This is a genomic window from Loktanella gaetbuli (assembly GCF_020531945.1).
Classification (GTDB): Bacteria; Pseudomonadota; Alphaproteobacteria; order Rhodobacterales; family Rhodobacteraceae; genus Loktanella; species Loktanella gaetbuli.
In genome coordinates, this window is record NZ_JAJATZ010000002.1 from 171,313 (window position 1) to 583,073 (window position 411,761).

At 61.8% G+C, this 411,761-nt stretch carries 414 protein-coding genes, 6 tRNA genes, 3 pseudogenes and 1 riboswitch (1 of these 424 running past the window's edge); of the genes and pseudogenes, 230 read left to right on the top strand and 193 right to left on the bottom strand.

Annotation, left to right across the window (positions count from 1 at the left end; all coding sequences use genetic code 11):
• Together LGQ03_RS04385 and LGQ03_RS16760 are read left to right on the top strand one after the other, a co-directional pair.
• Positions 1-326, top strand: partial view of an acyl-CoA synthetase gene (locus LGQ03_RS04385; protein ID WP_226747408.1) — the 3' end only. 1,366 nt of this gene lie to the left of the window's left edge; 326 of the gene's 1,692 nt are visible here — the last part of the coding sequence; its start codon lies off the left edge, out of view; its stop codon occupies positions 324-326.
• A 67-nt stretch (positions 327-393) separates the two neighbouring features.
• On the top strand, positions 394-612 hold the full coding sequence (locus LGQ03_RS16760) for a selenium-binding protein SBP56-related protein (protein ID WP_404807447.1): 219 nt from the start codon (positions 394-396) through the stop codon (positions 610-612).
• A gap of 644 nt (positions 613-1,256) precedes the next feature.
• On the opposite strand, the gene LGQ03_RS04395 is transcribed toward LGQ03_RS16760, so the two are convergent.
• A tRNA-Ser gene (locus LGQ03_RS04395) sits at positions 1,257-1,346 on the bottom strand.
• Positions 1,347-1,569: 223 nt separating this feature from the next.
• On the opposite strand from LGQ03_RS04395, the gene LGQ03_RS04400 reads away from it, so the two are divergent.
• From LGQ03_RS04400 to LGQ03_RS04430, 7 genes are all read left to right on the top strand, one after another.
• Positions 1,570-2,403 carry an SPOR domain-containing protein gene (locus tag LGQ03_RS04400; protein ID WP_226747409.1) on the top strand — a complete coding sequence of 278 codons (834 nt, stop codon included), beginning with the start codon at positions 1,570-1,572 and terminating at the stop codon, positions 2,401-2,403.
• Between the two features lie 18 nt (positions 2,404-2,421).
• Positions 2,422-3,621, top strand: coding sequence for a D-alanyl-D-alanine carboxypeptidase family protein (locus LGQ03_RS04405; protein WP_226747410.1), 1,200 nt, complete (start codon positions 2,422-2,424; stop codon positions 3,619-3,621).
• Positions 3,618-4,241, top strand: coding sequence for a dTMP kinase (gene tmk, locus LGQ03_RS04410; RefSeq protein WP_226747411.1), 624 nt, complete (start codon positions 3,618-3,620; stop codon positions 4,239-4,241). The genes LGQ03_RS04405 and tmk overlap by 4 nt, the downstream gene beginning before the upstream one ends.
• Positions 4,238-5,359: a DNA polymerase III subunit delta' gene (locus tag LGQ03_RS04415; RefSeq protein WP_226747412.1), complete on the top strand. Its 1,122-nt coding sequence runs from the start codon at positions 4,238-4,240 to the stop codon at positions 5,357-5,359. The genes tmk and LGQ03_RS04415 overlap by 4 nt, the downstream gene beginning before the upstream one ends.
• A gap of 12 nt (positions 5,360-5,371) precedes the next feature.
• Positions 5,372-6,151, top strand: a complete 780-nt coding sequence (locus LGQ03_RS04420; RefSeq protein ID WP_226747413.1) for a TatD family hydrolase — start codon at positions 5,372-5,374, stop codon at positions 6,149-6,151.
• Positions 6,148-6,939: an MBL fold metallo-hydrolase gene (locus LGQ03_RS04425; protein ID WP_226747414.1), complete on the top strand. Its 792-nt coding sequence runs from the start codon at positions 6,148-6,150 to the stop codon at positions 6,937-6,939. Before LGQ03_RS04420 ends, LGQ03_RS04425 begins: the two co-directional genes overlap by 4 nt.
• 66 nt (positions 6,940-7,005) lie before the next feature.
• Positions 7,006-7,935, top strand: coding sequence for an AEC family transporter (locus LGQ03_RS04430; RefSeq protein WP_090160131.1), 930 nt, complete (start codon positions 7,006-7,008; stop codon positions 7,933-7,935).
• 71 nt (positions 7,936-8,006) lie between these two features.
• Here the strand turns inward: LGQ03_RS04430 and LGQ03_RS04435 are convergent, their stop codons facing one another.
• From LGQ03_RS04435 to LGQ03_RS04465, 7 genes are all read right to left on the bottom strand, one after another.
• Positions 8,007-9,233: an ABC transporter permease gene (locus tag LGQ03_RS04435; protein ID WP_218144660.1), complete on the bottom strand. Its 1,227-nt coding sequence runs from the start codon at positions 9,231-9,233 to the stop codon at positions 8,007-8,009.
• A gap of 2 nt (positions 9,234-9,235) precedes the next feature.
• On the bottom strand, positions 9,236-10,927 hold the full coding sequence (locus LGQ03_RS04440; protein ID WP_226747415.1) for an ABC transporter permease: 1,692 nt from the start codon (positions 10,925-10,927) through the stop codon (positions 9,236-9,238).
• 2 nt (positions 10,928-10,929) lie between these two features.
• On the bottom strand, positions 10,930-11,217 hold the full coding sequence (locus LGQ03_RS04445) for a DUF1330 domain-containing protein (RefSeq protein WP_090160133.1): 288 nt from the start codon (positions 11,215-11,217) through the stop codon (positions 10,930-10,932).
• A 102-nt stretch (positions 11,218-11,319) separates the two neighbouring features.
• Positions 11,320-12,435 (bottom strand): extracellular solute-binding protein, encoded by a 1,116-nt coding sequence (locus LGQ03_RS04450; protein ID WP_226747416.1) that lies wholly within the window; start codon positions 12,433-12,435, stop codon positions 11,320-11,322.
• 74 nt (positions 12,436-12,509) lie between these two features.
• Positions 12,510-13,610 (bottom strand): ABC transporter ATP-binding protein, encoded by a 1,101-nt coding sequence (locus tag LGQ03_RS04455; protein WP_404807553.1) that lies wholly within the window; start codon positions 13,608-13,610, stop codon positions 12,510-12,512.
• Positions 13,611-13,805: 195 nt separating this feature from the next.
• A tRNA-Leu gene (locus LGQ03_RS04460) sits at positions 13,806-13,892 on the bottom strand.
• 56 nt (positions 13,893-13,948) lie between these two features.
• Positions 13,949-14,446 (bottom strand): DUF2306 domain-containing protein, encoded by a 498-nt coding sequence (locus tag LGQ03_RS04465; protein WP_226747418.1) that lies wholly within the window; start codon positions 14,444-14,446, stop codon positions 13,949-13,951.
• 96 nt (positions 14,447-14,542) lie between these two features.
• On the opposite strand from LGQ03_RS04465, the gene LGQ03_RS16705 reads away from it, so the two are divergent.
• Both LGQ03_RS16705 and lipB read left to right on the top strand, forming a co-directional pair.
• Positions 14,543-15,316, top strand: a complete 774-nt coding sequence (locus LGQ03_RS16705; RefSeq protein ID WP_226747419.1) for a LytTR family DNA-binding domain-containing protein — start codon at positions 14,543-14,545, stop codon at positions 15,314-15,316.
• On the top strand, positions 15,317-16,012 hold the full coding sequence (lipB, locus tag LGQ03_RS04475) for a lipoyl(octanoyl) transferase LipB (RefSeq protein ID WP_226747420.1): 696 nt from the start codon (positions 15,317-15,319) through the stop codon (positions 16,010-16,012).
• A gap of 31 nt (positions 16,013-16,043) precedes the next feature.
• On the opposite strand, the gene LGQ03_RS04480 is transcribed toward lipB, so the two are convergent.
• The gene (locus LGQ03_RS04480; protein WP_056034000.1) at positions 16,044-16,352 is read right to left on the bottom strand and encodes a P-II family nitrogen regulator; all 309 of its coding nucleotides are present in this window, start codon (positions 16,350-16,352) and stop codon (positions 16,044-16,046) included.
• 1 nt (position 16,353) lies between these two features.
• The gene (locus LGQ03_RS04485) at positions 16,354-17,331 is read right to left on the bottom strand and encodes a sodium-dependent bicarbonate transport family permease (RefSeq protein ID WP_226747421.1); all 978 of its coding nucleotides are present in this window, start codon (positions 17,329-17,331) and stop codon (positions 16,354-16,356) included.
• 230 nt (positions 17,332-17,561) lie between these two features.
• Here LGQ03_RS04485 and ctaD point away from each other — a divergent pair, with 230 nt between their 5' ends.
• Positions 17,562-19,235, top strand: a complete 1,674-nt coding sequence (ctaD, locus tag LGQ03_RS04490) for a cytochrome c oxidase subunit I (RefSeq protein WP_226747422.1) — start codon at positions 17,562-17,564, stop codon at positions 19,233-19,235.
• 111 nt (positions 19,236-19,346) lie between these two features.
• On the opposite strand, the pseudogene LGQ03_RS04495 reads toward ctaD, so the two are convergent.
• Positions 19,347-19,745, bottom strand: a pseudogene (locus LGQ03_RS04495) (N-acetyltransferase family protein); the annotation flags it as partial.
• Between the two features lie 27 nt (positions 19,746-19,772).
• On the opposite strand from LGQ03_RS04495, the gene LGQ03_RS04500 reads away from it, so the two are divergent.
• Positions 19,773-20,261: a DUF2244 domain-containing protein gene (locus tag LGQ03_RS04500; protein WP_226747423.1), complete on the top strand. Its 489-nt coding sequence runs from the start codon at positions 19,773-19,775 to the stop codon at positions 20,259-20,261.
• A 74-nt stretch (positions 20,262-20,335) separates the two neighbouring features.
• On the opposite strand, the gene LGQ03_RS04505 is transcribed toward LGQ03_RS04500, so the two are convergent.
• The gene (locus LGQ03_RS04505; RefSeq protein ID WP_090160141.1) at positions 20,336-20,800 is read right to left on the bottom strand and encodes a GatB/YqeY domain-containing protein; all 465 of its coding nucleotides are present in this window, start codon (positions 20,798-20,800) and stop codon (positions 20,336-20,338) included.
• Positions 20,801-20,947: 147 nt separating this feature from the next.
• Here LGQ03_RS04505 and carA point away from each other — a divergent pair, with 147 nt between their 5' ends.
• Together carA and LGQ03_RS04515 are read left to right on the top strand one after the other, a co-directional pair.
• On the top strand, positions 20,948-22,102 hold the full coding sequence (carA, locus tag LGQ03_RS04510; protein WP_090160142.1) for a glutamine-hydrolyzing carbamoyl-phosphate synthase small subunit: 1,155 nt from the start codon (positions 20,948-20,950) through the stop codon (positions 22,100-22,102).
• Positions 22,103-22,162: 60 nt separating this feature from the next.
• Positions 22,163-24,058: a glycosyltransferase family 2 protein gene (locus tag LGQ03_RS04515; RefSeq protein ID WP_226747424.1), complete on the top strand. Its 1,896-nt coding sequence runs from the start codon at positions 22,163-22,165 to the stop codon at positions 24,056-24,058.
• On the opposite strand, the gene LGQ03_RS04520 is transcribed toward LGQ03_RS04515, so the two are convergent.
• Positions 24,012-24,665 carry a GntR family transcriptional regulator gene (locus tag LGQ03_RS04520; RefSeq protein ID WP_090160143.1) on the bottom strand — a complete coding sequence of 218 codons (654 nt, stop codon included), beginning with the start codon at positions 24,663-24,665 and terminating at the stop codon, positions 24,012-24,014. The genes LGQ03_RS04515 and LGQ03_RS04520 overlap by 47 nt on opposite strands.
• Positions 24,666-24,777: 112 nt before the next feature.
• On the opposite strand from LGQ03_RS04520, the gene LGQ03_RS04525 reads away from it, so the two are divergent.
• Positions 24,778-25,971: a UbiH/UbiF family hydroxylase gene (locus tag LGQ03_RS04525; protein WP_226747425.1), complete on the top strand. Its 1,194-nt coding sequence runs from the start codon at positions 24,778-24,780 to the stop codon at positions 25,969-25,971.
• On the opposite strand, the gene LGQ03_RS04530 is transcribed toward LGQ03_RS04525, so the two are convergent.
• Genes LGQ03_RS04530 through LGQ03_RS04540 form a run of 3 tightly spaced genes read right to left on the bottom strand, consistent with a single transcriptional unit; the run spans position 25,968 to position 28,058 of the window.
• A complete protein-coding gene (locus tag LGQ03_RS04530; protein ID WP_226747426.1) occupies positions 25,968-27,104 on the bottom strand; it encodes an aminotransferase class V-fold PLP-dependent enzyme in 1,137 nt (378 codons plus the stop codon). The two genes, LGQ03_RS04525 and LGQ03_RS04530, sit on opposite strands and share 4 nt — an antisense overlap.
• A gap of 49 nt (positions 27,105-27,153) precedes the next feature.
• On the bottom strand, positions 27,154-27,606 hold the full coding sequence (locus tag LGQ03_RS04535) for an Lrp/AsnC family transcriptional regulator (protein ID WP_226747427.1): 453 nt from the start codon (positions 27,604-27,606) through the stop codon (positions 27,154-27,156).
• A complete protein-coding gene (locus tag LGQ03_RS04540; protein WP_226747428.1) occupies positions 27,603-28,058 on the bottom strand; it encodes an Lrp/AsnC family transcriptional regulator in 456 nt (151 codons plus the stop codon). Before LGQ03_RS04540 ends, LGQ03_RS04535 begins: the two co-directional genes overlap by 4 nt.
• A 132-nt stretch (positions 28,059-28,190) precedes the next feature.
• Here LGQ03_RS04540 and ilvC point away from each other — a divergent pair, with 132 nt between their 5' ends.
• Positions 28,191-29,213, top strand: coding sequence for a ketol-acid reductoisomerase (ilvC, locus tag LGQ03_RS04545; protein ID WP_090160146.1), 1,023 nt, complete (start codon positions 28,191-28,193; stop codon positions 29,211-29,213).
• A 111-nt stretch (positions 29,214-29,324) separates the two neighbouring features.
• Here the strand turns inward: ilvC and LGQ03_RS04550 are convergent, their stop codons facing one another.
• Positions 29,325-29,519, bottom strand: a complete 195-nt coding sequence (locus LGQ03_RS04550; protein ID WP_226747429.1) for a hypothetical protein — start codon at positions 29,517-29,519, stop codon at positions 29,325-29,327.
• Between the two features lie 48 nt (positions 29,520-29,567).
• On the opposite strand from LGQ03_RS04550, the gene LGQ03_RS04555 reads away from it, so the two are divergent.
• Positions 29,568-30,497 carry a DMT family transporter gene (locus LGQ03_RS04555; protein ID WP_226747430.1) on the top strand — a complete coding sequence of 310 codons (930 nt, stop codon included), beginning with the start codon at positions 29,568-29,570 and terminating at the stop codon, positions 30,495-30,497.
• On the opposite strand, the gene glmM is transcribed toward LGQ03_RS04555, so the two are convergent.
• The 8 genes from glmM to LGQ03_RS04595 form a co-directional block, all read right to left on the bottom strand.
• Entirely contained in the window at positions 30,494-31,840 is a 1,347-nt protein-coding gene (gene glmM / locus LGQ03_RS04560; protein WP_226747431.1) for a phosphoglucosamine mutase, read from the bottom strand. The two genes, LGQ03_RS04555 and glmM, sit on opposite strands and share 4 nt — an antisense overlap.
• Complete coding sequence (gene folP, locus LGQ03_RS04565; protein ID WP_226747432.1) at positions 31,830-32,837, bottom strand: dihydropteroate synthase; 1,008 nt, start codon at positions 32,835-32,837, stop codon at positions 31,830-31,832. The genes glmM and folP overlap by 11 nt, the downstream gene beginning before the upstream one ends.
• Positions 32,834-33,736: a dihydroneopterin aldolase gene (locus tag LGQ03_RS04570; protein WP_226747433.1), complete on the bottom strand. Its 903-nt coding sequence runs from the start codon at positions 33,734-33,736 to the stop codon at positions 32,834-32,836. The genes folP and LGQ03_RS04570 overlap by 4 nt, the downstream gene beginning before the upstream one ends.
• Positions 33,737-33,800: 64 nt before the next feature.
• Entirely contained in the window at positions 33,801-34,472 is a 672-nt protein-coding gene (locus LGQ03_RS04575; RefSeq protein ID WP_226747434.1) for a cell wall hydrolase, read from the bottom strand.
• A 148-nt stretch (positions 34,473-34,620) separates the two neighbouring features.
• The gene (locus LGQ03_RS04580) at positions 34,621-37,191 is read right to left on the bottom strand and encodes a putative PEP-binding protein (RefSeq protein WP_404807455.1); all 2,571 of its coding nucleotides are present in this window, start codon (positions 37,189-37,191) and stop codon (positions 34,621-34,623) included.
• Positions 37,192-37,279: 88 nt separating this feature from the next.
• The gene (gene glyS, locus LGQ03_RS04585; RefSeq protein ID WP_226747435.1) at positions 37,280-39,328 is read right to left on the bottom strand and encodes a glycine--tRNA ligase subunit beta; all 2,049 of its coding nucleotides are present in this window, start codon (positions 39,326-39,328) and stop codon (positions 37,280-37,282) included.
• A complete protein-coding gene (locus tag LGQ03_RS04590; RefSeq protein ID WP_226747436.1) occupies positions 39,328-39,828 on the bottom strand; it encodes a DUF6446 family protein in 501 nt (166 codons plus the stop codon). Before LGQ03_RS04590 ends, glyS begins: the two co-directional genes overlap by 1 nt.
• Positions 39,829-39,851: 23 nt before the next feature.
• Complete coding sequence (locus tag LGQ03_RS04595; RefSeq protein WP_226747437.1) at positions 39,852-40,772, bottom strand: glycine--tRNA ligase subunit alpha; 921 nt, start codon at positions 40,770-40,772, stop codon at positions 39,852-39,854.
• A 211-nt stretch (positions 40,773-40,983) separates the two neighbouring features.
• Between LGQ03_RS04595 and LGQ03_RS04600 the strand changes: the two genes are divergently transcribed.
• Positions 40,984-42,687, top strand: coding sequence for a trypsin-like peptidase domain-containing protein (locus LGQ03_RS04600; protein WP_226747438.1), 1,704 nt, complete (start codon positions 40,984-40,986; stop codon positions 42,685-42,687).
• On the opposite strand, the gene LGQ03_RS04605 is transcribed toward LGQ03_RS04600, so the two are convergent.
• Positions 42,688-44,136 carry a TrkH family potassium uptake protein gene (locus tag LGQ03_RS04605; protein WP_226747439.1) on the bottom strand — a complete coding sequence of 483 codons (1,449 nt, stop codon included), beginning with the start codon at positions 44,134-44,136 and terminating at the stop codon, positions 42,688-42,690. It abuts the gene before it with no gap.
• Positions 44,137-44,430: 294 nt separating this feature from the next.
• On the opposite strand from LGQ03_RS04605, the gene LGQ03_RS04610 reads away from it, so the two are divergent.
• Positions 44,431-45,573, top strand: coding sequence for a DUF4240 domain-containing protein (locus LGQ03_RS04610; RefSeq protein ID WP_226747440.1), 1,143 nt, complete (start codon positions 44,431-44,433; stop codon positions 45,571-45,573).
• Between the two features lie 384 nt (positions 45,574-45,957).
• Here the strand turns inward: LGQ03_RS04610 and folE2 are convergent, their stop codons facing one another.
• Both folE2 and metZ read right to left on the bottom strand, forming a co-directional pair.
• Complete coding sequence (gene folE2, locus LGQ03_RS04615) at positions 45,958-47,082, bottom strand: GTP cyclohydrolase FolE2 (protein ID WP_404807458.1); 1,125 nt, start codon at positions 47,080-47,082, stop codon at positions 45,958-45,960.
• 54 nt (positions 47,083-47,136) lie between these two features.
• Positions 47,137-48,318 carry an O-succinylhomoserine sulfhydrylase gene (gene metZ / locus LGQ03_RS04620; RefSeq protein ID WP_226747442.1) on the bottom strand — a complete coding sequence of 394 codons (1,182 nt, stop codon included), beginning with the start codon at positions 48,316-48,318 and terminating at the stop codon, positions 47,137-47,139.
• 45 nt (positions 48,319-48,363) lie between these two features.
• A riboswitch (SAM riboswitch) is annotated at positions 48,364-48,441 on the bottom strand.
• A gap of 111 nt (positions 48,442-48,552) precedes the next feature.
• On the opposite strand from metZ, the gene LGQ03_RS04625 reads away from it, so the two are divergent.
• Together LGQ03_RS04625 and LGQ03_RS04630 are read left to right on the top strand one after the other, a co-directional pair.
• Entirely contained in the window at positions 48,553-49,203 is a 651-nt protein-coding gene (locus LGQ03_RS04625) for a glutathione S-transferase N-terminal domain-containing protein (RefSeq protein ID WP_226747443.1), read from the top strand.
• 54 nt (positions 49,204-49,257) lie between these two features.
• Entirely contained in the window at positions 49,258-49,587 is a 330-nt protein-coding gene (locus tag LGQ03_RS04630; RefSeq protein ID WP_090160159.1) for a PilZ domain-containing protein, read from the top strand.
• Here LGQ03_RS04630 and LGQ03_RS04635 read toward each other — a convergent pair.
• Both LGQ03_RS04635 and ftsY read right to left on the bottom strand, forming a co-directional pair.
• Complete coding sequence (locus LGQ03_RS04635) at positions 49,584-50,204, bottom strand: inner membrane-spanning protein YciB (protein WP_090160457.1); 621 nt, start codon at positions 50,202-50,204, stop codon at positions 49,584-49,586. The two genes, LGQ03_RS04630 and LGQ03_RS04635, sit on opposite strands and share 4 nt — an antisense overlap.
• A gap of 25 nt (positions 50,205-50,229) precedes the next feature.
• Positions 50,230-51,327, bottom strand: coding sequence for a signal recognition particle-docking protein FtsY (gene ftsY, locus LGQ03_RS04640; protein ID WP_226747444.1), 1,098 nt, complete (start codon positions 51,325-51,327; stop codon positions 50,230-50,232).
• Between the two features lie 102 nt (positions 51,328-51,429).
• On the opposite strand from ftsY, the gene LGQ03_RS04645 reads away from it, so the two are divergent.
• On the top strand, positions 51,430-52,311 hold the full coding sequence (locus LGQ03_RS04645; protein ID WP_226747445.1) for a lytic transglycosylase domain-containing protein: 882 nt from the start codon (positions 51,430-51,432) through the stop codon (positions 52,309-52,311).
• On the opposite strand, the gene LGQ03_RS04650 is transcribed toward LGQ03_RS04645, so the two are convergent.
• Positions 52,308-53,993, bottom strand: a complete 1,686-nt coding sequence (locus tag LGQ03_RS04650; RefSeq protein ID WP_226747446.1) for an NAD(P)H-dependent oxidoreductase subunit E — start codon at positions 53,991-53,993, stop codon at positions 52,308-52,310. The genes LGQ03_RS04645 and LGQ03_RS04650 overlap by 4 nt on opposite strands.
• 58 nt (positions 53,994-54,051) lie before the next feature.
• Here LGQ03_RS04650 and LGQ03_RS04655 point away from each other — a divergent pair, with 58 nt between their 5' ends.
• Entirely contained in the window at positions 54,052-55,188 is a 1,137-nt protein-coding gene (locus tag LGQ03_RS04655) for an alkane 1-monooxygenase (RefSeq protein WP_319004450.1), read from the top strand.
• Positions 55,185-55,565: a hypothetical protein gene (locus tag LGQ03_RS04660; RefSeq protein WP_226747447.1), complete on the top strand. Its 381-nt coding sequence runs from the start codon at positions 55,185-55,187 to the stop codon at positions 55,563-55,565. Before LGQ03_RS04655 ends, LGQ03_RS04660 begins: the two co-directional genes overlap by 4 nt.
• On the opposite strand, the gene xseA is transcribed toward LGQ03_RS04660, so the two are convergent.
• The gene (gene xseA, locus LGQ03_RS04665; RefSeq protein ID WP_226747448.1) at positions 55,562-56,986 is read right to left on the bottom strand and encodes an exodeoxyribonuclease VII large subunit; all 1,425 of its coding nucleotides are present in this window, start codon (positions 56,984-56,986) and stop codon (positions 55,562-55,564) included. The genes LGQ03_RS04660 and xseA overlap by 4 nt on opposite strands.
• Before the next feature lie 71 nt (positions 56,987-57,057).
• Between xseA and purD the strand changes: the two genes are divergently transcribed.
• Positions 57,058-58,320: a phosphoribosylamine--glycine ligase gene (gene purD / locus LGQ03_RS04670; protein ID WP_226747449.1), complete on the top strand. Its 1,263-nt coding sequence runs from the start codon at positions 57,058-57,060 to the stop codon at positions 58,318-58,320.
• A gap of 211 nt (positions 58,321-58,531) precedes the next feature.
• Here the strand turns inward: purD and LGQ03_RS04675 are convergent, their stop codons facing one another.
• From LGQ03_RS04675 to LGQ03_RS04695, 5 genes are all read right to left on the bottom strand, one after another.
• Complete coding sequence (locus LGQ03_RS04675) at positions 58,532-59,038, bottom strand: CarD family transcriptional regulator (protein ID WP_056034090.1); 507 nt, start codon at positions 59,036-59,038, stop codon at positions 58,532-58,534.
• Positions 59,039-59,227: 189 nt separating this feature from the next.
• The gene (fdxA, locus tag LGQ03_RS04680) at positions 59,228-59,563 is read right to left on the bottom strand and encodes a ferredoxin FdxA (RefSeq protein WP_056034093.1); all 336 of its coding nucleotides are present in this window, start codon (positions 59,561-59,563) and stop codon (positions 59,228-59,230) included.
• Positions 59,564-59,613: 50 nt separating this feature from the next.
• Positions 59,614-59,988 (bottom strand): RNA-binding S4 domain-containing protein, encoded by a 375-nt coding sequence (locus LGQ03_RS04685; protein WP_226747450.1) that lies wholly within the window; start codon positions 59,986-59,988, stop codon positions 59,614-59,616.
• A complete protein-coding gene (locus tag LGQ03_RS04690; RefSeq protein WP_226747451.1) occupies positions 59,985-62,756 on the bottom strand; it encodes a helicase-related protein in 2,772 nt (923 codons plus the stop codon). Before LGQ03_RS04690 ends, LGQ03_RS04685 begins: the two co-directional genes overlap by 4 nt.
• Before the next feature lie 24 nt (positions 62,757-62,780).
• Positions 62,781-63,329, bottom strand: a complete 549-nt coding sequence (locus LGQ03_RS04695) for a tetratricopeptide repeat protein (protein WP_226747452.1) — start codon at positions 63,327-63,329, stop codon at positions 62,781-62,783.
• Positions 63,330-63,405: 76 nt separating this feature from the next.
• Here LGQ03_RS04695 and LGQ03_RS04700 point away from each other — a divergent pair, with 76 nt between their 5' ends.
• The 7 genes from LGQ03_RS04700 (at position 63,406) to LGQ03_RS04730 (ending at position 70,845) form a co-directional block, all read left to right on the top strand.
• Entirely contained in the window at positions 63,406-63,702 is a 297-nt protein-coding gene (locus LGQ03_RS04700; RefSeq protein ID WP_056034103.1) for an SCP2 sterol-binding domain-containing protein, read from the top strand.
• A 4-nt stretch (positions 63,703-63,706) separates the two neighbouring features.
• Positions 63,707-64,642, top strand: a complete 936-nt coding sequence (locus LGQ03_RS04705; protein WP_226747453.1) for an alpha/beta fold hydrolase — start codon at positions 63,707-63,709, stop codon at positions 64,640-64,642.
• 153 nt (positions 64,643-64,795) lie between these two features.
• The gene (locus tag LGQ03_RS04710) at positions 64,796-65,818 is read left to right on the top strand and encodes a ligase-associated DNA damage response exonuclease (protein WP_226747454.1); all 1,023 of its coding nucleotides are present in this window, start codon (positions 64,796-64,798) and stop codon (positions 65,816-65,818) included.
• Positions 65,815-67,404: an ATP-dependent DNA ligase gene (locus LGQ03_RS04715; RefSeq protein WP_226747455.1), complete on the top strand. Its 1,590-nt coding sequence runs from the start codon at positions 65,815-65,817 to the stop codon at positions 67,402-67,404. Before LGQ03_RS04710 ends, LGQ03_RS04715 begins: the two co-directional genes overlap by 4 nt.
• Before the next feature lie 3 nt (positions 67,405-67,407).
• Positions 67,408-68,487: an endonuclease/exonuclease/phosphatase family protein gene (locus LGQ03_RS04720; RefSeq protein ID WP_226747456.1), complete on the top strand. Its 1,080-nt coding sequence runs from the start codon at positions 67,408-67,410 to the stop codon at positions 68,485-68,487.
• A 67-nt stretch (positions 68,488-68,554) separates the two neighbouring features.
• Positions 68,555-70,375: a M3 family oligoendopeptidase gene (locus LGQ03_RS04725; protein ID WP_226747457.1), complete on the top strand. Its 1,821-nt coding sequence runs from the start codon at positions 68,555-68,557 to the stop codon at positions 70,373-70,375.
• Positions 70,372-70,845, top strand: a complete 474-nt coding sequence (locus LGQ03_RS04730) for a GNAT family N-acetyltransferase (protein ID WP_226747458.1) — start codon at positions 70,372-70,374, stop codon at positions 70,843-70,845. Before LGQ03_RS04725 ends, LGQ03_RS04730 begins: the two co-directional genes overlap by 4 nt.
• Here LGQ03_RS04730 and LGQ03_RS04735 read toward each other — a convergent pair.
• From LGQ03_RS04735 to LGQ03_RS04765, 7 genes are all read right to left on the bottom strand, one after another.
• Positions 70,842-71,525 (bottom strand): NAD(P)-dependent oxidoreductase, encoded by a 684-nt coding sequence (locus LGQ03_RS04735; protein ID WP_090160174.1) that lies wholly within the window; start codon positions 71,523-71,525, stop codon positions 70,842-70,844. The two genes, LGQ03_RS04730 and LGQ03_RS04735, sit on opposite strands and share 4 nt — an antisense overlap.
• Positions 71,526-71,569: 44 nt before the next feature.
• Positions 71,570-72,535, bottom strand: coding sequence for a Gfo/Idh/MocA family protein (locus tag LGQ03_RS04740; protein ID WP_226747459.1), 966 nt, complete (start codon positions 72,533-72,535; stop codon positions 71,570-71,572).
• 86 nt (positions 72,536-72,621) lie between these two features.
• The gene (gene rpoH / locus LGQ03_RS04745; protein ID WP_056034130.1) at positions 72,622-73,518 is read right to left on the bottom strand and encodes an RNA polymerase sigma factor RpoH; all 897 of its coding nucleotides are present in this window, start codon (positions 73,516-73,518) and stop codon (positions 72,622-72,624) included.
• A gap of 144 nt (positions 73,519-73,662) precedes the next feature.
• Positions 73,663-74,694, bottom strand: coding sequence for an RluA family pseudouridine synthase (locus tag LGQ03_RS04750; protein ID WP_226747460.1), 1,032 nt, complete (start codon positions 74,692-74,694; stop codon positions 73,663-73,665).
• A 45-nt stretch (positions 74,695-74,739) separates the two neighbouring features.
• Positions 74,740-75,765, bottom strand: a complete 1,026-nt coding sequence (locus tag LGQ03_RS04755; protein ID WP_226747461.1) for an ABC transporter substrate-binding protein — start codon at positions 75,763-75,765, stop codon at positions 74,740-74,742.
• Positions 75,735-77,096 (bottom strand): sensor histidine kinase, encoded by a 1,362-nt coding sequence (locus tag LGQ03_RS04760; RefSeq protein WP_226747462.1) that lies wholly within the window; start codon positions 77,094-77,096, stop codon positions 75,735-75,737. The genes LGQ03_RS04755 and LGQ03_RS04760 overlap by 31 nt, the downstream gene beginning before the upstream one ends.
• Positions 77,093-77,758 carry a response regulator transcription factor gene (locus LGQ03_RS04765; protein WP_090160179.1) on the bottom strand — a complete coding sequence of 222 codons (666 nt, stop codon included), beginning with the start codon at positions 77,756-77,758 and terminating at the stop codon, positions 77,093-77,095. Before LGQ03_RS04765 ends, LGQ03_RS04760 begins: the two co-directional genes overlap by 4 nt.
• A gap of 122 nt (positions 77,759-77,880) precedes the next feature.
• Between LGQ03_RS04765 and LGQ03_RS04770 the strand changes: the two genes are divergently transcribed.
• The 5 genes from LGQ03_RS04770 to LGQ03_RS04790 are packed head-to-tail and all read left to right on the top strand — an operon-like array spanning position 77,881 to position 82,422.
• Positions 77,881-78,846 (top strand): Bug family tripartite tricarboxylate transporter substrate binding protein, encoded by a 966-nt coding sequence (locus LGQ03_RS04770; protein ID WP_226747463.1) that lies wholly within the window; start codon positions 77,881-77,883, stop codon positions 78,844-78,846.
• 1 nt (position 78,847) lies between these two features.
• Positions 78,848-79,291 carry a tripartite tricarboxylate transporter TctB family protein gene (locus LGQ03_RS04775; RefSeq protein ID WP_226747464.1) on the top strand — a complete coding sequence of 148 codons (444 nt, stop codon included), beginning with the start codon at positions 78,848-78,850 and terminating at the stop codon, positions 79,289-79,291.
• The gene (locus LGQ03_RS04780) at positions 79,291-80,802 is read left to right on the top strand and encodes a tripartite tricarboxylate transporter permease (RefSeq protein ID WP_226747465.1); all 1,512 of its coding nucleotides are present in this window, start codon (positions 79,291-79,293) and stop codon (positions 80,800-80,802) included. The genes LGQ03_RS04775 and LGQ03_RS04780 overlap by 1 nt, the downstream gene beginning before the upstream one ends.
• The gene (locus LGQ03_RS04785; RefSeq protein ID WP_226747466.1) at positions 80,795-82,126 is read left to right on the top strand and encodes an acyclic terpene utilization AtuA family protein; all 1,332 of its coding nucleotides are present in this window, start codon (positions 80,795-80,797) and stop codon (positions 82,124-82,126) included. Before LGQ03_RS04780 ends, LGQ03_RS04785 begins: the two co-directional genes overlap by 8 nt.
• Positions 82,123-82,422: a DUF4387 family protein gene (locus tag LGQ03_RS04790; protein WP_090160184.1), complete on the top strand. Its 300-nt coding sequence runs from the start codon at positions 82,123-82,125 to the stop codon at positions 82,420-82,422. Before LGQ03_RS04785 ends, LGQ03_RS04790 begins: the two co-directional genes overlap by 4 nt.
• Before the next feature lie 10 nt (positions 82,423-82,432).
• On the opposite strand, the gene LGQ03_RS04795 is transcribed toward LGQ03_RS04790, so the two are convergent.
• Positions 82,433-82,509: transfer RNA gene (locus tag LGQ03_RS04795), tRNA-His, on the bottom strand.
• Between the two features lie 83 nt (positions 82,510-82,592).
• Here LGQ03_RS04795 and LGQ03_RS04800 point away from each other — a divergent pair.
• On the top strand, positions 82,593-82,784 hold the full coding sequence (locus tag LGQ03_RS04800) for a DUF6324 family protein (protein ID WP_056034162.1): 192 nt from the start codon (positions 82,593-82,595) through the stop codon (positions 82,782-82,784).
• A gap of 126 nt (positions 82,785-82,910) precedes the next feature.
• Here LGQ03_RS04800 and LGQ03_RS04805 read toward each other — a convergent pair whose 3' ends face one another.
• From LGQ03_RS04805 to LGQ03_RS04825, 5 genes are all read right to left on the bottom strand, one after another.
• Positions 82,911-83,387: an MmcB family DNA repair protein gene (locus LGQ03_RS04805; RefSeq protein ID WP_226747467.1), complete on the bottom strand. Its 477-nt coding sequence runs from the start codon at positions 83,385-83,387 to the stop codon at positions 82,911-82,913.
• Positions 83,388-83,815: 428 nt separating this feature from the next.
• The gene (nusB, locus tag LGQ03_RS04810) at positions 83,816-84,283 is read right to left on the bottom strand and encodes a transcription antitermination factor NusB (RefSeq protein WP_226747468.1); all 468 of its coding nucleotides are present in this window, start codon (positions 84,281-84,283) and stop codon (positions 83,816-83,818) included.
• A complete protein-coding gene (locus LGQ03_RS04815; RefSeq protein ID WP_090160187.1) occupies positions 84,280-84,807 on the bottom strand; it encodes a 6,7-dimethyl-8-ribityllumazine synthase in 528 nt (175 codons plus the stop codon). Before LGQ03_RS04815 ends, nusB begins: the two co-directional genes overlap by 4 nt.
• Positions 84,807-85,937 (bottom strand): 3,4-dihydroxy-2-butanone-4-phosphate synthase, encoded by a 1,131-nt coding sequence (ribB, locus tag LGQ03_RS04820; protein ID WP_090160188.1) that lies wholly within the window; start codon positions 85,935-85,937, stop codon positions 84,807-84,809. Before ribB ends, LGQ03_RS04815 begins: the two co-directional genes overlap by 1 nt.
• Positions 85,938-86,009: 72 nt before the next feature.
• Entirely contained in the window at positions 86,010-86,615 is a 606-nt protein-coding gene (locus tag LGQ03_RS04825) for a riboflavin synthase (protein ID WP_226747469.1), read from the bottom strand.
• A gap of 149 nt (positions 86,616-86,764) precedes the next feature.
• Here LGQ03_RS04825 and LGQ03_RS04830 point away from each other — a divergent pair, with 149 nt between their 5' ends.
• The 3 genes from LGQ03_RS04830 (at position 86,765) to LGQ03_RS04840 (ending at position 91,433) form a co-directional block, all read left to right on the top strand.
• The gene (locus LGQ03_RS04830; RefSeq protein ID WP_226747470.1) at positions 86,765-88,051 is read left to right on the top strand and encodes a capsule biosynthesis protein; all 1,287 of its coding nucleotides are present in this window, start codon (positions 86,765-86,767) and stop codon (positions 88,049-88,051) included.
• 289 nt (positions 88,052-88,340) lie between these two features.
• Complete coding sequence (locus LGQ03_RS04835) at positions 88,341-89,426, top strand: polysaccharide biosynthesis/export family protein (protein WP_177172729.1); 1,086 nt, start codon at positions 88,341-88,343, stop codon at positions 89,424-89,426.
• Positions 89,427-89,429: 3 nt separating this feature from the next.
• On the top strand, positions 89,430-91,433 hold the full coding sequence (locus LGQ03_RS04840; protein WP_226747471.1) for a capsular polysaccharide biosynthesis protein: 2,004 nt from the start codon (positions 89,430-89,432) through the stop codon (positions 91,431-91,433).
• A 79-nt stretch (positions 91,434-91,512) separates the two neighbouring features.
• Here LGQ03_RS04840 and LGQ03_RS04845 read toward each other — a convergent pair whose 3' ends face one another.
• The gene (locus tag LGQ03_RS04845) at positions 91,513-92,502 is read right to left on the bottom strand and encodes a response regulator (protein ID WP_226747472.1); all 990 of its coding nucleotides are present in this window, start codon (positions 92,500-92,502) and stop codon (positions 91,513-91,515) included.
• Positions 92,503-92,754: 252 nt separating this feature from the next.
• On the opposite strand from LGQ03_RS04845, the gene LGQ03_RS04850 reads away from it, so the two are divergent.
• The 6 genes from LGQ03_RS04850 (at position 92,755) to LGQ03_RS04875 (ending at position 100,533) form a co-directional block, all read left to right on the top strand.
• Positions 92,755-93,096 (top strand): hypothetical protein, encoded by a 342-nt coding sequence (locus tag LGQ03_RS04850; protein WP_226747473.1) that lies wholly within the window; start codon positions 92,755-92,757, stop codon positions 93,094-93,096.
• 286 nt (positions 93,097-93,382) lie between these two features.
• A complete protein-coding gene (locus LGQ03_RS04855) occupies positions 93,383-94,543 on the top strand; it encodes an ImmA/IrrE family metallo-endopeptidase (protein ID WP_226747474.1) in 1,161 nt (386 codons plus the stop codon).
• Positions 94,543-95,019 (top strand): DUF4411 family protein, encoded by a 477-nt coding sequence (locus LGQ03_RS04860; RefSeq protein WP_226747475.1) that lies wholly within the window; start codon positions 94,543-94,545, stop codon positions 95,017-95,019. Before LGQ03_RS04855 ends, LGQ03_RS04860 begins: the two co-directional genes overlap by 1 nt.
• Positions 95,020-95,735: 716 nt before the next feature.
• Positions 95,736-97,541: a site-specific DNA-methyltransferase gene (locus LGQ03_RS04865; RefSeq protein WP_226747476.1), complete on the top strand. Its 1,806-nt coding sequence runs from the start codon at positions 95,736-95,738 to the stop codon at positions 97,539-97,541.
• On the top strand, positions 97,538-100,075 hold the full coding sequence (locus tag LGQ03_RS04870; protein WP_226747477.1) for a DEAD/DEAH box helicase: 2,538 nt from the start codon (positions 97,538-97,540) through the stop codon (positions 100,073-100,075). The genes LGQ03_RS04865 and LGQ03_RS04870 overlap by 4 nt, the downstream gene beginning before the upstream one ends.
• Positions 100,076-100,119: 44 nt before the next feature.
• Positions 100,120-100,533, top strand: a complete 414-nt coding sequence (locus tag LGQ03_RS04875) for a hypothetical protein (protein WP_226747478.1) — start codon at positions 100,120-100,122, stop codon at positions 100,531-100,533.
• Here the strand turns inward: LGQ03_RS04875 and LGQ03_RS04880 are convergent, their stop codons facing one another.
• A complete protein-coding gene (locus tag LGQ03_RS04880; protein WP_226747479.1) occupies positions 100,534-101,022 on the bottom strand; it encodes a S24 family peptidase in 489 nt (162 codons plus the stop codon).
• A 285-nt stretch (positions 101,023-101,307) separates the two neighbouring features.
• Between LGQ03_RS04880 and LGQ03_RS04885 the strand changes: the two genes are divergently transcribed.
• From LGQ03_RS04885 to queF, 54 genes are all read left to right on the top strand, one after another.
• On the top strand, positions 101,308-101,550 hold the full coding sequence (locus tag LGQ03_RS04885; RefSeq protein ID WP_226747480.1) for a hypothetical protein: 243 nt from the start codon (positions 101,308-101,310) through the stop codon (positions 101,548-101,550).
• Positions 101,547-101,777 carry a hypothetical protein gene (locus LGQ03_RS04890; RefSeq protein WP_226747481.1) on the top strand — a complete coding sequence of 77 codons (231 nt, stop codon included), beginning with the start codon at positions 101,547-101,549 and terminating at the stop codon, positions 101,775-101,777. The genes LGQ03_RS04885 and LGQ03_RS04890 overlap by 4 nt, the downstream gene beginning before the upstream one ends.
• An 87-nt stretch (positions 101,778-101,864) precedes the next feature.
• Positions 101,865-102,713 (top strand): ParB/RepB/Spo0J family partition protein, encoded by an 849-nt coding sequence (locus LGQ03_RS04895; protein ID WP_226747482.1) that lies wholly within the window; start codon positions 101,865-101,867, stop codon positions 102,711-102,713.
• Positions 102,710-104,848, top strand: a complete 2,139-nt coding sequence (locus LGQ03_RS04900; RefSeq protein WP_226747483.1) for a transposase domain-containing protein — start codon at positions 102,710-102,712, stop codon at positions 104,846-104,848. Before LGQ03_RS04895 ends, LGQ03_RS04900 begins: the two co-directional genes overlap by 4 nt.
• A gap of 57 nt (positions 104,849-104,905) precedes the next feature.
• Entirely contained in the window at positions 104,906-105,661 is a 756-nt protein-coding gene (locus LGQ03_RS04905; RefSeq protein ID WP_226747484.1) for an AAA family ATPase, read from the top strand.
• A complete protein-coding gene (locus LGQ03_RS04910) occupies positions 105,661-106,224 on the top strand; it encodes a hypothetical protein (protein WP_226747485.1) in 564 nt (187 codons plus the stop codon). The genes LGQ03_RS04905 and LGQ03_RS04910 overlap by 1 nt, the downstream gene beginning before the upstream one ends.
• A complete protein-coding gene (locus tag LGQ03_RS04915) occupies positions 106,221-106,592 on the top strand; it encodes a hypothetical protein (RefSeq protein WP_226747486.1) in 372 nt (123 codons plus the stop codon). Before LGQ03_RS04910 ends, LGQ03_RS04915 begins: the two co-directional genes overlap by 4 nt.
• Positions 106,589-106,927, top strand: coding sequence for a hypothetical protein (locus tag LGQ03_RS04920; protein ID WP_226747487.1), 339 nt, complete (start codon positions 106,589-106,591; stop codon positions 106,925-106,927). Before LGQ03_RS04915 ends, LGQ03_RS04920 begins: the two co-directional genes overlap by 4 nt.
• Positions 106,928-107,063: 136 nt before the next feature.
• Positions 107,064-107,708, top strand: a complete 645-nt coding sequence (locus tag LGQ03_RS04925) for a DUF3164 family protein (RefSeq protein WP_226747488.1) — start codon at positions 107,064-107,066, stop codon at positions 107,706-107,708.
• Between the two features lie 3 nt (positions 107,709-107,711).
• A complete protein-coding gene (locus tag LGQ03_RS04930) occupies positions 107,712-108,146 on the top strand; it encodes a phage protein GemA/Gp16 family protein (RefSeq protein WP_226747489.1) in 435 nt (144 codons plus the stop codon).
• On the top strand, positions 108,143-108,526 hold the full coding sequence (locus LGQ03_RS04935; protein WP_226747490.1) for a hypothetical protein: 384 nt from the start codon (positions 108,143-108,145) through the stop codon (positions 108,524-108,526). Before LGQ03_RS04930 ends, LGQ03_RS04935 begins: the two co-directional genes overlap by 4 nt.
• 102 nt (positions 108,527-108,628) lie before the next feature.
• Entirely contained in the window at positions 108,629-109,087 is a 459-nt protein-coding gene (locus tag LGQ03_RS04940; RefSeq protein WP_226747491.1) for a hypothetical protein, read from the top strand.
• Positions 109,088-109,277: 190 nt separating this feature from the next.
• Complete coding sequence (locus tag LGQ03_RS04945) at positions 109,278-110,141, top strand: N-acetylmuramoyl-L-alanine amidase (RefSeq protein WP_226747492.1); 864 nt, start codon at positions 109,278-109,280, stop codon at positions 110,139-110,141.
• 13 nt (positions 110,142-110,154) lie between these two features.
• Positions 110,155-110,376, top strand: a complete 222-nt coding sequence (locus tag LGQ03_RS04950) for a hypothetical protein (RefSeq protein ID WP_226747493.1) — start codon at positions 110,155-110,157, stop codon at positions 110,374-110,376.
• A gap of 4 nt (positions 110,377-110,380) precedes the next feature.
• On the top strand, positions 110,381-110,782 hold the full coding sequence (locus LGQ03_RS04955; RefSeq protein WP_226747494.1) for a hypothetical protein: 402 nt from the start codon (positions 110,381-110,383) through the stop codon (positions 110,780-110,782).
• Positions 110,782-111,165 (top strand): hypothetical protein, encoded by a 384-nt coding sequence (locus LGQ03_RS04960; protein WP_226747495.1) that lies wholly within the window; start codon positions 110,782-110,784, stop codon positions 111,163-111,165. The genes LGQ03_RS04955 and LGQ03_RS04960 overlap by 1 nt, the downstream gene beginning before the upstream one ends.
• Before the next feature lie 2 nt (positions 111,166-111,167).
• Positions 111,168-111,476, top strand: a complete 309-nt coding sequence (locus LGQ03_RS04965) for a VpaChn25_0724 family phage protein (RefSeq protein WP_226747496.1) — start codon at positions 111,168-111,170, stop codon at positions 111,474-111,476.
• A gap of 34 nt (positions 111,477-111,510) precedes the next feature.
• Positions 111,511-111,804: a VpaChn25_0724 family phage protein gene (locus tag LGQ03_RS04970; RefSeq protein WP_226747497.1), complete on the top strand. Its 294-nt coding sequence runs from the start codon at positions 111,511-111,513 to the stop codon at positions 111,802-111,804.
• 1 nt (position 111,805) lies between these two features.
• Positions 111,806-112,387, top strand: coding sequence for a phage protein Gp27 family protein (locus LGQ03_RS04975; RefSeq protein WP_226747498.1), 582 nt, complete (start codon positions 111,806-111,808; stop codon positions 112,385-112,387).
• Entirely contained in the window at positions 112,384-113,949 is a 1,566-nt protein-coding gene (locus LGQ03_RS04980) for a hypothetical protein (protein ID WP_226747499.1), read from the top strand. The genes LGQ03_RS04975 and LGQ03_RS04980 overlap by 4 nt, the downstream gene beginning before the upstream one ends.
• On the top strand, positions 113,946-115,484 hold the full coding sequence (locus tag LGQ03_RS04985) for a DUF935 domain-containing protein (protein WP_226747500.1): 1,539 nt from the start codon (positions 113,946-113,948) through the stop codon (positions 115,482-115,484). Before LGQ03_RS04980 ends, LGQ03_RS04985 begins: the two co-directional genes overlap by 4 nt.
• The gene (locus LGQ03_RS04990; protein ID WP_226747501.1) at positions 115,477-116,679 is read left to right on the top strand and encodes a phage head morphogenesis protein; all 1,203 of its coding nucleotides are present in this window, start codon (positions 115,477-115,479) and stop codon (positions 116,677-116,679) included. Before LGQ03_RS04985 ends, LGQ03_RS04990 begins: the two co-directional genes overlap by 8 nt.
• Positions 116,680-117,013: 334 nt before the next feature.
• The gene (locus LGQ03_RS04995) at positions 117,014-117,979 is read left to right on the top strand and encodes a phage protease (RefSeq protein WP_226747502.1); all 966 of its coding nucleotides are present in this window, start codon (positions 117,014-117,016) and stop codon (positions 117,977-117,979) included.
• 3 nt (positions 117,980-117,982) lie between these two features.
• Positions 117,983-118,897, top strand: coding sequence for a Mu-like prophage major head subunit gpT family protein (locus tag LGQ03_RS05000; protein ID WP_226747503.1), 915 nt, complete (start codon positions 117,983-117,985; stop codon positions 118,895-118,897).
• Between the two features lie 12 nt (positions 118,898-118,909).
• Positions 118,910-119,311 (top strand): hypothetical protein, encoded by a 402-nt coding sequence (locus tag LGQ03_RS05005; RefSeq protein WP_226747504.1) that lies wholly within the window; start codon positions 118,910-118,912, stop codon positions 119,309-119,311.
• A 173-nt stretch (positions 119,312-119,484) separates the two neighbouring features.
• Positions 119,485-119,940: a gp436 family protein gene (locus tag LGQ03_RS05010; protein WP_226747505.1), complete on the top strand. Its 456-nt coding sequence runs from the start codon at positions 119,485-119,487 to the stop codon at positions 119,938-119,940.
• Positions 119,940-120,392 (top strand): phage virion morphogenesis protein, encoded by a 453-nt coding sequence (locus LGQ03_RS05015; protein ID WP_226747506.1) that lies wholly within the window; start codon positions 119,940-119,942, stop codon positions 120,390-120,392. Before LGQ03_RS05010 ends, LGQ03_RS05015 begins: the two co-directional genes overlap by 1 nt.
• The gene (locus LGQ03_RS05020) at positions 120,389-120,934 is read left to right on the top strand and encodes a hypothetical protein (protein WP_226747507.1); all 546 of its coding nucleotides are present in this window, start codon (positions 120,389-120,391) and stop codon (positions 120,932-120,934) included. The genes LGQ03_RS05015 and LGQ03_RS05020 overlap by 4 nt, the downstream gene beginning before the upstream one ends.
• Positions 120,931-121,362, top strand: coding sequence for a phage baseplate assembly protein V (locus LGQ03_RS05025; RefSeq protein WP_226747508.1), 432 nt, complete (start codon positions 120,931-120,933; stop codon positions 121,360-121,362). The genes LGQ03_RS05020 and LGQ03_RS05025 overlap by 4 nt, the downstream gene beginning before the upstream one ends.
• Positions 121,362-121,544, top strand: coding sequence for a hypothetical protein (locus LGQ03_RS05030; protein WP_226747509.1), 183 nt, complete (start codon positions 121,362-121,364; stop codon positions 121,542-121,544). Before LGQ03_RS05025 ends, LGQ03_RS05030 begins: the two co-directional genes overlap by 1 nt.
• A complete protein-coding gene (locus LGQ03_RS05035; RefSeq protein WP_226747510.1) occupies positions 121,541-121,879 on the top strand; it encodes a GPW/gp25 family protein in 339 nt (112 codons plus the stop codon). Before LGQ03_RS05030 ends, LGQ03_RS05035 begins: the two co-directional genes overlap by 4 nt.
• Complete coding sequence (locus LGQ03_RS05040) at positions 121,876-122,778, top strand: baseplate assembly protein (protein WP_226747511.1); 903 nt, start codon at positions 121,876-121,878, stop codon at positions 122,776-122,778. Before LGQ03_RS05035 ends, LGQ03_RS05040 begins: the two co-directional genes overlap by 4 nt.
• A complete protein-coding gene (locus LGQ03_RS05045) occupies positions 122,771-123,406 on the top strand; it encodes a phage tail protein I (RefSeq protein ID WP_226747512.1) in 636 nt (211 codons plus the stop codon). The genes LGQ03_RS05040 and LGQ03_RS05045 overlap by 8 nt, the downstream gene beginning before the upstream one ends.
• 9 nt (positions 123,407-123,415) lie before the next feature.
• A complete protein-coding gene (locus LGQ03_RS05050; RefSeq protein WP_226747513.1) occupies positions 123,416-124,357 on the top strand; it encodes a tail fiber protein in 942 nt (313 codons plus the stop codon).
• Positions 124,358-124,368: 11 nt separating this feature from the next.
• Positions 124,369-125,196, top strand: coding sequence for a hypothetical protein (locus LGQ03_RS05055; RefSeq protein ID WP_226747514.1), 828 nt, complete (start codon positions 124,369-124,371; stop codon positions 125,194-125,196).
• An 11-nt stretch (positions 125,197-125,207) separates the two neighbouring features.
• Positions 125,208-125,690, top strand: a complete 483-nt coding sequence (locus LGQ03_RS05060) for a hypothetical protein (RefSeq protein WP_226747515.1) — start codon at positions 125,208-125,210, stop codon at positions 125,688-125,690.
• Positions 125,687-126,040, top strand: a complete 354-nt coding sequence (locus LGQ03_RS05065; RefSeq protein ID WP_226747516.1) for a DUF1353 domain-containing protein — start codon at positions 125,687-125,689, stop codon at positions 126,038-126,040. Before LGQ03_RS05060 ends, LGQ03_RS05065 begins: the two co-directional genes overlap by 4 nt.
• A 33-nt stretch (positions 126,041-126,073) precedes the next feature.
• Positions 126,074-127,258 (top strand): phage tail sheath subtilisin-like domain-containing protein, encoded by a 1,185-nt coding sequence (locus LGQ03_RS05070; protein WP_226747517.1) that lies wholly within the window; start codon positions 126,074-126,076, stop codon positions 127,256-127,258.
• Between the two features lie 12 nt (positions 127,259-127,270).
• Complete coding sequence (locus LGQ03_RS05075) at positions 127,271-127,768, top strand: phage major tail tube protein (protein ID WP_226747518.1); 498 nt, start codon at positions 127,271-127,273, stop codon at positions 127,766-127,768.
• A gap of 14 nt (positions 127,769-127,782) precedes the next feature.
• Positions 127,783-128,070 carry a phage tail assembly protein gene (locus LGQ03_RS05080; RefSeq protein WP_226747519.1) on the top strand — a complete coding sequence of 96 codons (288 nt, stop codon included), beginning with the start codon at positions 127,783-127,785 and terminating at the stop codon, positions 128,068-128,070.
• Between the two features lie 26 nt (positions 128,071-128,096).
• On the top strand, positions 128,097-128,225 hold the full coding sequence (locus tag LGQ03_RS05085; RefSeq protein ID WP_226747520.1) for a GpE family phage tail protein: 129 nt from the start codon (positions 128,097-128,099) through the stop codon (positions 128,223-128,225).
• Entirely contained in the window at positions 128,218-130,506 is a 2,289-nt protein-coding gene (locus tag LGQ03_RS05090; RefSeq protein ID WP_226747521.1) for a phage tail tape measure protein, read from the top strand. The genes LGQ03_RS05085 and LGQ03_RS05090 overlap by 8 nt, the downstream gene beginning before the upstream one ends.
• Positions 130,499-130,897: a phage tail protein gene (locus LGQ03_RS05095; protein ID WP_226747522.1), complete on the top strand. Its 399-nt coding sequence runs from the start codon at positions 130,499-130,501 to the stop codon at positions 130,895-130,897. The genes LGQ03_RS05090 and LGQ03_RS05095 overlap by 8 nt, the downstream gene beginning before the upstream one ends.
• Complete coding sequence (locus tag LGQ03_RS05100) at positions 130,894-131,103, top strand: tail protein X (RefSeq protein ID WP_226747523.1); 210 nt, start codon at positions 130,894-130,896, stop codon at positions 131,101-131,103. The genes LGQ03_RS05095 and LGQ03_RS05100 overlap by 4 nt, the downstream gene beginning before the upstream one ends.
• Positions 131,100-132,083 carry a contractile injection system protein, VgrG/Pvc8 family gene (locus tag LGQ03_RS05105; protein ID WP_226747524.1) on the top strand — a complete coding sequence of 328 codons (984 nt, stop codon included), beginning with the start codon at positions 131,100-131,102 and terminating at the stop codon, positions 132,081-132,083. The genes LGQ03_RS05100 and LGQ03_RS05105 overlap by 4 nt, the downstream gene beginning before the upstream one ends.
• 154 nt (positions 132,084-132,237) lie before the next feature.
• Positions 132,238-132,444, top strand: coding sequence for a zinc finger domain-containing protein (locus tag LGQ03_RS16765; RefSeq protein WP_226747525.1), 207 nt, complete (start codon positions 132,238-132,240; stop codon positions 132,442-132,444).
• Positions 132,398-133,309 (top strand): DNA cytosine methyltransferase, encoded by a 912-nt coding sequence (locus tag LGQ03_RS05115; RefSeq protein WP_226747526.1) that lies wholly within the window; start codon positions 132,398-132,400, stop codon positions 133,307-133,309. Before LGQ03_RS16765 ends, LGQ03_RS05115 begins: the two co-directional genes overlap by 47 nt.
• 342 nt (positions 133,310-133,651) lie before the next feature.
• On the top strand, positions 133,652-135,016 hold the full coding sequence (locus tag LGQ03_RS05120) for a hypothetical protein (protein ID WP_226747527.1): 1,365 nt from the start codon (positions 133,652-133,654) through the stop codon (positions 135,014-135,016).
• Positions 135,017-135,542: 526 nt separating this feature from the next.
• Positions 135,543-136,010, top strand: coding sequence for a transcriptional regulator NrdR (gene nrdR / locus LGQ03_RS05125; RefSeq protein WP_056035826.1), 468 nt, complete (start codon positions 135,543-135,545; stop codon positions 136,008-136,010).
• Complete coding sequence (gene ribD / locus LGQ03_RS05130) at positions 136,007-137,107, top strand: bifunctional diaminohydroxyphosphoribosylaminopyrimidine deaminase/5-amino-6-(5-phosphoribosylamino)uracil reductase RibD (RefSeq protein ID WP_226747528.1); 1,101 nt, start codon at positions 136,007-136,009, stop codon at positions 137,105-137,107. Before nrdR ends, ribD begins: the two co-directional genes overlap by 4 nt.
• Before the next feature lie 132 nt (positions 137,108-137,239).
• Positions 137,240-137,941 (top strand): 7-cyano-7-deazaguanine synthase QueC, encoded by a 702-nt coding sequence (gene queC, locus LGQ03_RS05135; protein WP_226747529.1) that lies wholly within the window; start codon positions 137,240-137,242, stop codon positions 137,939-137,941.
• The gene (gene queD / locus LGQ03_RS05140) at positions 137,941-138,294 is read left to right on the top strand and encodes a 6-carboxytetrahydropterin synthase QueD (protein WP_226747530.1); all 354 of its coding nucleotides are present in this window, start codon (positions 137,941-137,943) and stop codon (positions 138,292-138,294) included. The genes queC and queD overlap by 1 nt, the downstream gene beginning before the upstream one ends.
• Positions 138,291-139,001: a 7-carboxy-7-deazaguanine synthase QueE gene (queE, locus tag LGQ03_RS05145; RefSeq protein ID WP_226747531.1), complete on the top strand. Its 711-nt coding sequence runs from the start codon at positions 138,291-138,293 to the stop codon at positions 138,999-139,001. Before queD ends, queE begins: the two co-directional genes overlap by 4 nt.
• Positions 139,002-139,020: 19 nt before the next feature.
• Complete coding sequence (gene queF / locus LGQ03_RS05150) at positions 139,021-139,482, top strand: preQ(1) synthase (protein WP_226747532.1); 462 nt, start codon at positions 139,021-139,023, stop codon at positions 139,480-139,482.
• Between the two features lie 16 nt (positions 139,483-139,498).
• Here the strand turns inward: queF and LGQ03_RS05155 are convergent, their stop codons facing one another.
• The 3 genes from LGQ03_RS05155 to LGQ03_RS05165 all read right to left on the bottom strand — a co-directional run bounded on the left by LGQ03_RS05155 (position 139,499) and on the right by LGQ03_RS05165 (position 142,365).
• Positions 139,499-140,908, bottom strand: a complete 1,410-nt coding sequence (locus tag LGQ03_RS05155) for a sensor histidine kinase (RefSeq protein ID WP_226747533.1) — start codon at positions 140,906-140,908, stop codon at positions 139,499-139,501.
• Between the two features lie 165 nt (positions 140,909-141,073).
• Positions 141,074-141,715, bottom strand: a complete 642-nt coding sequence (locus LGQ03_RS05160) for an N-acyl amino acid synthase FeeM domain-containing protein (RefSeq protein WP_226747534.1) — start codon at positions 141,713-141,715, stop codon at positions 141,074-141,076.
• A 68-nt stretch (positions 141,716-141,783) separates the two neighbouring features.
• The gene (locus LGQ03_RS05165) at positions 141,784-142,365 is read right to left on the bottom strand and encodes a class I SAM-dependent methyltransferase (protein ID WP_319004453.1); all 582 of its coding nucleotides are present in this window, start codon (positions 142,363-142,365) and stop codon (positions 141,784-141,786) included.
• Positions 142,366-143,021: 656 nt separating this feature from the next.
• Between LGQ03_RS05165 and LGQ03_RS05170 the strand changes: the two genes are divergently transcribed.
• Complete coding sequence (locus tag LGQ03_RS05170) at positions 143,022-143,219, top strand: hypothetical protein (protein ID WP_226747536.1); 198 nt, start codon at positions 143,022-143,024, stop codon at positions 143,217-143,219.
• An 8-nt stretch (positions 143,220-143,227) separates the two neighbouring features.
• Here LGQ03_RS05170 and LGQ03_RS05175 read toward each other — a convergent pair whose 3' ends face one another.
• Positions 143,228-143,701 (bottom strand): hypothetical protein, encoded by a 474-nt coding sequence (locus LGQ03_RS05175; protein ID WP_226747537.1) that lies wholly within the window; start codon positions 143,699-143,701, stop codon positions 143,228-143,230.
• Positions 143,698-144,012 (bottom strand): DUF2218 domain-containing protein, encoded by a 315-nt coding sequence (locus LGQ03_RS05180; RefSeq protein ID WP_226747538.1) that lies wholly within the window; start codon positions 144,010-144,012, stop codon positions 143,698-143,700. Before LGQ03_RS05180 ends, LGQ03_RS05175 begins: the two co-directional genes overlap by 4 nt.
• An 88-nt stretch (positions 144,013-144,100) precedes the next feature.
• On the opposite strand from LGQ03_RS05180, the gene LGQ03_RS05185 reads away from it, so the two are divergent.
• From LGQ03_RS05185 to LGQ03_RS05200, 4 genes are read left to right on the top strand one after another with little or no spacing between them, the layout of a single operon-like run.
• Positions 144,101-145,003 carry a siderophore ABC transporter substrate-binding protein gene (locus tag LGQ03_RS05185; protein WP_226747539.1) on the top strand — a complete coding sequence of 301 codons (903 nt, stop codon included), beginning with the start codon at positions 144,101-144,103 and terminating at the stop codon, positions 145,001-145,003.
• A gap of 1 nt (position 145,004) precedes the next feature.
• Complete coding sequence (locus tag LGQ03_RS05190) at positions 145,005-145,952, top strand: ABC transporter permease (protein WP_226747540.1); 948 nt, start codon at positions 145,005-145,007, stop codon at positions 145,950-145,952.
• Complete coding sequence (locus tag LGQ03_RS05195) at positions 145,945-146,889, top strand: iron chelate uptake ABC transporter family permease subunit (protein ID WP_226747541.1); 945 nt, start codon at positions 145,945-145,947, stop codon at positions 146,887-146,889. The genes LGQ03_RS05190 and LGQ03_RS05195 overlap by 8 nt, the downstream gene beginning before the upstream one ends.
• Positions 146,886-147,647 (top strand): ATP-binding cassette domain-containing protein, encoded by a 762-nt coding sequence (locus LGQ03_RS05200; protein WP_226747542.1) that lies wholly within the window; start codon positions 146,886-146,888, stop codon positions 147,645-147,647. Before LGQ03_RS05195 ends, LGQ03_RS05200 begins: the two co-directional genes overlap by 4 nt.
• A 16-nt stretch (positions 147,648-147,663) precedes the next feature.
• Here the strand turns inward: LGQ03_RS05200 and LGQ03_RS05205 are convergent.
• Positions 147,664-148,080: pseudogene (locus LGQ03_RS05205) on the bottom strand (secondary thiamine-phosphate synthase enzyme YjbQ).
• 59 nt (positions 148,081-148,139) lie between these two features.
• On the opposite strand from LGQ03_RS05205, the gene LGQ03_RS05210 reads away from it, so the two are divergent.
• Positions 148,140-148,814, top strand: coding sequence for an SDR family oxidoreductase (locus LGQ03_RS05210; protein ID WP_226747543.1), 675 nt, complete (start codon positions 148,140-148,142; stop codon positions 148,812-148,814).
• A 44-nt stretch (positions 148,815-148,858) separates the two neighbouring features.
• Here the strand turns inward: LGQ03_RS05210 and LGQ03_RS05215 are convergent, their stop codons facing one another.
• Complete coding sequence (locus tag LGQ03_RS05215) at positions 148,859-149,257, bottom strand: winged helix-turn-helix transcriptional regulator (protein ID WP_319004454.1); 399 nt, start codon at positions 149,255-149,257, stop codon at positions 148,859-148,861.
• 109 nt (positions 149,258-149,366) lie between these two features.
• On the opposite strand from LGQ03_RS05215, the gene LGQ03_RS05220 reads away from it, so the two are divergent.
• Positions 149,367-150,230 (top strand): SDR family oxidoreductase, encoded by an 864-nt coding sequence (locus LGQ03_RS05220; RefSeq protein ID WP_226747544.1) that lies wholly within the window; start codon positions 149,367-149,369, stop codon positions 150,228-150,230.
• Between the two features lie 53 nt (positions 150,231-150,283).
• On the opposite strand, the gene LGQ03_RS05225 is transcribed toward LGQ03_RS05220, so the two are convergent.
• The 6 genes from LGQ03_RS05225 to LGQ03_RS05250 form a co-directional block, all read right to left on the bottom strand.
• Positions 150,284-150,571, bottom strand: a complete 288-nt coding sequence (locus LGQ03_RS05225; protein WP_226747545.1) for an HlyU family transcriptional regulator — start codon at positions 150,569-150,571, stop codon at positions 150,284-150,286.
• A 2-nt stretch (positions 150,572-150,573) separates the two neighbouring features.
• Complete coding sequence (gene rpoD / locus LGQ03_RS05230) at positions 150,574-152,550, bottom strand: RNA polymerase sigma factor RpoD (protein ID WP_226747546.1); 1,977 nt, start codon at positions 152,548-152,550, stop codon at positions 150,574-150,576.
• Positions 152,551-152,717: 167 nt separating this feature from the next.
• Positions 152,718-154,682, bottom strand: coding sequence for a DNA primase (gene dnaG / locus LGQ03_RS05235; RefSeq protein WP_226747547.1), 1,965 nt, complete (start codon positions 154,680-154,682; stop codon positions 152,718-152,720).
• A gap of 136 nt (positions 154,683-154,818) precedes the next feature.
• Entirely contained in the window at positions 154,819-156,129 is a 1,311-nt protein-coding gene (locus LGQ03_RS05240) for an MATE family efflux transporter (protein ID WP_226747548.1), read from the bottom strand.
• Positions 156,122-156,610, bottom strand: coding sequence for a PaaI family thioesterase (locus tag LGQ03_RS05245; protein WP_090160268.1), 489 nt, complete (start codon positions 156,608-156,610; stop codon positions 156,122-156,124). Before LGQ03_RS05245 ends, LGQ03_RS05240 begins: the two co-directional genes overlap by 8 nt.
• A complete protein-coding gene (locus tag LGQ03_RS05250; RefSeq protein ID WP_226747549.1) occupies positions 156,607-157,074 on the bottom strand; it encodes a PaaI family thioesterase in 468 nt (155 codons plus the stop codon). The genes LGQ03_RS05245 and LGQ03_RS05250 overlap by 4 nt, the downstream gene beginning before the upstream one ends.
• A 97-nt stretch (positions 157,075-157,171) precedes the next feature.
• On the opposite strand from LGQ03_RS05250, the gene LGQ03_RS05255 reads away from it, so the two are divergent.
• The 9 genes from LGQ03_RS05255 to LGQ03_RS05295 all read left to right on the top strand — a co-directional run bounded on the left by LGQ03_RS05255 (position 157,172) and on the right by LGQ03_RS05295 (position 166,143).
• On the top strand, positions 157,172-158,314 hold the full coding sequence (locus LGQ03_RS05255; RefSeq protein ID WP_226747550.1) for a putative manganese transporter: 1,143 nt from the start codon (positions 157,172-157,174) through the stop codon (positions 158,312-158,314).
• A 53-nt stretch (positions 158,315-158,367) separates the two neighbouring features.
• A complete protein-coding gene (locus LGQ03_RS05260; RefSeq protein WP_090160271.1) occupies positions 158,368-158,736 on the top strand; it encodes a MerR family transcriptional regulator in 369 nt (122 codons plus the stop codon).
• A 128-nt stretch (positions 158,737-158,864) separates the two neighbouring features.
• On the top strand, positions 158,865-159,266 hold the full coding sequence (locus LGQ03_RS05265; protein WP_090160272.1) for a MerR family transcriptional regulator: 402 nt from the start codon (positions 158,865-158,867) through the stop codon (positions 159,264-159,266).
• 31 nt (positions 159,267-159,297) lie between these two features.
• Entirely contained in the window at positions 159,298-161,073 is a 1,776-nt protein-coding gene (locus LGQ03_RS05270; RefSeq protein ID WP_226747551.1) for an acyl-CoA dehydrogenase C-terminal domain-containing protein, read from the top strand.
• Between the two features lie 55 nt (positions 161,074-161,128).
• Positions 161,129-161,341 (top strand): hypothetical protein, encoded by a 213-nt coding sequence (locus LGQ03_RS05275; RefSeq protein WP_090160274.1) that lies wholly within the window; start codon positions 161,129-161,131, stop codon positions 161,339-161,341.
• A gap of 257 nt (positions 161,342-161,598) precedes the next feature.
• Positions 161,599-162,231: a glutathione S-transferase family protein gene (locus LGQ03_RS05280; RefSeq protein WP_226747552.1), complete on the top strand. Its 633-nt coding sequence runs from the start codon at positions 161,599-161,601 to the stop codon at positions 162,229-162,231.
• 11 nt (positions 162,232-162,242) lie between these two features.
• Positions 162,243-163,454 (top strand): acetyl-CoA C-acetyltransferase, encoded by a 1,212-nt coding sequence (locus LGQ03_RS05285; RefSeq protein WP_226747553.1) that lies wholly within the window; start codon positions 162,243-162,245, stop codon positions 163,452-163,454.
• An 18-nt stretch (positions 163,455-163,472) separates the two neighbouring features.
• Positions 163,473-163,907, top strand: coding sequence for a hypothetical protein (locus tag LGQ03_RS05290; RefSeq protein WP_226747554.1), 435 nt, complete (start codon positions 163,473-163,475; stop codon positions 163,905-163,907).
• A 37-nt stretch (positions 163,908-163,944) separates the two neighbouring features.
• Entirely contained in the window at positions 163,945-166,143 is a 2,199-nt protein-coding gene (locus tag LGQ03_RS05295) for a 3-hydroxyacyl-CoA dehydrogenase NAD-binding domain-containing protein (protein WP_226747555.1), read from the top strand.
• A 109-nt stretch (positions 166,144-166,252) separates the two neighbouring features.
• On the opposite strand, the gene LGQ03_RS05300 is transcribed toward LGQ03_RS05295, so the two are convergent.
• Positions 166,253-166,891: a Hint domain-containing protein gene (locus LGQ03_RS05300; RefSeq protein WP_226747556.1), complete on the bottom strand. Its 639-nt coding sequence runs from the start codon at positions 166,889-166,891 to the stop codon at positions 166,253-166,255.
• 181 nt (positions 166,892-167,072) lie between these two features.
• Positions 167,073-167,693, bottom strand: a complete 621-nt coding sequence (locus tag LGQ03_RS05305) for a sulfotransferase family protein (RefSeq protein WP_404807494.1) — start codon at positions 167,691-167,693, stop codon at positions 167,073-167,075.
• A 135-nt stretch (positions 167,694-167,828) separates the two neighbouring features.
• On the opposite strand from LGQ03_RS05305, the gene LGQ03_RS05310 reads away from it, so the two are divergent.
• Both LGQ03_RS05310 and LGQ03_RS05315 read left to right on the top strand, forming a co-directional pair.
• Complete coding sequence (locus LGQ03_RS05310; protein WP_226747558.1) at positions 167,829-169,454, top strand: AMP-binding protein; 1,626 nt, start codon at positions 167,829-167,831, stop codon at positions 169,452-169,454.
• A gap of 27 nt (positions 169,455-169,481) precedes the next feature.
• A complete protein-coding gene (locus LGQ03_RS05315; protein ID WP_226747559.1) occupies positions 169,482-170,495 on the top strand; it encodes a hypothetical protein in 1,014 nt (337 codons plus the stop codon).
• 6 nt (positions 170,496-170,501) lie between these two features.
• Here the strand turns inward: LGQ03_RS05315 and LGQ03_RS05320 are convergent, their stop codons facing one another.
• The 6 genes from LGQ03_RS05320 to LGQ03_RS05345 form a co-directional block, all read right to left on the bottom strand.
• Positions 170,502-171,839 (bottom strand): SPOR domain-containing protein, encoded by a 1,338-nt coding sequence (locus tag LGQ03_RS05320; protein ID WP_226747746.1) that lies wholly within the window; start codon positions 171,837-171,839, stop codon positions 170,502-170,504.
• A 96-nt stretch (positions 171,840-171,935) separates the two neighbouring features.
• Entirely contained in the window at positions 171,936-172,589 is a 654-nt protein-coding gene (gene upp, locus LGQ03_RS05325; protein WP_090160284.1) for a uracil phosphoribosyltransferase, read from the bottom strand.
• Positions 172,586-173,575 (bottom strand): adenosine deaminase, encoded by a 990-nt coding sequence (locus LGQ03_RS05330; RefSeq protein ID WP_226747560.1) that lies wholly within the window; start codon positions 173,573-173,575, stop codon positions 172,586-172,588. The genes upp and LGQ03_RS05330 overlap by 4 nt, the downstream gene beginning before the upstream one ends.
• Positions 173,572-174,768 (bottom strand): phosphopentomutase, encoded by a 1,197-nt coding sequence (locus tag LGQ03_RS05335; protein ID WP_226747561.1) that lies wholly within the window; start codon positions 174,766-174,768, stop codon positions 173,572-173,574. The genes LGQ03_RS05330 and LGQ03_RS05335 overlap by 4 nt, the downstream gene beginning before the upstream one ends.
• Entirely contained in the window at positions 174,765-176,066 is a 1,302-nt protein-coding gene (locus tag LGQ03_RS05340) for a thymidine phosphorylase (protein WP_226747562.1), read from the bottom strand. The genes LGQ03_RS05335 and LGQ03_RS05340 overlap by 4 nt, the downstream gene beginning before the upstream one ends.
• A 3-nt stretch (positions 176,067-176,069) precedes the next feature.
• Positions 176,070-176,474, bottom strand: coding sequence for a cytidine deaminase (locus tag LGQ03_RS05345; RefSeq protein ID WP_056035957.1), 405 nt, complete (start codon positions 176,472-176,474; stop codon positions 176,070-176,072).
• Between the two features lie 121 nt (positions 176,475-176,595).
• Here LGQ03_RS05345 and LGQ03_RS05350 point away from each other — a divergent pair, with 121 nt between their 5' ends.
• A complete protein-coding gene (locus LGQ03_RS05350; protein ID WP_226747563.1) occupies positions 176,596-176,802 on the top strand; it encodes a DUF3072 domain-containing protein in 207 nt (68 codons plus the stop codon).
• 12 nt (positions 176,803-176,814) lie between these two features.
• Positions 176,815-176,994: a hypothetical protein gene (locus LGQ03_RS05355; protein ID WP_226747564.1), complete on the top strand. Its 180-nt coding sequence runs from the start codon at positions 176,815-176,817 to the stop codon at positions 176,992-176,994.
• Between the two features lie 3 nt (positions 176,995-176,997).
• On the opposite strand, the gene LGQ03_RS05360 is transcribed toward LGQ03_RS05355, so the two are convergent.
• Complete coding sequence (locus tag LGQ03_RS05360) at positions 176,998-178,080, bottom strand: cupin domain-containing protein (protein WP_226747565.1); 1,083 nt, start codon at positions 178,078-178,080, stop codon at positions 176,998-177,000.
• Between the two features lie 155 nt (positions 178,081-178,235).
• Between LGQ03_RS05360 and LGQ03_RS05365 the strand changes: the two genes are divergently transcribed.
• From LGQ03_RS05365 to LGQ03_RS05375, 3 genes are all read left to right on the top strand, one after another.
• The gene (locus LGQ03_RS05365) at positions 178,236-180,515 is read left to right on the top strand and encodes an NADP-dependent malic enzyme (RefSeq protein WP_226747566.1); all 2,280 of its coding nucleotides are present in this window, start codon (positions 178,236-178,238) and stop codon (positions 180,513-180,515) included.
• 169 nt (positions 180,516-180,684) lie between these two features.
• A complete protein-coding gene (locus LGQ03_RS05370; RefSeq protein WP_226747567.1) occupies positions 180,685-182,574 on the top strand; it encodes a propionyl-CoA synthetase in 1,890 nt (629 codons plus the stop codon).
• A 115-nt stretch (positions 182,575-182,689) separates the two neighbouring features.
• Positions 182,690-183,160: a CIA30 family protein gene (locus tag LGQ03_RS05375; RefSeq protein ID WP_226747568.1), complete on the top strand. Its 471-nt coding sequence runs from the start codon at positions 182,690-182,692 to the stop codon at positions 183,158-183,160.
• On the opposite strand, the gene LGQ03_RS05380 is transcribed toward LGQ03_RS05375, so the two are convergent.
• On the bottom strand, positions 183,157-183,921 hold the full coding sequence (locus LGQ03_RS05380) for an NAD kinase (protein ID WP_226747569.1): 765 nt from the start codon (positions 183,919-183,921) through the stop codon (positions 183,157-183,159). The genes LGQ03_RS05375 and LGQ03_RS05380 overlap by 4 nt on opposite strands.
• A gap of 154 nt (positions 183,922-184,075) precedes the next feature.
• On the opposite strand from LGQ03_RS05380, the gene glyA reads away from it, so the two are divergent.
• Positions 184,076-185,371: a serine hydroxymethyltransferase gene (gene glyA, locus LGQ03_RS05385; protein WP_226747570.1), complete on the top strand. Its 1,296-nt coding sequence runs from the start codon at positions 184,076-184,078 to the stop codon at positions 185,369-185,371.
• A 141-nt stretch (positions 185,372-185,512) separates the two neighbouring features.
• The gene (locus LGQ03_RS05390; RefSeq protein WP_226747571.1) at positions 185,513-186,169 is read left to right on the top strand and encodes a DsbA family oxidoreductase; all 657 of its coding nucleotides are present in this window, start codon (positions 185,513-185,515) and stop codon (positions 186,167-186,169) included.
• Here the strand turns inward: LGQ03_RS05390 and LGQ03_RS05395 are convergent.
• The gene (locus LGQ03_RS05395) at positions 186,166-186,540 is read right to left on the bottom strand and encodes a hypothetical protein (protein ID WP_226747572.1); all 375 of its coding nucleotides are present in this window, start codon (positions 186,538-186,540) and stop codon (positions 186,166-186,168) included. The two genes, LGQ03_RS05390 and LGQ03_RS05395, sit on opposite strands and share 4 nt — an antisense overlap.
• A gap of 79 nt (positions 186,541-186,619) precedes the next feature.
• On the opposite strand from LGQ03_RS05395, the gene LGQ03_RS05400 reads away from it, so the two are divergent.
• The 5 genes from LGQ03_RS05400 (at position 186,620) to mprF (ending at position 191,027) form a co-directional block, all read left to right on the top strand.
• Complete coding sequence (locus LGQ03_RS05400) at positions 186,620-187,372, top strand: alpha/beta fold hydrolase (protein WP_226747573.1); 753 nt, start codon at positions 186,620-186,622, stop codon at positions 187,370-187,372.
• On the top strand, positions 187,369-187,740 hold the full coding sequence (gene rbsD, locus LGQ03_RS05405) for a D-ribose pyranase (RefSeq protein WP_090160300.1): 372 nt from the start codon (positions 187,369-187,371) through the stop codon (positions 187,738-187,740). The genes LGQ03_RS05400 and rbsD overlap by 4 nt, the downstream gene beginning before the upstream one ends.
• Before the next feature lie 72 nt (positions 187,741-187,812).
• The gene (locus LGQ03_RS05410) at positions 187,813-187,959 is read left to right on the top strand and encodes an entericidin EcnAB (RefSeq protein WP_143056827.1); all 147 of its coding nucleotides are present in this window, start codon (positions 187,813-187,815) and stop codon (positions 187,957-187,959) included.
• A gap of 48 nt (positions 187,960-188,007) precedes the next feature.
• On the top strand, positions 188,008-188,361 hold the full coding sequence (locus LGQ03_RS05415) for a hypothetical protein (RefSeq protein WP_226747574.1): 354 nt from the start codon (positions 188,008-188,010) through the stop codon (positions 188,359-188,361).
• Positions 188,362-188,438: 77 nt separating this feature from the next.
• On the top strand, positions 188,439-191,027 hold the full coding sequence (gene mprF / locus LGQ03_RS05420; RefSeq protein WP_226747575.1) for a bifunctional lysylphosphatidylglycerol flippase/synthetase MprF: 2,589 nt from the start codon (positions 188,439-188,441) through the stop codon (positions 191,025-191,027).
• Between the two features lie 55 nt (positions 191,028-191,082).
• Here the strand turns inward: mprF and LGQ03_RS05425 are convergent, their stop codons facing one another.
• The 3 genes from LGQ03_RS05425 to lepA all read right to left on the bottom strand — a co-directional run bounded on the left by LGQ03_RS05425 (position 191,083) and on the right by lepA (position 195,004).
• Positions 191,083-191,943 carry an NAD(P)-dependent oxidoreductase gene (locus LGQ03_RS05425; protein WP_226747576.1) on the bottom strand — a complete coding sequence of 287 codons (861 nt, stop codon included), beginning with the start codon at positions 191,941-191,943 and terminating at the stop codon, positions 191,083-191,085.
• A gap of 94 nt (positions 191,944-192,037) precedes the next feature.
• A complete protein-coding gene (locus tag LGQ03_RS05430; RefSeq protein ID WP_226747577.1) occupies positions 192,038-193,066 on the bottom strand; it encodes a S1 family peptidase in 1,029 nt (342 codons plus the stop codon).
• 138 nt (positions 193,067-193,204) lie between these two features.
• Positions 193,205-195,004, bottom strand: coding sequence for a translation elongation factor 4 (lepA, locus tag LGQ03_RS05435; RefSeq protein ID WP_226747578.1), 1,800 nt, complete (start codon positions 195,002-195,004; stop codon positions 193,205-193,207).
• Positions 195,005-195,172: 168 nt separating this feature from the next.
• Here lepA and LGQ03_RS05440 point away from each other — a divergent pair, with 168 nt between their 5' ends.
• The 7 genes from LGQ03_RS05440 to LGQ03_RS05470 all read left to right on the top strand — a co-directional run bounded on the left by LGQ03_RS05440 (position 195,173) and on the right by LGQ03_RS05470 (position 201,261).
• Positions 195,173-195,439, top strand: coding sequence for a cupin domain-containing protein (locus tag LGQ03_RS05440; protein ID WP_226747579.1), 267 nt, complete (start codon positions 195,173-195,175; stop codon positions 195,437-195,439).
• 150 nt (positions 195,440-195,589) lie between these two features.
• A complete protein-coding gene (locus LGQ03_RS05445) occupies positions 195,590-195,892 on the top strand; it encodes an arginine transporter (protein WP_090160307.1) in 303 nt (100 codons plus the stop codon).
• Positions 195,893-195,991: 99 nt separating this feature from the next.
• On the top strand, positions 195,992-196,972 hold the full coding sequence (gene meaB, locus LGQ03_RS05450; protein WP_226747580.1) for a methylmalonyl Co-A mutase-associated GTPase MeaB: 981 nt from the start codon (positions 195,992-195,994) through the stop codon (positions 196,970-196,972).
• Complete coding sequence (locus LGQ03_RS05455; RefSeq protein WP_226747581.1) at positions 196,969-197,763, top strand: alpha/beta hydrolase; 795 nt, start codon at positions 196,969-196,971, stop codon at positions 197,761-197,763. The genes meaB and LGQ03_RS05455 overlap by 4 nt, the downstream gene beginning before the upstream one ends.
• Positions 197,764-197,924: 161 nt before the next feature.
• Positions 197,925-198,206, top strand: coding sequence for a 50S ribosomal protein L28 (gene rpmB, locus LGQ03_RS05460; protein ID WP_083484380.1), 282 nt, complete (start codon positions 197,925-197,927; stop codon positions 198,204-198,206).
• A gap of 122 nt (positions 198,207-198,328) precedes the next feature.
• Entirely contained in the window at positions 198,329-200,749 is a 2,421-nt protein-coding gene (hrpB, locus tag LGQ03_RS05465) for an ATP-dependent helicase HrpB (RefSeq protein ID WP_226747582.1), read from the top strand.
• A gap of 68 nt (positions 200,750-200,817) precedes the next feature.
• Positions 200,818-201,261 carry an NUDIX hydrolase gene (locus tag LGQ03_RS05470; RefSeq protein ID WP_090160471.1) on the top strand — a complete coding sequence of 148 codons (444 nt, stop codon included), beginning with the start codon at positions 200,818-200,820 and terminating at the stop codon, positions 201,259-201,261.
• 4 nt (positions 201,262-201,265) lie between these two features.
• Here the strand turns inward: LGQ03_RS05470 and argF are convergent, their stop codons facing one another.
• The 3 genes from argF to LGQ03_RS05485 all read right to left on the bottom strand — a co-directional run bounded on the left by argF (position 201,266) and on the right by LGQ03_RS05485 (position 204,419).
• Complete coding sequence (gene argF / locus LGQ03_RS05475) at positions 201,266-202,171, bottom strand: ornithine carbamoyltransferase (RefSeq protein WP_226747583.1); 906 nt, start codon at positions 202,169-202,171, stop codon at positions 201,266-201,268.
• A gap of 61 nt (positions 202,172-202,232) precedes the next feature.
• Positions 202,233-203,417, bottom strand: coding sequence for an aspartate aminotransferase family protein (locus tag LGQ03_RS05480; RefSeq protein WP_226747584.1), 1,185 nt, complete (start codon positions 203,415-203,417; stop codon positions 202,233-202,235).
• Positions 203,418-203,606: 189 nt separating this feature from the next.
• Positions 203,607-204,419, bottom strand: coding sequence for an ABC transporter permease (locus tag LGQ03_RS05485; RefSeq protein WP_226747585.1), 813 nt, complete (start codon positions 204,417-204,419; stop codon positions 203,607-203,609).
• A gap of 182 nt (positions 204,420-204,601) precedes the next feature.
• On the opposite strand from LGQ03_RS05485, the gene LGQ03_RS05490 reads away from it, so the two are divergent.
• Both LGQ03_RS05490 and LGQ03_RS05495 read left to right on the top strand, forming a co-directional pair.
• The gene (locus LGQ03_RS05490) at positions 204,602-205,216 is read left to right on the top strand and encodes a GcrA family cell cycle regulator (RefSeq protein ID WP_226747586.1); all 615 of its coding nucleotides are present in this window, start codon (positions 204,602-204,604) and stop codon (positions 205,214-205,216) included.
• Positions 205,217-205,372: 156 nt separating this feature from the next.
• A complete protein-coding gene (locus LGQ03_RS05495; RefSeq protein ID WP_090160314.1) occupies positions 205,373-206,149 on the top strand; it encodes an SDR family NAD(P)-dependent oxidoreductase in 777 nt (258 codons plus the stop codon).
• On the opposite strand, the gene LGQ03_RS05500 is transcribed toward LGQ03_RS05495, so the two are convergent.
• Positions 206,146-207,237 carry an endonuclease/exonuclease/phosphatase family protein gene (locus LGQ03_RS05500; protein ID WP_226747587.1) on the bottom strand — a complete coding sequence of 364 codons (1,092 nt, stop codon included), beginning with the start codon at positions 207,235-207,237 and terminating at the stop codon, positions 206,146-206,148. The two genes, LGQ03_RS05495 and LGQ03_RS05500, sit on opposite strands and share 4 nt — an antisense overlap.
• A gap of 133 nt (positions 207,238-207,370) precedes the next feature.
• Between LGQ03_RS05500 and rimO the strand changes: the two genes are divergently transcribed.
• Together rimO and LGQ03_RS05510 are read left to right on the top strand one after the other, a co-directional pair.
• The gene (gene rimO, locus LGQ03_RS05505; protein ID WP_226747588.1) at positions 207,371-208,759 is read left to right on the top strand and encodes a 30S ribosomal protein S12 methylthiotransferase RimO; all 1,389 of its coding nucleotides are present in this window, start codon (positions 207,371-207,373) and stop codon (positions 208,757-208,759) included.
• Complete coding sequence (locus LGQ03_RS05510) at positions 208,756-209,445, top strand: DUF5677 domain-containing protein (RefSeq protein ID WP_226747589.1); 690 nt, start codon at positions 208,756-208,758, stop codon at positions 209,443-209,445. The genes rimO and LGQ03_RS05510 overlap by 4 nt, the downstream gene beginning before the upstream one ends.
• A 94-nt stretch (positions 209,446-209,539) precedes the next feature.
• Here the strand turns inward: LGQ03_RS05510 and LGQ03_RS05515 are convergent, their stop codons facing one another.
• Positions 209,540-209,896, bottom strand: a complete 357-nt coding sequence (locus LGQ03_RS05515; protein WP_226747590.1) for a YigZ family protein — start codon at positions 209,894-209,896, stop codon at positions 209,540-209,542.
• A gap of 107 nt (positions 209,897-210,003) precedes the next feature.
• On the opposite strand from LGQ03_RS05515, the gene trhA reads away from it, so the two are divergent.
• Positions 210,004-210,651 (top strand): PAQR family membrane homeostasis protein TrhA, encoded by a 648-nt coding sequence (trhA, locus tag LGQ03_RS05520; RefSeq protein WP_226747591.1) that lies wholly within the window; start codon positions 210,004-210,006, stop codon positions 210,649-210,651.
• Here trhA and LGQ03_RS05525 read toward each other — a convergent pair.
• Positions 210,648-211,391 (bottom strand): M48 family metallopeptidase, encoded by a 744-nt coding sequence (locus tag LGQ03_RS05525; RefSeq protein ID WP_319004457.1) that lies wholly within the window; start codon positions 211,389-211,391, stop codon positions 210,648-210,650. The genes trhA and LGQ03_RS05525 overlap by 4 nt on opposite strands.
• Positions 211,392-211,523: 132 nt before the next feature.
• On the opposite strand from LGQ03_RS05525, the gene LGQ03_RS05530 reads away from it, so the two are divergent.
• The 3 genes from LGQ03_RS05530 (at position 211,524) to LGQ03_RS05540 (ending at position 213,172) form a co-directional block, all read left to right on the top strand.
• On the top strand, positions 211,524-211,769 hold the full coding sequence (locus tag LGQ03_RS05530) for a hypothetical protein (protein ID WP_056036034.1): 246 nt from the start codon (positions 211,524-211,526) through the stop codon (positions 211,767-211,769).
• Positions 211,770-211,883: 114 nt separating this feature from the next.
• Positions 211,884-212,462 carry a nitroreductase family protein gene (locus LGQ03_RS05535; protein ID WP_226747592.1) on the top strand — a complete coding sequence of 193 codons (579 nt, stop codon included), beginning with the start codon at positions 211,884-211,886 and terminating at the stop codon, positions 212,460-212,462.
• Complete coding sequence (locus LGQ03_RS05540) at positions 212,459-213,172, top strand: EI24 domain-containing protein (protein ID WP_226747593.1); 714 nt, start codon at positions 212,459-212,461, stop codon at positions 213,170-213,172. The genes LGQ03_RS05535 and LGQ03_RS05540 overlap by 4 nt, the downstream gene beginning before the upstream one ends.
• Here LGQ03_RS05540 and LGQ03_RS05545 read toward each other — a convergent pair.
• Positions 213,135-213,422: a DUF1467 family protein gene (locus LGQ03_RS05545; protein ID WP_090160321.1), complete on the bottom strand. Its 288-nt coding sequence runs from the start codon at positions 213,420-213,422 to the stop codon at positions 213,135-213,137. The two genes, LGQ03_RS05540 and LGQ03_RS05545, sit on opposite strands and share 38 nt — an antisense overlap.
• A 3-nt stretch (positions 213,423-213,425) precedes the next feature.
• On the bottom strand, positions 213,426-213,830 hold the full coding sequence (gene mce / locus LGQ03_RS05550) for a methylmalonyl-CoA epimerase (protein ID WP_226747594.1): 405 nt from the start codon (positions 213,828-213,830) through the stop codon (positions 213,426-213,428).
• 147 nt (positions 213,831-213,977) lie between these two features.
• Here mce and LGQ03_RS05555 point away from each other — a divergent pair, with 147 nt between their 5' ends.
• A complete protein-coding gene (locus tag LGQ03_RS05555) occupies positions 213,978-214,694 on the top strand; it encodes a response regulator (RefSeq protein ID WP_226747595.1) in 717 nt (238 codons plus the stop codon).
• On the opposite strand, the gene LGQ03_RS05560 is transcribed toward LGQ03_RS05555, so the two are convergent.
• Genes LGQ03_RS05560 through LGQ03_RS05570 form a run of 3 tightly spaced genes read right to left on the bottom strand, consistent with a single transcriptional unit; the run spans position 214,691 to position 218,011 of the window.
• Positions 214,691-215,446 carry a GNAT family N-acetyltransferase gene (locus LGQ03_RS05560; protein ID WP_226747596.1) on the bottom strand — a complete coding sequence of 252 codons (756 nt, stop codon included), beginning with the start codon at positions 215,444-215,446 and terminating at the stop codon, positions 214,691-214,693. The genes LGQ03_RS05555 and LGQ03_RS05560 overlap by 4 nt on opposite strands.
• Positions 215,424-216,626, bottom strand: coding sequence for a DUF1501 domain-containing protein (locus LGQ03_RS05565; protein ID WP_226747597.1), 1,203 nt, complete (start codon positions 216,624-216,626; stop codon positions 215,424-215,426). Before LGQ03_RS05565 ends, LGQ03_RS05560 begins: the two co-directional genes overlap by 23 nt.
• Before the next feature lie 2 nt (positions 216,627-216,628).
• The gene (locus LGQ03_RS05570) at positions 216,629-218,011 is read right to left on the bottom strand and encodes a DUF1800 domain-containing protein (protein ID WP_226747598.1); all 1,383 of its coding nucleotides are present in this window, start codon (positions 218,009-218,011) and stop codon (positions 216,629-216,631) included.
• A 198-nt stretch (positions 218,012-218,209) separates the two neighbouring features.
• Between LGQ03_RS05570 and LGQ03_RS05575 the strand changes: the two genes are divergently transcribed.
• Complete coding sequence (locus tag LGQ03_RS05575) at positions 218,210-218,812, top strand: L,D-transpeptidase (RefSeq protein ID WP_404807503.1); 603 nt, start codon at positions 218,210-218,212, stop codon at positions 218,810-218,812.
• Positions 218,813-218,881: 69 nt separating this feature from the next.
• Here the strand turns inward: LGQ03_RS05575 and aspS are convergent, their stop codons facing one another.
• Complete coding sequence (aspS, locus tag LGQ03_RS05580; RefSeq protein ID WP_226747599.1) at positions 218,882-220,660, bottom strand: aspartate--tRNA ligase; 1,779 nt, start codon at positions 220,658-220,660, stop codon at positions 218,882-218,884.
• Positions 220,661-220,869: 209 nt separating this feature from the next.
• Between aspS and carB the strand changes: the two genes are divergently transcribed.
• A complete protein-coding gene (carB, locus tag LGQ03_RS05585; protein ID WP_226747600.1) occupies positions 220,870-224,202 on the top strand; it encodes a carbamoyl-phosphate synthase large subunit in 3,333 nt (1,110 codons plus the stop codon).
• A gap of 65 nt (positions 224,203-224,267) precedes the next feature.
• A complete protein-coding gene (locus LGQ03_RS05590) occupies positions 224,268-224,540 on the top strand; it encodes a hypothetical protein (protein WP_226747601.1) in 273 nt (90 codons plus the stop codon).
• A 2-nt stretch (positions 224,541-224,542) separates the two neighbouring features.
• Here the strand turns inward: LGQ03_RS05590 and LGQ03_RS05595 are convergent, their stop codons facing one another.
• Complete coding sequence (locus LGQ03_RS05595) at positions 224,543-225,139, bottom strand: DUF805 domain-containing protein (RefSeq protein WP_226747602.1); 597 nt, start codon at positions 225,137-225,139, stop codon at positions 224,543-224,545.
• Positions 225,140-225,261: 122 nt separating this feature from the next.
• Between LGQ03_RS05595 and LGQ03_RS05600 the strand changes: the two genes are divergently transcribed.
• Entirely contained in the window at positions 225,262-226,380 is a 1,119-nt protein-coding gene (locus tag LGQ03_RS05600; RefSeq protein WP_226747603.1) for a beta-ketoacyl-ACP synthase III, read from the top strand.
• Here LGQ03_RS05600 and LGQ03_RS05605 read toward each other — a convergent pair.
• Positions 226,377-227,210 carry an aldo/keto reductase gene (locus tag LGQ03_RS05605; RefSeq protein ID WP_226747604.1) on the bottom strand — a complete coding sequence of 278 codons (834 nt, stop codon included), beginning with the start codon at positions 227,208-227,210 and terminating at the stop codon, positions 226,377-226,379. The two genes, LGQ03_RS05600 and LGQ03_RS05605, sit on opposite strands and share 4 nt — an antisense overlap.
• A gap of 131 nt (positions 227,211-227,341) precedes the next feature.
• On the opposite strand from LGQ03_RS05605, the gene LGQ03_RS05610 reads away from it, so the two are divergent.
• Both LGQ03_RS05610 and LGQ03_RS05615 read left to right on the top strand, forming a co-directional pair.
• Positions 227,342-227,941, top strand: coding sequence for a thymidine kinase (locus LGQ03_RS05610; RefSeq protein WP_090160333.1), 600 nt, complete (start codon positions 227,342-227,344; stop codon positions 227,939-227,941).
• Between the two features lie 34 nt (positions 227,942-227,975).
• Positions 227,976-228,464, top strand: coding sequence for a cytochrome b (locus LGQ03_RS05615; protein ID WP_226747605.1), 489 nt, complete (start codon positions 227,976-227,978; stop codon positions 228,462-228,464).
• Here the strand turns inward: LGQ03_RS05615 and LGQ03_RS05620 are convergent.
• From LGQ03_RS05620 to LGQ03_RS05635, 4 genes are all read right to left on the bottom strand, one after another.
• Positions 228,461-229,405 carry a 2-hydroxyacid dehydrogenase gene (locus LGQ03_RS05620; RefSeq protein ID WP_226747606.1) on the bottom strand — a complete coding sequence of 315 codons (945 nt, stop codon included), beginning with the start codon at positions 229,403-229,405 and terminating at the stop codon, positions 228,461-228,463. The two genes, LGQ03_RS05615 and LGQ03_RS05620, sit on opposite strands and share 4 nt — an antisense overlap.
• Positions 229,402-229,743 (bottom strand): tRNA-binding protein, encoded by a 342-nt coding sequence (locus LGQ03_RS05625; RefSeq protein WP_090160337.1) that lies wholly within the window; start codon positions 229,741-229,743, stop codon positions 229,402-229,404. Before LGQ03_RS05625 ends, LGQ03_RS05620 begins: the two co-directional genes overlap by 4 nt.
• A complete protein-coding gene (proC, locus tag LGQ03_RS05630) occupies positions 229,736-230,551 on the bottom strand; it encodes a pyrroline-5-carboxylate reductase (RefSeq protein WP_090160481.1) in 816 nt (271 codons plus the stop codon). Before proC ends, LGQ03_RS05625 begins: the two co-directional genes overlap by 8 nt.
• An 80-nt stretch (positions 230,552-230,631) precedes the next feature.
• Positions 230,632-231,135 carry a type III secretion system chaperone family protein gene (locus LGQ03_RS05635; RefSeq protein WP_090160339.1) on the bottom strand — a complete coding sequence of 168 codons (504 nt, stop codon included), beginning with the start codon at positions 231,133-231,135 and terminating at the stop codon, positions 230,632-230,634.
• Between the two features lie 290 nt (positions 231,136-231,425).
• Between LGQ03_RS05635 and LGQ03_RS05640 the strand changes: the two genes are divergently transcribed.
• Positions 231,426-232,457, top strand: coding sequence for a M42 family metallopeptidase (locus LGQ03_RS05640; protein WP_226747607.1), 1,032 nt, complete (start codon positions 231,426-231,428; stop codon positions 232,455-232,457).
• Between the two features lie 88 nt (positions 232,458-232,545).
• Here LGQ03_RS05640 and LGQ03_RS05645 read toward each other — a convergent pair whose 3' ends face one another.
• From LGQ03_RS05645 to LGQ03_RS05655, 3 genes are all read right to left on the bottom strand, one after another.
• Entirely contained in the window at positions 232,546-233,115 is a 570-nt protein-coding gene (locus LGQ03_RS05645) for a fasciclin domain-containing protein (protein ID WP_226747608.1), read from the bottom strand.
• Positions 233,116-233,258: 143 nt separating this feature from the next.
• Positions 233,259-233,957, bottom strand: a complete 699-nt coding sequence (locus LGQ03_RS05650) for an HAD family hydrolase (RefSeq protein WP_226747609.1) — start codon at positions 233,955-233,957, stop codon at positions 233,259-233,261.
• Complete coding sequence (locus LGQ03_RS05655; RefSeq protein ID WP_090160347.1) at positions 233,957-234,235, bottom strand: DUF3572 domain-containing protein; 279 nt, start codon at positions 234,233-234,235, stop codon at positions 233,957-233,959. Before LGQ03_RS05655 ends, LGQ03_RS05650 begins: the two co-directional genes overlap by 1 nt.
• Before the next feature lie 93 nt (positions 234,236-234,328).
• Here LGQ03_RS05655 and LGQ03_RS05660 point away from each other — a divergent pair, with 93 nt between their 5' ends.
• The 3 genes from LGQ03_RS05660 (at position 234,329) to LGQ03_RS05670 (ending at position 236,907) form a co-directional block, all read left to right on the top strand.
• Positions 234,329-235,717 (top strand): diguanylate cyclase, encoded by a 1,389-nt coding sequence (locus LGQ03_RS05660; RefSeq protein WP_226747610.1) that lies wholly within the window; start codon positions 234,329-234,331, stop codon positions 235,715-235,717.
• 109 nt (positions 235,718-235,826) lie between these two features.
• Complete coding sequence (locus tag LGQ03_RS05665; RefSeq protein WP_226747611.1) at positions 235,827-236,222, top strand: DUF983 domain-containing protein; 396 nt, start codon at positions 235,827-235,829, stop codon at positions 236,220-236,222.
• Entirely contained in the window at positions 236,206-236,907 is a 702-nt protein-coding gene (locus LGQ03_RS05670) for an NUDIX domain-containing protein (RefSeq protein ID WP_226747612.1), read from the top strand. Before LGQ03_RS05665 ends, LGQ03_RS05670 begins: the two co-directional genes overlap by 17 nt.
• Here the strand turns inward: LGQ03_RS05670 and LGQ03_RS05675 are convergent.
• The 3 genes from LGQ03_RS05675 to LGQ03_RS05685 are packed head-to-tail and all read right to left on the bottom strand — an operon-like array spanning position 236,889 to position 238,569.
• Entirely contained in the window at positions 236,889-237,230 is a 342-nt protein-coding gene (locus LGQ03_RS05675; RefSeq protein ID WP_226747613.1) for an arsenate reductase family protein, read from the bottom strand. The two genes, LGQ03_RS05670 and LGQ03_RS05675, sit on opposite strands and share 19 nt — an antisense overlap.
• Before the next feature lie 38 nt (positions 237,231-237,268).
• Positions 237,269-237,751 carry a dihydrofolate reductase gene (locus LGQ03_RS05680; protein WP_226747614.1) on the bottom strand — a complete coding sequence of 161 codons (483 nt, stop codon included), beginning with the start codon at positions 237,749-237,751 and terminating at the stop codon, positions 237,269-237,271.
• Positions 237,751-238,569, bottom strand: coding sequence for a thymidylate synthase (locus LGQ03_RS05685; protein WP_226747615.1), 819 nt, complete (start codon positions 238,567-238,569; stop codon positions 237,751-237,753). The genes LGQ03_RS05680 and LGQ03_RS05685 overlap by 1 nt, the downstream gene beginning before the upstream one ends.
• Positions 238,570-238,751: 182 nt before the next feature.
• Here LGQ03_RS05685 and LGQ03_RS05690 point away from each other — a divergent pair, with 182 nt between their 5' ends.
• The 4 genes from LGQ03_RS05690 to LGQ03_RS05705 all read left to right on the top strand — a co-directional run bounded on the left by LGQ03_RS05690 (position 238,752) and on the right by LGQ03_RS05705 (position 242,383).
• Entirely contained in the window at positions 238,752-239,765 is a 1,014-nt protein-coding gene (locus LGQ03_RS05690) for a hypothetical protein (RefSeq protein WP_226747616.1), read from the top strand.
• Entirely contained in the window at positions 239,762-241,186 is a 1,425-nt protein-coding gene (locus tag LGQ03_RS05695) for a hypothetical protein (protein ID WP_226747617.1), read from the top strand. The genes LGQ03_RS05690 and LGQ03_RS05695 overlap by 4 nt, the downstream gene beginning before the upstream one ends.
• Before the next feature lie 64 nt (positions 241,187-241,250).
• On the top strand, positions 241,251-241,679 hold the full coding sequence (locus tag LGQ03_RS05700; protein WP_056036122.1) for a VOC family protein: 429 nt from the start codon (positions 241,251-241,253) through the stop codon (positions 241,677-241,679).
• Positions 241,679-242,383 carry a DUF1194 domain-containing protein gene (locus LGQ03_RS05705; protein ID WP_226747618.1) on the top strand — a complete coding sequence of 235 codons (705 nt, stop codon included), beginning with the start codon at positions 241,679-241,681 and terminating at the stop codon, positions 242,381-242,383. Before LGQ03_RS05700 ends, LGQ03_RS05705 begins: the two co-directional genes overlap by 1 nt.
• Before the next feature lie 31 nt (positions 242,384-242,414).
• Here the strand turns inward: LGQ03_RS05705 and acs are convergent, their stop codons facing one another.
• Positions 242,415-244,370 carry an acetate--CoA ligase gene (acs, locus tag LGQ03_RS05710; protein WP_226747619.1) on the bottom strand — a complete coding sequence of 652 codons (1,956 nt, stop codon included), beginning with the start codon at positions 244,368-244,370 and terminating at the stop codon, positions 242,415-242,417.
• A gap of 189 nt (positions 244,371-244,559) precedes the next feature.
• On the opposite strand from acs, the gene LGQ03_RS05715 reads away from it, so the two are divergent.
• Together LGQ03_RS05715 and LGQ03_RS05720 are read left to right on the top strand one after the other, a co-directional pair.
• A complete protein-coding gene (locus LGQ03_RS05715; RefSeq protein ID WP_226747749.1) occupies positions 244,560-245,051 on the top strand; it encodes a YdcF family protein in 492 nt (163 codons plus the stop codon).
• A 58-nt stretch (positions 245,052-245,109) separates the two neighbouring features.
• Positions 245,110-245,778: a hypothetical protein gene (locus LGQ03_RS05720; RefSeq protein WP_226747620.1), complete on the top strand. Its 669-nt coding sequence runs from the start codon at positions 245,110-245,112 to the stop codon at positions 245,776-245,778.
• A 2-nt stretch (positions 245,779-245,780) separates the two neighbouring features.
• Here the strand turns inward: LGQ03_RS05720 and LGQ03_RS05725 are convergent, their stop codons facing one another.
• From LGQ03_RS05725 to LGQ03_RS05735, 3 genes are all read right to left on the bottom strand, one after another.
• Positions 245,781-248,069: a glycoside hydrolase family 55 protein gene (locus LGQ03_RS05725; RefSeq protein WP_226747621.1), complete on the bottom strand. Its 2,289-nt coding sequence runs from the start codon at positions 248,067-248,069 to the stop codon at positions 245,781-245,783.
• Positions 248,070-248,172: 103 nt separating this feature from the next.
• Positions 248,173-248,607, bottom strand: a complete 435-nt coding sequence (locus tag LGQ03_RS05730; RefSeq protein ID WP_090160373.1) for a DUF4864 domain-containing protein — start codon at positions 248,605-248,607, stop codon at positions 248,173-248,175.
• 63 nt (positions 248,608-248,670) lie between these two features.
• Complete coding sequence (locus tag LGQ03_RS05735; protein WP_226747622.1) at positions 248,671-250,251, bottom strand: lysine--tRNA ligase; 1,581 nt, start codon at positions 250,249-250,251, stop codon at positions 248,671-248,673.
• A 111-nt stretch (positions 250,252-250,362) separates the two neighbouring features.
• Here LGQ03_RS05735 and LGQ03_RS05740 point away from each other — a divergent pair, with 111 nt between their 5' ends.
• Positions 250,363-250,779, top strand: coding sequence for a tellurite resistance TerB family protein (locus tag LGQ03_RS05740; RefSeq protein WP_056036141.1), 417 nt, complete (start codon positions 250,363-250,365; stop codon positions 250,777-250,779).
• Positions 250,780-250,829: 50 nt separating this feature from the next.
• Here LGQ03_RS05740 and LGQ03_RS05745 read toward each other — a convergent pair whose 3' ends face one another.
• The 3 genes from LGQ03_RS05745 to LGQ03_RS05755 all read right to left on the bottom strand — a co-directional run bounded on the left by LGQ03_RS05745 (position 250,830) and on the right by LGQ03_RS05755 (position 253,386).
• Positions 250,830-251,081: a hypothetical protein gene (locus LGQ03_RS05745; protein ID WP_090160379.1), complete on the bottom strand. Its 252-nt coding sequence runs from the start codon at positions 251,079-251,081 to the stop codon at positions 250,830-250,832.
• A 130-nt stretch (positions 251,082-251,211) separates the two neighbouring features.
• A complete protein-coding gene (gene dacB / locus LGQ03_RS05750) occupies positions 251,212-252,735 on the bottom strand; it encodes a D-alanyl-D-alanine carboxypeptidase/D-alanyl-D-alanine endopeptidase (protein ID WP_226747623.1) in 1,524 nt (507 codons plus the stop codon).
• 9 nt (positions 252,736-252,744) lie between these two features.
• A complete protein-coding gene (locus tag LGQ03_RS05755) occupies positions 252,745-253,386 on the bottom strand; it encodes a nicotinate-nucleotide adenylyltransferase (protein ID WP_226747624.1) in 642 nt (213 codons plus the stop codon).
• A gap of 141 nt (positions 253,387-253,527) precedes the next feature.
• On the opposite strand from LGQ03_RS05755, the gene ettA reads away from it, so the two are divergent.
• From ettA to LGQ03_RS05770, 3 genes are all read left to right on the top strand, one after another.
• Positions 253,528-255,183: an energy-dependent translational throttle protein EttA gene (gene ettA, locus LGQ03_RS05760; RefSeq protein WP_090160384.1), complete on the top strand. Its 1,656-nt coding sequence runs from the start codon at positions 253,528-253,530 to the stop codon at positions 255,181-255,183.
• 364 nt (positions 255,184-255,547) lie between these two features.
• Entirely contained in the window at positions 255,548-255,754 is a 207-nt protein-coding gene (locus tag LGQ03_RS05765) for a cold-shock protein (RefSeq protein ID WP_056036158.1), read from the top strand.
• Positions 255,755-255,966: 212 nt separating this feature from the next.
• Positions 255,967-256,176, top strand: a complete 210-nt coding sequence (locus tag LGQ03_RS05770; protein WP_056036161.1) for a cold-shock protein — start codon at positions 255,967-255,969, stop codon at positions 256,174-256,176.
• Positions 256,177-256,202: 26 nt separating this feature from the next.
• Here the strand turns inward: LGQ03_RS05770 and LGQ03_RS05775 are convergent, their stop codons facing one another.
• Positions 256,203-256,808 carry an arylesterase gene (locus LGQ03_RS05775; RefSeq protein ID WP_226747625.1) on the bottom strand — a complete coding sequence of 202 codons (606 nt, stop codon included), beginning with the start codon at positions 256,806-256,808 and terminating at the stop codon, positions 256,203-256,205.
• Positions 256,809-256,878: 70 nt separating this feature from the next.
• Between LGQ03_RS05775 and LGQ03_RS05780 the strand changes: the two genes are divergently transcribed.
• Positions 256,879-257,550 (top strand): ABC transporter ATP-binding protein, encoded by a 672-nt coding sequence (locus LGQ03_RS05780; protein WP_226747626.1) that lies wholly within the window; start codon positions 256,879-256,881, stop codon positions 257,548-257,550.
• Positions 257,547-260,063 carry an ABC transporter permease gene (locus tag LGQ03_RS05785; protein WP_226747627.1) on the top strand — a complete coding sequence of 839 codons (2,517 nt, stop codon included), beginning with the start codon at positions 257,547-257,549 and terminating at the stop codon, positions 260,061-260,063. The genes LGQ03_RS05780 and LGQ03_RS05785 overlap by 4 nt, the downstream gene beginning before the upstream one ends.
• A gap of 56 nt (positions 260,064-260,119) precedes the next feature.
• Here LGQ03_RS05785 and gltX read toward each other — a convergent pair whose 3' ends face one another.
• The 3 genes from gltX to LGQ03_RS05800 form a co-directional block, all read right to left on the bottom strand.
• The gene (gltX, locus tag LGQ03_RS05790; RefSeq protein ID WP_226747628.1) at positions 260,120-261,445 is read right to left on the bottom strand and encodes a glutamate--tRNA ligase; all 1,326 of its coding nucleotides are present in this window, start codon (positions 261,443-261,445) and stop codon (positions 260,120-260,122) included.
• A gap of 32 nt (positions 261,446-261,477) precedes the next feature.
• The gene (locus tag LGQ03_RS05795) at positions 261,478-262,926 is read right to left on the bottom strand and encodes a DHA2 family efflux MFS transporter permease subunit (protein ID WP_226747629.1); all 1,449 of its coding nucleotides are present in this window, start codon (positions 262,924-262,926) and stop codon (positions 261,478-261,480) included.
• 155 nt (positions 262,927-263,081) lie between these two features.
• On the bottom strand, positions 263,082-264,740 hold the full coding sequence (locus LGQ03_RS05800; RefSeq protein WP_226747630.1) for an NAD+ synthase: 1,659 nt from the start codon (positions 264,738-264,740) through the stop codon (positions 263,082-263,084).
• A 131-nt stretch (positions 264,741-264,871) separates the two neighbouring features.
• On the opposite strand from LGQ03_RS05800, the gene LGQ03_RS05805 reads away from it, so the two are divergent.
• The 3 genes from LGQ03_RS05805 (at position 264,872) to LGQ03_RS05815 (ending at position 267,901) form a co-directional block, all read left to right on the top strand.
• Positions 264,872-266,323, top strand: a complete 1,452-nt coding sequence (locus tag LGQ03_RS05805; RefSeq protein WP_226747631.1) for an MORN repeat-containing protein — start codon at positions 264,872-264,874, stop codon at positions 266,321-266,323.
• Between the two features lie 9 nt (positions 266,324-266,332).
• Positions 266,333-266,842, top strand: a complete 510-nt coding sequence (locus LGQ03_RS05810; protein ID WP_226747632.1) for a GNAT family N-acetyltransferase — start codon at positions 266,333-266,335, stop codon at positions 266,840-266,842.
• 66 nt (positions 266,843-266,908) lie between these two features.
• Positions 266,909-267,901, top strand: coding sequence for an LLM class flavin-dependent oxidoreductase (locus tag LGQ03_RS05815; protein ID WP_226747633.1), 993 nt, complete (start codon positions 266,909-266,911; stop codon positions 267,899-267,901).
• On the opposite strand, the gene LGQ03_RS05820 is transcribed toward LGQ03_RS05815, so the two are convergent.
• The 7 genes from LGQ03_RS05820 to LGQ03_RS05850 all read right to left on the bottom strand — a co-directional run bounded on the left by LGQ03_RS05820 (position 267,898) and on the right by LGQ03_RS05850 (position 276,264).
• Complete coding sequence (locus tag LGQ03_RS05820; RefSeq protein ID WP_226747634.1) at positions 267,898-268,830, bottom strand: 2-hydroxyacid dehydrogenase; 933 nt, start codon at positions 268,828-268,830, stop codon at positions 267,898-267,900. The genes LGQ03_RS05815 and LGQ03_RS05820 overlap by 4 nt on opposite strands.
• A complete protein-coding gene (gene rodA / locus LGQ03_RS05825) occupies positions 268,827-269,966 on the bottom strand; it encodes a rod shape-determining protein RodA (RefSeq protein ID WP_226747635.1) in 1,140 nt (379 codons plus the stop codon). Before rodA ends, LGQ03_RS05820 begins: the two co-directional genes overlap by 4 nt.
• Positions 269,963-271,903, bottom strand: a complete 1,941-nt coding sequence (gene mrdA / locus LGQ03_RS05830; protein WP_226747636.1) for a penicillin-binding protein 2 — start codon at positions 271,901-271,903, stop codon at positions 269,963-269,965. The genes rodA and mrdA overlap by 4 nt, the downstream gene beginning before the upstream one ends.
• On the bottom strand, positions 271,900-272,439 hold the full coding sequence (locus tag LGQ03_RS05835; RefSeq protein WP_090160404.1) for a rod shape-determining protein MreD: 540 nt from the start codon (positions 272,437-272,439) through the stop codon (positions 271,900-271,902). The genes mrdA and LGQ03_RS05835 overlap by 4 nt, the downstream gene beginning before the upstream one ends.
• On the bottom strand, positions 272,432-273,340 hold the full coding sequence (gene mreC, locus LGQ03_RS05840; RefSeq protein ID WP_090160405.1) for a rod shape-determining protein MreC: 909 nt from the start codon (positions 273,338-273,340) through the stop codon (positions 272,432-272,434). The genes LGQ03_RS05835 and mreC overlap by 8 nt, the downstream gene beginning before the upstream one ends.
• A gap of 22 nt (positions 273,341-273,362) precedes the next feature.
• Positions 273,363-274,400 carry a rod shape-determining protein gene (locus LGQ03_RS05845; protein WP_056036315.1) on the bottom strand — a complete coding sequence of 346 codons (1,038 nt, stop codon included), beginning with the start codon at positions 274,398-274,400 and terminating at the stop codon, positions 273,363-273,365.
• Between the two features lie 304 nt (positions 274,401-274,704).
• The gene (locus LGQ03_RS05850; RefSeq protein WP_090160406.1) at positions 274,705-276,264 is read right to left on the bottom strand and encodes a 2-isopropylmalate synthase; all 1,560 of its coding nucleotides are present in this window, start codon (positions 276,262-276,264) and stop codon (positions 274,705-274,707) included.
• Positions 276,265-276,564: 300 nt separating this feature from the next.
• On the opposite strand from LGQ03_RS05850, the gene LGQ03_RS05855 reads away from it, so the two are divergent.
• The 3 genes from LGQ03_RS05855 to LGQ03_RS05865 are packed head-to-tail and all read left to right on the top strand — an operon-like array spanning position 276,565 to position 279,411.
• The gene (locus LGQ03_RS05855; protein ID WP_226747637.1) at positions 276,565-277,251 is read left to right on the top strand and encodes an SDR family oxidoreductase; all 687 of its coding nucleotides are present in this window, start codon (positions 276,565-276,567) and stop codon (positions 277,249-277,251) included.
• A complete protein-coding gene (locus tag LGQ03_RS05860; RefSeq protein WP_226747638.1) occupies positions 277,241-277,897 on the top strand; it encodes an SDR family NAD(P)-dependent oxidoreductase in 657 nt (218 codons plus the stop codon). Before LGQ03_RS05855 ends, LGQ03_RS05860 begins: the two co-directional genes overlap by 11 nt.
• Positions 277,891-279,411: a cryptochrome/photolyase family protein gene (locus LGQ03_RS05865; RefSeq protein ID WP_226747639.1), complete on the top strand. Its 1,521-nt coding sequence runs from the start codon at positions 277,891-277,893 to the stop codon at positions 279,409-279,411. Before LGQ03_RS05860 ends, LGQ03_RS05865 begins: the two co-directional genes overlap by 7 nt.
• Here LGQ03_RS05865 and LGQ03_RS05870 read toward each other — a convergent pair.
• Positions 279,408-280,196: an SseB family protein gene (locus LGQ03_RS05870; protein WP_226747640.1), complete on the bottom strand. Its 789-nt coding sequence runs from the start codon at positions 280,194-280,196 to the stop codon at positions 279,408-279,410. The two genes, LGQ03_RS05865 and LGQ03_RS05870, sit on opposite strands and share 4 nt — an antisense overlap.
• The gene (locus tag LGQ03_RS05875) at positions 280,193-280,774 is read right to left on the bottom strand and encodes a uracil-DNA glycosylase family protein (protein WP_090160412.1); all 582 of its coding nucleotides are present in this window, start codon (positions 280,772-280,774) and stop codon (positions 280,193-280,195) included. Before LGQ03_RS05875 ends, LGQ03_RS05870 begins: the two co-directional genes overlap by 4 nt.
• A gap of 193 nt (positions 280,775-280,967) precedes the next feature.
• Here LGQ03_RS05875 and LGQ03_RS05880 point away from each other — a divergent pair, with 193 nt between their 5' ends.
• From LGQ03_RS05880 to LGQ03_RS05905, 6 genes are all read left to right on the top strand, one after another.
• On the top strand, positions 280,968-281,627 hold the full coding sequence (locus LGQ03_RS05880) for an ABC transporter ATP-binding protein (RefSeq protein WP_056036223.1): 660 nt from the start codon (positions 280,968-280,970) through the stop codon (positions 281,625-281,627).
• Positions 281,605-283,266: a capsule biosynthesis protein gene (locus LGQ03_RS05885; protein ID WP_226747641.1), complete on the top strand. Its 1,662-nt coding sequence runs from the start codon at positions 281,605-281,607 to the stop codon at positions 283,264-283,266. Before LGQ03_RS05880 ends, LGQ03_RS05885 begins: the two co-directional genes overlap by 23 nt.
• Positions 283,266-284,099: a 3-deoxy-8-phosphooctulonate synthase gene (gene kdsA / locus LGQ03_RS05890; RefSeq protein WP_226747642.1), complete on the top strand. Its 834-nt coding sequence runs from the start codon at positions 283,266-283,268 to the stop codon at positions 284,097-284,099. The genes LGQ03_RS05885 and kdsA overlap by 1 nt, the downstream gene beginning before the upstream one ends.
• 54 nt (positions 284,100-284,153) lie before the next feature.
• Entirely contained in the window at positions 284,154-285,440 is a 1,287-nt protein-coding gene (locus LGQ03_RS05895; RefSeq protein ID WP_226747643.1) for a mechanosensitive ion channel family protein, read from the top strand.
• A 62-nt stretch (positions 285,441-285,502) separates the two neighbouring features.
• Positions 285,503-285,577, top strand: a tRNA-Gln gene (locus tag LGQ03_RS05900).
• Between the two features lie 167 nt (positions 285,578-285,744).
• Positions 285,745-287,811: a site-specific integrase gene (locus tag LGQ03_RS05905; protein ID WP_226747644.1), complete on the top strand. Its 2,067-nt coding sequence runs from the start codon at positions 285,745-285,747 to the stop codon at positions 287,809-287,811.
• Positions 287,812-288,027: 216 nt separating this feature from the next.
• Here LGQ03_RS05905 and LGQ03_RS05910 read toward each other — a convergent pair whose 3' ends face one another.
• On the bottom strand, positions 288,028-290,244 hold the full coding sequence (locus LGQ03_RS05910; protein WP_226747645.1) for a hypothetical protein: 2,217 nt from the start codon (positions 290,242-290,244) through the stop codon (positions 288,028-288,030).
• Between the two features lie 544 nt (positions 290,245-290,788).
• Here LGQ03_RS05910 and LGQ03_RS05915 point away from each other — a divergent pair.
• From LGQ03_RS05915 to hsdR, 11 genes are all read left to right on the top strand, one after another.
• Positions 290,789-291,298 carry a hypothetical protein gene (locus LGQ03_RS05915; RefSeq protein WP_226747646.1) on the top strand — a complete coding sequence of 170 codons (510 nt, stop codon included), beginning with the start codon at positions 290,789-290,791 and terminating at the stop codon, positions 291,296-291,298.
• Between the two features lie 129 nt (positions 291,299-291,427).
• Complete coding sequence (locus LGQ03_RS05920; protein WP_226747647.1) at positions 291,428-292,768, top strand: DUF6035 family protein; 1,341 nt, start codon at positions 291,428-291,430, stop codon at positions 292,766-292,768.
• A gap of 108 nt (positions 292,769-292,876) precedes the next feature.
• Positions 292,877-295,243: an AAA family ATPase gene (locus LGQ03_RS05925; RefSeq protein WP_226747648.1), complete on the top strand. Its 2,367-nt coding sequence runs from the start codon at positions 292,877-292,879 to the stop codon at positions 295,241-295,243.
• 587 nt (positions 295,244-295,830) lie between these two features.
• Entirely contained in the window at positions 295,831-296,205 is a 375-nt protein-coding gene (locus LGQ03_RS05930; protein ID WP_226747649.1) for a hypothetical protein, read from the top strand.
• Positions 296,206-297,048: 843 nt separating this feature from the next.
• The gene (locus LGQ03_RS05935; RefSeq protein ID WP_226747650.1) at positions 297,049-297,372 is read left to right on the top strand and encodes a hypothetical protein; all 324 of its coding nucleotides are present in this window, start codon (positions 297,049-297,051) and stop codon (positions 297,370-297,372) included.
• Between the two features lie 289 nt (positions 297,373-297,661).
• On the top strand, positions 297,662-299,110 hold the full coding sequence (locus LGQ03_RS05940) for a class I SAM-dependent DNA methyltransferase (protein ID WP_226747651.1): 1,449 nt from the start codon (positions 297,662-297,664) through the stop codon (positions 299,108-299,110).
• Between the two features lie 5 nt (positions 299,111-299,115).
• Positions 299,116-300,258, top strand: coding sequence for a restriction endonuclease subunit S (locus LGQ03_RS16710; protein WP_226747652.1), 1,143 nt, complete (start codon positions 299,116-299,118; stop codon positions 300,256-300,258).
• Positions 300,255-300,503 carry a hypothetical protein gene (locus tag LGQ03_RS05950; RefSeq protein ID WP_226747653.1) on the top strand — a complete coding sequence of 83 codons (249 nt, stop codon included), beginning with the start codon at positions 300,255-300,257 and terminating at the stop codon, positions 300,501-300,503. Before LGQ03_RS16710 ends, LGQ03_RS05950 begins: the two co-directional genes overlap by 4 nt.
• Positions 300,500-301,324 carry a CBS domain-containing protein gene (locus LGQ03_RS05955; RefSeq protein ID WP_226747654.1) on the top strand — a complete coding sequence of 275 codons (825 nt, stop codon included), beginning with the start codon at positions 300,500-300,502 and terminating at the stop codon, positions 301,322-301,324. Before LGQ03_RS05950 ends, LGQ03_RS05955 begins: the two co-directional genes overlap by 4 nt.
• A gap of 75 nt (positions 301,325-301,399) precedes the next feature.
• Entirely contained in the window at positions 301,400-301,684 is a 285-nt protein-coding gene (locus tag LGQ03_RS05960) for a hypothetical protein (RefSeq protein ID WP_226747655.1), read from the top strand.
• Positions 301,685-301,687: 3 nt separating this feature from the next.
• Positions 301,688-303,994 carry an EcoAI/FtnUII family type I restriction enzme subunit R gene (hsdR, locus tag LGQ03_RS05965; RefSeq protein ID WP_226747656.1) on the top strand — a complete coding sequence of 769 codons (2,307 nt, stop codon included), beginning with the start codon at positions 301,688-301,690 and terminating at the stop codon, positions 303,992-303,994.
• Positions 303,995-304,793: 799 nt separating this feature from the next.
• Here the strand turns inward: hsdR and LGQ03_RS05970 are convergent.
• From LGQ03_RS05970 to LGQ03_RS06020, 11 genes are all read right to left on the bottom strand, one after another.
• On the bottom strand, positions 304,794-305,828 hold the full coding sequence (locus LGQ03_RS05970; protein WP_226747657.1) for a ketopantoate reductase family protein: 1,035 nt from the start codon (positions 305,826-305,828) through the stop codon (positions 304,794-304,796).
• A complete protein-coding gene (locus LGQ03_RS05975; protein WP_226747658.1) occupies positions 305,825-306,685 on the bottom strand; it encodes a dioxygenase family protein in 861 nt (286 codons plus the stop codon). Before LGQ03_RS05975 ends, LGQ03_RS05970 begins: the two co-directional genes overlap by 4 nt.
• Positions 306,686-306,702: 17 nt before the next feature.
• Positions 306,703-307,764, bottom strand: coding sequence for a maleylacetate reductase (locus LGQ03_RS05980; protein ID WP_226747659.1), 1,062 nt, complete (start codon positions 307,762-307,764; stop codon positions 306,703-306,705).
• On the bottom strand, positions 307,761-310,286 hold the full coding sequence (locus LGQ03_RS05985) for an ATP-binding cassette domain-containing protein (protein WP_226747660.1): 2,526 nt from the start codon (positions 310,284-310,286) through the stop codon (positions 307,761-307,763). Before LGQ03_RS05985 ends, LGQ03_RS05980 begins: the two co-directional genes overlap by 4 nt.
• A gap of 68 nt (positions 310,287-310,354) precedes the next feature.
• Positions 310,355-311,410: a substrate-binding domain-containing protein gene (locus LGQ03_RS05990; RefSeq protein ID WP_226747661.1), complete on the bottom strand. Its 1,056-nt coding sequence runs from the start codon at positions 311,408-311,410 to the stop codon at positions 310,355-310,357.
• Positions 311,403-312,422 (bottom strand): ABC transporter permease, encoded by a 1,020-nt coding sequence (locus tag LGQ03_RS05995; protein WP_226747662.1) that lies wholly within the window; start codon positions 312,420-312,422, stop codon positions 311,403-311,405. Before LGQ03_RS05995 ends, LGQ03_RS05990 begins: the two co-directional genes overlap by 8 nt.
• Positions 312,423-312,447: 25 nt before the next feature.
• Complete coding sequence (locus LGQ03_RS06000; protein ID WP_226747663.1) at positions 312,448-313,428, bottom strand: zinc-dependent alcohol dehydrogenase; 981 nt, start codon at positions 313,426-313,428, stop codon at positions 312,448-312,450.
• Between the two features lie 24 nt (positions 313,429-313,452).
• Positions 313,453-314,460: a Gfo/Idh/MocA family protein gene (locus tag LGQ03_RS06005; RefSeq protein ID WP_226747664.1), complete on the bottom strand. Its 1,008-nt coding sequence runs from the start codon at positions 314,458-314,460 to the stop codon at positions 313,453-313,455.
• Complete coding sequence (locus LGQ03_RS06010; protein WP_226747665.1) at positions 314,460-314,744, bottom strand: YciI family protein; 285 nt, start codon at positions 314,742-314,744, stop codon at positions 314,460-314,462. The genes LGQ03_RS06005 and LGQ03_RS06010 overlap by 1 nt, the downstream gene beginning before the upstream one ends.
• Before the next feature lie 12 nt (positions 314,745-314,756).
• Positions 314,757-315,824, bottom strand: coding sequence for an SDR family oxidoreductase (locus tag LGQ03_RS06015; protein ID WP_226747666.1), 1,068 nt, complete (start codon positions 315,822-315,824; stop codon positions 314,757-314,759).
• Between the two features lie 30 nt (positions 315,825-315,854).
• Positions 315,855-316,922 carry a 2,3-butanediol dehydrogenase gene (locus LGQ03_RS06020; RefSeq protein WP_226747667.1) on the bottom strand — a complete coding sequence of 356 codons (1,068 nt, stop codon included), beginning with the start codon at positions 316,920-316,922 and terminating at the stop codon, positions 315,855-315,857.
• 184 nt (positions 316,923-317,106) lie between these two features.
• Here LGQ03_RS06020 and LGQ03_RS06025 point away from each other — a divergent pair, with 184 nt between their 5' ends.
• Together LGQ03_RS06025 and LGQ03_RS06030 are read left to right on the top strand one after the other, a co-directional pair.
• Entirely contained in the window at positions 317,107-318,027 is a 921-nt protein-coding gene (locus LGQ03_RS06025) for an NAD(P)-dependent oxidoreductase (protein ID WP_226747668.1), read from the top strand.
• 9 nt (positions 318,028-318,036) lie between these two features.
• A complete protein-coding gene (locus LGQ03_RS06030; protein ID WP_226747669.1) occupies positions 318,037-319,761 on the top strand; it encodes an ABC transporter substrate-binding protein in 1,725 nt (574 codons plus the stop codon).
• Positions 319,762-320,371: 610 nt separating this feature from the next.
• Here LGQ03_RS06030 and LGQ03_RS06035 read toward each other — a convergent pair.
• From LGQ03_RS06035 to LGQ03_RS06055, 5 genes are all read right to left on the bottom strand, one after another.
• Positions 320,372-322,606: a TRAP transporter permease gene (locus tag LGQ03_RS06035; RefSeq protein ID WP_226747670.1), complete on the bottom strand. Its 2,235-nt coding sequence runs from the start codon at positions 322,604-322,606 to the stop codon at positions 320,372-320,374.
• A gap of 117 nt (positions 322,607-322,723) precedes the next feature.
• The gene (locus tag LGQ03_RS06040; protein WP_090160919.1) at positions 322,724-323,710 is read right to left on the bottom strand and encodes a TAXI family TRAP transporter solute-binding subunit; all 987 of its coding nucleotides are present in this window, start codon (positions 323,708-323,710) and stop codon (positions 322,724-322,726) included.
• A 225-nt stretch (positions 323,711-323,935) separates the two neighbouring features.
• Positions 323,936-325,270 carry a sigma-54-dependent transcriptional regulator gene (locus tag LGQ03_RS06045; RefSeq protein ID WP_226747671.1) on the bottom strand — a complete coding sequence of 445 codons (1,335 nt, stop codon included), beginning with the start codon at positions 325,268-325,270 and terminating at the stop codon, positions 323,936-323,938.
• The gene (locus LGQ03_RS06050; protein ID WP_226747672.1) at positions 325,267-327,045 is read right to left on the bottom strand and encodes a sensor histidine kinase; all 1,779 of its coding nucleotides are present in this window, start codon (positions 327,043-327,045) and stop codon (positions 325,267-325,269) included. The genes LGQ03_RS06045 and LGQ03_RS06050 overlap by 4 nt, the downstream gene beginning before the upstream one ends.
• Before the next feature lie 134 nt (positions 327,046-327,179).
• Positions 327,180-328,772: a DEAD/DEAH box helicase gene (locus tag LGQ03_RS06055; RefSeq protein ID WP_226747673.1), complete on the bottom strand. Its 1,593-nt coding sequence runs from the start codon at positions 328,770-328,772 to the stop codon at positions 327,180-327,182.
• A 243-nt stretch (positions 328,773-329,015) separates the two neighbouring features.
• Here LGQ03_RS06055 and LGQ03_RS06060 point away from each other — a divergent pair, with 243 nt between their 5' ends.
• Both LGQ03_RS06060 and LGQ03_RS06065 read left to right on the top strand, forming a co-directional pair.
• A complete protein-coding gene (locus LGQ03_RS06060; protein WP_226747674.1) occupies positions 329,016-330,446 on the top strand; it encodes a sensor histidine kinase in 1,431 nt (476 codons plus the stop codon).
• Positions 330,447-330,456: 10 nt separating this feature from the next.
• Positions 330,457-330,837: a response regulator gene (locus LGQ03_RS06065; protein ID WP_226747675.1), complete on the top strand. Its 381-nt coding sequence runs from the start codon at positions 330,457-330,459 to the stop codon at positions 330,835-330,837.
• A gap of 331 nt (positions 330,838-331,168) precedes the next feature.
• Here the strand turns inward: LGQ03_RS06065 and LGQ03_RS06070 are convergent, their stop codons facing one another.
• Genes LGQ03_RS06070 through LGQ03_RS06100 form a run of 7 tightly spaced genes read right to left on the bottom strand, consistent with a single transcriptional unit; the run spans position 331,169 to position 339,058 of the window.
• Complete coding sequence (locus tag LGQ03_RS06070) at positions 331,169-332,950, bottom strand: ABC transporter ATP-binding protein (RefSeq protein ID WP_226747676.1); 1,782 nt, start codon at positions 332,948-332,950, stop codon at positions 331,169-331,171.
• Positions 332,947-333,906, bottom strand: a complete 960-nt coding sequence (locus tag LGQ03_RS06075; protein ID WP_226747677.1) for an acetamidase/formamidase family protein — start codon at positions 333,904-333,906, stop codon at positions 332,947-332,949. The genes LGQ03_RS06070 and LGQ03_RS06075 overlap by 4 nt, the downstream gene beginning before the upstream one ends.
• A gap of 4 nt (positions 333,907-333,910) precedes the next feature.
• Positions 333,911-335,530, bottom strand: a complete 1,620-nt coding sequence (locus tag LGQ03_RS06080; RefSeq protein WP_226747678.1) for an ABC transporter substrate-binding protein — start codon at positions 335,528-335,530, stop codon at positions 333,911-333,913.
• Between the two features lie 37 nt (positions 335,531-335,567).
• A complete protein-coding gene (locus LGQ03_RS06085; RefSeq protein ID WP_226747679.1) occupies positions 335,568-336,488 on the bottom strand; it encodes an ABC transporter permease in 921 nt (306 codons plus the stop codon).
• Positions 336,488-337,369, bottom strand: a complete 882-nt coding sequence (locus LGQ03_RS06090) for an ABC transporter permease (protein ID WP_319004459.1) — start codon at positions 337,367-337,369, stop codon at positions 336,488-336,490. The genes LGQ03_RS06085 and LGQ03_RS06090 overlap by 1 nt, the downstream gene beginning before the upstream one ends.
• The gene (locus LGQ03_RS06095; protein ID WP_090160896.1) at positions 337,362-337,961 is read right to left on the bottom strand and encodes an ANTAR domain-containing response regulator; all 600 of its coding nucleotides are present in this window, start codon (positions 337,959-337,961) and stop codon (positions 337,362-337,364) included. Before LGQ03_RS06095 ends, LGQ03_RS06090 begins: the two co-directional genes overlap by 8 nt.
• Positions 337,958-339,058 carry a transporter substrate-binding protein gene (locus tag LGQ03_RS06100; protein ID WP_226747680.1) on the bottom strand — a complete coding sequence of 367 codons (1,101 nt, stop codon included), beginning with the start codon at positions 339,056-339,058 and terminating at the stop codon, positions 337,958-337,960. The genes LGQ03_RS06095 and LGQ03_RS06100 overlap by 4 nt, the downstream gene beginning before the upstream one ends.
• A gap of 283 nt (positions 339,059-339,341) precedes the next feature.
• Between LGQ03_RS06100 and LGQ03_RS06105 the strand changes: the two genes are divergently transcribed.
• Positions 339,342-339,545, top strand: coding sequence for a hypothetical protein (locus tag LGQ03_RS06105; protein ID WP_226747681.1), 204 nt, complete (start codon positions 339,342-339,344; stop codon positions 339,543-339,545).
• 255 nt (positions 339,546-339,800) lie between these two features.
• Here the strand turns inward: LGQ03_RS06105 and LGQ03_RS06110 are convergent, their stop codons facing one another.
• The 5 genes from LGQ03_RS06110 to LGQ03_RS06130 all read right to left on the bottom strand — a co-directional run bounded on the left by LGQ03_RS06110 (position 339,801) and on the right by LGQ03_RS06130 (position 344,553).
• Positions 339,801-341,990 (bottom strand): xanthine dehydrogenase family protein molybdopterin-binding subunit, encoded by a 2,190-nt coding sequence (locus LGQ03_RS06110; protein WP_226747682.1) that lies wholly within the window; start codon positions 341,988-341,990, stop codon positions 339,801-339,803.
• Positions 341,987-342,973: an FAD binding domain-containing protein gene (locus tag LGQ03_RS06115; protein ID WP_226747683.1), complete on the bottom strand. Its 987-nt coding sequence runs from the start codon at positions 342,971-342,973 to the stop codon at positions 341,987-341,989. The genes LGQ03_RS06110 and LGQ03_RS06115 overlap by 4 nt, the downstream gene beginning before the upstream one ends.
• A complete protein-coding gene (locus tag LGQ03_RS06120; RefSeq protein WP_226747684.1) occupies positions 342,970-343,476 on the bottom strand; it encodes a 2Fe-2S iron-sulfur cluster-binding protein in 507 nt (168 codons plus the stop codon). Before LGQ03_RS06120 ends, LGQ03_RS06115 begins: the two co-directional genes overlap by 4 nt.
• A 517-nt stretch (positions 343,477-343,993) precedes the next feature.
• A tRNA-Ser gene (locus LGQ03_RS06125) sits at positions 343,994-344,083 on the bottom strand.
• 89 nt (positions 344,084-344,172) lie between these two features.
• A complete protein-coding gene (locus LGQ03_RS06130; RefSeq protein WP_090160886.1) occupies positions 344,173-344,553 on the bottom strand; it encodes a hypothetical protein in 381 nt (126 codons plus the stop codon).
• Between the two features lie 207 nt (positions 344,554-344,760).
• On the opposite strand from LGQ03_RS06130, the gene LGQ03_RS06135 reads away from it, so the two are divergent.
• The 7 genes from LGQ03_RS06135 to LGQ03_RS06165 are packed head-to-tail and all read left to right on the top strand — an operon-like array spanning position 344,761 to position 351,427.
• Entirely contained in the window at positions 344,761-346,506 is a 1,746-nt protein-coding gene (locus LGQ03_RS06135; RefSeq protein ID WP_226747685.1) for a type I secretion system permease/ATPase, read from the top strand.
• Entirely contained in the window at positions 346,503-347,804 is a 1,302-nt protein-coding gene (locus tag LGQ03_RS06140) for an HlyD family type I secretion periplasmic adaptor subunit (RefSeq protein ID WP_226747686.1), read from the top strand. Before LGQ03_RS06135 ends, LGQ03_RS06140 begins: the two co-directional genes overlap by 4 nt.
• A 58-nt stretch (positions 347,805-347,862) precedes the next feature.
• The gene (locus LGQ03_RS06145) at positions 347,863-348,324 is read left to right on the top strand and encodes a RidA family protein (RefSeq protein WP_226747687.1); all 462 of its coding nucleotides are present in this window, start codon (positions 347,863-347,865) and stop codon (positions 348,322-348,324) included.
• Entirely contained in the window at positions 348,324-349,073 is a 750-nt protein-coding gene (locus tag LGQ03_RS06150) for a glycerophosphodiester phosphodiesterase family protein (RefSeq protein WP_226747688.1), read from the top strand. The genes LGQ03_RS06145 and LGQ03_RS06150 overlap by 1 nt, the downstream gene beginning before the upstream one ends.
• A 31-nt stretch (positions 349,074-349,104) precedes the next feature.
• Positions 349,105-350,283 carry a GNAT family N-acetyltransferase gene (locus LGQ03_RS06155; protein WP_226747689.1) on the top strand — a complete coding sequence of 393 codons (1,179 nt, stop codon included), beginning with the start codon at positions 349,105-349,107 and terminating at the stop codon, positions 350,281-350,283.
• On the top strand, positions 350,280-350,582 hold the full coding sequence (locus LGQ03_RS06160; RefSeq protein ID WP_226747690.1) for a 4a-hydroxytetrahydrobiopterin dehydratase: 303 nt from the start codon (positions 350,280-350,282) through the stop codon (positions 350,580-350,582). Before LGQ03_RS06155 ends, LGQ03_RS06160 begins: the two co-directional genes overlap by 4 nt.
• Positions 350,579-351,427, top strand: coding sequence for a mechanosensitive ion channel family protein (locus LGQ03_RS06165; protein ID WP_226747691.1), 849 nt, complete (start codon positions 350,579-350,581; stop codon positions 351,425-351,427). Before LGQ03_RS06160 ends, LGQ03_RS06165 begins: the two co-directional genes overlap by 4 nt.
• 44 nt (positions 351,428-351,471) lie before the next feature.
• Here LGQ03_RS06165 and LGQ03_RS06170 read toward each other — a convergent pair whose 3' ends face one another.
• Positions 351,472-351,963 carry a peroxiredoxin gene (locus tag LGQ03_RS06170; protein WP_090160870.1) on the bottom strand — a complete coding sequence of 164 codons (492 nt, stop codon included), beginning with the start codon at positions 351,961-351,963 and terminating at the stop codon, positions 351,472-351,474.
• A gap of 74 nt (positions 351,964-352,037) precedes the next feature.
• On the opposite strand from LGQ03_RS06170, the gene LGQ03_RS06175 reads away from it, so the two are divergent.
• The 3 genes from LGQ03_RS06175 to LGQ03_RS06185 are packed head-to-tail and all read left to right on the top strand — an operon-like array spanning position 352,038 to position 354,441.
• The gene (locus LGQ03_RS06175; protein ID WP_226747692.1) at positions 352,038-353,246 is read left to right on the top strand and encodes an NAD(P)/FAD-dependent oxidoreductase; all 1,209 of its coding nucleotides are present in this window, start codon (positions 352,038-352,040) and stop codon (positions 353,244-353,246) included.
• Positions 353,243-353,800, top strand: coding sequence for a 16S rRNA (guanine(966)-N(2))-methyltransferase RsmD (rsmD, locus tag LGQ03_RS06180; protein WP_226747693.1), 558 nt, complete (start codon positions 353,243-353,245; stop codon positions 353,798-353,800). The genes LGQ03_RS06175 and rsmD overlap by 4 nt, the downstream gene beginning before the upstream one ends.
• On the top strand, positions 353,797-354,441 hold the full coding sequence (locus tag LGQ03_RS06185; protein WP_226747694.1) for an HAD family hydrolase: 645 nt from the start codon (positions 353,797-353,799) through the stop codon (positions 354,439-354,441). The genes rsmD and LGQ03_RS06185 overlap by 4 nt, the downstream gene beginning before the upstream one ends.
• Before the next feature lie 48 nt (positions 354,442-354,489).
• On the opposite strand, the gene LGQ03_RS06190 is transcribed toward LGQ03_RS06185, so the two are convergent.
• From LGQ03_RS06190 to sfsA, 4 genes are all read right to left on the bottom strand, one after another.
• Positions 354,490-355,515 (bottom strand): TRAP transporter substrate-binding protein, encoded by a 1,026-nt coding sequence (locus tag LGQ03_RS06190; protein WP_226747695.1) that lies wholly within the window; start codon positions 355,513-355,515, stop codon positions 354,490-354,492.
• Positions 355,516-355,612: 97 nt separating this feature from the next.
• On the bottom strand, positions 355,613-356,770 hold the full coding sequence (locus LGQ03_RS06195) for an MFS transporter (RefSeq protein WP_056036517.1): 1,158 nt from the start codon (positions 356,768-356,770) through the stop codon (positions 355,613-355,615).
• Positions 356,767-357,579: a type I methionyl aminopeptidase gene (map, locus tag LGQ03_RS06200; RefSeq protein WP_371260151.1), complete on the bottom strand. Its 813-nt coding sequence runs from the start codon at positions 357,577-357,579 to the stop codon at positions 356,767-356,769. The genes LGQ03_RS06195 and map overlap by 4 nt, the downstream gene beginning before the upstream one ends.
• Before the next feature lie 40 nt (positions 357,580-357,619).
• Positions 357,620-358,333: a DNA/RNA nuclease SfsA gene (sfsA, locus tag LGQ03_RS06205; RefSeq protein WP_226747696.1), complete on the bottom strand. Its 714-nt coding sequence runs from the start codon at positions 358,331-358,333 to the stop codon at positions 357,620-357,622.
• A 35-nt stretch (positions 358,334-358,368) separates the two neighbouring features.
• Here sfsA and LGQ03_RS06210 point away from each other — a divergent pair, with 35 nt between their 5' ends.
• Genes LGQ03_RS06210 through LGQ03_RS06225 form a run of 4 tightly spaced genes read left to right on the top strand, consistent with a single transcriptional unit; the run spans position 358,369 to position 361,278 of the window.
• Entirely contained in the window at positions 358,369-359,091 is a 723-nt protein-coding gene (locus LGQ03_RS06210) for a competence/damage-inducible protein A (protein WP_226747697.1), read from the top strand.
• A gap of 14 nt (positions 359,092-359,105) precedes the next feature.
• Positions 359,106-359,807 carry a GNAT family N-acetyltransferase gene (locus LGQ03_RS06215; RefSeq protein ID WP_226747698.1) on the top strand — a complete coding sequence of 234 codons (702 nt, stop codon included), beginning with the start codon at positions 359,106-359,108 and terminating at the stop codon, positions 359,805-359,807.
• Positions 359,804-360,370: a peroxidase-related enzyme gene (locus tag LGQ03_RS06220; protein WP_226747699.1), complete on the top strand. Its 567-nt coding sequence runs from the start codon at positions 359,804-359,806 to the stop codon at positions 360,368-360,370. The genes LGQ03_RS06215 and LGQ03_RS06220 overlap by 4 nt, the downstream gene beginning before the upstream one ends.
• On the top strand, positions 360,367-361,278 hold the full coding sequence (locus LGQ03_RS06225; RefSeq protein ID WP_226747700.1) for an OmpA family protein: 912 nt from the start codon (positions 360,367-360,369) through the stop codon (positions 361,276-361,278). The genes LGQ03_RS06220 and LGQ03_RS06225 overlap by 4 nt, the downstream gene beginning before the upstream one ends.
• Here the strand turns inward: LGQ03_RS06225 and LGQ03_RS06230 are convergent, their stop codons facing one another.
• From LGQ03_RS06230 to ilvD, 7 genes are all read right to left on the bottom strand, one after another.
• Positions 361,279-362,184 carry a LysR family transcriptional regulator gene (locus tag LGQ03_RS06230; protein WP_056036501.1) on the bottom strand — a complete coding sequence of 302 codons (906 nt, stop codon included), beginning with the start codon at positions 362,182-362,184 and terminating at the stop codon, positions 361,279-361,281. It lies immediately after the preceding gene.
• Between the two features lie 89 nt (positions 362,185-362,273).
• The gene (locus tag LGQ03_RS06235; protein ID WP_226747701.1) at positions 362,274-362,951 is read right to left on the bottom strand and encodes an SGNH/GDSL hydrolase family protein; all 678 of its coding nucleotides are present in this window, start codon (positions 362,949-362,951) and stop codon (positions 362,274-362,276) included.
• Positions 362,951-364,975 (bottom strand): NADPH-dependent 2,4-dienoyl-CoA reductase, encoded by a 2,025-nt coding sequence (locus tag LGQ03_RS06240; RefSeq protein WP_226747702.1) that lies wholly within the window; start codon positions 364,973-364,975, stop codon positions 362,951-362,953. The genes LGQ03_RS06235 and LGQ03_RS06240 overlap by 1 nt, the downstream gene beginning before the upstream one ends.
• Before the next feature lie 74 nt (positions 364,976-365,049).
• On the bottom strand, positions 365,050-365,427 hold the full coding sequence (locus LGQ03_RS06245) for a hypothetical protein (RefSeq protein ID WP_090160839.1): 378 nt from the start codon (positions 365,425-365,427) through the stop codon (positions 365,050-365,052).
• A 12-nt stretch (positions 365,428-365,439) separates the two neighbouring features.
• On the bottom strand, positions 365,440-366,210 hold the full coding sequence (locus LGQ03_RS06250) for a DUF6478 family protein (protein WP_090160837.1): 771 nt from the start codon (positions 366,208-366,210) through the stop codon (positions 365,440-365,442).
• A gap of 94 nt (positions 366,211-366,304) precedes the next feature.
• Complete coding sequence (locus LGQ03_RS06255; protein WP_226747703.1) at positions 366,305-366,922, bottom strand: dihydroxy-acid dehydratase; 618 nt, start codon at positions 366,920-366,922, stop codon at positions 366,305-366,307.
• 4 nt (positions 366,923-366,926) lie between these two features.
• Positions 366,927-368,690, bottom strand: coding sequence for a dihydroxy-acid dehydratase (gene ilvD / locus LGQ03_RS06260; RefSeq protein WP_226747704.1), 1,764 nt, complete (start codon positions 368,688-368,690; stop codon positions 366,927-366,929).
• A 103-nt stretch (positions 368,691-368,793) separates the two neighbouring features.
• Here ilvD and LGQ03_RS06265 point away from each other — a divergent pair, with 103 nt between their 5' ends.
• From LGQ03_RS06265 to LGQ03_RS06280, 4 genes are read left to right on the top strand one after another with little or no spacing between them, the layout of a single operon-like run.
• A complete protein-coding gene (locus tag LGQ03_RS06265) occupies positions 368,794-369,693 on the top strand; it encodes a CPBP family intramembrane glutamic endopeptidase (RefSeq protein ID WP_226747705.1) in 900 nt (299 codons plus the stop codon).
• 57 nt (positions 369,694-369,750) lie between these two features.
• Positions 369,751-370,704, top strand: coding sequence for an acetyl-CoA carboxylase, carboxyltransferase subunit beta (accD, locus tag LGQ03_RS06270; protein WP_226747706.1), 954 nt, complete (start codon positions 369,751-369,753; stop codon positions 370,702-370,704).
• 57 nt (positions 370,705-370,761) lie between these two features.
• Complete coding sequence (locus LGQ03_RS06275; protein ID WP_226747707.1) at positions 370,762-372,027, top strand: bifunctional folylpolyglutamate synthase/dihydrofolate synthase; 1,266 nt, start codon at positions 370,762-370,764, stop codon at positions 372,025-372,027.
• Positions 372,014-372,541, top strand: a complete 528-nt coding sequence (locus tag LGQ03_RS06280) for a hypothetical protein (protein ID WP_226747708.1) — start codon at positions 372,014-372,016, stop codon at positions 372,539-372,541. Before LGQ03_RS06275 ends, LGQ03_RS06280 begins: the two co-directional genes overlap by 14 nt.
• Before the next feature lie 120 nt (positions 372,542-372,661).
• Here LGQ03_RS06280 and zapE read toward each other — a convergent pair whose 3' ends face one another.
• Positions 372,662-373,726: a cell division protein ZapE gene (gene zapE, locus LGQ03_RS06285; RefSeq protein WP_226747709.1), complete on the bottom strand. Its 1,065-nt coding sequence runs from the start codon at positions 373,724-373,726 to the stop codon at positions 372,662-372,664.
• A gap of 129 nt (positions 373,727-373,855) precedes the next feature.
• Between zapE and LGQ03_RS06290 the strand changes: the two genes are divergently transcribed.
• Entirely contained in the window at positions 373,856-374,983 is a 1,128-nt protein-coding gene (locus LGQ03_RS06290) for a GGDEF domain-containing protein (RefSeq protein WP_226747710.1), read from the top strand.
• Here the strand turns inward: LGQ03_RS06290 and LGQ03_RS06295 are convergent.
• The 8 genes from LGQ03_RS06295 to greA are packed head-to-tail and all read right to left on the bottom strand — an operon-like array spanning position 374,920 to position 381,082.
• Complete coding sequence (locus tag LGQ03_RS06295) at positions 374,920-375,876, bottom strand: alpha/beta fold hydrolase (RefSeq protein ID WP_226747711.1); 957 nt, start codon at positions 375,874-375,876, stop codon at positions 374,920-374,922. The genes LGQ03_RS06290 and LGQ03_RS06295 overlap by 64 nt on opposite strands.
• Positions 375,873-376,775, bottom strand: coding sequence for an ornithine cyclodeaminase family protein (locus LGQ03_RS06300; protein WP_226747712.1), 903 nt, complete (start codon positions 376,773-376,775; stop codon positions 375,873-375,875). The genes LGQ03_RS06295 and LGQ03_RS06300 overlap by 4 nt, the downstream gene beginning before the upstream one ends.
• Positions 376,772-377,392, bottom strand: coding sequence for an HAD family hydrolase (locus LGQ03_RS06305; protein WP_226747713.1), 621 nt, complete (start codon positions 377,390-377,392; stop codon positions 376,772-376,774). The genes LGQ03_RS06300 and LGQ03_RS06305 overlap by 4 nt, the downstream gene beginning before the upstream one ends.
• Positions 377,393-377,404: 12 nt before the next feature.
• The gene (locus tag LGQ03_RS06310; protein ID WP_056036470.1) at positions 377,405-377,854 is read right to left on the bottom strand and encodes a YaiI/YqxD family protein; all 450 of its coding nucleotides are present in this window, start codon (positions 377,852-377,854) and stop codon (positions 377,405-377,407) included.
• Positions 377,851-378,678: an S-formylglutathione hydrolase gene (gene fghA / locus LGQ03_RS06315; protein WP_226747714.1), complete on the bottom strand. Its 828-nt coding sequence runs from the start codon at positions 378,676-378,678 to the stop codon at positions 377,851-377,853. The genes LGQ03_RS06310 and fghA overlap by 4 nt, the downstream gene beginning before the upstream one ends.
• 48 nt (positions 378,679-378,726) lie before the next feature.
• On the bottom strand, positions 378,727-379,650 hold the full coding sequence (locus LGQ03_RS06320) for an AEC family transporter (RefSeq protein ID WP_090160811.1): 924 nt from the start codon (positions 379,648-379,650) through the stop codon (positions 378,727-378,729).
• A complete protein-coding gene (locus LGQ03_RS06325; RefSeq protein ID WP_226747715.1) occupies positions 379,650-380,603 on the bottom strand; it encodes a hypothetical protein in 954 nt (317 codons plus the stop codon). Before LGQ03_RS06325 ends, LGQ03_RS06320 begins: the two co-directional genes overlap by 1 nt.
• Before the next feature lie 8 nt (positions 380,604-380,611).
• Entirely contained in the window at positions 380,612-381,082 is a 471-nt protein-coding gene (gene greA, locus LGQ03_RS06330; RefSeq protein ID WP_056036460.1) for a transcription elongation factor GreA, read from the bottom strand.
• A gap of 188 nt (positions 381,083-381,270) precedes the next feature.
• Between greA and LGQ03_RS06335 the strand changes: the two genes are divergently transcribed.
• The 3 genes from LGQ03_RS06335 (at position 381,271) to LGQ03_RS06345 (ending at position 385,596) form a co-directional block, all read left to right on the top strand.
• The gene (locus LGQ03_RS06335; RefSeq protein ID WP_226747716.1) at positions 381,271-382,917 is read left to right on the top strand and encodes an electron transfer flavoprotein-ubiquinone oxidoreductase; all 1,647 of its coding nucleotides are present in this window, start codon (positions 381,271-381,273) and stop codon (positions 382,915-382,917) included.
• Between the two features lie 109 nt (positions 382,918-383,026).
• Entirely contained in the window at positions 383,027-384,721 is a 1,695-nt protein-coding gene (locus LGQ03_RS06340; protein ID WP_226747717.1) for a tetratricopeptide repeat protein, read from the top strand.
• A complete protein-coding gene (locus tag LGQ03_RS06345; protein WP_226747718.1) occupies positions 384,718-385,596 on the top strand; it encodes a 4-(cytidine 5'-diphospho)-2-C-methyl-D-erythritol kinase in 879 nt (292 codons plus the stop codon). The genes LGQ03_RS06340 and LGQ03_RS06345 overlap by 4 nt, the downstream gene beginning before the upstream one ends.
• Here the strand turns inward: LGQ03_RS06345 and LGQ03_RS06350 are convergent.
• Positions 385,572-386,570 carry a polyprenyl synthetase family protein gene (locus tag LGQ03_RS06350; protein ID WP_090160802.1) on the bottom strand — a complete coding sequence of 333 codons (999 nt, stop codon included), beginning with the start codon at positions 386,568-386,570 and terminating at the stop codon, positions 385,572-385,574. The two genes, LGQ03_RS06345 and LGQ03_RS06350, sit on opposite strands and share 25 nt — an antisense overlap.
• Positions 386,571-386,618: 48 nt before the next feature.
• Between LGQ03_RS06350 and LGQ03_RS06355 the strand changes: the two genes are divergently transcribed.
• From LGQ03_RS06355 to LGQ03_RS06365, 3 genes are all read left to right on the top strand, one after another.
• Positions 386,619-386,834, top strand: coding sequence for a putative signal transducing protein (locus LGQ03_RS06355; protein ID WP_090160800.1), 216 nt, complete (start codon positions 386,619-386,621; stop codon positions 386,832-386,834).
• Complete coding sequence (locus tag LGQ03_RS06360) at positions 386,831-387,595, top strand: tRNA1(Val) (adenine(37)-N6)-methyltransferase (RefSeq protein ID WP_226747719.1); 765 nt, start codon at positions 386,831-386,833, stop codon at positions 387,593-387,595. Before LGQ03_RS06355 ends, LGQ03_RS06360 begins: the two co-directional genes overlap by 4 nt.
• Positions 387,596-387,714: 119 nt before the next feature.
• Entirely contained in the window at positions 387,715-387,879 is a 165-nt protein-coding gene (locus LGQ03_RS06365) for a YdcH family protein (RefSeq protein WP_083484400.1), read from the top strand.
• Here the strand turns inward: LGQ03_RS06365 and yddG are convergent.
• The 4 genes from yddG to LGQ03_RS06385 form a co-directional block, all read right to left on the bottom strand.
• Entirely contained in the window at positions 387,876-388,739 is an 864-nt protein-coding gene (gene yddG, locus LGQ03_RS06370) for an aromatic amino acid exporter YddG (protein ID WP_226747720.1), read from the bottom strand. The genes LGQ03_RS06365 and yddG overlap by 4 nt on opposite strands.
• A gap of 72 nt (positions 388,740-388,811) precedes the next feature.
• Complete coding sequence (gene phbB, locus LGQ03_RS06375) at positions 388,812-389,534, bottom strand: acetoacetyl-CoA reductase (RefSeq protein WP_226747721.1); 723 nt, start codon at positions 389,532-389,534, stop codon at positions 388,812-388,814.
• A 185-nt stretch (positions 389,535-389,719) separates the two neighbouring features.
• Entirely contained in the window at positions 389,720-390,895 is a 1,176-nt protein-coding gene (locus LGQ03_RS06380) for an acetyl-CoA C-acetyltransferase (RefSeq protein ID WP_226747722.1), read from the bottom strand.
• 96 nt (positions 390,896-390,991) lie between these two features.
• Entirely contained in the window at positions 390,992-391,825 is an 834-nt protein-coding gene (locus LGQ03_RS06385) for an EAL domain-containing protein (RefSeq protein WP_226747723.1), read from the bottom strand.
• A 51-nt stretch (positions 391,826-391,876) separates the two neighbouring features.
• On the opposite strand from LGQ03_RS06385, the gene LGQ03_RS06390 reads away from it, so the two are divergent.
• On the top strand, positions 391,877-392,446 hold the full coding sequence (locus LGQ03_RS06390) for a DNA-3-methyladenine glycosylase I (RefSeq protein ID WP_226747724.1): 570 nt from the start codon (positions 391,877-391,879) through the stop codon (positions 392,444-392,446).
• On the opposite strand, the gene LGQ03_RS06395 is transcribed toward LGQ03_RS06390, so the two are convergent.
• From LGQ03_RS06395 to LGQ03_RS06440, 10 genes are all read right to left on the bottom strand, one after another.
• Entirely contained in the window at positions 392,433-392,873 is a 441-nt protein-coding gene (locus LGQ03_RS06395) for a molybdenum cofactor biosynthesis protein MoaE (RefSeq protein ID WP_226747725.1), read from the bottom strand. The two genes, LGQ03_RS06390 and LGQ03_RS06395, sit on opposite strands and share 14 nt — an antisense overlap.
• Positions 392,873-393,118, bottom strand: coding sequence for a molybdopterin converting factor subunit 1 (gene moaD, locus LGQ03_RS06400; protein ID WP_226747726.1), 246 nt, complete (start codon positions 393,116-393,118; stop codon positions 392,873-392,875). The genes LGQ03_RS06395 and moaD overlap by 1 nt, the downstream gene beginning before the upstream one ends.
• Before the next feature lies 1 nt (position 393,119).
• A complete protein-coding gene (pgsA, locus tag LGQ03_RS06405; RefSeq protein WP_226747727.1) occupies positions 393,120-393,782 on the bottom strand; it encodes a CDP-diacylglycerol--glycerol-3-phosphate 3-phosphatidyltransferase in 663 nt (220 codons plus the stop codon).
• Positions 393,783-393,893: 111 nt separating this feature from the next.
• Positions 393,894-395,765, bottom strand: coding sequence for an excinuclease ABC subunit UvrC (uvrC, locus tag LGQ03_RS06410; RefSeq protein WP_226747728.1), 1,872 nt, complete (start codon positions 395,763-395,765; stop codon positions 393,894-393,896).
• Positions 395,766-396,060: 295 nt separating this feature from the next.
• The gene (locus tag LGQ03_RS06415; RefSeq protein ID WP_226747729.1) at positions 396,061-396,840 is read right to left on the bottom strand and encodes an SDR family oxidoreductase; all 780 of its coding nucleotides are present in this window, start codon (positions 396,838-396,840) and stop codon (positions 396,061-396,063) included.
• Entirely contained in the window at positions 396,837-397,793 is a 957-nt protein-coding gene (locus LGQ03_RS06420; RefSeq protein WP_226747751.1) for a calcium/sodium antiporter, read from the bottom strand. Before LGQ03_RS06420 ends, LGQ03_RS06415 begins: the two co-directional genes overlap by 4 nt.
• Complete coding sequence (locus LGQ03_RS06425) at positions 397,790-397,957, bottom strand: hypothetical protein (protein WP_056036429.1); 168 nt, start codon at positions 397,955-397,957, stop codon at positions 397,790-397,792. The genes LGQ03_RS06420 and LGQ03_RS06425 overlap by 4 nt, the downstream gene beginning before the upstream one ends.
• A complete protein-coding gene (locus LGQ03_RS06430; protein WP_226747730.1) occupies positions 397,958-398,752 on the bottom strand; it encodes a S49 family peptidase in 795 nt (264 codons plus the stop codon).
• A 38-nt stretch (positions 398,753-398,790) separates the two neighbouring features.
• A complete protein-coding gene (locus LGQ03_RS06435) occupies positions 398,791-399,552 on the bottom strand; it encodes an ABC transporter permease (RefSeq protein WP_226747731.1) in 762 nt (253 codons plus the stop codon).
• Positions 399,549-400,478 carry an ABC transporter ATP-binding protein gene (locus LGQ03_RS06440; protein WP_090160770.1) on the bottom strand — a complete coding sequence of 310 codons (930 nt, stop codon included), beginning with the start codon at positions 400,476-400,478 and terminating at the stop codon, positions 399,549-399,551. The genes LGQ03_RS06435 and LGQ03_RS06440 overlap by 4 nt, the downstream gene beginning before the upstream one ends.
• 159 nt (positions 400,479-400,637) lie before the next feature.
• Here LGQ03_RS06440 and LGQ03_RS06445 point away from each other — a divergent pair, with 159 nt between their 5' ends.
• Positions 400,638-401,177 carry a CBS domain-containing protein gene (locus tag LGQ03_RS06445; protein ID WP_226747732.1) on the top strand — a complete coding sequence of 180 codons (540 nt, stop codon included), beginning with the start codon at positions 400,638-400,640 and terminating at the stop codon, positions 401,175-401,177.
• 58 nt (positions 401,178-401,235) lie between these two features.
• On the opposite strand, the gene LGQ03_RS06450 is transcribed toward LGQ03_RS06445, so the two are convergent.
• The 3 genes from LGQ03_RS06450 to LGQ03_RS06460 form a co-directional block, all read right to left on the bottom strand.
• Entirely contained in the window at positions 401,236-403,881 is a 2,646-nt protein-coding gene (locus tag LGQ03_RS06450) for a TRAP transporter large permease (RefSeq protein WP_226747733.1), read from the bottom strand.
• A gap of 21 nt (positions 403,882-403,902) precedes the next feature.
• A complete protein-coding gene (locus LGQ03_RS06455; protein WP_226747734.1) occupies positions 403,903-404,865 on the bottom strand; it encodes a TRAP transporter small permease subunit in 963 nt (320 codons plus the stop codon).
• Positions 404,866-404,973: 108 nt separating this feature from the next.
• A complete protein-coding gene (locus LGQ03_RS06460; RefSeq protein ID WP_056036409.1) occupies positions 404,974-406,056 on the bottom strand; it encodes a TRAP transporter substrate-binding protein in 1,083 nt (360 codons plus the stop codon).
• Between the two features lie 203 nt (positions 406,057-406,259).
• Here LGQ03_RS06460 and LGQ03_RS06465 point away from each other — a divergent pair.
• Positions 406,260-406,334 (top strand) — tRNA-Asn (locus tag LGQ03_RS06465).
• A 111-nt stretch (positions 406,335-406,445) separates the two neighbouring features.
• On the opposite strand, the pseudogene LGQ03_RS06470 reads toward LGQ03_RS06465, so the two are convergent.
• A pseudogene (locus tag LGQ03_RS06470) lies at positions 406,446-406,668 on the bottom strand (transposase); the annotation flags it as partial.
• Positions 406,669-406,697: 29 nt separating this feature from the next.
• On the opposite strand from LGQ03_RS06470, the gene LGQ03_RS16770 reads away from it, so the two are divergent.
• Positions 406,698-407,069 (top strand): HNH endonuclease, encoded by a 372-nt coding sequence (locus LGQ03_RS16770; RefSeq protein WP_090160761.1) that lies wholly within the window; start codon positions 406,698-406,700, stop codon positions 407,067-407,069.
• Positions 407,070-407,336: 267 nt separating this feature from the next.
• Here LGQ03_RS16770 and LGQ03_RS06480 read toward each other — a convergent pair whose 3' ends face one another.
• Positions 407,337-408,098: a class I SAM-dependent methyltransferase gene (locus LGQ03_RS06480; protein ID WP_226747735.1), complete on the bottom strand. Its 762-nt coding sequence runs from the start codon at positions 408,096-408,098 to the stop codon at positions 407,337-407,339.
• Positions 408,099-408,221: 123 nt separating this feature from the next.
• Between LGQ03_RS06480 and LGQ03_RS06485 the strand changes: the two genes are divergently transcribed.
• From LGQ03_RS06485 to LGQ03_RS06495, 3 genes are read left to right on the top strand one after another with little or no spacing between them, the layout of a single operon-like run.
• Positions 408,222-409,352, top strand: coding sequence for an ABC transporter substrate-binding protein (locus LGQ03_RS06485; RefSeq protein WP_090160757.1), 1,131 nt, complete (start codon positions 408,222-408,224; stop codon positions 409,350-409,352).
• A 46-nt stretch (positions 409,353-409,398) separates the two neighbouring features.
• Complete coding sequence (locus LGQ03_RS06490; protein ID WP_090160754.1) at positions 409,399-410,460, top strand: FecCD family ABC transporter permease; 1,062 nt, start codon at positions 409,399-409,401, stop codon at positions 410,458-410,460.
• Positions 410,454-411,218, top strand: a complete 765-nt coding sequence (locus tag LGQ03_RS06495) for an ABC transporter ATP-binding protein (RefSeq protein ID WP_226747736.1) — start codon at positions 410,454-410,456, stop codon at positions 411,216-411,218. Before LGQ03_RS06490 ends, LGQ03_RS06495 begins: the two co-directional genes overlap by 7 nt.
• Positions 411,219-411,761: the final 543 nt, after the last annotated feature.

The following is a 411,761-nucleotide window of genomic DNA, read 5'->3' on the forward strand; positions in this document are numbered from 1 at the left end:
AGGTCGAGGAGGTGTTGTATCGTCACCCCGACGTGGCCGTCGTGGCCGTCGTGGCCATGCCGCACGACCGCTGGGGCGAAACGCCCTGCGCCTTCGTCGAACTGTCAGCGGGTGCTAACGTGGACCCGGACCAGCTTCGGGATTGGTGCCGCAGCAATCTGGCGGGATACAAGGTGCCGGGACGGATCGTCTTCATGCCGATCCCGCGCACCACGACGGGAAAGATCCAGAAATTCGTGCTGCGCGAACAGGCGCGTGCGCTGGCGGCAGAGGTCGCGTCGGCACCATCCGGACCGACAAACAAGAACAGGCATCCTGCACTTTAAATCCGTGATAGGATCGGACCGAGGAGACCGAGAAAGGCCATAGACGTTTTCAAGGGAGAAAGGACCAATGGACCTGAGACCGGACCCAACGTTTCACGCGCCCCCGAAACTCGCAATGGACGCCCCGCCAGAAACGCTGGCTTTCACACTGATGCTCTGCCCGGACGGGTCGCAACCCGGCGGGCTGGGAGTCGTCGACGTGGACCCCACGTCCGACACCTACGGTCAGATCGTCCATCAGGTGATCACGCGCAACACCGGCGACGAGTTTCACCATTTCGGCTGAAATGCCAGTTCCTCGTCCCTGTCGCCGCTGTCTGCCTACGCCTTTCTGGAACGCCGCTACCTGATCATTCCCAGCATCCGTTCGTCGCGCATCGACATCATCGACGTGAAGAACCCGCTGAAGGCGAAAATCCACTAGATCATCAAGCCCGAGGAGGTCTTTTCCAAGACCCGCTACACGCCCCACACGATCCACTGCGGACCCGAGGGCATCTATGTCTCGACCCTTGGCGGCGGCCCCGCAGTCAGAAAAGCGTAACCTTATCGCGGGGCCAGATCGCGCGCCGCCCGAAACCGGGCCTCCGCATCCCCGTCACGCCCCGCAAGCCGCGCTTCCCATCCATCAAGGTATCCCGCACAAACGCGTTCTACCTTCGACAGCGCGATTACGCGAGAATCTGTTTTCAAGCTGTGCCAGATAACAGGCCGCGGCTCCACATCAGCAAACCGCGCTGGCACGCGTCGCTTCGGGTAAACCGTCCTGCCGCGTGGGGTAAGGTTGTCTGAGATCGCACACCTCCAAAACCCTCGGGGATGTGGTGCGAAATGGGCAGCAAATCAAGATGACCATCCCGACACGTCCCAATTCAAACGCCTTAATCAATTGAAACGAATGGGCAACTGACTTGTTGAGCGGAACTCGTCTGGCGGAGGCTCAGGGATTCGAACCCTGGGAGGACTTTCACCCTCGTCGGTTTTCAAGACCGGTGCATTCGACCACTCTGCCAAGCCTCCGCGCAGGCACCTCATAATCCGGCCAAGACGTCAGGACAAGCCACTTCACACTCTGGGGAATTCCGCCGAGACCGCACCTGCTTTGGCTTTCTTTCACGGCGCAGTGACGCTAGACTCCGCTCAGGATTTCGGGGGGTTGCTTCGGTCACGCCCCATACAATGACGCATCAGCGCAAGTGCCGTGCAAAACGGCCACGGTGCGACCTGCAAGAGAGGGCGAGCAATGGCATTTGAATTCCGGCGTGTTTCCAGACCTGCAATCTGGCTGGCGATGACAGTCAGTGCGGTCGCACTGGCGGCATGCGAAAACCTGCCCAGTTTCGGTGCCGCGGCCGATGACGAGGCTGCCGCGCCCATCGTGACGCCGGCGGACGCCGCCAATGCCCGCGACATCGAAGCGCCCGAGGTCTTCAACCTGACCGAGGCCGGATTGTGGGACGGACGGCCTTCGCTGGGTGGCGTCTGGGTCGCGCATCCCTCCGTGACCGACCCCGAACGCGTGATCATCCGCAACACGTCCAACGGGCGTTTCGTGATCGGTGCCCTGTTCCGGCGTGAACGTGAAAATCCCGGGCCAGCGCTTCAGGTGTCGTCAGATGCGGCCGAAGAGCTGGGCATGCTGGCTGGCAGCCCCGCGCAGTTGAACGTCGTCGCGCTGCGCCGCGAAGAGGCACCTGCACCCACCGAAACCGCGATCACCGATTTTGACGCGCCAGAGGTGATCGCCGCCGAACCACTGGATGACGCCCCCGTCGCGGTCGCAGCGGCGACACCGGACGCCGTGGCCCCTGCCCCTGTGGCACAACCTGCCGCGACCTCTACGCTGGACAAACCGTTCATCCAGATCGGCATTTTCAGCATCGAGGAAAACGCCAACAATACCGCGACCGCACTGCGCGGCGACGGGCTTTCGGCAAACGTCATCGCACAAGAAAGCCAGACCAAGACGTTCTACCGTGTCACCGTCGGGCCCGCGCCCACGGCCGCCGACCGCAGCGCCGTTCTGGACAAGGTCAAGGCGCTGGGTTTCAACGATGCCTATGCCGTGACGAACTGATACCAAGAGGATTTCACCATGACTCAAGCCCTGCGTATCGCAGCCCTCGCACTCTCACTGCTGGGCAGCACTGCCATGGCACAGCAGTTCGAGACAAGCGCGGGTTCGGGGTTTGTGATGGACATGACCACCGGCACCGTGCTGCTTGAAAAAAATGCGGATGCGCCGCTGCCACCAGCGTCTATGTCGAAACTGATGACGATCTACATGGCATTCGAGGCCGTGGCGGACGGTCGGTTGCGCATAGACGAAGAACTGCCCGTGTCCGCCCATGCGGCCAGCTACGGCGGATCGTCGATGTTCCTCGATACGACGGATCGCGTCACCGTCGAGGATCTGTTGCGCGGCGTGATCGTCCTGTCCGGCAACGACGCAAGCACCGTGCTGGCCGAGGCACTGTCGCCCGATGGAACCGAAGCCGGATTTGCCCGGATGATGACGGCGCGCGCGCGCGAAATGGGCATGAACAATTCGACCTTTGCCAATTCCAGTGGCTGGCCCGATCCCAGTCACCGCATGTCGATGCGCGATCTGGGGATTCTGGCAGAGCGTCTGATTGTCGATTTCCCGACGTTCTATCCGATCTTTGCCGAACAGGAATTTCTGTTCGACGGGCGCGTGCCATCCAACAGCCGCAATCGCAATCCGATCCTGGGACTGGGGATTGGTGCCGATGGTCTGAAAACCGGTCACACATCCGAGGCCGGCTATGGTCTGGTGGGGTCCGCCAAACAGGATGGGCGGCGGATCATCTTTGTGCTGTCCGGCATGGACACCCCACAGGAACGCGCCGAGGAATCCGAGAAAATTGTGAACTGGGCCTTTCGCCAATTCGCGCAACGCGAGGTCGCGGCCTCTGGCGTGCGGATCGCGACAGCCGATGTCTGGATGGGCGAAACGCAGCAGATCGGCCTGACCGTTGCCGAAGATCTGCAGATGCTGGTTCCGACGACCAATGGCGACACGCTGAACGCCAGCGTTTCATTCAGCGGCCCCGTGCAGGCACCGATCACCGCCGGACAGACGCTGGGCGAGCTGGTCATCGAATTTGACGGCCTGCCCGACCGCCGCGTCCCACTGGTCGCCGATGCCGATGTGGCGCGTGGCGGTTTCATGCCACGGATGCGCACCGCCGCGCAGGTGCTACTGGGCAAGGTCACATCCCGCACCGCCGATCCCGCAGCCGCAGCACCCGCCGACGCCGAAGAGGCGGCATGACCTCAGTCGACCCGCACTCCGGTCGGTTCATCACCTTCGAAGGTATCGACGGGTCCGGCAAGTCGACCCAGGCCAGGCGTCTTGCAGACGATCTGCGGGCGCGTGGTCAACAGGTGGTGCTGACCCGCGAACCGGGCGGCAGCGCAGGTGCAGAGGAAATCCGCACCCTCGTACTGACAGGCGACCCGGGCAGATGGTCTGCCATGACGGAACTGCTGCTGTTCAACGCCGCCCGCCGGGATCACCTCGAAAAGACGATTCAACCGGCACTGGCCGCAGGACATACCGTGATCTGCGACCGTTTCGCCGACAGCACGCGCGCCTATCAGGGGGCCACGCGCGGTGACCTGCGCGGCACGGTCGACCAGTTGCACGCGCTGATGATCGGGCTGGAACCCGATTTGACATTCATCATCGACATGGACCCTGCCACGGCACTTGCCCGTGGTCTGGCCCGCGTGGGTGCGGAACAGCGGTTCGAGGATATGGGCCTGCCGTTGCAGCAAAAGGTGCGGTCGGTCTTTTGCGATCTGGCACGCGATCATCCTGAACGCTGCGTCTTGATCGACGGCGACCGTGACCCCGACAGTGTGGCTGCCGATATCGCATCGCGCCTATGACCGATCTGCCCGAACCAGATCGCATCGCAGGCGCGCCCCATCCGCGTGACACGCCCGTCCTGTTCGGTCAGGACGCGGCGATCGCTGATTTTCTGGATGCCTACAACACGGGACGCCTGCATTCCGGCTGGCTGATCACGGGCCCGCGGGGCGTGGGCAAGGCGACGCTGGCGTGGAAAATCGCGACCTTTCTGCTGGCCCAGCCCGCCAGCCCGGACGCAGGTCTGTTCGGTGATCCGCCGCCCGTCACCTCGCTTGCGATCGCGCCGGACCACCCCGATGCGCGGCTGATCGCAGCCGGCGCGCATCCACGCCTCTTTGTCGTGCGCCGTCCCGTCGACGACAAGACAGGCACCCTCAAGGCCGATATCACCGTCGATACCATCCGCGGCATGAAAGGTTTCTTTCAGATGTCATCCGCCGATGGCGGCCGCCGGGTCGTGATCGTGGATGCCGCCGACGAGATGAACCGCGCCGCCGCCAATGCCATCCTCAAGGAACTGGAAGAGCCGCCTGCCCGCACGACACTGCTTCTCATTGCGCATCAGCCGTCGCGTCTGCTGCCCACGATCCGGTCACGCTGCCGGGTGCTGCGCTGCGCACCGCTTGGGGCGGATGACCTTGCCGCTGTCTTGGACCAGGCCGGATTGTCGGCCGATCAATCCCAGGCCTTGCAGGCGCTCTCTGGCGGGTCCGCCGGCGACGCGGTCCGCCTGCTGACCCAGGACGGACTGGCACTTTACGCGCAACTGGTTCAGCTGCTGGATGGCCTGCCCCAGATCGACCGCACCGCAGCGCTGAAACTGGCCGAAAGCTGCGCAGGCAAGCAGAATGCCAACCGCTTTGCCCTGATGCTTGACCTATTCGACCTGCTGCTGTCACGCGCCGCCCATGCGGGTATCGCCGGCGAGCCGCGCACCCAAGGAGCCCCCGGCGAGGCCCGCCTGCTGACACGGATCAGCCCGCACGACCGCGCGGCCCGCGCCTGGGCGGATCTGACGCAGACCGCAGGCGCGCGCGCGCGCCACGGACGGGCGGTGAACCTTGACCCTGCCGCGCTGGTGCTGGATATGATCTTCAGCATAGAGCGTGTGGCACAGACCGACGCCAGCCCCTAAAAGGCCCCCATCATGTCCCACCTCGTCGACAGTCACTGCCATCTGGATTTTCCCGAGTTCGACGACAGCCGCGCGGATGTGATCCAGCGCGCCGTGGACGCAGGTGTCACGCGCATGGTCACCATCTGCACGAAACTGGCAAATGCGCCCCGTGTCGCCGCAATTGCCGACGCCCACGCCCCCGTCTATTGGGCCGCCGGCACCCACCCGATGAGCGTGGCGGACCAACCCATGGCAACGGTCGACGATCTCGTGGCGCTCGCCCGGCATCCCAAATTCGTCGGCATCGGTGAAACGGGTCTGGATTATCACTACACCGCCGACAGCAAATTCGTGCAGCAACAATCCCTGCGTCTGCATATCGAGGCCGCACGCCAGACCCGGCTACCGCTGATCATCCACGCCCGCGACGCCGACGACGACATGGCGCGCATCCTGACCGAAGAACACGCCGCAGGTGCATTTACCTGCGTCATGCACTGCTTTTCATCCTCGCGCGCGCTGGCCGAGGCGGCGCTGGCCCTCGATTTCTATCTGTCGATGTCCGGTATTGCAGCCTTTCCCAAATCCCGCGACCTGCGCGCCATCTTTGCCGATGCGCCACTGGACCGGATCCTGGTGGAAACAGACAGCCCCTACCTCGCCCCGCCGCCACACCGCGGCAAGACGAACGAGCCGGCCTATACCGCACATACAGCACGCGTCGGGTCCGAGGTGTTCGGCCTCACACCTGCGGAATTCGCAACCCGGACAACCGCCAACTTCGACCGCCTGTTCTGGAAGGCCGCATGACCCTGCGTTTCACCATTCTGGGCTGCGGATCATCCGGTGGCGTGCCACGCCTGGGCGGCATCTGGGGCGACTGCGATCCGACCAATCCCAGGAACCGTCGCAGGCGCTGTTCGCTGCTGGTGCAGCGCGACGGGCCGGACGGCACCACCAGCGTGCTGATCGACACCACACCCGACATGCGCGAACAACTGCTGGATGCCGGTATCGGCCAGCTGGACGGTGTGGTCTACACCCATCCCCATGCGGATCATGTGCATGGTATCGACGATCTGCGCATGATCGTGTTCAACACCCGCAAACGCCTGGATGTCTGGGCCGATGGTCCCACGGCACAAGCGCTGACCGAACGCTTTGGCTATGCCTTCGAGACACCACCGGGATCGAGCTATCCACCGATTCTGGATCTGCGCCATATCCGTGGCGATGTGCATGTGAGTGGCGCAGGCGGCAAGATCATCCTGACACCCTTCACGGTGGAACACGGCAATATTCCCGCCCTGGGATTCCGGATCGCCGATGTTGCATACCTGCCGGATGTATCCGGCATACCCGAGGCGGTCTGGCCGACCCTCGACGGGTTGCACACCTGGATCGTGGATGCCTTGCGCCGCACCCCGCATCCCAGTCACAGCCATCTCGCGCGGACATGCGAATGGATTGCGCGGGCAAAACCGCAGCAGGCGATCCTCACCAACATGCATGTGGACCTTGATTACGCCACCTTGCAGGACGAACTGCCCGACCACATCATCCCGGCCCACGACGGGCTGCGTATCGTCCGACCCTAGCATCATCTTGCCGCAAATACTCGCCCGCCGCAGGCGTCCGCCATTCGAACCAGAGGGGCCTCACCCATGACAGCGCTGATCGAGGTCATCCTCCCCGTCTTTCTGGTCATCGGTTTCGGCTATGTCGCGGTCTGGCGCGGCCTGTTCAGCGATGCAGGCGTGGACGGGCTGATGCGCTTCACCCAGACCTTTGCCCTGCCCTGCCTGTTGTTCAAGGCAATGTCCGACCTGGACCTGAGCCAGAATTTCAGCCTGGCATTGCTGGGCAGCTTCTACACCGGCGCATTGGCCTGTTTCATCTGCGGCACGCTCGGTGGCCGCTACCTGTTCAAACGCGACTGGGAGGACGCGATTGCCATCGGATTTTGCGCACTGTTCTCCAACACATTGCTGCTGGGCATTCCCATCACCGAACGCGCCTACGGCACCGATGCACTGGCGGGAAATTTCGCGATCATCGCGATGCACGCGCCCTTTGGCTATTTCCTCGGGATTACGGCCATGGAAATCGTGCGCAACCAGGGCGGGGCGCGCAGACAGCTCCCCTGGAAGGTGCTGAACGCCATGTTCCACAACAGCCTGATCATCGGGATCGTTCTGGGCCTAACCGTGAACCTGTCGGGAATGGCCCTGCCGGTCACTGTCGCGGATGCCATCGACCTGATGGTCCGTGCGGCTCTGCCGGCGGCGTTGTTCGGTCTGGGGGGGGTGCTGTACCGCTACCGCCCTGAAGGTGACATGCGCACGATCCTGTTCGTTTGCGCAATCAGCCTTGGTCTGCATCCCCTGATCGTCTGGACGATGGGGCGCGCGACAGGACTCGATATCGCCGATTTCAGGTCCGCGATCCTGACCGCCGCCATGGCCCCGGGGGTGAACGCTTATGTCTTTGCAAATATGTATGGCCGGGCCCGCCGGGTTGCCGCATCCTCCGTGCTGATCGCGACGGGCGGCAGCGTCCTGACGATCTGGGGCTGGCTCTACATTCTGCCCTGATCCCGATTTTTCGCGAAAAATCGGCCCCCCGCCAGCAACGGGAGGCCGTATTTTCGCGAAAATACGGGGGATCAACCCGGCGACATGCCCCGCAGGCGTTCCGACCGGCGCCGCAACAATTCCACCACCGTCAGCAGGCAGATTGACACGCAGACCAGCACCGTGGCCACCGCGAGGATCGTCGGTGAAATCTGCTCGCGCAGGCCGGTGAACATCTGCCACGGCAGCGTCTTTTGCGCGGCGGCGCCCACAAACAGTACGACGACCACCTCGTCGAACGACGTGATAAAGGCGAACAGTCCGCCTGAGATCACGCCGGGCAGAATCAGCGGCATCTGGATCTTGAAGAACGTCTTGGCAGGTCCCGCACCCATGTTTGCCGCGGCCCGTGTCAGCGATTGGTCAAAACCGACCAGGGTGGCCGTCACCGTGATGATGACGAAGGGAATGCCCAATGCGGCATGGGCCAATACCACCTTGATATAGCCGGTCAGATCCTTGGACAGGCCCAGGTATTCCTCCATCCACAGGCCCATCTGGCTGTAGAAAAAGAACATACCCGTGGCCGAGATGATCAACGGCACGATCATCGGCGAAATCAGGATCGCCATGATCGCGCGCCGGGCGGGCACATGCGATTGCGACAAACCGATCGCTGCCAGCGTGCCCAGCGTCACCGAAATGATGGTCGCCAGCGGCGCGATGATCAGCGAATTCTTCAACGGCTGAAGCCATGCATCATTGGTGAAAAAGTCGCGGTAATGGCGCAGGCTGTAGGCCTCGGGATCCAGCGCCAGCATGCCCGGTGTGAAGGTAAAGAAGTTTTCGGCGTTGAACGACAACGGGATCACCGTGACGATCGGTGCGATCAGGAAAAAGAAGATGGCACCGCAGATGAACTTGAACGCATTGTGCCACAGCGTCTGGCCAGAGGTTGCGTAAACCGGCACGCCACGGCGGTAGTTGCCCTTGGTCAGCCAATAGACCGCCCAGCCCAGCAGCGCGCCCAGGATCACGCCGCCGATGAAACCGGCCAGACCACCCGCCAACAGCCCCAGCACACCGCAGATCCCCGTGGCCGTCCAGCGGCCTGAACGCTGCGGCAGATAGCGCGGCAGCACAAAGGCCAGCACAGCCGCCACGATTATCCCGACCAGCGTGCCGGCAGCAGGTCCCAGACCTGCCGCCTGCCCACCGATGAAACCCAGGATCGCGCCAAAGGCCAGCAGTAGCGGCAAGGCAAATGTCATGAAGGGGCGCAGTGGTTTGCCTGCGGTCGGATTGAATGCAGCAGCCATGATCAGCCCCCCAGTTTCACGTTGTCGATGCCCACGATCCGATCATAGGCCCAGTACAGCGCCAGAACGATCACCAGCAAGATGGCCCCCAGCGCCGCCGCCAGACCCCAGTTCAATGAGCTGGAGATGTGATAGGCGATCCGGTTCGAGATAAAGACACCCTTGGTCCCGCCCACGATTTCAGGCGTGATGTAGTAACCGATGGCCAGGATGAACACGAGGATCGACCCCGCGCCGATGCCGGGCACGCTTTGCGGGAAATAGACGCGCCAGAACGCGGTCCAGTTCGTCGCACCCAGCGATTTGGCGGCGCGGGTATAGCTGACTGGGATGGTTTTCATCACCGAATACAGCGGCAGGATCATGAACGGCAGCAGGATGTGCGTCATCGCGATGATCGTGCCCGTCGCATTGTTGATCAGGGCAAGCCGGTTGTCATCGGCGACGATACCGATCCAGACGAATAGGTCGTTGATGACACCCTCGCGTTGCAACATGACCTTCCATGCGGATGTGCGCACCAGCAGCGACGTCCAGAACGGCAGCAAGACAAGGATCATCAGCAGGTTTGCCTGCCGTGCGGGCAGGTTCGCCATGAGCCATGCGACAGGATAGCCCAGCATGATGCAGGCCAGCGTGATTGCCGTCGACATGATCATCGTGCGGATGAACAGCGTGATATAGATCTGCTGGTTTTCCGGGCGCCAAGCGACGCCGTCGGGTGTCTGTTGCAGGTCCACGGCGTTCAGGAAATACCCGGCCGTATAGGGTGCGGAATAGCCCTGGATGATGCGCCAGACCTCGCGGTCGGCCCAGTCTTCGTCGATCTCGACGAACTGCGCGCGCAGATCCTCGGTGTCAAATGTGGCAACAGCGGCCTGTGCCTGGTTCAGCAGTGCGGCCTGCGGAAAATCCGCAGGGATCACGGCACCCGCGGACAGTTCCTCGTAAAGTGCGAGGTAAACCGCGTTCCAGGGTTCTTCTTCTACCGGATTGTCGTCATCCTCGACCTGAACGACGCGGGCAAAGTCTGCGTACATGCGGGCGGTTTCGGGCAGGACATCGTCCACGCCGGGCGCCAATCGGAATCTCGGGCGCGGCCCCTCGCCATCATAGGCGGCGTTCTCCGTCAGCCAGCGTTCACCGGCAAAGATGTCGATGAATGTTGCAGGGTCTTCCCATGCGGGATCCAGCGCCACGAACTGATCGGTGTAGACCTCGCCGAAATCGTCAACGCCACGGCCGGATTTGCGAAACAGGGACGACACGCCCGACAGTTCATAGTTCAGACGCGATCCCAGCCGGGTGTGGTTCTTTTCCTCGACCGCGACCATCAGGTCCTTGGTCAGCGCGGAAAACACTGGCGCACCCGGAACATCGGTCACATCGGCATCCCAATCGGCCAGTTCTACGACCGTGCGCGGCAGTGTTTCACCGACGATCTGGTTTTCGACCGACCGGAACAACATTTCGCCGATCGGGTAAATGAATGTGACGAGGATAAAGAACAGCAGCGGCGCGATCAGCAGCAGCGCCCGCATCTTTTGCTTGCGCAGGGCGCGGTTCAGCGATGATTTCAGCGAAGTGCCGTCAGCGGCCAGAACCGGTCCGGTTTCATCGGATTGCCCGACCTTCAGCCCGGTATCAGGGGTTACGCCTGTCAGATTGTCAGGGCCTGTTGTGGCGTTGCTCATGTTCAGGTGCCTTCCACCAGGATGATCGTGCTCTCGGCGCAGCGGCGCCGGATGTCTGCGACTTCTTGGTAATCGGGGTCATTGTAGGCGGCCTTGGCGGCCTCATAGCTGTCGAATTCGATGACGACATGCCGTCCCATATCTACACCCTCGGGCGTTTCGGACTGGCCGCCGCGCACGATGAACCGCGCGCCATGCGCTTGCAGGATCGGCGTGTCGCGCTGGACATATTCAGGGTAGCCTTCGGGGTCCGTCACCTTGATATGACCGATGATGTAACCTTTGGGCATGTCTGTCTTCCTCGCAGATTTGGGGATGTGGCGGCCCGACACATGCGGGCCGCCACGGATCATATGACGCCCCGGACCGGGTCCGGGGCGCGCCTTGATGATTTACTGGGCCAGCCAGGCCTGGAATTTCGCATCCAGATCGTCGCGGTAGTCAGACCAGAATGCGTACTGCGTGACGAACACGTTGGTCGCGTTGGCCGGATCGGTCGGCATGTGCTCTGCCATGGGAATACCCAGCTCTGCGTGGTCACCGACCAGGGGTGCAGAGGAGGCACGTGCGGGGCCGTAGCTGATGTAGGCAGCCTGATCGGCCAGACGCTGCGTGTCGGTCGCGAAACGGACAAAGTCCATGACGCGTGCCAGACGCTCATCGGACAGACCATCGGGGATCACCCAGCCGTCATAGTCCAGCATCTGCGCATCCCACAGCATGCCGATCGGTTGATCCTGCTCTGCGATGGCGCTGAACAGACGACCGTTGTAGGTCGAACCCATGACGACTTCGCCATCGGCCAGCAGCTGCGGCGTATCGGCACCGGCGGTCCACCACACGACATTTTCCTTGATGGTGTCCAGCTTGGCGAATGCCTGCGCCTGACCTTCATCGGTGGCCAGAACGTCATAGATGTCGTCCTTGGCGACGCCGTCACACAGCAGCGCCCATTCCATGTTCGCCAGCGGGCGACGGTTCAGCGAACGCATGCCGGGATAGGTTTCCAGGTCAAAGATCGCGCAGATGTCGCTGGGCGGCGTGTCACCGACCATGTCCGTGCGGTAGCCGACCGTGGTCGAGAACACGATCTGCGGGATAAAGCAGTCGGACACGAGGCTGTCACCGAAATCGTCCTCGGCGCTGGTTCCGTCGTCACCTTCGGCCAGTACTTCTTCGACGTCGATCTCGAGCACGAGACCCTCGTCGCACAGACGGATGCCGTCAGCGGCTTCCACGTCGACCAGGTCCCAGGTAACGTTACCGGCTTCGTTCATGGCGCGAAGTTTTGCGACCGCCTCGGCCGAGGATTCGTCCCAGACGACGGTCACATCGGGGTTCGCCGCGATGTAGGGTTCGACGTAGGCCTTCAGCTGGCTGTTCTGATAGGCACCACCCCAGGACACGATTGTCATATCGTTTGCCATTTCGGCGTGACCGGCGGCAAAGGCCGTCGAGCCAGCCAGCACAAGTGCGGTGGTCGCGCCAAGTTTTGTCTTCAAAGTCATAATCAACTCCCGTTATGTTACCCGGTCATTATTCATGGATGCACCCGCCGGGACCGGCCGCATCCTGTTCGATATCAGGCGTCCAGCGCGCGGCAGTCGCGCGGCAGCCAGCCGATATTGATGGTCGTCCCCGGCGTCAGTTTGGTCTGATCGGGGGAATTGCGTGTCTTGATGACGAAATTGTCGGTGCCAGCGACGCGCAGGCGGGTGCGGAAAATATCGCCCATGTAGACGAATTCCAGAACCTCGGCCTTGAGCGTATGCGCATTCGGTCCCAGCTTGGCGGTGTCCACCTCGACACGTTCGGGGCGGATCGAAACCTTGGTTCGTTCGCCGACCTGATTGACGTTCACCGGCACCGCGTCGATGACCTCTCCGCTGTCCAGTTTCACCACACAGGTATCGCCCTTGATTTCGGACACAACACCTTCGAGCGTGTTGTTTTCGCCAATAAACTGCGCGACGAAACTGTTCTGCGGTTCCTCGTACAACTGGTCTGGCGGGGCCAATTGCTGGATGCGACCGTTTTCGAAAACAGCGACACGGTCGGACATGGTCAGCGCCTCGGTCTGATCGTGCGTGACGTAAACCACCGTGATCCCCAACTCGTGGGCCAGGTTCGTGATTTCGAATTGCAGCGTCTCGCGCAACTGCTTGTCCAGCGCGCCCAGCGGTTCATCCATCAGCACCAGTTCGGGTTCGAACACCAGCGCGCGGGCCAGCGCGATCCGCTGTTGCTGGCCGCCCGACAGTTGCGACGGGCGGCGCCCAGCAAAGTCCTGCATCTGCACCATGCCCAGCGCGCGCATGACTTTTTCTTCCTGCGTGGACTTGTTCATCTTGCGCACCTGCAACGGAAACGCGAGGTTTTCGGCCACCGTCATGTGCGGAAACAGGGCGTAGTTCTGGAACACCATACCGATCCCGCGCTTGTGGGGCGGAATGTTGTTGATGGGGGTGCCATCAAGGCGGATGTCGCCGTGGGTCGCGGTCTCGAACCCGGCCAGCATCATCAGGCAGGTGGTCTTGCCCGACCCCGACGGCCCCAGCATGGTCAGAAACTCGCCTTTCGGCATCGAAAGGTTCAGATCTTTTACGACCAGCTGTTCGCCGTCATAGCTTTTCTGAACGCGGTCAAATTCCACGAACGCATCTGCGTTGTTGGCCACGGCAATCTCCCTGTCACGTCCGGCGGGTTGTCCCGCACTGTTGGTCACAGACTAAAGCGAGGCCGCCAGCGTTATGCAAGCCGATTCCCCGAAACGTTTTGGAAGCATGCGAAAACGGGCAAATCACCCGTAAAATGGGCGAAAAACGACAATAATGCCTGCAAAATTTGCAAATAGAGTGAAATTTCCTGAAACATGCCTTGGTGCGGTCGGGGGGACTCGAACCCCCACTCTTGTTACAGAACAGCGACCTCAACGCTGCGCGTCTACCAATTCCGCCACGACCGCAAGTCTAGGCATGGCGCTGATTAGCCAAACGGCCCCACACCATCAAGGCCAAATCGTCAAGTTGTCGCCGAAACGCCGCCGCGCACCTGACGCCACAGCCAGACCAGCGCAACCAGGCCCAGACCGATCACCAGCCATCCGGCGCGATCATCACCGTTCAACACCACGTGGTTCATCGTGCGGCCCGGCAGGAAATTGGCCAGCGTCGCGACGCCCATCGTGCCGAACCAGACATTGCGCATGATCAGGCGGTGCGCGCGGATGTTTCCGCGCCGGACATGCCGGATTGCAGACCAGACACCATGCAGGGCTGCAACCGCCAGCATGTGCAGCGGGCCAAAGTGGCCGACCACCGCCAGCCCAAAGCTGGGAATCCAGAACGATGAGAGTGACAGCCCGACAATCCCCGCCACCCAGGTGTAGCCAAGCCCCTTGTGCTGGCCGCGCGGCAACCGCGTGAACATCGTGAACGGCCCGACGGCCAGTGCGACCAATGCGCAGGCGATATGGATCTGCAGAACAGGAGATGCAGTCAGGATCGGGCTCAGGGTCATGGCAAGTCCTCTTGGCTTGGGTATTGCGATTGCCTATCCCTGAACCATGAGCTGCGACCGTGCTAATCCTGATGCCCGAACGACAGGGCCTGCTGTGTGAGCGGCGGACCACTGCAACTCGCGCTGCGTGAATGGCGGGACCGGTTTCGGCACCCGACCACACTGATCTGTCTGGCGGGCACCAGCGTGATCCTTGCGATCATCGCCCCGTTCGACGGTGCCGCTCTGCTGCGCCCCCTGCCCCGCCTTGCCTATTGGACGATGGTCGTCACGACGACCTATGCGGCCGGGTTGTGGGTGAACATCTACACTTTACATCGCTGGGCAGACCGACTGCCGCGGCAGCGGCGGCTGGCCGTCATCGGCCTTGCGACGGCGACTTGCGTGTCAGTGCTGGTCTGGGTTCTGAACGGCATGTGGCTGGGGTTCTGGCCTGCCGGAACAGCCCTGGCGGTCTACCTTGCACAGGTGTTTGTCATCGCGCTGATCGTTGCAATCCTGATCGAGGCTGTCGTGCAGCGCATAATGTCCGCGACTGCGCCAATGGTCGGACCATCGATCCTTGACCGCCTGCCGCTGGACAAACGCGGCACGCTTCTGGCCATGTCGGTCGAGGATCACTATGTTCGCGTGACGACCACCAAGGGACAAGAGATGATCCTGATGCGCCTGTCCGATGCGATCCGCGAAACCGCCACCACGCCCGGGTTGCAGGTGCACCGGTCCCAGTGGGTCGCGACAGCGGCCGTCGTGGCAGCCGACCGCAAGGGGGATGGCGCGGTCCTGACATTGGCGGACGGCACGCAGATCCCCGTCAGCCGCCGCTATGTCCCTGCGATCAAGGAGGCCGGGCTGCTGCCCGCGCGCTGAATGATCGAGTGGATCACCTCACCGGGGCTGACCCCCTATCCCGACGCCCTCGCCTGGATGGAGGCGCGCGCCGACGCCATCGCCGCCGGCACCGCGAACGAGGTGATCTGGCTGGTTGAACATCCGCCCCTCTATACCGCTGGCACCAGCGCCAACCCCGCCGATCTGGTCGATCCCGACCGTTTCGACGTCTTCGAGGCGCGACGTGGCGGACAATATACCTATCACGGGCCGGGGCAGCGTGTAGCCTATGTGATGCTGGACGTGTCCCGCAGGGGCCGCGACGTGCGGCTGTTCGTGGCCGATCTGGAGGCTTGGATCATCGCGACCCTGGACAGGTTCAACGTCAAGGGCGAACGCCGCGCGGGCCGCGTCGGCGTCTGGGTCCAACGCCCGGACAAACCACTGACCGCCACCGGCGCGATCGCAGAGGACAAGATCGCAGCCCTGGGCATCCGCCTGCGCAAGTGGGTGTCGTTTCACGGCCTGTCGATCAATGTCGAACCCGATCTGAGTCATTTCGACGGGATCGTGCCCTGTGGCATCAGCGATCACGGGGTCACGTCGCTGGTCGACCTGGGCCTGCCTGTCACGATGGATGACGTCGACGTGGCCCTGCGTGCAAGCTTTGACCAGGTGTTCGGCATGCCGCAGGACCCCCGCCCGGTTGATGACACGGATGCCTGCGGCGCTTGAGTATTTTTGGCAAGATGATGCGCAAATCGCGCTAGAAACGTTCAGCTCGCAGGACCATCGCATCCGTGACGGACACCACGCCGATGTGCCGTTCGACGACGGCAAAGGCCGCTTCGAGCAGGGCATCCAGCCGGTCCGGGCGGATCAGACAGATGAACATGACCATACCGGAACGCCCGATCTCGCCTTCGCGGGTCCAGGGGCCCGAACGGCCCGAGCCACCGCGCACGGGCACCACACTATAGCCCGTCACACCGGCAGAGCTCAGCGCCTTGGCCAGCCGCCCTTCCATCGGTTTTTCGATCACGATCTCGATGCGTTTTGCCTGATGCATGTCCATGTCAGCCCCCAGTCATCATCGTGGCCATCGCCACATAAAGTGGAATGCCCAGCGTCAGGTTGAACGGAAACGTCACCCCCAACGACAAGGTCAGATAGATGGCCGGATTGGCCTCTGGCAGGGCGACCCGCATCGCGGCCGGCACGGCGATATAGGAGGCGGAGGCCGCCAGAACCATGAGCAGGACGATCCCGCCTGCCGACAGCCCGATGGCCATGCCCATGCCCAACCCGATGACCGATCCCACCAGCGGCATCGCGATACCGAATGCCACCGCACCCAGACCCAGCACACCGCGCGACTGGCGCAGCCCCCGCCCCGCGACCAGCCCCATGTCCAGCAGGAACAGGCACAGCACGCCCTTGAACGGCGACACGATGAATGGCGCGATTTCGGCAAGACCAGCCTCGCCCGTGACCATGCCGATGACGAAGCTGCCGACCAGCAGGACGATGGACCCATTGAGCAGGATTTCCCGCATCAATCCCGGCTCCATCCGGCCGGCCGTGCCGCTGCGCGCCACCAGCCAGAGTGCGGACAGGATCGCGGGGGCTTCCATCGCGGCGGCGACGGCCACCATATAGCCCTCGGCATCGATGGCCCGCCCCTCGAGCACGGAGGTCGCAGCCACGAATGTCACGATGCTGATCGATCCATAATGCGCGGCGACCGCAGCTGCATCCAGGCCCGACAGGCCCGTGAGCACCCGCAACAGCGCGAATGCGATGAATGGCAGACCAAACGACAGCACGATGCCCGCGCCCACCGCCAGCAACAGGGTGGCGTCGATCCCGTGTGCTGCAACCGAGGCGCCGCCCTTGAACCCGATGGCGAACAGCAAATAAATCGACATGCCCTTGGCCACGGCCTCGGGGATGGACAGATCCGACCGCGCCATTGCGGCAGCAAGGCCCAGCGCAAACGACAAGATGATCGGTGAAATCAGGTTCGCGCCGGCGAGCGACAGGATTTCGGACATGGCTGGCCTCTTGCTGCGAACTTGTCCTGCTTTGATACCACAGCGTTCCGGACCTGCAATCCCGACAGCCCATGCAACCTTGGCCTCCGCGCCTGCGCCAATTTTACCCAGCCGGGCATGTACATCCAACATTGCCCCCAGCGCGCCGGTTCTTTAGAACGCGGGCAAAGGACGATGCGTTTTTGTCGACTCGTGCCGTCCGATCTGTAGCCAACGCGAGGGAGAGCCACATGGCAGACGCCGCCATCCACGGCCATGACCACGAAGACAACCGGGGGTTCTTTACCCGGTGGTTCATGTCCACCAACCACAAAGACATCGGGATCCTGTACCTGTTTACAGCCGGTCTCGTCGGCTTCATCTCGGTGGCTTTCACCGTATTCATGCGGATCGAGCTCATGGAGCCCGGTGTCCAGCATATGTGCATGGAAGGCGCGCGCCTGTTCACGGACGCCGCATCCGAATGTACGCCCAACGGCCACTTGTGGAACGTGCTGATCACGTATCACGGCATCCTGATGATGTTCTTTGTTGTGATCCCGGCCCTGTTCGGCGGTTTCGGCAACTATTTCATGCCGTTGCAGATCGGTGCGCCGGATATGGCGTTCCCGCGGATGAACAACCTGTCTTACTGGATGTTTGTTGCCGGTTCCGCACTGGGCGTCGCATCCATGATCGCACCCGGCGGCAACGGCCAGCTGGGCTCTGGTGTGGGCTGGGTCATGTATCCGCCGCTGTCCACATCCGAGGGCGGTCTGTCCATGGACCTCGCAATCTTTGCCGTCCACCTGTCGGGTGTGTCGTCGATCCTGGGTGCCATCAACATCATCACGACCTTCCTGAACATGCGTGCCCCCGGCATGACCATGCACAAGGTACCGCTGTTCGCCTGGTCGATCTTTGTCACCGCATGGCTGATCCTGCTGGCGCTGCCGGTTCTGGCCGGTGCCATCACGATGCTGCTGATGGACCGCAACTTTGGCACCACGTTCTTTCAGCCGTCGGGCGGTGGTGACCCGGTTCTGTACCAGCACATCCTGTGGTTCTTTGGTCACCCCGAGGTCTACATCATCATCATCCCCGCGTTCGGCATCATCAGCCACATCATCGCGACCTTCTCGAAAAAACCGATCTTTGGCTACCTGCCGATGGTTTACGCAATGGTGGCAATCGGTGTTCTGGGCTTTGTCGTCTGGGCACACCATATGTACACCGTGGGCATGTCGCTGACGCAGCAGTCCTATTTCATGATGGCGACGATGGTCATCGCGGTGCCCACCGGGGTCAAGATCTTCTCGTGGATTGCGACCATGTGGGGCGGTTCGGTCGAGTTCAAGACACCGATGCTCTGGGCCATGGGCTTCTTGTTCCTGTTCACCGTGGGTGGTGTGACCGGTATCGTGCTCAGCCAGGCTGGCATCGACCGCGTCTATCACGACACCTACTACGTCGTGGCACACTTCCACTACGTGATGTCGCTGGGCGCCGTGTTCGGCATCTTTGCGGGGATCTACTTCTACTTCCCCAAGATGTCCGGCAAGATGTATCCCGAATGGGCTGGCAAGCTGCACTTCTGGGCGATGTTCATCGGTGCGAACATCACCTTCTTCCCGCAGCACTTCCTGGGCCGTCAGGGCATGCCCCGTCGCTACATCGACTACCCAGAGGCCTTTGCGACATGGAACTACGTGTCGTCCTGGGGTGCGTTCCTGTCGTTCGCTTCGTTCCTGTTCTTCATCGGCGTGATCTTCTACTCGCTGATCTGGGGCCGCAAATGCACCGAAGCGAACCCGTGGAACGAATATGCAGATACGCTGGAATGGACACTGCCGTCCCCGCCGCCCGAGCATACGTTCGAAACTCTGCCCAAGCAGAGCGAGTGGGACAAATCCCCGGCGCACTAAACGCCACGGCTTACAAGCAAAAGGCCCCGGTTTTCCGGGGCCTTTTTCGTTCATGCGGTCATGAACACGGCGCGCTCGCGCGTTATCCTCGACAGTGATCCAGCACAGCACAAAATGGCCTGATGCGCGGGCCGGATCCGCCGGATGCCCGGTCAGGGCATCCGCGACGCCCTGCCCGCGCGCGGCAGGGTCGACGAACAGATCATCCTGGAACAGCCCCGTCCTGGCCGACAGCGGTCGGGCAAACGAACGCACATGCGCAAGACCGCAGATCTCTCCTTCCGATACACCACAACATGGCCTGCGACCACGTGCCCGGGATCCGTCAACCAGGTCCAGACCCTGTCGCGCATGTCGGGTGTCTGATCGATCGCATAGGGGACGCAGCATACCCGCGGTACACGGCGTCCCGGGCCCTGCGGTCCTGCGCCGCCAGCCGTCTGATTTCGATATGCATGTCACACGCTCGCTGCGCCAATATCCAGCGCGACCAAACCGCGCATTGGTCATGCGCGCAAGCCGCTCTAAAACTCACACATGCCCTATGAATGGTCTTCACCCCCGCCGCATGATCAGCCCCAATGGTCACTGTCGCTCTGGCCGTATCGGTCGCTCTTGCGGCGCGATTTCGTTCTGTTCATGGGGGGAACGGCGACGCTGATTGCCCTGCCCTTGCTGGTCGTGCTGGGCTCTGCCGTCCTGTGGGGACTGCTGCCATTCTTCATCCTGGCCTTCAGCGGGCTGTGGTTTGCGTTGAACGCCAGCTATCGCCGTGGTGCGGTGCTCGAGGAACTGACCGTCGACGACCAGACAGCACATCTGACACGTCACAACCCGCGCGGTCCGCGTCAGGACTGGGAGGCCAACCGCTATTGGGTCAGCGTCCATCTGCACCCCAAGGGTGGTCCGGTCGAAAACTACATCACTCTGCGGGGCGGCGACCGCGAGGTCGAGATCGGGTCATTCCTTGATGCAAGCGAACGGCTCGCCCTTTACGACGATCTCAAACGCGCAATGCGCGGCTGACTTCTTCTGGTTGAAAATATCCGGGGTCCGGGGCGAAGCCCCGAAAAGGGGTGGGCGGGCGGGCCCGCCCCCCTTCAACCCAGCTTGGACTTGACCATCGGGCCGACGCGGCCGAAATCCATCTGGCCCATGTACTTGCCCTTGAGGACCGCCATGACACGGCCCATGTCGCGGATGCTGTCGGCATCGGCCTCGACAATCGCCGCGTCCACCGCCGCTTCGGTTTCGGCATCGTCCAGCTGGCGCGGCAGGAAATCCTCGATGACCCTGACTTCGGCCAGCTCCTTCTCGGCTAGTTCCAGTCGCCCGCCTTCCTCATAGGCGCGCGCACTTTCCTGTCGCTGCTTGACCATGCGCCCCAGGATCGCCAGCACCTCGTCGGTACCGACGGTGGCCCCTTCCTCGGCACCCGTGCCACGCAGCGCGATATCGCGATCCTTGATCGCGGCGTTGATCAGACGCAGCGTCGAGAGCCGGTCGGCTTCCTTTGATTTCATCGCGTCCTTCAAGGCCGCCGTCAGCCGCTGTCGCACATCCATGAACTTGTCCTTGTGGTCCTGAAAACATGGGCGCAATCTATGCGGCCCGCCCGACCGGCACAAGCGGCCCCGCGGCCCTTGACCCGCACCACCGCCCCCATTAGGACACGTTGAATTTGTCGCAATGCCTGCACAAGGACGCACCCCATGACCGATAGACCCACCGCCTGCCTCGCCCTCGCTGACGGGACCGTGTTTTACGGACGTGGGTTCGGTGCGACCGGCCAGACCACTGCGGAATTGTGCTTCAACACCGCGATGACCGGCTATCAGGAAATCATGACGGACCCCTCCTATGCCGGTCAGGTCGTGACATTCACCTTTCCGCATATCGGCAACACGGGCGTGAACGACGAGGACGACGAGACCTCGGACCCGGTGGCCTCTGGCATGGTTGTCAAATGGGACCCGACAGAGCCGTCGAACTGGCGCACCACGGACACGTTGGGGGCCTGGCTGACAAAGCGGGGCCGCATCGGCATGGGTGGTGTCGACACGCGGCGGTTGACCCGCGCAATCCGCCAGCAAGGCGCACCGCACGTGGCCCTCGCCCACGACCCCGACGGCAATTTCGATGTTGCAGCCCTCGTTGCCGCCGCACGCGGTTTTGCCGGCCTTGTGGGTCTTGATCTGGCAAAGGATGTCACCTGCGCACAGTCCTATACCTGGGACGAGATGCGATGGGCCTGGCCTGACGGCTACAGCCGCCAGACCGCCGCCCGGCACAAGGTCGTGGCCGTCGATTACGGTGCGAAACGCAACATCCTGCGGTGCCTTGCTTCGGCGGGCTGCGATGTGACCGTGTTGCCTGCCACCGCCACCGCCGAGGATATTCTGGCCCTCAACCCCGATGGCGTCTTCTTGTCCAACGGCCCAGGCGACCCGGCCGCAACCGGCGCATATGCCGTTCCCGCGATCAAGGGCGTGCTGGAACATCAGGATATTCCGGTGTTTGGCATCTGCCTCGGACACCAGATGCTGGCGCTTGCACTGGGAGCACAGACGATCAAGATGAACCACGGCCATCACGGTGCCAACCACCCGGTCAAGGATACCGAGACCGGAAAGGTGGAAATCACCTCGATGAACCACGGTTTCACCGTCGACAGCCAGACCCTGCCCGAAGGCGTTCACGAGACGCATATCAGCCTGTTTGACGGGTCGAACTGCGGCATCCGTCTGGCCGACCGGCCCGTGTTCAGCGTGCAATACCACCCGGAGGCCAGCCCCGGTCCGATGGACAGTTATTATCTGTTCGAACGCTTTGCCGCCGCGATGGACGACCGCAAGGCTGCAAACTGAGATCGGTTAAGGATTCGTTAACGTCTGTTAACGAAAATGATCCCGCGCGATGGCGGGATCATGACAACACTGACGGACCATACGACTGAGGAACTGACACCGTCACTGGTCCTCGCACCCTTGTCGGCGCATCTGTTGCATGACGGCGTGGTCAGCCGGGACCAGGTGATCGCCGCGCAACGCTTTGCCTACGACACGGGCCTGTCCTTGGGTGACGTATATTTTCAGCGCTATGCGGTGTCGCAACGGTCCTTGATCCACGCCGAACGCGACATCCTGAACACCCGGCTGATCGACCCTGCCAGCGACCCGCCTGACGACCGGCTGATACGCGCCTTTGGACCGACCGAATGCATCACTGCGGGCGTTTTGCCCTGGCGACAGACAGGAGAGGTGACCGTGGTCCTCGCCCCTGATCTGCTGACCTATCAGCGGGCGGAACCCGATCTCGCCGCACGACTCGGACCAGTGCGGCTGGCACTTGCGACGCCGGACCAGATCACGACCGCGGTCATCGCATCGTGCAGTCACGACCTTGCGATGCGGGCCGAAACCCGGCTGGACGCCGCCGACAGCAGCCGGAACTGGCACAGTGGCCGTGCAACCCTGTGGGGCGCGTCGGTGATGGCCGGTCTGGCCACGCTTGCCTGGCTTACGCCCGGATGGCTTGTGACCACGCTTTGCCTGATATCCATTGGCCTGATGCTGATGGCGACCGCGCTGAAATCCGCGGCCGCCATCGCAGGACTTGTCCCGGCATCCTTTCCGCCGCGTCCTGGACCGCAGGCTGTGCTGCCGGTCATCACGCTGCTCATTCCGCTGTATGACGAACGCGACATTGCCGATCACCTGATTGCCCGTCTCGAGGCGCTTCGGTATCCGCGCGCGTTGCTGGATGTCTGCCTCGTGCTCGAGGACAACGACGATACGACGCGGCAGGCCTTGGGACGCATCAGCCTGCTGACGTGGATGCGCGCCATGACCGTGCCCGAAGGCACGCTGCGCACCAAGCCGCGCGCGCTGAACTACGCACTGCCCCATGCGCGCGGCGGCATCATAGGTGTCTACGATGCGGAGGATGCCCCCGATACGGACCAATTGTTGGTCGTTGCAGATGCCTTTGCACGCGCTGACCCGCGGGTAGCGTGCCTGCAAGGCGTGCTGGACTATTACAACAGCACGACTAACTGGTTGACCCGCTGTTTCACCATTGAATACGCCAGCTGGTTTCGCGTGGTCCTGCCGGGCTATGCGCGGCTTGGTCTTGTGGTGCCGCTGGGTGGGACGACGTTGTTCTTTCGGCGCGACATTCTCGAACGGCTTGGCGGTTGGGACGCCCACAACGTGACCGAGGATGCCGATCTGGGCCTGCGACTGGCACGGCACGGCTACCGGACCGCCTTTATCCCGTCCGTCACCCAAGAAGAGGCCAATGGCCGCGCATGGCCTTGGGTCAAACAGCGGTCACGCTGGCTCAAGGGGTATGCGATCACCTACGCGGTGCACATGCGGCGACCTTGGCGATTGCTGCATGACTTGGGCCTGTGGCGGTTCTGCGGGGTGCAGGTGCTGTTCCTCGGCACCCTGTCGCAGTTCGTTCTTGCACCGTTCCTATGGTCGTTCTGGCTGATCCTGCTGGGCCTGCCGCATCCGATGACCACCGCACTGACGACGGGCCAATGGCAAACATTGGTCGCGCTGTTCGTCGGGGCCGAGCTCATCAATCTGGTCATTGCCGCCATCGCCCTGCGCCGCGCGGACAAGCTGCGCCTGCTGGGTTGGGCACTGACCCTGCAATTCTATTTCCCGCTTGGATCGCTCGCCGTTTACAAGGGGTTGCTGGAACTGGCCTGGAAACCGTTTTGGTGGGACAAGACGGCCCACGGCATCCTGTTGCCGCCAGACCAGCTCAGGACCCTGCCTCGACCCGTGCCGCGTCCAGCTTCAGACGGGTGACATAAGCGCGGCTCAGGTGATCCCGCAACGCCGCATTGGCTGCATCGCCATCACCCGCCGTGATTGCCGCAACGATACTTTCGTGTTCGTCCAGCGTATCGGGCCCGCGCCCTTCGGCTGCGATGGATGTCGTGGCAAGCAGTGCCATCGACCGGTAGACCAGATCCAACTGCTGCACCAGGAACCGATTGTGCGACGCAAGGTGGATCTGCTTGTGAAACCGGCGATTGGCCCGCGCCAGTGCCTCGGGATCGTTGACCAGCGCGCGATCGGCGGCCAGCATTTCCTGCAGGACCTGTACTTCTTCCGGCGTGGCATGGCTGGCCGCAAGCCGCGCCGCCAGCCCTTCCAGTTCGGCGCGCACGGTATAAAGCTCTGAGATCTGGTTGTGATCCAGCGAGGCCACGATCAGCGACCGCCCGTCGCGGGTCAACAGACTTTGGGTTTCCAGCCGTTGCAATGCCTCGCGCACGGGGGTCCGGCTGACACCGAAACGGTCGGCCAACTCGCTTTCGACCAATCGGTCGCCGGGACGGTAGATATGGCTGTCGATGGCCTCGAGGATCAGCTCGTAGGCGTCTTTGTTCGGCGTGGCGCGGTCTGGCATCGTGTCTCCTTTGGCGCAGACATTAGCCTGCGCCGCACGTCCCGCCAAGCCGGCAAGGATGTCGCAGCGATCCGGGCTTTTCGCGCAGGCCCCGCCGTCCTATGTCTGCGGTATGAGCGACACACAGACAGACATCCTGATATCGGGCGGCGGCGTTGCGGGCCTGACCGCGGCTGCGGCCTTTGGCACCGCCGGTTTTACCGTCACGCTGGTCGATCCCGCACCGCCCGTGACCGACGCAGGCGCGGACGGCGCAGACCTGCGCACAACCGCGTTTCTACAACCGGCCCGCGATCTGCTGGATGGGGCGGGGCTTTGGGATGCGCTCGCCCCGCATGCGACACCGCTTGCGATCATGCGGATCGTCGATGCGGCAGGCGACACCGCGGTCAGTCGGGATTTCGCAGCATCCGACATTTCCGACGAACCCTTTGGCTGGAACCTGCCCAACTGGCTGCTGCGCCGGGAAATGGTCGCGCGACTGGCCGACATGGACAATGTGACGTTCCTGTCCGGCACGGGATTTGCGTCGATGGTCGCACGGCTGGACCGCGCGCTGGTGCGTCTGACGGATGGCAGCCAGATCGCAGCACGCCTCGTCGTCGGCGCGGATGGACGCAATTCTGCTGTCCGCGAGGCTGCGGGCATCCCCGTCAAGACAACGCGTTACGGTCAAAAGGCGATCACTTTTGCTGTCACGCATCCCGCGCCGCACAACAACATCTCGACCGAGGTGCACCGCAGTGGTGGCCCCTTTACACTTGTGCCCCTGCCCGATCACGATGGCATGCCCTGTTCGTCGATCGTCTGGATGGCCGATGGTCCGCAGATCAAGGCGTTGGCCGCCATGGACGACGCCCGTTTTGCAGCGGCCGTCAACGACCGCTCCGCAGGCGTCAACGGCACCCTCACGCCAGTCGGCCCGCGCAGCGTCTGGCCGATCATCACCCAAACGGCGCAATCCCTGACAGCGCGCCGCACGGCCCTGATCGCAGAGGCCGCACACGTCATGCCACCGATCGGCGCGCAGGGGCTGAACACATCGCTCAAGGATCTCGCCGCCCTGCTCAACCTCGCAGAAAAACATCGCGCCACGCTGGGTGCGGATGAAATGCTGACCGCGTACGAGAAAACCCGCCAGACAGACCTGCACATCCGCACCACGGGAATCGACGCATTGAACCGCGCCTCGCGGTTCGCCAACCCGCTCTTGCAGGATTTACGCGGGTTGGGCCTGCGTGCCCTGCACGACGTGGCCCCGGTGCGCAGGCGCCTGATGCGCCTTGGCTCCGGGATCAGCGACTAGCCCAGCACCCGGTCCAGTACCGGCGTGAGCCGTGCCAGCGTCGCATCCACGTCATAAAGCTTGTCCAGACCGAACAGCCCCAACCGGAAAGTCATGAAATCGTCGGGCTCGCCGACTTGCAACGGCACGCCCGCTGCGATCTGCATGCCCTCGGCGGCAAAGGCCGCACCGGATTTGACCGCAGGATCATCCGTATAGCTGACGACAACACCGGGGGCCTGAAACCCTGGTGCCGCAACCGACGCAACACCCAAGCCCGCCAGATGCGCGCGCACACGGTTGCCAAGGTCCCATTGCGCCGCCTTGACCGCGTCCAGACCAAAATCCCGCGTCTCGATCATGGCCGCATGGAAATCCACCAGACCATCCGTCGGCATCGTCGCGTGATAGGCGTGACCGCCATTCTCGTAGGCCTTCATGATGTCGCGCCACTTGCGCAGATCATTGGCAAAACTGTTCGACGTGGTGCTGTCCAACCGGTCCAGCGCGCGCTGCGACATCATCACGAGACCGGCGCAAGGCGTGGACGACCAGCCCTTTTGCGGGGCCGAAATCACGACATCCACACCCGTCGCCGCCATGTCGACCCAGATACAGCCACTTGCGATGCAATCCAGCACAAAGATCGCACCCACATCATGGGCGGCCTCGGCCACCGCCATCAGGTAGTCGTCAGGCAGGATCATCCCGGCGCTGGTTTCCACATGTGGGGCAAAGACCACATCGGGTTTCGCGTCCCGGATCGCCTGTGTGACCTCGGCGATGGGCACGGGCGCGAATGGCGCGCGACTGTTGTTGCCCGTCTGGCTCGCCATCTTCACCGTGGTTTCAGCGGCAAAACCACCGGCGTCGAAAATCTGGCTCCAACGGTAGGAAAACCACCCGTTGCGCAGGATAAAACAATGCGCGTCACGACCGAACTGCCGCGCGACCGCTTCCATTCCGTAGGAACCGCCACCGGGTACGATCGCCACACCTTCAGCGGCGTAGGTATCGCACAGCATGGACGACAGGTCGCGCATGACGCCCTGAAACCGCTTGCTCATCGAATTGAGGGACCGGTCGGTGAACACGACCGAAAACTCCATCATGCCGTCCGGATCGACCGGGGTGCGTGTCATATTGCCGTCCATGGGATACTCCTGTGCCATCTGCGCTAGCCTAGCGCAGCTTGCGCGGTCTTCATAGCGGTCCCGGACGGCGTTCCTCGCTCAACAGGACATTCGCCTCGACATCCCCCACACCCGGCAGCGTCATGATCCGCCGCCGCAGCACCCGTTCGAAATCCGCCAGATCACGCGCCACGACCCGCAACCGATAATCATACAGGCCCAGCACATGGGTCACAGTCTGCACCTCGGGAATGGCGGTGATCGCGCGTTCGAAATCCTCCAGGCTGACGCGGCCCTTGGTCGCCAGCTTGATCCCCAGGAACACCGTCACGCCGAACCCCAGCGCCTGCGCATCCAGATCCAGATGCCGCCCGGCCAGAACGCCGGCCGCGCGCAGACGTTTGATCCGCCGCCATGTCGCGGGCTGGCTCAGGCCCAGCGCCCGCCCCAGGGCCGCGGCCGGCAGCGTCGCGTCGTCCACCAACAGCCGCAACAGCGCGCGATCCAGATCGTCCAGCGTCACAGCGGCAACCCCGTCTCGGACTTGACGGCAGCAACATCCATCAGTGCCTCGATATCCGCGATATGCGGCAGCGCCAGAATACGGTCACGGTAAACCGCCTGATAATGCGCCAGATCCCGCGCCACCAGGCTCAGCCGCACGTCAACCCGCCCCAGAAAGGTCTGGATTTCCAGGACCTCGGCCACGTCCCGTGCCGCGACCACAAACGCGTCAAAGGCACCCGGCACCGTCTTGTCGAGGCTTACGCGTAGCGATACGCGCAACGGATACCCCATGGCGGCCCAGTCAATCACCGCCGATTGACCGCGGATCATCCCGTCACGCTGCATCCTGTCCAGCCGCCGCGTAACCTGTGCAGCAGACAGGCCCGTCAGTTCTGCCACCTCGCCAGCTGTCAGCGCCGGGTCGGCCTGCATCTGGCGCAAGATCGCCCTGTCCTGACTATCAAGCATGATTTTTCCCCAAATTCCGCATATCGCGCATGATTAGCATCATCTTGCGAAAAATACTCGGATAAATCCCCTCGCATCTCGCGCAAACCTCCCTATTGTGCCCGCCATCACATACCCAAGGGGAGAATTACCATGCGCGTTTACTATGACCGCGATTGCGACGTGAACCTGATCAAGGACAAGAAGGTCGCCATTCTGGGCTACGGCTCTCAGGGCCACGCCCATGCGCTGAACCTGCGCGACAGCGGTGCGAAAAATCTGGTTGTTGCCCTGCGCGAAGGCTCGCCCTCTGCGGCCAAGGCCGAAGGCGAAGGCCTCAAGGTCATGGGCATTTCCGAGGCCGCAGCATGGTGCGATGTCATCATGTTCACCATGCCCGACGAACTGCAGGCCGAGACCTACAACAAGTACGTCAAGGATCACATCAAGGCGGGGTCCGCGATTGCATTCGCCCACGGCCTGAACGTCCACTTTGGCCTGATCGAACCCAAGGACGGCGTCGACGTCATCATGATGGCCCCCAAGGGCCCCGGCCACACCGTGCGGGGCGAATACACCAAAGGCGGCGGCGTGCCCTGCCTGGTGGCCGTGCACACTGACGCAACCGGCAAGGCGATGGAAATCGGCCTGTCCTACTGCTCCGCCATCGGCGGTGGCCGCTCGGGCATCATCGAAACGAACTTCCGTCAGGAATGCGAAACCGACCTGTTCGGCGAACAGGCCGTTCTGTGCGGCGGCATCGTCGAGCTGATCCGCTGCGGTTTCGAGACGCTGGTCGAGGCCGGCTACGAGCCCGAAATGGCCTATTTCGAATGCCTGCACGAAACCAAGCTGATCGTCGACCTGATCTATGAAGGCGGCATCGCCAACATGGACTACTCGATCTCGAACACGGCCGAGTATGGCCAGTACGTCAGCGGCCCGCGCATCCTGCCCTACGCCGAAACCAAGGCCCGCATGAAGGCCGTTCTGGAAGACATCCAGTCCGGCAAATTCGTCCGCGACTTCATGCTGGAAAATGCCGTGGCACAGCCCACGATCAAGGCGTCGCGTCGTGCCAACGACGAGCACCAGATCGAAATCGTCGGCAAGAAACTCCGCGACATGATGCCGTGGATTTCCGCAGGCAAGATGGTCGACAAGGCCAAGAACTGATCCCGTCAGTTCAGCATCAAACACGAAAGGTGAGCCATCTGGCTCACCTTTTTTGTGCATGGTCCCCGGTTTGTGCCGGGTCAGCGCGTGACCTCGGTGCGCCACGATGCCTTAGCCGTGGTGGGCCTGCGCGCCATGTCGCGGCCTCCGCGCGAACAGATCCGGCCCCGGCCCGTCCTTGGCCAGCGAGGATTTCTGCCCCGGCACGTGTGCCATCTCGCGGCGCGTCAACACGATGCTGAGCAATGCACCTGCCGGCAGCGCGCATAGAAAACCGAAGGTCGCCAAAAAGTAGATGAGTGTCATATCCAGAATTTCCCGTGTAGGAGGTTTGCAAACAGAACAGGTAATTCAATGCACAGCCCGACCCATAGTTCCGCGCCGCCGGCCCCGACCCTGACCAACTGGGCCAGTATCGGATTTCTGGGGCTGATCTGGGGCGGCACCTTCATGGTGGTTTCGGTCGCGTTGCAGGGCTACGGGCCACTGACAGTGGCCGCTGCGCGGGTGGCATTGGGTGCGGTCGCACTCTTTGCGCTGCAATTTATCCTGCGCAGGCCTTGGCCTGCGTTCAATCGCCGCATGAACAAATACCTTGTCCTGATCGGCATTCTGAATACCGCACTGCCCTTCACGCTGCTCAGCTGGGGTCAGCAATATGTCCCATCGGCCTTTGCCGGCATTTCGATGGCGGCCTTACCGCTGTTCGTTCTGCCGCTGGCGCATGTGTTCTCTGACGAACCCCTGTCGCTGCGACGCCTGATCGGCGTGATCACGGGCTTTTTCGGCGCGCTGGTGCTGATCGGTCCCGGCGTGCTGCGCATCGGTGACGGGCTGGAACCTTTGGGCCAACTCGCCTGCATTGCTGCGGCCCTCTCCTATGCGACGGCCAGTATCATGACCCGCCGCGCACCACCGATCGATTCGATCACCTTTTCCGCGCTGACGCTGGGGGTCGGCACGGTCGTGCTACTGCCCGCCATGCTGCTGGTTGAAGGCGTGCCACGCTATGACAGCAACCTGACCGTTGCCGCGATCCTGTTTCTGGGGCTCGTGCCGACGGCGCTGGCCGCACTTCTGCGTGTCATCGTGATCCGCAGCGCAGGGTCTGTGTTCATGACGCTGGTCAACTATCAGGTGCCGCTCTGGTCGGTCCTGTTCGGTGCGTTGATCCTGAACGAAGTCCTGCCGCTCCGCTTTTTTGCGGCGCTTGCGCTGATCCTGTGCGGTCTGGCCATCAGCCAGTGGGGCAGCTTGCAAAAACTGCTGCGCCGCAAGGTTTAGGACGCGCTTTCGACCTCGGCCACGATGCCGTCGACGACGGCGACCAACAGGTCGGGGTCTTCGGATTCGGCCATGACCCGCACCAGCGGCTCCGTGCCCGATTTGCGGATCAGCAAACGACCATTGCCCGCCAGCTTTTCCTCGGCGTCGGCAATCGCAGCCTTGACCGCATCCGTATCCAGCGGGGCGGTTCCTGCACCATAGCGGACGTTTTTCAGCAGTTGCGGCACAGTGTCGAAACTGTGGGTCAAACCACTGGCTGGCTGGCCTGTCTCGATCATGGCGGCCAGAAATTGCAGGCCCGCCAGCAGGCCGTCGCCCGTGGTGGCGTAATCGGTCATCACGATATGGCCCGATTGTTCGCCGCCCAGATTGTGACCGCCCTTGCGCATGGCCTCGACCACGTAGCGGTCGCCAACGCCCGTGCGTTCCAGCCGCAAGCCTTTTGCATCTAGAAACCGTTCCAGTCCCAGATTGCTCATGACCGTGGCGACCAATGTGTTGTTGGCCAACCGGTCCGCAGCCGCCCAACGCGCCGCAAACAGCGCCATGATCTGATCGCCGTCCGCGACGTTGCCGTTTTCATCCAGGATCATGACCCGATCGGCGTCGCCGTCCAGACAGATCCCCACATCCGCGCCGAAACTGACAATCGTCTCGGCCGCGCGTTTGGGGTTGGTCGAGCCGCACCCGTCGTTAATGTTGTATCCATTGGGTGCGGTGCCGACCTCGATCACCGTGGCACCCAGTTCCCACAACACCTCGGGGGCGACGCGGTGTGCGGCCCCGTTGGCGCAGTCGATCACGACCTTCATGCCGTTCAGGCGCAGACCCGACGGAAAGGTGGATTTCAAACGTTCGGCATAACGGAACCTGCCGTCGTCGATCCGCTTGGCCCGACCGATGTTCACCGCTTGCGCAGGTTCGATATCGCTCATCACGATGGCGGTGATCTCGGCCTCGGCTGCGTCCGACAGCTTGAACCCGTCAGGGCCAAAAAACTTGATCCCGTTGTCGTGGTGCGGATTGTGCGACGCGCTGATCATGATGCCCAGATCCGCCCGCATCGAGGTGGTCAGCAAACCGACCGCCGGTGTTGGCACAGGACCCAGCAGCAGCACGTTCATTCCCGTGCTGGTCAGACCAGCGGTCAGCGCGCTTTCGAACATGTAGCCTGACAGGCGCGTATCCTTGCCGATCACGACGCGGTGGCCGTTGGACCCATCGTTGCGGAAATAGCGCCCGGCGGCGGCCCCGATTTTCAACGCCATATCCGCGGTCATCGGCCATTTGTTCGCGGTGCCACGCACACCATCGGTGCCGAAAATGGATTTAGCGCTCATGGGAAACTCCGTTCAAGGCGAGGGCCATGTCGATTGCCTCGCGCGTCTGACGTGCATCATGCACCCGCAACACCTGAACGCCAAGAGCCACGCCATGCAACGCGACCGCCAGCGACCCCGGCAGGCGCTGATCCGCCTGATCGACACCGGTGATGGTGCCGATGAACCGCTTGCGCGACGCGCCCAGCAGGATCGGCAGGCCGAGGTCATGGAACACGGCCAGATCCCGCAGCAGTGTCAGATTGTGGTCCAGCGTCTTGCCGAAACCGATGCCCGGATCGGTGATGATCATGTGCCGCGCAATCCCGGCGTCCACGGCCCGCGCGATACTGCCTGCCAGATGGTCGAACACCTCGGCGGTGACATCCCCATAGGTCGGCCCGTTCTGCATGGTTTCTGGATCGCCCTTGGAATGCATCAGAAACACGGGACATTGAGCCTGCGCCACCACATGCGCCATGTCGGGATCGAACCGCAGCGCGGTCACGTCGTTGACCATGTCCGCCCCCGCATCCAGCGCCGCAGCGGCGACCTCCGCCTTGCGCGTGTCGATCGAGATCGGTGTCGTGATGCCCGCCGCGCGGATCGCGCGGATCACGGGAACGGTGCGGGCGATTTCGTCCTCTGGTGTGACATAGGCGGCACCGGGCCGCGTGCTTTCGCCGCCGATATCCAGAATGTCGGCGTCACGCGCCATGTCGGCGGCCCGCGCCACCGCAGCGGCCACATCACCCGACGTCCCGCCATCCGAAAAACTGTCAGGCGTCACGTTCAGGATGCCCATGATCCGAGGACGGTCCAGTGTAAGCCCGCAGATCGTGGCACGCGGGGCGGACATTCGGTGCAACTGCGCGGGGTCTAGTGACGTCAGCGGATGCGACACGCCCTGCGCGTCCGATACCTGCCGGAACCGAAACGCGGCACTGCCCGCAAGCGGCACCGCATCATCGGGATGCCGGGCGGCCGGCAGCGGCAGTGGTCGCAGCAACCCATTCACGCTGCGACGGTCCTGACCGGCACGCTGGCCTGTGGTGCATCCGCGCCCACGACGACAAGTTCGGCTGCGTTCATCTGCCCGGCAAACCAGGCTGCCAATGCCACGGCGTCCGCAGGCTCTGCCGAAGGACCGTCGGGGCTGTCCAACACGATCTTGGACGGTGCCCAGATGCAGATCTGGCCATTCCGCATGGCCCAGTCCAGTTCGGTTCGACTGCCCACCACCTTGCATCTGGGATCGCAGGCCGCCAGCGCCCATGCATTCTGTTCGATGGCCAGCAGGTCGATGCGGCGCTGCGCCAGCGGATGACCCGCGCGCGGTGCGGGCGTGTCCGGTGCACCGACGCAGACGATGACGGGGGTGCCATCTGCACCGGCCTCGTCGATTTTCGCGGTAGTCGCCGGCCCCTCGATCACGCTGTTGGACAAGAACAGGATGCGGGGATGCGGCACATTGCTGTGTGACTGCGCCTCGGTCCTGTCGCCGCCTGTCGAGCGGACGATCTCGACCCCCAGCGAATAAGGACCACGGTCCAGTTTCTCGATCCGGACGAAAACCCGTTCGGCCTGCGGTTCGATCAGGATCCGGTCCGCGACACGGGCCGCCAGCGTTTCCAGCAGATTGATACGTTCCGCGCCCAGTTCTGCCTGAATGGCCTCGGTCACGCGATCATACGACAAGATGCGGTCGACATCGTCGTCGATCGGTCCGGTGAGCGGCAAAACCTCGACCACCACGTTGAACCGCACCCGCTGCAGATGCCCGCGTTCCTGCTGGAACGCACCGATTTCGACCTCGACGATATAGTCGCGCAGAGAAATCCGGTCATAGGGAATGTCGGTGCTGGCAGCGGCCCGTTCCGATGGATGGGCGAATGCCAGTCTGATGTCATTTGTCATGCGCGCCCCCCGCGGTTGCCCCTGCGGCATAACCGCCAGCGCCCACGATGCCAAGCATGGCCGATCAGTTAGATGCGCTGCGTGTCGGCTGACGATAGAAATGGTGCGCGCCGAATGTGGCCACGCGCGGGAACCGCTGCGCCCAGGACGGGTTCACGGCCTTGGTATGATAATGCGTCGCACCCTGCGTCAGGCGGCGCGGCAGCCCATCGATCAGCAGTTTGGCGACCTTGCCCACGCGGTTATAGGCGGCAGCATTGCTGATGGCGTCCGATTTGCCGTCACAGGTCCAGGTGAACTGGCACGCATATTTGCGGCCAGTGCCCTGATGGACGACACCGCAGACGGTGTTGGGATATGCACCGGAATCGACCCGGTTCAGGATGACCTCGGCCACAGCGAACACGCCCTGAATGCTCTCGCCACGTGCCTCGTGATACAGGGCGTCGGCCAGACAGCTCCATTCCGACCCGCCCGAGGGGGCCGACATGGTCGAGATATAGGCCTCGGTCACCACGGCGTCACCATCCGGGGTCGGCGTGGCATTGCGCCGTGCGCTTTCAGGCAAGGCAGTGAGGGCAGAGAGGCGCGTATCGGGAACAATCGACAGCGCTTGGCGTTCCTGTCCCAGAAGCGCACCCAATCGGGCGGCCATCACATCATCGGCCATCGCGGCAGATGAAAGGGTCAGTGCAGCCACGGCAGCGGCCAATGTCGTCCGGATGATACGCGTCATGTCATACCTCGCAAGGAAACGCGGTCAGCCCCGCGCCAGCGGCGTCGACCTAGCCGACACTTCCCCAAAGGTAAAGTCTGGCATCCCCCGGCGAAATTGCTCGGCAGATTCACGCTCTACTTTGACTTTTCGACGAAAGCCCAGTCAGTTACGCTCGGCCAGAACCCGCCGATGATGCCATGCGGGCATCCAGCAGCGTCAATTGTGCGGCAGACAGTCGCGCCGCAGGCACCCGAAACGGCGAACAGGACACGTAATCGAATCCCTGCGCACGGCAGAATGCAATCGCGGGCCTAGTGCCACCATGTTCACCGCAGATCGACAAAACCACGTCTGACCGGGTCTGGCGGCCCCGCATCGCACCGATGGCCAGCAGCTCTCCCACGCCGTCCAGATCGAGGCTGTGGAAAGGATCCTCGGGATAGACGCCCTGTTTGACATAGGCGGACATGAACCGTCCGGCGTCATCGCGCGACAGACCATAGGTCATCTGCGTCAGGTCGTTGGTGCCGAACGACAGAAAGTCGGTGAACTGCGCAATATCCCCCGCACGCAGCGCCGCGCGCGGTGTTTCCACCATAACACCCAGCTTGAATTTGAAATCCACGCCCGTGGCACCGCGCACTTCGGCGGCAATCTTGTCCAGGCGCAGCTTGATCAGCTCGACCTCGCGCACGGCACTGATCAGCGGGATCATGATTTCAGGTTGCACCGGCATGCCCCTGCCCCACGCACGCGCCGTCGCCTCGAAAATCGCACGGGCCTGCATTTCATAGATTTCGGGGATCGCGATTCCCTGCCGCACGCCACGCATACCCAGCATGGGGTTGTATTCGCTCAGCCCCTGCATCCGTTCCACGACCGTGGACAAAGGCAAATCCAGCTGTTCGGCCAGATCACGCTGGCCGGATTTGTCATAGGGCAGGAATTCGTGCAGCGGCATGTCGAACAGGCGGATACAGACCGGACGGCCTTCCATGATGCTGAACAAAGCCTCGAAATCGTCGCGTTGCATGGGCAGCAAGCGATCCAGCACCGCGCGTCTGTCATCGGCGGTCCCGGCAAAGATCATCTCGCGCATGACCCCGATGCGGTCCCCGTCAAAGAACATATGCTCGGTCCGGCAAAGCCCGATCCCCTCAGCCATGAAATTCTTGGCCGTCTGCGCATCCTTTGGCGTGTCGGCATTGGCACGCACGCCGATGTCGCGCACGGCATCCGCCCACGACAGCAGGGTCTGGAACGCATCGTCCAACGCCGCTTCCAGCATATCGGGCGCACCGGCCAGTACGGCCCCCGTGGTGCCATCAACAGTGATCGTGTCACCGACATTGAACCTGCGCCCGCCGGGGGCCTCGATCCAGCCGCCCTTGCGGTCGATCATCAGGTCGGACGCCCCGACGACGCAAGGAACGCCCAGACCGCGCCCGATCACCGCCGCATGACTGGTCATGCCACCCCTGATCGTCAGAACCGCCTGTGCTGCATGCATGCCGCGAATATCCTCGGGCGTGGTTTCGCGCCGCACCAACACGCAGGATTCGCCGCGCGCCGCACTGGCCTGCGCCTCGTTCGCGCTCAGCACGATGCGGCCCGTCGCAGCACCGGGGCTGGCCGCGATGCCCCGCACGATCACGTCGCGCGCCGCAGTGGGATCAACCTGACGGTGCAGCAGTTCGGACAAGGACGAGGGCGGCACGCGCATCACTGCTTCTTCGCGCGGGATGACGCCGTCCTGTGCCAGGGCCACGGCAACCTGCACCAGCGCCCGGCTAGACCGCTGCACCCGCACCGCATCCAGAATGTGCAAGGTGTTGTTTTCGATCGTGAATTCGATCTGCATTTCCTCGCGCAGCCGGGTCCGCGCGAGATCCCCGAACCGGATCAGCTGCGCAAAGATATCGGGCGCGATATCCTCGAGGGCTGGCCCACGCGGGTCCTTGGTCAGATACAGCGCACCTTCGCTTGCGCGTGCGTCGCGCTGCTGGCTTTGACTGCGATAGCGTCCGCGCACCTGTGGGACGCCCGTGTCCTCGTTGATGAAATGAATGAGGCCGGTGCCGCTTTCGCCTTTGCCGACGCTCAGCGCCAGTTCCTGCACGACCAACCCCAGACCCGCGTCGCCGGGCGCGCCCTTGGCCTCGCGCAGCAGGCGCGCGGTGGTGCCATCCCAGGCCCGTGCCATCGACCGCAAAACCTCGGTCAACTGGGTCGTCACGTCCTGGGGGAACGGCTCGTCCGCCTCGGCCTCGTAGGAATCGCGGGCTGCGCGCAGCGCGTCGGCCGGACCCAGATGCGGAAAATCAAACGCCTCGGGGTCCAGACGGGCGACGGACACCGCGTAGGTCTGCACGAACCGCAGGTACAGCGTTTCCGCCTCGGTCTGGCCGATCCTGTCCGCCAACAGCGGCAGGCAGGCGTCGTTCATCCCGATATTCAGGATCGCACCCGGCCCGCCCCAATCGGGGTCCTGGCTGGACGGACGCACCGACAGCAGCGGTTGCGGACCAAAAGGGGCCAGAATGGCCTTCATGTCCGGCAACTGGCCTTTTGCGCAGCGCAGGACCGCATCGAACGACAGCGCAACGGTCGTCGGTACCGGCATATCCAGCCGGATCAGACGTTGCAGACACTTCGCGCGGCCACCGTGAACGTCCGGCGACATCCGCGCTGTCGGTGTAATCAATGTCACATCGTCAAAGGGGGCATGTTGCTGCACTGCGGCATCCTTTCGTCAGTTCAGCATATGGGGCAGCGCGCCAACCTGTAAAGTCCGCGTCCGCCCCAACTGTCAACTTGACGCTACATCAGCCCTCGATTCGCGTCAGATCGGCGACGGACAGGCAAATTTGCCGAATACGGGACAGCAGATTCAGGCGATTGCGCCGCACGACGGTCGATTCGGCGTTCACCTGCACATCGGTGAAAAACGTATCGATCGGGCCGCGCAGGGCCGCCATGGCGGTCATGGCTGTTCCAAAATCCTCGGCTGCCATTGCCGGTGCGATCTTTGCATCCGCAGCATCGAGGGCGTCGAACAACGCCGTTTCCGCGCCCTCCTCGGCGAACTTGCGGTCGGCACCGTAGGAATATTCGACCCCGTCCTTGTCCTCGGCCTGGGTCAGGATGTTGTTTGCCCGCTTGAACCCCTGGATCAGGTTTTCACCGTCGTCAGTGGCCAATGTCGCCTGCAATGCCCGCGCCCTTTTCACCAACAAGGTCAGATCGTCATTACCCGGCATCGCGATGCAGGCGTCGATCACGTCGTGACGAATGCCCTGGTCCTTGAGGTAGACCTTCAGGCGATCATGAAAAAATGACAGCAGGTGCGCTGACCATTCCGCATCGCCGAATATTTCCGTCAACGGCATCCGCAGCTCATTCTCCAACACCAACCGAATGACCCCCAGCGCGGCACGGCGCAACGCAAACGGGTCCTTGGACCCCGTCGGTTTTTCGTCAATCGCCCAGAACCCGGTCAGCGTGTCCAGCTTATCCGCCAGCGCCACGGTGACAGAAACGGGCGCTGTCGGCACATCATCCGATGGACCCAGCGGCTGGTAATGTTCCTGCGCGGCGGCGGCCACGGCGTCCGATTTGCCCGCAAGGCTGGCATAGTAGCGGCCCATCAGACCCTGCAATTCCGGGAATTCGAACACCATTTCCGACGACAGGTCAGCCTTGGCCAGCTTGGCCGCCTCTTCGGCCTCGTCTGCGTCAGCGCCGACCACCGGGGCCAATGTGCGCGCCAGCACCGCGATCCGGTCGATCCGGTCGCGCTGGCTACCCAGCTTGTTGTGGAACGTTACGTCCGACAGGCTGTCGAGCCACGGCTGCATGCCAGCCTTTGCCACGCGCAAGTCATTGTCCCAAAAGAATTTCGCATCCGCCAGCCGCGCGGACAGCACCTTTTGGTTGCCGGCCAGGATCGTGGCCCCGTCGTCCGCCGCTTCGATATTGGCGACCGTCACGAACCGTTCGATCCGGCCCGTTTTCGGGTTGCGCACGGAAAAGAACTTTTGGTGTTCCTTCATCGAGGTCTGCAAGACCTCTGGCGGCAGGTCCAGAAACTGATCGTCGATCTTGCCCAGCAGGACGACGGGCCATTCGACCAACCCGGCCACCTCTGCCAGCAACCCGCGATCCTCGACCAGATCGAGACCCAGCGCGAAGGCCTGCGACGATGCATCGTTCCAGATGGCATCGGCGCGTTCGTCGGCACGCAGCATCACGCGCGCACGTTTCAACTTGGCCTCGTAATCATCGAAGGAGGTGACGGAAAACGCATCCGGCCCCATGAAACGATGACCTTGGGTGGTGTTGCCTGCAACGATGCCGTCAACCTCCAGCGGGACGACCTGCGCGCCCTCTTCGTCCGTCAGGATGCACAGGATCGTATGCAGCGGGCGCACCCAACGCAGGCTGCCCGACCCCCAGCGCATGGATTTGGGCCAGGGAAAATTGCGGATCGTGGCGTCCAGCACCTCTGCGATGATCTCGGCGGCGGTGCGGCCCGGCTTTTCGATGACGGCGACGTAGAACTGCCCTTTCTTGTCATCGCGCACCTCCAGCTGGTCCAGCGTCAGGCCAGTGGACCGCAGGAACCCTGCGATGGCCTGTTCGGGCGCACCGACCTTGGGGCCCTTGCGTTCCTCGCGCACGGCGCGGCTTTCGGTTGTCAGTTCTTCGACCGACAGCGTCAGGCGGCGCGGCGTGGAAAAAGCCGCCGCCGAGGCATAGGTCAGCCCTGCCTCGACCAAACCGTCGGTCACACGCTTTTTCAGATCGGCGGCGGCCTGCGTCTGCATCCGCGCCGGAATTTCCTCGGAAAAGAGCTCGATTAATAGGTCAGACATCAGCGGGTGCTTTCAGGGGGCGGTGGGCAATTTTCGGGGGCGGGATTGCCGTCAAACACGACCTCGCCGCAGTCGTTGATCTGGTGCCAGGCGTAGGCGCGACCGTCATCATAGACCGCGACGATCCGGTCGATGCCGTAGGTCACGTCCTTTTGTCCCATGAAACCGATGGCGATCCCGGCTTCCAGATCGGCACCGATTTGGCGGGCGTCGAAACAGTCGAACCAATCGGGGGCAACGCGCGGTGCGGCCTCATCGGCGATCTGATAGGTTTCGGTCATCATGGCCAGCGACGTCGGCATCTCATAGCAGGCACGATAGCGCAGCGGACTGGAGAGGCTGTCGATCCCCTTGTAGTTTTCGAACGTCAGCGGTTCTGCCTCGCCGGATATCAGCGAGACAAATTGCACATTTGCGTCCTCGACCGCGACCTCTTCGTAGTAGGCGTAGACTTGCAGGTAATAGAGGGCCACGCCCGCGATCAAAGCTATCAGCACCATTGCTCCTATGAATAACCGGGCGATCATGCCACCGCACCACCGGCGGCCGTCTGCACGAAGGCATCAGCGCAGGCTTTGGTCAGCGCGCGCACGCGCCCGATGTAGGCCTGCCGTTCGGTCACCGAAATCACGCCGCGCGCGTCCAGCAGGTTGAACACATGGCTGGCCTTGATCGCCTGATCATAGGCCGGATGCGCCATGATGATCTGCTTTCCCGTCTTGGGGTCCGTGGCGGGTTCGGCCAGGATACGGGCGCATTCCGCCTCTGCATCCTTGAAATGTTGCAGCAACGTATCGGTGTCGGCCACGTCGAAATTCCAGCGCGCGTATTCCTGTTCGGTCTGCAAGAACACATCGCCATAGGTCAGCGCGATAGGCGATTGCGGGTCGTTAAAGGGCATCTCCATGACATGATCGACGCCCAGCACATACATCGCCAGACGTTCCAGACCATAGGTCAGCTCACCTGATACAGGTTTGCAGTCATGTCCGCCGACCTGTTGGAAATAGGTGAACTGGCTGACCTCCATCCCGTCGCACCAGACCTCCCAGCCCAACCCCCAGGCCCCCAGTGTCGGGCTCTCCCAGTCGTCCTCGACGAACCTGATGTCATGCATCTGCGCGTCGATCCCGATTGCCGCAAGCGACCCCAGATACAGTTCCTGCAAATCGGGCGGGCTGGGTTTGATCAGCACCTGATACTGATAATAATGCTGCAACCGGTTCGGGTTTTCGCCATAGCGCCCGTCGGTCGGACGGCGCGAGGGCTGCACATAGGCCGCAGCCCAGGGTTTCGACCCCAGTGACCGCAGGGTCGTGGCCGGATGGAACGTGCCGGCACCGACCTCCATGTCGTAGGGCTGCATCACGGCGCAACCGCGACCGGCCCAATAGGTCTGAAGCCGCAGGATGATTTCCTGAAAACTGCGCGGTGTGTCGGCCATGTCACCCTCATGAATTGTTGCGACGGTGAATAGGCGGCTGGGCCGACAGGGTCAATCAGGTCACATTTCGGTCCAAGTCATTGTCACACGTCGAATTGTGCTGCGTCGGTGGTGCCGTCTGGTAAAACCCGGTCGAATGACCGACAGCGTACAAGGGCCCGGAATGTTAAAGTTGAATGCGTGTCTTTTGATCGGAGCAGGTCTGTTGACGATGACGGGGCCCGCGCTGGCCCAGGACGGCACGTTCATCCAGCTCGAAGCACAGCCCACGACGGCTGCGGCCATCACCCGCGCACAGGTCTATGACGCGACGCAGGACAATGTGCTGGGCTTTAATCTGGGCGGGCGCTGGAACGCCGTGGTCATCGGACCGTTCGCGACCCGGGATCAGGCGACAGCGGCCCTGCGTGTTTTGCGGCAGGCTGGCATTGCACCGGACGACGCGTTTCTGACGGACGGTGAACGGTTCGCGGAACAATTCTATCCTGCCGCAGGTGCGACCCAGACAGAGGCGACGCCGCCTGCGGCACCGGACGCACCGGCGACTGACGTCGTGGGATCGGTGGTCGACCTGCCCGCAGCGCCAGCGGATGAAACCGTGCAAGAGGCGCGTGTGTCCGAACAGGCCCTGACGCGCAGTGAAAAGCAGGATCTGCAAATCGCCCTGCAATGGGCGGGCTATTACGATTCGGCCATCGACGGGGCCTTTGGACGTGGCACCCGCAGCGCGATGGAAGCCTGGCAATTGGCAAACGGCTATGACCCGACCGGGGTGTTGACGACCTTGCAGCGTGACGTGCTGACCACCGCCTACAATGCGGTGCTGGACGGCATGAATCTGCAATTGATCCGCGATGATGCCGCCGGGATTGCCGTGCAGATTCCCACCGGCGTCGTCAGTTTCACCGAATATGAACCGCCCTTTGCCCGCTTTGGCCCGAAATCCGACGCGCTGGACGCGCAGGTGCTGCTGATTTCACAGCAGGGCGACCAGAACCGCCTGTTTGGTCTGTATGAAATCCTGCAAACCCTCGCCATCGTGCCGACCGACGGCGACCGGCAGCGCGGTGATGACCGTTTCGAAATCAACGCCGTCGGGCCACAGGTGGAAACCTACGTCATGGCCCGACTGTCGGACGGGCAGATCAAGGGGTTTGCCCTTGTCTGGCCTGCCGGGGACACCGCGCGGTTCAGCCGCATCCGTGACGAGATGATCGCCAGCTTTGCCACGACCGAAGGCGTGCTGGACCCGGCATTGGCCCGCCCGGACGAGGACCAGGTCATCGATCTGGTCGCCGGTCTGGAGGTGCGCAAACCGCGCCTGTCGCAGGCGGGTTTCTACATCTCTGACACCGGCACCGTGCTGACTGCGGCAACCACACTGGACAACTGCACCGAGATCACACTGAACGGCAGCGATGCCGCCACACTGATTGCCAGCGATGCAGCCCTCGGGCTGGCCGTGCTTGAACCCGCACAACCCCTTGCGCCGCAGGCGGTCGCCGCATTCCAGACGCAGGTGCCGCGCCTGCAATCCGAAATCGCCGTTGCCGGCTATCCGTTCGGCGGCGTGCTGCCTGCGCCGACGCTGACCTTTGGCCGGTTATCCGACATCCGCGGCCTGAACGGTGAAGAAGATATCAAACGGCTCGCGCTTGCGGCGGAACCTGGCGATGCGGGTGGTCCGGTGTTCGACAATGGCGGCGCTGTGCTGGGGATGTTGCTGCCCCGCGCGACCGGGGCCGGGCAGGTTCTGCCGGCGGATGTCAGTTTTCTGGTCGATTCCGAAACCATCATCGGGTTTCTGGATCAGGCCGGGATCGCCGCGCAGATCACCGACAGTCTGGCGTTCATGCCGCCCGAAACACTGACCCTGCTGGCGGCGGACAATACCGTGCTGGTGGATTGCTGGTAATCAGCTCCGCCAGAATCGCGGGCTGATCAGCACCAGCACCACCATGATTTCCAGCCGCCCGATGAACATGGCCGCGGCCAGCAGCCACTTGGCCGTCGGGTTCAACCCGGCAAAGCTGCCTGCGGGCCCGATTTCAGTCCCAAGTCCGGGGCCGACATTGGCCAGCGCCGTGGCGGCACCCGACACGGCCGTCACGAAATCCAGCCCCGTCAGTCCCAGCAGCACCGAAAACAGGCCCAGCAACAGCAGGAACGCGACGAAAAACGCCATGACCGAATTCATGACATCCGCATTCACCGGCTTGCCCTCGTAGCGTGGCACGAACACCGCATGGGGGCTGTGGATCTGGCGGATCTGCGTCTTGATCGACGCGAACAGCAACTGATAGCGGAACACCTTGACCGAACAGGCGGTGGACCCGGCGCAGCCCCCGATCAACCCGATGAAAAAGAACATGACGATGGGAAAGGTGCCCCATTGCATGTAATCCGCGCTGGCGTATCCGGTGCCCGTCACGATCGAGGTCACGTTGAACAGCGCCTCGCGAAAGGCCAGTTCCGTCACCGCGTTCTCGCGGGCCCAGACCCAGAATGAAATCATCACCACACAGGCGATGATGATGCAGATGAATGTACGGATCTGGCTGTCCGTCAGGATCGGCCGCCCTGCCCCGCCCATCATCTGCACATACCGCACAAACGGCAACGCCGCGAGGAACATGAACGCCGTCGCGACATAATGCACGCCCGCGCCGTAAGCCCCGAATGAGGCATCGCTGTTGGCCATCCCGCCTGTCGACACGGTCGTCATCGCATGGGTCAGCGCATCCAGCGCGGGCATGTCGAGGGCATAATAGATGATCCCGCAGGACACGGTCAGCGAGACATAGATGACCGAGATGCTGGCCGCGATCTGACCGGCACGCGGCAGGATCTTACCCATCGTGTCAAAGGCTTCTGACCGGAAAATCTGCATCCCCCCGACCTTGAGTTCGGGCAGGAACACCATCGCGACCACGATGATACCGATGCCGCCCAGCCATTGCAGGATGCCGCGCCACAGCTTGATCCCGTCGGGCAAGGTCTCGATCCCGCCCAGCACGGTGGCACCCGTCGTGGTCAGGCCGGACATGGATTCGAACACTGCGTCGGTCAGGTTGGACTGGGTGGCCCCCAGCATGAACGGCAGCGCCCCAAAGGCAGGCAAGGTCACCCAGACCGCCGAGGTCAACAGGAACGTCTGGCGCAGGGTCAGCCCCTGCGACACCCCGTTCGAGCAGGCCAAGGCCATCAACCCGCCGGTCAGGATGCACAGAATCGCGCTTTCCGCAAAAACAGGCCAATGCCCGTTATCGGCCAGCAGATCCGCCAGCATCGGAAACAGCATGAACATGCCCAAAGCCGTCACCAGCAGGCCGATTACATATCCAACGGGGCGCAGATCAATCATCGGCTATCGGTCGCCCGTCCGCCCTGCCCTGTCAAGCGCGGACGCGGTGACCGCGCCCTGACTGGGGCAGTCGGTGGCGGTCAGGTGACGTTGACTGCCAAGTCACGCCCTTGAGCCGACCGAATAGATCGCTGCGGCGAAGGTCGGGTTTGAGCCCAAAGTAACGGATGCTGCGCTCTTCGCCGATGGCTGCTTCGGTGATTGCTTGAAAATGTGTAGTCTTTTCCCTGAACAGGTCTGAAAGCATACTTTGGGTTCGAGAAGAACGGTGATCGATCAACTTGAGGACGTATAATGCGAAAAAGTGAAATCGATTTGATGGGATTTGAAAATGGACGGATCACTGGGTTTAAGCCGCGGTTTCACTCCATCGGTCATGATTGGGAACGATACACTGAAGCATTGGTAGAACTTGTCGATCGCGGTGTTGTGGCACATAAAAAAGGTCACTCGCTTTACGACCTCTATTGCCAAGACCTGAACGCATGGCTGACCGAGTTCTATTTCGAGGAAAAACGCTTTGACCAGATCGAAGCACATTACACCCATACAGGTGAGGTTGCTTTCGGCCCGATACTTGAAGAAGAACGAGCCGTTCTCGACCGGTTGCAGGCGCTGGGCGAAGGGGCGCGCGTGCGGCGGATTTGGCGCGCACATATGGGGCTCATCAAGAGGGAGTTTTGGTGGTATATCGGTGAAAGAAATGCGGGCTTCCGGATGGCCGAATATTATCAGGCCTCGGAGCAAAAACAGCGCCGCGATTACGAAAAACTGATCAATCGCATTCCAAAGATGAAGCAGGAGTTATTGGCTATAATGGCTGACTATCGCAAAACAGCAGAAATGACTGGCGCTAGCAAAACGGAACTGGCCCGCATCCACGCTGACATTGCAGCAATTGACGCTGAAGAAAGACCGCGTCCCAAAGGCAAACCCGATCCGCGGAAAATGGATGAAAATTTATTTTGGGACCTGATCGATGAAGGCCTGACTAGTCAGCCAATCGTCGAACGCATCGACACGCTGCCCGAAAGACTAGCCGCATTCAAAGCGACAGCAATTCGCGACTTCGAAAAGATCCGACGCAGCCTTGAGGCGCGCGCCTATCGATGGGACGTTTGGGCCTTAGCGTACCTCCTTCAAGGTGGATGTTCGGATGACGCCTTCGAGAACTTTCGTGGCTGGTTGGTCTTGCAAGGACGAGAAGTCTTTGAAGGTGCGATTGCGGACCCAGACAGCTTTGATGTTACCTTACATAGCGGCACGGCCAGTGGAATTAATGGATTGCGCGACGCGGCACCCGTGGCCTACGAAATGCGGCAGGGCAAAGCTATGAAGCCAGTGAAGATGCCTCTAATGGATGTATCCGGACCCGAGATTGCTGAAGACGATTTCGCGTCTGCTTTACCCCGCGTGGCGGCTCTTGTCGGTCGCTAATGCGTTCCTCCTCTGCCACTGTTCAAATACAGTCCAGCAATCCTGCTCACTGTCACAACGCAGAAAGCGGATTTTAGTAAGGCAGAGAAATATCCTCCTTAAAGCCGACATTGGTGCAATTGCAGCGAAATGGCGTTTTGTCCCACATTTTGAACCATGCCGTGTCCCGCGCTGATCGACTCGTCTGGGGCCAAGCTTGCGGCATTTCGGCCGTTTATGCGTGACCGGCAGGATGAACCGGGTCAGTCGATCCGGCAGATTGCAACGGCCAACACCCTTGGGCCGTCAACAACAATCTGAATTGTCAGTCCGCCTTGTCGGCCAAATGCAAAGGGGCCGCGTGGACGGATGTCCGTGCGGCCCCCCAAAGTAGATGAACCTGTATCAACCGACGTGGAACAGCGACGCGAACAGGCGCGGGTCCAGCGACGTGGCTTCGAACGTCGGACCACGTGTCAGCACCGATACAGCGTCATGGCTGTGCAGGCTTTCCTGGTGGCTCGCGACCACCCGGAAATCACCGATCCGCTGATCGGCCTCTAGCGCCTGCGTGAACAGTCGCGCGGCATCCTCGACGAAGATCGGATTGGCGGCGTTCAATTCGGCAAAGGCCTGTTCGTCCTCGCGTTTCACCATCACCTGTGTCTCTGTCGGCACGGCAGAGCGTGCCAGTTCCACCAGATCCTCGAACCACAGGATCGGGGTGTCGGGTGCGATCACGGCAGACAGACGCGCGACCGATCGCTGCGAATGCGGCGTGGCCAGCTGGCCACGGAACTGGCGGGCGTGTTCTGACAACTCCAGCGAACAGGGACAGGTGCTGGAATAGACGTAGTCCAGATGTACGATCTTTTGGCGCACACCATCGCGTTCGACGACTTCCAGCGCGATGTCGTAATACTGATAGCCCGACAGCCCCGACCGCAGGCTTTCGATCTTCATCGGAAAGGAGAACCGCATCTGGATGCGCGCATCAAAGCTTTCCAGGTCGGTGATGTAAGCATCCAGCGCCTTGATCATCACGTCAAAGCTAAACGTCTCTTCGGCATAGCCATAGAATGTCCGCATGATGCGGGACATGTTGATGCCCTTTTTCTCAGCCTCCAGCGACACGGTCCCGGTCACGCTGGTTTCCAGCGTCAGGTCGCCATTGTCGCGCGTGTGGAACCGGATCGGCAGTCGGAAATTGCTGATGCCGACGTGCTGGATCTGCGCCTTGGCCCCCCGGATCAGGCTGGACGGACCATTCTGCAAATCGGGCATGGACGCGCGATAGCTGTCGTCGACCGCGAAATCCTCGGGGTAGGCCCGTGCGAGTGCCGGATAATTCGACTGGACCGCACCGGGGACCAGGCGCGACAGCAGCGGATCGAGGTCCGCCACTTCCTCTGGTGCGGCGTCACCCGCCCAGCTGCGCAACAAGCGCAAGGCATCCTCGGCCTGTTCGCGGGTTGGGGTCATGGGTTCACGCATGTGCTTGTTCATATCGGGCCCTCCTTGGGACGACATCGGATGCCACTATATGGGGCGTCCTGAGATTATGAAAACAAAGCTAATGCATTTTTATAACCCGGCTATGTCGAGTGCCTGCGTCAGATCGTCCAGCAGATCGCCCGCGTCCTCGAGACCGACAGACAACCGGATCAATCCCGGCGTGATGCCCAGATGCGCCTTTTGGTCGGCGGGCAGGCGCTGGTGCGTCGTGGATGCAGGCGGCGTGGCGATGGATTTGGCATCGCCCAGATTGTTCGAGATCAGCCAGATTTTCAGGGCATTCAGCAGCTTGAAACTGGCCTCTTGTGACCCGGTATCTATGGCCAGCAATGTGCCGCCGCAGCCCATCTGCGCCATGCACAGGTCATGCTGCGGATGGCTGGCAAGGCCCGGATAGATCACGCGCGTCAGGCCGGGATGCCCTTCAAGACCGCGCGCGATGTGTTCGGCGCTGGCTGTCTGTGCGCGCACGCGCAGGTCCATGTGTTCCAGGCTCTTGACCAGCGTCCAGGCGGTAAAGGGCGACATCGAACCGCCGGTGTGTTTCATGTAGGTTTCGATCGGACCTCGGATGAATTCGCGCTGGCCCAGGATCACACCGCCCAGCGACCGGCCCTGCCCGTCGATGTGCTTTGTTGCCGAATAGATCACGACATCCGCGCCCAGTTCGAATGCACGCGAATAGACCGGCGTGGCAAAGACGTTGTCGACCATCACCATCGCCCCTTTGTCACGGGCGATCTGCGACACGGCGGCGATATCGACGGCCTCCAGCGCGGGGTTTGACAGGCTCTCGAAAAACACGATCGTGGTATCGTCGCGCACGGCGGCACGCCACTGATCCAGGTCGGCACCGTCCACGAATGTCACCTCGACTCCGAAACGCGGCAGAACAATTTCGAGCACATAGAGGCAGGACCCGAACAACGCGCGCGACGACACAACGTGATCGCCCGCCTTGAGCGTGGCCATCAGCGCACCCGACACGGCCGCCATGCCGGATGCACAGGCAAATGCGTCCTCGGCCCCTTCGATGGCGGCGATCCGGTCCTCGAACATCGCTGTGGTGGGGTTGCCGTAGCGGGCATAGATGAATTCATCATCGCCTGAGGCCTCGAACCGGGCCTGCGCGTCCTCGGCCGTGGGATAGACAAACCCCTGCGTCAGGAAAATCGCCTCGGACACTTCGCCGTATTGGCTGCGGCGTGTGCCTGCATGGACCGCCTTGGTCCGCTTGTTCCAGTTCGACATATCAGGCCCTTTCAAGGCAAAGAAAAACCCCGACACCACAGGTATCGGGGCAAACCCCTCACCCTTTTAGCGGAATGTTTAACGTGGTCCGCAATCCGGCATCAAATCACCACGCGCATCGCATACGCCCGACCGCCCCGTGGGTCAAGCAGGCGGCAGCGTTGCCTCGGGCCGCGTTTTCGCAAATAGTCAGTCGCGCGGCAGGCACGCCGCCGATTGCAGACAGGCTGGACCATGCCGGACCCCATCGACCTTTACTTCTGGCCAACCCCGAACGGGTGGAAGGCCTCTATCATGCTCGAGGAATGTGGCCTGCCCTACGTGACGCATCTGGTCGACATCGGCGCAGGCGACCAGCACGCGCCCGCGTTTCTGGCAATCAGCCCCAACAACCGCATCCCCGCGATCGTGGACCCTGACGGACCGGACGGTGCCCCGATTTCGATCTTCGAGTCGGGCGCGATCCTGCGCTACCTTGCGGACAAGGTCGGACGCCTGGCGGGCGAGACACCCCGCGACCGGGTTGCGGTGGACCAATGGCTGATGTGGCAGATGGGTGGCCTTGGCCCGATGGCAGGTCAGGCGCACCATTTCCTGAAATTCGCCCCGCGTGCAGGCCACGACATCCCCTATGCCCAGGACCGGTACCGGGCGGAAACCGGGCGCCTGTATGGCGTCATGGACCGGCAGTTGTCGCACACGGAATTCCTGGCCGGGGACCAGTACAGCATCGCGGATATCGCCTGCTGGGGCTGGGCGTCCCTGTGGCAAGGTCAGCAACAGACGCTGGATGACAAACCCCACCTTGCACGCTGGCTGGAAACGGTCAGCGCGCGTCCCGCCGTCCAGCGCGGCAGAGCCCTGCACGCGGAACTGCGGGGCTAACGCCGCCTTCATCATTTCGACCTAGCGTCTCTCTATAACCGTAGAGGGACCGCCATGACCCAGATTTACCGCCACCACCGTTATCCGACAGATTTTCCCACCATCGCAGGTACGGCCCACGGCAGGTCCAGTGCCCAGATCACGGACATCAATCAGGCAGGCGCACGCCTGCGTGGCCTGATCAACGTCCAGCGTGGCGACCAGATCATGCTGGAGGTGCTGCATCAGCGGATCAGCGCCCAGATCAGGTGGGTCCGGGGCGACATCTGCGGCATACGTTTCACGCAGACCATGGCAACGGCCATCGTCGATACCGTCAGACAATCACCCTCGCGCATTACAGGTTGGCGGCATGTCTCGTCACATCTGCACGAAATGCGCTAGGCGTCGGTTTCCTCGGCATCCTTGTCCTGCTGGATCATGTAGGGTTCCAGCCCCATGATCTGCCAGACCATGAACACCATCATAAGGGCCGGAAAACCAAAGGTTTCGACCTTGACCCAGACATCGGTCGACTGCGTGCGCCACAGGATTTCGTTGAACACCGCGAGAAAGATGAAAAACGCCGTGATCCGCCGGGTCAGCAGCATCCAGCCTGCAGTCCGCATCGGGATCAGTTCGCCCATTACCCATTCCAGATAGGACCGCCCCCGCAACAGCCCGAACCCAAGGATGGCCGCGAGGAATGTATAGACGATGGTGGTCTTCATCTTGAAAAACCGTTCGTCGTTGAAATAGCCCGTCAACCCGCCGAAAAAGATCACCATGACAGCGGTGAATACCTGCATCCGGCTCAACTTGCCGGTCAGCGCCCACAGGATCGCCATTGCGACCAACATGATCGGCACAAACAGCAGGGTCGCCACGATGAACCCCGAGTAGGCTGTGCCGCCTATGTCAAAGGTGCGTTCATCCAACCGCTGGTAGATGATGAAAAACGCCAGTGTCGGTCCCAGTTCCAGCACCTGTTTCAGCACCGGATTGATCTTGCGTTCACTCATTGACTTGCCTTCCTTGCGGCCTGCATCACGGTCGGTCCAACCCGACCAATGCTGCGGCAAAATCCTCTGGATCGAACGGTGCCAGGTCGTCGATCTGTTCGCCCACGCCGATGGCGTGGATCGGCAGGCCAAACTTGTCCGCCAGCGCCACCAGCACGCCGCCCTTGGCCGTGCCGTCCAGTTTCGTCATCACGAGGCCCGACACATCGGCCAGTTCCTGAAACACCTTGACCTGTTGCAGCGCATTCTGACCGGTGGTCGCATCCAGCACCAGCAGGGTGTTATGCGGCGCATCGGGGTCTTTCTTGCGGATCACGCGCACGATCTTGGACAGTTCTTCCATCAGGTCGGCCCGGTTCTGCAACCGCCCCGCCGTGTCGATCATCAACAGATCAGCGCCGTCCGCCTGCGCCTTGGTCATCGCGTCAAAGGCCAGTGACGCGGGGTCTGACCCCTCTGGCGCGGTCAGTACCGGCACGCCGGCCCGGTCGCCCCATACCTGAAGCTGCTCGACCGCCGCGGCACGAAACGTGTCGCCCGCCGCGATCACGACCGATTTGCCCGCCGCCTTGAACTGGCTCGCCAGCTTGCCGATCGTTGTGGTCTTGCCCGACCCGTTCACGCCGACCACCAGCACCACCTGCGGGCGATGCGCATACAGCGGCATCGGTCGCGCGACGGGGTCCATGATCCGCGTCACCTCGTCCGCCAGCAGCTGTTTGATTTCCGACACGGACAGTTTTCGGCCCAAGCGTCCCTCGGCCATGTTGGCGGTGACGCGCAGTGCGGTATCAACCCCCATATCGGCGGCAATCAGCAGCTCTTCCAGCTGTTCGACCATGTCGTCATCCAGCGTGCGACGCACCACCGGGGCCGCGTCCTTTCCCTTGAACAACCCGCCAAGGATGCCGGGCTGGCTGGCAGAGGCAGGAGGCTGGGGCGCGGGGTCATCCATGACCGGCGCGGGCGGCGTTTGCGGGTCCGGGCGCACATGCGGTTCAGGCGCAGGCACCGGTGCATCCGGCTCTGCAGCACCTCCCTCTGACACGATGGCATCCAGTCCCTCGTCCAGTTTTGACGACGACCGGAACATCTTGTCCTTGAGTTTCTTGAAAAATGCCATCGGGTCCGCCTTGATCAGTTGCACCCTAGCTAGTCTCTCGCGCAGTCAAAGAAAAGAGAGCGACGCTTGACCGGGCCACCTGCACTGGCTCTAACCTGTGGCATGTTGCGTATTGTCCTGTTTCTGATCGCCCTCGCGGGGCCTGCGGCCGCCCAGTCAGAACCGGGCACGATGTGCAGCAGCGGCAAATGGGGGAACGTCCAATGCATCCGACCAGCGCATTTTGCCCACGACACTTGTCAGGCCATCGCGCATTTCGCCGATGAAAACGCACTGCCACCGGGGTTCTTCGCGCGCCTGATCTGGCAAGAAAGCCGCTTTGACCCCAACGCACTCTCGCCGGCCAACGCCCGTGGCATCGCGCAGTTCATCGACAGCACGGCACAGCTACGCGGTATGCGTGACAGCCTGAACCCGGCGCTGGCACTCGAACATGCCGCACGCTATCTGGGCGAGATGACCCGGACCTACGGCAATGTCGGCCTGGCTGCCGTCGGGTACAACGGTGGCGAACGCCGCGCCGAGGGCTTGATCGCGCAAACCGCAGGACTGATGCCCGAGACCGTGGACTATGTGCAGATCATCACAGGTCACGCCGCCGAAACCTGGCGTGACGCACCGCCAGCCGACCCTGATTTCAGGCTACAGGGCGACATGCCGTTCCAGCAGGCCTGCGTCGTTTTGGCCCGCGACCGCATCATGACCCGCTATCCGCCACCGGAACCCCGGTTTGCGCCATGGGGGGCGCAACTGGCTTTTGGCCGGACCAAAGCAGAGGCAACACGCGCCTACAGCCGCCGCGCCGGCGATTGCGGGTTCGACAGGGGCGGCCGCGCATTGGACCTTGTTTTCGTGCGCAATCGCGTCTCGGGGCGTCAGGGCTACTACATGGCACGGGTTGCCGCACAATCGTCAGCTGACGCAAACGGGGTTTGCCAGACGGCGCGTGCCAGCGGTTGCAGCTGTGCCGTCTACAGCAACTAGACCTCGTCCGGAAAGAACTTGATCGTGGACCGAATGGCATTCGGGGCCGCCTGACCCAGCCCGCAGATCGAGGCATCGACCATGACCTGGCTCAGGTCCTCCAGCAAATCCTGATCCCAGCGATCGGCCTGCATCAGTTTCACCGCCTTTTCGCATCCGACCCGGCAGGGTGTGCATTGCCCGCAGGATTCGTCGGCAAAAAAGGCCAGCATGTTCAGCGCCGCCGCGCGCGCGCTGTCCTGATCGGACAGGACCACGACCGCAGCCGATCCGATAAACGTGCCGTAGGGGGCCAGGGTGTCGAAATCCAGCGGCACGTCATCGATCCGTGCGGGCAGCAATCCCGATGACGGTCCGCCCGGTTGATACGCCATGAACCGGTGACCTGCGCACATGCCCCCTGCCGCGGCGATGACATCGGTGATCGTAGATCCGGCAGGCAGCAGGTAGACACCCGGCACCCTGACACGGCCCGAAACCGAATAGTTCCGCAACCCGCGGCGACCGTTCTTTTCCACCGCCGACAAGACCTGCGGCCCTTCGCGGCAGACGCGCGCGACCCAGATCAGCGTTTCGACATTATGCACCAGCGTCGGGCGATCAAATATGCCACGCTGCGCGACATAAGGCGGCCTGTGACGCGGAATGCCACGCTTGCCTTCGATGCTCTCGATCATGGCAGATTCCTCGCCACAGATGTAACTGCCCGCCCCGCGCCGCAGATCGACATAGCCCGGCGCGATGATCCCCGCCTGTTCCAGACGCGCCAGTTCATCCCGCAGGATCGCGATGGCGGCGGGGTATTCGTCACGCATGTAAAGATAGATGCGATCCGCCGCGACCGCCCAGGCCGCGATCAACATCCCCTCGAGGAACAGATGCGGCGTGCGTTCCAGATACCAGCGGTCCTTGAATGTGCCGGGTTCACCCTCGTCCCCGTTGACGGCCATGTAGCGCGGTCCGGCCTCGGCCCGCACAAAACCCCACTTCTTGCCGGACGGAAAGCCGGCACCACCAAGGCCGCGCAAACCCGATTCTGCGACCTGCGCCTGAACCGCCTCCCAGTCACCGTCCGACCGCAGGGTCCGCAAGGTGTCATAGCCGCCTGCGTCCTGATACGCCTCCAGCCCCTCATATGCGGGTATTTCGGCGTGGGTATGACCTGCATCGATCGCCGCGCGCACCTTGGTCACGGTCGCGTTGTCGATCGCATGATGCCCCAGATGCAGTGCGGGTGCAGTGTCGCAGCGCCCCATGCAAGGCGCACGCACCACGCGCACACGGTCCGCCGGCAGATCGTCGATCAGCGCCTGTTTCAGCGCCTGCGCCCCCGCTAGTTCGCACGATAGCGACTCGCAGATGCGGATCGTCAGCGCGGGCGGCGGTGTCTCACCCTCCTTCACCACATCAAAATGCGCGTAGAAGGTTGCGACTTCGTAAACTTCGGTCTGGGACAGTCGCATTTCCTCGGCCAGCGCGCGCAGATGGGCCGCAGACAGACAACCGTAGGCATCCTGAACAAGGTGCAGATATTCGATCAACATGTCGCGCTGGCGGGCCCGGTCGCCCAGCAGATCGCGGATCTGATCCCAGGCCAGATCGTCCAGCTGCCGACCCTTGGGCGTGCGCCGCCCCTTGCCCTTGCCGGATTTCCAGACACCCTTGTCCTGATCAAGTGCCATGCTGTCTCTCCCGTGCGCGTTTCCTCGGGAACCTAACCTGCACCCGACCTGTTGCAACATGCAAAAGCGACGGATCATCGGCATCCCGCGCAGCGACGTGGTGTCATGCGGCAATCTGGGCCGCGACAGCGCCCTGCGCCCCATGTTACGTCTTGACCCAGGAAACCCGGACAAAATGATGCCTGCACTTGCGCTCTTCTCATTTGCGACACTGATTCCGCTGCCACTGCTGTTGGCCGGGGCGTTTTGGGGCGGGGTCTGGGTCTGGCTGGCCCTGTTTTACATCAGCGTGTTCACCTACCTGATGGACCAACTGGTCCGCATCGTGCCTGCCGCAGCGCAGGATCGCGAATTTCCGGCAGCCGACCCGCTCAGCATCGTGCTTGCCCTTGCGCATTTCGTCCTTTTGGGCCTCGCCGTCTGGTCCATCGGCACTGGTCAGATCGGACTGTGGCAGTCCATCGGCCTGATCATCGCCACCGGACTCTATGTTGGGCAGGTCAGCAATTCGAATGCACATGAATTGATCCACAAGGGAGCCCGCCCCCTGAACATGCTGGGCCGCTGGATCTATATCTCGCAACTCTACGGCCACCATACATCCGCCCATGTGCTGATCCATCACCGACTGGTCGCGACCCCCGATGACCCCGCCACCGCACGCCTTGGCGAAGGCTATTGGTCCTATGTGCCACGCGCCTGGTTGGATGCCTTTCGCAAGGGATATCGCGCGGAAAAGGCGCGGCTGGACCGCGTGGGCCGCGGTCTGTGGCACAACCCTTATGTGACCTACGTCGCAGGCGGTCTGGGGTTCTGTGTCGCCGCAGCCCTGCTGGGCGGACCGCTGGGCCTGCTGACCTATTTCATCATCGTTGTCTATGCGCAGGGACAGCTTATGTTGTCGGACTACGTCCAGCACTACGGCCTGACCAGACGCATCATCAACGGCAAGCCAGAACCGGTCGGCCCCCAGCACAGCTGGGACGCACCGCAGTGGTTTTCCAGCGCGCTGATGCTGAACGCACCGCGCCATGCGGACCACCACGCCCATCCCGCCCGTCCGTTCCCGGAACTTCAGCTTCATGCGGATGCGCCCAGATTGCCCCGCAGCCTGCCCGCAATGGCAAGCCTTGCGCTGTTTCCGCCGCTATGGCGCCGCGTGATGGACCGCCGCGTCGCCCGCCTGGCCGCATGAGAACCGCCGCAGCCCTCTTGTGCGTGCTGACAGCACCCGCGCTGGCCGATCCCATGACAGGCCCCGAATTCGACGCATATGCCACCGGCCGAACCCTTTCCTTTGCAGCCCCCGACGGCACGGTATTCGGCATCGAGAAATATCTGCCGGACCAGCGCGTGCGCTGGTCAGCGGCCCCCGGCATGTGCGTTGACGGCAGCTGGTTCGCATCTGGCGGTGCCATCTGTTTCGTCTACGACGGCGACCCGATCCCGAAATGCTGGGATGTCACACTGACTGAAACAGGCCTGCGCGCGGTCTCTGCGCAATTCGGCACCGTGCTGGTCGAGGCGCAGGAAACCACGCTGTCCTGTCCCGGCCCGGATCTGCTGTCCTAGACAAGCATGCCTTGCGGATCGTCACCGACCACCATCCGTCCGTCCGCGAATTCGATCTCGATCTCACGGGCCTTGGCCGCCGCCTGCGTGCTGGTCACCACCGCACCGTCTCCTCGGACCACGGCATAGCCCCGGCGCAGGGTCTCCTTGTAACCCACCGACTCGCGCACGCGATCCAGCGCATCCAGGCGGGCGCGTCGCCGTTCCAGATCGCGTCCTGCCCGGTCCGACAAACGCCCCAGGGCATGCACCAGACGATCCTGTGCCCGCCCCATGTCCGGTGCGGCCAATCGGGCGGCCAGCGCATCTAGCCTGCGCCGCTGTTCCGCCACGCCGCGCGCCAGCAGGGCAGGCCGCAGGGCCGCATCGGCCAGTTGCACCCGCTTCTTGTTCGCCGCAGCCCGCAGCGCACCGGGCAATCGCTCGCCCAGATAATCCAGCCGTTGTCGCGGCCCCTGCAACAGCGCTTCGGGTTGTGGCAATCCACGCCCCAGATCGCGCAGACGCTGATCGCGCTGCACAAGCCCAGTGCTGACGGCCCGGCTGATCCGCGCGCCCATCTGGTCCAGTCCGGCCTTCAGCTCCATGCGCACGGGCACCGCGATTTCCGCCGCCGCCGTCGGCGTGGGCGCACGTCGGTCCGATACATAGTCGATCAAGGTGGTGTCGGTCTCGTGCCCCACGGCGCTGATCAGCGGAATGGCACTGTCGGCCGCAGCGCGCGCGACGATTTCCTCGTTGAACCCCCACAGATCCTCGATTGACCCGCCACCGCGGGCCACGATGATCAGATCAGGCCGGGGCAAGGCACCGCCCGGCGTCAGCGCATTGAACCCCCTGATCGCCTGCGCGACCTCGGGGGCGCATTTCGCACCCTGCACGGCGACGGGCCAGACCAGGACCTTGCGCGGGAACCGATCCCGCAGGCGGTGCAGGATGTCGCGGATCACCGCACCACTGGGCGAGGTCACGACACCGATGATCTCTGGCAGAAACGGCAAGGCCTGCTTGCGCGCGGGGTCGAACAGCCCCTCGGCCTGCAAGGCTGCCTTACGCTTTTCCAGCATCGCCATCAGCGCGCCGGCACCCGCAGGCGTCATGTCCTCGATGAGGATCTGGTATTTCGACTGGCCGGGAAATGTCGTCAGCTTGCCCGTGGCGATGACCTCCATCCCCTCTTCGGGCTGCTGGACCAGCGCATTGGCCCGCCCTTTCCAGATGATACCCGACAGCACCGACCGATCATCCTTGAGGTCCAGATAGACATGGCCCGACCGTGGTCGGGACACACGCCCGACCTCCCCGCGCACGCGCACGTGCCCGAATTCGCCCTCGATCGTCTTTTTGACCGCGCCCGAAATATCGGACACCGTGAATTCGGGCGTATTGCCACCGGGGCCGTCGTCTTCGAACAGATCCATCGTTGCTGCCTTGTGATCGTGTGACCCACACCCTAAAACGCGCAGCATCAAAGGCCAAGCGGGGGCGCGCAATGAACATTCTGATCCTGGGCAGTGGTGGGCGTGAACACAGCCTCGCATGGGCCATCAAACAGAATCCGAAATGCGACCGCCTGATCGTGGCCCCCGGCAACGCAGGCGTAGCGCAGCTTGCCGAATGCGCGGCACTCGACATTCTCGATGGTCCAGCCGTTGCGACATTTGCCGCCGAACAATCCATCGACTTCATCGTGATCGGTCCAGAGGCGCCGCTGGCAGCCGGCGTGGCGGACGATCTGCGCGCCGCCGGATTTGCAGTTTTCGGACCATCCGCCGCTGCAGCCCGCCTCGAATCGTCCAAATCCTTTACAAAAGCGATCTGCGATGCCTGCAACGCACCCACCGCATCCTACGCGCATTTCACACACGCCGACGACGCCAAGGACTACGTCCGCACCCGACCCGCACCGATCGTCATCAAGGCGGATGGCCTCGCCGCGGGCAAAGGTGTTGTCGTCGCCGAGACCACACAACAGGCACTTGCCGCCATCGACGACATGATGGGCGGCCAGTTCGGTGACGCAGGCGCCGAGGTGGTGGTCGAGGATTTCCTGACCGGCGAAGAGGCCTCATTCTTTGTTCTCGTGGACGGGACGACAGTGCTGCCGATCGGCACCGCACAGGACCACAAACGCGCCTTTGACGGTGACACCGGACCCAATACCGGCGGCATGGGGGCCTATTCTCCTGCACCCGTGATGACCGAGGCCGTCACGCAAAAGGCACTGGACGAAATCGTGCGCCCGACCATGCGGGAAATGGCCCAGCGCGGCACGCCGTTCAACGGGGTGCTCTTTGTCGGTCTGATGATCGACGCAGGCCAACCCAGCCTCGTCGAATTCAATGTCCGCTTCGGCGACCCGGAATGTCAGGGGCTGATGATGCGCCTGGGTGGCCAGGTCCTCGACCTGCTCCAGGCCTGCGCCGAAGGCCGCCTGGATACGCAGCAGGTCCATTGGGCCGACGATCATGCCCTCAGCGTCGTCATGGCGGCAAATGGCTATCCCGGCGACTATGAAAAGGGCAGCGTGATCGCAGCCCTCGACTCCTTACCAGAGGACAGCTTTCACATGGCCTTTCATGCAGGGACGGCCCGACGTGACGGGCAGACGATTGCCACCGGTGGACGCGTTCTGGCCCTCACGGCACGCGGCGACACGTTGCAACAGGCCCGCGACCGCGCCTACGCCATGGTCGATGCGGTCGACTGGCCGCAGGGGTTTTGCCGCCGCGACATCGGCTGGCGCGCGCTCTGAACCGCCGCCTTTGATCCAGGCACCTGCCCGCGCATCATCTTGCCGGAAATACTCCCGCCGGAGGCACCTGCCCCTGCAACCGGCACGACGCCCAGCGACAATGTAATGCCCGCGCAAGCGCCCGGCGATTTTCGCAGAAAATCGCGCCAGACATGGAAAAGGCCGCGTCCTCCCAAACGCGGCCTTCCCCCTCCCCCGGTGTGACGGGCTGTTACGCCGCGCGCCCCACCAGAACCGATCCGATCTCTTCTGCGGCAGCCTTTTCGTCGTTGCCGGCGACAACCGCGATCTCGCGCGTCAGTCGCTCCAGTGCAGCCTCATAAAGCTGCCGTTCGGAATAGCTTTGCTCGCGCTGATCATCCGCACGATGCAGATCACGCACCACTTCGGCAATAGCGATCAGGTCGCCCGAGTTGATTTTTTGCTCGTACTCCTGGGCGCGCCGTGACCACATCGCCTTCTTGACCTTGGCCTTGCCGCGCAGGGTCTTCATCGCGTTGCTGACAACCTCTGGCGTGGACAGCGGACGCATGCCCACTTCCGTCGCCTTATGGGTTGGCACGCGCAGCGTCATCTTGTCCTTTTCAAAGGCGATGACGAACAGTTCCAACTCGAATCCCGCAACTTCCTGCGTCTCGACGTTCACGATCTTGCCGACGCCATGCGCCGGGTAGACGACGAAATCGTTAGGCTGGAAATCTTTCTTCTTCTTGCTCATGGCAGTCCTTTCCATGACCCGACGCAAACATCCCCGTCGGAAATTCCGGCGGGGCCATGCAGATAAAATGTCGGATCAAAACAGTAGCATTGGCGTGACCATACCATAAAAAAGGCCCCAGCGAAAGCGGGGCCTTTTGGACGATTATTCCCATGAAAACATGGGGTCGCCATGCGAATCAGTCGCGAATCATCCGCCTTCGCCGGCAGCCTCGGAAAACAGTTCCATCTTGCCGTCCTTGCCGTCCATCTCCTCGGCACCCGGCAGCGGGTCCTTCTTGGTGATGATGACCGGCCACAGTTCGGAATACTTGCGGTTGAACTCGACCCACTTTTCCATGTCCGGCTCGGTATCGGGGCGGATGGCGTCGGCGGGGCATTCGGGTTCGCAGACACCGCAGTCGATGCATTCATCGGGATGGATCACCAGCATGTTCTCGCCCTCATAGAAACAATCGACAGGGCACACCTCGACGCAGTCGGTGTATTTGCAGGCAATGCAGTTGTCATTGACGATATAGGTCATGCGGTATCACTCAGAATTTGCTTGGCAACTCACTAGGACAGACGGTTTGGTCATTCAAGCGGGAATGGCCCCTTGGTCGTCATGTCGCGGCGGTCCTTGCCGGTCGGGCGCCCCTTGCCTTCGTATTTCGGGGCGGGCGGACGGGCAACACGTTCGGGCGACATGTCGTCGTACAGCGCCTGCGCCTCTGGTGCCGGACCGCGCCTGACACCGCAGCCCAGGATTTTCACGACCCGGACCGCATCACCTTGCACGAAGGTCAGTACGTTTCCGGGGCCCACGTTGCGGGCTGGTTTCGACACGGGCGTGCCGTCGACCCGCACCTTGCCGCCCGACACGATCCCGGCGGCCAGGCTGCGCGATTTGAAAAACCGCGCATGCCATAGCCATTTATCAAGCCGGATCGTATCGCCGGGCGCGCTCACTCAGGCTTGAACCCCGAAAGTGCTGCAGCAAAGGGATTGTCCGGGTCGATCTTCTTTTCCGGACGCTTGGGCTTTGCAGCAAAACTCTGCGGCTTTTCGCTTGGTGGTTTGCCCTTGCCTTTCGGCTTGCCCCGACCCTTGCCGGCCGGTTTGTCGTCGCGCGGCCTGTCGCCTGCCGGCTTACCCTGCTGACGGGCCGCACGCCCACCCCAGGTAAAGGTGTAAAAAGCTTCCATTTCCGGCGCTGCGGGTTCTGCGGGTTCTGCCGTCTCGACGATGCCGGTCGCGGCGTCACCGATCGCATCGCCCTGTGGCGCGGCATCCGTTTCAGCAGCCTCGCCTTCTGTCACATCGGGGGTCGCATCCTTTGCAGGCTCTTCAGCCTTTGGTGCCTTGACCTTGGCGCGCTCACCGGGTTCCGCCTTGTAACCCAGACCCGTCATCAGATTGGCAAACTGCACCAGCGTCATGCCGGTGATCGACAGCATGTCGGCGGTGGCCTCGAACCCGCCGCGCGAATCGCGGTCGCGCAGCATGTCGGCCAGCCGTTCCAGCATGTCGATGCGGATCGCGCGTTCGCCCGCAGCGCGGTAACCCGCCATCGTGTAATAGCCCTGCGGCACACCCGCAGCCGCAGGCACGGTCACCAGACCCGGTGGCGGGCTTTCGGGGAATTCCGACAGATCGTTGTGCAGCGCCCACAGCACCAGACGCAGACGCGTCGGCGCGGGTTTCAGCAGCAGCGGCATGAAAATCGTGAATTGCCCGAACCGGATGCCATGCTTGCGCAACGCGCCGCGCGCGTCCTGATCCAGCGCCTTGACCTCGTCGGCGACCTCACCACGGGTGATGATCCCGAAATGTTCGACCAGACGGTAGGCAAATCCCTTGGCCGCACCAGTCAGCGCCGCGTCATTCGCCAGCGTCAGCAGCGGTTCCATTGCCGCAGCCACCTTGCGGTCGATGAAATGCTGCAACCGGCGCTGCACCTTGGCGGCCACGTCCGGACCGGCCTCGTCGTCAACAAATACTGTGACCGACGGTTTCAGCGGATCCGACCCCTTGGACAGCTTGCCCACGGCCTGATCGCCCCACATCAACCCACCCTGTTCGGTGAAATCGATCTCGGTGTCGGGTGCGTTGTAAAACCGGTCGGCACGCAGATGAAACTGCGGCGCAAGGGCGGCCACACTGGCCTGCCGCAGGGTTTTCGCCTCGTCGGGCGACCCTGCCTTGTCCATGCGAAACCGAAAGCCTTCCAGCTTGCCGATGAATTCGCCCTCTACCGTCACTTCGCCCTGGTCGTTCACGTCAGCCACAAGGCTCTCCTTTTGTTTGAGCCGGCGCAGCAAGACACTGGTGCGCCGGTCCACAAATCTTTGCGTCAGCGCGCCATGCAGCGCATCCGACAGTCGGTCTTCTACAGCGCGGGTTGCATCGCGCCAATGGTTTTCATCCCGCAGCCAACCCTTGCGTTGCGCCACATAGGTCCATGTGCGGATATACGCCAGCCGTTTGGACAGCGTGTCGATATCTCCGTCATCCCGGTCGATCCGCGCAACCTGTAGCGCGAACCAGTTCTCGTCCACATGTCCGCTTTGATGCAGGTCGGTGAAAATCCGCGTCAGCAGGCTGGCATGTTCACCGCGACTGATCCCGCGAAAATCGGGAATCCGGCAGACATCCCACAGCAACCGCACGGACGGGCCGTCGTGCGCGCGCGCCGTGATCAGGCTGTCCTCGCTCAGCGCACGCAACGCCGCCAGGTCGTCGCTTTCGCGGACGCGGGTCAGCCAATCGTCCTGGGTATGTTTTTCCAGCGTTTGCAGCAGCCGCTTGACCGACCCGAATTGCAGGTCACTGTTGCGCCACATCAGCTTTTTGACAGGCTGGAACCGATGCGTCGTGATCTGCTCGATCGTGCCGTCATCCAGTTCTGACGCCTCGCCCGTCACCCCGAATGTGCCGCTGGCCGTATGACGCCCGGCACGCCCGGCAATCTGCGCCAGCTCCTCTGGCCGCAATTCCCGCATCCGTGTGCCATCGAATTTCGACGTCGCGGAAAAGGCCACGTGTTTGACGTCCAGGTTCAGCCCCATCCCGATGGCATCGGTCGCCACCAGGTAATCGACATCACCGTTTTGATACATCTCGACCTGCGCGTTGCGGGTCCGGGGCGACAGCGCGCCCATGACGACGGCAGCGCCTCCCTTTTGGCGGCGCAGCAGTTCGGCAATCGCATAGACATTTTCAACCGAAAACCCGACGATGGCCGACCGTGCAGGCATCCGGCTTAGCTTTTTCGAACCTGTGTGGGTCAGCGTGCTGAACCGCTCTCGGTGAATGAATTCGACGCCGGGCACCAGCGCGTTGATCGCACCCCGGATCGTTTCCGCCCCCATGAACAGGGTTTCCTTCAGCCCGCGCGCATGCAGCAGACGGTCGGTAAAGATGTGGCCCCGTTCGGGATCTGCACAGAGCTGGATTTCATCGACGGCCAGAAAATCGCAGCCCATGCCCGTGGGCATCGCCTCGACCGTGCAGACCCAATAGGCCGCGCGCGGCGGCACGATGCGCTCCTCGCCCGTGACCAGCGCCACGACTCCCGGCCCGCGCGCGCGCACCAGCCTGTCGTAGACCTCGCGCGCCAGCAGACGCAGCGGCAGACCGATCACACCCGTCCGGTGCCCCAGCATCCGGTCAATCGCGAGATGCGTCTTGCCGGTGTTCGTCGGCCCCAAAACGGCCGTGATACGTGAGGGTTGCATGATCGTCCCCGCAGGGGCGGCGCGTCACAGCGACGTGCCATCCAGTTCGACTGACAGACGGTCAATGGCCATGTCGACCCCGTCGATATGCGGGGCAATGTCACGGATTCGCTGATAGACCTCAAGCGCCTCTTGCGGACGGTCCAATTGTTGCAAGATCACCGCCAGCCCGCGCATTGCGTTGAAATGCCGCGGGTTCAGTTCCAGCGCAGTCCGCAGATCATCCAGCGCCAGTCCGATCTGTTCCTGCGCATAGAACGCCGAGGCCCGCAGGCTGTAACCCTGGGCAAAATCGGGGGCATGGTCGATCAACGCACTCAGGTGATCGACGGCCAGCGCAGGGTTGCCATCCGCCAGCGCATCCTCGCCCCGACGCAACAACAGATCCATGGCAGGCGACCCGCTGCGCGACCATTGCGTCTCGATCTGTCCGCGAATGCCCTCCGCCTCGGACGGGTCGGCCTGTGCCAACCGGTCGAACAATGAATCAAGCTCGGCCGTCTGGGCCGCGGCAACACCGCACCACAAGAGTGTCGCAACGACAGAGTTGAAGAAGAGATGATGTATCGACATACCGTCACTGTAGTTTAAAACCAGCCCGATACCAGTGGGCGCAGGCATCCAGCCCCCAAACCGAGGACACATTCCCATGAGCGATATCGTCTCTGCCGCCGTCACCCAGTTGAACGCCAAGATGGATGGCGAATCCTTTGACGGCACCGCCAAGTTCGTGATCGAGGGCGAAGGTGCCCTGATGATCGCAGGCACCGATGTCACCGCCTGCGCCGACGACGCAGAGGCCGACGTGACGCTGACCGCCAGCCGCGACACCTTCGAGGGCATCATGACCGGCGACGAAAACCCCACGGCGGCCTTCATGACCGGCAAACTGACCATCGACGGCGACATGGGCAAGGCCATGGCGCTGGCCGGGGTGATTTCCTGATCCGATGAGATACGCGCCGCTCCATTCCGATCTTGCCGACGGCCCGGACGCCGGGGCGGCGCATTGGCTGAAAACCACCGACAACAAACAGATTCGCGTGGGCCACTGGGTGAGCGACGCGGATCGCGGCACCGTGCTGCTGTTTCCGGGCCGCACGGAATACATCGAAAAATACGGTCGCGCCGCGCGCGACCTGCGTGACCGCGGCTATGCCACGTTGGTGGTGGACTGGCGCGGTCAGGGGTTGGCGGACCGGCTGACCCCCCATCGCGCCACAGGTCACGTCGACCTGTTTTCCGACTATCAAAAGGACGTGGCCGCCATGCTGACCCATGCGCGCGACCTCGGCCTACCCAAACCGTTCTATCTGATCGCACATTCCATGGGGGGTGCAATCGGACTGCGCGCCCTGATCGAAGGGCTGCCCGTGCGCGCCGCGATGTTCAGTGCGCCGATGTGGGGCATCCAGATGAAACCCACGCTGCGCCCGTTCGCCTGGGGGCTGTCGTCGCTGTCACGCAAGATGAATTTCGACACGGCCATGGCACCGGGCCAAAAGGTCGAGAATTATATCGAACGCATGGCCTTCGAGGCGAACGAACTGACGTCCGACCGCGAGATGTTCGACTACATGCTCAACCAGATCAGCGCTGAACCCGACCTGTCGCTGGGCGGTCCTTCCTTGCGCTGGCTGAACGAGGCGCTGGCCGAATGCCGCAACCTTGCGCGGCTGACCTCACCACGCACCCCCTGCGTGACCTTCCTCGGGACCGCCGAAACCATCGTCGATGCGCACCGTATCCGCGCGCGCATGGCCAAATGGCCCGGCGGCACGCTGGACATCATCGAGGCCGGCAAGCACGAGGTCATGATGGAGGACGCGGACACCCGCGCGCGCGTGTTCGACACCGCCTGCACGCTGTTCGACGCCAACACCTGACGCAGGCTCTGCGGCAATGCCGCCCGCGCCGCATCATCTTGCCCCAAATACTCCCGCCGGAGGCACCCGCCCTCACAGGCCCGCGTGTCCGCCGGTCAGGATAAAATCCGGCTGCTATCTCGTCACCCGGACATGCGGCCCTAACTGATCGCCATGGCTGACGTACTGACCTTTACCGACCGGGGCATCTATTGCCCGGCGGGTGATTTCTACATCGATCCGTGGCGACCCGTGGACCGGGCGCTGATCACGCATGGCCACGCGGATCATTCGCGCTGGGGCATGCGCTCTTATCTCGCGACCGAGGCGGCGGCACCCGTCATCCGCCACCGTCTGGGCGACATCACGCTCGATACCATCCGCTACGGCGAAACGCGCCAGATCGGCAGTGCGACCGTGTCATTCCATCCCGCAGGCCATGTGCCCGGCTCTGCGCAGATCCGGGTCGCGGTCGGCGGTCAGGTCTGGGTCGCCTCGGGGGATTATAAAACCGTGGCCGACGGGCTGTCCGAACCGTTTGAACCCGTCCAATGCCACGCGTTTATCACGGAATGCACCTTTGGCCTGCCCGTGTTCAAATGGACAGCCGAGGATGTGCTGGCCCGCCAGATGAACGACTGGTGGGCCGCCAATGCCGCCGCCGGACGCACATCCATCCTTGGGGCCTATGCCTTGGGCAAGGCGCAGCGCCTGCTAACATCGGTGGACGCGCAGATCGGGCCGATCCTGACCCACGGTGCGGTCGAAAACACCAACGCCGTGCTGCGTGCCCAGGGGATCAACCTGCCCGATACGATCCGCGTGACACCCGATCTGAAAATCGCCGACCACCCCGGCGCCCTCGTCATCGCCACGCCTAGCGCCATGGGCGGCACATGGGGCCGTCGTTTCGGCCCGTCCTCCAGCGCCTTTGCCTCGGGCTGGATGGCGTTGCGCGGGGTGCGCCGCAGACGCGCCGGCGACCGCGGCTTTATCGTCTCCGACCATGCCGATTGGGCCGGCCTGAATGCCGCGATCAAGGAAACCGGTGCCACACGCATCTTCACCACCCATGGCTACACCTCCGCGTTCCAGAAATACCTGTCCGAACAGGGCTATGACGCCCATGTCGTCAGCACCGAATATGAGGGCGAAAGCCTAGATGGTGGCGACGAACCGGTGGTCGAGGACGCATGAAGGACTTTGCCGCCCTCTTTACCCGCGTGGACGAGACGACCAAGACCACGGTCAAGGTCGCGGCCCTTGCCGATTATTTTCGCACAGCCCCGGATGACGACAAACTCTGGACCATCGCATTGTTTTCAGGCCGCCGTCCCAAACGCCTGATCACCGCCGCGCGCCTGCGCGAATGGGCCGCCGAACGCGCAAACCTGCCCCTGTGGCTGTTCGAGGAATCCTATTCCATCGTCGGCGATCTGGCCGAAACCATCGCGCTGATCCTGCCCGACCCGTCCAGCACCGCCGACCATAGCCTGACCCATTGGATCAACGAACTCGCCCGCCTGTCCAGCTTGGACGATGACGCCCGCAAGGCCGGTATCCTTGCCGCTTGGGACAGCCTGCCCACAACCCAGCGGTTCTTGTTCACCAAACTGCTGACGGGTGGTTTCCGCATCGGGGTCAGCCAGAAACTGATGACCCGCGCCCTGGCACAGGCCACGGGTCAGGACGAGGCGGAACTGACCCACAAGCTGATGGGCAACTGGACGCCGCAAACCACCACATGGCACAACCTGATCGAGGCGCACGATCCCACCGCCGATCTGTCGCGCCCCTACCCGTTCTACCTCGCCTACGGGCTCGAGGATCTGGACGACCTCGGTCCCGCAACCGACTGGAACGCGGAATGGAAATGGGACGGCATCCGGGGGCAATTCATCGTCCGCGCGGGCGACCATCACCTGTGGTCGCGCGGCGAGGATCTGATGACCGACCGTTTTCCCGAACTCGCCCAGCTCAAGGATTATCTGCCCGACGGCACCGTCATCGACGGCGAGGTGCTGGCCTTTCGTAACGAGGCCCCCCTGTCGTTCAACGCCCTGCAATCGCGCATCGGTCGCAAGACTGTCCCGAAAAAGCTGCTGACCGAGGCCCCCGTGATCCTGATGGCCTATGACCTGCTCGAGGACGCAGGCACCGACATCCGGGCGCAGCCCTTTGCCGACCGCCGCGCACGGCTGGCGCAGATCGTTGATGCCGTGCCGGACAGCGCGCCGCTGCGCCTGTCGCCAGCCGTCGATTTCGCCGACTGGACGACGCTGACCGCCCTGCGCGAAACCTCCCGCGACCGCAACGCCGAAGGCTTTATGCTCAAACGTCTGGACAGCCCTTATCTGTCAGGCCGCAAGAAAGGCGACTGGTGGAAATGGAAGGTCGACCCCCTGACCATCGACGCCGTGATGATCTACGCGCAGGCCGGATCGGGCCGCCGCGCAAATCTGTTCACGGATTACACTTTTGCGGTTTGGCAAGGAAATGATCTGGTTCCGTTCACCAAGGCGTATTCCGGCCTAACCGACGCAGAGTTTCGGCAGATCACCGCTTGGGTACGGAAAAACACGCTTCAAAAATTCGGGCCGGTCCGGCAGGTAAAGCCCGAACACGTGTTCGAACTGGCGTTCGAGGGCATTCAGGCCAGCCCGCGTCACAAATCCGGCGTGGCGCTGCGATTCCCCCGGATGCTGCGCTGGCGGCACGACAAACCCACGTCCGAGGCGAACACCCTCGACGATTTGAAAGAGATGCTGGACACCTACGGATGATGCATGCGTAAATTTTTGATCCGCGTGGTGGGAACGGTCCTGTTCGCGCTGTGCGCAGCCACGTTTCTGCCGTTGCTGACATTCGATACATGGTGGATCCGCTTTCTGGATTTCCCGCGCCTGCAATTCCTCGCCGGTCTGTTGATCAGCCTGGCCCTGTTCGTGACACTGCGCCGCGCGCAACCATCCCGGGGCACGATCCTGACGCTCGCCGGAATCGCAGCCATCGGCCTCCAGGTCGCAAAGCTATGGCCCTATCAGCCCCTGGCCTCGAAAATGGTGGCCAGCGTGCTGCGTTGCGACGCCGACGACCGCCTGCGCGTGCTGGTGACCAACGTGCAGGTGTCAAATCGCAACGACGAAAGCGTGCTGGATATGGTGCGAAGTCAGGCCCCCGATGTTCTGGTGGTGCTGGAAACCTCGCCTTGGTGGGACAACGCGCTGGCACCACTGGATGATCAGTTCGACCATATCATGCGCGAACAGCCCGAGTCCGCCTACTACGGGATGCAAATCTACAGCCGCCACCCGTTTTCACAAGCAAACATGACCTACCCGATGGGCGTCGATACCCCCATGTTCGACGGACAGATTGTGCACCCGACCATGCCGGTCCACCTGCTGGGCGTGCACCCGCGCCCGCCGCACCAGACCAACGGCGGCCAGCCCTCTACCATGCGCGATGCAACCATCCTGCACGCCGCGATGCGCGCGCGCGAAACCAGCGCCGTCAGCGTGATCGCCGGCGATTTCAACCTCGCCCCGTGGGAAGATACCGCGCAGCGCGCCTTGCGGATCGGTGGCCTGCTGGACCCGCGTGCAGGACGCGGCCCAATGAACAGCTACATGGCTGACAGCGACCTGATGCGCTGGCCACTGGATCAGGTGCTGTGGCAAGCTGGCCCTGGCCTGCTGGATATGACCGTGCTGCCATCCGTCGGATCAGACCATCACCCGGTGCGCGTCGATCTGTGCCTGTCACCGCTGGTGGACGCGCGCACCATCCCGCTGCAGGACGGCGATCTGGCCGCCGCACAGGACACATTCGACGCCGCCCGCGCCATCGCAAGCCCCGCCGATTAGGCCCCGGTGGGTTGAGTGCACCCGCCCGCAGTCCTATGTCTGTCGCAACAGAAAACAGGATAATCCCATGACCGATGACCGCACCTTTGACGCCGTGACAGAAACCGGCGGCAGCCCGATGGGCGACCTGCCCGAATGGGACCTGACGCACCTCTATCCGGCGACCGACAGTGCGGAAATCAAACGCGACCTCGACTGGCTCGAGGATGCCTGCACCCGCTTTGCCGCCGATTTCGAAGGCAAACTGGCCGACCTCGACGCCGCTGGCCTGCTCGAGGCCGTGCAGCGCGATGAAAAAATCAACGAAATCGCTGGCCGCATCATGTCCTACGCGGGCCTGCGGTATTACCAGATCACCACCGACAACGATCGCGCCAAATTCATGGCCGACATGCAGGACCGGATCACGACCTATACCACGCCGCTGGTGTTCTATGGTCTGGAATTCAACCGCCTGCCCGACGACCACCTCGACACGCTGCTGGCCCAGAACGAAGAACTGCGCCGCTACAAGCCCGTGTTTGACCGGATGCGCGCCATGCGGCCGCACCAATTGTCGGACGAGCTGGAAAAATTCCTGCACGACCAATCCACCGTCGGTGCCGCCGCCTGGAACCGTCTGTTTGACGAAACAATGGCCGCGCTGACCTTTGTCGTGGACGCCGAAGAACTGAGCCTTGAATCAACGCTGAACCTGCTGACCGACAGCGACCGGTCCAAGCGTGAAGCCGCAGCCATGGCGCTGTCGGATGTTTTCGCGCAGAACGTCAAACTCTTTGCCCGCATCCACAACACGCTGGCCAAGGAAAAGGAAATCGAGGACCGCTGGCGCAAGATGCCGACCCCGCAAACGGGCCGCCACCTTTCCAACCACGTCGAACCAGAGGTCGTCGAGGCGTTGCGCAACGCCGTCGTCGCCGCCTACCCGCGCCTGTCGCACCGCTATTATGCGCTGAAAGCGCGTTGGCTGGGGCTCGAGCGGATGGAAACATGGGATCGCAATGCCCCGCTCCCGCGTGAGGACGAACGCCTTGTGGGCTGGGACGAGGCACAGCAGACCGTGCTGGACGCATACGCCGGGTTTTCGCCTGACATGGCCGATCTTGCAAAACCGTTCTTTACCGAAGGCTGGATCGACGCCGCCGTCAAACCGGGCAAGGCCCCCGGCGCATTCGCCCACCCGACCGTCACCACGGTGCATCCTTATGTGATGCTGAACTATCTGGGCAAACCGCGCGACGTGATGACGCTGGCCCACGAGTTGGGTCACGGCGTCCACCAGCGTCTGGCCGCAGGGCAAGGGGAACTGCTGTCATCCACCCCGCTCACACTGGCGGAAACCGCCTCTGTCTTTGGCGAAATGCTGACTTTCCGCAAACTGCTGGACGGCGCCAAAACTCCGGCAGAACGCAAGGTCCTGCTCGCAGGCAAGGTCGAGGACATGATCAACACGGTCGTGCGCCAGATCGCGTTCTACGATTTTGAATGCAAACTGCACGCCGCGCGCGCGGGTGGCGAACTGACCCCCGACGACATCAACGCGCTGTGGATGTCCGTGCAGGCCGAATCCCTTGGCCCGGTGTTCGATTTCCACGAGGGCTATGAAACCTTCTGGTCCTACATCCCGCACTTCGTCCACTCGCCATTCTACGTCTATGCCTACGCCTTTGGCGACGGCCTCGTGAACGCGCTTTACGCCGTGTATGAGGAAGGCGATCCCGACTTTCAGGCGAAATATTTCGACATGCTCAAGGCGGGCGGGTCCAAACACCACAAGGAACTGCTGGAACCCTTCGGCCTCGACGCCTCTGACCCCGCGTTCTGGGACAAGGGCCTGTCGATGATCGAATCCATGATCGACGAACTCGAAGCGATGGAGGATGCGTGACCAGCGTCACCCTCGCCCCATATACCAGTGACCAGCGCGACGCCCTCTGCGCGCTGGCGGTCGGCCCCGAGCAGGAACGGTTTTCCAGTCAGCCAAGGCTTCTGCTAGAGAACCCGCAAGACGGCATCGACGTGCATCTGATCTACGTCGACGCCACGCTGGTGGGCATGTTTCGCATTGATCGCGATTTTTCGCGCGAACACCCGCAGGTGCCATCAGGTGCCTATGGATTGCGCAGCATGATCATCGATCAACGCCATCAGGGGCGCGGCATCGGCACCGCCATGATACGGGCATTGCCCGCCTATATGGCGCAACGCTATCCGCAAGCCACGCAGATTTACCTGACGGTCAACCTGCGCAATCCCGGCGCGCGGCGCAGCTACCTGAACGGTGGTTTCACCGATACCGGCGAACACTACCTGGGCGGTGACGCAGGTCCGCAGCACATCCTGCGCATGAACCTTTAGCCGGTCATATCTCGGATCACGGCAGCGACTGATGTGGCCTCTGCATCCTCTTGCCGGGCCAGCGCCGGGGTCTGCCGCGACCAACTGCCCGTTTCTGCCAGATGCAGCATGAAATGCGCCACATCCGCCATGCGCGTGCGCACCAGATGTTGCGGGATCACATCCGGCGTCACCACGTAATCCGCCGTCAGATCGCCCTGCATCAACCAGCCGGGACGCACGGCCGTCCAATCCACGCGCGATGCGCGCAATTGCGCCTCCATCTCGCCCATCTGGTCCAGCACGTTGTGCAGCGCCGTCATGACCGGCACCTTGAAATAGATCGGCCCGCGGTTCTTGGCTTCGACAAAACTGGCTGAAATCACGGCCAGACGGTCGACCTCGGCGGCGTGCATGCCGGCCAGAATATTACTGGTGCCGCGGGTGTACAGTGGTGGCGGATCCAGCAGGACCTTTGGCGAATTGCCAACCCCCAGGCAGGACAGAACCGCGTCACTCCCCGCAAAGGCGCTGGACAGATCGTCCTCCAGCACGTCGGCCTCGATACAGGTCAGCCCCTTGCGCGCGGGCATGTCGGCGCAATCCAGCTCGATCGCGGTCACTGCGTGGCCCTTGTCCAGCGCCTGATCCAGCAAATGCTGCCCCACCGCGCCCTTGGCACCCAATACTGCCAGCTTCATTCATCGGCCCCCATGTTGTTCACCGGGGCCAACACCTGTGACCCTCAGGGGTTCCTTGCCTTGTCAAACACCATGTCCATCATCGCCTGCGTGCCACGACTGAATTCCAGCGGGCAGGCATAATCCGCAGTCCCGCGCGCCGCCGCGCCAAAGGCTTCGACCTGCAACACATAATGGTTGGCGGCAGGCCAGCGTTCGACCTGCCGCACTCCGTTTCCCGTCTCCAGTGTCAGCTGCGCCACATCATAGAGGTTGGCATTGAACGGCGCGGTCAGCGTCAGATGCCCTGCATCCCCGTGAAAGGTGATGGACTGGCGCGGCTGCATCCGCATCGACACCACAGCACCGTAGGTAAAGTCGCCGAAATCCGCAGCCACTTGGGCAAACACGTCGACCCCATTCTCGAATCGCAAATCGGCATAGGTCACCCGCTGACAATCGGCCCCGGTCACGAACCGCGCCGCACCAAAGGTATAAACCCCGATATCCGGCAACCCGCCGCCACCGGTTTCGGGGCGGTTGCGGATGTTGTCGACCGCACCTGCGTTGTTGTAGCTGAAAACCGCATCCACATGGGCCAGCTTGCCGATCGCGCCGTCCTGTACCAGCTCGCGGGCGCGCTGAAACTGGGGATGATGCACGATCATGAACGCCTCTGCCGCCAGCTTGCCCGCCTTGTCACGCGCCGCAATCACACGGTCGATTTCGTCGGCCTTCAGCGCGATTGGCTTTTCGCACAGCACATGCTTGCCCGCCTCCAGCGCCTTGATCGTCCAGTCCACGTGCAGATGGTTCGGCAGCGGCACATAGACCGCATCGATGTCGGGATCCGCCAACAGGGCGTCATAATCGTCAAAGACGCGCATTCCTGGCGCAAAGGCACTGAACCCTGCCGCCTTGGCCGGGTCAGAGGTCGCGATCGCCACAAGTTCCGCGCCTTTTGCCGCATGAATGGCAGGCGCCATCCACTCCCGCGCGAATTTCGCAGCTCCCAATATTCCCCAACGCATCGCGCATCCTCCGCATCATCTTGCAAAAAATACTCCCGCCGGAGGCATCCGACGGGAGTAACTCTTAACCGACCCTAGCGAGGGGATCACACGTCCTCAAGCATCCCGCGTTCGGCCGCCAGTTCGCGCATGCGCTTTTGCAGCTTTTCAAAGGCCCGAACCTCGATCTGGCGAATCCGTTCGCGGCTGACGTCATACTGGCTGGACAGGTCTTCCAGCGTGATGGTCTCGTCGTTCAGGCGACGCTGCATCAGGATGTCCTTTTCGCGGTCGTTCAGGACCTGCATCGCCTCGGCCAGCATCTCGCGGCGGCTTTCCAGCTCGTCACGTTCCGCATAATCGCCGGCCTGATCCGCGTCCTCGTCTTCCAGCCAGTCCTGCCATTGCATCGTGCCCTCGCCCTCGGACCCGACGGTGGCGTTCAGGGATGCATCACCACCGGACATGCGGCGGTTCATCGACACGACCTCGTCCTCGGTCACACCCAGATCGGTCGCGATCCGCTTGACGTTCTCGGGACGCAGGTCGCCGTCTTCCAGCGCACCGATGCGGGATTTCGCCTTGCGCAGGTTGAAAAACAGCTTCTTTTGCGCCGAGGTCGTGCCCAGTTTCACCATCGACCACGACCGCAGGACGTATTCCTGAATAGCAGCACGGATCCACCACATGGCATAGGTCGCCAGGCGAAACCCTTTTTCAGGGTCAAATTTCTTGACGGCCTGCATCAGGCCCACGTTCGCCTCGGAAATCACCTCGGCCTGCGGCAGGCCATAGCCGCGATAGCCCATGGCGATCTTGGCGGCGAGGCGCAGGTGGCTGGTCACCATCTTGTGTGCCGCTTCCGTATCGCCATCTTCGGCCCAACGCTTGGCCAGCATGTATTCTTCTTCGGGTTCCAGCATCGGAAACTTGCGGATTTCCTGCATGTAGCGGTTCAAGCCCTGCTCTGGGCTCGGTGCCGGTAGGTTCTTGTAATCGCTCATTTTGACTTCCCCTGGATGGCCAATGTATCAGGCCTTAACATGGATATGGGTTGCACGGCTTGGTGTTGCAATCTCATGCGCTTCATAAACCTAACATTTTCTAGCCCGCCCGGTTCCCGTCGCATAGCTGCAAAAATGCACAGTTCAGCCGCGATGATCCAGATTATTCACAAGTTCGATCATATCCTGGGGCAGCGGAGCCTCGAACGCCAGCGCATCGCCGCTGACGGGATGAACAAAGCCCAGGGTCGCGGCATGCAGCGCTTGCCGGGGGAAATTGCGCGCCGCGGCGACACCGGCCTCGCCCACCGACTTGGCCGACAGTTTCTGGCGGCCACCATAGGTCGGATCACCGATCAACCCGTGGCCGCAATGGGCCATGTGCACCCTGATCTGGTGGGTACGGCCCGTTTCCAGCCAGCATTCGATCAGCGCCGCCGCAGCGGGTGTGCCCAGCGGTTGCACGATCCGTGCCCGCGTCACTGCATGACGCCCCGTGCTGAACGACACCGCCTGCCGCTGGCGGTCAGTCTTGTGCCGTCCCAGGAACGTCTGCACCTTGAGGATGTTCGCCGCCTCGAAACTGGTGCCCTTGACCCCGCGCAGGCGCGGATCGCTGGCATCGGGCACCCCGAAACAGACGGCCAGATAGCGCCTCTCCACCGTGTGGGCCGCAAATTGCGCCGCCAACCCCTGATGGGCCTTGTCGGATTTCGCGACCACCAACAGGCCGCTGGTGTCCTTGTCGATGCGGTGCACGATGCCGGGACGCCTCATGCCACCGACGCCGGACAGATCGTCGCCGCAGTGATGGATCAGCGCGTTGACCAATGTGCCGTCCGGGCTGCCGGGGGCCGGATGCACCACCATGCCCGCAGGCTTGTTCAGCACGATCAGGTCCGCGTCCTCGAACACCACATCCAGCGCGATGTCCTGTGCGGTGATATGGCTTTCGCTGACGACGGGCGTCGTCACGACGATCTCTGCCCCCTCTGTCAGGCGCTGACGCGGGTTGGTCTCGACCACGCCATTGACCGTCACGGCCCCTTCGGCGATCAGCGCACCCAACCGCGAGCGCGACAGCGTCGCATCCTGCGGCACATCGCGGGCCAAAGCCTTGTCCATCCGCGCGGGCGGATCGGGCTGGATGGTAAAGCGAACGGTGGTGTCTGACATCGGGCGTCTCCTTGGTGCCGCGCTTAGCGCCCCGCGCGCCGCTTGTCACGGCTGGACGACGGCCGCGGTCCATTCCGTCAGGAACTTCTGGCGCATCATCGGGTCGACATAGACCAGCAGGCCGGGGTCCAGCCGGATCGGACGCAACTGCGGTGCTGCGGTGATCGTCGTATCAGACACCGGCGGCAAACCGGCGTCGGCCAGCAGCGCCTGCCCCTGTGATGACAGCAGGAACGACAGGAATCCGGCACCGGCAGCAGGGTCCGTGCTGGTCACCGGCACCAGCGCCGTGCGCAGCAGGACATGGGTGAAATCCGCAGGCTGGATGACCACCATGCCCGGATCGGGTCGCGCTGCCGCATAGGACCCCAGCACATTATAGGCCAGCGCCAGCCGCCCGGACTGCACATCGTCGATCATCGCCGCACTCGTAGTATAAAGCTGCGGGTGCAGACTGCCCGCGACCTCTGACAGTCGCCAGGCACTGTCGGATTGTCGCGCATCCTGCGTGGCAAACAAATAGCCCGCCCCCGACTCGGCCGGATCATAGGTGCCGATGCGCCCGGCAAACCGCTCGGCATTGTCACGCAGCAGCGCCACCAGATCGGCCCGGCTCTGCGGCAGGGGCAGGCCCGCGAAATCCGCGCGCCGTGCGATCATCACCACAGGTTCCTGCGCCACGGCAAACAGACGGTCGCGCCAGCGCGCCCAGTCCGGCAGCACGCCACCGCCGTCAAATGCCCTTGCCGCACCGTCGTTGGCCAGTTTCATCTGCAAATCCATCGCCGATGAAATCACCAGATCGAATGCCGCGCCGTCGCCCGCGATTGCGGCATAGACCTGCTGGCTGTTGGCCACCGTATAACGCACGGTCAAATCAGGCCGCGTTTCCAGATAGCCCGCGATGACCGGGGCGAAAACGGCGGCATCCGTCGTCGACAGCACCGACACGACCTGCGCGCCCGCGCCAAAGGTCGCGACCTCCTCGATCTCGAACGCCAGCGCAGGGCGGGCGAACAGCGCCCCGATCAGGGTCAGTGTCACCGCAAGGGCAAGTGCAAGGTCGCGCATGTGCCGCCTCCTGGTCTGGGTGAAATCGTGAATGTCCCGCCGCAGGCCCGTGCTGCGTCGCGCACGATGGACAGGCCCAGCCCGGAGCCCACCACATCGCCCACGTTGTCGCCCCTTGCAAAGCGTCCGGTCAATGCCGCAGCACCGCCCCCGCCCAGCCCGCGCCCCCGGTCGCAGACCGTGACGCAACCGTCAGGCGTCAATGCGACCTCGATATCCGTGTCGGCCGTCCCGTATTTCAGCGCGTTGTCCAGCAGGTTGCGCAAGGCGCTTTCCAGCAGCAGGCGGTCCGCCGACAGCGGCACCGGGCCCACGGGCATGTCCAGCACGAACGCCATGTCGCGCATGTCAGCGGTCGGTGCCATCTGGCCCACCAGATCGCGCAGCACCACCGCCAGGTCCAACGCATCCTGGGTGGGCTGGTCACTGCGGTAGATGACGCTTGCGTGGTCCAGCATCTGCCCCGTCGATCGCGCCGCATTGTCCACCGCACGGATCACGTTGCGCAGGCTGGCCCGCGTCGCATCGTCCGTTGCCTGCCGCAAGGCCACCTCGGTCTGCATCCGCACCGTGGCCAATGGGGTGCGCACATGATGGGCGGCTTCGGTGATAAAGGATTCGGTCCGGTCCAGCGCCGACCGCAGCCGCGCGATCAATCCGTTCAGCGCCGCCACCAGCGGCACCAGTTCGCGCGGGACGGCACGCCTGACGGGGCGCAGGTCCTGTGGTCCACGTCGCCCCACGGCCAGTGCCAGATCATGCACCGGGGCCAGCACGGACCGCGCTGAAATCAGCGCCAGCACGGCCGCCAGCGCAAAGATGCCAAGGCCCAGTCCCGCCGCCCGGTTCGCCATCTGCGCCGAAATCACCGCCTGCGCGGTGCGCGTCTGGCCCAGCAGCACCGTCACATCGACCCGGTTGCCGTCCACCAACACGGACCGGCCCACGGCCCCGACTCGCACCTGCGCGTCCTGATAGGGGACCGTGTAAAACGCCGGTGTCAGCCCCGGCACAACATCAGGAAGCGGCAGGTCAGGGTAGCCGGTAACAGTCTGGTCCCCCACCAGAATGCGGTAGAACACCCGGTCTTCGCCCACCGCTCCCAACATCGAAAACGCCGCATAGGGAATGTCCACGCTGATCCCGTCCGCACCGCCACGCAATTCCTCGGCGATGACGACGGTTGCCGTGCCCAGGACCGAATCCTGCACGGTCTGGATCGCCGCACCCGCCACACCGCGCACCGCCAGATACAGCACCAGCGCCAGCAGGGCCGCCACGCCGATCCCCTGCAACAGCAACCGGCGCCGGATCGAGGCGGGCCGCCTCACCCTTGGGTCAACCGGTAACCGACACCGCGCACCGTCTCGATCCGTGCCGCAGATCCCGACAGCTTCTTGCGCAAACGCCCGACATAGACCTCGATCGCGTTGTCGCTGACGGCCTCGGACGCGGACAAGAGCCTGTCATGCAGATGCCCCTTGGAGAAAATGCGCCCGGGCCCCGCCATAAGGATTTCCAGCAGCCGCAGTTCGCGGTTGCGCAGGTCACGCACGTCGCCCCCCACGGCCACGGTCCCACCCAGCGGATCAAACACCAGATCGGCGTAGATGACCTGCGTCTGCGCCGTTCCACCACGTCGGCGCAGAACCGCCCGCACGCGTGCCTCCAGTTCCGCGAAATCGAACGGCTTGGTCACATAATCGTCCGCGCCCGTGTCCAGCAGGGCCACGCGGTCGCTGACGCCCGCGCGCGCGGTCATCACGATCACCGGCGTATCGCGCGGCACCCGCCTGTGTGCGGCCAGAAAATCGCGCCCGTCACCATCGGGCAGCATGATATCCAGCAGGATCAGGTCATAGCTGGATACCGCCAGATGTGCCTCGGCCTCGGCCAGACTGCGCGCCCAGTCCACGCCGTGCCCGTCCAGCGTCAACCGGTCCAGCACGGCCTGCCCCAGATCGGGCGTGTCCTCTACCAGCAAAAACCGCAAAAAGAATCCCTTTCTCTCGCACCGTGACAGGTTAGCGTCAGCTTGGGCGCAAACAAAGTGACCCTGCAAGGGTGTGCCGTGGGAGACAGCACATCCGCAAGCGACATAATGGGAGGAATACCATGTCAAAGACCCTGTTGCGCGCGCTGTCCAGCGCCGCCGTTCTGGCCGTCACGGCCACATCCGCATTCGCCATTGAATGCATCGCACCCGCCAACCCCGGCGGCGGCTGGGACTTTACCTGCCGTCAGGTGGGCAAGATCATGTATGACATCGGTCAGGTTGCCGATCCCGTGCAGGTCACCAACCTTGCCGGTGCCGGTGGCGGTCTGGCCTTTTCCACGGTGGTCAACGAACGCAACAGCGATCCTGACCTGATGGTGGCCGCCTCCAGCGCGACAACGACCCGTCTGGCACAGAACGCCTTTGGCGGTGCAACCGCCGATCAGGTGCGTTTCGTCGGTGCGATCGGTGCCGATCCGGGTGTCATCGTCGTGGCCGCCGACAGCCCTTATCAGTCGCTGGGCGATCTGGTTGACGCAATCAAGGCCGACCCCGGTTCGGTCGCCTTTGCAGGCGGTTCGGCCGTCGGCGGTTTCGACCACCTCAAGCCGCTTCAGGTGCTCAAGGCCGCAGGCTTTGATGACATCACCAAGGTCCGCTATATCGGCGTTGACGGTGGTGCCGACGCGATCACCCAGACCGTCGGTGGCTTTACCCAGGCCATGACGGGCGACATGTCCGAAATCGTGGGCTTCATCCCCACCGGCGACATCCGCGTCCTGGCCGTGATGACCGACGAACGCGTCCCCGGCTTTGAGGATATCCCCACCGCGAAGGAACAGGGTTTCGACGTGCGCGCAGTGAACTGGCGCGGGATGTATGTCCCCAAGGACATCAGCGACGAGCGGTTCCAGGAATGGGCGGGCATGTTGCAGGCGGTGGCTGAATCCGCCGAATGGCAGCAGGCCATGGCCGACAACGGACTGGCACCCTTCACGCTGGTCGGTGACGAATTCCAGGCATGGGTTGACGGCGTCGTTGCCGAAACCGAGGCCTTGTCCCGTGAAATCGGTGTGATCCAGTAAAATGACACGTCCATCAGACCGCATCTTTGGTCTGGTCGTGATCCTGGCGGCGCTCGCGTATATCGCGAGCGCCCTCCAGGTGCAGGCCAGTTTCCTGTCTGACCCCGTGGGTCCAAAGGCCTTTCCGATTGCCGTCGGGATCGTCGCCATCCTCTGCGCCGTCACCATGATCGCGCGCCCTGACGCAGAACCCGAATGGCCTGCCGTGCGCAGCACCCTGGCGATCGGCATTGCGATCGTCGTTCTGGTGATTTACGCCTATGCGCTCAAGCCGCTGGGCTTCTTGATCCCGACGGCCGCGGTCGCCGCGATCCTCAGCTATCAGATTTCCCCCAGCCCCAAGGTGTCGGTTCTGTCAGGCATCGGCCTGTCCATCGGCCTGTTCGTGCTGTTCCGTTTCGTGCTGGGCCTCAGCCTGTTCGGCTTTCCCAGAGGGTGGTTCTGATGGCTGATCTTCTTGCAAACCTGTCGCTGGGCTTTGGCATCGCGCTGTCGCCCTACACGCTGCTGCTGGCGATCATCGGCTGTTTCATCGGCACCATCGTCGGCGCGCTGCCGGGTCTTGGGCCTGCAAACGGTGTCGCGATCATGATCCCGATCACATTTTCCATGGGTCTGGACGCCACCGGCGCGCTAATCCTGCTGACCGCGATCTACTATGGCGCCATGTACGGCGGGCGTATCAGCTCGATCCTGCTGAACATTCCCGGCGATGAACCTGCCATGATGACCACGCTCGACGGCTACCCGATGGCCAAGGCAGGCCGCGCGGGTGACGCGCTGGTGATTTCCGGTTTTGCGTCCTTTGTCGGGGCTTTCCTCGCAACCCTCGGTCTGGCTGTTCTGGCCCCGGCCCTCAGCCGGATCGCATATGAATTCGGCCCCGCCGAATATTTTGCCCTCTATCTGCTGGCCTTCTGCACGCTGGGCGGCATCGCATCGAACAACCAGGCCAAGGCGGCACTGGCCTCTTGCCTCGGCATCGGCATCGCGATGATCGGCCTCGATCCGAACTCTGGCCTGCCGCGCATGACGGGCGGCAACCTGCACCTGTATGACGGCATCGACTTTCTCGTCGCCATCGTCGGCTTGTTCGCCGTATCCGAGGTGTTCTTTTTCATCGAGAGCAAGGGCAAGAGCGGTGCGGCGGGCATCAAGCTGCGCGGCCGCGTCACCGTTCCATGGGCCGAAATCTGGTCCACCCGCTGGACCATGATCCGCTGTTCTGTCGTGGGCTTTATCGCGGGCGTTCTGCCCGGTGCGGGGGCCTCGCTCGGCAGCTTCATGACCTACATGATGGAGAAAAGCATCGCCGGTGAAAAAGGCAAATTCGGCACCGGAGTCGCCAAGGGCATCGCCGCACCAGAGGTCGGCAACAACGCCGCCGCCGGTGGCGCACTCGTGCCGATGCTGACGCTGGGCGTGCCAGGGTCCGGCACCACCGCCGTGCTGCTGGCCGTGCTGGTCACGCTGAACATCACGCCGGGCCCGACGCTCTTCGTCGAACGCCCCGACGTGGTCTGGTCGCTGATTGCATCCCTGCTGATCGCAAACTTCGTCCTGCTCGCCATGAACGTGCCGATGGTCAAGGTCTTCGTCAAAGTGCTCGAAGTGCCCCCCGCCATCCTCATGCCGGGCGTCACCATGGTCAGCTTTGTCGGTATTTACTCTCTGACAGGCAGCTACTTCGACCTGCTGCTGGTCGTGCTGTTCGGTGTGCTGGGCTACGTGTTGCGCAAACTTGACATCCCCACCGTACCGGTCATCCTCGGTATTCTCTTGGGGTCAAAAATGGAAAAGCAATTGCGCGATGCCATGGTGCTGTCGGATGGCGACTGGACCTACCTGTTCTCCTCCACCATCTCGAGCGTGCTGATCGTGGCGGCCATCGTGGGGTTCATCCTGCCGATCTTCCTGCGGGGGCGGATTCGCAAACCGCAGCGCATCAGTGACTAGGATCCTGATCCCCTCCGGGGCTCTCGGGCTCGGTTACGATCAGACTGCACTTGATCGGGGCGTCGCCGCACGCCCCGATCTCATTGCCATCGACGGAGGATCAACCGACAGCGGCCCCAGCTACTTGGGCCGCGGCCTGTCCAAATACACCCGCGCCGGGACCAAGGCGGAATGGGCCGGCCTGATCCGCGCCCGCCAGGCCGCCGGTTGCCCGCTGGTCATCGGCACCGCAGGCACCTGTGGCACCGACAGCACCGTCGACTGGTTGGTCGACATCACCCGCGAAATTCTGGCCGAAGAAGGCCTGACCGCCACAATCGCCACGCTGAAATGCGAACAGGACCCGGCCCACATCGCACGGGCCGACCTGACCGCCCTGCCCGGCGCACCGGACGTGGACGCCGCCGCCATTGCCGATTGCACGCATATCGTGGCGCTGGCGGGCGCCGAACAGATCATGGCCGCCCTCGACACAGGTGCCGACATCATCATCGCGGGGCGCACCACCGACACCGCGATCATCGCGGCCCTGCCCTTGCAGCGTGGCGATCACGCGGGTGCCGTCTGGCACGGGGCCAAGGTCGGCGAATGCGGCGCACTATGCGCCACCAACCCGCAATCGGGCGTCCTGCTGCTGGACACCGATGCAACCGGTTTTACGGTCACGCCACTTGCCGACGAGGCCTGCGCTACGCCGCACACCGTGTCGGCCCATATGCTGTATGAAAACTCCGACCCGTTCATCCTGCATGAACCGGGCGGTTATCTTGACGTGACCGACGCGACCTACACGGCCATCGATGACCGATCCGTCCGTGTGACAGGTGCCGAATGGCACATGGCCGACGCCTATACCGTCAAGCTGGAGGGCGCGCGCGTCGCAGGCTACCAGACCGTGGCACTCGTCACGATTCGCGACCCGCACTACGTCGCCAACGCCGCGGCATGGTGCGACGACATCTTGCAAAAACACGCAGCCAAGGTCACCACCCGCATGGGACCACAGGACTACGATTGCCAGCTGCGCATCATCGGCCAGACCGCGACCCTCGGGTCACTGGATCACAACCCCGCACCCGCATCAGAGGTCGGCGTGCTGGCCATCGTTACCGCCGCCGATCAGGCCACGGCCCATGACATCGCCAAACTGCTGAACCCCTATCTGCTGCACCACCCCCTGACCCGGGACGAGGAACAGCCGACCTTCGCTTTCCCCTTTTCGCCACCCGAAATCGACAAGGGTGCCGCCTATGCCTTCGTCCTGCATCACGTCATGACGCTCAAGGATCCGATGGATGCCTTCCGACTGGAGGTGCTCGCGTGATCGTCCGTGACGTGGTGACCAAGGTCCGGTCCAAGAACGCAGGCCCCTTCTGGCTGACCATCGACATCTTCTGCGGCACGCCCGATGCCTTTGCCCGCATCCGCGACGGGTTGTCCACGGACCGGGTGGCCACAGCCCTCGCCGCCGATCCGGCCGCCATCAAACGCTTTGATATCGCGCCGCTTCACGTCGTGAAATTCTCGCTGCCCCGCCCCACGGTCCAGGGCGCGCTGGACGACCGCGACATGCACGGCGCAGGCTGGGCCCCTCTCATCGCGGAACTCGATCTGAACTGAATGGGAGGGATGGTACCACGTCCTGGTCTCGAACCAGGGACCTCTTGATCCACAATCAAGCGCTCTAACCAACTGAGCTAACGCGGCACTGCGGGCGATTTACCGCCCCGCGATCCTGATTGCAAGTCCCGAAAACCTCGCCTAAACCCGTTCCAACCAAGGAGGCACCGATGGGTATCAACGACGAACGCGACGTCGAGGCGAACATGCAGATCGGCCCGACCGAACTGGGCATGGTCCGTCTGTTCGTCAGCGCAGGCAACACAGAGATCCCGATGGATTTCGACCCCGAAGAGGCCGAAGAAATCGCCGAGGAAATCCGCGCCGCAGCCGCAGCTGCCCGCGCCGTCAAACCGCGATAATCCATGCTCGGCCACTGACCGGCACCATTCCTCAGGTGCCACGGCCCTTCTTCTGGTCGAAAATATCCGCCCCGCCGGCGAGGCGTCCCGCACCCTCAACCCACGCGACGGCACAAATTCGGGCGCTCACACCGCCCCAAACCCACTCACGAACCCCGGATCGCGCGCCGCCTGCGCGCGCATGGCCGCGTGTCGGGCGAATTTGTTTGTCATGACCTTACGCCGCGCCGGGGCCAGCTTGGTCTCTGGTCCCAGGCGCAAGATTTCTGCGTCATAGCCGTCCGCAATAATCAGCCCTGTTTCATCCGGCAAAAGATCAGTGTCGAACTCCGGCCCGACCGCCCAGAAAAACCGATCGCACCATTCCAGGTAGCCCTGCCATTTGCCGTCCGACAAGAAATCCACCCGGCTGGATTTGCATTCCACAATCCAGATTTCACCCTTGGGGCCCAATGCCATGACATCGACCCGCAGGCCGGATGTCGGTACCAGTTCCTCGACCGTCACGAAATCATGACTGCGCATGTGACGCGACACACCACGCGCCAGGATCTGGCCCGGCATCAACCCTTGCGTCGTCAGCGGATCAAGAACATGCGGCATGTCACGTATATGAACAAAAGGTAAACATCGGTCAAGCCGCGACCGATTTTCGCGCCCCGCCCCCTTGCCGCCTTGCCTGCGCCATCATAGCTAGGTGTCAGGCGGGTTTCTGCTCTTCCCGTGCGCATGGGGGCTACATTCCAGTGGCCTTAAGCAAATCCGAGGGCGCTGGCTCTGTTCGGACCCTGGTCCGGTTAACCGGTGCCCACCTGTACATACAGGTCCTCGGGAATAAGCCCTCGCACGGTCGCTGCGGTTCCCGCCACAAAAAGCCCCGGCTTTTTGTGGCGCGTGCGCAAGGCGCGTTTGCATGGCAAATGCGCAGCGGCACACATCAGCGACAACCCACCACACCAACTCTTCTCGCGCCACGGGGCGCAGCCCCGAAATTGGGGTGGGTGGGCGGGCACCGCCCCCACCCCGGCCGATCAAAACCCGCCCGGCAGCAATTCGTGCGCCATGTGGTCCAGCACCGCATTGGTGAACCTTGGCTCTTTTGTTTCGGGAAAGAACGCCCCTGCAACGTCGACGAATTCCTTGATCACGACGCGCGGCGGTGTGTCACCGATGATCAACTCTGCACCGGCGGCACGAAACAGCGCCCGCAATGTAGGGTCGATACGACCCAGCGGCCATTTCGCGACCAAGGCGCGGTCCGTCAGCTGGTCGATGCGGGCCTGTTCGTCCACGGCCTTTTCGATCAGCGCGCGGAACGTGTCCACATCACCTTCGAGCATCTCGATATCGTCACGGATCTCGCCAAAGCGGTGATCCTCGAATTCCACGATCACGCGGTCGACGGTCTGGCCAATCGCTTCCATCTGGAACAGCGCCTGCACGGCATAGAGACGCGCTGCAGATTTCATCTTGCGGCGCTGGTTGTTGGACAGGGTCATACGGTCTCGCCGCCTTTTGCGAATGTTGTCGGCGCGAATCCCACACCGGTTTCGCGCGCACCCCATTTGCGCGTCAATGCGATCAGATGCAACGCCGCCGCAGCGGCACCGCCGCCCTTGTTCTGGCCGTCAGCCTGCGCACGTACTGCGGCCTGTTCATAGTTTTCAACCGTCAGGATGCCGTTGCCGATGCACAGCCCCTGCAAACCCAGCAGCGTCAACCCGCGCGAGCTGTCATTGCAGACGGTGTCGTAATGCGTGGTCTCGCCACGGATCACACAGCCCAGCGCCACATAGCCGTGGTAATCGCCCATCCGTTCCGCGATCCCGATTGCACTAGGGATTTCCAGCGCGCCGGGCACCTGCACGACCTCGACCTCGGCACCGGCCGCTTCGGCCACGGCGCGGGCACCGGCCACCTGCTGGTCAAAGATATCCTTGTAATAAGGCGATGCGACGATCAGCAGCCGGACCGGATCGGTAAATTCCGGCAAGGGCATTTCGAAATGGGATACTCCGGCCATCAGCCAATCTCCGATATCTTGCGGGTGCCGACGATTTCCAGACCATAGGCATCAAGGCCCACGACCTTGGGCTGCGGCGAGTTTGTCAGCAGTTCGATCTTGTGCAGGCCGAGTGACGACAGGATCTGCGCCCCCAGCCCGTATTGACGCAGGGTCTGGGGCGACACCTCGTCATCGGCGACCAGTTTCATGTGGAGATCGCGCAACAGGACCAGCACACCGCGTCCTTCGGCGGCGATCAGTTCCATCGCATCGCTGAATTCATTGCGACGACCACGCGGGCCGGCACCCACGACGTCCAGCATCGGGTCCAGCGCGTGCATCCGCACCAAAACTGGCTCTCCGCTGTCCACATCGCCCTTGACCAGCGCGATATGCTCTGCCCCTTGGGTTTCGTCGGTATAGATTTTCAACTGCCATTCACCGCCGAATTCCGACGTGAACGTGCTTTCGTCGCGCAGCCGCACCAGGTTGTCATGGCGGCGGCGATAGGAAATCAGGTCGCTGATGGTGCCGATCTTGAGGCCGTGAAATTGCGCAAAGGCCACGAGGTCGGGCAGACGCGCCATTTCACCATCGTCCTTCATGATCTCGCAGATCACGCCGGACGGGTTCAGACCGGCCAGCCGGGCAATATCGACGGCCGCCTCGGTATGACCTGCACGGACCAGCACGCCGCCTTCGCGGGCGCGCAGCGGAAACACGTGACCAGGCGTCGCGATATCGGCTGCCCCCTTGGACGCATCAATCGCAACCGACACGGTGCGGGCACGGTCATGGGCGCTGATGCCGGTGGTGACACCTTCGCGGGCCTCGATCGAGGTGGTGAAGGCCGTTTCGTGGCGCGAGGAATTGTTGGTCGACATCAGTTGCAGACCCAGCGCGTCGATCCGTGCGCCCGGCAACGACAAACAGATCAGGCCACGGCCGTAGGTCGCCATGAAATTGATCGCGTCAGGCGTTGCCATCTGCGCGGGGATCACCAGATCCCCCTCGTTTTCCCGGTCTTCGTGGTCGACCAGCACGAACATGCGTCCGTTGCGGGCGTCCTCGATGATATCTTCAATTGGGCTGATGGCGTCTTTCCAGTTCACTTCGACTGGTCCGGGCGTCTCAAAGGCTTGCGTCATGGTCTGGTCCTCATGCTTGTGCCGGACCTAGCCCAAGGCCGCCCAAAGGGAAAGACCGCTGAAGCCTGCAGGTCAGCCTTCGTAATCGCGCAGTCGTGCGACATAGCGCGCCATGGTGTCGATTTCGAGGTTGATCGCGTCACCCACGCGAGAGTCGCCCCAGGTCGTCACCTGTTTCGTATGCGGGATCAGGTTCACACCAAAGGTCTGACCGTCAACCTCATTCACGGTCAGCGAGGTGCCGTTCAGCGCCACTGACCCCTTCGGCGCGATGAAACGCGCCAGATCACCCGGCGCGCGGAATGTCATGCGGGTGCTGTCGCCCTCGTCGCGCATATCGATCAGTTCGGCAACGCCGTCGACATGGCCCGACACGATGTGTCCGCCCAATTCGTCCCCGACCTTGAGAGCGCGTTCCAGGTTCAGCCGTTGACCGACCGACCAACCGTTGCGACCGATCGCTGTCTTGTCCACGGTTTCAGCACTGATCTGCACGTCGAACCAGCCGCGCGGGTCATGTCCCTTGGCCACGACGGTCAGGCAAACCCCTTCGCAGGCGATGGAAGCCCCGATGTCGATGCCGCCCACGTCATAGCTGGTGGCGATTCGCGCCTTCAGGTCACCTTCTTGTGCGACGGATAAAACCTCGCCGATGTCGGTGACGATACCTGTGAACATTGCGGATCTCCTTCACGCTTGCGCCAGCAGGTAAAGCGGCACACCGCATGTTTCAAGCATCCGACACGGGTCCGATCCAACCCGGCCCCAATTATGCCTTGTCTGCGTCGTAGGGGTTACTTTAACTCGGATGGATGCAATTGACTTCGATGACTGACCCCAGCGCCCGACGCTTCTTGTTTTTGCAAGGTCCGCACGGCCCGTTCCTGTACCGGCTGGCCAAGATGCTGCGCGCGGCGGGTGCGCATGTGTCGCGGGTGGGGTTCAATGCGGGCGACAGGGCGTTCTGGTTCGGCGCACCCAGCTACATCGCGTTTCATGGCAAACCAGAGGACTGGACCGATACGTTCCGCGACATCGTCGTGACCGGCGGGATCACGGATATCGTGCTGTATGGCGACACCCGCCCGATCCATGCGACGGCCGTGGACATCGCCCGCGCGATGGGTCTGCGCATCCACGTCTTTGAAGAAGGTTACATGCGGCCCTATTGGGTGACCTATGAGCGCGGCGGCACCAACGGTCATTCACGGCTGATGAAAATGGATGTGGCCGACATGCAAGCCGCACTCGCCCGGTCCGACCTCGAGGTGCCGACGCCGCCTGCGCATTGGGGCGACATGCTGCACCATGTGTTTTACGGGGCGCTGTATCATTGGTTCGTGATGTTCCGGAACGGTGACTACCGCAATTTTGCCCGGCACCGCGACTTGCCTGTGGCGACCGAGGCCGCACTTTATACCAAACGGCTGATCCTGATGCCGCTGATCGCGCTGGATCGCCGGATCGCCACGCTGCGCATCCGCTACGGCGGATTTCCCTATCACCTCGTGCTGTTGCAGCTGGAACATGACGCCAGTTTTCAACAGCATTCGCCATTTACCCGGATGGAAGAATTCCTGAGCGTCGTGATGGAAGGCTTTGCCAAGGCAACACCGCGCCACCATCATCTGGTCTTCAAGGCGCATCCGCTGGACAATGAACGCAGCCCCACGAAACGGATCATCCGGCGGCTGGCCAAACAGCATGGCGTCAGCGCGCGGGTGCATTTCGTGCGCGGCGGCAAGCTGGCAAAGTTGCTGGATCATGCCCGCACGGCCGTGACCGTCAATTCGACGGCAGCCCAACAGGTGTTGTGGCGGGGGATCCCGCTGAAGGTGTTTGGGGCCGCCGTCTATAACAAGCCGGAATTCGTATCGGACCAACCCTTGCCGGAATTCTTTGCCAGTCCGGATCGTCCCGATAGCCGCGCCTACAAGGATTATCGCCGGTTCCTGCTGGAGACGAGCCAGGTGCCCGGCGGGTTTTATTCCGCACGCGGCCGGCGCCAGCTGATGCGGCAGGTCGTGGACATGATGCTGGCCGAAGACGATCCCTATGACACGCTGGCATCCGGCAAAAACCCGCCGCGCCAGCCGCTGCGTATCGTCAGCTAGAATATATCACGAAACGCTGATGTTTCGCATGCGAAACATATTATGTCATATTTAACAGTTATTTAACTGTTGCGCCCGATCCTTGCATCCCGCATCTGGCGCGAACTGTCGCGGCAACATGGCAACAGTCAATTGCGGCGCGATTCCCGTCATGTACGCGGCAACTTTCTTTTTGACCCTCTCTGCCCTACGATAAAAAGAAAAATTCCGAGGCAGAACAATAACAGGTCGAGGAGACCGAGCCGTGACATCCCTGACTGTACGCCTGTCGAAAGGCGTGGCCCTGATCATGATCCTGGGCCTCATTTCGGCGTGCGCCCTGCCGCGCGTCGGCCCAAACAAACAAGAAATCTTTGCCGGGTCCGTCCTGCGCGAAGGTGATTCCTTCGTGCTGACCGTCGATGACCGCGTCAATGCCATCGCAGCTGTGGCCCCCGCGCTGGGGTTTTCTGCGGGTTTTCTGAACGCGGGTGTCATCGGGTCCGACACGATCCGGCCTGGCGATACGCTGGGGCTGACGATCTTTGAAAACGTGGATGATGGTCTGATCGTCCCGCAAGGCGCCAATTCCACCCTGCTGGAAGAAGTGCAGGTCGACGGGGACGGGTTCATCTTTGTCCCCTATGCAGGCCGCATCCGTGCAGCGGGCAACACACCAGAGGCCATCCGCCGGATCATCACCGAACGGCTGGGCGATCAGACACCTGACCCGCAGGTGCAGGTGCGCAGGCTGGCGGGCGACGGCGCAACCGTGTCCGTGGCCGGTGCCGTCAACGCGCAGGGCGTCTATCCGATCGAACGTCCGACCCGCACGCTGATTTCGATGTTGGCCGCAGCTGGTGGCGTGTCGATCAACCCCGAAATCGCGCGGGTCAAAATCCAGCGTGGCAGCCACACGGCCGAGATTTTCTATGACGATCTGTACGACAGCCCGCGCAATGACGTGGCACTGCGCGGCGGCGACAACATCATCGTGAATGCCGATACCCGGTCCTTTACCGCGCTGGGGGCCACGGGCAGCCAGGAACGCGTGCCGTTCGAGACCAAGACGATTTCCGCCATCGAAGCCATTGCAACAGTTGGCGGCCTGTCGTCGCTGACAGCCGATCCCACGGGCGTTTTCGTGTTCCGCACCGAACCAGAGGCGATTGCAGAACAGCTGGTTGGTCTGGACCTGACCGGACCGCAGCGGGTCGTCTATGTGCTGGACCTGACGCAGCCCAATGGCATGTTCACCGCGCGTGAATTCGCCATTCGCGACGGCGACACGGTCTATGTGACCGAAGCGCCCTTTGTCCGGTTCGACAAGACGGTCGCCGCCATCACCGGATCGCTGTCCGCGACCTCGGCGCTGACGAATGCCTCTGGCCTGTAAGGCATGAGTGATCTGCCCACGGGCCAGGCCGCCGCAGGGGAAACCTTGCGGCGGCTTTATGTTTACAACGGGGGGTTTCTGACCCAGGCGCGGGTGCGGCGCATACTGGGCCTTGCCGGATGGGATATCCGGTTGGGCATGCCCGGCGCGGACGACCACGTGGGTGTCTGGGGCCATGCGCCGACCGCCCCGCGTGGCGAGGCAGTGGCCGCCCGGCGCGACACGCCCGTGGTGCGGGTGGAGGACGCATTTTTGCGGTCCGTCAGGCCCGGACGGGACGGCGACCTGCCGCTGGGTCTGACGGTGGATTTGCGCGGCATGCACTATGACCCTGCACAGCCATCCGATCTGGAAATGCTGCTGCGGGACAATCCTCTGGACGACAACGTTCTGTTGACCCGCGCCCGCGACTGCATGGACCGGATCGCCCGCGCGCGATTGTCCAAATACAACATCCACGACCCGGACCTGCCGGTGCCCGATCCGGGCTATGTCCTGGTAATCGACCAGACCAAGGGCGATGCCGCCGTCACCGCAGGCGGTGCCGACAGCAACACCTTTCGCGAGATGCTTTTCTATGCCCAGACCGAACATCCCGCCGCCCGCATCGTGATCAAGACCCACCCCGAAACCGCGCAGGGCCATCGCGACGGTTATTTCACTGCGGCGGATCAGACCGACAGGATCACGCTGCTGGATTCGCCCTTGTGTCCCCATGCGCTGATGCAGGGGGCCATCGCCGTCTATACCGTGTCCTCGCACATGGGGTTCGAGGCGATCATGGCGGGTCACCGGCCGGTGGTGTTCGGACAGCCGTTCTACATTGGATGGGGCCTGACGGATGACCGCGCGCCACTGGACCGCAGGCAACGCCGGCTGACGCGCGCCCAGCTCTTTGCAGGTGCGATGATCCTGTATCCGCTGTGGTTTGACCCCTATCGCGACCGGCTGTGCCAGATCGAGGATGTAATCGATGCCTTGGCAGCGCAGGCCCGCGCCTGGCGCGAGGATCGCCACGGCTGGCTGGCCCATGGCATGAGCGCATGGAAACGCGCGCCTTTGCAGCGGGTCTTTGGTCAGGTGCGCAAGGTCCGGTTTTCCGGCCCATCCGACGGTCGCCGGGAGATGATCTGGGCGTCAAAAGCCGCAACGGACAGCGACCATGTGCGGGTCGAGGACGGTTTCTTGCGCTCGCGCGGTTTGGGGGCGGACCTCGTTCCGCCGCTGAGCCTCGTGCTGGACGATCTGGGGATCTATTACGACCCGTCGCGGCCCAGCAGGCTTGAGACGCTGATCGCTGCGGCCCCTGCCCTGCCCGATCACGCCCGCGCCCGCGCGCGCCGGCTGATCGCAACACTTACCCGGGACAAATTGACGAAATACAACCTGCACGGCGGTGCCGTGCCGGATCTGCCCGGGGGGCGGCGTATCCTGGTGCCCGGTCAGGTCGCTGACGACGCCTCGGTCCGGTTGGGGGCGTCAAAGGTCGCCAGTAATGGCGATCTGCTGCGGGCGGCACGTGCTGCAAATCCTGCCGCGGTGATCCTGTACAAACCGCATCCGGACGTGGTTGCCGGGCTGCGGGACGGCGCGGTGCCCGATGCGGGCGACTGGGCGGATGCGATCATCGACCTGGACGCCGCAGCGGCAATCGACCTTGTGGACGAGGTCTGGACCATGACGTCGGGGATGGGGTTCGAGGCCTTGCTGCGGGGCAAGCGCGTGACCTGTCTGGGGCAGCCGTTCTATGCGGGTTGGGGCCTGACCGACGATCGGGCCATGCCGATCCTGCGCCGCGCCGCGACCCCGACGCTGGAAGAAATGGTGCACGCCGTGTTGATCGACTATCCGCGCTATTTCGACCCGGTCACCGGGCTCGCTTGCCCGGTCGAGGTCGCAGCCGCCCGCCTGCGGGACGGCAGATTGCCCCATCCGGGCTGGCGCAACCGGGCCCTGGCCAAATTGCAGGGTCACTTTGCGGGTTTTGCCTGGGTCTGGCGGCGGTAGGCCTGACCGATGCCGCTGTGGCGTTCCCTGTCCGGTCTGGGTTGGGCTGACCGCCCAGAGGTTGCAATTCGGCCCTGGGTCAGGCGCACAGAACCTGCGTGCGTTCGCGCGCGCGCGCCAGGCTTTCGTCGATACTGCCAAAGTCGCCTGCAGGGCTGCGGAACACGCGTCCAATCGCGATCTCGATCGCATTCAGCCCGGCCGATCCGTGGCGAAGTCCCTGTCGTGACATCTCTTTTTTCACGCGAAACGCGACTTCATTGGGGAATCTGGCATTGTCGGCTGTCGTCTTGATGACCAGAAAACAGCCCGACCCGGCATAGGTGAAATGACAATTCTCACCAACCAGTGCCGTCGACACAACGCTGCTCATCCGGGTGAGAACGGAGACAAATTCCTGCGATGACACGTTTTCATACAAGTCGGATGCATTGCTGACCTTGACCGACACAACACCGCCATGCCGGAACTGACTGCGTTCCATCCGGTCTATGAAATTCCGGAACGTCGGCTGATCCAGATATCCCGGCGTATTTTCAAAACTGACCGGATCCTCGAATTGCAGGCGGAATGGCCCGGACTGACGCTGACATGCCGAAGCGATCTGACGCACGAGCCGGTCTGCCGAAATGATCTGCTGACTGAGCCGCGCCGCCGAATCGATGCGGTTCATCAGATCATCAATTTGAAAAGGCTTGGTGATGTAGTCGTTTGCGCCGGCAGAAAACGCGGTTTCAATGTATTTTCGGTCCGACATCGCGGTCAGCATGATAATCGGTGTCTTGGCATAGACCTGATTTTTCCGGATTTCTGCACAAAGCGCGACACCGTCCATTTCGGGCATCTGGATATCCAGAAGCAAGCAACCGAACGGATCTTTTGCGGATTTCATCATCGCAAGCGCCTCTGTGGCGGACCGCGCAGAGGCGACGTTTTCAAAACCCAAGGCTCCCAGCGCCATGGTCAGGAAATCAATCAGTACCGGTTCATCATCGACCACCAGTATTTTCATCTGGTAGTTGCCCTTGCAGCGTGTGCTGACCTCTTCTTGAAACATCGAAGTCTCCATCTTGCCCACCTTTTCACGCTATAGTTGCAGCATCCTCCGCAAATATGTTCAAAATTTGGCAAGATTGTGAAACGCTGTGGCGAGGCACTTTGTACTGCAGCAACCCGGAGAGAACGGATCAAGCGGGCAGATATCCCCGAGATCTTCAAGGCCTAGGCTACCGGGTTGCAGCGTGCGTCGTATCAGCGGCGGAAGTCGGCGGGTCTCGCTTGTGCGAACGGATGTTCATTCTGGCCCACGCCGACCTATCTGATGGGCGGCAACAAGACGAGCATCCGCGTGGGACCGGGGCGGTTTCAATTTGTGGCGGACCAGAGCCATAAGGGCGTACAGGTCGGCCTGATCATGGCCGCCCGGTGCTGGGTCATGATGTGGGACTTGCTGAAGGCGACGGGCTGGACGCCAGGACCGCTCGTCTCTTCCCCCCGATGCCAAGTGACTTTGCGCACCAAGGCGCTGCACTCCAAGGAGGCGCTGCATCTCAACCCGTCCTTCACCGACTGGATGATGGGCTGGCCCTGCGGGTGGACCGATCCGCTGCAGCCGGTAACGGCGTGGTCCCGCTGGCTGCAGCAAGGGTGTGGCGGTGGTTGAGGGGGTGTTTGTGAGGAGGAAGTTGGGCGGGGAGCGGCCGTTCGCTGCTGAGGCGACAAGATTATGCCACACGTTAAAATCCGAATTTCTGAACAGTTCGAAATCAAGCATTCCGCTGCATGGCAGTCAGGAAACTTAAACCTCTAACGCAAGGGTGCGGCACTCCGAAGCGCAGCTTTGAATTGTAGGCGATCCGCAACACCATTAGTAGCCGATTCAACATAAACGTTTACACCGAAGCTATCAAACCAGCAGAGTAATCCAAGGAGGCGAAGGAAAATCACCGATGGCACAGGTCGATATATCCCCTGACGTGTTGGAATGGGCGCGAGAACGCGCCGGGATGCCGTTCGACAACCTCGTACAGCGTTTTAAAAAGTACCCCTCTTGGATAGAGGGAAAGGGCGGTCCGACCTTCAAGCAGCTGGAAACCTTGGCCGCGACCCTTCATTTACCGCTCGGCATGTTCTTCCTGCCTGCCCCCCCCGAAGAGCAGCTGCCCTTGCCCGACTTCCGGCGGATGGCAGGGGCGGGTTTTGGGCGACCAAGTACAGAATTGATCGATACGATTCACACCTGCCAGCGACGCCAGAGTTGGTATCGTGACCACCTTGCGGGATCCGGAGCGCCGCTTCTGGAATTCGTCGGCTCATTTACGGCGGACGACCCGCCTGCGATTGTGGCGGGCAGCATCCGCACCATGCTGAAACTGGAGGTCGGGAGCCGATCCGAGGCCGCAAATTGGGGAGAGTTTCTGCGCCTTTTCATTACCCTTGCCCGCGAGGCCGGGATTCTCGTGATGATTAACGGCGTCGTCGGAAATAACACCCACCGGAAGCTGAATCCGCGCGAGTTTCGCGGCTTTGCAATATCCGACCCGTTTGCGCCGCTCGTGTTCGTGAATGGCGCGGATACGAAGGCCGGTCAGATCTTTACGCTTGCCCACGAGCTTGCGCACATCTGGATCGGCAAGGGCGGGATCAGCAATGCCGCAGCTGACTACCTACCGGAGGACATGGAACCAGACAGCACTGTGGAGCGGTTCTGCAATGCAGTCGCTGCCGAAGTGCTCGTGCCGATGGCTCAACTCCAGAACATGGAACTACCCGAAGATAGCGACTTGGCGAAGACAACAATCGCCCGCGTGTTCCGAGTCAGCACTCTGGTCGCTCTACGCCGCCTTAAAGATCTTGGACGCCTAAGCTACGACGCTTTCCAACAAGCTTATGAAGCCGAACTCGAATTCCTGATGGAAAAAGCGAAACGTAGCTCGGGAGGCGACTTCTACGCGACGATGGGGGCCCGCGTTGATCCGCACTTTGCATCGGCGGTCATCTCGACGGCCCTTGAAGGCAGGACTCTGATGGGCGAAGCCTTCGACCTATTGAATCTCAAGAACAGCAAGACTTTCCGTGAAGAAGCAAGGCGACTGGGAGTAGCTAGCTGATGTTGTTACTGGACACTAACGCCTTTTTAACACCTGCGCTGAGCTACTACGCCTTCGACATCTGCGGAGGATACTGGAATTGGATTTCAAGTGCCGCAGCCTCTGGTAAGGTAGCAAGCATCGCTCCGGTGAAACGCGAACTACAAAAGAAAGATGATCAGGTAAAGCACTGGATTGAGCTGCACGGAAAGAGCATCTTCATGCCTGAAGACGGCACGATCGGAAACAGCATGGGCCAGGTCGCGAGCTGGGCAACCTCGAACGGCTATACTTCGTCCGCCGTCGCAGACTTCCTGAGCAAGGCCGATGCTTACCTTGTCGCCTACGCAATTCACGGGGGTCACGATATCGTAACGCTCGAAACCCGAGAGCCACTCAGGATGAGCAAAGTCAAGATTCCTGACGCCGCGGACGCTCACGGCATCAGCACGATATCACCTTACGAGATGCTGCGTAGGAATGGAATTCGTCTATAGTCGTCAATCTGTTCCTGAGCGCAGTAAGCACGTACCACGACGACAGCATTTTACACATTTGTCTGGGGATCGAATGGGGAGCTCGGCGTGCCGCTGACTTTCGCAGCGGATCGTCATAGGGCTTTTGCGGCAACCCAAGTTCCGCAAAGGGCCGAAAGCTGATGGAAGTGCGATTTTGGTCAGTTTTCAAAAAATCGTTTGCTGCAACATTAACTGTCTGTAGGGAAACAATGAGACTTGCAGTTGCCGGAAGAGAGCGGGCCAAGCCGGAAGACATCGGAAAGGCCCTTTAAAATAAGTCCTTCAGGTCGGATTGATGCCCTTGTCCCTACGGCGCTGCTGGTTTTGCATATGGCCACTTATGCGCCCTTTCAGGTCCTCTGGTTGACCTGATCCGACCTCCGCGCAACGAGACGGCGAATGTGCCTCAGACCCCATTTAAACAGGCGTTAAACGCAGCTTTGTCGCCAACCTTTGGCCGCGAAACGCACGCCTTACCCTACTCAAAGTGGGACGTGAGCGTCCCACTTTATTTGGCGCGTCCCAGTTCCCTCCATATGCCTTGTCTTAATGGGCTTTCGCGAGTCCCTTCCATGTTCACGACTGGCCTAAGTGGGACGCCGCATCAATCGATTCTCCGTTCGGACCCCGAATCCCTAGCCTGGGACACGCACGCGTTGTAGGAGGGACAGACACCTAAAATTTACAGGCTCACTATGTCCGCCAAGTATGACGATCTTAACAAAGCGCAGTTGATCGAGCTTTTGGAAAAGCGCGACAGGACCAAGAAACTCGGGCTGGTCTGGGAGCGCGACGAGATCGCAGCGGATCAGGCCATCGACGAGAATTTCATCGCCTGCGAGATCGTGCCAGAACTATCCGACAAGTCCGCGCCCTGGGCGAACATGGTGATCGAGGGCGACAATTTCGATGCGTTGCGCTGGTTGCGAATGACGCTTTCCGGCCAGGTAAAGTGCATCTATGTCGACCCGCCCTATAACACTGGGAACAAGGACTGGGTTTATAACGACCGCTACATGGACCCCGAGGACCGGTTTCGACAGTCCACATGGCTAGAATTCCTGTACCGCCGGTTCACGCTGGCTCGCGACCTGCTGGCAGAAGATGGAGTGATACTTGTCTCGATCAATGATGACAACAGAGCGGTTCTGGAGCTTATGATGGATCAGGCCATGCCGGGAATGAGACTTGGTTCCTTGGTCTGGAGAACTCGAGACACCACTAGCGCGAAAGGCGGGAACTTCTCAGATGTTCACGAACATATTTTGGTTTATGCCAAGCCTAATTTCATCTTCACCGGTAACCAAAAGTCGAACAAAAAGTATAAGAACCCTGACAACGACCCTCGCGGTATATGGAATGTTGATCCATTAACACTTGCGTTCGATCGAAATGACCGAGAGAGGTTGTTCTACCCATTGCACGATCCCAAAACCGATATTTGGTATCCTTGTGACCCTGATCGGGTATGGGCATATGCATCCAAAGAACGCCTGAAACCGGGTCAAAAGACACGGTCAGACACAATGGAAGCTCATATCGAAAACGGGATGATTGTTTTCCCCGAACGGCAAGAGATAGCGGTCTGGAACTCGAAGGAAGAAGTGCTTTCCGCGATCGAGCTAGGCAATGTTCCTGTCACGCCTAGAGACAAGAAACCATTGATCCGAATAGATACCGATCCTGATTTTTGGGTTGGGAAGAAAGTTGGGTTTGGTCGTCCAGGGTTCAAGAAATTTTGGAAAGATCTTCGAAGCCATGTCTCTCCATTGAGCAGCTGGATAGCACGAATGAACGAAGAAGAGCTTGATGATCTCTTTACACTGAGGACGAGTTCCGGCGGTGCTGGCACCAATGAAATACAAAGTATCTTTGGCAGAAAGGCATTCCAGAATCCAAAACCAAAAGCACTGATCAAACAGTTGGTCGCTCAGGCCGCTAGTTCCGGCGATATGGTCGTTGATTTCTTCGCAGGGTCGGCAACCACTGCACAGGCTGTCATGGAGCTGAACGCCGAGGATGGCGGCGACCGGCGGTTCATCATGGTCTCTTCGACGGAAGCGACAGAGGGCGAGCCGGACAAGAACCTTTGCCGTGATGTTACGGCGGAACGTGTCCGGCGACTGAATGCAAGCGACGACCCAAAATATGCCGATCTTGCCGCGCCGTTTGCCTATCTGCGCACCCGCGAAATCGCCTTCGAGGATCTGGATTACGATCTGGACCCCAAGGATGCCTGGGCCGCATTGGAAACTCTGCACGCCTTGCCCTTGACCATCTATGACACCGCCCGCCCTTGGAACGCCCATGAAGGCGAGGCGGTAACCCTGGTCATGGTGGACCGCTACGACGCCGCGCTGCTGGATTGGCTAAGCGACCGGTCGCGCCAGAACGTCTTTGTCTACGCCTGGGCGCCGGGACAACTGGCGCGCGAATTGGCAGGCGTCGAGGTTGAAATCCGATCGGTCCGCGACACGCTGGTACGGAATTTCCAACAATGAGCGGGGGGCGTTACGCACTGGCCGGATATCAGGCACGCGCGCTAGAGGCGCTGACCGGCGTCATTCGCAAGGTTTCTGAATATCACAACGACCGCCCGCAACAGCGGAAGGAAATCGCGCTGAAAAGCGGCGTGACCCTGCTGCAAGCGCCGACCGGGTCAGGCAAGACGCTGGTCCTGGGCCGGACGCTTGAAGGGCTGCGCGGAGCGTTGTCACGGCCCGTGGTCTGGTTCTGGTTCGCACCCTATGCCGGGCTGGTAACACAAACTCGCGATGCGATTGTCGATCAATGCGGATCGCTACGCGTGAGAGACATCTCCAAGGACCGTGAGCCAGTCGGCACGCGCGATGGCGACGTGTTCGTCCAGACTTGGAGCGCGGTGGCCGCGAATAACAAAGACGCCCGCAAGGTGCGCCGCACCAAGGAAAGCGCGTTGTCGCTCGACGATATGATCGAGACGCTGCGCGACGACGGCTTCTTTGTCGGCGTGGTGATCGACGAGGCGCATCTGAATTTTGGAGCATCGGCCAAGGCGGCTGCGGACTTCTATTTGAATGCCTTGAAGCCCGATTTCACGGTTCTGGCCACGGCCACGCCTAACGATGACAAGCTGGAAGCCTTTGAGGACAAGGCCGGGATCGAAGTGGCCAGCCGCGTGATCGTTCCGCGCGGCGATGTGGTTGATGCAGGGCTGAACAAGGAAGGCCTGATGATGGGCGTGATCCGCATGAGCGATGCGGATCGTGATCTGGTGGACCATGAACAGGCCACACTGACCGCCGGTTGGACGCAGCATCAGCGCGTAAAGGCACGCTTAGCCGAGCGGGGGATTTCCTTAACGCCGCTGATGCTGGTCCAGGTCGAGGATCAGGCGGCGGGCGGCGAAGACCCTGTCGACCGTGTGCGCGAGAAGTTGATTCAGGATGGAGTGCCGGAGGGCGCGATTGCCACGCACACGTCAGGTCAGCCCGATCCGGACTTTCACACGCTCGCCTATGACCCTGATAAGGAAGTGCTCATTTTCAAGGTCGCGGTAGCCACTGGTTTCGACGCGCCCCGCGCTTGGACATTGGTATCGGTGCGCCCAAACAGGGGTAAGGAATTTGGTCTACAGATCGTTGGTCGGATCATGCGGGTTCATCCACTGGTCCGGCCATTCCACGGCCAGGATAGCCTGCTAGATCGGGGCTATGTCTTTCTTACTGATCCCGAAATGCAAGCCGGTCTCGACGCGGCCGTCGAAGAGGTCAAGGCGGTACGGCAAAGCATTGAGCTTATCACAGATCGACTTGATTTGGTCGAATTGAGTACCGCTTCGAAACCCCTAGCCATCAATGGGTTCGTTACCGCGGCTCAAATTAATCCATCAATGCCGTCGAGCGAAGAAGACCGTGAGACGCGGATTTCGAGCTTAATCGAGGCCGGGTTCGTGAAACCCGACGCAGCAGCTCTGCCCGCCGCAGAGCAAGATAGGGCTATCGTTGCCGGCGAAAGATGGCAGCAAATGACACAGACACCATTGTTTGGTGACTTACCGGAAACTGACAAACCAGACCGCTTGGAAGTCACGCAGCCTAAGCCTGAGCAAAGAGCATACCCATTGCGAACTGACCTTGATCTGCCGAAAGGTCTGTGGCGAGAGCTTCCGCCAAACCCTGCGCAAGCGGACCAGTTGGTTGATGATATCGCAAAGATTTTCTGTAATTCTTCAAATGTTGTTTCCTTGCTGCAAAAGCGGAAGACCAAGGCCACGATGAGCCTAAGTGACTTGTTTGTCGCCAACATGTCTGAAGAAGTTGATCTTCGGCTCAGGCTGTCAAACGCACGCGTAGCCGAAAAGGCGCAAATGGCCTTCAACTTCAACGATACGATTGATCCCCGGTTACTGAAGCGCGCGCTGATAAATGAACTTCGGCACGTAGTCGATGATCAAGGTATTGAGGCGGAGGAACGTGACCTACGGCGTGCACTGGACATGGCCGTCATGGGCGAGCCGGGGAAACTTAAAGACGCAATGAAGATCGCCCAAGGTCGAAACGTTAGGCTCTCTAATACGGTGCCCATTCCAGACAACTATATGGGGCCCCATGGACTACAACCTGCGGAAAAGTCCGCATACGGTGTGTTCCCGGCGCGGCTTAATCAAGAAGAGCAAAAGTTTGCGGAAGTCCTCGACCAAGACGGCACGGGCACCGTCTTGTGGTGGATGCGCAACCCGGAAAATGAAAGTTGGGCGACGAGAATTGTCTTGCCCAGTGGCAAAAACTTTTTCCCTGACTTTATCGTTGGAGTCGCAGGGCGGGCGACGCCGAACGCGATCGCACTGGTTGAAATCAAGGATGACGGGGACACTGGACGACTGCAATCTGACCGGAACATCGACAAAATCAGGGTCCAACATCGTGAGTACCGCAAGGTATTTTGGACCTATCGAGATAGCGGTGAATGGGTGCGGGCAGGCTACGCAGAGAGATTGCACAGAATCGTTTTGAAGGATGTATTTTCGATCAGCGAGATGGTTTTCCTCGAATGACAAAGTGTGGGCTTAACAACCCACCTCGGAAAAGGGCCTGTAAATTGAAAATGTCCACTGAAGTTCACGGCGATCTGGCCTGCAGTATAGATAAAGCTGGAGGGTCCGGGCAAGTTATAGGCATCATATCGTACAAATCCTACAGACAAGGTCAGGTGACCGGACCCACCATTGAAGCGGTGCAAGATCAATTCCGTACGATCTGCGAGTTGGTCGACGGTGGTGGCATTCTAAGACGCGACATTATCATGCTTGGGTACTCTGATGAGTCGACGAAGGGCGATGTCTTACTGACCGACGGTGAAATCATAGGCGAGTGGAAGATGGACGAAGCAGACTGGTGCCACTTCACTGTTCATGGTGTGGATGAGCCATCAGTCAGCGCTCCCTCGATGTGGATGCTTCATGATGCGATTGCGGATTGGATCGAACGCAGTTCGGGAAACGGTTCGTCCTAACTACCGCCAGCTATGCCCCGACCAGACGACCTTGCCGATCAGGCGGATTAGGTTGGCTTCGGCGGGTTTGCGGATCTCAATGGCGTGGTCGGGGTTGTCGGAGCGGATGAGGAGCTGGTCGTCGAGGCGTTCCAGGCGTTTGATGCGGGCGTCGCCGGTGACGTCGACGAAGGCATAGACGCTGCGATCTCGCAGGGTGGTCTTGCGCTCGTCCACCAAGACAAGGTCACCGTCGGACAGCGTGGGAAGCATGCTGTCGCCCTGGACACCCAGCACACAGCATTTGTCGGCGATCAGACCGGCTGCGGTCATCCAAGCGGTACGAAAGGCAACTGGCGACAGCGGCGCGGAGTTATCCCCACTTCGCCCGGGGCCTGCCGATAATTTCACATCATATCGGCGTACTTTGACGAACTCTTCGTCATTATCGCCAAGTGTTTCGCTTTCAGGCTGTGCGAAAGTCCTCGGCGGCCCGAGGTAAAGTTCCAAGCCCACGGCATCGCAGATTGCACTTAACCTTTCGATGCCTGGGGACTTTCCACGCCGAAGCCCTTGTATCGCTGCGCTGCTGTCTTGGCCAAACGCGCGTTGAGCGACCTCCGCTTGCGAAAGGCCCAACTGCTTCCTGTATCTTTCGACCAGGTCAAAGACCTCAGCGGTGGTTATCATGGTGCCAAATTACACTGAATTTGCGCAAGCACAAGAAAACGCTGTGTTTCCAAAATAGTGCCTAAAGGCATTGACAGTGTAATGCCTTTAGGCACTAATGAGCGCATGGAAACGAATGCCCTTATCAAACTGGCCGAGCTGCACACTGCCTTCACAGGCGGCAGTGAGGCCACGATCTCGAATAAGATCACCACCAACGCCCGCCTGTTTGACCGCCTGCGGGAGGACAAGGGCTGCACTGTCACAACCTTCAACAACGCAATGCGCTGGTTTGATGAACACTGGCCCGCCGATCTGGCGTGGCCTGCCGATGTTCCGCGCCCGTCCAGCAAGGGGAAAGCCGCATGAACTTGGTCCCTTTCACCACCTCACCCGCCGTTCAGATGGCCGCAGATGCCGCAGAACTGATGACCGAGGAACAGCGCGTGGCCTTTGCCATGCAATTGATCCTGTCGATCACCGCGCCAAGTTGCAGCCAGCACCTGTTGCGCGTGTCGGCACAAGCGCGGGCGACCGCTGACCAGATCGAACGAACACGCCAGATCGCCAGAGCTGTGAGTGCGCGCAATGTATGACCTGCGCACAATCCTGACGGACATCCTTGGTGTCATTGCACTCGCCATCATCCTGATCGGTAGCCTGTTCATTGCGGGTGGCCTGTCATGAGCCGCGCGAAGTTCATCCCCACCGTCAACGCACTGTCGCGTTTATCCATCACGATCCCGAAGGACCGCCTGCGCGAAGTCGACCCAATCGCGATCGGGTCCATCGTGCGGTCGATCGAAGAGCACGGGTTGTTGACGCCTGTCATCGTGCGACGCCTGCCCAAGGGCCAATTCGAGCTGATCGACGGGGCGCATCGGATGGCCGCGCTCAAGCTGCTGAAACTGGATGACATTCCGGTCCGCTGCTACGAAGGGCCAGCCGCCGCGATCCGATTGATCGAGATCGACGCCAACCTTGCCCGCGCCGATCTGAACGACCTCGACCGTGCCATTCACCTGGCCGCGCGTCGTCGTGAATATCTGGCGGAACACCCTGAATCTGCTCAAGGAAAAGCAGGTGCCGTTGTTCGCTGGGATGCAACGGCAGACATTGCCGTTGCATCCTTTGTGAGCCAAACGGCAAAGCAGACTGGCCTGTCCGAAAGAAAAGTTCGTCGCCTTGTTGAGGTCGGCGCAACGATCAACAAGGCCATGGCGGCCCGCCTGCACGCGGCCCCGGCGCGCACCACGCTGAACGACCTCTTGGCATTCGCCAAGGCAGACCCCGACCTGCGCGAGGACGCCGTCGAGGCCTTTGCCAACGGTGAGGTCAAGAAGCTGGCGCAAGCGCTGAAACCGGTCCGGCATCGCCCCGTTAAAGACCCTGTTGAACAGCAGTTGTTGGCCCTGCGCGATGCGTGGGCCCGATCCAGCAAGGCAGCCCGCAAACGCTTTGTTGCCATGCAGGCCGATGATCTGGCCGCACTGCTGGACGCCATCGATGATGGGGGCGCTGACCCGCAATGACCCGTGCGCCGCAACAGGAATGGTGGACCGCCGCCGAGATCGCCGCCGCAGGGCTGCCGGATATGCCCGGCACCAAGCGCCGCATCAACGCGATGGCACAGCGCCTTGGCTGGGATCGCGCGCCCCAACTGGTGCGCCGTCGCGCCGGGCGCGGTGGTGGGCGCGAATACCATTGGACGCTGTTTCCGGCCCGCGCACAGCAAAAGCTGCTGACCAAGTCCAGCGATGCTGCCCCCCTGCCCGCCGCATCCGACAAGCCTAGCCGCGACGAAGCTTGGGCGTGGTTCGAGGGGCTGCCTGCCAAGGCCAAAGCCACGGCAGAGGAACGCTTGAAAGTGATCCAGTCCGTCGAGGCCATGGAGCAAGGCGGGGCGAGCCGGATCGTCGCGGTTGATGACGCGGCGGCACTGTCGGGCAAGTCGCAGCGCACCATCTTTAACTGGTTTGCCATGATCGACGGTGTGCGGTCCGATGACCGCCTGCCCTATCTCGCGCCCCGGCACCGCGCCGCGGTCAAGGGCAAGCGCCGTGCCACTATCGACCCGACATTCCTTGACTACATCAAGGCCGATTATTTGCGCCCCGAGGCCCCCAGCCTCAAATCCGTCTACGACCGTGTCGTGCGGATCGCCAAGGCCGAGGGGCTGGACGTTGCCCCGCTGCACACGGTCCGCCGCCAGTTGGACCGCGACCTGTCGCCCACCATGCTGACGCTGGCGCGCAAGGGATATGAGGCGCTGAAACGCATGCGCCCGGCCCAGACCCGCGACAAATCCGCGATGCAGGCCCTGGAAGGGATCAACGGCGACTTTCACCGCTTTGACGTGTTCGTGCAGTTCCCGGCAACAGCGGACGGCCTGCGGGCCGAGATCGCACGGCCACAGTTGTGCGCATTTCAGGATATCTATTCCGGCAAGCTGCTGGCCCACCGGATCGACCGGACGGCCAATAGCCATTGCGTCCAACTGACCATCGGCGACCTGATCGAACGCTGGGGCATCCCCGAGCATGTGCTGCTGGATAACGGGCGCGAGTTCGCATCCAAAATGATCACCGGCGGGGTCAAGAACCGGTTCCGCTTCAAGGTCAAAGAAGACGATCCATCTGGTCTGCTGACCAGCCTTGGCTGCGAAATCCACTGGGCCCTGCCGTTTTCGGGTCAGTCAAAACCTATCGAACGCGCGTTCCGTGATCTATGCGATCGCATCGCCAAGCATCCGGCCTTTGCCGGGGCCTACACGGGCAACACACCGCTCGCCAAACCTGAAAACTATGGCGAACGGGCAGTGCCGCTGGCGCTGTTCACCCAGATCGTCGACGAAGAGATCGCGGCCCACAACGCGCGGCCCGACCGTCGGTCAGAGGTCGCCTACGGTCGCAGTTTCGACGACGTATTTGCCGAAAGCTATGCGACCGCCCCGATCCGCAAAGCGACAGAGGCGCAGCGCAGGCTGTGGCTGATGGGTGCCGAGGGCATCAAGGTCAACGCCAACACCGGCCAGATCAATTTCATGCGCAACCGCTACTGGGCGGACTGGATGCACGGGATCATGGGCCAGAAGGTCGTGGTCCGGTTCGACCGTCAGGCGCTGTGGGATGGTCTACACATCTATTCCAACGCCAACGAATACCTCGGCTTTGCGCCCTGCTCGGAAAAGTCAGGCTTCTTTGATGTCGACGACGCCCGCGCCACCGCCCGCGCCAAGCGCGAATACACCAAGGCCGCCAAGGGCGAACTGGATGCCTACCGTCAGTTGACCGCCCGCGATGTGGCCGATGCGCTGCCACCCGTCGAGGTCGCAGACGAGCCCGTCGCCGCCAAGGTCGTGCGACCGCTCTTTGACAAGGCGCGCGCGCCGTCCCCGGCTCCGATCAGCGCCGACGTGCAGGCCGCACAGGCCGCGATGGTCGCCGACCTCGATCAGGCCCGCGCCGCGCGGGCGGCGGAAACAGCAGAACGCGACGGGCGCGAGACATTCATGCGCGCCCGCGCCCTGGAAGAGATGATCGCTGCGGGTGACGCGGTGACCAAGGAACAACAGCGCTGGTTGGCCGGGTATCAGGGCACCGCTGAATACAGAACCTGGCAAGGCATGGTCGCGGATTTCGGGCTTGAGGTCCTGGCCAAAGAATAACCGCCGCCGGGTGGCGGCCCGGACGGCGGTAAGAGCAACACGAAGGAGCAGTGCAGCATGCAAGACGCAACACAAAATTCGGTCGCCCCGCTACGCAACGTAGCAGCCCTTGTGGCGTTGATCGACAGAATTCAGAACCGGTCGCCAAATTTGCCGGGCATGGGGACGTTCTACGGCCCCAGCGGGTTCGGAAAAACGACGGCAGGCATCTATGCCACGAACAAGTTTCACGCCGTGACGGTGCAGGTCAAATCGGTCTGGACCAAGAAGAAGCTGTGCGAGGCGATCCTTGCCGAACTGGCCGTGCCCGCCGCCAAGACCATCGGCGACATGCTGGATCAGATCAGTGCTCATCTGGCCATGACGGACCGCCCGCTGATCATCGACGAGGCCGATCACCTGGTCCAGCGCCGCATGATCGAGATCGTCCGCGACATCTACGAGGGCAGTCAGGCCCCGGTCATTCTGATCGGTGAAGAGCTGTTGCCGCAGAAGCTGCGGGAATGGGAACGGGTCCACGGGCGCATCCTCGACTGGGTCGCCGCCGAACCAGGTGACATGAGCGACGTAAACCACCTGGCGCGGATTTACGCGCCGGGGATCGAGCTGACACAGCCCCTGCGCAAGAAGCTGCTGGAGGCGTCTATGAGCTCAATCCGGCGCATCTGCGTGAACCTCGACCGTGTGCGCGAATTCGCCCAGGTCGAGGGCCTGCAGACGGTCGATGTTAACGACTGGGGGCGCAAGCAGTTCTTTACCGGGATCGCCCCTGAAATCCGCAAGTTCGGCGACCTCGAACGGGGGGCACGCTGATGGCCAGCAATCCTTACGCAAACCGCACGCAGGTCAAATGCTGGAACCTGGCCACAACACTGGACCAGTTCAGCTTCCTCGAACTGGCCGCGAAAACCAAGCTCGCTCCCGGCACGGTCACCAAGATCGTCAAGGGCTGGGTCGACGAAGGCAAGGTCGATGCCTGCGGCAAGGGCTACAAGGGACGGCTCTATTTTCGGGTCAAGAACGAACACCGCCCGCCCAAGGTGGTCCGCGAGGAGCGCCTGAAACAGACCCGCACGCCCCACGATCTGATGTGGGAGGCCATGCGCGGCCTTGGTCAGTTCACACCGCGCGATGTGGTCGCCCATGCGACGACCGACTGGCTTGCTGTCAACGAGGACGACGCGCGCGACTTTTGCCGCCTGCTACTCAAGGGCGGCTATTTCAAGGTTGTGGAAAAGGCGATCCCCGGCAAACGCGAGGCAACCTACCGACTGCGCCGCAACACCGGCCCCCTGCCCCCGCGCGAACGCCGGGTGACGGTCGTCTATGATCCGAACCTAAACGAGATCACCCACATGCCGGAGGCCTTGGCATGAGCGGTGCTGTGACAGTGGCCCGCGAGGCATGGGGTGCAGCTTTACCCAACTGGGTCCTGCGTCTGGCCGAAGCCTGCGAGGAGACCTCGCAGAACAAGGTCGCAAGGCGGCTCGAACGGTCGCCCGCGTTGGTCAGTCAAGTCTTGCGCAACAAATACGCAGCCGAGCTCGACCTGGTCGAAGAGCTGGTCACGGGCAAGCTGCTGGCCGCGACACGCGATTGCCCGGCGCTGGGGGAACTGCCCCTGGATCAATGCCAGGCATGGCGCAGGCGCGCCCGCGTGTTCAACGGGGCCAATGCGCAAGGCGTCAAGATGTACCGCGCCTGCCACCGCTGCCCGGTCTTTCTGGCGGAGGCCCGCAAATGACTGGTGAAATCGAGACCCGTATCATCGCCCTCGCCAAGGAAGGCATGGCCCCCGCGCAGATCGCGCTCGAAGTCGATCGGCAGATCGCGACGGTCTACCACTATTGCTGCAAGGCGCGGCGCAATGGCGAGGTCATCCCGAAGTTTCGCACCGGCATGGGCGCGGGGCAGCGGCCGACCTTGATGTCTGTGGCCCCGCAGACCGTGAGCCGTTTGCGGCCACTCGCCCATGAGCGTGGCCAGACCGTGCCGGAATTCTGCAACGAGTTGCTGGCCGTGATCGCCCAAGACGATCTCGCGGCCTCCGTCCTTGATGATGGAGAGCCAGATGCCTGATCCGCACCATCCAATGAAATCCGCAAAAAAGGAGAACCGGACATGACCGGCACCCTGATTTTCATCGCGGGCACGGTCGTGGGCGTTTTCGCCTTTGCCGTGTTCATCGCCGCCATCGACAAAAAGGACCACACCCATGACTGACATGACCCCCATCGGCTCCGGCCGTCGCGAGATCGACGGCCGCATCGAAATCGGCGACGGCAAGGGCGGCTGGAAGCCCGTTGACCTGGTCAAGCCGCAGCACCTGTTGGAGGACGAAACCGTCCGCAAGATTGTGGGCTTTGCCTGCGCACTGTCGGACCAGGTCGCCCGGTTCAAGGAACACACCTTTGACGACATCGGGGCCTTCGAGGCGCTGCTCGCCCAAGAATACGAGGCCAAGCTGGGCGGCAAGAAGGGCAACAAAACGCTGATGAGCGTGGACGGCCTGTTCAAGGTGCAGGTGCAGGTCAGCGATCACATCGACTTTGGTCCCGAACTCCAGATCGCCAAGGAGCTGGTGGACGAGTGCCTGAACGAGTGGGCAGCCAACGCCCGCGACGAAATCCGCACGATCGTCACCCGCGCTTTCAACACCGACAAGGCGGGGCAGATCAATCGGTCCGAAGTGTTCATGCTGCTTCGTCTGGATATCTCGGACCCGCGCTGGACCAAGGCGATGGACGCGATCCGTGACGCGATGCGCGTGGTCGGGTCGAAAACCTATGTCCGCTGCTACCGTCGCGACCGCTTTGACGGCCCTTGGCAGGCGATCACCATCGATCTGGCGAAGGCCTAAGCCGTGACCCGCGCCCTGCAACGCCTTGTCCATGTCGCTTGCCGTGAACTGGCGATCGACGCTGACACCCGCCGCTACCTGCAACTGGTCGTAACGGGCAAGGCATCGATGGCGGACATGGACGAGGCGGACCTGCAAAAGCTGCTGACCCGGCTCAAGGAAAAGGGGTTTCGGGTCACGGCCACGGGCAAGCGTAAGGCCGCACCCCGCGCCGACCTGCGCTATATTCACGTCCTCTGGCGGTTGCTGGGCGAGGATGGTGCCTTGGATCGCCCAGGGCGTGCCGGTCTGAACGCCTTCGTTCGGTCACGGTTCGCGGGCAAGTGGGCCTCGGTGCCGATCGACATCGACGCGCTGCAAGACGCGGGCCAGATCAACGACGTGACCCGCGCATTGAAGGACTGGTGCGCGCGACGCTGCATCAAGACTGAGCGATGACCCAACTGCCGGGCATCGCAGGAGAGATCGAGGATGCGATCGGTCTGGAACTGACCGCCAAGCTGCTTCGCGCTCGAGGCGGAACAGAGGTCAACATTCCGACGCGGCCCGGTCCAAACTACGTCACCGAGCTACTGGGCGCGGACGCTACGCAGCGCCTGATTGATGTCATGGGGGCTGGTCGCATCGTTCTGCCGTGCGGACATATGCGTGGTAGGGACGCAGAGCGGATTGCACGGCGCGACAAGGCAATGGCGATGCTCGCGGCCGGTCGCTCGCTGCGCGAGGTCGCGTTGCAGTGTGATTTGCACCTGCGGACGGTCGAACGCTACAACGCCGAACGCGACCGGACCATCGATCAGCCAAAACTGCCGCTCTAGGTCAAACCAACTCCGGCTCGTTTTTCTTGTCAGGTCGGCTTCCCCGGACGTAACGTCAACTTGCGGTTTATTGGGCCGCGATATTCAGCGAGGAGATTTAAAATGCAACAGGACATGCCACCGAACGACGTAATTAGTAAGAAGCATTTCCGCGACTTGCTAGCGCGTCCGGAATACAAGGATGAAGTCAAGAAAGCTGTCGTCGCCACAATAATGGAAACGACAGCGCGGTTCATGGCGCAAGATCCCAAGAAGCCGATGCCGACCGATCCAAGGGACTTGGATAAAGGAGAGCTGGAAAACCTGGGCCTTGGCCATATCACTATGCCGAACTTGGACGTCGGGAAAGCAACCGGGATGATCCCCGTGAAGATTGATTATCTGAACAAGGTGTGGGCTGACCAGGCCCAACACTATACCAACCAAACCGGAAAGCAGTGGATCACGCCGCTGGAATCGATGATCGACGACATCTTTTTCGACATTACCGATGACGACGAAGACGGCACCATGAAGGTCACTCCGATTTTCGGTCTGGACAGTGACCAAAGCGAAGCCTGACCGAAACGACAGCACCCGATGATGTGAAATCAATCATCAGGGCCGGGTTCAGTCATTTGTTTCTATCGGATGGCTGAACCCGATTAAATTTCCTCTTGAATTAAGCCTATCCACCCGACTGCAGTCGGAGGCTACCGCCCGCGCGCGCGATGGCAAATTGACCGGGACACTGCCGCCCGGAGCCCGCGCCATGAAACTTTCCCGCCACAAGATCACAACTGCCACCTGGCAGGCCGCAAAGCATTTTGGCGGCACGATTGAACCCAGCCTGATTGTTCTGCACGACACGGCCAGCCGCTTGGACGAAGGGTCCGCCGCGACCTACCTGGCAAACAACGGTGCCAAGGTATCAGTCCACTTTGTCGTTGAGCGTGACGGGTCGCTGATCCAGCAGGTTGCGACCAACCGGCGCGCCAACCATGCGGGCCGGTCGGACTACCACGGCCAGACCGGCTGCAACGGATTTTCCATCGGGATCGAGATCGTGAACCCCGGTCGCATGACGGCGGCGGGGCATGGCTTTGCGCGGTCGTGGTTCAAGGAGACCTTCAACGTTGAGACATTCCACATCCACGAGGTCACGACAGACGAACACGGCCACGGCTGGTGGATGGACTACACGCCCGAGCAGATCGCCACGGTCACCGCACTCTGCACGGCACTCTTCGCAGGCATCCCGACGCTGACGGACATCCGCACCCACTGGTATGTCTCGCCTGGTCGCAAGACAGACACAAACCCGCTGTTCCCGCTTGAGGCGATCCGCGCCAAGGTTCTGGGCCGTGATGACCCAGCTGACCTTGCCGCCGAGGAACAATCATCCCGCCGCCAGGGCCAGCAGCTTGTCCAGATCGCCACCCGTGGCAGCCGCCTGAACATGCGCCGCTGGCCCAGCTTCAACCCCAACGTCATCGCAGCGATCCCCGACGGCACCGCCGTGCCGGTCATCCGCGAAGGCATCTTTGCCGGGCGGCCCTGGATGCGCGTCCTGTGGGGCGGACAAGAGGGATGGATCGTCGCCGACTACACCGCCGAACTGACCAAACCCACCTGAAAGGACCCGACCGATGTTGAACTCACCCAAATCTCCCTTTGCGTCGAAAACGATCTGGGGCGCTGTCGCGGCCGTGATCATCGGCCTGCTGAACCTGCTTGGCTATGCGACATCCGAGGCTGACGCGGAAACCCTGTCGCAGCTTTTGACTGGTATTGCCGCCAGCGCCGCGGGGGCTGTCGCGTTCTATGGCCGGATCAAAGCCAACGCCCCGATCAAACTGACCAAGGGCTAGGCCCATGGAATTGGGCTGGTCTGCCGTTACACTTGCAGGGCATGTCGCGCTGTGTCTTTCGATCTTGTTGATCCTTTGGAACGCGCTTGCCGTGCTGCCCTACGCTCGTGCACCGGGTAGCCTTACGCCGGTCGCCAGCCCCTTGTTCCTGTTCGGGGCCGCCGTGCTGGTAGAGCGATCTTACTACGTCGCGGCACGGCTGCTGGTGAACTCTGGCTTCAATCTTTGGGAACTGCATCCCGCGCCGGACCTGCTGTCGGGGATCGTCGCGATGATGGGCCTCTGGGTCGCCGCCACGGTCCGTCTGATCGGACGCCCATGGGGCCTGCCCTACCGTTTGGCGATCAGCCTTCAGGCCGGTTTGATGCTGCTTGTCTATGCGGCCCTGGCAAGGGGGTTGTGGTGATGGAGTGGATTGCGGGCGGAAAGGAACTGCTGGGCCTGATCATCGGAACAATCACATTGCTGGGTGTCGTCGGGCGCTGGTTCTGGGGGCGCGTATCCAGCCGGGTGCAGTCTGATTTCAGCGGATTGACGTCAGGCCACAAGGACATCGTGAACCGGTTGGAGCTGGTCGAAAAGGATCAGGGCCGTTTGGGCGAGGACCTCAAGAAGGTCGAAACCCGGCTGTCCGCTGTGGAAAACCGCATGGGATCGTTGGCCACAAAGTCTGACCTTCAGGCGCTGGCAGTCTCGATCGCCAAGCTGGAAGTGACCGGCGCGCATACGGCCCAGATGGTCGACACGCTTTACCGGGGTGTCCTGGCCAATGCGGAGCGCGGCAAGTGAGCATGCTGCGCCAATGGGCCAACAGCGTGGTCAGGATCGAGACGGAGAAGCGCCGCCTCGAAATCCTGGAATACCTGCTGGGCACACCCCGCTACGAGGCAGCGGCAAGCCTGCTGCGCCTGAATTGCCAACGCCTGGGCGTGCCCTCGACGATGGATCAGACGGTCGCGGCCCTGCAGTGGCTGGAAGAGCAAGAGCTGATCTCGGTCCGACGGCATGCGGACGAGATCATCGCCCGCATCACGGTCGATGGGCGCGAGGTCGCCGACGGCACGCGGACAGTCCCGGGCGTCATGCGCCCCGATCCCTGAACCCGTTTCAATACCCCTTAAAGGAGCCTTCAACATGGCTGCAAACCCTGAAACCGAACACCGCCGCCTGTCGATCCTGCGGCACCTCGAACGGTCGTCTGACTACACGTCGAACGCCTCGATCCTGATCGACGTGGTCAATGGTGTCGGTGTGTCCACGACCGAGGACCAGATGCGGGCCGCACTTGCCTGGCTGGCAGATGCCGAATTGATCGAGATAACGGACCACGGCCATGTGGTCATCGCGACGGCCACCGTGCGGGGCGCAGAGGTGGCGCTTGGCCGTAGCGTTCATCCCGGTGTCAAACGTCCGACGGCGCGGCGCTGACATGCCCCCGCCCCGCAAGATCGATCTGCTGCCCAAGGAGTTGCGCGACTGGCTTCAGGACGCGCTGAAGGAGCGCGGGTTTTCCGGCTATGTCGAACTCGCAGCGGATCTGAACGACAAGCTTGAAGAGCGCGGCCTCGAGGTGCGGATCGGCAAATCGGCGGTGCATGCCTACGGCCAGGAATACGAACAGATGGCCCGCGCCCAGGAAGAGGCGAGCGCCTGGGCGGTCAGTTGGATGGAAGGCAACGGCCTCGAAGAGGAAGCCAAGCGCCACAACGTCCTGTTTCAGATGATCACGACGCTGGCCTTCAAGGTCATGAAATCCCAGATGCTTAAAGAGGGTGAAGAGATTGACCCGCGCGAGCTGGCGTTCCTGGGCAAGATGCTCAAGGACGTCATGAGTTCGTCCGGCATGCGCGAGAAGATGACGGCCGATCAGGAAAAGCGCATCGCCGAACAGGCCGCACGCGAGGCCAAGGCGGCTGTCGCAGATGACCTGACCCAGAACGCCAAGGCCTTCGGCTTTACCGCTGAAACCGCCGCCGCGATCAAGGCGCGCATCCTCGGGGTCACGGTATGACACAGCCCGCAGCCAGACATGAATTGCCCGCCAGCATGGTGGCAGGGGGCGACCTGCCCTCCGTCCTGCTGCCTTACCAGCAGCGCCTGCTGTCACTGATGGCGACGGAACAACTCGTCGTTTGTGAAAAGTCGCGCCGCATCGGCATGACTTGGGGGATCGGGTCGGACGCCGTTCTGACGGCTGGTGCGCAACGGGCGGCTGGCGGAATGGACGTGCTCTACATCGGGTTTAATCTGGACATGGCGCAAGAGTTCATCGACGTCTGCGCGATGTGGGCCAAGGCCTTCATGCCCGCTGCGAGCGCCGTCGAGGAGTTCATCTTCAAGGACCAGACCGAGGAAGGGGCGGACAAGGACATCAACGCCTTTCGCATCCGGTTTGCCTCCGGTTTCGACATCGTTGCCCTGACGAGCAAGCCGCGCAGCTTGCGTGGCCGCCAGGGCTTCGTGATCTTTGACGAGGCCGCGTTCCACGATGAGTTGGACGAGATGCTCAAAGCTGCGGTGGCGCTCTTGATGCTGGGCGGCAAGGTACTGGTGATCAGCACGCACGACGGCGCGGAGAACGCCTTCAACCGTTTGATCGCCGACGTCCGGTCCGGCAAGCGTAAGGGCGTCGTCTTGCGGGTCACCTTTGACGATGCCGTCAACGACGGCTGGTACGAACAGATGGCGCTATCGCGCGGCTGGCCCAATACACCCGAGGCCAAAGCCGAGAAGATCGCGGACATCATGGCCTTCTACGGCGACGACGCCGACGAGGAATTGCACTGCATCCCCAAGATGGGCAGCGGAGCCTATATCTCGGCCGCAGCGGTCGAGGCCTGCATGACCGACGCGCATCACATTGCCCGGCTGTCGTGTCCGTCAGGGTTCGAGTTGCGGCCTGCCGAAGAGCGCAGGGCCTTCGTGCAGACCTTCCTCGACAACGAGGTCGTGTCACACCTGACCCGGCTGGACGATGATCGGTTGACCGCGATGGGCGAAGACTTTGGTCGCACCTCTGACCTGACCATCCTCGCCATCGGACAGGAACAGCGCGACCTGTCTGTCGTGGTGCCGCTGATGATCGAGCTCAAGAACATGCCGATCGAACAGCAATACCAGGTGATCGAATGCGTCATCACCGGGTTGGCGCGGTTTCTGGGGGCCAAGTTCGACGCGACAGGCAACGGCCTTGGCCTGGCCGAGCGATGCCAGGAGCGGTTCGGCTATGACCGGATCGAGGCAGTGAAGCTGAGCCAGGGCTACTACCTCGAACACGGGCCGCGGGTGAAAAAGCACTTCGAGGATCAGACGATCAGCCTCGCCAATGATGTCGACGTCCGCGACGACATGCGGGCGGTCAAACTGGTGCGCGGCATCCCGACAATCCCGAACGAGCGCAACAAGGGACGCCACGGCGATGCCTTCGTCGCCCTGATGCTCCTGCTGGCGGCCCTCAAGACCGAATACCAGGTCGCGACCTACGAGCGGGTGCCTCGGGGCGGGCGGCCTGACGATGACGGAAAGACGGTCGAGACGACCGCAGGCTTTGGATCACGCGAGGGGCTATGGTGAAAATCAGGGATGTGTTACGCGACGCCTGGGGCCGCTTGGTCAAGACAAGCGAGCTGACCGAGGAACAAGCCGAAGGCGGGATGACGGGGGTCCGCCAGTCGTGGGTCGAGTCGGTGGCCAGCGGTCTTACGCCGCAGGCGCTGGCGGGTATTCTGCAGGACTGCGACCGGGGCGAGCTGGACGCCTTCATGACGCTGGCCGAAGAGATGGAAGAGCGCGATCCGCACTACGCCTCTGTCCTGGGCCAGCGCAAACGTGCCGTGTCCGGCATCAAGGCAACGGTCAAACCCTTCTCCGAGGATGCCGCCGACATGGCAATCGCCAAATGGGTCGAGGACAATATCACCGGGCACGATCAATTCGCGGACCTGGTCGAGGATCTGATGGATGCCGTCGGCAAGGGTTTTGCCGTGGTCGAGATCGACTGGTCCACGGACGCGACTGGCTGGACGCCCCGCGGCTTTGTCTGGCGGACGCAGCGCTTTTTCCAGTTCGACCGTGAGACAGGACGCAAAATCAGGCTGCGTGATGATGCCGATCCGCTGGACGGGGTCGAGCTGCGTCCGTTCCGGTTCATCGTCCACACCGCCAAACTCAAATCCGGTCAGGCCTTTCGTGGTGGCTTGGCCCGCGTCGTGGCCTTTAGCTGGATGTGCAAGGCTTACACGGTCAAGGATTGGATGGCCTTTGTCGAAACCTACGGCCTGCCACTGCGCCTGGGCAAATACGATCAGGCCGCGACAAAGCAGGATGTGGCCACCTTGTTCCGCGCGGTCGCCAACATCGGCACGGATGCGGCGGCAGTGATCCCCAAGCATATGGATATCGAATTCGTCCAGAACACGTCCGGCAACGGCAGCCAGCCGATCTTTGAAAACCTCGCCCGCTATGTGGATGAGCAGATCAGCAAGGCGGTGCTGGGTCAGACGATGACCACGGACAACGGGTCCAGCCAGGCGCAGGCCAATGTCCACAACGAAGTTCGCCACGACGTCGCCACAGCCGACGCGCGGGGCATCACTGGCTCGATCAATCGGGACCTAGTGATCCCGGCGGTGCTCCTGAACTTCGGCCCGGTCAAAGGCTTTCCCAAGGTCCTGATCACGGTCGAAGAACCCGAGGACATCAAGGCCAAGGTCGATGGGGTCGTGGCACTCGCCGGTGTCGGTGTGACCTTCAAGGCGACCGAGGCGCGCGGGATCGTGCGCATGTCCGACCCCGACGATGACGACGAAGTCTTTGGCGGTGCGCCTGCGGCCCCGGAGCCAACCAGAAAGGCGCGGGTGTGGTTTTCGCGGTACGGTTCAGAGGGCGATGTGATCGACGACATTCAGCGCGACATGCTGTCGGACTGGGAACCGGTCATGGACGAGTTGATGGAGCCGTTCATGGCGGCGATCGCTGAGGCAGACAGCTATGAGACCGCCCGTGCGGCCCTGGACAAGATCGATGGCTTGCCCAGCTCTCGCCTGATCGACCAGCTCGTGCGCGCCAGCTTTACCGCCCGCGCCGCGGGGGACGTGGCGGATGGCTGAAGCTGACGACCGGCCAAACTACAGCTTTGATCCGGGCCCACCTCCCGGGGCGTCGCGCTTTCTCGCCAACAAGGGCTGGCAACCCGCCTTTAGCTGGCTGGATGTCGAACCCGAGGAACACGCCGTCGCCTTCAGTGTGGCCAAGGCCACCAGCCTCGACGTCCTGGGCGATATCCGTGCCGAGCTGCAAACGGCCCTTGATGACGGACTGCCCTTTACGGAGTTTCAGAAGCGGTTGCGCCCCCGCCTTCAGGCCCGCGGCTGGTGGGGCACGCAGGCCGTCACTGACCCGGCCACCGGAGAGACAGCCCCGGCGAAGCTGGGCACACCGCGCCGTCTGCGCACGATCTATGACGCCAACCTGCGATCGGCCCGCGCGGCCGGCCAATGGGACCGGATCCAGCGGACCAAGGCGGCCCTGCCCTATCTGGCCTATCGCCTGGGACCAAGCGAACGGCACCGCCCGCACCACGCGGCCAAGGAATGGCTGGTCCTGCCGGTCGATGATCCGTTCTGGCAAACCTGGTATCCACCCAACGGTTGGGGCTGCAAATGCTGGGTCATGCAGATCTCGCGCTCCCGCGCCGAGGAACTGGGCATCGACGACAGCCCCGAGATCGACACACGCGAATGGCTGAACAACCGCACCGGCGAGACCAAAATGGTTCCCGTCGGCATCGATCCCGGCTGGGACCGCAATCCGGGTGCGATGCGTCAGGCGGCGATGCAAGGCTTTCTCGAACGCCGGGTCGTTGATTTACCGGAGGCTCAGGCGCGGACAGCCCTTCGAGATATGGCGTCCTCTTGGTTGGTGCAGCGCGTTCTTGCTGGCCAAAGCGGCGCGAAGGTCGCTGTCGGCTTTATGCCGCCTGACATCGCCGAGGCCGTGGGCAACCGTGCGGCCTTTGTGCGCATCACTGACGAATACGGCGCGAAGGTCGGCGCGAAAGCCGCGCCGGTCACGCCGGACGTGATGGCACGTGTTTCTGAGGCGATTGTCGAGGGGCCGCTGGCCCGTGACCGCAGGCGGGGTCAAGACGATCTGCTGGTGATGGTCGATGGACTAGAGCCGTGGATCGCCGTCATCAAAAATATTCCGGCGACGAATGAATTCTGGATCAAGACGATACATCGCACGACGCAGCGCAAGTGGCTGGCTGATCTCACAGCAACCGATGTCGAGCAGTTGAGGTGAAGGATGCACCTGGAGGGTCGGAAACCCCTCACAGCACTGTTTGCCGGTACTCCGAATGACTCAGGTGCAATTCCGAAATATCCCGATACCGGGCCAAAATCAACCGCCGGGTGCCGATCCGACAACCACCCTGCGACGCAATAGGCCCTGAGAGCTCGATTAAATACCGTTTAAATACCCCCCTTTTGGTTTTGACGACCGTGGGTAGGGTTTTGGCAGTGAAGGCCCTGTATGGCCCTCTGAGCGGCTCGCGGAAATTCTTCTAGACCAGTCGGTCAGACCCCTGACTGCGTTCGGGGGCTACCCGTCGCGCGCGCGATGTCACAACGGCAGCATGAACACTGCCCGTATTTCACAAATCACCCCCGTTGCTTTGGCCGCCGATGGCGGTGCCGCACCCGAGTGGGTCCAACTGACCCCCAAGGGGCCGGAGCTTGCCGCCAATGACGGGCGCAAGCATCGGCTGACACGGCCCGACCAGGTGATCGCTGCCTTCCGCGCCTACGGCCACCCGCTGCCGATTGATGTCGAGCACGCAACGCACGTCCGCGCCGATCAGGGTCTTGAGGCCCCGGCCTACGGCTGGGTGCGCGAGATCGAAACGCGCGACGGGGCGCTTTGGGGGCGTGTCGAGTGGAACGAACAGGGGGCCGCCTGGGTCGCGTCCAAGGCCTACAAGTTTCTGTCGATCGGCTACGCGGCCGACCCCGCGACCGGCGAGATCACCCGTCTGATCTCTGTCGGTCTGACCAACACCCCCGGTTTCAAAATGCCAGAGCTCGCGAAGGCGGGCACCACAAAGGAGAACGACACCATGGACAAAGCCGTCCTCGACGCGCTGGGGCTTGCCTCGGACGCGACCGCCGCCGACGCGGTGGCCAAGATCAAGGACCTCAAGCTGGAGGTCCACACCGCCAGCGCCAAGGCACCGGACCCGACGCTCTATGTCGCCAAAGCACAACTGGATGCGGCCAACGCCAAGCTGACCGAGATGGAAAAGGCGGAAACCGCCCGTGCCGATCAGGCCATCACGGCCGCCGTCGATGCGGGTGTCGCCGCCGGCAAGATCGCGCCCGCTGCCAAGGAAGGCTTCCTCGCCATGGCAAAGGCGCAGGGCATCGAGGCCTTTACCGCGACGGTCGCCAAGATGCCGGTCATCGTCGGCGGCAAGTCCGATCTGGACGACAAGGACCCCGACAAGAAATCCACCACGCTCTCCGCCGAGGAGATCGCCGTCGCAAAACAGATGGGTCTGACCGAGGCGGAATTCGCCACGGCCAAGGCCGAACAGGAGGCCTGATCCATGGCTATCATCACCCCCGCACTGCTCCTGGCGCTGAACACCTCGATCCAGAAGGCGTTCAAGGATGCCTACGCCCAGATGTCGGTCGACCCGTTCTGGAAGAAGGTCGCCACGCTGGTGCCGTCCACGACCAGTTCCAACACCTACGGCTGGCTGCAAGATTTCCCGCAACTGCGCGAATGGATCGGCGACCGCGTTGTCAAGGACATGAAGTCCCAGGGCTACGAGATCACCAACCGCCTGTTCGAGGCCACGCTCGGCGTCAAACGCACCGCGATCGAGGATGATCAATACGGTCACTATTCCCCGATTGCCGCGCACATGGGTCAGGAATCCGCACAGCACCCGGACCGGCTGATCTCTGACCTGATGGGGCAAGGCACGGCCTCGCTCTGCTACGACGGGCAGAACTTCTTCGATGTGGATCATCCGGTCTATGCCAACCCTGACGGGACCGGTGCTGTCACGACCGTCGCCAACTACGCCGACGGTCTGGAGCCTGCCTGGTATCTGCTGGACACCCGCAAGGTGCTCAAGCCGTTCATCTTCCAGGAACGTACCAAACCCGAGATGACCATGAAAATGGATCCCAAAACCTCGGACGTGGTGTTCACCAAGGACGAGTTCCAATGGGGCATCCGGTATCGCTGCGAGGCAGGCTTCGGCTTCTGGCAGATGGCCTATTGCTCGCGCCAGCCACTGACGGTCGCCAACTTCGAGGCCGCCCGCACCGCGATGCGCAAGGTGACAGCTGACGGCGGCCGCCCGCTGGGGATCGCGCCCAACATGATCGTCGTCAACGCCGACAACCAGTCCGCGGCCGAGGACATCTTTGCGGTCCGCAGCCTGCCGAACGGTGGCGACAACAAGCATTACAACAAGGTCGAGATCGTCGTTGACGACTGGGCCGCGTAAGGGAGCGCGCGCATGAAACTCTTCATTCAAGCCACCACACCGTCGGGCACATTTTTCCGGGCCGGGCGGATGTGGACCAAGGACGGCACCGTCGTGGACAGCGACGACTTCACCGACGCCCACGCAAAGGCGATCGAGAACGAGCCGCACCTGAAGGTCCGCGCCGCTACTCCGGCCGAGATCGCGGCCAGCGACGTGCCGGCAACGATCCCGACCGAGGCCGAGGTCATCGACGCGCTGCTGTCCGCGATCCCCCAGATGGTGGACGACGATTTCACCAAGGGCGGACTGCCTGACATGGGCAAGCTGCGTGCCGCCGTGGCGATCGACGACAAGCTGGTCACACCGGAACTGCGCGACGCGGCGATGGAGCAGCTCCTCAAAGGTGGCTTCAAGGCCCCGTTGAAGGCCTGACCCCATTCGGCGCCGCGGCAAGCAGACATCCTCCCAGATGGCTGCGGTTGCCGATACGCCCGCCCCCGCCTGGCAGCGTCGGGGGCGGGCACGAAGACCAGGGGAAGCCATCGCGCCCCGCATCGCTGCACCGTCCGGTGGAACAAGCCCGGACCCGATGGCCCAGGGGGAGGATGGCCCCCACGAATTTCGAGGACACCATGTACGCAAGCCAGGACGACATCATCACGCTCTACACCGCCGACGCGCTGGTCGTGGCCGATCGCGACGGTGACGGTGTGCCCGACGACGCGGCCATCACCCGCGCCCTGCGCTCGGCCAGTGCCGAGATCGATGGCTATGTCGGTGTCCGCTACGACCTGCCGCTGGCCGATCCCCACGATATCCTGACGCAATACTGCGTTGATATCGCGCTTTACCGCCTTGCCGGATCGTCCAGCACGATGACCGAGGAGCTGCGCCAGCGATACGAGGACGCAATGGCCGCCCTCAAGCGGATCGCCAAAGGCGAAATGCGCCTGACCATCGCCCCGGTCGCGGGCGAAGACCCCGACGACGGTGGCCCCAACCCGCTGACGATCGGCGGGCCCGCGCGTCTGTTCTCACGCGACAAGATGCGGGGGCTCTGATGGTCGGCGTCGTCGCACAGTTTGAACTCGACACCGCCATGGCCGAGGCCGGCCTGCGTGACCTTGCCGCCTGGCAGATCGACGCGCTGGCCTTCAACATCGGGGCGCTGCTGGAAAGCTCGACCAGGGAACGCATCGCCGACGACAAGGCCGGTCCGGATGGCGAGCCCTGGGCCGCATGGTCGGAAGGCTATGCCGCGACGCGCAGCGCGCGCCATTCACTGCTGGTCGCTGACGGTTTGCCCGGCCTGCTGGACAGCATCCAGAACTATTCCGACGGCCCCGAGGCGCGGGTCGGCACCAATCTGGTCTATGGCGCGATCCAGCAGTTCGGTGGCGAAGAGGTAGGCTCGCCCGGTTTGCCCGCGCGGCCCTACCTTGGTCTGTCCGATCAGGACCGTCGCGACATCGCCGATCTGGTGACCGGTGACCTGAGCGAGGTGCTGCAATGACCGGCCTGTTGCAAGAGCTGCCGGATGCCGTGGCGGCCCGCCTGAAAGAGGTGCTTCCCGCGACGCGGACCTGCAAGGGCATCACTGGGCGGTTCAACCTCGAACGGCTCAAGTCCGATGCGATCCAGACGCCCGCCGTGCTGGTGTCGATCCTCGACATCAAGCAGGCGGACACCGCTGCCGGGGCATTTCACACCTTTGACCTCGCCATGGCCGCCTTCATCGTGACCAAGGACGCGCTGGGGCTGGACCGCGATGCCGCGGCTGCCGCGATGATGGTTGCGCTGGCGACCGCCATTCCTGACCGCCGCTGGGGCCGCCCGGATTGCGGCCAGGCGCGCAACGTGCGTGGTCAGTCTGTCGTGACCGCAGGCTGGCAGAAGTCTGCTGCCAGCCTTTGGGCTGTCACCTGGACCCAGCCCTGCACCTTTGATCCCGCCGCACCCGACGCGCCGTTGGGCGTGGACCTCTACGTCGGACAGTCGCCGGACATCGGTGCGGACCACGTCAATGACTACACCCGGATCGGAGAGGCACCATGACCCTCGCCGCTGCCGAAGCCGATCGCCGTATCGCCAATGTCCTGCAAGTCGGGACCATCGTGTCGGTCGATCCCGCCGGACCCAGCGTTGCAGTCAACCTGGGCGACATCACGATCCCCGCCGCTGCCGTCGGCATGATGCGCGCGGGTGGCCTGTCGCTGTGGTGGATGCCTGCCATCGGCGAACAGGTCCTGATCGCATGCCCTGGCGGTGACATGGCCCGCGCCATCGTCGTCTGCGGGATCTTTGCGGGCAACGCGCCATCTGACGATGCCGCCGTGCCGCTGTTCGAGCTGGCGGGCGGCGAAATCCACTTCAATGGCACCCTGATCGTCAGCGGCGATGTCATCGCCGGCGGGATCAGCCTGCAAAACCACATTCACGGCGGCGTCACAGGCGGGGCCGCCACAACCGAAGGACCGCAGTGATGACCAAATCGACCAAAGCCAACCCGGGGGCCACGCCCGACGCCCACAAATCCTATGTGGCCGCTGCGTCCGGCTGGATCGCGGGCACGTACCGCAAGAAAGGCGACACCCTGCAGCTGACACCGCAGGCCGCCGCCTATGAGAACGTGACACCGGCACCCGAGGCCAAGGACGCGAAGTGACGGGCCTCAGCCGCCATACCGGTCAGCGCCTGACCCTGGACGCGCATCTGGCGCAGTCCGTCGGTGTGATCCTGTCCACGCCCAAGGGCAGCCGCGTGTTGCGGCGTGACTTTGGGTCGGACCTGCCGCGCCTGATCGACATGCCCGTCACACCCGCGACGGTGATCGAGGTCTATGCCGCGACGGCCGAGGCGATTGATCTGTGGGAACCGCGGCTGACCCTGCGCCGCGTCAGTGTCACGGAAAGTGCTGCCGGGCGCGTGATCCTTGATCTGGAAGCCGAGATCGCAGGCCAGGTCACGACCCGCACGATCCCGGTCGAGGTGACGGCATGACCCGGTTCACGCAGATCGATCTGGAAAACCTGCCCGCGCCCCAGGTGGTCGAGACGCTGGACGTCGAGGCGATCTTTGCCCGCAAGCGTGATGCGCTGTTGGCGCTGGCACCTGACCTTGCCCCGGTGCTGGCGCTCGAAAGCGAACCGCTGACGATGTATCTGCAGCGCGACGCCTTTGACGAGGTGCTCTTGCGGGCTGCGGTCAACGACGGCGCGCGGGCCGTGATGCCCGCCTATGCGACCGGCGCAAACCTCGACCAGCTTGCGGCCTTTTACGGTGTGGCCCGCCTTGTCCTCGCCCCGGCGCAACCGGACGCCACACCACCCGTCGCGCCGGTGATGGAAAACGACAGTGACTTCCGCAGCCGCATGCAACTGGCGCTTGAGGCACAGACGACGGCCGGGACCATCGGGTCGTATCTGTTCTTTGCCAGATCCGCCGATCCGCGTGTCCGTGACATCGCGGTCGCCAACCTCGCGCCCGGCGTCGTGGGCATCCGCGTGCTGGCCGAGGCCGGTGACGGCACCGCACCTGCGGACCTTTTACAGGCCGTTGAAATCGCGTTGAACGATGACTTCGTCCGGCCCCTGACCGATCTGGTGCAGGTCGAAAGTGCTGTCATCGTGCCGTACCAGGTCGCCGCCACGCTGACCTTTTACGACGGTCCCGACAGCGCCGTGGTGCTGGAGACATCCCGCGCAGCCGTCACCGCCTACGTCGCCGCGCGCCGCCTGATCGGTGAGAACGTCACGCGGTCGGGGCTCTTTGCCGCCTTGCACGGCGCTGGCGTGCAGAATGTCGTGCTCGAAAGCCCCGCTGCCGATATCGAGATCGATGGCACCAGTGCCGCGTTCTGCACTGACATCACCCTGACCGCAGGGGGCATCGATGCTTGATCAATCCCTCCTGCCTTCCAACGCAACCACCCTCGACCGCGCGATCGAGGCGGCAACGGCTGTGCCGGACGACCTCAAGTTTGACATCGGCCGCGTCGGTCGGGTCGCGGATTGTCCGGCGGATTTGCTGCCCTGGCTCGCCTGGGCGATGTCCGTCGATAACTGGGATGCGACCTGGTCGGATGGCGTCAAACGCGCCGTCATCGCGCGGTCGGTCGAGGTGCATCGCCGCAAGGGCACACGCGGGGCCGTCATCGCGGCCCTCGATGCAGCCGGGATCGATGCCGTGCTGGAGGAATGGTTCCAGTACGACGGCACCCCGCACACCTTCCGCCTCGATATCGGCATGGAGCGGATCGAGAACTCCGGCCGCCGCGCCGATGACGTCTTTGTCCAGGACGTGGCGCGCATCGTCGAAAGCATCAAGCCAGTCCGCTCGCAATACGCGCTGCGCGTCCGTTCGACCGTCACCAGCGATGCCCGCGCCGCGACCGGCCAGCGCGCGCGCCTGGGTGCGACCGGCATCCTGCGGCCCGCGGTGCCGGTCACCGATCAATCTATCAGCCAGCCTGCCCACATCGCCACGCGCGGACGCATCGTCCAGCGCGGTGACGTGCGGCCCGCATAGGGGAACGCCATGCCTGCCACGATCATCTTTACGGACCTCGGCCTGGCCAAGGTCAACACGGCCGCCGGGTCCGCGGCAGCCGTTGTCATCACCGAGGTCGCCCTGGGGGACGGTGGCGGCGCGCTCTACGATCCGACGACGAATCAGACAGCACTGCTGGGCGAGGTCATCCGCCGCCCGTTCGACCGTCGCGCCCAGACCGAGGCCAGCAGTTGGATGATCAACGCGGTGTTTCCGTCAGCCGACTTACCCGCGATGACCCTGCGCGAGGTCGGGTTCTTTGATCAGGACGGCGATCTGATCGTGGTGGCGGCCGGGCTCGATTACCCGACAGCGGACCTCGGGGCCTATGACTTTGTGCTCGATCAGACCATCACGCTGGACCGCGTGACCGAAGGAGCAATCATCGTCGAAGGTCCCGACTGGCCGCTTGTCGATCACATCGCCGAGGATCTGGCCGCCCATGCCGTGTTCACGCAGGCACTGGCACAGGCTGCGGAGCGGATCGTGGCGCTGGAACGTGCGCAGGTGCCCGTCGGCACGATCGTCGATAGCGCGGGGCCGGTGGCACCGGACGGCTGGATGACGGCCGACGGGCGCGCGCTGGCGCGGGATGAATATCCCGAGCTGTGGGATGCCATCGGCGACGCCTGGGGCGCTGGCGACGGTGCCACCACGTTCAACATCCCCGAGCTGAGGACCGAGTTCCGTCGCGGTGCCGATCTGGGCCGCGGTGAATTGCCCGCCCTCGAAATCGGGACCTGGCAGGCGGATGAAATCCGCGAGCACAGCCACCCTCTCGATGGGGCCTACAACGAGGACAACGGCAACAATGCACAAGGTCCTAACGAGCCCGCAGATGGTCGCCTCGTGACATCGACCTTGCCTTTTGGCGGCGAGGAAACCCGCCCGCGTGCCGTGTCCGTCCATCCGATCATCCGCGTGCGATAGGAGGTCTGATCATGCCCACCAATTTTGCAACGATGAGCGAGGCGCTGGCGAAACTGTCGTCGTTGGCCACATTCCTCGCGGACATGCCAGCTGGGGTGCGCGCCCAGGTCGAGGCGGCAGTGGCCGAAGGCGAGGCAGACCTCGCAGCGCTACAGGCCGCCGTCGATGCGCTGGCTGTCGAGGTCGCGGCTGGCGTCGAGGGCCTGATCCCGTCGCTGGCCTTCGAGGCGGTCATCGACCCGGCTGACCCGAACCCGACCGAAATCAACGGCGGGACCTTCAACACAATCGCGGACGCGGTCGCGGCGTCTGACGAAGGTGTGGCTGTCCATCTTCGGCTACGCTCTGGTGAAATGCACCCGGTTGTCAGCAACATCGCGACCGGTGAACGCGGACTTTACCTTGAAAAAGTCGGCGCTGGCGCAAATCCCGTCATCGCTTTCGGGGCGTATGAAAACGGCGCAGGAAATCAGCTCTATAATTTCGTGCCGGGCTTCTTCTCTCGCATTCGTGCGCACGATATCGACTTTGTCGCGCCTGCAAAGCTGAACGCCGCGAAAGGCTGGGGTACGCCGCGCTTTTGGAACATTCCGGCCGGTACGCAGACACAGATTGCGTTTCGTGATTGCCGGTTGATCGGCACGGGCGAGTTCACGTTCACGAATACTGGCGGCGGTGCTGTCGCCACGCTCTCCGCTTTGAACACAACCTTCGACGGCATGGTCGGCATCGACTTCGCGCAAGGCACGGCGGTCGTTGGCCAGCGGACGACAACCCTCATCAACGGCGGGCAAGTCGCCATCAGTTCGGGCGCTGGTGGCGCTGTTCTGACCAACTAAAGGAGGCGAAAATGACCGATACCTTGAACGTCACCGACGGCGCGCGCACCACCTTCGCCGTAACCCGCGCCGAGGCACTGGCCTTGGGCTATCCCGAGGCGGCAATCGCGCAGGCCGAGGCACAGGCTTCGGCCGCTGCGGGCCGTGCGGCGATCCGGGCTACCATTGACCAGGCTGTCGGCGACACACCCAGCATCGTCGGCACCCTGGCTGACGTGTCGGGCATCCTTGTCGCAGGGCAGATGGCGCGGGTCGTAGCCTTGGCCGATCATGCCTCCAACGCTGCCGACCGGGCCGAGCTGGACATGCTCAAGGCCTTGGCCGGTGACGCGGACCTCGTCCAGATCTGCCGCGATGGGCTGGCAGCCTTGCAAGCGGGTCAGGCACGGCTGACCGCCTCGGCCAAGGGGATCGACACGGTGTTTGCCGAGGCGATGACCCGGTCAACCGCGACTGCCGCGATCCTGGCCGCACGCAAGGAGGCCGTGGCATGAGCGCCTACACCGACGCACGCGCGCCCTACATCCGCATCGACGGCACGGATCGGTATCGCCTCACCGGGCCTGTCATGTGGGAAATCGGCGTCAAAGGGTCAGGCCTTTGGGTAAGTGTCCCACGCGGTCGCGGGTTTGACGTGTCCGTGCCACGCGGCCTGCACTGGGCCGTCAGCCCGCACGATCCCCGTTACCTCAAGGCCGCTGCCCTGCATGACGATCTGCTCGGGCGCGGCTGGGACCGCGTCACGGCTGGTGCCGTGTTCCACGATGCCCTGCGCGCCGACGGCGTGGGCCCCGTCCGCCGCCTTGTCATGCTGCTCGCCGTCATTTTGTGGCGATGGTCATGACCGCCGCCCCCTCACACCAAAAGGAGAACCATCATGCCTGAACAGTTTCTACACGGGGTCGAGGTCGTCCAGATCGACGACGGCCTGCGCCCCATCTCGACCGTCAAATCCTCGATCATCGGGATCGTCGGCACCGCACCGGAGGCCACCAACGATGCGTTCCCGCTGAACACGCCCGTCCTGATCACCGGGCCCCGGGCATCGGCCGCCCTCGGGCAGACCGGGACCCTGCGCGATGCCTATGACGCGGTCTATGCCCAGGGCGTTGCCGTCGCGATCGTCGTGCGGGTGGCAGAGGGCGCGGACGATGCCGCGACCCTCGCCAATGCCGTGGGCAACGCAGCCCAACAGTCCGGCGCCTATGCCCTGATCGGGGCTGGTGCCGTCACGGGTCAGATCCCGCGCATCCTGATCGCGCCTGGTCTGACGCGCCCCACCGATCCCGGTGCCGCCAACCCGCTGACCAACGCGCTGGTCACGGTCGCGGCCAAGCTGCGGGCCGTTGTCGTGGCTGACGGTCCCAACACGGTCGAGGCCGATGCGATCACCTACGCCGGTCAATTCGGGTCGGACCGCCTGTTCCTGGTCGATGCCTATGTCCGCGTCTTTGACACCGTGTCAGCGCAGACCGTTACACGTCCCGGCTCGGCCTATGTGGCGGGCGTAATCAGCCGCACCGACAATGAACGCGGGTTCTGGTGGTCGGCCTCCAACCGCCTGGTCGGCGGCATCACCGGGCTGGCCCGCCCCATCGGCTTTGCGATCTCGGACCCCGACACCGAGGCCAACCGCCTGAACGAGGCCAAGGTCGCCGTCATCATCCGCGAGGACGGGTTCCGCGTCTGGGGCAACCGCAGCACGTCGGACGATCCGCTCTGGGCGTTCATCAGCGTGCGCCGCACCGCCGATCTGATCTACGACAGCATCGAACGGGCGCACCGCTGGGCGATGGACCGTCCGCTGTCCGCGCAACTGCTGATCGACATCCGCGACAGCGTGCAGGCCTACCTTGGCCGGCTGACCGCCCAGGGCGCGCTGCTGGGCGGCACCGTCTGGCTGGACCCCGAGCTGAACACCAAGGCCACGCTGGCCGCTGGACAGCTCTATCTCGATTTCGACATCGAGCCGCCCGCCCCGCTGGAACGTCTGACGTTCCGCGCCCGTCGCAACGGTGACTACTACGAAGAGCTGATCACCGACTTTCAAGCCGCAAGCTAAAGGAGGCACCTGATGTCTTTCCCGCGCACAATCCGAAACTACAACGCCTTCCTTGATGGCGTCAGCTACATGGGCCTGGTCAGCACCGGCAAGCTGCCCGCCCTCAAGATCAAGACCGCCGCACACCGCGGGGCCGGCATGGATGCCGAGACGGCCGTCGACATGGGCATGGAGGCCATGACGACCGAGCTGACATTCGACGAATGGTCGGACGCCCCGATCCGGCTGTTCGGGTCCAAGAACCGCATTGTCCTGCGCCCGGCCGCCGTGGGCGAGGACGATTTCGCGGCGGACACATTCATCTTTGCGATGGGTGGCCGCATCACCGACGTCAACTGGGACGACCTCAAGGCAGGCACCGAGTCCAAGATGAAGGCGATGATGGATGTCGATTTCTTCAGCATCGAAAAGAACGGGCAGCCGCTCGTGAAGATCGATGTTGAAAACGGTGTCCGCGTCATCGACGGCGTCGACCAGCTTGCAGGCATCCGCGCTGCAATGGGCCTTTAAGGGGGGATTGAACCATGGCGAAACTGACCACACCGATCAAGCGCGAGGGCGGCGACGTCAAATCCGTCGAAATCCGCCAGCCCACCGCGGGCGAGCTGCGCGGCTGCAAGCTGACGCAGCTTTTGCAGATGGACACGTCCGAACTGCTCAAGGTGTTGCCGCGCGTCACCGTGCCCGCATTGCTGCCCGCCGAGGTCGAGGCGCTGGCCCCGGCGGATCTGTTGACACTGGGGATGGAGGTGGTCGGTTTTTTGGCCTCTCCGGCCCTCAAGGAAGAGGCGCTGCGGGCAGCCGAAGCCTGATCCCGCACGACGACACCGGCGACACCATGGCGGATATCGCCGTGGTGTTCGGCTGGGGCCCCGATGTCACCGGCCCCATGACACTGGACGATCTGACCTACTGGTGGGCCAAGGCCCGCGACCGCGCACCACGACAGGAGGGTGACGATGACTGACATGAATATCGCCCTGATCCTGCGCCTGGTGGACCGCGCGACAGGACCGGCAAAACAGGCCCTGCAGCAGGTCGGGCGGGTCAGCAACCAGATCGGCCAGGCGGGCCTGCGCAACCTCGAACGCGCCGACGCGATCGGCGAGATGGCCGACCGCCAGCAGGCGCGCATCGTGGGACAGGCGGCCGGGCTTGCCAGCATGGCGGCCGGGTTCTGGGCGATGACCGAACCGGCGATCGAGGCCGAGGCGCGCATGGCCGAGATCGCCAAGGTGGTGGATTTCGACAGCGAGAACGGGTTCGTCGATCTGCAACGCGACATCGCCGCACTTGTCACCTCGGGCGGGCTCTACGCCACGTCGCAGGGGATCATGGATATCGTCGCGGCGGCCGGGCGCATGGGCGTTGTCGATGCCAACCTGCCCGACGCGGAAAAGCGCGCGCAGCTTCTGGAATTTGCCGAGGCCGCAACGGTGATGGGCGTGGCCCTTGGCGTCTCGGCTGAGACCGCTGGCGAGACGTTGGCCCGGTGGCGGGCGAACCTGAACCTGACGCAAGACGAGGCCATGCAGCTTGGTGACATGGTCAACCTGCTGGGCAACACCATGGCCACGAACGAGGCCGATATCCTCGCTGTGCTGAACCGGCAGGCGGTGCTGTCGGATGTGTCCGGTCTGGCCACCAGCGAGATCGCGGCGCTGAGTGCCACGCTGCTGGCAGCAGGCAGCAGCCCCGAGATCGCGGCCACGGGCATGAAGAACTTCATCAACGCAATGACCGTCGGCCGAAGTGCCACGGCCCGGCAAAAGGCTGTGTTTCAGGAGCTGGGCATCGACGCCAAAGATCTGGCGCGGGCAATGCAAGAGGACGCCAGCGGCGCGATCCTGTCGGTGCTGGATGCACTCAACGAGATGGAGCCGTATCGCAGGTCGTCGCTGGTCGGTGACCTGTTCGGCGAAGAAGGCAAGGCCGCAATCATTCCGCTGATCGCCCAGACCGACACCCTGCGCGCCGCCCTTGCCGCAACTGCAGACAGTGCCGCGCTACTGGGCTTGATGGAGTTGGAATACGCCCGCCAGGTTGCGACGACCAAGGCGCAGCGCGCCCGCACCATCGAGTATTTCAAAACGCTCAGCGTTGTCGTCGGATCACAGCTCTTGCCGATGCTGAACGACATGCTGGAAACGATCATGCCGGTCATCGGCCGCACTGTTGAATGGGCCGAGGCGAACCCGGAATTGATCCAGCAGCTTGGCTGGCTGGCGGCGGGTCTTTTGGGCCTATCGGTCGCATCCTTTGCGGTCAGTCTGGCGCTGTTGCCGGTGTTGCGTCTGGTCAGCGTGGGTGTCCGACTGTTCGGCTGGATGCAGATCGCCCTTGGTGTCGCCGGTCGTGCAGCGGCGGGGCTGGGGCGCGGCCTAATCCTTCTGGCGACCAACCCGGTGGCGGCGCTCGGTCGTCTATGGGCGGCGACCGGGATCGTGGGGCGTGCGCTGATCTGGCTGGGCCGCTTAGCAATGCGGCACCCGCTGATCCTGACGCTGGCGCTGATCGCCTACGCCGTCGATGCGATCTACCAGAACTGGGACGGGATCGTCGCCTATTTCACCGACAAGGTGGACCGAGTAAAGGCCGCGTTTCAGGACGGGCTGATCGACGGCGTGTTCCAGGTGATCAAGGACTTCAACGGCTTCACGCTGATCTTTGACGCGGCCAGCGGGTTTCTGGAATACCTGACCGGCTGGTCCTTTGAGGATGTCGCCGCCAGCATTGCGTCGATCACGGATCACCCGTGGTTCGAGATGGGTGTCGAGATGATCAGCACCCTCGGCGCGGGCATCTGGTCGGTGCTGACCGGGCTGGTCGAGACGATCAAGGCATCGCTGGCCGCCATCGTGCCGCAATGGATGATCGACGGCATCGCGCTGATCAAGGACATGGGCGCAACCCCGGACGCGGCCCCGGCGATGGCAGCGACCGCGGGTGTCGGTGGCACTTCCGCAGGACGCCGCGCCCTCGGCGGTCCCGTCCGGGCCGGCGGCATCTACGAAGTCAACGAGCGTGGGCAGGAATTCTTTGCCCCCGGCCAGTCTGGCAGCATCATCACGGCCCGCGACGCGCGGCGGGCCGGTGCCGCACCCGCACGCTCCGTCAATTTCGGTGATATCGTCATCAACGCGGCCCCCGGCATGGATGCCCACGCGGTTGCGCGGGCGGTCAAGCGCGAGCTGGCCGATCTGATGGATACCAGCCGCGCCCTGCACGATGGGGGCTTTTATGAATAGCCTCGTGATGATGGCGCTGGGGGTGTTCCGGTTCGGCGTGGCGGGCGCGGACTACCAGACCTTTCGCCGCACGGCCGAATACCGGTGGGAACAGATCGACCGGGTCGGCCGCCAGCCTGCCGCACAGTTCGCGGGCCGTGGCACGGAAAGCGTCACCCTGTCCGGTGTGATCTATCCCCACTTCAAGGGCGGGCTGCGTCAGGTCGAGCTGATGCGACTGCAGGCCGGTCTGGGGCAGCCGCTGATCCTGGTCGATGGCCTCGGGTTCATCTGGGACCGCTGGGTCATCACGTCGGTCGAGGAAACCAAATCCGTGTTCATGGCCGACGGGGCCCCGCGCAAGATCGACTTTGCCGTCGATCTGCAAAGCTACGGAGGCGACCGGGCATGACACCCTATCTGACCCGCCAGGGCGACGTAGTCGATCTGATCGCCCATCGCGAGTTGGGCGATGCCCGGCTCTGCACCGCGATCCTGGACGCGAACCCCGGTCTGGCCGCCGCCGGTGCGGTGCTGCCCGACGGCCTGCTGATCATGTTGCCGGACGCGGCACCAGTCCTGACCCGCACGACAATCCGCCTCTGGGGCCGCACATGACGCCTGCCTTCCGCATCATCGCCACCAACACGGACGTCACCGCGACCATCGCGGACCGGCTGATCTCGCTCTCGGTCACGGACGAGGACGGGCTGTCGGCCGACACGCTGCGCCTGAAGGTCGATGACCGCGACGGGCGGATCGCAGCCCCTGAGACCGGCGTTGTCCTGGACGTCGCATTGGGCCACGCAGGCCAGCCGCTGGTCCCGGTCGGCCGCTTTGCCGTGGACCGGGTGCGCGGCACGGGCATGCCGCAGACCCTGACGATCGACGCGACCGCTGCCGACATGACAGGCCCGCTGCGCGCGCCGCGATCGCGCGGCTGGACCGATCAGACGTTGGGCCAGATCGTCGAGACCATCGCGGGCCGGGTCGGGCTGGAACCGGTCGTCGCCGCGGCGCTGGCTGGCATCCGCTACCCGTTCCTCGCCCAGACGGCCGAGAGTGATCTGAACTTTCTAACGCGTATCGCACGGACGCTGGACGCCACCGCCAAGCCCGCGGCCGGTCGCCTGGTCGTCATTCCGCGTGGTACGGGGCGGGACGCGACAGGTGTCGCGATTCCGCCCGTGGCCATCGACCGCACCGATCTGTCCGACTGGTCCTGGGATCGCGGCGCGCGCAAGGCCTACGCCCGAGTGACGGCCGAATGGTGCGACATCGCGGGCGGCCGGACCGTCAAGGTCACCGTCGGCAGCGGCGAGCCCGTCCACCGCCTGCGTCACGTCTATGCCACCGCCGCCGATGCGCAGCGCGCCTGTGCGGCCGAGCTCGCAATGTCAGACCGCGCGCGGCTGACGCTGGACGGCACGCTGCACCGCTTCAACGGTGATCTGTTTGCAGGCGGCACGATCCGCATGACCGGCCTGCGGGCCGAGCTGAACGGCGGTTGGCTGATCCGCAAGGTCACACACGAATTGACCGGCGCGCTTACGACATCCTTCTCCGCCGATCGCGGGGCAGATCAGACGGCCCCGTAAGGGCCGTTGAACACCCCCTTTAACGGGGGGCCAAAGGGTGTCTCACCACCCTTCGACACGGGGAAAGTTTCGAAGCCTTCCCGCCGACCGCAAGTCACTTACAGCCGCCCCCTCCCTCGCGAGGGACGGCCACTGTGAGGCGATTCTATATCCCATGGCTACCCATGAAATCCGTTGCTCGGGCTGTGCCCGATTGCTATTCAAAACCGACGGCGCAGACTTCGGCTGCAAGATCAGCATCAAATGCCCCCGATGCCGCGCCTTCAATCACCTGAGGCCCCAGACGAGCCCCTCACCCAAGCGACCCGATCGCGATGGAAAGGACCCCTTGTGTGGCTCTTCGTACCCCCGAACGACATGACGACTTTCGCGGCATCAGCCTTTGCGCTGGTGTCGCCGGACTGGATCTCGGCCTTCACCTCGCAGAACCCGGATATCGCACTGTGTGTTATGTCGAGCGAAACAGTTTCGCCGCGTCCACTCTCGTGGCACGGATGGCGGACGCGTCCCTGGCTCCGGCTCCTGTCTGGGACGATCTCAAATCCTTCGACGGCCGCCCGTGGCGTGGCCGCGTTCATATCGTCACTGCCGGATATCCGTGCCAGCCGTTCACCCTGTCTGGCAACAGACGCGGACACGACGACCCCCGGCACCTCTGGCCCGATGTTGCACGTATCATCGACGAAGTCCGACCCGAGTGGTGCTTCTTCGAGAACGTCCCCGGCCATCTGTCCCTGGGCTTCCACGATGTCGCCCGAGACCTTCAAGGCCTGGGCTACCGGGTTGCAGCGTGCGTCGTATCAGCGGCGGAAGTCGGCGGGTCTCACCTACGCGAACGGATGTTCATTCTGGCCCACGCCGACCTACCTGATGGGCGGCAACAGGACGAGCATCCGCGTGGGACCGGGTCACTTCCAGTTCATCGCGGACCAGAACCAGAAGGGATCACAGGTTGGCCTGATCATGGCCGCCCGGTGCTGGATCATGATGTGGGACCTGCTCAAGGCCACGGGCTGGACGCCAGGACCGCTCGTCTCTTCCCCCCGATGCCAGGTGACTTTGCTGCCTGGGGGGCTGCACTCCAAGTAGGCGCTGCATCTCAACCCGTCCTTCACCGACTGGATGATGGGCTGGCCCTCCGGGTGGACCGATCCGCTGCAGCCGGTAACGGCGTGGTCCCGCTGGCTGCAGCAAGGGCGTGGCGGTGGTTGAGGGGGTGTTTTTGAGGGGGAAGTTGGGCGGGGAGCTGTCATTCGCCGCGGTCGCGAAGGCAGCCTTGCCTCAACGTGGAAGCGGACATTCAGGTGAGGAGCGAGGCCGAAGCCCGCTCGATCGACACCACGGGGCGAGAGCTGCCGTCCGCTGCATCGCGGACGAACGGCGTCAATGCGTATTGAAGCTATCGTTCGCGCCGCGGCTGCCTTAGGTTGCGCAGAGTAGGAAACCAGCAGTGGGTTGAGGCAGTGAATGCCGCGGGTGGTTTTGCGGAGTGCTCCTGAGATGTAGTTTTCCAGCCGACCGAAATGCAAGACGTCCTAGCCAGACACTCCGCCTCGTGAGATACGAAAATGAGAATTGACACAACCGGCGTTGCAATCGTTCGTCATTCGGAAACTGGAGCAAAGTTTGAGATTGAGGCTGACGAACTTGATTGGGAGGTAGTTGCAAGTGAAGAACGGGATATGGGTCCTGACAGCCTGTGGAGCGCTTCAACACATCGCGAAGAATTAGGCGAACTTCGTTGGGAGATGTCGGAGTATCCCATCGGGGCCCTTGGACAGATCGTTCATGACATTAATGGGCATGAACTGGTTCAGGATTTTTCCATCAGTTTAGAGCATGAGCCAGACTACGACGATGAAGAACTCGATGAAGAATCTGCCATTGAGGAGATGAAAGAGTGGTTTCACTCAAACTACGAGGACCCTGCTAACTCACTGCCACATATTAGCGCAGAAGGAGGCTACCAGTGGATCTATGGTGGACCTGAAACGCCACAAGAGGCACTGGGGGATAACTTCTCTGCTGAATACCCTGAAGAAATAATTGAAAAGGCTGCTCAGCAAATCATCGATGAGGACGGAATTTGGGACTGGTCGCCGATTCCTGGCGAAGAGTTTTTCGAACCTTCGGAGCAAGATGACGTAGAGCCTGCAGAAGATGAAGCGGAGGTACTGAGCCGACTTTTGCCTCTAGCAGAAGACCTTCTCCAAGACCAAGAAACCGGTGTTTTCAGCGTTCGTGCGAAGAGAATTGAGAAACCTGATCTCCTGTCTGCAACGCTCGACCAGTTGGCTGACGCGATTGAAGATGTTCTTGCGAGTCCATCGAATGGATTGAACGCCGACTCGCTCGAAATCCGTCGGTTGAACCGCACTTTAGAGCGCTATTCGAATGACCCTCAAAGGGTCGAGATGGACCTTACGTCGGTTCACTTGGCGCTTACTTCGCAAATCGGAACTGGTGAGCTTCCGCCATCAGACGAAAACCAAGCTTTGCTTCTTGCTTTGCAAGAAGGAGCTCAGGGAATAAGGGCCACTGATCCGCACGTGGCGGAAAACAGGAAACTGCTTCAGCAGCAAGCGCTGCAAGAACTTGAGCCAGAAAATCTTGATCTGCTCTCCGATGCGGCTCCTGTACTCGAAGCAATTACACAAGGCGATCTGCGCGAACAAATGCGGGAGGACATCCTGTACCTCACGCAGGAAATGCGCGTCGGACTACCTAGGTTGCCGGGTGTGACAAGAGCTGACGCTATTAGTCCCGGTAGGGACGAAGCCGTGCGCGTTTTTGGAAGGTCCGCTCGGATGTTGATAGCTTTGCGCAAGTCTCCTGAGCTTGTACACAAATTTCATGAAAGTGCTGGTTTCAAAGCGTTGAGTATTATCGGCGTCCTTGGGGGACTGATCTCGTTAGGCATGATGCTGTTTTGAGAGGTTCAAAGCGGCGATGGCCATTCGTGGGGTCAAACGGACTGCCAAGACCGTTTGAATCTCGATCTCGGGAGTGAACTTCAGGTCTGCCATAAGGTCGGACTTAGCGTTGAAGTCACAACGTCCCCGTTAGGTGGTCCTCGCCGGAGGCGTAAGTGCAATGTTTAATTCGCGGCGAAGGTCTGCAACCTGCCCTAAGGAAAACGTCTCGCAAGCGCGGCACAGATCGAGGCGTTGCAGCGATTGGACAGTAGCCGCTAGCGGTGCGATTTTGGTCAGTTTTCAAAAAATCGCTTGCTGCAACTTTAACTGTCACGCACTGCAAAACCTGCTGTCACGCTACAACAGTCACGCACTGCAAAACCTGCTGTCACGCTACACACGCTACACCCCTGATGCATCCGGGACTCACCCTCGCAGCAACATCATGCGGGTTATCCACAGGGCTACCCAAAGTCTGGGGCCAATCCTATAGTCGATGTGGATAAGTGGGCTTCAGCCCCCAGGACAGGACAAGGAACGGCCCATGCGTTGCCCCTTTTGCGGAAATGTCGACACTCAGGTCAAGGACAGCCGCCCCGCCGAGGATCATGTCGCGATCCGCAGGCGCCGCTTTTGCCCCGCCTGTGGCGGTCGTTTCACGACCTATGAACGCGTCCAGTTGCGTGACCTTGTCGTCATCAAATCCAATGGACGACGCGAGGATTTCGACCGCGACAAACTGGAACGGTCGATCCGGATCGCACTTCAGAAGCGCCCGGTGGAACCCGAGCGCATGGACCAGATGATCTCGGGCATCGTGCGCCGGCTGGAGAGCATGGGCGAAACCGACATCCCCTCGGGCACCATCGGCGAAATCGTGATGGAGAGCCTCGCGCGGATCGACACTGTGGCCTACGTCCGTTTTGCCAGTGTTTACAAAAACTTTCAGGCGGCTGACGATTTCGAGAAGTTCATGGAAGACCTGCGCCCGAACACCAAGCCGGACGTATGACGCCCGACATCAGGTTCATGAAACTGGCGCTGTCGCTGGGACGGCGCGGGTTGGGTCAGGTCTGGCCGAACCCGGCGGTGGGATGCGTCATCGTACGGGACGGGGTCATCGTCGGACGCGGGCACACGCGGCGCGGCGGCAGGCCGCATGCCGAACGCGTGGCGCTGGATCAGGCAGGCGAGGCCGCGCGCGGTGCTGTAGCCTATGTCACGCTGGAACCCTGTGCGCACCACGGTCAGACGCCGCCCTGCGCCGATGCATTGGTTGCCGCAGGCATTGCCCGCGTCGTGGTCGGCACCGGGGATCCTGATCCGCGCGTGGCGGGCCGGGGCCTGGACATCCTGCGTGCAGCAGGCATCGCTGTGACCACGGGGGTCTGCGCTGCGCAGGCGCAGGACGCAAACGCGGGCTTTCTGAAATCGGTGACACAGGGTCTGCCCTGGGTCACGCTGAAACTGGCCACCACGCTGGACGGACGGATCGCGACTGCGACAGGCGAAAGCCGCTGGATCACCGGCCCGCAGGCCCGCCGTGCGGTGCACGGGCTGCGCGCGACGCATGACGCGGTGCTGGTGGGGGCCGGTACGGCCCGCGCCGATGACCCGGCGCTGGACGTGCGCGATCTGGGTGATGTGCGTCAGCCGGTCCGTATTGTGGTCTCGCGCGATCTGAATTTGCGGGTCAACGGGCGATTGGGACAGACCGCCCACCTGCAACCGGTCTGGATCGTTCACGCGAACGACGCCGATACACGCGACTGGTCATCGACCGGGGCGACATTGATCCCCTGCCCCCTGCACCACCATCAGATCGACATGCTGGCTGCCTTGCAAGAGCTGGCGCGCCGCGGATTGACCCGCATCCTGTGCGAAGGCGGCAGCCATCTGGCCGCGTCGCTGCTGCATGCCGGCCTCGTGGACGAAGTGGTGATGATGCAGGCAGGCTGCATGATCGGGGCGGACGGTCTGCCGTCAATGGCTGGCCTGGGCACACGCGAGCTGGGCGATGCGCCCCGGTTCGATCTGATCGAGACCCGCGCCTTGGGCGGCGATGTGCTGCACCGCTGGCGACCCCGCCGCAGCCACGCGGACGGCTGACAGGCCCCGGGTCAGCCCACACCGCCTGCGGCATGCTGACCCGGCGGTCACAACTTGGCATCCGCCGTGAATTGGTCTAAGCGGCGCCTTCCGGTCGCAGCCTACCCGGATATCAAAACAAGGGTTAAAAACATGAAGACGATTGTCATCTGCTCAGGCGGACTCGATTCAGTGTCGCTTGCGCATATGGTGGCGGCAGAGCATCAGCTGACGCGACTTGTGTCGTTCGACTATGGGCAGCGCCACCGCAAGGAACTGGATTTCGCGGCCCGCTGTGCCGGGCGGCTGGGCGTGCCCCATGACATCATCGATTTGCGCGGGATCGGTGCTGCCCTGACGGGATCGGCGCTGACCGATGACGTGGATGTGCCCGACGGACACTACGCCGAGGAAAGCATGCGGATCACGGTCGTGCCGAACCGCAATGCGATCATGCTGGCCGTGGCATTCGGCGTGGCGGCTGCCAATAGTGACGATGCGGTGGCGACTGCGGTGCACGGCGGCGATCATTTCATCTATCCCGACTGCCGGCCTGCCTTTACCCAGGCGTTCGAAGCCATGCAAAAGGCGGCGCTGGACGGCTATGCGGATGTGTCGCTGTACACACCCTTCGTGAACCGGACCAAGGCGGATATCGTCACCGCAGGCGCGCGCCACAGCACACCGTTTGCAGACACATGGTCCTGCTACAAGGGTGGCGCGGTTCACTGCGGGCGTTGCGGCACCTGCGTCGAACGGCGCGAGGCCTTTGATCTGGCGGGAATCACCGACCCCACCACCTATGCCGACCCCGATTTCTGGGCCCATGCCATCGCCACAAAGGAAGGTGTCTGATGTACCGGATCACCAAGGAATTTCATTTTTCCGCCTCTCACCAGTTGGCCCATCTGCCCGCAGATCATCAATGCGCGCGCCTGCATGGTCACAACTACATCGTGGTGGTGGAATTGGCCGCGCCGACGTTAGACAGCGATGGTTTCGTACGCGACTACGGAGAGCTGAAGGCGCTCAAGACCTATATCGATGACACCTTTGACCATCGCCACCTGAACGATGTGCTGGACGTCCATTCCACGGGCGAAAACATGGCGCGGCATTTCTACGATTGGTGCCGGGCGCGTTGGCCCGAAACCACTGCGGTCAAGGTCAGTGAAACGCCCAAGACCTGGGCGGAATACCGGCCGTGACCCGGCTGCGCATCGTCGAAATATTCGGACCCACGGTTCAAGGCGAAGGCGCGCTGATCGGGGAACCGACCGTGTTCGTGCGCAGCGGCGGCTGTGACTATCGCTGCAGCTGGTGCGACAGCATGCATGCGGTTGACCCGGCGTTTCGCGCGTCCTGGGCTGCAATGGAAACCGCCGAGGTCTGGGCCGAGGTGCAGCGCCTGTCGGGGAACCAGCCACTGACCGTATCGCTGTCGGGCGGCAACCCGGCCATTCAGGATTTCGCGCCGCTGATCGCGTTGGGTCAGGCGCAGGGATACCGTTTCGCCTGCGAAACCCAAGGGTCCATCGCCAAACCCTGGTTAGCCGATCTGGACACATTGGTGCTGAGTCCGAAACCACCGTCGAGTGGGGAAACCGTCGATTGGGATGCCTTTGACATCTGCTGTCAGGCCGCCCGTGGCGCGGGCGCGGTCGTGATGAAGATCGTGATTTTCGACGACGCGGATTACGCCTGGGCGCGGGCAGCGGCGGACAGATATCCGCATCTGCCGCTGTATCTGCAACCGGGCAATCCAGAGGTCGATCCCGACCGCGCGGTCGATCCCCAACGCCTGTCCGACAGGTTGCTGTGGCTGGTCGACAAAACGATGAACGACAACTGGTTTGCCCCGCGCATTCTGCCGCAACTGCACGTGCTGCTGTGGGGCAACAAACGCGGGGTGTGACCCCGTAGAGGAGACGACAATGGAAACGATTTACAGCGATCTGAAACAATTGGGCGACCAGACCAAACTGCCAAACACACCAGAAGAGGCCGTGCTGGAACGTGTGGCCAACCCGCAGGCCGATATCGCCTATTGCGTGCGGTTTACCGCGCCAGAGTTCACATCACTGTGCCCGATGACGGGCCAGCCCGACTTTGCCCATCTGGTGATCGACTACGTCCCGGGGGATTATCTGGTCGAATCCAAATCGCTGAAACTGTTTTTGGGGTCATTTCGCAACCACGGTGCGTTCCACGAGGATTGCACGATCTCGATTGCGCGGCGTCTGGTCGATTTTCTGAACCCGCAATGGCTGCGCATAGGTGGCTATTGGTATCCGCGCGGTGGCATTCCCATCGACGTGTTCTGGCAGACCGGCGCCGTCCTGCAAAACGTGTGGATCCCGGATCAGGGCGTTCCGCCCTATCGCGGTCGGGGCTGATCTGCGACGTCGGCCGTCAGGCGACCTGTGACAGATACGGACCGCCATCGTCCGTGTCAGCATCCCCGATCTGCCGATCGAATTCCACGAAAAAGGTCGAGCCGACACCAAGTTCGCTGGTGTAGTCGATGAGGCCACCGTGCTGTTCGACAATCAGTTTCGAGATGTTCAATCCCAGGCCCGTGCCGCCCACCTTGCGGATATCAGAGGAATCGACCTGCGTAAAACGGCCGAACACGTTCTCACGGGCACCATCGGGGATGCCCTGACCATGGTCATGCACGGACACGCGCGTCCGCTGACCAAAGGTTTCGACCTGCACCGTGACCGTGCCGCCCTTTTCCGAGAACTTGATGGCGTTCGACAGCATGTTGTTCATCACCTGGATCAGTCGTTTGCGGTCACCGGCGATCAGCGCATCCTGGGCGCACAGATCGGTTTCCACCACGATCCCAAAGTTGCTTGCGTATCCTGCGATGCTCTCGGCGGCCTCGATCGCCAGCGTGTTCACCGAGATCGGGTGTAGATCGAATACCATCTCGCCTGCCTCGATCTTTTGCATGTCGAGCAGATCCTCGACGAGGTCGGCCAGGCGTCGCGCATTGCGCGCCGCAATCGTTATTGCAGGTTTGAGGTTGTCTGGCACAGCACCGAGCCGGTTGCCGTTTATCAATTCCAAAGAGCCGATGATCGACGTCAGCGGCGTGCGCAGCTCGTGGCTGACAGTGGCCAGAAACCGGGTTTTGACTTCAAGTGCCGCCTTGGCCCGGGCGTGCTCTTGTTCGATGCGTCGGAGTTGCTGATAGCGCTCGCGATAGCCTTGATTGAACTTGATCGAGATGTCGCAGAGGAAATAGAGCACAAAGATGACCGTAAAGAATTCCAGCCAGATCGGCGAGGAAAACGCGGGTAGCTCTCGCATCACGTCAAGCAGCGCAATCGTCAGAAACGCGATGCCGTAGATGCCTAGCCGGAGCAGGAGAATGCCGATCATCTGGCTGTTGTGCATCGCCGCAAAGACAGAGGCCGAAAACAGCAGGAACAGCGGCGTGAAGTGACCGCCCGATGTTTGCTGGATCGCCATGTTCACGCTGAAAATGCTGATTGCAGTGGCGCTGATCAGGGTGTTGATCGTGATGCGCCACAGAATCGCCCGCCCGACGGCGCGGTTCCGACCGTCCCAATTCGCAGCAACCGAACCCAGACGCAGATCGAGGATCTCTGAAAAGACGACGAAAGCGTAGCACAGCACGACTGACGAGGGATCGAAATAGAATGCCGCAAGAATGGCAGCGGCAAGAAAGCTGGCCTGCCGTTTCCAGATCAGCTGATTGGAAAGCGCGATGTAGTCCTTGATCTTTTGTTCACGACCATGAACGCTGAACCATCTGCGCGGCGACGCAGAGAGAGCCTGTAAGAAGGTCATTGTAACCTCTGATGCAATTCCGAGGTCCGGTTTAACCAGAAGTTGTGTTCTAAATTGGACGCATGAGAGGTTCGATCGAAAGAAGTGCAAAACTCTGTTAAGAGTTTAGTAGCATTTTATTGAATATGGTTCGGTTCCCGTTGGGTAATCCGCCGGCAGCGTCGGTCAGGCCGCGGCGGTACGCCTGTCCTGCGATGGTACATACACACCGGCGAGGTCGGGAAACGCGATGTCGGACTGGGGCATATCGGCAATGGGGCCGAAAACCGGGGTCCGCGACAACACGGCGGCGCGTTGTTCGCGCACGTTTGTCGTCAGCAAGTGAATGGGTTTGGCCAACCCGGGATAACTGCGCGGATCAAGCATCGGCGCATAACCAAGATAGCGGCGATAGAATGCCATATGTTCGGAGCGCACGGGCGCGAGCGCCAGATCAACGTCGTAGAAAAGTGCCGCCATGAACGGAATGCGCAGCACCAGAAAATGCAATGACACCCGCTGCTTGCGTGCGGATGGATCAATGACGAAACGCGTGGGATCAAGGACGGTCTTGCCCTGGCCGAAACCGGACGTGATTTCGGGGAACACTTCTGCGGTGGGGGAAACCGCCGACAGTTCCGACATCAGATGCAACCGCACCGCCGCGAGCAATTTGCCGTTGGTCTCGACCGCGATGTGAAGGCAATTGGCCGTGTCATCGTAGGCGTCGTGCATGATGCCTTGCGCGTTTGCGGCGATCGACCCTTCGGCACGATAGCAATCGTATCGCAGACGGTAGATATCTTCGAGGTCACGATCGTCTGTCATCACGCGGTACCCCGACTGACGCAACGCATTCAAAACCCGCTCATTCATGTTGAGGTCTCTTTGGTGGGTCACAGATCGATCGCGCGGCAGACCAGCAGGTCACTGTATCCGCGATAGACGACCTCTTGGCGCAGGATCTCGAATCCGGCATCACGGACCGCAGTGGCAAGTTCGTCTCCGCTGTGTGTCCAGTAGGTGCCATCCTCTTGCGATGACCGGATATTCGCGTTCTGTTTCGCGATTTCACGCCCCTGCCAGAAAATCCGGCATGCGCCAAGCAGACCATGTTCCCGCCGCAAATGACCAAAAAGGTAGCGCCGCCAATCAGAGACGTTCATCTCGCGTCCCAGATCCACGAGATACAGCAACCCGCCCGGTCGCAGCATGCGGCGCATGTCTGCCAGACGATCCTCCTGGTCCGGCATGGCATACAGGGAATGGATCGAAACGATCAGATCAGCATCGCCCGGCGCACCGGCAGATTCCAGTCCCGCATTTTCAAATATGATGTTGTCGTGGTCCGAAAGCTTTCGCTGCGCGACGCCCAACATTCCGGAATCAGGTTCGATAAAGCGAATCTGACTGTTTGGGCAGCAACGCGCGATGATCTGCGAATAGTTTCCGGTCCCGCCGCCAATATCGTAAATCACCGGAGGACCGTTCAATTGCGACAAAAAGCCCTCAAAACCAGTGAGAAGGGACTGATACTCTGGGTTGTGCGCTGACAACAGATCATAGGCGGCCGCGTAGGCTTGCCAATCGGTCTGCGCTGCGCGCCTGCCCTCTCCCTTTGAAAAAATATTATTATTTTCAACGGAATGTGCGGACATGGCTGCGACACCTCTGGCAACAGGATCTGGAAATGTCCCGAACTGCGCCGGGCATAACATCACTATAGGTTGCAAATTAAATCCAGCACAACCCGGACCGAGAACAGTTTCGATGTTATGCAGATATTAACCTCGGTTTGAGAACAATTTGCCGGATCGCACAGCTCAAAAAGGTTAATCCAGATTAAGAATATTTAGCGGACAAACATGCCAGCTCATGATTTGCGCGGAAATCAGGCAAAATTGAATCAGAGACGCGAGACCCATTGCCGCGTTGTTTTTTTCAACAAGTTGAAACGTTTGCAGCCCGATCGGCATGTCCAGACAGGGAATGGTCCTTGGATGTTTTTCACCCCGCCCACGTTGGCGATCTGGCCCCCGGCACTGCGGCATGAATTTCACGATGCCGCCAAATCAGGGCCTCAATTTTAGGCGATCAGAACATGCATGGTTACATCGAACCGAAAGGAGGCACCATGGACTACGACGCTGCACAGCCCTGTGACATGGACCTCGAACTTGTCGCGCACTTTCTTGGTCTTGTGACCTGCGCCAATGACAACGCGCCACCGCAACAGCCCGAGGCGCGTGCCGCGCAGGGCCCACATCGCAGTGTCGGCAACGGGGCCGCACTGCTCCGCCCGCAGCCCCACAACACAGGCCCGGACGTCTGATCCGTTTGCTAATGCAATTTACGCGCGGCGTTGATCTGTCTTGAGATCTGCCAGATATCCCGCCCTGCCCGCTCTGCATATTGGATCAGGACGAGCAGCACCTCACCGGGAACCAGCAGCGACAGCAGCAACATTGCATCCTCGCGGTCTGCGGTCACAGCGGCGGTCAGAATATGGGCGACGACCGCCTCGTCCGCGCCCACGCAACGGCAGTCGGCACCGTGACGCATGACCGGACGGCGTGCATGATCGACCAGCGCCGTCACAAAGGTCGCCCAGTTTTCAGTCGCGGCTTGCCCAAGATCCGGCCCGAGGGCGGAGTCAAAAAAATCGCCGACGCGGTCGCGACCGGCCTGACCGTCGAACCAGTCACGAAATAACGAAACCGTCACGAACTGCATCGGGCTCAGCGCGCGGATATCCCCGACCACGACGCTGCCCGTCACGGATTGGCGATTGTCGATCCCCGTATCCATCATCATGACGCTGCACCTCCGGTTTGCGTGGCCCAGGCCATGGCGGAAAACGATTCCCTGAACGCGAAACGCGCGAGGTGGCTGTCGACGATGCCGCGCATCCGGTCCAGTTTTTCCGGGTCATCCGTGGTGACAACAACCCGCAACACATCGTCGGTTGCCGACAGTGCAATATTGCCGGGCGGCAGCGCGATTTCAGCGGAAGCCGGGTCGAAACGCACCTCTGCCTTGTGCGCGAAATGTTTGCTGAGCTGCTGAAGATAGCGGCTGGCCTGTGTCGTGTCGAAGTGACCTTCGTCGCGGAAAGCGGGTTGCATCTGGTTTTATCCTGAGTATTTCTGTCTGGTATAACCTGACAAGTTTAATCAGGTTTGTCTAGCCACTTTGGACCAACTGGAGTCTCACATGAAAGTCACCCTTCCCATGCTCGCCCTGGCGGGGTTCGCAACCACGGCGGCAGCCCAGCAGGTCGAGGTTCCCACCTTTGCCGGGCCGGTCGATGTGGCAACCAGCCCGCAACGCGTCGTGGCATTCGACCTTGCGGCAATCGACAGTCTGGACGCGCTGGGGGTCACCGTGGACGGTGTGCCCGATTTCACCCCGCCGGCCTATCTTGCGGATGCGATGGACGGGATCACGACCGTCGGCACCCTGTTCGAGCCTGATTTCGAAGCCTTGGCCGTCATGGCACCGGACCTGATCATCGCGGGTGGACGGTCGCAAACTCAGGTCGACGCATTGTCCCGCGTGGCCCCGACACTGGACATGACCATCAGCGAGACGGTGATCGACGATGCCATCGCGCGCGTCATTGCCTACGGTCAGATTTTCGACAAGGCCGAGGCCGCCGCAACCCTGACCGCCGATCTGGACGCTGCCGTGACACAGGCGCAATCGGTCGCAGCCGGCAAAGGCCGTGCGCTGATCCTGCTGACCAACGGCGGCAAGATTTCGGCCTATGGCGAAGGGTCCCGGTTTGGATGGATTCACAGCGCATTGAACATCCCGCAGGCCTATCCCGACCTGACATCCGGGTCGCACGGCGAGGCCGTGTCGTTTGAATTCGTGGCCGAAGTCGATCCCGACTGGATCTTTGTCGTCGATCGCGGTGCTGCAATCGGTCAGGAAGGCGAGGCCGCAGCCGTCACGCTGGACAACCCGCTGGTTGCTGAAACCAAGGCAGCACAGCAAGGTCAGATCGTCTATCTGGACAGCGCGCCCCTGTATCTGGCGGGCGGCGGCATCCAGTCGCTGATGGGCACCATCGCTGACATCACGGCCGCCCTTCAGGGCGACACGGACAGCTGAGGTGACCCGCAACGCACTCCTTGGTGCACTGACGCTCGTGCTGTTGATCGGTACGAGCGTTTTCGTCGGGGCAACGGACCTGCTGTCGGGCGATCTGGACGCAGGGTTCCTGATGGCCGTCAGCCGCCTGCCCCGGACCGCTGCCGCGATCTTGACAGGCGCGGGTCTGGCGATGGCGGGTGTCGTCGTGCAACTGTGCGTCCAGAATCGCATGGTCGAACCGGGTCTGGTCGGCACACCTGAATCCGCCATGCTGGGATTGCTGGCCATCACCCTGATCGCCCCGGGTGCCGCGCTGATGACCAAGATGTCGGTGGCCGCCGTCACGGCATTGGTCGGCACGCTGGGGTTTCTGGCGCTGGCCCGGCAGGTGCCCCGGCAGGATCCCGTACTGTTGCCATTGGTCGGCCTGATCTACGGCGGCATTCTGGGGTCCGTCGTTCTGGGCATCGCCTGGGTCACGGATCTGGTGCAATTCATAGGCGTCTGGCAGGCAGGCGAATTTTCCGGCGTCCTGCAAGGCCGCTATGAATTGCTCTGGATCGTGGCACTGGTGGCGGCCGCGCTCTATTTTGCCGCCGACCGTCTGACGCTGCTGGGACTGGGCGAGGATGCTGCCCGCAGTCTGGGGCTGGATTACCGGCAGACATTGATCGGCGGGCTGGTCCTTGTGGCGGTCACAGTCGCCGTCATCGTCGTCACCGTCGGCAGCATCCCGTTTGTGGGCCTTGTCGTGCCCAACATCGTGTCCCGCCTGCGCGGGGACAATCTGCGCGACAATCTACCTGTCGTGGCATGGACCGGCGCGGTGCTTGTGCTGGCCTGCGACATCTTGGGCCGTGTGCTGCGCTGGCCTTATGAAATTCCTGCGGGCACGATCTTTGCCGTGTTCGGTGCGGGCCTGTTTTTGTGGTTGCTGCACAGCAGACCGGGGCGGTCCCATGGCTGAGCGTCGCCTGTTCGCCCTGTTGGGTCTGCTCGCACTGCTGTCGGCGCTGTTCCTGGGCTGGGAATTGCGCGAACCGGCGGGGTTCATCCTGTCGCTGCGCGCGGTCAAGTTGGCGTCACTGCTCGTCGTCGGTGCCGCAATCGGTGCCGCGACGGTCATGTTCCAGACCGTTGCCGCCAATCGGTTGCTGACCCCCGGTATCGTGGGTTTTGACGCGCTGTTCGTCTTTCTCCAGACGGGGTTGGTCCTGCTGCTGGGGGGTGCGGGGTTCGCCACACTGCCGGACCTGGCAAAGTTCGGTGCGGAACTGCTGTGCATGTTGCTGGCCGGTGTCGCCCTGTTCGGCGTGATGTTGCGCCGAGGGGCCGAGGATGTCCTGCGGCTGGTGCTGACAGGCGTCATTCTTGGCGTTTTCTTGCGGGGGCTGTCCGGTTTTGCCGGCCGTCTGCTGGACCCATCGGAATACAGTATCGTGCAACTGGCCAGTTTCGCCACCTTTGGCGCTGTAGACAGCACCCAGCTGGCGATTGCTGCCGCGGTGTTGGTGGTGGCCTTGACCGGTGCACGTCTGCTGGCACCGGCGCTAGATGCCGCGGCACTGGGGCGCACGACCGCGCGCGCGATCGGGCTGCCGTTCGACCGCATCGCACTGTTGGCACTGGTGATCGTCTCGGCCTGTGTTGCCGCATCGACCGCACTGGTCGGGCCGATCACGTTTCTGGGCCTGTTGGCCGCGAGCCTTGCCCATACTGTCCTGCGAACCTGGCGGCATGCGCTGCTGATCCCCGGTGCCGCGATCATCAGCGCAAGCATCCTCGTGGCCGGGCAGTTCGTGTTCGAACGCCTGCTGGGCCAGCAATCGACATTGGCCGTGATCGTGGAATGCGTTGGCGGCCTGCTGTTCCTGTTTCTTGTCCTACGAAAGTCTCGTCCATGATCCGGATCGAAAACATGTCCGTCGCCCGTCAGGGCATCAAGACCCTGTCAGACATCAACCTAGGCTTTGGCGAAGGTGGCGTCACCGCACTGATTGGTCCGAATGGCGCGGGGAAATCCACCCTGTTGCATGCGATGTCGGGGCTGCTGCCACTGGCCAGCGGCCGCGTCACGATCGCGGGTCAGGATATCGCCCGGGCGACGGCACAAGTGCGTGCCCGCACCGTCGCCCTGCTGACCCAGTCGGAACATGTGACCGCCCGGCTGACCGTCGCCGATCTGGTGACGTTCGGACGTTGGCCGCACCATCGCGGCAGGCCAGGTCCGGCCGACCATGCCGCCGTCGCACAGGCGCTGGACCTGTTTGCGCTGACCGACCTCGCGCAGCGGCAGATTGACCGGCTGTCAGGTGGCCAGCGACAACGCGCCTTTGTCGCTATGGCCTATGCGCAGGGCACGCCCTGGATGCTGCTGGATGAACCGCTGGCGGCGTTGGACCCGCGCCATGCGCGCGACCTGATGGAACGGCTGCACGCGTTGTCGCGACCAGGACCACGGCAGCGCAGCGTCGTCATCGTGCTGCACGATCTGAATACCGCGGCCCGCTATGCCGACCGGATCGTCGCGCTGAAGGATGGACGGATCGCACGGACCGGACCCAAGGTGATCGCCCTGACCTCGGCCATGCTGTCAGACCTGTTCGACACGCGCATGGCGGTGGACGCGGTGAACGGCCATCCCGTGGTGGTCCCGGTATGAGGGCACGACAGCCCCCTCACCCGCTGAAATGCGCCATCACGTTCCGCCGGTGCGGGGCCGTCCGGTGTTCGAACACATAAATCCCCTGCCAGGTGCCCAAGGCCATGCGCCCGGCGGTCACCGGGATCGACAGGCTAACAGGCAGAAGCGCCGCCTTGATATGGGCGGGCATATCGTCGGGGCCTTCGTAAGTGTGGGTCAGATAGGACATGGCCGGGTCCGTCGTCGGCGGCACAAGTCGCGCAAAATAGGCGTTCAGGTCGGTCTGCACCTCGGGGTCGGCGTTTTCCTGCACCAGCAGGCTGGCCGAGGTGTGCTGGATGAACAGCGTCAGCAGGCCGTCGCGGCCAGTTTGGCGAACTCAGTCCGCGACCTGATCCGTGATCTCTGTCAGGCCGGGGCCGCGTGTCGGAACGGTGAAACGGGTCTGCATCGGGAACCTTTCGGGTGGGGGGCGACGTTGAGTCCGCAACACGGATAAGGAGAGACAGAATGGCCGACAAGACATTGTTCATCACGGGCGCATCCAGCGGTATCGGTGCAGCAACTGCACGCAAGGCGGTGGCAAGCGGCTGGAACGTGGGCCTGTTTGCCCGTTCCGAGGACAAGCTGGCGGATCTGGTGAACGAACTGGGTGATGCTGCGCTGGCCTTGCCGGGTGATGCGACCGATTATGACGCGCTGACCGCTGCACTGGACACGCTGGCCGACAAATTCGGCGGTGTGCACGCAGCCTTTGCCAATGCGGGGCGTGGCACGTCGCAGGGCGGCACCGAAGGCGGCGATGTGGATGATTGGCAGGGCATGATCGACCTGAACGTCATGGGCCTGCTGAAAACCACCAAGGCTGCGCTGCCGCACCTGAAGAAGACCAAGGGACATATGGTTCTGACCGGGTCCGCCGCAGGGCGCCGCCATTTGTCGGGATCGGTTTACGGCGCGACCAAATGGTTCGTACATGGTTACGGCGGCAACTTGGCCGAAGAGATGAAGGAATGGGGCGGTCGTTGCACCGTCGTGGCACCCGGCATGGTGAACACCGCATTTTTCGACGAACCGAAACCCGACAAGCTGCAACCCGAGGACGTGGCCGATGCGGTCATGCTGGCACTGAATGCGTCCGAGGTGAACGATGTGCGCGAAGTGTTCCTGATGCCGCGCGGCTGATTTCGACTGTCGCAGCTACAGAGTTTCAGACGCGGCCGCAGGACCTAGCCTGCGGTCGCGTCGTATTCGGCCCGGGCCTGCGCCAGCGTATCGGCGTGCGTCTCGGCCCAGTCCAGCAGGCCCAGCACAGGGACGAGCAAAGACTGACCTAGATCCGTCAATTCATAGGATACGCTGGGTGGTTTCGTCGGATAGACGCGCCGCAAGATCAGGCCGTCCCGTTCAAGATCGCGCAACGATTGGGTCAGCATCCGTTTCGATATATCGGGCAAGGCGCGGCCAAGCGCATTGAACCGTGCCGGGCCGTCATGCAGCGTCAGCAGGATCAGTGTCGTCCATTTGGCCGCCACATGATCGAGGACATGGCGCACAGGACAATTGTTCAGATCTATCTCCTCTGACTGCCAGCGTTCCATGCGCGAAATCTGTTTTTGTCCGTCCACGGGTGGTTCCCTCTGTGTGCCTTGGGCAGGAAATCCTGCCTCCTTTTCACGGTGCGATGCAGTCTCTAACTGAGACCTGTATTCGATTTTCATTACAGAGGACAGAGTCATGTCAGAACACTACATGGTCACGGGGGCCACCGGCCATTTGGGCCGCAAGGTCATCGCAAACCTGCGCCAGCGCGTTCCGGCGTCGCAGATCACCGCGATGGTGCGCAGCACCACGGCCAAGGACGCATTCGAGGCCGACGGCATCACCGCCCGTATCGCCGACTATCACGAGCCCGACAGTCTGGATGCGGCACTCGACGGGGTCACCCGGCTACTGCTGATTTCATCGTCGGACTTCAATGACCGGCAGGGGCAGCATGCCAACGTCATCAACGCCGCCAAGGCGCGTGGCGTCGGTCTGATCGCCTATACGTCGGTGCTGCATGCATCTGATAGCCCGCTCTGGCTGGCCGCCGATCACAAGGCGACCGAGGCGCTGCTGGCCGACAGTGGCGTGCCGCACACGCTGTTGCGCAACGGCTGGTACATCGAAAACCTACTGATGAGCCTGCCGCAGGATTTGACGATGGGCCAGCATTTCGGTGCGGCCCGTGACGGCAGATTTGCCGCAGCCACGCGGCAGGACTTTGCCGAGGCAGCGGCGGCTGTCTTGGCCGATTCCAGCCACGACGGCGCGACGTTCGAACTGGCGGGCGATACCAGCTTTACCCTGACAGAACTGGCGCAGGACATCAGCGTACAATCCGGCAAACCGGTCGCCTATGTCGATATGCCCGAGGCAGATTTCGCAGCCGCGTTGATCAGCGCGGGCCTGCCGCCTGCATTTGCGGAATTGTTGGCCCAGACGGATGCAATGGCCGCGGATGGTGCGCTGGATGACCAGTCGGGCGATTTGCGCCGTCTGATCGGCAGGCCGACCACACCGCTGTCAGATGCGGTCAAGGCTGCGTTGGCCGACTGAATGCAATGGGGCCGCAGTGCGGACTGCGGCCCCGTTTTGTCGGAACGTCACGATCAGGCGTTGAACAGACCGGCCCCTTGCTGGTCGATCATCAGCTTGGCCTTGGCGATGGACGCGGCCACCGCATCGTCGAACGACTGGAGCGTATCGGCCCTGATCAACTGGTGTTCGCGGCTCTCGCCATCGACATCGCCGATGATCCGTGCCCCGATGCGATAGGCCTTGTCAGCCTTGATCGGTGTCGGGATGATCGTGAAACCCTTGTAGACCTCGCCTTGCGGCTCGGCTGTGACGGGGTCTGCGGATTGCCCCCCGCCAAAGAGTTTCGACAGCCAGGACATGCCTATTGATCCAGGAACGACCGCAGTTTGCGCGACCGGCTGGGATGCTTGAGCTTGCGCAGTGCCTTGGCTTCGATCTGACGGATACGTTCGCGCGTCACGCTGAACTGCTGACCGACTTCTTCCAGCGTGTGGTCGGTGTTCATGCCGATGCCGAAACGCATGCGCAGTACGCGTTCCTCGCGCGGGGTGAGCGAGGCCAGCACGCGGGTCGTGGTTTCCTTGAGGTTTTCCTGAATGGCGGAATCCAGCGGCAGGATCGCATTCTTGTCCTCGATGAAATCGCCCAGCTGGCTGTCTTCTTCGTCACCGATCGGTGTTTCGAGGCTGATCGGTTCCTTGGCGATCTTCATCACCTTGCGGACCTTTTCCAGCGGCATTTGCAGCTTTTCTGCCAATTCCTCGGGCGTGGGTTCGCGGCCGATTTCGTGCAGCATCTGGCGACCGGTGCGGACCAGCTTGTTGATCGTCTCTATCATGTGGACCGGGATACGGATCGTGCGCGCCTGGTCGGCAATGGACCGGGTTATCGCCTGACGGATCCACCAGGTCGCATAGGTCGAGAATTTGTAGCCCCGACGATATTCGAATTTGTCGACGGCCTTCATCAGGCCGATGTTGCCTTCCTGGATCAGGTCCAGGAACTGCAGGCCGCGGTTTGTGTATTTCTTGGCGATGGAAATCACGAGACGCAGGTTGGCCTCGACCATTTCCTTTTTCGCGGCGCGGGCCTCTTTTTCGCCCTTCTGGACCTGCTGCACGATGCGGCGGAATTCGGTGATGTCGACGCCGACGTATTGACCGACCTGGGCCATGTCGCCGCGCAACTCCTCGATCTTGTCAGTGGACCGTTCCAGCAGCATCGACCAGCCACGCCCGGATTTGGACGCGATTTCGTCCAGCCAGTTGGGGTCGAGTTCGCGCCCCCGGTAGGCGTCGATGAATTCACGGCGGTTGATGCGCGCTTGATCGGCCAGTTTCACCATGGCCGAGTCGATCTGCATGATGCGGCGGTTGATGCCGTACAGCTGGTCGATCAGCGCCTCGATCCGGTTGTTGTGCAGATGAAGCGAATTCACCATCTCAACGATCTCGGACCGCAGTTTCTGGTAGGTCTCCTCCTCGCCCGAGGAAAAGCTGCTGTCCTCGTTCAGGGTGGCGTCCATGCGTGCATCCTGCATGTCGGACAGTTTGGCGAAATCGGCGGCGATGATGTCGAGTGTTTCCAGCACGCGCGGTTTCAGCGCGGCCTCCATCGCGGCAAGCGACATGTTCGCCTGCTCGTCATCGTCGTCGTCGTCATCCTTGGCGATCGGGTTGCCGTCGGCGTCCAGATCGGGTTTGTCGTCACCTTCGGATGTGCCGCCCGTGCCAGCCGTCACGACCGGTTCGGTGGCTTCGTCGTCACCCAGCTGGTTGCCAAAGGTGGTTTCCAGATCGATCACGTCGCGCAGCAGGATGTCTTCGCTCAGAAGTTCGTCGCGCCAGATCGTGATGGCCTGGAATGTCAGCGGGCTTTCGCACAGCCCGAGGATCATCGTGTTGCGACCGGCCTCGATCCGCTTGGCGATGGCGATTTCGCCCTCGCGGGACAGCAGCTCGACACTGCCCATTTCGCGCAGGTACATCCGCACAGGGTCGTCGGTGCGATCAAGCTTTTCCGCCTCGGCACCGCCGAGGGCGACATCACGCGACCCGGCGATGGTCGCCACGTCGGTGCTGGTCTTGTTTTCTTCGGTTTCCTCGGATTCTTCTTCCTCGGTGACCTGGATGCCCATTTCGGACAGCATCGACATCACGTCCTCGATCTGGTCCGAGGACACCTGATCGGGTGGCAGCACCGCGTTCAACTGGTCATAGGTGATGTAGCCACGCTCGCGCGCGTCCTGGATCATCTTCTTGACGGCAGCCTGGCTGAGGTCGAGGGAAATGTCGCTGTCGGAATTGTCCTTGCGGTCGTCATTGTCTTTGGCGGCCATGGTACGGTCTCCCTCGTTCCAGCAACGATCAGTCCCAGTGATTCGGGTGATTCGGCTTTATACGAATCAACGCGTCATTCGCGTGATTCGCAACCTGTTGCCGGTCAATTTCGGCTGATGTTGCAACTATCCCTGCGGCCAAAGGCGAGTCTGACCGCGTGTCAGCGCTATTTAGGGTCCTCTGGCGGCTTTGCAATCGTCAACGCCTCCCAAAGCGCCCGCGCAGCCGAAAGTTCGTCGCTATCCAGTTCAGCGCCGTTCTCGGCGACGATCATTTCGCCACTGGACCCCGCCGCGATGATCGCGGCCCGGTCGCGGGCAGTCGTGGCCTGCCGCAGACGCCATGTCAGACCTTCGTCACCCGCGTCGATGTCCTCATGGGCCTCGCGGACCTCTTGCGGCAGGGCGCGCGCGGTCGACAGTTTGGCAAAGGCCTCGGACAGACATGCGCTGGCGAAATCCAGATCACCGGGTTTGCGCAGCCCTGATGAAAGCTGCACGATGCGTTGACCGGTCAGCGCATCGACCGCTGCTTCTAGCCCGGCATCGTGCAATGCCGCGCGCAGGTCGGTGCCAGGCGCCATGCGCAGAATGACCCCGCGCAGGGCCGCATGATCGTCATCGGTGCATTCCATCGCCTCGATCTGCGCCATGAAAGGTTCGATGGCCGCAGGTGTTGCGATCAACGTGGCCAGGATCACGGCCTCGCGCAGATGATCGTCGCGGGTGGCCCCTGTTGCCAGCGCCGAGTTGCGGTTGGTGGCCACCGGCGATTGATCACGGTGCCAGGCATCCAGTCCGCGCGGATTGAAGGCCCCCCGGCGGCCGGGGGCGCGGGCCTGTGGCTTGCGCGTCCGAAACAGATCCCATTTCAGTTCCTTGAGCGCCTGATCGTAGTGGTTGCGCAGATCGGGGTCCTGGATCAGGGCCGTTTTCTGGCGCAGCGCCTTGTCCAGCGCGGCCCGGCGTTCGGGGCTGTCGAATGTGCGGCCTTCGGTTTCGCGTTGCCACAACAGTTGAACCATGGGGATTGCAGCATCCAGGATGCCCTGCATCGCGCCCTTGCCCTGTTGTTTCAGTACGTCGTCGGGGTCCAGCCCCTTGGGCATCACGGCAAAGCGCAGGGATTTGCCCGCCGACAGCAATGGCAATGCGATGTCGATGGTGCGCATCGCCGCGCGTAGACCGGCGGTATCGCCGTCCAGCGCGATGATCGGTTCGTCCGCCACCCGCCACAGCATCGCCAGATGATGTTCGGTGACAGCGGTGCCAAGGGGGGCGACAGCGGCCTCGAACCCGGCCTCGGACAGGGCGATCACGTCCATGTAGCCTTCGGCCACGATCAGCGGCTGGCCCTTGCCCGCAGCGGTGCGGGCGTTCTGGATGTTGTAAAGCGTGCGGGATTTGTCGAACAGCAGCGTTTCGGGCGAGTTGTAGTATTTCGCCTTGGCATCTGCCGCCATCGCGCGACCACCCAGACCGATGGGCCGCCCCCGCGCATTGCGGATCGGAAAGATGATGCGGTCGCGGAACCGGTCATAGGGCGCACCGCCGTAGTCGGATTTCGCAGCAAGGCCGGCATCGATGACCATCTGCTGCGACACGCCCTTGGCCGTCAGGGCGGCCAGCACGCCGCCCTTGTCCGGGGCGAAACCGATGTCCCAGCGCGCGCATGCCTCGGGGTCCAGCCCGCGCCGGGTCAGGTAGTCGCGGGCCTCTGACGCGGCTGCCATGTTCAGGTTCAGGCGAAAATGCTGCACCGCCAGTTCCATGACGTCGGCCAGTTCGGTGCGGGCATCGGCCTTTTCCTGCGCACGCGGGTCGCGCTCGGGCATGGTCAGGCCCGCCTCGCCCGCGAGGATCTGTACCGCCTCCATGAAGCCCACGTTTTCGGTTTCGCGTACAAAGGAAATCGCGTCGCCCTTGGCGTGACAGCCAAAGCAATAATAGAACCCCTTGCGGTCATCGACGTGAAAACTGGCGGATTTTTCCTGATGGAACGGGCATGGGGCCCACATGTCGCCCTTGCCTGCATTGGATTTGCGGCTGTCCCACATGACCTTGCGGCCGACAACGTCGGAGATCGACAGGCGGGTGCGCAATTCGTCGAGGAAACCGGGCGGGAGTGACATGACGCCAATATCGGGGTTGCGACGCGCGGAGTCGAGTGGCTGGCGGCCGGTTGTTGTGGATAACGTCGCTGGGGGCGCTGCCCCCGGCTGCGCCTCCCCCGGAGTATTTCTGGCAAGATGATGCGCGACGCCCGCGTCAGGCGCGCGCGGCGCGTTCGAGTGCGGGGTAGCGCAGGCCCAGCGTCAGGCCGCGGACGATGAAACTGAGCAGCAGGGCCAACCACAGGCCATGGTTGCCGAAGGCCGCCATCAACGGAATGACGGCCACGAAATACACGGCAGCGGAGACGATCATCATGTTGCGCATATCCGTGGTGCGGGTCGCGCCGATGAAGATGCCGTCAAGCATCCAAGCCGCCACCCCCAGCAGCGGGGCAGCAACCATGTAGGGCAGGTAATCGCGCGCCACGTCCCGGACCAGCGGCGCCGTCGTCATCAGGTCGATCACAGCCCCGCCCAGCATGAGGAAACCCAGTGCAAGACCGGCACAGATGCCAGCGCCCCAGGCGCTGGTCAGCAGCGCCGCCCGGCGCAGGGCCTGTGGCGCACGGCGGCCCAGGGCCTGGCCTACCAGCGCTTCGGCCGCGAGGGCAAAGCCGTCAAGCGCATAGGCTGTCACCTGGAGGAATTGCAGCAGGATCTGGTTGGCCGCCAATTGGACATCGCCGAAATCGGCACCCCAGAACAGAAAGCTGACAAAGATCGCCTGCAACAGCACCGAGCGGATCATGATGTCGGAATTCACGATTGCCATGCGGGCCAGCTTGACGGGATCGAAAATCCGCGCCGTGTCGCGCCATGCGGGCACGGCAAAGGCCGCACGGCACAGCCACAGTCCGAACAGCATTCCCGACCATTCCGCGATGAACGTGGCCCAGGCCACCCCCGGCACGCCCCAGTCAAACCCAAGCACGAACAGCAGGTCGAGACCGATGTTGACGCCATTGGTCAGCACCTGAACCGCCAGCACCGCCATTGTGCGTTCTTGGGCAATGAGCCAGCCGGTGATCCCGTATAGCGCAATTGCGGCGGGTGCGGACCAGACCCGCACGGACATGTACTGCCGGGCAAGGGTTTCGACCTCGGCGCTGGCAGGGGAGACGACGAAGGCCCCTGCGAACAGCGGCCACTGCAACAGGATGATCGCGGCCCCGGCACTGAGGCCGATCAATAGCACCCGGCTGAGCAGGGCTGCCACCTCGGCCGTGTCGCCGGCCCCGATGGCCTGTGCGGTCAGGCCGGATGTCCCCATGCGCAGAAATCCGAAGATCCAGTAGATGGCCGTGAGGATGATCGCACCGATGGCCACGGCACCGATGGGGGCCGCCTGCCCCATCTGCCCCACCACACCCGTATCGACGATGCCCAGGATCGGAACCGTCGCGTTGGAGATGACGACCGGGAGCGCGATGTGCAGCACGCGCCGATGGGTCAGCGTGTCAATCACGCTGCGGCATCAGGAAATGCCCGGTCGCCTGAGCAAAGGGGCGCGCGCTGTTGTCCTGCCAGCCCTCGGCGTGGACAGAGGCATAGCGCCGCCCCGAGCGGGTGATCCGCGCACGAGCATAGGCGTCGCGCGGCAGGCCCGACCGCAGGTAATCCACGGTGAAATCAATGGTCTTGGGCAGGCGGCGCGGCGAATCCTCGACGCCCTCGCCCGCCTCGAGCGCATCCCATTGCGTGAACCAGCTGAGCGAGATGATCGACGTCACCTCGAGGAACGCCGCCGTCACGCCACCGTGGATCGCGGGCAGCGCCGGGTTGCCGATCAGCATGTCGGCATAGGGCAATACGCCCGTCAGCTCATCCCCGCGGCGGTCGAAACGGATGCCCAGGAACTTGATGTAGGGGACGCCGTCGATCAGCGCCTCGAGTGCGGCATCGCGACGTTGCTTGACGACCTGGACAGGTTCGGGACGGCGGCTCATGCGGGGTCCTTTGGGCGTTCGACGGTGAATGCGCCCGTGGCGCAGGCGACGGGCCGGTCAGGGTCGGCGTCATAGGCCGTGGCGCGCACGAATGCGACCGAGCGTGTCATGTGATAGCAGGTCGCCACCGCTCGGATGGCCTGCCCCGGCGTGGCGGCGCGCATGTAGTCGATCCGCAGGTCGATGGTGGCGGTGCCCAGCGCGCTGTCGGGATGCGCGATCACGGCAGCGCCGCAACAGGTATCCATCAAGGCAGACACTGCACCACCGTGGATCACCCCTGTGTCCGGATCCCCCACAAGGCGCGGATCGAAAGGCATGGTGATTTCGGCCATGCCGGGGCCGACGTCCGTGACCTGCATCGCCAGTTCGCGGGCATGCGGGATCATCCCGATGAACTGCCGTGCGATTTTCGTACGTCGTTCGGCCTGTGCATCGGTCGTCGTCGTGGGCGTTTGCGTCATTTATCTACCTGCGCGAATTGACCTGCAATTTGGCACTTGTCGCGCACAGCGCAACCCTTATATCTTTTATTGAGAATAATTCGCAACTGGGTGATCCATGAGTGTTTCCGACATTGACCGGCCCATCGCCGTCGTTCCCCCGCGTATCGGGCCATTTCGACCACGACGCCTGATCGTCGCTCTCATCTTTCTTGCGCTGGCAGCGGCACCGGGTGATCTGGGCGCATTGACGCGCGAACTGATGACCGATGCCTTTGTGCAGGTGTCGGCCTTTGTCGCGGCGACGCTGATCATTTTCTACGGTGCCGAAAAACTGTTCAATTTCAACATCGGCGCGGCGCTCAAGAACGCGAAGGGCTGGCAGGTGCCAATGGCGGCGCTACTGGGGGCCACGCCGGGTTGCGGCGGTGCGGTTGTCGTCGTTGCGGCCTATTCGTCCGGCAATGTCGGGTTTGGCGCGGTCGTCGCCACGCTGACGGCCACGATGGGCGATGCCGCATTTCTGCTGATCGCGACGCGGCCCGATGCGGCCATGGTCGTGCTGCCGCTATCATTCGCGGTCGGTATCATCTCGGGCTGGGTAGTCGACCGCCTGCCCGCGATCTCGATGACGCCGCGCACGACGAACGCTGCCGACATGGTGCCCCGGATCGGTGCAACACGTGCGCGCGACTGGTTGTTCGCGGCAATCGCACTGCCCGGACTGGTCATCGGCGTCAGTCAGTTGGCCGGTGTCGACGTGGCCGCAGTCTTTGGTCCCGTGATGCCCATCGTGGGTGTCGGCGGCAGCATCCTGGGTCTGCTGATCTGGTCGACCTCCTCTTTGAAGGCGATGACCAACATCAATGACACACCCGTCTCGCGCATGGCCGAGGAGACCGCATTCATTTCGGTCTGGGTGATCGGCGCATACCTCGCCTACGATTATCTGGTGGCCTACGGTGGCTTTGATCTGGCGAGCTGGTTCCAATCCGTGGCCCCCCTGCTGCCACTGCTGGGCGTCCTCGTCGGCCTTGTGCCGGGATGTGGACCACAGGTGCTGGTGACGACACTCTATATCAACGGGTTGGTTCCGTTCGCCGCCCTGTTGGGGAATGCGATCAGCAATGACGGCGATGCGTTGTTTCCCGCGATTGCAATCGATCCGCGCGCCGCAGTCTGGGCGACGGTCTATTCCACCATACCCGCCCTGATCCTGGCCTACGGGTTCTATTGGCTGGCACCCGGTTTCATGAACTAGGGCCGTTTGCCACCGCCCGCAGGCGTGTTAGATATGCGTCAAGGAGAGATCGCATGTCTGACAAACGCCTGACGTTCAAGGAAATGTGCGCTGCGTTCGATGTGACGCCGCGCACACTGCGGTATTATGAATATATCGAACTGCTCAATCCCGACCGCGAAGGGCGATCCCGGTTTTACGGGCCGCGCGAACAGGCACGCATGACGCTGATCATGCGTGGCAGGCGGTTCGGATTCGCGCTGGAGGACATTCGCCAGTGGCTGCTGATCTACGAACACGAAGGGACCGCGGCGCAGATGCGGGCCTGGGTCACATTGGCTGATCAGCAGCTTCAGGAACTGGAAGTACAGCGCAAACAGCTGGAAGATACGGTCGCCGAATTGCGCCGTCTGCGGGATGAAACACGTGCGACGCTAGGCTGATCCGGCCTGACCTTTCGTCATCCCCGATTTTGACGTCACGTTACGTTTACGTTTACGTCAACCGTCATTGTAAGCTTGGTCCAGAACGATGATCTGACGTGCAGACGACAGACCGAAGGACCACGAAGATGACTACCGAAACACTCAGCATTCGCGAGATGTGCGACGCGTTCGACGTGACACCTCGCACATTGCGTTTCTACGAATCCAAGGAGCTGCTGTTCCCGCAGCGGATCGGACAGAAACGTCTGTTCACCCGGTCCGATCAGGCCCGGCTGAAATTGATCCTGCGCGGCAAGCGGTTCGGGTTCAGCCTGGAAGAAGTACGTCAGTTGCTGGACCTGTATCACATGGGCGACGGCCAGCTGACGCAGCTCAGCCGCACGCTGGACCTCGCACAGCAGCACCTGGCGGACATGCAGCGCCAACGCGCCGAACTGGACGAGGCGATTTCGGAACTGCGCGTTCAGATGGATTGGGCCACCGACAAGCTGGCCGAGATTTCAAAAGACAAGTCCGACGCGGCCTGAACCGCGCGACACCAGACGGAGGAGAGACCCGATGACAACCTACACCACCCCGCACAAGGACCTGCAATTCGTCCTGCACAACCTGCTGAAAGTATCCGAACAGGATATCCCCGGCTTTGCCGACCTGGACCGTGATTTCACCGGGGCCGTGCTGGAAGAAGTCGGCAAGCTGTCCTCTGACGTGCTGCACCCGCTGAACGCCGTGGGCGACACCGAAGGCTGCACCCTGGAAAACGGGATCGTCCGTACACCCAAGGGTTTCAAGGAAGCCTTTGACCAGGTGCGCGAAGGCGGCTGGACAGCTCTCGATGCCGAGGAACAATACGGCGGTCAGGGCCTGCCCTATGTCATGCATTCGGCCGTGAATGAGCCGATGGTCAGCGCCAACATGGCGTTCAACATGTACCAGGGCCTGACCCATGGTGCCTATTCCGCCATCCGCGTGCACGGGTCCGAGCAGCAAAAAGACACCTACCTGCCGAAACTCGCATCCTGCGAATGGACCGGCACGATGAACCTGACCGAACCGCATTGCGGCACCGATCTGGGCCTGATGCGGACCAAGGCTGTCCCGCAAGAGGACGGCAGCTACAAGGTCACGGGCCAGAAGATCTTCATCTCGGCCGGCGATCACGACATGTCGGACAATATCATTCACCTGGTGCTGGCCAAGATCCCCGGCGGCCCCGATGGCATCAAGGGCGTCAGCCTGTTCATCGTGCCCAAGTTCATCGTCAAGGACGACGGCTCGCTGGGGGAACGCAACGGCGTCTCCGTCGGCAAGATTGAGGAAAAGATGGGCATCCACGGGAATTCCACCTGCGTGATGAACTATGACGAGGCGACGGGCTACCTGATCGGTGAAGAACACAAAGGCATGCGTGCCATGTTCGTCATGATGAACGAGGCGCGTCTGGGCGTGGGCCTGCAAGGCTACGCACAGGCCGAAGTCGCGTATCAGAACGCCGTGGCCTACGCCAACGACCGTCTGCAGGGACGCGACGTGACCGGTGCGAAAAACCCCGACGGTCCCGCCGACCCGCTGATCGTGCATCCCGATATCCGCCGCAACCTGATGGATCAGAAGAGCTTTACCGAAGGTGCACGTGCCTTCACCATGTGGGGGGCCTATCTGATCGACCGCGCGCACAAGATGGATGACGCACAGGCGGATGGCCTGATCTCGCTGATGACGCCGGTGCTCAAGGGGTTCCTGACCGACAAGGGGTTCGAATACGCGACCGCCGCACAGCAGGTCTACGGCGGCCACGGCTATATCGAGGAATGGGGCATGTCCCAGTTCGCCCGCGATGCCCGGATCGCCATGATTTACGAAGGTGCCAACGGCGTGCAGGCGCTGGACCTCGTGGGCCGCAAGCTGGCCGTCGACGGCGGCAAGCACCTGATGGGCTTTTTCGAGATGATCAAATCGTTCATCAAGGAAAACGAAGGCAACGAGGCGCTGAAGGCCGATTTCCTTGATCCGCTGAAGGCAGCGAGCAAGGACATGCAGGCGGCCGCGATGTATTTCATGGGTGCGATGAAAAACCCCAACAACGCACTCGCGGGCTCTTATGACTTCATGCACCTGATGGGTCATGTGTGCCTGGGCTACATGTGGGCACAGATGGGCAAGGCGGCGATGGAGGCCTTGGAAGCAGGCGAAAGCGATACAGCCTTCTATCAGACCAAGATCGCGACCGGGCGTTACTACATGGCGCGCCAGCTGCCTGCCACAGCGATGCACCTGGCCCGGATCAACACCGGGGCGGACACTGTCATGGCGCTGGAGGCCGCAAACTTCTGATCGGGGTGGCGGCGGGACACGTCCCGCCCTACGCTGACCGCAAAGGAGACCCCCAATGCCCAAACGCCTACGCCTGACCCGCCGTTTCCCCGTGGCCATGACCGAAGACGGCTATCGCCGTCTGAAACGGTTCGCCAAGGAGGCGGGTCTGGACGAAGGCGAGGCGCTGTCATTCCTGTTCGAGAACTTCGACAGCATCCTCGACGACGACACGTTTGGGCATCGGTTGCGCCTGTTCAATGCTGAACTGGAAGCACGCAAAAAGTGACGTCAGTGCAGGTGGCAGATGGAGGGGCCTCCGGCGGGAGTATTTGGGGCAAGATGATACGCATATCACCCTGCCCCGACGATGTGACCCTTTGGGGACGCATCACCTTGCACGGTCATCGGCTCTCCAGCCTGTTCCGCGCCATCAGATGACGCGGGCGAGGTTAAGAAATAATTGACGGCCTTTGGCATCATCTTGCCAAAAATACTCAGACACGACGCCAGCAAGGCGCGTGACACAAAACGGGAGGGCGACACATGACGATCAAGCTGCATTGCTTTGGCGAGAGCGGAAACGCCTACAAGGCGGCGCTGACGCTGACACTGGCCGAGGTGGAATGGGAGCCCGTCTTTGTCGATTTCTTCAAGGGCGGCAGTCGGACACCTGAATTTCGTGCGCTGAATGTCATGGGCGAGGTTCCCGTGATGGTCGACGGCGACATGGTGCTGACGCAATCGGCCGTGATTCAGGACTACATCACGTCGAAAACCAGCAAGCTGGGCGCAAAGTCCGCCGATCAGCGGCGCGAGATCCTGCGCTGGATGTTCTTTGACAACCACAAGGTCAGCGGCATTGCCGGACCGTTGCGGTTCAACATGAACTTTCTACCTGCCGACAAGCGGAGTGCGGACGTCAACGACTATCTGCTGATGCGCCTGAACTCCGCACTCAAGGTGATGGACACCCATCTGGACGGCCGCGATTGGCTGGCCAGCGATACCCTGACAATCGCTGACATCGCCTGTGCCGGATACCTCTACTACGAAGAGCCCTTTGGCTTTGACCGTACCGCATTTCCGAACGTGGATGCCTGGCTGGACCGGCTGGCGGCCACGGACGGATGGAAACACCCCTATGATCTGATGCCGCGCGCGCTGCCTGCGGCCTGAAGGAGACGACGATGACCGACGCTTATATCTATGACACCGTGCGCACGCCGCGGGGCAAGGGCCGCAAGGACGGCAGCCTGCACGAGGTGACCTCTGTCCGGCTGTCCGCCGGCGTTCTGAACGCACTGAAGGACCGCAACGGGCTGGAAGGCCACGCCGTCGAGGACGTGATCTGGGGCAATGTCACGCAGGTGGGCGAACAGGGCGGCTGTCTGGCGCGGACCGCCGTGCTGGCCTCTGACCTCGACCAGTCGATCCCGGGCCTTGCCATCAACCGGTTCTGTGCATCCGGCATGGAGGCGGTGAACCTTGCCGCCAATCAGGTGCGTGGCGGGGCCGGTCAGGCTTATATCGCGGGCGGCGTGGAAATGATGGGGCGTGTGGCCATGGGCAGCGACGGGGCCGCGATCGCGGTCGATCCGTCGGTGGCGATGAAAACCTACTTTGTGCCGCAGGGTATTTCGGCGGACATCATCGCGACCGAATACGGGTTCAGCCGCGACGACGCCGACGCGCTGGCGGTCGAATCCCAGCGTCGGGCCAAGGCGGCATGGGACGATGGCCGGTTCGACAAATCCGTCGTGGCCGTGCGCGACATCAATGGCGTGCCGATCCTGGAACACGATGAATACATGCGACCGGGCACCGACATGCAGTCGCTGGGCGCACTGAAGGCGTCGTTCAAGGACATGGGTGAGACCATGCCCGGTTTCGACAAGGTGGCGCTGATGAAATACCCGCATCTGGAGCGGATCAACCACATCCACCACGCGGGTAATTCGTCCGGTATCGTGGACGGTGCAGCGGGTGTTCTGATCGGATCCAAGGCATGGGGCGACGCGATGGGGCTGAAGCCGCGCGCGCGCATCCGGGCGACCGCCAAGATCGGCACCGATCCGACCATCATGTTGACCGGACCCGTGCCAGTCACCGAAAAGATCCTGGCCGACAGCGGCATGGCCATCGGCGACCTCGACCTGTTCGAGGTCAACGAAGCCTTTGCCTCTGTGGTTCTGCGGTTCATGCAACGCTTTGATGTGGACGCGGACAAGGTGAACGTGAACGGCGGGTCCATCGCGATGGGTCACCCGCTGGGTGCGACCGGTGCCATCATCATAGGCACCCTGCTGGACGAACTGGAACGGACCGGCAAGGGCACCGGTCTTGCGACACTGTGCATCGCCTCCGGCATGGGGGCCGCAACGATCATCGAACGCGTCTAGAACAACGGGATTGCGATCATGGACACGCGATTGTTTCAAGATTGGCTGGACCACGTATCAGATTGCGTGGTTGCAGACGATTTCGAATACTGGGCAGGCCATTTCGGCCTGCCGCTGTCCGTGGATTCTGACATCGGGCCATCCGTGATCGCGACCAACGACGCCTTGCACGAGAAATTCATGCGCTGGCGCCAGATGTTCGAGGCACATGCGGTCAATAACATGATCCGCACGGTTCGCGATGTCACACGGGCCGCAGGTGACACCATCGTCGGATATTACGACACGGATATCCTGCACGACGGCAAGCGGGTGAAACCTCGCTTTTCGTCCCACATCACATTGAAATTGCAGGGCAACACCTGGCGCTGCGTCGCGGTTCGAACCGGGATGCAGGCGTCGGACAGGCACCTGTTTCACACACCCTCTGCGCAGGATCACGCGGCGCGATAGCCCGCCTGACTGCCACCGACCTGAAGGATACGACCACATGACAGATTTCACCCTCGCCATCGACGACCAGGGCGTCGCCGTCATTACCTGGGACACCGTCGGAAAATCGATGAACGTGATGAACCAGCAGGGGTTTGCGGACCTCGATGCGCTGGTGGCGCAGGCCCTGACCGACGACGCGGTCAAGGGGATCGTGATCACATCCGGCAAGGACGGATCCTTTGCCGGGGGCATGGACCTGAACATCATTGCAGCGATGCGTGACAGCAGTGACGACCCGGCCAAGGCGATCTTTGACGGCGTGATGGAGATGCACGGCGTGCTGCGCCGGATCGAACGTGCTGGCATGGACCCCAAGACCAACAAGGGTGGCAAGCCGATCGCCGCCGCCCTGCCCGGCACGGCACTGGGCATCGGTCTGGAAATCCCGCTGGCCTGTCACCGCATCTTTGCCGCCGACAATCCCAAGGCAAAGATCGGCCTGCCGGAAATCATGGTCGGGATTTTCCCCGGTGCGGGCGGCACCACACGTCTGTCGCGCAAGCTGGGTGCCATGGGCGCGTCCCCGCTGCTGTTGCAGGGCAAGTTGAACAATCCGACAGCCGCGATGAAGGCGGGTGTGATCGACGAGGTGGTTCCGGCAGAGGACCTGCTGACCAAGGCCAAGGAATGGGTCCTGTCAGAGCCGAACATCGTCAAACCCTGGGACGACAAGGGCTGGAAAATGCCCGGTGGCGCGCCGTACCACCCAGCAGGATTCATGACCTTTGTCGGTGCATCCGCGATGGTGAATGGCAACACCCAAGGCGTTTATCCTGCGGCCAAGGCGCTGTTGTCCGCCGTCTACGAGGGCGCACTGGTGCCATTCGATACAGCACTGAAAATCGAGGCGCGCTGGTTCACCCATGTTCTGCTGAACCCGTCGTCGTCCGCGATGATCCGGTCGCTGTTCATCAATAAGGAAAAGCTGGAGAAGGGTGCCAACCGTCCCGACGTCTCTGACCAGAAAGTGAAAAAGGTCGGCGTGATCGGTGCGGGCATGATGGGTGCCGGCATCGCACTGGTTTCGGCCAAGGCAGGTATCGAGGTCGTGCTGATCGACAACAGCCAAGAGGCCGCCGACAAGGGCAAATCCTACTCCGCCGATTACATGGACAAGGGCATCGCGCGCAAGAAGGCCACGCCCGAGAAGAAAGAGGCGCTGCTGGGCCTGATCAACGCAACGACCGATTATGCGGCTCTGGAAGGCTGCGACCTGATCGTCGAGGCGGTGTTCGAGGATATGGGCGTCAAGGCCGAGGTCACCAAGAAGGTGCAGGCCGTTGTCGGCCCTGACTGCGTGTTCGCCACCAACACATCCACGCTGCCGATCACTGAACTGGCGCAGGCCGCCGAAAATGCCGAAGCCTTCATCGGCATCCATTTTTTCAGCCCCGTGGACAAGATGAACCTGGTGGAGATCATCAAGGGCCAGAAAACCGGCGACGTGGCCGTGGCCAAGGCACTGGATTTCGTGCGCCAGATCCGCAAGACGCCCATCGTCGTGAACGATGCGCGGTTCTTTTATGCCAACCGCTGCATCATTCCCTACATCAACGAAGGCATCCGCATGGTGAAGGAAGGCGTGTCCCCTGCCCTGATCGAAAATGCGGCAAAGCTGGTCGGCATGCCGCTGGGCCCGCTGCAACTGGTGGATGAGACCAGCATCGACCTGGGCGTGAAAATCGCCAAGGCCACCAAGGCCGCGATGGGTGACGCATACCCTGACGGCGAGGTTGACGAGGTGCTGTTCTGGATGGCCGACGCTGGCCGCATGGGTCGCAAGTCGAACGCAGGTTTCTATACCTACGACGACAAGGGCAAGCGCGAGGGCTTGTGGTCAGAACTGGGCGACAAATACCCGGTGGCGGCAGACCAGCCCGACCTGATCACCGTGCAGCATCGCCTGCTGTTCGCACAGGTGCTGGAGGCCGTGCGCGCACTGGAGGACGGCGTTCTGACCGACATCCGCGAAGGTGACGTCGGCGCGATCCTGGGCTGGGGCTTTGCGCCGTGGTCGGGCGGTCCGTTCAGCTGGCTGGACATCCTTGGCGCACCCTTTGCGGCCGAAACCTGCGACATGCTGACCGAAACCTACGGCGACCGGTTCAAGACGCCGGATCTGCTGCGCGAATTGGCCGACCGGAACGGGACGTTCTACGCCCGTTTTGGCGAGGGGGTTGATACGGCCGCCTGACCTGTGCCCGGGGGGCGTTGCCCCCCGCCCTGTGTCAGATGATGCTATCTACAGCGCGCGCCACCGTGACCGGGGCGCGCGCTGTTTGCGTCTGGCGATGATGGCAGGGTCAGGCGGCCAGACGAAAGGCCCGGGTTGCTTGTCCGTAGGCGACCTGCCCTGCATCCTCTTGTTTCAGGAAATGGACCAGCAGTTCGGCGTCGTCCATGGACAGCGCCTCATAGGCAGGCACCGTCGGTTCGGCCAACAGATCGGTCTGCACGGGGCAATAAAACAGGGCACCGACGTTGGCATAGACGATCTCGTCCTGACTGAAATGCAAGGTCACGACCTCGATTTCGGCGGCAGGTGGTTTGCGATAGACCCCCCGCAGACCGTCAAGCGCTGCCGCCGGGATCAGGGCAAAGGGATCGCCGAACACCTGTTCTGCGGTATCGCTTTCGATCAGAACGGCCTGTTCAGGCAGCAACATCAGTTCTTCGCGGTTGCCCAGTGCACCGACAGGCACGACCAAAGGCCAGGTCAAGGGATCTGCGGCTGCACCTTTGGTCTTGACCGTTCTGCGGCTGACCGCCGTGACAACCTGAAGCCCGCCGTCAAACGTCAGGCATTGGTCGCCCGCGACGACCGCCTCGACCGGACGCCACCCCAGATGTGTTGCAACCATCGTCCCGACGACGAGGCCAACACCAAAGTCAAAAAGAAACGGTTCGGTGCGTATTACACGTGTCTGCGCAAAATCGAACATTTCTTCCATTCCCCTGATCTGCGCCCTGTTCTGGCTCTGGGCCGGGCTGCGTTATCACGGATTAACGGGGCGCGATTCGCGGGGCTGACATGCGTCTGAATAAGGGCAAGTTCAGGGCACTGTTCGGTCAAGCGAGTGCAATGGTGCCGATTTAGAATGATTGTTTTCCAATACGCGACAATCAGCCCGCATCGTCAAACTGGTAACGTGATCTTGTGATGTCGGCGGCGCACAAATCCGCGATCAGGTCAACGTCATCAGGGGTGTAGCTTGCACGCCAGTCGACAGGGTGTTTCGCTGTATTCAAGCGCGGCAATGGCAGATCGAACCCCAAATGCGCGGCTACCGGTGCCATGTCGCGATCATAGTGTTCAAGCCTGACGAAATGGGCCACCAGCAGCTGTCCCTGCGGATCGGTCACATAGGACGCGTAGGGGTTGGCACGCAGGCTGGCGACCGTATGCGGATGATGCAGGAACGCGCTGAAATCCAGTGCGCCGGCCAGCCTGACGGCCGGATGGTCAAACGATTGACGCCGCAGCCAGTGGTAATAGCTGACCATGCGCGCCCATGGATTGCGCACCAGAACCATGATGCACATGCCCTCTGGCGCAATCAGCGGCCCGACATCCGCGATGCGGCTGTGTTTCCACAATCGGCCCGGCACATCCAGATCCGCCAGCCGGTGCCTGCGATTGCGCGCCTTGGGCGTGTCACCGATCAGGATGTCGTCCTTTGCAGCACGCGCGTCATAGGCATGGGCAAAGGACGTTCCGCCGGTTTTGGGTATATGAACGAACACGAATTTTCGTGCGCGCGAAATGATCATGCCGTCACGCTATCGCCGGATGGATTGATCGCAGATCTCATATGCTTCCGCCATTGTCTTGCGCATCTGGTCTCTCATACTCTGACGCGGGGACAAGAGAGGACCATCATGGAGAACGTGACAAAGGCGGACGGTATGGGCAAGGGGCCGGCGAACCATGTGGCCCTGACACCGCTTAGTCATCTGGCACGTGCGCGGGACGTTTTTGCCGACAGGGTTGCGCTGATCTATGGCGAGATACGGCTGACCTATGCGGAATATGCAGCAAGGATCGACCGCCTCGCGCATGCGCTGACACTGGCGGGGGTTGGGCGTGGCGATGTCGTGGCAACCATCCTGCCGAATGTTCCTGCACAATCAGAAGCCGCCTTTGCCATTCCGGCCTGTGGTGCCGTCTTGAACACGATCAACACGCGGCTTGATCCCGATACCATTGCCTACATTCTGGACCACGGTGGGGCGCGCGTCGCGATCATCGACAGCCAGCTTGTGCCACTGATCCAGCAGGCGGTCGCCATGATGACGACCCCTGCCCCACGGATCATCGAGGTGCCGGACCCGACCGCCGATGTTCCCGCCAGCGGCATGTTCGAAACCTACGACGATTTTATGGCCCGGGGTCAGGCCGGTTTTGATTGGGTCTGGCCCGCGGACGAATGGGACGATCTGGCGCTGAACTATACCTCCGGCACGACGGGCCGGCCCAAGGGCGTGGTCTACCACCACCGCGGCGCCTATCTGATGACGATGGGCACGCCGATCAGCTGGCGCATGACACTGTTCCCGGTCGTGTTGCAGATCGTGCCGCTGTTTCACTGTAACGGCTGGTGCCATACCTGGATGACGCCGCTGCTGGGGGGCACCGTGGTCTGCTGCCGCGACATTACCGCGGCTGCCATCTATGATGCCATCGCGGACCATGGTGTGACGCATTTCGGCGGTGCGCCCATCGTGCTGAACCTCATCGTGACCGCCAAGGACGCGGCCCGGCGCCCGTTCGACCACACCGTCGAGGTATTTACGGCAGGTGCGCCGCCTGCCGCTGCCACGCTCGCCGCGATAGAAAAACTGGGGTTCAACGTCACGCAGGTCTACGGGCTGACAGAAACCTACGGCCACGTCACCGAATGCATCTGGTCGGATGCCTGGAACGACCTGCCCGAGGATGAGCGGGCCACGATCAAGGCCCGGCAGGGCGTCGGGTTTGCGATCATGGACGGTGTCGCCGTGGTAGGTCCCGACATGCAGCCGGTCCCGCGTGACGGTCAGACCCAGGGCGAAATCGTCATGCGCGGCAATGCGGTGATGAAGGGTTACCTCAAAAATCCCGAAGCCACGGCCGCGGCTTTTGATGGCGGGTGGTTCCATTCCGGGGATCTGGCCGTGCAGCATCCCGACGGCTACATCCAGATCGTTGACCGGGCCAAGGACATCATCATTTCCGGCGGGGAAAACATCTCTTCGGTCGAGGTCGAGAGCGCGTTGATGCACCATCCGGCCGTCAGCCTGTGTGCGGTCGTCGCGAAACCCGACGACACATGGGGCGAGGTGCCGGCCGCCTTTGTCGAATTGCGCGACGGGGCCGAGGCCACCGCCCAAGAGATCATCGCCTTTGCCCGCAGCCGTCTGGCGGGCTTCAAGTGCCCCAAGCAGGTGATATTCGGCGAACTGCCGAAAACATCCACCGGCAAGATCCAGAAATTCGCGTTGCGGCAACAGGCGGCAGCACTCTAGACAGGATCAAATCATCCGGCGGACCACATGACGGCATTGGAACAATACGAACGACTGGAGAGTCTCGGTCTCTGGCGGGCAACGCGCAGCGAGCAGCGGCGTGAGGTGCTGGTCTCGTTCGGCAAGGCGACATTGATCGTCAGCGACATGGCTGATCGGCCATTGACGCACTGGTCCTTGCCCGCGGTGGAACGGGTCAATCCCGATTCCATGCCTGCCGTATTCCGCCCTGGCCCCGATGCCGGTGAAAGCCTTGAAATCGATGACGAAACCATGGTCGACGCCATCGAGGCCGTGCGCGGTTCCATCGCAAGGGCCGAGGCCAAGCCGGGGCGTCTGCGCTACTGGATCAGCGCGGCAATCCTGACGGCTGGCATTGGTGCAGGTGCGGTCTGGGGGCCGGGGCTGTTGCGCGATCAGGCCCTTTTGGCAACACCGGACGCGCGCCGCGCCGAACTGGGGGCCCGCATCCTGGGACATATGCAGGCGCAGACCGGCGCGATCTGCCGCAGTCGCGGCGGGCTTGTTGCGCTGGACAGGATGCGTGCCCGACTGCTGGGACCGGATGCGCCAGGCCAGACTGTCGTGCTTCCCGCCCCTCTGCCCGGTCCGGTGTTGCTGCCCGGACAGATCACGGTCATCAACCGCGCCGTTCTGGTACGCTATGACGATCCCGCCGTCGTCGCAGGTGAAATCCTGGCGGCCAAGGCGAACACCACGGACCCGCTGCGCGCCGTGCTGAATTTTGCAGGACTACGGGCGACCGTGCATCTGATGACGACGGGCGATCTGCCGCCGGGCACCTTGGCTGACTACGCGGCATCCCTGATCGAAAAACCGCAGGCCGTGACCTCGGAACAGGCGCTGTTGCAGGCCTTTGCCAGTGTGGGTGTCCCCAGTGCGCCCTATGCCGATCTGCGCACCGCGCGCGGTCAGAATGCGGCATTGCTGTTGACGCAGTCGCCTGACGCGGGCACCCCGCCCAGCCCGATTCTGACGGACTCGGAATGGATCCAGCTTCAGGGGATCTGCGATGCCTGAGCGGCGTCAGCCCCGTGTATAGGCGTCGCCAAAACCCATGCCGCGGACAATGCCCAAGGCGCGCTGAAGATCGGATGCATTGGCAAATGGACCTGCGGCAACGACCTTGAGGTTGCCTGACCGGCCAGAGGCCACGGGCAGACCAGCGGCCTGAAGCCTGCCAATCAGGCGCGTGGCATTGTCGGGATCGCCAAAGCTGCCGACCTGCACATAGCGATGCCCCGTCGCGGCAGTCACCGGAGCCGTCACGGGAGCAACAGAACGGCTGGACATATGCGCCTGTGGTGCAGCCTGAACCGCCGCACGCGCCTGTGGCAGGCCGCGCTGGGGATTGATGCGCCCGTCGTCCCAGACCTTGGCGTAGCCACGTGGTGGCGATGCCGGCGTAATCGCGCCCGCCGGGTTGGACCGGGGCACGACTGGTTCGCTGAGAATAGAGCCGAAACCACCCTCGGAGCGGGTGGAAATCGTGGCCGTGGACGGGTTCATGACGCTGCGCGTGACCATGCCGGACGGCGATTCCGCCTGCGGCCCACAGCGCACGGGGAAACGCCCGTCGCTGCTCATGTTGGCAATGCCGCAGGCCGTGCTGGCAGTGCGGACCGGTGCGGGCTGTGCTGTGGCGACCCGCACGGGTGCTGCCGTCTGCGGGCACGCGATTGGTGATCCGCCTGCATTGACCAGACGTTCGCCGTTCGCGATCCGCGCACAGGCCTGCGCCAAAGTGATGCGCTGGGGCCCAGGGGCACGCATGGCCCGTGGTTGCGGTGCAGCGCCAGCCACCTGCGGGGCTGGGCCGCAATCAATCGGCCGGCGTGTCGTCGCGCTGACAAAACCGGGCTGCACGCCAAACCGACCGTCACAGGCCTGCGCAAGCGAAATACGACGCGGTTCCGGTGCGGGTGCAGGGGCGGTCACGACGCGCGGCGTCGCAACCACCTGCCGCACGGCCGGGGCGACGACAGGGGCTGTGCGCGGTGTCGGGGCGGCGGCGGTGCGCTGCGCGGGTACAGCTGCACGCGGGGCCGGCGTGACAGGCTCTGCCGTGATGTTGATGATCGGCAAATCCTGCATGGCAGGCTGCGGCGGCGTCGGGCTGGTCTCCGCCCGCGCAAGGCTGGGCTGAAAATTGCAAAGCTGCTCGCGGCGACGGTCGACGCGCGGCACCCAGGTGACCCGGCCATCCATGCCCGCCCTGACAAAGGCACATCCCCGACTGTCGACGTATTGCGAGGCCGTATAGCTCGCGGGTGGGAATTCGGCAGGAACAGCCGTTGTCTGCGCGTTGACCTGACTGGCAAGACCCGTCGTCAGCGCAGCCATCAGAACAAGGCCTTTTGTCATGCGTGTCACGTGAACAATTCCATTTTACCACCCGAATTGTCGCAAGAATCGCAAACAAACCGAATCAAGTAAAGGAATTAATCCCGTATCGGCGCCTTATTTTGTGCCGAACATGCGGTCGCCCGCATCCCCTAGCCCCGGAACAATATATCCATGGTCGTTCAGCTTCTCGTCTACAGCGGCGGTGATGATGGGCACATCCGGATGCGCGTCCTTCATCCGGGCGACACCCTCGGGTGCGGCCAGCAGACACAGGAACCGGATGTTTGTGGCCCCCGCCTGTTTGAGAAGGTCAATGGCGGCGACCGATGAATTGCCGGTTGCCAGCATCGGGTCGACCGCGATGACCATGCGGTCCTCCAGCGATTGCGGCACCTTGAAATAATACTGCACGGGTTTCAGCGTTTCCTCGTCGCGATAAAGCCCCACGAAACCCACTCGGGCCGACGGGATCAGTTCCAGGATACCATCCAGCAGACCGTTGCCAGCGCGCAAGATCGACACCAGCGCCAGTTTCTTGCCATCCAGCACGGGGGCATCCATCGGCTGGATCGGCGTGTCGATCCGTTCGGTGGTCAGCGGCAGGTTGCGCGTCACCTCGTAGGCCAGCAACTGGCTGATTTCGCGCAACAACTGGCGGAACACGGCCGTCGAGGTCGCGGTCTGCCGCATCAGCGTCAGCTTGTGTTGCACCAAGGGGTGAATGACGTGGGTCAGGTGGCCGTCGGCGGTGCTGTGGTCCGTGATCATGTGGCAGGCTCCAGTCGCTTGAGGATCGCTGTGCGGGTGGCGTCGTCGCAAAACGCAGCCTTTGCGCCGGTGACGTTCAGCGCGTGGAAATCGGCCTCTTCCCAGCCAAAGGTCTTGCTCAGACCCTCGTATTCGGCGGTCATGGTGGTGTGGAAAAACGGCGGATCGTCGGTCGATACGGTGATCGGCGCACCTGCGTCGCGCAGCTTGACGATCGGGTGTGCGTCCCAGCCGCTGACCGCCTGAAGCACGACATTGGACCCCGGACAAACCTCGAGCGTGATGTTTTCGTCCGCGATACGCTGCAGCAGTGCTGCATCCTCGACCGCACGGATGCCGTGGCCCAGACGTTCCACGCCCAGTGCGTCCAGCGTTTCGGTGATGCGACCGGGATCGCCCCATTCACCGGCGTGCGCGGTCAGCTGCAGCTGCGCCTCGCGCGCCATGTCGAAACTGTACTTGAAATCGGCTGGCCGTCCTTCGAGCTCGGCCCCCGCAAGACCAAATCCGGTCAGGAACCCACCGGCGGTTTCGGCCGCACAGCGCGCCGTCTGGCGGCAGCTGTCCTGCCCGTGGTGGCGCACGGCGGTGGCGATGCCGCGCAGCACGATCCCATCGTCACGCTCGGCATCCGTCGCGGCCTGTGCGATGGCCGCAAGGTAGTCACGCCACGCCGCAACATCGCCGCCGCCGCAGAAATCGGGCGACAGGAATGTTTCGGTGTAGATCACCCCGTGGGCCGCGGATTGGGTCAAGACCGCGCGGGTCAGGCGGTAGAATTCCTCGGGTCCGGTCAGGACGGTGCAGGCCTCGTCGTAGATCGACAGGAAATGCGCGAAATCGCGGAACAGGTAGCTGCCGTCATCGGCAAAGATACCCGACAGGTCGACCTTTTTCTCTGCGGCCAGCTGACGGATGAAATCAGGCGGAGCCATACCTTCGAGGTGGGTATGAAGTTCAACCTTGGGGAGGGTGCTGTATGTCATAAGAAGGATTTGCCTTTGCCGCTGTGTGTGACGCCCAGATGATCCGCAACCGTGGCGGCGACATCGACGAAATTGATCAGGCCCAGTGCGCGGGGCCCCATGCCGTGCACCAGCACCGGCACCCGTTCGCGGGTGTGGTCGGTGCCCACCCAGCTGGGGTCGTTGCCGTGGTCGGCTGTGACGATCAACAGATCGCCGTCGCGCAACCGTGGCAACAGATCACCAAGGGCGGCGTCGAACCATTCAAGGTGCCCGGCATAACCCGGAATATCGCGGCGGTGGCCGTATTCGCTGTCGAATTCGACAAAATTGGCAAAGACGAACGCGCCGTCGGCGGCGGTATCGACCAGATCGCCCAGATGTCCCATCAGGTCGCGGTCCGCACCCTTGCGCACGTCGTCGATGCCGCGCATGGAAAAGATGTCACCGATCTTGCCTATCGCATGCACGGGCTTGCCCGCAGCTTGCACATCGTCGCAGATCGTCGGGCTGGGTGGGGCAATGGCGAAATCGCGACGCCGGGGCGTGCGTTTGAAGCCGTCCTCCACCGACCCGACAAAGGGCCGCGCGATCACGCGGCCAATACGCATGGCGTGCAGCGTCGGGGCCAGATCAGCGCAGAGCTTCAACAGACGGTCGAGGCCGAAATGTTCTTCGTGTGCTGCGATCTGCAAGACGGAATCCGCGCTGGTATAGACGATGGGCCAGCCCGTCTGGATGTGACGTGCGGCCTCCTCCTCGATCACTTGCGTCCCCGAGGCATGCCGGTTCCCAAGGATACCGCCGGTGCCTGCGGCCTGGCAGATCTTGACCGTCAGGTCATCAGGAAAGGCAGGTTGGGTGTCGGGGAAATAATGCCAGTCCCATGGCACGGGCACGCCTGACAGTTCCCAGTGCCCCGACGGGGTATCCTTGCCGCGACTGACCTCGGTCGCGGCACCCCAGGCACCCGTGGGTTCCGCATCCAGCCCCGGTGCCGTTGCACCGCTGGCCAGCGTGACGGCGCGCCCCAAACCGAGGGCGTCCATGACAGGCAGGCGCAACGGACCACGCGAGAGGGCCGCGCATCCATCGGCGATATGGGCCACGGTGTTCGCCCCCGTGTCCGGCACGGACCCATTAAAGAACTGATCCGCATCGGGGGCACCGCCGATTCCGACCGAATCGATCACCACCAGAAAAGCACGTTTCATTTCGATATCCTGTCCAAAACCAGCGGCCCGGCCTGCGGTGCATCACCCAGCGACATGGCGGCGCGCACAGCGGCGGCGGCGGCCTCTGCGCTGTTTTCATCGGCGGCCTGCACGATGGCCAGCGGGTCGCCCTTGGCCACGCGTTGCCCCAGCGATGCAACCGAAGTCAAGCCGACAGCCGGATTGATCCGGTCGGTTTCCACCGCGCGCCCCCCGCCAAGGCCCACCACCGCGAGGCCCAGGGCCTCTCCGTTGATCGCCGTGACATGACCATCGGCCGTTGCCGCAACGACCCGTTGCACCGGCGCATCCGGCAGATGTGTGCGCCAATCGTCGCCCATGTCCGGCGGACCGCCCATCGCATGCACCATGCGGGCAAAGCGGTCCATGGCCTGACCGTTCGTCAGGGTTGCGGCCAGACGGTCGCGTGCACCATCCCCCTGCCCTGCCAGGGTCAGCAGTGTCTCGCCCAGCGACAGGCACAATTCCGTCAGGCGCGGGGCGGCGGCCCCGTCGCCTTCCAGCACGGCCATGCAGATGGCCAGTTCGGTCGCATTGCCCAGCGCAGGGGCCAGTGGCTGGTCCATGTCCGTCAGCAGTGCGGCGGTCGGACAGCCTGCCCCTGTCGCGGTATCGACGAGGGCCGTGGCCAGTGCCGCCGCATCGGCACGCGATTTCATGAACGCGCCCGATCCAACCTTGACGTCCAGCACCATGGCATCAAGACCAGCCGCCAGCTTTTTCGACAGGATAGAGGCCGTGATGAGGTCAACCGAGGCAACCGTCGCCGTCACATCGCGAATGGCATAAAGCCTGCGGTCCGCCGGGGCGATCCCGCCACCTGCCCCCACGATAGCGCAGCCGACATCACCGACGATCTGGCGCAAGCGTGCCTCGTCCACATCGGTGGTGACCCCGGGGATCGCCTCCAGCTTGTCCAGCGTCCCGCCGGTGTGGCCCAATCCCCGACCCGATATCATGGGCACGTAGACACCGCAGGCCGCCAGCATCGGCGCAAGGATCAGCGACACGCAATCGCCGACGCCGCCCGTGGAATGTTTGTCCACGACCGCACCCGGCAGATCCCAGTCCAGGGTGCGGCCGCTGTCGCGCATGCCGCAGGTCAGCGCGACGCGGCCTGCATCCGACAGACCCCGCAGACAGACTGCCATGGCGAATGCCCCGGCCTGCGCATCGCTGACCCGACCATCCGCAAGCCCGGCTGCAAATTGCATCAGATCATCTGTCGCCGGGGTGGCACCGTCGCGAATACCGGCGATCAGGGCACGCACGTCCATGGATCAGGCCTTGGACATGTAGTCTTGGTCAAACGCACCCGGCAGCAGTGCGGCGACGGTGGTGTGCTGCACCAGACCGTCCGTCGTCGCCAGCGTGACCGGGGTGTCACCCGATGCGAATTCGGCGATTTTTTGCCTGCACCCGCCACAAGGGCTGACCGGTTGCGGGCTATCGGCAATGACGGCGATGGCAGCGATCCGCGTCTCGCCACTGGCGACCATGGCGGCGATGGCGCCGGCCTCGGCACAGGTGCCTTCGGGGTAGGCCACGTTTTCGACATTGCAGCCGACGTGGAGCGCACCGCCCGCCCCGCGAATGGCGGCTCCGACCTGAAACCGCGAATAGGGGGCATGGGCATTCAGGCGCACATCGGTGGCGGCGGCGATCAGGGCGTGGGGGTCTGACATGGGTGGCTCCGTTTTGATCGGACGACCTTGCCGCCCGGTGCTGCGGGATGCAAGGGCAGCCCCGGCGGAACCCCGCAGGCGTCAGTCGCGTTTACCCCGTGAGCTATGACAGGAGGACCACATGATTTCCCCGACCACCAAGACTGTGACTGACGAAACGATCGCAAAGACGTCCGGTGATCCCGATTCCCCGATGACCGGCGATCAGGCCGATCTGCTGCGCGTCCTGTGCGAAGAGGCCAGCGAACCCTTTGACGCCAGCCTGACACAGCGCCAGGCGCTGGAACGGATCGAGGCGCTGCGCGACAGCACGAACAAGACGTTGTAGAGGAACTGACCGATGGCCAACATGATGGCAGACAACACGAAAATGGACGGCGAACAGGCCGCCATCCTGCGGGATCTGTGTGAAAAGACAGGCCACCCCTTTAGCGATCAGATGTCGGCATCCAAGGCTGCCGCACTCATCGACGAGCTGTCTTTGCAGGTCGACGGTACCGATCTGTCGGGCGAACGCTAGGCATCAGCCGGGATGGGTCACAAACCGTCCCGGCAACGTCACCTGCAGCAATGTAAGATCCTCTGACGGATCCGCATAGCGCGTGCGCAAGCGCGGCGGGATCACGAACGCATCCCCCGCAGACAGTTTGACCGGTGCGTGATCCTGCGCCTCGAGTTGCATCTCGCCTTCCATCACGAATGTGAAATGGATGTCCGCGTCGTGCTGCGTCCACGTTGGGTCCCCGACAGATCTGCGCAGGACCAGAACACCGGCCACATCGCCGGTATTGGCGGCAATCGTGGTATCACGCGCGACAAACCCCGGCAGATCGGCGTCCTGCCAGACCGCATTCCGCGATTGATTGAATACGAACCGCTGGCCCTGCCAGACCCGGTCAGGCTTCAGGTGCGGTGTCGGCAGCGTCATGTCGTGGTCGATCTCGGTCACGTGCTCGGCGGGCACGCCGATCTCGATCACCTCGATCCCGTCAGAAGCCTCGAGCACGCGGTGCCGGATCTCGGGGGGCTGGATCACGCAATCGCCTGCGTGCAGCCGGATCGGCCCGCCCTGATCCTCGTAGATCACATCGACCCAGCCCCGATAGCAAAAGATCAGCTGAAATCCGACCCGGTGAAAATGGACGGTGTCCGGGACCGGGCCGCCGTCGGGAATGCGGATGTGGCTTGCGATGATCGATCCGCCCAGCCGGTCCGGGATCAGATCGCGATAATGCATGCCCGCGCGGCCGATGACCCAAGGGGCCTGATCCGCAAGCCGTCGCACGACGAACGCATGGATGGTCTGCGGCTGTTCCACCGGCAACATGCGCGGCAGGATCGAAACCTGCGTTCCGCCCGGCGCGGTCAGTTCGGTAGCCCCTTGGCCAAACTCTGCATCATCAGTCATGATGCGTAGCCGTCCCGCGGGCCCCTGCCCGCGCGCGAGCCGCAACCGACAACCGTGGCCTGCAAATACCGCAACGGCCGGATCGTCAGCCGGAAAAATCGACATCATCCGCATGCCCAGCACGCGGGTGAAAAAGGCGATGTCGCCGGTCAGGACGGTCGTGTTCAGGCAGACCTCTGCCATGGTGTCCTGCGTCATGCGGACAGCCTGCCTCGCGCAGCAAGACACGGCAAGTGGATAGATGCGGCAATGCGCGGCAAGTGGCGAGATCATCGGCAGAGCTGCCGCAATCGCTTCCCCTACGTCGGAAAACGTCGTAATCGGGCGCCGGAACCACACAGGAAGGCCCGGCCATGAGCAACGATCCCAAAGAAGCGACACGCCGTGCGGCCCTCGATTACCACCAGTTCCCCCGGCCCGGAAAACTGGAAATCCGCGCCACCAAACCACTGGCCAATGGCCGCGATCTGGCCCGCGCCTATTCGCCCGGCGTGGCCGAGGCCTGCCTTGAAATCAAGGCGGATGCGGCAACGGCGCGGGATTATACCACCCGCGGCAATCTGGTCGGCGTCGTCACCAACGGCACCGCCGTATTGGGTCTGGGCAACATCGGTGCCCTTGCCTCGAAACCGGTGATGGAAGGCAAGGCGGTCCTGTTCAAGAAATTCGCGGGGATCGATTGCTTTGACATTGAACTGAATGAAAACGACCCGGAAAAGCTGGCTGAACTGGTCTGCGCGCTGGAACCCACCTTTGGCGCGATCAACCTTGAAGACATCAAGGCACCGGATTGCTTTATCGTTGAACAAATCTGCAAGGAACGGATGAACATCCCGGTGTTCCACGACGACCAGCACGGCACCGCCATTGTCGTCGGGGCCGGTGTGACCAACGCGCTGCGGATCGCGGGCAAGGATTTTGCGGAGATCAAGGTCGTGTCGACCGGCGGCGGGGCCGCTGGCATCGCCTGCCTGAACATGCTGCTGAAGCTGGGCGTCAAACGCGAAAACGTCTACCTGTGCGACCTGCAGGGGTTGGTCTATCAGGGCCGCGAGGCCGATATGACCCCGCAAAAGGGAGACTACGCCCAAGGGTCGGAACCGCGTACGCTGGCCGATGTGATCGCTGGGGCAGACCTGTTTCTGGGCCTCTCCGGTCCGGGTGTGCTGACGCCCGAAATGGTCAAGACAATGGCGGATACGCCGATCATCTTTGCCCTCGCGAACCCGAACCCTGAAATTGACCCCGACGCCGCCCGTGCCGCAAACCCAAAGGCGATCATCGCCACGGGCCGGTCCGATTTCCCCAACCAGGTCAATAACGTGCTGTGTTTCCCGTTCATTTTCCGGGGCGCGCTGGACGCAGGTGCAACGACCATCAACGACGAGATGAAAATCGCCTGCATCGAAGGAATCGCCGCGATGGCCCGCGCCACCACCAGCGCAGAGGCCGCCGCCGCCTATCAGGGCGAACAACTGACATTCGGACCTGATTACCTGATCCCGAAACCCTTCGATCCGCGCCTGATGGGTGTGGTCGCCACCGCCGTGGCCCGTGCTGCCTGCGAAACCGGTGTGGCCCAGCGTCCGATTGCCGATCTGGATGCCTACAAGGCGGGCCTCGATGCCAGCGTGTTCAAATCCGCTTTCATCATGCGGCCCGTGTTCGATGCCGCCCGTGACGCTGCCCGACGCATCGTTTTTGCCGAAGGCGAGGACGAGCGCGTGCTGCGCGCGGCCCAGGCCGTGATGGAGGAAACCACAGACGTGCCGATCCTGATCGGACGGCCCGACGTCATCGCGGCACGCTGCGAACGTGCAGGCCTCGATATCCGCCCCGACGTCGATTTCAAGATCGTGAACCCGCAAAGCGACCCGCGCTATCGCGACTATTGGGGAACCTATCACGACATCATGGCACGGCGCGGCGTAACCCCCGATCTGGCCAAGGCCGTGATGCGCACCAATACCACCGCCATTGCCGCCGTCATGGTGCAGCGCAACGAGGCCGACAGCATGATCTGCGGCACCTTCGGTCAATTCCTGTGGCACAAGAAATACATCGAGGAAATCCTGGGCCACGGCGGGCTCCATCCGGTTGCCGCCCTGTCACTGATGATTCTTGAAAACGACAGTCTGTTCATCGCCGACACACAGGTCCACGAGGAACCGACACCCGAACAGATCGCAGAAACGGTTGTATCAGCCGCCCGGCACATCCGTCGTTTCGGCATGGAACCCAAGATCGCCCTGTGTTCGCACAGCCAGTTCGGCAACCTGAACAGCAATTCCGGCCGCCGGATGCGTGCGGCAATGGCGATCCTCGACGCCGCACCGCGCGACTTTGCCTACGAGGGCGAAATGCACATCGACAGCGCGCTGGACACGACCTTGCGCGATCACATCTTTCCCGGCTCGCGCCTGGATGGCGCGGCCAACTGCCTCGTCTTTGCAAATGCGGATGCCGCCAGCGCCGTGCGCAACATCCTGAAAATCCGCGCCGGCGGACTGGAGGTCGGCCCGATCCTGATGGGCATGGGCAATCGCGCCCATATCGTCACCCCCTCGATCACGGCGCGCGGCCTTTTGAACATGTCCGCGATCGCAGGTACGCCGGTGTCGCACTACGGCTAGGGCCTTCTTCTGGTCACAAGTATCCCGGAGGTTTGGAGGCAGCGCCTCCAAGCCGTCCGCAGGACGGCACCTGTCAAATTATTCACAGCCCTCGCCCGGGTGACGTGACACGCCTTGCCCGATCACGCGTCTGTGCCTATCCAAGTCCTGCAATGTTTGGGAGGACACGATGCGCTACGCCGATATTTATCAAAGCTGGCAGGACGACCCCGAAGGCTTTTGGATGAAACAGGCACAAGCCATCGACTGGGTCACCCCACCGACCAGGGCCCTCAATGACAGCCGCGCGCCGTTGTACGAATGGTTCACCGATGCGCAGGTCAATACCTGCTACAATGCCGTTGACCGCCATGTCGAAAACGGCCGCGCCGACCATACGGCGATCATCTACGACAGCCCGATCACGGGCACGGTCGCACATATCACCTATGCCGAACTGCTGAACCGCGTGGCATCCTTGGCCGGCGCGCTGCGCGACAAGGGGGTGGGCCTGGGCGACCGCGTCATCATCTACATGCCAATGGTGCCCGATGCCCTGACCGCGATGCTGGCCTGCACGCGCATCGGCGCGATTCATTCGGTGGTTTTTGGCGGATTTGCAGCCCATGAACTGGCAGTGCGAATCGACGATGCCACGCCCAAGGCGATAATCGCGGCGTCCTGCGGGTTGGAACCCAACCGCGTGGTCGCCTATAAACCGCTACTGGATGGTGCCATCGCGCAGGCGAAACACAAGCCCGATTTCACGATCATCCTGCAACGCGATCAGCTGCCCTGCGACCTGACGCCAGGCTATGATTTCGACTGGCACGCGGTTCAGGACGGCGTGACCCCTGCGGATTGCGTACCCGTGTCGGGCGACCACCCGGCCTATATCCTTTATACCTCGGGCACCACGGGCGCACCCAAGGGCGTAGTGCGTCCGACGGCTGGCCATCTGGTCGCGCTGCACTGGACGATGAAAAACTTTTACAACGTCGATCCCGGCGACGTGTTCTGGGCCGCCTCGGACGTGGGCTGGGTCGTGGGCCACAGCTACATCTGCTATGCGCCTCTCATCCACGGCAACACCACCGTTGTGTTCGAAGGCAAACCGGTCGGCACGCCCGATGCGGGCACGTTCTGGCGGGTGATCCAGGACCACAAGGTGCGCAGCTTCTTTACCGCGCCGACGGCCTTTCGCGCGATCAAACGCGAGGACCCCGAGGGCTTGCTGATCAAGGATTATGACATTTCCTCTCTGCGCGCGCTGTATCTGGCGGGCGAACGGGCAGACCCGGATACGATCATCTGGGCGCAGAATGTCATGCAGGTCCCGGTCTATGACCACTGGTGGCAAACCGAGAGTGGGTTCCCCATGGTAGGCAATCCCGCCGGGATCGAGGCGCTGCCCGTCAAGATCGGCAGCCCCACCGTCGCGATGCCGGGTTACGACATCCGCATCCTTGCCGACGACGGATCAGAAATGCCCGCGGGCGAACTGGGGTCCATTGCGATCAAGCTGCCGCTGCCGCCGGGGACCCTGCCGACGCTGTGGCAGGCCGAGGACCGGTTCGTGAAATCCTACCTCACGACCTTTCCCGGCTATTACGAGACGGGAGACGCAGGGCTGCTGGATGCGGAAGGCTATCTCTATGTGATGGCGCGCACCGATGACGTGATCAATGTGGCGGGCCACCGGCTGTCCACAGGCGCGATGGAGGAAATTCTGGCCAATCATCCGGACGTGGCCGAATGCGCCGTGATCGGGGTGTCGGATGCGCTCAAAGGCCAGCTGCCGATGGGTTTCGTCTGCACCAACAGCGGCACCAGCCGATCGGATGATGAGATCGTCGCCGATTGCATCAGGATGGTGCGCGAGAGCATCGGGCCCGTGGCCGCGTTCAAACTGGTCGCCGTCGTCAACCGCCTGCCCAAGACCCGGTCCGGCAAGATCCTGCGGCGGACGATGGTATCCATCGCGGACAATACGGATTTCAAGATGCCCGCGACCATCGACGATCCCGCCATCCTGGACGAAATTCGCGACAGCCTGCGGCCCCTGGGCTATGGCGGCTGATGTCGGAGGGGGCGCTGCCCCCGCGGCTGCGCCGCCCCCCGGAGTATTTCGGGCAAGATGATGCATGGGCGTATCCGCAAGGTGGGCTAGCTTTGCAGTGAAAGCGAGGATCGCGATGCAGATTGATTTTCAGGACCCCGATGATTGGCGTTTCATCAGTGATCAGGTGATGGGGGGCGTCTCGACGGGCCGTGTGGATTTTCATGCCGCCGATGGGCGGCACTACGCCACCCTCGCCGGGGATGTCAGCACCGAAAATAACGGTGGGTTCATTCAGATCAGAAGGGATGTTGACGGGCTGCCCGCCAGTGCAACAGCGATGGTTCTAACGGTGCGGGGCAATGGCGCGGCCTACAAGGTCCACCTGCGCACCAGGCAGTCGGAACGGCCCTGGCACTACTTTGCCGCAAGTTTCGATGCCCCAGCCGAATGGACTGACATCACGCTGCCGCTGGCGGATTTCGCGCCGAACAAGGACCACCTGCAGGCACCTGTTCATCCCACAGATGTCAGGTCCATTGGCATCGTGGCTTACGGCGCGGATTACCACGCAAAGCTTGATATTGCCGGGATCGTCCTGCGCTAGACGAATTGTTCGCGCAACAACCGTTCCTCAAGCCCGTGGCCGGGATCGAACAGGATGCGGTGGCGGATATCGGGTTCGGACCGGATTTCGACGCTGACCACGTTGCGGACAGATTTTCCGTCAGCGTCCGCCATGACAGGCCGCTTGGCCGCGTTCAGCACGTCGAACCTGACGACCGCCTTTTGCGGCAAAAGCGCCCCGCGCCATCGGCGCGGCCGAAAGGCCGCCATGGCCGTCAGTGCCAGCACGCCTGACCCGATCGGCAGGATCGGTCCATGCGCCGAATAATTATAGGCGGTCGAACCTGCGGGCGTCGACACCAGTGCCCCGTCGCAGACCAGTTCGGACATCCTGACCTTGCCATCGACGGTGATCCGCAACTTGGCCGCCTGCGCGCCAGCGCGCAGCAGACTGACCTCGTTGATGGCAAGCGCCTCGTGCATCGACCCGTCAGCGGCCAGCGCGTTCATGACCAGGGGATTGATCACCTCTTCTTCGGCATTGTCGAGACGGGCGGGCAGATCATCCTGTGTAAACTCGTTCATCAGGAAACCGACCGTGCCGCGATTCATCCCGTAGACCGGCACGCCAAAATTCTGGGTCTCGTGCAAGGTTTGCAGCATGAAACCGTCACCCCCCAAGGCCACGATGACCTCTGCCTGATCAAGGGGAACGTTGGAGTAGCGTTTCGTCAGACTGGACAACGCGTCTTGGGCGCTGGGCGCATGGCTGGCAACAAAGGCGATGGGGCGATGCGGCATTTGAGGTCCAGGTGTCAGGCGATCTGTGCACAGGTTCACGTGTCTGACGCACAAAGGCAAGGCAGGGTGCGACGAATGGGGGCTTTAGCACAGGCCACAGATGGATTAAGACGGCGGCAACCGGCCGGCCGGCCGCGAGCGAAAGGATTGTCCCATGAACGCTTCCCACCGTGATGACGGATTTTTCACCGAAACCCTTGCGACGCGCGACCCTGATCTGCACGCCGCGATGCAGGCAGAGCTCAAGCGTCAGCGCAAGGAGATCGAGCTGATCGCTTCCGAGAACATCGTCAGCGCCGCCGTCATGGAAGCGCAGGGCGGCGTGATGACCAACAAATACGCCGAAGGCTATCCCGGACGCCGCTATTACGGTGGTTGCGCCCACGTGGACGTGGCCGAAAACCTGGCGATCGAGCGGGCAAAGCAGCTGTTTGGCTGTGGTTTCGCCAATGTGCAGCCGAACTCTGGCTCTCAGGCGAACCAGGGCGTGTTTCAGGCATTGTTGCAGCCGGGCGATACCATCCTGGGGATGTCGCTGGACGCCGGTGGTCACCTGACCCATGGCGCGCGCCCGAACCAGTCCGGCAAATGGTTCAACGCCGTTCAATACGGCGTCCGCGAAGAAGACCTGTTGCTGGACTATGAAGCCGTGGCCGATCTGGCGGCGGAACATCAGCCCAAGATGATCATCGCCGGTGGGTCTGCGATTCCCCGCATCATCGATTTCGAAAAGATGCGCGCGATTGCCGACAGCGTCGGGGCCTATCTGCTGGTCGACATGGCGCATTTCGCCGGTCTGGTTGCAGCTGGCCTGTATCCGTCGCCTTTCCCCCATGCGCATGCGGCGACCACCACCACGCACAAGACCCTGCGCGGTCCGCGCGGCGGCATGATCCTGACCGACGACGAGTCGCTGGCCAAGAAATTCAACTCGGCCATCTTCCCCGGTATCCAGGGTGGTCCGTTGATGCATGTGATCGCCGGCAAGGCTGTCGCCTTTGGCGAGGCGCTGCGCCCCGGGTTCAAGGACTATCAGGCGCAGGTGATCAAGAACGCACAAGCGCTGTCCGACGAGCTGATCAAATGCGGTCTGGATATCGTCACGGGCGGCACCGACACGCATCTGATGCTGGTCGACCTGCGTCCCAAGGGCGTCAAGGGCAACGCCACCGAAGAGGCATTGGGCCGCGCCCACATCACCTGCAACAAGAACGGCATCCCGTTTGACGCGGAAAAGCCCACGATCACGTCTGGCATCCGTCTGGGCACACCCGCCGGCACCACCCGCGGTTTCACCGAAGAGGAATTCCGTCAGGTCGGTCGCTGGATCGGCCGGGTCGTGGACGGTCTGGCCGCCAATGGCGAGGACGGCAACGGTGAGGTCGAGGCGCAGGTTGCGGCCGAGGTCGAGGCACTGTGCGACAAGTTCCCGATCTACCCGAACCTGTGACTTTACGGGATATGACAAAGGGCCGTCGCATCTGCGGCGGCCTTTTGTTTTGGGCGGGTTGCAAAGCGTGCTTTGCTCTGGCTTGACCTCTGCGGTGCTGCGCCCCACGTGAGGGGCAACCAGAATACAAAAGGTGCTGCCATGACCGACCAGACTGCCCCACTGCGGATTGATATCGTCTCTGACGTGATGTGCCCGTGGTGCATCGTCGGCTATCGCCAGTTGAAACAGGCGCTGGATGCGACCGGCACGACCTATGATCTGCAATGGCATCCGTTCGAGCTGAACCCCGATATGCCCGCCGAAGGTCAGAACATGACCGAACATATCATGGAAAAATACGGGTCCACCGCCGTACAAAGCGCCGAAAACCGTGCGCGACTGACCCAGTTGGGGCATGATCTGGGCTTTGCATTTTCATTCGACGACGACACGCGGATGCACAACACGTTCAACACGCATCAACTGATCCATTGGGCACAGACGCTGGACCGTGGGCACGACATGAAACAGGCCTTGTTCGTCGCGCATTTCACCGACGGGCGTGACCTGTCAGACACCGCCGTGCTGGCGGCCATTGCCGGTGAAATCGGTCTGGATGAAACCGAGGCAGCAGCGGTGTTGGACGATCAGCGTTACGCGCAAGCCGTGCGGTCTGAGGAACGTTTCTGGGTGCAGCAGGGCATCAGCGGCGTGCCTGCCGTCATCTTTGACCGTCAGCATCTGGTCACCGGCGCGCAGGGCACCGACAACTATACCAGCATCCTCAATCAGCTCGCCGCAGGTGTGCCTGCCTAGACCCGTCCCGTGGCCCACAGCCACCAGACAAACCCGATGAAGAGGCCGATGGCCAGCGCGCTCCATTTCGCGAGCTTGCGCAGGATCATCGTCTTGCGCTGCTCCCACGGGTCGATCTGTTTGAGTGCCGTTATCGCAAGCCGCGCACATTGGACCACACGGGCGGCGTCGATCTGACGGGACAGTTTGGGGTGGGTCAGCATCAGCTGCGCCTGTGCGACACCCGCGATGTCGCGTTTCAGGTGCATCGGCAGGCGGCGGCGTCCCAGTTTGGACATCTGCGCCTCGATCGTGCGCCCTTTCAGGCCCAGACGCGCCTCGATCAGGCGGCTGACATCTTGGATGTGGCGAAGGGTCTGGGCATCAGGCATAAAGGGGCGTGTAAACCTGCGGCGCGCCTGTCTCAAGCGGTCAGATCGCGGCCCTGCGCGCCTGTCACGAGGAGGCCACATGCTCAATACCGTTGTCACCGGCACCGCCACGGACAAACCCGCGTTGCTGATCGCGCACGGGTTGTTCGGATCGGCCCGCAACTGGGGCGTGATCGCCAAACGGCTGGCCGACACGCGGCGGGTCATCGCGGTAGACATGCGCAACCACGGAGACAGTTTTCACAGCGATACGCACCGCTATCCCGAGATGGCCGAGGATCTGGCAGAGGTCATTGCCGCGCAAGACGGTCCCGTTGACGTCATGGGACATTCGATGGGCGGCAAGGCCGCGATGATGCTGGCACTGACACAGCCCGCATTGGTGCGCCGCCTGATCGTCGCTGATATCGCACCCGTCGCCTATGCCCATGACCAATTCGGCCCGCTGGATGCAATGCGCGGCGTCGATCTGTCTAACGTGACCACGCGCAAGGACGCGGCCGACCAGATGGACATCGACCCCGCCGTGATCCCGTTTCTGCTGCAAAGCCTGAACCTGCGCGACAAGCGCTGGGATCTGAATCTGGATACGCTGGCCGCCGACATGGGGCATATCACTGGCTGGCCAGAGGTAGACGCCCAATTCGACGGACCGGTGCTGATGCTGCGGGGGGCCAATTCGGATTACGTCACCGCGGACCACGCCACGATTATCTCGGCATTGTTTCCGCAGGCGCAAACGCAGACCATCGCCGATGCAGGCCACTGGCTGCACGCCGAACAACCCCGCGCGGTGGAAACCGCCGTGCGCGACTTTTTGGATCAGCCATGAAGAAAACGGGAATCCTCAACGCGGAACTGTCACGCGCCATCGCACAGATGGGGCATGGCGATTGTCTGGTCGTGGCCGACGCGGGCCTGCCGCTGCCGGCACATCTGCCGGTGATCGATCTGGCCGTCGTGGCGGGTCTGCCCCGTTTTGCGGACGTGCTGGCCGCAATCCTGACCGAACTCGAAGTCGAGCGCTGCCTGATGGCAACCGAGGCCAGCCCCGCATTGCAGGATTTGGCCCCCTGCCCGCCTGCCTGTGTGCCGCATACGGATTTCAAACGTGCCACGCAGTCGGCCCGCGTTCTGGTGCGCACCGGCGAAACCACGCCCTATGCCAATATCGCCCTGTATTCGGGGGTCACGTTTTGACTCTCCGTTGCCGGGCAATCCGTTCGTTTTAGTTTAACAATGCAATCGAATCATGTCTGACCGGAGAAAACCATGACACGTCCACTGCCTCTCATCCTTGCTCTCGCCACCTTTGCGGCCTTGTCCGCCTGCAACACCATCGCAGGTGTTGGTCAGGATCTGAGCGTGACGGGTGCCACCATCACACAGGAAACCCGGCAGGTGCAGTCGAACCTGTAACGGCCGCATACGGCCTTCGCCCTTGTCTGACCTTACGAAAGAATCCGCATGTCCCTGACCCGTAGCTTCGTTGTTGCCATCATTGCCGGCATTATCGGCACCATCGTCAATGCCATTGCCGTCAACATCATTTCCGGCGCTGACGTGATGCCGCTGATCATCTCGTTCGGACGCAACGCCGTTGCCGTCGTGGTGGCGCTGCTGCTGATCCCGCTGTTCCACCGGATCGGCGGCACGGTAGCGTTTGTCGCAGGATTGGTTCTGCTGACGGTGCTGCCGTCGGTTCTGGCAGTCTATGTCTTTGCGGCACAGGCCCCCTGGTCGATCATCCTTGGCGTCAATCTGGTCTATGCGCTGACGGCTACCATTATCTTTGCCGCCTGCTACCGCAGCAAACGCTGATCGGTCGCAATGACCTCTGACGGGCCTGCGCCAATGCGGCGCGGGCCCGTTTTCCTGACCAAAAGGCCAAACATGTGATGTCAGATGCCCCATCAGACCAAGGTCGGTTGTCCGCCATCCTGTCGCATCCGCTGTTGCGGATGGCCATTCCCCTGACGATCATGCTGATCGCGCTTGCCGTCTTGCGCGATCTGAGCCGCGAAATCGCGCCGGCCGAACTGATCGCCGCTGTCCGCAGCTATCCCTGGACCGCCATTGCGCTGTCGACCTGCGCGATGGTGGCCAGCTATGTCGCGCTTGCGCTTTATGATCCCGTGATCCTGCGGGGCATGAAAACGCCCGATATGCCGGGCTGGGTGCCGGTTCTGACAGGGGTCAGTTCCATGGCGATTTCCAACCTGCTGGGTTTTTCCTGGCTGACGGGTGGTGCCATCCGATACCGGATCTACGCGGCATTCGGGGTGGATATCGCGGCGGTCGCGCGATTGATCGCGACCAGCTGGATCGCCTTTGCATTGGGCCTACTGACCCTGCTGGGCCTGATGTTCACATTCCATCCCACGGGCATGAGCCAGGTCATCGTTCTGCCGCGCCTGCCCGAAACCATTCTGGGTATCCTGATCCTGACCGGTGTGGTCGGACTGTATATCTGGACCTGGCCGGGTGGACGCGAATTGCGGATCGGGCGGCTGTCGACACCGCTGCCAAAAACCACGCGCGGGCTGACCCTGATGGTCATTGCACTGGTCGATCTGGTCGCCACCGCACTGACGTTGTATTTCCTGATGCCCGCTGATCTGGCTGGCAATTTTGTCTATTTCTTCATCATTTTCATCGGCGCACTGGGGCTGGGTTTCGTCAGCAATGCGCCGGGCGGTCTGGGCGTGTTCGAGGCCACGATCATCGCAGCACTCGGTGGCACCGGCAGGCCCGACCTGCTGGCCGCCCTGTTGGTGTATCGCCTGATTTACACACTGCTGCCATTTACGATTGCGGCATTGGGTCTTGCGTTGGCCTGGACGCTGGCCAACCGCACCATGGCCGGGGCGGCTGCACAGACACTGCGCCGGGCCATGCGCCCCATCGTGCCGGTGCTGATGGCCGCTGTCGCGCTGCTGTCAGGTGCGGCTCTGCTGCTGTCGGGCGACCTGCCCACCACGGCCAAACGGATGGAGGTTCTTCAGGACATCCTGCCGCTTGCGCTGATCGAGACATCGCATCTGTTGTCGTCCGTCGCGGGCGTCATGCTGCTGATCGTCGCACGGGGACTGTACCGCCGGATGCGGCGGGCATGGCTGATCGCGATGGCACTTCTGTCAGCAGGTCTGGTCGCGTCACTGCTGCGCGGGATCGAATACGAGGCGATGATCGCCCTGACGTTGGCCATCGTCGTGCTGTGGTCATTCCGAGACGCGTTCTATCGGGTCGGCCTGGGGTCTGCGCTGCACCTGAATGCGCGCTGGGTGATCACGGTGGTCCTGCTGTTTGCGGGGATCACGTGGATCGGGTTCTTTGCCTACCGAAATGTCGCCTATTCCCAGGACCTGTGGTGGCAGTTCGCCTGGGGCGGTGATGCGCCGCGATTCCTGCGGGCAACCGTGGTGGTCGCGGTCGTGCTGGCGGCGGTGTCGCTGAACGCGTTGATCAGCCGCGCGGGCACCCGCCTGCCGCCGCAGTCCATCCCAGATACTGTCAGGCGCCTCGTGGCGCAAAGCAGCCAGACCGACAGCGCCATGGCGTTGACCGGCGACAAGCGGTTCCTGATCGCAACGCAGGGCGAGGCCGCCATCGCCTATGCCGACACCGGACGCAGCCTGATCGCCAAGGGCGACCCCATCGGCGACCGCACGGCAGGCGAGGCGCTGATCTGGGACCTGCGCGACATGGCCGACCGGATGGGCCGGACCTGCGCGTTCTATGCCGTGCAGACCGACTATCTGACGGCCTACCTCGACATGGGGCTGCAGGTGGTAAAGATCGGGGAAATCGCACGGGTTCCCCTGGCGGAGTTCACCCTTGATGGCCCCAAACGCAAGGACTGGCGCCATGCCAAGAGCCGTGCCGCGCGCGACGGCTATGTGTTCGATGTCATTCCGGCAGCGCAGGTCAGCGGGCATATCGCGGCGTTGCGGATGGTGTCGGACGCCTGGCTGGCGTTGAAGGGCGGCGCGGAAAAGAACTTTGCCCTGGGGGCATTTGATCCGAATTTCCTGTGCCATTTCGATATCGCCGTGCTGCGCCATTCCGAGACGGGGCGGATCGCGTCATTCGCCAACCTGTTGCAGGCCGCGGACGGCAGCGAGCTGGGGATCGACCTGATGCGCTATGATCCCGCGACGACGCCCGCCGCGATGGACGGGCTGTTCGCCGATATGATGCTGTGGGGACGCGACCGCGAATTCGACTGGTTCTCATTGGGGGCAGCCCCGCTGGCCGGGTTGGAAAACCGGGCCCACGCCCCCGTCTGGAACCGTGTCGGCGGGTTCATCTATACCCACGGCGCGCGGTTCTATCATTTCGAAGGGTTGCGGTCGTTCAAGCAGAAATTCGACCCGGTGTGGGAGCCGAATTACCTCGCCTCACCCGGGCAGCTACAGGCGGCGCGGGTGCTGTACGAGGTGTCGCTGCTGATTTCCGGGGGGCTGCGCGGGTTGCGGCGCAGGTAGGGGGCGCTGCCCCCGGCTGCGCCTCCCCCGGAGTATTTTCGGCAAGATGATGCGGTCAGTCGCGCAGACGTTTGAGCAGGGACGAGGTGTCCCAGCGGCCACCGCCCATTTTCTGAACGTCCTTGTAGAACTGATCGACGAGGGCGGTGACGGGCAGGCTGGCCCCGATGGCATTGGCGTTTTCCAGCACGATGCCCAGATCCTTGCGCATCCAGTCGACGGCGAACCCGTGGTCGTAGTGGTCGGCAAGCATGGTTTTGTAGCGGTTTTGCATCTGCCACGATCCGGCAGCCCCCTGGCTGATGACCTCGACCACGGCCTCGCCGTCGAGGCCCGCCTTTTGCGCGAAATGCAGCGCCTCTGACAGGCCCTGAACGAGGCCCGCGATGGCGATCTGGTTGCACATCTTGGTGGTCTGGCCTGCGCCGGATTCACCAATGCGGCGGCAGAGTTTGGCGTAGATGTTCATGACGGGTTCGGCGCGGGCGTAAGCGTCTTGGTCGCCGCCGCACATAATGGACAGCTGGCCGTTTTCGGCCCCCGCCTGCCCGCCGCTGATGGGCGCGTCGACAAAGTTGAGACCCTTTGCCCGTGCCGCGTCATAGAGTTCGCGAGTGACCGCCGCGCTGACCGTGGTGTGGTCGACGAAAAGTGCGCCGTCCTTCATCCCGTGGAACGCGCCGCCCGCGCCCGTGGTGACGCCGCGCAGGTCGTCGTCGTTGCCGACGCAGGCAAAGACGATATCCGCCCCCTGTGCCGCCTGTTCGGGGGTGCTGGCCATGGCGCCGCCATGTTCCGCGACCCAGGCCTCGGCCTTGGAGGCGGTGCGGTTGTAGACGGTGACGTCGTGGTGCTTGGCGAGGTGGCCGGCCATGGGGTAGCCCATGACGCCGAGGCCGAGGAAGGTGAGGTTCATGGTGGGAATTCCTTTTAGTTAGATCACGCAGTTTGAACAGCATAAGCTTACGACGCCATTCTACCACCTAAGCAAATCGTTTTTGCAAACAAAATTAAAGAACGACCTCCACAAAATCCCTTTCCTCCCAAACAAAGAAAATTTCTTCAATTGGAAGGAAAGCATTATGGCGCATCAGACTATCACCGTATCTATTTTCAATATGCCTAGATACTATTCCGACACAAAGTCCATTTTCACCAAAGACCGGCCCACCACTGTTGCCTGGGGAAACCTGACACGACATAATTCCTAATCGACTATTGCTGCCAGCTCGACCCACAAAGCCATTCACTTCACCGGAGTGAACCAGGAGCGGATTTCCTTGCCCCATAAATAAACGGGGATAACCCGCAGCAAAAATTTTCGACAAAGCACTTGCGGCTGAAAGCCCCAAAAATGGTATATCTTCTTTGGAAGACACCTTACAGATTGCCAAATCGACATTCTCGTTAAACCAAACCCCCTCTAGCTTGAGGGAAACCTCTCCAGCAAATAACTCGACTTTGCCGACAAGCGCGCCGCCGCTGATTAAGCAATGCGCACAAGTTACGAGTATGATTTCATCTGCGCTTTTCACCAGAACGCCCGACCCAGTTCCGACCGGACGTCCCTCTGCGTCGGATATGTCTATTCTGACGATACCTTTGGAAAGCTCCGAAAATGCGGCATTAAATCCAAACATTAACGCATGAAGTTGCTCTGGATTCTGCAATTCATCCAGACCAAGGTCAGGTATCAAATATAAATTATTACCCGGAAGTTGAAATCCCATCGGAGCTCGAAATGCAATTTTTTGATACTCAAGACTTTCAAGCCCAATTTCGGAAATAAAAATCGCGCTCTGACCTGGTATATTTTTACTTTCAGAGATTGCTGCTAGCTCGAAGCCCGATACAACAACCTTTGTACCTTGGGGCGGCTTTGGGATATTAGCCCGCCGGGACACAACACCTATATCTGCTAATACCTCATCAAGGGAGCGGCCACCTTTTAAGACAGAAAAAAGCGCGTGGGATATTCTTTTACGTCTTTCTCCATTGATTTCACCTTTAGCTGCTGCATACAATTCACTAGTCAACATAAGTTAGCTCCACCTCGCAATAGATTGCCAAGCTAAGAGATACTTAAGTTAGTGAAAAATCAACCGGGTGCCGGCCGCGATTGGCTGCGCCATTCGCTTTCCCGCACTGCCTCCATCCGCGCCGAAAATGGTCAGCTTTCAGCTGTCCATTTTCAGTGCGCTGATGAAGGCTTCCTGCGGAATATCCACCTTCCCGAACTGCCGCATCTTCTTCTTACCCGCCTTCTGCTTATCCAGCAGCTTGCGCTTGCGCGACGCGTCGCCGCCGTAGCATTTGGCCGTCACGTCCTTGCGCAGGGCCGACAGGGTCTCTCGGGCGATGACCTTGCCGCCGATGGCCGCCTGGATCGGGATCTTGAACATGTGGCGGGGGATCAGGTCCTTGAGCTTTTCCACCATCGCGCGGCCGCGCATTTCGGCGCGGTCGCGGTGGACCATCATGGACAGGGCGTCCACGGGTTCGTCGTTCACCAGCACCGACATCTTGACAAGGTTGTCCTCTTGGTAGCCCGTCATGGCATAGTCGAAGGACGCATAGCCCTTGGTCACGGATTTCAGGCGGTCGTAGAAGTCGAACACCACCTCGTTCAGCGGCAGGTCGTAAACGACCATCGCGCGGCTGCCTGCATAGGTCAGGTCCAACTGCACGCCGCGGCGATCCTGGCACAGTTTCAGCACGTCGCCCAGGTATTCGTCGGGCACGAGGATCGTCGCCTTGATCCGCGGCTCTTCCACATGGTCGACGTGGGTCAGGTCGGGCATGTCAGCGGGGTTGTGCAGGTCCTGCTGCGTGCCGTCCTTCATGTAGACGTGATAGACGACCGAGGGGGCGGTGGTGATCAGGTCGATGTTGTATTCCCGCTCGATCCGGTCGCGGATGACCTCGAGGTGCAAGAGCCCGAGGAAGCCGCAGCGGAAACCAAAGCCGAGGGCTGCGGATGTTTCCATCTCGAAGCTGAAGCTCGCGTCGTTCAGCGCCAGTTTGTCGATGGCGTTGCGCAGGTCCTCGAATTCCGAGGAATCCACCGGGAACAGGCCACAGAACACAACGGGTTGCGCGGGTTTGAAGCCGGGCAGCGGTTTGTCGGTGCCCTTGCGTTCGTTGGTGATCGTGTCACCGACGCGGGTGTCGCGCACCTCTTTGATCTGTGCGGTGAAAAAGCCGATTTCACCGGGGCCCAGTTCGTCGACGGGCAGCATGCCGGGTTTGAACACGCCCAGACGGTCGATCAGGTGGACGGTGTCGTTCTGCATGAACCGCACGCGGTCCTTGACCTTGATCGTGCCGTCGATGACACGGATCAGCACGACCACGCCCAGGTAGGCGTCATACCAGCTGTCCACCAGCATGGCCTTGAGCGGGGCCGCGCGGTCACCCTTGGGGGCGGGCAGCTTGTGCACGATCGCCTCGAGCGTTTCCTTGATGCCGACGCCGGTTTTTGCGCTGACGCGGATCGCCTCGCTTGCGTCGATGCCGATCACGTCCTCGATCTGCTCGGCCACGCGGTCGCATTCGGATGCGGGCAGGTCGATCTTGTTCAGGACGGGGACGATCTCGTGGTCGGCCTCGATGGCGTGATAGACATTGGCGAGGGTTTGCGCCTCGACCCCTTGGGTGCTGTCAACGACCAGCAACGACCCTTCGACGGCGCGCATGGACCGGGACACCTCGTAGGCGAAATCGACGTGACCGGGGGTGTCGATCAGGTTCAGCACATAGGTTTCGCCGTTGTCGGCGGTATAGTCGATCCGCACGGTCTGCGCCTTGATGGTGATGCCGCGCTCACGCTCGATATCCATGCTGTCCAGCATCTGTGCCTTCATGTCGCGGTCGGCAACGGTGCCGGTGGACTGGATCAACCGGTCAGCCAGGGTCGATTTTCCGTGGTCGATATGCGCCACGATCGAGAAATTGCGGATATGCGAGAGTTCGGTCATGTCGGGCCCCGGAGGTCAGAATTAGCGTCTGTCAATGGCGCGGACGCCGCGATTTTGCAAGGGGCCAAAGGGCCGCAGTGCCTTGGCCCGATGCATGGCATCGGGGGTGGTCAGGACCGGCAGCAGCGCTAGTCTTGGAACCCCGGAAACCACTGCAGGATGCATCCCATGACCGAAGACGACTACCGCGACATCGCCCGATCCCAGGACTATGGCACACCCCAAGAGGTCAGTATCGCACCCGATACCCGGCGCGAGACGCATACCCACGATCAAACCTCCTTCGTCTACGTGATCAGTGGCCGTTTCATCCTGAATACAGCCGAAGGGTCGCCCGCCTACGATCCCGGTGACATCGTCATTCTGCCCGCCAACATTCCCCATGCCGAAGAGGCCGGACCAGAAGGTGCGACTATCCTCGTCGCGCGCAAATAGGCCCGGCGCTTCACGCGATTGCGATCTGGCAGCGTGACCCGCATCCGCATCCAGCATTGCAAGACGGCAAGGCCGCTGGCATAGTTGGCGCACGGCAGTAAGGCGATGACACCGGAAAACCGGGCACGCCACACAAGAACAGGCAGTCTCATGCGGTTTCTCTTTCTGGGCATGGCCCTCATCGTTTTGAATTCATGTGGCGCTGGTGTGCGCGGCGAGCTGGGCAAGGCCTGCATGGCATCAGGCCGATCAGCCGCCAATCCGGCCCTGTGTTCCTGCGTTCAGCGCACGGCGAACCTGAATTTGTCGGGGCGCGACCAGAAACTGGCCGCCACCTTCTTTGAGGATCCACAGCGCGCGCAGGACACCCGCCAGTCCGACAATGCCGGTGACGAGGCGTTCTGGCTCCGCTACCGGGCCTTTACCGATACCGCACAACGTCAGTGCCGCTAGGCAAGGCGCTGGCGGTTCGGGCTTCTTCTGGCTAGAAATATCCCGGAGGTTCGGAGGCAGCGCCTCCGATCGGCGCAGCCGACCCCGACAGGAGAAGCAATGACCGACATTCCCGCCATGGCTCAGGCGTTGCGTGCAGGCGACAGACGCGCGCTGGCCCGTGCGATCACCCTGATCGAAAGCGGCAAGCCCGACCACCGCGATCAGGCCCTGGCGCTGCTGGATGCGGTCGGGTCCGACCGTCAGGCCCTGCGCATCGGGCTGTCCGGCACACCGGGCGTGGGAAAATCCACATTCATCGAAAGTTTCGGCCTGATGCTGACGGCGCAGGATCTGCGGGTCGCGGTTCTCGCGGTCGATCCATCCTCGGCCAGGTCGGGCGGATCGATCTTGGGGGACAAGACGCGGATGGATCACCTCAGCCGTGACCCGCGCGCATTCATCCGGCCATCGCCCAGCCAGACCCATCTGGGTGGCGTGGCGCGCCGCACGCGCGAGGCGATCCGCCTGTGCGAGGCGGCTGGTTTCGACATCGTGCTGGTCGAAACAGTGGGTGTCGGCCAATCCGAAACCGTGGTCGCGCAGATGACGGACCTGTTCGTCCTGCTGCTGGCCCCGGCAGGCGGCGATGAATTGCAGGGCGTAAAACGCGGCATCATGGAAATCGCCGACCTGGTATTGGTCAACAAGGCCGACGGCGATCTGCGCGCGCAGGCAAGCCGCACCTGTGCCGACTACGCAGGCGCGCTGCGGCTGATGCGCAAACGTGCGGGCGACGCCGACGGCTTTCCAAAGGCGCTGACCGTCTCGGCCCTGGATCAGTCGGGTCTGACACAAGCCTGGGACGAGATGCAGGCCCTGTCGGACTGGCGCCGCGCGACCGGGCATTGGGACACGACGCGCGCCGCTCAGGCCCGGCACTGGTTCCAGCAGGAATTGCGCTCAGAAATGATGGCGCTGCTGACGCATGACGCAGAACTGCGCGACCGACTGACCGGGCTTGAAAACGATGTGGCCGCCGGTCGGCTGACCCCTGCGGCCGCGGCCCGTGCCGCCCTCGCCCCGCTGGATCGCCGGTGACCGTCACCCGCCTGTTCAGCGGAACGCATCTGCGCGCAGACCTGATGCAGACAGGTGCTGCCGATCTGGTCGTGACATTCGATTGGCGCGTGATCGGGCGTCGCGGGTTCACGGAAATGACGCCAAACCAGCGGTTTCTGGATGCAGGATACGATAAGCTGATGATCGCCACCTCCGCGAACGACTGGTTCATCAATCGTGACACGACAGCATTGGAGCGCGCGCTGGACGGTGTCTCCGCGCAATACGATGCCGTTTTGGGCATCGGGTTTTCGATGGGCGGTTATGGTGCTGTCAGGTTCAGCCGCACCTTGGGTATTCAAAGGATCGTGGCCGTGTCGCCTCAGGTTTCGATCAGCCATGCCCATGCACCATTCGAATGGCGCTACCGCGAAGAGGCGGCCGGTTTCGATCCGGCACTGGGTGACCTGACGCAACGCGCCGATCCTGATCTGACCGGACATCTGCTGCTTGATCCATTGAACGGCGCCGATCTGGCCCATGGACGTGCGCTACAGGTGCATTGCCCGGGCCTGCGTCTTGTGCGTCTGACGGGGGCTGGGCATCCGGCCTCGGGCCTGCTGCGCGCAGTCAAGCGCGCCGGACGCATTCCGGGGTTGCTGCTTGACCCCGAGGATGGTCTGCGTCCCTTGCTGCAGGATCACCGCAGCGCCCGTCGTGGCCAGCCAGACTACTGGACCCGGCTGGCCGCAGCACTGGATGCGCGCCGACCCGCGCTTGCTGCAAAAGCCCGCGCAAAGGCCGCTGATCTGGCGTCACAGATGCGCTGAGGGGTTGACGGCATAACCGATTCACCGTAGGCGCTGCGAACTGAATTTATGCCCTCATGCCGTTGGGGGTTGTTGTCCATCCGGCCACCCAGCGTGGCCCCCATGTCAGGCCAGTCGCGCCCAGCCGCCGACAGGACCGAAGAAGAAGAAGGAACACGCCCATGTCGCGCCGTTGCGATCTGACCGGAAAAGGCCCGATGTCGGGCAACAACGTCTCTCATGCGAACAACCGCACCCGTCGTCGGTTCCTGCCGAACCTGCAGGACGTCACGCTGATGTCCGACACGCTGGGCCGTTCGTTCAAGTTCCGCGTGTCCAGCGCTGCACTGCGCACGGTCGACCACCGCGGTGGTCTGGACGCCTTCATGGCCAAAGCCAAGGAAGCCGAGCTGTCCCCCGAGGCGCTGAAAGTCAAAAAAGAGATCGCAAAAGCAACGGCATAAGCCTTGCTGCGACCGATAAAGACTGAAACCCGGCTGCCGTGCAGTCGGGTTTTTCCTTATGCGGTGCCAGATTTTTCGCGAAAAATCATGGGCCGTCCGCATTTTCGCGAAAATGCGGGGCGATGACGATGCTCCCTATTGATGATGTGCTGGATGACGTGACCGCCGCACTTTGCGCCACCGGCCGCGTTGTCCTGCAAGCGCCGCCCGGTGCCGGCAAGACGACCCGCGTGCCGCTGGCGGTTCTGGAATCGGGATCAACCAACGGCATGATCGTCATGCTGGAACCCCGCAGGCTAGCCGTGCGGGCAGCGGCCGAACGCTTGGCCGCGCAGCTGGGAGAGCAGGTCGGCCAGCGTGTCGGCTACCGCATGCGCGGCGAATCCAAGGTGGGCACCGGATGCCGCGTCCTTGTAGTGACCGAAGGAATCCTCACCCGCATGGTGCAGGATGATCCCGAATTGCCCGGCGTGGGCTGCGTGATCTTTGACGAATTTCACGAACGATCGTTGCAGGCGGATCTGGGGCTGGCCCTCGTCTGGGAGGTCAAGGGCGCGCTGCGACCGGACCTCGGCCTGATCGTGATGTCCGCCACGCTGGACGCGGCACCCGTTGCGGCAATGCTGGACGACGCGCCCGTTGTCACGGCACAGGGCCGAACCTACCCGGTGGACATCAAATATCTGGACCGGTCACTGGGGCCCCGCGTGCGACTGCCGCAGGCGGTTGCGGACCTGATCGCACAGGTCGTGCCGCAAACCACGGGCGGGGTGCTGGTGTTTCTGCCCGGTGCCGGTGAGATACGGCAAGTCGCCAGCGCGTTGGCGGGCCACCTGCCTGCGGATTGTGACGTCAGGCCACTGTATGGTGCACTGCCCTTTGCGCAACAACGCGCGGCCATCGCACCTGTGTCGTCGGGGCGCAAGATCGTGTTGTCCACATCCATCGCCGAGACGTCACTGACAATCGAGGACATCCGCGTCGTGGTAGACGCAGGCCGCGCGCGCCGCGCTCGATTTGATCCCGGATCGGGCATGTCGCGTCTGGTCACGGAACGGGCCTCGCGGGCCGAGGCGGATCAGCGTGCCGGCCGCGCCGGTCGGGTCGCGGCAGGCACGGCCTATCGTTTGTGGACACAAGGCGAACACGGCGCCCTGCCTGCCTTTGCCCCACCCGAAATCGCGGCTGCAGATTTGACCGGGCTGGCGCTGGATCTCGCACTTTGGGGCACTGACGACCTGGCCTTTCTCACTCCGCCACCAGAGGTTGCACTGACCGAGGCGCGTATGCTCTTGCGTGATCTGGGCGCGTTGGACGGGCAGGACAGGATCACGCCGCACGGACGGGTGCTGGCCGCCCTGCCCGTACATCCGCGACTGGGCCATATGTTGACCCTCGCGGGGGCGCAGGCCGCCCCTTTGGCCGCACTGCTGGAGGCGCGCGACCCGCTGCGCGGCGCTGGCTGCGACCTGGCGCTGCGACTGACTGCCTTGGGCGGTGGTGCGGTCCCGGCTGCCGCCGACCGGGGCGCACTTGCCCAGATCAAGGCCGAGGCAAAACGTCTGGCGCAGGGCATACCGCAGAGGCCAGCCCTGACGCTGGGTCAGATGGCAGCGCTGGCCTATCCCGACCGGATCGCGTTGCGCAGGCCCGGCGATGACCCGCGCTATCTGCTGTCGGGTGGCAAGGGGGCCATGATGGAGCCGGGCGACCCGATGGCCGGACAGCGCCTGCTGGTCGTCACCGATACCGATGGCAACCCGCGCGAGGCGCGGATCTGGCAGGCCGCCAGCATCGACGAGGCTGCGCTGCGGGCTGTGCTGGGCAATCGTATTGAGTGGCGCAATACCTGTGTCTGGTCGCGTCGCGACGGGCGCGTTCTGGCACGCCGTCAGGAATGTCTGGGGGCCATTGTGCTGGATGACAGGCGCTGGGATGATGCCCCGCCCGAGACGATCGCCGCCGCGATGCTGGACGGGGTGCGCCAGTTGGGCCTGCGCCCCAGTCGGGCAGCGCAACGATTTCGCGCCCGTGTGGCGCTGGTCCGTGATGACGGGATCGATCTGCCGGATCTGTCCGACGACGCGTTGATGGCGACGCTGGGTGATTGGCTGTTGCCGCATCTGGGGACCGTGCGGTCAACGCAGGATTGGGCTGATTTCGATCTGCTGGACCCGCTGCGTGCCATGCTGGCCTGGACCCAGATGCAGGCCCTGGACAGGGCCGCGCCGCCAGCATTCACCACGCCGTTGGGACGGCGCATTCCCATCGACTACGATAGCACGGTTCCGGAAATCACCCTGCGCATTCAGGAAATGTTCGGTCAGACAACACATCCAACCGTTGGCAAGACACCGCTGCGCGTCACATTGCTGTCGCCCGGACATAAACCCGTACAGACCACGCAGGACTTGCCCGGGTTCTGGGAAACCTCCTATGCGGACGTGCGACGTGACATGCGCGGGCGCTATCCGCGCCATCCCTGGCCAGAAGATCCCAGAGAGGCGGATCCCACGTTGCGCGCAAAGCCGCGCAAGCGTTAGTTGCTATTTTACGCCAAACCACTACGTTAGACGTCAATAATGTAGAAAAATGACCGAGATTGAGCGCAGTGACCGCTGAAACGAAATTTTCTGATCCGACTGCGATTGCGCCCGACACCGTAACGCAGGTTGCGGCACTGTGTCATCGCAAGGGTGAAAAAGGACGTGAAGTTCTCTTGGTCACGTCGTCACGCGGGCGCTGGATCCTGCCGAAGGGCTGGCCGATCGATGGATTGACCGATGCCGAGGCCGCCATGCAGGAAGCCTGGGAAGAGGCCGGCGTACGGAAAGGATCCGTCACCAGCAAGCCCGTGGCCAAGTTCGTGGGCGCAAAGCGGTTCAGCGATGGCCGCCAGGTCCCCGCCAAGATCAAGGTCTATGCGATCCGCGTGCGCGAAACAGCCCGCAAATACCCCGAACACAAGCGCCGCGACAGACGCTGGGTCAGCCTGTCAAAGGCCGCCAAGCTTCTATCGGACAAGGGATTTCGCAAGGCGCTCAAGGCGCTTTGACGCGTCAGCCTTGCAGGCAGTACCGCATGATTGCCTTTTGGGCATGCAGGCGATTTTCAGCCTCGTCGAAAATCACGGAATGCGGCCCGTCCATCACGCTGCTGGTCACCTCGTCGTCGCGGTGGGCAGGCAGGCAATGCATGAACAGCGCGTCGGGATTGGCCTGCGCCATGAGCGCATCATTGACCTGATAGCCGCGCAACTGGTTGTGGCGGCGTTCGCGCGCCGAGGCAGGATCGTGCATGCTGACCCAGGTATCGGTCACCACCAGATCCGCCCCCTGCACCGCGCGCGCTGGGTCGCGTTCGATCGTATACAACCCGCTGAGTGCCGGTTCGGGATCCAGCGGAGCAGGACCGGTGAATACCAACTCGAAATCGAATTGCTTGGCGGCATGGGCAAAGCTGGCAAAGACATTGTTGCCGTCGCCGGACCAGACGACCTTGCGGCCCTTGATCGGGCCGCGGTGTTCCTCGAACGTCATGATGTCAGCCATGATCTGGCAGGGGTGCGTGCGGTTGGTCAGCCCGTTGATCACCGGCACGGTGGCATATTCCGCCATTTCCAGCAGCGTCGCCTCCTCGAATGTGCGGATCATGATGAGATCGACGTAGCGCGAGAGCACCCGCGCCGTGTCGGCGATCGTCTCGCCGTGGCCCAACTGCATGTCGGCCCCCGACAGAACCATGGTCTGCCCTCCCATCTGCCGCACGCCCACGTCGAAACTGACGCGGGTCCGGGTGGAGGGTTTTTCAAAGATCAGCGCGACAATGTGATCCTGCAACGGCTGTTCCGCGTCGGGGCGTCCCTTGGGATGGCCGTTGCGGGCCTGTTTCATCCGCATGGCGTCGTCGATGATGGCCCGCAGATCAGCAGCAGGTGTCACGTGAAGGTCGAGAAAATGGGTCATTGTCGTGTCCTTGGCGGGCGGAGGCCGGGGGTTTCACACCCCCGGACCCCCGTGGAGTATTTCAGGCAAGATGATGCGCGACAGTCGCGGCGGCGGCGTCCAACCGGTCGATGGCCTGTGCGATTTCGTCGTCGGTGATCGTCAGTGGTGGCAGCAGGCGGATGACGTTGTCGGCGGCGGGCACGGTCAGGATGTCCTGCGCATAGCCTGCCTGAACGATGTCGGTGTTCGTGGCCTTGCATTTGAGGCCCAGCATGAGGCCCGCACCACGCACGCCCTCGAACACGTCGGGGTGGCTGGCGACAAGGCCCTCGAGCTTTTGCCGCAGCAGGCCTGCCTTGCGGTTGACCTCAGCCAGAAAGGCGGGGTCCGCGATGATGTCCATGACGGCGTTGCCGACGGCGCAGCCCAGCGGGTTGCCGCCGTAGGTCGATCCATGGGTGCCTGCGGTCATGCCGGAGGCGGCCCGCTCGGTCGCCAGCACGGCCCCGAGGGGGAAACCGCCGCCGATGCCCTTGGCCACCATCATGATGTCCGGGGTGATGCCGGACCATTCATGGGCAAACAGCTTGCCCGTGCGGCCCACACCGCATTGCACTTCGTCAAAAATCAACAGCAGGCCGTGTGCGTCGGCCAGATCGCGCAACCCCTTGAGGCATTGGTCAGGCACGGGACGGATCCCGCCTTCGCCTTGAACGGGTTCGACCAGGATGGCGCAGACGGTAGGCGACGCGGCCGCCGCAGTCAGCGCGTCATGGTCGCCGAAGTCCAGGTGCACGAAACCGGGCAACAACGGGCCGAAGCCCTTGGTCATCTTGTCCGAGCCGGCCGCGGCGATACCGGCAGAGGACCGGCCATGAAAGCTGCCCGAAAAGGTGATGATATCGGTCCGGTCGGGCTGGCCCGCGTCGTGAAAGTGTTTGCGCGCCATTTTCACGGCGAGTTCGCAGGATTCGGTGCCGGAATTGGTGAAAAACGCCGTGTCGGCAAACGTATGCGCGACAAGCTTGTCGGCCAGCGCCTGTTGCGCCGGGATCTGGTACAGGTTCGAGGTATGCCACAGCGCCTGCGCCTGATCGGTCAGTGCAGCGACCAACGCGGGATGTGCATGCCCCAAGGCGTTGACCGCGATACCGGCACCCAGGTCCAGAAATCGGCGCCCGTCGTCCGCGATCAGCCAAGTGCCCTCGCCCTTTTGAAAGGCAAAAGGTGCGCGGTTATAGGTCGGCAGGACGGATGGGATCATCGGATCATTCCTATGGGACGCGTCAAAGCCCGTTTGATGCCGAAGCAGCGCAGGCAGGTCAACGATTTTCAGGGGGTTAGGACAGACGAGCAGCAGCGGACGCAGGTCAGCGTCGGCGTCGGATCAAGACTGATGTGCGCATTGTCATGCGGGGCGTTTAAACGGCGCGTGACGCAGGGGCAAGCCCTATCAGGCCTTGAGCCGGTATCCACGGTCGAGCCAGCGCCAGACCAGCCCCAGAACCGCCACGTTGGCCACCAGCACGATCACCAGACCCAACCAGGGCGAGCTGTCGGAGACGCCGATCATGCCGTAGCGCACGCCGTCGATGATGTAGAAGAACGGGTTCGCATGGGATGCGGCCTGAAGCGGGCCGGGCAATGCCTCGATACTGTAGAACGTGCCTGACAAGAACGACAGCGGGGTGACGAGAAAGTTGGAAATGGCGGACAGCTGGTCGAACTTGTTGGCGAAAATACCGGCGATCATGCCCAGACCGCCCATGAACAACGACCCCAGGGTCACGAATGTCAGCACCCAGAGCACGTTTTGCACCGCCACGCCAAGAAAGATCCACGATCCCAGCGCAATGACGAAGGCCACGATCAATCCGCGCGCCAAGGCGCCTGCCAGATAGCCGATCAACAACTCGAGCGCGGACAACGGCGGCATGAGCGTATCAACGATATTGCCACCCACCTTTGCGCTGGCGAGGCTGGAAGAAGTATTGGCGAATGCGTTCTGGATCACCGTCATGATCAGGATTCCGGGTGCCAGGAACGTCATGAACGGCACGCCCATCACGTCGCCGCGCTGTGGCCCGATGGCGATGGTAAAGATCATCAGCAACAGGCCCGCGTTGATCAGCGGTGCCATGACCGTCTGTGACCAGACATTCATGAAACGGCGCACCTCGCGCCCTGCGAGGGTCAGCGTCCCTTGGGTATTCCAGCGGCCGAAGCGGCGCACACCCATCTGGGTCGGTGGGGTCGATGGGGTCATGGCGGTCTCCTTTGCGTCGGGGACAGACATAGCGAGTTGGGCTGAATTGGCCAGTGTCCGCATTTGACGGGTCGGCGTGGTTGTATCCGCCGCTGGCATGCTTAGAATAGGGACAACCTGAAAAAGAGCGCAGGCCGGTCACGCGACCGTGCCTGCCGCATGCAGTGAAGCAAGGAAAGCCGATGTCCTGGACAGACGAACGTGTCGAGACGCTGAAACGGATGTGGGGCGAAGGCCAGTCGGCCAGCGTGATCGCCAAGGAATTGGGCGGCGTGACCCGCAACGCCGTGATCGGCAAGGTCCACCGTCTGGGCCTGTCAAACCGCGCGGGGTCGGCTGCTGCCGCACCCGCCGAAACCGAAGCCGCACCGGCACCCGTTGCCGAGACAGCTGCGGCGGAGGAAAAACCCGAGATGATGACCAAATCGGCTGCTCCGCCCCCCAAGACGAAAAAGACCGCCGAGGAAGAAGAGGTCGAGGAACTGGACGAAAACGGTATCCCGATTTCCGCCGCCCGCCGCGCGATCATTCCCGCAGGCCAGCCGCTGCCGCCGCAGCCCAGCGCAAACGAGATTTCGCCCGAAGCTTTGGCCAAGGTGAATGAAGTTGAAAAAACAGCGCGCAAGATCGGCCTGATGGATCTGACCGAAAAGACGTGCAAATGGCCGGTCGGGGACCCTGCGACACAGGATTTCTGGTTCTGCGGGCTGCCATCGCAAGCTGGCAAACCGTATTGTGAGGCCCATGTCGGCGTTGCGTTCCAGCCCATGTCATCGCGCCGCGACCGCCGTCGCTAAGCCAAGCGGCAAAGTAACCGAGGGCCGTGCCGGAGAGATCCTGCGCGGCCCTTTTTCATTTTGCGCGAACTTGAGGTCGGCGGAACCTAGGTTTTTCCGCAGTGCAGCATATATCTGCCATGCCCGCGACAGCCAACAGACGCGAAAGGACAGCACATGCCGAACCTTGCACTGATCACCGGAGCCTCTTCGGGTATCGGGATGGAATTTGCCCGGTATCACGCCAGCAAGGGTGGCGATCTGATCATCACGGCCCGCAGCGCAGACAAACTGGCGGCCCTGAAGGCCGAGCTGGAACAGGCCCATGCGGTCAGTGTGCAGGTGATCCCGGTTGATCTGGGTGCGGACGGTGGCGCGCAGGCGCTGCTGTCGCAGGTTGGTGACGCCCAGGTAGAGGTGCTGATCAACAACGCAGGCTTTGGCGGGCATGGCGCACATATCGAACGTGATCTGGCAGCGGAGCACGCGATGATCGACCTCAACGTCAAGGCGCTGATGACCCTGAGCCATGCCATCGGGGCCGATATGGCCGCACGCGGCAAAGGGCGCATCCTGAACGTCGGGTCCACCGCAGGCATGATCCCCGGTCCGCTACAGGCGGTCTATTTCGCGACAAAGGCATTCGTGCGCAGCTATTCGCTGGCGCTGGCCGAAGAACTGCGCCGCAAGGGCGTCACGGTGACCGTTCTGGCCCCGGGCTATGTCGAAACCGGGTTTGCCGATGCCGCCGATCTGGGCGGCACCGGTCTGGTCAGCGGCGGCGGGGCCAGCGCCGCAGAGGTCGCAAAATTCGGCTACGACGCAATGGTTGCCGGCAAGTTGCACGTCATCAACGAACCCAAGCTGTCGTTTGCGCTGAACTGGGTACTGCCCCTGCTGCCATTGCGTGCGGTCATGGCGAACGTCCGCAAGATGCAGGAAAAGCGCGCCTAGTCCTCGTCCTCCCAATTGCTGCCGATCGCTTCGCGGTCGGACCTGCGTTCCCTGTCGACCATCTCCTCGACCTCGTTCAACTCTTCGGATGTCGCGTCTTCGGGGCGGCTTTCGGCGGCTTCCTGCGGTGTCAACAGCAGCTTGAAATACATCGGATAGTGGTCGGAGTTGATATCCGGCAACCGTTTCATGTCGATCAGGCGAAATCGTGCGTCATGAAACAGGTGGTCCAGCGGCCAACGCATTAGCGGCATGCGTGCCGAAAACGTATTGTAGAACCCGCGCCCAACGCGCGGGTCAAGCAGGCCGGACACGTTTTGAAACCGTTTGGTCGTGATCGACCAGGCCACGTCGTTCATATCGCCGGTCACGATGGCTGGCAGGGGATCGTCGCTGACCTCGATCCCGATGGCTCCCAGCTCTGCGTCGCGCCCTTCGGTCGACTGATATGGCACCGGCGGTTCGGGATGCGTGACATAGAGGCGGAATGCCTGCCCTGACGGCAGCGTGATGCGCGCGCGCAGTGACGGCACCTCGTCCACAACGAGGTTGCGAAATGCCGCTTCTTCGAGCGCGTATTTGCTGAAAATGGCCATGCCGTACCCGTTGTCATAGGGTTGCGACATAACGTGAGGGTATCTGTCGGCCAATGGGGACAGACCTTCGATCCAGTCTGCGTCGGTTTCCAGCGCTGTCACGATATCCGGCTCGTGCGTGCGCACCAGCTGTATCAGCCGGTCGTAGTCACGGTTCGATTTTTTCACGTTCGCGGCGATCAGGCTGATGGTGTGCCCCGGTTCGATCGCCTCATGAACGGCCGGTCGCGTTGATTGGGTGTGCCAGATCGGCAGATAGCGCCCGATGTAGAACCCTTGGTTCAGGCCGCACAGCACAAGCGCCGCAATCATCCACAATGCCCCCTCTGGCTGCAACCAGATGGCGAGGGGGATCAGAACAAGCAGCAGCAGCAGCACCTGCTGGCGCGGAAAATCGGCCGACCGGACGAACCCGTGCGAAACCCGCAGCAATGGCACAATGGTCATCACGATGACGAACCCGGTCAGGCCCCACAGCAGTATCGAAATCATGTTTCAGCCTTTTCATTGCGCCATTCTGACGCACCAACGCATCTCGCGGCGGTTTGGCTCCGTCCAGTGGGAAAAACCATTGCCGGCATCACGCCCCCTTTTCGCACTGGCCCGACAGGCGTATAGCCGCGCCATGACACAAAACCCGCCAGAGCTCCGCCCCGACCTCGCACGCGCCCGCGTGACAGAAACCCGCCGCCCCGGCCAACCCGTGATCGGGATGGTGTCGCTGGGTTGTCCCAAGGCGCTGGTCGACAGTGAACGCATCCTGACGCGTCTGCGCGCCGAAGGCTACGCCATTTCTTCGGATTATGCGGGGGCCGAGGCGGTGATCGTGAACACCTGCGGGTTCCTCGACAGTGCCAAGGCCGAAAGCCTGGAGGCCATCGGCGAGGCATTGGTCGAAAACGGGCGGGTCATCGTGACGGGCTGTCTGGGGGCAGAGCCGGATTATATCCGCGAACATCACCCCAGCATCCTCGCCGTGACGGGGCCGCACCAATACGAACAGGTGCTGGATGCAGTCCATGCCGCCGTGCCGCCATCGCCCGATCCATTCGTCGATCTGCTGCCCGCGCGCGGCGTGTCGCTGACGCCAAGGCACTACAGCTATCTCAAGATTTCCGAGGGCTGCAATCACAAGTGCAAGTTCTGCATCATTCCCGACATGCGCGGCAAACTGGCGTCACGCCCGGCCCATGCCGTGCTGCGCGAGGCGGAAAAACTGGTGGAAGCCGGGGTAAAGGAGCTGTTGGTCATCTCACAGGACACCAGCGCCTACGGGTTGGACCGCAAATACGACCTCAACCCGTGGAAGGGTGGCGAGGTGCGCAGCCACATCACCGATCTGGCGCGGGAACTGGGGACGCTGGGGGCGTGGGTGCGGCTGCACTACGTCTATCCCTATCCGCATGTGCGCGACATGATCCCGCTGATGGCCGATCCTGCGTCCGGCGTGCTGCCCTATCTGGATATCCCGTTCCAGCACTCGCACCCCGACGTGCTGCGCCGCATGGCCCGTCCCGCCGCCGGATCCAAGACGCTGGAGGAAATCGCCGCCTGGCGCGCGATCTGCCCTGACATCACGCTGCGCTCGACCTTTATCGTGGGGTATCCGGGTGAAACCGAGGCGGAATTCCAGCACCTGCTGGACTGGATGGACGCGGCACAACTGGACCGCGTAGGCTGTTTTCAATACGAAAACGTCGCCGGGGCGCGGTCAAACGCCCTGCCCGACCATGTCGCGCCCGGGGTCAAGCAGGACCGCTGGGATCGGTTTATGGCAAAAGCGCAGGCCATATCCGAGGCGAAACTACAGGCCAAGGTTGGAAAAGTGCTGGAGGTCATCGTCGACGACATCGACAGCGACGGCATCGCCACCTGCCGCACCTGGGCCGATGCACCGGAAATCGACGGTAACCTGTTCATCGACGAAGGCACCGAAGGGTTGTCGGTCGGTGACGTGCTCAAGGTCACCGTGGACGAGGCGGGGGAGTATGATTTGTGGGGGGCGCTTGTTTGAGCGAGATACAACGCCCAAAGAAGCGCTTATCTTTAGCTATTGAGGAAGCTTTTGACCTTTTGGAATCTTTCTCGCTCGATTGGGAAAATCCAATGATACAAATGTGTGTTGGATGCTATGCAACCTGTGTCGAGTTAGCGCAAACTATTGATTTTCTTTCTGCCGAAGAAAAATTTTTCGACGCAAAAATCCTTCTCAGAGCAATGTTGGAGCATTATGTTGAGCTAGATAATTTATCGTCTAATCCGACTTATCTCCACAAAGTTCACTACAAACACGCCATTGATACTCTTAAAATTTTAAAGGCCTCTGAAACTGATAATCCTTACTTCGAGAAATTTTCCCAGCGAATAAGGGTTGAAGATGAGACAGCAATCTGGGAAGAGCGGAAATCCATGATCGCTTCTCTCGGCGGCAAAAAGCAAACAAGGTTTGATGATTTCAGTGCTGCGGGAATGGAGGACGAGTACAAAAGCGTATACGCTAATCTGTCAAAACTAACACATCCTACCTTTGGCGGCATAATTGAACGGCACTTAGAGTATGATGAAAAAGATCACAAGGTAAAGTTTTTTGTTCTCAAAGAAGCTACCCCTGAGACAAAAGAATTGGTATATTCAACTACTTCTGACATACTGGAAAAGGCAACGAAGGTCATTGCGAATAAGCTGAAGCCAGCAATCTGAAAAATTTCAAATTTTTTATCTATTTTCATTTCCATTAGACATGTGCGCGTCCTACGAAGTCGAAATTATTTGCGATTCGCACACAGCGATCTCCCTACCCTGCCCACAGATCGTCCAGATAGACCCACACCGCGTCCTGGACGCGGCGAAAGCGGTCTCCGCCGAGTTTTGTGCCGCCGAACCAGCGGGTGACGACAATGATGTGGCCGGTCAGACCTTCGCGTTCCAGCATGCGCAGAATGACCATCCCCGCGCCGGATTCGCCGTCGTCGTTTTTCAGCGGACCATCAGGCAGCAGCACGGCCCAGGTGTTATGCGTGGCCTTGGCGAATTTCTTTTTCCGGCACAATGTCTTGACGAAGGCCTTGGCCGCGTCCGCGCTATCCACCGGCCCGCCGGAGACAGCATAGGTCGACCCACGGTCGCTGAGAGCTTTGTCGATGATCCGCATGCCTCTGTCTAACCTGTGCGGCCCCCTGCCGACAGAGGGTGCCGAGAACAACGTTTGTGACCCAGCGTCATACTATGGTCACAGGGCAAACAGATTATGTTTGAGGCATGACCCAGACCTACCCGACCCAAGACCCCTCTGCCCGGCACGCCGACTGGGCTGTCCACACACTTGGCACGGCCTTTGCCGTGATCGGTGGTGCGCTGCTGGTTATCTGGGCTGCGTTGAATGCCAGCGGTGGCATCATCGCGGCGCTGTCGGTTTACGGCTTCGGACTGGTGGCGACATTCCTGGCGTCCAGCCTCTATCACATGACGCCCTGGCACCGGGTCCGTCCGACCCTGCGGCGCATCGACCATGCCGCGATCTATGTGATGATCGCGGGCACGGTGACACCGCTGGCGGTGATGGTGCACTCCCCCTTTGCCTACGCGGTGCTGGCCGCGATCTGGGCAATCGGGCTGGTGGGCGTGGTGCGTAAACTGTTTTTCTGGGCGACGCCCGGTCGGTTCGGCCCATTGATCTATCTGGCGATGGGTTGGCTGGGCATCCTGCTGGTGCGCGACCTGATGGGGCTGGTGCCGGGTGTGGCGCTGACGCTGATGCTGGCGGGTGGCGCTCTTTATTCCGTGGGCGTGCTGTTTTACAGCCGCGAGAGCCTGCGGTTTGCGACCGCGATCTGGCACGGCTTTGTTGTCGCAGCCTCGGCTTGTTTTTTTGCGGCGATTACGATCAGCACGGTGGCGCTGACCTAAAACCCAAGCGCACGTGCGGCCTCGGTCACGACGCGGACCCGGTCGGCATTGGCCGGATGCGTTCCCAGAAACGTGTTGCCGGGATCGGGTATCCGAAAAAAGAATTCAGCCCCCCGCAGCGGGTCAAAGCCCGCACGTGCCGCAATGACCGTGCCCAGCGCGTCGGCCTGCAATTCGAACTGCTGCGAATAGGTGCGTGCGCCCACAGCCGCACCAAAGGCCGCCGCCTCGCTCCGCGTGCGTGGATCATCGGACAGGCCGACCAGCTGCCCCATGACGGCTGCCCCGATGGATGCGGCCTGCCGCTGCTGCGCGATGTGACCCAGGATGTGATGCGCCGCCTCGTGGCTGAGGATGAACGCCAGCTCGTCCGCATTGCGTGCCTCGGCCACCAATGTGCCGGTAAAGGCAATCAGCGGCTGATCGCCGTTCACCAGCGTCTGAAAGGCATTGGGCGGTGATCGCGGATTGGCGTCAATGGCGAATTCGAAATCGCAGTTCGGCTCGATCCCTGCGGCACGGCATTCCGCCTCGGCGACAGGTTCAACGCGGTCAACGACCTGAACCAGCATCTGCACCGCAGCCTCTGCGTCCATCCGGTCCACCAGTCGCGATCCGGCAGCGGCCTCTGGCGACATGACGACGGGTGAAGGCACGGCCACCGGGGCCGTCGGACGCGGGTTGGCCGCACAGGCAGTCAGCACCAAAAGGGCAACCACAGCGCAGATCCATCGCATCATTGTCGTCCCATCCCTTTTTGTAGACCAGCCTGTATCAGGTATCACGCGCCCCGGACATCGGCACCCCCCGGTTAATGACACTTGCGTCAAACCGCCCTTGGCGCACGCGCTGGACCGCGCTAGGCTGAGGCCATGTTTACAATCGAACACGACTTTGACGCGACGACGGTCACCCTGGTGGATGATGCAGGTCCCCCGTTCCAGGAGGATGTGATCGTCAACACCTTTGACGATTGCGTCACGGTCAGCCAGTTTGACCCACGTCTGGGGGAAAACCGCACGATCACCCTGTCCTTGGGGCAGGTGCGCGACCTGTTTGCAGCACTTGATCTGCCAGAGGGGGCCTATGCTCTGAAACCCGCCCCGGACAAATCCTAAGCAGGCCAGACGGTCGTCCGCCGATGTGCCAACACCAAATATGTGCCACTTTCGCACGGTTGCCGCCTTGTTACTGCACGCTTATCTGTGTCGTGACAGTTACGAGGATACCCGATGCCCGACCGCAACCAAGACGCACTCGATTTTCTGCTGACGCGGCGCTCGCGCCCCAGCAAGACATTGACGACACCGGTCCCGACACGCGAGCAGTTGACCGAAATCCTGACCGCGGCGGCCCGCAGCCCCGATCATGGCAAGCTGGAACCCTGGCGGTTCATCGTGCTGGAACGCGCCGCCCTGCAACGGCTGGCCGATGCCGTTCCCGCCGCCGCCGCACAGGCCGGCATCGCAGAGGACAAGATGATGAAACAGCGCGACCAGTTCGCGCATGCGAACCTGGCCGTGGTTGTCGTCGAAAGCCCCAAACACTCGGACAAGGTGCCGACCATCGAACAAACATACGCCGTGGGCGGTGTCTGCCTGGCACTGGTGAACGCCGGGCTTGCGGCTGGCTGGGGGGCCAACTGGCTGTCGGGCTGGGCCAGCCATGACGCTGAATTCGTGCAGTCCCACCTTGGGCTGAACCATGATGAACGTGTCGCCGGCATCATCCATCTGGGTACCGAAACCTCGGCACCGCCGGACCGCCCGCGCCCCGATCTGGATCAGATCACGACCTGGGTCGCTGCATGATCCTGACGGCGTTTTTCAAGGCGCTGTCACAGTTGCCCGACCCCCGGTTCCAGCGCGTACTGTGGCTGGGTGTCGGTCTGACGCTGGCGCTGCTGGTCGGTGCCTATCTGCTGATCCTGGGTGTAATCGGCTGGTTTGTGTCCGACCCGGTGTCCCTGCCTTGGATCGGCGAAGTGACCTGGATCGACAACCTGCTGGGTTGGGGATCGCTGTTCGGAATCCTGATCGCATCGGTTTTCCTGATGATCCCTATCGCATCCGCAATCACATCGCTGTTTCTGGATACCGTCGCAGAGGCGGTCGAGGATGCCCACTATCCACACCTGCCCCATGTTGCCCCGACGTCGATCATCGACGGGCTGCGCGACAGCATCGGGTTTCTGGGGGTGCTGGTGGGTGCGAACCTTGTGGCGCTGATCGGGTATGTTCTGCTGCCGTTTGCCGCGCCTTTCATATTCTACGGGATGAACGGCTACCTGCTGGGCCGCGAATATTTTCAGGTTGCGGCCATGCGCAGGCTGGGCCGCACCGGCGCGCAGGCCCTACGCAAACAGCATATGGGTACGATCTGGACGGCGGGCATCCTGATGGCGCTGCCGCTGTCCATTCCGCTGGTGAACCTGTTCGTCCCGATCATCGGAGCGGCCACGTTCACACATCTGTATCACCGGATCACTCGGACCGCAGGCTTGGCGGACCCATCCGGTTGAACCAGTCGAAATCGCGTACTTCGATTGCACCAGACAGGATGATCCCGGCCACGACAATGTAAATCCCGATCGCCCAAAAGGTCGTCGTCTTTGCCTTTTTCTTGAAACTGAAATCTGCCGGGGCCGAGGCATGGGTGCCCGGCTCGATCTCGTTGGTGTCGCCCTGCGTCACGTTGCGCAGGGGCAGCACGATGAACAGCGTCATCCACCAGATCACGGCGAACAGCACGATGGCGGAAATGATGCTCATGGTTCAGACCTCTTCAAGTTCGATGAGACAGCCCTGGAAATCCTTGGGATGCAGGAACAACACGGGTTTGTTGTGGGCACCGATCTTGGGTTCACCGTTGCCAAGGACGCGTGCGCCCGTCGCCACCAGCTTGTCACGGGCGGCGATGATATCGTCGACCTCGTAGCAGATGTGGTGGATGCCGCCTGCGGGGTTCTTGTCCAGAAAGTTCTGGATCGGGGACTCTGCGCCCAGCGGATAGAGGAATTCGATTTTCGTATTCGGCAGTTCGACAAAGATCACCGTCACACCGTGATCAGGTTGATCGATTGCAGGACCGACCACAGCCCCCAGCGCGCCGCGATATTGTTCTGCGGCAGCGTCAAGGTCCGGCACGGCGATGGCCACGTGGTTCAGACGTCCGATCATCACATTCCCCTAGCATTTTGCCAGTGTTATGCAGGCCGCGCAGCCCCTTGCCAAGAGGAGGGGGGATTTTCCGCTGCGACATTAAGCTCTCCTTCATCTTCGGATGGTTGTCTGGACCCCAGACGTTCAGATCATAGGAGTGGGGACATGGACAACGTCGAAGAATTCTTGGTGCGGCGACCGCCGACTGCATTGCGGCCTCTGTTGGGCATGACCCTGCTGGTCGTCGAGGACAGTCGCTTTGCCTGCGAGGCGGTGCGCATGCTGTGCATGCGGTCGGGCGCGCGGGTGCGCCGGGCAGACAGTCTGACCAGCGCGATGAAACACCTGTCCATCTACCGACCGACGGCGATTATCGTCGATGTCGGTCTGCCTGACGGGTCTGGTCTGACACTGATCCGGCAACTGGCGCAGGCGACGCCGCGGATCGATGTGATCCTGGGCACGTCCGGTGATCCGGACATGGCCGATGACGTCATCGCCGCAGGGGGTGATGGTTTCCTCCCCAAACCGATCGCCAGCCTGTCGGATTTTCAACACGCAATCCTGTCGCATCTGCCCGCCAACCGCCAACCACAAGGACCGCGGATGCTGTCCGGGGAACAGGTCGCACCCGACCGGATCGCCTATCGCGAAGACCTTGAATACGCGGCCAGGGTACTGAAACAGGATCAGGGCGGTGACACGCTCGACTACGTTGCGGGGTTTATCATCGGGATTGCGGATAGCGCCGGCGATACGGACCTCGCGTGCATGGCCAACCGGCTGATCCGTGACCGGCGACGGGGGGGTGCTACAGACGGGCCGCTGAACAGCCTCACGGACATGGTGACAGCCCGTCTGAAAACAGCGTCAGGGTTTTAGGCGCGGTCTGTTGTTTCCAACGCGGGATCAGACGCGACGCGATAGGGTGCCGTCAACACCCCCAGATTGCTGAGTTGCTGGCCGTGCGCATCGAAATTTGTCGGTGCCAACCAATCCAGATAGGCAGACCGCAGACCCGGCCAGTCACCATCCGTCATCGCAAACCAGGCGGTGTCCCGATTACGTCCCTTGACGATCAGGTGTTGACGAAATGTCCCTTCGTAGCTGAACCCCAGCCGCTGCGCAGCCCGGCGCGAGGGCATGTTCAACGCGTTGCATTTCCAGACCATGCGTCGATAGCCAGCATCAAAGGCCCAGTCGCACAAAAGAAAGAACGCTTCGGTGGCGACGGGTGTGCGCTGCAAATCCGGCGACAGATTGACGTTGCCGATTTCGATCCCGCCTGCGGCTGTATCGACGTTCATCAGGCAGGCATAACCCAGCGGATCGGCGGCACCAGCCCGACAGATCGCCAACGCCAGACAATCGGCGGCAAAAACAGCCGCCATGATCGCACCAAAATCGTGGGCCGTCGCAGGCGGTGCATCAAACAGATAATCGAACAGCCAGGGATGCGGTCCGATGCGGTCGAACAACGGGTCGGTATCGCGCGCGGGATCCAGCGGGCGCAGATGCGCATGGTGCCCTGTCAGGGTCAGATCAGCGGGCGAATCTTCAGGGGGCGTCCAACGCGCGACGATCGGCCCGACGTGACGCTCGACCACCGGATCAGACCGCCAGCCGTGGCGCATCAGTCATGTCCAGCCCCGGAAAAATCGTGTCTTCGATATCGCCGCGCGACAGGCCGAACAGATCCTGCATGACACGACCGGCCGCGGCCCGCACATCCGAAGTCGGCATCAGGTCGCGCCGGTCGAACAAATCGGCCTCGGCCAGTCCGGGCCAGCGTCCCAAGACCTGCCCGCCACGCAGCGCCCCACCCGCAAACAGCATCGCCCCACCCGTGCCATGGTCGGTACCCAGTGTTCCGTTTTCGTGCGCCGTCCGCCCGAATTCCGTCATGCACAGCACCGCAGTTCGATCCCAGACCGGGCCCAACCCATCCCGCAGCGTCAGGATCGTTTCGGCCAGATTTTCCAACGCGCCGTTCAACTGGATGTCCTGACGGCTGTGCGTATCCCAGCCGTGCAACGAGAAACTGGCGATCCGCGTCTCGGCGCGCAGGCGCTGCGCCGCAAAAGCCGCGACGCCTGCATGTCCCCGCGTGGGTGCTGGCGCCATCATCATGCCCATCTCGCCGTCTGCGCCCGCATCCTCTGCGTCAGAGGTAGCCTCGGTGAACAGGGTGTCGGCAATGTCGACGGCCCGCAGAGCCGCATCGCGAAAGATCGGATCGTCATGAAGGATCAGGTCCAGCAGGCGTCGCGATTGCGGAGACAGGTCCAGTTCCGACCGGGGGGACCATTGCAGATAGGGGTTGGTCCCGGACAGGATCTTCATCTGTTCATATCCGACCGAATAGGCAGTTTCTGCGGTCATGCCCGGCACAATGCCCAACATCCGGTTCAGCCAGCCGCTGCGCGATTCACCGGCGGGAAATGTCCCGGCCTCCAGTACGTCCTGAGCGTCAAAATGACTGCGCGGCCCGCGGTACGGTGACGACGTGGCGTGCAGCGCCCCGAATTGCCCCGCGTCCCATAAAGGACGCAAGCCGGACAGACCGGGGTGCAGGGCCCAGCCGTCGTTCAGCCCCAGACCGGCGGTTTCCATCAGGCGCGGGCGCAGGCGCGCAAGGTCAGGGTCACCGATGGGTCGTATGACATCGAGGCCATCAAGTCCGCCACGCAGCACGATCACCACCAGACGCGCATCCCACGGCCCCTGTGCGAGGGCCACGGGCGTCACCAATGGACTGGCCGCAAGAGAACAGCCAAGGGCAAGACTGCGCGTCAGGAATGCACGGCGATCCATCTTCAAATCCTCTGAAATGCGGGTGACGTCAGCACGAGGCCGATGCCTTCGGACCGGGTTTCGGCGCTGCTGGCCGCAAAGGTGACCTCGGCCGGGGCATCCGGACCCAACGCGGTTTGCACGAAATCACGTGGATCAGGAAGCGGGTCGACCATGACACGCGGGGCCCCCATGGCCCAGTTGATCCGCCCGGCCAGACCTTGCGGGGTGATCCAGCTTTCCGCGTCCTCTGGCCAACCGTCCGGACCGGACGGTGCCTGATAGGGCTGGCCCATGACCTGCAAGGGTCGCACCATCCAGTCCCGGTAATCCGCCGGTCGCATGTTCAGGATATCGTCGCCGTCGACCCCCAATGCGCGCAGGCTGGCCATCACGAACAGATCGGGGCGGCGCACCTTGGACCGGTGCGCGATCCAGGCCGCCGGATGTGACAGCATCGCCTGCGTCACCGCCAAAAGATCCCCGCCCGTTTCCCGGAAAACGCCTGCGAGGGATGCGACAAGGGTCGGATCGGGCAGGTCCGACACGAAATGGACCACCAGCTTGGATGCGATATGGTCCGCCACCTCTGGCCGTGTTGCCAGGTCGACCAGCGCCGATTTCACAGTCTGCAAATCCGCCTCGGCACTGTAGCGGCGGCCCATCACCACTTCGGCCCCGGGTTCGGCACGATCGGTGCGATAGGCAAAACCCTGACGGAAATCATAGGTGACACCGGTCAAAAGCTCGGCCAACTCGGTGACGTCGCGCTGGGTGAACGGCCCATCGGCCCCGAACAGGTGCAGTTCCAACAATTCGCGTGCGAGGTTTTCGTTCAAACCGAACCCGCGTTTTTGTCCGACAGTGCTGTTTGGCCCGACGGACACCCATTGATCCAGATAGTGCAGCATCGCCGGATGCAGCGTGGCCGCCACCACCATATCCGAAAACCGGCCGACAACATGCGGTCTGATTGCATCGGTGACATATGGTGCGATCATCGACCGAAAGGCAAAGGTCTTTGCCCGGACGGCAAAATGGTCCGCCCAGAACAATGTCAGGCGTTCGCGCAGCCCGTCATCGGTGGTCACGGCGCGCGCAATTGTCCGCAGGTGATCATTGCGGCGGGTCACGTTCATGGCCTGCCGAAATTCACCTTCCTTCTTTCGCAACTCTTCTACTTCGGGCGTCCCTCGTGCCGCACGCCGCGCGGCGGCCGCAAAACGAAACTCTGCCATCGAGGGGTCGGTCTCTTCCATGCCTGCGATCGGATAGCGTTCGGCCGCAAGATCCGGCCCGGACAACGACGCGATCATGGCCTGCACCGATGCAGGACCGGGCGCGGACGGCCCCAACCCCACGCCAAAGCGAAAGGCAGCGAGTGTCGGATCAAATGGAATGGTCATTGCGGCAAATCCTTTGGGATCGGATTATCATTTTTTGCACTGCCGTGCACCTCAAACTCGCGGGTTTCGGCATGACAAAAGACCGATTTTGACGGATGTCGAAATATTCGCACATGCGCTTGTGACTGGCGCAACCTTGCGCGACCGTGTGAAATTCACCAGATAGTGATACAAAGACGCGACCAAAGGACCGTTGTGATGATTGACCGCCGCCGCTTTCTGACCTCTGCCGCCATCGGGGCCGGTGGGCTGAGCCTGCCGACCCTGTTGCAGGCCCAAGAAGACACGCAAGCCATCGCAGAGCCGACATTCGACATGTCGCCCAAGGTTGTGCAGCTGGACAACCCGCTGCCCCCCGGTGAAATCCACGTGGTTCCGGATGTCTATTCGCTGTACTGGACCCTGCCTGACGCCGAGGCGATCCGCTATTACGTGGGTGTCGGGCGTGATGAACTGTACGAAGCCGGCGAATTCACCGTAGGCGCGAAAAAGGAATGGCCCAGCTGGACCCCGACGCCCGACATGATCGAGCGTGATCCTGACTCTTATGCGAAATATGCCGACGGCATGCCCGGTGGCCCGGAGAACCCGCTGGGCGCACGGGCGCTCTATCTGTTCCAAGAGGGGATCGGCGACACGTTCCTGCGGATTCACGGCACGAACAAGCCCAGCACGATTCGCACCGACGTGTCGAATGGCTGCGCCCGTCTGACCAATGAACAGGTCATTGATCTTTATCCGCGCGTCCCGACTGGATCGCGCGTGTTCCTCTACGAAAAGAACCTGCTGCCCCGCGCTTGACCCGCAAGTGGCAATGAAAAAAGGCGCGTCCCTTGCGGGGCGCGCCTTTTGCATTATCAGGTCGAATGACTATTTGTCGGCGGGGATTGTCCGCAAGTGCAGCTCGCGCAGCTGTTCGTTCTGCGGCAGGCTTGGGGCGTTCATCATCAGATCCTCTGCGCGCTGGTTCATCGGGAACATGATGACCTCGCGGATGTTCGCCTCGTCGGCCAGCAGCATGACGATCCGGTCGATGCCAGCGGCACAGCCACCGTGGGGCGGCGCGCCATATTGGAACGCGTTGACCATACCACCGAAACGCTTTTCCACCTCGTCCTTGCCGTAGCCTGCGATCTCGAACGCCTTGAACATGATTTCCGGGCGGTGGTTCCGGATCGCGCCGGACACCAGTTCATATCCGTTGCAGGCCAGATCGTACTGGTAGCCCAGCACATCCTCCGGGTCGCCCTCCAGCGCTGCCATCCCGCCCTGCGGCATGGAGAAGGGGTTGTGTTCAAAGTCGATCTTGCCGGTTTCCGCGTCACGCTCGTAAATCGGGAAATCGACGATCCAGGCAAAGGCAAAGCGGTCGGTGTCGATCAGTTTCAGTTCCTGACCGATCTCGGTGCGCGCACGGCCTGCGACACCCTCGAACGCGGCAGGTTTGCCACCAAGGAAGAACGCCGCGTCGCCCACACCCAGACCCAGTTGCTGGCGGATCGCCTCTGTGCGTTCCGGCCCGATGTTCTTGGCCAGCGGGCCGGCGGCCTCCATCCCCTCGCCCTGATCGCGCCAGAAGATATAGCCCATGCCGGGCAGACCTTCTTTCTGGGCAAAGGCGTTCATGCGGTCGCAGAACTTGCGTGACCCGCCACCCGGCGCGGGGATCGCGCGGATCTGGGTGCCCTCCTGCTCCAGCAGCTTGGCAAAGATGGCAAAGCCCGAGTCGCGGAAATGATCGCTGACGACCTGCATCTTGATCGGGTTGCGCAGGTCGGGCTTGTCCGTGCCATACCAAAGGGCCGCGTCGCGGTAGCTGATCTGTTCCCATGTCTGGTCGACTTTGCGGCCGCCGCCGAATTCTTCAAAGATGCCGCCGATGACAGGCTGGATCGTGTCGAACACGTCCTGCTGTTCGACAAAGCTCATTTCCAGATCGAGCTGGTAGAAATCGGTCGGCGACCGGTCGGCGCGCGGGTCCTCGTCGCGGAAACAGGGTGCGATCTGGAAATACTTGTCGTAGCCGGACACCATGATCAGCTGTTTGAACTGCTGCGGGGCCTGCGGCAGCGCATAGAACTTGCCCGGGTGCAGGCGCGAGGGCACCAGGAAATCGCGCGCGCCCTCGGGGCTGGATGCCGTGATGATCGGCGTCTGGAATTCGCGGAACCCCTGGTCCCACATGCGCTGGCGCATGGACCGCACGACATCGGTGCGCAGTTTCATGTTGTGCTGCATCGCCTCGCGGCGCAGGTCGAGGTAGCGATACTTCAGCCGCGTTTCCTCGGGGTATTCCTGGTCGCCAAAGACCTGCAACGGCAGCTCCTTGGCCGCACCCAGCACCTCGATGTCGCGGACGAACACTTCGATTTCGCCGGTGGGCAGCTTGGGGTTGACCAGCTCGGGGTCGCGGGCCTTTACCTCGCCGTCGATGCGGATGCAGTATTCGGCGCGGACCTTTTCCACCTCGGCAAAGGCAGCAGAATCGGGATCGCACAGCACCTGGGTCACCCCGTAGGTGTCGCGCAGGTCGATGAACAGGATTCCGCCGTGGTCACGGACCCGGTGAACCCAGCCGGACAGCCGGACCTTGTCACCGACATTCGCGGCCGTCAGATCGGCGCAGGTATGAGAGCGATAGGCATGCATGGCAGGGTCCTTGGGTCAAAAAACGTTTGTCCCGATACACCCCTTTGACCCCGATAAGTCAAGCATGGCACCCGTGCGCCGTCTTTGTGGGATCACGCCCGCCCGGGGGCGCCGATTTTTCGCGAAAAATCGGTTCCCGGTCATCGGGCCTTGCACCTTGCCCGCGCCCTTCTATAACGCGGACAATTTGCTGCAATTTGGGGGCCGCCATGCCAAAACGCGATGATATCAAGTCCATCATGATTATCGGGGCCGGTCCCATCGTCATCGGACAGGCCTGCGAATTCGACTATTCCGGCGCACAGGCCTGCAAGGCGCTGCGCGAAGAGGGTTACCGCGTCATCCTCGTGAATTCGAACCCGGCCACGATCATGACCGATCCCGGCCTCGCGGATGCGACCTATATCGAGCCGATCACCCCCGAGGTCGTGGCCAAGATCATCGCCAAGGAACGCCCCGACGCGCTGCTGCCCACGATGGGCGGACAGACGGGGCTGAACACCTCGCTGGCACTGGCCGACATGGGCGTGCTGGAAAAATACAACGTCGAACTGATCGGGGCCAAGCGTGAGGCCATCGAGATGGCCGAGGACCGCAAGCTGTTCCGCGAGGCAATGGACCGGCTGGGGATCGAGAACCCCAAGGCCACGATCGTGACCGCGCCGAAAAAGGCTGACGGCAAATTCGACATCAAGGCCGGGGTGCAACTGGCCATCGACGCGATTGAATACGTGGGCCTGCCCGCGATTATCCGCCCTGCCTTTACACTTGGCGGGACCGGCGGCGGTGTCGCCTACAACCGTGACCAGTACGAACACTTCTGCCGCACCGGCATGGAAGCGTCACCCATGGCGCAGATCCTGATCGACGAATCCCTGCTGGGCTGGAAAGAGTTCGAGATGGAGGTGGTGCGCGACACCGCGGACAACGCGATCATCGTCTGTGCCATCGAAAACGTGGACCCGATGGGTGTGCACACCGGCGACAGCATCACCGTGGCCCCTGCCCTGACGCTGACCGACAAGGAATACCAGATCATGCGCACGCACAGCATCAACGTGCTGCGCGAAATCGGCGTGGAAACCGGCGGGTCCAACGTGCAGTGGGCCGTGAACCCCGACGATGGCCGCATGGTCGTCATCGAAATGAACCCACGCGTGTCGCGGTCATCGGCATTGGCGTCCAAGGCGACGGGTTTCCCGATTGCGAAAATCGCGGCGAAACTGGCCGTGGGTTACACGCTGGACGAGTTGGACAACGACATCACCGGAGTGACCCCTGCGTCATTCGAGCCGACGATCGACTATGTCGTGACGAAAATCCCGCGCTTTGCATTCGAGAAATTCGCAGGGTCAGAGCCGCTGCTGACCACGGCGATGAAATCCGTGGGCGAGGCGATGGCCATTGGCCGCACCATCCATGAATCCTTCCAAAAGGCGCTGGCCAGCATGGAAACCGGGCTGACCGGGTTCGACGACATCGCGATCCCTGGTGCCCCTGACGTTGCCGCCATCACCAAGGCGCTGGCACGCCAGACCCCCGACCGCATTCGCGTGATCGCGCAGGCGATGCGTCACGGTCTGAGCGATGACGACATCCACGCCGTCACCAAATTCGATCCCTGGTTCCTGGCCCGGATCCGCGAAATCGTAGACGCCGAAGAGGTGGTCAAAACGAACGGCCTGCCCGCGGACGAGACGGGCCTGCGCAAGCTCAAGATGATGGGCTTTACCGATGCGCGTCTGGCTACCCTGACAGGTCAGTCAGAGGCAGACGTACGGCGCGCGCGGACCAACGCCGGTGTTGTCGCCGTGTTCAAACGTATTGATACCTGTGCTGCCGAATTCGAGGCGCAGACGCCTTATATGTATTCGACCTACGAGGCCCCCATGATGGGCGAAGTCGAGGACGAGGCGCGCCCGTCCGACCGCAAGAAGGTCGTGATCCTGGGTGGTGGTCCCAACCGGATCGGACAGGGGATCGAGTTTGACTATTGCTGCTGTCACGCCTGTTTCGCCCTGACCGATCAGGGCTATGAGACGATCATGATCAACTGCAACCCCGAGACGGTTTCGACCGACTACGATACATCGGACCGGTTGTATTTCGAGCCGCTGACGTTCGAGCACGTCATGGAAATCCTGCGGGTCGAGCAGGAAAATGGTGTGCTGCACGGTGTGATCGTGCAGTTCGGCGGTCAGACGCCACTGAAACTGGCGAACGCACTGCAAGAGGCAGGCATTCCGATCCTCGGCACCTCGCCCGACGCGATCGACCTGGCCGAGGACCGCGAGCGGTTCCAGGATCTGGTCAACCGTCTGGGGCTGAAACAGCCGGTGAACGGTATCGCATCCACCGACCAGCAGGCCTTTGCAATCGCCGCGGACATCGGGTTCCCGCTGGTCATCCGCCCGTCCTATGTGCTGGGGGGCCGCGCGATGGAAATCGTGCGCGATCAGGCACAGCTGGAACGCTACATCTCTGACGCTGTGGTGGTATCGGGCGACAGCCCCGTGCTGCTGGACAGCTATCTGTCGGGTGCTGTCGAGGTGGATGTCGATTGCCTGTGCGACGGTGAAAACACCCATGTCGCCGGTATCATGCAGCACATCGAAGAGGCCGGCGTGCATTCCGGCGACAGTGCCTGTTCGCTGCCGCCGCATTCGCTGTCCGACGCGATGATCACCGAGATCCGCCGCCAGACCGACCTGCTGGCCAAGGAATTGCGCGTCGTCGGCCTGATGAACATCCAGTTCGCCGTCAAGAACGAAGAAGTCTACCTGATCGAGGTGAACCCTCGCGCGTCCCGCACCGTGCCATTCGTGGCCAAGGCGACCGACAGTGCCATTGCGTCCATCGCCGCCCGTCTGATGGCAGGCGAGCCGCTGTCGAATTTCCCGCTGCGCGCGCCCTACCCCGAAACCGACAACCCGATGGATGTGTTGCCGCTGGGCGACGCCTTCACGCTGGCCGATCCGAAAACACCCTGGTTCAGCGTCAAGGAAGCGGTTCTGCCATTCGCGCGGTTCCCCGGCGTCGACACGATTCTGGGGCCGGAAATGCGATCCACGGGCGAGGTCATGGGCTGGGACCGCAACTTTGCCCGTGCATTCCTCAAGGCGCAGATGGGTGCGGGCACAGACCTGCCGACGACTGGCCGCGTGTTCGTGTCGATCCGCGATGATGACAAGACGGACGCCATGGCAGAGGCCGCACGCGGCCTGACCGACCTTGGACTGTCCATCGTGGCTACCCGCGGCACCGCGAAGTGGCTGGCCGATCTGGGCATCACCGTGGAAACCGTGAACAAGGTCTACGAAGGTGGCCGGACCATCGTCGATCAGCTTAAGGACAGCGAGATCTCGCTGGTGCTGAACACCACCGAAGGGGCGCAGGCCGTCGAGGATTCGCGCGATATCCGTGCCGTCGCCCTGAACGACAAGATCCCGTATTTCACCACTGCCGCCGCCGCACAGGCTGCGGTGATGGCGATGCAGGAACGTGCGAATGGCGAAATCGAGGTGCGCAGCCTGCAAGGCTGACACCCTGCGGTTAACGCGGCAACGCAGACGTGCTATGACGGGACCAGATCACGAAAGGTCCCGTCATGCTGCGCCTCACGCCTATTGTTCTTCTCGCGGCCTGCACGGTCGCACCGACCTATACCCCACCCCTGTTCGGCGATGGCTACCGCGCTGACGGCGATCAATGCCGTCGGGTGGCCGAGGACGATTTCACCAACCAGTTTCTGGACGACGCAGCCGACCTCGTGGCCTGCCCCCTCGACATGGAAAACATCGGCGTCTTTGCATTGGATACGGGCGCGTCGGCTGTGGCACAGGTGCCCGGCTACATCCTTTATTCCGTCCCGCGCCGTTAGGATCAGCCGAACCGGTTCGGGCCATCGGGCACGCGACACCACCAGACGATCAGGATGATCCAACCGATCACGGGCAAAAGCAGCAGCAACTGCCACCAGCCCGATTTGTCGATGTCATGCAGGCGGCGCGCGGTCAGCGCGATGGTCGGGATAAAGACGGCAAGCGACCAGATATTGCCCAGCACCCCGAATTCCTGACCAACTTCGCCAAACAGAGCGGCATCGACGATCCCCAGAACGATACCGATGATGATGCTGTCCAGCATGAACCACCAGAATTCACCGCGGTTGCTGCGTCCCTTGAAATCGAAATAGCGGGCAAAGAATTGCTGAAACGCGTCCTTCATCCCGCTTTGGCGGCGATAATCGCGGCCCGTGTCTGCATACTCTGGCACTGCGGGTCGCCCGGCACCTGCAGGCTGTGACAGGGTCCGCGACACGCCCTCGACATGCATGTGCGCGGGTTCCCATTCCTTCATGGTGTCGGTCCAGACCAATGTGCGGGGGCCGACGATGCCGGACCGGGTCAATGCCCCGAATTCGGATTCGTCAATCGGGCCGTGTTCCTTGCCGTCGTTCGCATAGTACCATTGTGCCATGGTCTGTCTCCTCGCGCTGTCGCTGGAAACCTGCGACGAAGCTGACGTCGTGTAAAGAGACCACTTGCTGGACAAGCGCGCCCGGCAACGGCAAAATCAGTTACCCAGCGAAAGGTCCCATCATGCCAAATGCCGCCATCACCGGAACGGGTGTGTTCACCCCGTCCGAAATCATCACCAATGCCGAACTGGTGACGGCCTATAATGCCTATGCAGACCTGTGGAACGCGGAACATGCCGACGACATCGCCGCAGAGAAAACGGCGGCAAAGCCCTATTCATCCGAGGATTTCATCGTTGCCGCATCCGGGATCGAGCGGCGCTATGTGATCGACAAAACCGGCGTGCTGGACCCCACCCGGATGTATCCGCATTTTCGCGCCCGCAGCGATGATGAACCATCCCTGATGGCGGAAATCGCCCAGGACGCGATTGCCAAGGCGCTGGCACAAGCGGGGATCACGGGCACGGATGTCGATCTGGTGATCTGTGCCGCGTCCAACATCGAACGCGCCTACCCGGCGGTGGCGGTCGAAATCCAGCAGTTGATCGGTGCCGGCGGCTTTGCCTTTGACATGAACGTGGCCTGTTCATCCGCGACATTCGGCATCCAGCTGGCCGCCGACATGATCAAGGCCGGGTCGGTGCGGGCGGCTGTCGTCGTGAACCCCGAAATCACCAGCGGCCATCACGAATGGCGCGACCGCGACTGCCATTTCATTTTCGGTGACGTCTGCACCGCGACGGTCCTGCAACCCGAGGACGCAGCAAGTGGTGCGCATTTCAAGGTCCTGTCGACCCGTTGCGCGACCGAATTTTCCAACAATATCCGCAATAACGCCGGTTTCCTGCGCCGGACGCGCGACCAGATGGAGGACCGCCGCGACATGCAGTTCATGCAAAACGGTCGGCGTGTGTTCAAGGAGGTGCTGCCAATGGTCAGCCAGCATATGGCGGACCACATGGCAGACGAGGGTCTGACGGCAGATGACCTCAAACGGCTGTGGCTGCATCAGGCCAACAAGACGATGAACAGCTATATCGGCAAAAAGGTGATGGGCCGCGACCCTGAACCCGATGAACAGCCGAATATCCTTCAGGATTATGCCAACACATCGTCGGCGGGCTCGATCATCGCGTTTTCGAAATACTCGGACGATCTGGTTCCCGGCGACAAGGGAATCATCTGTTCCTTTGGCGCCGGGTATTCGGTCGGGTCGGTCGTCGTCGAACGGGCCTAGTCGAGCCCGTTGAACGTATCGGGGTCAGGCCCGGTACGTTCGCCGGTGTCCAGCGCCGCGATGGCCGTCAGGTCATCGTCGGTCAGGTTGAAATCAAAGATATCCATATTGGCCCGCAGGTGATCGGGATTGCCTGACCGGCTGATCACGACGTTCCCGATGTCGATGTGCCAGCGCAGTATCACCTGTGCGGGGGACTTGCCTGTGCGGTCAGCAATCGCCTTGATCGGGGCGGCATCGAACGATCGCGCACTGCCCAGCGGCGACCAGCTTTGCGTGACGATGTCGCGTGCATCGTTGACTTGGGCCAGTTTGGATTGCTGCAGGCGCGGGTTCACCTCGACCTGGTTCAGGACGGGTTTCACGCCGGTTTCGCCGATGATGCGGTCCAGATGATCCTTGTGAAAGTTCGACACACCGATTGAAGTCATCTGCCCATCCGCCTGCGCGTCGATCAATGCCTTCCACGCGGTGACATAGGTGTCCTGCTGCGGAAAGGGCCAGTGCAGCAGCATCAGGTCCAGTTTTTCCAGACCCGTGCGATTCAGGCTGTCATCGACCGATTTGCGCACGTCGTCATAGGACATGCCGTCGTTCCAGACCTTGGACGTGATGAACAAATCATCGCGTGACACCTCGCTTGCGCGGATGCCCTCACCCAGCTCCTCTTCGTTCTTGTACATCGCCGCCCCGTCGATCAGGCGGTAGCCCATGCCGATGGCATCGCGCACGACGTCAGCGCATGTGTCCTTTGGCACCTGCCAAAGGCCCAGTCCGAATTTCGGGATCGCGTTTCCGTCGTGAAAGGCTTGGGTCGGAATGTCGGTCATGGCTTTATCCTTTGTCTTTTCAGTCGGACAACGGATCGCAGGGCTGATCTGTTCCATGACAATGGCGGTGTGAGCGGCAGACAGGCACGCACGCTCTTGCAAAGGGTCGGACCGTGGCGGTAGGCAGGCGCATGGCGAAGCTCTATTTCAATTATTCCACGATGAACGCGGGCAAATCGACCGTGTTGCTGCAAGCCAGCCACAACTACATCGAACGCGGAATGCAGACCTATCTGATGACGGCGCGGCTGGATACGCGCGCCGGTCAGGGCCGGATCGCCAGCCGGATCGGCATCGGCGACGTGGCCGATACATTCGCCCCCGGTGAAAACCTCTTCACCAAAATCGCGCGCCGACTGGACGCGGAACCGTGCGCCTGCGTTTTCATCGACGAGGCGCAGTTTCTGGAAGAGGAACAGGTCTGGCAACTGGCCCGGGCGGTCGATGATCTGGGCGTGCCGATCATGTGCTACGGGTTGCGCGTCGATTTTCAGGGCAAGCTGTTTCCGGGCTCGGCCACCCTGCTGGCCCTGGCCGATGAAATGCGAGAGGTCCGCACGATCTGTCACTGCGGACGCAAGGCCACGATGGTCGTGCGCAAGGACGCGGATGGCCGCGTCGTTCAGGCGGGCGATCAGGTGCAGGTTGGCGGCAATGACCGATATGTGTCGCTTTGTCGCAAACACTGGCGCGAGGCGATGGACGACGCGGAACCGGATCTGCTGATCTGAGTTTGCTTCCTAGTCATTTGTTAGGTCCAAAGTCATGTCAGACAGCCTTCGTTATTCCCGCAAACACATGTTCCTGCACTGGATCATTGCCCTGCTGGTCGCCGTCCAGTTCTTCTTTGCGGAAAACATGGGGGCCGCTTTCGACGCCAAGCTTGAAACAGCCAGCGGCGGTTGGACGACCGGCGCTGCCTTTCACGCGATACTGGGCGCGTCGATTGGCCTACTCATGCTGTGGCGGTTGATGATCCGTCGCACGACCGACATCCCGCCGCCGCCGGCACATGCCCCCGATCTGATCAGGACGGTCAGCCGGGCCACCCACTGGCTGTTCTACGCAATCCTGATCGCCATGCCGGTCGCGGGCGCGATCGCATGGTTTTCCAAACTGGAATGGATGGCAGAGGTTCACGACGTCACCGGCAAGGTGCTGATCGCCCTGATCGTGTTACACATCGCCGGGGCCGCCTATCACCATTTCATCGGTGGTGACAAAAGCGTCATCCACCGCATGATCCCGCGCTAGACCGCGTTTGGCGGCGCATCCCCCTGATCCCACGCGATCAGGTTATCCACGGCGAGCTGCCCCATCGCCTCGCGGACCTCCAACGCTGCCGTGCCAAGGTGCGGCAGCAATACCACGTTGTCCAAGCCCAGCAATTCTGATGGCACCGTCGGTTCGTTTTCGTAGACGTCCAAACCGGCGCTGATGCGACCGGATTTCAGCGCGGCCACCAATGATGCTTCGTCCACGACGTCGCCACGCGCGATATTGATGAAAATCGCGCCGTCGCTCAGTTCCGCCAGTGCGTCAGCGTCGATCAGGTGGACGTTCTCACCGCCTCCCGGCACGGCCACGACGACCACGTCCGATTGGCTCATCACGCCGCTGAGTTCCTCGACCTGACGGGCGGGGAAATCGACGTCTTTGACCGAGCGATTGTAATAGATCACCTTCATATCAAAACCAAAATGCGCACGACGGGCGATGGCCTGACCAATGCGGCCCATGCCGACGATGCCGATACGTTTGCCGGTCAGATGCATCCCCAGCAGTTGCGTCGGCTCCCATCCGGTCCATTGTCCCGCGCGGACCAGACGCTCTCCCTCGCCCGCGCGGCGGGCGGCCATCAGCATCAGCGTCAGCGCGATGTCAGCGGTCGCATCGGTGACAGCACCGGGCGTGTTGGAAACAGTGACGCCGGCGGCCTTGGCCGCACGCACATCAATGTGGTTGTAGCCAACGCCGAAATTGGCCAGCATCTTGCACCGCAGGTCAGGCGTCGCGAATGCCATGTCGGTGAAACCGTCACCCAAGGTGCACATGATTGCGTCGTATTCCTGCAAGGCCAATGCAGCGGCCTCGACGCTCAGCGGGCCGTCGTCACTGATCGTGACATCAAAGTGTGGGCGCACCGCGTCGATGGTCGCGTCCGGAAAAGGGCGGGTCAGCAGAAGGCGTTTCAATGCAACCGCCCCCCGTTCGGCACCGACTGGTCCGGCGTTGCCAGCACAACGGCACCGTCGGCATCAGGAAATCCCATGACCAGGACTTCTGACATGAATTTTCCGATCTGGCGCGGTGGAAAATTCACGACCGCCATGACCTGACGTCCGATCAACCCTTCCGGTGTGTAGTGGACCGTCAACTGGGCCGAGGTCTTGCGTTCACCGATGTCGCCACCGAAATCGATCCAGAGCTTGATCGCGGGCTTGCGGGCCTCCGGATAGGGTTCGGCCCGTACCACCGTGCCGACGCGCACGTCGACCTTCATGAAATCGTCGAAATCGATCTGATCAGTCACGCGACAACTCCCGTCCACGGTCAGCCGCGGCGGTGACGGCGCGCGACAATAGCTTGGGGAATCCGTGTTCCGCGTCCATCAACACCTCCAACGCGGCCTGGGTCGTGCCATTGGGCGAGGTCACGTTGCGGCGCAGCTGGGCTGGATCCTCGTCCGAATCCTCTGCCAACTGCCCTGCCCCGCCGACGGTCGCCTTTGCCAGTTTCATGGCAACATCCTCTGGCAGGCCCTGTTCGACGCCGGCAGCGGCAAGTGTTTCGATCAGATGAAAGACATAGGCCGGACCAGACCCAGACACGCCGGTGACGGCGTCGATCTGCGCCTCGTCGTCCAGCCGGACAGTCTGGCCGACCGCGTTCATCAGCGTCTCCGCCAGTGACAGGTGGTCATCGGTCGCAGCGGCATTGCCGACCAGCGCACTGATACCGCGCCCGATTGCGGCGGGCGTGTTGGGCATGGTCCGCACGATGGGACTGTCCGCGCCAAACGCCGCCTCGAACCGCGCCAGCGACGTGCCTGCAGCAACCGACACGAACAGCGTCTTGCCGCCACCCAAGGCTGCCATCGCAGGCAGCGCATCACCCATCATCTGCGGTTTCACGGCCACCAGCGCCACGGCGGGTGCATCCGGCGTGCCATCGTTGATATGACAGCCCGTGGCGCGGACCCAGTCACTGGGATTGGGGTCCAGTATCCAGACCGAACCCGCAGGCAGGCCCGATTTCAGCCAGCCGTCCAGCAGGGCCGATCCCATCTTGCCACAGCCCAGCAGCACCAGACCACGGTCAGCAACGTCATTCATATCCATATCGGGCACCCCATCTGTCAATTCGCCCAAACGCTACGCCCCGTCATGCAGGGGCGCAAGCAATTGCCCCCTGCGCGAAATCAGGCGCGACCGTAGGTTTCCGCGATGGCGATTTTCAGCGCCTCTTCGGGGGACCGGTTTGCCCAGGTGACCAGTTGCAGTGCGGGGTAATAGCGTTCGCAGCAGGTCACGGCGGTGTGGATCATCGTGTCGATCTGCTCGGGGCTGGCCACCTGCTCGCCCGCGAGGACAAGACCATAGCGGTAGACCATCATTTTCTGATCGCCCCACCAAGTGAACGTCCCGCCCCAACTGTCGTCATTGATCGCGTTCAGCGCCTCGAACAACGCCGGCAAGCGCGATGCGGGTGGCTCCATCTCGTAGGTGCAGATCAGGCGCAGGGTTTCGTCCGCCTGCGACCAGGCCAGCGTCAACGCATAGGTGCGCCACTGGCCTTCGACAGCCATGGCGATCCGGTCATCGTGGACACGGTCGAATTCCCAGGCGTGGTGTTCCGCCAGATGTTCGACCAGATCGATCGGATGCACATCGTCGGCGTCCAGAAACATGTCTGTCAGGGCCATATCGTTTGCCTCTCTACGGGACTTCGGAGGTGATCCTGCCCGTTTGTTTGCTGCTCTATGACGGGTATGGTTCTTGTTCCGCCCCTACAAGATATCGTGACGGCAGGTTTACTTTGTGTAAAGTCCGTTTTGGCGAATCTGCTGTGGATAAGGCGGCGAATCGCCGGTGCACGGCACATTTCGCGGGGATAAGTCGCGTCCATTGTGCGCCATTGCGAATGGCACCGCGTTGCGGGCCCCGCGGCACGGGCATAGGGTGCCGGCAAATCCAAATTGCAAAAGGTGCCCCCATGAACATCGATCTGCTCAAGCGACTGTGCGAAACGCCCGGCGTCCCCGGACGCGAGGACCGGGTCCGCGACCTGATCCTGTCGGAAATCGACGGTCTGTTCGATCATGTCGAAACCGACCCGATGGGCAGCCTGCTGTGCCGCCGCGACGCGGGGACCGAGGATGCGCCGCGCATCATGCTGCTGTGCCACATGGACGAAATCGGATTTCTGGTCAGCCATATCGACGACAAGGGGTTCATCTATGTCCAGCCCGTCGGCGGTTTCGACCCGCGCAACCTGTTTTCGCGCCGCGTCCTTGTCTGCACCGATCACGGCGACCTCAAGGGGGTGATGAACCCCGGCGGCAAGCCGATCCATATTTCCAGCCCCGAGGACCGCAAGAAGGTGCCCGAGGTCGGCGAATTCTTTATCGACACGGGCCTGGGTGCCGCGACCAAGGACCACGTCCAAATCGGTGATTTCGTGGTGATGGACGAGCCCCTGATGGAGATGGGCGACAAGATCGTGTCCAAGGCGCTGGACAACCGGATCGCCTGCTGGCTGGGGATCGAGGTCATCCGCGCGCTGGCCGAGGACGGTCGTGGTGCGGAAATCCACGTGGCATTCACCAGCCAGGAAGAGGTCGGCCTGCGCGGAGCCAAGACCGCAGCACACCGCATCCAGCCCGATATCGGCATCGGCATCGACACCACGCTGGCCTGCGACACCCCCGGTATCGCCGACCATCTGGCGACGACACGCCATGGCAAGGGGTTCGGCCTGCACGTGCGCGACAGTTCGTTCATTGCGGACACGGGACTTGTCCGTGAATTCGCGGCACTGGCCGACAAGGAAGGCATCCCCTACCAGCGCACCATGCTGGCAGCCGGCGGACAGGACGGGGCCGCAGCCCAGCAGGCCGCATCGGGTGCGCGCGCCATCGGGATCGTGGTCGGCACACGTTATATCCATACGGTTACCGAAATGGTGGACCGGGGCGATCTGGAGACCGCGCGCCAGATCCTGACGGCCTATCTGCGCACGTTCTGATCCGGACCTGTCGCAACGCAAAGCCCCCGCACAATGATGTGCGGGGGCGATGTCGTTCTGCTAATCCGGCCCGAGGGCCAGGATCAATTTATTGTGCGGGCAGAATGACCGTGTCGATGACGTGAACGACGCCGTTGGACTGGGTCACGTCGGCCTGGGTCACGGTCGCCACCTGGCCACGCTCGTCGGTCAGGGTGATCATGTCACCGTCCTGCTTTGCCATCAGCGTGCAGCCACCGACGGTTTCCACTGCGAATTCGCCATTTGCGTCAGCGATCATGCCGGCAATCGTGCTGGAGTCTGCGTTCACCGCCACAACGTGACAGGTCAGGATTTGCGCCAGCGCGGCCTGGTTTTCCGGCTTGAGCAGTTCAGCGACCTGGTCCTGGTTCAGTTTCGCGAATGCATCGTTGGTCGGTGCGAAAACGGTGAACGGACCGGGGCCGGACAGCGTGTCGACCAGACCGGCAGCAGCGACAGCGGAAACCAGCGTGGTCAGGTTGTCGGCGTTGGATGCGTTTTCGACGATGGTCATGCTGGGCAGCATTTCCGCGCCGCCAACCATCGGGTTCTCTGCGGCGTGGGCCGCTGCGAATGCGGAACCAGTGGACAGGGCCAGAACGGCAGCGGCGGTCATCAGGGATGTTTTCATCGTCATAGCATATTCTCTCTGTTGTCTCGGCGGGTCATTCCGCCTTGTGATGCCAGAACCACGATGAAGCACGACACAGAGTTTCGCAGGCCGCCAGAAATTTTCCCGCGCGGGGATCACGAAACCGTCAGCGATCAACCTGTGGGTCGTCAGCCCTGGCCAGCCAGCCAAGCCGGGAGGTCGGCAATACTGTCGAGCACGACATCGGCGTGGGGTCCCAGCTCGGTGCGCGGCGCAGGTCCGGTCAGCACACCTATGCAAATCATGCCGGCGGCACGCCCCGCTGTCAGGTCGTGTGTGCTGTCGCCGATCATCGCGCAATCTTGCGGTGCAATCCCTGTCCGCGCACAGAATGCATTCAGCTGCCCCGGTCCCGGTTTGTGACCAAAGCCGCTGTCGGCCCCCGCAACAAAATCAAACGCAGTGTCGATCGCGTGGTCTGCAAGATGCCTGCGGGCGGGAGCCTCGCTGTCATTGGTGGCAAGCCCAAGGACATGACCGGCCGCGCGTAAGCGCGACATCAGATCGGGCAGATCTGCCGCCGGCTGCTGCGTGACCTCGGCGCTGGCCGCGTCCATACGCGCGATCAGGGCTGGCTTGTCCGTCTGGCCCGTGATCCGCAGGATGGTATCGGCCACGACATGGACGGGTTCCGCAATGACGATGCTGCCGGCCAGGAACCGGCCTGCTGTCAGGTCATAGCCCAAGGCCTGTGACAGCCGTGCAACCAATGCCGTGTCCCCGCTGGCCTCTGCATCCAGCATGGTGCGGGTCCACGCCCCCCAGGTGGCGTTGAAATCGAACAGGGTGCCATCCTTGTCAAAGATCAGTCCGGTCGGGCGTGCCATCAGGTCCAGCTGACCTCCTCGTTTCCTGGCAAACCATAGCGGGCCTGCATCGGCACCTCGTAGGCGTGTCCATGCGCATCGCAAAATGCCATCACCCAATCATCCCGCTGGCACAGGAATTCGAGCAGCGCCGCGAGAAAGGCGGGGTCCGTTGCACCCGCCCGCATGTCACCGGCCGACAGGCCGTTCGGCCCCATGAAGGCCGCACTCAGGTCCTGATCCGCCACGACATGGGCCAGCGCCTGAAGCGCGATGATTTCGGCGTGTTCCGGTGTCATCGAATGTCCCCTGGCAATGATGAACCTTTTTTTAATCTATCGGGCGCAGTGTCCAGTCAGAAGGTGGTGAAACCATCAGACAGGGTTGGAAGAATGTCCGGTAGATTATTGATCGTGGACTCTGTGTCCACAAATCGCATCGTCCTGAGGGTGAAACTCCTCGCCGCCAAATATGAGGTCGAGGCTGTCAGCGACTGCACGGCCGCATATGCCAGCATTCAGAAACGATGCCCTGACATGATCCTGATCAATCTGACCGACAGCTTTTCCGATGGCCACGCATTTTGTGCGCATCTGCGGAGGCAGGTCGCGACGCGCAACGTGCCGATCATTTCGGTCGGCGGTCAGGATACCAGTGCGGCGCGTTTCATGGCGCTGGATGCAGGGGCGGACGATGTGCTGCCGCGCCCGGTCTGCGATACACTACTGCTCGCGCGGGTCCGCAATCTGCTGCGCCGCGGCAATCGCGCGCGTGAACTTGACCTGCGCAGCGAGACACTCCGCATGATGGGACTGGATGAAACGCGCAGCCCCCGGATCGCACCTGCCTGTGTCACGCTGCTGTCGGATCACGCACAGGCGGCCGCGACCGTTTCAGGGCAGCTTCAGGCCGGGCTGGGGCAACGGGTGCGGGTCATGGACCGTGACGGTGCCCTTGCCGACGATTCCCGGGTCGCGACGGATGTTTTCGTCATCGACGCAACGCGCTGCCAGTCCGACGGGGACGATCTGTTCCGCCTATTGGCCGATCTGCGCACCCGTGACCAGACGCGACATGCAGCACAACTGATCCTGCTTGCCCAGGATGACTTGCGGACTGCTGCGCTGGTGCTGGATCTGGGGGCCGACGACGTGATCCTGGGACCGTTTGAACAGGACGAGCTGTGTCATCGCACGCGTGTCCTCGTTGCACATAAATGTCAGCGTGACCGCCTGCTTGATCAAGTCGAAACGGGGCTGGCCGCCGCGATGACAGACCCCCTGACGGGGTTGTTCAATCGCCGCTATGCCCTGGCCCATCTTCGCCGGATTGCGGAACAGGCCCGCGAAACCGGGTGCGACTATGCCCTGATGGTCGCCGACATCGACCACTTCAAGGCGGTGAATGATACCTATGGGCACAGCACTGGCGATCGCGTGCTGACGGGCGTCGGGGCCTGCCTGCGCAACAGTTTTCGACCTGACGATCTGGTGGCCCGGATCGGTGGTGAGGAATTTCTGATCGTGATGCCGCGCACATCGCTGGCGGACGCCACGACCGCAGCCCAGCGCCTGCGCGAAAGGATCGGAGCCAAATATTTTGACGCAGGCGGCGACCGCAGCCCGCTGCGTGTCACTATTTCGGTCGGCATAGCGGCGGGGTCCGGCGACGGGCAATCCCTTCGGGCGCTCGACGCGCTGTTCGACCGGGCTGACCTCGCGCTCTACCGGGCCAAGGCGGAGGGTCGCAATGCGGTCGCCGTCGATCTGTCCGCAGCTTGACCGGGGGCGATAAAATCACGATCCGCACAGAACTCTGGCCTTTCAACCTGCAAAAGAGGGTTTTAATTTCGCCCCGGAGTGCCATGTTGGTCCCAAAAGGACCAACGCCATGACCCAGAGCTATAAACAGACGCCGCTGCAAGACCGCGAGATGAAAAACGCCATGCTGCGCGGTTTCAAACGGATCTGCCCCAACTGCGGTGAGGGTGACATGTTCGACAGCTATCTGCATGTGGCTGATCGCTGCCCGGCCTGCGCCGAAGACCTGTCGCAGCATCGCGCTGATGACGGGCCCGCATATCTGACGATCCTGATTGTCGGTCACTTGCTGGCACCGCTGATGATCTGGGTCTTTACCGAATTCCGGCCAAGCGCGATGACGATGGCGATCCTGTTTTCGGTCTCGACTGTTGCCTTGTCCCTGTATCTCTTGCCACGGCTCAAGGGGGTGGTCGTCGGCATTCAGTGGTCAAAGGGGATGCACGGGTTTGGTCAGCCCGGCTGATATACCCATCCGCGATGCGGCCACGGTCATTTTGTTGCGCCGTGATGGCACCCCACGGGTGTTGATGGGACAGCGTGGGGCCTCTGCCGTTTTCATGCCCAATAAGTTCGTGTTTCCCGGTGGTGCCGTCGATCCCAACGATGCCTTGGTTGCACCGACCGGCTTGTGCCACGAAACCCGGCGGGCCTTGCAAAACGACAGTGACGCGGATGCGCAGGCCCTCGTTGCCGCCGCAATCCGAGAGTTGTGGGAAGAAACGGGTCAGATGCTGGGCGTGCCCGGCGATTGGGCGGACCCGCCACGTGGATGGCGCGGTTTCGCGGCCAGCGGCCATCGCCCGACGGCTGCGGGCATGCGTTTCTTTTTCCGGGCCGTCACGCCGCAGGGCGCGCCCCGGCGGTTCGACGCCCGGTTTTTTCTGGTGGATGCCACGGCACTGATCACCGACCCCGATGACTTTGGCAGGGCCGAGGATGAATTGTCCCATCTGCATTGGGTCGACCTGAAGGCCGCGCGCGCGCTGGACCTGCCGTTTATCACCGAAGTCGCGCTGGCCGAACTTGCCGCCCATCTGGCAAATCCCACGGCCCCCCTGACCGTTCCGTTTTTCCGCAATGACGACGAACGCCATCTGATTTCACGGTTGGGCGGCAGACGTCCGCTGGATCACGCGCCCGAGGTCTGACCAAGGTGGGCGGCCTGCGCGTCTGCCTTCCAGCCCAGGGTCCAGACATCACCATTCTGAATGACAGGACGTTTCATCAGGGTCGGATGCGCGGGCAGCAAGGCATGGGGTGCAGCGGCGCGTTCGGTGTCCGACAGCTGACGCCAGGTGGCAGAGGACCGGTTGATCAGGTCATCACCAAAGCGGTCGATCAACGCGGTCAAATCCGCCTCGGCGATACCATCTGCCCGCACGTCGATCACCACTGGGTCATGGCCCGCAGCACGCAGGGCCTTGATCGCCTTGCGGCAGGTATCGCAGGTCTTGAGTGAGAAGATACGCATGTCGTCGCAAAAGCTCCTGTCTGGGCGGGATACGAGCGCTAGCCCCTGACCCGCAGATATTCGTGCAAGATACAGGTCGGGTCTGCGGGACGCAGCGTACGTGTCGCAATCTGCGTCCATGCCCCTGTGTCGAAGTCGGGAAAGAATGTATCCGCGTCGGGCACATCAAGATCGACCCGGGTGATCAGCAGGCGATCCGCCATGCCCAGCAATGCGCCATAGATGCCGGCACCGCCAATCCCGTAAATCCGCTGGTAGCCCGCCGCATAGCAGGCGGCGACCGCCGCAGCGACATCACCGAACACGTGTTCTGTCAGGGCGCTATCCTGCGAGACAACGCAATTCATCCGATTTTTCAGCGGCTTCACCGGAAGACTGTTCCAAGTGTGTCGCCCCATGATCAGCGCGCCACCCGTGGTCTCGCGCTGGAACATCGCCAGATCCTCTGGTGCGTGCCATGGGATGTCCCCATCGCGTCCGATGGCCCCGTTGCGGGCGCAGGCAACGATCAGTGTCAGCATCAGACGGCCACCGGCGCACGGATCGCCGGGTCCGGATCATAGCCGTCAAAGGCAAAGTCATCGTATCTGAAATCGAAAATCGACGTCACATCGCGCGTCAGGCGCAGCGTCGGCAACGTCTTGGGGGTGCGGGACAATTGCAAATCCACCTGTTCGCGGTGGTTGCTGTAGATATGCGCGTCCCCGATCGTGTGAATGAAATCCCCCGGCATATAGCCCGTCACATGTGCCAGCATATGCGCCAGCAGCGCGTATGAGGCGATGTTGAACGGCACCCCCAGGAACATGTCGGCAGACCGCTGGTAGAGTTGCAAATGCAGTTTGCCCCCCGCGATCCGGACCTGCCACAGGGTATGGCATGGCGGCAAGGCCATGGCATCGACCTCGCCGGGGTTCCAGGCGGACACAATCAGGCGACGGCTGTCGGGTGTTGTGCGAATGGCCTCGACCAGTTTGGCAATCTGATCGACCTCTCCCAACAGCACGATGCCGTCGTCGCCTTGTGTCACGCGGGGGAAATGACGCCACTGGTGACCGTAAACCGGTCCCAAATCACCGTTTTCATCGGCCCATTCGTTCCAGATCGACACACCGTTTTCCTGCAGATACCGCACGTTGGTATCCCCCGACAGGAACCACAGCAGTTCGTGCACGATGGATTTCAAGTGCAGCTTCTTGGTGGTGACAAGCGGGAACCCGTCAGCCAGCGGATAGCGGCACTGCATGCCGAAATGACTGATCGTGCCGGTGCCGGTCCGGTCGGTGGATGGCACACCCTGTTCAAGGACGAGACGCAGCGCGTCATGATACTGGCGCAAGGGGCAACCTCCTCGGACGGTGACGATTCCGGGGCAAGCTAAATGATGCCGCAGGCAAGTGCCACGTTGTAAATGGCGCACGCACGGCCCCGTTTTTCGCGCGTCTTGAGCGTATTGATTGACTCGGGGCCTGCCCCTGCGGACATTGGGGCAACAAAAACGACCTGAGCAGGTGTGCGACCATGACCCGATTCTTGACGACAGTCTCTGCACTGGCGTGGCTTGCCGCATGCGGTGATGGCCAGCCCCTCTTCGAAGACGTGCAATCGGATGCGCAGGTCGCGGATGACGACGACCTTGACCTGCCTCCCGGCACCGAGGATGTCAGCGCATCGTCTGACATTTTCCGGTTCGAGGCCCGCAACAGTCAGGGCGGCGGTCTCGTGACCGATGTGTCCTACAATGCTGCGAACGACACGTTCAGTGTCGACAACCTCGGGTTTGATGGCGAAAACGTCTACACGCGCAAGACCGGTGCGCTTGCCACGCTTGGCACCACGCGCGTCTACGAGGCCGACGCGACGGTCCGCGATTTCCTGACGGGCGATCCCGTCAGCCAGATCGTGCCCTATGTGGCGCTGTATGGTGTCAGCAAGAACCGGGTCGATGGTGATCCGCGCACCAGTTTCGCCATCGTCCGGACCGGCGGCTACGCAGGCTATGGGTTTGGTGGCTATGTCTATGAACGCAACGGCGGCACCGTCCTGCCAAACGAGGGGCAGGCGACTTTTTCCGGCGACTACGCTGGTGTCAGGGTGTTCGCCCCGGCACGGTCACAGCTTGAATATGTCACAGGCAAGATGAGCATCGACATTGATTTCGAAGACTTCAACGCCAATGACGCGGTCAAAGGTGCGATCACGAACCGCCGGTTCTTTGACGAAAACGGTGTGCGGATTGTAACCGGGACCGGCCCTGACGACCTGCAAAGCCCGAACGTGCCAATCATCGTCGTCGAAGGCAGCAAATCGCTGAGCACCGCAGGCGAAATCGAAGTCGAACTGCAGAATTTCATATTGAACGAGTCCGGCGTGCTGGAACCGTATGAAGGCGGGAAATTCACGGGGATCATCGCTGGCGATACGACCAGCGGATCGGGCGGCGAAATCGTCGGTGTCGTGGTGCTGGAATCAGAGGACCCCCGGTTCGAAGGGATCACCGCGCAAGAAACCGGCGGCGTGATCCTGTACCGATGACACGCCTGTCCCAATGTCTGTCCGCCCTCGCCGTGGTTGCGGCATTGCAGACCAATGCCGCCCATGCGCAGAACGTGGAACTGACCGCGGACGAGACGCGCGCACTGGCGATTGAACTGGCAAATGCAGGCGACCTGGCCGCGTCGCAATCCGTATTGGATGCCTTGCTGGCGCGTGACGACCGGGACGTGACCGCGCTGATAACGGCCGCGCGGATCGCCACGGCGCAAAACAGGCCAGCGGATGCGGTCGCGCTGGGTGCGCGCGCCTACAGCGCGTCCACAACCGACGTCGAAGCCTATGTCGCCGCACGCATCGTGGCCCGCGCCCATGTTGAACAGAACAACGACAGCCGCGCCCAGTTCTGGCTGCGGCGTGCCCGCCAGTATGCTCCGGACGCCGAAACCGCCGAAGGTGTTGCCGAAGACTATGCCTTTGTGCGGAACCGCAATCCACTGTCACTGGACCTGTCGTTCGGGATCCGGCCATCGTCCAACATCAACAATGGCTCTCAATCCCGAGAGGCGTTTTTGCTGGGACTGCCGTTCGCGCTGACATTGTCACGCGATGCGCAGGCCCTGTCGGGTCTGGCCTACAATCTGGGTGCGACCGCCCGCTACCGCCTGCGCGACAGCGAAACATCAGCGACATTTTTCGATGTCAGCATCGACGGGACCACCTACACCCTGAGCCAGGACGCCAAGGACGACCTGGAGGCAGAGGCCCGGCTGGAGGACGCGACAGGCGACACCCCCAGCGCCGAAGCCTTGCGTGATATCAAGGGCAGCGACTATGCCTTTGTGCAGCTGTCGTTCGGACTGACCCACCGGGTCAGACTGGCACCCGACCTGTTGCCGACCACGCTGTCGGCGCGGATCGGCACCAGTTGGTATGGTGGTGCCCCCTATCAGGATTTCGTCGACGCAAACGTAGGACAGTCGCTGGCGACCAGTGATCGTTCGCGGCTGCGCCTGCTCGCGGGCGTGCAAAAACAGATCGCCGAAGACAGTTTCGATGACGTGATGAGCTACCGGTTCGGGGCGCGCTACAGCTATGTTCTGGACCGCGGTGATCTGGTGACGTTTTCGATCGACGACCGGATCAGCGTGTCCGACAACGTCGAACGCGACTACACCGCGATCCGGGCCGGCGTCGACTACGACCTGTCGGAACCTGTCTATGGTGTGCGCCTAGGCTTTGGTTTGTCGGTCGAGAACCGCGCCTATGATTTCTCGCGTCTGAACGCCGGGCCCCGCGACGACCTGACAGTGGATGCACGTGCCACAGCGCAGTTCAGTCAGGTGGAATACTACGGGTTCCAGCCTGTCGGCACGCTGGAAATTAGCAAGACAAGCTCTGACAATGCGCTGTTCGACCGCGAATACATCAGCCTGGGATTTGACCTGCGTTCTGCATTCTGAGGCGTGACACGCGGCCACATGGCACTAGGTTTCGTGGCAGACACAGAACAAAGGAAGGCCTGAGATGCCCGTGAAATATCTGCACACCATGGTCCGCGTAAAGGACCTGGAAAAAACGATGGCGTTTTTCAACCTGTTGGGATTGCGCGAAATTCGCCGCCGCGATGACGAGGGCGGACGCTTTTCCCTGATCTTCATGGCAGCCGAGGGCGACGAGGATTGTCCGGTGGAGCTGACGTACAACTGGGACGGCGACGACGCCCTGCCCGACGACAGCCGCCATTTCGGCCATCTGGCCTATAGCGTGCCCAACATCTACGAGATGTGCCAGCACCTGATGGACAACGGCGTCACGATCAATCGTCCGCCCCGCGACGGCAACATGGCATTCGTGCGGTCGCCCGACAACATTTCGGTCGAGCTGTTGCAGGACGGCGATGCCCTGCCGCCGGCCGAGCCGTGGAAGAGCATGGAAAACACCGGGCACTGGTGATGATGCGGGGGCTGATCGCAGGGCTGTCCCTTGCGGCGGCCCCCGCCGAGGCCTGCCGGCTCGCGCTGGTTCTGGCCATCGACGTGTCATCCTCGGTCGACGCGACCGAGGATGCATTGCAACGTCAGGGCCTTGCCGCGGCCCTGGTCGCACCAGAGGTGCAGGCGGCATTCTTTGCCTCGCCCGATCCGGTTGCGCTCTATGTCTTTGAATGGTCGGGCCGCTACAATCAGGTGGCACTCAGCGATTGGCGCATGATCGAAACGCCCGGTGACCTCGACGCTGTTGCAGCCGCCGTGTCGTCCAGCATCCGCAGTCACAACGATTTTCCGACGGCCATGGGTTATGCGCTGGGGCATGCGGCGGGCGTACTAGAGGCAGGTCCAAGCTGTTTGTTCCAGACGATCGACATGGCAGGCGACGGCATCAACAACGAGGGGTTCGGCCCGATCGACGCTTACAACGCCTTTCCCTTGGGTGACGTCACGGTCAACGGATTAGTCGTGAACGCCGCTGATTTCGAGGGCGAGGTCAATCTGATCCCGTTCTACACGAACGAGGTCATCCGCGGACCCGGTGCATTCGTTGAAGTCGCCAACAGCTTTGCCGATTACGAGACGGCGATGCGCCGCAAACTGGTCCGCGAACTGGGTGTCATCGGGTTAAGCGGCTGGCCCGTCATGACAAACAGATCGCCGTCTTAGGCCCCCACCCGCCGGGCGGGGGCCAGAGGCGTCAGCCCTTGTTCATCCGGTTGGCGATCAGATCATCGACCACCTCTGGTTCTGCGAGAGTCGATGTATCGCCCAGCGCGCCATAGTCGTTTTCCGCAATCTTGCGCAGGATACGGCGCATGATCTTGCCGGATCGCGTTTTCGGCAGGCCCGGCGCGAACTGGATCAGGTCAGGTTTGGCAATCGGCCCGATTTCCGCGCGGACCCAGTCGGACAGTTCCTTGCGCAGTTCTTCTGACGGGTCCTGACCCGCCATCAGCGACACATAGGCATAGATGCCCTGCCCCTTGATGTCGTGCGGATAACCGACCACTGCGGCCTCGTTCACGGCCGTATGGGCGACCAGCGCGCTTTCGACTTCTGCCGTGCCCATGCGGTGGCCAGACACGTTGATCACGTCATCCACGCGGCCCGTGATCCAGTAATAGCCGTCGGCGTCGCGACGGCAGCCGTCGCCGGAGAAGAACATGTCCTTGTACTGGCTGAAATAGGTCATTTCGAACCGGTCGTGATCGCCCCAGATCGTGCGCATCTGACTGGGCCAGCTGTCCGCGATCGCCAGCACGCCTTCGGCCTCGGTCGTGGTGATTTCCTTGCCGGTCTCAGGTTCCAGCACCACGGGTTTCACACCAAAGAACGGCAGTGTCGCAGACCCCGGCTTGGTCGGCGTTGCACCCGGCAGCGGCGTCAGAAGGTGCCCCCCGGTTTCCGTCTGCCACCAGGTATCGACGATGGGCACATTCCCGCCGCCGACCACGTCGTTGTACCAGTTCCATGCCTCTGGATTGATCGGTTCGCCGACGGTTCCCAGCACCTTGAGCGCGCTCAGGTCGTATTTTTCGACAAAGGCGTTCCCCTTGCCCATCAGCGCCCGGATGGCCGTGGGCGCGGTATAGAACTGGTTGACCTTGTGCTCTTCGCAGACCTGCCAGAACCGGCCCGCATCGGGATAGGTCGGCACGCCTTCGAACATCAGGGTGGTCGCGCCGTTCGCCAGCGGGCCATAGACGATATAGCTGTGGCCGGTCACCCAACCCACATCAGCCGTGCACCAGAACACATCGCCATCGTGATAGTCGAATGTGTACTGATGCGTCATGCTGGCATAGACCAGATAGCCGCCAGTGGTATGCACAACGCCCTTGGGCTGCCCGGTCGAGCCGGAGGTGTAGAGGATGAACAGCGGGTCTTCTGCGTTCATCTCTTCGGGCGGGCAATCAGCACTGACGGTTTCTTCCATTTCGTGCAGCCAGACATCGCGCCCTGCGGTCATGGCAATGTCGCCACCCGTCCGCTTGACCACCAACATTTTCGAATCGACCGTTACCTTTTCAAATGCCTTGTCGGCGTTGACCTTCAGCGGGGTGTTTCTGCCGCCGCGCGGGGCCTCGTCAGCCGTGATCACGACCTTGGCCTCTGATCCATTGACGCGCGCTGCCAGTGCATCCGCGGAAAAACCCGCAAAGACGACCGAATGGATCGCGCCAATCCGCGCACAGGCCAGCATCGCATAGGCCGCCTGCGGGATCATCGGCAGGTAGATCACGACCCGGTCCCCCTTGCCTACGCCCATCTCCTTGAGGACGTTGGCGAATTTCGACACATGCGCGTGCAACTGCTGATAGGTGATATGCTGCGCCCCAGCTTCGGGATCATCGGGTTCCCAGATGATCGCCGTCTGTGTGCCGCGCGTTGCCAGATGACGATCGATGCAATTGGCCGCGACATTCAGGCTGCCGTCCTCGAACCATTTGATGTCGATGTTGCCCGGGGCAAAGCTGGTGTTCTTGACCTTGGTATAGGGTGTCATCCAGTCCAGCCGCTTGCCATGCTCACCCCAGAACGCATCGGGATCCGCAACCGAGGCCGCATACATCGCCTCGTATGTGGCGCGGTCTGCATGGGCACCAGCAGCCATTTCCGCGCTGGGTGCATAGGTCTTGTCGTTGTCGGCCATGTCAGGTTTCCCCCCTTTGTAGTGCCCGCACTCCTCCCGGCTGTTCCCCGGTTGCGGTCGTTCGACTTCGCGTCATCATGAGCAAGAGCGTAGGGAATCCAAGCGGGCGGTGCCAGAGCATCGCACCTCTTGTAAACAATCGGGATCGATTTGACCAAAGTGTGTAAAGTTAATTACAACGCGCCGCCCGTGGCGGATGCCATCATTGTCCTGGGCGCAGCAGTCTGGGCCAGCGGTCCCTCGCCAACCCTGCAAAGGCGGGCACGACATGCGGCGGCGCTGTTCCATGCAGGTCGTGCCCCACTGATCGTTGCGACAGGCGGATTGGGCCTGCACCCGCCAACCGAAGCCATGGCAATCACTGATATCCTGATTTCGCAAGGCGTGCCTGCCACAGCCATCATCCAGGAAGACAGATCCACAACTACACTGGAAAACCTTGGTTTTTCCCGAAAACTGTTGGGCCCGGACACCCGGACAGTCATCATCGTGACCGACCGGACTCACGCACCCCGTGCGCGACTGACCGCGAGACACCTTGGCTATACGGCAACCACCATGTCGCCCAGTCTGCGCGGCGGACACCCGCGCATCATACTGCGCCAGACGATCAGAGAGTTTTTCGCATACCCGGCCTATGCACTGCGATTACGCATACGTGGGAAGGACACGGAAATTTAATGCCGCGTTAATTCGAAATTAACCCTGACCCAGGATCGTCGCCACACGGAGAATGGTGATGAAAATCCTGCTGATCTGGGTGTCCTGTCTCGCGGGCCTGCAATCAGCGGCCCATGCGGGCCCGTGGCCACGCGAAGAAGGTCATACCTTTATTGCGGCAGGCGGAAATTTCCTGCTGTCCGACGGCGCGGAATTGCCGGTCCATTATGACCCGACGCTCTATGTCGAATATGGTCTGCGGCCAGAACTGACCGTCGGTCTCGATTTTTACTCAGCCGACAAGGGACGCATTTATTCGGCCTTTAGTTTCGCGGCCATTCCGGCAAACAGCCTCGATGCCGACCTCAAATCCATGTTGTCCTTTGGCATCGGATACCGCCGCAATGCCGACGGCAGCGAGGAATTGCTGACCCGCATCGGGTTGTCACTGGGGCAATCGACGCCCAACGGCTGGCTCGCATTTGACGGTAACATCACCTACGGCGCAATCGACCAGACCTTTCGGCCCAAAGCCGATTTCACATGGGGGCGGTCGTGGTCCGACCAATGGACCACGACGCTTCAGGTGCAAACAGGACAAGGGTTTTCAGACGACCATTACGCCAAGGTCAGCCCCACCCTGATCTACACCATCAACGAACGCTACAGGGTCAATCTCGGCTCGGTTCACGCGCTGACAGGAGACCGCGGCAGCGCGCTCAAGATCGAGACCTGGATCCAGTTCTAGGATTACACCGGATTGTCCATCCGCACAGTATAGCGCACAGCCCCCCGCACACTGCGTTCGAACGCAAAACGTAGATCGCGGCTGTCGTTGCTGTAGCTCGTTTCGATCCACGGCATATCGTTGACGTTCGCCCCGTCACCGGTCCGCAAGGCTTGCACCATCGCGAGACCGTCGATCGTGCGTGCATGCCCCCTGAACGGCAAATACGGGTCAGTGCGTGCAACCCAGTTTGACGCCGCCGTGTTCTGCGTATGGATCAGCGATGCCGGGTTATAGACCGGCTCTTCGATACCATTGTAGGTATTCGCGTCGATCGTGATCTGTCGCATCCGGGTCAGATCCAATCCCGCGAACGTGGTGTCGACCCCTTCCATCCGGTCGATCTTGCCGTTCACGGCGCGGAACACATTCCCCGTCATCGAAAACCCTTGGACGAAATGACCGGGCCCATAGGGCTTGATCCGCAGAAAATTGAACCCGGTCGTGGCATTCAGAGCGATGAAATGATTGCCGGTGATGGTCAGCCCGCCAAAGGAAAACTGGTTCACGAATTCCGGCTCGGATTCATATTCGTTCGTCCACTCGATCCAGCCGTTGTCGATATAGTTGCCTGTCACGACAGACCGACAGTTGGGTGTTGCAAAAATCAGTCCGGCAACGCGAACGCCACCCGTGACACTATCACCATTGAACCAATGGTTTGCCGTGATCGTCGTACCACCGCCACCGATCACGGCGAAATGCTTGAACAGCGCGCAGCGATTGTCGCGGATCTTGACGTCCTCGGCGTTTGTATTCAGCGCGATCGTTGTCCGGTCCTGGACCCGCAGCCCCTGTTCGTTCGAATTGAACTGGCAACGGTCGATCATCATGCCCTGACAGCCCCGACCCGGAGAGGTGATCCCCCGATCCTTTGGCCGGGTGACAAAGCAGTCGCGGACGTGAAACGTCAGCCCCTCGGGTGCCATCAGGATGCCGCTGGCCAGTCCTGCGCATTGGAATTCGATATCGTCCAACACGAACTGCGCAAGATCGGCATAGCCCGAGAAATCCAGCAGGTATTTGAACCGGGTAAAGGTAAAGGTCTGCGATCCGACGGCATCATGCAGCGGCTGGCTCAGCTCTAGGGTACGGGCACCGACGTTAATCGCACGCACATAAATTTCACGTCCGACACCGGCCCCGCTGACCAGTGATCCCAGCTGAATATTTGCGATATTCGTCACATTCGTCAGCCGCCTATCGGCACTTCGGTCATAGGTTCCGGCCGAAGTCACCACATCCGTATCCCAGGCGGTGGTATTCGCAGGCTGAAACTGACCGTTGCGCACGACGCGGCGTGTCGCGAACACCTGCCGCGTCGGATCGCATGCCTGCATGTCAAGCGGCCCGTTCAGCGTCACCCTGATGCCGCACATATCCAGCGACTCGTGATCCGAGAAATTCAGCAAGGCCTGGTAGGCTTTTCTGAACGCCTGTTCCTCGTCGCCAAATGCCTCGACATAGGCGCGCAGATCATATCCGTTTTGCAGGATAAAGCGGCGGTCGTCAGGCTGGGTCACAGTCCCTTCGAACCGGATCTTGCTTTGGATACTGACATCGTTTTCCAGATGATAGACACCTGCCGGGACCAAAATTTCGCGCCCCTGCGCCGCACTGTCAGCCGCCTCGAAGGCGGCGGAATCGTCGGTAATTCCATCGCCCCTGGCACCGTAGTCGCGCACATCGACCATCGACATCAGGTCCCGCAGAAAGGCGACCGTGAAATCCTCGATCACGATATCATCGATCCGCACCAGACCGCCGGACGGGCCGACCAGATCAATGCCAAAGTGGCCGTAGATGGCGTCCAGCCAGACCAGATCGACGCCGGCGCGCGCGCCCGTCCCGACGATGGCGCTCACTTCGACAACCTCGCCATAGCGGGTCAGTTGCGTCTGCGGCCCTGTCGTAAGCGGAACATTGGCCGCCCCGCCACCTGCCACACCAGCATAACCCGCGACCCGCACGGCAGGCAGCGGCCCCGCCACCGCCTTGACCCGCGCCGTGATCCGCAGATAGCAACCGCGCAACAGAGGCGTCTCGGCCATGTAGCGCAGGCTCTGGACCGTCCCGGTTTTCTGAACTTCCAGACAGCCCCCGAAATCCTGATCCGATGGCACGAAGACACCTGTCCCGCTGGTGGCATAGGTGTCGCTGCCGGGGGTGCCGTCGCCGCTTGACCAGACCGAGAGGCCTGCCGCAAACGGCAGCGGCTGAAACACGATTCCGTCGGTAATTGCCTTGTTCATAACCTATCCTTTGCGCAAGCCGGATCGACCCGGTCGTCACGCAGGCAATAGGTTATGGGACGTTAATCAGACCCGTGGGGACCGCACGCACAAGCGGCAACACTCAGACCCCGACATCGGGCAGCGGCAGCACGGACACGCCGTCGATCTTCCACGCACCGTCAATCTGTATCATCGCGTATTCCAGCATGTGCAGCCCGCCCGATGCATCCTGTATCATCACCTGTTGCAGGATGCGGGCCCCCAGATCTTGCTGGGCGACAAAACGCGATGACGAGTTGTTCCAGACCATCGGATAGCCTTGGCTGACCATCCGGCCAAAGTTTTCAGGCCCGCCGAACAGACGCTGGATCATGGGACTGGCATAGGTGAATGCCAGATCGACATCGCGATCGCGCAATGCATCCAATTGGTTTGTAATGACATCCTCGATGCCCTGCACAGCGGTCACAGGTGCCTCAGATGGGGCCGCAACCTGTGCCTGCACAGGCCCGGCCAACGCACCAACCACCAAAATTGCCATCAATTCAACGCGCATGTCTTTTCCCCCGTGTCCAATATCAAATCAGACACGGTCGAAATCGCCAAAGGGTTTCGTCTGTCAGACTTGCTGCAAATCGCCGCGCAAGGCAGCTTCGATCAGGGCGATTGTCTCATCCACACCATAAAGCGCGATGAAACCGCCAAACCGTGGCCCCTGACTGGCACCCAGCAAAATCTCATACAGTGCCGTAAACCAGTCGCGCAGCGGGTCGAACCCATGCGCCTTGCCAACAGCAAAGACCTCGGATTGCAATCCTTCGGCGTCCAGACCGCCGTCCCATTGGCGCAAACGCTGTACCAGATCGTCCAACGCCGCTTCTTCTCGCTCATCTGGTGCGCGATAGACTTTCTTGGGTTTGACGAAATCATTGTAGTACTGCACCGCGAACCCGGCTGCCTGATCCAGTTGCGGATGCGTTGCGGCGCTTGCCTCCGGCGCATAGCGCTGGATAAAGCCCCATAGCGTTTCCTTGTCCTCTGCGCCCGACACGCTGGCCAGGTTCAGCAACATGGAAAACGGCACCACCATATCGGACGCGGGCACGTTATGCCCGTGAATATGGAACACCGGATTGTTCAGGCGCGCAGCCTCGTCCTGATCGGCATAGGCCCGCAACTGCTGATGATATTCATCAACAGCCTTGGGGATCACATCGAAATGCATCCGCTTTGCGGTCTTGGGCTTGAGGTACATGAAATAGCTTAGTGTTTCAGTCGCCGCATAGGTCAGCCACTCGTCGATGGTCAGGCCGTTGCCACTGGTCTTGGAAATCTTGTGGCCCTGATCGTCCAGAAACAGCTCGTAGGTGAAATGCTCGGGCGCGCGTCCGCCCAAGACCCGGCAAATCCCGTCATAGATCGGCGTGTTGGCGGCGTGATCCTTGCCGTACATCTCGAAATCGACATCCAGCGCAGCCCAGCGCGCGCCAAAATCGGGCTTCCACTGCAATTTCACATTTCCGCCCGTGACGGGCAACGTAACATCAGTGCCGTCCTCGTCAGCAAAGGTAATCATGCCATCCGGCGTCACCTCTTTCATCGGGACATACAAAACGCGCCCGGTCGCCGGGCTGATCGGCAGAAAGATCGAATAGGTTTCCCGACGCTCTTCTCTCAGGGACTTCAGCATGATCTTCATGATGTCGTCATAGCGCACGGCGCTGCGCAGCAGGATCTCGTCCATTTTTCCGGACTGGTAATATTCCGTCGAACTGGCGAATTCGTATTCGAAACCAAAGGTATCGAGAAAATTGTTCAATCGCGCGTTCATGTGCGCGCCAAAGCTGCCATGCGTTCCGAACGGGTCGGGCACGGCAGTCAGTGGACGCTGCATGTAGGGTTCCAAAGCCGCAGGATCCGGGACATTGCCGGGGATCTTGCGCATCCCGTCCATGTCATCGGAAAAACACAGCAACTTTGTCGGGATGTCGCTGATGACCTCAAAGGCACGACGCACCATTGTTGTCCGGCCCACTTCTCCGAACGTGCCAATGTGCGGCAGACCGGACGGCCCATAGCCTGTCTCGAACAGGACATAACCTTTTTCGGGGTCCTTTTTGTCGTACCGTTTGAGCACACGGCGTGCCTCTTCGAACGGCCAGGCCTTCGATGTCATTGCAGCGTCACGGAATGTGCTCATGGTTGGTCTCTCTTGTAGTCACAGCGGGTTGCGGTGATGCAGGCGCCTCACTATTGCGAGGGGGGCTTGGCGTCAATAAATGCCAATCACACGCATTCGAAAGGGGATAACATGTCAGCCGATACGATGACCGCGCAGGACGCGCTGGCCGCCCTCATGATCGCTGTCTCGGCGTCGGACGCAAACATCCAGACGTCCGAATTGATCAAGATCAACAGCGCCATCAACAACCTGCCTGTTTTCTCGGGTTTCGATGCAGAACGGCTGCCGCGACTGACGCAGACTGTTTTCGATCTGCTGGACCAGGAAGACGGCCTGGAGGCCTTGTTTGGGCTAATACGCGACGCCCTGCCCGAACGGCTTTATGAAACGGCCTATGCCTTGTCATGCGATGTTGCGGCTGCCGACGGCGCGATCGGTGAAACAGAAACCCGCATGCTCGAGGAAATTCGCTATGAACTGGCGTTGGACCGTCTACATGCGGCTGCAATCGAACGTGGCGCGCGTGCACGGCACATGACCCTCTAGACGAAAAAGGCCCGGTCACTGACCGGGCCTTTTGCATCAGATTGTAAGGTTTAGTTGCCGGTTGTCTCGGCTTCTTCCTCTTCGGGGGACTGAACGTCCAGTGTCGGCACTTCAACGGTCGTGCTGTCGACTTCGACGTCACCCATTTCGACGTCAGCTTCGGGCAGTTGGCCGCCTTCCACACTGACATCGACGTCAGGCAGCTGGCCTTCCTGGGTCTGTTCAACGTCAACCATGAAAAACAGCAGATAGACGACCACGACCAAAACGATTGCGGCGATAATACCAAGTACGGCTTTCATTTTTTCTTCCTTAATTTCTGCGGCGACAAATTGTCGCTCTCTTCACCAGTCGAACGGCAAAGGGACGCGATTGGTTCCGCGTCTTTTCAATTAAGTTGTTGGACCGGACGTATCGAGGTCCCGGATTTGATCAACCGGTCATGTCTCCGAGGATCAGCCAACGTTGCAGCAGCTTCTGCTGCAATCGTTTTGCCCGACCATTGTATGCGGCGGTCCCGGCTGGCGCTTCATCCAGCGACGACTTGGACTGCTCGCGTGCCTCTGGGTCATGGGAAAAGATCGCGAAACTCAGCGACCGGGCTTGCGCAGTGGTCACGTATCCAGCCAGCGCGGAAACAAAATTCAACGTCCCGGTCTTGGCGCGAACGGTCCCTGAAAACCCGTCCAGCGCGCGGCGACTGTCATCGACCATCACTACTTCGCGCATCAGCGGCTCCAGCGTGGATTTCACACCAGTGCCCCGCAGGAACGCAACCATTTCGGCAGCGCTGATTTCATTCTGATCCGTCAAACCGGAATGATCCGCAAACCGCGCGACAGCGCCGGTCCGGTCAGCGACCCATTGCGCCATTTGTTCGGCTGACAGGCGCATCGACAGCGGTGCCCCCTGACGCGCAGCGGTGGCCGTCATGCCCAGCACCTCGGCCGTCAGGTTCGTCGAAAACCGCATCATGCCACGCGCAACATCGTCCAACTGTTCGCTTTCATGCACGGCCAGATTCGCACCCTCGGGCTGCGTATCTGTCAGCGCGCCCCTTGGCAGCAAGATCCCGGACCCGGCGGCCAGCACCTGAAACACCTCGGCCGCGTAGATTGCAGGAAACCGGACCGGCAGCCACCGCGACCCTGACCCGCCCAACGCCCGGCGCGCCACCGTCCAATCGTCGAAATCAGCACCCTCTGCGTAGGTGTATATCGGCGAAGACCGATCCACGACCCGCATGCGCGCCGCGGTCACAGGTGGGCGCAGGCTCTCGCTGCGCGCATCCATCGTGATGTCATATCCGCTTGCGGTGCGCGCCCACTCGAACATCACGCGGTTAAAATTCAGGTTCAGGCCACCCAAGGACGGATTGTAACTGAGTTGGTCCAACTGGCCGGGTTCGATTTCCTTGACCCCTGGCAATGCGCCATCCCAAACCAGAAAACGACCGTCGATCCCCGTGATACCCGCCGCCACCAATTGTGCGACCAGACCTGCCAGGTCATCGGTCGCCAGGGTCGGGTCGCCCCCGCCCGCCAGGATCAGGTCGCCCTGCAAGACGCCCTCAACGATTGGCCCTGTCCCGATCACACGGGTACCAAACCGGTAGTCGGCACCAAGCGACTCGACGGCATAAAGCGCAGAAATTGCCTTGGTCACGCTGGCAGGCGGCCGCGCAGTGTCAGGATCGACCGCCTCGAGGACCTGCCCCGTTGCAGCGTCAGCGATGACAAACCCGGTCTGCCCGTCCAGACCAGCCTCGCGGATCAGGTCGGCTGCCGTGCTGCGCAACATCGGCCGCGCAGACAACAGCGCCTCACCCTGAATTTGCGCATCCGGCCGCACAACAGGCCGCAGGGTTTGGGTCGGTGCAGCAAATGCGGCACCGGCCCCTCCGGCCAGCAAGGATGCAATCAAGGCGCGACGCGTCAGATGTGATCTAGTTGTCATACCAAGTAACTAGCCACCTTTGACGACAGCGGGCAACACGCTGCCGGTCACTTCCGCGCCAGACGCCCGCGCACGGATCGCGGATGACGAAAGGCGCATCATCGGCATGTTGACGAAACACCATGCCGGGACGTCCTTGTACGGCAGCCCATGTGATGCACTCGCAGGAATCCGTGCCGACTGATAGATTCGCGCAGCCTTGCTCAGACGGGCTGAAATGCGATCACCCGGCCGCGCCAGCACACCAATCGGCACATGATCCATGATCCAGCGCCAGTCCTGCCACTGATCGAACTGCGCCAGATTGTCGGCCCCCATCAACCACACGAAACGCACGCCCGGATAGCACGCGATCAGTCCACGCAAGGTCTGGGCGGTGAACCGCGTCTGCATTTGCGCTTCCAGTGCCGTGATCCTGACCCGTGGATGCTGCATCAAGGCCCGAGCCTGTTCGACCCGCTGCGACAATGGCGCAGGACCATGCTGTTTCAGCGGATTACCCGGACTGACCAGCCACCAGACCTGATCCAGCCCGAACCGCATGAGCGCCTGGCGCGTCAGATGCGCGTGTCCGGCATGGGCGGGATCGAACGATCCGCCCAGCAAACCGATGCGCTGCCCACTGCGCGCGACTGGCCAACCCTGCCTCACAAACGCCCTCTCTCTTGCAGCAACCCGTAAATCGAAATGCAAACCCCGTGACAAGATCAACCGCACGCGTCTTTGATTGCCCCGCCGCCCCCCGACAGGTAAGACGATGCCGAATTTACACATCCAAAACGCGGTGCACCCATGGCCAGCTATCAGTTCGTTTACTTTATGGACGGCGTGTCCAAAACCTATCCCGGCGGGAAAAAGGTATTTGAAAACATCCGCCTGAACTTTCTCCCCGGTGTGAAAATCGGTGTCGTCGGGGTCAACGGCACCGGTAAATCGACGCTGATGCGCATCATGGCAGGCCAGGACAAGGACTTTGCAGGCGAGGCATGGGCCGCCGAAGGTGCACGCGTCGGCTATCTGCCGCAGGAACCCGAACTCGACCCGAACCTGACTGTGCGCGAAAACGTCATGCTGGGCGTCGCGGAAAAAAAGGCAGTTCTGGACAAGTACAACGAGCTTGCGATGAACTACTCCGACGAAACCGCTGACGAGATGGCGAAGCTGCAAGACGAGATCGACGCGCAGAATCTATGGGACCTCGACGCGCAGATCGACGTCAGCATGGAGGCCCTGCGCTGCCCCCCCGACGACGCCGACGTCACCACCCTGTCTGGCGGTGAGAAACGCCGTGTCGCGCTGTGCAAACTCCTGCTCGAAGCCCCCGACATGCTGCTGCTGGACGAACCGACCAACCACCTCGACGCCGAAACCATCGCTTGGCTCCAGCAGCACCTGATCGACTACAAAGGCACGATTCTGATCGTAACCCACGATCGCTACTTCCTCGACGCAATCACAGGCTGGATTCTGGAACTCGACCGTGGTTCCGGCATTCCGCACGAAGGCAACTATTCCAGCTGGCTGGAAGCCAAGGCCAAGCGGCTGGAAAAAGAGGCAAAAGAGGACAAATCCAAGCAAAAGACGCTGGAACGCGAACTCGAATGGATGCGCCAGGGTGCCAAGGCGCGTCAGGCAAAGTCCAAGGCCCGGATCAGTGCCTACAACGACCTTGCCAACCAGTCAGAGCGTGAACAGATGGGCCGCGCCCAGATCATCATCCCCAACGGCCCCCGGCTGGGGTCGAAGGTGATCGAGGTCGAGAACCTGAAAAAAGGAATGGGCGACAAGCTGCTGGTCGAGGGTCTCTCCTTCGATTTGCCCCCCGGCGGCATCGTCGGCGTGATCGGTCCCAACGGTGCCGGTAAATCCACGCTCTTCTCGATGCTGACAGGTCAGCTGGAACCCGACGAAGGCTCCGTCACCTACGGCGACACGGTCAAACTGTCCTACGTTGATCAGTCGCGTGATGCGTTGTCACCAGATGCCACCGTGTGGGAGGAAATCACCGGCGGCGCCGAGATCATCGCGCTGGGCGACGCCCAGATGAACTCCCGCGCTTATTGCTCGGCCTTCAATTTCAAGGGCGGCGACCAGCAGAAAAAAGTCGGCCTGCTGTCAGGCGGTGAACGCAACCGCGTCCACATGGCAAAACTGCTGAAATCCGGCGGCAATGTCCTGCTTCTCGACGAACCAACCAACGACCTCGACGTGGAAACCCTCCGCGCGCTCGAGGACGCTTTGTCCAACTTTGCCGGTTGCGCCGTGATCATCAGCCACGACCGTTTCTTTCTCGACCGCCTCTGCACCCACATCCTCGCTTTCGAGGGTGACGCCCACGTCGAATGGTTCCAGGGCAATTTCGAGGATTACGAAGAAGACAAGAAACGCCGCCTTGGCGCCGACGCGATGGAGCCCAAGCGGATGAAGCACAAGAAGTTCACCCGCTAAGCAAAACATGACCAGATGTGACCTGCGACCTGCGCACACCCGCGCCGTCGCGGGTCACATATTCAAATCCTACAGGACGCCGTGGGCTGCCACAGCGGTGTGACGCGAAAAGCGGCCACGATTTACCCCTGACGTATCATGCGTGTTCGGATCACACCTTGGCCACTGTCGGGCCAGATGCGCAAGGAAATGCCGGTTCCAACACAACCCTTGCTTTTGCGGGCAAACTGCCCCATACGCTTCCGTGCAGACGTTACCATCTCGACCCCACTGTTCTCCTTCATACGGCGACAGCGCTCTCGATGCACTGACTACGCCACCCCGTCGCAATCCTGTGGGCGGATACTTATGAAGGAATATTCACATGGCTACTGGCACCGTGAAATGGTTCAACGCAACCAAAGGCTTCGGCTTCATCGCTCCCGATGGCGGCTCTAAGGACGTTTTCGTCCACATCTCCGCTGTTGAGCGTTCCGGCCTGAACGGCCTGAACGACGACCAGAAGGTCACGTTCGACATCGAAGCTGGCCGCGACGGCCGCGAATCGGCTGTGAACCTGGCGCTGGCATAAGCGTTCAGAACAGTGGGATGCGCGCCTGACGCGCATCCCGACCGGCCCAAACCCTGCCGAAATCGGGTTTCCCCCAAAAAATTGTTGATTTAGCGCCGGCACCCCACATACTCGGTGATGCTACGTTACTTCTGTCGACCTCGTTCGAACCAGCTCTGACGGGCCGGGCTGCTGCACGTCCGCGAGCGGCGATTGACATAAGGAACGACACCATGGCCACTGGCACTGTGAAATGGTTTAACACGACCAAAGGGTACGGATTTATTGCACCCGATGGCGGCTCCAAGGATATTTTCGTCCACATCTCTGCGGTCGAACGCTCTGGCCTGACGGGCCTTGCCGACAATCAAAAGGTCAGCTTTGACATCGAAGCAGGACGCGACGGACGCGAAAGTGCCGTAAACCTGTCGCTCGCAGACTGATGCAGGGTGCCCCACGGGGCACCTGATCACTCCGGGGCCAGGCTTTCTGCGAATTCCAGAATGGCTGGTCCCATCTCATCGACAATCATGCTCACGCCTTGAGCGTTTGGGTGGATTCCATCCGATTGCAGTGCATCAGTATCGATGCCGTCGCCGCCCTGTATCGCCGCGAACCAGTCAGGAAAGAGCGGGACGGCCCGCGATTCTGCCAGATCTTCATACATTCCGTTGAAATCGGCGCGGTAGTCGGGTCCGTAGTTGCTGCCCGCCTGGATTCCGACCAACATTGCAGGCACGTCACGCGCTGCCGCCCCTTCCAGGATCGCGTCCAGATTGGCCCGCGAAACAGCAGGATCGAGTCCACGCAGGAAATCGTTGCCGCCTAGTGCCACGATGACCCCGTCCACATCGGGCGTCAGCGTCCAGTCCAGCCGGGACAAACCGCCCGCCGTTGTATCGCCCGACACGCCAGCGTTGATCAACGTCACATCGGCCCCCTGTTCATCCAGCCATGCCTGCATTTGTGGCACAAACCCGTCTGCGGTGGGCAATCCGTATCCTGCCGTCAGACTGTCGCCCAATGCGGCGATGGTGATCGGCTCTGCCAGAACCGGTGTGGCCAAAAAGCACATGATCGCGGCGTTGCGGATAGACCGCGCCGCCCCATATCCACTAGAAGACCAACGCAGAAAGCTGCCCCACATGTCCGAACCTGTTCTTTCGTTGTCCAATGTTTCACTTTCGCTCGACGGAAATGCAGGCAAGGTCGACATCCTCCACGACATCTCGCTCGACGTCACAAGCGGTGAGACGCTGGGCCTGATCGGTCCAAGTGGTTCTGGCAAATCGTCGCTCCTTATGGTGATGGGTGGCCTCGAACAGGCCACCGCCGGTCGTATTACGGCCCTTGATGCGCAACTAACCGACATGTCAGAGGATCAACTGGCCCGGTTCCGTCGCAATAATATGGGTGTGGTGTTCCAGTCTTTCCACCTGATCCCGACAATGACCGCATTGGAAAACGTGGCGACGCCCCTCGAACTGGCCGGTGTGTCTGATGCATTCGACAGGGCACAGGCCGAACTGGTCGCGGTGGGGCTGGAAACACGCATGAACCACTATCCATCACAATTGTCCGGTGGCGAACAGCAGCGCGTGGCCCTCGCCCGTGCATCCGCCCCGCGGCCCCGCATCCTTCTTGCGGATGAACCGACGGGCAACCTTGATGCCACAACCGGTGCCGCGATCATCGACCTGTTGTTCGGACTGCGCGATCGCCACGGTGCGACGTTGATCATGGTCACCCATGCACCTGATCTGGCGGACCGCTGCGACCGTGTCATTCCGTTGCGCGATGGACGGCTGTCAGCATGAGCTTGCCACTTGCGATACGTTTTGCCCGCCGTGAACTGCGCGGCGGTCTGCGCGGATTTCGTGTCTTTCTTGCCTGTCTCGCATTGGGTGTTGCGGCCATCGCCGCCGTTGGCACCGTCCGCGCAGGGATCGAGGCAGGCCTGGCCGAACAGGGTGCAGCCCTGCTGGGTGGCGACGCCGAGGCTACCCTGACCTATCGCTTTGCCAACGATGAAGAACGCGCCTTTTTTGACAGCATCGCGACGCAGGTATCGGAAACCGCTGATTTCAGATCCATGGCGGTTGTGGGTGACGATCGCGCGCTGACGCAGATCCGTGCTGTAGACGCGGCCTATCCGCTGATCGGCAGCGTCACACTGGACCCGCCCATTCCGCTGGCAGAGGCGCTGGCAGGTGACGACATGCGCCCCGGTGGGGTCATGGAACGTGTCCTGGCTGACCGTCTGGGCCTGTCGCCCGGCGACACATTTCGGCTTGGAACGCAGGAATTCGTCTTTACCGCTGTGCTGGACAGCTATCCCGACAACGGCAGCGGTGGTTTTTCACTTGGGCCGCGCAGCATCGTTCTGACAGACAGCCTTGCTGATGCTGGCCTGCTTGCGCAGGGAACGCTGTTCGACACCGATTATCGCATGCTTTTGCCCGTCGGGGCCGACCTTGCTGCCCTCGAAACGCAGGCCGAAAGCCGGTTCCGCGATACGGGCCTGCGATGGCGTGACAGCCGCAACGGGGCTGGCGGCACCGCGCGTTTTGTTGACCGCATCGGTGCGTTTCTGATCCTGATCGGCCTGTCGGGCCTTGCAGTTGGTGGTGTCGGTGTCAGCTCTGCCGTGCGCGCCTATCTGGGCGGCAAAACCGGAACCATTGCCACGCTCAAGACGCTGGGTGCCACACGTGGTACGATCTTCCTGACCTATTTTCTGCAAATCGGGGCGCTGACCTTGCTGGGCATTGCAATCGGTCTGGTGCTGGGCGGCGGCATTCCCCTGATGCTTGCCCCGCTGATCGAGGCATCCCTGCCGGTGCCCGCAGATTTCACCGTCGCCCCTGCTCCATTGGCAGAGGCCGCGATCTATGGCGTCCTTGCCGCACTGATCTTTACCCTCTGGCCGCTGGCACGTACCGAACAGATCCGCGCCGCAACACTGTTCCGGGACGCCTTTGCCAGCGGAAATGCCCTGCCGCGCTGGCCGTATCTCGTGGCAACCGTCACGCTGGTGGCACTCTTGCTTAGCCTTGCGATCCTGTTTTCCGGTACGGCCTGGCTGACGCTTTGGACGGCTGGCGGCATTTTTGGTGCGCTCTTGCTGCTGGTCCTCGCCGCTGCTGTGATCCGTTGGATCGCGCGCCGATTGCGGGTTGTCTCGCGCGGCAGGCCCGCCCTGCGCGCAGCCCTCGCCAGTATCGGTGCACGCGGCGGAGAAAGCACTTCTGTCGTGCTATCACTCGGGCTCGGGCTGTCAGTGCTGGCGGCGATCGGGCAGATCGACGGCAACCTCCGGCAGGCCTTCAATTCGGATCTTCCAGAAATCGCACCCAGCTATTTCTTTGTGGATATTCAACCTGACCAGATCGATGGTTTTCGTGCGCAGCTGGCCGACAACCCGGCGGTCAGCCAAGTCGATACCGCCCCCATGCTGCGCGGCATCATCACCCGCATCAACGATATCCCTGCCGAAGAGTTCGCCGATGGCCATTGGGTTGTGCGCGGCGACCGCGGAATCACCTACGCGGGTGCCATGCCGGACGGGACGACCGTAACCGCAGGCGAATGGTGGCCGGACGATTACGCTGGCACCCCGCAAATCAGCTTTGCCGCCGAAGAGGCCGCTGAAATCGGCCTGCGACTGGGCGACACCATGACGGTCAACGTGCTGGGCCGCGACATTACCGGCACCGTCACCAGTTTCCGAGAGGTCTCATGGGAGGACGCCGGCATCGGCTTTGTCCTCGCCATGAATGAAACGGCGCTGGCCGGTGCGCCACACAGCTGGATTTCGACAGTTTATGCGACCCCGGAATCAGAGGCACCGATCCTGCGCGACCTGGCGAACGCCTATCCCAACATCACGGCGATCCGCATTCGCGACGCGATCGACCGTGTTGCCGTACTGGTCGAAGGCATTACCGCTGCGACCCGCTATGGCGCACTTGCCACCTTGATCACGGGATTCCTCGTGCTCATCGGCGCGGCAGCCGCTGGCGAACGGGCTCGCACATTCGAGGCCGCGGTTCTGAAAACGATCGGGGCATCGCGGGCGACGATCCTTCTCAGCTTTGCGCTCCGGTCGGCCCTTCTGGGCTTGTCTGCCGGCGTCGTGGCACTCGCGGCGGGAATCCTGGGCGGCTGGGCCGTGCAAACGTTCATCATGGAAAACGACTATGCCGTGATCTGGTCCAACGCCCTGTGGATCGTGGGCGGCGGGATCGCGGTGTCACTCGCGGCGGGTCTGGGTTTTGCCATACGCCCACTTTGGGCGCGCCCCGCGCGCGTGCTGCGCGCCCGCGAATGATCCATGAAAAAGCCGCCCTGACAACAGGGCGGCTTTTCCGATGTCCATTCGCGATCCTAAAGTGTCGGTTTTTTCTGTAGCAGCGGCATCACATCAGCCATTTCCGGGCCGCGTGCCTGGCCTGTCACTGCCAATCGCAGCGGCATGAACAGTTGTTTGCCCTTGCGGCCCGTCGCATCCTTGACCCGGCCTGTCCAATCAGACCAGGTGTCCGCCGCGTAGGGCGGATCGCCCAGCAGATCAAAAGCCTGCGCTGCGAAATCGCGATCCTCGTCAGCGACCACCGCAGTGCCACCGTCGCGGAACAGATCCCACCAGGGGGCCACGTCATCCAGTTTGGTCACATTGCCTTTGACGGCATGCCAGAACGCGGGTTGCAGGTCGACAGGCACACCGGCGGCATCCAGCGTGTCAGCCACATCAGCGGCCTCCAGCCGTGCCAGATGGCGGGCGGTCAGTGGCCAAAGATCCTCGAAATCGAATTTCGTCGGGGCTGAACCAAATGTCCCGATATCGAACCCCTTCACCACATCATCGATGCCGTCCACCAGCACCACTGGCTGCGACGATCCCAGACGTGCCATCAGTGACAACACCGCCTCGGCCGCGATACCCTGCGCGCGAAGGTCGCGCAGCGCCAGCGTTCCCAGACGTTTTGACAGCGCCTCGCCCTGCGGTCCTGTCAACAAACTATGGTGCGCAAAGCGTGGCACAGTGCCGCCCAGGGCCCGCATGATCTGGATCTGCGTCGCGGTATTCGTTACGTGGTCGGACCCGCGCACGATATCGGTGATGTTCATGTCAACGTCATCGACCGGAGAGGCAAAGGTATAGAGGATCTGGCCCGTTTCCTTGATCAGGACCGGATCACTCACCGACGTGCAATCAATGCTGATCGGCCCCATGATGCCATCGTCCCATTCGACCCGCTCAAGATCCAGCTTGAATCGCCAGTGCGGCCGGCGTCCCTCATCACGGTAGGCCTGTTTCTGCGCCTCCGTCAGCGACAGCGCCGCGCGGTCATAGACCGGCGGTTTGCCCATGTTCAGCTGTTTCTTGCGCTTGAGGTCCAGTTCGACGGGGGTTTCAAAACATTCGTACAACCGCCCGTCAGCGATCAGCTGGTCGCGCGCCGCGTTATAGCGTTCCAGCCGGTCGGATTGCGCGACGGTATCGTCCCAATTGATGCCCAGCCAGGTCAGGACATCGCGCACGCCTTCCTTGTATTCCGGCTTGGATCGTTCCTGATCCGTATCATCGATCCGCAGTATGAATGTGCCACCATTTTGCCGCGCGATGGCATAGTTGAACAAGGCGGCGCGCAGGTTGCCGATGTGCAGCCAACCAGTCGGCGACGGTGCGAAACGGGTAATCGTGGTCATGTCAGACGTCCTCTTGCGTTGCGCTCCGTCTGTCACGCAGCCACCGTATTGTCCAGTTTGGCTTGTTCTCCCTTGGGCAGCTGCCAGACAAAGACGGCAACACAGGCAAAGGTGAAGGTGGAAAACCACAGCGCATGGGTCAGCGCTGTCGAATAATCGGCCACGCCCTCGCCGTTACGACCCAGGTAGCCAAAGAACAGCTGCCCCATGACCGCCAAACCCAAGGCTCCGCCGATCTGCTGAAACGATTGTAGCGCGCCAGAGGCAGACCCGGTATCGCCGTCGCGGACCTGCGCCAGCACGATGTTGAACATTGGCGAAATCGCCGTCCCCAGCCCCATACCACCGATCAGCAACGGCAGGATCAATGCCCCCCGGCGCAAGGTTTCCCCGGCCTGCGGCATGACGAACGGCAGCAGCAGCACACAACTGACCAGCAGCAGCCCGCCCAGCGAAATCCGCAATTTGGGCACCCGGTTTCCCAACCGTCCGGCCATCCCCGAGGCAAGCAGCACACCGATCGAGAAAGGCATCGTCGTCAGCCCCGATTCCAGCGGCGTCAGCCCATTGCCAACCTGCAACAGAATGGCGAGCACGAAAAAGAACCCCGGCACCCCGGAAAACAGCATCATCACCAGAAAGGAACCGACGACATAGCTGCGGTTCCGAAACAAGGCGACCGGCAGCAGCTGCGCCTGGCCACGCGATGCCCGGAAACGCTGCCACCAAACGAACACCCCTGTCAGCGGCAAGGCCCCCAGCAGCATCCCGAAAATCCACACAGGCCAGCCCAGTTGGCGGCCTTCGATCAGCGGAAACAACACGCAAAACAGCGCAAGCGCCGCAATCGCGACGCCCACGAGGTCGATGCGCAATCCCTTTTCACCTGCAAGGTTCGGCACATACCGCAGTGTCGCCAGCACTGCGATGATACCCACGGGCACATTCACCAGGAAAATCGGGCGCCATTCCAGCCCCCAGATATCGGCCCCGATCAGCACGCCGCCCAGAACCGGTCCCGACACGCTGGCCAGTCCCGCAGACAGTCCGAACAGCGCAAAGGCCAGACCCCGTTCCTTGGGTGCGAACAGCGCGGGAACGATGGCAAGCGTCTGCGGAATCATCATCGCGCCACCGATCCCTTGCAGGACGCGCGCGCCAATCAGTCCTTCGATGGATGGTGCCATGCCACACAAGGCTGACCCGATCGTGAACATGCAAACGCCACTCACGAACATCCGTCGCCTTCCGAACCGGTCGCCCAACCGCCCCATCGGCAGCAACAACAGCGCAAACGTCAGGATGTAGACTGCGACGACCCATTCGATTTCGCTGTCTGTCGCGTCAAAGGCGGCGGCCAGCGAGGGTATGGCCACATTAACGATCGTCACATCCATCAGGTTCATGAAACTGGCCACCAGCAACGCGGCCATCGCGATCCAACGCCCTCTGAGCGGTTCGTCATCATCCGTGCGGTTCATCGGGCTCAGCCTTGTTGTTGCGCACGTTACCTAGAACGGCGAACGGAACAGTCACGGATGATGATGCGCATATCCACGGTGACGGCGGTTTCGCGGCAAGAGCCTGCCAAGCCGCAGGCCGCTTGGCCTCAGGACCCAAGGCGCACCAATATCTCTCAACTGTTGTCGCGCCAACGGTTCACGATGGGATAGCGGCGGTCCAGCCAGAACGCGCGTTTGGATAATCGCGTCCCGGGCGCAGACTGGAACCGCTTGTATTCGCTGATGTAAATCAGATGCTCGATCTTTTTCACAACCGCCCGGTCGTGGCCTGCTGCGACGCAATCCGCGACCGACTGTTCTTCGTCGACCAGGCGGAACAGAATATCGTCCAGCACCGGATAGGGCGGCAGGCTGTCCTCGTCCTTTTGATCGGGGCGCAATTCGGCGCTTGGTGGCTTGTCGATGATGGCAACGGAGATCACCTCGCCTGCCGGGGCCATCATCCAAGGACGATGATTGGCATTGCGCCAGCGGCAGATGTCGAACACCCGTGTCTTGTACAGGTCCTTGATCGGGTTGTAGCCACCCGACATGTCGCCGTAGATCGTCGCATATCCGACCGCGACCTCGGATTTGTTGCCCGTCGTCAGCAGCATCTCTCCGAATTTGTTCGATTGCGCCATCAACAACAGCCCCCGCAAGCGAGACTGGATGTTTTCCTCGGTCAGATCCGCATCCAGCCCGTCAAACAGATGCGCCAACGCCTGATCCACGGCACGCACAGGTTCCTTGATGCTGACGGTATCCAGCTTGCAGCCCAGCGCGTGAGCGCATGCTGCCGCGTCGTCCAACGATGCTTGCGATGTATATTCCGACGGCAGCATCACGCAGCGCACGTTGTCAGGGCCCAGCGCGTCGGCGGCGATGGTCGCGACAATCGCGGAATCGACCCCGCCCGACAGACCCAGCAGCACTTTCTTGAACCCTGTCTTGCGGCAATAGTCCCGCAGCGACAGCACCATGGCGTGATAGTCCTGTTCCAGACTCTCGGGCAAATGGGCCTTTGCACCGTCCACAACCCGCCAGCCGTCATCGGTGCGTTCCAGATCGACATGCGCAATCGCATCTTCGAACACCGGCAATTGCATGGCAAGCTGACCGCCGGGGTTCAACACAAACGACCCGCCGTCGAACACCTGATCGTCCTGCGCGCCCAGCAGGTTCAGATAGATCAGCGGCACATCGTTTTCGACAACACGGGCCACCATGTTGTTCAGCCGTACTTCGAATTTGTCGCGGAAATATGGGCTTCCGTTGGGCACCAGCAGCACCTCTGCCCCACTTTCGACCTGCGCCTCGGCCACATCGGGATACCAGGCATCTTCGCAAATCGGTGTGCCGATCCGCGGGCCCGTCGTCGCAAATGGCCCTTGGATTTCACCGCGGTTGAACAGGCGTACTTCGTCGAACACGTTGAAATTCGGTAGAAAATGTTTGTCCGCCCGACCAATGATCGCCCCGCCCTTCAGCATGTAGTAACTGTTGTGCAGCCGGACACCGTCCAGCGCGGGACCGCCAATCGCAAGCGTCGGTCCATCCGCGCAACGCCGCGCCAGGGCTTCGATTTCGGCCACGGCAGCCAGGATGAAACCGGACCGTCGGATCATGTCCTGCGTCTGGTAGCCCGTGATGAACATCTCGGGCAGCGCCACCAGATCGGCACCCGCCGCCTTGCCCTGTTCCCATGCGCCAAATGCCAGTTCGGCGTTGCCGGACAGGTCACCCACCGTGGGATTCAACTGCGCGATCGTGATGCGGTAGGTATAGGTCATGCGGCCTCTTTCGTTTGTGATCCAGATAGCAGAAATGCCGCAAAGGGAAAGCCGCCCATGCCCGCCCTGCCCCGTTGTCACGTCAGCGCGCATTCTTTAGGTTGCCAGCAAAAGAGCAATTGAGGTTTTTCATGACGCGCATCGCCACGGCAGCTTTGATGGTTCTGGCCTTGACGGGTGCCGCATACGCGCAAGCCGTCGAAACCAAGCAATACGATGACGGCGGCGTCTACGAAGGCGCGTTCCTGAACGGCAAACAGCACGGTCAGGGCACCTACAGCTTGCCCAACGGCTATGAATATTCCGGCGAATGGGTCCAGGGCGAGATTTCTGGCAGCGGCCGCGCCGTTTTCCCCAACGGCTCGATCTACGAGGGCACATTTGCCGCAGGCAAACCTGATGGCACGGGCCGCATCGCTTTTGCCGATGGCGGGACCTACGAGGGCGACTGGTTGGCCGGTAACATGACCGGACGCGGCATCGCGACCTACGCCAACGGCGTCGTCTACGAAGGCGAATTTCGCAACGCGATGCATCATGGCACCGGGACGATGCGGAACCCCGACGGCTATGTCTACACGGGCAACTGGATCAATGGCGTCAAAGAGGGCGAAGGCACCATCACCTACGCGGACGGCGCGACCTACACGGGCACGCTCAAGGCCGGAACCCGTGACGGGGTCGGCACACTGACCCTGCCCGATGGGCTGACCTATAGCGGGACCTGGGTGGATGGCCAGATCGAGGGTGAGGGCACGCTAACACAGGCCAATGGCGACACCTACACCGGCACATTAGTTGCAGGACGCCGCAACGGCCAGGGCCGGGTCGTCTATGCCAATGGCGACACCTACGAGGGCGGCTTTGTCGACGACAAACGCCACGGCACCGGCACCTTTATCGCAACAGACGGTTACCGCTATACTGGCGACTGGGTCGCGGGTCAGATTCAGGGCGAGGGCGAAGTCGTCTATCCTGACGGGGCCATCTACACGGGCAGCTTTGCCGCCGATCTGGCGGACGGCACAGGCCGAATCGTCTACGCCGATGGATCATCCTACGAAGGCGAATGGTCCAATGGTGTGATCGATGGCCGCGGCACGGCGACCTATGCCAACGGCATGATCTACGAGGGCACGTTCAGCAACGCCAAGAACGATGGCCAGGGGACGATGACCTACCCCGATGGCTACGTCTATACGGGTGGTTGGTCTGACGGTCAGCGTGACGGGACCGGCACCGCCACTTACGCGGACGGCACCGTCTACGAAGGTGGTTTCAAGGCCGGTCAGCGGCACGGCACGGGCACGATCACCCTGCCAGATGGGTTCACCTACACGGGCGATTGGTCAGAAGGCGAGATGTCGGGCACGGGTGTCGCGACCTATGCCAACGGCGATATCTATGAAGGCAGCTTTGTCCGGGGCCGCCGCGAGGGGCCGGGCGTGATGCGTTACGCCAGTGGCCAGGAAACATCCGGCGAATGGGCGGACGGTGCGATCCTGATGCCCGACAATGCGCAAACCGAGACCGTGCCTGCCGAACCGGACGCCTCACCTGCCCCGGTCGATCCAGTCGAATGACCCTGACTGATGCTGCCGATCACAACCAAAAGGCTGATCCTGCGGCGGATGACACCGCAAGACATACCGGCGCTTCAGCGTATCGGTGGCGATCCGCGCGTCGCACCCAATCTGTTTTCCGTTACATCGCCCTGGCCTGCGGAGGCGGTGGAACACTGGATCGAAACAAGTCAATTTGCCGATCGGCTAGGCTTTCGCCTCGGCATTGCGCTGCGTGAAAGACCTGACGAACTGATCGGCACGGTCGGTATAGGTGGCGCACCTGTTTCGGTTAGTTATTTCGTCGACCTCGCCCGCAATGATCAGGGATTTGCCACAGAAGCGGCAGGCGCGCTGCTGGAATTCTGCCGCAACACATTTCAGCTTCGCACGGTCACGGCTGACTATTATTGCGACAACCCTGCATCCGGGCGCGTTTTGGAAAAACTGGGATTTGTCCAAGTGGGGCAGGACGTCGGCACATCACCTGCACGGGCAGGTCCGGCCCCGATCACCCTGATGCGATTGGACTTGCCCTGATCCGCTGGTTGCACTGGCGGGCCTGCGATCCCATGTTGGCTGGACAGACATCAGACGGCAGAACCAATGAAGTACTCCATCCTCGACCTTGCAACCGTGATCGAAGGCCAGACCCCGACACAGGCGATCGCGAATACAGTCGCCCTTGGGCGATTGGCAGACCGCAGCGGGTACAACCGTTATTGGCTGGCAGAGCATCACAACATGGCCGGGATCGCATCTGCCGCGACGTCGGTTCTGATCGGGCATGTGGCAGGCCAGACCGACCGCATCCGTGTGGGCGCAGGCGGCGTCATGCTGCCGAACCATGCGCCGCTGGCCATCGCGGAACAATTCGGAACGCTGGACGCGCTCTACCCCGGTCGCATCGATCTTGGATTGGGCCGTGCCCCCGGCGGCGATCACGCCGTGATGCGGGCCATGCGGGCCGGTCAACGCGGCGACAGTTTCCCTCAGGACGTGGTTGAACTGCTGGGATATCTGGGTGATGCCGATCCAACGGCACCCGTGCAGGCACATCCCGGACAGGGCAGCCACGTGCCCGTCTGGATGCTGGGATCGTCACTGTTCGGCGCGCAGCTCGCAGCGCATCTGGGCTTGCCCTACGCCTTCGCCAGCCACTTTGCACCTGATGCACTGGAGGATGCGATAGCAACCTATCGTGCGTCTTTCCGTCCGTCGCAATATCTTGACCGGCCCTATTTCATGATGGCCGTCAACGTCTTTGCCGCCGATACGGATGCGCAGGCAGCCTACCTGCGCACCTCGCAGCAGCAGGCCTTCGCACGCCTGCGCAGTGGCAATCCAGGCAAACTGCCGCCGCCCGTACACGATATCGACGCCACCATCGGCGCAGGTCTGCGTCAGGGCGTTGACCATGCCCTGCGCATCAGCGCGGTGGGGTCGCAGATGACCGTCCGCCGCCAATTGTCCGACATGATCGACCGCTATGCCCCCGACGAGGTACTGTTGACCGGTCAGATGTTCGATCAGGACGAAAGGCAAACATCCTTCACCCTCGCGGCAGAGGTCCTCTCGGACCTTCCGCTCGCCGCCTAGTAGCCGGCTGCCCTGTCAACCAGGTTCAAGGGCGCGTCTCCGGCCTCGACCCGACGGACGTTCTCGGCAATCACCTGTGACGCCGAGGCCGCACGCGTGGTCGAGGCGATATGCGGCGTCACGACGACCGCCGGATGCGCCCAATAAGGGTGATCTGCCGGCAATGGTTCGGTGCGAAATGTGTCCAGCGTCGCCCCTGCAACATGTCCGCTGGCCAGCGCGGCGATCAGCGCATCATCATCGATCAACCCACCCCGGCCGGGGTTCAGCACGTAGGCCCCTGGGGCCAGCAGCGCCAGCCGCGCCGCATCCAGCGTATTTTCGGTCTTTGGCGTCAACGGCAGCAACAGGATGACGATTTCAGCGCCGTCCAATGCCCGGCTCAGGCCATCATCACCCGACAGACAGCGCAATCCCGCGATCTGTTTCGGACTGCGCGACCATCCGGTGACGGCAAACCCCAGTTGCGCCAGTGCGGACCCGCAGGCAGCGCCCAGCGCGCCCAGGCCCAGCACTGTCACGGATCGGTCCTGTGCCAGGGGGGGATAGACCGTATTGCGCCAGACACCGTCCTGGCCGGCAATATGCGCATCCATCCCCAAATGATGGCGCAGCGTATGCCCCACCACCCATTCCACCATGCCTTGGGTCAATGCAGGATCCACCATCCGTGCCAGCGGCTGGGTCAGCGTCTTGTTGCCCACAATGGTTTCGACACCAGCCCACAACCCCATGACCAGCCGGGTCCGCGCGTATGGTGTGAAATCCTTGACCGGGCCGTTGGGCGCAAAAACGATATAATCCACATCCTCTGGCGCATGTTCGCGTGACAACGAAACCGTCAAGCCGGCCTGCGCAAAGGCATCCTGCAAGGGTGCCGCATATTCATCCCACAGCGCGGGACGTGCGGAAAACAACACATTGATCATCGTGGCTTGTGCACATGCGCGGATTGCACGAGGCCAAAGGCCACCAGCAGCACCAGCATCGCGGACCCACCATAGCTGACCAGGGGCAGCGGCACGCCCACGACAGGCGCCATGCCTGTTACCATCGCCATGTTGACCGCGAAAAACAAAAAGAACGACATGGCGATCCCCATCGTCAGCAATGCGGCAAACCGGTCCTTGTTGGTCATCGCAGAGGCAAGACAGAACAGGATGATCAGCATATACAGACCCAACAGGCCAACGGCACCGATGAAACCGAATTCTTCGGCCAGAGTGGTAAAGATGAAATCGGTATGCTTTTCAGGCAGGAAATCCAGACTGCTCTGCGTGCCTTGCATGAAACCGCGTCCCGTCATGCCACCCGATCCCAGTGCGATCTTGGCCTGCGTGATATGATAGCCTGCACCCAAAGGGTCGTTCGACGGATCAAGAAAAGTGTCAATCCGGCGGAACTGATAATCCTTCAACAACTGCCAATCCGTGCCGCGCGATTGAAAAACCGCAAAGACCGTCGCGATGCCCGCCCCGAATACCGTTGCGAAATAGGCCCAATGCACGCCTGCAATGAACATGACTGTCGCCCCTCCCAGCAATAGCAGCAGCGCAGTCCCCAGATCAGGCTGGCCCAGGACCAGTGCCGTAGGAAACAGGATCAGTCCGACGGGCAACGCTACCCATAGGGGATGCGATGTCTTGTGCGTCGGCAGCCAGTCATAATAGGCGGCCAAAAACATCACGAGCGTGATTTTCGTCAGCTCCGATGGTTGCAGACGCATAAACCCCAGATCAATCCAGCGCTGCGCACCCATGCCCACGGTGCCGAAAAATTCGACCGCCAACAGCAGCGTGATCGAGACGCCATAGGCCAGACCCGCCATGTTGCGCCAGAACCAGATCGGCACCATGCCGACGCCGATCATCAGCACCATGCCCAGTGCAAAGCGTTTGACCTGCGGTTCCATCCACGGGGTCGCTGATCCGCCAGCGACAGAATACAGCATCACGAAACCCGCTGAACTGACTGCAAAAATCAGGGCGATGATCGGCCAGTTCAGATAGATCAGCTTGCGAAATCCGGTCGGTACGTATTGCGCGTTGTTTGACAGGTAACTCATGCGGGTGCGCTGCCTTGGTGGACGGTCGCGATCCGTTCCTCGATCCGCTTTTGCTGGTCCGCGATCCGCGCGCGATCAACGCTTGGATAGGCTTCCAACGGTGGAGGACCGTCATACAAAGCCTGCAGCAGGATATCACGGGCAATCGGTGCAGCAGCGGTTGATCCGCCGCCACCATGCTCGACCACGACCGAAATCGCGAATTTCGGATTTTCGACAGGCGCGTAGCTGACGAACAGCGCATGGTCGCGCCGTTCCCAAGGCAGATCCTCGTTGCGGGTCACGCCGCGCGCACGCTCTTCGGCGGTGATACGACGCACCTGCGACGTGCCCGTCTTGCCAGCCATGGCCATGCCATCTGCGACGATCGCAGAGCGGTGCGCGGTGCCACGTGTATGGTTCACGACCGCATCCATCGACTGCCGTGTCCGGCGTAACCAGTTTTCGTTGATCGGCAATGGATCACCGATGCCAGAGGGTTGTTCCACGCCGTCGATAGACTTGATCAGTCGCGGCGTGACCATGCGCCCCGTCGCAAGGCGCGCGGTCATCACAGCCAATTGCATTGGCGAGGCCAGAACATAGCCCTGCCCGATTGATGCGTTGACAGTGTCACCGATGCGCCAGCTTTCACCGCGCACATCCTGTTTCCACGCACGATCAGGGGCCAGCCCCTCTGCCACGGCGGACAGCGGCAGGTCATGCCGGACACCCAGTCCCAGCAGCCGGGCCATTTCCGCAATCTTGTCGATGCCGACCCTCTGACTGACCTCATAATAATAGCAGTCACACGATTGCTTGAGGCTTTCGTGGAAATTGATGTTGCCGTGGCCGGCCCGTTTCCAACAGTGGAAACGCGTGCCCGACACGTTCGTGTACCCAGGGCAGTAAATGGTTTCCTCCGGACCGATCACGCCAGCCTCGAGGGCCGCGAGCGCGGTCACCATCTTGAATGTCGATCCCGGCGGATAGGTGCCCTGGATCGCCTTTGCCGCAAGCGGACGATACTTGTTTTCGTTCAGGTCGGTCCAATCCTTGACCGAAATGCCACGCACGAACATGTTCGGATCGAATGACGGGGCCGAGGCAATGGCGCGCAGATCGCCTGTTTCCAGGTCGATCACGACGGCACCCGCGCTCTCGCCGTCCATCCGGGCCTGCGCATAGGATTGCAGACGCTCGTCAAGGCCCAACTGAATATCCTTGCCCGGTTCGCCTTCCTTGCGATCCAGCTCGCGCATGACGCGACCCAATGCGTTGACCTCGATCCGCTTGGTCCCGGCGCTGCCGCGCAGCATGGCTTCCATCTTGTTTTCGACGCCGGTCTTGCCGATCTGGAATTTCGGGATCTGCAACAAGGGGTCCTTGTCGTCGATCCGGCTCAGGTCATAGTCGCTGACAGGCCCCACATAGCCTACGACATGACCGACATCGCCGCCGTATGGATAGTGCCGCGACAAACCCACCTCGGCAGTGATGCCGGACAACGCAGGCGCATTCACGTTGATTGCCGCGACATCCTCCCAGGCCAACCGGTCGGCGATGATCACGGGAACGAATGGCGATCTGCGATACATTTCCTCCTTGGCACGGGCGATCACATCGGGGTCCAGATCGACAATCTGCGTCAGACGGTTCAACACTTCGTCAACGTCGCCTGCCTCTTCGCGGACCATGACGACACGGTAATTCTGTTCGTTTTCGGCCAAGGGGATTCCGTTGCGGTCGAAAATCAACCCGCGCGCCGGTGGCAGCAGACGAATGTTGATCCGGTTTTCCTCGGCCAGCAGGCGAAATTGATCAGCCTGTTCCACCTGCATGGACTGCAACCGCCAGCCCAGCCCACCCGCAATACCTAATTGCGCGGCCCCGACGATCAGCGCGCGTCGGCTGACGGTGCGACTGCTCAATTCGTTGTCCTTTGGGCCTTTTTTCATAGCTTGTGTCCAAAACTGTCTGTCTGCCCCGGTGCCGGACGGGTGATGCCGAAAATGAGTTGCGCCACCAGGACCACCACCGGATAGGCCACGATCGTCATAACCATCTGAATCAATGTCAGCGCAAGCGGTGCCTGCGGCACGACAGTGATCGCGAGGATCAACCGATAGCCTAGGGTGATCGCAACTATGCCAAGTGATATCGTACCCCATTCCAACAACAAAGGCACGTTGCGCAGCCCACGCGATTGTGCGCGCAACATTTCGCTGAGGATGCACACCAGCGCCGCCCACAGTCCCGGCGGTCGCTGAAACAACAGGTCCGCCAGCAGAAATACCACCATGATCAACCCGAACGGCAGGTAATCGGGGCGCCGGGCGGCATAGGCCAACGTCACCAACAGCAAGAAATCAGGCCCGGTAAAGCTGACCGGAATCGCATTCAGCGGCATCAGCTGGACGAAAAATATCATGGCCACGAGCCCGACATATTTGAATCGGCCCGCCCAGATGCGCGATGTCGGTGTTTCAGCCATCCGTTGCCTGCGCGCTTGCCGGCAGGATCGGGCCAAAGCGTGCAGGCTCTGTCGCCAGAAGACCGCCGGGATCGGTGATGGCCTCGTGGGGTCGCGCGCGCAGGATACGCAGGAATTCCAGCCTCTCGAAATCGGCAGACAATCGCACGCGCAGCCGCCGGTCGCTGCCCAAAGCGACCTGACCGACCAGCAGATCGGCAGGGAACACGCCGCCATCGCCGGAACTGACCACCCGGTCACCGGGCCGCACCGCATCGGGGTTTTCCAGAAATTCGATCGGCGGGTTCAGCGTGTTGTCACCTGCGAGGATCGCCTTTTGTCCGGATGGTTGGATTGTCACCGGGATGCGGCTAGAGGTGTCGGTCAGCAAAATGACGCGACTGGTCTGATCCGCCATGCCACTGATCCGCCCGACCAGACCGATACCGTCCATCGCAGGCCAGCCGTCCTCGATCCCGTCACGCTTGCCGACATTCAGCAGAACAGACTGACGAAACGGGGATCCGCTGTCGGTCATGACAACGCCAGTAATATACGTCAGCTGCGGGTCGAGCTGGACATTGTTCAGTTCCAGCAAGCGCGCGTTTTCCTGTTCCAGCTGAAGTGCGGCCTCTTTCCAGGCCTTCATCTGCTGCAATTCGCGGCGCAGGTCGCTGTTCTGCTCTGACAGGGCCTGATAGCTGCGAAAATCGTTCACCAGACCGATGACACCGGTCACCGGTGCCATCGCCCAGTCGAAATTCGGCACAACCCGGTCGATCACCGCGAGCCTGAACCGTTCGACCCGCGGACTGTCGATCCGCCAGACCAGAAACACTGCAAGCAACGCGACGATACCCACCGCAACCAACAGGCGACGAAGCGGGGTCGTGAAATCCTCAGAGTTCCGGTCGCGGGCCAAACACAGCTCCCGTCAGGTCAGATCAACTATCGTAGTCTATCACATGCCGAAGCTGTTTTTCATACTCAAGCGCCTTGCCGGTCCCCAAGGCCACACAATTCAGTGACTCGTCAGCGACGGAAATCGCAAGGCCCGTCTGTTCACGCAGCGCCAGGTCCAATTGCCCCAGCAGCGCGCCGCCACCCGTCAGCATGACGCCGCGATCAACGATGTCAGCGGCCAGATCAGGCGGCGTTGCCTCAAGCGCGGTCATCACCGCCTCACAAATTTGCTGCACCGGTTCGGCCAGTGCTTCGGCGACCTGGGCCTGCGAAATTTCTGTCTCTTTCGGCACGCCATTCAACAGGTCGCGGCCACGGATGTGCATGGAGCTTCCACGACCGTCATCGGGCATCCTTGCGGTGCCGATCGAGGTCTTGATGCGCTCGGCTGTGGATTCACCGATCAGCAGGTTATGCTGGCGGCGCAAATAGTTGATGATCGCCTCGTCCATCCGGTCACCGCCCACGCGCACGGACCGCGCGTAAACGATGTCACCCAGGCTCAGCACGGCAACCTCGGTGGTGCCGCCACCGATATCCACGACCATGTTGCCGGTCGGGTCAGTGATCGGCATGCCCGCGCCGATGGCAGCCGCGATGGGTTCCGCGATCAGACCCGCACGGCGCGCACCGGCGGACAGGACTGACTGGCGGATCGCGCGTTTTTCGACCGGTGTCGCACCGTGGGGGACGCAGACGATGATCTTTGGCTTGGAGAACGTCGACCGCTTGGCCACCTTGCGGATGAAATACTTGATCATCTCTTCCGCGGTGTCGAAATCCGCGATCACGCCATCACGCATCGGCCGGATGGCTTCGATGCTGCCGGGCGTCCGGCCCAGCATCAATTTCGCATCTTCGCCGACGGCCAGCACTTTTTTCACGCCGTCCTTGACGTGATAGGCAACCACGGACGGTTCGGACAAGACAATCCCACGACCCTTGACATAGATCAGCGTATTTGCCGTCCCGAGGTCGATGGCGATGTCGGACGAAAACAGATTGTGCCAAATTGCCATGCGAAGGCCTTCCCCAAAAATCATGCGCGCTGGGATGATCGCCGCTCAGGCCCGCAATCCAGCTCTAGGCCTTATAGGGGGGCGGTTCAGCGGTTAAAAGCCCTCGTGACAAGCCACTTGGCGCGATCTCGCCACCTGTACAGATGCGATAATTCTGGCGTCAGGATGAACCGAAATCTGGCAAAACTTGCACTTTTGGAACATTTGTCCTGGCAGGTGACGACAGCGACCTAGATCGGGCGCGCGCGAAAGCCGTCGAATCGTTTGCGGCCGGCCCACCACATCGTAGCGGACCGGCCGTGCCTTATGCGCCTGCGTCTTTGTAGCTGACGCCTTTGGTATCGTAATCGACGCCGGTTTGTTCACGACGCACGATCAGCCTGTTCAGCGCGTTGACATAGGCCTTTGCACTCGCCACCACCGTGTCCGTGTCTGCCGACTGACCGGTCGCGATGCGTCCGTCCTCTTCGAGGCGAACCGAAACGGTCGCCTGCGCATCAGTGCCTTCGGTGACGGCATTCACCTGGTACAATTGCAGCCGCCCACCGTGCGGGAACAATGATTTCACCGCGTTGAATGCCGCGTCGACCGGGCCATCACCACGCGTCGTCACCTCTTTGGACGCACCGCCAATCAGCATTTTCATCTGTGCTTCTGCCGGGCCGCCGGTCCCGCAGACAACCCGCAGGTCAGTCAATTTCAGATGGTCTTCGGCCCCTTCGTTGATCCGCATCAACGCAATCAGGTCGTCGTCGAACACTTCCTTTTTGCGGTCGGCCAATTCCTTGAACCTGACGAAAACGTCCTTGAGCTGGTTGTCACCTACTTCATAACCCAGCTCGTCCAGCTTGGCGCGCAGGGCGGCGCGACCGGAATGTTTGCCCAGCGGCAAGGACGTGCCGGACAAACCCACATCCTCGGGGCGCATCACCTCAAAGGTTTCGCGGTTTTTCAGCATGCCGTCCTGATGGATCCCGGATTCATGGGCAAAGGCGTTCTTGCCGACGATCGCCTTGTTGAACTGCACGGGAAAACCAGAGACCGTCGCCACACGACGCGAGATGGCCATGATCTTGCGGGTGTCGATCCGCGTCTCATAAGGGATGATGTCCTGGCGGACCTTCATCGCCATGACCACCTCTTCGAGGGCTGTATTGCCTGCACGTTCGCCCAGACCGTTGATCGTGCATTCGATCTGGCGCGCGCCGCCTGCTACGGCAGCCAGCGAATTGGCGGTCGCCAGCCCCAGGTCATTGTGGCAATGCGTGGCAAAGATCACCTCGTCCGCACCATCGACCTCGGCAATCAGCCGGCGGATCAGGTCCGCAGATTCAACCGGCGCCGTATAACCGACGGTATCAGGGATGTTGATCGTTGTTGCCCCTGCCTTGATCGCTATGTCGACCGTGCGCTTGAGGAATTCCCATTCGGTGCGGGTGGCATCCATCGACGACCATTGCACATTGTCACACAGGTTGCGGGCATGGGTCACGCAGTCGTGGATGCGTTCGGCCATCTGGTCCATATCCAGATTCGGGATCGCCCGGTGCAGTGGCGAGGTGCCGATGAACGTATGGATGCGCGGGCGCGCCGCATGTTTGACGGCCTCCCAGCAGCGGTCGATATCCTTGAAATTGGCACGGCTGAGGCCGCAGATCACGCTGTTCTTGGACAGGCGCGCGATATCTGAAACGGCGGCGAAGTCGCCCTCTGATGCAATGGGAAAGCCAGCCTCGATGATATCGACGCCCATGTCATCGAGCATGGCGGCAATTTCAAGTTTCTCGCTGTGGGTCATCGTGGCACCCGGGGATTGTTCCCCGTCGCGCAATGTGGTGTCGAAAATGTAAACGCGGTCGGTCATTGGTCTGGTCCTGAACGGCTATCTGTTGGGGATGGTCGGCGCTGGCACTGTCCGAGCGGTCGCGCCGACAGGCACGCTCAGACGTGGTTCAGGCGTAGGGCACGCAGGGTCAGACCCGACAGGGTCGCCAAAAACATATGATCTCGTGCGCTCATGCGTCGCACTATAGCGGCTGTGTCCCGCTTGAAAAGGGCGTTTTGCCACTGGGGGCCTTGCCCCCGGCCCTTCGGGCCTCCCCCGCGGATATTTTTGACCAGAAGAAGAATGGAATGCCGCGCGCGGTGATCTAGGTCTGCATTTATGACACAGACATTGATTATCACAGGTGCAGCATCTGGCATCGGACGGGGGATCGCGCACGACTATGCCGGTCGCGGCTGGCGGGTCTTTGGGTTGGATGTTGATCCCGTAGAGATTGACGGTGTGACCGGCATCGTCTGCGACGTTGGCGACGAGGATCAGGTCGCGGCCGCCTTTGCGCAGATCGACGGCTGCGATTTGCTGATAAACAATGCGGGGATTGCAAACCCGCATAGAGGTCCGATCGAGGATCTGACGCTTGCCGATTGGCGGCGCGTGACCGACAGCCATCTGACCGGTGCCTTTCTGGTCACACGCGCAGCCGTGCCTCTGTTGCGCGCGCGCAAGGGGGCGATCGTCAACATGACATCGACCCGTGCGCAAATGTCGGAACCACATTCTGAAGCCTATGCCGCATCCAAGGGTGGGCTGTCGGCGCTGACCCATGCGCTGGCGATTTCGCTTGGTCCGGACATTCGCGTGAACGCCATTGCGCCCGGCTGGATCGTGACCAAAGGATGGGACGATATGCGTGATGTGGATCACGATCAGCATCCCGTCGGCCGCGCGGGCCGGGTCGAGGACATCACGCAAACCGTCCGCTGGCTACAGGATTCGGGATTTGTGACCGGTCAGGTCGTCACCGTTGACGGTGGCATGACACGAAAGATGATCTATGCCGAATAATGCCCTGGTGATCGGTGCCTCTGGCGGCATCGGACAAGCTGTGACTGACGCCCTGCGTGCGCGCGGCGATACGGTCACGACCCTGTCGCGCAGCGCCGACGGGTTCGACGTGACCGACCCCGCATCCGTCGCCCGGCATCTGGACGCGCTTGATGGTCCATTCGACCTGGTGTTCGTGGCCGTCGGTGTTCTGGGCACACCGGAAAAGTCCCTTGGTGCCATCGAGGCCGACGCCATGGCCCGGGTCATGGCCGTGAATGCCATCGGTCCAGCGCTGATCTTGCGACACCTCGGCCGGTTGCTGCCCCGCCGCGCCCCGTCAGTCTGTGCAATCCTGTCGGCACGCGTCGGATCAATCGGCGACAACGGGATCGGCGGTTGGTATTCCTACCGCGCATCAAAGGCCGCGCTGAACCAGATCGTGCACGGGGCAGCGATCGAACTTGGCCGTTCGCACAAACAATCCAGCGTCGTCGCTCTGCATCCCGGCACGGTCAAGACACCCTTTACCGCCGATTATGCGGGCCACCACAAAACAGTACCGGCATCCCAGGCTGCTGCAAATCTGCTGGGCGTGATCGACGGTCTTGGTCCTGATCAGTCGGGCCAATTCTTTGATTATGCCGGAAAGACCATCCCATGGTAGATCTCGTTCTCGTGCTGGGTGACCAGCTGTCACCCGAACTCTCTGCGCTGCAAAAGGCCAGCAAATCGACTGACATCGTCGTCATGGCCGAGGTCGCGGACGAGGCAAGCTATGTGGCGCACCACCCCAAGAAGATCGCGTTCCTCTTTGCGTCGATGCGCAAATTCGCGGCACAGTTGCGCGCGGATGGATGGACCGTCGACTATACCCGACTGGGCGAAGGATCCGATTCCATCTGTGGTGTCCTGATGCGCGCGGCCGAGGAATACGACGCAAACCGGGTGCTGGCGACAGAACCCGGTGAATGGCGGCTGATCGAGGCGTTGCGTCACTGCCCAGTGACCGTCGAGCAATTGCCAGACGACCGTTTCATCGCCTCGCACAAGGAATTCGAAGGCTGGGCCGAGGGGCGCAAGGCGCTGCGGATGGAGTATTTCTACCGCGAGATGCGCCGCAAGACCGGCCTGATGATGGACGGCGACACCCCCGCCGGTGGCCAGTGGAACTATGACGAGGACAACCGCAAGCCGCCGCCAGAGGGGATCGATTTTGCGGGACCAATGCGGTTCACCCCGGACGAGACTGTCGAAGAGGTGCTGCAACTGGTCGAACGCCGTTTCGGCAATTCATTCGGCGATCTGCGACCGTTCTGGTTTGCCACCGATCGCGGTCAGGCACGTCAGCACCTGGCACATTGGGTGAAAAAGGGCCTGCCCGATTTCGGCACCTATCAGGATGCCATGATGGACGACGAAAGGTTCATGTATCATTCCATCGTTGGCCTTTATATCAACGCAGGTCTGCTAAACCCGATGGAGGTTTGCGAGGCGGTCGAAAAAGCGTGGCAGGACGGCGATGTGCCGATCAATGCGGCCGAAGGTTTCATCCGCCAGATCATCGGCTGGCGCGAATACATCCGCGGGATCTATTTTCGAGAGGGCCCGGATTACATCCATCGCAATGGGCTGGACCACACCCGTGATCTTCCCGGTCTGTACTGGGGCGATGCGACCGACATGCGTTGCATGTCCCGCGCCATCGAGCAGACCAAGGAAGAGGCCTATGCCCACCATATCCAGCGCCTGATGGTGACCGGCAATTTCGCCCTGCTGGCCGGGATCGATCCGTTTCAGGTCCATGAATGGTATCTGCGCGTTTACGCCGACGCCTACGAATGGGTCGAGGCACCGAACGTCATCGGCATGAGCCAGTTCGCGGACGGCGGGATCATCGCCAGCAAACCCTACGTGAGTTCGGGCAATTACATCCACAAGATGTCGGACTACTGCGGGTCTTGCGCCTATTCAGTAACCAAGAAAACCGGCAAGGGCGCCTGCCCGTTCAACCTGCTGTATTGGCATTTCATGGACCGTCACCGCGAAAAATTCGCGTCCAACAACCGGATCGGACGGATCTACGGCACATGGGACCGGATGGACGACGCCAAAAAGGAAACGATCCTGTCAGAGGCGCAGGCTTTCCTCGACCGGATGGACGCAGGAGAAACCGTCTAGCGCAGTTTCGGCGGCTTGTTCGGATCGGCACCGGGGGCCATCGGGACATCTGGTGTGACGCGCTGAATTTTCGGCAGGTCGAACCGCAGGCCCACACGTTCCAGCCGGCGGGCCATTTCCTCGTCTGCGCCGACGAACACGACGTCCATCGTGCCTGCGTCGATGCCGGAAAATGTCAGTGCCTCGCCCGCCGCATGGGCCAGCGCACCATGGGCGCTGTCATCCGCGCCCACAAATCCCAGAACGTGTCCCTTACCACCGTCCTCGTATTCGGCGGCAACAAGGTAGGCCGTTTCGGCCAGTCCCGCCGTCTTTGACAGCTTGCGGTCCAATGCGTCCAGCACCGCCTCTGGCAGTGATTTTGGCGGCGTGATCGCGACCAGCCGCGCCTGCGTCTGTTCAGGTGCGTGATCCAGGGTCGTTGCCAGCCAGTCGACACCATCCGCCGGGATCAACATCGCCGAGGAGGCTACGCGCAGGTTCAAGGCCAGCCCACAGCCCTGCCCCGCCATCATCTGCACCAGGGCCCGCCCCGGCAATCCGGCATAGGGTGCCACGCGCCCGGTAAAATCGGACAAACGGTCCTCGGTGTCAAAAATCAGTGCGAATGGCGCGCCTTCCATTTCGACTACAGTGGGTTTGACACTGTCACCCTCGGGTTCCGCATCCAGCAAGACATAGACATCCGCGTCGCACAGGTCTTCGTAGAACCGCAGGCGCAGTGCGTCGTTTTCCGGGGCCGCCTGCATCGCGGCGTGGGATTTATCCAGCGTCGTTTCGGTCATTCCAGCACCTCTTGCACGCGCGCCCGTAATACGGGCAGCAATTCGTCGGCAAACCACGGGTTGCGGTTCAGCCATCCGGTATTGCGCCAGGACGGATGAGGCAAGGGAAAGACATGCGGCGCGTGATCTCGCCAGCCCGCAACCCGCTGCGTGACGGGCATTTTATCGCCCAAGTGCCAGCCTTGGGCGTAGGCGCCGATCAGCAGCGTCAGTGGCACCTGCCCCAGCTGGGCAAGCGCCGCCGCACGCCACGTTGCTGCGCAGATGCGCGGTGGCGGCAGGTCAGAGCCTTTGGCGTCATACCCCGGAAAACAGAATGCCATCGGCACGATTGCGACCCGGTCGCGGTCATAAAACGCGTCGTTCTCGATCCCCATCCAATCCCGCAACCGGTCACCGGAACGGTCCCAAAACGGGGTCTGCGCCTCATGCACACGCGCACCCGGGGCCTGACTTGCGATCAGAATGCGCGGTTGGCCACGAAACCACACGACCGGACGTGGGCTGTGTCGCGTTGCGGTCCGGGCAAAACGATCTGCGCAGATGCGGCAGTCCGAGATGTCTTTCTGGATACTCATGGACGGGATCTAGAACAGCCCAGCCCTTTGCACAGGGACCACGGTCCATCACGGTTTTGCAAAAAACCGCCTTTCGCCTGTCTTTGAACACAATTTCCGGTCATTAAGTGTAAAAGAGAGAACAATGTGACGCCGAATTAACCTTCGTCGCGCATTCACAGCGGGCAGCAAGCACGTCGAGAGCGGGCAAAAGATGTTGGAATTCAATGCGGTCAGCAAGTCCTTCTGGACCGGCACCCAGCGCAAGATCATCCTGGATCGGGCGTCGTTTCGCGTTGAACTGGGAAATTCGCTGGGAATCCTGGCACCCAACGGCACCGGCAAGACGACCTTGATCAACATGATGGCCGGTCTGGAAAAACCCGACGAAGGCACGATTACCCGCGGATGCCGCATATCGTTTCCGCTGGGTTTCATGGGCGGTGTCGTCAACCGGCATACCGCGCGCGAAAACGTGCGCTATATCGCCCGGCTCTACGGTCTGGATCCCGACTATATCGAGGCGTTCTGCCGCTGGCTGTGCGGGATCAAGGAATATTTCGACATGCCGGTCGGGACCTACAGTGCGGGGATGCGGGCGCGGCTGACATTTTCGCTGATGCTGGCGCTTGATTTCGATATCTACCTCATCGACGAAGGCATGCCGTCCACGACCGATATGGAATTCAATCGCAAGGCGGGTGAAATCCTGCGTGAACGGCTGGAAAAGACGACCGTGATCATCGTATCGCATCAGGCAGAGACACTTGAACGGTTCGCGCGTTCGGCCGCTGTATTGCGCGACGGCAGAATCCACATGTTCGACACACTTGAAGAGGCCAAGCAGCTTTATGACTACGAAGCCCACAGCTAAGAAATTTCGGGTGCGCAAATCGATGGTCGACACGGGCGAGGCTGCACCAGCCGCGGCGGAACAATCCGCGCCGCCGCAGCGCCCGGAACCCGTCCAGCAGCAGGCCACGGCCGCGCCGCAGCCCATGCCCGAACCTGCAAACAACAATGTCGACATCGACGCGATCCGCCGCGAGGGTCTGACAGGGCGTCAATTGCGCATGGCGCGCCGGGTCGCGCAAAAACAGGGGTTGGCCGTCACTTCCGACTTTGATGCGGTCCGCCAGCTGCGGCTTGCCGGGATTGACCCGTTCCAGCGTTCCACCGTGCTGGAACTGGTAGCACCAGATCAACAAGGCGGTCAGCAATCAGGCGGTGCCAATCCGCAGACCGGCGGCCCACAGACCCTGGGCGCCATCAAACCGGTGCCGCAGGACCGGGTGCAGTTGCCGCAAACTCGAACGCATGGCAATCAACTGCCCTCGACCGAATTTGCCGATCCGATCACGCGTCGGAACGACGAAATCTCGCAGATACAGCGCGATATGGCCCGTCGCCGCCGTCTCAAGGCGTTCCTGATGATGGTCAGGCTCAGCATCTTTGTGCTGCTGCCGACCATGATCGTGGGATATTATTACTATACGATCGCCACGCCGATGTATGCCACTGACTCTGAATTCGTCATTCAGCAGGCCGAACCAGCCAGCGCCGCAGGCGGTTTGGGGGGCATGTTCCAAGGTACCTCCATGGCGACCCAACAGGACAGCATCACGGTGCAATCCTACCTGCAGTCCCGGGCAGCGATGGTGCGTCTGGATGCCGACCACGACTTCAAGGCGCATTTCAGCCAAGACTGGATCGACCCGATTCAGCGCCTGCCCGAGGATGCCACGAACGAGGCCGCCTACGGCGTCTATCAGGACATGGTGAAGATCAGCTATGACCCGACCGAGGGCATCCTGCGCATGAAGGTCATCGCCGCCTCGCCCGAGGTCAGTCAGGAATTTTCCAACGCGTTGATCGGCTACGCCGAGGAACAGGTCGACCAGCTGACCCAGCGCCTGCGCGAGGACCAGATGGCCGGTGCCCGCGAAAGCTATGTCGCCGCAGAGGCCGCGCGCGCCGATGCCTTGCAGGCCTGGCTGCAAATCCAGGAAGACGTGCAGCAGATCGATCCGATCGGCGAAACCTCGGCCCGCACGCAACAGATTTCGGCCCTCGAATCCGAACGGCAACGCCTGACTCTTGCCTTGCAGGAACGGCTCGCGGTCCGCACCCCAAATCAGGCGCAGGTCAACGCACTGGAAAGCCAGATCAGCAATATCGAAACGCTGATCGCCGATCTGCGCCAACAGATGACAACGGCCAACGCCGAGGGGACAAGCCTTGCTGCGCGCAATACGGAACTGCGTCTGGCCGAGGAAAACTATACCTTTCAGACCGGTCTGGCCCAGCAGGCGCTGACGCAGATGGAAACCGCCAGGATCGAGGCAAACCGTCAGGTCCGCTATCTGTCGATGGGCGTCGAACCCGTCGCCCCGGACGAGGCCACCTACCCCAAGGCATTCGAGAATACGATCCTCGCGTTCTTGATCTTCTCGGGTATCTACCTGATGATCTCGATCACCGCCTCCATCCTTCGCGAACAGGTAACCAGCTGATGCATGATGTCACCATCGGAAACCTCACCGTTTCCAACGATCGCCCCCTGCTTGTCATCGCAGGGCCCTGCCAGCTGGAAAGTTCTGATCACGCGCTGATGATTGCTGAACAGATGGCCGCGGCCTGCCATGAGGCCGGCGCGCAGTTCATTTTCAAAGGCAGCTACGACAAGGCAAACCGCACCTCGCTGTCGGGCAAGCGCGGCCTGGGCCTGGATGAGGGGCTGTCCGTCCTGCAAAAGGTCAAGGACACCATCGGCTGTCCTGTCCTGACGGACATCCACGGGGCAGATCAATGCGCGACTGTTGCGCAGGTCGTCGATGTGATGCAGATCCCCGCGTTCTTGTGCCGCCAGACCGACCTGTTGCTTGCAGCCGGCGAAACCGGTGCCGTCATCAACGTGAAAAAGGGACAGTTTCTGGCCCCTTGGGACATGCCGAACGTCGTGTCCAAGATCGAAAGCACGGGCAACAAACGTATCCTGCTGACCGAACGCGGCGCATCATTCGGCTACAACACGCTTGTCGCCGACATGCGGTCGCTGCCGATCATGGCAAAAACCGGCTATCCGGTCGTGATGGACGCGACCCATTCCGTCCAGCAGCCCGGTGGTCAGGGCGGCAGCTCTGGCGGTCAGCGCGAATTTGCTCCGGTCATGGCCCGCGCAGCGGTCAGTCTGGGAATCGCTGCGGTGTTCATCGAAACTCACGAGGCACCCGACACGGCACCCTCAGACGGGCCAAACATGATTCCGTTGGACCAGATGCCGGCATTGGTCAGCAGCCTGATGGATTTCGACCGCCTGGCCAAGGCCAACCCGCTGCGCGTCTGATCGTTTGCACATGCGTCGGTCCCTGCTACCTCTGCACCTGACACGGGGGGACCGATGCGCGCATTCATTCTGATCATTGTTTTGCTGTGGCCGGTCGCGGCCGTGGCACAGGACAACACGGCCCCCATCGCAACCGATACATCGGCGCGCGACGACACCGCGATCCGCAGCCGGATCGGCGATATCATCGCGGTGCTTGGCGGCTACGAGAGTGTCGACGTCGCTGTCCAAGAGGGTGTCGTCACCCTGACGGGCGAGGTTCTGACCCCGCAAGACCAGACAGCACTGACGGAACTGGCGCAACGGATCGAAGGTGTCATCGCCGTGCGCAACAACACGTTCGAAACGACAGACCTTGATGCACGGCTGACGCCAGCACTCGAACGGTTCCGGACACGTGCCTTGCAACTGGTGTCCAGCCTGCCCCTGCTGGGGATCGCGTTGGTCGTGTTCGTCGTGATCCTCTGGGTCGGGCTGGCACTCGCGCGGTGGCAACGGCCATGGAAACGGCTGGCCCCAAACGCATTCATCGCGCAAATCATGCAACAGATCATCCGGCTGGCCTTTGTGGTGCTTGGCCTGGTCGTTGCGCTGGATATCCTGGGGGCCACCGCCCTGCTGGGCACGATCCTGGGCGCTGCAGGAATCATCGGTCTCGCCCTCGGTTTCGCGGTCAAGGACACGGTCGAGAATTTCATCGCGTCCATCATGCTGTCGATTCGCCAGCCATTCGCGCCCAATGACGTGGTCGAGATCAACGGCGATATCGGAACAGTCATCCGACTGACAAGCCGTGCCACGATCCTGCTGTCCCCTGACGGAAACCACATCCGTATCCCCAACGCGACCGTGTTCAGTTCGCGGGTGGTCAATTATACGCAAAATGCGGAACGCCGTTTTCTGTTTCCGATCAGCGTCAGCCGCGACTGCGACCTCGCCGCCGCACGGAACCTGATTGAGCGGACCGTGCAGGATTTGCCATTCGTTCTGGATCAACCCCGCGCCGCTGTCTGGATCGAAACCCTCGAGGCTGGCGGCGTGGTGATGCAGGTTGCCGGCTGGATTGATCAGCGTCAAAGCTCGCTGCCGCTGGCCCAAGGCGAGGCAATCCGACACGTAAAGCGCGCCTTAGAAGAGGACGGGTTCGAGATCCCCGACAATGTTCAACCGATCGCATTGACACGCGCAACGATCGATCCGCCCGCGCCCACCTCAAAGGAAAGCGCTGGTATTGCAGAAGTATCTCCCGGTCAAGAAGAAGCGGTCAGCGATATGATCAAGGCCGAGCGCAACCGCGAGGACACACCCGATCTTTTGCGAGCCGACGGTCAAAAAGAATAGCAAAAATGCGCAAACCGGGGCTTGAACGCCCCGGCGGTTCATCGTATCCCACGCCTCGCTGATGGGGTGTAGCCAAGCGGTAAGGCATCGGTTTTTGGTACCGTGTATCGTAGGTTCGAATCCTACCACCCCAGCCAGCGCCTTTCAAAAAGTCTGCAAGATCAGAGCCTTGATGTTTTCCGCTGAGGAGACCTGAGGCGTTGGTTACACACGTGTTCACACGGATGGTCACACGTGATCACCGGGTGCGTGCGCAGGCTTTCGTCGGAAGTCCTCGTCGCGGCGACCTGAAAGCGGGGTCACGATGCACGACATTCCCTACCTGACGATGCGCCGAGGCATCTTCTTCTTCCGCCGGCGTGTGCCGGGTTTGTCCACATGTTTATCCCCAGTGATGCTGTCCATGGGGACGACAGACAGGCGGTCCGCCTTTAGATTGTGCGTGCAACTGACCGCCATCATGGACCGCATGCTCGACGCCGCCACGCATATCAACCTGCCCGATGCAGAGGTGACAGCCTTCTTCCAGGCTGAACTGCGCCGTGAGCTCGCATGCCTGCGGGCCGCGCGGGTCATGGAGCGTATGGACGGTTCGCTGACGGCAGAGCGTGCTGTGGAACATCGCCTGGAAGCCTATGCCTTGCGGAGCCTTGTCGAGGACGGCCTGCGCGACGCCATGCCCGAAGAACGCTTGCAGCAGTTGCCCGAGTGCCAACGGCCGGCCGCCCTGCGGATGCAGAGCAACCTTTACCGGCAGTTCATGTCGCCGCGCTTCAGCGAGGAAGTCTTACAGCGGGCACGACCGGACAAGGGGGCAGCTGCGTTGTCAGAATTCGACCAGCTACGTCTCCGTTGGGCCGCCGCCGAGGCTCTCATGGCAGCACACGATGCAATCACGCGCGTGCCGCTTCACAATGGCGAAGATGCCTGCCGTCAGGCGGAAGACTTCTTGCGGCAGATCATCGGACACGGCGGAACCGCATTGGGCGTCGCCGACGAAACCAAGCCTCCTGCCCAGATGCCCCTCATGAAGACGGCCGGTCCAAACGCTGCCGTATTGCCCGAAGAGCCCGTTCCGGCTGGCCCGCGGTTGACGCCTGGCGTCTCCCTCATCACGGGTCGTTTGACAGCGAACACGATCCACGCACAACGCGATGCCGCATTTGCCCAGCCGGAGGTTCCCGCCTTCGATGGCGAAGCCGCAGATGCCGTCGTCGAACGCACCTACGGCGAAGATCTATTCGGAACGGCCGTCCGGATGTGCCGCAGGCAACAGATTAAGCAGGGCACGAAGGACCAGAAGCTTAAGACCGTTTCGCTCTTCATCTTCACGACAGGTATCCAGTTGGTCACCGATATTCGGCCGCACCATATCGAGATGTTCGCCAATTCGCTCAAGAAGGATCTACCAAGGTTTTACTGGAAATCGCCCCGCGATCGCGACTTGACGTTTAAAGAACTCCGGTCAGGAAATCACGCGGCTTATGCAGATGACGTAGGTCTGTCTCGCGCGTCAACCGACCGTCATGCCACAACGTTGAAGGAGATAATCGAATATGCGCCCCGCGAGGGGCATCAGGTATCTTTCGGACATAAGATTGCCGAACTTCTTCCAGCGGACGATCGCTCCGATGACGAGAAGAGGTCGGTGTTCACCCTCGCCGACGTTCAAAAGGTGTTTACGCAACCGCTGTGGTCAGGGAGCAAGAGCAAGGCGCGTCGGCATGTCCCCGGACCGGTCGTGCTGAAGGATCATCACTACTGGATCAACAGCTTGCTTGCGCTGACCGGTGCCAGACGCGCAGAGGTCGCCGGTCTGCTTACCACCGACATCCTCGAGGAAGATGGCATCCATTTCGCTCACATCCGCCCCAACCACCTCCGGGGCCTGAAAAAGATGCATTGCAAGCGCCGCGTCCCGCTTCATCCCCAGATCATCGACCTTGGTTTCCTCGACTACGTCGATGGCGTGCGGCAGCAAGGACGGAAGGTGATCTTCATCGAAGCCGTTCCTCTTCGCACCCGTGCCGAAGCCGAGAAGATCACGGATACGATTGCGCCTTACGACGACAAATTCGGCGACGTCCTCGATCACATGTGGCGGCAGTGCCTGAACGCCGCACATCCTGGAAATCCGGCGGGCTATACGCTTCATAGTCTCCGCCACTACGTCAACGACACCCTTATCAACCTCCGGGGCGAAGACGGCATGCGCCAGCTGGTCAACGATATCGACCGGCGCGATCTGATGGGCCACAAGCCCATCGATGTGAACGAGGGCACCTACCGTCGGTCGGAGAAACCCCTGCGGCCACTATTCGAGGCAATCAAGCTGGTGCCGAGGCTTGAGGCGCTGGATTGTCATTTATAGCTGCAAACCACGCTATGTCGCAACTTTTGGGGGGCATCCATCATCCCTAAATGTCGGTTCTCACCCAAACTTGGAAGGCACCTACATCGATGAAGTTGGGCGGGAAGCACAATTTTGCCGCAGATGCGAAAGATGCTGAAATCAGTCCAAAGATAGACATCTACCCACTTTTTATATATCTCAATGAAGATTGAAACCCCAATTCAATTTTGTTCGCTAGACGCTTTTTCCGTCCGAACTGCTTGCTTCCGAAGTCAGCATGTCAGGGTCAGCGAGAATGAGCCGTCTTTTTCCGACGGAGAGACGTTCTCTAACTTCAGTCGCAGGGACGCCTTTCTTCACGCAGTAGTTGGCATACCACTTCTCGCCGCGGCGCTCGATTAATTGCCACAAGCCTGGCACCGGTCTCCCGAGAAGCGCGAGCACGGTGAAAACAACCCCGATTGCAGCCACTAGCTTTGAACCCCAGTCCACCATTGGGGGCAGAGACAAAGGATCCCAAAACACTCCAAACGCTGCGAGGATCCCAGCTGCGGCAAAAACCGCGGCGCAAAGCACCTGATACCGGATGATCCACTTGTTTGCATATTCGATGCCGTCCTGCATAACAATTTCATGCCTTAATGAAACCGAGGCGAGGCGCTTTGCATCCTCCCCTCTCAGACGCTCCATTTCAGCTAGTCGAGCTTCTACGTCGGCGGTCTTTCGGGCTTCCTCTTCAAGCCTTGCTTCGTATTCGGTTTGGGTTTCCTGCTGTCTTTTCTTGTTCTCGGCGCGCAGTTGACGAATTTTTTTGTCTTTTTGAGACAGCTTGGCATCTGTTTCGTCGCGGACAACCTTAATGGCTGCGTCCAGCATTCCATCCAGAAGTTCTTGGTCTCTTTCGGGGTCGAAAGAGGCAGACGAACCGCGAGCAGTATCCATCAGGTAGCTGACCGCGCGATTGTCCTGTAGGAGCAATTCAAACTGTTCCACCTTTTCAGGGGTGAACTTTGCAACCTGCTGACGGGCATTTTCGATCACGTCTTTTCGGACCCGGAGGACGCGTTCGCATTGGGCCAGCATGTGCGATGTTGGCAGCTTCTCAGAGTTTTCGAAGCCAGTTCGCAGCCATGCGATTGTCGCCAAATCTCGCGTATCGACGACCGGGCCGCACTGTGTCTCGCGAACCAGTTGAGAATGCAAGCAGTATTCCCGCGCTTTCCTGACTAGCTTCTCATTCGAGGAAATGAAGACGTGGCTATTTTGCAGCGGATCGTTTTTGTGCTTGCCATGGCGCATCCGCATAATCGCTGTCACAGCGAACGCATCATGCTCACGGGCAAGTGAGCCTTCCCAAGAGAGGAACGAGTAAACGTCTGTATTTCGTTCGGCATCAAAGTACTTATGATCATTGGGGTAGGCGTCGAGGGAGTAATCCCTGACACTTACACCATACTTTTCGGCCGCCGCCTCAATATCGGCAGCAACGATTTGCACGTATGCTCTGTCGACCTCACCGTGGAGAACCGCCGTGTGAGTGCGACCGTAGCGATCCGAAGGCGAGGCCTTCAAGTAGGACCTGAGAACCCGCTCTGCCTCGCGACAGCTCTCGCTAAAAACCTGAACGCGACAGCCAATCGACTTCAAAGCATCTACGATCGTCCGTGCCTCCTCTTGAAGGGCTGCACCGCTTGTCCCAACGAGCCCAAGGAGCATAGGACCGTCGAGAAAAAAGATTGTTTCGCTCTTCGTTTCCAGTGCGGAGGGTTTGCGGAAATCCTCGACCAATTCGGCCAGAAGACCTGCCGCGACGAAAAGACTGAGTTTCTCGGCTAGTTCCGGCTGTTCTTTTGAAAGCCATTGCACAAATCTTGCGCAGACGTGCGTCTCCGATTGCGAGAGAACGGATACGTCATTTGTTAACTCTTGAAGGGCGCTACGTTCCCCGCTGGCAATTTCTCCCGCCCTCAAAGAGGCCGAAATTTCATTATTCGAGTAGGCGTCCAGCGAAATAAGGAAACGGACAAGCAGGTCGCCTAACTGCTCGCGAGTAAGCTGCCTATAGATGAGATCGCCAGAAACAAGCCCAAACTCCCGGAACAACTCGGTCACTTCATCAAAAGATTCTTGGATCGACGATTCAACATTGGCAGCTAGCTCGGAACTTGGCTGCGCGACAAAAACAGTCTGACCGTTCTTTTTCTCCTCGACCAGATGCCCTTGCGCAGCCAGTCGCTCAACGAAGACATGCCCAACTGACTCCGTGAGATTCCACCCATAGACAAGCTTCGCGGCTTTCGCCAACAATGACGCGGTGATCGGCTTTCCGTGGAGCTTATCAAGAATGGGGACGTAAAAGTAGCAAAGGGCGTCGATGACGTCCGAGCTTTCGTTATCTCGAAAAGCAGAAAGAACCGCGTTGACTCGTACTGCTGCTGGACCAACCGTCATGCAATTCTGCCGTTGCGAGGAGTTACGGGCGAAAGGTTACTGCCCTTGCGGTCAAGAGTCGAGTTGGCACAGGATGCAGATTTTTGACTTATTTCATACCGGCTGCGCCTTTCACTCAAGTGTCACGACCTTAGGTCTGTATTTTGCGGATTTGGCTGAAGTCCGGTGTGATGGCCGCACTGCAGCGACACAAAGTTCGGCGAACGTCTGCTCTGGGCCGAGTGCGCCCCATCCCCTATCCATCGCCACGCAACCAATCTTCAAGGTGGCGCCGTATGTAACCTTGCCGCGTAAGAGGGTTCGCGTCCTGTCGCCTCAGCCGGTCAATCTCGTCGATCATCTCCGTCGGGAGGCGCAGCGTTAAAGGTTGGGTGTCGGTCGAAGGACGACCTTGCCGCGGCCTGTCTGTCGATTTTTCATCAGACATCGATTCTACCCCTTGATGTTGAAGTTTTTCGACGTCATAATGCATGTAGTCGAACCAAAGCAAGGGGGCTCAAGCCCTTGCCCCGGTTCTAACCACAGCGATCCCAAGGAGATCACGATGGCTATTTCGTCCACTATCACGCCTTTCCGCGTGAACAAATCCCCCACATCCTCTTTCGATGCATCCGCACTTGCGCTGATCGCCTTCGCGCAGATCGCCGACCTTATTGCCGCCGGCGTTGCCGCCGACGCGGAGGTCGTGCAGTTCGGCGATCCGGCGCTGGCGGCTTACGCCGACGCGGCGGCAGATGCCTGGGCCCAGTGCCAGACGGCCGTGACCGTGTTCCTGATGCGTCAGGACGTGGATCCGATCCTGAAGGCCGCCGCACGTCAGGTCGACGGCCTGCTCCGCGACCGTGGGGATGCACCGGAAGAGCTTGATCTCTATCCGCTGACCCTCCGCCGCTTGGCGGAGCGCTGCCTGACGTTGCGCACGGAGTGGAGCCGCCAGGTCTCAGCAGAACTGACGCATCTGGCGGCGCTGCTCGGCGCGCTCGTCGCGGATGCGGTGGCCGAGATCGACTTGGCCGCGGACGATGCGGCCTTCCTTTCGATACCGGAGGCGTAACCGGCCCCACGCGTCTGCGTGATCGCCGGTTCGACTGGCAACGGGACGACCGTCGCCGTTTCCCGCGTGCATCCGGCCGTCACCGGTCGGCACGCGGGGCCCCTCTCCCATATCGAAGGAGCCTGTTCCATGCTCAATCTCTCTTTGCAGAATCCCGCCGCCGTCGCGCGTCGGATCACCACCGTTCGCGACTCTACTGGCCGGCTGCGCGACACCGCAGCCGTGCTTGACCCCCTCACCGCCGAAGGGCTTGCCACCCTCCGCCGCCAGGTCACGATCGATCACGCCGCAGGTCGGCGGACACTCCACTGCCCGGAGTGCGGCGGAGCCCTCCTTGTCTGCGTCCTCAGCGTCGGCTTCACCGGTATCCCAGGCGGCGGCCGCGCCTACCTCAAGCATCGCGCAGACAAGCGCCGCCAGTTCTGTTCTCTGGCGACCGAGCGCGGTCGGTCACCAGACGCCGTGGATGCGGCCCGTTTCGACGGCCTGCAGGAGGGGCGGCACCACGATCGCCGGAAGCGGCTCCTGGCTGCCGCACTGGCGGCGGACGACCGCTTCGACGACGTCGCGATCGAGCGCGACATCGTGCATGGCGACCACCGCCGCCGGCCCGACGTGCAGGCGCGGCTTGGCGCGCGGCTGCTGGCCTTCGAGGTCCAGCACGCGAGCCCGCTGTTGACGACTGTGCTCGGTCGCACCCAGTTCTATGCTGGTGCCGGCTATGGTGTTGTCTGGCTGCTGGACGGCGACGCGCCGGATGCCGAACTGCTGCGGCAGGGCTTTCAGGATGTCGCCTGGCCGCAGGGCGGTCGGGTGCTGGCCCTTAGCGAGGCCACCCTTGCCGCCTCGGCGGAGACCGGCTGCGCCAGCGTGCTCGTCCTCACCTTCTCGGAGGCGGACGGCGGCATCCACATCGACCGATCGCCGTGCGATCTGGTCGAGGCCATCGATCTTGTGGCACCCGACGGCGCGAGCCGCGCGGCGATCGCACTCGATCCTCTCGCCGTCAGCCTCTTCTCGGCGCTGCGCGACGGCGAACCCGCCGCAGTCCGCCGCGCCATCTTCCCCTTCTGTCGCCATCTGCGGCACGCAGGTGGGCCAACCGAGGCAGAAGCCGACGGCCTGCATGCGGCAATCGCGGCGACGGCCACGGTGCTGACCGGCGGCAAATTCGACGCCAGCGCCTTCGCGCCGGAGCACACCGCCGCGATCGTGAACAATTTTCTGACGCCGCCCCGGCGGCACGCCTGGGCACCCCTGCTCGCCCTCGCGGGCGAGGTCTCTCCTGAGGCGGCGCGACGCCTCGCGGTTCCGTCGACAGCGCGCAAACTTGCGGCGGCGCTGTCGTCTCATGGTCCGGAGACGCTGGCGCACGGTCCCGTGGGTCGCTGGTCTCCGATCCTCTTGCGGCTGTTCCCGCAGATAGGCGCCGCGCTGGCGCACGTCGTGGCGCCCGACGCGGCGATCTGATCGCCGCCGCATCACCCCACGCGCCAGCGCATGCACCCCGTCAGCCCTCCCCCGGTCGCCCCGCGACCGGACCCTTGCCACACGCCACTTTCGCATCGGAGTATGCCCATGACCACTGTCCTCGCCACCGCCACGTCCCGTCCCGCGGCCCCGTCTTGGCAGCGCCTTGCTGACACTGTCCTTTTTGCCCTCTATCCCAACCTGCCGCGCCCGCCGGGCACGGGCCTGTCCGCCCTGCTGGCGCAGATGCGTCAGCCCAACGCCGACGACGAGCTGCACGACGTCGACGCCCTCCTCGCGCAGCAGCGCGCGGATCCTGCGTCGAGGGGAGCGGTGCCCCTGCCGACGGCAAGCACCCTGCGCACCTGGGACCGTCACGACGACGGGTCCGATCTGCGCGCCTGGGCCGCCGACGACGGGTTCGAGCTGGCACTCGACGCCGAACCGGAGCCCGTCACCTTCGGCACGCCCGCAGCCGAAAGGGTGGAGGATGCTGTCATCGCCGCGGCCTTGGCCGACGGCGACGACCCTTGGGCGATGGATGCCCACCGCCAGAGCTATCGCCCGCCGGTCACGCTGTCGCCCGCGAAAGCGTTGATGACGGCGCGGCTCGCACGTGCCGTCACTGCCGCTGGCGGGACCAACGCGATCGGCGCTCCGGGGGCCGCGACGATCCTGCTCTGCGCGTCGCGAGAGGAGGCGATGGCCGCTGCCAAGATCATCCTGAACGGGGTGCGCGCGTTCACCGCGCTTGGCACTGCCAACGGCCCGCGGGCGTCGTTGCCGATCGAGGTCGTGGGCCCCGATGCCGCCGCCGCCGCGCAGCCCGAGCGGTTGGCCCTCGAGGTCGCCAAGCTGCTCGACCAACCGGTGCCGGTCGTCGTGATCCTGACCGAGGCGCACCAGCGGATTGGGGCACTGACTCACCTCCCGGTCGTCAGGATCGCGCCGCCAGGCCGCGACATCCTGCTGTGGTCGCTGCGCTGGACGCACTCCGCGACTGGCCGGATCGCCGAGGCGGCAGTCCGGGCCGCCCTGCCCTCCGACACCGCCCTCGCGGCTCTCGATCCCGGTGTGCTGGCCTTGGCCCTGCGGGCCGAAGGTCCGCTGCGCGTGGCCCGCGAGCTGGCACGCCTCGCCGCGGTCTCGGCTCCCGCTGCCCCGGCCGGTCCCACCCTGCGCGACCTGCCGGGCCTCGGCGCGGCGGGTGCGCAGCTGGAGCGCCAGGCAGCGGACCTCGTGGCCTACCGTGAAGGGCGGCTCGCGTGGAGCGACGTTCCGTCGGGCATCCTGCTGCACGGTGCGCCCGGCACCGGCAAGACCCATGTTGCGAAGGCCTTCGCGGCGACCATCGACGCGCCGTTTTTCCCGACATCCCTTGGCAAGCTGCAGGCGAAGGGCCACCTGGGCGACCTGCTGGCCGCATGGGAAAAGGTCTTCGATCAGGCCCGTGCAGCGGTTCGGGCACACGGTGCCGCTATCGTGTTCATCGACGAGATCGACGCAGTCGGTGAGCGCCGCAACACCGGGGGCCGCAACGAGAACTACGATAACAAGGTAATCTCCGAGATCCTCAACACGCTGGGCGGCGTCGAGAGCCTCGAAGGCGTGCTCGTGATCGGTGCCGCGAACCATCCGGACTTCATCGACCCGGCGATCCTGCGGTCCGGCCGGCTCGGCCTGCACGTCGAGATGCGGGCCCCGGCTGGGCGCGACCTCGTCGCAGTCTTCCGCAAACATCTGCGGGGCGACCTCTGGGATGTCGATCTCGACCGCCTCGCGCAGTCCGCCACAGGGGCGACGATGGCCGACGTGATGGGCATCGTCCAGATCGCGCGGCAGACGGCCCGCGCCGCGAACCGCCCCGTGACGTTGATCGACCTGTTCGACGCTCTGGCCTACCGCAATGCGGTGCCCTCCGAAGATCTGCGGCGCCGCATCGCCATCCACGAGGCGGGTCACGCCGTGGCGGCCCATGTTAACGGAGCGGCGACACCCCAGCGGATCGCAATGGACGGCCTCGCCAGCCGGATCGCGCTGCGTCACCGCCCGGACGCCCGCACAGCGGACGACCTGCACCGCGAGGTCGTCGTCCATCTGGCAGGGCGCGCGGCGGAGGAGGTGCTGCTCGGCCAGCCCTCGGGTGGTGGCGGCGGTGGCGAACAGTGCGACCTGGCGCAGGCCACCCGCCTGCTGATCGCCGGCGCGCTGAACTATGGCCACGGCGGGGGTCTCGTGTGGAGCTCGGCCGCGGCGGATCCGGCGACCCTGTTCGCCCGCCATGCGGGCCTGCATGACACGGTCTCGCAGGGGCTGGACCGCGCCTACTCCGATGCGCTGGCCCTGTTGCGCGACAACGTCGAGGCGCTGTCCGCCGTCGCGCACCACGCCTTCGTCGACGGCGTGGTCGAGGACGAGACGCTGCGCGACCTGCTGCTCTACTGCCGGGCCACCCCGGAGGTGCCGCTGCCGTAGCGCATCCAGCAGCAACGCCCCGCCGTGCAATCGGCGGGGCGATCCGACCCTCGTGCCGCACGCCTCACGGCCCACTCGAACCGGATCCCGAGGCATCGCTGCACGACTGCGCGCCTGCAGAACTTTCGTAAAATGTCCTCGAACCTGTGGACGGCCGGGCGACGCGGCCGTCGGGATCGTCTATGGTGAGCCAGGCTGAAGGCGGCTGTAACCAATTGTTCAGGCGTGGAAAAACTTTATGTATATCGGAGAAAGTCACGGTGGCAGGGCGGAGTGGCCCCCGGCGCGGACCAGCGAGATCATGGGTCATTCGTCCCGTGGACTGTCCCACCTCCATGCTGCTTGTCCTCGTGCGTTCTCGACGCGGCAGCGATGGGCTCACCGGGGTATGGGCCCCTTCCCTAGGTTCTCAATGGGTCAGGCGATTTTCGGCCAGCCGACCATTTCCAGTGTCCACAAAACGCATGTTTTTCACAGCGAGGAACCGCTCGATCTGTGCGTTTATCAAATCTGTCAACGGTCGGCGTGTTCAAGCGGGAGGCCGTCGGATCGGTCGAAGACGGATCATCACGCGGAGGCACAGCGCCATGACTGATGGACCTGAGCTGCCCAAGGGCATCGCCGGAAAGGACGGCACCGGGCTGGTGTTCACCGACTTGCCGAGGCCCGAGAAGCGGCAGCAGATCAAGGTCAACTTGTTGCCATCGGCCATCGCCGCGATCGACCGGCTGGTGGCGGCCAGCCCGCACGACAGCCGCGGCCCCATCATCGAGGAGCTGCTGGCGCGTCAGGCCGAGGCACCGGCCGATGTCCTTGCGATCGAGATCGGCACGTTGAACGCGCACATGTCCGAGCTGCTCGATCCGGACAACGACCGCCTTGTCAGCACCCGCTCCGCCGACGAGCTGGCGGCGGCCTTTCGCGACCTGATGGACGTCATCCTCGCACGGGGGGGCGACTGATGCGGTCTCATGTGGCCTTTCGTCTTGCGGAGGAATTCCGGAAATACGTCGTCAGGGTCGATGCGCACATCATCGGCGGTTCGCTCTATGCCAAGACGTTTACCGACCTGGGGGACAAGCTGGCGCACGCCGCAGGCGGCGAGACGATCGCGCATCTGACGATCTCGCTGCCCGCAGGCATCACGACCAGCAACCGCACATTCCGGCGGATCGTCGCAACGGAACTGAAGAACCGCGGCCTCGACTATCTGGCTATCCCCTGGATCGCCGTCCGTCATTACGATGGCGCGTGCCACCATATCCACGTCGCAGTCGCCCAGCGGACCTGGACAGGCCGCCCGGTGCCGCTTCCGCATTCGGTCGCCCTGTCCGACCGTTGCGAGGATCTGCTGCGGGAGGCCTGTGGGCTGCCGACGTTTCCCCGCTTTGACGAAACCGCCTCGCCGCGTCTGGTCCCCGTGTCGCCCGTCAGGCGCCGCCGCGACGCATTGGCGGCGCGCGTCCATGCGGCTCTGGCCGACAGCTTTCTTCACGACCAGCCCCACGACGTCGATGCACTGCGCACGTCCCTCGCCGTGCGTCTGCCAGACCATGAACTGATCGCGGGCACGAACCGTCATGGCACCGCGAACTGGCAGATCCGGGTGCCGGCTGACACAGGTAGCGGCGTCAGGACCATGGCTCTTGGTAGCCTCGGGGTCGCATGGCAGCCGAGGCACCTGGCAAGACGGTTTGCCCTCGTGCGGCATCTGGCCGTAATGCGGCCCGTCCTCCAGCTCCGCGTCCTTGCCCGCCAACTTCTCGCATTCGCCGATCATCCCCTCATGAAAGGAACGCCACCCAATGGCCCTGTCACACCTCGACGCCCTGAAAATCCCCTCACAGGACGAGCACATGGCGAAAGCTCTGGAGCGGATCGAAAACCTGATCGTCGTTCTACACCCCCTGCTGGACCTGCTGAACAAGTCTGCAACGGAAGAGGAGCAAGGCCTCGTCCAGCGCCTGATCGATCTGCTGACGGAGCTAAAGGAGGAACTGCGCCTGAACCGGGAAGCCGCGTTCGACCAACAGGAGCGCTTCGATCGGATAGAGGCGCTCCTGACCGACCAGAATCGCATGATCCGCGAAATGCACGGCCTGTTCACGATGGAGACCAGCGCAACGTAGGCGCGTGGCTTGGTGACCTGTGCCGGTCGCTGCGCGGGACGGGACAGACGCTGGCCGGGGTCGCGTTGTCGGGCGGCCGGGTCGAGGCGTCCGTCCGCCATGCCGACGGCACGTCGATGGTGCTGGAAGCTGGTGACCGCTTGGCGCCAGCACACCCCCACAGCGCGGTCGACGATACAGGACCGGCGCTGTGATCAACCCGCGCGCCGCTGCGTCCACAACCTCCGCGTTACAAATTGCCAAGGCCGACCCTCACCCATAAGGTTGGCAAAAAGGGATAAGACAGGCAATGTTCGAAAACGCCTTCAACAACATCGACCGCGTGCTGCGCAATGACGAGGGTCTGGCCTCCGAGCTCGACTACGCGGAACAGACCTCATGGGTGCTCTTCCTGAAATACCTCGACGACCTGGAGGCCGACCGCGAGGATAACGCAGCACTGGAAGGGCTGGACTACACCCCAATCCTCGCCGCCCCCTACCGCTGGCAGGCCTGGGCCGCGCCGAAGGTGGACGGCAAACTCGACCACAATACCGCCATGACCGGGGCCGACCTGATCGACTTCGTGAACGGCGACCTCTTCCCCTACCTCAAGAAGTTCCGCGACGGGGCCACCGACCCCGACACGCTCGACTACAAGATCGGTGAGATCTTCTCGGAGATCGTGAACAAGTTCCGCTCCGGCTACACCCTGCGCGACGTGCTCGAGATCGTGGACGGCCTGTCTTTCAACTCTCAGGCGGCCAAGCACGAACTGTCCGACCTTTACGAATCCCGCATCAAGCGCATGGGCAACGCCGGGCGAAACGGCGGCGAATACTACACGCCGCGCCCGCTGATCCGCGCCATGATCAAGGTGACCGACCCTCAGATCGGCGAGTCCGTCTATGACGGGGCCTGCGGGTCCGCCGGCTTCCTGTGCGAGGCCTTCGAATACCTGCGCCGTGATGACCTCTCCGCCGCCCAGTGGGACACCCTGCAGCGCAAGACCTTCTTCGGGCAAGAGAAGAAGTCTCTCGCCTATGTGCTGGGCGTCATGAACATGATCCTGCACGGCATCGACGCGCCCTCCATCCGGCACACCAACACGCTGACCGAGAACGTGATGGACATCCAGGAACGCGACCGCCACGACATCGTGCTGGCCAACCCGCCCTTCGGCGGGGGTGAGCGCAAGGAGGTCCAGCAAAATTTCCCGATCAAGTCGGGCGAGACGGCTTATCTCTTCCTGCAGCACTTCATGCGCAAGCTGCGCGCGGGCGGGCGCGGGGCCATCGTCATCAAGAACACCTTCCTGTCGAACACCGACGGGGCCAGCGTCGCCCTGCGCAAGGAATTGCTGGAGACCTGCAACATGTATACCGTGCTGGACTGCCCCGGCGGCACGTTCCAGGGCGCGGGTGTCAAGACCGTCGTGCTGTTCTTCGAGAAGGGATCGAAGACCCGCTCGGTCTGGTATTACCAGCTCGATCCGGGCCGGTCGCTTGGCAAGACGAACCCGCTGAACGACGCCGACCTGGCGGACTTCGTGGCACTGCAAACTGACAAGGCGGAAAGCGCGCAAAGCTGGAGCGTGCCGGTGGACGGTCTGGACCCGGCCACATGGGACCTGTCGGTCAAGAACCCGAACGCGCCAGAGGCCGAGGCCTTGCGCAGCCCGGAACAGATCATCGCCGACATGCTGGAACGCGACGCCGAGACAGCGCAGATCCTCGAAGACATTCGGGGGATGCTGTGAAGGACGTGGCAGCACTCAATTGGATCCAGACCACGGTGGGTGAAGCCTTTAAAACGGTCACCGGAGGCACTCCACCCAAGTCGGACGAGACACTCTACGGAGCCACGGTCCCTTTCATCAAGCCACCCGAGTTAATAAACGGAACGATAAATACGGCAAGTGATGGTTTGTCGGCGAAAGGAGCAGAAAGAGCGAAGATCGCACCAAAAGGTAGCGTCCTTGTATCTTGCATTGGAAATTTAGGTAAAATTGGCTTGGCGACGAAGGACGTTGCCTTCAATCAACAGATCAACGCGATTTTTCCTCATTACGTTTCCGCGCTACCGGAGTTTGTCTTTTACTTGACTTTGTCCCCGAGTTTTCAGGGCCAACTTTCAGCCTTATCTTCGGGAACAACCGTCTCTATTGTCAATAAGTCACGGTTCAACTCAATTTCGATCGCCCTCCCCCCACTGGGAGAGCAGAAGCGGATCATTGCGGTGCTCGATCAGGCCTTCGCCGCCCTCGACCGCGCCCGCGCCAATGCCGAAGCCAATCTGTCGGATGCGTCGGCGCTGTTCGATAGTTGGCTCTCGACGACCTTTTCATCTGGCTTGGAGCATTGGCCGAAAAAGACGCTTCCTGAAATCTCCGAAAATCTTGACCGCCTCCGCGTTCCAATCACTAAGGGCGACCGCAACGCGGGAAATATTCCCTACTATGGCGCATCTGGTGTGGTTGATCACGTGGCGGATCATATTTTTGACGAGGACCTGCTCCTTGTCTCAGAAGATGGTGCCAATCTACTTGCCCGCACATACCCTATTGCATTTTCAGTCTCGGGGAAAATATGGGTTAATAACCATGCCCACGTCTTGCGGTTCGAAACCATTGAAGCACAAGAATTTGTCAGACTTTATCTGAACTCCATTTCGCTTGAACCCTGGACCAGCGGCATGGCGCAGCCAAAATTGAATCAGAAAGCGCTTTCAAAGATTCCTATCCCATATCCTGAGGAAGCTGAGCGCACTCGAATTGTCGATGAAGCCTCTGAGGTGTGGAAAGCGTCAGAATCAGCAGGAAAAACCTACGGTGCGCAAATTGCCGATCTTGCCGACCTTCGCCAATCCCTCCTGCAAAAGGCCTTCTCCGGCGAATTGACCGCATGACCGAAACCGCAGCCGACACCCGCGCCAACCGGATCGATCCCGTCCTGCGGGACGCGGGTTGGGGTGTCGTCGAAGGCTCTCACGTCGCCCGCGAACTGACCATCGAACCGGAGCGCATCATGGGCGGCGGGCAACGGGGCGTGACTCTCTCGGCCGACTACGTTCTTTCCTCTCGATGCAGCGCTTCGACACCGCTGCGGGCCTGGATGACCATCTGCAGCGTAACGGCTGGGCGATCGTCATGACGTGGGCCCCGAACCACGACGCCAGCATAGAAAAGCTATGGAAAGTTCAGAACAGCCTGACTGTCGGGTTGATCATGGTCCCGCGCCAGTCCTTCACGACGTGCAAACCATCCGAGACGGCGAAGGACGTCCAGCGGCGCAACCCGAACAACTTCAGTTTCTTCCCGGTGGAGCACGAGGGACGCATCATCGGCCTCTACGATGCGGAACGCTGGTTCAGTCAGGCTGCGCCGGACACCCACGTCGCCGATGATGTTCAACCACTGAGCGAAGATATCCTGATCGCTGCCGATGCGAGCATTTTCGACTTCATCATGCAAGCGGATCGACACCCTACGAACCTCGTCGTGTCCGGCAGCCAGATCGCCGGCCTCATCAGTCTATCGGATATCCAGCAACTCCCGGTCCGCGCCGCCCTGTTCTCTGCAATCACCAGCTTCGAGATGGCAATGGCCCTGGCGATCACGAAACGCTGGCCCGATCCCGCAGAGTGGGCCGCACTTCTGCCAGAAAAACGCCGGGAGCGGCTTGAAGCTGAGATCGCGAAAGGTCGGGAGGGTGACACTGCGATCGACGAAATTGCCTACACGCAGTTCTGCGACAAGAAGACGTTGATCGTTCTTTCTGGTGCTCTGGAGATGGGGCGGGGCAAACTGGAGAAGGCCCTCGGGCGCATTGAACGACTGAGGGATCCGCTTGCACATGCGAATGAGTATGCTGGTAGCGCGGCCAAGGCAAAGAAGGTTTGCGAGACTGTTCGGACCTTGGTTGAGTTGAAGAATATGATATTCTCCTTTTTACAAGGCAGAGAGAAGACATGAGACCGCTATATCAGGTAACGACCAAGCATCTGAAATGGGGATGCACTCACCCCCCGCGTGGAATGCTCAGAAGCCATGGCTAAAGCAAACGAATCGTATCAGTTCATTTTGGTCGAAAGTTATATTCCGGCAAGAAGTTCGGGTCTGCACGGAAAAATTCATATACGACCCATCGACGGCCAAGGCTATCCTACTGAAATGCACGTGGAATGCTCAAAAGAGCTTTCACGCAATTATCCGGTTGGGACACGCTTCAAGATAAAAGCGAAGATCACAGACAGGGAAGGTTCAGGAGACTTTCTTTATAGCTATTTCGGTTGGCCTTATGAAGTCATAGGTCATGATAGCGGCACCGAGTAATCAATGATTGAAACCGAAGCCGACACCCGCGCCAACCGGATCGACCCCGTCCTGCGGGAGGCGGGCTGGGGTGTCGTAGAAGGCTCTCATGTCGCGCGCGAGCTGACCATCGCACCAGGGCGGATCATGGGCGGCGGGCAGCGTGGCGTCACGCTCTCGGCCGACTATGTCTTGTCCTACCGGGGCCGCCAGTTGGCGGTGGTGGAGGCGAAGAAGGTGAGCCTCGGCCATACGACCGGCGTCGGGCAGGCCAAAGATTACGCCGCCCGACTGCAGACCCGGATGGCATATGCCACCAACGGCCTCGGCTGGTATCAGATCGATATGCACACCGGGGCCGAGGGCGACCTGACCCTGCCCTTCCCCGGCCCGCTCGACCTCTGGCATCGTTGCTATCCCGAAGGCAACGACTGGCGTGACCGCTTCGGGGCCGTCCCGTTCGAGACGGGCGGCGGCAAATGGCAACCGCGCTACTACCAGCATAACGCCATCACGGCGGTGCTGGAGGCGATCGCCAAGGGCGACCAGCGCATCCTGCTGACGCTGGCGACGGGGACCGGCAAGACCTCCATCGCGTTCCAGATCGCGTGGAAGCTGTTCCAGGCGTCCTGGAACCTGACCCGCGACCCGGTGCGCCGCCCGCGCATCCTGTTCCTCGCCGACCGCAACATCCTTGCCGATCAGGCCTACAACGCCTTCAACGCCTTCCCGCCCGACGCGCTGGTCCGCATCAGCCCGGACGAGATCCGCAAGCAGGGCAAGGTGCCCAAGAACGCGAACATCTTCTTCACGATCTTCCAGACCTTCATGACCGGCGAGGGCGAGTTCCGGTTTGAGGGGTATGAGAAGGACTTCTTCGACCTGATCATCATCGACGAGTGTCACCGCGGCGGGGCCAAGGACGAAAGCACCTGGCGCGGCATCCTCGAACACTTCTCGCCCGCCGTGCAGCTGGGCCTGACCGCGACGCCGAAGCGCGACGCCAACGCCGATACCTACCGCTACTTCGGGGAGCCGGTCTACACCTATGCCCTGAAGGAAGGCATCGGCGACGGCTTCCTGACACCGTTCAAGGTGCGCCAGATGGCCAGCACAATGGACACCTACACCTTCAGCGACGACGACGAGGTGATCAGCGGCGAGATCGACCGGGACCGCGAATATACCGAGGCCGACTTCAACACCAAGCTCATTATCGACGAGCGGGAACAGAGCCGCGTGCAGGAGTTCATGGACCAGATCGACCAGCGCCAGAAGACGCTGGTGTTCTGCGCCACGCAGGATCACGCGGCGCGGGTCCGGAACTTCATCAACCAGATCAAGAGCAACCCCGATCCGCACTACTGCGAACGGGTCACCGCTGATGACGGCAAGCTGGGCGAGCAACATTTGCGGGAGTTTCAGGACAACGAGAAGTCGCTGCCGACGATCCTGACGACCTCGCAGAAGCTCTCGACTGGTGTGGATGCCCGCAACATCCGCAACATCGTCCTGCTGCGCCCGATCAAATCGATGATCGAGTTCAAGCAGATCATCGGCCGCGGCACGCGGACCTTCGACGGCAAGTATTTCTTCACGATCTATGACTTCGTGAAGGCCTATGAGCACTTCAACGACCCGGGGTGGGATGGCGAACCGCTCCCTCCCGACGGCCCCCGCGTGACAGGAGGACCGAGGGTGCCACCAGGGGGCGATCCTACGCCGCCCGAAGGCCCGGAACCGCTGTCGGCCGAGAAGATCGTGGTGAAGCTGGCCGACGGCAAGGACCGGAAGATCATCTATATCGCCGCGACGACCTACTTCTCTCACGACGGACGCCCGATCACCGCGCAGGAGTTCATGGCGCAACTGTTCGGCGACCTGACCACACTGGTCACGGATGAGGACGAGCTGCGCGCAATCTGGAGCGATCCCGTGCGCCGTGAGGCATTCGTCCAACGTCTCACCGAGATGGGATATGACCCCGACCGCCTCGACGACATGCGCCGCCTGATCGATGCCCCGAACAGCGACATCTTCGACGTGCTGGCCTACATCCGCTTCACCCTCGCGCCTCTGGCCCGGTCGGACCGCGCCGAGGCAGCCCGTGAACGCGGCCTGTCAGGCTACGAGGAAGAGATGCGCGCTTTCCTCGACTATGTGCTCCAAGCCTACGAGACCCATGGCATCGACGAATTGGCTCCGCGCAAGATCGCCGACTTCTTGCGCATCCGCTATGGCGGGACCAATGATGCGAAGCGCCGTCTTGGCGATGTTGAGACGATCCGGCAGGCGTTCATCGGGATTCAGGGGCATCTGTTCTCGGTTTAGCGGCCATATATCGGGTGGCACAGCTCACGCCACTGGCGGCACTTTTGACGAGCCTGAATGAAAGATGCTCGACAAGATCAGAAGCGCGACCTACCTTGAGCACACTGATGGTTACACAAGTGTTTACACATATTGCCGCTCAGGAATGTGATTGAAGCCATAACCTGCTGATCTGATAGACTTTTCCTCTGCGCGACAACCTTGGCTGGGTATCCTACCACCCCAGCCAGCGACTTCAAAATTCGTCGTCCTTTCAGTTACTTGACCTTTCTGGCTGGGTAGGGCCGAGTTGCAGTTTAAACAGGCGTTTACACGCGAGGTCGCACAAGCCCCGCGGTTAGACCAAGACGCCATCCCAAGCGATGACCGAACTGGCAAGCGGTCGTCATGCTCACCATTCCCTACCTCTGCACCCGCCGAGGGCGATTCTATTTCCGGCGCCGTGTCCCGGGGTTATCCACATGTCATATGCCCGTGATGCTGTCTCTGGGAACGACGGATCGGACGACTGCGCTTAGGTTATGTGTGCAACTGACCGCACGCATTGGCCTTAAACTCTGGCGAATGGTTCTTGCGTTTCTTCATTTTGGATCGTCACTTTCATCATGCGATCCACCGTAACTACTGGTCCGAATTTCTGCGACCACCTCTGTCCGCAATAGCCGGGCCGTTTTTCAGCCGCAAAACCCCCGATGTGAAGGTTGCTGTGCCCGTGATGGTGTTCCTGACCCTACCGCCGAAGCAAGACAGCTAAAGAGTTTGAGCCCAATCGGTTATCCGATCTGTGACAAACCCAATTCTATGATTTGCCGACCTGAAGCAGCGCGTCGATGTTCCGGTCCGTGAAATCGCGCGTGCCGGCTTCAATCTGAAGTGCCATTCGCACAACATGATCGTTGATTGGTGCGGCTTTGTCATGGGCGGCCAGCGTATTGACGACCCATCCATTTACATCCTCGATTTCAGCTCGCCGCCCTTTGCGCCAGTCCTGAAGTGAGGTTGTCAGGGTATCCTCGCGTGAAAAGGTTTTCAGAACCTCTTCAAAAATTTCGTCAACGAAACGTTCCGGGTGATTGCTCATGACCGGGGGCATGCCGATGATCGGCATGATCCTGGCACCGTCCGCCAGCGCCGCCTCCATCGCCTCATAGCCTGCCTTACGCATGAAATCGAGCATACCGGGTTTGCGCGCTGCGTCGTTCAAGGCGGTATCGATAATTGCCGAAGGGATCAGCTCGGCAGCATTGACCACCAGTTTCATCCACTTGGCCGAATGAATATCATCCGTCACCTCGACCCGGCCAGAATGGCGCAGCAACGTGGCCACGTCCTCGACCTCGGCTTGCTTTGCCGGATCCAGCGCGCCCAAAGCGAACCAGCTTTCATCATGGTCGTTTTGTCGGGTTGTCACGCCGGGGGTCCACATGTTTGATGCGATTTGGATCACCGCGCCGATCGTCCGATCGCGACCAACGATAGACGCAATCTGTTCATGGGTCATGCCGTTCTGAAGGCCGATGATGAAGCCGTCGGATGCCAGCACCGGCTTGATCAGCTCTGTCGCCCAGCGCGTATCGTAGGCTTTCACCACAAGAAACACGAGGTCAAACGGTTCATTCACCTCTGCGACCTCGCACAGGTGCAGTGCCTTTACCGGTGTATGAATTGTGCGTGTCGGCATGTGGACGGTCAGCCCATTTTCGCGCATCGCCTCCACATGGGCGGGCCACTGGTCGATGAATGTGACATCAAGGCCTGCGCGGGTGAAATCGGCGGCGATGGATGCCCCCTGCGCCCCGGTGCCAAGAAACGCGATGCGCGGGTTGGGTTTCATGTCGCGGCCTCCGGCACCATTTTGAAATCGAAGGTCGAACGCCAGGCCGTCGCCGCGTCCGGCGTTGCTTCGTAGTCGGCGATCAGGGTCTTTTTGACGCCAAAGACGGCGTCAGAGCGCAGATAATCGTCACCCTTTACGAAAGTATGTGCAATGACTGTTTCATGTCCCGGCGCGCTCACGATGAAGTGCATATGCGCGGGCCTATACGGATGCCGCCCGAGATGCCCCAGCATCTGTCCGACAGGGCCGTCATCGGGGATCGGATAAGATACCGGCTTTATACCCGCAAACCAGTAGCGCCCGTCCTCGCCGGTCACGAAAATCCCGCGATTGTTGGGCTGCGGCTGAACATCGGGTTGCTGCACGTCGTAGAACCCTTCTGCATTGTCGGACCAGACGTCAATCCGCGCGCCCGCCAGGGGTGCGCCATGCAGGTCGGTCACGCGGCCTTCGAAAAGGCAGCTTTCTCCCACGCCATCCTTGCTGATATTCGTCCCCATCTGCATTTCGGGCACGCCGTCCACATGGAAAGGCCCCAGAACGGTATTTTCGGTCGCCCCATCAGGACGACGGTTGTTGATCGCGTCAACCAGCATCGAAACACCCAGCACGTCAGACAGCAGGATGAATTCCTGCCGGTTACCGTCGCACATCTGGCCGGTCTTGGTCAGGAACGCTATCGCCTGCGCCCATTCCGCCTGTGTCAGCTCGACGTCCTTGATGAAGGCGTGCAGGTGCGAGACCAGCGCGTTCATGACCTTGGCCAGTCGCGGATCGGTGTCGCTGCCCACCCGCCCTGTCACGGCGGCGACAGAGTCGTCTTCGGTAAAATAGGCGATTGCAGAGTCAGACATGGGTGGCCTTTCTTGGGTCAGCTCTCAGGACGGGCGCCTTCGTAGGCCCGCGTCAGCAGTGCCTCGATGCCATCGCGCGTCACGTCGCGCGGATTTGCGTAGGGGTTCTTCACTGCCAGTCCGGCCACCTTCGCAATGTCATCACGCGCAAGACCGAGGTCCTTCAACGCCAGCGGCGCGCCCAGCGCGCGGGCAAGATCATGAAGACCCCCGCCCAGGTCTCCGCCGAAAAGCGCGGCAGCAGGGGCAAGCGCATCGCGCGCGGCAGGGGCGTTGTAGGCAGCCGTGTGGGGCAGCAGGATCGCGTGGGTTTCGGCGTGCGGCAGATCGCAAGTGCCGCCCAGCGTATGACACAGCTTGTGGTGCAGCGACATGGCCACCGATCCCAGAACCACACCGCACAGCCACGAGCCATAAAGTGCGGCACTGCGGGCGTTTATATCGGTCGGGTCAGTCACGATTGCGGGCAGCGCGTCGCGCAAGGCGCGGATGCCTTCGACAGCCAGCAAGGATGTGACAGGATTGGCGTCTGGTGCATAGAGCCCTTCGACAGCATGAGCCATGGCATTCAAGCCGCTTGCCACGCTCATCGCGACAGGCAGTCCCGTTGTCAGGGCGGGGTCGTAGATTACCACCTCTGGCCTGATCTTCGGATCGCGGACGGTAGATTTTTCGCCATCCTTCGTTTGGCCCAGAATATCCGTCACCTCTGACCCGGCATAGGTCGTGGCGACGACGATCTGCGGCGTGTCGTTGCGCCAGGCGATGGCCTTGCCCAGCCCGATGGTGGAACCGCCGCCCAGCGCCACGATGCAATCGGCACCGCAGGCATCATAGGCCGCCAGCGCCTTTTCCGTCACCGCGACCGGGGTGTGCATCGCGGCATCATTGAATTGCCCTGCGGCCAGTGGTCCAAGCTGTTCCGCCAGCGCGGTCAGGTCTTTCGCCTGGAACGCGGTCGACAGCAGGAAGGCGCGTTTGCAGCCGAGACGCGCCACCTCTGCGCTGACCTGCGACAATGTGCCGGCACCGAAAATCACGCGCGATGGTGCGGCCTGATAGATGAATTCACGCATCATGCCGGTGCCTCTGCCCGGCTACGTGCGGTGGCGTAGATCAGTGCGGCCACGACAATCAGCGCGCCCTGAAAGAAGTATTGATAGGCTTGCGACAGCCCGAGGAAAGACACGGCGTTCAGCACTTCGGTCAACAGAACCGCACCGAGGATCGTGCCGATGAACGTGCCACGCCCGCCGCGCAGGCTGGTGCCGCCCAGAACGACTGCCGTGATGCTCGACAGGGTGTAGGTGATGCCCTGCGAAGGATCGCCAACGCCGATCTGGGCCATCAGCATGACCGCGCCGCAGGCCGTTAGCAGCGATACGGCAACATAGCCAAGAATGAATACGCGATCGACCCGCACGCCAAGCCGGCGGGCGGCCCCTTCTTCCGACCCCACTGCACGCAGTTGCCAGCCGCCACGGGACCGGCGCAACAGTATTTCTGCCGTGATGCCGAATACAATGAGCACGATGAACGCAACCGGGATCGGCCCCAGCTTCCATGTCAGCCAGTCCATCACCGTGAAATTGATGTAGCCACCGGGGCCATCACGCAGCACGAAGCTGAGACCCTGCAACCCGATATACATCGCCAAGGTCGCGGCGATCGGGGTGAAGTTGGCATAGCGCATCAGGCTGCCGTTCACCGCGCCGACGACAGCCGCGCAGGCAAACATCAGCACAAAGCCCAGCGCGATTGTCGACGCCCCCTGCCCATCATTGATGAAGAATGATCCCACAACCACAAGGAACCCTGCCAAAGGCCCAACCGACAGATCGATACCGCCCATCAGCAAGGCAATGGTCTGACCCATCGCAATAAAGCCAAGAGCAGTCGCCAGCAGCAGGATGTTCGAGATGTTGAAGGCCGACAGATAGTTTGCATTCTGACCAAAGACATAAAGTCCAAGCAGCACGATCACCGCCGCCAGCGGGATCGCTGTCGCGTTGTCGCTTTGCACCAGATGCCGCCAGCCGCCACGTGACTTTTGCACTTGGACCGTCGGTTCCCCCATGTTCGGTGCATGGGTTTCAGCCTGCACGGCAGCACCAACGATCCGTTCTTCGGTGATCGCGTCGCCTTCCAACACCTGTGCCACGCGGCCACGCGACATCACGACGACGGTGTCGCACAAGCCTTCAAGTTCAGCGGCATCAGACGAATTGACGATGACGGGCGTGCCTGCGTCGGACACTTCGCGCAGGATGCGGTAAATCTCGAACCTTGCACCAACATCGACGCCCTGCGTCGGTTGGTCGGCGATGATATAGCCGGGACGCGACAGCAGCGCGCGCGACATGACGATCTTTTGCTGGTTGCCGCCCGACAGCGACAGGACCTTTGCGTCCAGCCCCGGCGTCTTGACGGCAAGCTGTCCAAAAATGTCGCGGACGTCCGCCAGTTCGCGGCTTCGGTTCATCACACCGCCGCTGGCAAACCGGTCAAGTGCCGTGAAGGTCGCGTTTTCGCGCACGGTCAGGTCCGTCGCCAGCCCTTCTTCATGTCGGTCGGCGGGCATATAGGCGGCAGTGCGGGACAGCGTGTCGGCTTTCAGTGCATCACCGTTCAGCAGCACCTGCCCAGTATAAGGCAGCAGGCCCGCAAGGGCGCGCATCAGTTCGGCCTGTCCGTTTCCGTCGACACCCGCTATCCCGATGATCCGGCCACGACCGACGTCAAAGCTGACATCGCTGAAGTTCTTTCCTGTCAGCCCCCTCACCGCGAAATTGATTGTCGCGGCAGCGCCTGTCGCTTTGGGCGGGAAGGCAGACACAAGCGACCGCCCGACGATCATGTCAAGCAGCGCCTGATCGGTCACGTCGTTGGCCAGCGATGTGCCGCGCATCCGACCGTCACGCAGAACCGTGACACGGTCTGCGATTTGGCGCAGTTCCGCCATGCGGTGCGTGATGTAGATGACGGCGGTGCCTTGCGCCGCCAGTGCGCGAATGCGGGCAAACAGCATGTCGGTCGCATCTTGGTCCAGTGCTGCCGTTGGTTCATCCATGATCAGGATACGCGGCTGAACCGCTAGCGCCTTTGCGATCTCCAGTAGATGGCGCTGCGGCACCGGCAAATCGGCGGCGCGCGCATTCAACGGCACATGCAGCCCCACGGCATCCAGCATATCGCGCGCAATCTTCAGGCTGTCACCTCCTGCAAAGACCTCGTCTGGCAAGGCAACGCGGAGGTTTTCGAGCACAGTCAGGTCGTTCAAGACGGCCGGATGTTGATAGGCAATGGAAATACCCAGCTCGGTCGAACGGGACGGAGTCATCGGTGATACGGGATCGCCCGCGACTTCCAGCTTACCCTCGGACGGTTGAAGCACGCCGGAAATGATGTTCATCAACGTCGACTTGCCAGCGCCGTTTTCTCCAAGGATCGCGTGGACCTCTCCGGGATAGATATCAACAGAAACGTCGACAAGCGCCGCCACGCTGGCGAAATACTTGGTCACGCCGGTCAGTCGCAGCGCCGGGGCCGTAACAGGGTTATGGCCTGTTTCAGATGCGGTGATTGTGTCGATCACTGTCATAAACTGTCCTGCGATGGCGTCAGTTTTGAAAAGGATCCGGGCGCGGATTGCGCCCGGACCGGTATCTTTTACTGCCCGACGGCTTTCGCCTGATCTTCGCCCGTCATTTCCGCAGACAGGTAGATCGAACCAGGCAGTTCCGGGCGGCAGTCAACAGGGTTTGGCGTGCCGCTGACGGAGTCTTCAAAAACAGGTGCCTTGAAGATTTCATCAGTCGGCGGCGTGCCGCCCGTCGCTTCGGCCACGGCCCACTGCACCGCAAGCCTTACGTTGTCGTTGCCGGTCGCGACCGTGAACAGTTTGAAATCCGGGTTGGCTTCCTGATTTTCTGCCCAGAAGCACGACAGAGAATTGCCGTCAGACGTCGCAATGGCAGGGATGGACCGGCCGAATTCCGCAAATACGGGCAGCGCGCCGACCAGTGATGGACCAAAGTCGGACACGATCATGTCGATCTGGTCGTTCTTTGCGATTTCAGCCGACAGGACCTGCTGTGTCAGCGACGGGTCCCAATTGGTGACGGCAAAGGGTTCGGGGTTGATGAAGACATAGCTGTCGTCCAGAACCTCCTTCATACCGGCCAGTTCATCCACGCCCTGGCTGTTGCCTGCGGGGCCCGACAGGAACAACAGGTTGCCGCCATCCGGCAGCTGTTCCTTGATCCAGTTGCCCCAGTTCACGCCGTCATCCTTGAAGGACGAGCCGATGAACTTGGTATAGTTGGTGCCGGCTTCGCCGCCCACGTTGACGCGGTAGGGCACCACGATGGCACCCGCGCGATAGGCGTTGGTCAAGGCCGGCAGGACCGCCGGGCCGGCATCGCCGAAGACCACCAACGCATTGATACCACGTGCGACCATCGAATTGATGTCGGAGATCGCCTTTTGCGTATCGCCCTGGCCGTCCGCATATTCGAATTGCGTGATGCTGGGGCATTTGGCGACTTCTTCAGCGCCCGATGCTGTCGTGACCAGCCGCCAGCTGTTGCCGCCGAAGCCGTCGAGCAGCGCCAGCGATGCCTCGTTCGGGCCGCACCAGCTTGGCACGTCTTGCGCCATGGCAGCGGTTGCACCAACTGTCAGTGCAAGTGCCGAGACTGCGATTTTCAGTGTGTTATCAAGCATTGTCCGTAACCTCCATTTTGGACTTTTCTTTGATCGTATTTTGGCGGCGCCATTGGATCGAATAGACACCGATCCCGAAAACAAGCGCCAAGGCCTGAATGATGGTCTGGGCCGAAAACGGCACCCCGACCGAAAGTGCGAACTGGCTCAGGAGATTTAAGAAAAACGCCGCAATCACGGTTGTGACCGGAAAGCCCCGCCCACCCAGCAGCGACGTGCCTGCCAGCACCACCACCGCGACGGATGGCAGCAGCAAAGCGTCGCCTTGGAAAGCCGTCGGTTCCCGGGTGATCCCCGCAATCATGATGCCTGCCACGCAGTAGTGCAGCTGCGCACAAACGTACGCCATCGCCTGATACAGCCGTACCCGCAGCCCCGCCGCATGGGCGGCCAGCGGATTGGCCCCGATCACCTCGAACCGGCGCCCGGCGGCAGTTTTCTTCATCACGAATGTCACGAGGGCAAGGATTGCCAGCGCGAAGAAGACCGCATGCGGAATGCCCAGCGTCTTGCCGCCCGCAATTTGCGCCAGAAGTGGCGTGGTCGTGCGTGGCACGCCGCCAGATACGGCAAAGACGACCCCGTAAAGCAGCGCATTCATCCCGATGGTAGCGACAATTGCATTCAGCCGCATGACACCGACCAGAAAACCATTCGCAAGACCCGCCGCAATGGCCAGACTGAAAGCAATCATCACCGCAGGCAGCAACTGGGCGTTGTCGCCCGACGGATAGTGCGTGACCATCACAACCGACAACGATACTCCACCCGCCAATGACAGATCGAACCCGCCCTGCTGCACGACCAGCATCTGCCCAAGGCCCACGATGGCGATAACGGCAGCGAACGGCAGGCTACCCGCCAGGCCACCGTAGGACACAGCCGAGGGAGCAAAAATCAGGCATAGGATCACGAGCACGATGGTCGACGCCGCGACCGTGACGAAGCCGCGCGCAAGAGGGATCTGCGTCAGGCCCAAACGGGGGGCGGCGATGTCTGCGGTCTGAGTCATGTTCTGCTCCCTCCCCTTTTTTCTTTCAGCCGATGTTCAGCGTGACCTTGACGGCCTTCTCGGGGTTCTTGCCCAGATCGAACGCCGCCACCGCGTCATCCAGCCCGAAGCTGTGCGTCTGAATCGGCGAGAGGTCGAGGCCCGTGCGCTCCAGAAACCTGATCGCACCGGGCCAGACGCCGGGAGAGCCAATGCAGCCGCGTACAGTCAGGTCCTTGATCTGGATCTTGCCCAGCTCCACCGGAAATTTCTGGCCGATGTTGATACCGACCATCGACACAAAACCTTCGGGCCGTGCGTAGTCGAACACATTCGCCAGCGATGCGGCATGGCCTGCACATTCAACGACCAGATCAGCGCCGCCCTTGGTAATCTCTGTGACAGCCTCGATCGGATCACCGGCAGTCGGATCGACGGTCGCATCGGCACCCAGCTTCATCGCGATCTCGCGGCGTAGCGGAACCGGATCAACCACGATAACCCGCGCGCCCATTCCGATGGCCGCAGCCGCCGACACAAGCCCGATGGTGCCACCACCGGAAATCACGACCGTTTGCGACGCATCCACCCCGCCGTGCCGCAGCACCGCGTAGTACCCGCAGGTAAATGGTTCGATCAGCGCACCCTTTGCATCATCGACGCCGTCGGGCAGTTTGTGCAGCCATTCGGGGCGCGCCGCGAAATACTCGCGGTCTGCGCCGTCCATGGAAAAGCCGAAATGATGGATGCGCTCAGGCGTATTGATGACGCATTCGCCCACCACGCGGTCGCCCGCTTTGAGGCTTTTGACGTTCGATCCCACCTCGACGACCTCGCCCACCCATTCGTGGCCAGGGGTCACGGGATAGCTGATCGGAATGATGTAGTTGCCCGATAGCAGTTCATAATCCGAATGACAGATGCCGACACGGCTGGTGCGGATCATCACCTCATTCTCGGTGATGCCGGGTGTCTGGACGTCGGTCACGACAGGCTTGTTTGGCTCATCGAAAATCAGGGCTTTCATATCGTATCCTCCCGTATTGGCCGTTCAGGCCACGCGTTCGATTTGGCCGCTGGTCGCGGATGCAAAAACCGCTTCCAGCAGGGCAATGTTATTGACAAGATGATCACCGGTGATCGGGTAGGCCTCTTGTCCCCGCACGGCACGGGCAAAGGCGACAAGGTTATCTTTCACCGGCTCGGCCTTGCCGATTTCGACTGTCTCGATCGGCCCGCCCGCCATGGCGGACGTCACGATCCAGCCGTCGGGGCTTTCGACATGGGCCTTGTCGCGAATGTCGATCCAGCCCTTCGATCCATAGACCGTAAAGCGGGACATGAACGGATTGGCCAGCGAGGCCGAAACATAGGAGGTCCCACCGCCCGCGAATTTGACATAGGCCGCTACAGTGTCGCCCTGCGGCAGATCGCTTGAAAGCTGTTCACAGATGCAAAGCACGCTTTCGGCACGTCCCAGCAGACGGACGGAAAGATCAAGCAGGTGAATACCTGTCGCCGTCATGCCGCCCGCCGGTGCCTGATCCGCCTTCAGCCGCCAGTTGTCACGATCAAGCGACAGGAACTTGTCGTGGCTGAAGTTGGATTCGATCTGATGGATGCGACCCAGCTCTCCCGCATCCGCCTTCGCCAGCATGTCGGCGATTGGCGGCTCCCACCGGCGCTCATGGCCCATGCCCAGCACCAGGCCCGCATCGGCGCAAAGCTTTACCGATGTTTCCGCCTCCACCTTGGTCAGGGCGAGCGGTTTTTCGCAAAAGATGTGCTTTCCGGCCGCCACGGCCTGCGCGATCTGGTCGGTATGCAGACTGTGCGGCGTGGCCAGCACGACGGCCTCGACCGCCGGATCGTTCAGCGCATCGGCATAGTCGGCGGATAGCGGGATGCCCTTGCTGTCGCACAATTCGCGCACCGTGGCTTCGTTCGGTTCAACGGCGCGGACAACCCTGATTTCTTCAGGGGCGGCTTGCAGCACGTTGAGCATCTTTTGCCCCCACCAGCCCATTCCGACCAGCGCAATACCAACGGGACCAGACATCAGCGATTGTCCACACGTTTGGCGAAAGGCCGGATCGAGACGGTTTTCCACAGCCCCGCATGATGAAACGGATCGTTCTGGTTGAACGCCTCAACCTCGGCCAGAGAGTCCGCCTCAAGCAAAAAACAACTGCCGATCATCGTTTCTTCGTCATCCGCCAGCAGCGGGCCAGACACCAGCGTCTTGACGGTAGCGGCGGCCAGATAGGCTTTGTGCGCCTCGTAATTTGCAAGCCGCTTTGCAACGGCACCATCATGGTCAAGGCAATGGATCACGTAATGCATCGGTCTGGTCCTTCAGGCGGGAATGATGTTCTGCGCGCGCAGCGTGTCGAAGACGTCAAAGAAGCTGGCAGACGTCGGCTGGTAGGCATCAAAGCCCAGCACGCGGCTGTTGGTCATGTCGGTAAAACATTCCAGCGTGCGGCTGAGGTCGGCATCCGAATGCCACCAGGACGCCAGCTTGCCGACCGGAATGTCCTGCAAGCCGTGCTTGGCCACGATATCGGCCCAGATGTCGGCGGCGTCCGACATTGTTTCTTCAAGCGGTGTGGTGTGGCCCGGGTAATCCGCCACCGGCACATCGAAGTAATCCGCGATCTGCTGCCAGAGCCATGTCCAGCGAAACACGTCTCCGTTGACTATGTTGAATGGTGTATCAGCGGCCTCCGGCGTGGTCGCGGCCCATTGCAGCTGCTTTGCCAGAATGCGCGCGTCGGTCACATCAGTGACGGCGTTATATTGCTCTGGCGAGCCGGGATAGACGAAGGGTCGCCCCGTGTGCTTGCAGATGCTGGCATAAACGGCCAGCGTCACGGCCATGTTCATCGCGTTGCCGACGACGAAGCCGATCATCGTGTGCGGACGGTGGACGGACCAGGTAAAGCCCTGCTCTTTTGCTTTCTCGAACAGCACATCCTCTTGCGCGTAATAGAAGTTCGGTCCCGGCAGGCGCGGGCTGCTTTCCAGAAACGGCGTGTAGGGCGTAACCTTGGCATAGTCGTCGAACGACCCGAGGTAATGCTTCAGACCCGTGACAAGTGCCGCGTGCTGCACGGGTGCATCGGCTATGCCGTCGAACAGGTTGCGGATCATCGCGGCGTTGACGCGGACGTTTTCATCTTCGGACGCCTGACGCGACCAGGTGCAATAGAACACGTGGGTCACATCCTGCGCTTCTTGCAGCGCGGCTTTCGCACCGGCTGCATCTTCGAGATCGGCAGCGATATGTCGATCGGAAAAGTCGAGATCCACGGCGCTGCGCGATACGGTCACGACCGTCCAGCCCGCGTCTTTCAACTGGCGTCCGGTATAGCTGCCAGACAAGCCGGTCGCGCCGACGATCAGTGCGATGTTCTTGGTCATGAAATCAGGTCTTTCTCAGTTTCAGTCAATTCAGGTGGTGACGAGAATTTTCAGGTGTTCGCCTGCAGGATCGAGCAGTGCTTCGAACCCCTTGGCGACGACATCCTCGGCGTTGATGCGGGCGGTAATGACCTTCTCGACAGGGAACGTCCCTGCAGCGATCATCCGGGCGATCCGGGGCCAGATCTGCGTCGGGTAGCACCAGGTCGCCTCGACCGTGATATCCTTCAGCGCCCACAGCATCGCGTCGATGCTGGCAGGTTTCATGTGCAGGCCGACCTGCACGACGCGGCCCTGACGGCGCACAGCGTGGACACAGGCATTCAGCGATACCTCCAACCCTACGCATTCCAGCGCAACATCAACGCCGACGCCTTCTTCGGTCAGATCACCCACGATAGCTGCGAGGTCCTGACCGCGCGGGTCGACAACATACGCATAGGGAGCAATTTCCTTGATGATGCGGCGACGATTGGGGTTGGTTTCGGACACGATGATCGTCGCAGCACCGGCGGCGTGGGCCGCCAATACGGTCAGTGCGCCGATGGGGCCGGCGCCCGACACCAGCACTGTCGATCCTGCCGTCACGCCGCCACGGTCAACACCGTAAAGCGCAACAGCCGCAGGTTCGATCATCGCTGCCTGTTCATCCGTGATGTTGTCCGGCACAGGCTGCGCGTTATAATCCTTGATCACGGCCTTCTCGCCCATGCCGCCCCAAGCCCACGACAGGCCGACGCAGCCCATTGACGGCGAGAGGTGATAGAGCCCGCGCTTGCCATAATAGTCGCCCCGCGGCGACAGCAGCGGCTGAACGGAGATGCGGTCTCCTACGGAAACGTGATCCACACCGGACCCGACGGCCAGTACCCTGGCGGAAAATTCGTGGCCCAGAATCTGCGGGTTTGTGGCGCCGGTATAAATATGCGGTTCTTGCGGGGTCACGATCGGGCCTGCGATGTATTCGTGCAGGTCGGTGCCGCAGATGCCTGTGACGAAGGGGGCGATCAGCACATCGTCGGCGGCCAGATCGCCTGACGGCTCTGCCACATCTTCAACGCGGATGTCCTTTGCTCCGTGGAAACGCACTGCCTTCATCTGGTCTCTCCTCCTCCGTGTCTTCGGTAAGGCAACGTTGCTCCAAGCCGTGCCTCACTCCAAGAGCCTATCTCTCCGCTTCGGAGAATATCCGAATGATTTATCCGAAACGGATAAATTCCGACATCGCCAGCCCACCCCGCTGGCATAACGTGTCGCGGTAGCATGCCCGGAGGAGCAGATCGTGGGGATTGAAGTTGACGACGTCAAAGCGACAGGCGCGGTCTTGGCGGTGGGATGGATCGGCGCGGGAAAGATGGGTGCCCCGATGATCCGTAATCTGTTGGCTCAAGACATCCCCGTCGCGGTTACGGACCCTGTTGCTCAGGCTGTAGCAGAGCTTGCCGGCGTTGGGGCGACTGTGGCGGCCGACGCATCACGGCACCGATCATCCGACATCGTTTTTGCGACACTCCCCAACGATGCGGTGCTGCGGCACGTTGTTTTCGGCGATGAAACCTCCCCCGGACTGGCGGACGTTCTGCACCCCGGGGCGATTTTCGTGGAAATGAGCACGGTATCGCCGGACTGTTCGTCGGAGGTGGCAGCAGCCTTGAAATCAAGGAATATCCACTATCTCCGCGCACCCTTGTCAGGTAGTACGGCGCTGGCAGAAAAGGCCGCCTTGACGGTTCTTGCGTCCGGCGACAAAGCGGCATGGGACACGGTCGAGCCCTACCTCGCACATCTCTCGGCGCGGCGCTTCTATCTGGGCGGCGGCGAAGAGGCCCGCTACATGAAGCTTGTCCTGAATACGCTTGTCGGTGCGACATCCGCGATCATGGCAGAGGCACTCGCGCTTGGCGAAAGCGGCGGGCTCAACCGCCGGGCGATGATGGATGTCGTGGGCGAAAGTGCTGTCGCCTCACCATTGCTGGCCTACAAGGCAGATGCCATCGTCGCAGACGACTTCACACCGGCGTTTTCCGTCGAACAAATGATCAAGGATTTCATTCTGATTACCGATGCCGCGCACGCGCATGACGTGCCACAGGCCGTCACTTCTCTCATCCTGGAACAATACCGTGATGCGGCCAAAGCCGGGTTGAACGACGACGATTTCTTCGCTTTGGTGAAATGGCGCGGGGGCAAGGCGAAACTGTAAGGTGTCGGGATGAACCAGCAAATTCCACAACACGGCCCAAAGGCCGAACTCACCAGCCACGAATTATCGCGGATCGTCGACTTTTTGCGGCAGCTTCGCATGCCATTCGACGACCAGATGCCGGATGCGAAACCGGATGTTTTCTGGAATATCGTGCTGGAACTGGTCGATGCGCAGCTGCGCGACCGCCCCGTGGACAAATCCGGCCTGATCGCGCTGGCTCGCGTCCCCTACAGCACGGGCAATCGGATGGTCACGAAGATGATCGCCGACGCGCTGATCCAGCAGGTACCGCGCGGCCACGGGCTGAAGACCCATTTCCTGCAACCCTCCGAACGGTTGTTGAGCGCGTTCATGGACTACGCAAACCACGTCAAAGCGCATCTCGCCCAGACCTTCGGTCTGCGCAAAGGCACCGAAGCGAACGAATACTACTTCGGCGGCAGCTACTTCGCGTCGCAGATCATTTCGCCCATCCAGACCCATGACATCGGCGGCAGCGTGCCGAACGACATTCGTTTCCTGCTGAACGACGACAATTACTTCACATCCATGCGGAACATGTGGTCGGACTTCCGCAACGATCTGGGGCGCAAAAGCAGCTTTGACCTGCAGCGCCTGCCCGACCTTTATGCCAATGCGCTGGCCACCGGGCAAAGTGCATCGCCAGCGCACGACGTGGTATCACTCAATATGCCTTGGCTGGGGGAATTCGCGGAAAAGGGCCTGCTTGCACCGCTCGATGAGCTTTTGACCGACGCCGCGATCAACGCGCTTGATTTTCATCCGTCCGTATGGGGAACGGGCAACTGGAACGGCACGCAATACGGCATTCCGCTGTATTGCACGATCGAGATTCTGGCCGCACGACGCGACTTGTTCGAGGACAAGGGTATCGCCTTCCCGAAGACTTTCGACGACACGATTCGTGCTGCCCGCGAATTGCATCGTCCCGCGTCCGAACTCTATGGCATCGCGTGGAATGGCCAACGCGGCATGCCGATCGCCAACTCGTTCATGTTCTTCCTTGCAGCCTGCCAAAAGACCGTCATCGATATGCCGCTGCACAATCAGGACAGGTGGCGGTTCGATCGCTTCGAACGGTTAAAGCTCCAGATCGATACCAGCGATGCGCTGGAAGTCATCGACTACATGAAGCAACTGGCCGAAGTATCGCCCCCCGACATCGCGAACATGGACTGGGAAAAGCGGATTTCCTGTTTCATGTCCGGCCAGGCCGGCATGGCCTATTGCTGGACCATGCGTGCGGCGCGCTTCGAACATGAGCTGAGTTCACGCGTCACGCGCAGGGTGGCCTACCTGTCGCCGCCATCCCGCCGCATGGGCAAGGTGGCGGCCCCGATCGGGGGATTTTTGATGACGATTCCGGCGAATGTGAACCCAGCTCGCCAGCGGCAGATCATCAACGCCATCGCATGGATGGTCTCTCCTGAGGCGATGAAGGCGCATGTCAAGAACGGGTTCCCCGTGGCCCCACGCTTTTCGGTCTGTGCAGATCCAGAAGCACTGGCATCATCGCCCATCGTCCGCATGGTCGACCAGATGGCACGGCGCAACGAACTCGTGACATGGTCACGCCCGCCAGTTCCCGCCTTCAACCTGATCGAGAGAACCTTGGGCCGCGAAATCCACGACGCGGTGTTCGGTGGCAAATCACCGAAGCAAGCCATTCGGGATGCCGAAAACGAAATCCTTCGGGGATTGTCTCAATGAATGTCATCCATGCCCTACGTCAGTCACAACGTCATAGAAGATTGACAAGGATTTATTGTGCGAAATTAGTGCATCAGACAACCAGATGCAAAAGAGGTTTCGTTTAATATCAAGCTATTGCTTGACCATGATGGCCCGGCTGGGATCCTTCCACCCGAGCCTGCGATACCAAAAATCGCCGATCTATCGGATGCTTGATACCACTGGTTGAAGTATGCCGGGGAGCAGTTTGCAAAAGCGTCGACGATCGCGGGAACACCGACCACCGGGTAACCACTGCAACGTCCATAACTATGGCCGAACAGGATGGCTGTCGTGCTACTCACCCCAGCCCCTGCACCCACCTGGGGCGACTCTATTCTCGTTGTCGGGTCCCGAGGTAATTCACATGCCTCATGCCCCCCCCGAACTGGTCGGTCGGAATGGTCCCGGCGCAAATCCATCTACGCGGTATCAGGAACGACCTCGTTGTCGCGCGAGAGGAGCCCGTTTACGCAACCGAAGCATTTCATCCGATTCACCAACAGTATCCAGATACTCGCCTGCGTACGAAAAAGGGCCGGTGCTGTTCGTTGACAGCGCCGGCCCTCGGTATTGCATAATAGCAAGTCTAGGTCTGGGATGCCGTCTGGCCATCCTTGCGGGTCGCCTTTGCCAGCAGATAGAGGGCCACCGCACCGCCCACCCCGATGGCGTCAGAAATCAGCCCACCTTCGATCATGAACAGCGCCACGACGATCAGGCCGACACGGATCGGTGCAGAAGCGCGCGCACCGATCCACCAGCCCTGCACACCCGACGACAGCAGGAACACGCCAAAGATGGCAGTCGCGGCAGCGCGGGCGATTTCATACCAGGCCCCGTCGAACAGGATCGCGCTGTTGTAGAAGAACATGAACGGCACGATGAAGGCAGAAATGCCGATCTTGAACGACGCGACAGAGGTCGACATCGGGTTTGATCCCGAAATGCCCGCAGCGGCATAGCTGGCCAAGGCAACAGGTGGCGTGATCGCTGACACAACGGCAAAGTAGAACACAAAGAAATGCGCCGTCAGGGCCGGAATGCCCAGCTGGATCAGACCCGGTGCCACGACCGAGGCCGCAACCGCGTAGGCCGCCGTTGTCGGCATGCCCATCCCAAGCAGAATCGAGATGCACATGGCAAAGAACAAGGCCAGCAACTGGTTCGCGTCAGCGATGTTCAGCAGCACCGAAGAGAAGCGTGCGCCGACACCCGTCAACGAAATGACACCCACGATGATACCGGCACAGGCACAGACCGCGATGATCTGGATCGACATGATGCCCGCCAGCTCGAACGCCTTGGACACCGATTTGATGCCCATGCGATACGGGGTGAACCAACTGACCACCGCAGCCGAGGCCGTGGCAAGCGTGCCTGCCCTGATGACGGAATACCCCATGAACAAGGCCGCAATCAGAATGATGATCGGCAGGAACAGGAACACCCGGCGCACCATGTCCCGGAACTTGGGCAGCTCGTCCTCGCGCATGCCGCGCATACCCAGCTTGGCTGCTTCGAAATCGACCATGAAATAGATCGACACGAAATACAGCACTGCGGGGATGATCGCCGCAATGGCGATGTCGGTGTAGGGGATGCCCGTGATTTCCGCCATGATGAACGCGCCGGCACCCATGATCGGCGGCATGATCTGACCACCTGTGGATGCGGCAGCCTCGACGGCACCTGCGGTCTGCGGCTTGTATCCCACCTTTTTCATCAGCGGGATGGTCAGCGACCCCGTGGCCACGACGTTACCGGCAGAGGTGCCGTTGATCATGCCCATCAGGCCCGAGGCGAAAATGGCAACCTTGGCCGGTCCACCGCGGGCGCGGCCCGCAGCAGCAAAGGCAAAGTTCACAAAATAATCGCCCACTTTGGACGCCTGGAGAAAGGCGGCAAAGATGATGAATAGGATGATATAGGTCGACGACACGGCAGTGGTTGGCCCAAGGATACCGGCGTCGGTATAGACTTGGCTAAAAAACCGGTCCCAGGCGATGTTGGGTGCGTTCAGGAACCCCGGCAGCAGATCACCGACGAAGACATAGACCAGAAACACGCCAGCGATGACGATCAAGGCCAGACCAGCGACACGACGGGTCATCTCCATGATCAGTGCCGTCCCGGCCACGGCGGCCAGGCTCATGCCGATTGGGGCAAAGGGTGTGCCGGTCGAGTTGCGCATCAGCGTGCCGTAGATCGTGATCAGATAGGCTGCGACAGCGACAGAGCAGATGGCCAGAACCACGTCAGCAGCGGCGATGGAGCCGCGCACGCGCGGGCGCATCCAACCCAGAATGATACCCGTTGCGGTCGCGATGATCAGCGGGACGCCGTAGTGATAGATCTCCGCGCTGCGGATACCGGCGTCCATACCGTTCCACATCACGCCACCGGCGATCTGCGACGCGAACGAAAGCGCGGTATACAGCGCATAGAGTGCGGGCAGGATTGCGACATAGGCCAGCAAATCGAGGGGATGCTTGTGACCGCCATGGTCATTGTCAGGAAAGCCGCGCGCTGAATAAAGCAAAAAGCCGAGGATCAGCGCACCAGCGATGTGGACGATCCGGAAATTCCACGTCTCCATCGGAAAGACCGGTAGGAACGGAATATCGATGCCCGTCCAGGCAGAGATCGACCAGCCGTTCAGGGCTGCCATGTGAAACAGCGCATAAAACGCAGAGACCGCCGCGATGGCAAGATAGGCCCTGCCGTCGAAAATGCGCCGATTGTGTTCAACGGGTTCGTCGTCAACGCCTTCGGCGATGACGGGCCCGTCAGTCTGGTCGTCCATTTGCGTATTGGTAGTCATACAGCAGCCCCATAGGCGCATCCCGGCCCCAGAGGGCAAATCTGCGCATGAATTATGTGATGTGTCAGTCAGATGCGCCGGGGCCGCGCAGTGGCGCGGCCCCGGACTGATCGGGCTTTAGTTCCCGTAGATCTGATCGGCGGGAATGTCCGCGCCAGCGTTTTCGATGAACCATTCAGCCGCACCGGGGTGCCACTTCATGACGCCGGCGTTCTTGTCCCAGTTCTCGGGCAGTGTGGAACGGGCGGCGCGGTGGATGTTCACCATACGCTCATTGTCGGACATGACGACATCCACGGCCGCTTTGACAAAGCTGGCGGGCAGGTCGCAGTTTGCGATGGCAAAGTTCCACATGGACACCGAACGCGCCGGTGCCTCGAGCGTGGTATAGGTGTCTGCCGCGATTTCAAAGTTGGCAACCGGGAACGCTTCCATCAACTGGGCCTGCTCCTCTTCGGTGAACTCGATGATGTTCACGTCGGTCTGCACTTCCAGCTGGCTGACGGCCGGAACTGGCACACCTGCCGCAAAGGCGATCACATCCAGCAGACCATCCTGAAGCTGACCACCAAGGTCGGCCCATGCACCGTTACGACGTTCAAATTCAACGCCCAGCGTTTCCATCATGCGCGGGAAATAGGTGTCGGACGTCGAACCGGCCGGACCGAAACCGATACGTGCACCAGCGGGAATTTCGGACACGGACGTGATCCCCGAAGAGGCCAGCGTCGTCACCGAGAACGGCGTCTGGTACATCGGGAACATCGCACAGGCACCGGTCATTTCCAGACCGGGTGCAATCGGGTTGGTCCCTGCGATGGATTCAGCTGCCGGCCCCATGGTCGTCATGCCGAACTGTGCGTCACCAGTGTGGACCAGCGCCATGTTCTGCATCGGACCACCGGTGACTTCACCGCCGCCGGTCAGGCCCAGCTCTTCGGCCACCAGGTTGCCCCAGCCCGAACCATAGGCAAAATAGGTGCCGCCCTGCGACGCCGTGCCCACGGTAAAGCTTTCGGGCCAGCCTGTGCGGTCCTCGTGTGCCGCGGCATAGGCAGACGATGCCGTCAGTGCCGTGGTCGCAATAAGTGCTGCGAATTTCATGTGTGTTTCCTCCACAAATGTCGCCGGCCACTCCCGTGCCGACGGTTTCATCAGACAGGCCTGAGGCCCCGACAGTCGCGGATATCAAAGCAGTTATGTGCCGAGTGCAACCATCTTTGCGCGGTGGCGACATAAAATTACCCGGCCACGCGTTCAGATGGGTCGCAAAGGGTGCAAAACGGACATCCGGCGGGTGGGAATCGAAACATGCCAGCGGGCCGGCTGTCAGGGTTCCACGTCCTGCTTGTTGATTCCGTATTTCTGCATCTTTTCATAGAGCGCTTTGCGGGACAGGCCCAACGCCTCGTAGGTCGGTTTCAGCCGCCCGTCTTGCGCCGTCAGGGCTGCGACGATCAGCGCCTTTTCGTGTGCTGCAACCGCATCGGCCAGCGTCATGGTCTGATCCACCGCCCCCGCTGGTATATCCACCGGATCGAGCCCGAGGACGAAACGTTCGGCGGCATTGCGCAACTCGCGCACGTTACCCGGCCAGGTCCGTGTCGCCATCCGCGCCAATACATCAGCCCCGACATCCGGCATTGACCGCGAATAACGCGCCGCCGCCTGTGCCGCGAGGTTGAGAAACAGCGAAGGAATGTCGTCGCGACGTTCCTCCAGCGCGGGCACGTTGATCGTCACCACATTCAACCGGTACAGCAAATCGGCGCGGAACGTGCCCGCCGCGACCGCCTCGGTCAGATCGGTTTTGACCGCGGCCATGATGCGGATATCCAGTGCAACAGGATCATTCGACCCCAGTCGCGTGATTTCCCGCGCCTGAATGGCATGCAGCAACTTGGCCTGCACGCTGACAGGCAGACTGTCGATTTCATCAAGAAACACGCTGCCCTGTCGCGCATATTCAAATTTCCCGAACCGGGTGCGCAACGCCCCGGCAAAGGCGCCCGCCTCGTGACCGAACAATTCCGCCTCGACCAGATCGACGGGCAATGCCGCACAGTTGATATGCACGAAAGGATGCGCCGCGCGATCCGACATGTCGTGCAACGCGCGTGCGGTCAGATCCTTGCCCGCCCCGGTTGGCCCGGTAATCAGCACATCGGCATCGGTGCGCGCAATGGCGCGGATGTTCTTGCGCAAGGCGACCATGGCGTCGGACCGACCGATCAGGCGGGACTCGACCTTGTCCCGGCAACCGACCTCACGCTTGAGGGACCTGTTCTCGATGGTCAGCCGCCGTTTTTCCAGCGCGTGATGGATCGTGCTGATCAGGCGGGTCGGCGCAAAGGGTTTCTCGATAAAATCATAGGCCCCTTCGCGCATGGACTGCACCGCCAGATCGACGTCGCCATGTCCAGTCACCAGAATAACCGGAAATTCCGGGTCAATTTCCAGCACCTGCTGCATCAGCCAGCTTCCGTCCCGGCCGGGCATTCGAATGTCCGTCACCAGAATACCTTCGAATCCGCGTGTGATCCGCGCCAGCGCGTCTTCAGCGCTGGCAAAAGCCTCGGCCGGCAGATCGTGCAGCATAAGAGTCTGCAAACCGGCGTTACGCAATTCTTCTTCGTCGTCGACGAACAGGACGGTCTGTTTCATTCCGCCGCCGTCCGCATCGCCTGTGCCGGCTGTAGCGTCACCACAAAGATCGCTCCACCATCGGGATGATTGGCCGCCGTCATCATGCCCCCGAAATCCGTGACGATATTATACGAAATCGACAGTCCCAGCCCCAACCCCTTGCCCGGTGGCTTGGTCGTGAAAAACGGATCAAAGAGCTGGTCCAGCGCGGCCGGATCGATCCCCGGTCCGTTGTCCCAGACCGTGATGCGAGGCCCGTCGACCCGCAGGGATACAACCTGATCGTCCTGACCTTCCATCGCGTCCAGCGCGTTGTTGAGCATGTTGACGATCACTTGCTGCAACCGGACGTGGCCGCCGATCACCCAGACCTCGCCCGCGGGCGGTGTATAGTCGATCCGTCCACCTGTCGTTGCCAGACGCACGTCAAACACCGCCAGTGCATCCTGAACGACCTGGTTCAGCAGCAGCGGCCCCGCAGCCTGCTGCGGACGCCGGGCAAAGTTGCGCAGATGTGCCGAAATCGACGCCATGCGGTCCACCATCCTGGAAATACGTGTGATGTTGTCCTGCGCCTCGGCGATCCTGTCACGTTTCAGAAAGGCGCGCGCATTGTCGGCATAGGTTTTGACAGCGGCTAGCGGCTGGTTGAATTCATGCGACAGGGCCGCCGACATCTGGCCCAGGCCTGTCAGTTTACCCGCCTGGATCAGATCGGTCTGGGTCGACTTGAGGTGCTCCAGCGCCTTTTGCAGATCGGCCGTGCGTTCATCGACAGTGGCCTCCAGCAGGCGTTTCGCCCCCTGCTCGCGCACCAATGCCTCGCGTTGACGCGCCTGTTTCAACAGATACGACAGCAGGGCCCCGAACAGCAAAAGCCCCGTCAGCCCCAGGATCAACAGCAATTTCAGCGCCATCAGACGTGCAGGCCCGGTCGGTGTCAAAGACGTCATGACCCAGCCACGCTGCGGCAATGCCGTCGAGGTCATGACGTAGCTTTCGCCGCTTGTTTCGGCAAAGCTGACCAGCTGGGCGGTATCATCCAGCGCGATCTTGTTGATTGGCAGCAGTTCGATCCGGTCGATCGGATATTGAAGATTCTGCGCGATCACCCGCCGGGTTGTATCGGTCAGCGGGCGCATGGCGCGAAAATGCCAGTCCGGGCGCGATGACATCAGCACAAATCCGTTTGCATCGGACACCATGAATTCGCTGCCAGCACCGTTCCAGACACTATTGAACGCCTGGATGTTGAACTTGACCGCCAGGACACCGACGATCCGGTCGCCCTCCTCGACCGGGGCCGCATAGTAATAGCCACGCTCTCCGGTGGTGGTGCCAGATACCTGGAAACTGGTCAGCGCACCTTCCCGGGCGTTCATGAAATAGGATTGATGGCTGAAATTACGATCAATGAAACTGCCCGGTTCGCGATATGTGGCAGCGGCGATCGTGCGCCCCGAAATGTCCATCAGAAATACGTCGGATGCCTGCACCATCAGCGCTGTCTGCCGCAGATCCTCGTTCACCTCGGCCAGCAGTGCCGCATCGGGGGGCGCGGCCAAGAGGTCCGCAAGACTAGCACGTTCCGCGATCAGTGCGGGTAGCGGTGCATAGCGGTCCAATGCAGCGCTCAGGCTCTCCTTGGCCAATTCCAGCAACGGCCCGTCCTGTTCGGCCTGCTGCCTCAGGTAATGCCTCTCGAGCGACGGCACAGACAATGCCCCTGCCAGCACCGTCGCCAGCGCAAGCCCACCGGTAAAGAGAAAAATACGACGTCGCTGCGCGTTCATCGTGGCAACATGCCCGATTGCTGCATGTAATTACAGACAGAATCGCGCGTGATGCGGGGACAGAACAGCGCAACCACGGGGGACATCGGACGCGGCCCGAATACGACCCGGACCGACGGGGCAAGTTTCGGGCGCTACGACGCGATCCGATCAATGTGATTTTTCAGGATGTGGCGGTACAATCCGATACCCAGCCGGGACATCTGCCCCGATTGTTCGGTGCCATCCAGATTGCCGAAACCGCGAATATCACGGTCCTTGCGGGCAATGCGGAAACCGGCACCGATTTCGGTCATTTCTGCAAATGCTGACAGTCGCGCATTGGCATCACTGTCATCTTGCCGGTCGATCGCCGTCATCAAAAGCATGTTCGCTTGCACATGACTGCGCCCGATGCGCCCCCGCAATTGATGCAGCTGGGCCAGACCGAACCGGTCGGCATCCCAGACCACCATCGTGTTTGCGCGGGCGTTATCCAGCCCGCTTTCGACGATCGTGGTGGAGATCAGCACATCAACCTGACCCGACATGAAACTGAACATCGTCTCGGCCATGTCCGCATCCGCCATTTGCCCATGCGCCACAACATGGCTGAATGCCGCATCGCGATCCGTGAATGCGGCGTCCAGCTCTTCGACATCCGAGATGCGCGGACAGACGATGTAGCATTGACCGCCCCGCGCGGTTTCTGTCGCGATGGCGGCCAGCATCCTGTCCACGTCGCATGCCTGAACCTGCGTTTCCACAGGCTGACGGTTTTGCGGCGCGGTCGCCAGAACAGACACGTCGATCAAGCCGACTTCGGCTGTGGCAAGGGTGCGCGGGATCGGCGTCGCCGTCATGCTGAGGACATGGAGCCCGTCTGTCAGGTCGCGCAAGTGCGCCTTGTCGTCTTCGCCAAATCGCTGTTCCTCGTCAATAATCAGCAGACCGAGGTGCGCAAATGCGATCGCGTCGTCCAGCAGTGCCTGCGTTCCGACCACAATGCCGATATCCCCGGATGCAAGCCCCAACAACAACTCCTGCCTTTGTGCGGGATCAGTCAGGCGCGACAGCTCTGCCACCGTGATATCGGTCTCATGAAACCGCTGGGCAAAGGTTTCAAAGTGCTGACGCGCCAGCACCGTCGTCGGTGCGGCGATCACGACTTGATGCCCGGTCAGCGCGGCCGCTGCCGCCGCCCGCAAGGCGACCTCTGTCTTTCCAAAACCGACGTCGCCGACCAACATTCGGTTCATCGGCGTCGTGCGTTGCAAATCCGCAAGAACAGCCTCGGTCGCGCGGATCTGATCCACCGTCATTTCATGCGGAAACGCCGCGACGAAATCATCAAGCATCCCGTCCGGGACCACGACACTGGATGCCTCCGCGCGCCGACGGGCCTTGTCAGCGGCAACCATATTCTCGGCACTTTGGCGCAATTCGACGATCATCTCGTCGCGCCGCTTGACCCAGTCGTCCGAATTCAGTCGATCCAGGGTCAGGTTTTCGGCAGGGGCACCGTATGGCCAGAAATCATGGCCCGCGCGGGCGGGCAGCATCATCTTGCCATCATGACGGTAAACGAATGTTGTCAATGTCTGCTGCGTGTCACCCAGATCCGTTTCGAACTGCCCGCCATACCTTGCAAGGCCGTGCTCGAAATGGACGACGGCATCACCCGGTTCCAGCTTGTCGTCGCCGAACAACAGGTCATGGTCACGGTCGGTCAATTTCCGGTTGGTCATGTCGGCCCTTTTTGCGCGTTCGACGGCCAACGCCCGCCACGCCATTTTGATCCCAAAGGAAATGGGCATTACAGCCATGTCGCGCCGTCGACAGGCCGACATGGGCTGTGATAGCGCGGCTTGCGCTGGCCAGGCTATGATTGATACCTTGGATTAAACTGACGCTATCGTGAATGTGCGTCCTGTCGAACCACGTCCGGTCCACCTGCCTTTTTGATGGCACGCAACAGCAAAGGCCGATCCATGGATCACTACGATGGACTCAATCCGGGCATATTCTTTGATGCAGCAGCGACCGCACAGTTGGTTTTTACAACCGACTTGCGTATCGTCGCGGCCAACAAACGCTATTGCGCGCTGTTGGGCCGCCAGCCACGTGACCTGATCGGCTACCAGGTTTTCGAAGCCTTTCCGGCAAATCCGGATGATCCCGAAGCCAGCGCCGAAGCCGAGCTTACCGCGTCAATCGAGGCTGTCGTGGCAACCGGCAAGGAACAGCAAATGCCGCTGCGGCAGCATGATGTGCGCGAGGCGGATGGGCGCTATGCCACGCGCTATTGGCGGGTGCGGAACTCTCCGATCTTTGCTGACGACGCACGGCCTGACAAGGTCACGCATATCATCCAAACCGCCGAGGATGTGACCCGCAACACGCTGGGCGAACGTGCCGACGCCGCCAGACAGCGTGCTGCGATGCGCGGTGCCGAACTCAGCTATTTCGAACTTGACCCGGTTTCCGGTCATCTGATCCAGTCGCCGCAACTGGATGCGCTGTTCGGTTTCGATCCCGAAGACACCAACGACGCCGTCGAACCGTTTCTTGATCGTTTCCACCCCGATGATCGCGCCGAAGCCCGCGCCGAAATCGAACGGGTCGCCCGCACGATCGGTGCAGATCTGCATCTGAACAGCAGGATTATCCTGCCCGACGGCACAATGCGTTGGGTGATCGGTCGCGGTGAATCCGTGCGCGATCCCGACACGCAGACCGTCCGGATTGTGGGCATTGTTCTGGATGTGACGGCCATCCGCGAAAACGAGGCCCGGTTGAGCGAGGCCCTCGCCGCACGGGACCTGATGATCGCCGAGGTCAATCACAGGGTCAAAAATTCGCTTCAGATGGTGACCAGCATTCTCAACCTCGAGGGCTCTGCCACCGTCGACCCGGCGGCGCGTTCCTCGCTTCGCGCGGCAACCGCGCGGGTCAATGCCGTGGCCGCGATCCATGCATCTTTGTACGAAGACGCGGACGTCAGCTCGGTCTGGATCGATCGATACCTGAAACGTCTGACAACGCACCTTCGGTTGTCGCTGTCCAGCGATGCGCGCGGCCTGCAAATCACCTATGACGCCGAATCCATCCGGCTGGACACCGACAGGGCCGTGTCGCTGTCGCTGGCGGTCAATGAGCTGGTCACCAATTCGTTCAAGCACGCCTACGGGCCCGAAGACGACGGGACGGTCACAATCACGCTGCGCCGCGCCGACGAAAACATGATCCTGCTCGAGGTCGCGGATGACGGAACCGGCCCCGGTGCAGATCGGGCGTCATCGGATGCAAAATCCTCGGGCCTCGGACAGCGTCTGATTGCGGGGATGGCCGCAAGCCTTGGCGGAACGATCGAGGAAGATCAGACGAACGGCTGGCGCACACGTATCCTGTTCCCTGAATAAGGTTTTCAAATTGCTGAAATTCCTGATCGTCGAAGACAACTTTCTGATTGCGATCGACCTCGAGGCACAGCTCCTTGAAATGGGTCATGGTGTCATCGGCATTGCGACGACAGCGCCTGCGGCCATCGCGATGGCGGGCGGTGCGAAACCTGATGTGGCGATCATCGACCTGCAACTGGCCGAGGGCACACGGGGCCAGGATGCAGCCATCGCCCTATGGCAGGATTTCGGCATCCCCTCGATTATCGTCAGTGGCAGCCTGCACCAGATAAGCGATGCCGAGGAAACAGCGATCCACCCGTTGGCGATGTTGTCGAAACCATTGATGCCGGACGAATTGCGCCGGGTGATTGATATTGCAGACTTGGCAACCAGCCCGAAACCAGGCTGACCGCTGCGGTCTGCCACACGACGATGGCACCGTGACCGCAACCACGCAGGGATCATGACTGGCGGCTTTGCCGATGTCGCAGCAAACAAAGGCAAATGGACCTTTGAAAATTCGCGCAGAGGTGACGCCCACGCATCAGACGTGCCTTGACATGTCCAGCCGCAAACCCGGCGCGGTTCAGCGTGATCCCCCGCGTTCCATGGGGTCCGCTGCAAGTTGCCCATGGAGGCGATGGATGATCCCCCTACCGATTTACCGAGAGCTACTTCAAGCTGCTAAAGCGCAAGCGGATCCGACGACAGAACGCCGCAGGCGCTCAGACTTCGATCACTCAGGCTTCTTGCGCGACGAGGTGGTTGTCCCCGATATCGCGCAGATGAACACGCGCCGGGGCCTTGCCGATCGGCCAAATCGGTGAAGGCAGGTCACCGGGCCGTTGTGCCTGCGGTGGTCTCTTTCGCTGTGGATCTGGGATCGGCACGGCATCCAAGAGCCGCCGCGTATAGCTGTGTTGTGGATTTCCGAACACCTGGTCGCGTGTCCCCATTTCGACGATTTGACCGAGGTACATCACAGCCAGTCGGTCCACGACATTTTCGACAACAGCCATATCATGGCTGATAAACAGATATGCCACACCCATCTCGGCCTGCAATTCCTCTAGCAAGTCGAGGACCTGCGCTTGGACCGACACATCAAGCGCGGATACGCTTTCGTCGCAAATGATCAGCTTTGGTTTCAGGGCAAGCGCACGGGCCACGCAGATGCGCTGACGCTGCCCGCCTGAAAATTCGTGCGGGTAGCGTGTCATCTGATCTTGTGTCAGGCCGACACGTGCAAACAGATCGGCTGCACGCGCGTGACGTTCCGCCGCCGTCCCGATCCCATGTATCAAGAGTGGCTCTGCCACAGCTTCGCCCACCGTCATGCGCGGGTCGAGCGCCGCCATCGGGTCCTGGAAAACCATCTGGACGTCCCGGCAGATTTGGCGTCGGCCCAGACTTGTCAGCCCGCCCAGCGCTTTTCCGTCGACTTCGACGTGGCCGGCATGGGGCACGAGCCCGACCAATGCCTTGGCAATTGTCGATTTCCCGCAACCGGATTCGCCAACCAGACCAAAGGTTTCTCCGGGTTGAATGTCGAGGGTCGCACCTTCGACCGCATGCACCCTGTGCGTCGGGCGACCAAGAAAATTTGCGCCGATATCGAAATGGACCTGCGCGCCAACCAGTCTGGCGACCGGGACAGATGCCGTGGGTGGCAGGGGTTTGGCGCGGGCAGCCCCCGATCCCAGGCGTGGGACGGCAGACAAAAGTGCGCGGGTATATTCCTGCTTTGGTGCGGTAAAAAGGGTGTCGACAGGCGCGCTTTCGATCATGCGGCCTTGACGCATGACCACAACGCGGTCCGCACTTTCGGCGACGACGCCCATGTCGTGTGTGATGAGAATGATCGCGGTGCCGGTTTCGGCCTGCAATTCACGCAGAAGGTCCAGCACTTCGCGTTGGACGGTTACATCGAGGGCCGTAGTCGGCTCATCCGCTATCAACAGAGCAGGACGCAGGGCCAGCGCCATGGCGATCATCACGCGCTGACGCATGCCACCCGAAAGTTCATGGGGATACTGCTTCATCCGGCGTTCGGGTTCCGGGATACGAACGCGCCGCAGCGCCTCGATTGCGGCGCTGCGGGCAGCACCTCTCGACACGGCTTCGTGGGCACGGATCGCCTCGGTCATCTGACTGCCAATGGTATGGACCGGGTTCAATGACGTCATCGGCTCTTGAAAGATCATTGCCAGTTTGGCTCCACGCCAGGCGCGCATTCTGGCCTCTGGCAGGTCCGGCAAGTTGACACCTTCAAGCAGCGCCTGACCGGATGTGACGGTGACGTTGTTGGGAAGCAAACCCATCAGGGCAAGCGAAGTGATGGATTTCCCCGACCCGCTTTCACCCGCGATGGCAAGCGTTTCCCCGGGATACAGTTCAAACGATAGTCCGGCCACCAACGGGCGGACGACGCCGCGATCCCTGACCGATACGGTCATATCACGCACCGACAGCAGGGGTGCGGTCGCCCCCGAAGGGGCGGTCGCTGTGTGTGTCGTCATCATTCAAGCACCATGCGCGGAAAATAGAACGACACGACCCAATTGGGCATGTCGACGATTTCCGAAATGCGCAGGTCACCACAGGTGGACACCAGCATGTAGGCATCAACGGGTGCCATGCCGTAGCGCGCAGTCAGCAGGTCGATCATGCCAGAGACTGCATCGCGTGCGCCGGTCATCAGATCAGGACCGATCCCTGTCGTGACCTCGTATCCTTTCTGGTCGAGGTGGTTGGTGACCGGACCGGGCGTGGTGAACCGCGGCATCCTGAGATTTGCGCCCTTGACCAGGTCCAGCGTCAGCGTCACGTCCATCGGACTTTCGATGGCCGTGCCGCAGACTTCGCCATCGCCCTGTGCGGCATGAGTGTCACCAACCGAGAACAGGGCACCGGCAACCTCGACTGGCAGATAGAGTTCGGCACCTGCCGACAGGTCCCGGATATCGAGATTTCCGCCAGTGCGACGGGGTGGAACGATGCTGTGCAGTCCCGGTTCCGCCAAGGCGACCCCGATCGTGCCCGTAAAGGGCTTGAGCGGAACGCGCCCCATGTCACCCCACAATGACGGCTCCATCGTTTTGGCGTCATATTTCCAGATCGTCAGCGCAGGGTCCTCGAATTGGTCCGCCAAGAGTCCGAAACCCGGAATGTTGGCGGTCCAGCCCCAGGCTGATCCCTCTTGTTCGCGCGGGGCAAATCCTTCCAGCGTGATCTTGAGGGCGTCACCGGGTTCAGCACCGTCAATGTAGATTGGTCCGGAGACCGGATTGATCTTGCCGAAATCCAGCGCGACCACATCGGCCACCGTGCTCGACGGGCCAAGCTGGCCCGCCGAAGAATCCATGCAGTTGAAGCAGATCGTCGTACCGGGTGCGACCGTCTCGACCGGGGCAATGGTGTTGTCCCAGCCGAAATGGTGCTGTGCCCCGTGGATCGTGTATTCACAGGCTTTGCACATGCGCTTACTCGGTCACGTAGACATAGTCATAGTTGACCGGAATCGAGACCGGGTCGACATACAGGGCATCGTCACCGCCCATGCGTTCTGATTTCATGGTGTAGCGCTGTTCGTTGAACACGGGGACCCAAGGGGCCTGTTCCATCACCTGCATATAGACGTCAGACCACATCTCCAGCCGCTCGGGCGCAGCCGGATCGGTCATGCTGTCTGCAGCGATGGCCATGGCATCGATGTCCTCGTTACAGAACTTGGACCAGTTCCATCCGCCCTCGCCTGCACCCGCACAGCCAAGGATCGGCCCGTAGAAGTTGGAGGGATCGGGGAAATCCGCGATCCATGCCATGCCGCCCGACCAGATCATCGGGGCCTGACCCGCACCGCCTGCCTCGATGACGTTGGCCTGCGCGAGAGACCGAATTTCGACGTCGACGCCAATGGCCTTCAGATCTTGCTGGATGGCCTGTGCGATCCGCGGGTTGGGGTCGGTATTCATGACATAGAGTTCCGTCGTGAACCCGTCGGCCAGTCCTGCTTCTGCCAGTTTGGCCTGCGCTGCGGCAACGTCAAACGCGTAGCCTTCAAACCCGTCCGTGTAGCCTGGCATGGTGGGCGGCAGAGGCTGTGTCGCGGGAACCGCCCGGCCATTGATGATCTGGGTGATGCGTTCCTTGTTGATCGCCATGTTGATCGCCTCGCGGACCGGCAATTGGTCCAGCGGTGCCATCCCGACGTTCAGGGTGATATAGCCGGTATGCAGCTGGCCCCCTTCGACCACACGCGCGGCCTGCGCAGGGTCGGACATGACTTCCTGGAACTTTGCGGGCGGGATGCCGTCACCGGGCACGTCGACTTCGCCTTGTTGCAGGCGAAGCAAGGCCACAATCGGTTCCTGACCAACTTCAAACGTTACCCCGTCCAGATAGGGGACACCGTCGCGCCAGTAATCCGCGTTCTTTTCAAACACGAGCCGCTGACCGATGGTCCATTCGCCCAGCTTGAATGCGCCGGTTCCAACCGGGTTCTTGCCAAAGTCCGTGCCGAATTCGTCGACCGCTTCCTTGGGGACAATCGATGCAAAGTTCAAAGCCATCACGTGCAGGAACGTCGCATCGGGCCGCGACAGCGTGATCCTGACGGTCATGTCGTCGACGACCTCAACACCGGCCAGGCTGTCTGCCTCGCCGTTGGTCACGGCGTCATAGCCGGCAATCGATGCAAAGAAGCCGGCACCGGGTGATTGCGTTTCAGGATCTGTCACGCGATCGAGAGAGTATTTCACGTCCTGTGCTGTCATCGCGCGGCCGTTGTGGAACAGAACGCCATCACGCAGGGTGAACGTAAAGACAGTGCCGTCGTCCGAAATCTCGTAGCTCGACGCAAGACCGGGACGCAGTTCGGTTGTGCCCGGCACATAGTCCATCAGCCCGTCAAAGAGTGATTTGATCATCGACCAGTTCTGCCAGTCGTAGCCGATGGCGGGGTCTAGCGTGGCCACATCGTCCTTGTAGGTGACAGTGATCATGCCACCGGGCTGTGCATTGGGATCAGGTGTGTATTCCTGTGCAAAGCCGGGTAGCGCGGTTGCTGCCACGATCGCCGTTGAGAGGAGAAGATTTTTCATTGTCATGTCCCTGTTGGTTGGTGGTTGCAGTTGATGCTCACCGCAGCTTGATGCGCGGATCGATGAGCGGGGTAATGAGGTCAGCGAGAAGGTTGCCCAGCACGATGGCTGTGGCGGACACCATGGTGACGCCCATGATGATCGGAATGTCGACGCGCTGAATTGCCTGCCACGCCAGCTGGCCGATACCTGGCCAGCCAAAGACGGATTCAACAACGACGATGCCGCCGATAAAGATGCCGATATCGATGCCGATCATTGCGATGATGGGCAGGATCGCATTGGGAAGCGCGTGACGGATCAGCACGCGCGCGCGGCCAAGACCCTTGGCACGGGCCGTGCGGATGTAGTCCTGACGCAGAACCTCGACCATCGAGGACCGCATCATGCGGGAATACCAGCCAGAACCCATGATCCCCAACGTGAGGGCCGGCAGGACCAGATGCGCCGCCGTGCCGTAGCCACCGATTGGAAACCAGCCAAGCTGCACGGCAAAGACATATAGCAATAGCAGTCCCACGACGAATTGAGGCGCGGACACAGCAACAAAAGAGACGACCATCAGACCCTGATCCAAGGGCCGGCCCCGAAATACGGCGGCCACGACACCCAAGGTGAGGCCGATCAGCAGTTCGCAGGCGATGCCGCCTGCCATCAGCAGCAGTGATGCGGGCAGACGAGCCGCAATCAACGTCGCGACTTCGGTTTTTTGCAGGTAGCTGCGGCCCATATCGCCCTGAACCAGACCGGCCAGGTAGCGACCGTATTGCACGAGCATCGGTTGATCGAGGCCAAGTTGGGCGCGGATGTTTTCGACCGTTTGTGCGGTTGCGGACCGTCCGGCGATCTGGCGCACAGGGTCGGCCGGTAGCACGTACAGCAGCAAGAAAGTGACAAAGCTGACGCCCAGCAGGATCAAAGTGGATTGGATCAGGCGGCGAAGAAGGTATCCGGCCATCAGTCATTCCCCCGTTGTGTGGGGTCAAGCACATCGCGCAGCGCGTCGCCGACCAGATTGAAGGCAAGGGCCAGCAGCAGGATCGCGGCACCCGGGATAAAGACCAGCCAGGGCGCAGCCTGAAAATAGGTCTGGTTTTCAAAGATGATGTTGCCCCAGCTGGGTGTCGGAGGCTGAACGCCGACACCCAGGAATGACAAGGTCGCCTCCAGCAGGACGGTGACCGAAATCCCGAGCGTGCCCCAAACGATCAATGTCGGCACAAGGTGAGGCAGGATGTGTCTGAACAGAATCCGCGTCTGCGAAGCCCCCAATGTCCTCTCGGCGGCGATGAATTCACGTTCGGCAAGCGAGGTCGTTTCGGTATAGACCACCCGTGCCGTCTGGACCCAGTTGACCAGAGCGATGACCATGGCCACGATCCACAGCGACGGCTGGAAAATCGCGGCCAGGCAGATGGCCAGCAGCAACGCGGGAAAGGCCATCATCAGGTCGGTAAACCGCATCAGGACTGCGCCGACCCACCCCCTTACAAAACCCGCGACGACACCGACCAGTGTTCCGATCAGCAGGGCAATGCCATTGGCGACGACGCCAATGATCAGTGATGTTTGCGCGCCATAGAGCATGCGGCTGAACAGATCGCGCCCCAGAAGGTCGGTCCCCATCAGGAAATCACCACTGGGCGGCATCGGTTCGCCGAATAGCGTCAATCCTTCGAACAACTGGTCGTCGGGCGCATAGGGTGCAATCCAGGGCGCAAAGACTGCGCCGCCCAGAACCACCGCGATGATCGCAAGCCCGAACAGGGCGAGCTTGCGCCGCATCAGACGGCGAAGTGTTCCCGTCGGGGCGACCGGTGCCACAGAGATGTCAGACATGATCCTCTCCTTTGCAGGTATCGCGCACAGAGGCGACGATCCGGTCTGCGGCTTCCTCGAAACTGACGCGCCACGCCATTGCGAGGCCGCGCAACTGTTCGAAAGCCTGATCCTCGGATTTTCCGCGCGCGGCGAGGATCGCCACGGCCTGCACCACCGTCTGTCGCTGCCCAAGACGCCTGCGCAGGGTGTCGATTTCGCCAGCCTGGCTAATCCGGGCGTCGAATGCGGCGCGCGCAATCAACAGCGCCGAAAAGACACCATTGTCACCCACGGGTTTCAGGATCTGCGCATCGACACCGAAATTCATCAACCATTCAATCCGGCCCGGCGCTTCTGATCCGATCAGGGCGATCGTCGGGAACGGCGCTTCGCCCGGGTTCCAGGGAAACTGGTCCTCATGAGCCGTATCCACGTCGATGAACAGGTAATCGGCGGCACCGATGGTGGCTGGTAGATCCGGCCAGTGGCATTCGAATTCCAATCCGACGGCCTGCAACTGTCTGACCAGCGCCGTGACATTGGCGTGGGGGCGATGAAGGATCACCGCGCGCGCGCCGCCCAGTTCGGGAATGCGCAGTCGACGTTTCATGGCACGATCCGCAGCATGGGTTCCAGCAGCGCAGGGCCCTGCGTCAGATACGGGTCACCCACGATGGGGGCGTAGGTCTTGATCGGAACAAATGCGCCGTCACGCACCTGCGCGATGGCCACCGGCAGCGATACATGATGCGTGCGCGGGCTGATCCCGACACGGGCGGCGTCAGGCAGGGCAAGCAACTGGCGCAAAGACAAATCTTCTGCATCCGGACTTGTCGACAACAGGCGGGCCAACATCATCACAGAGGCATGCGCGGCCGCCTCGAATGATGATCCGAAATCATTGCGTCCTTCGTTGCCGGGCAAGGCGGGCGATTGCCCGCAAAACCACGGGCCTGCCGATATCACGCCCTCGGCGGACGCACCGATCGCATCCAATTCCGCTTCGGTCATATTGCACGACAGAACGGGGCAGCGCCCCTGCGCAAAGGTCGGATCGCTGGCCCGCAGCGCGGTCATTGCGTCCAGAAACGCATATTGTGAGGGCCCGATCAGCTGGTTCAGAACGAAATCGGGTTTCACGGCGGCGATTTCGTCGATCAGGCGAGCGATGTCGACGGACCCGATGGGCACATATCTTTCGCCCAGCACGTCGGCATCGATCTTGGCACCGGTTTCGCGGGCGATCCGGTTCATTTCCCAACCCCAGATATAGTTCGAGCCGGTCAGATAAATACGCTTGCCGTAAGTCGTGAAGCAGTGATCGAGCAAAGGCAGAAGGTGCTGGTTCGGGCAGGCGTGGGCGTAGACAACCCGATCCGAGGCCTCGAATCCTTCGTAGGGGGTCGGATACCACAACGCGCCACCCAGACGCTCCAGGCTGGGAATAACTTCCTTGCGGCTCCAGCTGGTCGTACAGCCGATCACATGGCGTGCGGCACTTGATTTCAGAATGTCTTCGCACTGCGGTGCGTAGGCGTCGATATCCCCGCCAGGGTCACGTTCAATCGGATTGAACATCAGATCGATCGAGGGATCCGCGTTGATTTGCTGGATTGCCTTTGTCACACCCAAGCGGCTTGCCTGCCCCATGAGGCTGTAAGGGCCGGTTGTCGAAAACAAGACTCCGAGGTCGATGTGACGCGTCACGCGATGCTCCAGAAACGAAAAACGCCTCGCAACCGAGACGGGTCAAAATGACGACCGACCGGTTGCGAGGCGCTATTGCCAATATGTTGATCTCAACCTGCGCAAATCATCTTCGGCTGTCAAAGTCTTTGCGCATTCCGAGTGAGGTATCCGGAGAGCTGCCTAAATTTTATGCGCAACGTGCTGATCTGCGGCACGCGTGAGAGATTTGTACAAATCGCAAAGGCAGGAAACAGCTGTTCGGAATTGCTGTTCACGGCCGTACCCTTCACGCAATGCGTCGATGCTGCGCCTTGACCAACCCAGATATCTGCGCGCGGTCAAAGAAGCTCCTTCCCATGTGTCTGCTCCTTTAGAGTTGGCGCAGTTTTTAAACGACGGCAAAGTATTTCGCGGTGGGCAGGTCACTGCCGGCACGCCATTCACGCATATCAGCGGCGTGACAAAGGATGTAGCTCTGCATCTCGACGAGGTAGGCCACGAATGACGCGCAATGATGTCTGGGGTCGGCGCGCGCCCTCCTCGAGATGTCTTTCAAGAATATGACGGTAAAGGCCCATACCCGACTGGGACAACTGCCCTGCCCCCTGACATCTCGGCAAAGTAAATCGACCGGCGGCGCAGACCTATCGCATGTCGATACGTCTAAATAGCAGCGCGCAGCATGACAGCTGACTGCGTGCCACCCCTGTCCAACCGATCAGGGCGCGGGCGGCCGAACAGATCCGACCGCCCTGTATCGTCACATCCCTGCGATGACCTTGTCCAGCGTCGCCGGATAGTCGCGCACGCGCACGCCGGTTGCATTGAAAATCGCATTCGTGATCGCAGCCGCGGCACCGCAGATTCCCAATTCTCCGATACCTTTGGCCTGCAACGGATTGGCCCAGTCGTCGCGTTCCTCCAGCAACTCGACGGTCAGTTGCGGCACATCCGCATTCACCGGGATATGATACTCGGCCAGATTGTGGTTCGTCACATGCCCGTCACGCGGATCGAAAGCCATTTCTTCGGTCAGTGCGATGCCGATACCGAATGTCATCCCGCCCAGGCATTGCGAACGCGCGGTTTTCGCATTCAGAATCCGGCCTGCGGCAAAACTGCCATGCATTCTGCGGACACGGGTTTCCCCGGTTGCGGCATGAACGGCGACTTCGGCGAAGTAAGCGCCAAAGGTCGCCTGACGCACGGCCTTGGACGTGTCACCAGGGGTCACATGACCCAGCTTTGCGATCTCATCCCCGTTCAGGATATCGCTTAGCGCCTGTGTCTGGTTGGCATAGGTCGCGCGACCATCCTTCAGCATCAGGTCCGGTTCCGCCACATCCAGTCGTTCCGCAAGCTGCCGGCGGATCGCCTCGCAGGCGACATAGACCGATGTCCCACTGGAAGCCGCCCCCCATGACCCGCCCGAACCGGCCGACGGTGGCAAACCAGTGTCGCCCAGGACCACCGTGACCGCGTCGCGGGGCAGGCCCAGCATGTCGCCGGCAATCTGCCCCAGTATGGCATAGGTGCCGGTACCAATGTCGGTCATGTCAGTCTCGACGCGGGCCGTGCCGTCGGGCAACAGCGTGACGCGCGCCTGGCTTTCCATCAACATGTTGACGCGCGCGGCGGATGCCATGCCGTAGCCGATCAGCCACTCTCCCTCGCGCCGTTCTTTCAGTCCGGGCCTGTCGGCCCAACCGAATGCCTCTGCCCCACTTTCAAGTGCCTCGCGGAAACGGCTCGACGAAAAATCCTTGCCGCTCTCGGGATCTGTTTCGGGGATGTTGCGTAGCCGCAGCGCGACCGGATCAATGCCGATCTCGTGTGCCAGTTCGTCCATCGCGTTTTCCAACACGGTGACCCCGACTGCCTCGCCGGGCGCGCGTACAGACCCCGCACACATGCGGTGCAGACGCACCAGATCCAACGACATCTGGCGGTTCGATCCGGCATACAGAAAATGCGACGCCTGAAGCACCGGTTCGGCGAATGTCTCGCCGGGCAGGTTCGATACGCGTGCATCATGACCAAGACCCGTCAGCCGCCCATCGCCATCCGCAGAAAGCCTGACGCGCTGGCGGGTTTCCGACCGCCGCATCGTCGCCTCATAGACCTGTGGCCGCGTGAGCGCGACCGATACCGGGCGCCCCAGTTCCTGTGCCGCGATCGCGGCAGCAACGGCCTCGGGCGACAGCCCGAGCTTGGACCCGAAACCACCTCCGACAAAAGGCGATATGATCCGCACACGGTCGGGGTGGATGCCCAGCGCATCGGCCAGTTCGTTCCGGTTGTATTTCAGCATCTGATAGCTGCCGCGCAGTGTCAGATCGTCACCGTCCCATGTCGCAATCGATGCATGAGGCTCCATCGGAGAACTGGAATGCGAGGGTGTGGAATAGACCACGTCGACGCTATGGGCCGCGTCGCGCATCGCACCACCCAGATCGCCTTGATCGACCGCCTGCCCTTCTTGCGGCTCTACCGCTGCGGTGTCGGGATCGACGGTGACAGTTTCGCCGTTTTCCAGAACCACGGTCAGGGATTGCGCGGCATGGCGGGCCTGTTCGAAATTTTCGGCCACCACGAGGGCAATCAACTGTCCAGTATAGTCAGCATGTCGCGCACCCTGAATTGGCGCGGCATCGGCCGTGCCCTGCGCGGGGTTGCGCAGCAGCCGGTCATCCTGGATCACGGCCAGAACCCCCGGCATTGCGGCGACCGCATCGCGATTGGCCAGCGAGACCTTACCACTGTTGCCGGGGCTGCGCACCATGACCCCATGCACCATGCCCTCTATCTGCCACTCGTTGGCGTAGGTGGCGGTTCCGGTCACCTTGGATGGACCATCCGGCCGATCCAGCGGCGCACCGACCAGCCCCTGCGCCATGTCATCCAGCCGGTGTTCCGTCGCCGGCGCGTCCATTTTGAAATGCTCGGTCATATGCCTGCCTCTTGCGTCAGTTCCATCAGCACCGACACGAGCGTGCGACGCGTGAGGGGTATCTTGAAATCGTTTGCGCCAAAGCCGCGGGCCTCGGCCAACAACAGATCGGCCGCCTTGCCGAACAGCGCTTCGGACGGGGCCTGCCCGATCAGCAAATCCTCGACCTCTCGGTTCCGCCAAGGTTTCGGGGCCAGTCCGCCGAACGCAAGGTCGGCCCGCGTGATGCGGCCGTCCTCGACAGCGACGATCCCGGCAACGGACACGAGGGCAAAGGCATAGGATGCACGGTCGCGGACCTTGCGATAGATTTGTCGCCCCTGGACAGGCGCAGGCAATATCACATCGGTGATCAATTCACCCGGCGCGAGTACCGTTTCGCGGTTAGGCCGGTCACCCGGCAGCAGATAGAGCGAATCCAAGGACAGACGTCGGGTCGTCCCGTCTTCCTTCAGCGTCTGCACCTCGGCTCCCAGTGCGCGCATGGCGACCGCCATGTCGCTGGGGTGGGTGGCGATGCAGTGTTCCGACGTACCCAGAACCGCAAGGATACGGTTAAAGCCTTCTTGTGCAGCACAGCCGGTTCCGGGTTCGCGTTTGTTGCAGGCAGATGCGCGGTCGTAGAAATAGAGGCAGCGTGTCCGTTGCAGCAGGTTTCCCCCGGTCGTCGCCTTGTTGCGCAGCTGTCCGCTGGCGCCGGCCAGCAAGGCGCGGCTCAGCACCGGCCAATTGCGACGCACGCGGCTGTCGTTGGCAAGATCGCTGTTGGTCACAAGAGCCCCGATCCGCAGGCCACCATCGGCAGTGTCCTCGATCCCCTTCATCGCAAGGCGATTGATATCCACCAGGGTTTCGGGCGACATCACCTCAAGCTTCATCAGGTCGATCAGGTTCGTTCCACCGGCGATGAATGCAGCACCGCCCGCGGCATCACGCACGGCACCTTCGGCGCTGTCTGCGCGCACATAGTCAAAGGACCTCATGCGCCCTTCTCCGCGGCTTTGCGAATAGCCTCGACGATATTGGGATAGGCTGCGCATCTGCACAGGTTCCCGCTCATCCGCTCAGAGATTTCCGCGTCGGTCAGTTCACCGCCATTGGCGATATCGTCCGTGACATGGCTGGGCCAACCATTGCGGACCTCTTCGAGCATCGCGGTAGCCGAACAGATCTGCCCGGGCGTGCAGTAGCCGCATTGGAAACCGTCCTCTTCAACAAACGCCGCTTGCAGCGCGCTCAGGTTGTCCGGCTGCCCGATCCCCTCGATCGTGGTGACCTCGTCCCCGTCATGCATGCAGGCCAGCGTAAGGCATGAATTGATGCGCCGCCCGTTGACGATGACCGTACAGGCACCGCATTGCCCATGATCGCAGCCCTTTTTGCTCCCCGTCAGCCCGAGGTGGTGACGCAAGACGTCCAGCAGCGTCGTGCGTGGATCGAGATCCAACCTGTGCTGCGTTCCATTGATTGCCAGATTTGTTTCCATGGGACGACGCTCCGATTATGGGTCATGATTCGTGAACCAACCGGCATCGCATTCATAAGTTCCGCGCTTGGGCAAAATGCGGCAGTTTTCATCCCGCGACGCGCGAGAGCAACATCTGGTTGGCCAGGGAAGCGGGGTCCTAGGTAGCGTTCCCGACAATCATGTGCCTCGGGCCTTCGCGCATCAAACCAAACCACCCACTCCCATCCACACGGATGCCGGGACTGAAATTCCAGTAGCGTCAGACAATGCGATTGTGATCGAAAACTGACATACCTTCTCGCATGGGACCTCAGCACACGCATCCGAACAGATTTGGCTCGATGGGGTATCCCAAGTTAGTCGCGACCTATAAATTTGGACACAAGCCGCTGTCCATCAACCTTGTTCTAGCCACGTGGCCGAAAGGTCGAAGGTGCGCGCCGGCTGAGGGGACTTCATAATCAAAAAATAGGGTGGCGAACGTATGTCGCTGAGCCCCACCTCAAGTCATCGAAATACATAGAATATGGGGTGGTGGCGGAGACGAAGGGATTCGAACCCTCGAGACCCTTCCGGGCCTACTCCCTTAGCAGGGGAGCGCCTTCGACCACTCGGCCACGTCTCCGCCGACGCGTTTAACGGGCGCTCCACCGGGAAACAAGGTGTAAATCCACCGGTTGAGGCAACAAATACCGAATGACCGGACAGGCTTCTTCATTCGTCCTGCGTTGCAGCGGCAAACGGATCCGGGTTGCAGCGATCATAGACAAAGGCATAGCCATTCCAGACCATGATGATGCCGTCGTCTTCGGCCTTGTCCATGACCATCGCGCGTTCAGTGAATTGCTGATCTTCGCCGCTGCATTGCATTGTATAGAGCAGCGCATCCATATCGAGGACATTGACCGGGTCGGACATCCGGCATTCGGCCTCGACACCGTAGAAGATTCCTTCTGCGATCCGCACTGCGCCGCCATCCACACCGACCAGCGCGCATTCCGAATTCGCGGTTTGTTTGTAGGTCCCGTCGTAGGGTCCGGCGAACACCGGCGAGGCCATCAGGCTCAGGCTGATCGTGCGAATGATGACGCGCATTGCGGCGACTCCCTTATCGTGCGCTGCCACATTACGCACCGCGGCACCATCTGTCATCTCTTGCGCATTAACTGCATCTTGACCCGACTTGGCACAAGCTCGGTTCGGATCATCGAGGCCGATGTCACCTCTGCATCGCGGCCTCGTGAATCCTGAATGACGTGAACCCGGACAGGTCGAAACAGGATCTGCCACAGGAAAGCTGACATGCAGGCTTTTGAACAATTGCGCCGTGCCGGGCGCACCGAACTGCAAGCCGTCTACCGCGAAGGCTTGCCGCTGTGCTGGGTCGTCGGGCTTTTCAGCCTGGTCGTGAACATGCTGATGCTGGCCGGACCGATCTACATGCTGAACGTCTATGACCGCGTGTTGGGGTCGCGCAGTCTGGAAACCCTGGTCGCACTCACGATCCTGGTAGCATTCCTATATGCGATGATGGGGCTGCTCGATGTGATGCGCGGTTGGATCATGATGCGTCTGGCCGCGCGTTTTCAGACCCGGCTCGATCGCCGGGTCTTTGACGCCGTTTTGCAGGCGAACGCGTCACAACCGGCATCTCTTCAAGGACAGGCAGGACTGCGCGACCTGGATGCCGTGCAAAGGTTGATCGCCTCTCCTGCCTTGCTGTCGGCGTTTGACCTACCGTGGATGCCGCTCTTTTTCCTCGGGATATTCGTCTTTCACCCGCTGCTGGGCAGCCTTGCACTGGCGGGATGCGCCGCTCTGATCGTCTTGGCGGTGATCAACCGCTGTGTGACGCGCGCACCACTTTCGACAGCGCAGGCCGCACGGCAAGAGGCAGAAACCCAATGCGCATACATCCACAACGCCAGCCAGGTGATCCAGGCGATGGGCATGCGCGCCGACAGTTACGCCCGGTGGCAGGCCGCGCGTGATCGGGCGCTGGATGCAGGCCTCACTGCCGCACAGACCAGCAGTACCTGTACTGGCCTGATCAAGACACTTCGCCTGTTCTTGCAATCGGCGATGCTGGGGCTGGGGGCATATCTTGTGCTGCGCGGTGAACTGACCCCTGGTGGGATGATCGCGGGGTCCATCCTGATGGCGCGCGCGCTCTTGCCTGTCGAACAGATCGTTGCGCAGTGGACCGTATTCCAACAGGGACGCGCGGCGTGGCAAAACCTGTCGGTCCTACTGGGCGTCAATCCAGTGCCGCACAGACGCATGTGCCTGCCACCGCCCCGCGCAGATGTGCTGGTCGATCAGATCACCGTTGTGCCGCCGGGTGCGCATCAGGCGGTGTTGCGCATGGTCAGTTTCGCAGTCGCACCAGGCCAGGCCGTCGGCGTCATCGGTGCGTCAGGCGCAGGCAAATCGGCGCTGGCGCGCGCATTGACCGGCGTTTGGCGACCAGCCGGTGGAACGATCCGGCTTGGTGACGCAGCACTGGACCAATACGATCCCGACGTATTGGGTCGGCACATCGGGTATCTGCCACAGCAGGTGCAACTATGCGAAGGCACCATCAGGGACAACATTGCCCGCATGTCAATGCAGCCGGACGATGCCGCAGTCGTCACGGCCGCCAGGCAGGCGGGGGCCCACGACATGATCCTGCGCCTGCCGGGTGGCTACGACACGCGCGTGGCGACCGGTGGGGGCAACCTGTCGGGGGGGCAAATCCAGCGTATCGGTCTGGCGCGCGCGCTGTATGGCGACCCGGTCCTGCTGGTTCTGGACGAACCCAACAGCAACCTTGACGATGACGGTTCTGCCGCGCTGAACATGGCCATTCGCACAGCCAAGACCGCCGGCAAGACTGTCTTCATCATGGCGCACCGGCCGGCGGCAATCCGGGAATGCGACCTGTTGCTCGTGCTCGAAGGCGGGACATGCCGGGCGTTCGGACCCAAGGATTCCGTGATGCGCAAGGTGCTGCACAACGCAAGGGACATCCAACCCCTACCGGCCAAGGCCGCCGGAATACCATGACCAGGCACGTCACCGACCGCTGGTCCGCGCGTGGTCCGGTGATCTCGGGTGGTTTGACTTTGTTGATGCTGCTGTGCGGCCTGGGGGGATGGGCCGTGCTGGCAAATATCAGCGGCGCGGTCATCAGTCCGGGACAGGTCGAGGTCGACCGCAGCAGGCAGATCGTCCAGCACCCCGACGGCGGCATCGTTGACCGTATCCTCGTGGGCGAAGGCCAGGCGGTTCAGGCTGGTGATCTGTTGATTGCGCTGGACCATGACGAGTTGGCCGGCGCGCTGGCGGCGGTCGACGCGCAGATATTGGACATGCGCGCGCAGCAGGCCCGGCTTGTGGCGGAACGCGACGGCGACAGCGCCGTCCAGTTTGCCCATGACCTGCGATCGGCGGGCGGCGCGGCACAAGATGTCATCGACGGACAACGCAGGCTCTTTGCGGCAAGGATCGACACAATCCGCAGCAAGACCGCACAACTCACCCGGCAACGCCAACAAATCGCAGCGCAGGTTTTGGGTCTGGACGCGCAACAGGCCGCGCTGACCACGCAGCGCGACCTGATTGCCAGTGCTTTGGCCGACCAGCAATCGCTGCTGAATCGCGGATTGGCGCAGGCCAGCATGGTCATGGCGCTGCAACGCGAACAGGCAGAACTGGCAGGACGCTTGGGGCAGGTGATGGCCGAAACCGCACGGGCCGCCGAACGGATGACGGAAATCGACATTCAGATTGCTGGCCTCACCATGACGCGCCGCGAAGAGGCGATCACAAACCTGCGCAATCTGCGCGCCAGCATGCTGGACCTTGCCGAACACCGCAGGCTGTTGCAACACCGTGTGGACCGTCTGGCAATCCGCGCGCCGGTGTCCGGCGTGGTCTATGGGCTGCGTGTCCATGCACCCCGGTCGGTGGTCCAGCCGGCAGATCCCCTGATGTATCTGGTGCCGCAGGACCGACCGCGCATCATCACCATCCGGGTAAGGGTCGGGGACGTCGAACAGCTGTTTCCGGGCCAGCAGGCGACGGTGCGATTTCCCGCATTCGACCAGCGCCGCACGCCTGAACTGTCCGCACAGGTGACCCAGATCAGCGCCGATGCCTTTGAGGATGCACAATCAGGCATACCATTTTTTCGCGCAGAGGTTGAATTGAATCCCGGTGAAATCGACCGCCTGCCCCCTGACCTGATACTGATCCCCGGCATGCCGGTCGAGGTTTTCGTGCGGACCGCCGGACGGTCCCCGCTGTCCTATCTGATCAAGCCGCTGTCGGACTATTTCGCCCGGGCCTTCCGCGAGTCGTGATTGCCCTTTGCGCCCTGCCCGCGTAGCGTCGGCCCAAACCCGACAGGAGCGCGCGCACATGAGCAAGATCGAAGAAAAACTGGCCCAGATGGACGTCACCCTTCCGGACGCTCCGCCCCCGGCGGCAAATTATGTGCCCTATGTCGTCACCGGCAACATGGTCTATGTGTCTGGCCAGATCTCCCAGGGGGCGCAGGGCAACATGCTGGGCAAACTGGGTGAAACAGCATCCGTCGAGGATGGTGTCGCCGCGGCGCGTGCCTGTGCAATCAGCCTTTTGGCGCAGCTCAAGGCGGCATGCGACGGTGACATCGACCGGCTGGTCCGCGTGATCAAGCTGACCGGGTTCGTCAATTCGACCAGCGGATTTACCGACCAACCAAAAGTCATCAACGGTGCCTCTGATTTTCTGGTCGCAGCCTTGGGTGACAAGGGACGGCACGCGCGGTCGGCTGTCTCTGCGGCGTCACTGCCCCTTGGAGTCATGGTCGAGATCGAAGCGATCTTTGAAATCGCGTGATGCTGCCATCGTCCTTTCTCGCGCGGCCCATCGCGCACCGCGCCTATCATCACGCAGGCAAAGGCCGCGCTGAAAACGCCTTGTCATCCGTCGCTGCTGCTGTGGAAGAAGGCTATGGTATCGAGGTCGATCTGCAATGCGCATCTGACGGGGTGCCTGTCGTGTTTCACGACTACGACCTGCGGCGCATGACGATCGAAATGGGGCCGATCGCACAGCGCAGCAGCGCGCAGCTGGCCCAAATTCCGCTGATGGGCGACGGCGGCACGATCCCGACGCTGCAACAGCTGCTAGAGGTTGTGGCAGGCCGGGTGCCGCTGCTGCTGGAAATCAAGGATCAGGACGGCGGCCTGGGCCCCAATACCGGACCCATCGGCCGGGCCGTCGCTGCGCTGCTGGAACATTACACCGGCGACGTGGCCGTCATGTCGTTCAATCCTCACCATGTTGCGGAAATGGCCCGTGTCGCTCCCGATGTGCCGCGTGGGTTGACGACCGGTGGCTTTGACATCGCAGGCTGGCCCACCATCCCGCAGCCAACTCTGGAACGGCTGTCGGGCATTCCCGACTACGATCATGTGGGGGCCAGTTTCATCAGCCATGACCGCACGGAACTGGATCACCCACAGGTGGCAGACCTCAAATCCCGCGGGGCGCAGGTGCTGACATGGACCATCAAATCGCCCGAACAAGAGGCAGAAGCCCGCAAAATCGCGGACAACATCACATTCGAGGGCTACCCGGCTTGACGCCGTGGGCCTGCCGCCCACGTTGCACCCCATGACAGAACCCGCCATTGAACTGACCGCCCTGCCATCGCTGGACGGCATAGACGCCGCCGACTGGGATGCCTGCGCCGCCCCCGGTGGCGACCGCCCCGTTGACCCGTTTACGACCTACCGGTTCCTGCGCGCGCTGGAGGATTCAGGTTCGGTTGGCGGCCGATCCGGCTGGCAACCGCGTTATCTGGTTGCCAAGTCCGAAGGTCAGGTGATCGCGGTCTGCCCTCTCTACGCCAAGGGACATTCACAGGGCGAATACATCTTTGATCACAACTGGGCCCACGCGTATGAAAACGCAGGTGGTGCCTATTACCCCAAATTGCAGATTGCCGTGCCGTTCACGCCAGCCACCGGGCGGCGTTTCCTGACCCGGCCAGGCCATGAGGTTGTGGGCATGGCCGCACTTGTCCAGGGGGCTGTCCAGATCGCGGCCGACAACGATCTGTCGTCGGTCCACGCCACATTCTGCACCGAAGCCGAGGCGCTGGCAGGGTCTGAAATGGGACTGCTGCACCGGATCGGCCAGCAATTTCATTGGGTGAACAATGGTTATGCCGATTTCGATGCCTTTCTGAACGACCTGTCCAGCCGCAAACGCAAGAACATCCGCAAGGAACGCGCCACTGCGCAAGGCTTTGGTGGCCGGATCGTGAAACTGACCGGTGACGCGATCCAGCCGCACCATTGGGACGCCTTCTGGCGGTTCTATCAGGATACCGGCAACCGCAAATGGGGCACGCCCTATCTGACGCGGGCATTCTTTGACCACGCACAGGACAGCCTGCGCGACGACATGCTGCTGGTGCTGGCGGTGGACGGGGACCGCCCTGTGGCGGGCGCGCTGAATTTCATAGGGCGCAATACGCTGTTCGGCCGCTATTGGGGCAGCACCGAATACCACCCTGCCCTGCATTTCGAGCTATGCTATTATCAGGCCATCGATTTCGCCATCGCACAGGGCATGGAACGGGTCGAGGCCGGTGCGCAGGGCGAACACAAGCTTGCCCGGGGTTATCTGCCAGTCCCCACCCATTCGCTGCACTGGATCGGTGATCCGGGTTTCCGCGACGCCATCGCCCGCTATGTCCAAGCCGAGAAACGCGCCGTCGACGAAGAAATAGAGGTGCTGACCAGCTACGGCCCCTTCCGCCGCGAAAACCGAGAGGAACAACAATGACCGACAAACTGACAGGCAGCGACCGTGATGACGCCCTTGCGCCACTGCTGGCGAATGGATGGACCGTTCAGGACGACCGTGACGCCATTCACAAGGAATTCGTGTTCAAGAATTTCGTTCAGGCCTTTGGATGGATGACGCAAGCGGCGATCCACGCCGAAAAACTCAATCACCACCCCGAATGGTCAAATGTCTATAAAACCGTCCAGGTGACGTTGACGACGCATGATGCAGATGGTTTGTCGCCGCTCGACGCAAAATTGGCGAAAATCATGGACGATCTGGCGAGGACTGCATGAACGATCTCTTGACGACCCCCATTCTGAACGGCAAATCTCTCGCCGATTTGTTGACGCTCGAATTCCTCGTGTCGATCCTTGGAAACGTATTGTCGGCCATCTTGATCCTGATGATCGGCTTTGTGATCGCAGGCTGGCTCAGCCGCCGTATTTCCAACATGGGGCAGCGCAACGCGCATCTTGACGAAACGCTGTTCACCTTTCTCAGCAACATCGTGCGCTATGTCATCATCGGCTTTGCGCTGCTGTTCGTCCTCAACACGTTCGGCGTTCAGACAACCAGTGTCGTAGCTGTCATCGGTGCGGCCGGTCTGGCCATTGGTCTGGCCCTCCAAGGCACGCTGTCGAATGTCGCGGCCGGGGTCATGATCGTGTTCTTTCGGCCGATCAAACTGGGCGATTTCGTCGATATCGGCGGGCAGATGGGCACGGTGAAATCCATCAACCTCAACTTCATCGAGCTGGCCAGCATCGGGAACGTGCAGATCATCGTCCCCAACTCCGAGGTATGGGGTAACATCATCACGAACTATTCGGTCTATCCGCAGCGACGCGCCGAATGGACGATCGGTGTCGCCTATGGCGCGGATCTGGCCGTCGCAGAAAAGGCGATCATCGACACGATCATGGCCGACCCCAGGTCCCTGTCAGATCCCGAACCCTTTATTCAGGTCACCAACATGAACGCCAGTTCCGTCGATTTCCTGGTGCGCGTCTGGTGCGAACGCACTGAATATTTCCAATATCAGGCCGACATGACCCGCGCGGTCAAAGAGGCGCTGGACAAGGCGGGCGTCGAAATCCCATTCCCGACCCGCACGCTTGTGATGCAAAACGCGGAATGACATGATCCTGCGCCGGGACATACCCGGCGCAGCAAACGTAGCATTCAGCCCATCTGGTCCAGCAGGTTTTCGCCGCCGGAAATATCGCACTGACCGGGTCCGGGTTCCTCGTTCAGGATCGTGACGACCCCGTTATCGACCAGCATCGCATAACGCCTGGACCGGTCAATGAAACCCACAGGCGGGGCCGTGAAATTCATGCCGATGGCCTTGGTGAATGCCGCCTCGACATCGCCCAGCATCGTGATGCCCGCATCGATGGCACCCGTCGCTTCGCCCCAGGCCTGCATGACGAATGGATCATTGACCGACAGGCAGATGATCTCCTCGACGCCCTTGTCACGCAGTTGCGGGGCGGTGCGGATGAAACTTGGCACATGCGCCGTTGTGCAGGTGCCCGTATAGGCCCCCGGCAAACCAAAGATGACAACCTTGCGGCCCTTGATCTTGTCGTGAATGTCCACGCCAGTCGGTCCGTCCGGCCCCATGGTCAGAACGGTTGCGTTCGGCAGGCTGTCGCCAGTGGTGATGGTCATGATCGCTCCTTGCGAATTGCGTCTGTACCTCAGACATATAAGGTGCGACGCAGCAGAACCAGAGGACGGGACGCATGCGTAGAATTGTCATCATCGGCGGCGGTCAGGCCGCATCGGCGTTGATTGCAAAGCTTGTCGCCGAAAAATCGGATGACCGGATCACACTTGTCTGTGCCGAACCACGCCTGCCCTATCAGCGCCCCCCATTGTCCAAGGCCTATCTGCTGGGCGAGATGACCGAGGGCCGTCTCTATTTTCGCCCTGCCGCCTGGTATGATGAACACGGTGTCGACGTACGGTTGAACAGCCGCGCCGACAGCATCGACAAGGCAGCAAAAACCGTCACGCTGGATGGCGGCGAGGTGCTGGCCTACGACGATCTGGTGCTGACCACCGGTGCTCATCCCCGCACCTTGCCCGCCAGCATCGGTGGGACGCTCAGCAATGTCTTTGCCGTGCGCGATCTGGACGATGCGGACGCGATGGAACCCGCCTTTGTCGCGGGTGCGCGCGCGCTGATCGTCGGTGGCGGCTATATCGGGCTCGAGGCGGCAGCCGTTGCCGCCAAGCGCGGCGTCAGCGTCACGCTGGTCGAAGCGGCGGATCGCATCCTGCAACGGGTCGCAGCACCTGAAACGTCCGATTTCTTTCGCGACCTCCATCGCAGACACGGCGTCGATATCCGCGAGGGCGTCGGGCTGTCAGCGCTGACCGGGGACGAGGTTGTCACCGGGGCGACCCTGTCTGATGGCACAACGCTGGACATTGATTTCGCCATCGCAGGCGTTGGCATTGCGCCTGCGACCGCATTGGCCGAAGGCGCGGGCCTTGTGATCGACAACGGGATTGCCACTGACGCCCAAGGGCGCACCTCTGACCCGCATATCTGGGCGGCCGGCGATTGTGCCTCTGCCCCCTATGGCGATGGACGCGTGCGGATCGAAAGCGTCGGCAACGCCATCGACCAGGCTGAAATCGTGGCCCACAACCTGCTGGGCCGTCCCGTGACCTATACGCCCAAGCCGTGGTTCTGGTCGGATCAATACGATGTGAAACTCCAGATTGCGGGACTGAACACTGGCTATACCGATCTGCATGTGCGCGACGTGGATGGCGCGCGGTCGCATTGGTACTACCGTGGCGAAACCCTGCTGGCGATCGACAGCCTGTCCGACACCCGCGCCTATATGGTTGGCAAACGCCTGATCGAGGCGGGCAAAAGTCCTGCCCCTTCCGTCGTCACTGACGCGGACACCGACCTTAAGGCTTTGTTACGCGCATGAGGATTGTCGCTGGTCTGCACCGTGGCACCCAACTGGCTGACGTCGGTGGCGGCGATCCGGCGGCACATCTGCGACCCACGTCCGACCGCGTCCGCGAAAGCCTGTTCAACGTGCTGGATGGTGGCCGCTTTGGCAGCCCGGTGCGCGGCGCGCGCGTGCTGGATCTATTCGCCGGGACCGGTGCGCTGGGGCTAGAGGCGCTGTCGCGCGGCGCGCAACATGCAACCTTTGTCGATAATGGTGCGGCGGCAGGGCGGTTGTTGCAGGCCAACATTGCAAAGCTGAAACGCCGCGCTGACACCGCGATCATCAAGGCAGATGCCACGGCGATCCCGATGGCCCACACGGCATGTAACCTGATTTTCATCGACCCGCCCTACGGTCAGGGCCTTGGACTACAGGCCATTCTGGCCAGCCAAGAGGGCGGCTGGATCGCCGCAGGTGCCCTGATCGTGTGGGAGGAATCAACCGCTCAGATGGCACCGCGCGGGTACAAACGGCTGGACCAACGCCAATACGGCAGCACATGGATCACCCTGCTGGAGGCACCATGACCGATCTGGTGATTTTCGACTGCGACGGGGTGCTGGTCGATACCGAACCCACCACCAATCGGATCATGTCCGACAGTTTCGCACGCTATGGTCTGCATATTTCACCGGCCGAGGTGCACGCCCTGTTTGCCGGAGGCACCATGCGCGGTGCGGCAAGCGAGGCAATCCAGCGCGGCGCGCAACTGCCCGACACCTGGCTGGACGAGATCCACGCCGAAATCCGGACGGCACTGCAGGACGGCCCACCCGTCATTCCCGGTATCGTCGATCTGCTGGACCTGCTGGACGCCGCCGGTATCGCAACCGCCGTGGCCTCGAACGGTCCGATGTCCAAGATGGAGGTCAGCCTTGCCCCTTCTGGTCTGTGGGACCGTTTCAGGGGGCGCATCTACACCGGTCATGACCATCGCCCGAAACCTGACCCGGCCATGCTGCATCACGCAATGCAGGTGGCGGGCACAGATGAGGGCGGAACGATATTCATCGACGACATGCCGGCGGGCTGGCAAGCGGCGCAGGCTGCGGATGTCTGCTGCTATGCCTATGTCGCCGATGGTGGTCCTGCCCGCGCCACAGGTTATGCCGTCAAGCCCATAACGGACATGATGCAGGTCGCGCGCGACCTGGGCCTGACGGACTAGCGCCCCGCCAAGACTGTCAGCGGGGCGCGCGCAGTCATGATGTGGAGGTCAGTTCAGGTTGGCAGCCACAGCAGCCTCTGCCGCCTGAACAAGGGCAGTGCCATCCAGCCCACGTGCATCCATATCCGCGATCCAGTCTGCACGAACTTCTTGGCCCAATGCTTTGATCGCGTCGGTTTCCACCTCTGACAAGACAGCGATCTGGTTTCCGCCGTCCTCCATCAGGTCACGCCCTTCGGAATCGCCGGTGTCATGGGCACCGCCCGCCCATTCGGCGGCCATCTTGCCGGAATTTGCGTCGATGACGGCCTTCAGGTCATCGGGTAGTGCCGCATAGACGTCCTTGTTCATCGCCCAGACGAAAAACAGGTTATACAGCGCGCGGTCGCCTGCGACATCGGTGTGGCTGTCGGTCAATTCATCCAGTTTCAGCGACGGCGACATTTCCCAGGTGATCACACCACCATCCACGACACCGCGCGACAGCGCCTCGGGGAATGCGGGAACAGGCATGCCGACGGGTGTGGCCCCCAGCTTTTCCAGCAGCAGCGTTGCAGGGCGCGACGGGCCGCGTACGACCTTGCCGCGCAGATCATCGACCGTTTCGGGCGCTGGACCTTTCAGGTGGATGATGCCGGGGCCATGCATGTGGGTGGTGATCACATGCACATCGTCGAAATCATCCATCAGATAGTCTTGGGTGAAATCCCATGCTGCACGCGACGCTTCTGCGCCCAGCTTGCTGGTCATGAACGGCAGTTCCAGCGCCTCCGCCTCGGGGAACCGGCCCGGCTCGTAGCCAGGAATGACCCAGCCACCGTCGATGGCACCGTCCCGGATCAGGTCGTACTGCGACGCGGCAGACCCGCCCAACTGCATGAAGGGATAAAGTTCGACCTTGATCCGCCCGCCCGATTGTTCCTCGATCGCGTCGGCCCAGGGCTGCATGAAATAGGTCGGGTTCGCCGAGGCAGGCGAGACGAAATGCTGGAAACGCAACGTGACCTCTTGGGTCAGTGCAGCAGTGGGCAAGGTCAGACAGGCCGCGACAGCGGCAAGCAGTGAACGGTGCATAGCGTGCATCCTCATGTCAATTTTGGGGGGATATCACCGCTAGTGACGCATTTGATATGGGTCAGATGCGACCCGTTCGCAAGTGCATCGGGCAAATTTATCCGCTGATCCGCCGTGACAGGGTGATATGTCCCAGCGCCAGCAATCCCAGCAATCCGCCGGTCACCCCCAGCGCCATCAGTCCGCCCAGCGCGATGGCCCCCGACCCCACGGCCGATCCCAATGCCGCCCCGATGTAGATCGCCGCAGCATTGAGCGCGAGAAGAACCGGTGCCGCCTGAATTCGCAAAGCGATGATCCGCATCTGCTGTCCCGCCAGGAACGACCAGCCCGTTGCGGACCAGACAGCGACCAGCAGCGCCAGCACAATCCCCGGCAGAGGCAGGAGCGAGAAAAGCGGCAGCAGGGCAATCTGCGCGATACACAGGATCGTCAGCGTCCGCGTCGGACCGATGCGGTCGGCCATCCAGCCGCCCATCAGGTTGCCCAACACAGCGCCCACACCAAACATCAGCAACAGCGCCGTGATCCCGTCACGCCCGTAACCCATCCCGTTTTCCATCAGGGGGGCGAAATAGGTATAGACGACATAGACCGCCGCCAGAAAGGTCGCGGTAAACGTGACCGCCAGCATCATCGGTCCGTTGCGCAGGATCGCACCCAACTCGCGCAGCGAAACCGGCTGAAAATTCAATCCGCGCGGCACGATCCGCCACAGCAGCGGCAGCATCGCCAGCGCCAGCACCGCAACGATCAGCATCGCGGCGCGCCAGCCAAAGGTATAGGCGATGAAACTGCCGGCAGGCACGCCCAGCACCTGCGCCAAGGTCAGACCGAACACCACCCAGGCCAGGGTCTTGCCTTGGGTTTGCGGTGTGGACAGGCGTGCCGCGACCGATGCGCTGACGGGGGTGAACATGCCCGCGCCCGCCGCCGCAATGATGCGCGTGAGATGAAGTGTGAATTCGGTCGGCGCGACAGCCGACGCCACATGCGCCAGGGCAAAGATTGCCATTGCGATCGTCAGAATGCGCCTGCGCCCGATGCGCCCCGTGGCCGACACCAGCAAGGGCGAGAGCACGGCATAGGACAAGGCATAGGTGGTCATCAGCCAGCCGGTGCGACCCGGCGATATACCAAAGCTGTCGCCCACAGGGACCAGCATCCCGATCAGGACAAAAGCACCCATGCCGATGGCGAAATTTGCAACACTCAGGACACCGATCAGACGGCGGCCCGCGCCGGCCTCGGTCACTCTGGCATCGTCGGGTGGAACCGTCCGGCAGGCGACAGCGTGAAAATCTCGCACCCCTGCGCGGTGATCCCGATGGAATGTTCGAACTGCGCCGACAGGGACTTGTCGCGCGTCACGGCCGTCCAGTCATCCGCGAGGATCTTGGTTTCCGGTCGGCCGAGGTTGATCATCGGCTCGATGGTGAAAAACATGCCTTCTTCCAGCACGGCACCCGTTCCGGGACGACCGTAGTGCAGCACGTTGGGCGGCGCATGAAATACCCGGCCCAACCCGTGACCGCAAAAATCGCGCACAACGGACATGCGCTGCTTTTCCGCATAGGTCTGGATGGCGTGGCCGATATCGCCAAATGTGTTGCCCGGCTTGGCTGCCTCGATCCCCAGCATCAGGCAATCGTGCGTCACCTGCACCAGACGTTCTGCCTTGCGGCTCATCTTGCCGGCCCAATACATGCGCGAACAGTCACCGAACCAACCGTCGACAATCACGGTCACATCAATGTTCAGGATATCGCCGTCCTTGAGCACCTTGTCACCGGGAATGCCGTGGCAGACCACGTGGTTCACGCTGATGCAGCTGGCGTGCTGATAGCCGCGATACCCGATGGTGGCAGAGGTCGCACCAGCAGCCGTGACCCAATCGGTGATCAGTTGGTCAATCACACCAGTTGTCTGACCGACGAACACATGTTCCGCGATATCGTCAAGGATCGTTGCAGCCAGCCGCCCGGCCTTTTCCATACCTGCGAAATCGGATGGTTCGTACAGACGGATACCGTCCTTTGTCACACTCTGCGAAGAGGTCGTCACGTCGTCACCTATCATTGCCTGCGATGCCACATAGGACGTTTTATCCCTGCATGCCACCCCGGCCCAGCGGCAGCACGCGGCCCAGCGCGATCCCGTCGCGGTCCATTGTCGCATCCATGACAATGACCTCGACCCCTGCGGCAACCGCCGCATCAAACGCCGCGCCATAGATCGGGTCGATATCGCGGGCCACGTCAAAAGCGTCGCAGTCGGTGCGATTGACCAGAAAAAAGACCGCAGCTCGGTCACCCGCCGCGACCTGGTCCGCCAGATCCGCCATGTGCCGCGCACCGCGCGTCGTGGCCGTGTCCGGAAATTCGGCGAGGCCGGGCGTCCGGCAGATCGTGGCGCTCTTGACCTCCAGCCACAGGTCCGGGCCATCCCCCGTCAGCAGGAAATCAACACGTGAATTGGTCGCATATTTCACCTCAGACCTGATGTCGGTGTAGCCTGTCAGCCCCGGCACGCGGCTCGCGCGCAACCCTTCGCCCACCACGCGATTGGCCTGCGCCGTATCCACGCAGACCAGCGCACCAGCATCATTGACCAGCCGCCATGCGTACTTCAGCTTGCGCTTGGGGTCGTCATTGGTTTCCAGCCAGACCTGCATGCCCGGTTCGGCCAGCCCCGTCATCTTGCCGGGGTTTGCGACATGCGCCGTCACCTCGGTTCCGTCATCCAGCGTGACATCCGCCAGAAAACGTTTGTAGCGGCGGATCAGCGTGGCGGGGATCAACGGTCTGGCAAAGTTCATGTCGGCAGTTATACCGGGACAAAACGGAGTTTAGAATGACCAATCCCACAGCTGCGATGCTTGTCATCGGTGATGAAATCCTGTCGGGCCGCACCCGCGACAGCAACATGAACCATCTGGCCAAGGTGCTGACAGACGCCGGGATCGACCTGTGCGAGGCCCGTGTCGTGAGTGACGACCAGCCCGCCATCGTCGCGGCGGTGCAGGCGCTGTCTGCGGCCTACGATCACGTCTTTACGTCCGGCGGGATCGGGCCGACTCACGACGACATCACCGCCGATGCGGTGGCCGCAGCATTTGATGTGCCGATCGACGTGCGCGACGATGCCCGCGCATTGCTACAGGCGCATTATGATCGTGCCGGGACCACGCTGAACGATGCGCGCCTGCGCATGGCCCGTGTTCCCGACGGTGCCACCCTGATCGACAACCCCGTCAGCACGGCACCGGGGTTCACCCTGGGCAACGTCAACGTGATGGCAGGCGTGCCGGCGGTGTTCGAGGCGATGGTCGCCAGCGTCGTGTCCAAACTGGCCCATGGTGCGCCCCTATTGTCACAAAGCTGGCGCGTCATGCGCGGCGAAGGCGATGTCGCGGCCCCGCTGGCACAGGTCGCACAGGATTTCCCGGAATTGTCACTGGGCAGCTATCCGTTCCAGAAAGACGGCGTCTATGGCACCAATCTGGTGGTGCGCGGTCGCGATGCATCACAGGTCGATGCGGCCATGGCGCAATTGCAGGCGCTGTTTCCCGTATGATTGATTGGGGCGCGGTGATAGATGCGACCTGGCCCGCCGCCCGGACGCAGCAGGTTGGTCCTTGGAATATCCGTCAGGGCAACGGCGGTGGCAACCGCGTGAGTGCTGCGACAGCCATCCGACCTGTCACCAGCGAGGACCTGCCACTGGCCGAAACCGCGATGCGCGATCTGGACCAAGAGGTCGTTTTCAGCATCCGGCCCGGTGACGACAGCGCCGACGCCACGCTGGCGGACGCAGGCTATGCCATGCGCGATGAAACAATCATCTACGCCTGCCCTGCCGCCGACCTTGCGACCCCGAAACCGCCCCCTGTCTGCGCCTTTACCGTCTGGCCACCGCTGGCGGTGCAATGCGATATCTGGGCCCAAGGCGGTGTCGGTCCTGCGCGCCTTGCGGTGATGGACCGGGTGATGGGGCCGAAAACGACGATTCTTGGCCGCATCGACGACCGCCCGGCTGCCACCTTGTTCGTGGCGATCCATGACGGTGTGGCCATGTTGCACGCGCTGGAGGTCAGCAAGTCCCACCGACGCAAGGGGTTGGCCGCGACCCTGACCCGTGCCGCCGCAATCTGGGGGCAGGCGCATGGCGCGCCAACCTTTGCGCTGCTCACCACGGTTGCGAACGCAGGCGCGAATGCGCTGTATCAGGGGTTGGGGATGACAGAGGTCGGGCGCTATCATTACCGGGCACAGCCAAAGGACAGATCATGACCAACCCGCCGACCGCCCTAGACCTGCCGATGATAGACCCGCTGCCCGATGCCACGCAGGCCTATTTCGACATCTGCCAGGACAAACTGGGAATGGTGCCCAATGTCCTGCGGGCCTATGCCTTTGACATCGAAAAACTGAACGCCTTTACCGCCCTGTACAACGATCTGATGCTGGCGCAGTCCGACCTGACCAAGCTGGAACGCGAAATGATCGCGGTCGTCGTCAGTTCCGTGAACAAGTGTTACTATTGTCTGACGGCCCATGGTGCCGCCGTGCGGCAGTTGTCCGGCAACCCGGCCTTGGGCGAAATGATGGTCATGAACTGGCGTGCCGCTGATCTGGACACCCGCCAGACAGCCATGCTGCGGTTCGCCGAAAAGCTGACCGAGACGCCGTCCCGGATCGAGGAAACCGACCGGCAGGCCTTGCGCGACGCAGGGTTCAGCGACCGTGCCATCTGGGACATCGCCAGCGTGGCCGCGTTTTTCAACATGTCCAACCGCGTCGCGTCGGCCACCGAAATGGTGCCCAACCCCGAATATCACGCGCAGGCCAGATGAAGACGCTCACGCTCTGTCTTGGGCTGATCGCAGGCCCGCTGGCCGCGCAGGATCTGGCGCTGCCCGGCAACGCCTCTCTGACATACGATGCACAAGATACCGACGTACGCTATCTGCTGCCGACGGGGCCTTGGGTGGATGGTGTCCTGCCCAGCCGCCCTGTCGAGGGGGCACAGCAGATCGAGGTCTGGCGGATCGACGCACCGGGACTCGATACCTTGCCGATCTTGCGCAGCCTGCGCGATCAATTGATCAACGCGGGTTTCGACGTGATCCATGAATGCGCCGATGCGGATTGCGGGGGCTTCGATTTCCGATTTGCGATCCCCGTGACGCCGCCGCCCCAGATGCAGGTCGATCTGGGGGCCTTTCGCCACTTGTCCGCTGTGAACGGCGAGAGTGCCGTCAGCCTGCTGGTCAGTCACACGCCGCAGGCGGGATTTGTCCAGATCACCCGGATTGCACCCACATCGGATGACTTGCCGACCATCACGACCGAGGCACCGACACTGCGCGCCACCGCCGTGAATGGCGATCTTGGTGAAAAACTGATGGTGCAGGGACGGGCTGTTCTAGACGGCGTCACATTCGCGACGGGGGCGACCGCCCTTGCAGGCGGTGACGCCACTGCACTGCGGGCGCTGGCCGACTTTATGGCAGACAACCCGAATCTGGCGATCAGTATCGTCGGCCATACCGACGCCGAAGGCGCGCTGGAAGGCAATATCGCGATTTCGCGCAGCCGTGCCGCCGCTGTCGTGGAACGGCTGGTCGCCGATTATGGCGTGCCGCGCGCCCAACTGACACCGGCTGGCATGGGCTACCTGTCACCGGTGGCCAGCAACCTGACAGACGACGGTCGCCGTGCGAACCGCCGTGTCGAGGCCGTGGTCACCGGAACCCGTTGATTACCAGGATTCAGGGCCTTTTTCCGCAAAGGCATTCACAAGAAAATCAATGAATGCACGCACCTTTGGCTGTGTGAAACGACCGGGCGGATAGACCGCATAGATGCCTTGGGTTTCGACCGGCAGATCGGGGATCGCCTCTTCGACCAGACCTTTGCGCATGGCATCGGCATAGAGAAAGCTGGGCAGATAAGCGATGCCCAGACCGCCGACGCAGGCGTTCAGCAGCGACTGCCCGTCGTTCACGGTCAGCCAGCCCGCCGTCCGGACCTGCCGCTTTTCCCCCGATGGCGCTGTCAGTTTCCAGACTGCGGAATTGGCGGCATTGGAATAATGCAGCAACTTGTGTTCGTTCAGATCGTCGATCTTTTCGGGCCGACCGTATTGTTCGAAATAGGCTGGCGAGGCGATCATCCGGCGGCTGGTTTCCGTCAGCTTGCGCGCGCGCAGGGTGCTGTCCTCCAGTTCACCGATGCGGATCGCCATGTCGAACCCTTCGGAAATCAGTTCGACGTAGCGGTTGTTCAACACCATGTTCACGGTGATATCGCTGAATTCGGACAGGAATTCACCCAATACCGGTGACAGGTGGTTCACCCCGAAATCAGTGGCGACCGAAATCCGCAGCAGGCCCGATGGGGCGGATTGCATGGATGTGACCAACGCGTCCGCCTCGCCTGCGTCATTCAACACCCGGCGGGCGCGGTCATAATAGGCCAGGCCGATTTCCGTCGGACTGACCCTGCGGGTCGTGCGATTCAAGAGCCGGGCCCCCAAACGCGCCTCGAGTGACGAGACGTGCTTTGACACGGCGGATTTAGAGATTCCCATCTTCTTGGCGGCGTCGGTAAAGCCGCCCTGATCCACGACCGTGGCAAAGGCTTCCATCTCTGTAAGGCGATCCATGTCCGGTCCTAACACTGTTTACTGTTAGGCTGTTCATGCCCGCCAATTCGGGCGGGATTGGGTCACGCGCCTGACAATACCGCGATTTATCAGCGACTGGCCTCTAATTGGAAACGCCCCGCACGCGGGTCCGACATGGTAATGGCGCGGGCAATTTCCGCACCGATCAGCGCACTGCCCTGCGCGGATGGATGCACCAGATCACGCGCATACAGATCCAGATTTGCCGGGTCGATCGCATCCTTGGCATCGACGAAAACAATGCGCGGATCGCGCGCGGCCAAGGTCGCCAGTCGGGTCGACAGTTCGGTCAGCTCGTCTGCGCAATCAGCCAGCGGACCACCGGCGACGGAGGTGCCGTAATACCCCAGCACCAAGACGCGCGGCCCCCGATCTGCGATATCCCGCACAAAGCGTGGCATGGCCCCGGTCTGCCCGTCTGCGGAAATCAACGCATCCAACGTGAAATCGCAGCCATCACAGCCGCAGTCGCGCGACAGGTCGTTGGCACCACCGTTCACGATGACCCAATCCCAATCGCCTGCGCGATACTGGGCCGGGATCGCGGTCAGAAAACGCGCCCCCGGAACCGACCGGTTCGCGACCCCACGGTCCAGCGCGGCAGCCGCAACACGTGGAATGTCCTGCCCCGAAAGCCGGTTCCACGACAGCACTGAATCGCCCACCGCCGTGATCGTGACAGGCCCCGTCTGCGGCGGCGCACAACCCGCCAACAGCGCGCATACGACGCTGGCGACTGCCCGCATCACAGCGTTGCAGCCAGCCGGGTGCCCTGATCGATGGCCCGTTTGGCATCCAGTTCGGCCGCGACATCCGCCCCGCCGATCACGTGATGTGTCACGCCGCGCGCGGCCAGATCAGCGGCCAGCGCGTTTTCGGGCACCTGACCGGCACAAAGCACGATGGTATCGGCGGGTATCACGCGCGGGTTTTCGCGGGCAGCACCTTCGCTGACGTGCAATCCTTCGGCGTCGATGCGTTCGTAATTCACGCCACCGACCATCTGCACCTGTTTCATCTGAAGCCCGGCCCGGTGAATCCAGCCTGTCGTCTTGCCCAGCCCCTTGCCCAGCTTTTGCGCCTTGCGCTGCAACAATGTGACCTGCCGCGCGGGCGCATGGGGCTGCGGTCCGGCAGGTGCCAGACCACCGCGATGATCGCCGGGATCGGTGACGCCCCATTCCTTCATCCAGTCGGGCAGATCGGTTGTCGGGCTCTGATCCGTGACCAGCGTTTCGGCCACGTCGAACCCGATCCCGCCCGCGCCGATGATCGCGACGCGCTGGCCGACCTCGGCCTTGCCGCGCAGTACGTCGATATAGGACAGCACGTTCGGACCATCCTGGCCGGGAATCTGCGGATCGCGGGGGGCCACACCCGTCGCAACGATCACCGCATCATAGCCGGTGAGATCGTCGGCACCGACCCGCGCACCCAGTTTCAGGGTGATGCCCGCAGCCGCGACCGCGGCGCGATACCAATCGACGAGGCCCCAGAATTCTTCTTTGCCCGGCACCTGTTTGGCCATGTTGAGCTGGCCACCGATTTCATGCGCATCATCAAAGATCGTGACAGCGTGGCCGCGTTCCGCCGCCGTCAACGCCGCCGACAGGCCCGCAGGACCAGCGCCGACCACGGCGATGGATTTCGTCTGCGCCGCCGGAGTGACCACCAGTTCGGTTTCATGGCAGGCCCGCGGGTTCACCAGACAGGACGACAGTTTCCCGCCAAAGGTGTGATCCAGGCAAGCCTGATTGCAGGCGATGCAGGGTGCGATCAGTTCGGCCTGCCCTGCCTGTGCCTTGGCCACGAAATCGGGATCGGCCAGAAACGGGCGCGCCATGCTGACCATGTCGGCGCAGCCTTCGGCCAGCACATCTTCGGCGACCTGTGGCGTGTTGATCCGGTTCGAGGTGATCAGCGGAATCCGCACCTGCCCCATCAGTTTTTTCGTCACCCAGGCAAAGGCCCGGCGCGGGACCGACGTCGCAATCGTGGGAATCCGCGCTTCGTGCCAGCCGATACCGGTGTTGATGATCGACGCCCCCGCTGCCTCGATGGCCTGCGCCAGTTGCACGACCTCGGCGTAGGTGGACCCGTCGGGGACCAGATCAATCATCGACAACCGGTAGATCACGATGAAATCCGGGCCCACTGCCTCGCGCACGCGGCGCACGACCTCGACCGGCAGGCGCATCCGGTTCTCATACGACCCGCCCCAGCGGTCGGTGCGGTGGTTGGTGTGTTTCACCAGGAACTGGTTGAGGAAATAACCCTCTGATCCCATCACCTCGACGCCGTCGTAACCGGCCTGTCTGGCGCGGCTGGCGGCCGTCACCATGTCGCCGATCTGCTTTTCGATGCCGGCCTCATCCAGTTCCGTAGGTACAAAAGGCGAGATCGGTGATTTGATGGCCGAAGGAGCCACGCAATCCTTGGAATAGGCATAGCGACCCGCGTGCAGGATCTGCATCGCGATCTTGCCACCCGCATCGTGGACCCGGTCGGTGACGATGCGGTGATTGGCGATGTCGGCATCACTGAACAGGCCGGCCGCCCCCGGAAACACGCCGCCTTCCTTGTTCGGGGCCATCCCGCCGGTCACCATCAGGCCGACGCCGCCACGCGCACGCGCCGCGTAAAATTCGGCGACGCGGTTCCAGTCACGGGTTTCTTCCAGCCCGGTGTGCATGGACCCCATCAACACGCGATTTTTCAGCGTCGTATGGCCCAGGTCGAGAGGCGACAAAAGGTTGGGATAAGTCGTCATTGGCGGGTTCCTCCGGTTTGGAGCTACATTACCTGCCCGATGTTCTGCGTCACCCCCAACGCCGCGTCAGTACATCAGTTCCCTGCGGTTTCCACGCAGTGCCGCCGAAACGCGCGTTTGAGCATGTCCAATTCATCGCGCAACAGGTCCAATTCCGCGCGAATGTCGTTCGAGAGCGCCTCGCCCCCCATGAATGCGAAACTCGCCAGTGTGTCACCGGTATCGCGCGTGCTGATCACAAAGGTCTGCACGCCATCGCCCAACCGATCGGCCGGCACCGGAACCTCGACCAGCCATTTGCCGTCCTCCAGCCGGTTCAGCGTCGGTGCGGGCAACGCCTCTGCCCCCTGCGACACGATCAGGGCGGGCGGCGCGTCACCCGTGACACCCGTCAATTCGCCCTGCCACAGACCGGCGATCATCCGCAGCTTGATCAGTTTCAGTTCCGACATGACGGTCACTCCTTACAGTTCGGCGCGCGGATAACGACACAAGGTGACATCGCGCAGTGTGATCTGGTTCATCTCGGCCCCTTCGAAAATCAGGTCCAGCCAGGCTGCCTCGATCCGCCGTTCATTGATGTCACTATAGGCCAGATCGAATTCGACAACCATTTCGCCATCCGCGTTCCTGATCTCTTGCACCATCTGTTCGGTGTTCGGACCGTGGCGGACATTCAACCGCGCAAAGATTTCCAGCGGCTGTTCCAATTCCACATTCAGGGTCAACCGGATGATGTGCCGTTTCAATAGCCCGTCGATCGCCTCTGCGGGCAGGTCCAGCACGAGACTGAGGAAACTGCCGTCAAACCTGAAAACATCCAGTCGCAGGCCATAGGGCGCCATGTCACTTGTGCGCGTATTGCGGATCTGGCGAAGCGTCAGTTCACTGATGTCGCAGTCATGAAACACCGTCAGATGGTCGCCCAGGCTCGCACGGTTGCCCACCGCGGCAATTCCCATTTCCGGCAACGGACCGCGCCAGGCGCGCGGTCGCCACGACCATAGGGTGCCACCGGGTCTGACAAACGCGTTTGTGCCGACACGCGGCAAGGCCAGTCGACTGTTGGCAACGAAATTCAGTTCGGACAGGCGCGTCATCAACTGGCTCGCCATCAGGCGCTGCTGATGCAGCTTGTCCAGGTCGGCCGTTTCAGCCGCGCGGGCCAGCCGGGTCCAGCGTCGCAGGCTCCACCGATGCAAGAGCCGTCCGATTGCCTGTTTGCCGAATCCCACCCAACGCTCCTTTAGTCTGCTGGGCCGAACTGCGCATGTCCGGCCATGGGACGATCTGCACGACTATTTCCAAAATGGAAACAATGCCAAGTCATCACGTCGTCGATTGTTGCACGCTATTGGCCGCCCGCAACTGCTGCAACATCTGGTCCAGCACTTCTCGCGACTGAACTTGCGTCAACGGAGCCTGGGTCAGGCCGCGCACCGTGATGGTCACGACACGCCCGCGCAGGTCGGTGAACAAACGCCAGCTTTCGGGTTGGCTACCGACGATATCGGGGGGGGCCGTGTCGCGCGTGTAGACGGTCACGGCATTGGTCGCGGCACCCGTGCTCAGCACGTCGACCGGCCCGCCGATGTCGGACACCCCCAGCAAGGTTGCCCCCTGCTGTGTTTCCAGAAAGGCGCGAAAGGCGGGTTCGGACCCCGCGACAAGCGCGCTGTTCGCGTCGCCCACCTGAACGGTGATCAGCGCCATCCGGTCCGGCACGGGCTTGTCCGATGCCGCATTGATCGCGGCACACGCCGCGAGAAATGCGAACCCGCGCTGCGGGCGCGTCACTTGCGGATCAATGCAGTAGCCCTGCGGCGCCGCAACGACGATGCCCCCGGTCAGACGCAAGGTCGTCGCGTCTGGCCCGGTCACTGTCCCCGGCAGGGCGCAAGCCGCGAGTGCGGCCAGTGCCACCGCCAGGATCGATCCGCGCAACATCGCGTTACAGGTCCATGTAGACGTGCGTTTCCGCCTTGGCACCGGGATGGGTCACAGCACCTTTGCGGGCACCACCCACCAGCTGCGCGAATTTCCAGATCGCACCAGAGGCATAGTTCGTGGGCCGCGGGCCAGCCCAGGCCGCGCGGCGTGCATCCATGTCCGCATCGCTGATGTCGACCGACAGCTCACCGGTCAGCGCGTTGATGGTGATCACGTCGCCATTCTGCAGCAGCGCAATCGGACCGCCGTGGGCCGCCTCTGGCCCGACGTGACCAACGCAGAAGCCACGGGTCGCGCCCGAAAAACGCCCATCGGTGATCAGCGCCACCTTCTTGCCCATGCCCTGACCGGACAGGGCGGCGGTGGTCGCCAGCATTTCACGCATCCCCGGACCGCCTGCGGGACCTTCGTTGCGGATAACAAGGACCTCGCCTTCCTTGTATTCGCGCGCCTTGACGGCGGCGAATGCTTCTTCTTCGTTTTCGAACACGCGGGCCGGACCGCTAAAGACCTGCTCTGCATCGGACATGCCTGCAACCTTGACGATGGCACCATCGGGGGCCACGTTGCCGCGCAGGCCGACAACGCCGCCGGTCTTGGTGATCGGGTTGTCGATAAAGTGGATCACTTTGCCGTCCGGCTCACCTTTGATCATGTCCAGCTCTTCGCCGATGGTCTTGCCCGAGGATGTGATGCAATCCTCGTGGATCAGGCCGGCCTTGCGCAACTCCTTCATCACGACGGGAATCCCGCCTGCGTCAAATAGATCCTTGGCCACGGCCTGACCGCCCGGTTTCATGTCGACGAAATACGGCGTGTCCTTGAAGATGTCGCAGACGTCCCACAGGTCGAAATCGATCCCGGCCTCATGCGCCATCGCGGGCAGGTGCAGACCGGCGTTGGTGGAACCGCCAGTGCAGGCCACGACGCGCGCCGCGTTTTCCAGGCTCTTGCGGGTGACGACATCACGGGCCCGGATGTTTTCGTTGATCAGGTGCATCACGGCGCGGCCCGATGCCTCGCCGTATTGCGCGCGGTCCTTGTAGGGGGCAGGCATGCCAGAGGAATTCAGGAGCGCCAGACCGATCGCCTCGGACACGCAGGCCATCGTGTTGGCCGTGAACTGGCCGCCACAGGCACCGGCGGACGGACAGGCCACGCGTTCCAGGATCGCCAGCTGTTCTTCGGTCATTTCGCCGGACTGGTACCGGCCCACCGCCTCGAACATGTCCTGCACCGTCAGATCGCGTTCGCCGAAATCGCCCGGCAGGTCCGCACCGGCGGGTGCCTTGCCCGGCAGGATCGACCCGCCATACATGAACACGGACGGCACGTTCAGACGGATCATCGCCATCATCATGCCCGGCAGCGATTTGTCGCAGCCCGCCAGACCTACCAGCGCGTCATAGCCGTGACCGCGCATCGTCAGTTCCACCGTGTCGGCGATGGCTTCGCGTGAGGCGAGCGAGGACCGCATGCCTTCGTGGCCCATCGCGATGCCGTCCGTGACGGTGATGGTGGTGAATTCGCGCGGTGTGCCCGCCGCTTCCTTGACGCCGCGCTTGACCGACTGTGCCTGCCAGTTCAACGCGATGTTGCAGGGGGCCGCCTCGTTCCAGCAGGTCGCAACGCCGACAAAGGGCTGGGCGATGTCCTGTTCGGTCAGATCCATCGCATAGTAATAGGACCGGTGCGGCGCACGTGCGGGGCCTTCGGTCACGTGACGGCTGGGCAGCTTGGATTTGTCGGGGCGATTGGCGGTCATTGCATTCTCCTCAGGGGCTCGGCACGGGTCTAATTTGCGGACCCCTTCCTGACAAGTCGCAACTGCGGTTGCAGGACCGTGCAGACGCAGCATAACGTGGCGCATGATCTGGCACCGACCCTACCTTGCGATGGCGGCATTCACGGCCCCTGCCCGTCCCGCAGGCAGCCTGCTGCGCATCATCGCCGTCCTCATCATCTTCGAGATCGCCTTTGCGATCATGCCGCACATCTATTTCAGCCTGCTGGGTCCCGATGCCGACCTGTCGACACCTGCGGCGACGGTGCTGGATTTCGGACTATTCATCCTGCCCGCCGCCACCTTGATCCTTGCCGTGCGCCTGCTGCATCAACGCGGCCTTGCCAGCATGATCGGCCCGCGCAAGCTGGCGGTGCGGCACACCGTCGTGGCAACGCTCGCGGTATCGCTTGTGTTGCTGGTGCAGGAACCTGCGTTGCTGTGGTTCGACCTGTCCGAGGACCTGGGGCTGCGCAATCCCGCGCTCTGGTTGGTGTGGTTGTTGCCCGGCATCGTTGCAATCACGCTTCAGTGCGCCACCGAAGAACTGCTGTATCGCGGATATCTGCAACAGCAACTTGGGGCGCTGTCCTCCAGCCGCTGGGTCTGGATGGTGCTGCCTTCGGTCTATTTCGGTTTCGGGCATCTGTATAATGGTGACACCGTGGCCGCGGGCGTGCTGTGGGCCGGCTGGGCCACATTGCTGGGACTGGCCTGCGCCGATCTGACCGCGCGCACCGGCACCTTGGGCGCAGCCGTGGGGCTGCATGTGGCCAACAATATCTTTGCCACCGTCATCATCGCCGAGGCACAGACGCCGTCCAGCGGGCTTGCGCTGTTGCTTTACCCTTATGCGGGTGATTTGCCTCCCGATGACTTTGGGCTGATCGCACTACTGACGCCGTTCACGTTATTCGACATCGTGGTGTCGATCATGGGCGTACTGGTCATGTGGCTGGCCGCGCGGGTCGCGCTGCGGGTGTAGATTGCATTCATGACGCACGGTCGCTATTTCCAAGGCAATCAAAAGAGGCCGCATCCCATGAACTGGATCACCAATTACGTCCGCCCCAAGGTCAACGCCCTGTTTTCGCGGCGCGAAACCCCGGACAATCTGTGGACGAAATGTGATGACTGCGGCACGATGCTGTTTCACCGCGAACTGGCCGACAACCTGAATGTCTGCGGAAACTGCGGCAACCACATGCCGATCGGTGCGCGCGACCGCCTGCTGTCCTTGTTCGACGGTGGCATCTACACCGAGGTCGCGGTGCCGGAACCCGTCACCGACCCGCTGAATTTCCGCGATCAAAAGAAATATACCGACCGTCTGCGCGATGCCCGCCGCAAGACCGGTGAAAAGGACGCCATGCTGGTGGCCGAAGGCGACATGGGCCGCACGCCTGTGGTCGTGGCTGTGCAGGACTTCAGTTTCATGGGTGGGTCCATGTCGATGTACGTCGGCAACGCCATCATCGCGGGTGCCGAACGCGCCATCGAGCTGGGTCGCCCGTTCATCCTGTTCTCCGCTGCTGGCGGTGCCCGGATGCAAGAGGGCATCCTGGGCCTGATGCAGATGCCGCGCACGACAATCGCGGTGCAGATGCTCAAGGAGGCAGGCCTGCCCTATATCGTCGTGCTGACGCACCCGACGACCGGCGGCGTCACGGCGTCCTATGCCATGCTGGGTGACGTCCAGATCGCTGAACCCAACGCGCTGATCGGTTTTGCCGGGGCGCGGGTCATTGAACAGACAATCGGGGAACAGCTGCCAGAGGGGTTCCAGCGCGCCGAATACCTGCTGGACCACGGCATGCTGGACCGTGTGACGCCCCGCACCGAGCTGAAGGAAGAACTGGTCACGATCCTGCGGATGCTGATGAAAATGGAACCGCCCGTTGCAGGTGACCTGCCGGCACCACAGATCACAAGCGAAGCCGAGGTCGAACCGCCGGCCGCTCCCACAGACCTGGCCGAAACCGAACAGTCCAAATAGCGCGGACGGCCGGCCGCCAGCCGGCCCCGCGGCAACAATCCCCCTTAGGATGCGGCCATGACATCTGACCTGATCCTGCAACGGATGATGACGCTGCACCCTAAGGTGATCGACCTGACGCTGGATCGTGTCTGGCGACTACTGGCGGCGCTGGACAATCCACACGACAGGTTGCCCCCTGTGATCCACATCGCGGGCACCAACGGCAAGGGCAGCACGCAGGCCATGATGCGGGCCGGTCTGGAACGCGATGGTGCTGCGGTCCATGCCTATACGTCGCCGCATCTGGCGCGGTTTCACGAACGCATCCGACTGGCGGGCGATCTGATTTCCGAAGACGCGCTGACCCGTGTGTTGGACCGCGCCTATACGGCCAACGGCCCCGAACCGATCACGTATTTCGAGATCACGACCGTTGCAGCACTGCTGGCCTTTGCCGAAACTCCTGCCGACTGGACCCTGCTGGAGGTCGGATTGGGCGGGCGGCTGGACGCAACCAACGTGATGACACCGCGCCTGTGCGTCATCACGCCGGTCGATCTGGATCACCAATCGTTTCTTGGCGACACCATCGCGCAGATCGCCGGCGAAAAGGCAGGTATCCTGAAACGCGGCGTCCCCTGCGTTGTCGGCCCGCAACATCCTCAGGCGCTGGAGGTGATCGAGGAACGTGCCGCCCGGCTGGGTGCGCCGTTGCTGGCCTACGGGCAACACTGGCATGTTGGCGTGGAACGCGACCGGCTGGTCTATCAGGACGAAACCGGGCTGCTGGACCTGCCGCTGCCGAACCTGCCCGGACCGCATCAGATCACCAATGCTGGGGCCGCGATCGCGGGACTGCGTCACCTTGGGGCGACCGATGCCGCCTGCGAGGCCGCTGTCACCCGCGCCTATTGGCCCGCCCGGATGGAACGGCTGACGACAGGGCCGCTTGTCGATTTGGCAGCCCCTGCAGAACTGTGGCTGGACGGAGGCCATAACCCCGCCGCCGGTCGGATGATCGCACAGACGCTGGCCGCCTTGCCCCGCAAACCCACGCATCTGGTCTGCGGCATGCTGAACACCAAGGACATCGCAGGCTATCTGTCCCCGCTGGCCTCGGTTGCGGACAGCCTGACAGCCGTGTCCATTCCCGACGAGGCGAATACAATTCCAGCCGATGAAACAGCCCGCATCGCAGCATCAGTCGGGATGATGGCACGCAGCGCTGACAGCGTGCAGGATGCCTTGGCCAGTTTCGCAGGCGGCGATCCGGTCCGTATCCTGATTTGCGGGTCGCTCTACCTTGCAGGGCATGTGATGCGTTTGAATGATGCGGGTTAGTCTGTTTGTCCTAGCGCTGTTGGCGGGACCCGCCACCGCCGAGACCCTGAATTTCTGCTGGACCGGTGCGAACGGCTATACGATGACCGGACGCATGACGATTGCGGAAACCGCGATGGCCCGCACCATCGTCACGGAACGCGATGTGACCGGGTTCAAGATCGCAGGCTATCACCGCGGCCAACTGCTGGGCACATGGGACATGGCAACGCGCGCGCCCTCTGCGACGTGGCACCTGCGGTTTGATCCATTGTCGCTGACATTTCTGACGGGCGGCAGTTTTTCGGGGACAAATTCGCAAGGCTGGAATGCCGACGGCAACGTCGAAAACTGCGGAAATCCAGGTTTTGGTTTCAATTCAGGGAATTACGCGCAGGATATCTGCCTGAACGGAGTCTATGTCGCGGACAGTTCGATCGACCCCGCAACGCCCCTGCGGGCCACCCGCGCGGCTGTATCACCCCGTTGCCAAACCGCCATGCCACTCAGCAAGACAAACAATACTGAAAAATAGATTGACTGCGAATCAGTCATGATTCACAAAAGTGTCAACGGGGCAGAATGGCAGTGAATGTCACGCAGGCCCGGCGATCTTGGCAGGGCGAGGGGCAGGCTTATGGCCTGCTTTTTCGTGTCAGGCCGCTGGGTTTTCACCCCATCCATCACTTTGCATTTCGCGCAACCGGCTGGCCGTGCGTTCGAATTCGAAACTGCCCTCGCCTTCGCGATACAGAAATTCCGGCGCGGCAGCTGCTGAACAGATCAGGCGCACGCGCCCCTCGTACAGGGCGTCGATCAGGGTCACGAAACGTTTGGCCTCGTTGAAATTGTCACGCCCCAATGACGGAATGTCCTCGAGGATGAGCACCCGCACGGCATCGGCCAGCGCAAGGTAATCCGCAGCGCCCAACGGCCGCCCACACAGATCAAAAAACGACGCCCGCGCGACACCATTATGATACCCGGGCAAGACGACCTCGCGTCCCTTGACGTGCAGGGTCAGCGGGTTGTCCGCACCTTGGGTCAGGTCCTCCCAGACCTTTGCGATTGCGCTGCGGGCCGCTGCGTCCGCAGGCGTGAAATAGGTAGGGGTGCCCGCCAGCCGACCCTGTCGATAATCCGTTTCGGCGGCCAGTTCGTGAACCACCAGCCGCGTCTTGAGCAGGTCGATGAACGGCACGAACAACTGGCGATTCAAACCATCCTTGTACAGGTCGTCAGGCGGCCTGTTCGATGTGGTGATGATCGTCACGCCAGCGGCAAACAACCCCTCGAACAGCCGACCCACGATCATCGCGTCCGTAATATCGGTGATCTGCATTTCGTCAAAACACAGCAGCCGCGTCTGATCCACCAGCGTGGCAACCACGGGTTTGATCGCATCATCGACCCCCTGCCTGCGGGCCTGCGCGATTTCACCGTGAACCCACTGCATGAAGGCATGGAAGTGGCGGCGCAACTTTGGCGCATCAATCTGCGCATAGGCCAAATCCATCAACATGGATTTGCCGCGCCCGACGCCACCCCACATATACAGCCCCGGAACGGGATCTGGCGCACGGCGGAACAGGCCCCGCTTGGCTGGCACGGCAAGCGCCGCCGCAATCCGATCCAATTCGGGCAGTACTGCACGCTGGGCCGGATCGTCATTCAGCGTGCCGTCCCGGACCGCTGCATCATAGGCATCTGAAACACTCATGCTGCATGAAATACGCCGCGTCCGATGAATTGACAAACAGGTCTTGTGGCCCGTCGAAACCGGTCGGGTTCGATTAAATATTTCTACAGTTTTCGCAGCGATTGTCCGCTCAGGCTCACGAGGGGACCCATGACCGAACTTATCCGGATTTTCATGACGCTGTTTCAGCCGGTCGGGATCGCGCTCTCGATGGCCTATGTTTACGGGCTGATCGCCCGCCGCAAACTGGACGGTGTCGCTGTCCGTCCGATCATGGGGTTGGTGCTGGGGCTCGCGGCGGTCACATCGATGTCGTCTCCGGTCGAAATTTCGGATGGTTTCCTCATTGATTCCAGGCTCGTGTTCGTTGCACTGGCCTTTGCCTATTTCGATGTGCAGGGTGGCATCATCGCGCTTGTCATTGCGGGTTTGACCCGTTTCGCGATTGGCGGGGACGGCATGACTGTCGGCTTGACCGCGATGTGTTCGGTCGCGGCATGCGGCCTGAAGTGGTCGAAATTCATCCGATCCAGGGGCGTCCCGAACGTCGCAGCGACCCTGTTGCTGGCAACCGTGGTCGCAATGCATGCGCTGATTGGTCTGCTGCTGCCACAGGCGGCGCGACAAATCTACATGGCCAATATCGCGCCATTTTCCTTTGTGGTTCAGTTTGTCGGGACACTGGCCCTGGGCCTGTTGCTGACCCGTGAACGGCTACAGATCATCCGGGTGCAGACCCTGCAAACGGCCTGTCAGACGGACGGGCTGACAGGTGTTCTGAACCGTGCCGCCATTCGGGAGTTCGTCGACGGCCTGAACAGCCGGCCACAGGCCCCGCGCGGGCGTGCCTTGCTGCTGATGGATATCGACCGGTTCAAAATCATCAACGACACCTATGGCCACCCGGTCGGCGATGCCGTCCTGGTTCAATTTGTCCAAAGGACCCGCGATTGCCTGCGCGAGGGCGATCTGTTCAGCCGCATTGGGGGTGATGAATTTTCCGTCCTGCTGCCGGATACGGCCGCAGGCACAGCGGAAATCATTGCCAACAGATGCAGAATGGCCATCAGCGGTACGGCCTTGCGAGTTGACGATCTGACCCTCGATCTGACCGTGTCGATCGGTGTCTCATGGACCCCGCTTCAGGCGAGTTTCGACCATCATAGTGCCAGCGCGGATCACGCGCTCTATCACGCGAAACGCAATGGACGGAACTATACCTGTGTCGGATCACCGCTTTTGGTGCCAGCAGCCGTTTCACTGGACGCAACAGCCTGACCATCCATCCAGTCCCGCATCAATTCCGCAACGACATCAGCGTGTTGCCAGGGCAGCGCGTGGGTTGCGTCAGGCACGACCTCGTGCACGACCTTTCGGTTCCATTGTGCCAGTTGTCCCATCGCGGCGGTCGGGATCGTCGAATCCATGCCGCCCCAGATGGCCAGAACCGGGATCTCGGCAGCGGCGACGGCACGATGGGCATCCTGCATCTGGGCTGACAACGCGCCCCGCAGGCTGGACAGAACAGCGGGCAGATATCCCCTGCGCATCAGTTGATCGTGTTGCACCCGACCGATCGCCGTACCCGTCGCCGCGACCTGACGCAGATCGCCCGCACCAAACCCACGCGCCAGCCAGTCCCCGATCACAGGCGTATCACGCGCAAACCGCCAGAATGGCGTCAGGTTCAGCCCCATACCCGCCGATGCCAGCAGGACGATCCTCTCGACACGCGCCGCGTTTCTCGCCGCAAAGAGCGTCGCGATCGTGCCACCCATGGAATAGCCAACCAGCGTCACGGGGCCTGTCACATCCTGATCGCGCAGCAGATCATCCAGCTGTCTCAGGAAAAAGGCACCATCCTGCGTCCCTGCAACAGCGTCAGACAACCCCCGACCGTACAGATCATAGCAAAGCACGCGATAACCTGACTGCGCCAGGTGACCCGCCAGATCATCAAACACGGGGCTGGGTGTCGTCAGTCCATGGATTGCCACGACCACAGGACCACGCGAAGGACCGGTCCAGCGATACCACGTGCGCCCCTGTGACAACGCAGCCCATGTGCCGGTCCCGCGAATATCCGCAGTCAAAGGCGGCTTGCGCGCCTCGCTGAGGAATGGCCAGCACGCCAGCAACAGCAGAACCGCAAGGACGATCAGCCAGATCATGCCACGCCGACCTGACCCAGAATGTAATGTGCCGTCATCAGATCAAGATGCGCGCCACCGCCGTTCTTGAACAAGGTGATATCCTCTGGTTTCCGCTCAAACCGGTCAAGGTCATAGTAATCCGCCAGAACATCATCCGGCCCGATCACACCCCGCGTCAGTGGATCGCGCAACTCGCCGATGTGGTCCATCGTCGTGCTGCGATTATCGACAAATATCCGCGCACGCCGCAGGGCCGCGTCATCGGCCTCGCGCATGTCGGGGCGATAGGCCCCTATCAGATCGACATGCTGGCCGGGCTGCAGCCATGCACCGCACAGAACCGGTTCGGTCGTCATCGTGGCACAGCAGATGATATCGGCGGCCCGCACGGCGGTTTCCAGATCATCAGCCACCTGCGCCCCGTGATCGCGGGCAAACCGCGCGGCCCCGTCAGCGGACCGGTTCCAGATCGTGAACGACGCATGCGCAAAGGCGGCACCATAGGCCTGCACCAGCGACGCACCCACGGTCCCTGCGCCGATGATCAGGATATTGCGGCTGTCCGGGCGGGCCAGTCGTCTCGCGGCCAGCAGGCTGTCCCCGGCTGTTTTCCATTTCGTGACCAGCCCGAAATCCAGCACGGCTGACAGACTGCCATCCGCATCCGACATCAGGTTCACTGCACCGCCGACCATCGGACGCCCCTGCGCAGGGTTATCTGGAAACACCGTTGCCGCCTTGACCAGCACACCCAACCCTGCGATCCACGCGGACCGGTTCAGCAGCGTCCGGTTACCCTGGTACAGGAACACATCCTTGATTTCTGCCGGCGGCAGGTCGTGGCCCGCGGCCAGCGCATCCGTCAGCCCGATCCAGTCGAGCTTTGCCTCGGCCTCTGGTCCAATCATTTTGGTCATTGTGCCTCCTCTGCGGTCAGCAGCCCTTCGGACACCAGACGATCTGCAAAGGCCTGAGGACCATCGAACAGATGCGTCTGCCAGCCCCGTTCGGCCGCGGCGGCGATATTGTCGGCGCGGTCATCGGTGAACAGCAGGACCGCCGGATCGACACCGCAATCCACCTCGACCCGGCGGTAGATCTCGGCATCAGGTTTGATGACGCCCATGTGGCCGGAAATGTAACGACGGTCGAAATCATTCAGGAATGGATACACCTTTTCGGCAATCGCAAAGGTCTGAATGCCGAAATTTGACAGGGCGAACACCGGAACCCCTGCCGCGCGCAGGGCGTGCAGCAACCGGATCGAATGGGGGATTTCAGGGCTGGCCATCTGCGCCCAGTTATCGTGCCACATCATGATTTCGGCATGCCAGGCGGGATTGGCCGCGGCAAAGGCCGTGACGGCCTCCAGAAAGTTGTCGCCACGGTCCACACCATCATTCATGCCGTGCAGGTCGAGGGCGGCGAACATCGCGCGGCGGCGTTCCTCGCCGATCTGCGCGTCATAGAACCGTTCCGGCTGCCATTCGATCAGCACGTTTCCAATGTCAAAGATGACGGCCTCTACAGGCATGGGGGAGTCCTTTCAGGATTGGGCGGCCTTGCGCAGGCTGCGTTCGAGCGCGTCCAGAAAACGGGACCGGTCGGCCTTGGAAAATGCACGACCACCGCCCTGACGAAACGGATCGGCGGCGCGCATGTCAGCCATCAGATCGCGCGTCGCCAGCACGTTTCCGATATTGGCCTGGGTCAGCGGTTCGCCATTGTGTTTGAGCACCTGCGCACCGTTTTCCACGCAGCGGGCTGCCAACGGAATGTCACCCGTGATGACGACATCGCCCGGCCCGGCCCTGTCCGCGATCCACATGTCAGCCACGTCCGGCCCGTCCGGCACCACGATGGTCTGCACCAGCGGGTTTTGCGACGGGCGAATACCGCCGTTGCTGACAACGAACATCTGCACCTTGTGCCGCGTGCCGACGCGTTCGACCTCTGCCTTGACCGGGCAGGCATCGGCGTCGACATAGATGCTCATGCGTAGAGAGCCTGCGCGTGAAAATCGACGTGATCGGCGATAAATGACGCGATGAAAAAGTAGCTGTGGTCATACCCGCTTTGCAGGCGGATTTGCGCGTCTGCACGGGCATCGGCACAGGCCGCCGCAAAATCGCCTGTGTTCAGCTTGTCATAGAACTGATCTGCGGTGCCCTGGTCCACCAGGACCGGCTTGTCGTAGCCGTTGGACCGCATCAGCAATGTTGCATCGTGATCTGCCCAAACGCTTTTGTCGGACCCCAGATAGCCTTCGAACTGACGCTGGCCCCAGTCTGACGCAGTGGGATGGCAGATCGGCGAAAAGGCCGAGACGCTGCGGAACATGTCGGGGTGTTTCAGCGCCAGTGTCAGGGCACCATGACCACCCATCGAATGACCCGTGATCGACACGCGGTCCATGTCCAGCGGGAAATCAGCAAGCGCCTGCATCAGGTCGCGCGTGATGTAGGTTTCCATCTGGTAATGCGGTTTCCACGGGTCCTGCGTCGCATCGACATAGAAACTGGCGGCCAACCCCATGTCGAATCCGTCGGTATCGGCCACCCCATCGCCGCGCGGCGAGGTATCGGGAAAAACCAGCGCAATGCCCTGTTCGGCAGCAAAGGCCTGTGCGCCGGATTTGGTCATCGCGTTTTCGTGGGTGCAGGTCAGACCCGACAGATAGATCAGGACCGGCACAGGGCCGTTCGCGGCCTCTTCCGGCAGGAACAGGCCGAATGTCATGGTGCCACCCGTGGCCGCCGACGCATGAGAATAGACGCCCTGCGTCCCGCCGAAACACTTGTTTTCCGAAATGGTATCCATCGTCGTCTCCTTGGTTTGCACCAGTGCTAACGCGCCCCCGGCCCGGTGTCACGTCACCAGCGCGATGACCACGGATACGGTGATGATCGACAGCGTCGTCGACACCAGGATTGCCGCTGACACGCGCTGGGGCGCGACCCGGTAATGCTGCGCCAGCATATAGACGTTGCCGGCCACAGGCAGCGCCGCCAGCGCGATCATCACGCTGGCCTCATAGGCATCCACCGTAAAGATCAGCAGCGCAAAGACGGCCACCGCAGCCGGATGCAGCACCAGTTTGCAAAACGTAAGCCATGACGCGACCGACAATTTCTCGGCGGACTTGCTCGCCAGTGAGGCACCGATGGCAAAGAGTGCGCCGGGCGTTGCTGCACCACCCAGCAGGGTCACAAATTCATTGACGGGCTTTGGCAGGTCCCACGCAAGCGCTGACACGGTCAGCCCCAGCGCAATGGACACGATCATCGGATTGGCCAGCAGGCCCAGCGCCACGGTTTTCAAAACACCCAGCTGGATGCGCCCGTCGCGGCTGCCGGTGATCAGAATCACGATCAGACTGCCGAACACGATCAGATCGACCGCCAGTACCATCATGTTCGGTCCGATCGCGGCAGGTCCCAGCAGCAAGGTCAGCATCGGGATGCCCAGAAAACCCACGTTGCCGATCACGGCGACCTGCGCCTCGACGGCCGCCTCTGCCACGGGCAATCGGCGGATCATGGCGACGATGGTGGCAAGCACGTAGATCAACATCGTGCCGCACAGATAGGCCGCGACGAATGACCAGTCCCAAACATCCGCCAGCGACAGGTTCGCGGAAAACCGGAACAGCATCGCCGACAGCGCGAAATAGAACACGAATTTCGTCAGATAGGCTGTCGCTTCGGCACTGAAAAAACCTGACCGCCCGGAGGCATAGCCCAACCCGATGATGGCAAAGAATGGCAGTGTCTGGATGAAAATCGCGATCATCAGTCGAACACGCCGCTGACACGCGCCACGATCATGAACGCCCGCGCCGACCGCGTATCGGCCAGCGCGATCATCTCGGCATCACTGGCATCCGGTTCGACCTGCGCCAGCATACGGTCGAACAACCGCAGAAAATGATGTGCAGCGTCGCGGAAAATCACGTCCTCGCGCATCCGTCCTGCCGTCAGCGCAAGGCTGGACCGGTCCCGAATGCCACCCAGCGCCGCGACCGCCCGGCCCCGTTCACCCTGCGCGAACCTGCGCCACAGATCGGGTTTTGCGCGGTCCGGTTTCAGGTCATCCATGTAGATGCCATCCTGACTGAGCAGTGTCAGCACGTCCTGGCTGGCCTTGATCAGCTTGCCAGCCGACCGATCCTTAAGCGCGCGGCGCAATGCGCCGAAACCGGCGGTGTCGCGCTCGTCCTCGGGAAAATTGAGGGCGCGGATCAGCTCGGCGGTTTCCAGCGGAACGGCCATGTCCTCGGCCGAGGTGCCCAGCGCCAGCGTTGGCTGATCGTCCGGCACCGTCTTGATCGAGGTGATCGCCAGCTTGGACCGCGCCATATCCCGCGAACTGGTAAACGTCGCGACCGTCGCTTCGGTTTTGCGCGCTGTCTGGGCGATTTCCTCCAGCCGTGCCTCGACTGTTTTGGGGGACATGGCCGACGATTGCGGTGTGACGCGCAGTGCCGCCAATGCATCATCCAGACGGTTGATGCGCCGTTTGGTTTCGCGCTGCGCGTCCATGATCAGATGACACACGACCAGCATGGCAGGCGGCAGGATCAGCGCCAGCAGGTAGAACAGCGTGATGGCCCCACCGAAACCCTCGGGGGTGGCTGGCTGCAATACCCATAGCACCAGAACAAGGACGATCCAGGCAACGCCCAGCCCGGCCAGAAGGGATCCGGCGACACCGGATTCCTCTGGCTCTGGACGAAATTGCGGCATGGTGTTTGCTACTTGTATTCGATTTTCAGGATTTCGTAGGACCGTTCGCCACCCGGCGTGCGGACTTCGACGCTGTCGCCCTCGTCCTTGCCGATCAGGGCGCGGGCCAGCGGCGATTTCATGTTCAGCAGACCTTTTTCGATATCGGCCTCGTATTCGCCGACGATCTGATAGGTTTTTTCCTCGTCCGTGTCCTCGTCCACCAGATGCACGGTCGCGCCGAATTTGACGTTGCCTGACATCTTGGCCGGATTGATCACGTCCGCCAGCGACAGCACGCCTTCGATCTCCTTGACCCGGCCTTCGATGAACGACTGTTTTTCCTTGGCGGAATGGTATTCGGCGTTTTCAGACAGGTCACCGTGTTCGCGCGCCTCGGAAATGGCGCGAATGATGGCCGGGCGTTCAACCGACTTCAGGTGCTTGAGCTCATTGTCCAGTTTTTTGAAACCGGCAGCGGTCAGCGGAATCTTGTCCATGTTGGCACCCTCTTGGCCTGTGCGAATTCATCGCACGTTCATAGCGTATTCGCGCGTGGTAAAGTCAAGCGCCCGGCAAAACGCCGCGGCGGAACCGCGCCTTTGACGCATCGTTGTGATTGCGACGCCCCGGCGCGTCCTGTAACCCTTCGCGCAACTTTATTGCTGCACATGCAAAAGGATGGATCATGGCTGAACGCGAATCAATGGAATATGATGTTGTCATCGTCGGCGCCGGCCCTGCCGGGCTGTCGGCGGCCATTCGCCTGAAACAGATGGACCCCGATTGCAACGTCGTCGTCTTGGAAAAAGGGTCCGAGGTCGGCGCGCATATTCTGTCTGGTGCCGTTCTGGATCCATCGGGCCTGGATCGCCTGATCCCTGACTGGAAGGACCGCGGCGCGCCGTTGAATGTCCCCGTCACCGACGATCATTTCTACATGCTGGGCGAGGGCGGCAAGATCCGCGTGCCCAACATGCTGATGCCACCGCTGATGAACAACCACGGCAACTACATCGTCAGCATGGCCAACGTCTGCCGCTGGATGGCCGAACAGGCCGAGGAACTGGGCGTCGAGATTTTCCCGGGCATGGCCTGTTCCGAACTGGTCTGGGGCGACGACGGCCGTGTGGCGGGCGTTGTGGCCGGTGAATTCGGGCGCAACCCCGACGGAACCGAGGGTCCGGGCTACGAGCCGGGGATGGAACTGCTGGGCAAATACGTGTTCCTGTCCGAAGGCGTGCGCGGATCGCTGTCCAAGCAGGTGATCGAGAAATTCGACCTCGACGCCAAAAGTGACGTGCAGAAATACGGTCTCGGCATGAAGGAAATCTGGGAAATCGACCCAGAGAAACACAAGCCCGGCACGGTCGTGCACACAATGGGCTGGCCGCTGAACGAATCCGGTGCCGGTGGCGGATCGTTCATCTACCACCTCGACAACAATCAGGTGTATGTCGGTTTCGTCGTGCACCTGGGCTACAAGAACCCGCACACATTCCCCTACATGGAATTTCAGCGGTTCAAGCATCACCCGATGGTCAAGGAATTGCTGGAAGGTGGCAAGCGTGTCGCCTATGGCGCGCGCGCGATTTCAGAGGGCGGATTCCAGTCCATCCCTCAGACGGCGTTTCCCGGCGGCTGCCTGCTGGGCTGTTCCGCAGGGCTGGTGAACGTCCCCCGCATCAAGGGCAACCACAACGCGATGCTGTCAGGCATTCACGCAGCCGAGGCCGCGATCGAGGCGATGCAGGCCGGACGCAGCGGCGACACACTGACCGACTACGACAAGGTGCTGAAAACCGGCCCCGTCGGCATCGACCTGAAAAAGGTGCGCAACGTGAAACCGCTTTGGTCGCGTTACGGGCTGACGACCTCGCTTGCGCTGGGTGGTTTTGACATGTGGACCAACACGCTGACCGGTATTTCGGTCATCGGCACGCTGTCGCACGGCAAATCCGATGCCGAGGCCACGGAGCCCGCAGATCAGCACAAGGTCATCGACTACCCCAAACCGGATGGCAAACTGTCGTTTGACCGCCTGACGAACGTGGCCTTCAGCTTTACCAATCACGAAGAAAGCCAGCCCGCGCATCTCAAGCTCAAGGATCCGTCGATCCCTGTCGCGGTGAACCTGCCGAAATATGCAGGCCTATCCGCACGATATTGCCCGGCCGGCGTGTACGAATTCGTGGGCGAAGGGGACGAGACCAAGTTCCAGATCAATTTCCAGAACTGCGTCCACTGCAAGACCTGCGATATCAAGGACCCCAGCCAGAACATCGTCTGGACCGTGCCGCAGGGTGGCGACGGACCGAACTATCCCAACATGTGATCATTGCGGCGGTGACCCGCACGTTCAACCGCTCGTGACATGTGATTGATTGCACGCCATTGGACCTGCGCCTACGGTGCAGGTCCAAACGTTCTTGCAGGCGAGTGTCATGACGAAACGCATTTCTATCGCGGCCCTTGTGGTGGGTCTCATGTCGTTCGGCCCGCCAGCGCAGGCACAGGTCGATCCGGGTGCCTATCTGGCCGCACGCAGCGCCGCCGGTGTGCGCGATTATGCGCCCGCCGCGGAATTTTACGAACAGGCCCTGGTCGAGGATCCCCAGAACGTCGCCCTGTTGGAAAGTGCTGCGGTGTCCTATGTCGCGCTGGGCGATTTCGAACGCGCGGCCATTTTTGCGGATCGTCTACGCGAGGCAGGTATCAGCAGCCAGGTCGGTGCTGCGATCACGGTCAGCGTAAACGCGGTCAATGGCAACTGGGATGCGATATTGGACGCGGACCCGCTGGGTGTCAGCCCGCTGTTCGACGCGCTCGCCCGGGCGTGGGCGCTGGTCGGCACGGGGCAGATGACGGACGCGCTGACTGCCTTTGACGCGGTGGCCGACACCGACGGCATGCGCAGCTATGGCCTGCTGCACAAGGCCTATGCACTGGCGACGGTCGGCGATTACGAAGGCGCGCTGGCCATTCTTGCAAACCCTGGCGACGGAACCAGCGCATTCAGCCCCCGGGCGGCCATCGCGCAGGCGCAGATCTTGTCCCAGCTGGACCGAAACGATGATGCCGCAGCCGCGCTGACCGACGTGTTCGGCGCGACGCTGGATCCGGGTATCGTGGACATGCAGGGCCGTTTGGCCGCTGGTGAAACACTGGCCTATGATGTCGTGACCAGCGCCGCAGAGGGTCTGGGCGAGGTCGCGTACATGATCGGCAGCCTGCTCGCAGGTGAGGCGCGCGACGACTATATCCTGCAATATGCCAGGATGGCGCAGTTCATGGCCCCCGACAACGTCGATGCGGCCATGCTGACCGCAGCTCTCTTGCAGGAAATGCGCCGCTACGATCTGGCAGGCGAGGCGTTTGCCACCGTCCCCACCGACGATCCGGCCTATCCATCTGCCGAATTGGGCCGCATCGACAGTTTGCGGTTGTCCGACCGGGACGAGGCCGCGATCGAAGTCGCACAAGCCCTCGCAAGGGCGCATCCTGATCTGCCCTTTGTGCAGTCCCGGCTGGGTGATGTCCTGCGGGACAATGACCAACTGGATGCAGCCCATGACGCCTATACCCGCGCCATCGACCTGTATCCGCAGGATGACCCCAATCTCTGGATCGTCTATTATTCGCGCGCCGTCGTGTCGTTCGACAGCGACGACTGGCCTGCCGCCGAGGCCGATTTCCGCGCGGCACTGGAACTGGAACCGAACCGGCCCGAGGTGTTGAACTACCTGGGATACAGCCTTGTGGAACGCGGCGAAAAACTGGACGAGGCGCTCGACATGATCGAACGCGCGGTCGAGGGGCGGCCCGACAGCGGTGCCATCATCGATTCGCTGGGATGGGTCTATTTCACGCTTGGCCGCTACGAAGAGGCCGTCGCACCACTCGAAACCGCCGCAGCGCTCGAAGCGACCGATCCGATCGTCAACGATCACCTGGGTGATGCCTATTGGGCGGTGGGCCGCAAACGCGAGGCACGGTTTCAGTGGCAGCGCGCCCTGTCCTTTGACCCGGACGAGGCGCTGGCCGCGCGGATCAGGGCGAAACTGGCGGACGGTCTGGATGCCGTCCGTGCTGCAGAAGGCCAACCCCCCATCACACTGGCAGACGATCCGACCCAATGATACCGAACGCGGCACTGGCCCCGGCCAAGATAAATCTGACCCTGCATGTGACAGGACGCCGCGATGACGGCTATCATTTGCTGGATTCGCTTGTCGTGTTCGTCGATCTGGGCGACCGCCTGCGGGTTGGTCCTGCACCGGACCTGCGCCTGTCGGTGACCGGACCGTTCAAACCCGGCGTGCCGACCGACGAACGCAACCTTGTGGTGCGCGCGGCCCGCCTCTTGGCCCAGGTAACGGGCACGACACGTGGCGCTGCACTGACCCTGGACAAGATCCTGCCGCATCCTGCCGGAATTGGCGGTGGATCGGCCGATGCCGCGCTGGCGCTGCATCTGCTGGCTGATTTCTGGAAAGTCGACCTTGCCCGGCTGACACGCGACGACATCCTTGGCCTTGGCGCGGACGTGCCGGTCTGTCTGGCGGGGCCAGCCCCGATGCGGATGCGCGGGATCGGCGAGGATCTGTCCAGCGTCCCGCGCTTGCCGGATTGCGCGCTCGTCCTGGTCAGGCCTGATGTCGATGTGCCGACGCCCGCAATCTTTGGCGCGCTGGACCGGACGGACCTCGCGCCAATGGACGCGGTGCCACAGGGGTTGGATGTCGCGGGTTTCGCAGACTGGCTGGAAACGCAGCGCAATGACCTTTTGCCACCGGCAAAGGCCATGGCCCCCGCGATTACGCAGGCGCTGACGGATCTGCGCAGCCTGCCACAGGTCAAGGCCGTGGGGATGTCCGGATCGGGTGCGACCTGCTGGGGACTTGTCGCGCATACGGCAGATGCGAAACTGGCGGCGAAATCCATGCAGCTACGGCATCCGCGCTGGTGGGTCGCGCCGGGCGGGGTGTTTCAGACTAGCCGTTCCACCACGTAGTCGGCCAGATCGACCAGCATTCCCTTGATCTCGTGATCGGGGATCGGGTCCAGCGCCGATTTCGCACGCGCGGCCCATGCGATTGCAGTCTCTTTTGTGCTATCCAGCGTACCATGCCGCGCAAGGATGTCCTGGGCCTGTGCCAGATCGCCGTCTTCTTGCACGCGCTTTTCCAGCGTGCGGGTCCAGAACACGCGTTCGTTCGTATCGCCTGCCGCAATCGCGCGGATCACCGGCATGGTCAGCTTGCCCTCGCGGAAGTCATCGCCCACGTTCTTGCCGATGCCCGCCCCGCCCTGCCAGTCCAGCAGGTCGTCAACAATCTGGAACGCAATGCCCAGCGCGTCGCCATAATCGAACAAGGCCTTTACCTGATCCACGGGCGCATCCGCGATCACACCACCAACCTCGGTCGCGGCGGAAAACAGCGCTGCCGTCTTGCCGCGCACCACCTTGAGGTATGTGTCCTCGGTCGTGGCAATGTTCCGGGCGGCGGTCAATTGCAGCACCTCGCCTTCGGCGATGGTCGCGGCGGCGTTCGACAGGATGCGCAGCACGTCCATGTTGCCGGTTTCCGTCATCAGCTGGAAACTGCGGGCGAACAGATAATCCCCGACCAGAACCGAGCTGGAATTGTCCCACAGCAGGTTGGCGGTCGGTTTGCCGCGGCGCTTGTCGCTTTCGTCCACGACGTCGTCGTGCAGCAGCGTGGCGGTGTGGATGAATTCCACCGTCGTCGCCAAGTGCACGTGATAGGGTCCCGCATAGCCACACAGATTGGCCGCAGCCAGCGTCAGCATGGGGCGCAAACGCTTGCCACCTGCACCGATCAGATGGGCGGTCACCTCGGGGATGCGGGGGGCGTTTTCCGACGCCATGCGCGCCGCGATCATGTCGTTCACCGCAGAGAGGTCCGCGGACAGGGCCTGCGCCAGGCGTTCGTGCGGCTTGGTGGCGGCGTGGTCGAGGCTCATGTCGTGTTCCCGTGTTGTGGGTGGCGCAGATGCGGCTATGGTGGCGTCATGAAGGAACTGCTGCGCACAAACGACCCCACGGTCATCGCCCTCGCCACGGCCCTGCTCAAGGTCGAGGAGATACCCTGTTTCACCTTCGACGTAAACATGAGCGTGCTGGACGGCAGCTTGGGCATCTTGCCACAGCGGGTCATGGTCGCCGACCGGGATCTGTTCATGGCACGCGCCGTCATGCGTGACGCAGAGATCCACACATCGCCATGACCGACGCCGACACTGGCGTGACCCACGATGCCTTTCTCGGGGGGCGTCTGACGCTGCGTCAGCCTCGGCAAGGATACCGCGCAGGGGTCGACCCCGTGCTACTGGCCGCCAGTGTTCCCGCCACACCGGGTCAGCGCATTCTGGACGTGGGATGCGGCGTGGGGACGGCGATGCTGTGCCTGCATGCGCGTGTACCGGACCTTTCGCTGACGGGGGTCGAGGTGCAGGCGGACTATGCGGCGCTCGCGCGTCTGAACGCCGCTGACAACAACGCAGATGCCGTGGTGCATACAGCCGATCTGACAGACCTGCCGGATGCCGTGCGCCAGCAAACCTATGATCATGTGATCATGAATCCGCCCTATTTCGATCGTGGTGCGGGCGCGGCCGCTGCCGATCCGGGGCGGGATCTGGGGCGCGGTGGCCCCGTCGGACTGTCCGCCTGGCTGGACTGCGGTATCCGCAGGGTCAGACCCAAGGGCACGTTAACGGTGATCCATCCTGCCGGGCAGTTGGACCTGATCCTGTCGACACTGTTCGGACGGTTGGGATCCATGCAGGTCAGGCCGCTGTCAGCACGGGCTGGTCGCGCCCCCAATCTGGTCATCGTTCAGGCCCGTCACGGTGGTCGTGCGCCGCTTGCACTGGCGGCACCTCTCGTCCTGCATGCCGGCGCGATACATAACGACGATCGCCCGGATTACACCCCGCAGATCGCTGCAATCCTGCGGGACGGCACAAAATTGCCGATGCAGGATTAATAATTTGGCAAGAATTGCGCAGCAGGCTGGTCCTACGCAACGCATCTCACGAAACAGATGACAAATCGATGACGCTGTGCTGAACTGACATTGTTCTAAATCAACCAAAGGAGCGGATCATGAGCCTCACTTCCCACATTGCAGAGTTGAAGAAGAAGCACCAAACCCTGTCGGACAGTGTCGAACAGTTGCAGCGCAGTGCCGGTTCGGATGACTTGGAAATCGCCCGCCTGAAAAAAGAAAAACTGATGTTGAAAGAGGAAATTTCCCGCCTTTCGGCCTAACCTCGCGCGGCGCTGGCCCGTGCTGCCAGCGCCGCCCCGGCCATGATCAGGGCGGTCGCGCCCGCCAGTGTCCATGTCGCGGGCGACAAGCCCGCAACAACCAGGGCAACTGTCGACAACAGCGGTGCTGCATAGGACGCAGCACCCAAAACTTGAATATCGCCGCGTTTCATCCCGACATCCCAGACAAAAAACGCGACCCCGACAGGCCCCAGCCCCAGCCCTGCGATCGCCAGCCAGCCGCTGATCGTTGGTGTGACCCAGCTTTCCGCCAGCAGGTGCACGCCCCCCGACAACACCGCAGTCGCTGCGCAAAAAACGGTGACACTGACCGTCGGCACATCACCGAACCTGCGTGACAGAACCGAATAGCCAGACCAGAACAACGCGCAAAGCAGCGCCAGACCGTAACCGACAAACGCCCCGCTACCCGGTGTGCCGCGCCCTGCCCCGATGATCAGCGCGGCCCCGGCGAATCCCAATATCGCCCCGACGATATGACCCCGACGCAGCACCTCGCCCGGCAGAAGACCAGAAAACAGAACGATCAGCAGCGGCCACAGGTAGGCGATCAGCCCTGCTTCTGCTGGTGGGGCCAGCCGCAAGGCAGAAAAATACAGCGCGTGATAGCCGAACAATCCCACGGTGCCAAAAACATAGATGCGCGGAGGCACCCGGGACAACTGGCTCAAGGTGCCGCTGCCCCAGCCCCAGACCAGCCCGACACCGGCCCCGATGCCAAAGGTCAGTGCGGTCAGCTGGAACGGCGGGACCGGATCGGTCGCAACCGTAAACAACGCCAAAAGTGCCCAAAGCAGGACGGCGACGAAACCGGTCAAGGTGGCAGTGCGACGTGTCATGAAACCAAATGCAAAAGAGCCGGGGGTCTGTCCCCCGGCTCTCTTGGCATATGCGGTGCGCCTGAGAAAGCGTCAGGTCATGTATTGGCCGCCGTTGGCCGTAATCGTCGACCCGGTGATGAACCCCGCGTCATCAGAGGCCAGGAACACGACCGCACGGGCGATCTCTTCGGCTTCACCCAACCGACCCACGGGAATTGCACCAACGATGCTGTCCATGACCTTTTCGGGGATCGTGCTCATCATGTCGGTGTTGATGTAGCCCGGTGCGACGACGTTCACTGTGATACCAGCGCGCGCGCCTTCCTGTGCCAGCGCCTTTGTGAAACCGATGTCGCCGGCCTTGGCCGCGGCATAGTTTGCCTGTGCAAACTGCCCCTTCTGGCCGTTGATCGACGAGATGGTGATGATGCGACCGAACTTGCGTTCGCGCATGCCCGGCCAGACAGGGTGGGTCATGTTGAACACGCCGGTCAGGTTGGTGCCGATCACCTCATTCCACTGGTCTGGCGTCATCTTGTGAAATGGCGCGTCGCGGGTGATACCAGCATTGTTGACCAACACTTCGATGGGACCGACCTCGTCGGCGACCTTTTGCAGGCCGGCAGCGCAGGCGTCATAGCTGCCCACGTCCCATTTATAGGTCTTGATCCCGGTTTCATCGGTAAAGGCCTTTGCCTTTTCGTCGTTGCCCGCATAGGTCGCGACGACCGTGTATCCCGCCGCCTTGAGGGCGTGACTGATCGCCCCCCCAATGCCACGCGTGCCACCAGTCACGAGTGCTACTCTCGCCATGTTTCTTCCTCCCTTGAGTCGATCTCCGCACCTATCGTAGTGGTTCAGCCCATCAGGTCTATCACCTTATGGGCAAGTACATGGGAAATTTAGGTTTTTGCTGCACCTGCGAACGAAATCCGGCCGCCAGAGGACTGACGGCCGGATAACGTTCAATTCAATCGGGGTCGTGCCCCGATCCGCCGTCAGGGACGTTCGACGCAAAGCGCGACACCCATGCCGCCGCCGATGCACAGCGTGGCAAGGCCTTTTTTGGCACCGCGACGCTGCATTTCGAACAGCAAGGTGTTGAGAATACGCGCGCCAGATGCCCCGATCGGGTGACCGATCGCGATGGCACCGCCGTTGACGTTCACGATTTCGGGGTCCCAGCCCATTTCCTTGTTGACCGCGCATGCCTGGGCGGCAAACGCCTCGTTCGCCTCGACGAGGTCAAGGTCCGACGCTTTCCATCCGGCCTTGTCCAGCGCCTTGCGGCTCGCGTGGATCGGGCCCACGCCCATGATCGAGGGATCCAGACCGGCGGTCGCATAGGATACGATCCGCGCAAGCGGTGTGATGCCCCGCTTTTCAGCCTCGGCATCGGTCATGAGGATCACACCGGCCGCACCGTCATTCAGGCCTGACGCATTGCCGGCCGTCACTGTCCCGTCCTTGGTAAACGCAGGGCGCAGTTTCTGCATCCCCTCGACCGACGCGCCGTGGCGGATGTATTCATCCTCTTCGACGATCGTGTCGCCCTTACGGGTCTTGACGGTGAACGGAAGGATTTCGTCCTTGAACTTGCCGGCCTTCTGCGCGGCCTCGGCCTTGTTCTGGGAAGCCGCAGCAAAGGCGTCCTGGGCGTCGCGGGTGATCTCGTACTTTTCAGCAACGTTTTCAGCCGTCTGACCCATGTGATAGTTATTGAACGCGTCCCACAGACCGTCACGGATCATGGTGTCCACGAATTTCGCATCGCCCATCTTGTAGCCGGCGCGCAGATGGGCCGCATGGGGGGACAATGACATGTTTTCCTGACCACCCGCTGCCACGATATGCGCATCACCCAGCTGAATGTGCTGCGCGCCCAACATCACGGCACGCAAACCGGACCCGCAGACCTGATTGATGCTCCACGCCGAGGATTCGATCGGCAACCCGGCGTTGACATGGGCCTGACGCGCGGGGTTCTGTCCCTGCGCCGCGGTCAACACCTGCCCCAGGATCGTCTCAGACACCTCCGATTTGTCGATACCGGCGCGCGCGACGATCCCTTCCAGCATCGCAGTTCCCAGATCATGGGCTGGGACATTGGCAAACGCCCCGTTAAAGCTGCCGACGGCGGTCCGCCCTGCGGATGCGATCACAACATTGGTCATTTCATACCTCTTTCACTGGACTGCCCGCGCACCACGCGCGCGCGCATTTCCGCTGAACGGTATGGCGACAACAAACCAGAGGCAAACCAAAAGAGGTCACACCAGACGGAAATTGGGCACGCCGGTATGATACCCCTGCAGGCAATCCACACCGATCCGGGTCAGGATCTGCGCGTCACGTTCCGATTCCACCCCCTCTGCCACGACAAACATCTCGAATTGACGGGCGACCGTGGTCAGCGCCTCGACCAGAACCTGATTTTCGGGATGCTGCGCCAACTGCGCGGTAAATCCCTTGTGCACCTTGGCCAGATCGAAACAGAAATCCCGCAGATGCAGAAATGATGTCAGCCCGCCACCAAACCCATCCAGTGCAAAACAGACGCCGCGCGGCTGCATTTCGATCATGAACCTGATCACCACCTCGTGCAGCAGCATCGCGGATTGTTCGCTGATTTCCAGAATCAGTCGGTCATCCAGATTGCCCCGGGCCGCCAGCGCATCGGCCATCGTGCTGCGCCAGCGCCAATCTGCCAGCGACCGGGCCGAGACATTGATGGACAGACGCACATGCGGGTTTTCTGACAGCAATCGCAGCGCCAGTTTCAGCGCCAGCGTGTCGATGCGCCGCCCGGCGTCGGTATCGGCCACCTGCGGCATGAATTGCTTCGCTGGCAAGACACGCCCACCATCATCCAGCAAACGGATAAGCCCCTCGTAAAAGCAGACCCTGCGATCTGTCGTCGCCGAGACCACAGGCTGAAACGCCAGTCGCGCACGGCCCGCATCCAGCGCCTCGGACACGAGAGTCTGGATGTCCGCGTCACGACTGGCAAAAGCCGCGACAAGCGGATCCGAAAATTCAGGTACGCCCCCGTTGGCGTCGATGATGGCAAGCATGGCCGCGTTGTCCGGTTTAGGTGATGTCATCCTGACGCACCACGGGCTAAGATCGCGTTAATGCGACCCGAGGACTGCAAAATGACCCTACGACGCTGCGACTGGGCCGGGCATGACCCTGTCTATCAGGCCTACCATGACACCGAATGGGGGGTGCCGGACTACGACAGCCGCGCCCTGTTCGAAAAGCTGATCCTGGACGGATTTCAGGCCGGGCTGTCCTGGATCACCATCCTGAAAAAGCGCGACAATTTTCGCACCGCCTTTGCCGGGTTCGATCCTGACATCATCGCCACTTGGGGCGATGCAGAGGTCGCGCGGCTGCTGGCCGATCCTGGCATCGTGCGCCACCGCGGCAAGATCGAGGGGGCGATCAAGAACGCCCGCGCCTACCAGAAAATCGAGGCGGATCAGGGTTTCAGCAATTTCCTGTGGTCCTATGTCGATGGCAAGCCGCTGCAAACCTATCGTGCGACCATGGCCGACGTGCCTGCGCAGACGCCGCTGTCGCAACAGGTCTCGAAGGACCTGAAAAAGGCGGGTTTCACGTTTTGCGGGCCGACGATCGTCTATGCGTTCATGCAGGCGTGCGGGTTAGTCAACGATCACATCGTCGATTGCCATCGTCACGCAGCACTTACCAACGGCTAAGCGCGTCCTCGTCGGCATCCTTGGCGGCGACCCAATCCGCACCGTCGGCGGTCACTTCCTTTTTCCAGAACGGCGCGCGGGATTTCAGGTAATCCATCAGAAAATCGGCTGCGGCAAAGGCATCGGCGCGATGTGCAGAGGCTGTCGCAACCATCATGATCGGATCGCCGGGGGCCAATTGACCGAACCGGTGTATCACCAGCGCATCGTTCAGGTTCCAGCGGGTCACGGCCTCGGACACCAGTGCGGTGATCGCGCGTTCCGTCATGCCGGGATAGTGTTCGATCAACATGTGCCGCAGACCACCGTCCACATCGCGTACCACGCCCGTGAAACTGACCACGGCCCCCGCACCGGGCGCATCGGCCGTGAACCGGTCCAGTTCGGCACCGGCACCGAATGCCGCCTCTTGAATGCGGACTGCCATCAGCCCCCCGTCATCGGCGGAAAGAAAGCGACCTCGCGCACGCCTGCCAGAGGCGCATCAAAATCGGTCAGCTCCTGATCCAGCGCCACCCGCAGCGCCGTGATATCGGCAAAGGCCACCGCATACCGGTCTTCGCGGGCGCAGAGTTCCGCCACCAGATCGGCCACGGTCGCGGCCTCAGTCTGGATCGTCTCGCGTGGCAGGCCGATGCGTTCGCGCACCCATGCAAAATACATAATATCCATGTCAGCTATCCTTGAGATAGGGCAATGCCTTGCGGAAATAATCCCATCCCGTCAGCAATGTCAGCAGTGCCGCGATCCACAATCCCGTGATGCCCGCATACCATGACAGCATCATGCCCCAGTATTTCCAGACCAAGCCCAGCTCGTCCGGCAGATTGCCCGTCAGTATTGCGTCGCGGGTCTGGGCATCCATGCCAAAGGTCTGCATCCCGAGGTAGTGCTCAAACGCACCCGTTGCGAAGAGCAGCGCAATCGCGATCATCTGTGCCGTGGTTTTCCATTTTGCCATCTGGGTCACCTTGAGCGTTCCGGCGGTATCCCCCAAAAATTCACGCAGGCCAGACACGAACACTTCACGGAAAATGATCAGCGTGGCGGGCAACAGGATCCACGGATTCATGCCGGAAAACCCGGTGATGACCAGTAGCGCGATAACCACCATCGCCTTGTCCGCAATCGGATCCAGCATCGCACCCAGCTTGGTTTCCTGCCCCCAGGCCCGCGCCAGATAGCCGTCCAGGAAATCCGTCAGCGCCGCACCACTGAACAAAATCAGCGCAAACCAGTCCGCCCAAGGCCGATTGAAATACAAGAACATGACCGCCACCGCAGGCGCGGCCAGCAGGCGCAAAATCGTCAGGATATTCGGCAGGTTCAATGTCATGGCGTAGTCATAGCTGCACCGGCCCCGTTAGGCCAGATCAGGCAACAGTTCACCTTTCGCTGTTTTCAAAATATCCCGGGGGACGGCCGCAGGCCGGGGGGCAGCGCCCCCTCACCCGTTTTCGTGAAAATAATCATAGATCGTCTGGGCGATGTTCTGACTGATCCCGTCCACCGCCTGCAAATCGGCAACATTGGCGCGCGCCACCGCCTTGGCCGACCCGAAATGCGCCAGCAGCGCACGTTTGCGCCCGGCCCCGACACCGGGCACATCATCCAATGGCGTGGCCCCGATCGCCTTGGACCGTTTCGCGCGGTGCGTGCCGATGGCGAAACGGTGCACCTCGTCGCGCATCCGCTGGATGAAATAAAGAACCGGGTCGTTATGGCGCAGCGCCATGACCGATTTCCCGGTGCGGTGGAATTCTTCCTTGCCCGCATCGCGGTCGATGCCCTTGGCGACCCCGACCATCGGCACGTCACCGACTCCCAGCTCTTCCATGATCTCGCGCACGGCGCTGACCTGCCCTGCCCCGCCATCGATCAGCAACAGGTCGGGCCAACTGCCTGCTTGCCGGTCGGGATCCTCTTTCAGCAGACGCTGGAACCGGCGGGTCAGCACCTCTTTCATCATGCCGAAATCGTCACCCGGCGTCAGGTCATCGCCGCGAATGTTGAATTTGCGATATTGGTTTTTCTCGAACCCCTCGGGTCCGACAACGACCATCGCACCCACCGCATGCGCCCCCTGGATGTGAGAGTTGTCATAGACTTCGACCCGCTGCGGCACCTTTGGCAAATCGAATGCTTCGGCCACGCCTTTCAACAACCGACCTTGTGTCGCCGTCTCGCTCATCTTGCGGGCCAGGCTTTCGCGGGCGTTGCGCAGCGCACCCTGAACAAGGTCGGCCTTTTCACCGCGCTGCGGCACGATGATCTCGACCTTGCGGCCCAGGCGGTCGGACAACGCCTGCACCATCAGATCGTCGTTATCCAGACCGTGGCTCAGGATCAGCGCGCGGGGCGGGTCGCGGTCGGAATAGAATTGCCCGACAAAGGCCTCGATCACCTCTGACGGGTCCTCGTCGCCGCTGATCCGGGGGTAATAGTCGTGATTGCCCCAGTTCTGACCGGCCCGGATAAAAAACACCTGCACGCAAGCCTGCCCGCCGTCGAGATGCAGGCCCATGACATCAGCTTCTTCGACATTCTTGGGATTGATGCCTTGGGTCGATTGCACCTGTGTCAACGCCTTGATCCGGTCGCGCATGGCGGCTGCGCGTTCGAATTCCATCGCCTCGGATGCGGCGTTCATGTCCGCGGCCAGTTTTTCCTGAATCCCCTTGGTCCGGCCTTGCAGAAATGCCTGCGCGTCCTTCACCGATCGTGCGTAGTCCTCAGCGCTGATATGCCCGACACAAGGACCGCTGCACCGTTTGATCTGGTATTGCAGGCAGGGCCGCGTGCGCGTCTCGAAATCCTGATCCGTGCAGTTGCGCAGCAGGAACACGCGCTGCAACTGGTTCAGCGTGCGGTTCACGGCACCAGCACCCGCAAAGGGTCCATAGTAGTCGCCCTTTTCCTTTTTCGCCCCGCGATGTTTCTTGATCTGCGGATAGGTGTGGCCTGTCGTGACCAGAATGTTGGGAAAGGATTTGTCGTCACGCAGCAGCACGTTGTAGCGCGGCTTGAGCTGCTTGATCAGGTTCTGCTCCAGCAGCAGCGCCTCGGTCTCCGTCTTGGTCGTGAGGAACATCATTGACGACGTTTCCTGAATCATCCGCGCGATCCGGCGTGAATGCTGCGGCGACGGCCGGGAATAATTGCTGACCCGCGCCTTGAGATTGCGCGCCTTGCCGACATAAAGAACACGGCTTTCGTCATCCAGCATGCGGTAAACGCCGGGCGAGGAGTCCAGCGTGCGCAGATAGGATGCGATAAGATCATAGCCGGTCTTGGCAGGTTTGGTCTTGGCGTCGGTCATTCCGGGGTCCGTCAGATGGTCTGCGATTCGAAGCCGCCGTGTAACGATAACCGCGCCATCGCAAGATGAAAGGCATCCACCGTTTCTGTGGATAACTCCGTGGGCAAAAGCCTGTGAGGTGGGAAAAAGTTAACGATTACGTCTACTTCAGCAACCTGCCTTATTTTGAGGCATCCACTTAAAGCCCTGAAATTAAATATATTTTTTATTACAAATTTGTAAACTGCTGTTGTTAAACAGAATTTACTAACGCCACGGAAGGCTGCAAACCAAGGTGCACAACTCAAGTGTCAGGCTACTCTGACACCATCGCATCGGGCGTTTCCCACCCCAGATGCTGACCGCCGTCCACGGTCATCAACTGCCCCGTGACGGCGCGTGCGTCCAGCAGGTAACCCAGCGCTGCGACGATCTCTTGCGGACTTGCGCCACGCGACAGCACCGTGGCGGCGCGCTGCTGCGCAAAATCCGACGCAGATTGCCGTGCGCCCTGCAACGTCGGTCCGGGTGCGATTGCGTTGACCCGGACGCGAGGGGCCAGCGCCTGTGCGCTAGTCTGGGTCAGGGTCCACAATGCCGCCTTGGCCAGCGTGTAGGTCGTGAACTGGGGCGTCAGTTTCAGCACGCGTTGGTCGACCATGTTCACGATCAGACCTTGCGCCAGCGGCTCGCCCCGGTCGTCTGATCGCGGTTCCGCAACCTGGGCTGCAAACCCTTGAGTCAGGACGAACGGCGCGCGCAGATTGCTGCCCATGTGCCGGTCCCAACTCTCGCGCGTGGCGGTTTCAAAATCGTCACCCTCAAAGATGGAGGCATTGTTGATCAACACCGTCAGCGGCCCGCCCAATGCGCGGGCGGCATCAGGGATCAACGCCGCGGTCGGCCCGTCGTCCAGCAGATCGGCCCTCACGCAGACCGCCTGCCGGCCCATGGCGCGGACCATGTCCGCCACCTCTTGCGCGGCATCCGCCGAGGTATTGTAGTGGATAGCCACGTCATAACCCCGAGCAGCCAGCCCCAGCACCATCGCACGTCCCAGCCGCGCGCCACCGCCTGTCACCAACGCACGGGTCACAGCAGCGACCAGACATAGACGATATAGCCCAGCGTCAGCGCCACGCCCCAGATCCGGGTGATGTTCATCCGCATGAAGACGAACGGGATCAGCAGCAAGGACGCACCAGCCATGACCCACAGATCGAATCGCAGGAATTGGGCATCCACGGGGATCGGTCCGAACAGCGTCGCAATGCCAATGATCGCGAGCAGGTTGAACATGTTTGACCCGATCACGTTGCCCAGGGCCACATCGGCCTGGCGGCGCAGGGCCGCCATGACGGTCGTCGCCAGTTCGGGCAACGACGTGCCAAGCGCCACGAGTGTCAGGCCGATCACACTGTCCGACAGGCCGAAATCCTTCGCGATCGTGGTGGCACCCCGGATCAGCATTTCAGCACCGACCGGCAGACCGATCAGGCCGGCGATTAGGAACACCGCAATCAATGTCCCACTCATCTCTGGGTCTGCACCCTCCAGATCGTCGGTATCGTCCAATGCCGCGGCAGCGGCGTCTGCTGCACGCGCGCGACGCGCCTGCTGGAACGACCAGCCCAGCATCAGCGCGAGGCCGGCCAGCAGGATCACACCCGAAATCCAGGTCAGCACACCCAGAAAGCACAACGCGATAAACAAGGCAGAGGCGACCAGCATCTGCACGTAGCTGGACCGCGTGTCATGTTCCGCAGTGTGCATCGTTGCCAGCAACGCAGGCACGCCCAGAACCAGCAGGATGTTGGCGGTGTTCGACCCCACGACATTGCCCAGCGCCAGCCCCGGCACACCGTCGATCACGGATTTCACGGAAATCAGCAGCTCTGGCGCGGATGTGCCGAACGCCACGATGGTCAACGACACGATCAGCGCGGGCACACCCAGCCGCAGCGACAGGTTGACCGCGCCCTTGACCAAGGCGTCACCTGCAAACAGCAGAATGACCAGACCCACGACGACAAGAATCCATTCCATCAGGGATGCCCTTTTTCACAGGGGCAAGGCCCCTTGCCGATGCGGTAGCGACCGCAGTTTTTACATTTTGCGTCCGCCAGCCGTTGCTGCCCCGGAAAGCGCAGCTTGCCGAAAATGCCAAGCACGACCATGCCGACCAGAAAGATGGCGACCGCCTTGATGATCATCTACAGACCGTACCGTGCGAATGCGGCGCGGTCCTCGACCGTGCCGATTGCGTCGCCGATGATCCGCGCGCCCAGACGCTGAAACAGCGACTTTTTCGGGCCATAGCGGCGGAACCGCGTCTTGTCGCCGAATTCAGCCTTCATCACCGGGATCAGGTGACCCAGACCGTCGACCAGACCCTTGTCCACCGCCTTTTGCCCGATCCAGACCTCGCCGGAAAAGATCGCCGGATCGTCGTCCAGATGCGCCTCGCGGCGGGATTTGACGTAGTCGATGAAAATGCCGTGCAGATCGTCCAGCCAGCCTTTCAGTCGGGTGACGTCCTCTTCTTTTTCGGGGCGGAACGGGTCCAGCATGGATTTCGACGTCCCTGCCGTATGCACCCGACGTTCCACGCCGTAGCGCCCGATCAGGTCATGCAGGCCAAAGCCTGCGGAAATCACGCCGATGGACCCCACGATACTGCCCTGATCGGCATAGATTTCATCCGCAGCGCAGGCCAGCCAGTAACCGCCAGAGGCGGCCACGTCCTCGACAAAGGCATAGACCGGAACGTTCTTTTCCTGCGACAGCCGCCGGATCCGTGCTGCGATCAACGATGACTGCACGGGGCTGCCGCCTGGACAGTTGATCTGCAAGGCAACGGCCTTGGGACTGCCCTTGGTAAAGGCTTTTTGCAGCACTGCAGCGAGGCTGGGATCATCCAGACCACGCCCGGTGGTCGTGATCGCGCCTTGCAGGCGCACCACATTCACCACAGGATCGGATTTCATAAACGGGAGGATGTTTTTCATCCCCCCGATCTAGGCTCCCGGCGGTCCGACGACAAGGCTTACTGGCGGATGCGCCAACCGGTGCGGAAAATCCACCATATCGCGGCCATGCAGGCCGCCATGAAAAACGCGATGGCCGCAAGGCTGATCGCCACCGGCACATCCGCCGTGCCGAAGAACGCCCAGCGGAACCCCGAAATCAGATAGACCACCGGGTTGAACATCGTGATCGTCTGCCAGATCGGCGGCAGCATCGTGACCGAATAAAATGACCCACCCAGGAACACGAGTGGCGTGATCACCAGCAAGGGGATCAGTTGCAGTTGTTCGAAATTGCCCGCCCAGATGCCGATGATGAACCCCAGAAGGGCAAAACTGACGCAGGTCATCAACAAAAACGCGATCATCGCGAAGGGGTGCTGCACGGTAATATCGACGAAAAAGAACGCCGTGACAAAGATGATAACCCCGATGAACAACGCCTTGGTCGCCGCAGCCCCCACATAGCCCAAGGTGATTTCCAGAAAATTCACGGGCGCCGACAGCAGTTCATAGATCGTCCCGATGAATTTCGGGAAATAGATGCCAAAACTGGCGTTGCTGGTCGCCTGCGTCATGACCGACAGCATGATCAGCCCCGGCACGATGAACGCGCCATAGCTGACATCCTCGACCGTTTCGATCCGGCTGCCGATGGCCGTGCCGAACACCACGAAATACAGCGACGTCGACAGCACCGGACTGATCAGTGACTGCGTCAGTGTCCGGAAAAAGCGGGCCATCTCGAACACATAGATGGCGCGGATCGCGGTCCAGTTCATGCGCTTTGCTCCTTGACCAGCGTGGTAAAGATTTCTTCCAGGCTGGATTGTTGGGTTTGCAGGTCCGCCATCCGCAGGCCCGCTGCGTCGAGGTCGTTCAACACGGTGCGGATACCGGTCCGTTCGGCGCGCGTGTCATAGGTATATGTGACGGCCCGACCATTCGGGGCCAGCACCAGATCATATTTCATCAATGCGTCCGGAATGGTCTCTACCGGTTCGACCAGATCAACACGCAACTCCTTGCGGCCCATCTGCGACATCATCTCGTCCTTGTTCTGGACCAACAGGATTTCACCCTTGCTGATGATGCCCACACGATCGGCGATCGCCTCGGCCTCTTCGATGTAATGCGTGGTCAGGATGATCGTCACGCCATGCGCCTTCAGGTCGGCCACGACATTCCACATGTCCTTGCGCAGCTCGACATCGACACCGGCTGTCGGCTCGTCCAGAAACAGGACCCTTGGTTCATGCGCCAGCGCCTTGGCGATCAGGACCCGACGTTTCATGCCGCCCGACAGCTCCTTGATCTTGGATTTGGCCTTGTCATCGAGGCTGAGCATTTTCAGAACCTCCGCCACACGGGCCGGGTCCTTTTTCTTGCCGAACAACCCGCGCGAAAACGATACGGTGTTTTCGACCGTCTCAAAGGGTTCCAGATTGATCTCTTGCGGCACCAGGCCGATCAGACTGCGGGCCGCGCGGTAATCCGTCACTGTGTCATGACCACCGACCATGATTTTTCCCGCCGTTGGGACGGTGATGCCGCAAACGGTCGAAATCAGCGTGGTCTTGCCCGCACCATTTGGCCCCAGCAACGCCAGGATTTCGCCCTCGGCGATATCCAGATCGACGCCGCGCAGTGCGACAAATCCACTATCGTAGGCCTTGTGCAGGTTTTTGATGGAAACGATGGCATTCATCGAGGACGTCCTTTGCCAATTTGCCGCACACTACACAGGCGCTCACCAATGGCAAAGCTGCAATGCCGCACAGTCGCGGCACAGCTGACGCGCACCAACTTGCCGTATGGTCAAGCTGCATTAGGTCAAATGACACAGTAACAAACAGAGGATCGCGCAATGGCACAGTCAACACAAAGACCCGGCAGCCGCTTGATGGATCGGCCTGAATACAAGTCCAAGCCAAAGCCACTGACGCGCAGCCCCGAAACCACCGTCTTTGATGCCGTGGCCGCAATGTCGGACAAGAATTATGGCTCTGTGATGGTGGTCGATGCCGACGACAAGGTAATCGGCGTTGTGACGGAACGCGACGTGATGAACAAACTGGTTGGCAAGGGCATGGACGCCAAGACGACCAAGCTGTCGGACATCATGACCGCCAACCCGCGGCTGGCGGTGGAAACAGACGACGTGACTGACTGGATGCGCCAGATGTCGAACGAACGGTTCCGCCGCCTGCCCGTCGTCGACGCCGAAGGCCGGATCAAGGTGGTCTTCACCCAAGGCGACTTTGTGTCATACAGCTGGCCCGAACTGATCTATCAGGCGCGCTCGATGGCAACGGCGAACGTGACGCGGAATTTTCCCTACTACCTGATCGGCGGCGGTATCGCGCTGTATTCCATCATCATGGTGATCGTCGTCAGCATGCTCTGACACCTGCCGGGATCGTCCAAAACCAAAGGGCCGGGGATTTTCCCCGGCCCTTTGCCCGTCAGAAGTTGAGCGAGATATCCCGGTGCCGCGCGGAACAACCCGCGACATACAGTGCCGTCTCGCGGGGCAAACGTGACTGCTGACGCAGACCGATGGTCCCCTGGATCGCCTCGTCATAGGCAATCAGGCCGGGCAAAAGCTCGGTCGCAGCGCGGGTCCGCCATGCGACTTCTGCCGCGAACAGTTCCTGGGCCTCGACCACGTATTCCAGACCGCGCTCGGGATCGGGCGACCTGTCGTCGATCTCGTTGCGGGCATCCGACAAGAGGCCCCGGATATCGCGGGCACCCTCGACATCGCCCAGCGCACTCTCGACTTCACGGAACCGGACATCGGCGGTTTCCGCATCCATCGTCAGCGCATCAGCGGCAAGCGCGTCGATCTGCGGACCCAATGCCGCCAGCGCGTCAACCGAGGCGATGATGGCGCGCAGTTCCGGCACCGGTTCATAGGCCTGGTCGACAGTCCGCCGGTAGATGTTGCGCGCCGTCTGGTTTTCCCGGTTCAGCACGGCATAGGCTTCTTGCGTTTCGGGCCAGGTTTCCGGGATCTGTGCCAGCAGCGCATCGCGCTCTGCCTCCAGCATGTCGGCGCGGGCCAACTGTGCCTCTGGGTCGCCGAACCCACGCGAGGCCCGCAAACGCAGATCTTCGATTTCGGGCTCCAGCATGCGAGCGTCACGTTCCAGTGCCCGCACAAAGGTATGCGGCTCGCGGTAATCCTCGGCGGCAGCGTACTGTGCTGCGGTGGCATCCACGATGCGTTGCATCATCGGCATCGCCTGTTCGGCCTTGTCCAGACCATCGGTCCAGTCGTCAACCAGATCCTCCGGCAGATAGGACACGTCCAACGCACGCGCCTGCTGGATCGCCGATGAAATCGTCGCTGAATTCGCCGCGAATTGTTCGGCCACGAATTCCTCGATGCAATACTGCAATGCCGGGTTTACCGGAGGCGGTGCGTTTTCCGATATGAGCGAGGTCCGGGCGGGCAGATAGTTCACCAGCGGCGGGTTGAATGCCACGATGACCAATGCCGCAAGCTGCAAGCCGATAAAGGCCACGACCCCCTTGTAGATCTGGATGGTCTTGACCGCCGCTGGTGCGACACCGCGCAGGTAGAACAGTGCAAATCCGAACGGCGGTGTCAGGAACGACGTCTGAATGTTCAGACCGATCATCACACCCAGCCAGACGGCCGTGATATTCGCCTCCGGATCGGCCAGCAGGATCGGTGCCACGATCGGCACCACGACGACCGCGATCTCGATAAAGTCGAGGAAGAAGCCCAGAACAAAGATCACCACCATGACGATGATGAATTTCGTCCAGAATCCCCCCGGCAGACCTTCGAGGAAGTGTTTGACCAGTTCCTCGCCGCCAAAGGCGCGGAAGGCCGCGGTCAGCATGGCCGCACCCAGCAGGATGATGAACACCAGCGATGTCGTCTTGGCCGTTTCGACCATGACACCGCGCAGCGCGTCTTCGTTAAAGAATGCACGGATACCCGACCAGATGATCGAGATCGTCAGCAGCGCCACGCCGACGGCCGCGATGGTGACACCGGTGCGGTCCTCTGCGGTCTGCATGTTCAACACGTTGGTGTCGTAGTTGGACAGGGCATAGGTCACGACACCCAGACCGACGATGGCAATAATGGCTGGCGTGAACCTCTGACCGCGCCCTTCGGGATGCAGGCGGTATCCGGCCATGATCATGGCACCCACCGCACCGATGGCCCCGGCCTGGTTGACCGTGGCGATACCCGCGATGATCGACCCCAGCACCAGCAGGATCAGCGCCAGCGGCGGGATCATCGCCAGCAGCACGTTGCCCAGGAACGCCGTGTCGTATTTGCCCTCGTAGGGAACGGCGGGTGCCAGTTTGGGCCGCACGATCGCCACCACGAGAATGAACACGATATAAAGCAGGACCAGCAGCAGGCCGGGGATCATGGCCCCCAGGAACATGTCACCGGCGGATGTGGAACTGACCGCGAATTCCGTCGGCATCGACAACTCGCCGGTCGACGACCGGTACAGGGCCTGACGCGCCTGCCCGGCCTGATCGACGGCACTGGCCAACTGGTCGGCCAGAATGATCAGCACGATGGATGGCGGAATGATCTGTCCCAATGTCCCCGAGGCCGCAATCGTACCCGTGGACAGCGCATTGGAATATCCGTTGCGCATCATCGCTGGCAGGGAAATCATCCCCATCGCGACCACCGTCGCCCCCACGATACCCGTGGTTGCAGCCAGCAGCGCACCGACCACAACGACCGAAATGCCCAGACCACCCGGCACCGGACCGAACAGCTGCGCCATGGTGACCAGCAGATCCTCGGCGATCTTGGACCGCTGCAACATGATCCCCATGAAAATGAACAACGGAATGGCGATCAGCGTATCCCGTTCGGGTTCCCAATAGACCCCGCGCAGGTTCGTCACCCCCGCCGACAGCCATTGTGACGGCCCAGAGTTCGAGAAATACGCCGATGTATCACCGTCAAAGACGTAGCCCGTCGCGGCAGCTGCACCGATTGTCAGGATGGCGGCACCGGGCAGCGCGAACGCCACCGGATAGCCCGATCCAAGGGCCCCGGCCATGATGACGACCAGCATCAAAAGGAAGAAAAGTTCCATATCAGTATCCCTTGGATGCGATTACATCGTGCCGGCGTGCGCGTCGCGCCCGCCCGGCTCACCGCGTTTGTCAGCGATTGAATCCATGAATTGCGCCACGAACTGCACCATCATCGTGATCGCAAAGACAGCGAGGAAACCCGCCATGAAATATTTGACGTAGAGGCCAAAGCCCGCCTGCGTCACCTCGAAAACCAGGATCGGGCCGGCGATCACGCTGCTCGCCGTGCCAAAGCCCACGATCAGGATCGTCCAGCACAGTGTCATCCCCATGATGACCGCACCGACAGAATTGACGCGTCCCTTTGTCTCGCGCCGCATCGAGGCGTAGAACAGGTCAACGCGCACGTGACCATCCTCGAGCAGGGTATAGGCCGAGGCGAACAGGAACAACGCACCGTACCAGAACCGCACCAGGTCCGACAGAAATGCCTGTTCGTAGGAAAAGACGAAGCGGCTGAACACGATCGCCAGTTCGGCAATCACAACCATCAGGGTCAACCAGGTAAACCCAAGCCCCCGGGTCACGGCACCAATGACGATACCCAGAATAATCAGCGGCACATGCAGGTAGACGCCGCGGAAATCGGCCCGCGCGAGGCTGCTGGCGAGGTCATCGCCGACGATCCCCTCGAGAAAGCCCTGCACGCGCAGGAAAGACAGGATCGAATCCCCGATCCCGACCAGCAGAACCACCCAGAACGCGGCCCGCACCAGAAACCGGTTGAAATCGCTGATCCGCGTCGCGTCCGCCCGCAGACTGACGTCAGGGTTGCGAAGCACATACAAAACGGCGACAGCCGCCAGCACAGCAAAAACCGCGACCTGCACCAGGGACAGCGGGTTTTCCAGCCCGGCGGTGACACCCGGAAAATCGAACCAGAAGTTCAGAACAACGTTGACCATGTATCCGGCCGTCACAGCCAAGACCAGCCATCCGAACCCGCGCGCGACCAGTGCACGCGACGCTGACTCTTTTTCCATTCCAGTGTCTCCTGAAAATTTGTGTCTGATATCCGATCAGGGCAGACATGATATCTGCCCTGATCTGTCCCACCCCAGACCGGGCGGGGTCAGTCCCGGTGGGACGATTTAGATGTCCAGAATGCGGTTACGCTTCGTGACATAGGGTGCGTCCGAAAGGTTCGACCAGGCACCGACCGACGCGCGCGCGTTCAGGTGGCTGTCGAAAATTTCGGCGGCCAGCGGGCTGTGATCGCGGGCTTCCTCGATCACCTCGGCAGAGGCCGAACCAAAGGCCTCGTAGACGTCATCGTTGAATTCACGCAGTTCCACGCCGTATTCGTTGATCAGACGGTTGAGGTAGACACCGTTGTTGGCATTGGCTTCTGCCATGGACACGGCGTTTTCCTCGGCACAGGCGACCTTGATGATTTCCTGATCGATGGACGACAGACCCGACCACCAGGACTTGTTCATCCCCAGGCAAAGCTGCGAGCCGGGCTCGTGGAAACCGGGCCAGTAGTAGTACTGTGCCGCTTCATAGAGCTTGAGGAAGAAGTCGTTCCAGGGACCGACCCATTCGGTGGCATCAATCGCACCCGAGACAAGGTTTTCGTAGATCTGGCCGCCGGGAACGGACACAGGCGAGCCGCCCAGCTTGGCGATCACGTCACCGCCCAGACCGGGGATACGCATTTTCAGGCCGCGCAGGTCATCGGCGGATTCGATTTCCTTGTTGAACCAGCCGCCCATCTGAACGCCAGTGTTGCCCGCCGGAAAGCCGATGACGCCAAATTCATCGCCCAGCTTTTCATACAATTCCTGACCGCCGCCGAATTTCATCCAGGCGTCGATTTCTGTATAGGTCAGACCCATCGGGATCGCGGTGAACGGCGACCAGCCGGCGTGCTTGCCCTTCCAGTAGTAGTCGGCACCGATATAGGCCTGAGAGTTGCCGGAGGCGACTTCGTCAAAGCTGTCGAACGCACCGACGCGTTCGCCTGCGGCAAAGTAGTTCACGGCGATGCGGCCTTCGGTCAGCGCCTCGATCCGTGCGGCCAAGCGCTGCGCGCTCGTGCCCAGGCCAGGAAAGTCACGCGGCCATGTGGACACGATGTTCATTTCGGTCGCCGATTGCGCCAGTGCCGGTGTGGCCAGCGCAGTCGCCGCGCCACCAATGGCAGCGGACGTCAGAAATTGTCTGCGTTTCATATAGAATTCCTCCTGTTGGGCGGGCCCATCCTCCAGGCCTTCGCCTCGCACGACTATAAGGACAGTCCGCAACCGGTCCAGCATGAATTTTAGGCAATCGATGCCAAAGACCGGTTTGTCGCAGGGCCGACAAAAACTTCGCCTCGGCATGCAGATTTCCGCTTTACGCCCCAAAACCACACCGCTATAGAGCCCGCAGGTTTTCCGACGTAGCTCAGCGGTAGAGCAGTTGACTGTTAATCAATTGGTCGTAGGTTCGATCCCTACCGTCGGAGCCATAATAAGCCCTCTACGTCAGTGACTTAGAGGGCTTTTTAATCTTTTAAGATACGATCTATGGGCAGTGGGGTAACACTTAGGGTAACAGAATTGCTTTTTGTCGCCCGATGATCAGACTGCATGCTCAGATCAACAAACATACGCTTCAGACTGCGGTTCTCGTCTTTAAGGCTATTCATCTGGCTGATCATGGACGCATCCCTGCCGCCATACTTCGCGCGCCATTTCTTAAAATATGTCATGCTCGCGGCACAGCTCAGCCACCGGCACGCAGCCTTCAGCTTGGAGCAGGATTGAAAGGATCTGGGTTTCGTTAAATCTCGTCATCTCAATCAAAATCTCCTCACGTATCTTGCTGAAAAATTCTACATCCGCATCCCCTTAGTTTTGGGGAGGATTACCCTCGGGTATTAACGGCTTACAAGCGCTGCTTAGTTACAGGGCTCAGCGAAACCGCACTACTTGTCGCCTCGCACATAAAGCCGTGGAGAGATTGCCGCGAAAATCCCGACGATTGCTTGAATCCAGACAACGCTCTTTTGCTCTCACCAAACTGGGACACACTGTTCGATAAGGGCTTCATCAGCTTCGCGGATGGCGGCGCTCTGCTGATTTCTAAGCGCTTGTCGGAAGCCTCCCGAAGATCATTAGGGATTGAGGCCCTGAACGTCTCTCTGAGCGAGCGGCAAAGATATTACCTCATTCATCACCGCTCACTTCATGGTTTCGAATAGACTTAGAGATCGGCCCTTAGCGGTTATTCATCGCCGGACCCTACGCTGCAATGCAGATTACCCAGAACAGCCATTAATGCATTGCGCGGCATTTTCAGGCACCCAAGGCCTGTAAAGCGGACACTCCTGCCGTTCGTTGCAGATGCCAAAGTTTGTGTTGTGCTGGTGCAGCGGATATCAACTTGAGTGGGGAGTTGTCATACGTTGCCCCGGTGAAGCAATGGCTTGAACCGCGCCGGGTTTGCCGGAGATTGCAGATTCTGATCGCTACCTTGGTCGAACGGACTTTATTGCACTGACCACGTAACGGTGTTCCGAGCGGCGCAGGAGCGATTTTCGCCAGCCCAGTTGTGCCGCTTGTGCCCTGTGGACCGGGCCAAGGCGGCGGTCGATGCGGACCTGCGCAAACCCTGCATCGGTCAGCAGGCTGGCAACGGCCTCGGCCCGCGCGCCTCGCGAGAAATGGACCTGCGACAGAATCTCTTTGTGGCGTGCAGCGTTCCCATCACTGACCGCGCGTGCCAACAGGTTCGACAGCCGCGACAGCCAGCTTCGAGTTACGAAATCACCATCCACGATCAATAGCATCCCACCCGGCACGAGAACCCGCTTCCACTCTGCAAATGCTGCTGCCGGATCGACCAAGGTCCAGACCAGGTGGCGGGTCACGATCACGTCCATACTTTCCGGTGGCAGCGTCGTCCGTTCGACATCCGCTTCCAGGAAAGTCATGTCTGGCAATTTCGCACGCGCGCGGTCCAGCATCGGTCCGGACCAGTCGAGACCTGTCGTGTCAAAGCCCATCCTTTTGCAAAGGCGCGCAATTTCGCCAGTGCCAGAGGCGAGATCCAGCAACCTCCGCCCCCTTGCCGTGCCGAGGTGCCAGCGAAACAGCGCCGTCCAAGCAGCCATCTCGGCACCTTCGAAAATCTTGTGGCCCGGGTCGTCATCGAAGGTCGCGGCGCGGTCGGACCAGTATTCGCGGATATCGTCCCGGATGTTTCTGTTCGTCGCTTTTGCCGCGGTCATAGTGTCCCTCGCTTCATCTGTAACCGGTTTTTCTTTATCCGACTATTTTTATCAACCTATAACTTGACTAATTTAGTCGGATAAATTTAAGCCATGAGGAGTTACCAAAAATAGGATACGGACATGACCCTTCGACGCGTGCTTGGTGCGACAGCGCTGACCCTTCTTCCCACCCTGGCGCTGGCAGAGCCCATCACCCTGACAGACATCGCCGGTCGAAAGGTGACATTGGATGGCCCTGCCGATCGCGTGATCCTAGGTGAAGGGCGTCAGATTTTTTTCGCGGCCGTGCTGGACGGCGAAGATCCCTTTCAGCGGGTGGTCGGCTGGCGTGACGACCTCCTTCAGGCGTCACCCGAAAGCTACGCGCTTTATGCTGAGAAGTTTCCCCAGATCGCGGACATCCCCACGTTCGGCGGGTTCAAGGACGGCACCTTCGACATCGAACAGGCCGTGGCACTTGACCCCGACGTGATGATCCTCAACCTCGAGGCGAAGGCTGCCACGGACGAGGCAGGTTACGAGGAGAAACTGGCCAAAGTCGGTATCCCGATCGTCTATGTCGACTTCCGCGAAGAGCCATTCGTGCACACGTCGCAGTCGATGCAGATCATCGGCGAGATCTTTGGCAAGGAAGACCGCGCCGCAGAGTTCAATGCATTCTACGATGCCCAGATCGCCCGCGTCACAGATGTGATCGACGCCCAGACGAACCTCGACCGACCGCTTGTCTTCGTCGAACGCGCTGGTGGCTATTCCGAGGATTGCTGCATGTCCTTCGGCAACGCCAACTTCGGAACCTTTTTGGAACTCGCGGGGGGAGAGAATATGGCCGGTCCGTTCATCCCCGGCACTTTCGGCACGATCAACGCCGAGCAGATTATTGCGTCGAACCCCGACCAGATCATCGTGACAGGCGGCAATTGGGAAGCCTACGTGCCCGGTGGGGACTGGGTTGGCGTCGGGCCCGGCTCGGACGAGGCCGAGGCGCGGACCAAGCTGGCCGCCCTGATGCAGCGGCCCGGTTTTACCGGCGTCAAAGCGGTGGAAAACAGTCAGGTGCACGCGATCTGGCACCAGTTCTACAACAATCCTTACAGCTTTGTCGCCGTGCAGCAGCTGGCAAAGTGGATTCATCCCGAACTGTTCCCCGACCTCGACCCTGAGGCGACGCTGGCGGAACTTCATGCGCGCTTCCTGCCGATCGATTACCACCCCGGCTACTGGGTGTCGCTGAATGCATCCGACAAGTGAGCTGACGGGGCGGCTTGCGAGCCGTCCCACCCTTTGGAGCCATCCCATGACTGCTTTGACACCACACGTCGCGTCCCATGCTGCCAGCTATCGTGGATTGGTCGCGCGACGGATCGTGATCCTGACCGGCCTGACCGCACTTTTGCTGCTGTCGCTGGCGGTCGACGTCGCACTTGGGCCCGCGCGCTATTCCCTGAGCGAGGTATTGCACACGATCTTTGCCCCCGGTGCTGCCGACCTGCAGATGCGCGTTGTTGTCTGGGACATCCGCATGCCCATGGCGCTGCTGGCCGTCACCGTGGGGGCCAGCCTGTCGCTGGCGGGTGCGCAGATGCAGACGATCCTTGCCAATCCGCTGGCCAGCCCCTTCACCCTCGGCCTATCCGCTGCGGCAAGCTTCGGCGCGGCGCTGGCCATGGTGATGGGCGTATCTCTCTTTCCTGCGGCCATCGCGCTGATGGTTCCGCTCAACGCCTTCGCCATGGCGATGGCGGCGTCGCTGCTGATCTTTGGCCTGTCGACTCTGCGCGGCGTGACGACGGAAACCATCATCCTGCTGGGCATCGCGCTGGTCTTTTCCTTCAACGCGGCACTGGCACTCCTGCAATTCTTCGCCTCAGAGCAGGCGCTGTCGGCTGTGGTATTCTGGACCATGGGCAGCCTGACCAAGGCGACATGGGCCAAGGTTGCCGTCACGGCGGCGATCCTTGCGGTTTGCGCACCGCTCTTTGCCCGCCGCGCATGGGCGCTGACCGCGATCCGTCTGGGCGAAATCCGCGCGGCGGCGATGGGCGTGCCGGTCAAGCGCCTGCGGCTCGAAACGCTGTTTCTTGTATCGCTATTAGCCGCTATCCCAGTTTCCTTCGTTGGAACGATTGGCTTCATCGGCATTGTCGGCCCCCATATGGCACGATTGCTCTTGGGTGAAGATCAGAGGTTCTTCCTCCCCGGCGCGATGCTGTCGGGGGCATTGATCCTGTCCGCGACCTCGGTCCTGTCCAAAGCAATCCTGCCCGGTGCGGTGCTTCCCATCGGTATCATCACGGCCCTCGTTGGCGTGCCCTTCTTCGCCGCCCTCATCCTAACCAAAGGACGCAAATCATGGTAACGCTTGCACTGGACCAGATCGGCGCGCGCTATGGACGGCGCACGATTCTGACCGATGCCTCCACCCCTGACATCTCCGGCGGCAGCCTGACCGCGCTGGTTGGCGCAAACGCTGCGGGCAAGTCGACCCTGTTCCGCCGCATCGCGGGACAGTTGCGGGGCTCCGGTGCTATGCGCTTGTCGGGTGCCACAGCAGACGATCTGCGTTACATGCCGCAGGATACCGGCATGAGCGCGGCTTTGACTGTCTATGAATCCATCATCCTGGCACTCAAGCAGGGCGCCGGCGGCTGGCGGCTGTCCGCATCGGAACTGTCCGCCGTCGATGACGCGCTGCAGCGCTTCGGTGTGGCCCATCTCGCAGAGCAGCAATTGCCGGAACTCTCCGGCGGCCAGCGGCAGGCGGTGTCGATCGCCCAGACACTTGTGACGCGCCCCAAGGTGGTCCTGATGGACGAACCGACTTCTGCCCTTGACCTTTACCGGCAGTATGAGGTTTTAGACGCCCTGAACCGCTATGCGCGTGACACCGGGGCCGTCGTGGTTCTTGCGCTGCACGATCTCAACCAGGTTATGCGCGTTTGCACCACAGTGATGGCGCTTGCGCATGGCAGGATTATTGCGACCGGCCCCACGCTGGAAGTGCTGACGCCGCAGATGATCAACCAGCTTTACGGCATCGACAGCCGGGTCGAGCGCTGTTCGCGCGGTTGTCCCATGATGATCGTCGATGGGCCTGCGCAGCAGAATGCTGCGTAACTAAACGACATCGACGGACCCGCATCAGATAGCAGGGTCCTGTATCGGGCCACCTAGGCGTTTTAGACTAAAGTCCGGTTCGGGAGACTCGCGACAGGCTGAATGTCCGGCCCGTGCATCATGCTGCAGAACAGCGTTGGGCAAAGAGGGCTCGAAGCAGGCATGCGGCAACGCCGCGCGCCATACGGCTGACGCCAATGGCAACACCATCGCTTCCGGCCCAATCTGGACATTCGCCCTGTCGCCTATCGCCGCGGCGCAGCTTCAGCAAACCGGTCATCCGTGACATCGTGCAGCATGACCAGAAAGGCGAATGCAAATATGTAAGCCGACATTCGCTATCTCCCCTTCTCAGCCCGCTCCACCTCTGTCCGGTCTTAAGTCAGGTTTCATAATCAATAGATGACGGGAGCCGCGAGGGCGATGGCTGAGAGGAACACTTTGGGGCAGCGATCGTAGTAGGTGGGCGCGCCTCCAATCCTTACGAACTGAGGTGCCCCTAGATTTGTAGACGCTTTGCTTGGTAATTTTGGAACCAAGGAG

Bases quoted from the DNA above. Each gene is read 5' to 3' on its own strand.
- LGQ03_RS16760 (WP_404807447.1), top strand. From the start codon at position 394: ATGGACCTGAGACCGGACCCAACGTTTCACGCGCCCCCGAAACTCGCA.
- LGQ03_RS04400 (WP_226747409.1), top strand. From the start codon at position 1,570: ATGGCATTTGAATTCCGGCGTGTTTCCAGACCTGCAATCTGGCTGGCG.
- LGQ03_RS04405 (WP_226747410.1), top strand. From the start codon at position 2,422: ATGACTCAAGCCCTGCGTATCGCAGCCCTCGCACTCTCACTGCTGGGC.
- tmk (WP_226747411.1), top strand. From the start codon at position 3,618: ATGACCTCAGTCGACCCGCACTCCGGTCGGTTCATCACCTTCGAAGGT.
- LGQ03_RS04415 (WP_226747412.1), top strand. From the start codon at position 4,238: ATGACCGATCTGCCCGAACCAGATCGCATCGCAGGCGCGCCCCATCCG.
- LGQ03_RS04420 (WP_226747413.1), top strand. From the start codon at position 5,372: ATGTCCCACCTCGTCGACAGTCACTGCCATCTGGATTTTCCCGAGTTC.
- LGQ03_RS04425 (WP_226747414.1), top strand. From the start codon at position 6,148: ATGACCCTGCGTTTCACCATTCTGGGCTGCGGATCATCCGGTGGCGTG.
- LGQ03_RS04430 (WP_090160131.1), top strand. From the start codon at position 7,006: ATGACAGCGCTGATCGAGGTCATCCTCCCCGTCTTTCTGGTCATCGGT.
- LGQ03_RS04435 (WP_218144660.1), bottom strand. From the start codon at position 9,233: ATGGCTGCTGCATTCAATCCGACCGCAGGCAAACCACTGCGCCCCTTC.
- LGQ03_RS04440 (WP_226747415.1), bottom strand. From the start codon at position 10,927: ATGAGCAACGCCACAACAGGCCCTGACAATCTGACAGGCGTAACCCCT.
- LGQ03_RS04445 (WP_090160133.1), bottom strand. From the start codon at position 11,217: ATGCCCAAAGGTTACATCATCGGTCATATCAAGGTGACGGACCCCGAA.
- LGQ03_RS04450 (WP_226747416.1), bottom strand. From the start codon at position 12,435: ATGACTTTGAAGACAAAACTTGGCGCGACCACCGCACTTGTGCTGGCT.
- LGQ03_RS04465 (WP_226747418.1), bottom strand. From the start codon at position 14,446: ATGACCCTGAGCCCGATCCTGACTGCATCTCCTGTTCTGCAGATCCAT.
- lipB (WP_226747420.1), top strand. From the start codon at position 15,317: ATGATCGAGTGGATCACCTCACCGGGGCTGACCCCCTATCCCGACGCC.
- LGQ03_RS04480 (WP_056034000.1), bottom strand. From the start codon at position 16,352: ATGGACATGCATCAGGCAAAACGCATCGAGATCGTGATCGAAAAACCG.
- LGQ03_RS04485 (WP_226747421.1), bottom strand. From the start codon at position 17,331: ATGTCCGAAATCCTGTCGCTCGCCGGCGCGAACCTGATTTCACCGATC.
- ctaD (WP_226747422.1), top strand. From the start codon at position 17,562: ATGGCAGACGCCGCCATCCACGGCCATGACCACGAAGACAACCGGGGG.
- LGQ03_RS04500 (WP_226747423.1), top strand. From the start codon at position 19,773: ATGCCCTATGAATGGTCTTCACCCCCGCCGCATGATCAGCCCCAATGG.
- LGQ03_RS04505 (WP_090160141.1), bottom strand. From the start codon at position 20,800: ATGGATGTGCGACAGCGGCTGACGGCGGCCTTGAAGGACGCGATGAAA.
- carA (WP_090160142.1), top strand. From the start codon at position 20,948: ATGACCGATAGACCCACCGCCTGCCTCGCCCTCGCTGACGGGACCGTG.
- LGQ03_RS04515 (WP_226747424.1), top strand. From the start codon at position 22,163: ATGACAACACTGACGGACCATACGACTGAGGAACTGACACCGTCACTG.
- LGQ03_RS04520 (WP_090160143.1), bottom strand. From the start codon at position 24,665: ATGCCAGACCGCGCCACGCCGAACAAAGACGCCTACGAGCTGATCCTC.
- LGQ03_RS04525 (WP_226747425.1), top strand. From the start codon at position 24,778: ATGAGCGACACACAGACAGACATCCTGATATCGGGCGGCGGCGTTGCG.
- LGQ03_RS04530 (WP_226747426.1), bottom strand. From the start codon at position 27,104: ATGGACGGCAATATGACACGCACCCCGGTCGATCCGGACGGCATGATG.
- LGQ03_RS04540 (WP_226747428.1), bottom strand. From the start codon at position 28,058: ATGCTTGATAGTCAGGACAGGGCGATCTTGCGCCAGATGCAGGCCGAC.
- ilvC (WP_090160146.1), top strand. From the start codon at position 28,191: ATGCGCGTTTACTATGACCGCGATTGCGACGTGAACCTGATCAAGGAC.
- LGQ03_RS04550 (WP_226747429.1), bottom strand. From the start codon at position 29,519: ATGACACTCATCTACTTTTTGGCGACCTTCGGTTTTCTATGCGCGCTG.
- LGQ03_RS04555 (WP_226747430.1), top strand. From the start codon at position 29,568: ATGCACAGCCCGACCCATAGTTCCGCGCCGCCGGCCCCGACCCTGACC.
- glmM (WP_226747431.1), bottom strand. From the start codon at position 31,840: ATGAGCGCTAAATCCATTTTCGGCACCGATGGTGTGCGTGGCACCGCG.
- LGQ03_RS04570 (WP_226747433.1), bottom strand. From the start codon at position 33,736: ATGACAAATGACATCAGACTGGCATTCGCCCATCCATCGGAACGGGCC.
- LGQ03_RS04575 (WP_226747434.1), bottom strand. From the start codon at position 34,472: ATGACGCGTATCATCCGGACGACATTGGCCGCTGCCGTGGCTGCACTG.
- glyS (WP_226747435.1), bottom strand. From the start codon at position 39,328: ATGTCTGACCTATTAATCGAGCTCTTTTCCGAGGAAATTCCGGCGCGG.
- LGQ03_RS04590 (WP_226747436.1), bottom strand. From the start codon at position 39,828: ATGGTGCTGATAGCTTTGATCGCGGGCGTGGCCCTCTATTACCTGCAA.
- LGQ03_RS04595 (WP_226747437.1), bottom strand. From the start codon at position 40,772: ATGGCCGACACACCGCGCAGTTTTCAGGAAATCATCCTGCGGCTTCAG.
- LGQ03_RS04600 (WP_226747438.1), top strand. From the start codon at position 40,984: ATGACGGGGCCCGCGCTGGCCCAGGACGGCACGTTCATCCAGCTCGAA.
- LGQ03_RS04605 (WP_226747439.1), bottom strand. From the start codon at position 44,136: ATGATTGATCTGCGCCCCGTTGGATATGTAATCGGCCTGCTGGTGACG.
- LGQ03_RS04610 (WP_226747440.1), top strand. From the start codon at position 44,431: ATGCGAAAAAGTGAAATCGATTTGATGGGATTTGAAAATGGACGGATC.
- folE2 (WP_404807458.1), bottom strand. From the start codon at position 47,082: ATGTCGTCCCAAGGAGGGCCCGATATGAACAAGCACATGCGTGAACCC.
- metZ (WP_226747442.1), bottom strand. From the start codon at position 48,318: ATGTCGAACTGGAACAAGCGGACCAAGGCGGTCCATGCAGGCACACGC.
- LGQ03_RS04625 (WP_226747443.1), top strand. From the start codon at position 48,553: ATGCCGGACCCCATCGACCTTTACTTCTGGCCAACCCCGAACGGGTGG.
- LGQ03_RS04630 (WP_090160159.1), top strand. From the start codon at position 49,258: ATGACCCAGATTTACCGCCACCACCGTTATCCGACAGATTTTCCCACC.
- LGQ03_RS04635 (WP_090160457.1), bottom strand. From the start codon at position 50,204: ATGAGTGAACGCAAGATCAATCCGGTGCTGAAACAGGTGCTGGAACTG.
- ftsY (WP_226747444.1), bottom strand. From the start codon at position 51,327: ATGGCATTTTTCAAGAAACTCAAGGACAAGATGTTCCGGTCGTCGTCA.
- LGQ03_RS04645 (WP_226747445.1), top strand. From the start codon at position 51,430: ATGTTGCGTATTGTCCTGTTTCTGATCGCCCTCGCGGGGCCTGCGGCC.
- LGQ03_RS04650 (WP_226747446.1), bottom strand. From the start codon at position 53,993: ATGGCACTTGATCAGGACAAGGGTGTCTGGAAATCCGGCAAGGGCAAG.
- LGQ03_RS04655 (WP_319004450.1), top strand. From the start codon at position 54,052: ATGCAAAAGCGACGGATCATCGGCATCCCGCGCAGCGACGTGGTGTCA.
- LGQ03_RS04660 (WP_226747447.1), top strand. From the start codon at position 55,185: ATGAGAACCGCCGCAGCCCTCTTGTGCGTGCTGACAGCACCCGCGCTG.
- xseA (WP_226747448.1), bottom strand. From the start codon at position 56,986: ATGGATCTGTTCGAAGACGACGGCCCCGGTGGCAATACGCCCGAATTC.
- purD (WP_226747449.1), top strand. From the start codon at position 57,058: ATGAACATTCTGATCCTGGGCAGTGGTGGGCGTGAACACAGCCTCGCA.
- LGQ03_RS04675 (WP_056034090.1), bottom strand. From the start codon at position 59,038: ATGAGCAAGAAGAAGAAAGATTTCCAGCCTAACGATTTCGTCGTCTAC.
- fdxA (WP_056034093.1), bottom strand. From the start codon at position 59,563: ATGACCTATATCGTCAATGACAACTGCATTGCCTGCAAATACACCGAC.
- LGQ03_RS04690 (WP_226747451.1), bottom strand. From the start codon at position 62,756: ATGCAACCCTCACGTATCACGGCCGTTTTGGGGCCGACGAACACCGGC.
- LGQ03_RS04695 (WP_226747452.1), bottom strand. From the start codon at position 63,329: ATGTCGATACATCATCTCTTCTTCAACTCTGTCGTTGCGACACTCTTG.
- LGQ03_RS04700 (WP_056034103.1), top strand. From the start codon at position 63,406: ATGAGCGATATCGTCTCTGCCGCCGTCACCCAGTTGAACGCCAAGATG.
- LGQ03_RS04705 (WP_226747453.1), top strand. From the start codon at position 63,707: ATGAGATACGCGCCGCTCCATTCCGATCTTGCCGACGGCCCGGACGCC.
- LGQ03_RS04710 (WP_226747454.1), top strand. From the start codon at position 64,796: ATGGCTGACGTACTGACCTTTACCGACCGGGGCATCTATTGCCCGGCG.
- LGQ03_RS04715 (WP_226747455.1), top strand. From the start codon at position 65,815: ATGAAGGACTTTGCCGCCCTCTTTACCCGCGTGGACGAGACGACCAAG.
- LGQ03_RS04720 (WP_226747456.1), top strand. From the start codon at position 67,408: ATGCGTAAATTTTTGATCCGCGTGGTGGGAACGGTCCTGTTCGCGCTG.
- LGQ03_RS04725 (WP_226747457.1), top strand. From the start codon at position 68,555: ATGACCGATGACCGCACCTTTGACGCCGTGACAGAAACCGGCGGCAGC.
- LGQ03_RS04735 (WP_090160174.1), bottom strand. From the start codon at position 71,525: ATGAAGCTGGCAGTATTGGGTGCCAAGGGCGCGGTGGGGCAGCATTTG.
- LGQ03_RS04740 (WP_226747459.1), bottom strand. From the start codon at position 72,535: ATGCGTTGGGGAATATTGGGAGCTGCGAAATTCGCGCGGGAGTGGATG.
- rpoH (WP_056034130.1), bottom strand. From the start codon at position 73,518: ATGAGCGATTACAAGAACCTACCGGCACCGAGCCCAGAGCAGGGCTTG.
- LGQ03_RS04750 (WP_226747460.1), bottom strand. From the start codon at position 74,694: ATGTCAGACACCACCGTTCGCTTTACCATCCAGCCCGATCCGCCCGCG.
- LGQ03_RS04755 (WP_226747461.1), bottom strand. From the start codon at position 75,765: ATGCGCGACCTTGCACTTGCCCTTGCGGTGACACTGACCCTGATCGGG.
- LGQ03_RS04770 (WP_226747463.1), top strand. From the start codon at position 77,881: ATGTCAAAGACCCTGTTGCGCGCGCTGTCCAGCGCCGCCGTTCTGGCC.
- LGQ03_RS04775 (WP_226747464.1), top strand. From the start codon at position 78,848: ATGACACGTCCATCAGACCGCATCTTTGGTCTGGTCGTGATCCTGGCG.
- LGQ03_RS04780 (WP_226747465.1), top strand. From the start codon at position 79,291: ATGGCTGATCTTCTTGCAAACCTGTCGCTGGGCTTTGGCATCGCGCTG.
- LGQ03_RS04800 (WP_056034162.1), top strand. From the start codon at position 82,593: ATGGGTATCAACGACGAACGCGACGTCGAGGCGAACATGCAGATCGGC.
- LGQ03_RS04805 (WP_226747467.1), bottom strand. From the start codon at position 83,387: ATGCCGCATGTTCTTGATCCGCTGACGACGCAAGGGTTGATGCCGGGC.
- nusB (WP_226747468.1), bottom strand. From the start codon at position 84,283: ATGACCCTGTCCAACAACCAGCGCCGCAAGATGAAATCTGCAGCGCGT.
- LGQ03_RS04815 (WP_090160187.1), bottom strand. From the start codon at position 84,807: ATGGCCGGAGTATCCCATTTCGAAATGCCCTTGCCGGAATTTACCGAT.
- ribB (WP_090160188.1), bottom strand. From the start codon at position 85,937: ATGACGCAAGCCTTTGAGACGCCCGGACCAGTCGAAGTGAACTGGAAA.
- LGQ03_RS04825 (WP_226747469.1), bottom strand. From the start codon at position 86,615: ATGTTCACAGGTATCGTCACCGACATCGGCGAGGTTTTATCCGTCGCA.
- LGQ03_RS04830 (WP_226747470.1), top strand. From the start codon at position 86,765: ATGACTGACCCCAGCGCCCGACGCTTCTTGTTTTTGCAAGGTCCGCAC.
- LGQ03_RS04835 (WP_177172729.1), top strand. From the start codon at position 88,341: ATGATCCTGGGCCTCATTTCGGCGTGCGCCCTGCCGCGCGTCGGCCCA.
- LGQ03_RS04840 (WP_226747471.1), top strand. From the start codon at position 89,430: ATGAGTGATCTGCCCACGGGCCAGGCCGCCGCAGGGGAAACCTTGCGG.
- LGQ03_RS04845 (WP_226747472.1), bottom strand. From the start codon at position 92,502: ATGGAGACTTCGATGTTTCAAGAAGAGGTCAGCACACGCTGCAAGGGC.
- LGQ03_RS04850 (WP_226747473.1), top strand. From the start codon at position 92,755: ATGGGCGGCAACAAGACGAGCATCCGCGTGGGACCGGGGCGGTTTCAA.
- LGQ03_RS04855 (WP_226747474.1), top strand. From the start codon at position 93,383: ATGGCACAGGTCGATATATCCCCTGACGTGTTGGAATGGGCGCGAGAA.
- LGQ03_RS04860 (WP_226747475.1), top strand. From the start codon at position 94,543: ATGTTGTTACTGGACACTAACGCCTTTTTAACACCTGCGCTGAGCTAC.
- LGQ03_RS04865 (WP_226747476.1), top strand. From the start codon at position 95,736: ATGTCCGCCAAGTATGACGATCTTAACAAAGCGCAGTTGATCGAGCTT.
- LGQ03_RS04870 (WP_226747477.1), top strand. From the start codon at position 97,538: ATGAGCGGGGGGCGTTACGCACTGGCCGGATATCAGGCACGCGCGCTA.
- LGQ03_RS04885 (WP_226747480.1), top strand. From the start codon at position 101,308: ATGGAAACGAATGCCCTTATCAAACTGGCCGAGCTGCACACTGCCTTC.
- LGQ03_RS04890 (WP_226747481.1), top strand. From the start codon at position 101,547: ATGAACTTGGTCCCTTTCACCACCTCACCCGCCGTTCAGATGGCCGCA.
- LGQ03_RS04895 (WP_226747482.1), top strand. From the start codon at position 101,865: ATGAGCCGCGCGAAGTTCATCCCCACCGTCAACGCACTGTCGCGTTTA.
- LGQ03_RS04900 (WP_226747483.1), top strand. From the start codon at position 102,710: ATGACCCGTGCGCCGCAACAGGAATGGTGGACCGCCGCCGAGATCGCC.
- LGQ03_RS04905 (WP_226747484.1), top strand. From the start codon at position 104,906: ATGCAAGACGCAACACAAAATTCGGTCGCCCCGCTACGCAACGTAGCA.
- LGQ03_RS04910 (WP_226747485.1), top strand. From the start codon at position 105,661: ATGGCCAGCAATCCTTACGCAAACCGCACGCAGGTCAAATGCTGGAAC.
- LGQ03_RS04915 (WP_226747486.1), top strand. From the start codon at position 106,221: ATGAGCGGTGCTGTGACAGTGGCCCGCGAGGCATGGGGTGCAGCTTTA.
- LGQ03_RS04920 (WP_226747487.1), top strand. From the start codon at position 106,589: ATGACTGGTGAAATCGAGACCCGTATCATCGCCCTCGCCAAGGAAGGC.
- LGQ03_RS04925 (WP_226747488.1), top strand. From the start codon at position 107,064: ATGACTGACATGACCCCCATCGGCTCCGGCCGTCGCGAGATCGACGGC.
- LGQ03_RS04935 (WP_226747490.1), top strand. From the start codon at position 108,143: ATGACCCAACTGCCGGGCATCGCAGGAGAGATCGAGGATGCGATCGGT.
- LGQ03_RS04940 (WP_226747491.1), top strand. From the start codon at position 108,629: ATGCAACAGGACATGCCACCGAACGACGTAATTAGTAAGAAGCATTTC.
- LGQ03_RS04945 (WP_226747492.1), top strand. From the start codon at position 109,278: ATGAAACTTTCCCGCCACAAGATCACAACTGCCACCTGGCAGGCCGCA.
- LGQ03_RS04950 (WP_226747493.1), top strand. From the start codon at position 110,155: ATGTTGAACTCACCCAAATCTCCCTTTGCGTCGAAAACGATCTGGGGC.
- LGQ03_RS04955 (WP_226747494.1), top strand. From the start codon at position 110,381: ATGGAATTGGGCTGGTCTGCCGTTACACTTGCAGGGCATGTCGCGCTG.
- LGQ03_RS04960 (WP_226747495.1), top strand. From the start codon at position 110,782: ATGGAGTGGATTGCGGGCGGAAAGGAACTGCTGGGCCTGATCATCGGA.
- LGQ03_RS04965 (WP_226747496.1), top strand. From the start codon at position 111,168: ATGCTGCGCCAATGGGCCAACAGCGTGGTCAGGATCGAGACGGAGAAG.
- LGQ03_RS04970 (WP_226747497.1), top strand. From the start codon at position 111,511: ATGGCTGCAAACCCTGAAACCGAACACCGCCGCCTGTCGATCCTGCGG.
- LGQ03_RS04975 (WP_226747498.1), top strand. From the start codon at position 111,806: ATGCCCCCGCCCCGCAAGATCGATCTGCTGCCCAAGGAGTTGCGCGAC.
- LGQ03_RS04980 (WP_226747499.1), top strand. From the start codon at position 112,384: ATGACACAGCCCGCAGCCAGACATGAATTGCCCGCCAGCATGGTGGCA.
- LGQ03_RS04990 (WP_226747501.1), top strand. From the start codon at position 115,477: ATGGCTGAAGCTGACGACCGGCCAAACTACAGCTTTGATCCGGGCCCA.
- LGQ03_RS04995 (WP_226747502.1), top strand. From the start codon at position 117,014: ATGAACACTGCCCGTATTTCACAAATCACCCCCGTTGCTTTGGCCGCC.
- LGQ03_RS05000 (WP_226747503.1), top strand. From the start codon at position 117,983: ATGGCTATCATCACCCCCGCACTGCTCCTGGCGCTGAACACCTCGATC.
- LGQ03_RS05005 (WP_226747504.1), top strand. From the start codon at position 118,910: ATGAAACTCTTCATTCAAGCCACCACACCGTCGGGCACATTTTTCCGG.
- LGQ03_RS05010 (WP_226747505.1), top strand. From the start codon at position 119,485: ATGGCCCCCACGAATTTCGAGGACACCATGTACGCAAGCCAGGACGAC.
- LGQ03_RS05015 (WP_226747506.1), top strand. From the start codon at position 119,940: ATGGTCGGCGTCGTCGCACAGTTTGAACTCGACACCGCCATGGCCGAG.
- LGQ03_RS05020 (WP_226747507.1), top strand. From the start codon at position 120,389: ATGACCGGCCTGTTGCAAGAGCTGCCGGATGCCGTGGCGGCCCGCCTG.
- LGQ03_RS05025 (WP_226747508.1), top strand. From the start codon at position 120,931: ATGACCCTCGCCGCTGCCGAAGCCGATCGCCGTATCGCCAATGTCCTG.
- LGQ03_RS05030 (WP_226747509.1), top strand. From the start codon at position 121,362: ATGACCAAATCGACCAAAGCCAACCCGGGGGCCACGCCCGACGCCCAC.
- LGQ03_RS05040 (WP_226747511.1), top strand. From the start codon at position 121,876: ATGACCCGGTTCACGCAGATCGATCTGGAAAACCTGCCCGCGCCCCAG.
- LGQ03_RS05045 (WP_226747512.1), top strand. From the start codon at position 122,771: ATGCTTGATCAATCCCTCCTGCCTTCCAACGCAACCACCCTCGACCGC.
- LGQ03_RS05050 (WP_226747513.1), top strand. From the start codon at position 123,416: ATGCCTGCCACGATCATCTTTACGGACCTCGGCCTGGCCAAGGTCAAC.
- LGQ03_RS05055 (WP_226747514.1), top strand. From the start codon at position 124,369: ATGCCCACCAATTTTGCAACGATGAGCGAGGCGCTGGCGAAACTGTCG.
- LGQ03_RS05060 (WP_226747515.1), top strand. From the start codon at position 125,208: ATGACCGATACCTTGAACGTCACCGACGGCGCGCGCACCACCTTCGCC.
- LGQ03_RS05065 (WP_226747516.1), top strand. From the start codon at position 125,687: ATGAGCGCCTACACCGACGCACGCGCGCCCTACATCCGCATCGACGGC.
- LGQ03_RS05070 (WP_226747517.1), top strand. From the start codon at position 126,074: ATGCCTGAACAGTTTCTACACGGGGTCGAGGTCGTCCAGATCGACGAC.
- LGQ03_RS05075 (WP_226747518.1), top strand. From the start codon at position 127,271: ATGTCTTTCCCGCGCACAATCCGAAACTACAACGCCTTCCTTGATGGC.
- LGQ03_RS05080 (WP_226747519.1), top strand. From the start codon at position 127,783: ATGGCGAAACTGACCACACCGATCAAGCGCGAGGGCGGCGACGTCAAA.
- LGQ03_RS05085 (WP_226747520.1), top strand. From the start codon at position 128,097: ATGGCGGATATCGCCGTGGTGTTCGGCTGGGGCCCCGATGTCACCGGC.
- LGQ03_RS05090 (WP_226747521.1), top strand. From the start codon at position 128,218: ATGACTGACATGAATATCGCCCTGATCCTGCGCCTGGTGGACCGCGCG.
- LGQ03_RS05095 (WP_226747522.1), top strand. From the start codon at position 130,499: ATGAATAGCCTCGTGATGATGGCGCTGGGGGTGTTCCGGTTCGGCGTG.
- LGQ03_RS05100 (WP_226747523.1), top strand. From the start codon at position 130,894: ATGACACCCTATCTGACCCGCCAGGGCGACGTAGTCGATCTGATCGCC.
- LGQ03_RS05105 (WP_226747524.1), top strand. From the start codon at position 131,100: ATGACGCCTGCCTTCCGCATCATCGCCACCAACACGGACGTCACCGCG.
- LGQ03_RS16765 (WP_226747525.1), top strand. From the start codon at position 132,238: ATGGCTACCCATGAAATCCGTTGCTCGGGCTGTGCCCGATTGCTATTC.
- LGQ03_RS05115 (WP_226747526.1), top strand. From the start codon at position 132,398: ATGGAAAGGACCCCTTGTGTGGCTCTTCGTACCCCCGAACGACATGAC.
- LGQ03_RS05120 (WP_226747527.1), top strand. From the start codon at position 133,652: ATGAGAATTGACACAACCGGCGTTGCAATCGTTCGTCATTCGGAAACT.
- nrdR (WP_056035826.1), top strand. From the start codon at position 135,543: ATGCGTTGCCCCTTTTGCGGAAATGTCGACACTCAGGTCAAGGACAGC.
- ribD (WP_226747528.1), top strand. From the start codon at position 136,007: ATGACGCCCGACATCAGGTTCATGAAACTGGCGCTGTCGCTGGGACGG.
- queC (WP_226747529.1), top strand. From the start codon at position 137,240: ATGAAGACGATTGTCATCTGCTCAGGCGGACTCGATTCAGTGTCGCTT.
- queD (WP_226747530.1), top strand. From the start codon at position 137,941: ATGTACCGGATCACCAAGGAATTTCATTTTTCCGCCTCTCACCAGTTG.
- queF (WP_226747532.1), top strand. From the start codon at position 139,021: ATGGAAACGATTTACAGCGATCTGAAACAATTGGGCGACCAGACCAAA.
- LGQ03_RS05155 (WP_226747533.1), bottom strand. From the start codon at position 140,908: ATGACCTTCTTACAGGCTCTCTCTGCGTCGCCGCGCAGATGGTTCAGC.
- LGQ03_RS05160 (WP_226747534.1), bottom strand. From the start codon at position 141,715: ATGACAGACGATCGTGACCTCGAAGATATCTACCGTCTGCGATACGAT.
- LGQ03_RS05170 (WP_226747536.1), top strand. From the start codon at position 143,022: ATGGACTACGACGCTGCACAGCCCTGTGACATGGACCTCGAACTTGTC.
- LGQ03_RS05175 (WP_226747537.1), bottom strand. From the start codon at position 143,701: ATGATGATGGATACGGGGATCGACAATCGCCAATCCGTGACGGGCAGC.
- LGQ03_RS05180 (WP_226747538.1), bottom strand. From the start codon at position 144,012: ATGCAACCCGCTTTCCGCGACGAAGGTCACTTCGACACGACACAGGCC.
- LGQ03_RS05185 (WP_226747539.1), top strand. From the start codon at position 144,101: ATGAAAGTCACCCTTCCCATGCTCGCCCTGGCGGGGTTCGCAACCACG.
- LGQ03_RS05195 (WP_226747541.1), top strand. From the start codon at position 145,945: ATGGCTGAGCGTCGCCTGTTCGCCCTGTTGGGTCTGCTCGCACTGCTG.
- LGQ03_RS05200 (WP_226747542.1), top strand. From the start codon at position 146,886: ATGATCCGGATCGAAAACATGTCCGTCGCCCGTCAGGGCATCAAGACC.
- LGQ03_RS05210 (WP_226747543.1), top strand. From the start codon at position 148,140: ATGGCCGACAAGACATTGTTCATCACGGGCGCATCCAGCGGTATCGGT.
- LGQ03_RS05220 (WP_226747544.1), top strand. From the start codon at position 149,367: ATGTCAGAACACTACATGGTCACGGGGGCCACCGGCCATTTGGGCCGC.
- LGQ03_RS05225 (WP_226747545.1), bottom strand. From the start codon at position 150,571: ATGTCCTGGCTGTCGAAACTCTTTGGCGGGGGGCAATCCGCAGACCCC.
- rpoD (WP_226747546.1), bottom strand. From the start codon at position 152,550: ATGGCCGCCAAAGACAATGACGACCGCAAGGACAATTCCGACAGCGAC.
- dnaG (WP_226747547.1), bottom strand. From the start codon at position 154,682: ATGTCACTCCCGCCCGGTTTCCTCGACGAATTGCGCACCCGCCTGTCG.
- LGQ03_RS05245 (WP_090160268.1), bottom strand. From the start codon at position 156,610: ATGAGCCGCCGTCCCGAACCTGTCCAGGTCGTCAAGCAACGTCGCGAT.
- LGQ03_RS05250 (WP_226747549.1), bottom strand. From the start codon at position 157,074: ATGACGCAAACGCCCACGACGACGACCGATGCACAGGCCGAACGACGT.
- LGQ03_RS05255 (WP_226747550.1), top strand. From the start codon at position 157,172: ATGAGTGTTTCCGACATTGACCGGCCCATCGCCGTCGTTCCCCCGCGT.
- LGQ03_RS05260 (WP_090160271.1), top strand. From the start codon at position 158,368: ATGTCTGACAAACGCCTGACGTTCAAGGAAATGTGCGCTGCGTTCGAT.
- LGQ03_RS05265 (WP_090160272.1), top strand. From the start codon at position 158,865: ATGACTACCGAAACACTCAGCATTCGCGAGATGTGCGACGCGTTCGAC.
- LGQ03_RS05270 (WP_226747551.1), top strand. From the start codon at position 159,298: ATGACAACCTACACCACCCCGCACAAGGACCTGCAATTCGTCCTGCAC.
- LGQ03_RS05275 (WP_090160274.1), top strand. From the start codon at position 161,129: ATGCCCAAACGCCTACGCCTGACCCGCCGTTTCCCCGTGGCCATGACC.
- LGQ03_RS05280 (WP_226747552.1), top strand. From the start codon at position 161,599: ATGACGATCAAGCTGCATTGCTTTGGCGAGAGCGGAAACGCCTACAAG.
- LGQ03_RS05285 (WP_226747553.1), top strand. From the start codon at position 162,243: ATGACCGACGCTTATATCTATGACACCGTGCGCACGCCGCGGGGCAAG.
- LGQ03_RS05290 (WP_226747554.1), top strand. From the start codon at position 163,473: ATGGACACGCGATTGTTTCAAGATTGGCTGGACCACGTATCAGATTGC.
- LGQ03_RS05295 (WP_226747555.1), top strand. From the start codon at position 163,945: ATGACAGATTTCACCCTCGCCATCGACGACCAGGGCGTCGCCGTCATT.
- LGQ03_RS05300 (WP_226747556.1), bottom strand. From the start codon at position 166,891: ATGTTCGATTTTGCGCAGACACGTGTAATACGCACCGAACCGTTTCTT.
- LGQ03_RS05310 (WP_226747558.1), top strand. From the start codon at position 167,829: ATGGAGAACGTGACAAAGGCGGACGGTATGGGCAAGGGGCCGGCGAAC.
- LGQ03_RS05315 (WP_226747559.1), top strand. From the start codon at position 169,482: ATGACGGCATTGGAACAATACGAACGACTGGAGAGTCTCGGTCTCTGG.
- LGQ03_RS05320 (WP_226747746.1), bottom strand. From the start codon at position 171,839: ATGACAAAAGGCCTTGTTCTGATGGCTGCGCTGACGACGGGTCTTGCC.
- upp (WP_090160284.1), bottom strand. From the start codon at position 172,589: ATGATCACGGACCACAGCACCGCCGACGGCCACCTGACCCACGTCATT.
- LGQ03_RS05330 (WP_226747560.1), bottom strand. From the start codon at position 173,575: ATGACATACAGCACCCTCCCCAAGGTTGAACTTCATACCCACCTCGAA.
- LGQ03_RS05335 (WP_226747561.1), bottom strand. From the start codon at position 174,768: ATGAAACGTGCTTTTCTGGTGGTGATCGATTCGGTCGGAATCGGCGGT.
- LGQ03_RS05340 (WP_226747562.1), bottom strand. From the start codon at position 176,066: ATGGACGTGCGTGCCCTGATCGCCGGTATTCGCGACGGTGCCACCCCG.
- LGQ03_RS05345 (WP_056035957.1), bottom strand. From the start codon at position 176,474: ATGTCAGACCCCCACGCCCTGATCGCCGCCGCCACCGATGTGCGCCTG.
- LGQ03_RS05350 (WP_226747563.1), top strand. From the start codon at position 176,596: ATGATTTCCCCGACCACCAAGACTGTGACTGACGAAACGATCGCAAAG.
- LGQ03_RS05355 (WP_226747564.1), top strand. From the start codon at position 176,815: ATGGCCAACATGATGGCAGACAACACGAAAATGGACGGCGAACAGGCC.
- LGQ03_RS05360 (WP_226747565.1), bottom strand. From the start codon at position 178,080: ATGACGCAGGACACCATGGCAGAGGTCTGCCTGAACACGACCGTCCTG.
- LGQ03_RS05365 (WP_226747566.1), top strand. From the start codon at position 178,236: ATGAGCAACGATCCCAAAGAAGCGACACGCCGTGCGGCCCTCGATTAC.
- LGQ03_RS05370 (WP_226747567.1), top strand. From the start codon at position 180,685: ATGCGCTACGCCGATATTTATCAAAGCTGGCAGGACGACCCCGAAGGC.
- LGQ03_RS05375 (WP_226747568.1), top strand. From the start codon at position 182,690: ATGCAGATTGATTTTCAGGACCCCGATGATTGGCGTTTCATCAGTGAT.
- LGQ03_RS05380 (WP_226747569.1), bottom strand. From the start codon at position 183,921: ATGCCGCATCGCCCCATCGCCTTTGTTGCCAGCCATGCGCCCAGCGCC.
- glyA (WP_226747570.1), top strand. From the start codon at position 184,076: ATGAACGCTTCCCACCGTGATGACGGATTTTTCACCGAAACCCTTGCG.
- LGQ03_RS05390 (WP_226747571.1), top strand. From the start codon at position 185,513: ATGACCGACCAGACTGCCCCACTGCGGATTGATATCGTCTCTGACGTG.
- LGQ03_RS05395 (WP_226747572.1), bottom strand. From the start codon at position 186,540: ATGCCTGATGCCCAGACCCTTCGCCACATCCAAGATGTCAGCCGCCTG.
- LGQ03_RS05400 (WP_226747573.1), top strand. From the start codon at position 186,620: ATGCTCAATACCGTTGTCACCGGCACCGCCACGGACAAACCCGCGTTG.
- rbsD (WP_090160300.1), top strand. From the start codon at position 187,369: ATGAAGAAAACGGGAATCCTCAACGCGGAACTGTCACGCGCCATCGCA.
- LGQ03_RS05410 (WP_143056827.1), top strand. From the start codon at position 187,813: ATGACACGTCCACTGCCTCTCATCCTTGCTCTCGCCACCTTTGCGGCC.
- LGQ03_RS05415 (WP_226747574.1), top strand. From the start codon at position 188,008: ATGTCCCTGACCCGTAGCTTCGTTGTTGCCATCATTGCCGGCATTATC.
- mprF (WP_226747575.1), top strand. From the start codon at position 188,439: ATGTCAGATGCCCCATCAGACCAAGGTCGGTTGTCCGCCATCCTGTCG.
- LGQ03_RS05425 (WP_226747576.1), bottom strand. From the start codon at position 191,943: ATGAACCTCACCTTCCTCGGCCTCGGCGTCATGGGCTACCCCATGGCC.
- LGQ03_RS05430 (WP_226747577.1), bottom strand. From the start codon at position 193,066: ATGTTGACTAGTGAATTGTATGCAGCAGCTAAAGGTGAAATCAATGGA.
- lepA (WP_226747578.1), bottom strand. From the start codon at position 195,004: ATGACCGAACTCTCGCATATCCGCAATTTCTCGATCGTGGCGCATATC.
- LGQ03_RS05440 (WP_226747579.1), top strand. From the start codon at position 195,173: ATGACCGAAGACGACTACCGCGACATCGCCCGATCCCAGGACTATGGC.
- LGQ03_RS05445 (WP_090160307.1), top strand. From the start codon at position 195,590: ATGCGGTTTCTCTTTCTGGGCATGGCCCTCATCGTTTTGAATTCATGT.
- meaB (WP_226747580.1), top strand. From the start codon at position 195,992: ATGACCGACATTCCCGCCATGGCTCAGGCGTTGCGTGCAGGCGACAGA.
- rpmB (WP_083484380.1), top strand. From the start codon at position 197,925: ATGTCGCGCCGTTGCGATCTGACCGGAAAAGGCCCGATGTCGGGCAAC.
- hrpB (WP_226747582.1), top strand. From the start codon at position 198,329: ATGACGATGCTCCCTATTGATGATGTGCTGGATGACGTGACCGCCGCA.
- argF (WP_226747583.1), bottom strand. From the start codon at position 202,171: ATGACCCATTTTCTCGACCTTCACGTGACACCTGCTGCTGATCTGCGG.
- LGQ03_RS05480 (WP_226747584.1), bottom strand. From the start codon at position 203,417: ATGATCCCATCCGTCCTGCCGACCTATAACCGCGCACCTTTTGCCTTT.
- LGQ03_RS05485 (WP_226747585.1), bottom strand. From the start codon at position 204,419: ATGACCCCATCGACCCCACCGACCCAGATGGGTGTGCGCCGCTTCGGC.
- LGQ03_RS05490 (WP_226747586.1), top strand. From the start codon at position 204,602: ATGTCCTGGACAGACGAACGTGTCGAGACGCTGAAACGGATGTGGGGC.
- LGQ03_RS05495 (WP_090160314.1), top strand. From the start codon at position 205,373: ATGCCGAACCTTGCACTGATCACCGGAGCCTCTTCGGGTATCGGGATG.
- LGQ03_RS05500 (WP_226747587.1), bottom strand. From the start codon at position 207,237: ATGATTTCGATACTGCTGTGGGGCCTGACCGGGTTCGTCATCGTGATG.
- rimO (WP_226747588.1), top strand. From the start codon at position 207,371: ATGACACAAAACCCGCCAGAGCTCCGCCCCGACCTCGCACGCGCCCGC.
- LGQ03_RS05515 (WP_226747590.1), bottom strand. From the start codon at position 209,896: ATGCGGATCATCGACAAAGCTCTCAGCGACCGTGGGTCGACCTATGCT.
- trhA (WP_226747591.1), top strand. From the start codon at position 210,004: ATGACCCAGACCTACCCGACCCAAGACCCCTCTGCCCGGCACGCCGAC.
- LGQ03_RS05525 (WP_319004457.1), bottom strand. From the start codon at position 211,391: ATGATGCGATGGATCTGCGCTGTGGTTGCCCTTTTGGTGCTGACTGCC.
- LGQ03_RS05530 (WP_056036034.1), top strand. From the start codon at position 211,524: ATGTTTACAATCGAACACGACTTTGACGCGACGACGGTCACCCTGGTG.
- LGQ03_RS05535 (WP_226747592.1), top strand. From the start codon at position 211,884: ATGCCCGACCGCAACCAAGACGCACTCGATTTTCTGCTGACGCGGCGC.
- LGQ03_RS05540 (WP_226747593.1), top strand. From the start codon at position 212,459: ATGATCCTGACGGCGTTTTTCAAGGCGCTGTCACAGTTGCCCGACCCC.
- LGQ03_RS05545 (WP_090160321.1), bottom strand. From the start codon at position 213,422: ATGAGCATCATTTCCGCCATCGTGCTGTTCGCCGTGATCTGGTGGATG.
- mce (WP_226747594.1), bottom strand. From the start codon at position 213,830: ATGATCGGACGTCTGAACCACGTGGCCATCGCCGTGCCGGACCTTGAC.
- LGQ03_RS05555 (WP_226747595.1), top strand. From the start codon at position 213,978: ATGGACAACGTCGAAGAATTCTTGGTGCGGCGACCGCCGACTGCATTG.
- LGQ03_RS05560 (WP_226747596.1), bottom strand. From the start codon at position 215,446: ATGCGCCACGGCTGGCGGTCTGATCCGGTGGTCGAGCGTCACGTCGGG.
- LGQ03_RS05565 (WP_226747597.1), bottom strand. From the start codon at position 216,626: ATGGATCGCCGTGCATTCCTGACGCGCAGTCTTGCCCTTGGCTGTTCT.
- LGQ03_RS05570 (WP_226747598.1), bottom strand. From the start codon at position 218,011: ATGACCATTCCATTTGATCCGACACTCGCTGCCTTTCGCTTTGGCGTG.
- LGQ03_RS05575 (WP_404807503.1), top strand. From the start codon at position 218,210: ATGATTGACCGCCGCCGCTTTCTGACCTCTGCCGCCATCGGGGCCGGT.
- aspS (WP_226747599.1), bottom strand. From the start codon at position 220,660: ATGCATGCCTATCGCTCTCATACCTGCGCCGATCTGACGGCCGCGAAT.
- carB (WP_226747600.1), top strand. From the start codon at position 220,870: ATGCCAAAACGCGATGATATCAAGTCCATCATGATTATCGGGGCCGGT.
- LGQ03_RS05590 (WP_226747601.1), top strand. From the start codon at position 224,268: ATGCTGCGCCTCACGCCTATTGTTCTTCTCGCGGCCTGCACGGTCGCA.
- LGQ03_RS05595 (WP_226747602.1), bottom strand. From the start codon at position 225,139: ATGGCACAATGGTACTATGCGAACGACGGCAAGGAACACGGCCCGATT.
- LGQ03_RS05600 (WP_226747603.1), top strand. From the start codon at position 225,262: ATGCCAAATGCCGCCATCACCGGAACGGGTGTGTTCACCCCGTCCGAA.
- LGQ03_RS05605 (WP_226747604.1), bottom strand. From the start codon at position 227,210: ATGACCGACATTCCGACCCAAGCCTTTCACGACGGAAACGCGATCCCG.
- LGQ03_RS05610 (WP_090160333.1), top strand. From the start codon at position 227,342: ATGGCGAAGCTCTATTTCAATTATTCCACGATGAACGCGGGCAAATCG.
- LGQ03_RS05615 (WP_226747605.1), top strand. From the start codon at position 227,976: ATGTCAGACAGCCTTCGTTATTCCCGCAAACACATGTTCCTGCACTGG.
- proC (WP_090160481.1), bottom strand. From the start codon at position 230,551: ATGGATATGAATGACGTTGCTGACCGTGGTCTGGTGCTGCTGGGCTGT.
- LGQ03_RS05635 (WP_090160339.1), bottom strand. From the start codon at position 231,135: ATGGCCCTGACAGACATGTTTCTGGACGCCGACGATGTGCATCCGATC.
- LGQ03_RS05640 (WP_226747607.1), top strand. From the start codon at position 231,426: ATGAACATCGATCTGCTCAAGCGACTGTGCGAAACGCCCGGCGTCCCC.
- LGQ03_RS05645 (WP_226747608.1), bottom strand. From the start codon at position 233,115: ATGACGATGAAAACATCCCTGATGACCGCCGCTGCCGTTCTGGCCCTG.
- LGQ03_RS05650 (WP_226747609.1), bottom strand. From the start codon at position 233,957: ATGGCACGCCCGACCGGACTGATCTTTGACAAGGATGGCACCCTGTTC.
- LGQ03_RS05655 (WP_090160347.1), bottom strand. From the start codon at position 234,235: ATGACACCGGAACACGCCGAAATCATCGCGCTTCAGGCGCTGGCCCAT.
- LGQ03_RS05660 (WP_226747610.1), top strand. From the start codon at position 234,329: ATGTCCGGTAGATTATTGATCGTGGACTCTGTGTCCACAAATCGCATC.
- LGQ03_RS05665 (WP_226747611.1), top strand. From the start codon at position 235,827: ATGACCCAGAGCTATAAACAGACGCCGCTGCAAGACCGCGAGATGAAA.
- LGQ03_RS05675 (WP_226747613.1), bottom strand. From the start codon at position 237,230: ATGCGTATCTTCTCACTCAAGACCTGCGATACCTGCCGCAAGGCGATC.
- LGQ03_RS05680 (WP_226747614.1), bottom strand. From the start codon at position 237,751: ATGCTGACACTGATCGTTGCCTGCGCCCGCAACGGGGCCATCGGACGC.
- LGQ03_RS05690 (WP_226747616.1), top strand. From the start codon at position 238,752: ATGACCCGATTCTTGACGACAGTCTCTGCACTGGCGTGGCTTGCCGCA.
- LGQ03_RS05695 (WP_226747617.1), top strand. From the start codon at position 239,762: ATGACACGCCTGTCCCAATGTCTGTCCGCCCTCGCCGTGGTTGCGGCA.
- LGQ03_RS05700 (WP_056036122.1), top strand. From the start codon at position 241,251: ATGCCCGTGAAATATCTGCACACCATGGTCCGCGTAAAGGACCTGGAA.
- LGQ03_RS05705 (WP_226747618.1), top strand. From the start codon at position 241,679: ATGATGCGGGGGCTGATCGCAGGGCTGTCCCTTGCGGCGGCCCCCGCC.
- acs (WP_226747619.1), bottom strand. From the start codon at position 244,370: ATGGCCGACAACGACAAGACCTATGCACCCAGCGCGGAAATGGCTGCT.
- LGQ03_RS05720 (WP_226747620.1), top strand. From the start codon at position 245,110: ATGAAAATCCTGCTGATCTGGGTGTCCTGTCTCGCGGGCCTGCAATCA.
- LGQ03_RS05725 (WP_226747621.1), bottom strand. From the start codon at position 248,069: ATGAACAAGGCAATTACCGACGGAATCGTGTTTCAGCCGCTGCCGTTT.
- LGQ03_RS05730 (WP_090160373.1), bottom strand. From the start codon at position 248,607: ATGCGCGTTGAATTGATGGCAATTTTGGTGGTTGGTGCGTTGGCCGGG.
- LGQ03_RS05735 (WP_226747622.1), bottom strand. From the start codon at position 250,251: ATGAGCACATTCCGTGACGCTGCAATGACATCGAAGGCCTGGCCGTTC.
- LGQ03_RS05740 (WP_056036141.1), top strand. From the start codon at position 250,363: ATGTCAGCCGATACGATGACCGCGCAGGACGCGCTGGCCGCCCTCATG.
- LGQ03_RS05745 (WP_090160379.1), bottom strand. From the start codon at position 251,081: ATGAAAGCCGTACTTGGTATTATCGCCGCAATCGTTTTGGTCGTGGTC.
- dacB (WP_226747623.1), bottom strand. From the start codon at position 252,735: ATGACAACTAGATCACATCTGACGCGTCGCGCCTTGATTGCATCCTTG.
- ettA (WP_090160384.1), top strand. From the start codon at position 253,528: ATGGCCAGCTATCAGTTCGTTTACTTTATGGACGGCGTGTCCAAAACC.
- LGQ03_RS05765 (WP_056036158.1), top strand. From the start codon at position 255,548: ATGGCTACTGGCACCGTGAAATGGTTCAACGCAACCAAAGGCTTCGGC.
- LGQ03_RS05770 (WP_056036161.1), top strand. From the start codon at position 255,967: ATGGCCACTGGCACTGTGAAATGGTTTAACACGACCAAAGGGTACGGA.
- LGQ03_RS05775 (WP_226747625.1), bottom strand. From the start codon at position 256,808: ATGTGCTTTTTGGCCACACCGGTTCTGGCAGAGCCGATCACCATCGCC.
- LGQ03_RS05780 (WP_226747626.1), top strand. From the start codon at position 256,879: ATGTCCGAACCTGTTCTTTCGTTGTCCAATGTTTCACTTTCGCTCGAC.
- LGQ03_RS05785 (WP_226747627.1), top strand. From the start codon at position 257,547: ATGAGCTTGCCACTTGCGATACGTTTTGCCCGCCGTGAACTGCGCGGC.
- gltX (WP_226747628.1), bottom strand. From the start codon at position 261,445: ATGACCACGATTACCCGTTTCGCACCGTCGCCGACTGGTTGGCTGCAC.
- LGQ03_RS05795 (WP_226747629.1), bottom strand. From the start codon at position 262,926: ATGAACCGCACGGATGATGACGAACCGCTCAGAGGGCGTTGGATCGCG.
- LGQ03_RS05800 (WP_226747630.1), bottom strand. From the start codon at position 264,740: ATGACCTATACCTACCGCATCACGATCGCGCAGTTGAATCCCACGGTG.
- LGQ03_RS05805 (WP_226747631.1), top strand. From the start codon at position 264,872: ATGACGCGCATCGCCACGGCAGCTTTGATGGTTCTGGCCTTGACGGGT.
- LGQ03_RS05810 (WP_226747632.1), top strand. From the start codon at position 266,333: ATGCTGCCGATCACAACCAAAAGGCTGATCCTGCGGCGGATGACACCG.
- LGQ03_RS05815 (WP_226747633.1), top strand. From the start codon at position 266,909: ATGAAGTACTCCATCCTCGACCTTGCAACCGTGATCGAAGGCCAGACC.
- LGQ03_RS05820 (WP_226747634.1), bottom strand. From the start codon at position 268,830: ATGATCAATGTGTTGTTTTCCGCACGTCCCGCGCTGTGGGATGAATAT.
- rodA (WP_226747635.1), bottom strand. From the start codon at position 269,966: ATGAGTTACCTGTCAAACAACGCGCAATACGTACCGACCGGATTTCGC.
- mrdA (WP_226747636.1), bottom strand. From the start codon at position 271,903: ATGAAAAAAGGCCCAAAGGACAACGAATTGAGCAGTCGCACCGTCAGC.
- LGQ03_RS05835 (WP_090160404.1), bottom strand. From the start codon at position 272,439: ATGGCTGAAACACCGACATCGCGCATCTGGGCGGGCCGATTCAAATAT.
- LGQ03_RS05845 (WP_056036315.1), bottom strand. From the start codon at position 274,400: ATGGCAATTTGGCACAATCTGTTTTCGTCCGACATCGCCATCGACCTC.
- LGQ03_RS05850 (WP_090160406.1), bottom strand. From the start codon at position 276,264: ATGACCGACCGCGTTTACATTTTCGACACCACATTGCGCGACGGGGAA.
- LGQ03_RS05855 (WP_226747637.1), top strand. From the start codon at position 276,565: ATGACACAGACATTGATTATCACAGGTGCAGCATCTGGCATCGGACGG.
- LGQ03_RS05860 (WP_226747638.1), top strand. From the start codon at position 277,241: ATGCCGAATAATGCCCTGGTGATCGGTGCCTCTGGCGGCATCGGACAA.
- LGQ03_RS05865 (WP_226747639.1), top strand. From the start codon at position 277,891: ATGGTAGATCTCGTTCTCGTGCTGGGTGACCAGCTGTCACCCGAACTC.
- LGQ03_RS05870 (WP_226747640.1), bottom strand. From the start codon at position 280,196: ATGACCGAAACGACGCTGGATAAATCCCACGCCGCGATGCAGGCGGCC.
- LGQ03_RS05875 (WP_090160412.1), bottom strand. From the start codon at position 280,774: ATGAGTATCCAGAAAGACATCTCGGACTGCCGCATCTGCGCAGATCGT.
- LGQ03_RS05880 (WP_056036223.1), top strand. From the start codon at position 280,968: ATGTTGGAATTCAATGCGGTCAGCAAGTCCTTCTGGACCGGCACCCAG.
- LGQ03_RS05885 (WP_226747641.1), top strand. From the start codon at position 281,605: ATGACTACGAAGCCCACAGCTAAGAAATTTCGGGTGCGCAAATCGATG.
- kdsA (WP_226747642.1), top strand. From the start codon at position 283,266: ATGCATGATGTCACCATCGGAAACCTCACCGTTTCCAACGATCGCCCC.
- LGQ03_RS05895 (WP_226747643.1), top strand. From the start codon at position 284,154: ATGCGCGCATTCATTCTGATCATTGTTTTGCTGTGGCCGGTCGCGGCC.
- LGQ03_RS05905 (WP_226747644.1), top strand. From the start codon at position 285,745: ATGCACGACATTCCCTACCTGACGATGCGCCGAGGCATCTTCTTCTTC.
- LGQ03_RS05910 (WP_226747645.1), bottom strand. From the start codon at position 290,244: ATGACGGTTGGTCCAGCAGCAGTACGAGTCAACGCGGTTCTTTCTGCT.
- LGQ03_RS05915 (WP_226747646.1), top strand. From the start codon at position 290,789: ATGGCTATTTCGTCCACTATCACGCCTTTCCGCGTGAACAAATCCCCC.
- LGQ03_RS05920 (WP_226747647.1), top strand. From the start codon at position 291,428: ATGCTCAATCTCTCTTTGCAGAATCCCGCCGCCGTCGCGCGTCGGATC.
- LGQ03_RS05925 (WP_226747648.1), top strand. From the start codon at position 292,877: ATGACCACTGTCCTCGCCACCGCCACGTCCCGTCCCGCGGCCCCGTCT.
- LGQ03_RS05930 (WP_226747649.1), top strand. From the start codon at position 295,831: ATGACTGATGGACCTGAGCTGCCCAAGGGCATCGCCGGAAAGGACGGC.
- LGQ03_RS05935 (WP_226747650.1), top strand. From the start codon at position 297,049: ATGGCCCTGTCACACCTCGACGCCCTGAAAATCCCCTCACAGGACGAG.
- LGQ03_RS05940 (WP_226747651.1), top strand. From the start codon at position 297,662: ATGTTCGAAAACGCCTTCAACAACATCGACCGCGTGCTGCGCAATGAC.
- LGQ03_RS05950 (WP_226747653.1), top strand. From the start codon at position 300,255: ATGACCGAAACCGCAGCCGACACCCGCGCCAACCGGATCGATCCCGTC.
- LGQ03_RS05955 (WP_226747654.1), top strand. From the start codon at position 300,500: ATGACGTGGGCCCCGAACCACGACGCCAGCATAGAAAAGCTATGGAAA.
- LGQ03_RS05960 (WP_226747655.1), top strand. From the start codon at position 301,400: ATGGCTAAAGCAAACGAATCGTATCAGTTCATTTTGGTCGAAAGTTAT.
- hsdR (WP_226747656.1), top strand. From the start codon at position 301,688: ATGATTGAAACCGAAGCCGACACCCGCGCCAACCGGATCGACCCCGTC.
- LGQ03_RS05970 (WP_226747657.1), bottom strand. From the start codon at position 305,828: ATGAAACCCAACCCGCGCATCGCGTTTCTTGGCACCGGGGCGCAGGGG.
- LGQ03_RS05975 (WP_226747658.1), bottom strand. From the start codon at position 306,685: ATGTCTGACTCTGCAATCGCCTATTTTACCGAAGACGACTCTGTCGCC.
- LGQ03_RS05980 (WP_226747659.1), bottom strand. From the start codon at position 307,764: ATGATGCGTGAATTCATCTATCAGGCCGCACCATCGCGCGTGATTTTC.
- LGQ03_RS05985 (WP_226747660.1), bottom strand. From the start codon at position 310,286: ATGACAGTGATCGACACAATCACCGCATCTGAAACAGGCCATAACCCT.
- LGQ03_RS05990 (WP_226747661.1), bottom strand. From the start codon at position 311,410: ATGCTTGATAACACACTGAAAATCGCAGTCTCGGCACTTGCACTGACA.
- LGQ03_RS05995 (WP_226747662.1), bottom strand. From the start codon at position 312,422: ATGACTCAGACCGCAGACATCGCCGCCCCCCGTTTGGGCCTGACGCAG.
- LGQ03_RS06000 (WP_226747663.1), bottom strand. From the start codon at position 313,428: ATGAAAGCCCTGATTTTCGATGAGCCAAACAAGCCTGTCGTGACCGAC.
- LGQ03_RS06005 (WP_226747664.1), bottom strand. From the start codon at position 314,460: ATGTCTGGTCCCGTTGGTATTGCGCTGGTCGGAATGGGCTGGTGGGGG.
- LGQ03_RS06010 (WP_226747665.1), bottom strand. From the start codon at position 314,744: ATGCATTACGTGATCCATTGCCTTGACCATGATGGTGCCGTTGCAAAG.
- LGQ03_RS06015 (WP_226747666.1), bottom strand. From the start codon at position 315,824: ATGACCAAGAACATCGCACTGATCGTCGGCGCGACCGGCTTGTCTGGC.
- LGQ03_RS06020 (WP_226747667.1), bottom strand. From the start codon at position 316,922: ATGAAGGCAGTGCGTTTCCACGGAGCAAAGGACATCCGCGTTGAAGAT.
- LGQ03_RS06030 (WP_226747669.1), top strand. From the start codon at position 318,037: ATGAACCAGCAAATTCCACAACACGGCCCAAAGGCCGAACTCACCAGC.
- LGQ03_RS06035 (WP_226747670.1), bottom strand. From the start codon at position 322,606: ATGACTACCAATACGCAAATGGACGACCAGACTGACGGGCCCGTCATC.
- LGQ03_RS06040 (WP_090160919.1), bottom strand. From the start codon at position 323,710: ATGAAATTCGCAGCACTTATTGCGACCACGGCACTGACGGCATCGTCT.
- LGQ03_RS06045 (WP_226747671.1), bottom strand. From the start codon at position 325,270: ATGAAACAGACCGTCCTGTTCGTCGACGACGAAGAAGAATTGCGTAAC.
- LGQ03_RS06050 (WP_226747672.1), bottom strand. From the start codon at position 327,045: ATGAACGCGCAGCGACGTCGTATTTTTCTCTTTACCGGTGGGCTTGCG.
- LGQ03_RS06055 (WP_226747673.1), bottom strand. From the start codon at position 328,772: ATGACCAACCGGAAATTGACCGACCGTGACCATGACCTGTTGTTCGGC.
- LGQ03_RS06060 (WP_226747674.1), top strand. From the start codon at position 329,016: ATGGATCACTACGATGGACTCAATCCGGGCATATTCTTTGATGCAGCA.
- LGQ03_RS06070 (WP_226747676.1), bottom strand. From the start codon at position 332,950: ATGATGACGACACACACAGCGACCGCCCCTTCGGGGGCGACCGCACCC.
- LGQ03_RS06075 (WP_226747677.1), bottom strand. From the start codon at position 333,906: ATGTGCAAAGCCTGTGAATACACGATCCACGGGGCACAGCACCATTTC.
- LGQ03_RS06080 (WP_226747678.1), bottom strand. From the start codon at position 335,530: ATGAAAAATCTTCTCCTCTCAACGGCGATCGTGGCAGCAACCGCGCTA.
- LGQ03_RS06085 (WP_226747679.1), bottom strand. From the start codon at position 336,488: ATGGCCGGATACCTTCTTCGCCGCCTGATCCAATCCACTTTGATCCTG.
- LGQ03_RS06090 (WP_319004459.1), bottom strand. From the start codon at position 337,369: ATGTCTGACATCTCTGTGGCACCGGTCGCCCCGACGGGAACACTTCGC.
- LGQ03_RS06095 (WP_090160896.1), bottom strand. From the start codon at position 337,961: ATGAAACGTCGACTGCGCATTCCCGAACTGGGCGGCGCGCGCGCGGTG.
- LGQ03_RS06105 (WP_226747681.1), top strand. From the start codon at position 339,342: ATGCTGCGCCTTGACCAACCCAGATATCTGCGCGCGGTCAAAGAAGCT.
- LGQ03_RS06110 (WP_226747682.1), bottom strand. From the start codon at position 341,990: ATGACCGAGCATTTCAAAATGGACGCGCCGGCGACGGAACACCGGCTG.
- LGQ03_RS06115 (WP_226747683.1), bottom strand. From the start codon at position 342,973: ATGAGGTCCTTTGACTATGTGCGCGCAGACAGCGCCGAAGGTGCCGTG.
- LGQ03_RS06120 (WP_226747684.1), bottom strand. From the start codon at position 343,476: ATGGAAACAAATCTGGCAATCAATGGAACGCAGCACAGGTTGGATCTC.
- LGQ03_RS06130 (WP_090160886.1), bottom strand. From the start codon at position 344,553: ATGCGCGTCATCATTCGCACGATCAGCCTGAGCCTGATGGCCTCGCCG.
- LGQ03_RS06135 (WP_226747685.1), top strand. From the start codon at position 344,761: ATGCAGGCTTTTGAACAATTGCGCCGTGCCGGGCGCACCGAACTGCAA.
- LGQ03_RS06140 (WP_226747686.1), top strand. From the start codon at position 346,503: ATGACCAGGCACGTCACCGACCGCTGGTCCGCGCGTGGTCCGGTGATC.
- LGQ03_RS06145 (WP_226747687.1), top strand. From the start codon at position 347,863: ATGAGCAAGATCGAAGAAAAACTGGCCCAGATGGACGTCACCCTTCCG.
- LGQ03_RS06150 (WP_226747688.1), top strand. From the start codon at position 348,324: ATGCTGCCATCGTCCTTTCTCGCGCGGCCCATCGCGCACCGCGCCTAT.
- LGQ03_RS06155 (WP_226747689.1), top strand. From the start codon at position 349,105: ATGACAGAACCCGCCATTGAACTGACCGCCCTGCCATCGCTGGACGGC.
- LGQ03_RS06160 (WP_226747690.1), top strand. From the start codon at position 350,280: ATGACCGACAAACTGACAGGCAGCGACCGTGATGACGCCCTTGCGCCA.
- LGQ03_RS06165 (WP_226747691.1), top strand. From the start codon at position 350,579: ATGAACGATCTCTTGACGACCCCCATTCTGAACGGCAAATCTCTCGCC.
- LGQ03_RS06170 (WP_090160870.1), bottom strand. From the start codon at position 351,963: ATGACCATCACCACTGGCGACAGCCTGCCGAACGCAACCGTTCTGACC.
- LGQ03_RS06175 (WP_226747692.1), top strand. From the start codon at position 352,038: ATGCGTAGAATTGTCATCATCGGCGGCGGTCAGGCCGCATCGGCGTTG.
- rsmD (WP_226747693.1), top strand. From the start codon at position 353,243: ATGAGGATTGTCGCTGGTCTGCACCGTGGCACCCAACTGGCTGACGTC.
- LGQ03_RS06185 (WP_226747694.1), top strand. From the start codon at position 353,797: ATGACCGATCTGGTGATTTTCGACTGCGACGGGGTGCTGGTCGATACC.
- LGQ03_RS06190 (WP_226747695.1), bottom strand. From the start codon at position 355,515: ATGCACCGTTCACTGCTTGCCGCTGTCGCGGCCTGTCTGACCTTGCCC.
- sfsA (WP_226747696.1), bottom strand. From the start codon at position 358,333: ATGAACTTTGCCAGACCGTTGATCCCCGCCACGCTGATCCGCCGCTAC.
- LGQ03_RS06210 (WP_226747697.1), top strand. From the start codon at position 358,369: ATGACCAATCCCACAGCTGCGATGCTTGTCATCGGTGATGAAATCCTG.
- LGQ03_RS06220 (WP_226747699.1), top strand. From the start codon at position 359,804: ATGACCAACCCGCCGACCGCCCTAGACCTGCCGATGATAGACCCGCTG.
- LGQ03_RS06225 (WP_226747700.1), top strand. From the start codon at position 360,367: ATGAAGACGCTCACGCTCTGTCTTGGGCTGATCGCAGGCCCGCTGGCC.
- LGQ03_RS06230 (WP_056036501.1), bottom strand. From the start codon at position 362,184: ATGGATCGCCTTACAGAGATGGAAGCCTTTGCCACGGTCGTGGATCAG.
- LGQ03_RS06235 (WP_226747701.1), bottom strand. From the start codon at position 362,951: ATGCGGGCAGTCGCCAGCGTCGTATGCGCGCTGTTGGCGGGTTGTGCG.
- LGQ03_RS06240 (WP_226747702.1), bottom strand. From the start codon at position 364,975: ATGACGACTTATCCCAACCTTTTGTCGCCTCTCGACCTGGGCCATACG.
- LGQ03_RS06245 (WP_090160839.1), bottom strand. From the start codon at position 365,427: ATGTCGGAACTGAAACTGATCAAGCTGCGGATGATCGCCGGTCTGTGG.
- LGQ03_RS06255 (WP_226747703.1), bottom strand. From the start codon at position 366,922: ATGTTGCGCGGATCGATCCTGGCGGTGGCACTGGCCGCACTCGCGGCT.
- ilvD (WP_226747704.1), bottom strand. From the start codon at position 368,690: ATGACCGCCAATCGCCCCGACAAATCCAAGCTGCCCAGCCGTCACGTG.
- LGQ03_RS06265 (WP_226747705.1), top strand. From the start codon at position 368,794: ATGATCTGGCACCGACCCTACCTTGCGATGGCGGCATTCACGGCCCCT.
- accD (WP_226747706.1), top strand. From the start codon at position 369,751: ATGAACTGGATCACCAATTACGTCCGCCCCAAGGTCAACGCCCTGTTT.
- LGQ03_RS06275 (WP_226747707.1), top strand. From the start codon at position 370,762: ATGACATCTGACCTGATCCTGCAACGGATGATGACGCTGCACCCTAAG.
- LGQ03_RS06280 (WP_226747708.1), top strand. From the start codon at position 372,014: ATGATGCGGGTTAGTCTGTTTGTCCTAGCGCTGTTGGCGGGACCCGCC.
- zapE (WP_226747709.1), bottom strand. From the start codon at position 373,726: ATGAGTGTTTCAGATGCCTATGATGCAGCGGTCCGGGACGGCACGCTG.
- LGQ03_RS06290 (WP_226747710.1), top strand. From the start codon at position 373,856: ATGACCGAACTTATCCGGATTTTCATGACGCTGTTTCAGCCGGTCGGG.
- LGQ03_RS06295 (WP_226747711.1), bottom strand. From the start codon at position 375,876: ATGATCTGGCTGATCGTCCTTGCGGTTCTGCTGTTGCTGGCGTGCTGG.
- LGQ03_RS06300 (WP_226747712.1), bottom strand. From the start codon at position 376,775: ATGACCAAAATGATTGGACCAGAGGCCGAGGCAAAGCTCGACTGGATC.
- LGQ03_RS06305 (WP_226747713.1), bottom strand. From the start codon at position 377,392: ATGCCTGTAGAGGCCGTCATCTTTGACATTGGAAACGTGCTGATCGAA.
- LGQ03_RS06310 (WP_056036470.1), bottom strand. From the start codon at position 377,854: ATGAGCATCTATGTCGACGCCGATGCCTGCCCGGTCAAGGCAGAGGTC.
- fghA (WP_226747714.1), bottom strand. From the start codon at position 378,678: ATGGATACCATTTCGGAAAACAAGTGTTTCGGCGGGACGCAGGGCGTC.
- LGQ03_RS06320 (WP_090160811.1), bottom strand. From the start codon at position 379,650: ATGATCGCGATTTTCATCCAGACACTGCCATTCTTTGCCATCATCGGG.
- LGQ03_RS06325 (WP_226747715.1), bottom strand. From the start codon at position 380,603: ATGCCGCAATTTCGTCCAGAGCCAGAGGAATCCGGTGTCGCCGGATCC.
- greA (WP_056036460.1), bottom strand. From the start codon at position 381,082: ATGGACAAGATTCCGCTGACCGCTGCCGGTTTCAAAAAACTGGACAAT.
- LGQ03_RS06335 (WP_226747716.1), top strand. From the start codon at position 381,271: ATGGCTGAACGCGAATCAATGGAATATGATGTTGTCATCGTCGGCGCC.
- LGQ03_RS06340 (WP_226747717.1), top strand. From the start codon at position 383,027: ATGACGAAACGCATTTCTATCGCGGCCCTTGTGGTGGGTCTCATGTCG.
- LGQ03_RS06345 (WP_226747718.1), top strand. From the start codon at position 384,718: ATGATACCGAACGCGGCACTGGCCCCGGCCAAGATAAATCTGACCCTG.
- LGQ03_RS06350 (WP_090160802.1), bottom strand. From the start codon at position 386,570: ATGAGCCTCGACCACGCCGCCACCAAGCCGCACGAACGCCTGGCGCAG.
- LGQ03_RS06355 (WP_090160800.1), top strand. From the start codon at position 386,619: ATGAAGGAACTGCTGCGCACAAACGACCCCACGGTCATCGCCCTCGCC.
- LGQ03_RS06360 (WP_226747719.1), top strand. From the start codon at position 386,831: ATGACCGACGCCGACACTGGCGTGACCCACGATGCCTTTCTCGGGGGG.
- LGQ03_RS06365 (WP_083484400.1), top strand. From the start codon at position 387,715: ATGAGCCTCACTTCCCACATTGCAGAGTTGAAGAAGAAGCACCAAACC.
- yddG (WP_226747720.1), bottom strand. From the start codon at position 388,739: ATGACACGTCGCACTGCCACCTTGACCGGTTTCGTCGCCGTCCTGCTT.
- phbB (WP_226747721.1), bottom strand. From the start codon at position 389,534: ATGGCGAGAGTAGCACTCGTGACTGGTGGCACGCGTGGCATTGGGGGG.
- LGQ03_RS06380 (WP_226747722.1), bottom strand. From the start codon at position 390,895: ATGACCAATGTTGTGATCGCATCCGCAGGGCGGACCGCCGTCGGCAGC.
- LGQ03_RS06385 (WP_226747723.1), bottom strand. From the start codon at position 391,825: ATGACATCACCTAAACCGGACAACGCGGCCATGCTTGCCATCATCGAC.
- LGQ03_RS06390 (WP_226747724.1), top strand. From the start codon at position 391,877: ATGACCCTACGACGCTGCGACTGGGCCGGGCATGACCCTGTCTATCAG.
- LGQ03_RS06395 (WP_226747725.1), bottom strand. From the start codon at position 392,873: ATGGCAGTCCGCATTCAAGAGGCGGCATTCGGTGCCGGTGCCGAACTG.
- moaD (WP_226747726.1), bottom strand. From the start codon at position 393,118: ATGGATATTATGTATTTTGCATGGGTGCGCGAACGCATCGGCCTGCCA.
- pgsA (WP_226747727.1), bottom strand. From the start codon at position 393,782: ATGACATTGAACCTGCCGAATATCCTGACGATTTTGCGCCTGCTGGCC.
- uvrC (WP_226747728.1), bottom strand. From the start codon at position 395,765: ATGACCGACGCCAAGACCAAACCTGCCAAGACCGGCTATGATCTTATC.
- LGQ03_RS06425 (WP_056036429.1), bottom strand. From the start codon at position 397,957: ATGATCATCAAGGCGGTCGCCATCTTTCTGGTCGGCATGGTCGTGCTT.
- LGQ03_RS06430 (WP_226747730.1), bottom strand. From the start codon at position 398,752: ATGAAAAACATCCTCCCGTTTATGAAATCCGATCCTGTGGTGAATGTG.
- LGQ03_RS06435 (WP_226747731.1), bottom strand. From the start codon at position 399,552: ATGAACTGGACCGCGATCCGCGCCATCTATGTGTTCGAGATGGCCCGC.
- LGQ03_RS06440 (WP_090160770.1), bottom strand. From the start codon at position 400,478: ATGAATGCCATCGTTTCCATCAAAAACCTGCACAAGGCCTACGATAGT.
- LGQ03_RS06445 (WP_226747732.1), top strand. From the start codon at position 400,638: ATGGCACAGTCAACACAAAGACCCGGCAGCCGCTTGATGGATCGGCCT.
- LGQ03_RS06450 (WP_226747733.1), bottom strand. From the start codon at position 403,881: ATGGAACTTTTCTTCCTTTTGATGCTGGTCGTCATCATGGCCGGGGCC.
- LGQ03_RS06455 (WP_226747734.1), bottom strand. From the start codon at position 404,865: ATGGAAAAAGAGTCAGCGTCGCGTGCACTGGTCGCGCGCGGGTTCGGA.
- LGQ03_RS06460 (WP_056036409.1), bottom strand. From the start codon at position 406,056: ATGAAACGCAGACAATTTCTGACGTCCGCTGCCATTGGTGGCGCGGCG.
- LGQ03_RS06480 (WP_226747735.1), bottom strand. From the start codon at position 408,098: ATGACCGCGGCAAAAGCGACGAACAGAAACATCCGGGACGATATCCGC.
- LGQ03_RS06485 (WP_090160757.1), top strand. From the start codon at position 408,222: ATGACCCTTCGACGCGTGCTTGGTGCGACAGCGCTGACCCTTCTTCCC.
- LGQ03_RS06490 (WP_090160754.1), top strand. From the start codon at position 409,399: ATGACTGCTTTGACACCACACGTCGCGTCCCATGCTGCCAGCTATCGT.
- LGQ03_RS06495 (WP_226747736.1), top strand. From the start codon at position 410,454: ATGGTAACGCTTGCACTGGACCAGATCGGCGCGCGCTATGGACGGCGC.